The 461,373-nt window shown below is 60.3% G+C and carries 376 protein-coding genes, 4 tRNA genes, 3 rRNA genes, 7 pseudogenes and 1 riboswitch (1 of these 391 only partly in view); of the genes and pseudogenes, 205 read left to right on the forward strand and 185 right to left on the reverse strand.

Features of this window, described 5'->3' with window-relative positions; genetic code table 11:
- The 9 genes from phaC (POF45_RS18075) to POF45_RS18120 all read right to left on the reverse strand — a co-directional run.
- Positions 1 to 1,416: the 5' portion of a class II poly(R)-hydroxyalkanoic acid synthase gene (phaC, locus tag POF45_RS18075; protein ID WP_259498521.1), read on the reverse strand. It extends 267 nt beyond the left edge of the window; 1,416 of the gene's 1,683 nt are visible here — the first part of the coding sequence; its start codon is at positions 1,414 to 1,416; the stop codon falls past the left edge of the window.
- Between the two features lie 124 nt (positions 1,417 to 1,540).
- Entirely contained in the window at positions 1,541 to 2,395 is an 855-nt protein-coding gene (phaZ, locus tag POF45_RS18080) for a poly(3-hydroxyalkanoate) depolymerase (RefSeq protein WP_259498523.1), read from the reverse strand.
- Between the two features lie 156 nt (positions 2,396 to 2,551).
- Entirely contained in the window at positions 2,552 to 4,231 is a 1,680-nt protein-coding gene (gene phaC, locus POF45_RS18090; protein ID WP_259498525.1) for a class II poly(R)-hydroxyalkanoic acid synthase, read from the reverse strand.
- A 262-nt stretch (positions 4,232 to 4,493) separates the two neighbouring features.
- Positions 4,494 to 4,874, reverse strand: a complete 381-nt coding sequence (locus tag POF45_RS18095; RefSeq protein ID WP_259498527.1) for a gamma-butyrobetaine hydroxylase family protein — start codon at positions 4,872 to 4,874, stop codon at positions 4,494 to 4,496.
- Positions 4,875 to 5,080: 206 nt separating this feature from the next.
- Positions 5,081 to 6,421 (reverse strand): ATP-dependent protease ATPase subunit HslU, encoded by a 1,341-nt coding sequence (gene hslU / locus POF45_RS18100; RefSeq protein ID WP_282316294.1) that lies wholly within the window; start codon positions 6,419 to 6,421, stop codon positions 5,081 to 5,083.
- 54 nt (positions 6,422 to 6,475) lie between these two features.
- Positions 6,476 to 7,006, reverse strand: a complete 531-nt coding sequence (gene hslV, locus POF45_RS18105; RefSeq protein WP_218439026.1) for an ATP-dependent protease subunit HslV — start codon at positions 7,004 to 7,006, stop codon at positions 6,476 to 6,478.
- Between the two features lie 274 nt (positions 7,007 to 7,280).
- On the reverse strand, positions 7,281 to 7,979 hold the full coding sequence (locus POF45_RS18110) for an SPOR domain-containing protein (protein WP_259498532.1): 699 nt from the start codon (positions 7,977 to 7,979) through the stop codon (positions 7,281 to 7,283).
- A gap of 1 nt (position 7,980) precedes the next feature.
- Positions 7,981 to 9,717, reverse strand: a complete 1,737-nt coding sequence (argS, locus tag POF45_RS18115) for an arginine--tRNA ligase (RefSeq protein ID WP_259498534.1) — start codon at positions 9,715 to 9,717, stop codon at positions 7,981 to 7,983.
- A gap of 240 nt (positions 9,718 to 9,957) precedes the next feature.
- The gene (locus POF45_RS18120) at positions 9,958 to 12,177 is read right to left on the reverse strand and encodes a primosomal protein N' (RefSeq protein WP_259498536.1); all 2,220 of its coding nucleotides are present in this window, start codon (positions 12,175 to 12,177) and stop codon (positions 9,958 to 9,960) included.
- A gap of 230 nt (positions 12,178 to 12,407) precedes the next feature.
- Between POF45_RS18120 and rpmE the strand changes: the two genes are divergently transcribed.
- The 3 genes from rpmE to POF45_RS18135 all read left to right on the forward strand — a co-directional run bounded on the left by rpmE (position 12,408) and on the right by POF45_RS18135 (position 14,905).
- Complete coding sequence (gene rpmE / locus POF45_RS18125) at positions 12,408 to 12,638, forward strand: 50S ribosomal protein L31 (RefSeq protein ID WP_259498538.1); 231 nt, start codon at positions 12,408 to 12,410, stop codon at positions 12,636 to 12,638.
- 14 nt (positions 12,639 to 12,652) lie between these two features.
- Positions 12,653 to 13,453 (forward strand): thermonuclease family protein, encoded by an 801-nt coding sequence (locus tag POF45_RS18130; RefSeq protein ID WP_282316295.1) that lies wholly within the window; start codon positions 12,653 to 12,655, stop codon positions 13,451 to 13,453.
- 183 nt (positions 13,454 to 13,636) lie between these two features.
- On the forward strand, positions 13,637 to 14,905 hold the full coding sequence (locus POF45_RS18135) for a malic enzyme-like NAD(P)-binding protein (RefSeq protein WP_259498541.1): 1,269 nt from the start codon (positions 13,637 to 13,639) through the stop codon (positions 14,903 to 14,905).
- A 287-nt stretch (positions 14,906 to 15,192) separates the two neighbouring features.
- On the opposite strand, the gene POF45_RS18140 is transcribed toward POF45_RS18135, so the two are convergent.
- Positions 15,193 to 17,634 carry a penicillin-binding protein 1A gene (locus tag POF45_RS18140; RefSeq protein ID WP_431978629.1) on the reverse strand — a complete coding sequence of 814 codons (2,442 nt, stop codon included), beginning with the start codon at positions 17,632 to 17,634 and terminating at the stop codon, positions 15,193 to 15,195.
- A gap of 217 nt (positions 17,635 to 17,851) precedes the next feature.
- Between POF45_RS18140 and POF45_RS18145 the strand changes: the two genes are divergently transcribed.
- From POF45_RS18145 to POF45_RS18260, 24 genes are all read left to right on the forward strand, one after another.
- Entirely contained in the window at positions 17,852 to 18,916 is a 1,065-nt protein-coding gene (locus POF45_RS18145; RefSeq protein WP_259498546.1) for a pilus assembly protein PilM, read from the forward strand.
- Entirely contained in the window at positions 18,916 to 19,482 is a 567-nt protein-coding gene (locus POF45_RS18150; RefSeq protein ID WP_259498548.1) for a PilN domain-containing protein, read from the forward strand. The genes POF45_RS18145 and POF45_RS18150 overlap by 1 nt, the downstream gene beginning before the upstream one ends.
- Positions 19,479 to 20,102, forward strand: coding sequence for a type 4a pilus biogenesis protein PilO (pilO, locus tag POF45_RS18155; RefSeq protein WP_259498550.1), 624 nt, complete (start codon positions 19,479 to 19,481; stop codon positions 20,100 to 20,102). Before POF45_RS18150 ends, pilO begins: the two co-directional genes overlap by 4 nt.
- Positions 20,099 to 20,626 carry a pilus assembly protein PilP gene (locus tag POF45_RS18160; RefSeq protein WP_259498552.1) on the forward strand — a complete coding sequence of 176 codons (528 nt, stop codon included), beginning with the start codon at positions 20,099 to 20,101 and terminating at the stop codon, positions 20,624 to 20,626. The genes pilO and POF45_RS18160 overlap by 4 nt, the downstream gene beginning before the upstream one ends.
- A 13-nt stretch (positions 20,627 to 20,639) precedes the next feature.
- Positions 20,640 to 22,724: a type IV pilus secretin PilQ gene (locus POF45_RS18165; protein WP_259498553.1), complete on the forward strand. Its 2,085-nt coding sequence runs from the start codon at positions 20,640 to 20,642 to the stop codon at positions 22,722 to 22,724.
- Between the two features lie 4 nt (positions 22,725 to 22,728).
- Positions 22,729 to 23,247: a shikimate kinase AroK gene (gene aroK / locus POF45_RS18170; RefSeq protein WP_259498554.1), complete on the forward strand. Its 519-nt coding sequence runs from the start codon at positions 22,729 to 22,731 to the stop codon at positions 23,245 to 23,247.
- Between the two features lie 151 nt (positions 23,248 to 23,398).
- Positions 23,399 to 24,499, forward strand: coding sequence for a 3-dehydroquinate synthase (gene aroB, locus POF45_RS18175; protein ID WP_282316297.1), 1,101 nt, complete (start codon positions 23,399 to 23,401; stop codon positions 24,497 to 24,499).
- 10 nt (positions 24,500 to 24,509) lie between these two features.
- Positions 24,510 to 26,090: an AAA family ATPase gene (locus tag POF45_RS18180; protein WP_282316298.1), complete on the forward strand. Its 1,581-nt coding sequence runs from the start codon at positions 24,510 to 24,512 to the stop codon at positions 26,088 to 26,090.
- Positions 26,091 to 26,438: 348 nt separating this feature from the next.
- Positions 26,439 to 30,884 carry a glutamate synthase large subunit gene (gene gltB, locus POF45_RS18185; RefSeq protein ID WP_259498560.1) on the forward strand — a complete coding sequence of 1,482 codons (4,446 nt, stop codon included), beginning with the start codon at positions 26,439 to 26,441 and terminating at the stop codon, positions 30,882 to 30,884.
- A gap of 33 nt (positions 30,885 to 30,917) precedes the next feature.
- Positions 30,918 to 32,336 carry an FAD-dependent oxidoreductase gene (locus POF45_RS18190; RefSeq protein WP_259498562.1) on the forward strand — a complete coding sequence of 473 codons (1,419 nt, stop codon included), beginning with the start codon at positions 30,918 to 30,920 and terminating at the stop codon, positions 32,334 to 32,336.
- Between the two features lie 253 nt (positions 32,337 to 32,589).
- Positions 32,590 to 33,657 carry a uroporphyrinogen decarboxylase gene (gene hemE, locus POF45_RS18195; protein WP_282316299.1) on the forward strand — a complete coding sequence of 356 codons (1,068 nt, stop codon included), beginning with the start codon at positions 32,590 to 32,592 and terminating at the stop codon, positions 33,655 to 33,657.
- Between the two features lie 887 nt (positions 33,658 to 34,544).
- The gene (gene gbpA, locus POF45_RS18200; RefSeq protein WP_489739892.1) at positions 34,545 to 35,996 is read left to right on the forward strand and encodes an N-acetylglucosamine-binding protein GbpA; all 1,452 of its coding nucleotides are present in this window, start codon (positions 34,545 to 34,547) and stop codon (positions 35,994 to 35,996) included.
- A 96-nt stretch (positions 35,997 to 36,092) separates the two neighbouring features.
- Entirely contained in the window at positions 36,093 to 36,608 is a 516-nt protein-coding gene (locus tag POF45_RS18205; RefSeq protein WP_259498567.1) for a cytochrome b, read from the forward strand.
- Positions 36,609 to 36,720: 112 nt separating this feature from the next.
- Positions 36,721 to 37,212 carry a type II secretion system protein N gene (locus POF45_RS18210; RefSeq protein WP_282316301.1) on the forward strand — a complete coding sequence of 164 codons (492 nt, stop codon included), beginning with the start codon at positions 36,721 to 36,723 and terminating at the stop codon, positions 37,210 to 37,212.
- A gap of 4 nt (positions 37,213 to 37,216) precedes the next feature.
- Positions 37,217 to 39,142, forward strand: a complete 1,926-nt coding sequence (gene gspD, locus POF45_RS18215; protein ID WP_431978607.1) for a type II secretion system secretin GspD — start codon at positions 37,217 to 37,219, stop codon at positions 39,140 to 39,142.
- Positions 39,139 to 40,620 (forward strand): type II secretion system ATPase GspE, encoded by a 1,482-nt coding sequence (gene gspE / locus POF45_RS18220; RefSeq protein ID WP_259498572.1) that lies wholly within the window; start codon positions 39,139 to 39,141, stop codon positions 40,618 to 40,620. Before gspD ends, gspE begins: the two co-directional genes overlap by 4 nt.
- Positions 40,621 to 40,622: 2 nt before the next feature.
- On the forward strand, positions 40,623 to 41,834 hold the full coding sequence (gene gspF / locus POF45_RS18225; RefSeq protein WP_282316303.1) for a type II secretion system inner membrane protein GspF: 1,212 nt from the start codon (positions 40,623 to 40,625) through the stop codon (positions 41,832 to 41,834).
- A gap of 3 nt (positions 41,835 to 41,837) precedes the next feature.
- Complete coding sequence (gene gspG, locus POF45_RS18230) at positions 41,838 to 42,287, forward strand: type II secretion system major pseudopilin GspG (protein ID WP_259498576.1); 450 nt, start codon at positions 41,838 to 41,840, stop codon at positions 42,285 to 42,287.
- Between the two features lie 2 nt (positions 42,288 to 42,289).
- Positions 42,290 to 42,760 carry a type II secretion system minor pseudopilin GspH gene (gspH, locus tag POF45_RS18235; RefSeq protein WP_282316307.1) on the forward strand — a complete coding sequence of 157 codons (471 nt, stop codon included), beginning with the start codon at positions 42,290 to 42,292 and terminating at the stop codon, positions 42,758 to 42,760.
- Positions 42,750 to 43,115, forward strand: coding sequence for a type II secretion system minor pseudopilin GspI (gspI, locus tag POF45_RS18240; RefSeq protein ID WP_282316309.1), 366 nt, complete (start codon positions 42,750 to 42,752; stop codon positions 43,113 to 43,115). The genes gspH and gspI overlap by 11 nt, the downstream gene beginning before the upstream one ends.
- Positions 43,108 to 43,668, forward strand: a complete 561-nt coding sequence (gene gspJ, locus POF45_RS18245; protein ID WP_259498582.1) for a type II secretion system minor pseudopilin GspJ — start codon at positions 43,108 to 43,110, stop codon at positions 43,666 to 43,668. The genes gspI and gspJ overlap by 8 nt, the downstream gene beginning before the upstream one ends.
- The gene (locus POF45_RS18250; RefSeq protein ID WP_282316311.1) at positions 43,665 to 44,534 is read left to right on the forward strand and encodes a type II secretion system minor pseudopilin; all 870 of its coding nucleotides are present in this window, start codon (positions 43,665 to 43,667) and stop codon (positions 44,532 to 44,534) included. The genes gspJ and POF45_RS18250 overlap by 4 nt, the downstream gene beginning before the upstream one ends.
- Positions 44,531 to 45,640 carry a type II secretion system protein GspL gene (gene gspL, locus POF45_RS18255; RefSeq protein ID WP_259498586.1) on the forward strand — a complete coding sequence of 370 codons (1,110 nt, stop codon included), beginning with the start codon at positions 44,531 to 44,533 and terminating at the stop codon, positions 45,638 to 45,640. The genes POF45_RS18250 and gspL overlap by 4 nt, the downstream gene beginning before the upstream one ends.
- The gene (locus POF45_RS18260; protein WP_282316314.1) at positions 45,640 to 46,110 is read left to right on the forward strand and encodes a type II secretion system protein M; all 471 of its coding nucleotides are present in this window, start codon (positions 45,640 to 45,642) and stop codon (positions 46,108 to 46,110) included. Before gspL ends, POF45_RS18260 begins: the two co-directional genes overlap by 1 nt.
- Before the next feature lie 3 nt (positions 46,111 to 46,113).
- Here POF45_RS18260 and POF45_RS18265 read toward each other — a convergent pair whose 3' ends face one another.
- The gene (locus POF45_RS18265) at positions 46,114 to 47,343 is read right to left on the reverse strand and encodes an MFS transporter (protein ID WP_431978630.1); all 1,230 of its coding nucleotides are present in this window, start codon (positions 47,341 to 47,343) and stop codon (positions 46,114 to 46,116) included.
- Between the two features lie 167 nt (positions 47,344 to 47,510).
- On the opposite strand from POF45_RS18265, the gene POF45_RS18270 reads away from it, so the two are divergent.
- Positions 47,511 to 48,413, forward strand: a complete 903-nt coding sequence (locus tag POF45_RS18270; protein WP_259498590.1) for a LysR family transcriptional regulator — start codon at positions 47,511 to 47,513, stop codon at positions 48,411 to 48,413.
- A 148-nt stretch (positions 48,414 to 48,561) separates the two neighbouring features.
- Here POF45_RS18270 and POF45_RS18275 read toward each other — a convergent pair whose 3' ends face one another.
- Complete coding sequence (locus POF45_RS18275) at positions 48,562 to 48,999, reverse strand: excinuclease (protein ID WP_282316317.1); 438 nt, start codon at positions 48,997 to 48,999, stop codon at positions 48,562 to 48,564.
- Positions 49,000 to 49,223: 224 nt separating this feature from the next.
- Here POF45_RS18275 and POF45_RS18280 point away from each other — a divergent pair, with 224 nt between their 5' ends.
- Positions 49,224 to 49,457 (forward strand): type II toxin-antitoxin system PemK/MazF family toxin, encoded by a 234-nt coding sequence (locus POF45_RS18280; RefSeq protein WP_282316318.1) that lies wholly within the window; start codon positions 49,224 to 49,226, stop codon positions 49,455 to 49,457.
- A 268-nt stretch (positions 49,458 to 49,725) separates the two neighbouring features.
- On the opposite strand, the gene POF45_RS18285 is transcribed toward POF45_RS18280, so the two are convergent.
- Genes POF45_RS18285 through POF45_RS18295 form a run of 3 tightly spaced genes read right to left on the reverse strand, consistent with a single transcriptional unit; the run spans position 49,726 to position 51,714 of the window.
- Positions 49,726 to 50,031: a (2Fe-2S) ferredoxin domain-containing protein gene (locus POF45_RS18285; protein ID WP_282316319.1), complete on the reverse strand. Its 306-nt coding sequence runs from the start codon at positions 50,029 to 50,031 to the stop codon at positions 49,726 to 49,728.
- 16 nt (positions 50,032 to 50,047) lie between these two features.
- On the reverse strand, positions 50,048 to 50,944 hold the full coding sequence (locus tag POF45_RS18290) for a DMT family transporter (protein WP_282316321.1): 897 nt from the start codon (positions 50,942 to 50,944) through the stop codon (positions 50,048 to 50,050).
- Positions 50,944 to 51,714, reverse strand: coding sequence for an iron-containing redox enzyme family protein (locus POF45_RS18295; RefSeq protein WP_282316322.1), 771 nt, complete (start codon positions 51,712 to 51,714; stop codon positions 50,944 to 50,946). The genes POF45_RS18290 and POF45_RS18295 overlap by 1 nt, the downstream gene beginning before the upstream one ends.
- 132 nt (positions 51,715 to 51,846) lie before the next feature.
- Here POF45_RS18295 and POF45_RS18300 point away from each other — a divergent pair, with 132 nt between their 5' ends.
- Positions 51,847 to 52,770, forward strand: a complete 924-nt coding sequence (locus POF45_RS18300; RefSeq protein ID WP_282316323.1) for a LysR family transcriptional regulator — start codon at positions 51,847 to 51,849, stop codon at positions 52,768 to 52,770.
- Between the two features lies 1 nt (position 52,771).
- Here POF45_RS18300 and POF45_RS18305 read toward each other — a convergent pair whose 3' ends face one another.
- The 3 genes from POF45_RS18305 to POF45_RS18315 all read right to left on the reverse strand — a co-directional run bounded on the left by POF45_RS18305 (position 52,772) and on the right by POF45_RS18315 (position 54,036).
- A complete protein-coding gene (locus POF45_RS18305; protein WP_282316324.1) occupies positions 52,772 to 53,215 on the reverse strand; it encodes an excinuclease in 444 nt (147 codons plus the stop codon).
- Positions 53,216 to 53,375: 160 nt separating this feature from the next.
- Positions 53,376 to 53,630, reverse strand: a complete 255-nt coding sequence (locus POF45_RS18310) for a hypothetical protein (protein ID WP_282316326.1) — start codon at positions 53,628 to 53,630, stop codon at positions 53,376 to 53,378.
- A gap of 34 nt (positions 53,631 to 53,664) precedes the next feature.
- The gene (locus POF45_RS18315) at positions 53,665 to 54,036 is read right to left on the reverse strand and encodes a DUF6124 family protein (RefSeq protein WP_282316327.1); all 372 of its coding nucleotides are present in this window, start codon (positions 54,034 to 54,036) and stop codon (positions 53,665 to 53,667) included.
- Between the two features lie 419 nt (positions 54,037 to 54,455).
- Here POF45_RS18315 and POF45_RS18320 point away from each other — a divergent pair, with 419 nt between their 5' ends.
- Positions 54,456 to 55,052 (forward strand): helix-turn-helix transcriptional regulator, encoded by a 597-nt coding sequence (locus tag POF45_RS18320; protein WP_282316328.1) that lies wholly within the window; start codon positions 54,456 to 54,458, stop codon positions 55,050 to 55,052.
- Positions 55,045 to 55,917 (forward strand): queuosine precursor transporter, encoded by an 873-nt coding sequence (locus tag POF45_RS18325; protein ID WP_282316329.1) that lies wholly within the window; start codon positions 55,045 to 55,047, stop codon positions 55,915 to 55,917. The genes POF45_RS18320 and POF45_RS18325 overlap by 8 nt, the downstream gene beginning before the upstream one ends.
- Before the next feature lie 63 nt (positions 55,918 to 55,980).
- Here the strand turns inward: POF45_RS18325 and queC are convergent, their stop codons facing one another.
- The 22 genes and pseudogenes from queC to POF45_RS18435 all read right to left on the reverse strand — a co-directional run bounded on the left by queC (position 55,981) and on the right by POF45_RS18435 (position 76,469).
- A complete protein-coding gene (gene queC, locus POF45_RS18330) occupies positions 55,981 to 56,673 on the reverse strand; it encodes a 7-cyano-7-deazaguanine synthase QueC (RefSeq protein ID WP_282316330.1) in 693 nt (230 codons plus the stop codon).
- A 227-nt stretch (positions 56,674 to 56,900) separates the two neighbouring features.
- Positions 56,901 to 57,860: pseudogene (locus POF45_RS18335) on the reverse strand (S-type pyocin domain-containing protein); the annotation flags it as partial.
- 250 nt (positions 57,861 to 58,110) lie between these two features.
- Positions 58,111 to 59,337, reverse strand: a complete 1,227-nt coding sequence (locus POF45_RS18340; protein ID WP_282316331.1) for a beta-ketoacyl-ACP synthase — start codon at positions 59,335 to 59,337, stop codon at positions 58,111 to 58,113.
- Positions 59,337 to 60,065, reverse strand: a complete 729-nt coding sequence (fabG, locus tag POF45_RS18345; RefSeq protein WP_282316332.1) for a 3-oxoacyl-ACP reductase FabG — start codon at positions 60,063 to 60,065, stop codon at positions 59,337 to 59,339. The genes POF45_RS18340 and fabG overlap by 1 nt, the downstream gene beginning before the upstream one ends.
- On the reverse strand, positions 60,065 to 60,523 hold the full coding sequence (locus POF45_RS18350) for a hotdog family protein (RefSeq protein WP_282316333.1): 459 nt from the start codon (positions 60,521 to 60,523) through the stop codon (positions 60,065 to 60,067). Before POF45_RS18350 ends, fabG begins: the two co-directional genes overlap by 1 nt.
- A complete protein-coding gene (locus POF45_RS18355; RefSeq protein ID WP_259498602.1) occupies positions 60,520 to 61,716 on the reverse strand; it encodes a beta-ketoacyl-[acyl-carrier-protein] synthase family protein in 1,197 nt (398 codons plus the stop codon). Before POF45_RS18355 ends, POF45_RS18350 begins: the two co-directional genes overlap by 4 nt.
- Positions 61,713 to 62,177, reverse strand: coding sequence for a hypothetical protein (locus POF45_RS18360; RefSeq protein WP_282316334.1), 465 nt, complete (start codon positions 62,175 to 62,177; stop codon positions 61,713 to 61,715). Before POF45_RS18360 ends, POF45_RS18355 begins: the two co-directional genes overlap by 4 nt.
- Before the next feature lie 86 nt (positions 62,178 to 62,263).
- The gene (locus tag POF45_RS18365; RefSeq protein ID WP_282316335.1) at positions 62,264 to 62,989 is read right to left on the reverse strand and encodes a class I SAM-dependent methyltransferase; all 726 of its coding nucleotides are present in this window, start codon (positions 62,987 to 62,989) and stop codon (positions 62,264 to 62,266) included.
- The gene (locus POF45_RS18370) at positions 62,986 to 64,233 is read right to left on the reverse strand and encodes an NAD(P)/FAD-dependent oxidoreductase (RefSeq protein WP_282316336.1); all 1,248 of its coding nucleotides are present in this window, start codon (positions 64,231 to 64,233) and stop codon (positions 62,986 to 62,988) included. Before POF45_RS18370 ends, POF45_RS18365 begins: the two co-directional genes overlap by 4 nt.
- A complete protein-coding gene (locus POF45_RS18375; RefSeq protein ID WP_282316337.1) occupies positions 64,220 to 65,380 on the reverse strand; it encodes a sodium:proton antiporter in 1,161 nt (386 codons plus the stop codon). The genes POF45_RS18370 and POF45_RS18375 overlap by 14 nt, the downstream gene beginning before the upstream one ends.
- Positions 65,377 to 67,716 (reverse strand): MMPL family transporter, encoded by a 2,340-nt coding sequence (locus POF45_RS18380; protein WP_282316338.1) that lies wholly within the window; start codon positions 67,714 to 67,716, stop codon positions 65,377 to 65,379. Before POF45_RS18380 ends, POF45_RS18375 begins: the two co-directional genes overlap by 4 nt.
- Positions 67,700 to 68,290, reverse strand: a complete 591-nt coding sequence (locus POF45_RS18385; protein WP_310810907.1) for an outer membrane lipoprotein carrier protein LolA — start codon at positions 68,288 to 68,290, stop codon at positions 67,700 to 67,702. Before POF45_RS18385 ends, POF45_RS18380 begins: the two co-directional genes overlap by 17 nt.
- A 164-nt stretch (positions 68,291 to 68,454) precedes the next feature.
- On the reverse strand, positions 68,455 to 68,880 hold the full coding sequence (locus POF45_RS18390) for an acyl-CoA thioesterase (protein WP_259498612.1): 426 nt from the start codon (positions 68,878 to 68,880) through the stop codon (positions 68,455 to 68,457).
- On the reverse strand, positions 68,873 to 70,417 hold the full coding sequence (locus POF45_RS18395; RefSeq protein ID WP_259498613.1) for an HAL/PAL/TAL family ammonia-lyase: 1,545 nt from the start codon (positions 70,415 to 70,417) through the stop codon (positions 68,873 to 68,875). The genes POF45_RS18390 and POF45_RS18395 overlap by 8 nt, the downstream gene beginning before the upstream one ends.
- Positions 70,398 to 71,345: a lysophospholipid acyltransferase family protein gene (locus POF45_RS18400; protein ID WP_282316340.1), complete on the reverse strand. Its 948-nt coding sequence runs from the start codon at positions 71,343 to 71,345 to the stop codon at positions 70,398 to 70,400. Before POF45_RS18400 ends, POF45_RS18395 begins: the two co-directional genes overlap by 20 nt.
- On the reverse strand, positions 71,342 to 72,076 hold the full coding sequence (locus POF45_RS18405) for a glycosyltransferase family 2 protein (RefSeq protein WP_282316341.1): 735 nt from the start codon (positions 72,074 to 72,076) through the stop codon (positions 71,342 to 71,344). The genes POF45_RS18400 and POF45_RS18405 overlap by 4 nt, the downstream gene beginning before the upstream one ends.
- 149 nt (positions 72,077 to 72,225) lie before the next feature.
- Positions 72,226 to 73,905, reverse strand: a complete 1,680-nt coding sequence (locus POF45_RS18410; RefSeq protein ID WP_282316342.1) for an acyl-CoA synthetase family protein — start codon at positions 73,903 to 73,905, stop codon at positions 72,226 to 72,228.
- Complete coding sequence (locus tag POF45_RS18415) at positions 73,902 to 74,447, reverse strand: COG4648 family protein (RefSeq protein WP_282316343.1); 546 nt, start codon at positions 74,445 to 74,447, stop codon at positions 73,902 to 73,904. The genes POF45_RS18410 and POF45_RS18415 overlap by 4 nt, the downstream gene beginning before the upstream one ends.
- The gene (locus POF45_RS18420; protein WP_259498620.1) at positions 74,444 to 74,698 is read right to left on the reverse strand and encodes an acyl carrier protein; all 255 of its coding nucleotides are present in this window, start codon (positions 74,696 to 74,698) and stop codon (positions 74,444 to 74,446) included. The genes POF45_RS18415 and POF45_RS18420 overlap by 4 nt, the downstream gene beginning before the upstream one ends.
- A 9-nt stretch (positions 74,699 to 74,707) precedes the next feature.
- Positions 74,708 to 74,983 (reverse strand): phosphopantetheine-binding protein, encoded by a 276-nt coding sequence (locus POF45_RS18425; protein WP_259498621.1) that lies wholly within the window; start codon positions 74,981 to 74,983, stop codon positions 74,708 to 74,710.
- Positions 74,961 to 75,774, reverse strand: a pseudogene (locus tag POF45_RS18430) (lysophospholipid acyltransferase family protein). Before POF45_RS18430 ends, POF45_RS18425 begins: the two are co-directional and overlap by 23 nt.
- Positions 75,750 to 76,469 (reverse strand): beta-ketoacyl synthase chain length factor, encoded by a 720-nt coding sequence (locus POF45_RS18435; RefSeq protein ID WP_259498624.1) that lies wholly within the window; start codon positions 76,467 to 76,469, stop codon positions 75,750 to 75,752. The pseudogene POF45_RS18430 and the gene POF45_RS18435 overlap by 25 nt, the downstream one beginning before the upstream one ends.
- 358 nt (positions 76,470 to 76,827) lie before the next feature.
- Here POF45_RS18435 and POF45_RS18440 point away from each other — a divergent pair, with 358 nt between their 5' ends.
- A complete protein-coding gene (locus POF45_RS18440; RefSeq protein ID WP_259498626.1) occupies positions 76,828 to 77,598 on the forward strand; it encodes a ParA family protein in 771 nt (256 codons plus the stop codon).
- An 81-nt stretch (positions 77,599 to 77,679) separates the two neighbouring features.
- Here POF45_RS18440 and trxC read toward each other — a convergent pair whose 3' ends face one another.
- Positions 77,680 to 78,114: a thioredoxin TrxC gene (trxC, locus tag POF45_RS18445; RefSeq protein ID WP_123435540.1), complete on the reverse strand. Its 435-nt coding sequence runs from the start codon at positions 78,112 to 78,114 to the stop codon at positions 77,680 to 77,682.
- Positions 78,115 to 78,212: 98 nt separating this feature from the next.
- On the opposite strand from trxC, the pseudogene POF45_RS18450 reads away from it, so the two are divergent.
- Positions 78,213 to 78,350: pseudogene (locus POF45_RS18450) on the forward strand (transcriptional regulator); the annotation flags it as partial.
- A gap of 6 nt (positions 78,351 to 78,356) precedes the next feature.
- Here POF45_RS18450 and selO read toward each other — a convergent pair.
- The 5 genes and pseudogenes from selO to POF45_RS29910 form a co-directional block, all read right to left on the reverse strand.
- Entirely contained in the window at positions 78,357 to 79,820 is a 1,464-nt protein-coding gene (gene selO / locus POF45_RS18455) for a protein adenylyltransferase SelO (RefSeq protein WP_282316344.1), read from the reverse strand.
- Positions 79,821 to 79,868: 48 nt separating this feature from the next.
- Positions 79,869 to 83,228 carry a mechanosensitive channel MscK gene (gene mscK / locus POF45_RS18460; protein WP_282316346.1) on the reverse strand — a complete coding sequence of 1,120 codons (3,360 nt, stop codon included), beginning with the start codon at positions 83,226 to 83,228 and terminating at the stop codon, positions 79,869 to 79,871.
- Positions 83,229 to 83,264: 36 nt separating this feature from the next.
- Positions 83,265 to 85,007, reverse strand: coding sequence for a potassium/proton antiporter (locus POF45_RS18465; protein ID WP_259498630.1), 1,743 nt, complete (start codon positions 85,005 to 85,007; stop codon positions 83,265 to 83,267).
- A gap of 240 nt (positions 85,008 to 85,247) precedes the next feature.
- A complete protein-coding gene (locus tag POF45_RS29905) occupies positions 85,248 to 86,120 on the reverse strand; it encodes a methyl-accepting chemotaxis protein (protein ID WP_409077942.1) in 873 nt (290 codons plus the stop codon).
- Positions 86,103 to 86,873: pseudogene (locus POF45_RS29910) on the reverse strand (MCP four helix bundle domain-containing protein); the annotation flags it as partial. The pseudogene POF45_RS29910 and the gene POF45_RS29905, both read right to left, overlap by 18 nt.
- 275 nt (positions 86,874 to 87,148) lie before the next feature.
- Here POF45_RS29910 and POF45_RS18475 point away from each other — a divergent pair.
- From POF45_RS18475 to POF45_RS18485, 3 genes are all read left to right on the forward strand, one after another.
- The gene (locus tag POF45_RS18475) at positions 87,149 to 87,379 is read left to right on the forward strand and encodes a hypothetical protein (RefSeq protein WP_017336178.1); all 231 of its coding nucleotides are present in this window, start codon (positions 87,149 to 87,151) and stop codon (positions 87,377 to 87,379) included.
- Complete coding sequence (locus POF45_RS18480; RefSeq protein WP_259498633.1) at positions 87,376 to 87,678, forward strand: cell division protein ZapA; 303 nt, start codon at positions 87,376 to 87,378, stop codon at positions 87,676 to 87,678. The genes POF45_RS18475 and POF45_RS18480 overlap by 4 nt, the downstream gene beginning before the upstream one ends.
- Before the next feature lie 99 nt (positions 87,679 to 87,777).
- A complete protein-coding gene (locus POF45_RS18485; RefSeq protein ID WP_282316351.1) occupies positions 87,778 to 89,715 on the forward strand; it encodes a methyl-accepting chemotaxis protein in 1,938 nt (645 codons plus the stop codon).
- A 125-nt stretch (positions 89,716 to 89,840) separates the two neighbouring features.
- Here the strand turns inward: POF45_RS18485 and POF45_RS18490 are convergent, their stop codons facing one another.
- Both POF45_RS18490 and putA read right to left on the reverse strand, forming a co-directional pair.
- Positions 89,841 to 91,643, reverse strand: a complete 1,803-nt coding sequence (locus POF45_RS18490) for an acyl-CoA dehydrogenase (RefSeq protein WP_282316352.1) — start codon at positions 91,641 to 91,643, stop codon at positions 89,841 to 89,843.
- Positions 91,644 to 91,858: 215 nt separating this feature from the next.
- Positions 91,859 to 95,809, reverse strand: a complete 3,951-nt coding sequence (gene putA / locus POF45_RS18495; protein WP_282316353.1) for a trifunctional transcriptional regulator/proline dehydrogenase/L-glutamate gamma-semialdehyde dehydrogenase — start codon at positions 95,807 to 95,809, stop codon at positions 91,859 to 91,861.
- Between the two features lie 462 nt (positions 95,810 to 96,271).
- On the opposite strand from putA, the gene putP reads away from it, so the two are divergent.
- From putP to POF45_RS18520, 5 genes are all read left to right on the forward strand, one after another.
- Complete coding sequence (gene putP / locus POF45_RS18500; protein ID WP_259498640.1) at positions 96,272 to 97,756, forward strand: sodium/proline symporter PutP; 1,485 nt, start codon at positions 96,272 to 96,274, stop codon at positions 97,754 to 97,756.
- 263 nt (positions 97,757 to 98,019) lie between these two features.
- Entirely contained in the window at positions 98,020 to 100,116 is a 2,097-nt protein-coding gene (locus POF45_RS18505; protein ID WP_431978608.1) for a type VI secretion system Vgr family protein, read from the forward strand.
- Positions 100,117 to 100,169: 53 nt separating this feature from the next.
- Positions 100,170 to 100,577 carry a hypothetical protein gene (locus POF45_RS18510; RefSeq protein WP_282316354.1) on the forward strand — a complete coding sequence of 136 codons (408 nt, stop codon included), beginning with the start codon at positions 100,170 to 100,172 and terminating at the stop codon, positions 100,575 to 100,577.
- A gap of 125 nt (positions 100,578 to 100,702) precedes the next feature.
- On the forward strand, positions 100,703 to 100,963 hold the full coding sequence (locus POF45_RS18515) for a short-chain dehydrogenase (RefSeq protein ID WP_282316355.1): 261 nt from the start codon (positions 100,703 to 100,705) through the stop codon (positions 100,961 to 100,963).
- Between the two features lie 481 nt (positions 100,964 to 101,444).
- Complete coding sequence (locus tag POF45_RS18520) at positions 101,445 to 102,281, forward strand: 23S rRNA (adenine(2030)-N(6))-methyltransferase RlmJ (RefSeq protein ID WP_050681744.1); 837 nt, start codon at positions 101,445 to 101,447, stop codon at positions 102,279 to 102,281.
- A gap of 158 nt (positions 102,282 to 102,439) precedes the next feature.
- On the opposite strand, the gene msrA is transcribed toward POF45_RS18520, so the two are convergent.
- The 5 genes from msrA to aceE all read right to left on the reverse strand — a co-directional run bounded on the left by msrA (position 102,440) and on the right by aceE (position 112,471).
- Positions 102,440 to 103,087 carry a peptide-methionine (S)-S-oxide reductase MsrA gene (gene msrA / locus POF45_RS18525; protein ID WP_259498645.1) on the reverse strand — a complete coding sequence of 216 codons (648 nt, stop codon included), beginning with the start codon at positions 103,085 to 103,087 and terminating at the stop codon, positions 102,440 to 102,442.
- Between the two features lie 120 nt (positions 103,088 to 103,207).
- Complete coding sequence (locus POF45_RS18530) at positions 103,208 to 105,901, reverse strand: putative bifunctional diguanylate cyclase/phosphodiesterase (RefSeq protein ID WP_282316356.1); 2,694 nt, start codon at positions 105,899 to 105,901, stop codon at positions 103,208 to 103,210.
- Positions 105,902 to 106,167: 266 nt separating this feature from the next.
- The gene (locus tag POF45_RS18535) at positions 106,168 to 107,565 is read right to left on the reverse strand and encodes an alkaline phosphatase D family protein (protein ID WP_282316357.1); all 1,398 of its coding nucleotides are present in this window, start codon (positions 107,563 to 107,565) and stop codon (positions 106,168 to 106,170) included.
- Positions 107,566 to 107,846: 281 nt separating this feature from the next.
- Entirely contained in the window at positions 107,847 to 109,814 is a 1,968-nt protein-coding gene (gene aceF, locus POF45_RS18540; RefSeq protein WP_282316358.1) for a dihydrolipoyllysine-residue acetyltransferase, read from the reverse strand.
- Positions 109,815 to 109,825: 11 nt separating this feature from the next.
- Entirely contained in the window at positions 109,826 to 112,471 is a 2,646-nt protein-coding gene (gene aceE / locus POF45_RS18545; RefSeq protein ID WP_282316359.1) for a pyruvate dehydrogenase (acetyl-transferring), homodimeric type, read from the reverse strand.
- Positions 112,472 to 112,854: 383 nt separating this feature from the next.
- Between aceE and glnE the strand changes: the two genes are divergently transcribed.
- The 17 genes from glnE (at position 112,855) to POF45_RS18630 (ending at position 132,806) form a co-directional block, all read left to right on the forward strand.
- Entirely contained in the window at positions 112,855 to 115,794 is a 2,940-nt protein-coding gene (gene glnE / locus POF45_RS18550) for a bifunctional [glutamate--ammonia ligase]-adenylyl-L-tyrosine phosphorylase/[glutamate--ammonia-ligase] adenylyltransferase (protein WP_282316360.1), read from the forward strand.
- A 497-nt stretch (positions 115,795 to 116,291) separates the two neighbouring features.
- On the forward strand, positions 116,292 to 117,326 hold the full coding sequence (waaF, locus tag POF45_RS18555) for a lipopolysaccharide heptosyltransferase II (protein ID WP_259498656.1): 1,035 nt from the start codon (positions 116,292 to 116,294) through the stop codon (positions 117,324 to 117,326).
- On the forward strand, positions 117,327 to 118,388 hold the full coding sequence (gene waaC, locus POF45_RS18560; protein WP_282316361.1) for a lipopolysaccharide heptosyltransferase I: 1,062 nt from the start codon (positions 117,327 to 117,329) through the stop codon (positions 118,386 to 118,388).
- The gene (locus tag POF45_RS18565; protein ID WP_259498660.1) at positions 118,388 to 119,509 is read left to right on the forward strand and encodes a glycosyltransferase family 4 protein; all 1,122 of its coding nucleotides are present in this window, start codon (positions 118,388 to 118,390) and stop codon (positions 119,507 to 119,509) included. Before waaC ends, POF45_RS18565 begins: the two co-directional genes overlap by 1 nt.
- Complete coding sequence (gene rfaP / locus POF45_RS18570) at positions 119,509 to 120,315, forward strand: lipopolysaccharide core heptose(I) kinase RfaP (RefSeq protein WP_259498662.1); 807 nt, start codon at positions 119,509 to 119,511, stop codon at positions 120,313 to 120,315. The genes POF45_RS18565 and rfaP overlap by 1 nt, the downstream gene beginning before the upstream one ends.
- On the forward strand, positions 120,315 to 121,049 hold the full coding sequence (locus POF45_RS18575; RefSeq protein ID WP_259498664.1) for a lipopolysaccharide kinase InaA family protein: 735 nt from the start codon (positions 120,315 to 120,317) through the stop codon (positions 121,047 to 121,049). The genes rfaP and POF45_RS18575 overlap by 1 nt, the downstream gene beginning before the upstream one ends.
- Positions 121,046 to 121,798 carry a lipopolysaccharide kinase InaA family protein gene (locus POF45_RS18580; RefSeq protein WP_259498666.1) on the forward strand — a complete coding sequence of 251 codons (753 nt, stop codon included), beginning with the start codon at positions 121,046 to 121,048 and terminating at the stop codon, positions 121,796 to 121,798. Before POF45_RS18575 ends, POF45_RS18580 begins: the two co-directional genes overlap by 4 nt.
- Positions 121,798 to 123,249, forward strand: a complete 1,452-nt coding sequence (locus POF45_RS18585) for a lipopolysaccharide kinase InaA family protein (protein ID WP_282316363.1) — start codon at positions 121,798 to 121,800, stop codon at positions 123,247 to 123,249. Before POF45_RS18580 ends, POF45_RS18585 begins: the two co-directional genes overlap by 1 nt.
- A gap of 252 nt (positions 123,250 to 123,501) precedes the next feature.
- Entirely contained in the window at positions 123,502 to 123,834 is a 333-nt protein-coding gene (locus POF45_RS18590; RefSeq protein ID WP_259498669.1) for a YceK/YidQ family lipoprotein, read from the forward strand.
- A gap of 8 nt (positions 123,835 to 123,842) precedes the next feature.
- Positions 123,843 to 124,721, forward strand: a complete 879-nt coding sequence (locus POF45_RS18595) for a DUF3800 domain-containing protein (protein ID WP_282316364.1) — start codon at positions 123,843 to 123,845, stop codon at positions 124,719 to 124,721.
- Between the two features lie 207 nt (positions 124,722 to 124,928).
- A complete protein-coding gene (locus tag POF45_RS18600) occupies positions 124,929 to 126,686 on the forward strand; it encodes a carbamoyltransferase family protein (protein WP_259498673.1) in 1,758 nt (585 codons plus the stop codon).
- Complete coding sequence (locus POF45_RS18605; protein WP_282316365.1) at positions 126,670 to 127,800, forward strand: glycosyltransferase; 1,131 nt, start codon at positions 126,670 to 126,672, stop codon at positions 127,798 to 127,800. The genes POF45_RS18600 and POF45_RS18605 overlap by 17 nt, the downstream gene beginning before the upstream one ends.
- The gene (locus POF45_RS18610) at positions 127,800 to 128,696 is read left to right on the forward strand and encodes an antimicrobial resistance protein Mig-14 (RefSeq protein ID WP_282316366.1); all 897 of its coding nucleotides are present in this window, start codon (positions 127,800 to 127,802) and stop codon (positions 128,694 to 128,696) included. Before POF45_RS18605 ends, POF45_RS18610 begins: the two co-directional genes overlap by 1 nt.
- Before the next feature lie 8 nt (positions 128,697 to 128,704).
- On the forward strand, positions 128,705 to 130,147 hold the full coding sequence (locus POF45_RS18615; RefSeq protein ID WP_282316367.1) for a PIG-L family deacetylase: 1,443 nt from the start codon (positions 128,705 to 128,707) through the stop codon (positions 130,145 to 130,147).
- Positions 130,144 to 131,298, forward strand: a complete 1,155-nt coding sequence (locus POF45_RS18620; protein ID WP_282316368.1) for a glycosyltransferase family 4 protein — start codon at positions 130,144 to 130,146, stop codon at positions 131,296 to 131,298. Before POF45_RS18615 ends, POF45_RS18620 begins: the two co-directional genes overlap by 4 nt.
- The gene (locus POF45_RS18625) at positions 131,295 to 132,179 is read left to right on the forward strand and encodes a glycosyltransferase (protein WP_259498683.1); all 885 of its coding nucleotides are present in this window, start codon (positions 131,295 to 131,297) and stop codon (positions 132,177 to 132,179) included. The genes POF45_RS18620 and POF45_RS18625 overlap by 4 nt, the downstream gene beginning before the upstream one ends.
- 3 nt (positions 132,180 to 132,182) lie before the next feature.
- A complete protein-coding gene (locus POF45_RS18630) occupies positions 132,183 to 132,806 on the forward strand; it encodes a CatB-related O-acetyltransferase (protein ID WP_259498685.1) in 624 nt (207 codons plus the stop codon).
- A 4-nt stretch (positions 132,807 to 132,810) separates the two neighbouring features.
- On the opposite strand, the gene POF45_RS18635 is transcribed toward POF45_RS18630, so the two are convergent.
- Together POF45_RS18635 and POF45_RS18640 are read right to left on the reverse strand one after the other, a co-directional pair.
- Complete coding sequence (locus tag POF45_RS18635; protein WP_259498687.1) at positions 132,811 to 134,034, reverse strand: acyltransferase family protein; 1,224 nt, start codon at positions 134,032 to 134,034, stop codon at positions 132,811 to 132,813.
- Positions 134,034 to 135,701 carry a bifunctional O-antigen ligase/aminoglycoside phosphotransferase family protein gene (locus POF45_RS18640; protein ID WP_282316369.1) on the reverse strand — a complete coding sequence of 556 codons (1,668 nt, stop codon included), beginning with the start codon at positions 135,699 to 135,701 and terminating at the stop codon, positions 134,034 to 134,036. The genes POF45_RS18635 and POF45_RS18640 overlap by 1 nt, the downstream gene beginning before the upstream one ends.
- Here POF45_RS18640 and POF45_RS18645 point away from each other — a divergent pair.
- From POF45_RS18645 to hldE, 5 genes are all read left to right on the forward strand, one after another.
- Positions 135,690 to 135,953 carry a hypothetical protein gene (locus POF45_RS18645; RefSeq protein WP_259498691.1) on the forward strand — a complete coding sequence of 88 codons (264 nt, stop codon included), beginning with the start codon at positions 135,690 to 135,692 and terminating at the stop codon, positions 135,951 to 135,953. The genes POF45_RS18640 and POF45_RS18645 overlap by 12 nt on opposite strands.
- Positions 135,954 to 136,054: 101 nt before the next feature.
- On the forward strand, positions 136,055 to 137,857 hold the full coding sequence (gene msbA / locus POF45_RS18650; protein ID WP_282316370.1) for a lipid A export permease/ATP-binding protein MsbA: 1,803 nt from the start codon (positions 136,055 to 136,057) through the stop codon (positions 137,855 to 137,857).
- 282 nt (positions 137,858 to 138,139) lie between these two features.
- Positions 138,140 to 138,844 carry a sulfotransferase family 2 domain-containing protein gene (locus POF45_RS18655; protein ID WP_282316371.1) on the forward strand — a complete coding sequence of 235 codons (705 nt, stop codon included), beginning with the start codon at positions 138,140 to 138,142 and terminating at the stop codon, positions 138,842 to 138,844.
- Entirely contained in the window at positions 138,837 to 139,448 is a 612-nt protein-coding gene (gene cysC, locus POF45_RS18660) for an adenylyl-sulfate kinase (protein WP_282316372.1), read from the forward strand. The genes POF45_RS18655 and cysC overlap by 8 nt, the downstream gene beginning before the upstream one ends.
- Positions 139,449 to 139,550: 102 nt before the next feature.
- The gene (hldE, locus tag POF45_RS18665; RefSeq protein ID WP_259498697.1) at positions 139,551 to 140,972 is read left to right on the forward strand and encodes a bifunctional D-glycero-beta-D-manno-heptose-7-phosphate kinase/D-glycero-beta-D-manno-heptose 1-phosphate adenylyltransferase HldE; all 1,422 of its coding nucleotides are present in this window, start codon (positions 139,551 to 139,553) and stop codon (positions 140,970 to 140,972) included.
- A 164-nt stretch (positions 140,973 to 141,136) separates the two neighbouring features.
- On the opposite strand, the gene POF45_RS18670 is transcribed toward hldE, so the two are convergent.
- The 4 genes from POF45_RS18670 to POF45_RS18685 all read right to left on the reverse strand — a co-directional run bounded on the left by POF45_RS18670 (position 141,137) and on the right by POF45_RS18685 (position 144,689).
- Positions 141,137 to 142,102 (reverse strand): metal ABC transporter ATPase, encoded by a 966-nt coding sequence (locus POF45_RS18670; RefSeq protein ID WP_259498699.1) that lies wholly within the window; start codon positions 142,100 to 142,102, stop codon positions 141,137 to 141,139.
- A gap of 32 nt (positions 142,103 to 142,134) precedes the next feature.
- Positions 142,135 to 142,947, reverse strand: coding sequence for an aldo/keto reductase (locus tag POF45_RS18675; protein ID WP_282316374.1), 813 nt, complete (start codon positions 142,945 to 142,947; stop codon positions 142,135 to 142,137).
- A complete protein-coding gene (locus POF45_RS18680; protein ID WP_282316375.1) occupies positions 142,944 to 144,119 on the reverse strand; it encodes an NAD(P)/FAD-dependent oxidoreductase in 1,176 nt (391 codons plus the stop codon). Before POF45_RS18680 ends, POF45_RS18675 begins: the two co-directional genes overlap by 4 nt.
- 237 nt (positions 144,120 to 144,356) lie before the next feature.
- Entirely contained in the window at positions 144,357 to 144,689 is a 333-nt protein-coding gene (locus POF45_RS18685; protein ID WP_259498705.1) for a DMT family transporter, read from the reverse strand.
- Positions 144,690 to 144,792: 103 nt separating this feature from the next.
- Between POF45_RS18685 and POF45_RS18690 the strand changes: the two genes are divergently transcribed.
- Together POF45_RS18690 and waaA are read left to right on the forward strand one after the other, a co-directional pair.
- Entirely contained in the window at positions 144,793 to 145,695 is a 903-nt protein-coding gene (locus tag POF45_RS18690) for a LysR family transcriptional regulator (RefSeq protein ID WP_259498707.1), read from the forward strand.
- A gap of 11 nt (positions 145,696 to 145,706) precedes the next feature.
- On the forward strand, positions 145,707 to 146,987 hold the full coding sequence (gene waaA, locus POF45_RS18695; RefSeq protein WP_259498709.1) for a lipid IV(A) 3-deoxy-D-manno-octulosonic acid transferase: 1,281 nt from the start codon (positions 145,707 to 145,709) through the stop codon (positions 146,985 to 146,987).
- Between the two features lie 133 nt (positions 146,988 to 147,120).
- Here waaA and POF45_RS18700 read toward each other — a convergent pair whose 3' ends face one another.
- On the reverse strand, positions 147,121 to 148,554 hold the full coding sequence (locus tag POF45_RS18700) for a TolC family outer membrane protein (protein WP_282316378.1): 1,434 nt from the start codon (positions 148,552 to 148,554) through the stop codon (positions 147,121 to 147,123).
- Between the two features lie 191 nt (positions 148,555 to 148,745).
- A riboswitch (TPP riboswitch) is annotated at positions 148,746 to 148,851 on the forward strand.
- A 166-nt stretch (positions 148,852 to 149,017) separates the two neighbouring features.
- Here POF45_RS18700 and thiC point away from each other — a divergent pair.
- Positions 149,018 to 150,907, forward strand: a complete 1,890-nt coding sequence (gene thiC / locus POF45_RS18705) for a phosphomethylpyrimidine synthase ThiC (protein ID WP_259498712.1) — start codon at positions 149,018 to 149,020, stop codon at positions 150,905 to 150,907.
- Positions 150,908 to 151,118: 211 nt separating this feature from the next.
- Complete coding sequence (gene cytX / locus POF45_RS18710) at positions 151,119 to 152,411, forward strand: putative hydroxymethylpyrimidine transporter CytX (protein WP_282316379.1); 1,293 nt, start codon at positions 151,119 to 151,121, stop codon at positions 152,409 to 152,411.
- Here the strand turns inward: cytX and POF45_RS18715 are convergent.
- Positions 152,380 to 153,117 carry an RsiV family protein gene (locus tag POF45_RS18715; RefSeq protein ID WP_282316380.1) on the reverse strand — a complete coding sequence of 246 codons (738 nt, stop codon included), beginning with the start codon at positions 153,115 to 153,117 and terminating at the stop codon, positions 152,380 to 152,382. The two genes, cytX and POF45_RS18715, sit on opposite strands and share 32 nt — an antisense overlap.
- 214 nt (positions 153,118 to 153,331) lie before the next feature.
- Between POF45_RS18715 and POF45_RS18720 the strand changes: the two genes are divergently transcribed.
- The 9 genes from POF45_RS18720 (at position 153,332) to POF45_RS18760 (ending at position 163,084) form a co-directional block, all read left to right on the forward strand.
- Positions 153,332 to 153,949, forward strand: a complete 618-nt coding sequence (locus tag POF45_RS18720) for an NUDIX domain-containing protein (RefSeq protein WP_259498716.1) — start codon at positions 153,332 to 153,334, stop codon at positions 153,947 to 153,949.
- Positions 153,940 to 154,392 carry a DUF1249 domain-containing protein gene (locus POF45_RS18725; RefSeq protein ID WP_259498717.1) on the forward strand — a complete coding sequence of 151 codons (453 nt, stop codon included), beginning with the start codon at positions 153,940 to 153,942 and terminating at the stop codon, positions 154,390 to 154,392. Before POF45_RS18720 ends, POF45_RS18725 begins: the two co-directional genes overlap by 10 nt.
- 99 nt (positions 154,393 to 154,491) lie before the next feature.
- Positions 154,492 to 155,307 carry a 3',5'-cyclic-AMP phosphodiesterase gene (cpdA, locus tag POF45_RS18730; RefSeq protein ID WP_282316382.1) on the forward strand — a complete coding sequence of 272 codons (816 nt, stop codon included), beginning with the start codon at positions 154,492 to 154,494 and terminating at the stop codon, positions 155,305 to 155,307.
- A gap of 535 nt (positions 155,308 to 155,842) precedes the next feature.
- Positions 155,843 to 156,451: a YqiA/YcfP family alpha/beta fold hydrolase gene (locus POF45_RS18735; RefSeq protein ID WP_282316383.1), complete on the forward strand. Its 609-nt coding sequence runs from the start codon at positions 155,843 to 155,845 to the stop codon at positions 156,449 to 156,451.
- A gap of 42 nt (positions 156,452 to 156,493) precedes the next feature.
- The gene (gene parE / locus POF45_RS18740; protein ID WP_259498722.1) at positions 156,494 to 158,398 is read left to right on the forward strand and encodes a DNA topoisomerase IV subunit B; all 1,905 of its coding nucleotides are present in this window, start codon (positions 156,494 to 156,496) and stop codon (positions 158,396 to 158,398) included.
- Positions 158,398 to 159,387 (forward strand): esterase-like activity of phytase family protein, encoded by a 990-nt coding sequence (locus POF45_RS18745; RefSeq protein WP_259498724.1) that lies wholly within the window; start codon positions 158,398 to 158,400, stop codon positions 159,385 to 159,387. The genes parE and POF45_RS18745 overlap by 1 nt, the downstream gene beginning before the upstream one ends.
- Complete coding sequence (locus POF45_RS18750; protein WP_259498726.1) at positions 159,384 to 159,908, forward strand: retropepsin-like aspartic protease family protein; 525 nt, start codon at positions 159,384 to 159,386, stop codon at positions 159,906 to 159,908. The genes POF45_RS18745 and POF45_RS18750 overlap by 4 nt, the downstream gene beginning before the upstream one ends.
- Before the next feature lie 7 nt (positions 159,909 to 159,915).
- Complete coding sequence (parC, locus tag POF45_RS18755) at positions 159,916 to 162,183, forward strand: DNA topoisomerase IV subunit A (protein WP_259498727.1); 2,268 nt, start codon at positions 159,916 to 159,918, stop codon at positions 162,181 to 162,183.
- A 187-nt stretch (positions 162,184 to 162,370) separates the two neighbouring features.
- Positions 162,371 to 163,084, forward strand: a complete 714-nt coding sequence (locus tag POF45_RS18760; RefSeq protein ID WP_259498729.1) for a PqiC family protein — start codon at positions 162,371 to 162,373, stop codon at positions 163,082 to 163,084.
- A 1,024-nt stretch (positions 163,085 to 164,108) separates the two neighbouring features.
- On the opposite strand, the gene POF45_RS18765 is transcribed toward POF45_RS18760, so the two are convergent.
- Positions 164,109 to 165,641, reverse strand: coding sequence for an AhpA/YtjB family protein (locus tag POF45_RS18765; RefSeq protein ID WP_259498730.1), 1,533 nt, complete (start codon positions 165,639 to 165,641; stop codon positions 164,109 to 164,111).
- A gap of 135 nt (positions 165,642 to 165,776) precedes the next feature.
- Between POF45_RS18765 and serB the strand changes: the two genes are divergently transcribed.
- Positions 165,777 to 166,991, forward strand: a complete 1,215-nt coding sequence (gene serB, locus POF45_RS18770) for a phosphoserine phosphatase SerB (protein ID WP_259498732.1) — start codon at positions 165,777 to 165,779, stop codon at positions 166,989 to 166,991.
- A 144-nt stretch (positions 166,992 to 167,135) separates the two neighbouring features.
- Here serB and POF45_RS18775 read toward each other — a convergent pair whose 3' ends face one another.
- From POF45_RS18775 to POF45_RS18790, 4 genes are all read right to left on the reverse strand, one after another.
- On the reverse strand, positions 167,136 to 168,917 hold the full coding sequence (locus tag POF45_RS18775) for a cyclic-di-GMP receptor FimW-related protein (protein WP_282316384.1): 1,782 nt from the start codon (positions 168,915 to 168,917) through the stop codon (positions 167,136 to 167,138).
- Positions 168,918 to 169,106: 189 nt separating this feature from the next.
- Entirely contained in the window at positions 169,107 to 169,967 is an 861-nt protein-coding gene (asd, locus tag POF45_RS18780) for an archaetidylserine decarboxylase (protein WP_282316385.1), read from the reverse strand.
- Positions 169,968 to 169,985: 18 nt separating this feature from the next.
- Positions 169,986 to 170,801 carry a thiosulfate sulfurtransferase gene (gene rhdA, locus POF45_RS18785; RefSeq protein ID WP_282316386.1) on the reverse strand — a complete coding sequence of 272 codons (816 nt, stop codon included), beginning with the start codon at positions 170,799 to 170,801 and terminating at the stop codon, positions 169,986 to 169,988.
- Between the two features lie 42 nt (positions 170,802 to 170,843).
- Positions 170,844 to 172,382, reverse strand: coding sequence for an HDOD domain-containing protein (locus POF45_RS18790; protein ID WP_282316388.1), 1,539 nt, complete (start codon positions 172,380 to 172,382; stop codon positions 170,844 to 170,846).
- A 166-nt stretch (positions 172,383 to 172,548) separates the two neighbouring features.
- Between POF45_RS18790 and motA the strand changes: the two genes are divergently transcribed.
- From motA to POF45_RS18815, 5 genes are all read left to right on the forward strand, one after another.
- Entirely contained in the window at positions 172,549 to 173,400 is an 852-nt protein-coding gene (motA, locus tag POF45_RS18795) for a flagellar motor stator protein MotA (RefSeq protein ID WP_259498742.1), read from the forward strand.
- Positions 173,401 to 173,403: 3 nt separating this feature from the next.
- Positions 173,404 to 174,453, forward strand: coding sequence for a flagellar motor protein MotB (motB, locus tag POF45_RS18800; protein WP_282316389.1), 1,050 nt, complete (start codon positions 173,404 to 173,406; stop codon positions 174,451 to 174,453).
- Between the two features lie 702 nt (positions 174,454 to 175,155).
- Positions 175,156 to 175,425: a hypothetical protein gene (locus tag POF45_RS18805; RefSeq protein ID WP_282316390.1), complete on the forward strand. Its 270-nt coding sequence runs from the start codon at positions 175,156 to 175,158 to the stop codon at positions 175,423 to 175,425.
- 256 nt (positions 175,426 to 175,681) lie between these two features.
- Entirely contained in the window at positions 175,682 to 176,839 is a 1,158-nt protein-coding gene (locus POF45_RS18810) for a hypothetical protein (RefSeq protein WP_259498748.1), read from the forward strand.
- On the forward strand, positions 176,833 to 177,594 hold the full coding sequence (locus POF45_RS18815) for a hypothetical protein (protein WP_282316391.1): 762 nt from the start codon (positions 176,833 to 176,835) through the stop codon (positions 177,592 to 177,594). Before POF45_RS18810 ends, POF45_RS18815 begins: the two co-directional genes overlap by 7 nt.
- 177 nt (positions 177,595 to 177,771) lie before the next feature.
- Here POF45_RS18815 and rsgA read toward each other — a convergent pair whose 3' ends face one another.
- The gene (gene rsgA / locus POF45_RS18820; RefSeq protein ID WP_123510832.1) at positions 177,772 to 178,803 is read right to left on the reverse strand and encodes a small ribosomal subunit biogenesis GTPase RsgA; all 1,032 of its coding nucleotides are present in this window, start codon (positions 178,801 to 178,803) and stop codon (positions 177,772 to 177,774) included.
- A 107-nt stretch (positions 178,804 to 178,910) separates the two neighbouring features.
- Here rsgA and orn point away from each other — a divergent pair, with 107 nt between their 5' ends.
- The gene (orn, locus tag POF45_RS18825) at positions 178,911 to 179,453 is read left to right on the forward strand and encodes an oligoribonuclease (RefSeq protein ID WP_259498754.1); all 543 of its coding nucleotides are present in this window, start codon (positions 178,911 to 178,913) and stop codon (positions 179,451 to 179,453) included.
- A 226-nt stretch (positions 179,454 to 179,679) separates the two neighbouring features.
- Positions 179,680 to 180,291, forward strand: a complete 612-nt coding sequence (locus POF45_RS18830) for a trimeric intracellular cation channel family protein (protein WP_259498756.1) — start codon at positions 179,680 to 179,682, stop codon at positions 180,289 to 180,291.
- 6 nt (positions 180,292 to 180,297) lie between these two features.
- On the opposite strand, the gene queG is transcribed toward POF45_RS18830, so the two are convergent.
- Positions 180,298 to 181,362: a tRNA epoxyqueuosine(34) reductase QueG gene (gene queG, locus POF45_RS18835; RefSeq protein WP_282316392.1), complete on the reverse strand. Its 1,065-nt coding sequence runs from the start codon at positions 181,360 to 181,362 to the stop codon at positions 180,298 to 180,300.
- 63 nt (positions 181,363 to 181,425) lie between these two features.
- Between queG and POF45_RS18840 the strand changes: the two genes are divergently transcribed.
- The 12 genes from POF45_RS18840 to POF45_RS18895 all read left to right on the forward strand — a co-directional run bounded on the left by POF45_RS18840 (position 181,426) and on the right by POF45_RS18895 (position 196,434).
- Entirely contained in the window at positions 181,426 to 182,925 is a 1,500-nt protein-coding gene (locus tag POF45_RS18840) for an NAD(P)H-hydrate dehydratase (protein ID WP_282316393.1), read from the forward strand.
- Complete coding sequence (gene tsaE / locus POF45_RS18845) at positions 182,913 to 183,383, forward strand: tRNA (adenosine(37)-N6)-threonylcarbamoyltransferase complex ATPase subunit type 1 TsaE (protein WP_259498760.1); 471 nt, start codon at positions 182,913 to 182,915, stop codon at positions 183,381 to 183,383. Before POF45_RS18840 ends, tsaE begins: the two co-directional genes overlap by 13 nt.
- The gene (locus tag POF45_RS18850; RefSeq protein WP_282316394.1) at positions 183,384 to 184,814 is read left to right on the forward strand and encodes an N-acetylmuramoyl-L-alanine amidase; all 1,431 of its coding nucleotides are present in this window, start codon (positions 183,384 to 183,386) and stop codon (positions 184,812 to 184,814) included.
- On the forward strand, positions 184,811 to 186,721 hold the full coding sequence (mutL, locus tag POF45_RS18855) for a DNA mismatch repair endonuclease MutL (RefSeq protein WP_431978609.1): 1,911 nt from the start codon (positions 184,811 to 184,813) through the stop codon (positions 186,719 to 186,721). Before POF45_RS18850 ends, mutL begins: the two co-directional genes overlap by 4 nt.
- The gene (gene miaA / locus POF45_RS18860) at positions 186,721 to 187,692 is read left to right on the forward strand and encodes a tRNA (adenosine(37)-N6)-dimethylallyltransferase MiaA (protein WP_282316395.1); all 972 of its coding nucleotides are present in this window, start codon (positions 186,721 to 186,723) and stop codon (positions 187,690 to 187,692) included. Before mutL ends, miaA begins: the two co-directional genes overlap by 1 nt.
- 96 nt (positions 187,693 to 187,788) lie before the next feature.
- On the forward strand, positions 187,789 to 188,049 hold the full coding sequence (gene hfq, locus POF45_RS18865) for an RNA chaperone Hfq (protein ID WP_007902656.1): 261 nt from the start codon (positions 187,789 to 187,791) through the stop codon (positions 188,047 to 188,049).
- A 12-nt stretch (positions 188,050 to 188,061) separates the two neighbouring features.
- Positions 188,062 to 189,363: a ribosome rescue GTPase HflX gene (hflX, locus tag POF45_RS18870; protein WP_259498762.1), complete on the forward strand. Its 1,302-nt coding sequence runs from the start codon at positions 188,062 to 188,064 to the stop codon at positions 189,361 to 189,363.
- A 96-nt stretch (positions 189,364 to 189,459) separates the two neighbouring features.
- Positions 189,460 to 190,629, forward strand: a complete 1,170-nt coding sequence (gene hflK, locus POF45_RS18875; RefSeq protein WP_282316397.1) for an FtsH protease activity modulator HflK — start codon at positions 189,460 to 189,462, stop codon at positions 190,627 to 190,629.
- Positions 190,629 to 191,498, forward strand: coding sequence for a protease modulator HflC (hflC, locus tag POF45_RS18880; protein WP_259498766.1), 870 nt, complete (start codon positions 190,629 to 190,631; stop codon positions 191,496 to 191,498). The genes hflK (POF45_RS18875) and hflC (POF45_RS18880) overlap by 1 nt, the downstream gene beginning before the upstream one ends.
- Before the next feature lie 317 nt (positions 191,499 to 191,815).
- A complete protein-coding gene (locus tag POF45_RS18885) occupies positions 191,816 to 193,003 on the forward strand; it encodes an ATP phosphoribosyltransferase regulatory subunit (protein WP_259498768.1) in 1,188 nt (395 codons plus the stop codon).
- A gap of 54 nt (positions 193,004 to 193,057) precedes the next feature.
- Positions 193,058 to 194,350, forward strand: coding sequence for an adenylosuccinate synthase (locus POF45_RS18890; protein WP_259498770.1), 1,293 nt, complete (start codon positions 193,058 to 193,060; stop codon positions 194,348 to 194,350).
- A gap of 149 nt (positions 194,351 to 194,499) precedes the next feature.
- Positions 194,500 to 196,434, forward strand: coding sequence for a methyl-accepting chemotaxis protein (locus tag POF45_RS18895; protein WP_259498772.1), 1,935 nt, complete (start codon positions 194,500 to 194,502; stop codon positions 196,432 to 196,434).
- Between the two features lie 123 nt (positions 196,435 to 196,557).
- Here POF45_RS18895 and POF45_RS18900 read toward each other — a convergent pair whose 3' ends face one another.
- The 4 genes from POF45_RS18900 to POF45_RS18915 all read right to left on the reverse strand — a co-directional run bounded on the left by POF45_RS18900 (position 196,558) and on the right by POF45_RS18915 (position 199,806).
- Positions 196,558 to 198,123 (reverse strand): ABC transporter permease, encoded by a 1,566-nt coding sequence (locus POF45_RS18900; RefSeq protein ID WP_259498773.1) that lies wholly within the window; start codon positions 198,121 to 198,123, stop codon positions 196,558 to 196,560.
- Complete coding sequence (locus POF45_RS18905) at positions 198,123 to 199,133, reverse strand: extracellular solute-binding protein (protein WP_282316398.1); 1,011 nt, start codon at positions 199,131 to 199,133, stop codon at positions 198,123 to 198,125. Before POF45_RS18905 ends, POF45_RS18900 begins: the two co-directional genes overlap by 1 nt.
- A 334-nt stretch (positions 199,134 to 199,467) precedes the next feature.
- Positions 199,468 to 199,554: transfer RNA gene (locus POF45_RS18910), tRNA-Leu, on the reverse strand.
- A gap of 165 nt (positions 199,555 to 199,719) precedes the next feature.
- Positions 199,720 to 199,806 (reverse strand) — tRNA-Leu (locus tag POF45_RS18915).
- 226 nt (positions 199,807 to 200,032) lie between these two features.
- On the opposite strand from POF45_RS18915, the gene rnr reads away from it, so the two are divergent.
- The 12 genes from rnr to POF45_RS18975 all read left to right on the forward strand — a co-directional run bounded on the left by rnr (position 200,033) and on the right by POF45_RS18975 (position 217,663).
- Complete coding sequence (rnr, locus tag POF45_RS18920; protein WP_259498776.1) at positions 200,033 to 202,669, forward strand: ribonuclease R; 2,637 nt, start codon at positions 200,033 to 200,035, stop codon at positions 202,667 to 202,669.
- Complete coding sequence (rlmB, locus tag POF45_RS18925) at positions 202,666 to 203,427, forward strand: 23S rRNA (guanosine(2251)-2'-O)-methyltransferase RlmB (protein WP_259498778.1); 762 nt, start codon at positions 202,666 to 202,668, stop codon at positions 203,425 to 203,427. The genes rnr and rlmB overlap by 4 nt, the downstream gene beginning before the upstream one ends.
- A gap of 317 nt (positions 203,428 to 203,744) precedes the next feature.
- Positions 203,745 to 204,167, forward strand: coding sequence for a 30S ribosomal protein S6 (gene rpsF / locus POF45_RS18930; protein WP_007939579.1), 423 nt, complete (start codon positions 203,745 to 203,747; stop codon positions 204,165 to 204,167).
- Between the two features lie 28 nt (positions 204,168 to 204,195).
- Positions 204,196 to 204,426, forward strand: coding sequence for a 30S ribosomal protein S18 (gene rpsR, locus POF45_RS18935; protein ID WP_002551829.1), 231 nt, complete (start codon positions 204,196 to 204,198; stop codon positions 204,424 to 204,426).
- Positions 204,427 to 204,462: 36 nt separating this feature from the next.
- Positions 204,463 to 205,356: a YybS family protein gene (locus POF45_RS18940; protein WP_259498783.1), complete on the forward strand. Its 894-nt coding sequence runs from the start codon at positions 204,463 to 204,465 to the stop codon at positions 205,354 to 205,356.
- A 19-nt stretch (positions 205,357 to 205,375) separates the two neighbouring features.
- The gene (gene rplI / locus POF45_RS18945) at positions 205,376 to 205,822 is read left to right on the forward strand and encodes a 50S ribosomal protein L9 (RefSeq protein ID WP_008035347.1); all 447 of its coding nucleotides are present in this window, start codon (positions 205,376 to 205,378) and stop codon (positions 205,820 to 205,822) included.
- Between the two features lie 122 nt (positions 205,823 to 205,944).
- Complete coding sequence (dnaB, locus tag POF45_RS18950; RefSeq protein WP_259498786.1) at positions 205,945 to 207,339, forward strand: replicative DNA helicase; 1,395 nt, start codon at positions 205,945 to 205,947, stop codon at positions 207,337 to 207,339.
- A gap of 276 nt (positions 207,340 to 207,615) precedes the next feature.
- Positions 207,616 to 209,922 (forward strand): YgiQ family radical SAM protein, encoded by a 2,307-nt coding sequence (locus POF45_RS18955; RefSeq protein WP_259498788.1) that lies wholly within the window; start codon positions 207,616 to 207,618, stop codon positions 209,920 to 209,922.
- 483 nt (positions 209,923 to 210,405) lie between these two features.
- Entirely contained in the window at positions 210,406 to 213,681 is a 3,276-nt protein-coding gene (locus tag POF45_RS18960) for a transglutaminase family protein (protein ID WP_282316399.1), read from the forward strand.
- Between the two features lie 88 nt (positions 213,682 to 213,769).
- On the forward strand, positions 213,770 to 216,256 hold the full coding sequence (locus POF45_RS18965; protein ID WP_282316400.1) for a circularly permuted type 2 ATP-grasp protein: 2,487 nt from the start codon (positions 213,770 to 213,772) through the stop codon (positions 216,254 to 216,256).
- Positions 216,256 to 217,146: a transglutaminase family protein gene (locus POF45_RS18970; protein WP_282316401.1), complete on the forward strand. Its 891-nt coding sequence runs from the start codon at positions 216,256 to 216,258 to the stop codon at positions 217,144 to 217,146. Before POF45_RS18965 ends, POF45_RS18970 begins: the two co-directional genes overlap by 1 nt.
- Before the next feature lie 139 nt (positions 217,147 to 217,285).
- Positions 217,286 to 217,663: an NUDIX hydrolase gene (locus POF45_RS18975; RefSeq protein ID WP_259498796.1), complete on the forward strand. Its 378-nt coding sequence runs from the start codon at positions 217,286 to 217,288 to the stop codon at positions 217,661 to 217,663.
- 73 nt (positions 217,664 to 217,736) lie between these two features.
- Here POF45_RS18975 and POF45_RS18980 read toward each other — a convergent pair whose 3' ends face one another.
- A complete protein-coding gene (locus POF45_RS18980) occupies positions 217,737 to 217,928 on the reverse strand; it encodes a hypothetical protein (protein ID WP_282316403.1) in 192 nt (63 codons plus the stop codon).
- A gap of 68 nt (positions 217,929 to 217,996) precedes the next feature.
- Complete coding sequence (locus POF45_RS18985; protein ID WP_259498800.1) at positions 217,997 to 218,584, reverse strand: cytokinin riboside 5'-monophosphate phosphoribohydrolase; 588 nt, start codon at positions 218,582 to 218,584, stop codon at positions 217,997 to 217,999.
- A 342-nt stretch (positions 218,585 to 218,926) separates the two neighbouring features.
- Here POF45_RS18985 and azu point away from each other — a divergent pair, with 342 nt between their 5' ends.
- Positions 218,927 to 219,388 (forward strand): azurin, encoded by a 462-nt coding sequence (gene azu, locus POF45_RS18990; RefSeq protein ID WP_259498802.1) that lies wholly within the window; start codon positions 218,927 to 218,929, stop codon positions 219,386 to 219,388.
- 103 nt (positions 219,389 to 219,491) lie between these two features.
- Here the strand turns inward: azu and nadE are convergent, their stop codons facing one another.
- The 3 genes from nadE to POF45_RS19005 form a co-directional block, all read right to left on the reverse strand.
- Positions 219,492 to 220,319 carry an NAD(+) synthase gene (gene nadE, locus POF45_RS18995; RefSeq protein ID WP_259498804.1) on the reverse strand — a complete coding sequence of 276 codons (828 nt, stop codon included), beginning with the start codon at positions 220,317 to 220,319 and terminating at the stop codon, positions 219,492 to 219,494.
- Positions 220,320 to 220,323: 4 nt separating this feature from the next.
- Positions 220,324 to 221,538 (reverse strand): nicotinate phosphoribosyltransferase, encoded by a 1,215-nt coding sequence (gene pncB, locus POF45_RS19000; RefSeq protein ID WP_259498806.1) that lies wholly within the window; start codon positions 221,536 to 221,538, stop codon positions 220,324 to 220,326.
- Between the two features lie 136 nt (positions 221,539 to 221,674).
- Positions 221,675 to 222,580 carry a LysR family transcriptional regulator gene (locus POF45_RS19005; RefSeq protein WP_259498808.1) on the reverse strand — a complete coding sequence of 302 codons (906 nt, stop codon included), beginning with the start codon at positions 222,578 to 222,580 and terminating at the stop codon, positions 221,675 to 221,677.
- 175 nt (positions 222,581 to 222,755) lie between these two features.
- On the opposite strand from POF45_RS19005, the gene amaB reads away from it, so the two are divergent.
- From amaB to POF45_RS19070, 13 genes are all read left to right on the forward strand, one after another.
- On the forward strand, positions 222,756 to 224,246 hold the full coding sequence (gene amaB / locus POF45_RS19010; protein WP_282316404.1) for an L-piperidine-6-carboxylate dehydrogenase: 1,491 nt from the start codon (positions 222,756 to 222,758) through the stop codon (positions 224,244 to 224,246).
- A gap of 96 nt (positions 224,247 to 224,342) precedes the next feature.
- Positions 224,343 to 225,626 (forward strand): L-pipecolate oxidase, encoded by a 1,284-nt coding sequence (gene amaA / locus POF45_RS19015; RefSeq protein WP_259498811.1) that lies wholly within the window; start codon positions 224,343 to 224,345, stop codon positions 225,624 to 225,626.
- 364 nt (positions 225,627 to 225,990) lie between these two features.
- Positions 225,991 to 227,124 carry a branched-chain amino acid ABC transporter substrate-binding protein gene (locus POF45_RS19020; protein ID WP_259498813.1) on the forward strand — a complete coding sequence of 378 codons (1,134 nt, stop codon included), beginning with the start codon at positions 225,991 to 225,993 and terminating at the stop codon, positions 227,122 to 227,124.
- A 280-nt stretch (positions 227,125 to 227,404) separates the two neighbouring features.
- Positions 227,405 to 228,319 carry an ABC transporter permease subunit gene (locus POF45_RS19025; RefSeq protein ID WP_259498815.1) on the forward strand — a complete coding sequence of 305 codons (915 nt, stop codon included), beginning with the start codon at positions 227,405 to 227,407 and terminating at the stop codon, positions 228,317 to 228,319.
- A gap of 3 nt (positions 228,320 to 228,322) precedes the next feature.
- Positions 228,323 to 229,624 carry a high-affinity branched-chain amino acid ABC transporter permease LivM gene (gene livM / locus POF45_RS19030; protein WP_259498817.1) on the forward strand — a complete coding sequence of 434 codons (1,302 nt, stop codon included), beginning with the start codon at positions 228,323 to 228,325 and terminating at the stop codon, positions 229,622 to 229,624.
- On the forward strand, positions 229,621 to 230,493 hold the full coding sequence (locus tag POF45_RS19035) for an ATP-binding cassette domain-containing protein (protein WP_259498820.1): 873 nt from the start codon (positions 229,621 to 229,623) through the stop codon (positions 230,491 to 230,493). Before livM ends, POF45_RS19035 begins: the two co-directional genes overlap by 4 nt.
- Positions 230,490 to 231,206 (forward strand): ABC transporter ATP-binding protein, encoded by a 717-nt coding sequence (locus tag POF45_RS19040; RefSeq protein WP_259498821.1) that lies wholly within the window; start codon positions 230,490 to 230,492, stop codon positions 231,204 to 231,206. The genes POF45_RS19035 and POF45_RS19040 overlap by 4 nt, the downstream gene beginning before the upstream one ends.
- Before the next feature lie 826 nt (positions 231,207 to 232,032).
- The gene (gene hflK, locus POF45_RS19045; protein WP_259498823.1) at positions 232,033 to 233,064 is read left to right on the forward strand and encodes an FtsH protease activity modulator HflK; all 1,032 of its coding nucleotides are present in this window, start codon (positions 232,033 to 232,035) and stop codon (positions 233,062 to 233,064) included.
- Positions 233,061 to 233,948, forward strand: coding sequence for a protease modulator HflC (hflC, locus tag POF45_RS19050; protein WP_282316406.1), 888 nt, complete (start codon positions 233,061 to 233,063; stop codon positions 233,946 to 233,948). Before hflK (POF45_RS19045) ends, hflC (POF45_RS19050) begins: the two co-directional genes overlap by 4 nt.
- Complete coding sequence (locus POF45_RS19055) at positions 233,945 to 235,189, forward strand: NRAMP family divalent metal transporter (RefSeq protein ID WP_259498827.1); 1,245 nt, start codon at positions 233,945 to 233,947, stop codon at positions 235,187 to 235,189. The genes hflC (POF45_RS19050) and POF45_RS19055 overlap by 4 nt, the downstream gene beginning before the upstream one ends.
- A 196-nt stretch (positions 235,190 to 235,385) precedes the next feature.
- Positions 235,386 to 236,597, forward strand: coding sequence for a TerC family protein (locus POF45_RS19060; RefSeq protein WP_259498829.1), 1,212 nt, complete (start codon positions 235,386 to 235,388; stop codon positions 236,595 to 236,597).
- Positions 236,598 to 236,701: 104 nt separating this feature from the next.
- Entirely contained in the window at positions 236,702 to 237,472 is a 771-nt protein-coding gene (locus POF45_RS19065; protein WP_259503084.1) for an SDR family oxidoreductase, read from the forward strand.
- Between the two features lie 281 nt (positions 237,473 to 237,753).
- A complete protein-coding gene (locus tag POF45_RS19070) occupies positions 237,754 to 238,659 on the forward strand; it encodes a cation diffusion facilitator family transporter (protein WP_259498831.1) in 906 nt (301 codons plus the stop codon).
- Between the two features lie 236 nt (positions 238,660 to 238,895).
- On the opposite strand, the gene POF45_RS19075 is transcribed toward POF45_RS19070, so the two are convergent.
- From POF45_RS19075 to POF45_RS19105, 7 genes are all read right to left on the reverse strand, one after another.
- A complete protein-coding gene (locus tag POF45_RS19075; RefSeq protein WP_282316407.1) occupies positions 238,896 to 240,032 on the reverse strand; it encodes an AGE family epimerase/isomerase in 1,137 nt (378 codons plus the stop codon).
- Between the two features lie 315 nt (positions 240,033 to 240,347).
- Entirely contained in the window at positions 240,348 to 240,920 is a 573-nt protein-coding gene (locus tag POF45_RS19080) for a HupE/UreJ family protein (protein WP_282316408.1), read from the reverse strand.
- A gap of 35 nt (positions 240,921 to 240,955) precedes the next feature.
- Positions 240,956 to 241,573, reverse strand: coding sequence for an urease accessory protein UreG (gene ureG, locus POF45_RS19085; protein ID WP_259498835.1), 618 nt, complete (start codon positions 241,571 to 241,573; stop codon positions 240,956 to 240,958).
- A 23-nt stretch (positions 241,574 to 241,596) separates the two neighbouring features.
- The gene (locus tag POF45_RS19090) at positions 241,597 to 242,271 is read right to left on the reverse strand and encodes an urease accessory protein UreF (protein ID WP_282316409.1); all 675 of its coding nucleotides are present in this window, start codon (positions 242,269 to 242,271) and stop codon (positions 241,597 to 241,599) included.
- On the reverse strand, positions 242,268 to 242,768 hold the full coding sequence (gene ureE, locus POF45_RS19095) for an urease accessory protein UreE (protein WP_259498839.1): 501 nt from the start codon (positions 242,766 to 242,768) through the stop codon (positions 242,268 to 242,270). The genes POF45_RS19090 and ureE overlap by 4 nt, the downstream gene beginning before the upstream one ends.
- 308 nt (positions 242,769 to 243,076) lie before the next feature.
- The gene (locus POF45_RS19100; protein WP_259498840.1) at positions 243,077 to 243,709 is read right to left on the reverse strand and encodes a TetR family transcriptional regulator; all 633 of its coding nucleotides are present in this window, start codon (positions 243,707 to 243,709) and stop codon (positions 243,077 to 243,079) included.
- A gap of 198 nt (positions 243,710 to 243,907) precedes the next feature.
- Entirely contained in the window at positions 243,908 to 244,336 is a 429-nt protein-coding gene (locus tag POF45_RS19105) for a hypothetical protein (RefSeq protein ID WP_259498842.1), read from the reverse strand.
- Between the two features lie 386 nt (positions 244,337 to 244,722).
- On the opposite strand from POF45_RS19105, the gene POF45_RS19110 reads away from it, so the two are divergent.
- Positions 244,723 to 246,792, forward strand: coding sequence for an AsmA family protein (locus POF45_RS19110; RefSeq protein WP_259498844.1), 2,070 nt, complete (start codon positions 244,723 to 244,725; stop codon positions 246,790 to 246,792).
- A gap of 73 nt (positions 246,793 to 246,865) precedes the next feature.
- Here the strand turns inward: POF45_RS19110 and POF45_RS19115 are convergent, their stop codons facing one another.
- The 3 genes from POF45_RS19115 to POF45_RS19125 all read right to left on the reverse strand — a co-directional run bounded on the left by POF45_RS19115 (position 246,866) and on the right by POF45_RS19125 (position 249,116).
- Positions 246,866 to 247,561 carry a hypothetical protein gene (locus POF45_RS19115; protein ID WP_282316410.1) on the reverse strand — a complete coding sequence of 232 codons (696 nt, stop codon included), beginning with the start codon at positions 247,559 to 247,561 and terminating at the stop codon, positions 246,866 to 246,868.
- Positions 247,562 to 247,641: 80 nt separating this feature from the next.
- Positions 247,642 to 248,418: a hypothetical protein gene (locus POF45_RS19120; protein ID WP_282316411.1), complete on the reverse strand. Its 777-nt coding sequence runs from the start codon at positions 248,416 to 248,418 to the stop codon at positions 247,642 to 247,644.
- A 167-nt stretch (positions 248,419 to 248,585) separates the two neighbouring features.
- Entirely contained in the window at positions 248,586 to 249,116 is a 531-nt protein-coding gene (locus tag POF45_RS19125) for a ferritin-like domain-containing protein (RefSeq protein ID WP_259498849.1), read from the reverse strand.
- 289 nt (positions 249,117 to 249,405) lie between these two features.
- On the opposite strand from POF45_RS19125, the gene POF45_RS19130 reads away from it, so the two are divergent.
- On the forward strand, positions 249,406 to 250,296 hold the full coding sequence (locus POF45_RS19130) for an esterase/lipase family protein (RefSeq protein WP_282316412.1): 891 nt from the start codon (positions 249,406 to 249,408) through the stop codon (positions 250,294 to 250,296).
- 91 nt (positions 250,297 to 250,387) lie between these two features.
- On the opposite strand, the gene POF45_RS19135 is transcribed toward POF45_RS19130, so the two are convergent.
- Positions 250,388 to 251,275, reverse strand: coding sequence for a DMT family transporter (locus tag POF45_RS19135; RefSeq protein ID WP_259498854.1), 888 nt, complete (start codon positions 251,273 to 251,275; stop codon positions 250,388 to 250,390).
- 96 nt (positions 251,276 to 251,371) lie between these two features.
- Here POF45_RS19135 and POF45_RS19140 point away from each other — a divergent pair, with 96 nt between their 5' ends.
- The 3 genes from POF45_RS19140 (at position 251,372) to POF45_RS19150 (ending at position 253,733) form a co-directional block, all read left to right on the forward strand.
- Positions 251,372 to 252,166, forward strand: coding sequence for an AraC family transcriptional regulator (locus POF45_RS19140; RefSeq protein WP_259498856.1), 795 nt, complete (start codon positions 251,372 to 251,374; stop codon positions 252,164 to 252,166).
- Positions 252,167 to 252,230: 64 nt separating this feature from the next.
- On the forward strand, positions 252,231 to 252,536 hold the full coding sequence (locus POF45_RS19145; RefSeq protein ID WP_259498858.1) for a PsiF family protein: 306 nt from the start codon (positions 252,231 to 252,233) through the stop codon (positions 252,534 to 252,536).
- A gap of 183 nt (positions 252,537 to 252,719) precedes the next feature.
- The gene (locus POF45_RS19150) at positions 252,720 to 253,733 is read left to right on the forward strand and encodes an AI-2E family transporter (protein ID WP_282316413.1); all 1,014 of its coding nucleotides are present in this window, start codon (positions 252,720 to 252,722) and stop codon (positions 253,731 to 253,733) included.
- A 97-nt stretch (positions 253,734 to 253,830) separates the two neighbouring features.
- Here the strand turns inward: POF45_RS19150 and POF45_RS19155 are convergent, their stop codons facing one another.
- Positions 253,831 to 255,105, reverse strand: coding sequence for an Hsp70 family protein (locus POF45_RS19155; RefSeq protein WP_259498862.1), 1,275 nt, complete (start codon positions 255,103 to 255,105; stop codon positions 253,831 to 253,833).
- Positions 255,106 to 255,402: 297 nt separating this feature from the next.
- On the opposite strand from POF45_RS19155, the gene POF45_RS19160 reads away from it, so the two are divergent.
- From POF45_RS19160 to POF45_RS19175, 4 genes are all read left to right on the forward strand, one after another.
- Positions 255,403 to 256,356 carry a DnaJ C-terminal domain-containing protein gene (locus tag POF45_RS19160; RefSeq protein ID WP_259498863.1) on the forward strand — a complete coding sequence of 318 codons (954 nt, stop codon included), beginning with the start codon at positions 255,403 to 255,405 and terminating at the stop codon, positions 256,354 to 256,356.
- Between the two features lie 23 nt (positions 256,357 to 256,379).
- Positions 256,380 to 256,685: a chaperone modulator CbpM gene (locus tag POF45_RS19165; RefSeq protein ID WP_201189431.1), complete on the forward strand. Its 306-nt coding sequence runs from the start codon at positions 256,380 to 256,382 to the stop codon at positions 256,683 to 256,685.
- Positions 256,686 to 256,814: 129 nt separating this feature from the next.
- Entirely contained in the window at positions 256,815 to 261,977 is a 5,163-nt protein-coding gene (locus tag POF45_RS19170) for a dermonecrotic toxin domain-containing protein (protein WP_282316414.1), read from the forward strand.
- A 447-nt stretch (positions 261,978 to 262,424) separates the two neighbouring features.
- A complete protein-coding gene (locus tag POF45_RS19175; protein ID WP_282316415.1) occupies positions 262,425 to 267,551 on the forward strand; it encodes an NEL-type E3 ubiquitin ligase domain-containing protein in 5,127 nt (1,708 codons plus the stop codon).
- Positions 267,552 to 267,630: 79 nt separating this feature from the next.
- On the opposite strand, the gene ureC is transcribed toward POF45_RS19175, so the two are convergent.
- From ureC to POF45_RS19295, 24 genes are all read right to left on the reverse strand, one after another.
- Positions 267,631 to 269,331 (reverse strand): urease subunit alpha, encoded by a 1,701-nt coding sequence (ureC, locus tag POF45_RS19180; RefSeq protein WP_259498871.1) that lies wholly within the window; start codon positions 269,329 to 269,331, stop codon positions 267,631 to 267,633.
- A gap of 138 nt (positions 269,332 to 269,469) precedes the next feature.
- Positions 269,470 to 269,775 (reverse strand): urease subunit beta, encoded by a 306-nt coding sequence (locus POF45_RS19185; RefSeq protein WP_282316417.1) that lies wholly within the window; start codon positions 269,773 to 269,775, stop codon positions 269,470 to 269,472.
- Complete coding sequence (locus tag POF45_RS19190) at positions 269,772 to 270,308, reverse strand: GNAT family N-acetyltransferase (RefSeq protein ID WP_259498873.1); 537 nt, start codon at positions 270,306 to 270,308, stop codon at positions 269,772 to 269,774. Before POF45_RS19190 ends, POF45_RS19185 begins: the two co-directional genes overlap by 4 nt.
- A 6-nt stretch (positions 270,309 to 270,314) precedes the next feature.
- A complete protein-coding gene (locus POF45_RS19195; RefSeq protein ID WP_259498875.1) occupies positions 270,315 to 270,848 on the reverse strand; it encodes a GNAT family N-acetyltransferase in 534 nt (177 codons plus the stop codon).
- Positions 270,849 to 270,857: 9 nt separating this feature from the next.
- Positions 270,858 to 271,160: an urease subunit gamma gene (ureA, locus tag POF45_RS19200; RefSeq protein ID WP_282316419.1), complete on the reverse strand. Its 303-nt coding sequence runs from the start codon at positions 271,158 to 271,160 to the stop codon at positions 270,858 to 270,860.
- 81 nt (positions 271,161 to 271,241) lie between these two features.
- Positions 271,242 to 272,081, reverse strand: coding sequence for an urease accessory protein UreD (locus tag POF45_RS19205; RefSeq protein WP_259498878.1), 840 nt, complete (start codon positions 272,079 to 272,081; stop codon positions 271,242 to 271,244).
- A gap of 30 nt (positions 272,082 to 272,111) precedes the next feature.
- Positions 272,112 to 272,810, reverse strand: coding sequence for an urea ABC transporter ATP-binding subunit UrtE (urtE, locus tag POF45_RS19210; protein ID WP_259498880.1), 699 nt, complete (start codon positions 272,808 to 272,810; stop codon positions 272,112 to 272,114).
- A 140-nt stretch (positions 272,811 to 272,950) separates the two neighbouring features.
- Positions 272,951 to 273,811: an urea ABC transporter ATP-binding protein UrtD gene (urtD, locus tag POF45_RS19215; protein ID WP_431978610.1), complete on the reverse strand. Its 861-nt coding sequence runs from the start codon at positions 273,809 to 273,811 to the stop codon at positions 272,951 to 272,953.
- Positions 273,808 to 274,887, reverse strand: a complete 1,080-nt coding sequence (gene urtC / locus POF45_RS19220) for an urea ABC transporter permease subunit UrtC (RefSeq protein WP_259498882.1) — start codon at positions 274,885 to 274,887, stop codon at positions 273,808 to 273,810. Before urtC ends, urtD begins: the two co-directional genes overlap by 4 nt.
- Complete coding sequence (urtB, locus tag POF45_RS19225) at positions 274,887 to 276,389, reverse strand: urea ABC transporter permease subunit UrtB (RefSeq protein WP_282316420.1); 1,503 nt, start codon at positions 276,387 to 276,389, stop codon at positions 274,887 to 274,889. Before urtB ends, urtC begins: the two co-directional genes overlap by 1 nt.
- Positions 276,390 to 276,465: 76 nt before the next feature.
- Complete coding sequence (gene urtA / locus POF45_RS19230) at positions 276,466 to 277,731, reverse strand: urea ABC transporter substrate-binding protein (RefSeq protein WP_259498886.1); 1,266 nt, start codon at positions 277,729 to 277,731, stop codon at positions 276,466 to 276,468.
- Positions 277,732 to 278,062: 331 nt separating this feature from the next.
- Positions 278,063 to 279,073: a FecCD family ABC transporter permease gene (locus POF45_RS19235; RefSeq protein ID WP_259498887.1), complete on the reverse strand. Its 1,011-nt coding sequence runs from the start codon at positions 279,071 to 279,073 to the stop codon at positions 278,063 to 278,065.
- The gene (locus tag POF45_RS19240; protein ID WP_259498889.1) at positions 279,070 to 280,017 is read right to left on the reverse strand and encodes an ABC transporter substrate-binding protein; all 948 of its coding nucleotides are present in this window, start codon (positions 280,015 to 280,017) and stop codon (positions 279,070 to 279,072) included. The genes POF45_RS19235 and POF45_RS19240 overlap by 4 nt, the downstream gene beginning before the upstream one ends.
- On the reverse strand, positions 280,014 to 280,802 hold the full coding sequence (locus POF45_RS19245; RefSeq protein ID WP_259498890.1) for an ABC transporter ATP-binding protein: 789 nt from the start codon (positions 280,800 to 280,802) through the stop codon (positions 280,014 to 280,016). The genes POF45_RS19240 and POF45_RS19245 overlap by 4 nt, the downstream gene beginning before the upstream one ends.
- Before the next feature lie 116 nt (positions 280,803 to 280,918).
- On the reverse strand, positions 280,919 to 283,051 hold the full coding sequence (locus tag POF45_RS19250; protein ID WP_282316422.1) for a TonB-dependent receptor: 2,133 nt from the start codon (positions 283,049 to 283,051) through the stop codon (positions 280,919 to 280,921).
- Between the two features lie 164 nt (positions 283,052 to 283,215).
- Positions 283,216 to 284,595: a PepSY-associated TM helix domain-containing protein gene (locus POF45_RS19255; protein ID WP_259498894.1), complete on the reverse strand. Its 1,380-nt coding sequence runs from the start codon at positions 284,593 to 284,595 to the stop codon at positions 283,216 to 283,218.
- Positions 284,596 to 284,703: 108 nt separating this feature from the next.
- Positions 284,704 to 286,821, reverse strand: coding sequence for a TonB-dependent copper receptor (locus POF45_RS19260; protein WP_282316423.1), 2,118 nt, complete (start codon positions 286,819 to 286,821; stop codon positions 284,704 to 284,706).
- Between the two features lie 225 nt (positions 286,822 to 287,046).
- Positions 287,047 to 287,481 carry a DUF2946 domain-containing protein gene (locus tag POF45_RS19265; protein WP_282316424.1) on the reverse strand — a complete coding sequence of 145 codons (435 nt, stop codon included), beginning with the start codon at positions 287,479 to 287,481 and terminating at the stop codon, positions 287,047 to 287,049.
- A 20-nt stretch (positions 287,482 to 287,501) separates the two neighbouring features.
- Complete coding sequence (locus POF45_RS19270) at positions 287,502 to 287,981, reverse strand: copper chaperone PCu(A)C (RefSeq protein ID WP_259498900.1); 480 nt, start codon at positions 287,979 to 287,981, stop codon at positions 287,502 to 287,504.
- A 48-nt stretch (positions 287,982 to 288,029) separates the two neighbouring features.
- Complete coding sequence (locus POF45_RS19275) at positions 288,030 to 288,428, reverse strand: DUF2946 domain-containing protein (RefSeq protein ID WP_282316425.1); 399 nt, start codon at positions 288,426 to 288,428, stop codon at positions 288,030 to 288,032.
- A gap of 335 nt (positions 288,429 to 288,763) precedes the next feature.
- The gene (locus POF45_RS19280; protein ID WP_282316426.1) at positions 288,764 to 289,492 is read right to left on the reverse strand and encodes a cobalt-precorrin-6A reductase; all 729 of its coding nucleotides are present in this window, start codon (positions 289,490 to 289,492) and stop codon (positions 288,764 to 288,766) included.
- Positions 289,489 to 290,586: a cobalt-precorrin-5B (C(1))-methyltransferase gene (locus tag POF45_RS19285; protein ID WP_282316427.1), complete on the reverse strand. Its 1,098-nt coding sequence runs from the start codon at positions 290,584 to 290,586 to the stop codon at positions 289,489 to 289,491. Before POF45_RS19285 ends, POF45_RS19280 begins: the two co-directional genes overlap by 4 nt.
- Positions 290,579 to 291,790 carry a precorrin-6y C5,15-methyltransferase (decarboxylating) subunit CbiE gene (gene cbiE / locus POF45_RS19290; RefSeq protein WP_282316428.1) on the reverse strand — a complete coding sequence of 404 codons (1,212 nt, stop codon included), beginning with the start codon at positions 291,788 to 291,790 and terminating at the stop codon, positions 290,579 to 290,581. The genes POF45_RS19285 and cbiE overlap by 8 nt, the downstream gene beginning before the upstream one ends.
- A 167-nt stretch (positions 291,791 to 291,957) precedes the next feature.
- Positions 291,958 to 292,545: a hypothetical protein gene (locus POF45_RS19295; RefSeq protein ID WP_349016868.1), complete on the reverse strand. Its 588-nt coding sequence runs from the start codon at positions 292,543 to 292,545 to the stop codon at positions 291,958 to 291,960.
- A 338-nt stretch (positions 292,546 to 292,883) separates the two neighbouring features.
- Here POF45_RS19295 and cobG point away from each other — a divergent pair, with 338 nt between their 5' ends.
- The 5 genes from cobG (at position 292,884) to POF45_RS19320 (ending at position 298,293) form a co-directional block, all read left to right on the forward strand.
- Positions 292,884 to 294,206, forward strand: a complete 1,323-nt coding sequence (cobG, locus tag POF45_RS19300) for a precorrin-3B synthase (protein WP_431978611.1) — start codon at positions 292,884 to 292,886, stop codon at positions 294,204 to 294,206.
- Positions 294,199 to 294,825, forward strand: coding sequence for a precorrin-8X methylmutase (locus tag POF45_RS19305; RefSeq protein WP_282316431.1), 627 nt, complete (start codon positions 294,199 to 294,201; stop codon positions 294,823 to 294,825). Before cobG ends, POF45_RS19305 begins: the two co-directional genes overlap by 8 nt.
- Complete coding sequence (locus tag POF45_RS19310; protein ID WP_282317444.1) at positions 294,825 to 295,556, forward strand: precorrin-2 C(20)-methyltransferase; 732 nt, start codon at positions 294,825 to 294,827, stop codon at positions 295,554 to 295,556. The genes POF45_RS19305 and POF45_RS19310 overlap by 1 nt, the downstream gene beginning before the upstream one ends.
- Positions 295,556 to 297,268, forward strand: coding sequence for a precorrin-3B C(17)-methyltransferase (cobJ, locus tag POF45_RS19315; RefSeq protein WP_259498915.1), 1,713 nt, complete (start codon positions 295,556 to 295,558; stop codon positions 297,266 to 297,268). The genes POF45_RS19310 and cobJ overlap by 1 nt, the downstream gene beginning before the upstream one ends.
- 170 nt (positions 297,269 to 297,438) lie before the next feature.
- Positions 297,439 to 298,293: a hypothetical protein gene (locus POF45_RS19320; RefSeq protein ID WP_282316432.1), complete on the forward strand. Its 855-nt coding sequence runs from the start codon at positions 297,439 to 297,441 to the stop codon at positions 298,291 to 298,293.
- Positions 298,294 to 298,359: 66 nt separating this feature from the next.
- On the opposite strand, the gene POF45_RS19325 is transcribed toward POF45_RS19320, so the two are convergent.
- The 18 genes and pseudogenes from POF45_RS19325 to POF45_RS19410 form a co-directional block, all read right to left on the reverse strand.
- Positions 298,360 to 298,956, reverse strand: a complete 597-nt coding sequence (locus tag POF45_RS19325) for a MarC family protein (protein ID WP_096513619.1) — start codon at positions 298,954 to 298,956, stop codon at positions 298,360 to 298,362.
- Positions 298,957 to 299,016: 60 nt separating this feature from the next.
- Positions 299,017 to 301,794, reverse strand: coding sequence for a hybrid sensor histidine kinase/response regulator (locus tag POF45_RS19330; protein ID WP_282316437.1), 2,778 nt, complete (start codon positions 301,792 to 301,794; stop codon positions 299,017 to 299,019).
- A gap of 99 nt (positions 301,795 to 301,893) precedes the next feature.
- Positions 301,894 to 303,189, reverse strand: a complete 1,296-nt coding sequence (gene purD / locus POF45_RS19335) for a phosphoribosylamine--glycine ligase (RefSeq protein ID WP_282316438.1) — start codon at positions 303,187 to 303,189, stop codon at positions 301,894 to 301,896.
- Between the two features lie 172 nt (positions 303,190 to 303,361).
- A complete protein-coding gene (gene purH / locus POF45_RS19340; RefSeq protein WP_259498925.1) occupies positions 303,362 to 304,969 on the reverse strand; it encodes a bifunctional phosphoribosylaminoimidazolecarboxamide formyltransferase/IMP cyclohydrolase in 1,608 nt (535 codons plus the stop codon).
- A gap of 81 nt (positions 304,970 to 305,050) precedes the next feature.
- Positions 305,051 to 305,371 carry a DNA-binding transcriptional regulator Fis gene (gene fis, locus POF45_RS19345; RefSeq protein WP_003186237.1) on the reverse strand — a complete coding sequence of 107 codons (321 nt, stop codon included), beginning with the start codon at positions 305,369 to 305,371 and terminating at the stop codon, positions 305,051 to 305,053.
- Positions 305,368 to 306,378, reverse strand: a complete 1,011-nt coding sequence (gene dusB / locus POF45_RS19350) for a tRNA dihydrouridine synthase DusB (protein ID WP_259498928.1) — start codon at positions 306,376 to 306,378, stop codon at positions 305,368 to 305,370. The genes fis and dusB overlap by 4 nt, the downstream gene beginning before the upstream one ends.
- 185 nt (positions 306,379 to 306,563) lie before the next feature.
- Positions 306,564 to 307,796, reverse strand: coding sequence for a DUF3426 domain-containing protein (locus tag POF45_RS19355; RefSeq protein ID WP_282316439.1), 1,233 nt, complete (start codon positions 307,794 to 307,796; stop codon positions 306,564 to 306,566).
- A 30-nt stretch (positions 307,797 to 307,826) separates the two neighbouring features.
- Positions 307,827 to 308,705, reverse strand: a complete 879-nt coding sequence (gene prmA, locus POF45_RS19360) for a 50S ribosomal protein L11 methyltransferase (RefSeq protein ID WP_259498932.1) — start codon at positions 308,703 to 308,705, stop codon at positions 307,827 to 307,829.
- 164 nt (positions 308,706 to 308,869) lie between these two features.
- The gene (gene accC / locus POF45_RS19365) at positions 308,870 to 310,225 is read right to left on the reverse strand and encodes an acetyl-CoA carboxylase biotin carboxylase subunit (protein WP_259498934.1); all 1,356 of its coding nucleotides are present in this window, start codon (positions 310,223 to 310,225) and stop codon (positions 308,870 to 308,872) included.
- Between the two features lie 17 nt (positions 310,226 to 310,242).
- Positions 310,243 to 310,701: an acetyl-CoA carboxylase biotin carboxyl carrier protein gene (gene accB, locus POF45_RS19370; protein ID WP_259498936.1), complete on the reverse strand. Its 459-nt coding sequence runs from the start codon at positions 310,699 to 310,701 to the stop codon at positions 310,243 to 310,245.
- Between the two features lie 46 nt (positions 310,702 to 310,747).
- Complete coding sequence (gene aroQ / locus POF45_RS19375; protein ID WP_259498938.1) at positions 310,748 to 311,200, reverse strand: type II 3-dehydroquinate dehydratase; 453 nt, start codon at positions 311,198 to 311,200, stop codon at positions 310,748 to 310,750.
- Positions 311,201 to 311,331: 131 nt separating this feature from the next.
- A complete protein-coding gene (locus POF45_RS19380; RefSeq protein ID WP_259498940.1) occupies positions 311,332 to 313,077 on the reverse strand; it encodes a protein-disulfide reductase DsbD in 1,746 nt (581 codons plus the stop codon).
- Between the two features lie 182 nt (positions 313,078 to 313,259).
- A complete protein-coding gene (locus tag POF45_RS19385; RefSeq protein ID WP_259498942.1) occupies positions 313,260 to 315,206 on the reverse strand; it encodes a methyl-accepting chemotaxis protein in 1,947 nt (648 codons plus the stop codon).
- 52 nt (positions 315,207 to 315,258) lie between these two features.
- The gene (gcbA, locus tag POF45_RS19390) at positions 315,259 to 316,929 is read right to left on the reverse strand and encodes a diguanylate cyclase GcbA (protein WP_282316440.1); all 1,671 of its coding nucleotides are present in this window, start codon (positions 316,927 to 316,929) and stop codon (positions 315,259 to 315,261) included.
- Between the two features lie 184 nt (positions 316,930 to 317,113).
- Positions 317,114 to 317,765: pseudogene (locus POF45_RS19395) on the reverse strand (DUF2931 family protein).
- A gap of 11 nt (positions 317,766 to 317,776) precedes the next feature.
- Entirely contained in the window at positions 317,777 to 318,316 is a 540-nt protein-coding gene (locus POF45_RS19400; protein ID WP_282316441.1) for a hypothetical protein, read from the reverse strand.
- An 18-nt stretch (positions 318,317 to 318,334) separates the two neighbouring features.
- Positions 318,335 to 318,973, reverse strand: coding sequence for a DUF2931 family protein (locus tag POF45_RS19405; protein ID WP_282317445.1), 639 nt, complete (start codon positions 318,971 to 318,973; stop codon positions 318,335 to 318,337).
- A gap of 11 nt (positions 318,974 to 318,984) precedes the next feature.
- Entirely contained in the window at positions 318,985 to 320,805 is a 1,821-nt protein-coding gene (locus POF45_RS19410; RefSeq protein WP_282316442.1) for a type VI secretion system family protein, read from the reverse strand.
- A 385-nt stretch (positions 320,806 to 321,190) separates the two neighbouring features.
- Here POF45_RS19410 and POF45_RS19415 point away from each other — a divergent pair, with 385 nt between their 5' ends.
- The 7 genes and pseudogenes from POF45_RS19415 to POF45_RS19445 all read left to right on the forward strand — a co-directional run bounded on the left by POF45_RS19415 (position 321,191) and on the right by POF45_RS19445 (position 328,738).
- Entirely contained in the window at positions 321,191 to 322,258 is a 1,068-nt protein-coding gene (locus tag POF45_RS19415; RefSeq protein ID WP_259498954.1) for a DUF2333 family protein, read from the forward strand.
- 3 nt (positions 322,259 to 322,261) lie between these two features.
- Complete coding sequence (locus tag POF45_RS19420) at positions 322,262 to 322,819, forward strand: NUDIX hydrolase (protein ID WP_259498956.1); 558 nt, start codon at positions 322,262 to 322,264, stop codon at positions 322,817 to 322,819.
- Between the two features lie 191 nt (positions 322,820 to 323,010).
- Entirely contained in the window at positions 323,011 to 323,382 is a 372-nt protein-coding gene (locus tag POF45_RS19425; protein WP_259498959.1) for a translation initiation factor Sui1, read from the forward strand.
- Positions 323,383 to 323,597: 215 nt separating this feature from the next.
- On the forward strand, positions 323,598 to 325,511 hold the full coding sequence (gene speA, locus POF45_RS19430; protein ID WP_259498961.1) for an arginine decarboxylase: 1,914 nt from the start codon (positions 323,598 to 323,600) through the stop codon (positions 325,509 to 325,511).
- 233 nt (positions 325,512 to 325,744) lie between these two features.
- Positions 325,745 to 327,067, forward strand: a complete 1,323-nt coding sequence (locus tag POF45_RS19435; RefSeq protein ID WP_282316447.1) for a contractile injection system protein, VgrG/Pvc8 family — start codon at positions 325,745 to 325,747, stop codon at positions 327,065 to 327,067.
- Positions 327,064 to 327,846 (forward strand): annotated as a pseudogene (locus tag POF45_RS19440) (DUF4123 domain-containing protein). Before POF45_RS19435 ends, POF45_RS19440 begins: the two are co-directional and overlap by 4 nt.
- A gap of 16 nt (positions 327,847 to 327,862) precedes the next feature.
- Positions 327,863 to 328,738, forward strand: coding sequence for an alpha/beta hydrolase (locus tag POF45_RS19445; protein WP_282316449.1), 876 nt, complete (start codon positions 327,863 to 327,865; stop codon positions 328,736 to 328,738).
- Here the strand turns inward: POF45_RS19445 and POF45_RS19450 are convergent.
- Complete coding sequence (locus tag POF45_RS19450; RefSeq protein ID WP_282316450.1) at positions 328,732 to 330,081, reverse strand: MATE family efflux transporter; 1,350 nt, start codon at positions 330,079 to 330,081, stop codon at positions 328,732 to 328,734. The genes POF45_RS19445 and POF45_RS19450 overlap by 7 nt on opposite strands.
- A 97-nt stretch (positions 330,082 to 330,178) precedes the next feature.
- Positions 330,179 to 330,472, reverse strand: a complete 294-nt coding sequence (locus tag POF45_RS19455) for a hypothetical protein (RefSeq protein ID WP_259498976.1) — start codon at positions 330,470 to 330,472, stop codon at positions 330,179 to 330,181.
- Between the two features lie 347 nt (positions 330,473 to 330,819).
- Between POF45_RS19455 and POF45_RS19460 the strand changes: the two genes are divergently transcribed.
- The 5 genes from POF45_RS19460 (at position 330,820) to POF45_RS19480 (ending at position 335,391) form a co-directional block, all read left to right on the forward strand.
- A complete protein-coding gene (locus POF45_RS19460) occupies positions 330,820 to 331,122 on the forward strand; it encodes a MazG-like family protein (RefSeq protein WP_017336358.1) in 303 nt (100 codons plus the stop codon).
- Positions 331,122 to 331,871, forward strand: a complete 750-nt coding sequence (locus tag POF45_RS19465; RefSeq protein WP_282316454.1) for a methyltransferase domain-containing protein — start codon at positions 331,122 to 331,124, stop codon at positions 331,869 to 331,871. Before POF45_RS19460 ends, POF45_RS19465 begins: the two co-directional genes overlap by 1 nt.
- 70 nt (positions 331,872 to 331,941) lie before the next feature.
- Positions 331,942 to 332,556: a DUF4136 domain-containing protein gene (locus tag POF45_RS19470; RefSeq protein WP_282316455.1), complete on the forward strand. Its 615-nt coding sequence runs from the start codon at positions 331,942 to 331,944 to the stop codon at positions 332,554 to 332,556.
- 38 nt (positions 332,557 to 332,594) lie between these two features.
- Positions 332,595 to 333,152: a DUF4136 domain-containing protein gene (locus tag POF45_RS19475; protein ID WP_259498980.1), complete on the forward strand. Its 558-nt coding sequence runs from the start codon at positions 332,595 to 332,597 to the stop codon at positions 333,150 to 333,152.
- Between the two features lie 235 nt (positions 333,153 to 333,387).
- Positions 333,388 to 335,391, forward strand: a complete 2,004-nt coding sequence (locus POF45_RS19480) for a pilus assembly protein TadG-related protein (protein WP_282316456.1) — start codon at positions 333,388 to 333,390, stop codon at positions 335,389 to 335,391.
- An 87-nt stretch (positions 335,392 to 335,478) separates the two neighbouring features.
- Here the strand turns inward: POF45_RS19480 and POF45_RS19485 are convergent, their stop codons facing one another.
- Complete coding sequence (locus POF45_RS19485) at positions 335,479 to 338,316, reverse strand: ATP-binding protein (protein ID WP_259498983.1); 2,838 nt, start codon at positions 338,314 to 338,316, stop codon at positions 335,479 to 335,481.
- Positions 338,313 to 338,759: a TadE/TadG family type IV pilus assembly protein gene (locus POF45_RS19490; RefSeq protein ID WP_259498985.1), complete on the reverse strand. Its 447-nt coding sequence runs from the start codon at positions 338,757 to 338,759 to the stop codon at positions 338,313 to 338,315. Before POF45_RS19490 ends, POF45_RS19485 begins: the two co-directional genes overlap by 4 nt.
- Positions 338,760 to 338,834: 75 nt before the next feature.
- Between POF45_RS19490 and POF45_RS19495 the strand changes: the two genes are divergently transcribed.
- Complete coding sequence (locus POF45_RS19495; protein ID WP_259498987.1) at positions 338,835 to 339,305, forward strand: A24 family peptidase; 471 nt, start codon at positions 338,835 to 338,837, stop codon at positions 339,303 to 339,305.
- A 124-nt stretch (positions 339,306 to 339,429) separates the two neighbouring features.
- Complete coding sequence (locus tag POF45_RS19500) at positions 339,430 to 340,218, forward strand: response regulator transcription factor (protein ID WP_282316457.1); 789 nt, start codon at positions 339,430 to 339,432, stop codon at positions 340,216 to 340,218.
- Between the two features lie 1,741 nt (positions 340,219 to 341,959).
- Here POF45_RS19500 and POF45_RS19505 read toward each other — a convergent pair.
- From POF45_RS19505 to cpaB, 8 genes are read right to left on the reverse strand one after another with little or no spacing between them, the layout of a single operon-like run.
- Positions 341,960 to 342,229 (reverse strand): DUF3613 domain-containing protein, encoded by a 270-nt coding sequence (locus POF45_RS19505; RefSeq protein ID WP_282316458.1) that lies wholly within the window; start codon positions 342,227 to 342,229, stop codon positions 341,960 to 341,962.
- A 7-nt stretch (positions 342,230 to 342,236) separates the two neighbouring features.
- Complete coding sequence (locus POF45_RS19510; protein ID WP_259498993.1) at positions 342,237 to 342,959, reverse strand: tetratricopeptide repeat protein; 723 nt, start codon at positions 342,957 to 342,959, stop codon at positions 342,237 to 342,239.
- A 23-nt stretch (positions 342,960 to 342,982) separates the two neighbouring features.
- The gene (locus POF45_RS19515) at positions 342,983 to 343,867 is read right to left on the reverse strand and encodes a type II secretion system F family protein (protein ID WP_259498995.1); all 885 of its coding nucleotides are present in this window, start codon (positions 343,865 to 343,867) and stop codon (positions 342,983 to 342,985) included.
- Between the two features lies 1 nt (position 343,868).
- Positions 343,869 to 344,753, reverse strand: coding sequence for a type II secretion system F family protein (locus POF45_RS19520; protein ID WP_282316459.1), 885 nt, complete (start codon positions 344,751 to 344,753; stop codon positions 343,869 to 343,871).
- An 18-nt stretch (positions 344,754 to 344,771) separates the two neighbouring features.
- A complete protein-coding gene (locus tag POF45_RS19525) occupies positions 344,772 to 346,040 on the reverse strand; it encodes a TadA family conjugal transfer-associated ATPase (RefSeq protein WP_282316461.1) in 1,269 nt (422 codons plus the stop codon).
- Entirely contained in the window at positions 346,037 to 347,227 is a 1,191-nt protein-coding gene (locus tag POF45_RS19530) for a CpaE/TadZ family protein (RefSeq protein WP_259498999.1), read from the reverse strand. Before POF45_RS19530 ends, POF45_RS19525 begins: the two co-directional genes overlap by 4 nt.
- A complete protein-coding gene (locus POF45_RS19535) occupies positions 347,224 to 348,441 on the reverse strand; it encodes a type II and III secretion system protein family protein (protein WP_282316462.1) in 1,218 nt (405 codons plus the stop codon). Before POF45_RS19535 ends, POF45_RS19530 begins: the two co-directional genes overlap by 4 nt.
- A 20-nt stretch (positions 348,442 to 348,461) precedes the next feature.
- Positions 348,462 to 349,409, reverse strand: coding sequence for a Flp pilus assembly protein CpaB (cpaB, locus tag POF45_RS19540; protein ID WP_282316463.1), 948 nt, complete (start codon positions 349,407 to 349,409; stop codon positions 348,462 to 348,464).
- Positions 349,410 to 349,739: 330 nt separating this feature from the next.
- Between cpaB and POF45_RS19545 the strand changes: the two genes are divergently transcribed.
- The 4 genes from POF45_RS19545 to POF45_RS19560 all read left to right on the forward strand — a co-directional run bounded on the left by POF45_RS19545 (position 349,740) and on the right by POF45_RS19560 (position 354,475).
- Positions 349,740 to 349,955, forward strand: coding sequence for a Flp family type IVb pilin (locus tag POF45_RS19545; RefSeq protein ID WP_409077916.1), 216 nt, complete (start codon positions 349,740 to 349,742; stop codon positions 349,953 to 349,955).
- Positions 349,956 to 350,089: 134 nt separating this feature from the next.
- Complete coding sequence (locus POF45_RS19550; RefSeq protein ID WP_259499004.1) at positions 350,090 to 350,302, forward strand: Flp family type IVb pilin; 213 nt, start codon at positions 350,090 to 350,092, stop codon at positions 350,300 to 350,302.
- A gap of 71 nt (positions 350,303 to 350,373) precedes the next feature.
- On the forward strand, positions 350,374 to 350,787 hold the full coding sequence (locus POF45_RS19555; RefSeq protein WP_259499006.1) for a response regulator: 414 nt from the start codon (positions 350,374 to 350,376) through the stop codon (positions 350,785 to 350,787).
- 1,285 nt (positions 350,788 to 352,072) lie between these two features.
- Positions 352,073 to 354,475, forward strand: coding sequence for an autotransporter family protein (locus tag POF45_RS19560; protein WP_259499008.1), 2,403 nt, complete (start codon positions 352,073 to 352,075; stop codon positions 354,473 to 354,475).
- A 117-nt stretch (positions 354,476 to 354,592) separates the two neighbouring features.
- On the opposite strand, the gene POF45_RS19565 is transcribed toward POF45_RS19560, so the two are convergent.
- The 4 genes from POF45_RS19565 to POF45_RS19580 all read right to left on the reverse strand — a co-directional run bounded on the left by POF45_RS19565 (position 354,593) and on the right by POF45_RS19580 (position 360,765).
- Positions 354,593 to 356,263: a ShlB/FhaC/HecB family hemolysin secretion/activation protein gene (locus POF45_RS19565; protein WP_282316465.1), complete on the reverse strand. Its 1,671-nt coding sequence runs from the start codon at positions 356,261 to 356,263 to the stop codon at positions 354,593 to 354,595.
- A 170-nt stretch (positions 356,264 to 356,433) separates the two neighbouring features.
- Complete coding sequence (locus POF45_RS19570; protein ID WP_282316466.1) at positions 356,434 to 358,107, reverse strand: collagen-like triple helix repeat-containing protein; 1,674 nt, start codon at positions 358,105 to 358,107, stop codon at positions 356,434 to 356,436.
- Between the two features lie 448 nt (positions 358,108 to 358,555).
- The gene (locus POF45_RS19575; RefSeq protein WP_259499013.1) at positions 358,556 to 359,410 is read right to left on the reverse strand and encodes a MaoC family dehydratase; all 855 of its coding nucleotides are present in this window, start codon (positions 359,408 to 359,410) and stop codon (positions 358,556 to 358,558) included.
- 2 nt (positions 359,411 to 359,412) lie between these two features.
- Positions 359,413 to 360,765 (reverse strand): 3-oxoacyl-ACP reductase, encoded by a 1,353-nt coding sequence (locus POF45_RS19580; protein ID WP_259499014.1) that lies wholly within the window; start codon positions 360,763 to 360,765, stop codon positions 359,413 to 359,415.
- Positions 360,766 to 361,078: 313 nt separating this feature from the next.
- Here POF45_RS19580 and POF45_RS19585 point away from each other — a divergent pair, with 313 nt between their 5' ends.
- The 3 genes from POF45_RS19585 to POF45_RS19600 all read left to right on the forward strand — a co-directional run bounded on the left by POF45_RS19585 (position 361,079) and on the right by POF45_RS19600 (position 365,070).
- Positions 361,079 to 362,356 (forward strand): acetyl-CoA C-acetyltransferase, encoded by a 1,278-nt coding sequence (locus POF45_RS19585; RefSeq protein WP_282316467.1) that lies wholly within the window; start codon positions 361,079 to 361,081, stop codon positions 362,354 to 362,356.
- Between the two features lie 350 nt (positions 362,357 to 362,706).
- The gene (locus POF45_RS19590; RefSeq protein WP_259499017.1) at positions 362,707 to 363,600 is read left to right on the forward strand and encodes a PA4780 family RIO1-like protein kinase; all 894 of its coding nucleotides are present in this window, start codon (positions 362,707 to 362,709) and stop codon (positions 363,598 to 363,600) included.
- A 249-nt stretch (positions 363,601 to 363,849) separates the two neighbouring features.
- Positions 363,850 to 365,070, forward strand: coding sequence for an MFS transporter (locus POF45_RS19600; RefSeq protein ID WP_259499018.1), 1,221 nt, complete (start codon positions 363,850 to 363,852; stop codon positions 365,068 to 365,070).
- Here POF45_RS19600 and cueR read toward each other — a convergent pair.
- From cueR to POF45_RS19615, 3 genes are all read right to left on the reverse strand, one after another.
- On the reverse strand, positions 365,024 to 365,437 hold the full coding sequence (gene cueR / locus POF45_RS19605) for a Cu(I)-responsive transcriptional regulator (RefSeq protein WP_259499020.1): 414 nt from the start codon (positions 365,435 to 365,437) through the stop codon (positions 365,024 to 365,026). The genes POF45_RS19600 and cueR overlap by 47 nt on opposite strands.
- On the reverse strand, positions 365,437 to 367,827 hold the full coding sequence (locus POF45_RS19610) for a heavy metal translocating P-type ATPase (RefSeq protein WP_282316470.1): 2,391 nt from the start codon (positions 367,825 to 367,827) through the stop codon (positions 365,437 to 365,439). Before POF45_RS19610 ends, cueR begins: the two co-directional genes overlap by 1 nt.
- Positions 367,828 to 368,005: 178 nt before the next feature.
- A complete protein-coding gene (locus POF45_RS19615; protein ID WP_259499024.1) occupies positions 368,006 to 368,389 on the reverse strand; it encodes a hypothetical protein in 384 nt (127 codons plus the stop codon).
- A 148-nt stretch (positions 368,390 to 368,537) separates the two neighbouring features.
- On the opposite strand from POF45_RS19615, the gene POF45_RS19620 reads away from it, so the two are divergent.
- Entirely contained in the window at positions 368,538 to 368,735 is a 198-nt protein-coding gene (locus POF45_RS19620) for a cation transporter (RefSeq protein WP_259499026.1), read from the forward strand.
- 175 nt (positions 368,736 to 368,910) lie between these two features.
- Positions 368,911 to 370,107 carry a multidrug effflux MFS transporter gene (locus POF45_RS19625; protein WP_282316471.1) on the forward strand — a complete coding sequence of 399 codons (1,197 nt, stop codon included), beginning with the start codon at positions 368,911 to 368,913 and terminating at the stop codon, positions 370,105 to 370,107.
- 8 nt (positions 370,108 to 370,115) lie between these two features.
- Here POF45_RS19625 and POF45_RS19630 read toward each other — a convergent pair whose 3' ends face one another.
- From POF45_RS19630 to POF45_RS19640, 3 genes are all read right to left on the reverse strand, one after another.
- Entirely contained in the window at positions 370,116 to 370,286 is a 171-nt protein-coding gene (locus POF45_RS19630) for a hypothetical protein (protein ID WP_259499030.1), read from the reverse strand.
- Between the two features lie 220 nt (positions 370,287 to 370,506).
- On the reverse strand, positions 370,507 to 371,520 hold the full coding sequence (locus POF45_RS19635) for a zinc-binding alcohol dehydrogenase family protein (protein ID WP_259499032.1): 1,014 nt from the start codon (positions 371,518 to 371,520) through the stop codon (positions 370,507 to 370,509).
- A 33-nt stretch (positions 371,521 to 371,553) separates the two neighbouring features.
- A complete protein-coding gene (locus POF45_RS19640; protein WP_259499034.1) occupies positions 371,554 to 371,847 on the reverse strand; it encodes a putative quinol monooxygenase in 294 nt (97 codons plus the stop codon).
- 117 nt (positions 371,848 to 371,964) lie between these two features.
- On the opposite strand from POF45_RS19640, the gene POF45_RS19645 reads away from it, so the two are divergent.
- Positions 371,965 to 372,894: a LysR family transcriptional regulator gene (locus POF45_RS19645; RefSeq protein WP_259499036.1), complete on the forward strand. Its 930-nt coding sequence runs from the start codon at positions 371,965 to 371,967 to the stop codon at positions 372,892 to 372,894.
- A gap of 304 nt (positions 372,895 to 373,198) precedes the next feature.
- Positions 373,199 to 373,933 carry an ArsR/SmtB family transcription factor gene (locus tag POF45_RS19650; protein WP_282316472.1) on the forward strand — a complete coding sequence of 245 codons (735 nt, stop codon included), beginning with the start codon at positions 373,199 to 373,201 and terminating at the stop codon, positions 373,931 to 373,933.
- 169 nt (positions 373,934 to 374,102) lie between these two features.
- Here the strand turns inward: POF45_RS19650 and POF45_RS19655 are convergent, their stop codons facing one another.
- The 3 genes from POF45_RS19655 to POF45_RS19665 form a co-directional block, all read right to left on the reverse strand.
- Positions 374,103 to 375,056: an adenosine deaminase gene (locus tag POF45_RS19655; protein ID WP_121733707.1), complete on the reverse strand. Its 954-nt coding sequence runs from the start codon at positions 375,054 to 375,056 to the stop codon at positions 374,103 to 374,105.
- A gap of 81 nt (positions 375,057 to 375,137) precedes the next feature.
- Positions 375,138 to 376,103 carry a 2-oxoglutarate and iron-dependent oxygenase domain-containing protein gene (locus POF45_RS19660; RefSeq protein ID WP_282316475.1) on the reverse strand — a complete coding sequence of 322 codons (966 nt, stop codon included), beginning with the start codon at positions 376,101 to 376,103 and terminating at the stop codon, positions 375,138 to 375,140.
- A gap of 187 nt (positions 376,104 to 376,290) precedes the next feature.
- Entirely contained in the window at positions 376,291 to 377,373 is a 1,083-nt protein-coding gene (locus POF45_RS19665; protein WP_282316476.1) for a BMP family ABC transporter substrate-binding protein, read from the reverse strand.
- A 287-nt stretch (positions 377,374 to 377,660) separates the two neighbouring features.
- Between POF45_RS19665 and POF45_RS19670 the strand changes: the two genes are divergently transcribed.
- Positions 377,661 to 378,749, forward strand: coding sequence for a calcium:cation antiporter (locus tag POF45_RS19670; RefSeq protein ID WP_259499044.1), 1,089 nt, complete (start codon positions 377,661 to 377,663; stop codon positions 378,747 to 378,749).
- 83 nt (positions 378,750 to 378,832) lie between these two features.
- On the opposite strand, the gene POF45_RS19675 is transcribed toward POF45_RS19670, so the two are convergent.
- The 3 genes from POF45_RS19675 to POF45_RS19685 all read right to left on the reverse strand — a co-directional run bounded on the left by POF45_RS19675 (position 378,833) and on the right by POF45_RS19685 (position 381,446).
- Positions 378,833 to 380,191, reverse strand: coding sequence for an 8-oxoguanine deaminase (locus tag POF45_RS19675; protein ID WP_259499046.1), 1,359 nt, complete (start codon positions 380,189 to 380,191; stop codon positions 378,833 to 378,835).
- Between the two features lie 192 nt (positions 380,192 to 380,383).
- Positions 380,384 to 381,070, reverse strand: coding sequence for an SDR family oxidoreductase (locus tag POF45_RS19680; RefSeq protein WP_282316479.1), 687 nt, complete (start codon positions 381,068 to 381,070; stop codon positions 380,384 to 380,386).
- Positions 381,071 to 381,095: 25 nt separating this feature from the next.
- On the reverse strand, positions 381,096 to 381,446 hold the full coding sequence (locus POF45_RS19685) for a MerR family transcriptional regulator (RefSeq protein ID WP_259499050.1): 351 nt from the start codon (positions 381,444 to 381,446) through the stop codon (positions 381,096 to 381,098).
- An 81-nt stretch (positions 381,447 to 381,527) separates the two neighbouring features.
- On the opposite strand from POF45_RS19685, the gene POF45_RS19690 reads away from it, so the two are divergent.
- The gene (locus tag POF45_RS19690) at positions 381,528 to 381,956 is read left to right on the forward strand and encodes a hypothetical protein (protein ID WP_259499052.1); all 429 of its coding nucleotides are present in this window, start codon (positions 381,528 to 381,530) and stop codon (positions 381,954 to 381,956) included.
- Positions 381,957 to 382,092: 136 nt separating this feature from the next.
- Here the strand turns inward: POF45_RS19690 and POF45_RS19695 are convergent, their stop codons facing one another.
- The 6 genes from POF45_RS19695 to POF45_RS19720 all read right to left on the reverse strand — a co-directional run bounded on the left by POF45_RS19695 (position 382,093) and on the right by POF45_RS19720 (position 388,539).
- On the reverse strand, positions 382,093 to 383,019 hold the full coding sequence (locus POF45_RS19695) for an ABC transporter permease (protein ID WP_282316481.1): 927 nt from the start codon (positions 383,017 to 383,019) through the stop codon (positions 382,093 to 382,095).
- Complete coding sequence (locus tag POF45_RS19700) at positions 383,019 to 384,125, reverse strand: ABC transporter permease (RefSeq protein WP_282316482.1); 1,107 nt, start codon at positions 384,123 to 384,125, stop codon at positions 383,019 to 383,021. The genes POF45_RS19695 and POF45_RS19700 overlap by 1 nt, the downstream gene beginning before the upstream one ends.
- A gap of 10 nt (positions 384,126 to 384,135) precedes the next feature.
- The gene (locus POF45_RS19705) at positions 384,136 to 385,701 is read right to left on the reverse strand and encodes an ABC transporter ATP-binding protein (protein ID WP_282316483.1); all 1,566 of its coding nucleotides are present in this window, start codon (positions 385,699 to 385,701) and stop codon (positions 384,136 to 384,138) included.
- A 592-nt stretch (positions 385,702 to 386,293) separates the two neighbouring features.
- Positions 386,294 to 386,875: an IMPACT family protein gene (locus POF45_RS19710; protein WP_282316484.1), complete on the reverse strand. Its 582-nt coding sequence runs from the start codon at positions 386,873 to 386,875 to the stop codon at positions 386,294 to 386,296.
- Positions 386,876 to 386,882: 7 nt separating this feature from the next.
- The gene (locus tag POF45_RS19715; protein ID WP_259499061.1) at positions 386,883 to 387,533 is read right to left on the reverse strand and encodes a TetR/AcrR family transcriptional regulator; all 651 of its coding nucleotides are present in this window, start codon (positions 387,531 to 387,533) and stop codon (positions 386,883 to 386,885) included.
- Between the two features lie 85 nt (positions 387,534 to 387,618).
- The gene (locus POF45_RS19720) at positions 387,619 to 388,539 is read right to left on the reverse strand and encodes a LysR family transcriptional regulator (RefSeq protein WP_259499063.1); all 921 of its coding nucleotides are present in this window, start codon (positions 388,537 to 388,539) and stop codon (positions 387,619 to 387,621) included.
- 140 nt (positions 388,540 to 388,679) lie between these two features.
- On the opposite strand from POF45_RS19720, the gene aptA reads away from it, so the two are divergent.
- The 13 genes from aptA (at position 388,680) to yfiB (ending at position 409,304) form a co-directional block, all read left to right on the forward strand.
- A complete protein-coding gene (aptA, locus tag POF45_RS19725) occupies positions 388,680 to 390,029 on the forward strand; it encodes an omega-aminotransferase AptA (protein ID WP_282316485.1) in 1,350 nt (449 codons plus the stop codon).
- 75 nt (positions 390,030 to 390,104) lie between these two features.
- Positions 390,105 to 391,598 carry a CoA-acylating methylmalonate-semialdehyde dehydrogenase gene (locus tag POF45_RS19730; RefSeq protein WP_282316486.1) on the forward strand — a complete coding sequence of 498 codons (1,494 nt, stop codon included), beginning with the start codon at positions 390,105 to 390,107 and terminating at the stop codon, positions 391,596 to 391,598.
- Positions 391,599 to 392,224: 626 nt separating this feature from the next.
- A 16S ribosomal RNA gene (locus POF45_RS19735) occupies positions 392,225 to 393,763 on the forward strand.
- Between the two features lie 82 nt (positions 393,764 to 393,845).
- Positions 393,846 to 393,922 (forward strand) — tRNA-Ile (locus POF45_RS19740).
- 30 nt (positions 393,923 to 393,952) lie between these two features.
- A tRNA-Ala gene (locus tag POF45_RS19745) sits at positions 393,953 to 394,028 on the forward strand.
- A 236-nt stretch (positions 394,029 to 394,264) separates the two neighbouring features.
- A 23S ribosomal RNA gene (locus tag POF45_RS19750) occupies positions 394,265 to 397,156 on the forward strand.
- A 155-nt stretch (positions 397,157 to 397,311) separates the two neighbouring features.
- Positions 397,312 to 397,427 (forward strand): 5S ribosomal RNA (gene rrf, locus POF45_RS19755).
- The 16S, 23S and 5S rRNA genes sit together here with 2 tRNA genes alongside, the layout of an rRNA operon.
- A 157-nt stretch (positions 397,428 to 397,584) precedes the next feature.
- Complete coding sequence (gene recC, locus POF45_RS19760) at positions 397,585 to 401,037, forward strand: exodeoxyribonuclease V subunit gamma (RefSeq protein ID WP_282316487.1); 3,453 nt, start codon at positions 397,585 to 397,587, stop codon at positions 401,035 to 401,037.
- Positions 401,034 to 404,723 carry an exodeoxyribonuclease V subunit beta gene (gene recB, locus POF45_RS19765; RefSeq protein WP_282316488.1) on the forward strand — a complete coding sequence of 1,230 codons (3,690 nt, stop codon included), beginning with the start codon at positions 401,034 to 401,036 and terminating at the stop codon, positions 404,721 to 404,723. Before recC ends, recB begins: the two co-directional genes overlap by 4 nt.
- Positions 404,720 to 406,837 carry an exodeoxyribonuclease V subunit alpha gene (recD, locus tag POF45_RS19770; protein ID WP_282316489.1) on the forward strand — a complete coding sequence of 706 codons (2,118 nt, stop codon included), beginning with the start codon at positions 404,720 to 404,722 and terminating at the stop codon, positions 406,835 to 406,837. Before recB ends, recD begins: the two co-directional genes overlap by 4 nt.
- 117 nt (positions 406,838 to 406,954) lie before the next feature.
- On the forward strand, positions 406,955 to 407,530 hold the full coding sequence (gene yfiR, locus POF45_RS19775) for a regulatory sequestration protein YfiR (protein ID WP_259499075.1): 576 nt from the start codon (positions 406,955 to 406,957) through the stop codon (positions 407,528 to 407,530).
- Positions 407,527 to 408,795 (forward strand): diguanylate cyclase DgcN/YfiN, encoded by a 1,269-nt coding sequence (gene dgcN / locus POF45_RS19780; protein WP_259499077.1) that lies wholly within the window; start codon positions 407,527 to 407,529, stop codon positions 408,793 to 408,795. Before yfiR ends, dgcN begins: the two co-directional genes overlap by 4 nt.
- A gap of 5 nt (positions 408,796 to 408,800) precedes the next feature.
- On the forward strand, positions 408,801 to 409,304 hold the full coding sequence (yfiB, locus tag POF45_RS19785) for an outer membrane lipoprotein YfiB (RefSeq protein ID WP_489739885.1): 504 nt from the start codon (positions 408,801 to 408,803) through the stop codon (positions 409,302 to 409,304).
- Here the strand turns inward: yfiB and POF45_RS19790 are convergent.
- The gene (locus POF45_RS19790; protein ID WP_282316496.1) at positions 409,301 to 410,248 is read right to left on the reverse strand and encodes a LysR family transcriptional regulator; all 948 of its coding nucleotides are present in this window, start codon (positions 410,246 to 410,248) and stop codon (positions 409,301 to 409,303) included. The two genes, yfiB and POF45_RS19790, sit on opposite strands and share 4 nt — an antisense overlap.
- A gap of 150 nt (positions 410,249 to 410,398) precedes the next feature.
- On the opposite strand from POF45_RS19790, the gene POF45_RS19795 reads away from it, so the two are divergent.
- Entirely contained in the window at positions 410,399 to 411,925 is a 1,527-nt protein-coding gene (locus POF45_RS19795) for a CoA-acylating methylmalonate-semialdehyde dehydrogenase (protein ID WP_259499083.1), read from the forward strand.
- 10 nt (positions 411,926 to 411,935) lie between these two features.
- Positions 411,936 to 412,823 (forward strand): 3-hydroxyisobutyrate dehydrogenase, encoded by an 888-nt coding sequence (mmsB, locus tag POF45_RS19800; protein ID WP_259499086.1) that lies wholly within the window; start codon positions 411,936 to 411,938, stop codon positions 412,821 to 412,823.
- A 135-nt stretch (positions 412,824 to 412,958) separates the two neighbouring features.
- Here the strand turns inward: mmsB and POF45_RS19805 are convergent, their stop codons facing one another.
- Positions 412,959 to 413,303, reverse strand: coding sequence for a cupin domain-containing protein (locus tag POF45_RS19805; RefSeq protein WP_259499088.1), 345 nt, complete (start codon positions 413,301 to 413,303; stop codon positions 412,959 to 412,961).
- Positions 413,304 to 413,872: 569 nt separating this feature from the next.
- On the opposite strand from POF45_RS19805, the gene POF45_RS19810 reads away from it, so the two are divergent.
- From POF45_RS19810 to rfbA, 5 genes are all read left to right on the forward strand, one after another.
- Positions 413,873 to 414,844 (forward strand): acyltransferase, encoded by a 972-nt coding sequence (locus POF45_RS19810; protein ID WP_259499090.1) that lies wholly within the window; start codon positions 413,873 to 413,875, stop codon positions 414,842 to 414,844.
- A gap of 38 nt (positions 414,845 to 414,882) precedes the next feature.
- On the forward strand, positions 414,883 to 416,088 hold the full coding sequence (locus POF45_RS19815) for a glycosyltransferase family protein (protein ID WP_259499092.1): 1,206 nt from the start codon (positions 414,883 to 414,885) through the stop codon (positions 416,086 to 416,088).
- 22 nt (positions 416,089 to 416,110) lie between these two features.
- Positions 416,111 to 418,291, forward strand: coding sequence for a prenyltransferase/squalene oxidase repeat-containing protein (locus POF45_RS19820; RefSeq protein ID WP_282316497.1), 2,181 nt, complete (start codon positions 416,111 to 416,113; stop codon positions 418,289 to 418,291).
- Positions 418,292 to 418,342: 51 nt separating this feature from the next.
- Positions 418,343 to 419,425: a dTDP-glucose 4,6-dehydratase gene (gene rfbB / locus POF45_RS19825; RefSeq protein ID WP_259499096.1), complete on the forward strand. Its 1,083-nt coding sequence runs from the start codon at positions 418,343 to 418,345 to the stop codon at positions 419,423 to 419,425.
- 65 nt (positions 419,426 to 419,490) lie between these two features.
- Complete coding sequence (gene rfbA, locus POF45_RS19830) at positions 419,491 to 420,414, forward strand: glucose-1-phosphate thymidylyltransferase RfbA (protein WP_259499098.1); 924 nt, start codon at positions 419,491 to 419,493, stop codon at positions 420,412 to 420,414.
- Between the two features lie 130 nt (positions 420,415 to 420,544).
- On the opposite strand, the gene POF45_RS19835 is transcribed toward rfbA, so the two are convergent.
- Complete coding sequence (locus POF45_RS19835) at positions 420,545 to 421,681, reverse strand: LLM class flavin-dependent oxidoreductase (protein WP_282316499.1); 1,137 nt, start codon at positions 421,679 to 421,681, stop codon at positions 420,545 to 420,547.
- Between the two features lie 67 nt (positions 421,682 to 421,748).
- On the opposite strand from POF45_RS19835, the gene POF45_RS19840 reads away from it, so the two are divergent.
- The 7 genes from POF45_RS19840 to POF45_RS19870 all read left to right on the forward strand — a co-directional run bounded on the left by POF45_RS19840 (position 421,749) and on the right by POF45_RS19870 (position 431,045).
- Positions 421,749 to 422,711: an NAD(P)-dependent oxidoreductase gene (locus POF45_RS19840; protein ID WP_349016869.1), complete on the forward strand. Its 963-nt coding sequence runs from the start codon at positions 421,749 to 421,751 to the stop codon at positions 422,709 to 422,711.
- 221 nt (positions 422,712 to 422,932) lie between these two features.
- Positions 422,933 to 424,090 (forward strand): acyl-CoA dehydrogenase family protein, encoded by a 1,158-nt coding sequence (locus tag POF45_RS19845; protein WP_259499104.1) that lies wholly within the window; start codon positions 422,933 to 422,935, stop codon positions 424,088 to 424,090.
- Between the two features lie 133 nt (positions 424,091 to 424,223).
- Entirely contained in the window at positions 424,224 to 425,327 is a 1,104-nt protein-coding gene (locus POF45_RS19850) for an efflux RND transporter periplasmic adaptor subunit (protein WP_259499106.1), read from the forward strand.
- Positions 425,324 to 428,398, forward strand: a complete 3,075-nt coding sequence (locus POF45_RS19855) for a MexW/MexI family multidrug efflux RND transporter permease subunit (protein WP_282316502.1) — start codon at positions 425,324 to 425,326, stop codon at positions 428,396 to 428,398. Before POF45_RS19850 ends, POF45_RS19855 begins: the two co-directional genes overlap by 4 nt.
- Before the next feature lie 9 nt (positions 428,399 to 428,407).
- Entirely contained in the window at positions 428,408 to 429,859 is a 1,452-nt protein-coding gene (locus tag POF45_RS19860; RefSeq protein WP_259499110.1) for an efflux transporter outer membrane subunit, read from the forward strand.
- A 220-nt stretch (positions 429,860 to 430,079) separates the two neighbouring features.
- Positions 430,080 to 430,442, forward strand: coding sequence for an ArsR/SmtB family transcription factor (locus tag POF45_RS19865; RefSeq protein ID WP_259499112.1), 363 nt, complete (start codon positions 430,080 to 430,082; stop codon positions 430,440 to 430,442).
- Between the two features lie 72 nt (positions 430,443 to 430,514).
- Entirely contained in the window at positions 430,515 to 431,045 is a 531-nt protein-coding gene (locus POF45_RS19870; RefSeq protein WP_259499114.1) for a chorismate--pyruvate lyase family protein, read from the forward strand.
- A gap of 132 nt (positions 431,046 to 431,177) precedes the next feature.
- On the opposite strand, the gene POF45_RS19875 is transcribed toward POF45_RS19870, so the two are convergent.
- From POF45_RS19875 to POF45_RS19885, 3 genes are all read right to left on the reverse strand, one after another.
- Positions 431,178 to 431,453, reverse strand: a complete 276-nt coding sequence (locus POF45_RS19875; RefSeq protein ID WP_259499116.1) for a LysR family transcriptional regulator — start codon at positions 431,451 to 431,453, stop codon at positions 431,178 to 431,180.
- A gap of 82 nt (positions 431,454 to 431,535) precedes the next feature.
- Positions 431,536 to 432,042, reverse strand: coding sequence for a flavin reductase (locus tag POF45_RS19880; protein WP_259499118.1), 507 nt, complete (start codon positions 432,040 to 432,042; stop codon positions 431,536 to 431,538).
- Positions 432,043 to 432,344: 302 nt separating this feature from the next.
- A complete protein-coding gene (locus tag POF45_RS19885) occupies positions 432,345 to 433,229 on the reverse strand; it encodes a LysR substrate-binding domain-containing protein (RefSeq protein ID WP_282316505.1) in 885 nt (294 codons plus the stop codon).
- A gap of 152 nt (positions 433,230 to 433,381) precedes the next feature.
- On the opposite strand from POF45_RS19885, the gene POF45_RS19890 reads away from it, so the two are divergent.
- Entirely contained in the window at positions 433,382 to 434,146 is a 765-nt protein-coding gene (locus POF45_RS19890; RefSeq protein WP_282316506.1) for a sulfite exporter TauE/SafE family protein, read from the forward strand.
- On the opposite strand, the gene POF45_RS19895 is transcribed toward POF45_RS19890, so the two are convergent.
- The gene (locus tag POF45_RS19895; protein ID WP_259499124.1) at positions 434,136 to 434,450 is read right to left on the reverse strand and encodes a putative quinol monooxygenase; all 315 of its coding nucleotides are present in this window, start codon (positions 434,448 to 434,450) and stop codon (positions 434,136 to 434,138) included. The two genes, POF45_RS19890 and POF45_RS19895, sit on opposite strands and share 11 nt — an antisense overlap.
- A gap of 161 nt (positions 434,451 to 434,611) precedes the next feature.
- Here POF45_RS19895 and mdaB point away from each other — a divergent pair, with 161 nt between their 5' ends.
- From mdaB to POF45_RS19945, 10 genes are all read left to right on the forward strand, one after another.
- Positions 434,612 to 435,202: an NADPH:quinone oxidoreductase MdaB gene (mdaB, locus tag POF45_RS19900; protein WP_282316507.1), complete on the forward strand. Its 591-nt coding sequence runs from the start codon at positions 434,612 to 434,614 to the stop codon at positions 435,200 to 435,202.
- 113 nt (positions 435,203 to 435,315) lie between these two features.
- On the forward strand, positions 435,316 to 436,227 hold the full coding sequence (locus POF45_RS19905) for a LysR family transcriptional regulator (protein WP_282316508.1): 912 nt from the start codon (positions 435,316 to 435,318) through the stop codon (positions 436,225 to 436,227).
- A gap of 103 nt (positions 436,228 to 436,330) precedes the next feature.
- Positions 436,331 to 437,224, forward strand: a complete 894-nt coding sequence (locus POF45_RS19910) for an NAD-dependent epimerase/dehydratase family protein (RefSeq protein WP_282316509.1) — start codon at positions 436,331 to 436,333, stop codon at positions 437,222 to 437,224.
- A 213-nt stretch (positions 437,225 to 437,437) separates the two neighbouring features.
- Positions 437,438 to 439,159: a carbamoyltransferase family protein gene (locus tag POF45_RS19915; RefSeq protein ID WP_259499131.1), complete on the forward strand. Its 1,722-nt coding sequence runs from the start codon at positions 437,438 to 437,440 to the stop codon at positions 439,157 to 439,159.
- 194 nt (positions 439,160 to 439,353) lie between these two features.
- The gene (locus tag POF45_RS19920) at positions 439,354 to 440,529 is read left to right on the forward strand and encodes an MFS transporter (protein WP_282316510.1); all 1,176 of its coding nucleotides are present in this window, start codon (positions 439,354 to 439,356) and stop codon (positions 440,527 to 440,529) included.
- Positions 440,495 to 441,187, forward strand: coding sequence for an HAD family hydrolase (locus tag POF45_RS19925; protein WP_259499134.1), 693 nt, complete (start codon positions 440,495 to 440,497; stop codon positions 441,185 to 441,187). The genes POF45_RS19920 and POF45_RS19925 overlap by 35 nt, the downstream gene beginning before the upstream one ends.
- A complete protein-coding gene (locus tag POF45_RS19930) occupies positions 441,184 to 441,822 on the forward strand; it encodes a YdcF family protein (RefSeq protein ID WP_282316511.1) in 639 nt (212 codons plus the stop codon). The genes POF45_RS19925 and POF45_RS19930 overlap by 4 nt, the downstream gene beginning before the upstream one ends.
- A gap of 18 nt (positions 441,823 to 441,840) precedes the next feature.
- Positions 441,841 to 443,298 carry an N-acyl-D-amino-acid deacylase family protein gene (locus POF45_RS19935; protein ID WP_282316512.1) on the forward strand — a complete coding sequence of 486 codons (1,458 nt, stop codon included), beginning with the start codon at positions 441,841 to 441,843 and terminating at the stop codon, positions 443,296 to 443,298.
- Positions 443,299 to 443,402: 104 nt separating this feature from the next.
- Positions 443,403 to 443,771, forward strand: a complete 369-nt coding sequence (locus tag POF45_RS19940) for a glyoxalase superfamily protein (RefSeq protein WP_282316513.1) — start codon at positions 443,403 to 443,405, stop codon at positions 443,769 to 443,771.
- Between the two features lie 67 nt (positions 443,772 to 443,838).
- Entirely contained in the window at positions 443,839 to 444,051 is a 213-nt protein-coding gene (locus POF45_RS19945) for a FitA-like ribbon-helix-helix domain-containing protein (RefSeq protein ID WP_282316514.1), read from the forward strand.
- Between the two features lie 209 nt (positions 444,052 to 444,260).
- Here POF45_RS19945 and POF45_RS29915 read toward each other — a convergent pair whose 3' ends face one another.
- Positions 444,261 to 445,124: a methyl-accepting chemotaxis protein gene (locus POF45_RS29915; protein WP_409077943.1), complete on the reverse strand. Its 864-nt coding sequence runs from the start codon at positions 445,122 to 445,124 to the stop codon at positions 444,261 to 444,263.
- Positions 445,119 to 446,216, reverse strand: a pseudogene (locus tag POF45_RS29920) (methyl-accepting chemotaxis protein); the annotation flags it as partial. The pseudogene POF45_RS29920 and the gene POF45_RS29915, both read right to left, overlap by 6 nt.
- Before the next feature lie 224 nt (positions 446,217 to 446,440).
- Between POF45_RS29920 and pmrG the strand changes: the two are divergent.
- Entirely contained in the window at positions 446,441 to 447,115 is a 675-nt protein-coding gene (gene pmrG, locus POF45_RS19955) for a lipopolysaccharide core heptose(II)-phosphate phosphatase PmrG (protein WP_282316516.1), read from the forward strand.
- Positions 447,116 to 447,264: 149 nt separating this feature from the next.
- Here the strand turns inward: pmrG and POF45_RS19960 are convergent, their stop codons facing one another.
- Positions 447,265 to 448,704, reverse strand: a complete 1,440-nt coding sequence (locus POF45_RS19960) for an ArnT family glycosyltransferase (RefSeq protein WP_282316517.1) — start codon at positions 448,702 to 448,704, stop codon at positions 447,265 to 447,267.
- A gap of 248 nt (positions 448,705 to 448,952) precedes the next feature.
- Between POF45_RS19960 and POF45_RS19965 the strand changes: the two genes are divergently transcribed.
- Positions 448,953 to 449,918, forward strand: a complete 966-nt coding sequence (locus tag POF45_RS19965) for a metallophosphoesterase (protein WP_282316518.1) — start codon at positions 448,953 to 448,955, stop codon at positions 449,916 to 449,918.
- A 12-nt stretch (positions 449,919 to 449,930) separates the two neighbouring features.
- Here POF45_RS19965 and POF45_RS19970 read toward each other — a convergent pair whose 3' ends face one another.
- From POF45_RS19970 to ectB, 10 genes are all read right to left on the reverse strand, one after another.
- A complete protein-coding gene (locus tag POF45_RS19970; RefSeq protein ID WP_282316519.1) occupies positions 449,931 to 450,497 on the reverse strand; it encodes a GNAT family N-acetyltransferase in 567 nt (188 codons plus the stop codon).
- 55 nt (positions 450,498 to 450,552) lie between these two features.
- Positions 450,553 to 451,542, reverse strand: a complete 990-nt coding sequence (locus POF45_RS19975) for a sensor histidine kinase (protein WP_282316520.1) — start codon at positions 451,540 to 451,542, stop codon at positions 450,553 to 450,555.
- A 42-nt stretch (positions 451,543 to 451,584) separates the two neighbouring features.
- Entirely contained in the window at positions 451,585 to 453,045 is a 1,461-nt protein-coding gene (locus POF45_RS19980) for an ATPase domain-containing protein (protein WP_282316521.1), read from the reverse strand.
- Positions 453,042 to 453,575 carry a hypothetical protein gene (locus tag POF45_RS19985; RefSeq protein WP_282316522.1) on the reverse strand — a complete coding sequence of 178 codons (534 nt, stop codon included), beginning with the start codon at positions 453,573 to 453,575 and terminating at the stop codon, positions 453,042 to 453,044. Before POF45_RS19985 ends, POF45_RS19980 begins: the two co-directional genes overlap by 4 nt.
- A 318-nt stretch (positions 453,576 to 453,893) precedes the next feature.
- Complete coding sequence (locus POF45_RS19990; protein ID WP_259499157.1) at positions 453,894 to 455,189, reverse strand: NRAMP family divalent metal transporter; 1,296 nt, start codon at positions 455,187 to 455,189, stop codon at positions 453,894 to 453,896.
- A gap of 300 nt (positions 455,190 to 455,489) precedes the next feature.
- Positions 455,490 to 455,777: a hypothetical protein gene (locus POF45_RS19995; RefSeq protein ID WP_259499159.1), complete on the reverse strand. Its 288-nt coding sequence runs from the start codon at positions 455,775 to 455,777 to the stop codon at positions 455,490 to 455,492.
- 9 nt (positions 455,778 to 455,786) lie between these two features.
- Positions 455,787 to 456,410, reverse strand: a complete 624-nt coding sequence (locus POF45_RS20000) for a LysE family translocator (RefSeq protein ID WP_259499160.1) — start codon at positions 456,408 to 456,410, stop codon at positions 455,787 to 455,789.
- A 52-nt stretch (positions 456,411 to 456,462) separates the two neighbouring features.
- Complete coding sequence (locus POF45_RS20005) at positions 456,463 to 457,776, reverse strand: SidA/IucD/PvdA family monooxygenase (RefSeq protein ID WP_259499162.1); 1,314 nt, start codon at positions 457,774 to 457,776, stop codon at positions 456,463 to 456,465.
- A gap of 9 nt (positions 457,777 to 457,785) precedes the next feature.
- Positions 457,786 to 458,253, reverse strand: a complete 468-nt coding sequence (locus POF45_RS20010) for a GNAT family N-acetyltransferase (RefSeq protein ID WP_259499164.1) — start codon at positions 458,251 to 458,253, stop codon at positions 457,786 to 457,788.
- Positions 458,250 to 459,512, reverse strand: coding sequence for a diaminobutyrate--2-oxoglutarate transaminase (gene ectB, locus POF45_RS20015; protein ID WP_259503089.1), 1,263 nt, complete (start codon positions 459,510 to 459,512; stop codon positions 458,250 to 458,252). The genes POF45_RS20010 and ectB overlap by 4 nt, the downstream gene beginning before the upstream one ends.
- A gap of 750 nt (positions 459,513 to 460,262) precedes the next feature.
- Between ectB and POF45_RS20020 the strand changes: the two genes are divergently transcribed.
- A complete protein-coding gene (locus tag POF45_RS20020; RefSeq protein ID WP_259499166.1) occupies positions 460,263 to 460,829 on the forward strand; it encodes a hypothetical protein in 567 nt (188 codons plus the stop codon).
- The last annotated feature ends 544 nt before the right edge of the window (positions 460,830 to 461,373 follow it).

The raw sequence follows: 461,373 nt of genomic DNA on the forward strand, positions 1-461,373 counted from the left end.
ACGCCGCTCGCCGCCCAGCAACAGCGTCGAGCGATAGACCGCGTCCCAAGGGGTGATGTGGTCGTTCATGCCGGCGACGCTGAAACTGTCGACGGTGACTTTTTGCAGATCGATCGGCGTGCCGCACACTTCAAGGCCGCCCGGATGGCTCAGCGGGTTGTGCTTGAAGAAGTCCAGCAGGTCGCCGTGGAAGGCGGCGGGCAGGCGGGTGTTGTCGTTGTTCCAGTAGAGAATGTCGAAAGCCGGCGGCTCTTTGCCCAACAGGTAGTTGTTGACGAAGTAGCTCCAGATCAAATCGTTGGGGCGCATCCAGGCGAACACCTTGGCCATGTCGCGACCGTCCAGCACGCCTTTCTGATAGGAACGGCGCTTGGCCGCTTCCAGGGTCTGTTCGTCGGCGAACAGCGTGGCGGGGCTGTCCATCTGGCTGTCGAGCAGACTGACCAGATAGGTCGCGCTCGACACCCGGCGCAGTTGCCGCTTGGCCTGGAGATGGCCTTGCAACGCGGCGATGGTCATGCCGCCGGCGCAGGCGCCCATCAGGTTGACCTCGCGCGAACCGGTGATCGCCCGGCAGACGTTCATCGCTTCCTCTGCCGCTTCGACGTAGGTCGAAAGTCCCCACTCGCGGTGACGCACGTCCGGATTTCGCCAACTGATCACAAAGGTTTGCAGGCCATTTTTCAGGGCGAACTGAGCGAAGCTGTTGGTCGGGCTCAGGTCGAAAATGTAGTACTTGTTGATCTGTGGTGGCACGATCAGCAGCGGTTTGGCGTACTGCTTTTCGCTCATCGGCTTGTACTGGATCAGCTCCAGCAGCTCGTTTCGAAACACCACCGAGCCGGTCGTGGTGGCGACGGTCTTGCCGACTTCGAAAGCCTGCTTGGTCACCTGCCGTGGCAGGCCGTCGTTGTGCAGGAAGTCATCGACCAGATGGCTGATACCACGTACCAGGCTGTTGCCGCCGGAGTTGAAAATCTCCTTGATCGCCAGCGGATTCAGCAGGGTGTTGGAGGGCGCTACCGCGTCGTTGAGCAGCGCGAAGGCGAAGTGCGCACGGGCGCGATCGTCGGGGCTCATGTTGCTTTCGTCGATCCAGCTTTTGACCTCCTTCTGCCAGCTCAGGTAGGCCTGCAAACTGCGTCGGTAAAACGGATTGAGGCTCCACGCCGGGTCGCTAAAGCGACTGTCCTGCGGGTTGGTCGGGTGCAGGGTTTCGCCCAGCAATACCCGGCCCAGCTGGCCGCCAAGTTTCAATGCGTGCCGGGCGCTGTGCACCGGGTTACGCAAGCCGTGCGCGGCGACGCTGCGCAGGGTCGACAACAGATCCCGGCCACGCAGGCCGGTTATCGCACTTTGTGCATTGATGAACGCGGCGGGTGTGGGCAACGAGCCCGTCGCTGGTTTGTCGCGCATGAGTCAACACTCCTTCGTCATCAGGCCAAGAACAAACACACCAAACAGATCAAGATAGACGCTGTTACGGCTTGTTGCGCGGCGCGGCATCCTGCCGGCCCCTTTCCATCAATAAAGCGAGGGCTTAACCGCCCAGTGGTGCAGGCTGCGGATGCATCACCGCACGCTGACGTTCTTCCTCCAGGAATTTCATGATGATCGGCGCCACCGCTTCGGCCCGAGTAATCAGGAACAGATGCCCGTCATCGATGATGTGCAACTGGGCGTTGGGAATGCGCCAGGCGAGCAGGCGCATGTTGATCAGCGGGATCAGCGGATCGTCATCGCCGGCCAGTACCAGCGTCGGTTGATGGATCTTGTGCAGCCAGTGAATGCTGGTCCAGCCGAGGCCGGCGAACAGCTGCCAGTAGTAGCCCAGTTTGCCCGCCGAACGGACTTTCGCCGCATGGCTGGCGGCCAGCGTCGGGTCGCGGCGGAACGAGCCGCCGTAGATCATCGGCGCGATGCGGATCACATGGGACGGCTGGATATAGCGCCGGGGACTGGCCATCATCCACAGTACTTTCGGCTTGCCGGGCACCATCACCGCACCGGCTGCCGTGGCCGCCAGCACCAGTTTTTTACAGCGCTCGGGATAGTCGTAGGCGAACTGCTGCGCGAGGGCGCCGCCCCACGATACGCCAATCACATTGACCTGCCCGTAGTCGAGGTAGTCGAGCATGCGCGCCGTCAGTTTGGCCAGGCCGGGGAAGCGGTACGGCCGGTTCGGCGTCGAGGAGCCGCCGACACCGGGCACGTCGAAGGCAATGACCTCCAGGTCCGGGTCCAGCGCGGCGACGAACGGAAACACCAGCTCAAGGTTGGCGCCGATACCGTTGAAAATCAGCAAGGGCGTCAAGTGAGGCTTGCCGGGGCGTACCGCGGTGCGGAGCGTCTGGCCATCCAGATCGACGGTACGGAATATGAACGGTTGCGGCATGCTTCTGGCCCTGTGGGTCACTCTTTCAAATTCATCCTCGATCCCCTGTGGGAGCGGGCTTGCTCGCGAAGGCGTCAGGTCAGTCGACATCAATGTTGAATGAACGACCGCTTTCGCGAGCAAGCCCGCTCCCACATTGGGGTTGAGGTGTGTCAGTTACCGCTCGTGTACGTAAGTGCCTGGGGCGGCTTCGCCCGCCGAGTAGGTTTTGTTGCCCAGTGCGGTCGGGGACTTCTTCAACTTGCCCGAGCGTTCGCCCTGCCAGGCCTGCCAGTGCAGCCACCAGGAATCGGTGTGCTTGGTGGAATTCTCCTGCCAGTCCTCGGCTTTGACTGGCATATCGATGCTGGTCATGTAGCGTGATTTCGGGTTGCCAGGCGGGTTCAGAATGCTCTGGATATGCCCGCTGCTGGACAGCACGAACTCCACGTTGCCGCCAAACAGCTGCGCCGACTTGTAGCAGGACTTCCACGGAGTGATGTGGTCGTTGGTGCCAGCCAGGGAGAAAATGTCGGCGGTCACCTGCTTCAGGTCGATGGCGGTGCCGCACACTTCCAGTGCGTTGGGACGAATGAGCGGGTTATTTTTGAACATCTCGATCAGGTCGCCATGGAACGCCGCTGGCAGCCGGGTCGTGTCGTTGTTCCAGAACAGGATGTCGAATACCGGCGGCTCGTTGCCCAGCAGATAGTTGTTGACCCAGTAGTTCCAGATCAGGTCGTTGGGGCGCATCCAGGCGAAGACTTTCGCCATGTCGCGGCCTTCCAGCACGCCGGCCTGGTAGGAGTGACGCTTGGCGGCCTCCAGGGTCTGCTCGTCGACGAACAGGGCCACGTCGCTGTCCAGGGTGGTGTCGAGCACGCTCACCAGCAGGGTCAGGGCATTGACCTTCTTCTCACCGAGCGCCGCGTAGTGGCCCAGCAGGGCGGTGCAGGTGATGCCGCCGGAGCAGGCGCCGAGCATGTTCACGTCTTTGCTTCCGGTGATGGCCGTGACCACATCGACCGCTTCCTTGAGCGCCTCGATGTAGGTCGACAGGCCCCATTCGCGCTGTGCCTTGGTCGGGTTGCGCCAGCTGACGATGAACGTCTGCACGTTATTGCGCAGGCAGAAACGCGCCAGACTCTTGTCCGGGCTGAGGTCGAATACATAGAACTTGTTGATCTGTGGCGGCACCACCAGCAGTGGGCGTTCGAACACCTGCTCGGTGATTGGCCTGTACTGGATCAGCTCCAGCACGTCGTTGCGAAACACCACCGCGCCTTCGGTCACGCCCAGGCTCTTGCCGACTTCGAAGGCGCCCATATTGACCTGGCTCGGCATGCCGCCGTTGTGCACGATGTCCTTGGCCAGATGAGACAAGCCGTCCAGCAGGCTTTTGCCGCCGGTTTCGAAGAAGCGCTTGACCGCTGCCGGGTTGGCCGCACTGTTGGTCGGCGCCATGGCTTCGGTCATGAGGTTGATCACGAAATGCCCGCGCGCGACGTCCTTGGCCGTGAGGCTGCTGTCGTCGATCCAGTCGTGGAGTTCTTTGCGCCACGCCAGATAAGTTTGCAGATAACGTTTATAGAGCGGGTTCTGGCTCCAGGCTGGATCGGCGAAGCGGCGGTCATCGCCACCCGGTTGCAGTTCCGATTTGCCGAACAGTACATTTTTGAGTTCAAGTCCGAAATGAGCGACATGCTTGGCGCTGTGGATCGGTTGCCTGATGGCTTGTCTGAGCACCATTCGGGCAGAGGCCAGCAGATCCTTTCCGCGTAGCCCAACAACAGGATTAAGCCCCAGGGTGTTTTCCGAGGCTTGATACTTCAGGTCATCGTTGTTCTTGTTACTCATCTACGACGCTCCATTGTCCTGAGACGAGTACCTGAGTCCAGCCATGTAGTCACACAGCCAATGCCAGGTACTACTGCTCGGGTGACCGTTAATTCTGCATCAATCGCTGCTTTTCAATTCAGAGAGCATTGCAGGGAACTTGCCAGCTCCATTGGTTACCCGAGTTTAATTTTTTTCGCAAGCAGGCCAATCATTGACCTTGCAGCCAAGCATTCAAACAGATGGAATTAGAAAATGCCCTCTAAACAGCCAGAGGCCCGACCTAGAGCATCAGCTTGACGATGGACTCGTTCGGGTCGCGGGTTTTACCGGCGGCTTTTAGTTCGGCGAGGTAATCGCTCCAGAGCGCTTCCTGACGCATGCCCAGTTGGTAGAGATATTCCCAGGTGAACAGGCCGCTGTCGTGGCCGTCGTCGAAGGTCAATTTCAGTGCGTACTGACCGGCCGGCTCGACCTTGGTCAGGCCTACCGCGATCTTGCCAAATTGCAGGATGGGTTTGCCGTGGCCCTGGACCTCGGCGGAAGGAGAGTGCACGCGCAGGAACTCGGCGGGCAGATGATGCTCCTCGCCGGACGCGTATTTGAGCGTCAGGGTTTTCGAGGCTTTGTGCAGGTTGATGGCGATGGGGAGTTGGGTCGTCATGGGGCCGGTCGTCCGTCTTGATGAAGGCCCTGTGTCGGCGGGTGATCCTGTGGCGAGGGAGCTTGCTCCCGCTCGGCTGCGCAGCAGTCGTAAATCCGGCCAATGCGGTGTTGCTGATAAACCGCATTCGCTGATTTTGGGGCCGCTTCGCGACCCAGCGGGAGCAAGCTCCCTCGCCACAGAAGCCCGCTCACACAGTAGGTGACCTACAGGATATAACGGGACAGGTCTTCGTTCTGCGCCAATTCACCCAGGTGGCTGTTGACGTACTCGGCGTCGATAATGATCACCTTGTCGTCGTGGGCACTGGCCAGGTCGCCGGCACTGAACGACACCTCTTCCAGCAGGCGCTCCAGCAGCGTGTGCAGGCGGCGGGCACCGATGTTCTCGGTCTTCTCGTTGACTTGCCAGGCGATCTCGGCAATACGCTTGATGCCGTCCGGCTGGAACTCGATCGTCAGGCCTTCGGTTTTCAGCAGTGCGCAATATTGCTCGGTGAGCGAGGCATGCGGTTCGCTGAGGATGCGTTCGAAGTCTTCCGGTGTCAGCGCCTTGAGTTCAACGCGGATTGGCAGACGACCTTGCAGTTCCGGCACCAGATCGCTCGGCTTGCTCAGGTGGAACGCGCCGGAGGCGATGAACAGGATGTGGTCGGTCTTGACCATGCCCAGCTTGGTGTTGACGGTGCAGCCTTCGATCAGCGGCAGCAAGTCGCGCTGCACGCCTTCGCGGGACACATCGACGCCGCCAGAGTTGCCGCGCTTGGCCACTTTGTCGATTTCGTCGATGAACACGATACCGTGCTGCTCGACCGCTTCCAGGGCCTTGGCCTTCAACTCTTCTTCGTTGACCAGGCGACCGGCTTCTTCATCGCGCACCAGTTTCAGCGCTTCCTTGACCTTGAGCTTGCGGCTTTTCTTCTTGCCCTTGCCCATGTTGGCAAACAGGCTTTGCAGTTGGTTGGTCATTTCTTCCATGCCCGGTGGCGCGGAGATATCGACGCCCGCCACTTCGGCGACTTCGATTTCGATCTCCTTGTCATCCAGCTGACCTTCGCGCAGGCGCTTGCGGAACAGCTGACGGGTATTGGAATCGGTCGACTGTGTGGCTTCTTCGTTGCTGAAACCCATACGGGCCGGCGGCAGCAGGGCGTCGAGGATGCGATCTTCGGCAGCGTCTTCGGCGCGATGGCGAACCTTGGTCATTTCCTGTTCGCGCAACAGCTTGATGGCGGCATCGGCCAGATCACGAATGATCGATTCGACGTCACGACCGACATAGCCGACTTCGGTGAACTTGGTCGCTTCGACCTTGATGAACGGCGCGTTGGCCAGTTTGGCCAGGCGACGGGCGATCTCGGTTTTACCGACACCGGTCGGGCCGATCATCAGGATGTTCTTGGGGGTTACTTCAACGCGCAGTTCTTCAGGCAGTTGCATCCGGCGCCAGCGGTTACGCAGCGCGATGGCGACGGCGCGTTTGGCATCGTCCTGGCCGATGATATGGCGATTGAGTTCGTGGACGATTTCGCGGGGAGTCATGGACATAATATTTATCGGACCTCAAGCAAGAATGAGCCGTGGCGCTGGGCCAACACGGACTTACTCGGCGCAGTCCTGCTCCTCAATGGTCTGGGTGTGGTTGGTGAATACACAAATGTCGGCGGCGATACCGAGGGCGGTTTCGACGATTTCACGGGCCGACAGGTCGGTCTTTTTCAACAGTGCGCTGGCGGCGGCTTGAGCATAGCCACCACCGGAACCCATGGCGATCAGGCCATTTTCCGGTTCAACCACATCGCCGTTGCCGGTGATGATCAGTGAGGCGTCTTTGTTGGCGACCGCGAGCATGGCTTCCAGGCGGCTCAGGGAGCGGTCGGTACGCCATTCTTTGGCGAGCTCGACGGCAGCGCGTACCAGGTGACCTTGGTGTTTCTCCAGTTGGCCTTCGAAGCGCTCGAACAAGGTGAAGGCGTCAGCGGTGGCCCCGGCAAAACCGGCAATAACCTGGCCGTGGTACAGGCGACGAACTTTCTTCGCGTTGCCTTTCATCACGGTATTGCCGAGAGAAACCTGGCCGTCGCCGCCCATGACGACTTTGCCGTGGCGGCGAACTGAAACGATGGTGGTCAAGGGAGAGTCTCCACGCAGCGGGGCGAAAATGCCTTATGCCAACTCATATGGGGGTGGTGGAGCGTTTTTCAACCGTGGGGAAGGAGAGGGGACGAGCGGTGTTAAAGGTAGAAGGGGAGCGGTTGTGGCGAGGGAGCTTGCTCCCGCTCGGCTGCGAAGCAGTCGTAAACCCCGGCACCAGGGTTGGCCTGGTGCCGGGGTTGCTGGATTCGGGAGTGCTGCGCGCTCCAGCGCGAGCAAGCTCCCTCGCCACAAAAGCAGATTTTTTGCCGGATTAGCGGCTCTGGCGTTGTTGTAACAACAGATTGCTAAACCCGCTGCCGGCCAGTTGTTTCTGTGCCGTGGTCAGTTGCTCGCGATTGCTGAACGGCCCGACCAGGACCCGATACCAGGTTTCATCTTTCACGGTCCCGGACTCAACCGCCACCGCCTGCCCGAGCAAGATGATCTGCGCCCGAACCTTGTCTGCGTCCGCCTCTTTGCGGAACGAACCGGCCTGGAGGAAGAACTTGGTCACCGGCGCGGCTTTGGAAACCGGCGGCGCTGGCGGCGGGGTGATCCCCGACAGAGCAGCCTGAGCCCGTGCCGTATCGATCTTCGCCGCTTCCGCCGGGGTTACCGGAGTGGTCGGCACTTGTGGCGTCGGCAGGGTTTTCTCCGGCACGGCGTCAGGCGGCACGATCACTTCCGATTCCGGCAGCAAGGTGTAGAAATCGTACTTCGGCTTCACCGGTTGCGTCGGGCTCGGCGGGGTCTTGTTGGCCTCGGCGATCTTGGTGGCTTTCTGTTGCTCCACCTTGTCGCGCTTGACCACGTCGCTGCCCTTGCCTGGCTCCAGCTTCATCAGAAACACGATGAACGCGCCGACCGTCAGGCCGATGGCCATCCACAGCCAACCCGGGATCGGTTGCTTCGCAGGAGCTTGGTAACGGCTGGCGCCACGCTTGGGTGCAGGTTTTTTCTTGGCAGCCAACTTACATACGCTCCAGAGTTTCCAGACCCAAGAGTTCCAGGCCTTGCTTGAGTGTTCGACCGGTCAGCGCGGCGAGGCGCAGACGGCTCTGCATTTGCGCCGGGGTGTCGGCGCTGAGAATAGGGCAGTTCTCGTAGAAGCTGGAGAACAGGCCGGCGACATCGTACAGGTAGGTGCAGAGGATGTGCGGCGTCCCTTTGTCGCAAACGTTGTTCAGCACTTCGCCGAACTGCGCCAGCTTTGCAGCCAGCTCGTGTTCATGTGTTGCGTCCAGAACAATCTGGCCTTCGACTTCGCTGAAGTCTTTGCCCAACTTGCGGAACACACCGGCCACGCGAGTGTAGGCGTACAACAGGTAAGGTGCGGTGTTGCCTTCAAAATTGAGCATCAGGTCGAAGTTGAAGCTGTAGTCGCTGGTACGGTGCTTGGACAGGTCGGCGTATTTCACCGCAGCGATGCCCACCACTTTGGCGATGTTGCGCAGCTCGTCTTCGGCAATCTCCGGATTCTTTTCCTTCACCAGCGTGTAGGCACGTTCCTGTGCTTCGATCAGCAGATCGATCAACTTCACGGTGCCACCGTCGCGGGTCTTGAACGGACGGCCGTCCGGGCCGTTCATGGTGCCGAAGCCCATGTGTTCCATTTCCATCGGGTGGGTCACGAAGCCGGCTTTGCGCGCTACAGCGAACACCTGCTGGAAGTGCAGGGCCTGACGCTGATCGACGAAGTACAGCGCACGATCAGCCTTCAGCTTGCCGCTGCGATAGCGCACAGCCGCCAGGTCGGTGGTGGCATAGAGGTAGCCGCCGTCGGCCTTGACGATGATCACCGGCAGTGGGTCGCCGTCGGCGTTCTTGAACTCGTCGAGGAACACGCACTGCGCGCCATTGCTCTCGACCAGCATGCCAGCCGCCTTGAGGTCGTTGACCACGTTGATCAGGTCGTCGTTGTAGGCGCTTTCGCCCATCACGTCGGCCATGGTCAGTTTGACGTTCAACAGTTCGTAGATTTTCTGGCAATGGGACAGCGAGATGTCCTTGAACTTGGTCCACAGCGCCAGACAGTCCGGGTCGCCAGCTTGCAGCTTGACCACCAGGCCACGGGCGCGGTCGGCAAACTCTTCGGATTCGTCGAAGCGTTGCTTGGCGGCGCGGTAGAAGTTTTCCAGGTCCGACAGCTCGTCGCTGGTAATCGGGTTTTCCTGCAGGTACGCCATCAGCATGCCGAACTGCGTGCCCCAGTCGCCGACGTGGTTCTGGCGAATCACGGTGTCGCCGAGGAATTCCAGCACCCGGGCCACGCCGTCGCCGATGATGGTCGAGCGCAAGTGGCCGACGTGCATCTCTTTGGCCAGGTTTGGCGCCGACAGGTCAACCACGGTGCGCTGCACCGGGCCCGCCTTGCGCACGCCGACGTGGGCGTCAGCCAGGGCGGCGTCCAGGCGAATGGCCAGGGCCTGGGTGTTCTGGAAGAAATTCAGGAAGCCAGGGCCGGCGATTTCGGTCTTGGTGACGTTCTCGTCTGCCGGCAGGGCGGCGATGATTTTCTCCGCCAGGTCGCGGGGTTTCATGCCGGCCGGCTTGGCCAGCATCATCGCGATATTGCTGGCGAAATCGCCGTGAGTCTTGTCACGGGAGTTTTCCACCTGGATCGCTGGCGTCAGGCCTTCAGGCAACACACCTTCGTTGACGAGTTGGGTGATGGCTTGTTGGATCAGCTGGCGAATGGTGTCTTTCATGGTGGTCTCTTTCGACCGCAAGCGCGGCGGCGCTTCGATGCGCTGGTGGAAAAACTGGGCATTATCCGTTGCGAAGACGGGCTTGCCAACTATAGCGGGCAGGTTATGGATATGTGGTGACTATTCGGGCCTCTTCGCGGGCAAGCCCGTTCCCACATTGGATCCAGGGTATTCATACATTTTGTGTTCGCCCCCAATCTCCTGTGGGAGACGGGCTTGCCCGCGATGGCAATCGTTCAATCAATACAAATCCACCGGATCCACATCCAGCGACCAGCGCACCGCCCGCCCACTGGGCATCTGCTCCAGCGCCAGCAACCAGCTGTTCAACAGTCGATGCAGCGGCGCCCGGGCCGATGCCTGCAACAATAGCTGGGCACGATACCGCCCGGCCCGACGCTCCATGGGCGCCGGCACCGGCCCAAGCAATTCGATTCCGGTCAGATTCTGTTCCGCCAGCAATCGTTCCGCCTCGCTGCACGCTTCATCGAGAAAGCCTTCCGCCTGCCCCGGCTTGTGCGCTTCGGCACGCAACAGTGCCAGATGCGAAAACGGCGGCAGACCGGCAGCGCGACGTTCACTCAGCGCCTGTTCGGCAAAGGCGAAGTAGCCCTGTTCAGTCAGTTGCACCAGCAGCGGGTGGTCCGCCAGATGCGTCTGGATGATCACTCGGCCCGGCTCTTCAGCGCGGCCCGCACGGCCCGCGACCTGGACGATCAACTGTGCCATGCGTTCGCTGGCGCGGAAGTCGCCGGAGAACAGCCCGCCGTCGGCATCGAGAATCGACACCAGGGTCACCCGTGGGAAGTGGTGTCCTTTGGCAAGCATTTGCGTGCCCACCAGAATGCACGGCTCGCCTTTCTGGATGGTGGCGAACAGCTTGTTCATTGCATCTTTGCGTGAGGTGCTGTCGCGGTCGACCCGCAGTACCGGGAAATCGGGGAACAGAATGCCCAGGCGTTCTTCCGCCCGTTCGGTGCCGGCACCCACGGGGCGCAAATCAACTTTGCCGCACTTGGGGCAATGACGCGGAACCCGCTCGACGTAACCACAGTGGTGGCAGCGTAGCTCGCCATGACGCTGGTGGACGGTCATCCGCGCATCACAACGCTGGCACTCGGACATCCAGCCGCAGTCGTGGCACAGCAGCGTTGGCGCAAAGCCGCGACGGTTGAGAAACACCAGCACTTGCTGGCCGGCAGCGAGTGTCTGGCCGATGGCTTGCTGCATCGGCCCGGAAATGCCGCTGTCCAGCGGACGGCTTTTTACATCCAGACGCAGGAAGCGCGGTTGCTTGGCGCCACCGGCGCGTTCGTTCAGCCGCAGCAAGCCATAACGGCCGGTGTAGGCGTTGTGCAGGCTTTCCAGCGATGGCGTGGCGGAGCCGAGGACAATCGGGATGTTTTCCTGACGGGCGCGGACCAGCGCCAGATCGCGGGCGTGATAGCGCAGGCCTTCCTGCTGTTTATAAGAGCCGTCGTGCTCTTCGTCGATGATAATCAGGCCGGGGTTCTTCATCGGGGTGAACAACGCCGAGCGGGTGCCGATAATAATGTCGGCCTCACCGTCCCGGGCGGCGAGCCAGGCGTCCAGGCGCTCGCGGTCATTGACCGCCGAGTGAATCAGCGCGATGCGCGCGTTGAAGCGTTGCTCGAAGCGCGCCAGGGTCTGTGGGCCGAGGTTGATTTCCGGGATCAGCACCAGCGCCTGCTTGCCGGCTTCAAGGGTTTCGCGGATCAACTGCAAATAGACTTCGGTCTTGCCGCTGCCGGTGACGCCGGCCAGCAGGAACGCGTGATAGCTGTCGAACCCGGCGCGAATCGCTTCATAAGCGGCGCGCTGCTCGGGGTTGAGCGGCAATTCCGGCTGGGCCAGCCAGCGTTCGTGACGGGCACCGGGGGCGTGGCGGCGGATCTCCACGTGCACCAGGTCCTTGGCCAGCAACAAGTCCAGGCTGTCCTTGCTCAGCATCAATTTACTCAGCAATTGATGGGCGACGCCGTGGGGATGTTGGGCCAATGTCGCCAGCGCTTCACGTTGACGCGGGGCGCGGGCGATACGCGGGTCATCGAGGCTGGCACCGGGGGCTGCCGACCAGAAGCGTTCCTGGCGCGCTTCGGCCAGTTCGCCCTGACGCAGCAGCACCGGCAGCGCCCAGCTCAGGGTGTCGCCGAGGCTGTGTTGATAATACTGGGACGTCCACAGGCACAACTTGAACAGCGCCGCAGGCAGCGGCGCCGTGGCGTCGAGCAGGGCCAGGGCCGGTTTGAGCTTTTCCACCGGGACTTCGCTGGTGTCGGTCACCTCCACCAGAATCCCGATCATCTCCCTTCGGCCAAACGGCACCCGCAAGCGCATGCCGGGCTGCAACTGGGCGCGCAGAACCCCGGCCGGGGCGCGGTAATCGAACAGACGGCGCAGCGGCGAAGGCAAGGCGAGGCGCAAAATGGCGTCGGGCACGCGGGGGGATCTCTTTTGGCGGGCAATATAAAGAAAGGCTGTGCGCATAACCTGTGGGAGCGGGCAAGCCCGCTCCCACAAGGATTGAGCTGAGTGCCGGGAGCCTAGCAGACGGTCGGTGTAAGCGACAGCTTGCGCGATTTGCATTGTCTGGTAGAATCCGCGGCCTAATTACGTGCGGTATTCAACAATAGTGTTGAGTGGCGGCACGCTAGCCTGAGGAATACATCATGAAAGCCGATATCCATCCAGCATACGAAACCATCGAAGTAACTTGCAGCTGCGGCAACAAGTTCGAAACCCGTTCGAACCTGTGCAAGCCACTGGGTACTGACGTATGCAACGAGTGCCACCCGTTCTACACCGGTAAGCAGAAGACTCTGGATACTGGCGGCCGTGTACAGCGCTTCGCAGACCGTTTCGGTGCTTTTGGCAAAGCCAAGGCTCCTGCTGCAGAGTAAGGCTGAAAAGCCCGATGGGCTTTTCCCTGCTGTTGAAAAAGGCGTCCCTTGCGGGCGCCTTTTTTGTGTCCGCGATTTGGCTGTCTGCCGCCCAGGCCTTTTGTCCGGCGCCGCCAGGGTTGACGCCCGTGGTGGTGCAGCGGGTGGTGGACGGCGACACCCTGCGCCTGAAGGATGGTCGCAGCGTACGCATGATTGGCCTGGACACACCCGAGCTGGGCAAGAAAGGTCGAACCGACCAGCCGTTCGCCGTGGCGGCGCGCAAACGTCTGGAAACACTCGTCGCTGCCAGTGGCGCACGGGTCGGCTTGCTGCCGGGCAAAGAGGCTAAAGATCGTTACGGACGTACGCTGGCCCACGTCTATGGCGCTGACGGTGCCAATCTTGAGGCGCAACTGCTCGCCGAGGGCCTCGGTTTTCAGGTCGCCATAGCACCGAACGTCGATTTGGCCGACTGTCAGCAGGCCGCAGAACGCAGTGCCCGGCAGGCCCGGCTGGGGTTGTGGCGGCATTCGCCTGTACTGAAAGCGGAGCAGATTCGCGCGTCCGGTTTTGTTCTGGTCACTGGGCTCGTGAGCAAGGTGCAGCGTAATCAAGGCGGGGTTTGGATCGAATTGCGCGGTTCGGTTGTATTGCGTATTGCACCCAATTTACTGAGCCGGTTCGATGTACGCTCGCTGGAACGGCTCAAAGGCCAGCAAATCGAAGCCCGTGGCTGGGTAGTCGATCGTTCGCGCCGTGGTGGGCTCGAGGCCGGTCAGTCGCGCTGGTTGTTACCATTGACTGATCCTTCAATGCTTTCGGCGGCGCCGTAAGAAAAAATTGTAGACATTTTTCAATAGGATTGTGAACAGTCAAGCCCTTGTGTTCCGTGGCTCTTGGCCCAAAGTCGTAGGGCGGGGCGCTTGACAGGGGTGACTGGTCAGTCTTGTGGGGACTTTGCGAGGCGCGTATCCTCGGCGACCAGTCTGTCCAACAGTAAAAAGCGGAATGCCCCCATGTCTGATCTGAAAACTGCCGCTCTCGAATATCATGCCCATCCTCGTCCAGGTAAGCTGAGTGTCGAGCTCACCAAGGCCACTGCTACCGCCCGCGACCTGTCGCTGGCCTACAGCCCCGGCGTAGCCGAACCAGTACGCGAAATCGCCCGCGATCCTGAACTGGCCTACAAATACACCGGTAAAGGCAACCTGGTTGCAGTCATTTCCGATGGCACCGCGATTCTCGGCCTGGGTAATCTCGGCCCATTGGCTTCCAAGCCAGTGATGGAAGGCAAGGGCGTACTGTTCAAGCGCTTCGCCGGCATCGACGTGTTCGACATCGAAGTTGATTCCGAAAGCCCGCAAGCCTTCATCGACACCGTCAAGCGTATCTCCATCACTTTCGGTGGCATCAACCTGGAAGACATCAAGGCGCCTGAGTGCTTTGAGATCGAGCGCTCCCTGATCGAACAGTGCGACATCCCGGTTTTCCACGATGACCAGCACGGCACCGCTATCGTGACCGCCGCCGGCATGATCAACGCCCTGGAAATCGCTGGCAAAACCCTGCAAGACGCCAAGATCGTCTGCCTGGGCGCCGGTGCGGCCGCCATCTCCTGCATGAAATTGCTGGTGAGCATGGGTGCCAACATTGAAAACATCTTCATGGTTGACCGTACCGGCGTGATCCACTCCGGCCGTGACGACCTGAACCAGTACAAGGCTGTTTTCGCTCACCCGACCGAAAAACGCACCCTGGCTGACGCCCTGAAAGGCGCAGACGTGTTCGTGGGTCTGTCCGGCCCGAACCTGCTGAGCGCTGAAGGCCTGAAGTCCATGGCGGCCAACCCGATCGTGTTCGCGTGCTCCAACCCGGATCCGGAAATCTCCCCGGAACTGGCTCACGCTACCCGTGACGACGTGATCATGGCCACTGGCCGTTCGGACTACCCGAACCAGGTCAACAACGTACTGGGCTTCCCATTCATCTTCCGTGGTGCCCTGGACGTTCGCGCCAAGCGCATCAACGAAGAAATGAAAGTGGCTGCCGCCAACGCCCTGCGCGAACTGGCCAAGCTGCCAGTGCCTCAGGAAGTGTGCGACGCCTACGGCGGCATCAAACTGGAATTCGGTCGTGAGTACATCATCCCGAAACCAATGGACGCCCGTCTGATCACCGTGATTTCCGATGCCGTGGCCAAGGCCGCAATCGAGACTGGCGTGGCAACCCTGCCGTATCCGAAGAACTACCCGCTGAAAAGCGTGGATGACGTGTTCAACGGCTAAGCCGTTGTAGCGCTTCAACCCAAACCCCGGTTCTAGATTGAGCCGGGGTTTTTTATTGCCTGTGGTTTATGCGCTGCCTGTCATGGCCTCTTCGCGAGCAGGCTCGCTCCCACAGTTGATCCTGGTTGTTCACAAATCAGGAGTCCACTGAGATCCCTTGTGGGAGCGGGCTTGCCCGCGAAGTGGTCATCACAGGCACCGCATCAATAAGGCAATGTTCAAACCCAAAGGCAAAAAAAGCCCCGCTCTTCTTCCGAAAGGCGGGGCTTTCTGGTGTTGCCAGGCGATCAGAACAAATCGATCGGCGCCGCTTCATCCGCTGGCAGCGGGCTGCCTGGTGCGGTGCCGTTGCCCAGTTCGTTGACCGATGGTGGCGTGTCTTCGGACTTGAACAGCTCGAAGTACGCACCAGGCGTGCTTGGCGTGGCCGCGCGGCCACTGACCGGGTCAACGCGCAGGCTGAGGATGCCTTCCGGCTCTGCTTGCGTATGCGGTGGCTTGCCCTTGAGCGCAGCGCCCATGTAGTTCATCCAGATCGGTAGCGCGACAGTGCCACCAAACTCCCGGCGCCCGAGGCTTTCCGGTTGGTCGAAACCGGTCCAGACCGTGGTCACGTAATCGGCGTTGTAGCCGGAGAACCACGCATCCTTGGAATCGTTGGTCGTACCGGTTTTACCCGCGATGTCCGGACGGCCCAGAGCCAGTGCACGACGGCCCGTACCGAGTTTGATCACGTCCTCCAGCATGCTGTTGAGGATGTAGGTGGTACGGCCATCGACAACGCGTTCCGCCACCGCCGGGGCTTGCGGGGCCGCATCTGGAGCGGCTGGCGCCTCACCTGGCGTCGGATTGACCGTGAACGACTGGCTGGCCGGAGCAGCAATGCCGCTGGTCGCCGCATCGCCCTGAGGCACGCTCGGCGGGTTGGCGACGAACAGCGTGTCACCGCTACGGCTTTCGATCTTGTCGATGATGTACGGGGTGATCTTGTAGCCGCCGTTGGCGAAAGTGCTCCAGCCGGTAGCGATTTCCATCGGCGTCAGGGTCGCGGTCCCCAGGGCCAGGGACAGGTTGGGCGGCAGGTCTTGCTTGTTGAAACCGAAGCGGGTGATGTAGTCGATGGTCTTGCCAACGCCCATCGCCTGCACCAAGCGGATCGATACCAGGTTACGGGACTTGTACAGGCCTTCACGCAGGCGGATCGGGCCAAGGAACGTGTTGGTGTCGTTCTTCGGGCGCCAGACCTTGTCCAGGTACTCGTCGACGAACACGATCGGGGCGTCGTTCACCAGTGTGGCGGCGGTGTAGCCGTTGTCCAGTGCCGCGCTGTAGACGAACGGCTTGAAGCTCGAACCCGGCTGACGCTTGGCCTGCATGGCGCGGTTGTAATTGCTCTGCTCGAAGGCAAAGCCGCCGACCAGCGAGCGAATCGCGCCGTTCTGCGGGTCAAGGGACACCAGTGCGCCCTGGGCCTGCGGGATCTGGCTGAATTTCAGCGAGTTGTCCGGCTGGCGTTGTACGCGGATCAGATCGCCGACCTGAACCACATCAGACGGCTGCTTCGGTGCAGCGCCCATGCTGTTGGTATTCAGGAACGGGCGCGCCCATTTCATGCTGTCCCAGCCGACATGTTCGTCGCCGGTGCGGGTCATCACTTGCACGCCGTTCTTGTCGACCTGGGTGACGATGGCCGGCTCAAGGGTACTGATGGTGCGCTGCTTGGTCAGTTCGGTGGCCCATGCGTCGCGAGTCTTGCCCGCCAGTCTGGACTCGGGCCCGCGATAGCCATGGCGCTGGTCGTAGGTCATCAAGCCTTCATGGATGGCGGTGTTGGCCAGTTCCTGAAGGTTGCTCGGCACCGTAGTCGTAACGCGGAAACCCTCGGTGTAGGCGTCGCTGCCATAACGGCCAACCATTTCGGCACGGGCCATTTCCGCGATGTACGGCGCGTTCACTTCCGGAGTCGGCACGTGATAGCTGGCGTTCAGCGGCTCGTTGATTGCGGTGGTGTAGTCGGCTTCGGTGATTTTCCCGAGCTTGTACATACGGCCCAGGATCCAGTCACGACGCTCCTTGCTGCGCGCCGGATTGGCCAGCGGGTTGAAGCGCGACGGGGCCTTGGGCAGGCCGGCAATCATGGCCATCTGCGCCAGGGTCACGTCACGGATCGATTTGCCGTAGTAAACCTGTGCCGCCGCCTCGATGCCGTAGGCGCGGTTACCCAGATAGATCTTGTTCACGTACAGCTCAAGAATCTCGTCCTTGGTCAGCTGTCGTTCGATCTGCAGGGCGAGAAGGATTTCCGTGGTTTTACGCGAGAAGCTGCGTTCGCTGGACAGGAAGAAGTTCTTCGCTACCTGCATGGTGATGGTGCTGCCACCGGACTGGATGTGCCCGCTCTTGACCAGTTGGGTCGCGGCACGCATCAGGCTGCTCGGGTCAACGCCATAGTGGTTGGCGAAATTGTCGTCTTCAGCACTTAGTAACGCATTAATGAAATTGGGCGGAATGTCGGCGAAACGGATCGGAGTACGGCGCATTTCGCCAAATTCTGCGATCAATTTGTTGTCGCTGCTGTACACCCGTAATGGAATCTGCAACTGAATGCTTCTCAGCGCCTCCACGGATGGCAAACCCGGACTAAGGTAAAGATAAGCGCCGCTGAGACCTAAGAGCAGTCCGCAGAAAACGGCGACGATGGACCAACCGAAAAATTTCAGCAGACGAATCAAGGCTTTTGGACATCCAGGGCAAAGAATGAATTTGGCGTCAGGGTCTCGTCTAAACGAGAACGACCCGCGCGGGCAGTAAAAGCGGAGAAAAACGCTGGGCATTATAAGCATTTTTCTGCGGGGAGCGTCATTTGCGCTTCTGTCAAGCCGGGGTGATTGAACGCAATACACATTACAGAGTCCGTAACTCACGGAAAGTCATAGGGAATTGGTAGTGCTAGGACTCTTCAATAAAAAGACCGGAACGCTTCTGGGGATCGATATCAGCTCCACGTCGGTGAAGCTTTTGGAGCTGAGCCGCCAGGGTGATCGCTATCGGGTCGAGGCTTATGCCGTCGAGCCGTTACCGGCCAATGCCGTTGTCGAAAAGAACATTGCCGAGCTTGAGGGCGTGGGTCAGGCGCTCTCGCGGGTGCTGATCAAGGCCCGAACCGGGATCAGGAACGTCGCGGTGGCCGTGGCCGGTTCAGCGGTGATTACCAAGATCATTGAAATGGACGCCGGTCTTTCCGACGACGAGCTGGAGAATCAGCTCAAGATCGAAGCCGATCAATACATTCCCTACCCTCTGGACGAAGTTGCCATCGACTTTGAAGTCGTGGGCGTGTCCGAGCGCAATCCGGAGCGGGTCAATGTGCTACTGGCCGCCTGTCGCAAGGAAAACGTCGAAGTTCGCGAAGCCGCCCTGGCATTGGCCGGGCTGACCGCCCGGGTGGTGGACGTCGAGGCCTATGCGCTGGAGCGCTCGTTTGGCCTGCTGGCGACGCAGCTGGCGGCATCCCAGGAGCGCCTGACTGTCGCGGTGGTGGACATCGGCGCGACCATGACCACCCTGAGCGTGCTGCACAACGGCCGCATCATCTATACCCGCGAGCAACTGTTCGGTGGTCGACAACTGACCGAAGAGATCCAGCGTCGTTACGGCCTGACGGTGGAGCAGGCGGGGCTTGCAAAAAAACAGGGTGGCTTGCCGGACGATTATGTCAGCGAGGTGTTGCAGCCGTTTCGCGACGCCCTGGTGCAGCAGGTGTCCCGCTCGTTGCAGTTTTTCTTCGCCTCGGGCCAATACAACGCCGTCGACCACATTCTGCTGGCCGGTGGCACCGCCTCGGTGCCGGGGCTCGACCAGTTGATCGAACAGCGGCTGGGCACGCCGACCCAGGTGGCCAATCCCTTTGCCGACATGACGCTCAGCAGCAAGGTCAATGCCGGCGCGCTGGCCAGTGATGCGCCTGCGTTGATGATTGCCTGCGGGCTGGCCCTCAGGAGTTTCGACTGATGGCGCGGATCAATTTATTACCCTGGCGCGAAGAACTGCGCGAAGAGCGCCGCAAACGTTTCCTGCTGACATTGGTCGGCGTGCTGGTTGGCTCGGTGGGGCTGGTCCTGATTGCCGATCAGATCATCAGCAGTGCTACCGATCAGCAAGTGGCTCGCAATACTTACCTGAGCAAGCAGATTGCGGCGGTCGATGAGCGAATCAAGCAGATCAGCGATCTTAAAGCTCGTCGTCAGCAACTGGTAGAGCGCATGCGCATCATCCAGGAGCTGCAAGGCAACCGGCAGATCAGTGGACGAATTTTCGATCAACTGGCGCGGACACTGCCGGACGGGGTGTATTTCACCGAGGTGAAACTCAAGGACAAGACCCTGTCCATCACTGGTGCAGCGGAGTCGAACAATAAAGTCTCGGAACTGATGCGTAACCTGGACGCGTCCGACTGGTTCGATGCCCCGAGCCTGACCGAAGTGAAGGCGACTACTGCCGGTCAGCTGGATCAGGCCAACGTCTTCCAGCTGACCGTCCATCAGACTCAGCCCGCCATCACGGAGGACGGCAAATGAGACTGTCCGAATGGCTCGACGGGTTGCGCAAGATCGACATCCACGATCTGGACACCAACAACATCGGCTCATGGCCGCCGGCAATCAAGGCGGTGGCGTGCGCGCTGCTGATGGTTATCGTGCTGGCGCTGGGCTACACCTTCTACATCAGTGATCTTGAGGATCAGCTCGACCTCAAGCGCACCGAAGAATCGACCCTCAAGGAAGAGTTTGCCGACAAAGCCCACATGGCCGCGAACCTGGAGCTCTATACCCAGCAAATGAAGGAAATGGAAAATTCCTTTGGTGTGCTGCTGCGCCAGCTACCCAGCGATACCGAAGTGCCCGGCCTGCTGGAGGACATCACCCGTACCGGCCTGGGCAGCGGTCTGGAGTTCGAGGAGATCAAGCTGCTGCCGGAAGTTACCCAGCAGTTTTATATCGAGTTGCCGATCCAGATTACCGTCACCGGCGCCTATCACGACCTGGCTACGTTCGTCAGCGGTGTGGCCGGGTTGCCACGGATCGTCACCCTGCATGATTTCGATCTGGCGCCAGCCAGCCCTGACGGCGGCACCCGGCTGCGCATGAGCATCCTGGCCAAGACCTACCGCTACAACGACAAGGGGCAGGACAAATGAGCCCTGTTCGTCGTATTTCAATGGTTGCGTTATTGGCCGCGCTTGCCGGTTGTGGGGGCGACAACGGTTTTAGCGATCTGGACGCTTATCTGAACGAAGTGCGCCTGCGGCCCCCGGGCAAGATCGAACCGACGCCGACCTTCCGCTCGTTCCCCGCATTCACCTACAACGCGTCCAGCTTGCGCAGTCCGTTTTCCCGGCAGGTCAAAGTTGATCTGGCCGGGCATAAACAGGGCTCGCGCAACGTCAAGCCGGATCCCGGCCGGATCAAGCAGTACCTCGAAGGCTTCAACATCGAGCAGTTTGAAATGGTCGGCACGATTTCCAATGCGACTGGCTCCTTTGCACTGTTGCGCGGGGCGGGCGGGGTGCATCGATTGAAAGTCGGTGACTACCTGGGGCGCAACGATGGGCGGATCGTCGCCATCAGCGGCTCACAAGTCGATGTGGTCGAAATCGTTCCCGATGGCCAGGGCGCCTGGCTGGAACGGCCACGGACCATTCCTTTGAAAGAGCACTCATAGTGGAACTCGAACAATGAACAGGATTTTCTCGACCCTCGGTCTTTCGCTATGGATAGCGCTGTTGTCGCCGATGGTGCAGGCGGCCAGCCTGAATTCGCTGGACGTCGCCGCGCTGCCGGGCGACCGCATTGAGCTCAAGTTGTCGTTCGACGCGCCACCACCACCGCCCAAGGGCTACACCACCGAGTCACCGGCGCGAATCGCCCTGGACCTGCCCGGCGTGGCCAACAAACTCACCAACAAGAATCGCGACCTGGGCCGTGGCAATGCCCGCAGCGCCACGGTGGTGGAGGCCAATGACCGTACGCGGCTGATTATCAGCCTGACGCAGTTGGCGCCCTACAGCACTCGGGTTGAAGGCAATAATCTGTTTGTCGTGGTCGGACAAGGCGCCAAAGTCAATGTGCCCAAGCCGGTCGCCAGCGCACCCCGTGCCGCCACGGTAAAACCGGCAGCTGGAAAAACCTGGGCGCCAGTGACCAAGGCGATCCGTGGCGTGGATTTCCAGCGCGGAACGCAGGGTGAGGGCAATGTGGTCATCGATTTGTCAGATCCATCTATCGCTCCGGACATTCAGGAGCGCGACGGCAAGATCATCCTCGGTTTCGCCAGGACCCAACTGCCCGAGCCATTGCGCGTGCGGCTGGACGTCAAGGACTTCGCCACCCCGGTGCAGTTCGTCAACGCCGCCGCCACTGGCGATCGCGCCACCATCAGCATTGAGCCGGTCGGTGCCTACGAGTATTCGACCTACCAGACCGACAACAAGCTGACCGTCAGCATCCGCGCGGTGACGGCCGATGACTTGCAAAAGCGCAATGCCGAACGCTTTGCCTACACCGGTGAAAAGCTCTCGCTGAATTTTCAGGACATCGACGTGCGCTCGGTGCTGCAACTGATCGCCGATTTCACCAACCTCAATCTGGTCGCCAGCGACACGGTGCAGGGCGGCATTACCTTGCGCTTGCAGAATGTGCCGTGGGATCAGGCGTTGGACCTGGTGCTGAAAACCAAAGGCCTGGACAAGCGCAAGATCGGCAATGTGTTGCTGGTGGCGCCGGCCGATGAAATTGCCGCCCGAGAACGTCAGGAACTGGAGTCGCAAAAACAGATCGCCGAATTGGCGCCGCTGCGTCGCGAGTTGCTGCAGGTCAACTACGCCAAGGCGAAGGACATCGCTGAGCTGTTCAGGTCAGTGACCAACAAGAAACAGTCGGAAACGGATGAGCGGGGCTCGATCACGGTCGATGAGCGCACCAACAACATCATTGCCTACCAGACTCAGGAGCGCCTCGACGAGCTGCGCCGCATCGTCGCGCAACTGGATATTCCGGTGCGTCAGGTGATGATCGAAGCGCGCATCGTCGAAGCCAACGTCGATTACGACAAGAGCCTCGGCGTGCGCTGGGGCGGCTCGATCCAGAACAAGGGCAACTGGAACACCTCGGGTGTCACCAATGGTTCTACCACCACCATCGGTACGCCGGGCAGTACCAGCACCAACTCGCCGTTCGTCGACATGGGGACTGCCGGCAACACGTCCGGGATTGGTATTGCTTTCATCACCGACAACGTCCTGCTGGACCTCGAACTGACGGCCATGGAGAAAACCGGCAACGGCGAAATCGTCTCGCAGCCCAAGGTGGTCACGTCCGACAAGGAAACCGCAAAAATCCTCAAGGGCACGGAAATTCCCTATCAGGAGGCCAGTTCCAGTGGTGCCACCTCGGTGGCGTTCAAGGAGGCCTCGCTGTCGCTGGAAGTGACGCCGCAGATCACCCCGGACAACCGCATCATCATGGAGGTCAAGGTCACCAAGGATGAACCCGACTACCTCAACAAGGTGCAGGACGTGCCGCCTATCAAGAAAAACGAAGTCAACGCCAAGGTGCTGGTCAATGACGGGGAGACCATCGTGATTGGTGGGGTTTTCTCCAATACTCAGAGCAAGATTGTAGATAAGGTGCCATTTCTCGGCGATGTGCCGTATCTTGGCCGCCTTTTCCGGCGTGACGTGGTTTCGGAACAAAAATCCGAGCTGCTGGTATTTCTCACTCCGCGTATCATGAACAATCAGGCGATTGCTGTGAGTCATTGATTCTGTGCGAAATTTGATTCTTGTTGGACCGATGGGTGCTGGTAAAAGCACCATCGGCCGGTTGCTGGCCAAAGAGCTGCGCCTGCCGTTCAAAGATTCCGATAAGGAAATTGAATTGCGCACGGGCGCCAATATCCCGTGGATCTTCGATAAAGAAGGCGAGCCGGGCTTCCGTGACCGCGAGCAGGCGATGATCGCCGAGCTGTGCGAATGCGATGGCGTGGTTCTGGCCACAGGCGGCGGTGCCGTCATGCGTGAAGCCAATCGTCGAGCGCTGCATGCAGGCGGACGAGTGGTGTACCTGCACGCATCCGTCGAGCAGCAAGTGGGCCGTACGGCCCGGGACCGCAACCGTCCGCTGCTGCGTACCGCCGATCCGGCCAAGACCCTGCGCGATCTGCTGGCCCTGCGTGATCCGCTTTATCGGGAAATCGCCGACCTGGTGGTGGAAACCGATGAGCGGCCACCGCGCATGGTGGTGATCGACATCCTTGAGCGCTTGCAGCAGCTACCTCCCCGTTAATGCGCGGCGCGAAATGCGCTATCCTCGGCGTCCAGTCATGACCGCGCAAGGTTGTGGCGGATGGCTGGCAACCGGCGTCACATCAGCAGACGCCGCGGATATTCGTTAATTGAAGGCAGGACGCCTGATTCCATCTTCACTGTGGGGACACATGCAGACACTCAAGGTCGATCTAGGCGAGCGCAGCTACCCGATTCATATTGGCGAAGGTTTGTTGGATCAGCCCGAGCTGCTGGCCCCGCATATTCGCGGGCGGCAAGTGGCAATCATCTCCAACGAGACCGTCGCGCCACTCTATCTCGAACGCCTGACCCGCAGCCTTGAGGCCTTCTCGGTGGTTTCTGTCGTGCTGCCGGACGGCGAAGCCTTCAAGACCTGGGAAACCCTGCAACTCATTTTTGACGGTCTGCTGACCGCCCGTCACGACCGCCGTACCACGGTGATCGCCCTCGGTGGCGGCGTCATCGGCGACATGGCCGGTTTTGCGGCCGCCTGCTATCAGCGTGGTGTCGATTTCATTCAGGTACCGACCACGTTGCTGTCACAAGTTGACTCCTCGGTGGGTGGCAAGACCGGTATCAATCACCCGCTGGGCAAGAACATGGTCGGCGCCTTCTATCAGCCGAACGTGGTGCTGATCGATACCACGACTCTCAATACCCTGCCGGCTCGCGAGCTGTCTGCCGGTCTTGCGGAAGTCATCAAGTACGGGCTGATCTGCGACGAACCGTTCCTTACCTGGCTGGAAGACAACGTCGACCGCCTGCGTTCGCTGGATCAGGTGGCCCTGACGTACGCCATCAAGCGCTCTTGCGAAGCCAAGGCTGAGGTGGTCGGTGCCGATGAAAAGGAAACCGGCGTTCGTGCCACATTGAATCTCGGTCACACCTTCGGCCATGCCATCGAAACGCACATGGGCTATGGTGTCTGGTTGCACGGTGAAGCAGTCGCTGCTGGCACTGTGATGGCGCTGGAGATGTCTGCACGTCTGGGCTGGATCAGCGAGCAGGAGCGTGATCGCGGTATTCGCCTGTTTCAGCGTGCCGGCCTGCCAGTCATCCCGCCAGAAGAGATGACTGAAGCCAATTTTCTCGAACACATGGCAATTGACAAGAAAGTGATCGACGGTCGTTTACGCCTGGTGCTGCTGCGCCACATCGGCGAAGCAGTGGTGACCGACGATTATCCGAAAGAGGTTCTACAGGCCACGCTGGGGGCGGATTACCGCGCTCTGGCTCAGCTTAAAGGTTAATAAGATCCCGATGACTAGTTTGCATGCCGACGAGGCTTTCCTCGGCCATTACCAGTTGAGTCATGACCCTTTTGCTCCACGGGTGCCTGGCTTCAAATTTTTCCCGGCCCAGCGCAAACCGGTGCTGGGGCAACTGCATCACCTGGCCCGTTACAGCCAGTTGCTGCTGGTGGTCACCGGCCCGCAAGGCAGTGGCAAGACGCTGTTGCGTCAGGCCCTCGTGGCCAGCACCAACAAGCAATCGGTACAGAGCGTGGTCGTGTCTGCCCGTGGCGCTGGCGACTCGGCTGGCGTCCTGCGGCAAGTGGCTCAGGCGCTGAATGTGGCACACGCCGAGATCGGTGCGATTCTGGCCCAGGTGGTGCAGTTGGCACTGACCGGCCAGGAAGTCTATCTGCTGGTGGATGACGCCGAGCAGCTCGACGAATCGGCCCTCGATGCCCTGATGGCACTGGCCGCCGGCGCGCCGGAAGGCCGCCCGCACGTGTTCCTGTTCGGCGAGTCGTCGCTGATCGCTCAGCTTGAGGCCCTGAGCCTTGAGGAAGAGCGCTTTCACGTCATCGAATTGCAGCCGTACACCGAAGAAGAAACCCGTGAATATCTGGACCAGCGTCTGGAAGGCGCCGGGCGCGGTATCGAACTTTTTACCGCGGATCAGATCTCTGATATTCACGAAAGCTCCGATGGCTGGCCTGGCAACATCAACCAGGTCGCTCGGGATGCAATGATCGAAGCCATGATTGCCAGCCGCACAGCGGTCAAGCGTCCAAGTATGGGGTTCAACATGCCGAAGAAACACGTATTGGCGATATCCGCCGTCGTCGTGGTAGCGGTAGCGGCTGCCTGGTTGATGCCAGGTCGCAACAAGACACCGACCACTGGCGCACCCGCCAACGAACAGGCGCAATTGCCATTGGGCACGCCAAAACCGAATGCCGGTGGCGCACCTGCCGTTGAGTTCGCCGGTAACACGCAGCCGATGCCGTTGCCGCTGGTCGGCCAATCGCAACCGGTCATGCGCGGTCCGTTGGCCGAAGCGGCCGGTGGCATCACTGAAGGCGACGACGGCGTGCCGGTCGAAGGCTCCAGCGCCACGCCACCGACCGTCACCACTACCGCGCCGCCTGCGGGCATCCAGCCAGGCCCTGCGCCTGCGCCAGCCGCCAAACCGACGCCTGCGCCGACTCAGGTCGCTACCGCCAAGCCAGCGCCTGCTCCGGTGGCCAAGCCGGCTCCAGCGCCAGCCAAGCCGATCGTTGCCGCCAAGCCTGCCGAGAAGCCGGTTACCGTGGCCAAGGCCGCAGGCGGCAACTGGTACGCCGGGCAAGCCCCAGGTCACTACGTGGTGCAGATCCTCGGCACCAGCTCCGAAGCCACTGCGCAAAACTTCGTGAAAGAGCAGGGCGGCGAGTACCGCTACTTCAAGAAAGTGCTCAACGGCAAGCCGCTTTACGTCATCACCTACGGCAGCTTCCCAAGCCGCGATGCAGCCGTTACCGCCATCAAGGCCTTGCCAGCGAAGGTTCAGGCTGGTAAACCTTGGCCTCGCTCCGTCGCCAGCGTCCAACAGGAACTGGCAACAGCTCGCTGAAGATTCGGCGGCCTTACCCAGGCCGCCTCTCCCGGCACCTCAAAATTTCCGCACGTGCATGCTGCCCTCAGGCCGCGTGCCTTGTGGCGTCTGCGTCACAGTAGTCTTTGAGTCGTTGCGGTCAACATTAAAAATGTTTTGACTAGCACAGCAGATCGCTTTAAACCTTTCACAAATGCGACATAGATTTGCGACAGATCGTCGTCAAATTTGTGAGCCCCTGTGTCGGTGTGTACAATGACCTCCCTTTTGCCCCCGCAAAGCTGGCGTACGTTCGGCGCGGATGGCAAGTGGTTGAATTGAAAAGAAATTTGCCTCGAAAAGAGGCAGCCTGGTGAGAAAGTGTCTATGAAAGCAGGTCTGTACCAACCAGATGAGTTCAAGGATAACTGCGGTTTCGGCCTGATAGCCCATATGCAGGGCGAGCCCAGTCATACCCTATTGCAAACGGCCATTGAGGCCCTGACCTGCATGACCCACCGCGGTGGGATCAACGCCGACGGCAAGACCGGTGACGGTTGTGGCTTGCTGATTCAAAAGCCGGACGTGTTCCTTCGGGCCATCGCCCAGGAAACCTTTGGCGTCGAAATGCCCAAGCAATACGCGGTGGGCATGGTCTTCTTCAATCAGGACCCGGTGAAAGCGCAAGCGGCTCGCGAGAACATGAACCGCGAGATCCTGGCTGAAGGCCTGACCCTGATCGGCTGGCGCAAAGTGCCCATCGACACCAGCGTCCTCGGCCGCCTGGCCCTGGAGCGCCTGCCGCAGATCGAGCAGGTGTACATCGGTGGCGAAGGCCTGAGCGATCAGGACATGGCGATCAAGCTGTTCAGCGCCCGTCGTCGCTCGTCCGTGGCCAACGCTGCCGACGTCGACCACTACATCTGCAGCTTTTCGCACAAGACCATCATTTACAAAGGCCTGATGATGCCGGCGGACCTGACCGCCTTCTATCCGGACCTCAGCGACCAGCGCCTGCAGACGTCGATCTGCGTGTTCCACCAGCGCTTCTCCACCAACACCCTGCCGAAATGGCCGCTGGCCCAGCCATTCCGCTTCCTCGCCCACAACGGCGAGATCAATACCATCACCGGCAACCGCAACTGGGCCCAGGCCCGTCGCACCAAGTTCACCAATGACCTGATGGATCTGGAAGAACTTGGCCCGCTGGTGAACCGCGTCGGCTCCGACTCCTCGAGCATGGATAACATGCTGGAGCTGATGGTCACCGGTGGCATCGACCTGTTCCGTGGCGTGCGGATGATCATTCCGCCTGCGTGGCAGAACGTCGAAACCATGGACCCGGATCTGCGCGCGTTCTACGAATACAACTCGATGCACATGGAACCGTGGGACGGCCCGGCCGGCGTGGTAATGACCGACGGTCGTTACGCGGTGTGCCTGCTCGACCGTAACGGCCTGCGCCCGGCGCGTTGGGTCACCACCAAGAACGGCTTCATCACCCTGGCCTCGGAAATCGGTGTCTGGAACTACCAGCCTGAAGACGTTATCGCCAAGGGCCGTGTCGGGCCTGGCCAGATCTTTGCCGTGGACACCGAAACCGGTCAGATCCTCGACACCGACGCCATCGACAACCGTTTGAAGTCCCGTCATCCGTACAAGCAATGGCTGCGCAAGAATGCCCTGCGCATTCAGGCAACCATGGAAGACAACGATCACGGTTCGGCGTTCTACGACGTCGATCAGCTCAAGCAATACATGAAGATGTATCAGGTCACGTTCGAGGAGCGCGACCAGGTACTGCGTCCACTCGGCGAGCAAGGCTACGAAGCCGTCGGCTCGATGGGCGACGATACGCCGATGGCCGTGCTGTCCCAGCGCGTGCGCACGCCGTATGACTATTTCCGCCAGCAGTTCGCGCAGGTCACCAACCCGCCGATCGACCCGCTGCGTGAAGCCATCGTCATGTCGCTGGAAATCTGCCTCGGTGCCGAGCGCAACATCTTCCAGGAGTCGCCGGAACACGCCTCGCGGGTGATCCTCAGCTCGCCGGTCATTTCCCCGGCCAAGTGGCGCTCGCTGATGAACCTCGACCGTCCGGGCTTCGAACGCCAGGTGATCGACCTCAACTACGACGAAAGCGTCGGCCTCGAAGCGGCGGTGCGTAATGTCGCCGATCAGGCTGAAGAAGCTGTGCGTGCCGGTCGCACCCAGATCGTGCTGAGCGACCGTCACATCGCACCGGGCAAGCTGCCGATTCACGCCTCGCTCGCGACGGGCGCGGTGCACCATCGCCTGACCGAAAAAGGCCTGCGTTGCGATTCCAACATCCTTGTGGAAACCGCCACCGCTCGCGACCCGCATCACTTCGCCGTACTGATCGGCTTCGGCGCTTCTGCCGTTTATCCGTTCCTGGCCTATGAAGTGCTGGGCGACCTGATCCGTACCGGTGAAGTGCTGGGCGACCTCTATGAGGTGTTCAAGAACTACCGCAAGGGCATCACCAAAGGCTTGCTCAAGATCCTGTCGAAGATGGGCATCTCAACCATCGCTTCGTACCGTGGCGCGCAACTGTTCGAAGCCATCGGTCTGTCCGAAGAAGTGTGCGAACTGAGCTTCCGTGGTGTGCCAAGCCGCATCAAGGGTGCGCGTTTCGTCGACATCGAAGCCGAGCAGAAAGCCCTCGCCGCCGAAGCCTGGAGCCCGCGCAAGCCGATCCAGCAGGGCGGGCTGCTGAAGTTCGTCCACGGTGGCGAATATCACGCTTACAACCCGGACGTGGTCAACACCCTGCAAGCCGCTGTGCAGCAAGGCGACTACAGCAAGTTCAAGGAATACACGGCGCTGGTGGACAACCGTCCGGTGTCGATGATCCGCGACCTGTTCAAGGTCAAGACCCTTGAAACGCCGCTGGACATCAGCGAGATCGAACCGCTGGAGTCGGTGCTCAAGCGCTTCGACTCCGCCGGTATCTCGCTCGGCGCGCTGTCGCCGGAAGCCCACGAAGCCCTGGCCGAAGCCATGAACCGCCTCGGTGCGCGCTCCAACTCCGGCGAAGGTGGCGAAGACCCGGCACGTTACGGCACCATCAAGAGCTCGAAAATCAAGCAGGTCGCGACGGGGCGTTTCGGTGTGACACCGGAATACCTGGTCAACGCCGAAGTGCTGCAGATCAAGGTCGCTCAGGGCGCCAAGCCCGGCGAAGGTGGTCAGTTGCCAGGCGGCAAGGTCAACGGTCTGATCGCCAAGCTGCGTTACGCAGTGCCGGGTGTGACCCTGATTTCGCCACCGCCGCACCACGACATCTATTCGATTGAAGACTTGTCGCAGCTGATTTTCGACCTGAAACAAGTCAACCCGAAAGCACTGGTCTCGGTGAAGCTGGTAGCAGAAGCGGGCGTCGGCACCATCGCCGCCGGTGTGGCCAAGGCCTACGCGGACTTGATCACGATCTCCGGCTACGACGGCGGCACCGGTGCATCGCCGCTGACCTCGATCAAATACGCGGGCGCACCGTGGGAGCTCGGCCTGGCCGAAACCCACCAGACCCTGCGCGGCAACGACCTGCGCGGCAAAGTCCGGGTGCAGACTGACGGCGGCCTGAAAACCGGCCTCGACGTGATCAAGGCCGCCATCCTCGGCGCCGAGAGTTTCGGCTTCGGCACCGCGCCAATGATCGCCCTGGGCTGCAAATACCTGCGCATCTGCCACCTGAACAACTGCGCCACCGGCGTCGCCACTCAGAACGAGAAGCTGCGCAAGGACCACTACATCGGCACCGTCGACATGGTGATCAACTTCTTCACCTACGTCGCCGAAGAGACCCGTGAGTGGCTGGCCAAGCTGGGCGTGCGCTCCCTCGAAGAGCTGATCGGTCGTACCGATCTGCTGGAAATCCTCGAAGGCCAGACCGCCAAGCAACAACACCTGGACCTGACGCCGTTGCTCGGCAGCGATCACATCCCGGCAGACAAGCCTCAGTTCTGCCAGGTGGACCGCAACCCGCCGTTCGACAAAGGCCTGCTGGCCGAGAAAATGGTCGACATGGCCACGTCAGCCATCAACGACATGAGCGGCGCCGATTTTGCGCTGGATATCTGCAACTGCGACCGTTCGATCGGCGCGCGGATCTCCGGTGAAATCGCCCGCAAACATGGCAACCAGGGCATGGCGAAAGCGCCGATCACCTTCCGCTTCAAAGGCACCGCTGGGCAGAGCTTCGGCGTGTGGAACGCTGGCGGCCTGAACATGTACCTCGAAGGCGACGCCAACGACTACGTCGGCAAAGGCATGACCGGCGGCAAACTGGTCATCGTTCCGCCCAAGGGCAGCGCCTACAAGACGCAGGACAGTGCAATCATCGGCAACACCTGCCTCTACGGCGCGACCGGTGGCAAGCTGTTCGCGGCGGGCACGGCGGGCGAGCGTTTTGCGGTGCGCAACTCCGGTGCTCACACCGTGGTTGAAGGCACGGGCGATCACTGCTGCGAGTACATGACCGGTGGTTTCGTCTGCGTTCTGGGCAAGACCGGTTACAACTTCGGCTCAGGCATGACCGGTGGTTTCGCCTATGTGCTCGACCAGGACAACACCTTCGTTGACCGGGTCAACCACGAACTGGTGGAAATCCAGCGGATCAGCGGCGAAGCGATGGAAGCCTATCGCAGCCACCTGCAACGCGTGCTGGACGAATACGTCACGGAAACCGACAGTGAATGGGGTCGCAACCTCGCTGAAAACCTCGACGACTACCTGCGCCGTTTCTGGCTGGTCAAGCCCAAGGCTGCCAACCTGAAATCGTTGCTTTCCAGCACCCGTGCCAATCCGCAGTGATATGCGCCTGAAGAGTTTGATGAGGTTTTAACAATGGCTGAACGTCTGAATAACGACTTCCAGTTCATCGACGTCGGGCGCAAAGATCCGAAGAAGAAACTGTTGCGTCAACGCAAGAAAGAGTTCGTGGAAATCTACGAACCGTTCAAACCCCAGCACTCGGCCGATCAGGCCCACCGCTGCCTGGGTTGCGGTAACCCGTATTGCGAATGGAAGTGCCCGGTGCACAACTTCATTCCCAACTGGCTGAAGCTGGTGGCCGAGGGCAACATCCTCCAGGCCGCCGAGCTGTCACACCAGACCAACACCCTGCCGGAAGTCTGTGGCCGGGTGTGCCCGCAGGATCGTCTGTGCGAGGGTGCCTGCACCCTCAACGACGGGTTTGGCGCGGTGACCATCGGTTCGGTCGAGAAGTACATCACCGACACCGCGTTCGCCATGGGCTGGCGCCCGGACATGTCCAAGGTCATACCGACCGGCAAGCGTGTCGCGGTGATCGGCGCCGGTCCTGCGGGCCTGGGCTGTGCCGACGTGCTGGTGCGCGGTGGCGTGACCCCGGTGGTGTTCGACAAGAACCCGGAAATCGGTGGCCTGCTGACCTTCGGCATCCCCGAGTTCAAGCTGGAAAAGACCGTGCTGAGCAATCGTCGCGAAGTCTTCACCGGCATGGGCATCGAGTTCCGCCTGAACACCGAAGTCGGCAAGGATGTGACTCTTTCGCAGCTGCTCGAAGAATACGATGCCGTGTTCATGGGCATGGGCACCTACACCTACATGAAGGGCGGCTTTGCCGGTGAAGACCTGCCGGGCGTGCATGACGCGCTCGACTTCCTGATCGCCAACGTCAACCGCAACCTGGGCTTTGAAAAGTCGCCGGCCGATTTCGTCGACATGAAAGGCAAGAAGGTCGTGGTACTGGGCGGCGGCGACACGGCGATGGACTGCAACCGGACCTCGATTCGCCAGGGCGCCAAGTCGGTGACCTGCGCTTATCGTCGTGACGAAGCGAACATGCCGGGCTCGCGCAAAGAGGTGAAGAACGCCAAGGAAGAAGGCGTGAAATTCCTCTACAACCGCCAGCCGATTGCGATTGTCGGTGAAGATAAGGTCGAAGGCGTGAAAGTGGTCGAGACCCGTCTCGGCGAACCGGACGCCCGTGGCCGTCGCAGCCCCGAGCCGATCCCGGGTTCCGAAGAGATCATCCCGGCCGACGCCGTGGTCATCGCTTTCGGTTTCCGCCCAAGCCCGGCGCCGTGGTTCGAGCAGTTCAGCATCCAGACCGACAGCCAGGGCCGCGTCGTGGCGCCGGAACAGGGTCAATACAAACACCAGACCAGCAACCCGAAAATCTTCGCCGGTGGCGATATGGTGCGCGGTTCCGACCTGGTGGTGACGGCGATCTTCGAAGGCCGTAATGCGGCTGAAGGGATCCTGGATTACCTGGGGGTCTAACCCCGATCTCGAGCTGAAATGGGATCAAATGTGGGAGCGAGCTTGCTCGCGATAACGGTAGATCAGTCGACAGAGATGTTGAATGTGACGCCGCCATCGCGAGCAAGCTCGCTCCCACATTGGTTTTGCGGTGTTGCTAAATACGGGGTTTTCACCGCGACAAATTGACCCGATAGACAAAAGGTGCGGCGCTTGCCGTGCCTTTTGCGTCGCGCTCTGAGAAAATGCCCGCACTTTTTTTGCGGATGCCGACATGACTGCCCTCAAGAACGACCGTTTCCTTCGTGCCCTGCTCAAGCAACCCGTGGACGTCACCCCCGTGTGGATGATGCGTCAGGCCGGTCGCTACCTGCCTGAATACCGCGCCAGCCGCGCCAAGGCCGGCGACTTCATGAGCCTGTGCATGAACCCGGAGTTCGCTTGCGAAGTCACCATGCAGCCCCTCGACCGCTATCCACAACTGGACGCGGCGATCCTCTTCTCCGACATCCTGACCATCCCCGATGCGATGGGCCAGGGCCTGTACTTCGAAACCGGCGAAGGTCCGCGCTTCAAGAAAGTCGTCAGCACGATGGCCGATATCGAAGCCCTGCCGATTCCTGATCCGCACAAAGACCTGGGCTACGTAATGGACGCGGTCAGCACCATTCGCCGCGAACTGAACGGCCGTGTGCCGCTGATCGGCTTCTCCGGCAGCCCATGGACCCTGGCTACCTACATGGTCGAAGGCGGCTCGTCGAAAGACTTCCGCAAGACCAAGGCCATGCTCTACGACAACCCGCAAGCCATGCACCTGCTGCTCGATAAACTGGCGCAGTCGGTCACCAGCTACCTCAACGGCCAGATCATGGCCGGTGCGCAAGCGGTGCAGATCTTCGACACCTGGGGCGGCAATCTTTCGGCGGCGGCGTATCAGGAATTCTCGCTGGCCTACATGCGCAAAATCGTCAGCGGCCTGATCCGCGAACACGAAGGCCGCAAAGTGCCGGTGATCCTGTTCACCAAGAACGGCGGCCTGTGGCTGGAAAGCATCGCCGACGTCGGCGCTGATGCGTTGGGCCTGGACTGGACCTGTGACATCGGCGAAGCCCGTAAGCGCGTCGGCAACAAAGTCGCCCTGCAAGGCAACATGGACCCGACCGTGCTGTACGCCAAGCCGGAAGCGATTCGCACCGAAGTCGGGCGCATCCTCGCCAGCTACGGCAAGGGCAGCGGTCACGTGTTCAACCTCGGCCATGGAATCACCCCGGAAGTCGATCCGGAACACGCAGGTGCGTTCCTGCGCGCGGTGCATGAGTTGTCGGCGCAGTATCACGAGTAACTGACACGCTCGTCGCGGTTGCCCTGCTCTCGACTCGGACAGGGCACCCCGGCCATGTTGTTGCACGCACGATTCAACGCCTTTTTTCTTCGTCCTGACCAAGCGTCTATGGCTCGGGGGGCTGTCTTTAAAGCCTCCCGTGATGTGGCGTATGCCTCAAAAATGAACTAAGGGTAACTTTTTAGTTGGGGCTATATTCGCGCTTGATGTGGAGTGTTTAGAGTAATAATTCAAATTTGAAAAGTGTAAGAATTTTGTTGGGTATTGTGGTAGTGGCCGTTTGAATTGCTACAATTCCTATTGTTTTACTCAACTAATTAAAGAATCTGAAATATTTAACAAGATGTTTCGATGGCTGAAGTATTAGTTGTCAGGCATGGCTTTTGTTTTGGTGGTAAATCACCCTGTTTGGCCTGCATATCGACGAATTTCCTATGCATTCGTCTGTGTTTAATATCATACGGCTACTACTCAGTAGTGGAACTTGGAAAGTAATTTTTTTACGCTAGTTCATATTTATTGATATATCTTCCGACCCCTGTCTCCTGGGTCAAGTAGCATCGCTGTTATCGGCTGGTCTAGTGCCGCGCCCGTATTTCGGGTGCGCGGGCTCCTTTGCCAAAGTTTTAGTTGAGGCAGATTCGGTCTGGCATCAAACGCATGAGAAGCATTTGTATCGCCTATTGGAAACAGCAAGGCGGATGTTGTGTTTGATGCGTTGCCGTACCGACACAGTCTCAATCGCTAGATTGACTAAGTAGTATCAGATGGCCAGTAACACGATGGTTGGCGCCTGCTCTAGAGATGGAACTTGAGTACCAAAAAAATAAACATCGTAAGTGTGTAAAGGGAAACTAAAAATGAGAAAAAGTATTTCATCAGCGGGAATGTTGGCGGGGTGTGCATCCTCGTTGGGTCTGTTGGCCACACTGTTGGCTTCACAACAAGTAGCCGCTCACGGTTACATCACCGATCCACCCGAGCGTGCATATGATTGCCGACTGGGCCTTAATACCAATTGCGGTGGCGCACAATACGAACCGCACAGTGTGGGTGAGGGGCCTAAAGGTTTCCCGGCTGCGGGCCCGGCCGATGGCAAGATCCCCAGCGCCGGTAACAGCTCGTTCTCCGAGATGGACATTCAGACAGCCACCCGCTGGCATCTGAATGAAATCAAGAACCGCACCATCGAGTTTGCCTGGTTCTATACCGCAGCCCATAAGACCACTCGTTGGGAATACTTCATCACCAAAACCGGCTGGAACCCGAATCAGCCGCTCACGCGCGCGTCGTTCGATGCCACGCCGTTCTGCACCGTGCAGGCCAACGGTGGTGTGCCGATTGACGGCGCCGCCGGTGGCAGTGGTCCCGGGAAAGAGAAACACAAGTGCACCATCCCTGCTGATCGCACCGGGCACCACGTCATTCTTGGCGTGTGGACGGTCGATGACACAGCCTCCGCCTTCCACAAAGTCATTGACGTGAACATCACGGCCGACGGCGGTCCGGGACCTGTTGATGGCTGGAACGATGTGGGCAACATCACGCCGACCAGAACCCTGCACATCGGCGACAAGGTCAATGCCCGTGCATTTGTAGGCGGTGCGGAGAGCCCTGAATACAGCGTCGGGATCACGGTCGAGTCGACTGAAGAAGGCTTGCCACAGAACTGGTCGTACAAACTGGCGCAAAAGGTCAACGCGACCCAGAAGCTGATACGTGCCGGCGTGCGTGATGCTGAAAACAATATCGAGCCGGTCAAGGGTCCAAATGGGCTGTACGCCAAGATTGAAAGTGGCGTGACCAGCTATCAGTTGCAAACGGAGATGGTGGGCGATCCCGACGCTTACCTGCACTTCCATAACATCGCCACCGAGTATGTGTTGGACAAAGGCAAGGCGAATGTCGACTTCACGGTCATGACCAACCGCGAACTGACGGTTGAAGCCACGGTGGTGGATGCGGCCAACAAACAAGTCGGTTATTCAAAACAACTGGTCAACGCCACAACCGCGCCAATCAGCGTCCAGGTGACCAGCTCGCCAGGTGCGCACCAGGTGCTGCTGGTAGGCAGCAGCAAGGATGGCCGGATCAATCTGCAAGACACCAAGCACATTGAAATGACCGGTGAAGCGGGCGGCGGCGATCATGACTTTGAATTCCCTAACGGGATCGCCGGTTACAAGGCCGGCACCAAAGTGCTGCAGCCAAAGAACGGCAAAGTGTATGAGTGCAAACCATTCCCGTATGAGGGCTGGTGCAAGACTTACAACCCGACGGCCAATCAGTACGAGCCAGGCATTGGCTCCAACTGGCAGGACGCCTGGATTGCCCGGTAATCCCCTGTAGTTTGACGCCGGGCAGCCTTCGGGCCGTCCGGCGTCTTCAGCTGGATTCAAGGCGTTTGGTTGGCGTATGGATCGGAAAGTAAAAATATGAACAAGAAAGCAGGTTATTCAAGACCGCAAGTTCTGCTGCACTGGTTATCGGCATTGATCATCGTCTGGGCTCTGGCGAGCGGGTTCTATGTGGCCTTGGGTGATGTCTCGGCGGCGACAAAGAACTGGATTGGCTTCATCAATGTTTCAGTGACCACGCTGTACATCCCCTTTTTCATGGCCAGACTTTATTTTCTGTTTGCCCATGGTCGGCCATTACCCCCGGGCCATGGCGTACTGACCGGTCGTTTGGCGAGCGCCATGCACCTGGCCTTGTACGTTGTGGTAGCGGTGGTGTTGATCACCGGCATTTTAATGATGGACCGCCCGATCAATATTTTCGATGTCGTGTTCATCGTGCAGCCACCGATTCGTCCCCAGTGGGCCGCATCATTTCAGGTCGTCCATGTGCAGGCCTGCGTGGTGCTGAGTGTTTTGGTGGCGTTGCATGTTGCGGCGGTGATCAAGCATGAGGTTTCAGGGGAACGGATCATCAAGCGGATGTCGCTATGAATCAGGGCTGCCCGCGTTGGTTTTACCTGCCCCGTTTGTGTGAGTTGGACCGCATTTGAAGTTTTCATTGATAACGAACTCCAGGCGGCTACCCGCGCTTCTCGGATCAGCATTGCTGCTTCTACCGCTGGGCTATGGCTGTGTATTGCTCTGGCAGGAACGGGCCTGGCGCGACACGCTTCCCGTGCTGGAAAACCTGCCGCCTGCGCAGGCCTCCGCAAACAACGAGCGAGCGTCATTCAACCCAGACGCGATTGCTTCGCTGCTGGGGCTGGTGGCGCGGGAGTCATTGGCCCGTAGCACCGAGGCCCTGGTGCTGCGAGCCAGTTTTGTTTCCAGTGCCGGCGACTCGCGTGCCCTGTTGGCTGGCACGGAAGGCGAACGCACCTACAGGCTCGGCGACACTTTGCCCGGCGGCAGTGTGTTACGCCGCATCGAAGTGGCGCAAGTGGTGTTCTGGCGCAATGGCCGCGAAGAAGTGTTGCCCATCGAAATGTCGGCCAGGCGCTCGTTGTTGCCCCTCGAAAGCGGTTCGCGCGCTGTGCCTGACACCAGCGCCACCCTCTACCTCCAACCCACCACCGACAGTGGCCAAAGTGATTGATCGCATGACTATGCTTCCCCGGTTTTCTTCGCGCCGCGTCTTGCGGTCGCTGGCGTTTGCGCCGTTGTTGTTTCAAGGCGTTGTACTGGCCGAAGCGCCACAATGGCAGTTATCCATGAAGGATGCAGAGCTGCGTGATGTGGTGCAGGAAATGTCTTCGATCCTGGGCTCCACGGTGATTCTTGATCCGCGTGTTCAGGGTCGGATCACCGTGCTCTCCAAACAGCCATTGGACCGTGAAGGCGTTCGGCGGCTGTTCTACTCGGTGCTCGATGCCCACGGGTTTGCCGCTGTCGATCAAGGTGATCGCTTGCTGATTATTCCGGCAGGCGAAGCCAAGGCGCGGGCTGGAACCGACAGAGGCAACGCCGCGTCGGCGAATGAATTCGTGACTCAGGTCCTGGAGCTGAACGCCAGTGTCGCCGCCGATCTGGCCGGTTTGATCCGCCCTCTGGTGTCAGCCAATGGCTACATCGGACCCTCGGCTTCGGCCAATGCGCTGATCGTCACCGACACGGCCGGCAATGTCCGCCGGATCAGCGAAATCGTGCGACAACTGGACTCCGGCGCCAAAAACGCCCACGCCGTCGTTGAGCTGCGCTATGGCCTGGCGGCTGAAATTGCCAAGGTGATGGAGCAGTCCCTCGGCAAACAGAATCTGGAGTCAGGCAGTCAGGTGATTGCCGACGCACGCAGCAATCGCCTGGTGATTCTGGGGACCCAGGTCGCACGCCAGCGCCTGATCGAAATGGCGCGGGCGCTCGATACGCCGGCCAACGCCCAGGCCGACAACTCCAAGGTTATTCGCCTGCGCCACAGCGACGCCAAGCAGTTGGCCGAGATGCTTGATTCCATGAGTCAGGGACTCAAACCGGTGGGCGGTTCAGGCAGCAGCAAAGACCTGACGTCCGCCACGCAAGTGGTGGTCAAGGCCGATGAGAGCCAGAACGCGCTGGTGGTGATTGCTGAGCCTGCGCAGGTGCGCACCATCGAGAATATCGTCCGCCAGCTCGACCAGCCACGGGCTCAGGTGTTGATCCACGCTGCCATCGTGGAAATCTCCGGCGACATCAACGAGGCCCTCGGCGTGCAATGGGGCGTTAACGGTGGTGATGTCAAAGGCGGAATCACCTTTCCGGGCGCCGGCAGCACCATTGCCGGGCTCCTCGGCTCGGAAGGCAATCTCAAGTTGCCGGAGGGTGCTGCGCTGAAAATTGGCAGTGATCGTTTCAGCGTTCTGGTCACGGCGTTGGCCAGCAATGCCCGTAACAACTTGCTGTCGACACCGAGCCTTTTGACCCTGGACAACCAGCAGGCAGAAATCCTGGTGGGGCAGAACGTCCCGTTCAAGACTGGTTCCTACACCACCTCCAGCAGTGGTTCGGATAACCCCTTCACCACGGTCGAGCGCAAGGATGTGGGCATCAGCCTGAAGATCAAGCCACACATCAACGAAGGCTCGACGCTGAGGCTGGAAGTCGAACAGGAAAACTCCGAAATCGCCCCTACGGTCAGCGGCTTGACCACCGACGACCTGATCACCAACAAGCGCTCGCTCAAGAGCACCATCCTGGCCGACGACGGCGAGATCATCGTGATCGGTGGCTTGATCAAGGACAGTGTGCGCACGGTGGAAAGCAGCGTTCCGTTCCTGGGTCGCATACCGCTGATTGGCGGGTTGTTCCGCTCCAGCAAGGACACCCACACCAAGACCAACCTGATGGTGTTCCTGCGTCCGACCATCGTGCGCAGCAAGCAGAACCTGGCCGAGATCACCGAGGATCGCTACAACGACTTGCGTCATTTGAGCAAACCGGGCGCACGGCAGAACAACTCGTTGCTGCTGCCCCGAGACCCGCATCAATTGTTTGAAGGCTCGAACGATAATCAGCTGATCGACCTGCGCAAAGACCGGGTGCGTGCGCCATGAATCAGGCGGCGGAGCCTTGCATCAGATTGCCCTTCGGATTCGCCCGCCGCTTTGGGGTGTTGCTCGAAGGCGAGGGTGAGCATTTGCGTGTGCTGTTTCGCGACGATACGCCGCTGACGGCACTGGCTGAAGTGCGGCGTTTGTGCACCAAAGATCTGCCGTGGCAACGGCTCGACAAACAGGCCTTCGCGGTGCGTCTGGCGGCGTGTTATCGCGCGGGGCAAAGTGCTGCCGAGCAAGTGGCCCAAGGGCTGGACGATGAACTCGACCTGGTCAGCCTGGCCGACCAGGTGCCGCAGACCGCCGATTTGCTGGAGCAGGAAGGCGATGCGCCGATCATTCGCCTGATCAACGCGTTGCTCAGCGAAGCGGTTCGGGAAAAGGCCTCTGACGTGCACCTGGAAACGTTCGAGCAATACCTGTCGGTGCGCATGCGAGTCGACGGTCAGTTGCGCGAGGTGCTGCGCCCCAAGCGTGAGCTGGCGAATCTGCTGGTATCGCGGATCAAGGTCATGGCCAGGCTGGATATCGCCGAGAAGCGCATCCCGCAGGATGGTCGCATCGCCTTGCGCCTGGCCGGTCATGAGGTGGATGTGCGGGTCTCGACCCTGCCTTCAGCCCATGGCGAGCGAGTGGTGTTGCGTTTGCTCGACAAGCAGGCCGGGCGTCTCGACCTGCTGCGTCTGGGCATGCCGGTCGAGACATTGGCGCGTTTTCAGCAAGTGCTCGGCAAACCCCATGGGATCTTTCTGGTCACCGGCCCCACGGGCTCCGGCAAGACCACCAGCCTGTACGCCGCGCTGACCCATCTCAACGATCAGACGCGCAACATCCTGACCGTCGAAGACCCGATCGAATATCACCTGCCGGGCATCGGCCAGACGCCGGTCAACCCCAAGGTCGACATGACGTTTGCCCGGGGCTTGCGGGCGATTTTGCGTCAGGACCCGGACGTGGTGATGGTGGGCGAGATCCGTGACCGGGAAACCGCCGAGATTGCCGTGCAAGCGTCCCTGACCGGTCACCTGGTGCTGTCGACCTTGCACACCAACAGCGCAGTGGGCGCCGTGACCCGGCTGCTCGACATGGAAGTCGACGCGTATCTGCTGGCGTCTTCGCTGGTCGGCGTGCTGGCCCAGCGCTTGTTGCGCACCCTGTGCAACGAATGCAAATCACCCTACGTGGCAGATGCAGCCCAGAGCCTGAGGCTCGGGCTGGCGGCGGATGCGGCGCCACGTCTTTATCGGGCCAATGGCTGCGAGCACTGCCAGCAGGGGTATCGGGGGCGTATCGGGATCTATGAACTGATCACGGTCAACCCGGCGTTCTCGGCCTTGATCCATCGCGGCGCCAGCGAGCCTGAGTTACAGCGCGAAGCGCGCAACAGCTCCCCGAGCCTGTTCCAGGACGGACAGCGGCGCGTTCTCGATGGCAGCACCAGTCTCGATGAACTGTTGCGCGTGACCCAGGAGGACTGAACATGCCGGCATTCGATTATCAGGCTCAGGACCGCAACGGTCGCAAGGTCCGAGGTTCGCAAGAGGCCGAAAGCCCGAAGCAGGCCCGACAGTTATTGCGCGAACGCGGCCTGCTGCCCACCCACTTGCAAGCCGCCAAGGGTGCAAAAAATTCGACCAATCGGTTCACCAGCAGTGCGCGTTTGAGTGCCAGCGAACTGGCCTTGGTGACGCGTCAATTGTCGACCCTGATTCAGGCATCGCTGCCGCTGGAAGAAGCGCTGCAAGCAGTGGCCGCGCAGAGCGAGCAGCGTCGGGTCAGCAGCCTTTTGCTGTCGGTGCGCAGCCGTGTACTTGAAGGCTATCCGTTGGCGTCGGCACTGGGCGGATTTCCCCGGGTGTTTCCCGAGTTGTACCGCGCCACGGTCGCGGCGGGCGAACGCTCTGGCCATCTCGACCAGGTGCTTGAGCAGTTGGCCGATTACACCGAAGCCCGTCAACTCTCACGCCAGCGCATCCAGTTGGCACTGGTCTATCCCATGATCCTGATGTTCGCCTCGCTGGCGATTGTCGGTTTGTTGCTGGCCTACGTGGTGCCGGACGTGGTGAAGATCTTTATCGACAGTGGCCAGCCATTACCGATGCTGACCCTCGGCCTGATCGCCCTGAGCGATGGCTTGCGCGGTTATGGCCTGTGGTTGTTCTTGCTGATTTTCGCGGTGGTCGCTGGCATCCGTGCCGCGCTGCGTCAGCCCGCCATGCGCCTGCGCTGGCATGCGCTGTTACTGCGTGCGCCCCTGCTCGGCGGGGTGTTGCGCGCCACCGAAGCGGCACGCTTTGCCAGCACGCTGGCGATCCTCGGCAAGAGCGCCGTGCCGCTGGTGGACGCGCTGGAAATCGCTGCTGCCGTGATCGCCAACCAGACCGTCCGTGCCCGCATGAGCGATGTCGCCCGTTCCGTACGTGAGGGCGGCACGCTTGCCCGTGCCCTGGAGCGCAGCGGTGATATCCCGCCAATGATGCTGCACATGATCGCCAGCGGCGAGCGTGCCGGTGAACTGGACAGCATGTTGGCGCGTGCCGCCGAACAGCAGGAAAAAACCCTGGCGGCACGGATCGCGCTGGCGGTGAGTCTGTTTGAACCTTTCATGCTGGTGGTCATGGGCGGCGTCGTATTGCTGATCGTCCTGGCCATCCTGATGCCGATTCTGAGTCTTAATCAACTGGTGAACTGAACCATGAAACCTGCCTTGCATAACTCCGCCCGCACCCAGCGCGGCTTTACCCTGATCGAAATCATGGTGGTCGTGGTGATCATCGGCATCCTGGGCGCAATCGTCGTGCCGCAGTTCATGAGCCGACCCGATCAAGCCAAGGTCACGGCCGCCAGGACCGATATCCAGGCCATCGCCACGGCACTGGAAATGTACCGGCTCGACAACCACAACTACCCCTCGACCCAGCAAGGTCTGGAAGCCCTGAGCAAACGTCCGGTCGGTACGCCAACGGCGAAAAACTGGAGCCCTCAGGGCTACCTGAAAAAACTCCCGGTCGACCCGTGGGGCACGCCTTATCAGTACCTCAGCCCAGGCGTAAAGGCGCCGGGGTATGACCTCTATTCATTCGGCTCCGACGGCGTCGAAGGTGGGGAAGGGCACGCGGCCGAAATCGGTAATTGGGACAACTGAACATGAAACGCAACGTCCGGGGTTTCACCCTGCTGGAGATGCTGGTGGTGATCGTGGTGATCAGTGTGGTGATCGGCATGGTCACCCTGGTGGCCGGCGAAAACCCGGCGCGTCAGGCACGCCAGCAAGCCCTCGCCGTTGCCCAGTTGTTGCAGGCCTCAAGGGAAAGCGCGGTGCTGGAGGGCCGCGAGTACGGCATGCGGCTGGATCGCGACAGCTATCAGATGCTGCGCCTTGAGCGCTCCCGCTGGCAGCCACTCGGCGCGCCCTATCGCTTGCCCGAAGGGCTGTTCATGACACTTGAACAGGAAGGACGCCCATTGAGCCTGAGCGATCAGCCAGGGCAGCCACAGATTATGGTGCTCAGCAGCGATGAACTCAGCCCCTTTGCCTTGAGTTTCGCGAGCAAGACCCAGCGTTGGTTGAGTGTTTCCAGTGATGGTCTGGGCGAGCCGGTCATCGATGAAAACTGAGCGCGGATTTACCTTGCTGGAGGTGATGATCGCCCTCGCGATCTTCGCGACCCTGGCCGCCGCCGTACTGTCCGCCAGCCAATATGTCCTCAAGCAGGGCGCTGGCCTGGAAGAGCGGCTATTTGCTTCATGGCTGGCGGATAACCAGTTGAGCGAACTGAGTCTGCAGCACAACCCGTCGATTGGCCGGCAACAGTTCGTCGTCGCATTCGCCCAACGGGACTGGGCGCTGAGCCAGGTCATTCGAACGGCAGAGGATCCGCGTCTGCTTGAGGTCGAGATCAGCGTACGGCCCGTGGGCAGTGATCAGATCGTGAATCAGAGCCAGCGCTGGTTGCAGGCCCGGGATGAATAGACAGTCTGGTTTCACCTTGATCGAGTTACTGATCGCCATGGCCATTTTCGTGGTGCTGGGGCTGGCATGCTGGCGCCTGTTCGACGGTGTCGCCAATGCCGAGCGCAGCAGCGTGGCCCATCAACAGGCCTTGCGCAGCCTGATGCGCGCCGTGGCGGTAATTGAGCGTGATGTGCTGCAGGTGATGGAGCGACAACCCGGACGGACGATTCTGCTCGAAGACGGCTTGCTGAATTTTGAACGAGGCAACTGGCGTAACCCGCTGGATCAGCCGCGCAGCGAGTTGCAGGAAGTCAGCTACACCCTCGAACGCGAGACGCTGTGGCGCTACAGCCGTGCAGCCGGACAAACAGTGATGCAACGCCAGAAGCTGCTCGATGGCGTGACCCAGGTGCGTTGGCGTCTGTTCGACGAAAAGCGTGGTTGGCGCGCTGATTGGCCCCTTGATACGGGTAAGCCGATGGCCGCTCCGCAGGCCCTGGAACTGCAATTCTCGCTGCAACGCTTTGGCCAGATTCGCCGCGTCTTTGTCCTGCCGCAGGCGGTGCGATGAAAGGCCGTCAGCAAGGGGTGGCGTTGATCACGGTACTGCTGGTGATGAGCCTGGCACTGTTGCTGGTCGGCAGTTTGTTGCGCAGTCATCGTCTGGCGGTGCAGAGCAGCGCGCAGCAACTGCATCAGGTGCAACTGCGTCAGTTGGGCCTGAGCGGTGAAACGCTGGCGCGACAGTATTTGCAGAACCCGCAGTGGCGCGAGTCCAAAAGCATTCACCTGGGACAAGAGTGGGGCCAGCGGCGCGGGGCTTTCGACATCGATGGCGGGCGGGTGCAGATTCGCATCGAAGACCTCGCCGGACGTTTCAATCTCAATCAATTGCTCAAGGCCGGCCAGGTCGACCAGATCACCTTGGGGCGCTGGGCGCGGCTGCTCCAGACGCTGAACCTCAAGGCCCCGGACCTGACCTCGTTGCGCCCACCCGACGGTCCGGGGGGGTTGGCCGACGTGTCCCGGTTGCGGCTGCTTCCAGGCGTCGATGCGCAATGGCTGGCGCGCATAAAACCCTGGATTGCCTTGCTCCCCAAGGATGCCACGCTGAACGTCAACACCGCCTCGACCACCGTGCTCGCAGCCCTGGAAGGCATGACCCCCGCCAGTGCCCAGGCGTTGGTGGCGCAGCGTCCTGAGCAAGGCTTTTCCAGCGTTCAGGCGTTCACCCAGGCGCCCGCCATCGAAGGGCTGGGGGTGGTCAGCCAAGGGCTGGGACTGAGCAGTCGCTGGTTTCGCGTCACCGTGGATGTCGAGTTGGGTCAGCGCCGTCTGCGACTGGTCAGCGATTTTGAACGCACCCTGAATAATGGCCGGCTACGACTGCTGCAACGAAGTTTCGTAGCCCCGACTGAAAGTGAAACTGCCCCATGAAAACCTGGCTTTACCTGACCGCTGAAGGCTTGCCTCAGCCGTCGTCCGACTGGCCGTGCTGTTTTTGGCGCAACGATGAAGTGCCGCAGGTCATGCCATTGGCGCAAGCCGCCACGCAACTGGCCGGGCGCAACGTCGTGCTGATTCTGCCGATGGAGGCTTGCAGTTGGTGGCTCACGGACAAATGGCCGACCCGCCGTCGGCCCACCGCCCAGGCGCTGGCGTATGCGATTGAAGATCAACTGGCCCAGGAACTGGACAGCGTGCACGTTGCCGCTGGACGCGTTGACGCTGCACAACGTTACCCGATGCTGGTGATCGAGCGGCAACGGCTGGATGCGTTATTGCATCTGTTGACCTCCCTGGGTATCGAGCCGGCAAGCCTGCATGTCGATGCCGATTTGTTGCCCCACGATCAGCCCTGTGGCGCCTGGTGGTTCGGGCGCTGGATCGTCGGTGGCGCGCTGCAAGCTCGCCTGGCGCTGACCGATGAGGCCCGTGAAACATTGAGCGACAGCCTTGCTGCGCCGCTGCAATGGCTGAACGAGCCCTCCACGCCGTTGACGGCACTCGGCAACGTATTGAGCAAAAACGCCCGGCAGGCGATTGACCTGCGCCAGGGTGAGTATTGTCAGGTGCAGCGACGCTGGCCGTGGCGGCTCGTGGGCACAGCGCTGATCATGACGTTCTTGGTGGCATGGGGTTTTACCCAGGCGCGTAGCCACTTTCTTGAGCAAGAAGCCGGACGTCTTTATGCCCATAGCCTCGAGCGTTTCAAGGCCATGTACCCGGAGCAAACCCGCATCGTTGACCTTGCTGCACAACTGCGCGCCTTGCAGTCCGGCGCTGGCGTAAGTGACGCCACCCGCTTGGCACGTTTGCGCAGCCTCGCCGAGCAGGTTATCGGTGGCAGCAGTGTCGAGGTGCAACGCATCGAGTACCGCGCCGGGGAGGGCTGGAAAGTGCAACTGACGGCCAACAGTTTCGCCGAGCTTGAGCAACTGCGTGAACGCGGCAGGCAGAGCCAGTTGCCGATAAAACTCGGCAGCGCCAGCAAAGACCAGAATCGCGTTCGCGCGGTGTTGACCCTGGAGGAGCCGTCGTGATGAAGCCTTATCTGAAAGTACCGCCGATCCTGCTGGAAAAATGGCAGCAGCTGCCCAAACGGGATCGGCAGATGCTGATCATGCTCGGCATTTTCCTGGTCGGCGTGCTGCTGTTCAGCGGGCTCTGGCAACCGGCGCAACAACGTCTGGCTGCCGCTGAACGCCTTTATCAGCAACGCTTGGGGCTGGCGATGGAGGTGCAGCGTGCACTGCCTACCCGCCAGCACTCGGTGGTGCCCACACCGCTCTCCAGCCGCCTCAGCGACAGCGCACTCGCACAGGGACTGGACCTGCAGCAGTTCGAGGTCGATGACAGCGTCTTGCGCATCACCCTGCGGGGCAATGCGCTGACGTTGTTGAAGTGGTTGGAGAATATCGAGCGCGAAGGAGCTGTGTTTGAATCCTTGAACCTTGAGAAGAGCGACCGGTTGTTGGAGGCGCGATTGGTGGTGCGAGCCGGTCAGTCCTGACGGTCAGGCCGGCGCATTGCCAGGCAGGGTTGGCAACTTCGCCAGTTTCAACGCCACCACCAGCGCCACCACCAGCAAACCGCCAATGAACAGACCGATCCCGTTCCAGCCGCCCATGTGCCAGAACACCCCGCCCGCCGTACCGGCAATGCTCGACCCGGCGTAATAGCTGAACAGATACAGCGACGACGCCTGGCCCTTGGCCTTGAGTGCCCGACGGCCGATCCAGCTACTGGCCACCGAGTGCGCGCCGAAGAAACCGAAGGTGAAGATCAGCATGCCGATGATCACCAGAGGCAGCGGCGTGAACATCGTCAAGGCAAGGCCTGCGAGCATCAGCACGATGGTCGCCCACAGCACTTTGCGGCGGCCCAGTTTGTCGGCCAGCGAGCCGATTTTCGCCGAGCTGTAGATGCCCGACAGGTACACCACCGACAGCAAGCCGACGAAGGCCTGCTCCATGTTGTAGGGCGCAGCCAGCAGGCGATAACCGATATAGTTGAACAGGGTGACGAACGCGCCCATCAGCACAAAGGCTTCGATGAACAGCAACGGCAGGCCGGCGTCGCGAAAGTGCATGGTGAAGCCGTCCAGCAGGCTGCGCGGATGCAGCGAACGGGCGCGGAAGTTGCGCGATTCCGGCAGGATTTTCCAGAACACCGTCGCTGCGATCAGCGCCAGGCCGCCGATCACCAGCATCGCTGTGTGCCAGCTGACGAAGTCGATCAACACGCCGGTAATCAGGCGCCCGCTCATCCCGCCAATCGCGTTGCCGCCGATGTACAACCCCATCGCCAGGCCGATGTGCTGCGGGTGAATCTCTTCGCTCAGGTAGGTCATGGCCACCGCCGCCAGGCCGCTCAGCGACAAACCGATCAGCGCCCGCATGATCAACACGCCTTCCCAGCTCGGCATCATCGCACTGGCCATGGTGCACAGGGCCGCCGCGAACAACGCAGTCACCATCACCGGTTTGCGCCCGACACGATCCGAGATCGGGCCGGTGATCAGCAGACCGATGGCGAGCATGCCCGTGGCCACCGACAGGATCAGGCTGCTCTGGGCCGCATTGATCGAATACTCGTGGGACAGCAGCGGCATCATCGGCTGCACGCAGTACAGCAGGGCGAAGGTCGCAAAGCCGCCGGAGAACAGCGCCAGCACCGTGCGCATGAACATGGGGGTGCCTTTTTCGATGTAGATTTCCCTGAGTTCGGAAACGACATCGTCCAGCGCAGCAGGCGGAACTTCATGGGCAAGCGGGGCAACAGCAGTCTTCACTTCGGACCTCGGAGGGGCGCAGCCGGTCAGGCAATGAAAAAATCATATAGCTGGCTAATGTTTCTATCCAATATATTGTTCGACCTGTTTGATAGGTTTAACGACCTAATGGAGTTTTCATGGAATTGCGCCACCTGCGCTACTTCATCGCCGTCGCCGAAGAACTGCATTTTGGCCGCGCCGCCCAGGTACTGGGCATCTCGCAACCGCCGCTGAGCCAGCAGATTCAGGCGCTGGAAGCAGAGGTCGGCGCACGGTTGTTCGAGCGTACCAATCGTCGGGTCGAGCTGAGTGAGGCCGGTCGGTTGTTCCTGCAAGAGGCACGGCTGGTGCTGGCTCAGGTCGATAAAGCGGCGGATGTCGCCCGTCGTGCGCAACTCGGTGAGCTGGGTGAACTCAAGATCGGCTTCACCTCGTCGGCACCGTTCAACTCGACCATCCCCCAGGCAATTTTTTCCTTTCGCCAGCGCTTTCCGGCAGTGCACCTGAACCTGCGGGAAATGAGCAGCACGCAAGTGGCCGATGCGCTGGTGGATGAATCGATTGAAGTCGGCATCATGCGACCGCTGGGCTTGCCGGATTCGCTGAGCGTGGTGGAGCTGATGCGCGAACCGCTGGTGGCGGTACTCAGCTCCAAACACCCGCTGGTCAATGGCAGCGAAGAGGGCCTGTTTCTGTCGGCCCTTGCCCTCGAACCGTTCGTGTTTTTCCCACGCAGTTATGGCAGCGGTCTGTATGCGCAACTGCTCAGCCTGGCCCGCGATGCCGGTTTCAGCCCGCACTTCGCGCAAGAGGCCGGCGAGGCGATGACCATCATCGGGCTGGTGGCGGCGGGGCTGGGCGTGTCGGTGCTGCCGGCGTCTTATCAGCGGATGAGGATCGATGGCGTGGTGTATCGGCCATTGCTCGATCCGGAAGCGGTGTCGGCGGTGTGGCTGGTGCAGCGCAAGGACCAGAAGTCGCCGATGGCCAAGGCGTTTGTGGAGTTGTTGACCCGTAAAGTTGAACCGTTAAAAGCGTGACAACTTCGTTGTCATTCGCGAGCAGGCTCGCTCCCACAGTGGCTCTGTGTTGTGAACACTTTTTATGCAGCACAGCAGGTCCCCTGTGGGAGCGGGCTTGCTCGCGAATGCCCCCGCCAAAGCCCCAAAAATCCCCCCCGCGAAATGCCTACGGCACCCGCACCAGATCCCCCCGCAACGCCACCCGCGCCGCATAAATCCCCGCCCGACACTCATAAGTATTCAGATCCCGGCGCACATGCTGGTCGTAATAACTGACGATATTGATCACCGCATTCGCCCCAACCCGCTTGGCATCGGCCTGCAACTTGATCAGGTTCGATTGCAGCACCCACTCGCAGGCATCGCGATCGCTCTTGTTGGACGCGTTGGTCCTGAGATCACTGATCACGTTGTAACGCAGCACCTGCGCATTCGCGGTCGGGCCGTTGCCGGCCAGGTAAAACTTCACACTGCCATCCAGCCGCCCGGCGCGGATCGCGTCGGACAGAACGGTTTCGAATGGCATGTACATCAGGTTGGTCGCCTGGGCGGCGCTGGGCATCAGGCTGAAGGCGAATACGGCGAACAGGGCTTTCACTTGCATGGGTCGGCTCCTTGACGTGAAAGAGAACCGTGAGTGTTCAGCGACCGGAACTCGCCGTTCAGGCAGGCTGCGTGCATTGAGTCTGTTTGAGCGAGTGTAGATGCTGGATTGGGCCGGTGCTTTTGACCTATAGAGCGGATGGCGAGGCATTTCAGGTAATGGATCTGCTTTAGTGATTTACCTGATTCTTGCGCAGAATCGATTTTTTTCGATGAGTGCCACGGATGCCACTTCAATATCAGCCCAAGGAAGGCAGCGTTCTGATTTGCGACTTCAGGGGCTATGAAGTCCCCGAGATGATCAAGGTCAGACCCGTTGTTGTGATATGTAAACATAGGACCAATAGTTTACTGGTGACAGTCGTACCGCTGAGTACCACGGCGCCTGACTGCATACTTGCTCACCCTCTGAGGCTCGCGAGTCAGGTAAAGGGCGATGACAAGCCGACCTGTTTGTGAAGGGGCGCCGAAAGGCGCCCTTTGTTGTTTCTGGCATTCACCAAATTCACATTCATGGTGGAGAGTTTGCAGTGCAATATTCTGCTGGGCATTTACCTTGTAATCAGACTGGGCGAGTTGGCAGTGAATTCGACTCTGACTATCCCCCGGTTCTCCTGTAGTAGAGGGCGAAGCCTGCGTTCTTTTTGATCTTGCTTGTCGGAGGAACTGAGCCGCAAAAGATCAAAAGAACGCCAGGGTCCGAGCCAGGCACTACTCAGTGGCACAATTACTGATCTGGATGGACGAGGTGTTGATCGAGAATGCGTTCAACTTGTTGTGGGGTCTTGCACGAAAACCATAGATTAGCTGGGTATATCACCATGATTGGGCCGTGGTCGCAGCGGCCGAGGCAACCCGAGGCGTTGGCGCGCGATGTCCCCGATACACCCATTCTGGCGAGCTTGCGTTTTGCTGCACTGAGCAGTTCATGAGCACCAGAGCCTGAGCAACTACGACGACCATCGGGGCGTAAGTTGGTGCAAATCAGCACATGGTGTTTGTAAGCAAGGGTTGGATTTTCTGCGTCATTCATGGGTGATCACAACCTCTCAAACTTTGTCGGCAGGAACCGCGACTTTTGATGGTTCCAAACTGAGGGCGAGTACGCTCGTCAGTACAATGACTGTTCCTGCAATGACCATGGCCGAAGGGCGTTCACTCAGAACCAGCGAGGCCATCAACATGGCTGTGGGCGGTATCAGGTAAAGCGAAATGGAGGCGCGACTCACATTGCTCTGTGCCAGTACATATGCCCAAGCGAGGTACGCAAGTGCGCTGGGGAAGATGCCCAGAATGAGCACCGCAAGATTGACCGAAGTTGAGGCATTTTTCGCTTCGCTCCACAGGCCCGGCACATAAACAAGCAGCAGAGCTGTGCCCGACCAAATGGTGTAACACACCATGGTAAGCCCGTCGTAGCGATGGGAATGGCGTTTTTGTAGCGCGAAATAAAGACTCCATGACAATGCCGCGAGCAGAATCAGCAGCCCGTGCGCGTTCAGCTCACCAAAACCACGGTCCCCGGTCACGACCACGGCGGCGCCGAGCAGCCCGCATAGAACACAGATCCATTGCCAGCCATTGACCCGGTCCTTAAGTGCGAAATGTGCCAATAACGTGCTGAACAATGGTGTGGACTGTGCCAGTACGCTGGCGGCCCCAGCGCTGACGCCTCGTTGGCCGTAGTTGAGGGCAATGTGATGCAGGCTGACGGCAAAGAGTCCCAGCACCGCCAGCAGCGGCAGGTCTTTCAGGCGGGGCAGGGAAATACGCATCACCAATGCAACTCCGGCCATGAACGTTGAGGCGATGAGAAATCTCAACAGTGCGAGATGTCCAGGCTCGTAAGCCTTTAGCCCAATGTGGATACCAATGGGAGAGTAGGCCCAGCATACGATTACAAAAAACGCTGCCAAAGCGATTTTCCCGCTGGGCCTTGTATTCATCAAATCGTCGCCTTGGATGCAACACGATTTTGCATGCTGGGCATGGCCTGGGCTATGCCGTTCCAGTACTGCTCGGTTATGAAAAGGAAGCGGTTGAATGAAGTGCTGACGTCCTCGATGTGCTGATCGGTGGTGCATTCATGAGTGGCAGCTTTCACGGCCTGAATCTTGTGTTCCTTTTCCGCATCCCCGATGTGGATGTAGAAATACTCGCAGTGCTCGTGGAAATCGTCGTTATTGGTATAGAGGTGCTTATAGTTGCGCGCCCCTTCGTACAAACGGGTAAGCATCGAATAGGCCAGCCATTCCTGAGCCAGCAACGTGCCGAGAACATGACGCGGATTGTTGTTGTGGCTACCATCGGTATAGAGATCCAGTTGTTCGCGACTAAATGTGTGGGTACTTTCCAGTACAGGCAAAGCCATGAGTTCGTCCATGCTGTACGGCCTATCAGCTAGACGGCTGAGAAGGTCGATCAGAAAACTTTCCAGCAGGGTGAGGTGAGCCTTTTCCGGATTACCGTATCCCATCTCGGAGTACAGGTTTTTGACGATTTCGACCTGTGCGTACAAGTCGTCCGTGCCCATAAATGATAGAGCGACCATGCGAGAGGTCTGCGTGGTACGAGCCAAGTAGTTTCGAGCAAACACCTCAACATCGGCGAGGGGAAGTGAGCCGCCCATCCATCGTCGATAGAAGGTGTTATCCAAGGCTTTATGGGTAAATACACTTTCGGCGAGGGACTGGATTTTTCGCTCAACTAACTCCATAAAAACTCCTGCTTATCGAGGGATATGAAAGGGCGATGGCGTCACCGCAACGTGCGCCAGTTGAAGTATCAAAAACACGCAGCCTCACTACAAGTGACTTAAACTGAGTCATGCATTCACTCTGGGTGATCCATGGAATTGTCCCAACTGCGCATGTTCAAGACAGTCCACGACTTCGGCAGCATCGCGCGTGCCGCAGAGTTGCTGCACTGCGTGCCGTCCAATATCACCGCACGCCTCAAGTCCCTGGAACGGGAGCTAGGCACGGCGCTGTTTTTTCGCGACGGTCGAGGGTTGCGGATTACTCCTGCTGGAGAGGTATTTCTTGATTATGCGACAAAAATTCTGGGTCTCGCTGATGAGGCTCGGCGCGCTGTAGCGCCCACCAATACGCCTGCCGGTCCTCTGCGCATTGGCGCTATTGAGTCCAGTGCTACGGGAAGGCTGCCCCGGTTATTGGCCAAGTACCATGCGTTGTACCCGCAGGTGTCGCTGGAGTTGAGTACGGGCACTTGGGCTCAACTATTGGACGATACTCAGCATCATCGACTTGATGGAGTGATCGTGGCGGTGAACATTGAACGTCCGGGTCTCAAGCGTGCAGTGGTGTACCGGGAAGATTTAATTCTCATTGCGTCCGCGTCCCATAGGCCTATACGTAAAGCGGCGGATCTGCAAGACAAGGCAATTTTCATGTGGCCCCCAGGCTGTCCGTATCGCGTCGCGCTGGAACAGTGGCTTTTGCATCATGATCAAGTGTTGCCAATTGTTAGCATCGCAAGCTATGGCACGATAGTGGGTTGCGTGAGTGCCGGTGCCGGCGTCTCACTGGTGCCCCGCGGGATCTATGAGCAATACCGTCACAGTGCGGGATGGCAAGGATATGAATTTCCGGAGCTGACAAGTATTGACAACTTGTTTTATTGGCATGAAAACTCGGGTCGACACCCCGCTCGGGAGGCGTTTTTGGCGCTATTGCAGAGAGAGTTCGAAGGCCTGGCAGCGTTGGACGGTAATACCGACTCAACGCTTGGTCCTATAGAAGCCGTGTTTTGAATTACTGCACCTTCGCCAAATCCCCCTTCAACGCAACCCCGGCCATGATCGCCCCGGCGTGGCATTCATAGGTCTTCGGATCTTTGCGCTCATTGCTCTTGTAGAAGCTGACAATGTCGGTCACTGCATTGGCGCCAGCGCTCTTCGCGGCTTGATGCAGGGCGATGATTGCCGATTGTACGACCCACTCGCAGGCCACCTGGTCGGACTTGTTGAAGGCGTTGGTTTTCTTGTTGGTCACGGCACCGGGGCTGACGATGGTGACGTTGCCGGTCGGCTTGTTGCCCGCCAGGTAGAACTTGACGCTGCCATCGATTTTGCCGGTGGCGATGGCGGAGGCGACGGCCTGGTCGAAAGGCAGGTACACCGCCGTGTCACGGGCCTGACTGACGCCGGGCAAGGCGCAGATCAGCAGAGTGGCGGCAGCGAGTTTTTTGAAGTGCATCGGGGTCTCCTTGACCTGAGGTTTGAGTGATGGCCAGCGGCGAACACCAAGCGAAGTGTTGGCCCTGGCGAAGGCAAAATTATCGTTCATCACACATGAGCAGCGCATTCTGCCCGAACTCGTCGCGAAGCGGGTCGACCTCCGAGAGGTCGACCATTTATTACGCTGAAAGCTGCATCTCCAGTCTCCGTCCGACGACATCCAGCAAGTCGCAGCCATCGCGCAATGACGTGACCAGCACTCGCGCCAGCTCACTGTAAACACCCTCGCTAAACGCGAGACTCTCCAGCAGTTGAGTCGCCGTGCGGATGCGGTAGGCCGCCGTTTCGTGCAGTACGTCCAGCGGTGCTTCGGTGTCGATCAGCAACGACGCAATATTGCAGTCGATGCCGGTGACAGGCATATATCGATCCATGACAAAACTCCATGTGTTGAAAGAACGAGCCCGCTCAGCGGGCGCCACTGGTGGGCGTCTCAGACAACCCGCCGGGAGGGTCAAGATTGTCCAGTGCCCGGTTTACCAGCAATTCGGCCAGCACCGCCAACTGCTGGATCGCCAGTGCGACATTGCGATTGGAACTCTCGAGATCGCGGGCGAGGTCCGTGCTCATGACGTTGAGCGAGGCTAGCGTTTCACAGGCATGGGCGAGCAACGACAGCGTGTCGATGTTGGGGTGCAGCGTGAAAAAATGGCTGACGGGATCAGGCTGGCCTGGTTTGCGCAGACGGGCGCTGAGGTGTTCAGCAGCTTCGGATAGTTTGGAGGGATCGCTGTCTGGACCGTCTGGCGATTGCGGGGAGTTGGGGCTGGTCTTTTTCATATCGGAGCTCCGTGCAAGATTAGAGAAGTGCCGGTCCCACGCCATCAATCAGAATTGGTCGGCGGCAATGTGTGAGTTGACAGGCAAGTAGATTTATTACCAGAAAATTCAGATTTATTAATCAAATTATTTAACATCTATGTAATTAAATGATTCATGTTTAAGGCCTCAGAGGATGTTTTTAATTAACTTTCGCAATTTGTTGTAAGAGACATCCTAAAATGCAGTAGGTTTTGTCTGTCAGACTCAGGGAGCGAAAATCGGTAAAAAACATTGTTTGACGGCGGCTTTGGGTGTTTGCAATATGTGCGGTGCGATTGTCTGCGTATGCAGGCTCCGGACTTCATAACCAATCACCTCTATAGCCATTCAGTCAAAATGTCTGGTTTTTATAGCTACAGCCGAATGGTAAATGTTTAATGTTCAAGCGAGAAAAGACTGAAAGGTTAAAAAGTAATATTAAGTATTTGATAAAAAGTCGCGGTGAGACGCAGCTGTCTTTGTGCAATGCCAGTGGTTTGACCAGGACGACTATCTATAACATTCTGGAAGGACGGGTTGTCAATGTTCAGCAATCCACTATCCGCAAGATTTCTGACTTCTTTGGCGTTTCTTATAAGGAGATAGAAACTGTTGATCTTGAGGAAAGGGACGTTATAGAAAGTAGTGTGTCTTTGCAAGGCAACATGAATCCGGCGGCGGTGCCGATAATAAAAGAGAGTTTACTTATTCAGAGTCTTGATAAGAGAATTGGCGAATTAGCCGCAACACATCCACTGACATACTATTTCGGTACAGCTTGTAATCTGATCGGGGTGCTTCTGGAACACGAGATTAGTGGCGTGAATGAGTCCGGCGATCTGCTAATAGTCAAGAAGGGTTTATCGAGTAGCGACAAAGAAAAGCTGGTGTACGACAAAATAACGAAAAAGCTGTTTATAACCAGTAACCCCTGCTGTTGCTCTGATGTCGTTCTTGTTGTCGGGGATGTACTGGAGGAGAGGTTCAATGGATAATCTTTTGGAAAATAGCAGGTATAAATTATTAGGGTTCGAAAATAACAAAGGCCTTGCCGTTATCATGATTGTGTCTACGGGCAAGGTCACTAAAGTTAAGCTGGATGACTTATTGAAAAGTGAAATTGTCGACGATTTAAGCAGGTCAGAAATAAAATCTGTCTATAGGAAGTTTTATTCTGGCGGGGCGGCACTGACAGCGTATGAAATAAATGATCGGCATGAACGGTCGTGGATGATTTATGTTGCTCTCAATCTTCTGCTTTTTGCGCTGTATATTTTCACGAATGTAGCTGCGACAAAACTTGTATATGTGGAATATTTTGATGTTGTTGTCACTCCCGGAGTTTTTCTGTATCCGCTGACATTTTTGATAGTCGATATGCTAAATGAATTTTACGGGCTCAGACTTGCAAGGAGAGCGATATTTTTTGCCTTTGCAAGTAATGCCCTTATTACGGTTTTGCTGAGCGCAACTAGCTATCTACCAGGTTTGTCAGGTTGGAAACTTGATATGCCGTATAGCGAAGTCATGAGTCATGTGTCATCCGTGTTGGTGGCATCCTCAGTGTCTTTTGTTTTTTCTGAGTATGTAAACTCTTATTTGTTGAGTAAGATAAAGGAGCTCACGAGTTCTAGGTTTCTATTTTTGCGAGTATTTTTAAGTACGTTTTTCGCAGTGATAATAGATAGCTTCATTTTTTGTTTTATTGCTTTTTACGGAACGATGACGAATGCCGAAATACTTGGTATAGTTTATGTTCAGATTGTTATAAAAATGTGTTTCGCAATTTTTAATATTTTGCCTGCTTACGGGGCCAGGTCATTATTCAAACGTTACGTATCTGGAGCCCAAGTCGTATAAGGTGAGGGGAGCGAATAAGCTCCCCTTCTATTTCTATTTCTATTTCTATTTCTATTTCTATTTCTATTTCAGCTTGTCTTTCAGTCCCTCCATAACTACTGATTTGTTCTCAAGAAACTCATTCAGCCCTTTCGCTCGAAGATTGCACGCGTCACAGTCGCCGCACCCACTGCCTTTTATTCCGTTATAGCAAGTCAGTGTCTGGTGCTGAATCAATTCGAGTTTTCCGTGGTATTCGGCCAAGGCCCAGGTTTCTGCCTTGTTTAACCACATAAGTGGCGTTTCAATCCGTAGCTTATAGTCCATGCCCAGTTCAATGGCGTTATGTAGCGCTTTGACAAACTCATCCCGGCAATCAGGGTAGCCAGAGAAATCTGTTTCGCAGACACCCGTGATGACAGTCTCGGCCTGAACTTGATAGGCATAGATGGACGCCAGGGTTAAAAACAGAATATTTCTACCCGGTACGAAAGTGCTTGGCAGGCCGTTGCCAGAGCTACTTGCGGTGGGTACCGGAATGTTGTCGCGTGTCAAACTGCTGATCGCCAGCTCATTCAACAACGTAGTGTCCAGCACCTTATGCGCCGTCACGCCCAGCTCTTTCGCAAGCCGCTGCGCCACCTCGATTTCCGCCCGATGGCGCTGGCCGTAATCGAACGTAATACAGTGGATCTCATCATAGTGCGGCAACGCATGGATCAAGCAGGTGGTGGAGTCCTGCCCGCCGCTGAAAACGATAACTGCCTTTTTAGTCATGGTCCGTTCTTCCTTGTGATGCCCGACGTGTCTCGGGGCATTGACCCTAGCTCGAAGCCCAATGTCTGGCTGTGGGACGTTTCTGAAATTGGCTACTCCGCTTTCCGTTTGTGTCTATTCGTTGCTTTCATCGGTTCCCATGATGCGTTGGAGCAACCGGACCAACTCCTCTTCCGTGCAGTCTGGAACGCAGTCTCTCAAAGTCATGGCCGGTCTTTCCTATGAATTTCTTCATACCGGACATTGAGCACAACATAGATCGGCGCAAGCCCCGTCTCCGCCGCAAACCAGATAATCGCATCCTGATACTCGGGCGGATACTGCGGATTCACCAGTACCTTGTCGGCCTGCCCGGTCGGCGGATAGACCCACACCTTCGGCAGTGGCGGCGCGCCCTCAAGAGCGGGGATTTTCGGGATGTCGTCCGGGTTCGCGGCGGGTGTCCAGGTCAGGCCGATGCCATTACCGAGGTCGGCGACAAACTGCTCGCCCACTTTTCCGGCCTTGATGACGGGGACAAACTCCCAGCCTTTTTTGCCACCGGTGTAGAAGCCGTACGCGTTGACGGTGCCGTCGGGCAACGTCTTCACATTGATGCGCACACGGGTTCGACCCGCCTCAAGCGCAGCGTACTGTTCGTGGGTATACAAGGCGCTGTCGGGAGACAGGCTGGCGTTGGGCATCAGCAATGCGACGGTGCCGACCGCCGTACCTGCTGCACCCGCTGCCGAGCCGGATAGCTGCGTCAGGGCAAGTGAGCCGCCGAGGCGTTGGGCAATGGCGTGACCCGTTGCCGACCCCGCGACCAGGTGCAGGGAGCTGCCTTGCGCAGCAATAGCGCTTGCGGTGCCAAGCACCGCCCACATGCCGTAGTTGGCCAATTGCTCGAGGGGGATGAAACCGGCGGGGTTGTTGTGGTTGATGACGCCGTCAGGGAGGTTGCAGCTTTTGGCGAACACGCAGCCAACGCTCGCCAGTGGTTGTTTCTTTTCGCGTGAGCCAAAACGGTCGTCTTCACACGCCTGCTGGCGGGCGAGTAGGCCGTCGCAGTGGTTGTGTCTGGCCTTGCGCCGGGCCAGTTCGGTCGGGGTCATGTCTCGCAGATAGCGAATGCGGCTGACAGCTGGGGTGCCGCCGTCGCCTTCGGTGTATTCCCGGATCTGTGGGATGTCCTTGTCGCGCGCCATGGCAGTCCTTGTTCGCCTTTGGGGAGGACTTCGAACGTAACCGGGAGTTGCGGGGGCTGGCGTTAGGACGTTTCCGAGAAGTGCCGCTGAAATTTCCTATTTCTGGTTGTTGCTGGCGGGATAAGACCAAGAACCGTTAATCCCCGTAGGAGCCGCCGCAGGCTGCGATCTTTTGACTTTGATTTTCTGAAAACCAGATCAAAAGATCGCAAGCTTCGCCAGCTCCTACTGGGATTGTGTGTACGAAGCCTTACGACCAGCGCCGAAAGATCAGCGACGTATTTACCCCGCCGAACGCGAAGTTGTTGTTCATCACGTACTGGCTGCTCATCTGCCGGAACTCGCCGCGCAGGTAGTCGAGTTTGCCACAGTGCGGATCGACCTCGTCGAGGTTGAAGGTGTGGGCGTACAAGTCGCTATTCATCATTTCGATGCTGAACCAGGACTCCAGTGCACCGCACGCGCCGAGGGTGTGGCCGAGGAAGCTCTTCTGCGAGCTGATCGGCATGTGTTCGCCGAACAGCGCGCTGGTGGCCAGGGTTTCGGCGATGTCGCCCTGTTCGGTGGCGGTGCCGTGGCCGTTCACGTAGCCGATGGCCGACGGTTCGAGGCCGGCGTCTTCCAGCGCCAGTTTCATGGCCCTGCGCATGGTCGTCTGCTCGGGGCGGGTGGTGTGTTGGCCGTCGGCGTTGCTGCCGAAGCCGACGATCTCGGCATGGATGTGCGCGCCGCGTGCCAGGGCGTGCTCGAGTTCTTCGAGTACCAGCATGCCGCCGCCTTCACCGATTACCAGGCCGTCGCGGCCCTTGTCATACGGGCGCGGGCTGGTTTGGGGGGCGTCGTTTTTCAGGCTGGTGGCGTAGAGCGCGTCGAACACCATGGCTTCGGTAGGGCACAGTTCTTCGGCGCCGCCGGCGAGCATCAGCGGCAGGCGCCCGAACTTGATCGACTCATAGGCGTAACCGATGCCCTGGCTGCCACTGGTGCAGGCGCTGGAGGTCGGGATCAGCCGGCCGGTGAGGCCGAAGAAGATGCTGATATTGGCCGCCGTGGTGTGCGGCATCATGCGCACGTAGGAGTTGGCGTTCAGGCCCTCGGCCACCGAGTTGAGCAGCATGTTGCCGAACGCCTTGATCTCGTCGGTGCTGCCGGTGGACGAGCCGCAGGCCACGCCCATACGCCCGTCCTTGATTGATTCGTCGCCCAGCAATCCGGCGTCGGCCAACGCTCGTTCAGCCGCGCCCACCGCCAGCCGCGAAACGCGACCCATGCTGCGCAGTTGCTTGCGGGTCCAGTGGCTTGGGACTTTGAAGTCATCGATGGGCCCGGCGAGGCGCGTGTTGAGTTCGCTGAAGCGATCCCACTCGTCCATGCGCCGGATGCCGCTGCGGTTGGCCGCGAAGTTGCCGGCGATGGTCTCCCAGTCGCTGCCCAGTGAGGTGATGCCGGCCATGCCGGTGACGACGACGCGCTTCATCAGCACAGGCCTCCGTTGACTGCCAGGACCTGGCGGGTGATGTAGGCGGCTTCCGCCGACATCAGGAAATTCACCGCACCGGCCACCTCTTCAGGTGTGCCCATGCGTTGTGCGGGGATCATTTTCATCAGTTCTTCCACCGGCACGTTTTCGTCCAGCATCGCGGTGTCGATCAGGCCGGGGGCGACGCAATTGACGGTGATCTTGCGCTTGCCCAGTTCGATGGCCAGCGCTTTCGCCGCGCCGATCAATCCGGCCTTGGACGCGCTGTAGTTGACCTGGCCGCGATTGCCGATCAGCCCGGAAACAGACGTGATGCAGACAATCCGCCCGGCGGCGCGACGACGAATCATCGGCATCATCACCGGGTGCAGCACGTTGTAGAAACCGTCGAGGTTGGTGCGCATTACCACGTCCCAATCGTCTTCGCTCAAGGCTGGAAACGCCCCGTCGCGAGTCAGGCCGGCATTGAGCACCACGCCGTAATAGGCGCCATGGGCTTCGACGTCGGCTTCGAGAATGGCTTTGCAACTGGCGCGGTCGGACACGTCGAATTGCAGCACGCGGGCATTGCGGCCCAGGGCTTCGACTTCGGCTTTTACCGCTTCGGCTTCGGCCAGACCGCTGCGGCAATGCAGCACGATGTCGTGGCCGGCCTGCGCCAGACGCAGCGCAATGGCGCGGCCAATGCCACGGCTGGAGCCGGTGACCAGTACGGATTCAGTCATCACTCGACTCCTTGGGATTCTTGAAGATATTGCGCCGCTTCGGGCGGGCGGTACACGTTCAGACGAGCGGTGGCATGAATGCCGGGGGCGTTGATGTGGCATTCGAACACGCCCATGCCGCTGTCGTCTTCCAGCGAGCGCAGGCCGTGGATGGTCAGCTCGGTGCCGACCGGAAAGTGTTCCACGTTGCATTCGAATTTGCGGGTGCCGAGCAGAAAGCCCAACTCCACCGCATCGCCGCGGGAGCGGGCATGGCAACCGGCGTAGGCGGCAACGCTCTGGGCCATCAGTTCGATGCCGACCCAGGCCGGCAGGCTGCCGTCAGCGCGGTTGAACAGGCCACCGGGTTTGACGGTGAGGCGGGTGTGAATCTGCTCGTCATCGAACGACAGGATCTGCTCGATGAGGATCATGTCGCCAGCGTGGGGCAGCAGTTCGGCGAGCGGCCAGGCAATCATGGGGCGTCTCCGATAATCAGGCTGACGTTGTTGCCACCAAAGGCAAAGGAATTGCTCATCAGGTAGCGGGGTGCAATGGACGCCAGGCGGGTGGCCGGGGTCACCCATTCCAGCGGCGGCAGGTCGGGGTCGGGCTGGCCGTCCCAGACGTGGGGTGGCAGGGCGTGACCGGTGTTGTCCGCGCACAGGCTCAGCCAGCAGAACGCCGCTTCCAGCGCACCGGCGGCACCGAGGGTGTGGCCGGTCATGGGTTTGGTCGAGGAGCAGGGCACGCCGTCCGGGAACAGCGTGGCCACCGCCAGGCTTTCCATGGCGTCGTTGTGTTGGGTGGCGGTGCCGTGCAGGTTCAGGTAGCCGATTTGCGTCGGTTGCAGGGCGGCGCGGCTCAGGGCTTTGCGCATCGCTTGCAGGGCGCCCCGGCCACTCGGCTCCGGCGCGGAAATGTGATGCGCATCGGAACTGGCGCCGCTGCCGAGCAGGGCAATCGGCTGTGCGTCACCGGCAGTTTTGCTCATCAGGAACAGCACCGCTGCTTCGCCGATGTTGATGCCGTTACGGTTGGCGGAAAATGGATTGCAGCGTTGTTCGGACACCGCTTCCAGCGCCGAAAAACCGTTCAGCGTCAGCTTGCACAAACTGTCGACGCCGCCGCACAGCACGGCATCGCACAGCCCCAGGTCGAGCAGGCGCTGGGCGCTCATCAAGGCTCGGGCGCTGGAAGTGCACGCGGTGGAAATCACATAGGCCGGGCCGCTCAGTTGCAGCCAGTCGGCGAGGAAGTTGGCCGGCGCGCCGAGTTCCTGTTGCTGATAGTCGTAATCTGCAGGGAACTGCTGTTCGCGAATGTAATGCGCCAGGCCGCGACTGGCTTCATCGATGCCCGAGGTGCTGGTGCCCAATACGATGCCGATACGACCGGCGCCATAGGTGCTGATCGCCTGATCGATGTCAGCGCGAATTTGCAGCGCCGCTTCCAGCAACAGCTGATTGTTGCGGCTGGCTTGCCCGGCGAGGTGTGCCGGGATCGACGCCAGTTCACCGTGTACCGCCGCAACTGGCAATACGCGATCCGGCACCCAGCCAGATTCGTTGCGCATGCCGCTGCAGTCACCGGCAAACAGATTCTGCGCGACTTCGCTTTTGCCGCGCCCGAGCGAGCAGATCACCCCCAGGGCGTTCAAATAGGCGGTCATGGCGCGTCACCGCTCAGCGGCGAGACGTGATAGTTCGGGCCTTGGGGCAGATCCAATTCAAAGCTCAGCGGCTGCGCGTAGCGCACATTCCAGCGCGCGGGCAGCGAGCGCTGCGCACCCTGCTGTTGCGCGGCGCGATAGTTGCCGTGCAGTTCGCCAGCAGGCGTCAGGGCGAACAGCAGCGCGGCAAACAATTCACGGGCCTCGGGATTGGGCGGCAACAGGCCATCGGCCTGCCACTGACCGTCGATCAGTTTCTGCCGGGCCACGGGAATCCCCAGCGGGTCCATCATCGACCAGCGAATGCCCGGGCCTTCGCGCTGGATGACCAGCAGCCAGTCCTGACGCTGATCCGCCATCAAGCGCTGGATGTGCAATTGCAACGGCAGTGCCAGTGTCGGGCTGTGCTCGGGCAACGGCGCGCGGCTGGCGCAGGCGCTTAGCAACAAAACACAAGCCATCAACACAAACCGCAGCCCTGCCGAAAACCCTGTGGGAGCAAGCTCGCTCCCACAGGTGCTTCCACAGGTTTGAATTGCGCTAGACATCAAACACCACCCTCAAGCGGCTTGCGCGCCACCACGTTGACCAGGGTTTCTTCCCGCTGGCCAAAAGGCTTTGGCTTGCGCAGGCCAAAGCGCTCCAGCAGGCCGAAATCCCTGGCGCGGCTCCACCACAGGTACGGATAAGACACGTTCTGTGGACTGAACACGAAACCCTGCTGGCGAATCATTTCCAGGTACCCGGCAGCACTCTTCTGCACATGCATCGGGTGGCGAAACAGCCAGCGAATCACCCATGTATCAATGTAGGCCTCGGTGGACTCGGCGAACAGCAGATAACCACCGGGCTTGAGCACCCGATAGAACTCGGCCAGTGCCCGGTCCTGTTCCACCAGATGATGGAACGTCTGGTGGCAGAACAGCAGATCGACGCTGGCATCCGGCACGTTGAGCGTCGCGCAGTCGCTGCCGATCAGTTCCACGCTCATGCCTTGGCGAGTCGCTTCTTCAGCGCTCAGTTCGAGGCTGTGCGGATCGGCATCGACGCCGATCAAACGCTCGGGCGCAAACGTCTGGCGCAAGTACTGGAACGACTTGCCCTGGCCGCAACCGGCATCCAGTAACACCGGATTGTTCGGCAACGGCGCGCTGAACAAACTACGCAAATCGTTGATCGCCACGCGCAACACATGGTGCTGCCAGGTGTGGCTGCGCAGGAACCAGAAACCGAATCTGGTTTCTTCGACGTAGTTGTCGCTCAAGTAACTCATGTGGCATCCCTTGCACAGATTTCTGAAATCACCTTCAGGCGCCGCTTGGCTTCGCTGACGAACGGGTTGCGCTCGTCCCAGGCGTAACCGGCCAGGATCGAGGCGATCATGCGGCGAATGTCCGGGGAGCTGCCAGGGTGGTAGATCACGTCCTGGAACGTCCCGGCGTACCAGCCTTCGACGTAGGCGCGGAACGTGTCGACGCCGCGCTTCAGCGGCTCGGCGAACTCGGTTTGCCAGTCAACGCTTTCGCCCAGCAACTGACGGTGCAGCACGCCAGCGGCCATGCTCGCCGAACGCATGGCGATGGTCACGCCGGAGGAGAACACCGGGTCGAGAAATTCCGCGGCGTTGCCAAGCAAGGCGAAGCCCGGCCCGTGCAGGGTTTTGACGTTGGCCGAGTAGCCGCCGATGGTCCGTGCAGGCGTATCCCACACGGCGTTGTTCAGCACACCGGCCAGGCTCGGGGTTTCGTCGATGAAGCTGCGCAGACACTCGTCCAGATCGTCACTGCGACCTTCGAAATGCTCCGCTGCCGCGACCACGCCCACCGAGCAACGCCCGTTGCTGAACGGGATGGTCCAGAACCAGATATCGCGTTGGGTCGGGTGCGTGGTAACGAGGATCTTGGTGCGGTCGAATTTCGGGCTGTCGATATGGTCTTCGACGTGGGTGAACACCGCCTGACGCACCGGAAAATTCGACGGCGCTTCCAGGTCCAGCAAGCGCGGCAGCACTCGGCCGTAGCCGCTGGCGTCGAGCACGAAATCGGCCTCGATGCGGTACTCGCTGCCATCCTCGCGCAGCACGTTCAGCTGCGGTTTCGGCAGGTTGAAATCAGCGCTGACGATGGCTTCGCCGTAGCGCAATTCCACGCCTTGCAACGCGGCCTGATCGGCCAGCAGTTTGTCGAAGTCGGCGCGCAGGACCTGGAAGGTGGTCGGCTTGCCCTGGCTGAAGGTGTCACCGAAATCGAAGGCACTGTACTGATCACCCCAGGCGAATGCGGCGCCGGTTTTCAGCTGGAATCCGGCGGCATTTACCGCGTCCAGCATGCCGGCTTCCTCGACGAAATCCAGGCAGTGGGACAGCAGGCTTTCGCCGATAGAGAACCGTGGGAAATGCTGGCGTTCGACCACTAGCACATCGTGTCCCTTGCGCTTGAGCAGCGCGGCGGCGATGGCGCCCGAAGGCCCGGCACCGATGACCAGCACCTGACGACGTTCCATTTCAACGATTGACACGGGTACTCCTTACCGGGACAGCAATATTCAGGGGGCTTCGGTGCATGCCGGCCAATGCCGGCAGCAAGGTCGCGATCAGGCCCATCAGCATCAGCGCGAAGTACAGCGCTGGGCTGATGAGTAGTTGTTGCAGCAGCAGGTTGAGAAAGACGATTTCGCTCAAGCCGCGAATGTTCAACAGAATGCTTTCGCGCCAGCGACTGGCGCCGTCAAACGATGCGCCTGCCCAGCCGAGGCCGAGCCAGTTGCCGAGCAATTTGCTGGCGATCGGCAACAGCAGCAGGGCGGCCAGTTGCAGCCAGCCGAGGCTGGCCATGGCGGCGTGGACATCGATTTGCACGATGCCGAACGTGAGGATCAGCGGGATGGCGATCCAGGTCTGCAAACGCGTCATCCACTGTGCTGACAACGGCAACACCAGCGGCACTTTCAACGCGGCCATGCACAGCAAATAACCGATGCCGAAAATCAGCGCGTTGAGCTTGAAGTGCTCGGCCAGTACCAGCAGCGCGAAGAAGCAACCGCTGTGCAGCAACGGCTGCCGCAAGCCGAGTAGGCGCAGCAGTATCGGCAAGCACACACCGGCCAATGGCAGCAGCAGACTGCTCAGGTGCAGGCTGCCTTGGGCGAAGCCGAACAGCGTCCAGCAGGTGAGGTCGATGAGGATCGCGGTCTGCACCAGACGCCGCGTGGCAGCCGGTGGATAATTGATATGGCGCAAGTACAAATACAGCACCGGAATCGCAGTGATGGCGAACACCAGCCCCACGGCCAGTGAACTGATCCACGGTTGCGGCGGCAACAGCCAGACGGCCGTCCCCAGGCCGCAAGCGAACGGAATGCAGAAACTCGGCAGGGCGATCTTCAGGCTCTGGCGGTCCAGCCGCAGGTCGATCACGTCACTGAGAATGTGCCCCAGCAGCAAGGCGAAGCTCAGGCTGTAGAGGTTTTTCAGCCACACCGGCGCGATCAGCACCGCGCCGCTGAGTTGCCAGCCGGGCTCGATCCAGAAGTACATCAGCAGCGGCAGGCCGAAGGTCGCCAGCAGCAACTGACTGACAATCGGGATCAGGCCGAAATGCCGCCCGACACGGGTCGCCACGGCGAACAGCGCCACGGCCATGATCCAGAACAGCGCGACCATCATGCTGCCGGCTCCGCGACTGGCGCGGCATGAACATGCTTGCCGGCCCACGGCGCCAGCAAAAAGCTGAACGCCAGGCCGAGGCTCACCGACAGCCCGAAGTTACTCACTGCCGGCGTGCTGGACACCGCCAGCAAACCGAACGAGAGCCAGGTGGTCAGCGCCGCCAGCAAGGTGCCCAGCAGGCTCACGGCGGCGCCGCCGACCTGCTCGCGCATAAGGATCGCGTAATCGACGCTGATGGCCGTCACCAGCAGCAGGCCGAACAGACTGAACAGCGTCAGCGGCTGACCCAGCCAGCCAAGGCTCGCCAGACTGCACAGCGCCGCCAGCAGCGGCAGCGCGACGATGCGCACCGCACCGCCGAGGCCGAAGGGCAGGATCAGCACCAGCACGATCAGCACGCAGGAGGCGAGTTTCAGTTCCGCCGCGCTGATTTGCGTGGCGGCAAACACATTGTTCAGTTCGCCGAGGCGATCCACCAGTTGCACACCCGGCAAATCCAGGGCCTGAACCCGCAGCAGCGCCGGGTTGTTCAGGCCTTGCAGGCTGACCATTGCGGCCACGCCGTCATCGGTCTTGCCCAACCACAGCGGGCGATAAGGCTCGGCCAATGGTCCGGCCAGCGCGGCGTCGATGTCCTCGTCAGGCAGTGCCTGCAATGTCGCCAACTCGGCTTGCAGCGCTTCGACCGGCACGCCAACGTCCAGCAGCGGCTGCCAGAACAGCGGCAGCTTGTTCAACGCTTCGCGCACTTGTTGCTGTTCGCTGGGTTGGCTGACCAATTGGTTGAGCGACAAAAAGCCCTGGAGTTTGTCGAGATTGACCAACTGCTCCAGACGTTCGCTGAGGGCGTTCTGGCGTTCCAGCAACTGCTGCTGATTGGCCGCCCGGATCAGGAAGAACTGGCTGGTGGGCTGGTAGCCGGTGATGCGTGCGATGGCCTGGGCTTCGGCGGTCAATTGCGCCGGCATGCCGACCCATTGGCGAATGTCGTTTTTGCTGTTGAGCTGCAACACGCCGCCCAGGCAGAAGGCAATCAGCAGTGCCAGCAGTACCGGGGTGCTGGCGCGTTTGAGCAGCGCCTGGCGCAGCGTCACCAGAAACTCGCAGACCCGCAGCGGCCATTGCGCCGGGCGCAGGTCCAGGCCCTTGAGCAGCGCCGGCAGCAGGCACACGGCGGACAGATAGGCGCCGAGCAGACCGGCGGCGGAGAACACGGCGATCTGGGTCAGCGCCGGGAATGGCGTCCAGGCCAGCGCCAGGTAACCGATGCAACTGGTGATCAGGCTCAGGGTCAGCCCCGGCAGGGTCAGGCGCAGGGCCGGCCAGCTGTGCCAGGGCTTGAGGCTCCAGCTCTTGGACAGATAATGCAGCGGGTAATCCACCGCGACGCCGATCAGGCTCGACCCCAGCACCAGCGTCATCACATGCATATGGCCGAACAGCGCCACACAGGCCACCGCGCCGAACAGCATGCCGACCAGCACCGGTACGAACGCCAGCAACACCCGCCAGCGTCGGAAGGCCAGCAACAGCAGCAACAGGATGCCCAGTGTGGCGCCGCCGCCGACCCAGGTCATTTCCCGGGTGGCTTGTTGCTGACCATTGGCGGCGTAGAGCAAGCCGCTGGCGGCCAGCAGTTGCACGTCCGTTTGCGCCGCTTCTTCGCGGCTGTGCTTGAGCAGGGCGGCCACTTGCAGTGGCAGGTTCATGTCGAAGGCGTTGCCGGTGGTGCGCGCCCGCAGCAGCACCCAACTCTTGCCGTCGGCGTCGGCAACCAGCGCGCCGCTGCCGATGTCCAGTTGCACCGCGCCGTGTTGCGGCTGGCTGTTCTGGATACGTCCGGTCAGGCCCAGCCAGTCGTCCTGGCTCGGCACCAGACTGAAACCGGTAAACGGGTCGAACAGCGCTTGCACCCGTTGCTGGATGAACGCGCCGGGGTGTTCAATCAATTGCTGGCGATCCGCGTCACCGAGCATTGCCAGTCGGCCTTGCAGCAGTTGCGTGCGCAGTGCCGGCAAGTCGGCCTGGAGGTTCCACTGGACCTTCTCGAACAAGCCGCTGGCCTGCCATTCATCGCCCAGTTTTTGCGCCATGGCGATGGCTCGCTGGCGATCGGCGTGGCCGACCAGCACCAGCATTTCGCGGTTCAGCGGTTCTTGCATGCGTTGTTCGGCGCGCAGTTCCAGCGCGTCCGGTGCCGTGCCAGGCACCAGTTCCATCAGGTTGGCCGACAGCGGTGCGCCGTCACGCCATTGCCAGCCGGCGAGCGCGAGCACCGCCAGCAGCAGGATCAGAAACAGCCGTGGGAGCATCCGTTCACTCGGCAAAGTCATGTTGCTCCGCGTCGCTCAATGGCTGGGTGGCGGTGCTGTCGCGCATACGCAGCACGGTGCTGTCGCCCTGGGTTTCCAGCAGTTCGATGCTCTGCACCAACTCGCCGCCGTCGATGTTGATTTGATTGAATACCTGCTTGAGCAGCAGTGAACGCGGGGTCAGGGTCAGCTTCCAGTGTTGTGCGTCGCCGGAAAGACTCAGCTCGAAGTCCCGTTGCAGGCCGCTGCTGTCGCCTTGCAGCACCGCAAGAAACAAGCGGTTCTGCTCGGCCCCGGCGCTCTTGTTCGGCAGCATCTGCCAGCCGCTGGCGTCACGCCGGGCGATACCCTTGGCGCTGATGCGGTAATCCTGTTGCAGCGGGGTTTTCAACAGCCACAGCAGACCGTGGTTTTTTGCCAGCACGAACGTGCCTTTGCTGGTCAGCGGTTGCGGCAGGGCGCGCAGGTGTTTTTCCTGGATGAAGTTGCCGTGGATCACATCGGGCTTGGCCAGTTGATCGCTGAGTTGTTGCAGGTCGAAGGCCTGCGCGAGCGATGGCAGCCCTAGTAGCGCCAACACGGTCAGGCACGTGATCGCTGAAAAACGTGGCGAGCGAGCTTGCTCGCGCTGGGCTGCGAAGCGGCCCCAAAAACTTGCCAACCATTGCCCTGATTGTGAGTGCTGCGCACTCAAGCGCGAGCAAGCTCGCTCGCCATGGGGAGTTGCCTGGGCGTCGCAAGCGGTGTCGAAACCGGGGTTCATGGCAGCATCCTTTCAACGGCGTCGGTGAAGATTTTCGGCGAGGCCAGCTGCATTTCGCGGCTGCTCATGTCGACGGCAACCTGCACCGTGCTGGCGCGGGTCAGGCGTTCGCCAGTGGCCAGGTCGCTGATCAGGTAGTTGACCTTCAGCCGGTTCTCCCACTCCACCAGACTGGCGCGCACGTTCAGGGTCTGGCCGAACACGGCGCCGCGCACGTAGCGCAGTTGCAGGTCGATCACCGGCCACGCGTAGCCGGACTCGACCATCGCCGTGTAGTTGTGGCCGATTTTGTCCAGCAGGGCGCAGCGGGCGACTTCCAGGTATTTGACGTAGTGGCCGTGCCAGACCACGTGCATGGTGTCGACATCGAAGAACGGCACGAGGATGTGCGTGTCGGCGTGGATCACTCCCGGACTACGCATGCAGCCTCCAGTGTTGCTCGGCGATGCGTTGCAGGCACAGGCGCAATTCACCTTCCAGCGCACGGTCTTCGATGACGGGCGGGAAGTCCTTGGCCAGTGCTTCGTGCATCTCGGCGAGGGCGGGTGGCAGCGGACGGGCGTCTTCGGCCCGGCTGCGCAGCCACACGCCCTGATTGGCCGCCAGCAGGGTGGCGGCGGCGACTTGCTCGGTCAGCTCCAGCACGCGGATGGCATCGCGGGCGGCGATGGTGCCCATGCTCACCTTGTCCTGGTTGTGGCACTCGGTGGAGCGCGAGAACACGCTGGCCGGCATGGTGTTTTTCAGCGCCTCGGCGGTCCAGGCGCTGGTGCCGATCTGCACCGCCTTGAAGCCGTGGTTGAGCATCGCCCGTTCGGCGCTGGCGCCCGACAGGTTGCTCGGCAAGCCGTGGTTGTAACGCTCGTCCACCAACAGTGCAAGCTGGCGGTCCAGCAGGTCGGCAACGTTGGCGACAAGGTTCTTCAGGCTGTCCATGGCGAACGCGATGTGGCCGCCGTAGAAGTGCCCGCCGTGCAGCACGCGCTCGGCTTCGGCGTCGATGATCGGGTTGTCGTTGGCGCTGTTGAGTTCGATCTCGATGAACGAACGCAGCCAGTTCAGGCTGTCGGCCAACACCCCGAGGACGTGCGGCGCGCAGCGCAGAGAGTAGCGATCTTGCAGGCGATGCAGCGGCGCGGTCGGCGCGTCGATCGCCAGGTCCTTGCGCAGCCACGCGGCGACTTGCATCTGTCCCGGATGAGGCTTGGTGGCAAACAGGCGCTCGTCGAAGTGTTCCGGGTTGCCTTGCAGCGCGACCACGTTCAGCGCGGTGATGCGCGTGGCCAGTTGCAGCAGGTAATCGGCGCGGGCGAAGGCCAGGCAGGCGAGGCCGGTCATCACGGCGGTGCCGTTCATCAGGGCCAGCGCTTCTTTCGGGCGCAGCACCAGCGGCTGCCAGCCCAGTTCGCGATGCACGTCGGCGGCCTGACGGCGTTCGCCACGGAACATCACTTCGCGCTCGCCGGACAAGGTGGCGGCCACATAAGACAACGGCGTCAGGTCACCGCTGGCGCCCACCGAGCCTTCTTCCGGGATCAGCGGCAGAATGTCGTGTTCGAGGAACGCCTGCAGACGCTCCAGCAGTTCCACGCGTACCCCGGACACGCCGTGGCACAGCGACTGCAAGCGTGCCGCCAGCACCGCGCGGGTGGCCTGGGCGTCGAGCAATTTGCCCAGCCCGCAACCGTGGAAGGTGTACAGATGACGGGGCAGCGCCTCGACGTGATGCAGCGGCACCGCGACCACACAGGAGTCGCCGTAACCGGTGGTCACGCCGTAAATCACGCCTTCCTTGTCCAGCAGCGAGTCGAGAAAACGTGCGCCCTTGGCGATGCGTTCGCGATAGGCGGGGTCGCCTTGCAGCTGCGTCGGTGCCTGACGGTTGGCCAGGGCCAGCACGTCTTCGATGCGCAAAGGGAGTTCGCCGAAAGTTATCGGCTCATGCGTTGGCGTCGTCATCGGTCTTCCAGAAAGGGTAAAAGTTGAACCATTGTTGGGGCGCTTCGAGGCAATAGTGACCCAGGCGCTCGGCATAGCGGGTGGCCCACTGATGAATGACCTGCTCGCGGTCGCTGCGCTTCCACGCCACGGCCTCGGTGAACGGTTCGAGGGTCAGTCGATAATCGCCCGTCGGTTTTTTCAGGCACAACAGCAGATTGACCGGGCATTTCAGCAGGCCGGCCAGCAGCCACGGGCCTTGGGGGAACGCCGCCGGGTGGCCGAGGAAATCCACGGTCACGCTGCGCCCGCCATGCAGCGGCACACGGTCGCCGGCAATCGCCAGCCACTCGCCGCGCTCCAGGCGCTCGCTGAGTTGCAGCATGACCACCGGCGTTAACTCGCTGACCTGAATCAGGCGCAGATTGGTCGCCCCGGCCTCGCCCAGCAGGCGGTTGAACTGCTCGGCGTGCTTGGTATGCACCAGCACGTTCATGGTGACTTTTTCGCCGATCTCCGCCAGCGCGCGGCAGACTTCAAGATTGCCCAGGTGCGCACCCACCAGCATCTGCCCGCGAGCGCCACGCAATTGCGAACGCAGCAGGGCCGGGTCGATGATTTCAATCTGCTCGATGCTCAGCTTGCCGTTCCACACGTCGAGCTTGTCGAGCATCGAATCGGCGAAGGCCATGAACTGGCCGAACACCCGCCAATGGGTCGGGCGCAAGTCCGGGCGAGCGGCCCAGTCGGCCAGGCGTTGCTGGTACTGCCAGATACTCTTGCGCGCACTGCGGCCGAACAGGAAAAAGTACAAAACGATGCCGTATAGCAGTGGGCTCAGCAGGCGTCGGCCCAGCACTTTGGCGCACAAGGCGGTGAATTTCATCAGCCGGAAACTGCCGCGCTCCTGGCGGTCGGCCCAGTGTTTTTTATCAATGTTATCGCTCATGTCCGCCACCGCCGCCAGAGGATCGCCGGTGCGCGCAGCAACATGCCGAAGAACAGCCGGGTGTGCATGCTGGAGATCAGCACGTTGTCGCGGAACAGGCGGAAATGCGAGACGCCGTCCAGCGGGTAGTGAACCCTGGTTTGCAGCCACTGCATCGGCTGATTGCGCCACGCCAGGCGTACCAGAATGTCCGAGTCGAAATCCATGCGTTTGCCGATCTTCGCCGAGTCGATCAGCGCCAGGGTCGGCGGCAATGGGTACACGCGAAAGCCGCACATCGAATCGCGGATCTGCAACGACAAGGTGTTGATCCACACCATGACGTGGGTCAGGTAGCGGGCATAGAGGCGACCCTTGGGCACGCTGGCGTCGTAGCGTGGATAACCGCAGATCACCGCCTCGGGGTGGGCGCGGGATTGTTCGATGAAGGTGGCGACGTCGTTCAGGTCGTGCTGGCCGTCGGCATCCACCTGCAACGCATGGCTAAAGCCCAGGCGCGAGGCTTCGCGCAGGCCGGTCATGACCGCGCCGCCCTTGCCTTCATTGGCGGTGAGGCGGATCAGGTAGACGCTGTCGCGCAGCGCCAGTTGGTCAAGGACTTTGGCGCAGGCGGGGCTGCTGGCGTCGTCTACCAGAATGCAGGGCAGATTGCGCGCGAGCAAGGCGTCGACCACGCTGGTGATTGCGGTTTCGTGGTTGTAGACCGGGATGATGGCGCAGGGGTTATGCATCGGGTGTTTCCCCTGGAGTATCTGGTTGATCCCATCGCGGGCAAGCCCGCTCCCACACGGGTCTTGTGTCGATCACAACGTTTGTGGTCGGTGAAGATCCAAGGTAGGAGCGGGCTTGCCCGCGAATGAGTGCGCAGCACTCACCTGACTTATGCATCTGCTGCCTCCAGCAAAATCCGCCCACTGGAGCAGGTTGCCGTCTCATTGCGAAACGCGAAATACAGCTTGCCGCGCTCCTGATCAAAACGCAGGTGCAGCTGGATTTCATCCCCAGGACGCACCAGTTGCTGGAATTTCAGCACTTCCATACCCGCGAACTTTTCCGGCAGTTGCATCAAGTGCTGACCCAGGTTCAGCGCCCAGTCCACCTGCACCACACCGGGCAAAACCGGTGTTTGCGGGAAGTGGCCGCTGAAGTAGGCGAGGTCCGGAGGCACGGCCAGTTGCAGGCTCCATTCACCGTTGGTTTCAACCTGCTCCAGCACCTGCGGCGCCTTCGGGCGCGGTGCCAGCAGCAGGGTTTCGACTTCGGCCTGGGGCAGTTTGCCTTGCGCGTTCAGCGGCAGTTGACGCAGCAGGCGCCAGCGTCGTGGCAGGGCCAGGGCTTCACAGTGTTGGCCCAGGTGTTGGCGCAGTTCCTGGGTCAGGGTGCGACGACCCTGATTGCGCAACGCGTGCAGGCCGGATTCGCTCAACACCAGCAGCGCACCCAGCGAGGCGCGGTTTTCCTGGACGACGCCCAGGCGCGCTTCAGCAACCCAGGCGTGGGCCATCAGCGCCTGTTCCAGCATCGGCAGCGAGATACGTTTTTCTTCCAGTTTGACGATCCGGTCCAGCCGCCCCAGCAGTTCGAAGCGGCCGTCGGCGGCGATCCGTGCGGCGTCGGCGGTGTGTTCGATGTGACCGGCCGGCAAGTACGGCGAGGCAATGAGCAAGGCGCCGTCGCTGTCCTGGCTCAGCTCGACATCGGCGAACGGCTGCCAGAGCGCGTTGCCCTGACGCCAGGCGATACCGCCGGTTTCCGAGCTGCCGAGAATTTCCGTCGGCCATTGCTGCAAGCGCTCATGCAGGCTGTATGCGGCCTCGTTGGGCAACGCGCCACCCGAGGAGAACACCCGGCGCACTGCGCTCAAGGCTGGCCAGTCGAGGTTGTCGCCCATGCGTTTGAGCAGCGCCGGGCTGGCGATCCAGGTAAATGTCGGGTGTTCGCGACTGGCGCGCTGCAGGTCTTCCGGGAAGGCCAGTTGTTTGCGCACGAACGTACGTCCGGCGCACAACGGCCATAGCGCCCGGAACAACAACCCATAAATGTGCTGGGTGGCGACGCTGCCGATGATGCAGGCCTGGCCCAGGTCGGCACCCCACAGTTGCTCCAGCGCCTGGACCTCATTGGCCAGTTGGCGCAGGGTTTTGTCGATGCGTTTGGGTTCGCCACTGGAGCCGGAGGTACACAGGCTCAACTGACAGCGGTCCAGATCCAGCGCAGCCGCCGCGAGTGGCCGCTGGTGATAATCGGCCAGGTGCGCGTCGTCATCCTGATCGGTCAGCCACAGGTCGACTTCCTTCGACCAGCGCTGGCGTGTCTGGGCTTGCAGGTCGGCGGGCAGCAGCACGCTGACTCCGGCGCGCCAGGCGCCGAGCAGGGCAATCGCCAGGTCGGCGGCGTCTTCAAGGTGCACGGCAATGCGTTGCACGCCTTGGGCTTGCAGGCCGGCGGCCAGGCTCAATGCCTGCTCGCACAGCTGCGCGTGGTTCAACGCCGGTCCGGCCGTGACGGCGCGCTCCGGCTGAGCCTTGAGCAACAATTGCTCAAGTTTTATCCAATTCATGGGTGGCCTCGTACCCGTTGTCGTATGAGCCATTCAATGGCAAACATCAGGCCGATCAACCCGTAGGAGATCAGGCCGGTGTACAACATCCACCAACTCAGCGGCGCCCATAGGGTCAGCGCGGCGGCGCACAAACCGTTGCAGAAAAAAAACACACTCCAGGCCACCGTGACCTGGCGCGTATAACGAATGGCCTTGGGTGGCAGCTGCGGCTCGCGCAGGCGAGCCAGGCGCTCGGCCATCGGCGGGCCGTATTTCAGGCTCAGACCGAACAGCGCCAGCATGAAGCCGCTGATCAGCACCGGATACCAGCGCAACAACAGCGGGCTGTCGAACAGCGCCAGCAGCAGGCAAAACACGATGGCGACGATGGCCATCCACAGGCTGCCGGGGCGGCGTTCGCCGGTCAGCGCCCGGGCCAGCCACAGGCCACCGAGCAGCAGCCCGAACTGCCACGGGGCAAAGTGCTCCATGCCGAAATACACCGCAAAGGGGTACAACAGGCCCGCCAGCAGCAGGCCGAGGCCGATCAATCGGCTCATGCGGCCGGTTGAACCAGACGGTAGACCGCCTCGACCACGTCGCGGACGGTGCGCACCGACTTGAATTCTTCGGCGGCGATTTTCTTGCCGGTCTGGCGTTTGATGTGATCAATCAGGTCGACGGCGTCGATGCTGTCGATTTCCAGGTCCTGATACAGGTTCGAGTCCAGGCTCACGCGAGCCGGATCCAGTTCAAAAAGCTCGACCAAGGCATCGCGCAAGGTGTTGAAAATATCGTCACGAGTTTGCATGGTCCGGTCTCAAGCTGCCTGTTTTGCAGTGACGAACGCCGCGAGGCTCGCCACATTGGTGAAGTGATTGCGGGTGTCCTTGGCGTCGGCGTCGATCTTGATGCCGTACTTTTTCTGGATCGCCAGGCCCAGTTCCAGGGCGTCTACCGAGTCCAGGCCCAGGCCTTCGCCGAACAGCGTCTGTTCGCTGCCGATGTCGTCGACACTGATGTCTTCCAGACCCAGGGCGTCGATGATCAGGGCCTTGATGTCCTGCTCCAGGCTAGGGGTGTTCAGATCGCTCATCTTCGGCGAGCTCCTTAGTAAAGTAATGGTGCAAATAGTCGTTGAGCTTGCGCGAAGCCTGAGGTGCAGGGCCTTGTGCGGCGAAGGTCTGTGGGTCTATATCGGCCCCGACACGAAAACTGAAGTGCACCCGGCGTTTCGGGATGCGATACCAGGGTTCGGCCTTGGTCAGCGTGGTGGGGCTGACCTTGATGATTACCGGCGTGAGAATTCTCGCACCGCGCAGGGCGATTGCCGCGGCGCCCCGATGAAAGGCCGGCGCCTGGCCCGGTTGGGTGCGGGTGCCTTCGGGAAAGATGATCAGGGTTTGACCACTTTTCAGGGCGTCCGCCGCCGCGTCCAGCATGTCCATGCTGCCGTCGTTGCTGATGTACTCGGTACGGCGCAGCGGGCCACGGGTGAAGGGATTTTCCCACAGGGTTTTCTTCACCACGCAATTGGCGTGAGGCACCAGGCCGATCAGGAATACGACGTCGATCAGCGATGGGTGGTTGGCGATGATCATCTGCCCCGGCCGACCGAGTTTTTCCGCGCCCTGAATGTCGTAGGTCAGCACGCCGGTACGGGCCATGAAACGGACAAAAAACCAGAACAACCGGGCCACCGTGCGCCGTGCCCGTTGCCGGTGCGCCTGGGCATCGCCGGGCAGGCAACCGAGCAGCGGAAAAACCAGCACGCGCAGGCACAGTCCGCCTAGCCCGAACAGGGCGAAGCTTGCGGCGGTGGCCAGCAGGCGCCAGTAATAGGCGTCGCGGTTTTTTTTCGGTTAGCGGTTGCGTTGCCAGGTCCATACACGATTTTTCCAGGCATGTTGGCAGGTTGACTGCTGGCCGAGCAGGGTGCGCAACAGATTCAGCGCGTGGGGCCAGTGTGATTTGGACAACTCATCCGGGGCGCTGTTCAGGGAGAGCTGCCAGTCGCGACCGGGGGTAATCAGCAGGCCGACGGCATAGGGAAACGGCACGTCGTCGATCCAGGTCGAGTACGCCTCCGGTGGCCGTTCTTCAGTCACCACGAGCAACACCGCCGGTGCGCCTTCGGCCAGCAATGCGGCCGCTTCCAGCATGCCGTGTTCCAGGCCATCGCCTGCGGCGGCGAGGGCGGTCATCTCGCTGGTTTCGCCGCGCATGATCGACCACAAGCCGATGATGGCGTTGTGTACGGAGAGGCTGAACTGGGTCGGCGACAACGGTTCGTCGGCGGCCAGGTCCTTGAGAATGTCAAAGGTGCGTGGGGTTTCGCCGTGGCGGGAAACAAAGACCAGCGGCAGATCCTGCCGACCGTCGGCCAGCGGCCAGCCGACACTGAAGGCCATCCGCGCCAGGCGGCTGAGCCGTCGGCGCTGCATGGCCGGCAGAAACGATACGTCGGGGGCGGCATCGCTGACCGCAAGCACGACCGGTTGTCGGCTCCAGGCCTGCCAATCGTCCACGCTTTCGAGCCCGGGGGCCCATGCGCGCCATTGGGCGATGTTGAAGTTGATCACAAGTTTTATCCCGCCCCTGCGGGCTTCCTTGACGTGGCCAATCGAAAAAATGCGACAAGCCATACGTGGCGCTTAACGCCGAGTGGCGCGCATTATCCCGGTGCGACGGGCCCGTAGCAAATGCTGGTTACATTTTGCTCAATGAAATGTACCGACCGGTCTGCAAAAAGCTGTCGTATTGCCATTATTCACAACGCTGCGGTCTGGTCTGTCAGCTCTATCGGCAATCAGGTGTCGGCTTTGCGGCTTTTTTATCCGCAGAATGCTGCTGACTGCGTAGTCCTGATGCCCGCAAGGTAGCTAAGCAGCGCTCTGGACTACTACACTCGGTCATTCTTTGATACACGGAGGTTTCGACATGCGGCGCGTGGTGTTCAATCAGAAAGGTGGCGTGGGCAAATCCAGTATTGCCTGCAATCTGGCAGCGGTCAGTGCCAGTGAGGGCTATCGCACCCTGTTGGTGGATCTCGATGCCCAGGCCAATTCGACTCAATACCTGACGGGCCTCACCGGCAACGACATCCCCATGGGCATTGCTGACTTCTTCAAGCAAACCCTGTCTTCGGGGCCGTTTTCGAAGAAAAACCAGGTGGATATCTACGAGACGCCGTTCGATAACCTGCACGTCATCACCGCGACCGCCGAGCTGGCGGATTTGCAGCCCAAGCTTGAGGCCAAACACAAGATCAACAAGCTGCGCAAACTGCTTGATGAGCTCAGCGAGGACTATGACCGGATTTATCTTGATACGCCGCCAGCGCTGAATTTCTATGCGGTTTCGGCGCTGATTGCCGCTGATAGGGTTCTGATCCCGTTTGATTGCGACAGCTTTTCGCGCCAGGCGCTGTACGGCCTGCTGGCGGAAATTGAAGAGCTGAAGGAAGACCACAACGAAGGGCTGGAGGTTGAAGGGATCGTCGTCAATCAATTCCAGGCCCGCGCCAGCCTGCCACAGCAGATGCTTGACGAGCTGATCGCCGAAGGTTTGCCGGTGTTGCCGGTGTACCTGGGCAGTTCGGTGCGCATGCGAGAGTCGCATCAGGCCAACACGCCGCTGATCCATCTCGATCCACGGCACAAGCTGACGCAGCAGTTTGTCGAGCTGCATAACTTGCTGGAAAGTGCCTGATTCCTACAGGCGATCCGGAACCCCTGTGGGAGCCAGCAAGCTCGCTCCCACAGGGGAGTTGCAGTGGCTTCAGGATTGCAATCAGATCCCCTGACTACGCAACCAGCTCATCAACTGCGGTAACGGAAACGCCCCGCTCTGACGGGCCACTTCCCGGCCGTTCTTGAACAGAATCAGGCTCGGAATGGAGCGAATCCCCAGCTGCGCCGACAGCTGCTGGTTCGCCTCGCTGTCCAGCTTCGCCAACCGACACTTGCCCGCCAACTGCCCCGCCGCCTGCTCGAATACCGGCGCAAACGACTTGCACGGCCCGCACCAATCCGCCCACACGTCCACCAGCAACGGCAGATCGCCCTTGATCTGGCTGGCGTAATCGCCTTGCTTCAATTCGAAGGGTTTGCTCAGTAGAACCTCGGCCTTGCAGCGGCCACATTTTGGATGGTCGCTGAGGCGCTCGGCGGGGATGCGGTTGAGGCCGTTGCAGTGGGGGCAGGGGATAAGGAGTGGGTCAGTCATGATGAGGTCCAGTAGTGAAGCCGATGACTTCTATGTGGAGACGTTTGCTCATGTTTTCAATCGTGCAGTCTTTGGCGAGAAAACCAGGCTGAGTCGTGTTGACCCAGAGCGACCTGCCCGGTGTCGGTCCTCAATCGGTCGTTTCGGAGATACTGAGCGCAAAACGCCAACTCAACCTGCGGCAGATTCGCGGGTTGGCTGAACGTTTTGCAGTGTCGGTGGAAGTGTTCATCTGATAACCCTCAGGACGAACAACTGATCTCCAGATGCTTGCCCCACTCGGGCGGTCGCTCTGCATAGCTTCCCATCCCCGGCTGTTCCTCGAACGGCTTGCTCAACACCGCGTGCAGTCGGCGAACTTCTGTGTAGTCGCCGCTTTCTGCCGCATCGATGGCCTTCTGCGCCAGGTAGTTGCGCAGGATGTACAGCGGATTGACCGCATGCATCCGTTCACGTCGCTGCGCCTGGTCCGCTTCGCCTTCGCGGGCGACGCGGGCGATGTACAGCTCGCCCCAGGCATCGAAGCCCTTGATATCGACGAAGTCATCCCGCAGCCGGGCGAGCGCCAGCGCTGGTGATTCGTCGCCCAGCCGGCGGAAGAACAGGGTGTAATCGACGCCGCTGTTCTGCATCAGTTGCAGCAGGCGCTCCAGCAGTTTCTGGTCTTCATCTTCCGCAGTGCTGAGGCCGAGGCGGCGGCGCATCAGGTCCAGGTAATGGGCCTGGTACAGCGGCAAGTACAGGCCAAGCGTCTCGCGCAGGGCGTCGACGCTGATGAACGGCGTCAGCGCCTGGGCCAGGGCGCTGAGGTTCCATTGGCCGATGGGCACCTGGTTGCTGAACGAGTAGCGGCCCTGATCATCGGAGTGGTTGCAGATGAAGTTGGCGTCGAAATCGTCGAGGAAGGCGAACGGGCCGAAGTCGAAGGTGATACCGAGGATCGACATGTTGTCGGTGTTCATCACCCCGTGGCAGAAGCCATAGGCCTGCCACTTGGCGATCAGTTCGGCGTTGCGCTCGACGATCTCACGAAACATCGCCAGATACGGTTCGGGCTGTTCCAGGCACTCGGGGAAGTGCATGGCCAGCACGTGCTCGCCGAGGGCTTTCTGCTGTTCGGGGCGTTTGGTGTAGTAGAAATATTCGAAATGGCCGAAGCGCACGTGGCTCGGCGACAGGCGCAGGACCATCGCTGCGCGTTCCTGCTTCTCGCGCCATACCGGCGTGTCGGAACCGATCACGCACAGGGCGCGGGTGCTTGGGATATTCAGTGCGTGCAGCGCTTCGGAGGCAAGGAATTCGCGAATCGAGGAGCGCAGCACCGCCCGTCCGTCGCCCATGCGCGAATAAGGCGTCTGGCCGGCGCCCTTGAGGTGCAGGTCCCAATGCTCGCCGGCTTCATTATAGACCTCGCCCAGCAACAGGCCGCGCCCGTCACCCAATTGCGGGTTGTAGGAACCGAACTGATGCCCGGAATAGACCATCGCCCGTGGCTCGGCTTCGGCCCAGAGCTTGTGACCGCCGAACAGCTCGGCGAACACCGGCGTCTCGGCTGCCGACGGGTCCAGGTCCAGCAGCGCCATGGCGGCGGGGCTGGCGACCACCAGTCTGGGGGCGTCGATGGGCTCGGGCAGCACGTGGGTTGAGAACGCGTCGCCCAGGCGGGCGAAGCGATTGTCGAAGGTCAGTTCGTCGAGGGCTTTCAACGGCCATCTCCAGCAGAATGTCCGAGCATTCTGCTAGGGATAAGGCGCTTAGTCGAGTTTGCTGGTCGGCGGCTCTTCGATGGGCGGTTCTTGTTGCGGCTTGTCCGGGGAGGCGATGGTTTTGTTCTCGTCCTCGACCGGCACCAGTTTGTATTCCTGGCCATGCAGGTTCTTCAGATAAACCTCCATCTGGCGGAACGAGATGTTGATGTGCTGCTTCTTGAACTCGCGGTTGATGAAGCGGTTGACCTCGTCGATCACCGGGTTGCGGTCACCCAGGTCACGCACATGCATACGCAGTTCGTGGTCGAGGGTGCTTTCGCCGAAATTCAGGAAGTACACGTGCGGCTCGGGCTCCTTGAGCACGCGCGGGTTTTCCCGGGCGGCTTGCAGCAATAGGGCCTTGACCAAATCGAGGTCCGAACCGTAATCGACGCCGAGCTTGAGCGTCACCCGGGTGATGGTGTCGGTCAGCGACCAGTTGATCAGTTGCCCGGTGATGAATGTCTTGTTTGGGACAATGATGTCCTTGCGGTCGAAGTCGGTGATGGTCGTGGCGCGGATGCGGATCTTGCTCACCGTGCCCGACAGGTTGCCGATGGTGATGGTGTCGCCGATCCGCACCGGGCGTTCGAACAGGATCATGATGCCGGAGATGAAGTTGGCGAAGATTTCCTGCATCCCGAAACCGAGCCCCACCGACAGCGCCGCCACCAGCCATTGCAACTTGTCCCAGCTCACGCCGAGGGTGGACAGGGTGGAGACGAAGCCGACGCCGGCAATCACATAAGACAGCAGCGTGGTGGTGGCGTAGGCACTGCCCTGAGCCAGGTTGAGCTTGGACAGCACCAGTACTTCAAGCAGGCCGGGCAAGTTGCGCGCCAGGGCAAAGGTGATGCCGATGATGATCAGCGCACCGAGCATGTCGCCGATGCTGATCGGCACCATGCTCATGTTGGCGCCGGTGCCGCTGGTGTATTCGTAGAGGGTGATGTTGTCCAGGTACGAGAACACCGAGATCAGGTCCGACCAGACCCAATACAGCGCCGCGATGAAGCCGCCCAGCAGCGCCAGACGGATCAGGCGCAGCGACTGCTCGTTGACTTTCTCGATGTCCAGGGTCGGTTCTTCGATCACCGCCTCGCCGTCGCCGGCCTCTTTCGCCGCCTGCCGTTTGGCCAGGGCACGCTGGTAGGCCAGGCGTCGTGCGGCAACGCTCAGGCCGCGCACGAACGTGGCTTCGATCACCAGCCAGAACATCAGCAGGTACAGGGTGTTGATCAGGCGGTCGCTGAGTTTCAGCGCGGTGTAGTAGTAGCCGAAGCAGACGGCCACGAACAAGGCGATCGGCAGCGCGGTGAATGCCACCCCCACCGCCTTGCGCAGCAGCGAGGCATTCTGGTGCGCCGGGCTGCTGATCAGCAGGCGGCTGAGTAGCCAGGCCATCAGCGCATAGCAGGTCAGCACCACCGGCATGCCCAGCACGTCATCGGCCAACGCCGCTGGTTGCAGCTCGGCAACCGCCACCACCGCCACCAATGCCAGCACGACGAGCCCGAGTCGGCGTACCCAGCCCTGGAGGAATTCGACCTGGGGTTTTTCCCAGCGGAAATGCAGCTCGGCCACGCCGCCCGGCGCGAGAATCCGGTAAGCCGTATAGAACACCAGCCAGGCCCCGGCGATTTGCAGCAACGCTGCGCCCATGTTGACGTTCTGCCCGCGGGCGTCGATCTGCAAGGCATAGCCGCACAGCGCCAGCGCCAGTGACACCGGCATGGCCAGCAAAATATTGATCAGAATCGCCTGCGGTGTGTGCCACTGGCTGTCGCGCTTGAAGTGGCCGATGTCCTGGTGAACCTTGTTCAGGCGCGAGTACAGACTTTTGCGCCGCCACAGCAAGGCACCGATCAGCAACACCAGCGGCAGGAACAGCAGGGGACGCTGGGTCAGGCCGTCGCTCAGTTCACTGAGGCTTGAGGCCCAGGGCAGGGTGGTGACTTGCCGTTGCAGGCGCTCCGGCACGGCGCGCAGCCATTCCAGATCCAGTGGCTTGTTGCTCGGAATCCAGAACATCTGCTCGTCGAGGGTCGCCCGCAGGCTTTGCGTGGTGCTGAGCAGTTGTTTCTGATTGAGCTGCAAGGTGATGGACTGGTTGAGCACTGCGCTCAGTTCGCGGTTAAGGCGTTCCAGCAGATCGGCGCGGGTGTTGGCCAGTTCCAGCAGGCTCTTGCGCAGTTGCGGGGTGACTTGTTCCGGCGGCTGAGTGGCCAGCAGGTTGTCGACGTAGCTCGCCGGGTTGCTGAGCAGTTCCCGCGTCTGGCTGACTTCGAATTGATACAGGCGAATGTCAGCGATCTGGTCCGCGAGGTCGCGGTCGACCTTGAGGCGCGGCAGGGTCTGTTTCTGTTTGTAGAGAATCTTCGACAGCAGCAGGCTGCCTTTGAGGACGTTGATCTGCTCGTCCAGGGCCGCATCGCTCTGGGTCACGCTGTCCAGTTGCTGCTTGGTCTGCAGGTTCTGCTGGGTGATGGCGTTGAGGCGGTCAGTGTTTTTCAGCAGGTAATCAGACAGTTTCAGGTTTGCTGCACTTTCGGTGGCCAGCAAACTGCTGCTGCCGGACTTTTGCGCTTCGATGGACTGCTGGGTCACCGTCTCCTGGGACAGCAGCAGACGCTTCTGGTTGATCAGGGTTTGCAGCTCCTGGATTTCCTGATCCTGGCGGGCGACTTTTTCCGATAGCACGTCGTGCTGGCTGTTGCCCAGGTCCTGCAACTGGCTGTTGCCGGCCAGCTCCTGGCGACGCAGCGGGATCAGCGCGTTCAGCGCTGCCAGCTCGGCGTTGAGCTGGTCTTTTTGCTCGCTGCTCAGGGTCTTGCCGTTGTCCCGGCCGGCCTTGAGCGTGTTGTTGATCTGCTGAATGCGCGTCTGGCTGCTGGCGATCTCGGCCTGTGCACGCTCGGGGCGGGTCTGGGCGGTGATGATCAGGCTGTTGGCGTCGGCCAGGGCTTTTTGCAGATCGCTTTGCTGGGTCGAACGCTCGGTGAGCATCTGCTCGAGCTGCGGGATCGGCAGGTTGGCATAACGCTGCTCGACCGGCACCGCTTTGGTGCTCTTGAGTCGGGCCAGTTCGCGCTGGTTATCGATGTTCTGACGCGGCGCGGTGGCCAGTTGCTGCTTGAGGTCAGTCAGCTTCTGGTCGTAGTCACGCCGGTTGTTGAGTTGGGTGAGGGTGTTTTGCAGGACGGTCTGCAGGGCTTTCTGATCGGCTTCCGGCAGTTTGCGGTCGGCGATCTTGTCCAGGCTCGCCTGCACGGCTTCGCTGGAGGGCGGTTCGGCGGCTTGCAGCGTACCGACGGAGAGACTCAGGCCCAGCAGGGCAATGGCGAACAGGGAGCGCAGGGTAGGCATAGAGACCGGTCGGAGCTAGGTGAAAAGAATGGCAGTTTAGAGGAACAAACCCGGACCCGGGCGACTTCCTTCGGGGAATCTGACGCCGACTTTGCCGATCTTGTTCCCGTCCATGACCGCGACTGTCCAGATGGTGCTGTTCCATTCCACCTGGTCGCCAACGACTGGCGCGCCGCCGACTTTCTGGGCAATGAAGTGACCCAGGGACATGCCCGGATCGATGCCGTCGACTTTCAGCCCGTACAGTGCCGCAACCGCGGCCAGCTGGGCGTCTCCTTCGAGCACGAAGTCGCCGAAGAAGCGCAGATCCAGGCCCCGTTGCGGTGCCTGGCTGAACAGTTTTCCGAGGGCCGGCAAGTTGTGTTCGTGGCCGATTACGCACAGCAAATCATCGACTTCCAGCACCGTACTACCCGACGGATGGAGCAGTTGCTGGCCACGAAACAGCGCCGCGATACGGGTGCCTTCGGGCATTTTCAGCTCGCGAAGCGGTGAACCGATGCACCATTTCTCGGCACCGAGGCGATAAACGAACAGCTCCCACTCGCTGGTGACGTGCACTTCCAGCGCCGAGCGGGAGATCGGCGCCGGCTCTGGCGGCACCGTGACTTTCAACAGTTTGGCCACCCACGGCAGGCTCGTGCCCTGCACCAGCAGCGACACCAGCACGATAAAGAACGCCAGGTTGAAGTACAGCTGCGCATTGGGCAGCCCGGCCATCAGTGGGAACACCGCCAGAATGATCGGCACCGCGCCGCGCAGACCGACCCAGGAAATGAACGCTTTTTCGCGACCGTGGAACGCCTTGAACGGCAGCAGGCCGACCATCACCGACAGTGGCCGGGCGAACAGAATCATCCACAGCGCCAGGCCCAGCGCGGGCAGGGCAATGGGCAGCAAGTCATGGGGCGTGACCAGCAGGCCCAGCACCAGGAACATGCCGATCTGCGCCAGCCAGGCCATGCCGTCGAGCATGTGCAGGATGCCGTGGCGGCTGCGTACCGGACGGTTGCCGATCACCAGGCCGCACAGGTACACCGCCAGGAAGCCGCTGCCGTGCAGGGCGTTGGTCAGGGCAAACACCAGCAGGCCGCCGGCGATCACCAGAATCGGGTACAGGCCGTTGGCCAGATTGATGCGGTTGACCAGTTGCAGCATGACCCAGCCGCCGCCCAGGCCGATCACGCCGCCGATGCCAAACTCGCGGATCAGGTGCCCCAGCAGGCTCCATTCCAGACCGGTCTGGCCGCTGGCGAGCATGTCGATCAGGGTCACGGTGAGAAACACCGCCATTGGGTCGTTGCTGCCGGATTCGATTTCCAGGCTGGCGGTCACCCGTTCGTTCAGGCCCTTGCCGCCCAGCAGCGAGAACACCGCCGCGGCATCGGTGGAACCGACGATGGCGCCGATCAGCAGGCCCTGAATGATATTGAGGTTGAACAGCCAGGCGGCAGCCATGCCGGTCAAACCGGTGGTGATCAGCACGCCCACCGTGGCCAGCGATAACGCCGGCCAGAGCGCCACGCGGAAACTCGCCACCCGGGTGCGCAAGCCGCCATCGAGCAGGATCACCGCCAACGCCAGGTTGCCGACCAGATAGGCCGTCGGGTAGTTATCGAAAATAATGCCGCCGCCATCGACCCCGGCGGCCATGCCGACCGCGAGGATGATCACCAGAATCGGGATGCCGAGACGCGACGAAAGAGAACTCACCAGAATGCTCGCACCTACCAGCAACGCGCCGATCAAGAACAGGCTGTTGATGGTCGTCGCATTCAAAGGCAGTACTCCAGAAAGCTGAAAGGCGGGCACAAACTGACCATGCAGTCTGCGTGCCAGCCGATTCTAACCTGTTGAAATGTGATGCTGTCAAAAAGCTTTTGGTCCTGCGGACCTTCGCGAGCAGGCTCGCTCCCACAATGAATCTGTGTTGTACACAAACGATGTGAACAACGCGGTCAATTGTGGGAGCGAGCTTGCTCGCGAAAGCGTCAGTCCAGCTGACGCTGCTGCAGGTCGTTACAGGCTAAACCGCCCAACCATATTGTTCAGGTCCAGCGCCAGGCGCGACAGTTCGCTGCTTGCGGCACTCGTCTGATTCGCGCCGGTCGCCGATTGCACCGACAGATCGCGAATGTTCACCAGGTTGCGATCAACCTCGCGAGCCACCTGCGCCTGTTCTTCGGCCGCGCTGGCGATCACCAGGTTGCGCTCGTTGATTTCGACGATGGCACTGTTGATGGTGTCCAGCGACAGGCCGGCACCGCGGGCAATGTTCAAGGTCGACTCGGCACGTTCGGTGCTGTTGCGCATCGAATCCACGGCGTGTTCGGTACCGCTCTGGATGCTGCCGATCATGCGTTCGATTTCGCTGGTGGACTGCTGCGTGCGATGGGCCAGGGCCCGTACTTCGTCCGCCACCACGGCAAAACCACGACCGGCTTCACCGGCGCGGGCCGCTTCAATCGCGGCGTTCAGCGCCAGCAGGTTGGTCTGGTCCGCCAGGCCGCGAATCACGTCCAGCACCTTGCCGATGTCGCGGGATTCGTTGGCCAGGTCGCCGATCAGGGTCGCGGTGCTTTGCACGTCGGCGCTCATGCGTTCAATGGCGCTGACCGTTTCCTGCACCAGATCACGGCCGTCACCGGCGGAGGTGGTGGCGTTTTTCGAGGCTTCGGAGGTGCTCACCGCGTTGCGGGCCACTTCTTCCACGGCGCTGGTCATTTCATTGACGGCAGTGGCGGCCTGCTCGATTTCGTTGTTCTGCTGAGTCAGGCCACGGGCGCTTTCGTCGGTGACGCTGTTGAGCTCTTCGGCGGCTGAGGCCAGTTGCGTGGCCGAGCCGGAAATCCGTTGCAGGGTATCGCGCAGTTTGTTCTGCATTTTTGCCATGGCCGCCAGCAAACGACCGGCTTCGTCCTCGCCGTCTACGGTAATCGGGCGAGTCAGGTCGCCTTCGGCGATTTCTTCGGCTGCGCTCAGGGCGTTGGCGATGGGCTTGGTGATGCTGTTGGTCAGCAGCCAGGCGAACAGGAACGTCAGGCCGGTGGCGATGACCAGCAAGGTCACTACCAGGTTGAAGGCCGACGAATACTGGTCAGCGGCTTGCCCGTTGATCTGCACGGCCTGGTCGTTGTTGATTTGCATCAGGCGGTTGAGCACCGTGTTGGTGGCTTCGGAATTGGTCAGCAAATCGGTGTTCAACAGGGTGCGCAGTTCGTCGATCTGGTTGTTGCGTGACAGGCTCTTCATACGGTCTTCAAGCTGACGGTATTGACTCAGCAACTGCACGTACTGATCGTAGGCGGCACGTTCTTGCGGGCTGGTGATGACTTTTTCATAGTCAGCCTGGGCGGCGCGAATCTGTTGGTTGCGCTGATCGAACAGCTCGATGGTCTTTTGCTGTACATCTGGCTCGCGGTTGATCAGCAAGCGATAAGACAGTACCCGCAAACGCAGGGTGATCTGGGTGAACTCATCCAATGCCTTGATGCTCGGCACGCTGCTCTCGATGATGTTCTGGCCGGCGCCGCGAATCTTGCTCATCTGGTTCAGCGCGAACACCCCCAGAATCAGCATCAGGCCGCCGATCAGGGCGAAGCCGAGGAACGCCCGCGGTGCGATATTCATATTGCGTAGAGACATAGTGGTTACCGAAAAAATCGCATCCGTGCGGGGCTAAGACTGCTGTATGAATGACTTATCGGTCATGCGACTAAAGTCTTGAGTCCCTGTGCGGATTTGTCGCATAAACCGCCCGGCGACGAAGTGCAGGAACCAGATTGGCCAATCACAGTCTTTAAAGCTCGCGAGGAAGCTCGCCCGCCAGGAAAATCAAGGCTTTGCGCCGTAATAACCCTGGCTTCGGTGGTGACTTTTCTTTATCGTACGCGCCCTTTGAAAATGCCTGGAAAATCAAAATGTTGGAAGCATCCCTAAGCCAATTGGAACAACTGGTCAGCGACCTGGTGCAACAGAACCAGAACCTGCTGGGCACCAACCAGACCCTGAGCGCCGAACTGGCTCAGGCCAAGGATGAAAACGAGAGCCTGCAATTGAGCCTGATGGAACAGGAAGAGAAGCAAGGTGCTACGGCTGCGCGCATCCAGGCCCTGGTTGAGCGCGTCAGCGCCGGCCCAGTCAGCGCATGAGTTACGGCGCCGCAGGGGTAAAAGTCGTCTCGATCATGGGAGAGGACTATTCGATCAAGGCGCCGGAAGGGGAAGAGCAGACCCTGCTGGACGCCGCATTGATGTTGAAGGCCGCTTTGGCTGACACCAAAAGAAAGTACCCGACCCTGATCGGTGACCGCCTGCTGGTGCTGGCCGCAATGAATCTGTGTTCCCAGCAGATCGAAATGCAGAAGCAGCACAAGCTGGAACTCGACCGTTATCAAGAGCAAGTCAGCGCCACGGTTGAAGTGATTTCGAAGACCATCAATCAGGCCTGATGAGCTTGCGCACAACCAAAGAATAAATTGTCGATTGGTTTGTATACAATCGGCACGGCTGTTGCAGTGTTTCAGCCTCTTATTCTTTGGGGGTGCTTCATGCAGTTCTGGCGACGCAGTATCCAGTGGCAGTTGATTCTGAGCATGGGCACCGCCCTGTTGGTCAGTATCCTGATTGTGGTTGGCATTTACACCCTCGTGCTTAATCGCCTCGCCCAGAGCTATCTGGTCGAACAGGCGTTGCCGTCGAGCATCGAAGCGATGCGCAACGACATCGAACGCATCCTCGTCCAACCCCTCACCGCCGCCAAGGACATCGCCAGCAACAGCATGGTGCGCGACTGGCTGGCCGGGGGCGAAAACAGTGCCCAGACCGCCACCTTCGTGCAGTACCTGGAAGGCATCCGCGCCGAACACAAGGCCTTCACCGCGCTGATGATTGGCGCCGATTCCAGCCATTACTACACGGAAAAAGGCCTGGACCGCACCCTCAGCCGCGCCAACCCCAAAGACGCCTGGTTCTATTCGTTTCTCGATGGCAATCAGCCGCGCACCCTCAATATCGACAATGACACCGCGACCGGAGAATTGGCGCTGTTCATCGACCTCAAGGTCGAGCAGGCCGGTAAAGTCGTGGGCGTTGCCGGCCTCGGCCTGAGCATGAAAGAGCTGTCGCAGCTGATCCACAATTTCAGTTTCGGTGAGCGCGGCAAGGTCTATCTCGTGCGTTCCGACGGCTTGATCCAGGTCCACCCCGAGGCTCAATTCAGCGGTAAACGGACGCTTGCCGAACAGATTGGTGCCCCGGCTGCGCAAGCCGTCATGGGTCAGAAAAATGCCGCCAACAGCAACTTCGTGCGTGACAGCGAAGATTTTCTGGCGTTGAGCCTGCCACTGCGCGACCTGGGCTGGACCCTGGTGGCCGAAGTGCCGCAGTCGCAGATCTATGCCGAAGCCCGTCGCGCCATGTGGATGAGCAGCGGCATTGGCCTGGCGGTGGCGCTGGTGTGCCTGATGTTGGTGGTGCTGCTGGCCCGTGGCCTGGTGCGACCGATCCGTCAGGTAACAGAAGCACTGGTAGCCATCGGTAGCGGTGGTGGAGATTTGACCCACCGGTTAGATTCCAGTCGCGCCGATGAGCTGGGTGACCTGGCGCGTGGCTTCAATCGCTTCCTCGACAGCCAGCGCGACATGATCGGCGAAGTGCTGACCACCAGCGAGCGATTGCGCACCGCTGTCGGCCAAGTGGCGAAGGTAGTGGATAACACCGCCGAGCGTTCCGGTCGCCAGCAGGAAATGACCGACATGGTGGCCACCGCTGTCCACGAAATGGGCCTGACGGTGCAGGAAATCGCCCAGAACGCCGGCAACGCCGCGGTGGCCTCGCAAACCGCTCGGGACGAGGCGATGCAGGCGCGGGAAGTGGTCGGCGGCTCGATCCGGCACATTGAAAGCATGTCCGATGAAATCGGTGTCGCCGCGACGGCGGTGGGCGAGCTGGCCCATCAGGTGGCGTCGATCGATCAGGTGCTGGCGGTAATTCGCGGGATTTCCGAGCAAACCAATTTGCTGGCGCTCAACGCTGCGATTGAAGCGGCACGGGCCGGGGACATGGGGCGCGGTTTTGCCGTGGTGGCGGATGAAGTGCGCACCTTGGCGCGGCGCACACAGTCGTCCACCGACGAGATTCAACAGATGATCGGCAATCTCAAGCAAGGTGCAGAGAACGCCGTTTCATCGATGCACTCGGGGCAAGCGGCGACCGGGACCGGGGTTGAGTCCAGTCAACGCACCGGGTCATCGCTGACGGCGATTACCGGGCAGATCGAGCGCATCAGCGACATGAACCACCAGGTGGCGACGGCGACGGAAGAGCAGTCGGCGGTGACCGAAGAGATCAACCGCAATGTGCAAGGCATTTCCGACCTGGCCCGGGCGACGGCGGGGGAGGTCAGGGCGTGTCGTGAGGATTGCCAGACGTTGCAGCGGTTGGCCGATGATCTGGCACGGCAGATGGGTGGGTTCAAGTTGAGTTGATGCAGTGCCGGTGCGGGCCTCTTCGCGAGCAGGCTCGCTCCCACATTTGATCTCTGTTGTACCCAGAACCAATGTGGGAGCGAGCTTGCTCGCGAATAGATTTCAGCAACGCCAAAGGATCTGGATCAGAACCACTCATGCTGCATCCCCAGGCACACATCATCCCGCGCCTCAAGAATCGCCAGCTCATGATGACAACCCGGCACTTCCCACGTCAGGAAATACCGCGCCGCCTGCAACTTGCCCTTATAGAAATTCACATCCGCTGCATTGCCCTTGGCCAATCCTTCCTCAGCGCGAATCGCCTGTTCCAGCCAGCGCCAGCCAATCACCGTGTGCCCGAACACCTTCAGATACAGCGCTGAATTCGCCAGGCTGCTGTTGACCTTGCCCTGGCCCAGATCGGTCAGCAGGCCAATGGTCACTGCTTGCAGGCGTGCCACCAGTTTCTCCAGCGGTTCGCGTAGCGGCGTCAGCGACTCATAAAAGTGGGCGCGCTCGGCGGTGTTGGCGATCAGTCGAATCAGCTGCTTGAGCCCGGCCCCGCCGTTCTGCGCCAGTTTGCGCCCCAGCAAGTCCAGCGACTGAATGCCGTGGGTGCCTTCGTGAATCGGGTTCAGACGGTTATCGCGGTAATACTGCTCCACTGGATACTCGCGGGTATAACCGTGGCCGCCGAGAATCTGGATTGCCAGCTCGTTGGCCTTCAGGCAGAACTCCGAGGGCCAGGATTTGACGATCGGCGTCAGCAGGTCCAGCAGTTCGTGGGCCTGCTTGCGTTCGGCTTCGGTCGCCAGCGTGGTGGTGTCGTCGAACAGGCGAGCCGCATACAGCCCCAGATCGAACGAGCCTTCGACGTACGCCTTCTGCGTCAGCAACATGCGTTTGACGTCGGCGTGCTGAATGATCGCCACCGGCGCGGTGGCTGGATCCTTGTTATCTGGCACGCGACCCTGCGGACGCTCGCGGGCGTATTCCAGCGAGTACAGGTAACCGGCGTAACCGAGCATCACTGCGCCCATGCCGACGCCAATCCGCGCCTCGTTCATCATCTGGAACATGTAGCTCAGGCCGTGATGCGGCTTGCCCACTAGATAACCGACGCACTCGCCGTTATCGCCGAAGTTCAGCGCCGTGGACGTGGTGCCGCGCCAGCCCATCTTGTGGAACAGCCCGGCCAGCAGCACGTCGTTACGCTTGCCCAGGCTGCCATCCTCGTTGACCAGGAACTTGGGCACGATAAACAGCGAAATGCCCTTCACCCCGGCCGGCGCGTCCGGCAGCTTGGCCAGCACCATGTGCACGATGTTTTCCGACAGCGGGTGATCGCCGCCGGAGATGAAGATCTTGTTGCCCTTGAGCCGATAAGTGCCATCTGCCGCAGGCTCGGCGCGGGTGCGAATATCCGACAGTGACGACCCGGCATGTGGCTCGGTCAGGGCCATGGTGCCGAAGAAACGACCGTCGATCATCGGTTGCAGGAAGCGCTGCTTTTGCTCATCGGTGCCGAAGCTTTCAATCAGATTGGCCGCGCCCATGGTCAGGAACGGGTAGGACGTGGACGCCGCGTTGGCCGACTGAAAGTGGGCGAAGCAGGCTTGCGACAACAGTGTAGGCAGTTGCATGCCGCCGGCGTCGAAACTGCGCGCGGCATTCAGGAAGCCGGCTTCAAGAAATGCATCCACCGCTGGCTTCACTTCCGGAATCAGAATCGCCTCACCGTTTTCATAGCGCGGCTCGTGCTCGTCGCCCTTGCGGTTATGCGGCGCGAAGAACTTCTCGGCGATGCTGCGGGCGGTGCCGATGGCGGCATCGAATGTCTCGCGATTGTGCTCGGCGAACCGCTCACGCTGGGTCAGGCCCTCGGCATCAAGGACTTCATACAGCTCGAAAGCCAGATTGCGGGAACTGAGCAACGTCTCGGACATGGCGGCCTACCTTGATTGGGATGGACCGAGTCTAGGCGTGGGGAGGGGGGGTGAACAGGATGATTGATGGTGGTGATAGAGGGGCAGAACGAGTAAGACGATTGACGCAGAACCCTGTGGGAGCGAGCTTGCTCGCGATAGCGGTTTGCCAGTCACATCCATGTTGAATGTGCCGCCGTCATCGCGAGCAAGCTCGCTCCCACAGGTACTGGGGTTTATCCGATCGTCATGAGGCTCGCATTACCCCCCGCCGCAGCGGTGTTTACGCTCAATGCCCGCTCGATCACCAACCGCTCCAGCGCAATGTTGGTTTCACCCTGAGACAAGCCGTGAACACCCACGATCGCCCCGGCGCGCTTGGCCACTTGCTGGCAAACCGCGCGCAACTGATCGGAATGGCCATGATGCAGGACCGCATCAAACACCACCTCGTCCTTGTGCCAGTCGGAAACCAGCTTGATCCGCGCCTGAACGTCTTTCGGCAGTCGTGCGAACACCGCCTTCGCCAAGTCAGATTCCGGCCACACCGCCGAACCACCAACCGCCAATACCGCAGCCAGTTGCGTCAGCAGATCGCCTTCGACTTCCGCCAGACACAGCACATGCTCACGCGGCAGGATCGCATAGCTGTTGCGCTCGCCGGTCGGGCCGGCCAGCACGCGGGTGATGCCGCTTTGCGACTGCGCCGCGAACTGCACGCACAAGGTGCTCAGGTCGGCAAATTTGTTGCTGTCGGCCCAGGCTTTCAGTGCGGTCAGCGGCTTGCTCATGGCGTCACGCAGACGAACATCCGGGGCGACAATGGCGTCGCCGCGAGCGAAGGATTGTTCGATGGCATCGGTCGGACGCGTCGACAACAGGCGATACAGGTACAACGGACCACCGGCTTTCGGGCCAGTGCCCGACAGGCCTTCGCCGCCGAACGGCTGCACGCCGACCACGGCACCGACGATGTTGCGGTTCACGTAGACGTTACCGGCGTGAACGTTATCGATCACCTTGGCGATGGTTTCGTCGATCCGGGTATGTACACCCAGGGTCAAGCCGTAGCCGGAGGCATTGATCTGACCGATCAACTGGTCAATGTCTTTGCGCTTGTAGCGAACCACGTGCAGCACCGGACCGAAGATTTCCCGTTGCAGCTCGTCGAAGCTTTCCAGTTCGATCAGTGTCGGCATCACGAAGGTGCCACGTTTGACTTCTTCGCCGTCGGCGATGGCCACCTGGTACACGCTGCGACCTTTGTCGCGCATGGCCTGGATGTGCTTCTCGATGCCGGCCTTGGCTTCGGCGTCGATCACCGGGCCGATGTCCACGGACAGGCGCTCTGGATTGCCGAGGCGGCATTCAGCCATGGCACCTTTGAGCATTTCGATGACGCGGTCTGCCGAATCTTCCTGCAAGCACAGCACGCGCAGTGCCGAGCAGCGTTGACCGGCGCTGTCGAAGGCCGACGACACGACATCGATGACAACCTGTTCGGTGAGCGCCGAGGAATCGACGATCATCGCGTTCTGGCCACCGGTTTCGGCGATCAGCGGAATCGGACGACCCTGAGCATCCAGGCGACCGGCGACGTTGCGTTGCAGCAAGCGAGCGACTTCAGTGGAGCCGGTGAACATCACGCCTTTGACCCGATCATCACCGACCAGGCGCGCGCCAACGGTTTCGCCACGGCCCGGCAGCAGTTGCAGCACGCCTTCCGGAATCCCGGCTTCGAGCAGCAAGCGCACGGCTTGCGCCGCTACCAACGGGGTTTGTTCCGCAGGCTTGGCCAGCACCGGGTTACCGGCGGCGAGTGCAGCGGCGACCTGGCCACTGAAAATCGCCAGCGGGAAGTTCCACGGGCTGATGCACACCACTGGACCCAACGGGCGGTGGGCGTCGTTGGTGAAGTCGTTACGGGCCTGCACCGCGTAATAACGCAGGAAGTCCACGGCTTCACGCACTTCGGCGATGGCATTGGCGAAGGTCTTGCCGGCTTCGCGAGCCAACAGGCCCATCAGCGGCTGGATCTCGCCCTCCATCAAATCAGCGGCACGTTCCAGAATCGCAGCGCGTTCGGCGGGCGGTGTGGCCTGCCAGATCGGCGCAGCGTTCAGCGCGCACTGGATCGCGTTGTCGACATCTTCGACAGTGGCTTCCTGCACATGGCCAACCACATCACGCAGATCGGATGGGTTCAGGACCGGCGCCGGCGCTTCGGTGCTGGAGGCGCAACCGAGCATCGGCGCGGCTTTCCAGCTGTTATGAGCGGTGGCCAGCAAGGCGCAGGACAGTGAGGCCAGACGATGTTCGTTGGCCATGTCGATGCCGCTGGAGTTGGCGCGCTCGGCACCATAAAGATCACGCGGCAGCGGGATACGCGGGTGCGGCAGGCCGAAGCCGCCTTCCAGCGTCGCCATCTGCTCGATGCTGGCCACTGGATCGGCCACCAGCTCCTGAATCGAAATGGACTGGTCGGCGATGCGGTTGACGAACGAGGTGTTCGCGCCGTTTTCCAGCAGACGACGGACCAGATACGCCAACAGTGTTTCGTGAGTGCCGACCGGTGCATACACACGGCACGGACGGTTCAGCTTGCCTTCGGAAACTTTGCCTACAACCTGTTCGTACAGGGGTTCGCCCATGCCGTGCAGGCACTGGAACTCGTACTGGCCGGGGTAATAGTTCTGACCGGCAATATGGTAAATGGCCGACAGAGTGTGGGCGTTGTGCGTGGCGAACTGCGGATAGATGACTTCCGGCACCGACAGCAGTTTGCGTGCGCAGGCGATGTAGGAAACATCGGTGTACACCTTGCGGGTGTAAACCGGATAGCCTTCCAGGCCTTCGACCTGAGCGCGCTTGATTTCGCTGTCCCAGTACGCGCCTTTCACCAGGCGGATCATCAGGCGATGACGGCTGCGGCGCGCCAGATCGATCACGTAGTCGATCACGTACGGGCAACGCTTCTGATAAGCCTGGATCACGAACCCGATGCCGTTCCAGCCCGTCAGTTGCGGCTCGAAGCACAGACGCTCCAGCAGATCCAGCGACAGTTCGAGACGGTCGGCTTCTTCGGCGTCGATGTTCAGGCCGATGTCGTATTGCTTGGCCAGCAGGGTCAGCGACAGCAGGCGCGGGTACAGCTCATCCATCACGCGCTCGTACTGGGCACGGCTGTAACGCGGGTGCAGGGCCGACAGCTTGATGGAAATGCCAGGACCTTCATAAATCCCACGGCCGTGGGACGCTTTGCCGATCGAGTGGATGGCTTGTTCGTACGAGGCCAGGTACTTCTGGGCATCGTGCTCGGTGAGTGCGGCTTCACCCAGCATGTCGTAGGAATAGCGGAAGCCCTTGGCTTCGAACTTGCTGGCGTTGGCGAGCGCTTCGGCGATGGTTTCGCCGGTGACAAATTGCTCGCCCATCAAGCGCATGGCCATGTCGACGCCCTTGCGGATCATCGGCTCGCCGCTTTTACCAATGATGCGGCTCAGGGACGAGGTCAGGCCGGCTTCGTTGTGGGTCGCGACCAGTTTGCCGGTCAGCAGCAGGCCCCAAGTGGCGGCGTTGACGAACAGCGACGGGCTGTTGCCCAAGTGCGGATGCCAGTTGCCGGTGCTGATCTTGTCGCGGATCAGCGCGTCACGGGTGCCTTTGTCCGGGATGCGCAGCAGCGCTTCGGCTAGGCACATCAGCGCCACGCCTTCCTGGGACGACAGGGAAAACTCCTGCAACAGGCCCTGAACAATGCCTGCACGGCCACCAGCGCTCTTTTGATTGCGCAGCTTTTCGGCAATAGAGGAGGCAAGTTTGTTGGTGGCTTCGGCCATCGCCGCCGGCAGACGCGCCTGCTCGATCAGCATCGGCACCACTTCCGGTTCCGGGCGGCGGTAAGCGGCGGTGATCGAGGCACGCAGTACCGATTGCGGCAGAATGCTTTCAGCGAATTCGAGGAAGCACTGGTGAGCGTGATCCTGCGGCGCATCGACGGCGTCGTCGGCGTCCTTGGTCAAACCGCTCAGCTCGGTCAGGGTTGCACCACCCTCGAGTTTTTCCAGGTAATTGAAAATTGCCTGCTTGATCAGCCAGTGCGGCGTGCGATCAATCGAGGTCGCGGCCGCCTTCAGGCGCTCGCGGGTCGGGTCGTCAAGTTTGACCCCAAGTGTGGTGGTAGCCATATTTTTATCCTCATGTTTGCCACGACTGCGCGGCATCAGCTGGCGCCAAGATTAGCCGTGCGCTGACAGAGGTGCAACCGGGTGCAACCCTTTTTTTGTCGGAATAATCGGCAGGTCGTCAGGAAATAAATTCTGGTATGAAGGCGCTGCCCCAGCTTGGTGCTTTTACTTCTTGTAAAACTCTATATTTGCCTTGAAGCGTGACAAAAAACGCTCTATTTCAAGGAAAAATGCATAGGTGCAACTAATTCTCAAGAAACAGGTTGCACCTGATTTACGTTGTTGCATAGGATTCGCGACCAAGGTGCAACCGGCTAAAAAGTTCGGTGTACCGGCTGATGGCTTTCCTGGGGAAACATCAGTCATAAATGCACGGGGCTGGAAATCGTTTGAACAAGCGTCGTCGTTTGTCTCGGTTTCACACACCGTCGCTACATAAAAACAAAGCCAGGGCGTATTTGAATGAGCGTAAGCAACCCAACCCTGATCACGTTTGTGATCTACATCGCAGCCATGGTGCTGATCGGCTTCATGGCCTATCGCTCCACCAACAACCTTTCTGACTACATCCTGGGCGGTCGCAGCCTGGGCAGCGTCGTGACCGCGCTGTCTGCCGGCGCCTCCGACATGAGCGGCTGGTTGTTGATGGGCCTGCCGGGTGCCATCTACCTGTCCGGTCTTTCCGAAAGCTGGATCGCCATCGGCCTGATCGTCGGGGCTTACCTGAACTGGCTGTTTGTTGCCGGCCGTTTGCGGGTGCAGACCGAGCACAACGGCGACGCCCTGACACTGCCGGATTACTTTTCCAGCCGTTTCGAAGACAAAAGCGGCCTGCTGCGGATTATCTCCGCCGTGGTGATCCTGGTGTTCTTCACCATCTATTGCGCTTCCGGCATCGTGGCCGGTGCCCGTCTGTTTGAAAGCACCTTCGGCATGTCCTACGAGACCGCGCTGTGGGCCGGTGCCGCGGCGACGATTGCCTACACCTTTGTCGGTGGTTTCCTGGCGGTGAGCTGGACCGATACCGTACAAGCCACGCTGATGATTTTTGCCTTGCTGCTGACGCCGATCATCGTGCTGCTGGCCACCGGTGGCGTCGATACCACGTTCCTGGCAATCGAAGCGCAGAATCCTGACAACTTCAACATGCTGAAAAACACCACCTTCATCAGCATTGTTTCTCTGATGGGCTGGGGCTTGGGTTACTTCGGCCAGCCGCACATCCTGGCGCGTTTCATGGCGGCGGATTCGGTCAAGTCGATTGCCAAGGCGCGTCGCATCTCCATGACCTGGATGATTCTGTGCCTGGGCGGCACCGTCGCCGTCGGTTTCTTCGGTATTGCCTACTTCTCGGCGAATCCGCACCTGGCGGCGCCTGTGACCGAAAACCACGAGCGTGTGTTCATCGAACTGGCCAAGATCCTGTTCAACCCGTGGATTGCCGGCATATTGCTGTCGGCCATTCTGGCGGCCGTCATGAGTACCCTGAGCTGCCAGTTGCTGGTGTGCTCCAGCGCCCTGACCGAAGACTTCTACAAGACTTTTCTGCGTAAAACCGCATCCCAGGTTGAGCTGGTATGGGTCGGCCGCGCCATGGTGCTGCTGGTTGCGTTGATCGCCATCGCGATGGCCGCGAACCCGGAAAACCGCGTACTGGGCCTGGTCAGCTACGCCTGGGCCGGTTTCGGTGCGGCGTTCGGTCCGGTAGTGCTGATTTCGGTGATCTGGAAAGACATGACCCGCAACGGCGCACTGGCCGGCATCCTGGTCGGCGCGGTCACCGTGATCGTCTGGAAACACTTCAACCTGCTGGGCCTGTACGAAATTATCCCGGGCTTCATCTTTGCCAGCCTGGCCATCTATATCGTCAGCAAGCTGGGCGCGCCGACTCAGGGCATGCTGCAGCGCTTTGATGCGGCGGAGAAGGATTATCGTCTGAACAAGTGATGGGTGTTGGTTGACCCTTCGCGGTTATAGAAACGGCCCGCTTCCTGTTGGAGGCGGGCCGTTTTTTTTTGCAGATTTTGTGGCATCAAATATCCCACAGGGATTGGTGGTGATTTTGAGGGGGATGTCTGTAGCTGAACACCCTGATACTTGAAGGAAAATTCTCTAAAAAAACACGCCTAATCTGTTTTCCCTGTCATCCCGGCAACGCCCCTCATCCGTCATGCAGAATCGCCCGCCCTTATTCTGCAAAGAGACATCGGATGTCCGCGCCACGTTTCACGTTGACCCTGGAAGGCATTCAGAATGACCTCAAGGTGCTTGAATTCACGGGCAGGGAAGCGATCAGCCAGCCCTATCGCTTTGAGTTGAAGCTGGTCTGTGACAGGCCAGACCTGGACCTGGAAAGCCTGCTGCATCGTCAGGCCTTTCTGAGTTTCGATGGGCAGAGTTGCGGTATTCACGGTCAGGTTTATCGCGTTGGGCAAGGGGATTGCGGCAAACGTCTGACGCACTATCAGGTCAGCCTCGTCCCGTATCTGACGTACCTCGGCCAGCGCATCAATCAGCGGATCTTCCAGCACAAAAGCGTGCCGGCGATCATCGCGCACATCCTCAAGGACCACGGCATCCAGCGCGATGCATTCGAGTTTCAGCTCGGCAGCGACTACCCCGAGCGCGAGTACTGCGTCCAGTACGCCGAAAGCGATCTGGCGTTTGTCCAGCGGCTGTGTGCCGAGATCGGCATCCACTATCACTTCCGGCACAGCCCCGACGGGCATTTGCTGGTGTTTGGCGATGACCAGACGGTTTTTCGCCGGCTGCCCGAGCCCACGCTATATTTGCCTGACAGCGCCATGGCGGCGAGTGCTCCGGCGATCAAGCGTTTCCATGTGCGCGTGGAAACCCGTACGACAGCGGTTGCTCGCCGGGACTACGACTTTCGCAAACCGCGCCTGCAACTTGAAAGTCGCGTCGGCAGCGAGCAGCAGCCGGTACTGGAGGACTATCAATTTCCGGGTCAGTTTACTGACCGCGAACAGGGCCGGGATCTGGCCCGGCGAGCGCTGGAACGCCACGCTGCGGATTACCGCCAGGCTGAAGGTCGCAGCGATCAATCGGCTTTGCTCAGTGGCCATTTTCTGCAATTGGCCGAGCATCCACGAGACGAATGGAACGAGCTGTGGCTGGTGACCGAAATCGAACACCGTGGTCGCCAGCCGCAAGTGCTGGAAGAGGAATCAACTGCGGGTGACGGTGAATTCCAGGGTTATCGCAATACCTTTCTGGCAACGCCGTGGGACGTTTCGTTTCGTCCGCCCATGGGGCCGGACAAGCCGCGCATGCTCGGCTATCAGCCCGCCGTGGTCACAGGTCCCGGCGACAGCGAAATCCACTGTGATGAATACGGCCGGGTCAAAGTCCAGCTCGCCTGGGATCGCGAGGGCCAGTTCAACGAGCATTCCAGTTGCTGGCTGCGGGTCGCTACCGGTTGGGCCCACGACCGCTATGGCAGCGTGCTGATACCGCGGGTCGGCATGGAAGTGCTGGTGGGTTTTGTTGATGCCGATGCCGACAAACCCCTGGTGATGGGCTGTCTGCCCAACGCCGCAAACCCGGTGCCGCTGAACCTGCCCGCCGACAAGACCCGCAGTATTTTCCGCACACGCAGCAGCCCCGATAGCGGCGGTTATAACGAAGTGCGTATCGAGGATCGCAAGGGCGCCGAGGAAATTTACCTGCGCGCCCAGCGAAACTGGACCCAGCACGTGCGCAACGATTTACACGTCCAGGTCGGCAGTCAGCGCAACACCGTCATCGGTGGCGTCGAAGGGGTGGATGCCAGCGACAACTTGCACGTTCACGGTAACCGCCACATTAAAGTCAGCACCCATACGACCAAGGCCAGTGGGGAATTCCACGTCAGTGCCAACGAACAAGTCGTGATCGAAGGCGGGGTTGCCGCCACCCTTCAGGCGGGCGGACACTGGATCAACATCACCCCGCTGGGGATTTTCAGCAGCGTGCCGATCATGGTCGGTGGCGTGCCGATACCGACCATGGGCTCGCCGCAAATAACGCCTGTCCCGCTCAGTACCGCGCAGATTCAAAGCCTGAAAAGCCCGGCGCCGTTCTGTGAGGAGTGCGAGCGCTGCAAGCAAGGGTTATGTCCGACGCCGAGTGCACCGGGCGATACGCCGATGGCTTCAACCGTTGAGCCGGGTTTTCACATCGTCGAGCAGGGGATGTCTCGGTCTGCGCTGGAGTCGATATTGTTTGCCCAGCCAGAGCCGGCGGTGCTGGAGAAATTCAGAAGCCTTAATCCGCAACTCCCCAATTTGCCAAACCTGGGCAGTTGATTGTCCTCAGCGATCCGCGCAATACGCAGTGCACTCGCGAAGAGGCATTGCTGATGGAGGCCGCGCAGAAAGTTGATGCGGCGCTTGAACCTTTGAGCGATGCCGAGGCTGAGTTCATGACTCGTCATCATGGTGAGATTCAATCCTTTCTTTCGCAGGGCTCGACAGGCGTTGGCATTGGTTCGGCGATGTTTGGTAAACACCTGGGCAACTTGAAAGAGACCCTTGTAGAACTTGAAAACCTGCATAAGCGCACCTTTGACAAACACGGAAAACTCCAAGGCGCTGACTTCTTTAACGAGCGTAAAAAGCTGATGGGGCGGCTTGATAGCAGCCTTGGTCCATTGACACCTGATTGCGGCCGTCAACATGCGTCCGTAAGATCAGTTGCGGCGGCTGTGCGCGGGCACGCTTCGGTGTGGTCGAGTTCTCTGGTCTCGATATTCCTACCCCGTGCATAGCTGCCACCCAAGCCTGTAGGAAGGCCGATGGTAGCCACCGTTTACTACCAGAGGTTTCAATAACGAAAGATCTTCATCCCGATTCACCCTACAAAAAACCAACCCCGCCCCCCGAAAACCGCTTCATGGCGCTCACCAGCAATTGCGATGACATGCCTACCCTGTTCGTCGATACCCAAGCGCCGCTCGATGTTTTGTATGACGCAGCCAGCTATCGAATTCTCGCCGTCACCCAGGTGATGGAGAACCTGTCGATGCGTGGCTCGATCGAGTGTCAGTCGTTCATCCTTAGCGACTTTGCCTTGCTCTGCGCCATTCCGTTGCGGGATGGGTGTGATGTGCTGGATGTAATTGGACGGCGGTTGCGGGCTCGTTCTCCGGAATAGCGGCGAGGGGCCTTGTGGCGAGGGAGCTTGCTCCCGTTCGGCTGCGTAGCAGTCGTGAAACCAGGCGCTGCTGTTTACCTGACGAATCCGGGGTGCTGGTTTTGGGGCTGCTGTGCAGCCCAGCGGGAGCAAGCTCCCTCGCCACAGGTTTTGGTTGGCCGGGATGTCCTGGGGCTGCTGCGCAGCCCAGCGGGAGCAAGCTCCCTCGCCACAGGTTTTGGTTGGCCGGGATGTCCTGGGGCTGCTGCGCAGCCCAGCGGGAGCAAGCTCCCTCGCCACAGGTTTTGGTTGGCCGGGATGTCCTGGGGCTGCTGCGCAGCCCAACGGGGGCAAGCCCCCTCGCCATAAGGGCAAGGTCAAAAGATCGCAGCCTTCGGCAGCTCCTGCGGGGTGTGTGGTTGCCTGGAATGGCCGCTCAGCCGCGAACCCCTGACGTTCGGTGCGCTTCAAGGTAAACTTCCCGCCCTGCGCAGGAGCAATCATGAATTATCGTCACGCCTTCCATGCCGGCAATCACGCCGATGTGTTCAAACACCTGACTTTAACCCGCCTCATCGCCCTGATGTCGCGCAAGGAGCAGCCGTTTGCCTATCTCGACACTCACGCCGGCATTGGTCTGTATGACCTGCAGGGCGATCAGGCGAGCCGTACCGGTGAGTACCTGGAAGGCATTGCGCGCTTGTGGGATCAGCCCGATCTGCCGGCGCTGACTGCCGACTACATGAAGGTGCTGCACGACATGAACCCGGACGGCCAGTTGCGCTACTACCCGGGTTCGCCGGAACTGGCGCGGCGTCTGACGCGGCCGCAGGATCGGCTGATGCTCAACGAGAAACACCCCGAAGATGGCCTGCTGCTCAAGGACAACATGGCGGGTGATCGTCGGGTGAAAGTTCACCTTGGCGAAGGCTGGCATGTGCCGCGGGCAATGTTGCCGGTGCAGGAGAAGCGGGCGGTGATGTTGATTGATCCGCCGTTCGAGCAGCTCGACGAGATGCAGCGTTGTGCAGCGTCGCTCAAAGAGGCGATTGGTCGGATGCGCCAAACCGTGGCGGCGATCTGGTATCCGGTGAAGGACCAGCGCATGTTGCGCCGTTTCTATCAGGACCTGGCCGGCACGGGCGCGCCGAAGTTGTTGCGGGTGGAGTTGCTGGTGCATCCGTTGGACACGCCGAACAGCCTGAACGGCTCGGGCCTGGCGATTGCCAACCCGCCGTGGGGTCTGGAAGAGGAATTGCGTGAATTGCTGCCGTGGTTGTCCAAGAAGTTGGGACAGACCCAGGGTGGGTGGCAGATGGATTGGTTGATTGCCGAATAAGCCTATTGATCTGTGGCGAGGGAGCTGGCTCGCGCCGGGGCGCAAAGCGGCCCTGAAATCGGTATCGATGTTCTTGCAGTAAGAACCCGGATACCGGTTTCACGACTGCTTCGCAGCCGAGCGGGAGCCAGCTCCCTCGCCACAGGTAATGCGTTGAATCAGATCGGGCACGTCACGCCTGTACCGCCAATCCCGCAATAGCCTTCAGGGTTCTTGGCCAGGTACTGCTGGTGGTACGCCTCGGCGAAGTAGAAGGTCGGGGCTTCTTCGATTTCGGTGGTGATGGTGCCTTTGCCGGCCTTGGTCAACTCGGCCTGGAACACCTGCTCGCTGTGCTTGGCGGCGGCCAGCTGAGTCGGGTTGGTGGCGTAGATCACCGAGCGGTACTGGGTGCCGATGTCATTGCCCTGGCGCATGCCCTGGGTTGGGTTGTGCAGTTCCCAGAACATCTTCAGCAGTTCTTCGTAGCTGACTTTTGCCGGTTCGTAGACCACCAGCACGGCTTCGGTGTGGCCGGTCAGGCCCGAGCAGACTTCTTCATAAGTCGGGTTCGGGGTAAAGCCGCCGGCGTAACCTACAGCCGTACTGACCACGCCCTCGCGCTGCCAGAATTTGCGTTCCGCGCCCCAGAAGCAGCCCAGGCCAAAAATTGCGAAATCCACATCAGTGACGAACGGGCCCAGCAGCGGGGCGTCGTGGACGAAGTGTTTTTCCGGCACGCTCATTGGGGTTTCGCGGCCAGGCAGAGCTTGTTCTTTAGTCGGTAGCACGTTTTTGTTCACCAGAATTTCCGAGCGCAGAACCATGATCAGTCCCCTCAGTCAGGTTGGAATGTAGATGCACAGAGTGTCAGTGTGCCTAATAGCGGTCAGTTACGCACTACCCGGGTGGGAGCGAGCAGGCTCGTTCCCACAGGGAGGCGGTTGTCAGGCGATTGGCCCACGCGGGTAGCGTCTGAGCTTTTCGATCAGCTCGCAGCCTGGTATTGGCCGGTCGAACAGGTAGCCCTGGCCGACGTCGCAACGGTGACGGCGCAGGAAGGCCAACTGCTCGGAAGTTTCGATGCCTTCGGCGACGACCTTGAGTTTCAGGTTGTGGGCCATGGCGATCACCGCCGAGGTGATTTCCATGTCGTCCTGGTTGTCCGGGATTTCGTGGATGAAGCTGCGATCGATCTTGATGATGTCGATCGGGAATTTTTTCAGGTAACTGAGCGACGAGTAACCAGTGCCGAAGTCGTCCATGGCCAGCGTCAGGCCCAGGCGCTTGAGCTGGTCGAGCTGCAAGTGGGTGTCTTCGGTGGCTTCCAGCAGCAGGCCTTCGGTCAGTTCCAGCTCCAGCAGTTTCGCCGGCAGGGCTTCTTCCTTGAGGATGTTGGCGATGGACGCCACCAGGTCCGGGTCGGAGAACTGCTTGGGTGACAGGTTGATCGCCACTTGCAGATTGCCCAGGCCGGCGGCGGTCAGGTCTTTGCTCATGCGGCAGGCCTGGCGGGCGATCCATTTGCCGATGGGGATGATCAGACCGGTTTCTTCGGCGACGCTGATGAACTGGTCCGGACGGATCATGCCCTTTTCCGGGTGGTTCCAGCGCAGCAAGGCTTCCATGCCCAGCAGGCGGCCGCTGCGCAGGCACAGCTTGGGCTGATAGAACACGTCCAGCTCGTTCTGGGTCAGGGCGCGGCGCAGGTTGTTCTCCACGAACAGTTTGTAGCTGGCCTCGGCGTTCAGTGCTTCGGTGAACACCTGGACCTGATGCTTGCCGTTGGCCTTGGCCTTGTGCAGCGCCAGGCCGGCGTTGCGCATCAGGGTTTGCGGGTCGCGCCCGTGCAGCGGTGCGCAGGCCAGGCCCACGGAACCGGTGACGCTGATCAGCTGGTTGTCGACGAACATCGGTTTGTCGAGGGTCGCCAGCAACTGGTTGGCAATTTGCTGGCCGGTCGGCAGGTCGGTGTTGTCCAGCAGCACGGCGAATTCGTTACTGGCAAAACGCGCCAGGCTACCGCTCGGGCTCAGGCTGTTACGCAGGCGCCGGGCGAGGCTGATCAGCAGCTTGTCGCCGGTCTGGTGACCGAGGCTGTCGTTGATCCGCTTGAAGTTATCGATGTCCACCAGCAACAAGCTGATCGGCGTGTCGGTGTCGTGGGCAAAACGCTCGTCGAGGTTGCGGATGAACGCCGGCCGGTTGCCCAGGTTGGTCAGGTTGTCGGTGTAGGCCAGGCGCTCGATGCGCTGCTGGGCGAGCTTGGTCTGGGTGATGTCTTCGTAGATGCCGATGTAATGGGTCAGCTCGCGGTTGTCACCATAGACCTTGGAAATCGACAACTGGCCCCAGTACGGTTCGAGGTTTTTGCGCCGACTCTTGAATTCGCCCTGCCAGCTGTTGCTCTTGGCCAGCGCCGAGGGCGCGTCGAACAGCAGTTCGCTGAGGTTCTCCAGGGCCGGCAGTTCCGACAGCCGCTGGCCGTGGACTTCTTCGGTGGTGTACTGGGTGATCGCGGTGAAGCTCGGGTTGACGTACTCGACCACGCCGTCGCAATTGACCAGCAAAAAGGCGTTGGCGCTTTGCTCCACGGCACGCTGGAACAGGTGCAGGGCGCTGGTGGCGGTTCGGCGGTTGTGATTGTTGATGACCTGGGCGAACTGATCGGCCAGCTCACCGGCAAAGGCAATTTCATCGGACTGCCAGGCGCGGGTCGCACCGGTCTGCTCCAGGCACAGGACGCCGACCACCTGGCCGTCGACGCGGATGCTGGCGTCGAGCATGGCGTTGACGTCACGCGGGCGCAGGCTCTCGGCCATGTCGCGGGTACGTGGGTCGCGGATGGCGTTGTGGGCGTCGATGGCGCGGCTGCTTTGCAGCGCTTCCAGATAGTCCGGGAAGTCGGCGACGTTGATGATTTCCGGCATTTGATAATCGCCGGTGGCGCGGTGGTACGCCGAAATCGGTACCAGCAGCGAGCCTTCGAGATTCCACAGGCTGGCGCAGTCGATTTCGTAGATGTCGCAGGCGCTGCGGGTGATCAGTTCGGCGGCTTCTTGCAGGGAGTTGCCGGAGCTGTAGCGCTGGCGGGTCAGCAGCAGGATCAAGTCCTGTTGGGCACGCACGCGGTCCAGGTGCTGGAGTTGTTCCTGCTGGGCGCGCTGGTTGAGCTCCAGTGCGATTTGCAGGCGCGAGTTCTGGGTTTCCAGGTCCAGCGCTGGCAGCAGCGGTTCACCCTCGAACAGGCCGTCGACGACCAGCAGGTAGCCGCGCAGCAGGTGTCGATTGTGTTGTTTGTAGGCTTCGCCCAGCTCCAGCAGGCTCAAGGTGCCGGCGGCAGTGTGCAGGGTGTAGCGGATCAGGTAGTGCGGGCTTTGGGTGAGTTGTTGCTGGATCGCGTCATGCAGCTGATAGCGCGCTTCGGGCTCCATCAGGCTGGCGTAGGGCGAGCCGACCAGCGCGCAGAGCTCCACGGCCGGCAGGCCGAACTGGCGTTCGCAATTGGGGTCGAGAAACAGCAGCGCCCAGCTCGCTTCATTCAGCCGTTCGAAACGCAGCATGCCGAGCCGCGAGGGCACAGGCAACTGCGTCACTACCTCGGCCACCATACGGCTGGTGGCATCGGGTTGGCTTTTCATGGAGGGAAACTCGCTTCGAATATGCTGATCGCGCCGGGCTCTCGCCCTCTTTACTGTTGCCTGCGGCAAGGTTGCATCATTGCGGCACTGACTGACAAGAGAGATGAAGGCCAAGTGCTATAAGAATATGTCGGCAGGAGACGGGATTTCTCCAGTGTGGCCGTAAAGTAATCTCCCGGTCCTGAAGATCGCAGCCTTCGGCAGCTCTCGCATTGAGATGGCGTACACCCTGTAGGCGCTGCCGAAGGCTGCGATCTTTTGCCCTTTTAATGCAGTGCAATACGAACAGACTGCAGCAGCTTGCCCTCCCGGTCATGGTAATTGACCCGCAGATGATCCCGCTCCACCACCAGATGCGCAAAGTTATCCTGGCTGACCACCTTGCTCGTCAACTCATGCCGATAGTCGCCAGCCGCCGTCCGCGTCAGGGGCTGATCGAGGATAAAGGTCGACTCGCGGGCATACGGCAGCAACTTGCTGTTGCACAGCGGCGAGGACACGAGGGTGTGAACCTCGAAATCCGGGTCCTCGCTGTGGCTCAGGCGGCTGGTCAGGGAGCCATGGACGTCGCCGGACACGAAGATCACATTCTTCAGCCGGTGTGTGCGAATTGTCTCCAGCAGCCGCAGGCGCTGTTCGGGAAAGGCTTTCCACGCGTCATCGCCGTTGAGTGTGCGGTCGGGGTAGAACATCACGCTGGTGACCACGAATTTGACCCGTGCCGGGCTGTTGATCAGCCAGTGACACAAAGCCTGTTCCTGTTCTTCGTCAAGGATGCGCCGGTTCCCGGCAGACAAGTTGCGCCGGGTTCGGCTGTCGGTCACAAACCATTCAATATCGCCTTCGCTTAGTTGATACCAATAATGATCAGGTCTTGTGCAGTCAACTTTTCCGTTCTCGCCCAGTTTGTGCAGCGGGCTGTGGCTGGCCTGATATAACTCATAGGCGGTCATGGCGTTACGGTACAGTTCGTCGTCTGCCTTTCCGGCATTGGCTGGCCAGTTATCTTCGATTTCATGATCATCAAGAATCATGTAAGTCGGTACGCGAGACATCAACGTTGTAATGCCGGGTTGAGAAAATGCCGCACGGTACTTCTTGAGGATTTCAGCGTATTCCCGGTCCGGCGCAATAAAGTTGAGGTCATCAACGTAAATCTGGTCGCCGGTCATCAGCATGGCACTGACGGGCGGTTGAGTGTTCTCCACCAGATGGTGGATCGATTCGAAAATCCGGTCACCCAATTGCGGCGAAGACGGAATGCCTGCGGTCAATCGCAGATAGCGACATGAGCCCACCACATAGGCGCGGGGGATGATGATTTCGTTGGAGGGCGTACGAAACCGGTACAGCTCGCGCGGCCATTGCAGTGGCAGTTCTTGCACCGATTCCACGGTGTGCGCCGGGCTCATCGGGCTGAACCAGCCGGCCTGGTATTCGTAGTTCGTATTGGCCTCAAGGTCGTTCAGGACAATCACGTCTGCCATGTCCCGCACTATCGACAACTTGACAAAAGTCCCTTTGGACCAGTGTTCATCATCGGCACGCCGATAACGTACCCCGGCAAATGCCGATGCATATTTTTTTGTTTCTCCACGCAAGAATATACGTGCGTGGTTAGTTGTCGTGTGGCCAATAATAGGGCCGACGGTTGGTTTTAACATGTTCGAGTCCGTTCATGGCTGCGCTAATTAATAAGTAATGAGGTCGGCGACATAATTGAATGGCCGTTAACCAAGACTAGTTATTTGGCGCTAAAAGATAACGGGCTGAAAGGGACTTGAGTTGTGGGCGATATCAGCCACAAATGTAGGAAGTTCTACTGTTCAGATTAAAACTTCAGGCAAAAAAAAGCCCCGCCAAATTGGCGGGGTTGAGGTACGAGCGTGGCGCTCGGAAATCGTGGAACGCGACGGGCCCTCCGGTGAAGAAGGGCCGGCCGGTGTTACAGCAAGATGGTGCGGATGTCCGCCAGCAGATCGCTCAGACGCTTGGTGAAGCGTGCAGCAGCGGCGCCGTTGATCACACGGTGATCGTAGGACAGCGACAGCGGCAGCATCAGTTTCGGCTGGAAGGCTTTGCCGTCCCAGACTGGCTGGATGGTTGCCTTGGAAACACCGAGGATCGCCACTTCCGGCGCGTTGACGATCGGCGTGAAGCCGGTGCCGCCAATGTGACCGAGGCTGGAAATGGTGAAGCAGGCGCCTTGCATGTCGTCAGCGGTGAGCTTCTTGTCGCGGGCCTTGGCGGCCAGCGCAGCGGCTTCGGCTGCCAGTTGCAACAGGCTCTTCTGGTCGACGTTCTTGATGACCGGTACCAGCAGGCCTTCAGGGGTGTCGACCGCGAAGCCGATGTTCACGTACTTCTTGCGAATGATCGCCTTGCCGCTTGGTGCCAGCGAACTGTTGAAGTCCGGCAGTTCCTTGAGCAGGTGCGCACACGACTTGAGCAGCAGCGGCAGGATGGTCAGCTTGACGCCGGCCTTCTCTGCAACGGCTTTCTGAGCGATGCGGAACGCTTCCAGCTCGGTGATATCAGCCGAATCGAACTGAGTCACGTGCGGGATGTTCAACCAGCTGCGGTGCAGGCTCGACGCGCCGATCTGCATCAGGCGGGTCATCGGCACTTCTTCGGTTTCACCGAAGCGGCTGAAGTCCACGACCGGAATTGGCGGGATGCCCGCGCCGCCGGTTGCGCCAGCAGCGGCGGCCGGTGCTTCCTTGGCCTTCTGTAGCATGGCCTTGACGTAAACCTGCACGTCTTCTTTGAGCACACGACCGTGCGGACCGCTTGGGCTGACCGCGTTCAGCTCGACGCCGAATTCACGGGCCAGTTGGCGAACAGCCGGGCCTGCGTGAACTTTGGCACCGGACTTGACCGGTGCAGCGGCCACGGGAGCGGCAGCTGGTGCAGCAGCCGGAGCCGATGCAGCAGGTGCAGCGGCAGCCGGAGCAGCAGCGGCTGGCGTCTTGGCAGCAGCAGGCGCCGCGCCTTTGACTTTCAGCTTGAGAATCAGGTCGCCCGTACCGACTTCGTCATCGAGCTTGATGGAAACGCTTTCCACCACGCCAGCGGCTGGCGATGGAATTTCCATGCTGGCCTTGTCGGATTCCAGGGTGATCAGCGACTGGTCGGCTTCGACGGTGTCGCCGGCCTTGACCAGCACTTCGATGATCTTGGCCTTGCCAGCCGAACCGATGTCCGGGACGTGAATGTCCTGAACACTGTCGGCTACCGGAGCGGCCGGAGCGGCCGGAGCGGCAGCGGCGGGTGCCGGAGCAGCAGCGGCAGGTGCAGCAGCCTGGGCTGGCGCGGCAGCAGCAGGCGCGGCGCCCACCACTTTCAGGGCCAGGATCAGGTCGCCAGTACCGACTTCGTCGTTGAGCTTGACGCTGATGCTCTCGACCACGCCTGCGACAGGCGACGGGATTTCCATGGAGGCCTTGTCGGACTCCAGGGTGATCAGCGACTGATCAGCGGCGACGGTATCGCCAACCTTGACCTGGATTTCGATGATCTGCGCCTTGCCCGACGAACCGATGTCCGGCACATGCACTTGCTGGACGCTGGCGGTGGCCGGCGCGGCAGCAGGAGCAGCGGCAGCAGCAGGTGCGGCAGCCGGTTTGGCTTCAGCTTTGGCAGCAGGGGCTGCGGCAGCCACAGGGGCCGCAGCAGCGGCACCTTCGACTTCCAGCTCCAGCAGTTCGTCGCCTTCTTTCAGGCGATCGCCCAGCTTCACTTTCAGGGCCTTGACGATGCCGGCCTTGGGGGCAGGGATTTCCATGCTCGCCTTGTCCGATTCCAGCGTCAGGATGCTCTGGTCGGCTTCGACACGGTCGCCGACCTTCACAAACAGTTCAATTACTTCACCTTCACCGCTGCCGATGTCAGGTACGCGAATGAGTTCGCTCACAGAGTGTCTCCTCAGCAGTCCAGTGGGTTGCGTTTTTCCGGGTTGATACCGAACTTGACGATGGCTTCAGCCACCACCTTGGGTTCGATGTCACCACGGTCAGCCAGTGCTTCCAGGGCTGCCAACACCACGAAATGACGGTCGACTTCGAAGAAATGACGCAGTTTCTTGCGGCTGTCGCTGCGGCCAAAACCGTCGGTGCCCAGCACTTTGAATTCCTTGGAAGGAACCCACTGACGGATCTGCTCGGCGAACAGTTTCATGTAGTCGGTGGAGGCGATGACCGGACCTTTGCGACCGTTCAGGCACTCTTCGACGTAGCTCAGCTGTGGCTTCTGGCCAGGGTGCAGACGGTTGCTGCGCTCAACGGCCAGGCCGTCGCGACGCAGTTCGTTGAAGCTGGTAACGCTCCATACGTCGGCACCGATGTTGAACTCTTCACGCAGAATCTTCGCCGCTTCACGGACTTCACGCAGGATGGTGCCGGAGCCCATCAGCTGAACGTGGTGCGCCGCTTCGCGGGTGTCTTCTTCAAGCAGGTACATGCCCTTGACGATGCCTTCCTCGACGCCGGCCGGCATGGCTGGCTGCTGGTAGGACTCGTTCATCACGGTGATGTAGTAGAAGACGTCCTGTTGCTCTTCGGTCATCTTCTTCATGCCGTCCTGAATGATCACCGCCAGCTCGTAGCCGTAGGTTGGATCAAAGGTGCGGCAGTTCGGGATGGTGCCGGCCAGGATGTGGCTGTGACCGTCTTCGTGTTGCAGGCCTTCGCCGTTCAGCGTGGTCCGGCCGGCGGTGCCGCCGATCAGGAAGCCACGGGTGCGGCTGTCGCCAGCGGCCCAGGCCAGGTCGCCGATACGCTGGAAGCCGAACATCGAGTAGAAGATGTAGAACGGCAGCATTGGCTGGTTGTGGCTGGAGTACGAAGTACCGGCAGCGATGAAGGAGCTCATGGCGCCCGCTTCGTTGATGCCTTCTTCGAGGATCTGGCCCTTTTTGTCTTCCTTGTAGAACATCACCTGGTCTTTATCGACTGGCTCGTAGAGCTGGCCGACGGAGGAGTAGATGCCCAACTGACGGAACATGCCTTCCATACCGAAGGTACGGGCTTCGTCCGGGATGATTGGAACGATGCGCGAGCCGATTTCCTTGTCCTTGACCAGTTGCGCGAGGATGCGCACGAAGGCCATGGTGGTGGAGATTTCACGGTCGCCCGAGCCATCAAGAATGGCTTTGAGGGTGTCCAGTGACGGCGTCGGAACGCTGAAGCTTTCGGCGCGACGCTGAGGCACGAAACCGCCCAGTGCAGTGCGACGCTCGCTGAGGTAGCGGGCTTCGGCGCTGTTGGGTTCCGGCTTGAAGAACGGCAAGTTTTCCAACTGGTCGTCTTTGACCGGGATATCGAAGCGATCGCGGAACAGCTTCAGGCTTTCAACATCAACCTTCTTGGTGTTGTGCGCAGTGTTTTTCGCTTCGCCGGCACCGGTGCCATAACCCTTGATGGTCTTGGCCAGGATGACAGTCGGTTGTTCTTTGTGGTTGACCGCTTCGTGGTACGCCGCGTAGACCTTGTACGGGTCGTGGCCGCCACGGTTGAGTTTCCAGATCTCGTCGTCGGACAAGTCTGCAACCATCGCCTTGAGTTCTGGCGAGTTGAAGAAGTGTTCACGCACGAACGCGCCGTCTTTGGCCTTGTAGTTCTGGTACTCGCCGTCGATGACTTCGTCCATGCGACGTTGCAGGATACCGTCGACGTCTTTGGCCAGCAGTGGGTCCCAGAAACGACCCCAGATGACTTTGGTCACGTTCCACTGAGCACCGCGGAACACGCCTTCGAGTTCCTGGATGATCTTGCCGTTGCCGCGAACCGGGCCGTCGAGGCGCTGCAGGTTGCAGTTGATGACGAAGATCAGGTTGTCCAGCTTCTCGCGGCCAGCCAGGGAGATCGCGCCCAGGGATTCCGGCTCGTCGCACTCGCCGTCGCCCAGGAAGCACCAGACTTTCTGCTTGCCTTCAGGGATGAAGCCACGGGCTTCCAGGTACTTCATGAAACGTGCCTGGTAGATCGCCTGGATCGGGCCAAGGCCCATCGATACAGTCGGGAACTGCCAGAAGTCAGGCATCAGCCAAGGGTGCGGGTAGGACGACAGGCCCTGACCGTCGACTTCCTGGCGGAAGTTGTTCATTTGCTCTTCGGTGATGCGGCCTTCCATGAACGCGCGGGCGTAAACGCCTGGCGAGGTGTGGCCCTGGAAGTAGATCAGGTCGCCGCCGTGTTCGTCGGTCGGGGCCTGGAAGAAGTAGTTGAAGCCGATGTCATACAGGGTCGCACTGGACGCGAAGCTGGAGATGTGACCACCCAGGTCAGAATCTTTCAGGTTCGTACGCATTACCATGGCCATCGCGTTCCAGCGTACCAGCGAGCGAATGCGGCGTTCCATGAACAGGTCGCCAGGCATGCGTGCTTCGTGGGTAACGGGAATCGTGTTGCGGTAAGGCGTGGTGATGGCGTAAGGCAATTGCGAGCCGCTGCGGGTCGCAAGTTCGCCCATACGGGTCATCAGATAGTGAGCACGGTCTTCGCCTTCTTTGTCGAGAACCGATTCCAGGGCGTCCAGCCATTCCTGGGTTTCGACGGGATCGAGGTCTTGCATGGCTTGCTCCAGGGCGGAAAGGCTTCCAGAATCGGTTGCCTGAGTTTGCGACTGGCCTTGTGGGCAGACGATATAAATTCTTGGATTGCCGATAGGTTGTTCCGGCGGCGTGTAGTTTTACTACAAATCAACGGGCATTTCAGCCTTTCGAATGTATAGACGAGTAGTAAAACTACAGATGAAAGGCTTGTGGCCTCCGGCTGCGTTGTGAGAATAATCGTTAAGGTTGGTCTTTTGCCAACCAAAAAAGGTGAAAGCTTGATGTCGGCTGCCAATAAGAAACGAATTTCAGCTATTTCTAACTTTTGTTCGACAGTCGATCACGTAGCGTGTTTTCACGAATCACTACATGCAGCCCATTACACGCCGATCAAGGATAGACCATGACCCTGCCTTCGCTTGCCGAACTGCCCGCCATTCTCCTGCCGTTTGTCACCCGCGCCGAGCAGTCTTTTCGCGCGGCCGTGGCGGTACTCGATGATGATCATGGGCTGTCCAATTGGTCCCCGGAACGCTGGGCGCAGTTCGCCCGGGTCGCCGGCGCCAGCGATTTCGTGATTGAACAGAGTGTTCGTGACCCTTTGATGTTGCTGGCGCTGGTGCAGTCCGGCGAGCTGGATCGCCCGTTTGCCGCGGGTGAGTTGTGCGGGCAGATCGCGGCGGCGGCGAATGCCGCGCAAGCCGAAGACGAGCTGGGCCGTGCCCTGCGCCGCCAGCGCACCCGCCAGCAAGTGCGGATCATCTGGCGTGACCTGACCCGCCAGGCCGACCTGGTCCAGACCTGCCGCGACCTCTCGGACATGGCCGATGCCAGCATCGATCAGGCCTATCAGTGGTTGTACTCGCGCCATTGCCAGCAGTTCGGCACACCAACCGGGCGCCGCAGCGGTGAGCCGCAGCAGATGGTTATCCTCGGCATGGGCAAGCTCGGTGCGGTGGAGCTGAACCTGTCGTCGGACATCGACCTGATCTTCGCCTACCCCGAGGGCGGCGAAACCGTCGGCGTGAAGCGCTCGCTGGATAACCAGGAATTTTTCATCCGCCTCGGCCAGCGCCTGATCAAGGCCCTGGACCCGATGACCGTCGACGGCTTTGTGTTCCGCGTCGACATGCGCCTGCGCCCCTACGGTTCGGCTGGCGCGCTGGTGCTGAGCTTCAATGCGCTGGAGCAGTATTACCAGGATCAGGGCCGCGACTGGGAGCGCTACGCGATGATCAAGGCGCGGGTGGTGGCCGGCGACCAGGTGGCCGGTGCGCAGTTGCTCGACATGCTGCGCCCGTTCGTTTACCGGCGTTATCTGGACTTCTCCGCCATCGAAGCGCTGCGCACCATGAAGCAACTGATTCAGCAGGAAGTGCGGCGCAAGGGCATGGCCGACAACATCAAGCTGGGTTCGGGCGGCATCCGTGAAGTGGAATTTATCGCCCAGGCATTCCAGCTGATCCATGGTGGTCGCGACCTGAGCCTGCAACAACGTCCCCTATTAAAAGTGCTGAGCACGCTGGAGGGGCAGGGCTATCTGCCGGAGCCAGTGATCAGCGAGTTACGCAACGGCTATGAATTCCTGCGTTACACCGAACACGCGATCCAGGCGATTGCCGATCGGCAGACGCAGATGCTGCCGGACGGCGAGCAGGATCAGGCGCGGATTGCCTTTATGCTCGGCTTTGCCGATTGGGCGGCTTTCCATGAGCGGCTGATGTACTGGCGTGGCCGCGTGGCGTGGCACTTCGCGCAGGTGATTGCCGACCCTGACGAAGAGGAAGGCGTCGAGGCCGAAGTGGTGGTCGGCGGTGAATGGTTGCCGTTGTGGGAGGAGTCTCAAGACGAAGAGGCTGCTTGTCGGCAACTGGAGGAGGGCGGTTTTGCCAATGCGTCCAAGGCCCTGAAAGCGTTGGCTGGTTTGCGCAGCAGTCCGCAACTGCGCGCCATGCAGCGTTTGGGGCGCGAACGACTTGATGCCTTTATTCCGCGTCTGCTCGCTCAAGCGGTGGAGCATGCCAATCCGGATCTGGTGCTGGAGCGCGTGTTGCCGCTGGTCGAAGCGGTGGCCCGTCGTTCTGCGTATCTGGTGTTGCTGACCGAAAACCCCGGCGCCTTGCGTCGTTTGCTGACGTTGTGCGCCGCCAGTCCGTGGATCGCCGAACAGATCACCCGCTTCCCGCTGCTGCTGGACGAATTGCTCAACGAAGGCCGGCTGTTCAAGCCGCCACTGGCGCCGGAACTGGCCGCCGAGTTACGCGAACGACTGACGCGCATTCCCGAAGATGACCTTGAGCAGCAGATGGAAGCGCTGCGCCATTTCAAGCTGGCGCACCGTTTGCGGGTGGCCGCGTCAGAAATCGCTGGCAGCCTGCCGTTGATGAAAGTCAGCGATTACCTGACCTGGCTCGCCGAAGCGATCCTCGAACAAGTGCTGGCCCTGGCCTGGCGTCAGACCGTGGCCAAATACGGCACACCGCTGCGCACTGACGGCAGCTTGTGCGATCCCGGCTTCATCATTGTCGGTTATGGGAAAGTCGGCGGCCTGGAACTGGGGCATGGTTCGGACCTGGACCTGGTGTTCATCCACGACGGCGATCCGCAAGCGGAAACCGATGGGCCGAAACCGATTGATGGCGCGCAATTCTTCACCCGGCTGGGGCAGCGCATCATTCACTTGCTGACGGCGCAGACCAACTCCGGTCAGCTGTACGAAGTCGACATGCGCCTGCGCCCGTCCGGCGCGTCGGGGCTGCTGGTGAGTTCGCTCGGGGCATTCTCGCGTTATCAGGACAACGAGGCCTGGACCTGGGAGCATCAGGCGTTGGTACGGGCGCGGGTGCTGGTGGGCAGTCAGGATGTCGGACAGGCGTTCGAGAAAGTGCGCGCGGCGGTTTTGGGCAAGGCCCGAGACCTGCCGACCTTGCGTCAGGAAGTCAGCGAGATGCGCGCCAAGATGCGCGATAACCTCGGCAGCAAGAGCACCGCAGCCGGCACCGGGGCAAATGCCTTCGAGGCCACGGCGCCGTTCGACCTCAAGCAGGACGCCGGAGGTATCGTCGATATTGAATTTATGGTGCAATACGCGGCCCTGGCGTGGTCCGAACAGCACCCGTCATTGCTTCGCTGGACTGATAACATCCGCATTCTTGAAGGGCTGGAAGAGGAAGGGCTGATCCCTGCCGAAGACGCCGGTCTGCTGCGCGAGGCCTATAAAGCCTACCGCTCCGCCGCCCACCGGCAGGCTTTGCAGAAGGACGCCGGGGTGATCCCGGGCGACCAGTTCGCGGATGAACGGCGGCAGGTGATGCGGATCTGGCGTGAGCTGGGGCTAAGCTGAAACACAATAGTTGCAGCATCGAATAACCCCATGTGGGAGCGGGCTTACTCGCGAAGGCGCAGTGTCAGTCACCATCGATGCTGGAGGTGATGGCCCTTTCGCGAGCAGGCTCGCTCCCACCGTAGATTTGCAGTGTTTTGCAGATTGAAGCTGCACTGCACGGGATGTAGCACCCATTGCCCCATGTGGGAGCGAGCTTGCTCGCGATAGCGATCTGACAGTCACCTTGATGCTGGATGTGACGTCCTCATCGCGAGCAAGCTCGCTCCCACCGTAGATTTTCGGTGTTTTGTAGATTGAAGGCAGCAGGCAAGCAGCCGGATGACATCGCACGGGATGTGCACCAATACCCAATGTGGGAGCGAGCCTGCTCGCGATAGCGGAGTGACTGTCGACAGTAATGTTGAAGGTAATGACCCATCGCAAGCCGCCCTGCTCCCACAGTGATTCTCGAGGCGGGGAGGCGTATGCCTCCCCGGTTCGTTTATGGAAACCACATGAATATTCTGATCGTTGGGCCCAGTTGGGTCGGTGACATGGTGATGGCGCAGACACTGTTTCAGTGTCTCAAGCAGCGCCACCCGCAATGCGAAATCGACGTGCTGGCCCCGGAGTGGAGCCGGCCGATCCTTGAGCGCATGCCGCAAGTACGTCAGGCCTTGAGCTTCCCGCTCGGCCATGGCGCCCTTGAGCTGGCGACCCGTCGGCGCATCGGCAAATCCCTGGCCGGTCAGTACGACCAGGCGATCCTGCTGCCCAACTCGCTGAAGTCGGCGCTGGTGCCGTTCTTCGCCGGCATTCCCAAGCGCACCGGCTGGCGCGGCGAGTTCCGCTATGGCCTGCTCAATGACGTGCGCAAGCTGGACAAAGAACGCTACCCGCTGATGATCGAGCGCTTCATGGCCCTGGCCTATGAGCCGGGTGCTGATCTGCCCACACCTTATCCGCGTCCGAGCCTGCAAATCGACCCGGTGACCCGCGAAGCGGCCCTGGCCAAATTCGGCCTGGCCCTCGACCGCCCGGTTCTGGCCCTGTGCCCCGGCGCCGAGTTTGGCGAGTCCAAACGCTGGCCGTCCGAGCACTACGCCAAAGTGGCTGAAGCGAAGATCCGCGAAGGCTGGCAGGTGTGGCTGTTCGGTTCGAAAAACGACCACGCCGTGGGTGAAGACATTCGTGCGCGGCTGATTCCCGGTCTGCGCGAAGAGTCGGCCAATCTCAGCGGTGGCACCTCTCTGGCCGAGGCCATTGATCTGTTGTCCTGCGCCGATGCGGTGGTCTCGAACGATTCAGGCCTGATGCACGTCGCTGCTGCGCTGAATCGTCCGCTGGTCGCAATTTACGGTTCCACTTCGCCGGGCTTCACGCCGCCCCTGGCTGAGCACGTCGAGATCGTGCGCCTGGGTCTGGAATGCAGCCCATGCTTTGATCGCACCTGCCGTTTCGGCCACTACAACTGCCTGCGCCAGCTGATGCCGCCGGCGGTGAACGAAGCCCTGCAGCGGTTGCACGGCTCAGTCGTCGAGGTCAATTAATTGCGGGTTCTGTTGATCAAGACTTCTTCGCTGGGCGACGTGATTCATGCGTTGCCGGCGTTGACCGATGCGGCGCGGGCAATCCCCGGCATCAAGTTCGACTGGGTGGTGGAAGAAGGCTTCGCCGAAATTCCCACCTGGCACCCGGCCGTCGGTAAAGTGATTCCGGTGGCGATTCGTCGCTGGCGCAAGAACGTCTGGCAGACCATCAAGAGCGGCGAGTGGAAGCGCTTCAAGCAAAGCGTGCGCGCCCACAAATATGACCTGGTGATCGACGCTCAAGGCTTGCTGAAAAGCGCCTGGCTGACCCGTTACGTCAAGGCCCCGGTGGCCGGGCTGGACAAGAACTCCGCCCGTGAACCGATGGCGGCGCGCTTCTATTCCCGGCGTCTGGCCGTGGCCCGTGGGCAACACGCGGTGGAGCGTGTGCGGCAGTTGTTCGCCCTGGCGCTCGGCTATGACCTGCCCAAGGGGCTGGGCGATTACGGCCTCAGCGTCGAACGCCTGGTCGAGCTTCCGCGCAAGAATCCGTATGTGCTGTTCCTGCACGGCACTACCTGGGACACCAAGCACTGGCCCGAAGCGTACTGGCATGAACTGGCCGAACGTGTCGGGCATCTGGGCGTGGCGGTGAAACTGCCGTGGGGCAATCCATTGGAGAAAGCCCGCGCCGAACGCATCGCCAAAGGCCTGCGCAACGTCGAAGTGCTGCCCAAGCTGAATCTGGCCGGTGTCGGCAAAGTGCTGGCCGGCGCCCAGGCGTGCGTGGCGGTGGACACCGGCCTCGGTCATCTGGCCGCTGCGCTGGATGTGCCGACTTTGTCGCTGTTCGGCCCGACCAATCCGGGCCTGACCGGCGCCTATGGCAAGGTGCAGATCCACATGGCCAGCGACTTCCCTTGCGCGCCATGCCTGCAAAAGAAATGCACCTATCAACCGACGGCGCAGGACGCCCGTCAATTCGACCTTAAACGCGAGTGGCCCCTGTGCTTCACGCGTGTGAATCCCCAGCGTGTCGCCAGCCGACTGAGCACGTTGTTACTGGCTGAGGAGCTGCGCTGATGCAATTGGCTTTTGTTCTGTACAAGTATTTTCCATTTGGTGGTTTACAGCGCGATTTCATGCGCATCGCCCTGGAGTGTCAGCAACGTGGTCACCAGATTCGCGTCTACACGCTGATCTGGGAAGGCGATGTTCCACCGGGGTTCGAAGTGCTGGTGGCGCCGGTCAAGGCGTTCTTCAATCATCGGCGCAACGAGAAACTCACCGCGTGGATGGAAGCCGATCTGGCCAAGCGTCCGGTGGACCGCCTGATCGGTTTCAACAAGATGCCGGGCCTGGACGTGTACTACGCCGCCGACGGCTGCTTCGAAGACAAGGCGCAGAACCTGCGTCATTCGTTGTATCGCCGTTGGGGCCGCTATCGCCACTTCGCCGAGTACGAGCGTGCGGTGTTCGCCAAAGAGGCGAAGACCGAAGTGTTGATGATTTCCGAAGTCCAGCAGCCGCTGTTCATCAAGCATTACGACACGCCGCTGCAACGCTTCCATCTGCTGCCGCCGGGTATTTCCCAGGACCGTCGGGCGCCATCGAACGCGGCCGAAATTCGTGCCGGTTTCCGTGCCGAATTCAACCTCAAAGGCGATGATTTACTGCTGGTGCAGATTGGCTCCGGGTTCAAGACCAAGGGCGTGGATCGTAGCCTGAAAGCACTGGCCGCACTGCCTGCTGAGCTTAAAAAACGTACCCGGCTGTTTGTAATCGGCCAGGACGACCCCAAAGTATTCCAGTTGCAGAGTGCGACATTGGGCCTGGGTGATAACGTGACGTTCCTCAAGGGGCGCAGCGATATCCCGCGCTTCCTGCTTGGCGCCGACCTGTTGATCCACCCGGCGTACAACGAAAACACCGGGACCGTGTTGCTTGAAGCGGTGGTCGCCGGGTTGCCGGTGCTGGTCAGCGCGGTGTGCGGTTACGCCCACTACATCGCCGAGGCGGATGCCGGGCGAGTGCTGGACGAACCGTTCGATCAGGCGCAACTGACCCAGTACCTGACCGACATGTTGAACGACGCGCAGGCACGGGCGGCCTGGAGCCGCAACGGTCTGGCCTTCGCCGAGACGGCCGACCTCTACAGCATGCCGCAACACGCGGCCGATGTGATTCTGGCGGAGCACGCTTAATGAAGTTGATGCTGGCTGAACCGTTCAAGAGCCTTTGGGCCGGGCGCGATGCGTTCGCCGAAGTCGAAGGCTTGCAGGGCGAGGTGTACCGCGAGCTCGAAGCGCGCCGTACCCTGCGTACTGAAGTGAACGGCAAGGGATTTTTCGTGAAGATCCACCGTGGCATTGGCTGGGGCGAGATCTTCAAGAACCTGCTCACCGCCAAGCTGCCGGTACTCGGCGCGGGCCAGGAGTGGAAGGCCATTGCACGCCTGCAAGAAGTCGGCGTGCCCACCATGACCGCTGTCGCCTACGGCGAGAAAGGCAGCAACCCGGCGGATCAGCACTCGTTCATCGTCACCGAAGAACTGGCGCCGACCGTCAGCCTTGAAGACTTCAGTATCGACTGGGTCAAGAATCCACCCGCGCCAACACTCAAGCGAGCACTGATCGCTGAAGTCGCGCGCATGACCGGCATGATGCACCGCGCCGGGGTCAATCATCGTGATTGCTATATCTGCCACTTCCTGCTGCACACCGACAAACCGGTGACGGCTGACGACTTCAAACTCTCGGTCATCGACCTGCACCGCGCCCAGACGCGCCCGGCCATCACCCGGCGCTGGCGCAACAAGGATCTGGCCGCGTTGTATTTTTCGGCGTTGGACATCGGCCTGACCCCGCGCGACAAACTTCGCTTTCTCAAGGGCTACTTCCAGCAGCCACTGCGCCAGGTTCTGGCCGAGGAAGCGGGCTTGCTCGCCTGGCTCGAAGGCAAGGCCAACAAACTCTACGACCGGAAACAGCGATACGGGGATGCGCTCTGATGGCGGGTTGGAACCTGGAGCCCGCTTACAGCGATCTGGCAGAACACTTCGGCAGTCTCGATGCGGTATTCGCCCTCAAGGGTGAACGCCTGACCCACGACCCGCTGTCGGAAGTCATTCGCGTGCAGCTCAACGGCGTCAACTATTACGTCAAGCGCTACACCGGTGCCGGCAAGGGCCTGCGCCGTTACCTGGGCAAGCCACGGGTGAGGGCCGAGTGGCAGAACCTCAGGCGCTTCGCCAAGTGGGGCATTCCGACCGCCGACGTGGTGGCCTGGGGTCTGGAGCGTCGTGGTGCGGCTTACGACCGTGGCGCGATGATCACCCTCGAACTGCCGCGCACCGAGGACTTGTCGGCGCTGGCCGAGCGCCATGACCCGAAACTGGCGGACCGCGCCTGGGTCGATGTTATCAGCCGACAGCTGGCGGGCTACACCCGTACCATGCACGACCACCGGTTCACCCATAACGACTTGAAGTGGCGCAACCTGCTGATCGACGATCAGGCGCAGTTGTTTCTGATTGACTGCCCCAACGGCGATTTCTGGCGTGGCTTCTGGCTCAAGTACCGCATCACCAAGGACCTGGCCTGCCTCGACAAGGTGGCCAAGTATCACTTGTCGGCCACCCAGCGCCTGCGCTTCTACTTGCAATACCGTCAGTGTGATCGACTCAATGCCGCCGACAAAAAGCGCATCCGGCACGTGGTGAGATTTTTCGAGGGACGCGAATGACTGATTTTCTCGCCGCGCAAGACCGTGCGCTGCTTGAGCGCCACGGCCTTGGTACGTTCGACGCGCTGTGGGCCAAGCAGCTTGAGGCGGTGGACGAACCCAATACCGCCCGTGGCGGCTGGAGCAGTGTGTTTCGCCTGGAACTTGAAGGTCAGGGTTACTACCTCAAGCGCCAGAGCAACTACCTGACCCGTACCTTGAGCGCGCCGCTCGGCGAGCCAAGTTTCGCCCGTGAGTTTCGCAATATCAGTCGCTATGAAAAGCTCGGCATTCCCGCGCTCAAGGCCGCGTTCTTCGGTGAGCGCAAGGTCGATGGCGAAGTGCGGGCGATTCTGCTGACCCGTGCGCTGGACGGCTGGGACGACCTGGATTGGCTGTTGCAACGCTGGGCAAAGCTGAGCGCCACGCAGCACTCGGCGATTCTGCAAGCGTGTGGACAGCTGGCGCGACGCCTGCACGGTGTGCGCCAGGTGCACGGCTGCTTTTACCCCAAACACATTTTCCTCCAGGGCCGCGGCGATGCATATCAGGCGCAGTTGATCGACCTGGAAAAGACCCGGCCCCTGCTGTTCGGTCAGCGTGACCGGACCAAGGACCTGGAGCCATTGCTGCGTCGGGCACCGGAATGGAGCGACGCGCAGTTGCGCGAATTGCTGGCGGCTTATCTGGATCAACCGCAGGACAGCACGCTGGTGGATCGCTGGGTCAAGCGTCTGACCGCACGACGCAGTCAAAAGGAGACCCGTTGATGCGGCTGTCCGAACTGAAAAGCGCCGGTCGTACCCCGAGTCTGCCGCTGAGTATTTCGCTGGCCGATGCGGCCGGCCCGGCAGAGTTGCAACTGCTCAGCCTGTTGCGGGTGTTGCCGGGTCAGCGGTATGTCGGCGCCGGTGTGTGGCGTGGGCGACCGGTGCTGGCCAAATTGCTGGTGGGCAGCAAGGCTGCGCGGCACTTTAAGCGTGAGCTGGACGGCGTGCGGTTGCTGGCCGATCAGGGCCTGACCACCCCGCAATTGCTGGCGGACGGTTTGCAGGACGGCGAAGGTGGCTGGCTGCTGTTCGACTTCCTTGAGGGCGCGGAAAGCCTGGGAGACACCTGGAAGCAGGTCGAAAATTTGCCAGTATTGTCGGACGGGCAAGGAGCGGTGATCGCCGAGGCATTGGGCGCTATCGGCCAAATGCATCGCAAAGGCTTGTGGCAGGAAGACCTGCACCTGGACAACCTGCTGCGCCAGCGCGGTCGGCTGTACCTGATCGATGGCGGCGGCATCTGCGCCGAGACACCTGGTCAGCCACTGTCGAGGCACAAAGTGCTGGAAAACCTCGGGGTGTTTTTCGCCCAGTTGCCCAAGTCCCTGGAACCGTTCACCGAAGAATTGCTGGTGTATTACCTGTTGAGCAACGGTGAGCATGCGTTGCCGATGGAAGCGTTGCAGAAGCAGATCGACAAGATCCGGCGCTGGCGCTTGAGAGATTTGCTGGTCAAGGTCGGCCGCGAATGCACGCTGTTCAGCGTGCGTCGCGGCGCGTTCGGCTTGCGGGCGATTCGCCGCGAAGAAGAGGCGGCAATGCTGTCGGTGCTGGAGCAGGCTGATGTGTTGCTCGATCAGGGCCACTTGTACAAGACCGGCGGCGCGGCCAGTGTCGGCAAGGTCGAGGTGGCCGGGCGTGCGCTGGTGATCAAGCGCTACAACATCAAGAATTTCGCCCACTGGCTCAAGCGCTTCTGGCGCCCGAGCCGTGCCTGGCACTCGTGGCGCGAAGGCAATCGCCTGATGTTCCTCGGCATCGCCACGCCCAAGCCGCTGGCGGTACTGGAGAAGCGTTTTCTCTGGTTGCGCAGTCGCGCCTATCTGGTCACCGAATACCTGGCCGGGCCGGACATCATCGAGCGCTTTGCGCCTTATGTTGAAAGCGGCGCCGCACCAGAATCCGAGTTGCTGGCGCTGGATCGACTGTTCGCCGAATTGATTCGCGAGCGGATCAGCCACGGTGATTTCAAGGGCCACAACCTGTTCTGGCAGCAGGACCGTTGGGCACTGATCGACCTCGATTCGATGTGTCAGCACCGCTCGGTGGGCAGCTTTGCCCCGGCGTATGCGCGCGATCGGGCGCGGTTCATGCGCAACTGGCCCGAGAGCAGCGTGCTGTATCAGGTCATTGATCAGCGTCTTCCCAAGGATATCTCGAGCGAAGCCTGAATCGGGCCTGAGGCCCTTCGCGAGCAGGCTCGCTCCCACACTGGATCTGCGTCGTACACACAATGTGCGCTCAAACCAGATCCCTGTGGGAGCGAGCCTGCTCGCGAAGAGGACCTCATATCCTGCAAAAAACTCCAGGGACAGGGGAGGACAAGTTATTGAGAACTGTCCTACGTAACACACAGACCCCGTGAACTGTGCCCTGACCAGCCCCGATGCTAATTTGCCTGACGCTCTCCAAAGGCAAACCCAATGATAAAAATCGCCGCCATCCTGGGCGCCTGTTCCCTGGCGTTGTCCGGCTGCGGCACCGCGCTGACGGTCTTGCAGAACGATGAAGACGCCGCTCGTAGCCTCAGAAAGCAAAAGACCTACTGTCAGTCCATCCCCCGCGTCTACAGCGGCCTGGCCTACGACTTCTGCATATTGAACGCTTCCCCGGACCCGACAGGCGTTCTCGTACCCTTCGTTTTGCTGGATTTGACCCTGTCTGGCGTCGCCGACACGGTTTGCTTGCCCTATACGCTGTATCGACAAGCGGCGGATGGCAATATCGGCATTTACTGGCGAACGGGCCGTGGATAAATAAAGTCGTGTCGATCCCGATCTTGCCCTCACAACAGTTTTTACTGTTTGAAAGTGAAAATGAAGCCCCGGCAGATGCTCAGGCCAAGCCGCTCTTACCGCCAGCGGGGAATTACAGCAACTTCATCATTTATGTCGATGAGAGCGGGGATCATGGAATGCAAACGCTGGATCCAAACTATCCAGTGTTTGTGTTAGCGCTCTGTGTTTTTCATAAGAGGCATTATTGCGAGAACATCATTCCTGCTCTTCAGAAGTTCAAGTTCCGCCATATGGGGCACGATCTGATCGGCTTGCATGAACTGGAGATTCGAAAGGAGAAGGGGGCATTCTCCAACCTGTTCATGTCCAGGCAGCATAAGCACGCCTTTCTCGATGAGCTGACCGACATCATCGAAGCAAGCAACTTCGTCCTGATCAGCTGTGTGATCGGCAAATCCGCTCTTCGAGAAAAGCAAGGACCTGTGCACAATCCCTATCACGTCGCCCTCGGCTTTTGCCTTGAAACGCTTTATGAGTTTCTTCAGGAGAAGAATCAACAGAGTGCGCTGACTCATGTGATTTTCGAGCGTCGAGGGAAAAGGGAGGATAACGAACTCGAGTTGGAGTTTCGCCGCCTGTGCGATGGCGCGAATCGATTGGGCATTCAGTTGCCGTTCGATATCGTCTTTGCAACCAAACAAGTGAATTCTACGGGGTTACAGCTAGCGGACCTGGTTGCGCGACCTATTGGTATAAGCGTTTTGCGGCCGGGACAGGGAAACCGTTCTTTTGACGTACTCAAACGCAAGTTTTACTGCAGCGGTGGCCGCGACAGGGTGGGAGAGGGTTTCGAAAACTGGGGGTTGAAGATTTTCCCTACCCCAGAAAGCGAAAAACCCCGGTGAAACTCACCGAGGCCGCAACGCCGACCGGGATCCCCCAGTCCATTTGTACAGGAGTCTATGTTGAGCACCTTCTACTGTCAACGCGCGAGCTTGCCGCTGCTTTTACGCTATAATCCCGCCCTTTAGCTGTCTCTCGCCCATTGCGAGGGCACATTAATTTTTCGAGGCGCATTGCGCCTGCATGCAGACTAAAGAGGCTAGACCCCTGTGGCATTGACGATTCTTGGCCTGTCCGGCGCCCTTAGCCATGATCCTTCAGCCGCCCTGTACATCGACGGCAAGCTGGTCGCGGCCGCTGAAGAAGAGCGCTTCGTACGCGATAAACATGCAAAGAACCGCATGCCTTACGAATCGGCGAAGTTCTGCCTCGAACAGGCAGGCATCAAGCCCTGCGACGTTGACGTAGTGGCGATTCCGTTCGCCCCGATCAGCCTGTTCGGCAAGGCCCGCTGGCACTACGCCAAGCGTTACTGGTACGCCCCGGACCGTGCACTCGACGCGATCCTGATGGGCAACCGTCGCTACAAGCGCTATCGCAACAAGATCGTGTTCTGCCTTGAGCAATTGGGTTTCGACCCGAAAAAAATCAAGATCGAGCCGGTCGAGCATCACCTGGCTCACGCCTCCAGTGCCTACCACTGCTCCGGTTTCAAAGAGAAAACCGCGATCCTGGGGATCGATGGCAAGGGCGAGTACGCCACGACGTTCTTCGGCTATGGCGAAAACGGCAAGATCCACAAGATCAAGGAATTCTTCGATCCTGACTCCCTCGGCGGCCTGTACGGCGCAATCACCGAGTTCCTCGGTTTCGAGATGCTCGACGGTGAGTTCAAGGTCATGGGCATGGCGCCTTATGGCGATGCCAGCAAATACGATTTCTCGCGTCTGGCCTCGTTCGAAAATGGCGAACTGGTGATCAACACCGATTACGCCAACGTCATCGGCCTGCGTCGTTATAAAGAGAAGGGCAAAGGCTTCTACTTCTCGCCGAAACTGATCGAGTGGCTGGGTCCGAAACGCGAAGGCGACATCGCTGACGAGCCGTACATCCACTATGCCGCGAGCATGCAGGCACTGTTCGAAAAGATCTCGCTGCAGATGATCGACCATTACCTGGGCGATGTGCTCAAGGAAACCGGCAAGCTGGCCTTCGCTGGCGGCTGTGCGTTGAACGTCAAGCTGAACCAGAAAATCATCGCTCGCGACGACGTCAAGGAACTGTTCGTACAGCCTGCTTCCGGCGATGCCGGTACGGCGGTCGGCGCGGCAGCCTACGTGTCCCACGCCCGTGGCGTGCCGGTCGAGAAGATGGAACACGTCTACCTCGGCCCGTCGTACAGCAACGAAGACGTGATCGCGGCGTGCGCTCGTCATGCGAGCAAGCCGGTATGGCGCAAACTCGACAACATGCCGGAAAACATCGCCAAAATCATGGTAGATGGCAACCCGGTGGCCTGGTTCCAGGGGCGTATGGAGTTCGGTCCGCGTGCATTGGGCGGTCGTTCGATCATCGGTTGCCCGAGTGCGACCGGCGTGGCTGACCGCATCAACCACCAGATCAAGTTCCGCGAGCGCTGGAGGCCTTTCTGCCCGTCGATGCTCGACACCGTGGCGCCACAGATGATCAAGATCGATCACCCGGCGCCATTCATGACCTTCACCTTCGAAGTGGCTGAAGAGTGGAAGACTCGCGTGCCGGAAGTCGTCCACGAAGACGGTACGTCCCGGGCCCAGGTGCTCAAGCGTGAATACAACCCGCGCTACTACGACATGATGAAGGCGCTGGAAGTGCTGACTGGCAACGGCGTGTCGCTGAACACCTCGCTCAACCGTCGTGGCGAGCCGATGATTTGCTCGCCGACCGACGCCCTGAACATGTTCTTCGGTTCGGACCTGCAATACCTGATCATGGAAGACATTCTAGTGGTCAAAGAAGGTGCGAACGCTTATGACACGCTCGGCTGAACGCCATGTGCTGCAGTTCTGTCACGGCTATGACGGGCCGTTCCTCGACTGCGCACGGCAGTACGCCAGCCTGTTCGCGGGGAGCGGTTATCGGGTGACCACGGTCTTTCTGACCGGGGCCGCCGATGCCGAAGTCGCCGCGAGCTGCGCTTGCGATGAAGTGCTGTTCATGGAATACAGCTCCAAGGCCATTCGTGGCCTGAAGCTGGGCGCCATCGGCGATCTGCGCAAGATCGCCGCTTCGCGCAATTTCAGCTTCTGCATTGCTCACCGTTTCAAACCGATTTATATCGCCTTGCTCGGCACCTCGTTGCCGGTGATTGGCGTGCATCACGCGTTTGGCGATTACAAACGCGGCACGCGCAAACTGTTTGCGAATATTTTCCGCAAGCGCCTGAGCCTGCTCGGGGTATCCGATGCGGTGCGTGACGATATGCACCGCTGCCTGCCGAAATGGCCGGCCGCTCGCATTCAAACGCTCTACAACCGTATCGACGTGCAAGCCTTGCAGGCGCGTCAGGTGTCGCCGCGTGAAGCTCGGGAAACCCTCGGCCTGTCGGAAGATGCCTGGGTTGTCGGCAACGTCGGGCGTTTGCACCCGGACAAGGACCAGGCCACGTTGCTGCATGGTTTTGCCGCCGCGCTGCCGGGCTTGCCGCCCCAGAGCCAACTGGTGATTCTGGGCAGCGGTCGGTTGGAACAGGACCTCAAGTCCCTGGCCCGCGAGCTGGGGATTGGTGATCGTGTGCTGTTCCTCGGCCAGGTGCCGGATGCGCGCAATTACTTCCGCGCCTTTGACGTATTTGCCCTGAGTTCCGATCACGAACCGTTCGGCATGGTGCTGCTGGAGGCCATGGCCGCTGGCGTGCCGTTGCTGGCCACGGCCTGTGGCGGGGCGAAGGAAGTGGTCGAAGGCATCGGCATTCTGTTCCCGCTGGGGGACGCTGAACGCCTGGCGCAAGGCCTGCAACATCTGGCTGCAATGGACGATCAGCAGCGCCGTCAATGCGCCGAGCTGATGCACGATCGCTTGCGTGAACGCTTCTCCGACCGCGCGGTGCGCGAGGCTTTCTGGCATTTGCCACAAGTTACCGATCTGGCGTCGAGGGCCTGATGCTCAACCGATTTCAAGGCTGGCGCGAACGTGGCTGGGCGGTGGTTGACGCCTCGACTTATGCACAGGCCTGGCAGCGTTTTGGCGGCAGCGTCGCGACGCACCCGTTGGTGGTCGAGCGTCTGGCGCAGTTGGCCGGCATCCCGGTACGCTACCTGGCCTGGGAACAGGACGGCGACGTCAAAGCCGCCATTCCGACCTGGGGCCGCGATCTGGCCCTGTCCAAGGACGTACTCAAACGCAGCGGAAAAAAAGGCCTGTTCGACCTTGGCAATGCCGAGCTGATCCTGCCGGCTGCTGCGGATGCGCAGGCGCCGTTGCGTCATCGTGGGCGCTATCTGTCGGCGCTCAACGAAGGCCGCTTCACCGGCATCAAGCTACAGACCGAACAGTTGGCCATGGCCCGTACGCCTGAAGAACTGTCGAAGAAGTTTCGCTACAACCAGCGCCGCGAATTGCGTCTGCTGGAAGAGGCGGGCGGGGTGGTGCGACCGGTCTCGGAGTTTTCCAGCACGGAACTGGCGGCGATCTACTGCGATCTGTTCCAGCGCCGCTGGGGCTTCCCGGCTACCGGCGCCGCACGCATGGGCGAGGTGATCGAGCTGCTGCGCGAGTTGCTGATCGGTTCGGTGATTTTCCTCAACGATGCGCCCATCGCCATTCAACTGGTGTATCGCGTCGAGGCGCTGGAATGGATCAGCGTCGAGTACATCAACGGTGGCGTCGACCCCGAAACCCGTGAATTCAGCCCCGGCAGCGTGCTGAGTTTTCTCAACACGCAAAGCGCCTGGGAACACGCCCGTGCCCTGAACAAACCCCTGCGGTTTTCGTTCGGTCGGGCCGATCGTGAATACAAGGACCGTTGGTGCAATCCTGTGCCGGTCTTCACCGTGTGAGCCAACCCATGAGTCGCAAACAGCAACTGCTCAAGCGTCATCGGCGCAACAAACGCATCGGTCTGCTGATCGCTCTGGCACTGCTGATTGCCGTCGGCGTGCTGGTGGCGTGGTGGTTGCCGCTGCTGTTCGCGGTGCTGGGCTGGATCGCCCACGAAGCGTGGTTTGCCGATCACCTGTTTTATTCGCCCACAGACGATTACCAGTACAGCTTCCCGCCGTATACCCAGCAGCCCAAGGTCCGCCTGAATGGCGAGCACCTGCGGCTGGACGACGGCGTGATGCTGGTGGATGACGCCACGCTGGTGTTGGCACTGCGGGTCAAAAGCACCTGGCTGGGACGTTTCTTCGACCCGGTAGTAGAACTGGCGGGTGGCAATCATCCGGACCGGCAAACGTTCGAGCGTGGGGTCAACGGCCTGCGTTACCTGAACCTGACGGGGCAGGCGCACGTTCTGTCTCAAGGCTTGCTGCGTTTGCGCGGGCGTTTCTGCCGCGTGTTTGGTGAGCCGGTGTTGTGGGCGTTCGAGCAGCCGGATTATCACCGTCAACGGGTCATGGTGATCGCGCCGCACGCCGATGACGCAGAGCTGGCGGCCTACGGTCTGTACAGCCAGGCGGATGAAGCGTGGATCGTCACCCTGACTGCCGGTGAAATCGAAGCCGAACACTATCAACAGCTAGGCCTGAGCAAGGTCGAGGCCGCACGCCTCAAGGGCCGTCTGCGCGCATGGGACAGTATTGCCGTGCCGCGCTGGGCCGGTGTGCCTGAAGCGCATTGCGTGCAGCTCGGTTATTTCTGTTTGCAACTGGCAGCCATGCAGGCGGCGCCGGCGCAACCAATGGGCTCGCGCGAAGCCGAGCTGAATGACACCCGCCTGTTCCGCCAGTTGAACCCGTTTGCGCTGCCCGGCGACGCCGACGGTGCGCCGAGCTGGAACAACCTGCTGGCGGACCTGCGTGAACTGCTGCTGCGGGCGCGTCCCGACGTGATCGTGCTGCCGCACCCAACCCTTGACCCGCACCCCGACCATGTCTGCGCCCAGGCAGCGGTCCTCGAAGCCTTGCAAGGCCTGGACTGGCAGCCGACCACGCTGCTGGGCTATGCCAACCATTTGCATGACAACGACCGCTGGCCGATGGGCGACGCCGGAAATGGCATTGCCCTGCCGCCGGCCTTCGACGCATCGCTGGCGATGCAACCCTGCTGCCTGCCGATGTCGGTAGAGCTGCAGCGTGACAAAGCCATGGCGTTGGGCATGATGCATGACCTGCAACCGCCCATGCCGTTCAAGCGGCGCCTGCGTCGGGTGATCCAGCGACTGCTGGCCGGCCGCAAATCGCCCGCTTATGGCGAGAACGAGTTCTTTCGCAAGGCCGTCCGGCGCCACGAACTTTTGTGGATCCTCAAGCACACACCAGGCAATGTTTCTCAGCGGGGAGAGTTATGAGTCAGCGGTCCAAGGTCTTGCAGCTACAGCCTGACTACAACGTCAAAGCCCACGATTTCGCCGACCTTGCCGAGCAGATCGTCAAGGCGCTGCCCGGTGATCGCTATGAAGTGACTGCCGCGTTTCTGCGCGGCAAGCCGGGGCCGGGCGAGGCGGTCAGCCGTGCTGATCGTTCGGTGTATTTCGAGTTCTCCGACAAGTCCCTCAAGGGGATGCGCCTGCGAGCCATGTGGCAGCTCTACAAGTTTTGCCGCGCCGAGAAATTCGACGTAGTGATCTGTAACCGTTTCAAACCGGTGAACATGATGCTGACGCTCAACCGCTGGCTGAAGGTGCCACTGTGCATCGGTATCTCCCACGGCTTTGGCGAGTACGACCGGTTCTACCGGCGCCGCCAGACCCAGCGCCTGATTGATCGCCACTGGCGTTTTGTCGGCGTGTCGCCGGCGGTCAAACAGTATTTGCTGGACTGTGATTGCGGCTTCACCGACCAGAACACCTATGCCATCACCAATGCCATCGACATCGAGCAGGCCGAAGGCTTGCAGCACAGTCGCGAGAAGGCCCGGGAAATGCTCGGCATCGATCCGTCGGTACGGTTGATCGGCGCACTGGGCCGGTTGGTGCCGGTCAAGGGCCATATCTACTTGCTGCAGGCGTTTGCCGCGCTCAAGGACAAGTACCCGAACACGCAACTGGCGATCATTGGCGCCGGGCGCGAAGAATCGCGCCTGGCCGCTGAAATCGACCGCTTGGGCCTGAGCGGCCGTGCGCATTTGCTGGGCTTCAAGGAAATCGCCTTGCAGTACATCCGCGCTTTCGACATCTGGACCATGCCGTCCCTGGCCGAAGGCCTTGGCCTGGCGTTGCTCGAAGGCATGAGCGGGCATTTGCCGGTGATTGCCTCGAACGTGCCGGCCATGCTGCCGCTGATTGTCGGGGCCGGTGGTCTGGCGGTTACACCCAAGGATGTGTCGACCTTGCAAGCGGCGCTGGACGCCTACCTTGGACTGTCGGATGACGAACTCAAGGCCAAGGGTGAGCAGGCCTTCCGCTATTTGCAGGAACAGCACGACATCGAGGTGTTCCGTCAGGAATACCTGAACCTGATCGAATCCGGCCTGGAACAGGCCCGCAAGGAACAGCCATGAGCGACGCGCAACCCACAGTCACAGTCATCATCGCGTCGTACAACCACGGCCCCTATATTGAGCAAAGCATTCTCAGCGTACTCAATCAGACGTATCAGCACATTGAGTTGCTGGTGGTTGATGACGGCTCCAAAGACGACAGCGTCGAGCGGATCAACGCCTTGCAAGCCGAGCACGGTTTCGACTTCCGGGTTCAGCAGAACCAGGGGCTGACCAACACCCTCAACGGGGCAATTGCCCGTGCCAAGGGCAGCCTGATCGTGCCGTTCGGTTCCGACGACATCATGTTGCCGGAGCGCATTGCGACTCAGGTCGCGTACATGGACGGCAAGCCCGAGGTCGGCATTTGCGCCGGCAACATCGAACTGATCGACGCCGACGGCAATCTCTATCCGGAGAAACGCCAGCGTCGGGACGTGCCGTTCCGTCGCCTGGACTTCGATGACATGTTTCTTGAGCGCAAGCCTTATCCGCCGGCGCCGACCCTGATGATTCGCCGCGAGGCGCTGGACAAGGTGGGCGGGTTCGACCCGAACATTCGTCTGGAGGACTTGCTGATCGAACTGAAAGTGACCCATGCCGGTTACTTTATCGACGGGCTGAACGTGGTGATGGCGCGCTATCGCAAGCATGCGACCAACTCCTACAAGAACCACCGCTTCATGATCGACAACATTCTGCGCACCTACGCCTTGTTCAGCGATCATCCGCTGTACGACGAGGTGCGCTACAAGTCGTTGAACTCGATGTTCCTCAAAACAGCCAATCGCGACCGCAAGCTGGCGCGTGAACTGCTGGCACAGATCCCGTTCAAGGCCTGGAACAAGAAGACCTGGCGTGGATTGGGGCGGCTGCTTTTTTCTCCACTGGAAAAAGACTGAAACATGGGCTGGATTCAGCGGTATCGGGAAAAACGTGCGAAGCGAGCCATTCGCAAGTTGCCGAAAATAGAGCGGGGGGCAGCCCGTTTCCGGCTGCTGTATCCCGAGTACGCGTTTGGTCGTGGCAGCTATGGCTTACCGCTGGTTCATGACTGGAAAGAAGGCTCGACCCTGAGCATCGGGGCGTATTGTTCGATTGCCGAAGGCGTACAGATTTTTCTCGGTGGCCACCATCGTGCCGACTGGGTCACCACTTTTCCGTTCCCGGCGATGATTGCCCAGGCTTCGCATATCAGTGGCTACAGTGGAACCCATGGCGATGTGACCATTGGCAACGATGTGTGGCTATGTTCCAACAGCACTGTGCTCTCGGGCGTCACTGTCGGGGATGGGGCTATCGTCGCGGCGGGTGCGCTGGTGACTCGCGATGTCGAGCCTTATGCCGTCGTCGGCGGCAACCCGGCTCGCTTCCTGCGTTGGCGCTTCCCTGAGGAGCAGCGTTTGCTGCTCCTGCAGAGTGCCTGGTGGGAGTGGCCCGAAGCTGAACTGCATGGCCTTGGCGACAAATTGTGCAGCGATGACATCGAAGGCTTTCTCGCCTATGCCCGCCAGCGGCAGTCCAGGTGATCGTTCAACCTTGGTGAGAGGCTTTCTCTGCCAGGGTTTTCTGATCCTTGCCTTTTTGGCGCAGCCACTGCAAGACCCGCTTGCCGGCCGTCATGCCCGGCTTCTCGATGTACAGGAATGTCACGCTGCTAATAAGGATCAGCAGGCAGGCGCACACAGCCATCAAGGGCAGGAAGGTCCATGGATCGCGACCGTCGAGGTGCAATACCGGCGGTAGCCGTTGCACCAGCATCCAGATGACGAAACCGTGCAGCAGGTAGGTGCTGTAGCTGATTTCACCCAGCCAGCGAATACTGCGTGGCTTCAGAGCGCCAAACAGCGTATTCCCCGAAGCGACGATCACAAAAAACAGCGACAGCAGCAACAGCGGTATCAGGCTGAATGCCCGGCTGAAAGCGGTAAACGTAATCGTCAGGGCCGCCAGCGCGACAATTGTGGCCAGGCGTGTTTGAGCCCAAGTCACCAGCTGCGGTCGACGAACCCAGTATGCGGCCCCGATGCCCCCAAGGAAGCTGGCCAGGAAGTGCTTTTTTAGCGAATGTTCCCAGCCGATGATCTGGTACAAGGCATAGATGCCAATCAGGCACAGCAGCACTTGCAGCCAGTTGCCGCGATAGATGAACACCATGGCTGCCAGTGGCAGGGCCAGATAGAAGAACACCTCATAAGTGAGGGTCCAGGTGACGTTGGCGATCAGCATGCCAGTACGGTGATACTGATTGACGTCAGGTCGGTCGAAGGTCAGCCAGCCAAAAATCTGGCTGAGCAACCGCCACCCCGACTCTTTCAACTCCCAGCCCTGCAGATGGAATACCGAAACAAACACCAGCACCATCAGCGGCAAATACAGTGGGTAGAGGCGAAACAGCCGCGATACCGCGAAAGCCAGCCAATCGTGTCCACGGCCCTGGCTGAGCAGTCGGCTCCAGAACAGAAAACCGGTGATCATGAAAAACAGCGCAACGCTGCCTTGACCGAGTTGTGAGTAAAAATTGCTCGGTGGGAAGTCGATAACGCCGGTTCGCAGGAAGATCCAGGTGATGATCGAGTGGTGTACGAATACGCCAAACGCCAGGTAGCCACGCAGGCCATCGATGCTGGCAAAACGGCTTTCGCCGGAATGCTGGAGGTGCCGGGCGATTTTCGGAACCGCACGCAACAGCAATGCCGACGTGATGATGGCCAGCAGATAAGCGGCTGGCGCTATGAAGAGATTGGTTTCTATCATTAATGCGCCTGGGCCATGAGGCTGGCGGCCAGCACTTGCCTGTGCAGGTTATCGACGGCGGATTTCGACGCTATGACCCCATAGCCCTGAAGCAGCGCTTCGAAATGCTCTTCGAACAACCAGCGCCGGTCCTCGGTATAGCGTTGCATGTGACGCAAGTTGCGTTGACGCAGGGACAGGGTCAGCGGCGATGGGTAAATACGCAAGTCGGCCAGGTCGATCAAGCCGAACTCGCCATCTTCCAGTACCAGTACGTTGCCCAGGTGCAGGGAGCGGAAATACACGCCGCGCTCATGCAACTGCGCCATGAACTTGCCGAAACGCTCTACCAGGGCCTGGCGCACCGCCGGGGCGGTTATGCCTTGCAGCACCTGACGCAACGTGTTGCCCGGCAAAGGACAATAATGCACCGCACTGCTGCCGTTTTTGAGGCGATACAGGTTCAGGGTCTGCGGTGTCGGGATACCCATGTCGCGCAATTGCTCGCTATTGACGGCAAAGCGTTCAGAGTACGGATTGAAGCTGCCTGAGGTGTAACAGCGGCGGCGACGGAACAGTTTGAGAAAGCTGCCATCGGTCAGCCGGAGGACCTTGGGCCCCAGGCCATCCTCTTCGATCACGCGGGCATTTGCCGTCATTTGCTCAAAGGCCGTCGGCGTCAGGGGGATGACCGGGATGGTCAGCAAACGTCTGGCGCGCTGATTGATGCTCAGTGCGGCGATCAGCGCCAGCGGAATCCATAGCAGGAACCAGTGCTCCTTGGGCCGCGAGAGAATTCCCCCGCCTTCGGTCAGGCCCGCGCCAATGCCAAATACCAGCCAGGTCGATGCAACGATGAACAGCGGTTGCACACGATTGCGCCAACTGCTCAGCAGGCTCCAGGCTTGAAAAAACAGCCAGGGGATCAGGCCGAAAATCCCGACGTAATAGAGCACGCCCAAGGCGAAACTATGAGGTTCCTCTAGCGTGAAACCGGCACCGGGATCCACCGACAAGCTGGCGTTGAAACCATGGCCGATCCAGGGGTGCTCGGCAATTTTATGCAGGACAATCTGCCAGATCTCGAAGCGGTAGGAATCACCGCGTCCGATGATCATCTGTGAAAACAACACACCGATGGTCGCCCCGCCGATTAACAGGACGCCGAGCAGAATGATTGAGCGACGGTTCCAGCAGATGAAACCCAGCCACAACGCTGCCATGGTCAAAGCCACCAGAGGCGTTCTGGAGCCGGTGGCGATGATGGCGGCGAACATGACGGCCATCGCTGGCAAGCTGAGCCAAAGCATTGCGCGATGCTTGCAGGTCATGCTCAGGCTCAGCCAGTAGGCGCAGAAGAATCCGAAGACGTGGGAACTGAGCAGCGGGTTGTCGAATGCGCCTCCACCAATCAGGCGCATGCCTGGCTCATAGAGGCGGCTGAACATGTACAGGTTGTAGATCGAGGCGATCAGGCCGACGACTGCCGCGCTGAACAGCAGGGGCTGGATGATCTCACTGCGGTAGCGCACCAGCAGGTAGCAACCGGCGAATAAAAGCATGATATGCAGTGGGGGCTTGAACTGGCTGAGTGCGCTTTCATCATCCGGCGGGCCCCAGCACAGGCTCAGCATGGCCCAGGCGGCAAACAGCAACAGCGCGATGAACACCGGCTCGTGCAACAGCACCTTGAATTCTCGTGGGCGCAAACAAAGTGCTATCAGTGCGGGGATGCTGAACAGACCGTAAAAAAGTTTGTGATGAAGGCTGCGGCCCGGCAGAAAAAACAGCGCGCACAGAAGCAAGAGATAGCCAAGTGGGAGGATCCACAGGCAAATGAAATCGAAGACTCGATTGGAGGTGCTGTTCAACGCGCTGAGTTGCATGCTGTGAGATTCAATCCTGAAGTTGTTCGGCCATTTTCGACGATGGCTATTTGATGCTGATTGTGGGGCGTAACAATAACAGCCTTTATGCGATTGCCAGAACCCTGAAGAAGCTGTGCTAAAGTCAGCGTCCTTTTTATCGACATGCGCGTGATATGACCGACTCCAGTCTCTCCGCAAGCCCCTCGAGCTTGAAAATCTACTTCCGTCTGCTCGGTTATGTTCGACCGTACATCAGTCTGTTTCTGATCAGCATCGTCGGCTTTCTGATTTTCGCTTCGACACAGCCAATGCTCGGCTACATCCTCAAGTACTTCGTTGATGGCCTGTCCAATCCGGAGGCGGTGCTGTTCCCGACGGTACCGTACCTGCGTGACCTGCAACTGTTGCAGGCGGTGCCACTGCTGATCATCCTGATCGCGGCATGGCAGGGCCTCGGTTCCTACCTGGGCAACTACTTCCTGGCCAAGGTTTCGCTGGGGCTGGTTCACGACCTGCGGGTGCAGCTGTTCAACAACCTGCTGGTGCTGCCCAACCGGTATTTCGACAAGCATAACTCGGGTCACCTGATTTCACGCATCACCTTCAACGTGACCATGGTCACCGGGGCGGCCACAGATGCGATCAAGGTCGTTATCCGTGAAGGCATGACAGTGATCTTCCTGTTCGCCTCGTTGATGTTCATGAACTGGAAGCTGACGCTGGTCATGGTCGCCATCCTGCCGCTGATCGCCGTCATGGTGCGCACCGCGAGCAAGAAATTCCGCAAGCAGAGCAAGAAAATCCAGGCCGCCATGGGTGATGTGACCCACGTGGCATCGGAAACCATCCAGGGCTATCGCGTGGTGCGCAGCTTCGGTGGCGAAGTCTACGAAGAAAAACGGTTTCTTCAAGCCAGCCAGGGCAACACCGACAAGCAACTGCGTATGACCCGTACCGGCGCCATCTATACGCCGCTGTTGCAGCTGGTCATCTATACCGCCATGGCGATATTGATGTTCCTGGTGCTGTACCTGCGCGGCGATGCCTCGGCCGGTGACATGATCGCCTACATTACCCTGGCCGGCCTGCTGCCCAAGCCGATTCGCCAGTTGTCCGAAGTCAGCTCGACCATCCAGAAAGGCGTGGCCGGTGCCGAGAGCATTTTCGAGCAACTGGACGTCGAGCCTGAAGTCGACACAGGCACCATCGAACGCGATGTCGTCAGCGGCCGTCTGGACGTACGTAACCTGAGCTTCACCTACCCCGATACCGAGCGTCAGGTCCTCAACGACATCAGTTTCTCGGTTGAGCCGGGGCAGATGGTGGCGCTGGTCGGCCGTTCGGGCAGTGGCAAATCGACTCTGGCCAACCTGATTCCACGCTTCTATCACCACGACAAGGGCGAAATCCTGATCGATGGCATTGAAGTAGAGCAGTACAAGCTGCTGAATCTGCGCAAGCATATTGCCCAGGTGACCCAGCATGTGACGCTGTTCAGCGACACCGTGGCCAACAACATCGCTTATGGCGATCTGGCCGATGCGCCTCGTGAAGATGTCGAGAAAGCGGCGAAAGATGCCTACGCCATGGACTTCATCGCACAGTTGCCTTTGGGCCTGGACACTCAGGTCGGCGAGAACGGTGTGCTGTTGTCCGGTGGCCAGCGTCAGCGTCTGGCAATCGCCCGGGCGTTGCTCAAGAACGCGCCGGTGCTGATTCTCGACGAGGCCACTTCAGCCCTCGACACCGAATCGGAGCGGCACATTCAAGCCGCGCTGGATCAGGTCATGAAAGGTCGCACGACGCTGGTGATCGCTCACCGTCTGTCGACCATCGAAAAGGCTGATCTGATTCTGGTCATGGATCAGGGCCGTATCGTCGAGCGCGGCACCCATGCCGACCTGCTGGCACAGAACGGCTACTACGCCCGCCTGAACGCCATGGGGCTGGATTCGCCGACTGCGGATATCGCTTGACCTGAATGCTGCTCAGTTAAACGCAGTCAATGTGGGAGCGAGCCTGCTCGCGAAGAGGGGGCAGTCTGCATAAATGCGGACTGACTTGCCGCCTTCGCGAGCAGCCCCGCTCCCACTGTTTTTCCTGCTACTGGCCAGGCGTGCAACGCGCCCGGCATTTGTATCCAAATCTTTACGCGTCTTGACCAAACCCAAATAATACTTTGCGCCGCATTTGCTAAGGTTCTTGCACGAACCTTTGACTTGAATCGAGGGGGCCATCCTCTTCGTGCGGATATTGCAATGTTGCAACGGTTACTCTGGAAGCTTTTACCCAAGTCCCAGCGTTCTTTTCTGCTTGCGCGCCTGTCGGTAGTCGACCGTCAGGTGGTGAACAAGTCGATGTCTGACAATCGGCATTTTCCAGAAGCATTTCAGAAACTTTCCTGTCTTTTCATTCACGTACCCAAATGTGCCGGCAGCAGTGTGTGCGAAGCACTGTTCGATGATTGGCGTCCCGGACATTTGCCCTTGTACTGGTACGCGGAACAGTTTCCCGAGCAATTTGCCGCCAGTTACAAATTTGCCTTTGTCCGCGATCCACTGGAAAGGGCCTATTCGGCATACGCTTTTCTGCGAGGAAACAAGTTGGGGCGGCGTGATCAGGCGGCGCAGCAACTGGTCAGCCACTACCGCGACTTTGATGATTTCGTGGCTCGCTGGCTGCATGCGGAGACGATCGGCCGCCAACTGCACTTTGCGGCGCAAACGGATTTCCTCACCGATTCGCTGGGACATCTGGCGCTGGACTTCATCGGTTATCAGGAACACCTGGAGCGGGACTTCCGGCTGGTCTGCGAGCACCTGAAGCTCCCCGCCGTGTTGCCCCATGTCAACAGCTCGACACAGCGTCAGCCCATACCCGCCCGTGATTTTTGCACCGTACGGACCCAGCGCCTGGTGCGCCGGGTGTATCAACGTGACTACGAGATGCTTGGTTATGAATAAAGTCTTGCCGATGTTTCCGCAAAAGCTGGTGATACGCCCTTACGGTTTGTCTTTGTCGAATGAGGCCCGGGCTGCGCTCAAGTCACAGCGCCCCCGGTGTCTCTGGCTGACCGGCTTGTCCGGCTCGGGCAAGTCGACGCTGGCCAACGCCCTTGAGGTGCAACTCAATCAACTGGGGCTGCACACATTCCTGCTGGATGGCGACAACGTGCGCGCCGGTTTGTGCAGCGATCTTGGGATGAGTGCTCAGTGTCGTCAGGAAAATATCCGACGCATGGCCGAAGTCGCCCGTTTGATGGTCGATGCCGGGTTGATTGTCATTGTGGCGGCCATTTCGCCGTTTCGCGCGGACCGGGATACGGCTCGCCGGTTGTTTGCCGAAGGCGATTTTATCGAGGCCTATGTGAGCACTTCATTCGAAGTGTGCGCGCAACGTGATACCAAAGGTCTGTATCGGGCCGCATTGCAAGGCCGGATCAAGGACTTCACGGGTGTCGACAGCCCATATGAGGCACCGCTGGCGGCAGAGTGCGAAATTGACACGCAGAACCTTGAGTTGGACGAAGCTTGTGCTCGGCTGTCGGCTTTCCTGCTCAATAAATGAGCAGAAAAACCCGTTGATTCATCCAGTTGCAGCCGTCGCGCAAGCCTGCGTCAACCCTGTGTTAATATCGCGGCCCTGTTCATTTTGTATGTGGGTTGCTCCATGAAGTTGTCCATGCCGCGATTCGATCAAGCCCCTGTCTTGGTGGTCGGCGATGTCATGCTCGACCGTTACTGGCATGGTGGTACCTCACGGATTTCCCCTGAGGCGCCGGTGCCAGTGGTCAAGGTCGAGCAAATCGAAGACCGTCCAGGCGGTGCCGCCAACGTTGCCCTCAACATTGCCGCACTCGGTGCGCCGGCCTCTCTGGTTGGTGTAACCGGTGACGACGAAGCCGCCGACAGTCTGGTCAATAGCCTCAAGGGCGCCGGTGTGCGGGCATTGTTCCAGCGCATCGCGCACCAGCCGACCATCGTCAAACTGCGGGTCATGAGCCGTCACCAGCAATTGCTGCGTATCGACTTCGAAGAACCCTTTGCCACCGACGCCCTTGCGCTTGGCGCGCAAGTCGACGAGTTGCTTGAAGGCATCAAGGTGCTGGTGTTGTCCGACTACGGCAAAGGTGCGTTGAAAAACCATCAGGCGCTGATCCAGGCTGCCCGGGCCCGGGGCATTCCGGTGCTGGCCGACCCCAAGGGCAAGGATTTCTCGATCTACCGGGGCGCGAGTCTGATTACCCCCAACCTCAGCGAATTCGAAGCCATTGTCGGCGGTTGCGCCGATGAACACGAACTGGTGAGCAAGGGCGCGACCCTGATGCACGACCTTGACCTCGGCGCCTTGCTGGTGACCCGTGGCGAACACGGCATGACCTTGTTGCGCCCGGATCATCCGGCGCTGCATTTGCCGGCGCGTGCCCGTGAAGTGTTTGATGTGACGGGTGCAGGTGACACCGTGATTTCCACGTTGGCGGCGGCAATTGCAGCCGGCGAAGAACTGCCCCACGCAGTGGCCCTGGCCAACCTGGCAGCGGGTATCGTGGTCGGCAAGCTCGGTACGGCGGCCATCAGCGCTCCGGAACTGCGTCGCGCCATTCAGCGTGAAGAAGGCTCCGAGCGCGGCGTGCTGGGTCTTGAGCAATTGCTGCTGGCCGTCGATGACGCCCGTGCGCACAACGAGCGGATTGTCTTCACCAACGGGTGCTTCGACATCCTGCACGCCGGTCACGTGACTTACCTTGAGCAAGCGCGGGCGCAGGGCGATCGTCTGATCGTCGCGGTCAATGACGATGCCTCGGTCAGCCGCCTGAAAGGGCCAGGTCGGCCGATCAACAGCGTCGACCGTCGCATGGCTGTACTGGCGGGTCTGGGCGCGGTGGATTGGGTGATCAGCTTTGCCGAAGGCACCCCGGAAAACCTGCTGCGCGAGGTCAAGCCGGACGTGTTGGTCAAGGGCGGCGATTACGGGATCGACCAGGTGGTGGGTGCCGATATCGTTACCGCTTACGGCGGGACGGTGAAAGTGCTGGGCCTGGTGGAAAACAGCTCCACGACTGCGATTGTCGAGAAGATCCGTAATAACTGAGAGCAACGCGGTGACTATGGCGAGGGAGCTTGCTCCCGTTGGGGGGCAAAGCAACCCTGAAACCAGACACCGCGGTCTGCCAGATAAACTGTATTCATGAGTTTTGCGACTGCTGCGCACTCGAGCGCGAGCAAGCTCCCTCGCCACAAAGCGCCCTGTACGTTCTATCGTGTCGCCTTGTGCGGCACTATCTTCTTCAATAGCTGTTTCGCCTTTCCGCGCAATCGTGCCAGCCCCGAATCTTTCCCCGGCGGCGCCAACCCCTGCTGGCGCACCCAATCCTTCCAGCGAATCCGCTCATCGCGCACCAGCCAGCCGTCCTGTTGGGCGAAGCTTTCTGCCAGATACAGTCCGCGTGTGCCCGCCGGGTACAGCTGGTCTTTTTTCAGCGTATAGAGCTCAGCCATCGGCTGCCCATCCTGCAACGGCATCAAATACAGATCCGGACGCTTGCGGTCCAGTCGGGCCACCAGTTGATCGCCTTCCAGTCGTTCGTCGACATGAAACAGACTCAGGGATTTGGCTTCCCTGGGCACTTCCAGGCGCAAGTCATAGATCAATTGCAGCGACGCCGTGGGCAAATGCACATAGGCGCGTGGCCGTTCGATCAGTTGCAGATTGGCGCAACGCACTGGCCGAGCGGCGCCAGACAAGGGAGTCAGGCGAAACGGCAGGGCTTCACGATAGTGCAGGGCGGTCGAGTAGGGCGCCGGCAGCCAGGTGTCGTTGAACCGGCCACTGAGCCAGCCTTCGGGTGTTTCCAGTAGACACTCTTCGGCGATCTCCTGGATGGCCGTGTGCAACGGCAGGTTCAGCTCATGGGCCGGTACATAGCCGGAGATCAACTTGAGCACCACATCGCCACGATCCTGCCGACGCTGGCGCACCAGCACCCAGTAGTCGCGACCCTGCCAGTGCAGGGTCAGGCGCACCGAGACACCCAGGTTGGCCAGCTCCAGAACAAACCGTTCGGCGTCCGCCACGGCCACCGGTCGCCGCCGTTGCAGGGTCTGGGAAAAATTGAGCGGCATGCCGACGCTCTGATAGCTCAGGCCTTCAGGCGTCGCCTCGACGTGGAGCGGCAGGGTCTTGAAGTTGCTCGGGTTCTTTCTGATGAGCGTACGCGGCATGTCGGCTCCTGCTGAAGGCCGCGTGGGCGGCGTCAATTTCCACGAAGGACCTGGGCGACGGTCGCGACGTTATGGGCGAGGTGCAGCGGATTGATGGTCCCGACAATAGCACTGGCTACTCCGGGATGTTCAAACAACAACTCGAAGCTGGCGCGCACGGGATCGACGCCGGGGCTCAGGCAGACATGGCCGCTGGCCAGGGCCTTTTTCACCAGGATGGCTTTGCCGTGAGCAGCAGCATAGTCAATGATGGCTTTCTCGTTCTGTTCGTTCAGATTGTAGGTGACCATGGCGCAATCACCTTGTTCCAGAGCCTTCAAGCCGCCTTCGACGGTCTTGCCGGAAAAACCGAAACCGCGAATCTTGCCTTCGGCTTTCAGCTCAGCGAGGGTGGCATAGACGGGGCTGTCATTGAGGATCGCAAGGTCGTGGCCGTCGGAGTGCACCAGCACCAGGTCGATAAAATCCGTCTCCAGACGTTGCAGGCTGCGCTCTACCGATAGCCGCGTATGGGCCGCGCTGAAATCGTGGTGGGACTGGCCGTTGGTGAATTCTTCACCGACCTTGCTGACAATCACCCAGTCCTGACGCTGACCGCGCAGCAGCGGGCCGAGGCGCTCTTCGCTGCGGCCATAGGCCGGCGCCGTATCGATCAGGTTGATGCCCATGTCGCGGGCGAGTTTGAGCAGCATGCGTGCTTCGTCATCGCCTGGGATCTGAAAGCCGTTGGGGTATTTCACCCCTTGATCGCGCCCCAGTTTTACCGTGCCCAGGCCCAGCGGCGAAACCAGCAGGCCGGTGCTGCCCAAAGGACGGTGCAGGTTGTGCAGGGTTGGTTGGCTCATGGCAGCAGTTGCTCCCAGGCAGGCACGCCCATCGGTGGCTTCGGCAGCTCAGGCAGGGCGGCGCTCGGGCCGGGCTGGATGCCGTCGCGTTGCAGGTTGGCGATCACGCGGTCGGCGAAGTCCGGGGCCAGCGCCAGTTTGGTCGGCCAGCCGACCAGCAGGCGGCCTTCTTCGGCGAGGAACGCATTGTCCGGGCGAGTCAGCCCGGTTTGCAGCGGCTCGGCGCGATCCACGCGCAAGGTCGCCCATTGCACGGTGCTCAGGTCGATCCAGGGCAGCAACTGGCCGAGCTCTTTCTGTGCGGTGGCGATTTGCTCGGCAGGCGTGCGGGATACGCCTTCAGCTTCGGCAATATCGCCGCCCAGGTACCAGACCCATTGGTCATCGGCGGCCGGGTGGGTGGTCACGGTGATGCGCGGTTTGGTGCCGCCACCCAGGCAGTGGGCGTACAGCGGTTTCAAACTCGGGCCTTTGGCAAGGATCATGTGCAGCGGTCGGCGTTGCATGGCCGGTTGAGTCAGCCCTAGCGCTTCGAGCAGCGCTGCGGTACCGGCACCGGCGCTGAGCACGATGCGCTGGGCGCGGATCTCGCGCCCGTCAACCTTGAGGCCGACCAGCAAACCACCTTCCAGCAACGGCTCGATTTTCTGCCCGGCAAGCAAACCGTCGCCTGCCAGATCGGCCAGGCGCTGGATCAGGCTTGGCACATCGATCACCAGTTCGGCGAGGCGATAGACCTTGCCCTTGAAGCGCTTGTCTTGCAGGGCTGGCGGCAGTTGGTCGCCCTTGACCTGATCGACGCGGCCACGCACGGCCTTGCTGGCGAAGAAGCTGGTGAGGTTGCCGGCAATCGTACCGGGGGACCACAGATAGTGGGCTTCGGACAACAGGCGCACGCCAGTCAGGTCCAGCTCGCCACTACCGGCCAGGGCTTCGCGCCAGCGGCGCGGCATGTCGGCGATGGCTTCGGAGGCACCGGTCAGGGCGCCATGCAGCGCGTATTTGGCGCCGCCATGGATGATCCCCTGGGACTTAACGCTCTGCCCACCGCCGAGGCTGGCGCTCTCCACCAGCACGGTCGAAAAACCCTGACGACGCAGACGCGCATTCAGCCAGAGGCCGGCGACACCAGCGCCGACAATCAGCACGTCGGTGGAAATAACGGATGGCATGCAGCGACCTCAGTGTTCAAGACGAGGGCGCAGTATACAGACTCGTTGCGAAGGGGATTTGTCAGTGATCAACAGATGATCAGACACCACGTCACCTGTGGCGAGGGAGCTTGCTCCCGCTGGGCAGCGAAGCGGCCCCAAACCCTGAACATGTGGTCTTTGAGGTGGATCGCATGGCTGCTTCCGCGACTGCTTCGCAGCCGAGCGGGAGCAAGCTTCCTCGCCACAATGGATGGGTTAGTGGCCGGCGGTTTTGGAGAACAGCTGGATAACCACCACACCCAACACGATCAACCCCATCCCCAGCATCGCCGGCACATCCAGCTTCTGCCCATAGATGAACAGCGCCGCGATGCTGACCATGACAATGCCCATCCCGGCCCACACGGCGTAGGTCACGCCCACCGGGATGGTGCGCACCACCAATGTCAGCATCCAGAACGCGATGCCATAGCCAATGATGACCAGCGTCAGAGGCAGTGGCGTACTGAAGCCCTTGACCGCTTTCATCGAAACGGTGGCAATCACTTCGGCACAGATGGCAATGGCCAGATAGTAGTAGGCGGTCATGGGTCAATCCTCGTGTGAGACGTTGCTTTCTTGGGTCGGCATTCTAGAGACTCTCCAGATGCGGTAAAGTCATTACCTATCTGCTTCGAAGATAGGTTTCGCCGTGAACATACAATGGAATCTGGACCAGTTACGCCTGTTTGTCAGTGTCGCCGAGCAACGTTCGTTTTCGGCGGTGGCGCGGGATCAGCGCAAGGCGCAATCGGCGGTCAGCAGTTCGATTGCGCTGCTTGAAGAGGATCTGGGCGTGAGCCTGTTCGATCGCAGCAGCGGCCGCCAGCCCAGACTCACCGAAGCTGGCAACGCGTTGCTCGAAGAAGCACGGGAAGTGTTGCGCCAGTGCGAGCGTCTCAATGGCCGCGCCTTGGCGATGATGCGCGGCCAGGAAGCCCGGCTGCGATTGGCCCAGGATGAGGCGATGCCCTATCAGCCAATCATTGAGAGCTTCGAGGCCCTCGCCGAGCGTTTCCCCAGCCTTGAGGTTCAGTTGACCAGCGCCGCCCAAGGCGATGTGGCGCGCAAGCTGGTGGAGCGTCAGGCCGATCTGGGGCTGCTTTTCTATCATGACCAGATTCCCGAAGCCCTTGAACGACGAGTCGTTGGCAGCGTTGAGATGGTCACCGTCTGCGGCATCGGTCATCCTCTGGCGGCGTTGGCTGAAGTGGACTGCCAGCAACTGGCGCAGCATCGGCAGTTGCTGATGTCGACCCAGTCGAGCGTCTACCCTGGCAGCGAGCCGGCCAGCCCACGAGTCTGGCGGGCCGACAGCTTCTACGTGATGGCCGAATGGCTGATTCGCGGGCTGGGCTGGGCCTGGTTGCCAAGGCATGTGGTGCAGTATCCGGTGTACCAGAATCAGATGATCGAACTGGTCAGCGAATGGACCCCGCCAGCGCTGGTGGTGGAGCTGGTCTGGCGCCGCGATGAGCCGCTGGGGCCGGCGGCTCGCTGGCTGGCGGAACGTTTTGCCGTGCAGTTGCAGGCGATTGGCGAAAAAAGCCGATAAACTCCGCCGCCATGAATAGAACTCTCTACACCGCGCTGTTTTACCTGGGGCTGCCACTGGTAGCGATTCGCCTGTGGCTGCGCTCGCGCAAGGCGCCGGCCTATGCCAAACGCATTGGCGAGCGCTTTTCCCTCGGCCTGCCGACGATGCAGCCGGGCGGCATCTGGGTGCATGCGGTGTCGGTGGGTGAAAGCATCGCCGCGGCACCGATGATTCGCGCCCTGTTGCAACGTTATCCACAGCTGCCGATCACCGTGACCTGCATGACCCCGACCGGGTCCGAGCGGATTCAGGCATTGTTCGCCAATGAGCCGCGCATTCAGCACTGCTACCTGCCTTACGACCTGCCCTGTGCGGCGGCGCGGTTTCTGGATCGGGTCCGGCCGAAGCTGGCGGTGATCATGGAAACCGAGCTGTGGCCCAATCACATTCATCAGTGCGCCAAACGCGGGATTCCCGTCGCGCTGGCCAATGCGCGTTTGTCCGAGCGTTCGGCCAGGGGCTATGGCCGCTTTCACAAACTGACCCAGCCGATGCTCGCCGAAATGAGCCTGTTCGCGGTCCAGACCGAAGCTGAGGCCGAGCGTTTTCGCGCACTGGGCGCCCGCCCGCAGACGGTTGAAGTGACCGGCTCGATCAAGTTCGACCTGACCATCGATCCGCAACTGCTGGTGCATGCCGCCGAACTGCGTAGCCAATGGCTGGCGCTGGAGCGTCCGGTGTGGATCGCCGCCAGTACCCACGAAGGTGAAGATGAAGTGGTGCTGGCGGCTCATCGGCAATTGCTGGCCTGTCACCCCGATGCGCTGCTGATTCTGGTGCCACGTCATCCGGAGCGTTTCAACTCGGTGTTCGCGCTTTGCCAGCAGCAGGGCTTTGCCACGGTGCGTCGTTCCACGGCTGAAGCGGTAACGGGCGGCACCTCGGTGCTGCTGGGCGACACCATGGGCGAGTTGCTGTTTCTCTATGCCCTGGCCGACAGTGCTTTTGTCGGCGGCAGCCTGGTGCCCAATGGCGGCCATAACCTGCTTGAGCCGGCCGCGCTGGCGAAGCCGGTACTGGCCGGGCCGCACCTGTTCAACTTCCTGGAAATCGCCGCGCAGCTGCGTGCTGCCGGGGCGTTGGCGGAAGTCGACGATGCGCAAGGGCTGGCGGTGCAAGTGCAGCGACTGTTCGAATTGCCACGAGATGCGCAACGGATGGCGGAGGCGGGGTTGACAGTGATGCGCCGCAATCAGGGGGCGTTGCAGCGGTTGCTGAATGGGTTGGGGCGGTTGATCGACAAAACCTGAATCCACCGCTGACCCATTGTGGGAGCGAGCTTGCTCGCGATAGCGGTGGATCAGTCAGCACCAGGCTAACTGGCAGTCCCCTATCGCGAGCAAGCTCGCTCCCACATGGATTGCGGTGTGAGAAGAATTGTAATTACGGCCGGGCTTTCAGCTGCTCTGCCGCCGCCTGCGCCAGATCCGGTGGCAGGAAATCCTTGTCCGGGTTGTAGTCGGCCTTGAGATAGCGGGTCAGGTCCTGCAAGTCCCCCGGATTCAACGTCCCCGCCGCTTGCTTCAGGCGCAGGTTGTCGAGGATGTAGTCGTAGCGGCTGTTGTTGTAGTTGCGCACCGAGGTGTAGAGCTGGCGCTGTGCATCCAGCACGTCGACGATGTTGCGTGTGCCCACCTGATAACCGATTTCAGTGGCTTCCACCGCGCTCTGGTTGGAGATGATCGACTGCTTGCGCGCCTGCACCTGTTCGACGTCGGTGTTCACCGCGCGGTGCAGGTTGCGGGTGTTTTCCACCACTTGCCGGCGCAGGCCTTCACGCTGTTGCTCGCTCTGATCCAGACGAGAGTAGGACTCGCGCACCTGGGAACTGGTCAGGCCGCCGCTGTAGATCGGGATATTCAATTGCAGGGCCAGGGTGCGTTGCTCGACGTTGCCGCCGTAAGGCGCGCCGAAAGCATTCGGGTTGGCAAAGCCCAGCGCATCGTTGTCGCCTTTTTCGTACTTCGCCACCGCATCAAGCGTCGGTGCGTGGCCGGCCTTGCGTTGTTTCAACGTTTGCTCGGCGGCGCTGACCGCGTAGTTGCTGGCCAGCAGATTCAGGTTCTGTCTGGCGGCCGTGTCGACCCAGGCCTTGGCGTCGTTCGGCGTCGGCGGCAGGATCGGCAGCGTATGGACAACACCCCAGATCGAGTTGTATTGCCGGTTGGTCAGGGTGATCAGCGCTTCGAACGCATCATCCACCTGACGCTGCGCCAGAATCCGGTTGGCCCGTGCGGTGTCGTAACTGGCCTGGGATTGCAGCACGTCGGTCTTGTCCGACAGGCCGACATCGAAGCGCTCGTTGGACTGATCGAGCTGGCGCTTGAACGCCGCTTCCTCGGCCTTGGTCGAGGCCAGGTTGTCCTGGCTGCGCAGCACGTTGAAATAGTTTTCGGCGGTTTGCAGGATCAGGTTCTGCTCGGTGGCCGAGAGTTGCAGGGAAGCCTGTTCGTTGACGTCCTTGGCGGCCTGGTACTGGAACCAGCGATCAGCGCGGAACAGCGGCTGGGCCAGCGTCGCCTGATAGGAGTGGGCGCTGCGGTTGGCCACGGCCGACGGCTGATCGATCGAGGTGCGCACGTCGGCGACTTCGGCGCCGCCGGAGATGTTCGGCAGCAGCCCGGCGCGGGCCTGTGGCACCACTTCTTTCTGGGCGCCGTACTGGGCGCGGGCGGCGGCCAGGTCGGCGTTGTTGTCCACCGCTTCCTGATAGACGTTGATCAGGTCGTTACGGTTGGACAATGGCGCTTCTGCTGCCCAGGCCATTCCATTGGACGCACAAGACACGGCGAGGGCCAGTGAGAGTTTGCGCAGCATGAGGCCATCCCTAAAAATTACGCTGATAATTTGAGCGCCAAAGGTACGGCGCGGCCTGCGCAGCGTCAAGGCGCGGCAGGGCGTAGCGAGTGTAGATGCGCGCACGTTTGGCAACAATCCTGCAATTACGCCATTCATCATGGTGATTGCTGCGGTGTTGGCGTTCTTTGCCGGTTGTGTCTAGACTGGCCGGGTTCTTGTCGGGGTGCCTTGCTATGAGGCTGAGATCGAATAATTTCGGATCCCGTTGAACCTGATCAGGTTAGCGCCTGCGTAGGGAACAAGATTTCTCGTCACCCGGCGAGTCCTCTTGTGCTTCGTCCGGGATGTTGTTCGACAATCGAACACCCCTCGAGCACTGAGCACAGCACACTGCTGGTTTTCCCAGCGCCCGTGCGTCCATTCGTTTACAGGTTCGCTCCGACAATAAATCCACTGCCTGGATGTGTTCGGAGAGCCCGTGATGACCATAAAACTAAAAAACGTAACCAACTTGAGTGACTCGGCCAAAGTCGATCAGCAATCGGTTCAGCCTTTTACCCGCTCGCAAAAAATCTATGTCCAGGGCTCCCGTCCCGACATCCTCGTGCCGATGCGTGAAGTCAGCCTTGACGTGACGCCGACCGATTTTGGCGGCGAGGTCAACGCACCGGTGGTGGTCTACGACACTTCGGGCCCTTACACCGACCCCAATGTCATCATCGACGTACGCAAAGGCCTGGCCGATGTGCGTTCGCCGTGGATCGAAGCTCGTGGCGACACCGAGCGTCTGGCGCAGTTGAGCTCTGATTTCGGCAAGGAACGCCTGGCCGATCCAGAGCTGGCCAAGCTGCGCTTTGCTCACGTCAACAACCCGCGTCGCGCCAAGGCCGGGGCCAACGTCAGCCAGATGCACTACGCGCGCAAGGGCATCATCACGCCTGAGATGGAATACGTCGCCATCCGCGAAAACATGAAGCTCGAAGTCGCTCGTGCCGCGGGCCTGCTGGACCAGCAACACGCCGGCTACAGCTTCGGCGCCAGCGTGCCGAAAATCATCACCCCCGAATTTGTTCGTGAAGAGATCGCCCGCGGTCGCGCGATCATCCCGGCCAACATCAACCACACCGAACTGGAACCGATGATCATCGGCCGTAACTTCCTGGTGAAGATCAACGGCAACATCGGCAACAGCGCGCTGGGCTCGTCCATCGAAGAAGAAGTGGCGAAACTGACCTGGGGTATTCGCTGGGGCGCGGACAACATCATGGATCTGTCCACCGGCAAGCACATTCACGAAACCCGCGAGTGGATCATCCGCAACTCGCCGGTGCCGATCGGCACCGTGCCGATCTACCAGGCGCTGGAAAAAGTCGGCGGCGCTGCCGAAGACCTGACCTGGGAGCTGTTCCGCGACACGCTGATCGAGCAGGCCGAGCAGGGCGTCGACTACTTCACCATCCACGCCGGCGTACTGTTGCGCTACGTGCCGCTGACCGCCAAGCGTGTGACCGGCATCGTCTCCCGTGGCGGTTCGATCATGGCCAAGTGGTGCCTGGCGCATCACAAAGAGAACTTCGCCTACACCCACTTCGAAGAAATCTGCGAAATCATGAAGGCCTATGACGTCAGCTTCTCGCTGGGCGATGGCCTGCGTCCTGGCTCGATTGCCGATGCCAACGATGCCGCGCAATTCGGCGAACTGGAAACCCTCGGCGAGCTGACCAAGATTGCCTGGAAGCATGACGTGCAAACCATGATCGAAGGCCCTGGCCATGTGCCGATGCAGTTGATCAAGGAGAACATGGACAAGCAGCTGGAGTGCTGCGACGAGGCGCCGTTCTACACCCTTGGCCCGCTGACCACGGACATTGCGCCGGGCTACGACCACATCACCTCCGGCATCGGTGCGGCGATGATCGGCTGGTTCGGTTGCGCCATGCTCTGCTACGTCACGCCGAAGGAACACCTGGGCCTGCCGAACAAGGATGACGTGAAAACCGGGATCATCACCTACAAGATCGCCGCGCATGCCGCCGACCTTGCCAAGGGCCATCCGGGGGCGCAGATTCGTGATAACGCACTGTCCAAGGCGCGTTTCGAATTCCGTTGGGAAGACCAGTTCAACCTCGGCCTGGACCCGGACACCGCACGCTCGTATCACGATGAAACCCTGCCGAAGGACTCGGCCAAGGTCGCGCACTTCTGCTCCATGTGCGGGCCGAAATTCTGCTCGATGAAAATCACCCAGGAAGTCCGGGTGTATGCGGCCAACCAGCAGAACGAAGCCGTTGACGCCGAGGTCGCCCAGGGATTGGCGGATCAGGCCGAGCGCTTCAAGCGCGAAGGCAGTCAGCTGTACAAGAAGGTTTGATCTGACCGGCGCACTTGAGTGCGCCGCTTGCCTTGTGGCGAGGGAGCTTGCTCCCGCTCGGCTGCGTAGCGGTCGTAAATCCTGGCCTCGCGAACTGACTGTCGGAACGCGGTGACTGGTTTAGGGCCTGCTTGGCAGGCCTGCGGGAGCAAGCTCCCTCGCCACAAAGGGCGATCAACACAACAACAAATGTCCCTCTGAGATAACACCCTTGAGCATTCAACCCAGCACCTACTCCCCCGACATCGCCGTGCCCGCCGACAAGCGTGTATTTGGCGGTCGCGATCTGTTTTCCCTGTGGTTCTCCCTCGGCATCGGCCTGATGGTCCTGCAGACCGGCGCTTTGCTCGCGCCTGGCCTGGGCCTGTCCGGTTCGCTGCTGGCGATTTTTCTCGGCACCCTGGTCGGTGTTCTGCTGCTGGCGGCGGTCGGCGTGATCGGCAGCGACACGGGGCTGTCAGCCATGGCCGCACTCAAACTCAGCCTCGGCAGACACGGTGCGAGCCTGCCGGCGATACTCAATCTGCTGCAACTGATCGGTTGGGGCTCGTTCGAAATCATCGTCATGCGCGACGCCGCCAGCCTGCTCGGCACCCGGGCATTCGGCGAAGGCAGTCTGCTGTCGAGCCCACTGCTGTGGACCTTGTGCTTCGGCGCTCTGGCGACCTTGCTCGCGGTCAGCGGACCGTTGACCTTTGTGCGCAAGATCCTGCGCAAGTGGGGCATCTGGCTGCTGTTGGCGGCCTGCCTGTGGCTGACCTGGAACCTGTTCGCCAAAGCCGATCTGGCGACGTTGTGGGCCAAGTCCGGCGACGGCTCGATGCCATTCGCTGTGGGTTTTGATATTGCCATCGCGATGCCGTTGTCGTGGCTGCCATTGATTGCCGACTACTCGCGGTTCGGCAAGCGCGCGAAAAACGTTTTCGGCGGTACGGCGCTGGGTTTCTTTATCGGTAACTTCTGGCTGATGAGCCTTGGCGTGGCCTACACGCTGGCGTTCGCGCCGAGCGGCGAAGTCAATGCCTTGCTGTTGGCGCTGGCGGGTGCCGGTCTGGGGATTCCGCTGTTGCTGATACTGCTGGACGAGTCGGAAAACGCCTTTGCCGATATTCACTCGGCGGCGGTGTCCAGCGGAATTCTGTTGCGCCTGAAAGTCGAGCATCTGGCCTTGGCCATCGGCGTGATCTGCACGCTGATCGCCTGTCTGGCGCCGTTGGCGCAGTACCAGAATTTTCTGCTGCTGATCGGCTCGGTGTTTGCGCCGCTGTTCGGCGTGGTGCTGGTGGACCACTTCATTCTGCGCAAGCGCGGTGCCCAGGTGGCGTCAGCCGCGTTGCGCTGGCCGGCGCTGCTTGCCTGGCTGGGCGGGGTGAGCACCTATCATTTGCTGGCCAATCTGTATCCGGACATCGGCGCAACCCTGCCGTCGCTGGTACTGGCAGGGCTGCTGCAACTGGTGCTCGGTCGAGCCTTCAGTTACGGCCGGGAAACAGCTCGGGCTTGAGGATGCCGTTCAGGCGCGTGTAGGGGATGGTCAGTTCGATGTTGCCCAAGGCGTAAGGCGCAATCGTGCTGACGTTGTACTTGAGCAGCACCCCTGCCTGCGTCAGGGCGACGTTCGGGGTTTTCTGGAACGGCCAGGCCTTGACGAACTCCGGCTCCTGATCGAGTCGGCTGTTGATCAGCCAGCTGTTGTGAGCCACTTTCGCGGCGTTCCAGAACACCTCTTCCTGCCCCGGCTTCAACATCTGCTGCAACTCCAGCACCTGGTGTTGCTGACGCGAATAGTTGATGAATCCCCGGCCCGGCTTGCCATGCTCGTCGCCAGTGTCCAGATAGCTGGACAGCTCAATGATCACCAAGCCGTCATGCTGCTCCCGTACCTTGGCTTGCAAGTAGCTGCCGTAGTGCGGGGCGGCGTCGCGCAAAAACTGCTCGCGATAGGCCGCCAGCGTGGGTGCCGTCGGCGCGTCGGTCATTTGCAGCAGGCGTTTTTCGATGATGCCGTCCAGTGCGGGCTCGGCCGGGAAGCGCAGCGTATCGATGTTAACCAGCGGGCAGTCCGGTGGTGTGGTGCAGCCCGCTTTCAGCTGCTCGGACGCATCACGCGTGGTCTCCAGCGGCTTTTGATAGTTGGGTTGGAACAGGCTCTGGCAGGCGCCCAGAGTCAGCGCGATTGCGGTCACGGAGGCTATTTTGAAAAGCTGCATGGGCGTCCTTCATGAAACGGGGAAAGGCGAAAAGTTACCGCTTCGACTGTCGGCGGGGTAATCAGTTCGCCACTAAGCTAATTAGAGATGTTTACAGCTCTGCCGTCTATCCCGCTGACTGGAAAGGGGCTGCATCAAAGGTGACGAGCGCGTTAGGATGGCGCGAAGTCGAGGTTGGAGCCTCGTATTGGATGTGTAGAAAACGAGGATGCTCATGACTGATTTTACCAACGCCATTCCGACCGCTGTGGATATCGTCAGCCGCGAAACCTGCTTCAAGGGTTTTTACAAACTCGACCGCGTGGTGCTGCGCCACGAATTGTTCGCCGGTGGCATGAGCCGCGAGATCAACCGCGAAGTGTTCGTTCGCCATGATGCCGTGTGCGTGCTGCCTTACGATCCGCAGCGCGATGAAGTGGTGTTGATCGAGCAGTTTCGCGTCGGCGCCATGGGCAAGACCGACAACCCGTGGCTGGTGGAACTGGTCGCCGGTCTGATCGACAAGGATGAAGAACCGGAAGAAGTTGCTCACCGCGAAGCGCAGGAGGAAGCTGGGCTTGTGTTCGGCGCGTTGTGGCCGATGCTCAAGTATTTCCCGTCGCCGGGTGGCAGCAACGAATTCGTGCATTTGTACCTGGGACGCTGCGACACCACAGGAGTCGGGGGGCTGCATGGACTGGCAGAAGAGGCGGAAGATATTCGCGTGACGGTCTGGGCGCTCGAAGACGCCCTGCAAGCCGTACGCGATGGACGAATTGCCAACGCGGCCAGCATCATTGCCTTGCAATGGCTGGCGTTGAACCGCGTTGAAGTGAGGGGGTTATGGTTGTAAACAAGCTGCGCGATCGCTACCGGGTTGATCTGGCGGGGCTGCAAGCCTCCTGCGAGGCCAACTACGCGCGCCTGATGCGACTGCTGCCGGACATGCGCAACGAGCCGGCAGCCCGGCGTATTGCCGTGACTCACGGAGACCAGATGCTCGGCGTGCTGGCGCTGGAAGTGCTGCAGGTCTGTCCGTACACCACCACCCTGCAAGTGCGCCAGGAGCACAGTTTGCCTTGGCTGCCGATACCGCAACTGGAAGTTCAGGTCTATCACGACGCGTGCATGGCCGAGGTCGTCAGCGCCGAACATGCACGACGCTTTCGCGGCATCTATCCTTACCCGAACGCCGCGATGCATCAGCCGGACGAAAAAGCCCAGCTGAACATGTTTCTGGGGGAATGGCTGAGCCACTGTCTGGCCTGCGGCCATGAGTACGCTGTGGTTCGATAGATGTGAACTGCGTCCGGTTCACAGGTTTCCTCTTTTGAGCGCCTCCCAGCATAATTGCGGTACTTGTCCACAACCGTGATGCCGCCCTGGGAGAACGCCTTGCCGAGCGTATCCACATTGACCACCGCCGATCCGGCGCTGCTGGTGCAACTGTCCGACAGCCATCTGTTTGCCGAAGCAGACGGCACGTTGCTGGGCATGAATACTCGCGACAGCCTGCAAAAAGTCATTGAGCTGGTGAAACGCCAGCAGCCGCGGATCGATCTGATCGTGGCCAGTGGTGATCTGTCTCAGGATGGCACGCTGGAGTCTTATCAGCAGTTTCGTGAGATGACCGGGCAGCTCGATGCGCCGACCCGGTGGATTCCCGGCAATCATGACGAGCCGCGGATCATGGCCGAGGCGGCGGTGCAGAGTGCGTTGCTGGAGCCGGTGGTGGATGTCGGCAATTGGCGGGTCACTTTGCTGGATTCAGCGGTGCCGGGTTCGGTGCCGGGGTTCTTGCAGGATGAGCAGTTGCAGTTGTTGGCGCGTTCCTTGAGTGAGGCGCCGGAGCGGCATCATCTGGTGTGTTTTCATCATCATCCGGTGACGATGGGGTGTGTGTGGATGGAGCCCATCGGGTTGCGTAATCCTGAGGCGTTGTTTGCGGTGCTGGATCGGTTTCCTCAGGTGCGTGCGGTGTTGTGGGGGCATGTGCATCAAGCGTTTGATCGGGTGCGTAATGGGGTGCGGTTGATTGCTTCGCCTTCGACCTGTATTCAGTTTGAGCCGGGGAGTGAGGATTTCAGGGTAGGGGAGCAGGCGCCGGGGTATCGGTGGTTGCGGCTTTTGCCTGATGGGGGGTTGGAGACGGATGTTGAGCGGGTGACCGGTTTTGATTTCCAGGTGGATTACGGGGCTGGCGGTTATTGACTTGGCGGCCTTTGGGCCGACCATGCTCTTCCAGGTGTGCACCGTTCAAAATGTGGGAGCTGGCTTGCCTGCGAAGACGGCCTGACAGCCGACCAATCACATCCCTGATGTACTCCACTCAAAACTGTGGGAGCGAGCTTGCTCGCGATGGCGGCCTGCCAGCCAACCAATCTCCCCCAGATGCACCCCGCTCAAAACTGTGGGAGCTGGCTTGCCTGCGAAGACGACCCCCCAGCCGACCAATCACTCCCTGCTGCACCCGTATCAAAATTGTGGGAGCGAGCTTGCTCGCGAAGGCGGCCTGCCAGCCAACCAATCTCCCCCTGCTGCACCCGTATCAAAATTGTGGGAGCGAGCTTGCTCGCGATGGCGACCTGACAGCCGACCAACCCTACCCGGATATACTCGATGCAACTATGGAAGCGAACCTGCTCGCGAAGGTGTCAGCCTAAACAGTCTCAATCCCAAGGCTATCCCCCGATCCCCCCGTCTCCCTGTAAACTGCGCCTCTTTACCCGACGCCCAGGGAGTTCAAATGTCCGGTTCGATCCTTTATATCCACGGTTTCAACAGTGCGCCGGCCTCAAAAAAAGCCACGCAGTTGATTCAGGTGATGGAGCGTCTGGGCTTGAGCGAGCAATTGGCTGTTCCGGCCCTGCATCACCACCCCCGCGAGGCCATCGGTCAGCTGAAGCAGGCGATTGAGGCGCTGGGGCGGCCGCTGCTGGTCGGCAGCTCACTCGGCGGCTACTATGCCACTCACCTGGCCGAGCGCCTTGGCTTGAAAGCCCTGTTGATCAACCCGGCCGTCAGTCCGCACCGGATGTTCGACGGGTATCTGGGAACCCAGAAAAACCTGTATACCGATGAGACCTGGGAATTGACCCACGACCATGTGACGGCTCTGGCCGAGCTGGAAGTGCCGGCGCCCCGGGATCCGCAGCGTTATCAGGTGTGGTTGCAGACCGGCGACGAAACGTTGGACTATCGCCACGCCCAGCAGTATTACCGGGCCTGTGCCTTGCGCATCCAGGCCGGCGGCGACCATGGTTTTCAAGGCTTTGCCGAACAATTGCCGGCAATGCTGAGTTTTGCCGGCATCGGCGCAGATTTGTATCAGGCGATTGACTTCACTGCATTGTGAGCCTCGCCCCCTATTTTCATGAACGACTGACGACGAGACCCCATGGCCACTCCCAGCGCTAGCTCTTATAACGCAGACGCCATCGAAGTCCTCTCGGGCCTCGACCCGGTGCGTAAACGCCCCGGCATGTACACCGACACCAGTCGGCCGAACCACCTTGCCCAGGAAGTCATCGACAACAGCGTCGATGAAGCACTGGCCGGGCACGCGAGTTCGGTGCAGGTCATCCTGCACGCCGACCACTCGCTGGAAGTCAGCGATGACGGGCGCGGCATGCCGGTGGACATTCACCCCGAAGAAGGCGTGTCGGGCGTTGAACTGATCCTCACCAAGCTCCACGCGGGCGGCAAGTTTTCCAACAAGAACTACCAGTTCTCCGGCGGTCTGCACGGGGTGGGTATTTCCGTGGTCAACGCCTTGTCCACCGAAGTGCGGGTACGCGTGAAGCGTGACGGCAACGAATACCAGATGACGTTCGCCGACGGTTACAAAAAAACCGAGCTGGAAGTGGTCGGCACCGTCGGCAAGCGCAACACCGGCACCAGCGTGTTCTTCGCCCCGGACCCGAAATACTTCGATTCGCCGAAATTCTCCATCAGCCGCCTCAAACACGTGCTCAAGGCCAAGGCCGTGCTGTGTCCGGGGCTGCTGGTCAGTTTTGAAGACAAGGCCACCGGCGAGAAAGTCGAATGGCATTACGAAGACGGCCTGCGCTCGTATCTGGTAGACGCCGTCAGCGAATTCGAACGCCTGCCGGACGAGCCGTTCTGCGGCAGCCTGGCCGGTAACAAGGAAGCGGTCGACTGGGCGCTGTTGTGGTTGCCGGAAGGCGGCGACAGCGTCCAGGAAAGTTATGTCAACCTGATCCCGACGGCGCAGGGTGGCACTCACGTCAACGGTCTGCGCCAAGGTTTGCTCGATGCCATGCGCGAGTTCTGCGAGTTCCGCAGCCTGTTGCCGCGCGGTGTGAAGCTGGCGCCGGAAGACGTCTGGGAGCGTATTGCTTTCGTGCTGTCGATGAAAATGCAGGAGCCGCAATTCTCCGGCCAGACCAAGGAGCGTCTGTCATCCCGTGAAGCGGCGGCGTTTGTTTCGGGTGTGGTCAAGGACGCGTTCAGCCTGTGGCTCAACGCCAATCCGGAAACCGGCATGCTGCTGGCGGAGCTGGCGATCAACAACGCCGGCCGTCGCCTCAAGGCCAGCAAGAAGGTCGAGCGCAAGCGCATCACCGCAGGGCCGGCACTGCCGGGCAAGCTCGCAGACTGTGCCGGGCAGGACCCGATGCGTTCCGAGCTGTTTCTGGTGGAAGGTGATTCCGCTGGCGGTTCGGCCAAGCAGGCGCGGGATAAAGAATTCCAGGCGATCCTGCCGTTGCGCGGCAAGATTCTGAACACCTGGGAAGTCGATGGCAGCGAAGTGCTGGCCAGCCAGGAAGTGCACAACATTGCCGTGGCCATCGGGGTTGATCCGGGTTCGGCGGACATCGCCCAACTGCGTTACGGCAAGATCTGCATCCTCGCCGACGCCGACTCCGACGGTCTGCACATCGCTACCTTGCTGTGCGCATTGTTCGTCCAGCATTTCCGCCCGCTGGTGGATGCCGGTCACGTCTACGTTGCCATGCCGCCGCTGTACCGCATCGACCTGGGCAAAGAGATCTACTACGCCCTCGACGAAGCCGAGCGCGATGGCATTCTCGACCGACTGGTAGCCGAGAAGAAACGCGGCAAACCGCAGGTCACCCGATTCAAAGGCCTGGGTGAAATGAACCCGCCGCAGTTGCGCGAGACCACCATGGACCCCAACACGCGCCGTCTGGTGCAGTTGACCCTGGAAGACTTCGAAGCGACCTCGGAGATGATGGACATGCTGCTGGCGAAGAAACGCGCCGGTGATCGCAAGTCCTGGCTGGAATCCAAAGGCAACCTGGCCGAGGTTCTGGGCTGATGCGTCTGCGCTTTGCTCTGGCATGTGCGCTGCTGCTGACGTCGGTGATGGCCTCTGCCGAACCGGTGCCGGAGTTGCGTCTGCTGGCCGAGCATCCTGTTGAAGGGATGCGTGGCGGCAACCTGTCGGGGCTGGCGCAGTGTGGCAAGGATCTGTGGACGGTGTCGGACCGGGACGATGATCAAATCTATCGTCTCGACACCACCGACCCGCTCTGGAAAGCCGAAACCGTGCGCATCGACGTACCGCCCGTGCCCGACAGCGGCTTGCCCTGGGGCTTGAGTTCGCGGACCTGGGCGGCCTCGTTCGTACGTGGCGGTGATCTGGATTTCGAGGGCATTACCTGTGACGCCGCAGGCAATCGCTATATCGTCAGCGAAGCCCATGCCGCCGTGCTGCAAGTCCCGCCGCAGGGGCCTGCGGCGTGGCTGAAAATTTCGCCAATGCTGGTGCGTGAAGCGCGCGCCAGCGGCATGTTACTGCACTTCAATGCGTTGTTCGAAGGCCTGGCAATCAACCCGGCTGGCGACACGCTGTGGCTGGCCGCCGAGCGCGAGCGCCGTGGTCTGCTGCTGATCAAGCGCAAGCAAACCGTCTGGGATTGCGACGGTGGCTGTGTGCTGCTGAGCGAAGCCGGAAAGGAGATGCAGCCGGCTCAGTTTCCCAAGGCAAAAGCGGTATCCCGGGATTTTGCCGACCTGTCCTTGTTCAACGGCAAGTTGTTTACCCTTGAGCGCAACGCGTTTCAGGTCTGTCGTCGTGATGCGGTGACGGCCAAGGTCGAGCGCTGCTGGTCATTTGCCGACGAAGCGTTGCAGGAACATCGACGTTATCCACAGGCCTATGGCTTGACGGAAGCGCTGGTGGTGGACGCCGATGGCGCCTGGATTGGCATCGACAACAACGACGGCGCCCGTGCCGATGGCGAAAAACGCCCGATTGTCTGGCGCTTCGCCGCGCCTGAAGGTGGCTGGAGCGCCAAGCCGTGAGCCAGCAACCGCCGGGCAAGCGCGCCGGTCGGGTGTTGATGATACTGGCCTGGTGCGCGGGGCTGTTTCTGCTAACGCGATTTTTTGGCCAGTGGGAACAGCGTCAGGAAAACCCCAATGCGGTGGTGACGTCGCAGCAGGGTGCAGGTTTTGTCGAAGTGAAACTGCTCGGCAACGCCCAGGGACATTTTGTCGCCAGTGGCCAGATCAACGGCCAGCCGGTGGATTTCATGCTCGATACCGGGGCCACGGATGTGTCGATCCCGGCGGGCCTTGCGCAACGATTGAAGCTTGAAGAGGGCTTCGGTGTGACCCTGAGCACGGCCAATGGCCTGAGCCAGGGCTACCGGACCCGTATCAACAGCCTGCAACTGGGCGACATCGTCTTGCACGATGTCCGGGCGCTGGTCGCCCCCGGCCTGGAAGGCAATCAGGTGCTGCTCGGCATGAGCGCCCTGAACAAACTTGAATTTACCCAGCGCGGTGGCACCATGCTGCTGCGCCAGACAACGAACCAATGAGGCCCGCATGAGCGACTCCCTTGATCTCAGCCTGGACGGTGTAGAGCGCCGGTCACTGGCTGACTTCACCGAAAATGCCTACCTCAACTACTCCATGTACGTGATCATGGACCGTGCCCTGCCGCATATCGGCGACGGCCTGAAACCGGTACAGCGGCGCATCATCTATGCGATGAGCGAGTTGGGGCTGGACGCCGATTCCAAGCACAAGAAATCGGCGCGTACCGTCGGTGACGTACTCGGTAAATTCCACCCGCATGGCGATTCGGCCTGCTATGAAGCCATGGTGCTGATGGCCCAGCCGTTCAGCTACCGCTACACGCTGGTGGACGGCCAGGGCAACTGGGGGGCGCCGGATGATCCCAAGTCCTTTGCCGCCATGCGTTACACCGAAGCGCGGCTGTCGCGTTATTCCGAAGTGCTGCTCAGCGAGTTGGGGCAGGGCACGGCGAACTGGGGCCCGAACTTCGACGGCACCCTCGACGAGCCGCTGGTGCTGCCGGCACGTTTGCCGAACATCCTGCTCAATGGCACCACTGGCATCGCCGTGGGCATGGCCACTGACGTTCCGCCGCACAACCTGCGCGAAGTCGCCACGGCCTGTGTGCGCTTGCTCGATGAGCCCAAAGCCACAGTCGAACAGCTCTGTGAACACATTCAGGGCCCGGATTACCCGACCGAAGCGGAAATCATCACGCCGCGTGCCGACCTGCTGAAAATCTACGAAACCGGTCGTGGTTCGGTGCGCATGCGTGCCGTGTATCACGTCGAAGACGGCGACATCATCGTCACCGCGCTGCCGCATCAGGTGTCCGGCGCCAAGGTGCTGGAACAGATCGCCGCGATGATGCAGGCCAAGCCGTCCAAGGCCCCGCAGATTGCTGACCTGCGTGACGAATCCGACCACGAAAACCCGTGTCGGATCGTGATCATTCCGGGTGTGCGGAAAAACTTCGACCACGACGCGCTGATGCAGCACCTGTTCGCCAGCACCGAGCTGGAGTCGAGCTACCGGGTCAACATCAACATCATCGGCCTGGACGGCAAGCCGCAGCTGAAAAATCTGCGAGCGCTGCTGGTCGAGTGGCTGGAATTCCGGGTGCAGACCGTGCGTCGTCGTCTGCAATTCCGTCTGGACAAGGTCGAGCGTCGCCTGCACCTGTTGGACGGTTTGTTGATTGCCTACCTCAACCTGGATGAAGTGATTCACATCATTCGTACCGAGGAACACCCGAAGGCCAGCCTGATCGCGCGTTTCGCCCTGAGCGAAATCCAGGCCGACTACATCCTCGACACCCGCCTGCGTCAGTTGGCGCGACTGGAAGAGATGAAGCTGCGTGCCGAGCAGGATGAACTGCTCAAGGAACAAGCCAAGCTGCAAGCCCTGCTGGGCAGCGAAGCCAAGCTGAAAAAGCTGGTGCGCACCGAGATTATCAAGGACGCCGAAACCTATGGCGACGACCGCCGTTCGCCCATCGTCGAACGTGCCGAAGCCAAGGCCCTGACCGAGCACGACCTGCTGCCGAACGAGAAAGTGACGGTCGTGTTGTCGGAAAAAGGCTGGGTGCGTTCCGCCAAGGGCCACGAAATCGACGCCACCGGGCTTTCCTATAAAGCCGGCGACGGCTTCAAGGCGTTGGCTGCCGGGCGCTCCAACCAGTTTGCGGTGTTTATCGACTCCACCGGACGCAGCTATTCGGTGGCCGCGCACACGCTGCCATCGGCTCGTGGCCAGGGCGAACCGCTGACCGGTCGCCTGACGCCGCCGCCAGGGGCAAGTTTCGAATGCGTGTTGATGCCTGAAGACGATTCGCTGTACGTGATCGCGTCCGACGCCGGTTACGGATTTGTGGTCAAGGGCGAGGACTTCCAGGCCAAGAACAAGGCCGGCAAGGCCCTGCTGAGCCTGCCGAACAACTCGAAAGTCATCCTGCCGCGTCCGGTCTCCGATCGCGAGAACAACTGGCTGGCCTCGGTGACCACCGAAGGTCGGCTGCTGATCTTCAAAATCAGCGATCTGCCACAATTAGGGAAGGGCAAAGGCAACAAGATCATCGGGATTTCCGGTGAACGCGTGGCCAGTCGTGAAGAATATGTGACGGACATCGCCGTTCTGCCGGACGGTGCAACGCTGGTGTTGCAGGCTGGAAAACGTACCTTGTCACTGAAAGCCGACGACCTCGAACACTACAAAGGTGAGCGTGGACGCCGTGGCAACAAGTTGCCAAGGGGCTTCCAGAGGGTCGATGCGCTGCTCGTCGAAAATCTCAATTAATCTGAATTAGGCGTTCTAGAGACGTTGATCTGCGATTTAACGCGTAGATCGACGCTTTGACGCTGGAGTCGGAACGCATATTCACGGATGATATGGCCTTTCAAGCGCCGGCGTGGCCGAGCGTTCTTCATATTTTTTGAGTATTTTTCATAGTGGTCAGCCTTGTGGCGGCCACCTGGATGGGACGATGACTGCTCTGCGCCTTCCTTTTATTCTGATGCTCGCCGGCGTTCTTGGCCTGGCGGGTTGCAGCGTTCACCAGCCGGTGTCGCTGTATCAACTGGACAGCGGAAGTCCGGTTCAGCCTGCGCAAAGCGCGGGCATGGCCGTTTTGCTGGGCCCGGTAACGATTGCCGACTACCTGCAACGTGAAACCCTGTTGCAGCGCCAGCCCGATGGCAGCCTGCAAGCCTCGACCGACGGTCGTTGGGCTGGCAGCCTGTCGTCCGACATCGACCAACTGTTGCTGCGTCAGGTTGCCGGTCATCTGGACAGCCAACGTGTAGTCCTGGCACCGGCCACGCTGGGCTTTGCCCCGGATGTGCAGGTGCTGTTGACCATCACTCGACTGGATTCGGGCGAGACGCAACCGGCGATCCTCGATGCGCAATGGCGTTTGATCGACCGTCGTGGCCAGGTCCGCGATAACCGTATTGTGCATTTGCAGGAGCCGCACGCCGGCGGTACCGCCGCTCAGGTCCAGGCTCAGGGTGTGTTGCTGCAGCGTCTGGCCGGGCAACTGTCGGACGCGCTGAAGCCGTTGGCCAACCAGCCACCGGTTGCTGAAGTGCCGCGCAAACCGGCTCCAAAGCCAGCAGCACCGGCAGCCGAGCAGGACAAGCAGCCGAAGATCCCGATGGCTTCGCCGATTCGCACCGATATGGAAGTGTTCAGGTTCTAAGGCCTGGATGGATTCAAAGCAAAGCCCGCCGAGATGCGGGCTTTGTTGTTTCTGGCGATTGGATCTGTGGTGCCTGTCCTGGCCTCATCGCGAGCAAGCTCGCTCCCACAGTGGATCTTCAGGGACCTGCCTTCTGCATGCGCCGGCGATCCTTGGTGCCTGTCCTGGCCTCATCGCGAGCGGGCTCGCTCCCACAGTGGATCTTCAGGGACCTGCCTTCTGCATGCGCCGGCGATCTGTGGTGCCTGTCCTGGCCTCATCGCGAGCAAGCTCGCTCCCACAGTGGATCTTCAGGGACCTGCCTTCTGCATGCGCCGGCGATCTGTGGTGCCTGTCCTGGCCTCATCGCGAGCAAGCTCGCTCCCACAGTGGATCTTCAGGGAGCTGCCTTCTGCATGCGCCGACGATCCTTGGTGCCTGTCCTGGCCTCATCGCGAGCGGGCTCGCTCCCACAGTGGATCTTCAGGGACCTGCCTTCTGCATGCGCCGGCGATCCTTGGTGCCTGTCCTGGCCTCATCGCGAGCAAGCTCGCTCCCACAGTGGATCTTCAGGGAGCTGCCTTCTGCATGCGCCGGCGATCTGTGGTGCCTGTCCTGGCCTCATCGCGAGCAAGCTCGCTCCCACAGTGGATCTTCAGGGAGCTGCCTTCTGCATGCGCCGGCGATCCTTGGTGCCTGTCCTGGCCTCATCACGAGCAAGCTCGCTCCCACAGTGGATCTTCAGGGACCTGCCTTCTGCATGCGCCGGCGATCTGTGGTGCCTGTCCTGGCCTCATCGCGAGCAAGCTTGCTCCCACAGTGGATCTTCAGGGAGCTGCCTTCTGCATGCGCCGGCGATCTGTGGTGCCTGTCCTGGCCTCATCGCGAGCGGGCTCGCTCCCACAGTGGATCTTCAGGGAGCTGCCTTCTGCATGCGCCGCAGAGCAAATGTGGGAGCGAGCTTGCTCGCGATGAGGCCGGAACAGACAACAAAAAGCCCGCAGACAATCACGTGTCTGCGGGCTTTTTTACAGCAGGCTAACCGTTACGCCCGACGCTCATGCATCCGCGCCAGTTGCCGTTCCAGCATCGATGGATAAGGCTCCATCAACCGCTCGACGCAGCAAGCGCCCTCAGGGCTGGCAATCGGCCGGATCCGTGCGCGCTGACGGATCAGCGCGTCATCGCCGATCTTGCGCTCCACCAGCAGCAGGTTGCGGCTGTGTTGCGACAGGGCCAAGGCGTCCTGGGCTGACTCGGTCAGCAGCAGGTCGATCTGGCTCAGGCCGAACAACTCGTCGCCCAGGGTCAGGCCCAGCTGCAATTGCAGGGTGATGCCGCTGTCGGCAACTTCGATCTGCAACTGATGCCCCAATGCCCGCAACAGCTCACCGCAGCAGATGGCGTTGGTCAGGTAGTCGTCGCCGCTGTCTTCGGTGTGGAACAGCATCAGTGTGCTGCCATCGTTCAGGGTGTGCAGCTCGCTCTGGTACAGCGAAGCGGCCTGATCGAGGCAGTCGCGGTAGCGTTTGAGCAGTTCTTCCAGTCGTGTGCGAGGCAAGCGGCGCAGTTGATCCTGAGCGCCCAGCTGCACCGCCAGAACGGCGCTGTGCTGCGGCACGCTAGGGGTCGGCGTCTTGGCGACGGGGGCCGGCGCACTGCTGGCCGACTCGTCACGCAAATCGGCGAACGGGTCTTCGTCGTCCTCGTCTTCGACGGTGCTGACCACCTGCCGTGGCGCCGGTTTGAGAGCAGCGACAGGGCGGCTTTCATCGAAGCTCGGGTCGCGCAGGTTGCGCACTTCGAAGCTCGGCTCGTTGTCGTCGGCGTCATCGTAGTCGCTGTCGTCGAATTCCGGCTCAGGCACCGGCTCGGGTTCGACCCGCTCCGGGGCGAAATTGGCGTGCAGCTGGCGGGCCAGGTCGCCGATCTCGTCCTGACGCTCGGTGGCCGGGGTGTATTCGTCGATGTTGCGCAGCCACACGCGCAATTGCAGCAGCGGCGTGGAGATGTGCCGGCCCAGGCGCAGGCTCAAGGCCAGGGACAGGGCCAGCAGGATCGCACTCAGGATGCCCATGCTTTGCAGGCTGATGGTCATCGGCTGCTGGAACTGGTCCATGTCCAGGCTGATGCGCAGTTGGCCGGCGGTCACGTCCTGGAAGGTGATCTTGCTCTCGTACATGCCTTCGGCTTCGCCCAGCAGGCTGTGCTTGGGCCGCTGACCGGCTTCGGCGAGGATGCGGTTATCCACGCTGTAGATGGCGGCGTGGGCCACCAGCTTGTTCTTGGTCAGGTTGTTGAGCAGCACGTTGAGGCTGAGGATGTCGTTGGACACCAGCAGCTCGGTGGCCGAGGTCGCTGTCTGCGTGGTCAGGCTTTCGCCCAGCGCATCTGCCTGCTCGTGCATGGCCTGCTTGAACTGCAAACCCATTACACAGGCGTAGATCACCAGGGCCAAAGCGACCAGGATCACGTTATGGCTGGCAATGCGCAATGCAATCGGTACACGGCGATGGCGCAGTGCCCGGAAGATCAGCAGAAAGAAGTTATCGGTTTTTACTGGCGTGGGCCGGTTCACTTGAGCTCGGCTCTTTTGTCCGTGAAGTTGACGCGCAGTATAGCGACAGGCCCCAGACCGGCAAAGCGCTGACGGTGCCCGATGGTCACTGAAAGTGGGTAGAATGCGGTTTTTTTCCACCTGCGGGGGTGCGCCTTGCGCGAAATCGTCCTGATAAACATCACGGGAGTCGACCGTCCGGGTCTGACTGCGGCCATTACCGGCGTTCTGGCCCAAGGTGGTGTGAACATTCTCGACATCGGTCAGGCGGTGATCCACGACACCCTGTCGTTCGGCATCCTGGTTGAAATTCCCGACACCGAGCAAGGCAAGTCGGTGCTCAAGGACATTCTGTTCACCGCCTACAAGCTGGATCAGCAGGTGCGTTTCACGCCGGTGTCCGAAGCGGATTACCAGCAGTGGGTGGGCAATCAGGGCAAAAAGCGCCACATCGTCACCCTGTTGACCCGCAAAGTGACTGCCGAACAATTGCAGGCTGTGAGCGCGATCACCGCCAAATATGGCCTGAACATCGACCATATCGATCGTCTTTCCGGGCGCATGCCGCTGGACACGCCGGCTGACAAGGGCAAGGGCTGCATCGAGTTTTCCGTGCGTGGCGAAGCGGCGGACCCGCAGGCGTTGCGTGCCGAATTCCTCAATGTGGCGCAGGAGCTGAACGTCGATATCGCGTTCCAGGAAGACTCGCTGTTCCGTCGCAACCGGCGTCTGGCGGTGTTTGACATGGACTCGACGCTGATCGAAGCCGAAGTCATCGACGAACTGGCCAAGGCCGCTGGCGTCGGCGACCAGGTGTCGGAAATCACTGAACGGGCCATGGCCGGTGAACTGGATTTTCGTGCCAGCTTCAAGGAGCGCCTGGCCTTGCTGCAAGGGCTGGACGTCAGCGTGCTGGACTCCATTGGCGCCTCGCTGCGCTTGACCGAAGGCGCCGAAACCCTGTTCGCCGAACTCAAGCGCCTGGGCTACAAGACGGCGATCCTGTCGGGCGGCTTCACCTACTTTGCCAAGCAGTTGCAGGCCAAGCTGGGCATCGACTACGTGTTTGCCAACGAACTGGAAGTGGTCGACGGTAAAGTCACAGGCGTCGCCATCGAGCCGATTGTCGATGCGCAACGCAAGGCCGATCTGCTGCGTGAACTGGCGCACAAGGAAGGGCTGCGTCTGGAGCAGACCATTGCCGTCGGCGACGGTGCGAATGACCTGCCGATGCTGGCGATTGCAGGTCTGGGCGTGGCGTTCCGCGCCAAGCCGCTGGTCAGGCAGTCGGCGAAGCAGGCGATTTCGACGCTGGGGCTAGATGGTGTGCTTTATCTGTTGGGCTTCAGGGATCGTGATGGGCAGCTCTGAATCTTGTATTGACTGACAGGGCCTCTTCGCGAGCAAGCCCGCCCCACATTTTCTCTGGCGCCCACAAAACATGTGTTCGCTGAAGATCTATTGTGGGAGCGAGCTTGCTCGCGGCGGCAGCACCGCAAAACGCCTGTCTGACACTCAAAGCGACTGCCACAAAGAATCAAACTCCTGCTCAACACCGCCAACAGCGGTGTTGCCGTTTTTGCTCGCCTCCAGCGAACGATAAGCAAACTGATTGAAACTGTTGGTACTCGACACCCGCCGATCCAGCCCGGCGCGGCGTTCCTGGCCGTTGGTGTTGATCAGCACTTTATTGCCTTCCTGAAAGGGCAGGCGTGGGGCGAGCAGGGTGGCGGGCAGGTCGATGGCGCTGATTTCCGGCAGCAACAAACCCCGCAAATAGTGGCTGTGAGCATCCGATGAGCGCACCAGTTGCAGCCCACAAGGCTCGGCATAAGGGGCGACCTGTTCGATGCCCATTTGTGTGCCGCCGCCGCGAACCTGGCGGATCCAGCGCACCACGGCGATGCTCCAGCCCTGACCGGCAGAATCTTCGACGCCAACCATTTCACCCGCTTGCAGTTCGGCGGGCACCTCGCCGGACCAGGCCAGGCAATAACCGCCTGGACTGTGGTTGATTACCGGCAATGCGTAGGTGGGAAAGTGCCGGTTGGCATCGGCCACCTCATGGCCGTCGTCGCTTTGCAACTGCGGGTATTCGATTTCTTCGTAGGGCAGCAGTTCGTTGGCGTTGCCATTGGGCGCGGCATCGAAAGCCTGACCCCAGCGATCCTGTTCACCCGCGGTCGGAGCCGTCGCCGTAAACCGCGCCTGCCGGGCGGCGGGGTTTTTCAGGATGTCGCTGAACGAGCGCTGCCCACCCAGATAAAAATGCAACGCACTCATGCCCACGCACAGGGTCAAGGTGCCTTGGCCAGCGGTGCGCTGAAAACTGCGCTCGGCGGCTTGACCCCAGGCGGCGTGCAGGTGTTGCAAAGTGTCCACGCTCAAGCCCGCCGGGACCGACAGAGGTGATGAGTCGTCGTTCGGCTGCTGCAGATGCGCTTCGATGGCTACCACCAGCGGTTGCAGGTCGAGTCCCAGCAAGCTCGCCTGTTGCTCGGCGCGGAATTTGGAGCGGTAGCGGGGGCCAATGTCGAGGTCGGTGGCAACGGCAAACAGTTCATCGCCCGGCGTGCCGGGTTTCAATGTGATCCATTGACTCCAGGGTTCCAGCACTTCGGCCAGCCGGGCAATCTGGTTCTGGCGCAATTGATTGCTGCGCGAGGCGCCTAGCAGCAGGGCCGCCACATAGGTCTGCTCAATGCTCAGCTCGTGGATCTGGCTGGCCAGATCATCGCGTATCTTCAGGTGTTCAAGCCGATGTTCGCAGCCAATGCGGTACAGCTGATGCAGTTCCAGCCACAACCCCTCTGGCACAGGACTATAGAGCTGGGTGGCGCGGAACAACGGGCCGTTCAGGCAATGGATTGCCCGTTGCAGGGCCTGGGTCAGCAGGGGCGCGCGGTGATTGCTGAAACGCGGGACGATACGCAGGACGATCTGTTTGTAGCCGACGGCCAGTTGGCTTTGCAGCGCCTGACAGAGATTGGCGATCTTGCGCGAGCGCTCATCAAGGACAATCGCCTGATGCAGGAAATGCCGCTCCAGGTGCTTGCAGACGTAATACACCTCGGGCCGCAGCAATTCGAGCAGGTGCATGCGATTGTCGCTGGGAGTCAGCAACTGGTTGAGTTCGCCCAGACCTTGATACAACTGACGGGCTGTTTCGCCGATATTGGCTTTGGGCAGGTTGGCGATCCAGCGTTTGAGGTCGCGCGGGGTGGCTTCACAGAATGACAGGCGCAACTGTGTGGGGATTGGAGCGCTGAGTGACGGCAGGATGATGGTCTCGGTCATACCGAAAACCATAGCAGGTATCGCAACCTGCGCGGGGTGCAGGCATCACATAACTTGTGGCGAGCGAGCTTGCTCGCGCTGGGCCGCGTGGCGGCCCCAAAATGCTGACGACAACAGTCGATTTTGTGAGTGCTGCGCACTCAAGCGGGAGCAAGCTCCCTCGCCACAGGAAGGGTGTTCAGACTTGAATCAGGCGTTCGGCAAGCCCAGGCCTTGGCCCATCTGCACCGGAGTACCGGCACCCAGCTCTTCAGCCCACTTCACCTGATTCGGCCCGAACAGCACGACAGCGGTCGAACCCAACTTGAAGCGACCCAGCTCCGCACCTTTTTCCAGATGGATCGGCGCACGGGCGGCTTCGTCGTAGCGGAACGTTTTCAGCTCGCGTTTAGGCGGTGTGACCAGCCCGGCCCACACGGTTTCAATCGATGCCACGATCATCGCGCCCACCAGCACCACGGCCATCGGCCCGCGCTCGGTGTCGAAAATGCATGCCACGCGCTCGTTGCGGGCGAACAGCTCCGGGACGTTTTCAGCGGTGGTCTGATTGACCGAGAAAATCCGGCCCGGGATGTAGACCATCTCGCGCAGGGTGCCGGCCAGCGGCATGTGCACGCGGTGGTAGTCCTTCGGCGACAGATAAATAGTGGCGAAATCCCCACCCATGAACGGCGCCGCGTTGGCGGCATCACCGCCCAGCAATTCCAGCACGCTGAAGCTGTGGCCCTTGGCCTGGAATACGCGACCGTGCTCGATCGGGCCGAGCTGGCTGACTGCGCCGTCGGCCGGGCTGAGGATCGCGCCCGGTGTTTCGTCCAGCGGGCGAGCGCCGTCCTTCAGTGCACGGGTGAAGAACGCGTTGAAGTGCTCGTAGGCGGTCAGGTCTTCGACCAGCGCCTGGGACATGTCCACCTGATAACGCTTGGCGAACCAGGCGGTAAAGGCGTTCTTGAACCAGCGCACGCGGCATTCGGCGATGCAGCCGGCCAGGCGCGACAGCAGGTGATGGGGCAGCAGGTATTGGCTGAGGATAAACAAACGCTTATTCATTGACTGTCCTTGAAAAACTTAAATCTCTACGGGGGTGTCGGGATGGTTGCCCCATTCGCCCCAGGAGCCAGCGTAGCCTTTGACTCGCGGATAACCGAGAGCCTTGGCCACCAGATAGGTGAAGCCAGAACGGTGGTGAGTCTGGCAGTGGGTAATCACTTCTTTGTCTTTGCTGATGCCGAGTTGTTCGAGGATCTGCGGCATGTCCGAGCGGATGCGCAAGTTGCGCGCCTGATCCATGCCGGCAGTCCATTCGAAGTTCACCGCGCCGGGGATATGGCCGGCCTTGGCCGCCAGCACTTTCTCACCGGAGTACTCCAGCGGGCCACGGGCATCCCAGATCGCCAGGTCAGCAGCGCCGAGACGGCTTTGCAGGTATTCGCGGGTAGCCGTCGGTTCGTCGTGCAGGGTCAGTGAAACCGGGCCGCCGACCGGGGCCGGAATCTGGATCGACATCGGCAAGCCTTCTGCCAGCCAGGCCGTGAGCCCGCCGTCGACATAGTGGTAGTTGCGATGGCCGATGACGTCCAGCAGCCAGATGAAACGCCCGGCCCAACCGCCGCCTTCGTCGTCATAGACGACATAGACTGCGTCGCGATGGTGTCCCAGCTCACCGAACAGTGCTTCGAGTGACGCTTGTGGCGGCATCAGTCCCGGCGCCGGAGGCTGACCCAACTGAGTGCGTTTGGGGTCGACAAAGCGCGCGCCGGGGATATGGCCCTCGGTGTAGCGGGCGTGGCTGGTCAGGTCCACCAGAATCAGTTCGCGGGCGTCGAGCCGAGGGAGCAAGTCGCTCGGTTCGATCACGAGCGGCAAGCCAGAGAAGTCAGACATTTGAGGTCTCCAGAGCACAAAGGGGGAGATTGTAACGCAGCATCATTGGCCGCGTTGGCTAAAGCTGCGCAGCGCTTTCTCGATACACTGTGCGGTTTTGCCGAAGGCTTGCACGGTGATTTCCGAGAACGGCCCGCCGCCCTGATCGGCCACGACCACCATTATTACCCGGCCATTGTTGACCAGTGAGCGCAGCAGCAGATGCTCGCCACGAAACTGCGAACGCAGGCTGGCGGGCAGCAGTGCGGAGAATTGGGCGTTGTTGGTCGGGGTCAGGCGAACCTGGGCCTGCTGTGCGAGCAAGCGTTGCAATACCGGACTTTGGCTGACCACAAAACTCAGGCCGGCTACCTCTTTGGGCAGCCCTGCCGTTTGATGCACTCGCAGGTTGGCGTGCGTGCGGTCGGCCATCAGGATCATCACCCGCTGCATGCCGCAGGCGACCAGTGCATCGCGTGCCGAATTGGTCAGGTGCATGGCGTTGGTGAAGCGACTCGGCTCCTCCAGCAATTCGGCACATTGCTTGCGCCACTGGGACAGGTCTTCGGTGGTCGGCGCCGGTGCGGGCAGCAGGCCAGCATGAACACGGTTCTGGCCCCATGGCCACAACAATGAGATTGCCGGGTGCCAGAGGTCCGGCATGGCGTGCTGGCGGGCGCTGTTGGCGGCCTGTTGGTGCAATTGCTGCTGCACCTCGTCCATCGGCATTTGCAGGTACAGGCTGGTCAGGTACTGCCAGCGCTGACTGTGCGGGCAATCCCAGGCCTGTTGCGCCGACAACGCCAGGCCGTTGGCCAGTAGCACGGTATTGGCCGGCTGATTGAGCCAGTTGCGCAGGGTCGGATCGTCATCCAGGCGGTTTTGCTGGCGCAGTGGGTGTTCGCTATCGCGGGCAATGCGCAGGACTTTCACCAGTTCGCGTTGCTCGGTGAGCAGCAGCCGATAACCCTGCTGCACCCAGATTGGCAGGCGCCAGATATCCACCAGCGTCTGGCAGATTTGCAGCAGGCGCACACCGAACAATTGCTTTTCCACCGTGTGCGCCGACTCGCCCTTGTGGATCACCCGCAGTTCCCATTCTTCGAGCAACTTGGGGTGAGTCAACGCCAGGGGCCACAGCGGCGAGAGGAACAGCAGGCTGCCCCAGTGAATGTCCTGCCACAGCCGCGCCAGGCGGCTGGCAAAAAAACCGTTGGCCTGTTGCGTCGCGTGCTGGCTGATCAATTGCAGCTGACGCAAGGCAACGGGGATCTGCGCTTGTGGCACTGCAGGCAGGCGGGCGAGCAGTTCTTCGGTGCGTGTGAGCCCGAGCCGATTGATCGCCACTTCCAGGTTTTCTGCCGTCTCGGTCATGCTGCCCTGGGTATGCCGATTGGCTTCGCGGATCACGCTGAGCGCCAGGGCGGGGCTGTCCTGCATCAGATTGGCGATGTCGCGCAGTGAGCTGCGGTTATCGCGAATGGCCCTGCAGACGCGGTCGTGACTTTCCTGCGGAACCGGCAGGCGCACGCCATCGAGAAGCTTGACCCAGCCTTCGAGCGTGGTCGGTTTTGCAGTTGGAACGTTCGTTTCATTAGCCATGGCTGGACGGGATCATCATCGGCTGCAAACACGCCCGGCGCGGGCTAAATTGGCTTTTCGCCTGAACTGGCTATAGTCTGGCGCAGTTTTGCCGATAAGTAGAAGAAGAGATTTTTTAACTTCCGAATATGACCTTGAACCCGACTCAGTAAGTACTCTCCTACCTATGGCTAAAATTATCGGCATCATCGTCGTATTCGCGAGCGTGCTCGGCGGATACGTGCTTTCCCACGGCAAGATTGCCGCCCTGATCCAGCCCTTCGAGGTGATGATCATCGGTGGTGCGGCCCTTGGTGCATTCCTCCAGGCCAACCCCGGCTACATGACGATGCACGTGCTCAAGAAATCCCTGGGCATGTTCAGTTCGCGCTTCACCCACACCTTCTACCTTGAAGTGCTGGGCCTGATCTACGAGATCCTCAACAAGAGCCGCCGCGAAGGCATGATGGCCATCGAAGGCGATATCGAAGACGCCTCCGCGAGCCCGATTTTCGCCAAGTACCCGGCCGTGCTCAAAGACGAACGCATGACCGCGTTCATCTGCGACTACCTGCGCATCATGTCCTCCGGCAACATGGCTCCGCACGAGCTGGAAGGCCTGTTCGACATGGAGCTGTACAGCCTCAAGGAAGACCTCGAACACCCCTCCCATGCAGTGAACGGCATCGCCGACGCCATGCCCGGTTTCGGTATCGTCGCGGCGGTACTGGGTATCGTGGTGACCATGGCATCCCTGGGTGAAGGCGATCAGAAATCCATCGGCCTGCACGTGGGTGCGGCACTGGTCGGTACCTTCTTCGGTATTCTTGCGGCCTACGGTTTCTTCGGCCCGCTGGCTCACTCCCTGGCCCACGACGCCAAGGAAGAACTGAACGTCTACGAAGCCATCAAGGCCTCTTTGGTGGCATCGGCTTCCGGCATGCCGCCTTCGCTGGCGGTGGAGTTCGGGCGCAAGGTTCTGTACCCGGCACACCGTCCTAGCTTCGCTGAGCTGGAACAAGCGGTTCGCGGTCGCTAAGTCATGGAAAATAATCAGCCGATAATCATCAAGCGCGTCAAGCGCATCGCCGGTGGGCATCACGGGGGCGCCTGGAAAATTGCCTTCGCTGACTTCGCCACGGCGATGATGGCGTTCTTCCTGGTGCTGTGGCTGTTGTCCACCGCGACGCCGGAACAGAAGATCGCCATCGCCGGTTACTTCAAGGACCCGGTCGGCTTCTCCGAAAGCGGCACGCCGTACATCATCGACCTGGGCGGCACACCGACCCTGGCGCCGGAAAATACCCTCAACCCCGAGGTGAAATCCCAGCCGCAACCGGACAAGGTGACAGTCGATACCGATCAGGTTGAGGGCATGGCCGAGCAGGTCGAAAAAGAGCGTCTGGAACTGCTGCTGCAAGAACTGCAAAACAAGGTCAACGAGAACCCGCAACTGCAGAAGTTCAAGGACCAGATCCTGTTCGAGATCACCCCGAACGGCTTGCGTATCCAGATCATGGATGCCGAGAACCGGCCGATGTTCGACTCGGGCAGTGCGCGCCTGAAACCGTATTTCGAAGACATCCTGCTGGCCATGGCCGACACCATCAAGGCGGTGCCGAACAAGATCAGCATCAGCGGCCACACCGATGCCAAGCCGTACACCGGCACCGGCGATTTCGGCAACTGGGAATTGTCGGCCAACCGTGCCAACGCCGCCCGTCGTGCTTTGGTGGCAGGCAGCTACCCGGACTCGCAAGTGGCACGCGTCGTCGGTTATGCCTCGTCGGCCCTGTTCGATCGGGAAAACCCGTTCAACCCGGTCAACCGCCGCATCGATATTGTCGTCCTGACCAAGAAGGCCCAGGCAGCCATCGAAGGTTCGCAAGGTTCAGAGCCTGCACCCATACCGGGGCAGGGCGCGCCAGGTGAAGCCCCGGGCACGCCGGCCACACCGGTCGATCCGAATGCCTTGCCTGCGGACAAGCAACCGGTGCCGGCCCATGAGCTGCGCGAGCGTTTGAATCTGTTTGAGGATGCTGCGCCGAAACCGGGCGAACCGGCCAAGCCGGCGGATCCGCCTAAGCAGTGACCCACAACAATCAAGCCGACAGAGATGTCGGCTTTTTTGTGCGGCTTTCATTTTCAGCGTGGGCACGATCCCTGTAGGAGCGAGGCTTGCCCGCGAAGGCGGCTTGGTAGCCAACCTGTCGTTTGCAGATGCGCATCGATCAATTGTGGGAGCGAGCTTGCTCGCGATGGCTTTGTGTCAGGCGACTGAGGTTTTGAGGGTGGTGTACATATCCATTGCTGCGGTAACGGCCGCCTAGGGTTTCGCTCTTACAGCGAGTCACTTTCGAAAAGCGCGAAAGTAACCAAAGCGCTTTTGCCCCTGTCGTTCGGTGCCTCGCCCAGGCTCGGCATGCCCTCGCTCCGGTCCTGCTCCGTGGGCCCGCCGCCATCGGCCATCCATGGCCGGGGGCGGCTAACCCGGCATCCATGCCGGGTTGCCCACTGCGCAGAACCTCCACTCGGCCTCTCGAGGGGGCGAACACCGCAACAGCACCGCGAGGCGGCCTGATAGCCGACCTGATTGTCAGGTGGGTCGCGTTTTCCTGTTGGAAGCGGTTTGCTGGTGAGATTGGTGGTTGTAGGAACGGTCTGAAATTCCGCGCTGGGGTTCTCAGTCGTGCAAGCATCAGCCTATAGTTCTGCCGTCGCTGCCAACGCGGTGAACGATCTTAGCCGGTCGAAATACAGATGCACCTTTCGACAGTCAACGGAGTTTTGATCTATGGCTAAGTACCACCCGCTCCAAGGCAATTTCAGCGTCGGCCCGACGCTGTACATCGACACTGAAGCCCGCGCTTCCGATCTTCTTGAAACCGCCGTCCACCGACTCAAAGCCGCGCGCAATCTGCTCAACAGCGTCACCTGCCTGTGCGTCAAAGACGCCGAAGGTCACGATCTGGAGCATTTCGCCAATGCTGCACATATGTTGATTCAGGATGGGTGTGACGCCTTGGATGCGTTGGGGTGGAAGCTGGAAAAAACCACAAGCTGAAGATCAGAAGGCCACGATCATTGCGTAACTCACGTTCCTTATAGCGATGGTGTCCACCAAAGCAGACACCATCTTTAGACTTAGCGAGTCGGCCGCTATACGCCATGCTTTGCGTGGGCGTACGCCCATGCAAAGCGTCCGCATTTATCAATGCTTGTCCAGATTCTGCGTCCGATTTGACTGGTGAATATCAGGAATTTTACACGCTATCAGGCCGTCTGATATCGTGATGAAATCGTGATACGGAAGAATGAGCATGGTTGATTTTACGAGCGACGAAAACGACTTCCATGAGAGACGCGATTTGATCGAGCTCAAGGTTTACGTAGAGAGCGTGCTTGGTCTAAGGCTTCGTTTAGCACCGTGGGAACACGTCAAAATCCTTCCGTATGCGCTGCGTGATCGATACGAATTTCTCGTCACGGAAATCTTGGGCGCCAAGTGTCTCATCCTCAAGGAGCGACAACAGCGCGAAGTTAGCGTTCCTGATATTGCCAAGCATATGCAGGCAATCAACAACCTTCAGACGCTGAAGAAGTCGCCCGAAATCGCCGACCTCATGATCTTCGTCACAGATACGCTCCCAAGCTATGACCGAAAGCGACTGGTCGAGAAAGGTGTCCAGTTCATCGTGCCAGGAAACCAGCTCTACCTCCCTGCATTTGGAATGGATTTGCGTGAGTACTACAGGCAGCGCCTGGAAAAACCTCAGGTTCTGAGCCCCGCTACCCAGTCCATGCTTATTCAATTCTTGATTAAAGGATGGCAGCGTCGGCTCCTAACCACTCGCTCTACTTTCGAAAAATCCTTTACTTACGCAAAAATGACCGTCACCAGAGCCATCAAAGAACTGGCTGACTTGGACATTATTCAGCCTGGAAAGGAAATGGGTGAAGCCGCAATCTTTTTCCATTTGTCTCCCAAGGAAACTTGGGATATGGCGAAAGACTACATGCGTACGCCGGTCAAAAAAACGCTTTGGTTAAATGCAGTTCCTGAGGCGTTTGACACCCCAATACTGTTGGCAGGGGAGGCGGCCCTCGCCGAAATGAGCCTTCTCGTCAGTCCCAAAGTACCTAGCTTCGCAATGACGACTGCGCAGTTCGATCACATTCGTGAACTCGCTCAGTCCGAGCACCGCAGGAAAATGAGTGCGGCATATGGAGAAGAGTTCGGCGTATGGAGCTCAACTTCAAAGACGGCAAAATCGAAATTTCAAACCACATCACCCTATTACGAGGTGCCGCAAAACCTTGCAGCCTGTGGTATCCAGTTTTGGAGCTATGACCCTCTGCATAGCAACACAGCCACTGGGGCTGTAGACCCATTTTCGCTCTACCTAAGTCTCAAGGATGAGCACGATGACCGGGTTCAAATGTGTTTGGATGAAATGATGGAGAACGTGAAATGGTAGTGGGTATCGACCGGTTTAGAGAGTATTTCAAAGACTACCAAGGCAGCTACGTTCTAATTGGCGGGGTGGCAGCATCCATTACCATGGAACTTCTGGATGAGAAATTTCGAACTACCAAGGATCTGGATGTCGTGCTGGTCGTTGAGGCTCTTAATCTTGAGTTCGTAGGTCAGTTTTGGAAGTTCATCAAGGACGGCGGGTATGCCATTCGCCAAAATGGAGGCACTGAGGGGCGCTCCCCTGTTTTCTATCGCTTCCAGAACCCTGAGGACAAATCTTTTCCAGTTCAGATTGAGCTTTTTTCTCGTGTGCCAGATGGCCTGGAGCACGATGACGCCGCCCGAATGACCAAAGTCCCCGTTGAAGAACAAGCCGCAAGCCTGTCTGCGATCATCCTCGATGATGATTATTACAACTTTCTCTTGGCTGGCGTCGACCACACACGCGAAATCAGTCACATCGGTGCTGACCGGCTCGTTCCGCTCAAGGCCCACGCCTGGCTTAACAAGAAGGCGCAACTCGAGAAGGGCGTGGAAGTGGACAGTCGCGATATCAATAAGCATTTCAAAGATGTGATTTTGCTTTCTGTCGGTCTGACAGAAGGAATGACCGAACTGCCTGAACGAATTGCGCTTGATTTGATGTTATTTCTCAGCCAAGTGTCGGTTGAGCTTGCGTCAAACCCCCAAGGTTACAAAGGGGTGGATAGCGATCGCTTGATAAAGTCCATTCAAGAAGCCTTTAGCCTGAATTAATTCATTGCTCCACATATGCGGGTTCAAGGATCGCTGTGACGTCTTGGGCTGGAGGCTGGAGGCTGGAAAAAGTAGCACCCTGAAACCAAAAAAAGCCGCGAGATAATCACGGCTTTTTTTGTTTCTACGGGAAGCTGCTGATCATGTTCGTGGCGTCACGAAAATGATCCGGCCTACTTAGTAACTAGTCTCCGGCAAACTCGCAATAATCGACCGATAACTATTCATCCGTTGCTGCTGCACACGCCCATCTTCCAGCGCCTTGAGCAACGCACAACCCGGCTCGCGGTCGTGTTTGCAGTCGCGGAAGCGGCAGGTGCCGATCAGGTCGTTGAACTCGATGAAGCCAGCTTCGACGTCGGCACGGCTGACGTGGCCCAGGCCGAATTCGCGGATGCCCGGGGAGTCGATCAGTTCACCGCCGCCAGGGAAGTGGAACAACCGAGCGGTGGTGGTGGTGTGGGTGCCCTGGCCGGACAGCTCGGACAGCGGGCCGACGCGGGTTTCGACTTCCGGCAGCAGGCTGTTGACCAGCGACGACTTGCCCACGCCCGACTGGCCGACGAACACGCTGATGCGCCCGTCCAGCTGTTCTTGAAGTTGTTCCATGCCGTTGCCGTGGTGGGCCGACACTTCCAGCACCGGGTAACCGAGCGTGCGGTAAACCGCCAGCAAGGCATTCAGCGCCGGGGCGTTCTGCTCGTCGATCAGGTCGAACTTGTTGAGCAGCAACAGTGGACGAATCCCTGCGTGCTCAGCAGCGACCAGATAGCGGTCGATCAGGTTCGCATGCGGCTCTGGCAGCGGTGCGAAGACGATGACGATCATGTCGACGTTGGCCGCTACGGGCTTGAGCTGGCCACGGCTGTCCGGGCGGCAGAGTTCGGTTTTGCGTGGCAGTTGCGCCACGATCACACCGATACCCTGGTTGCCGGCACGCCAGACCACCTGGTCGCCGGTCACCAGCGCCGGGAGGTTGGCGCGCAAGTGGCAGCGGAATACCTGGCCGGCCAGATCGCCATCAAGCGCTTCGACTTCGACCTGCACACCGAAGTGCGCGATCACCAGGCCCGTCTGTTCCGGACCCAGGTCGCCGCCCTCAAGTGCCTCGACAGCCGAGGACTCGCGTTTGGCGGCGCGGGCAGCGCGCTCGCCCTGAATCTTTTCGATGCGCCAGTTTTGACGACGATTGAGTTGGCGTTTGGCCATGGGTGTTCCGTATCAATAATGCAGCGATTAGGTAAAACGGTCGCGAGTTTAGCACGCCCCGGCGGCGGCCTAGGCTAAACTGCGCAGCTACGCCGAGGAGCCGACTTATGCAAAACCCACAGAATCTGATCTGGATCGACCTGGAAATGACCGGTCTGAACCCGGATACCGACGTCATCATCGAGATGGCGACGATTGTCACCGACAGCAATCTCAATACCTTGGCCGAAGGTCCGGTGATCGCAATCCACCACAGCGACGAAATTCTTGCCGGCATGGACGAGTGGAACACCCGTCAGCACGGCGGTTCGGGCCTGACCCAACGGGTGCGCGACAGCCGCATCAGCATGGCCGAGGCCGAGGCCGAGACCATCGCCTTCCTGGAAAAATGGGTGCCGAAGGGCAAGAGCCCGATCTGCGGTAACAGCATCTGCCAGGACCGTCGCTTCCTTTATACGCACATGAAATCCCTGGAAAGCTATTTTCACTACCGCAACCTTGATGTGTCGACGCTCAAAGAGCTGGCGGCCCGCTGGGCGCCGGAGGTGCGTGACAGCTTCCAGAAGGGCAGCACTCACTTGGCGCTGGACGACATTCGCGAATCCATTGCCGAGTTGCAGCACTACCGCAAGCATTTCATCAAGTTCTGATTCCGGGGCGCCTGTTCCGGCCTCTTCGCGAGCAGGCTCACTCCCACCTTTGATTTGAGGTGTTAACAGAAATGTGTGCCCACTCACAATCACTGTGGGAGCGAGCCTGCTCGCGAAGGCGTCCGTCCAGTCACCCTCAACTGGATGGCCGTCGATTCTGGTCCGCCCCCTTTTGGTGCTGTGACTAAATGGCTAGACTGCGCGCCTTCCTGCCAGGACCGCCGCCATGTTGCTGATGCTTTATCTGATCGCCATTACCGCTGAAGCCATGACTGGCGCCTTGTCTGCCGGACGTCGCGGCATGGACTGGTTTGGCGTGGTGCTGATCGCCTGCGTTACCGCCTTGGGCGGCGGTTCGGTGCGTGACGTGCTGCTGGGCCACTACCCGCTGACCTGGGTCAAACACCCGGAATACCTGGTGCTGACCACGATCGCGGCGATGTTCACGGTGTTCGCTGCACGCTGGATGCGCCATCTGCGCTCACTGTTTCTGGTGCTCGACGCCGTCGGTCTGGTGGCGTTTACCCTGATCGGCTGCATGACCGCACTGGAAATGGGCCACGGCATGCTGGTGGCCTCGGTCAGCGGCGTAATCACCGGGGTGTTCGGCGGTATCTTGCGCGACATCTTCTGCAACGACATCCCGCTGATTTTCCGTCGCGAACTCTATGCCAGCGTCTCGTTCGCGGCCGCCTGGTGCTATATGTTGTGCATCTACCTGCAACTGCCCGGTGAACAGGCGATTCTGATCACGCTGTTTGGTGGCTTCCTGTTGCGTCTGCTGGCGATACGTTTCCACTGGGAAATGCCGAAGTTCGTCTACAACGACGAGGTTTGACTCCCCCTACGCCAGGCCGTGTTGTTTCAGGGCCCACTCGACATGTTCCCGCACCAGCTCCGACGGATAATCGCGCCTCGCCTTCAACGCCTCCAGCACCGGAATGCTTGAAGGCGCATTGCCCAGACCCACCGCCAGATTGCGCAGCCAGCGTTCATACCCGGCGCGGCGTAACGGCGAGCCTTCGGTGCTGCTGAGAAACCTGTCCTCGTCCCACATGAACAACTCAGCCAGTTCGGCGTTGTCCAGGTTGTGCCTTGGCTTGAAGTCGCTTTCTCCCGACGGGCGGGCGAAGCGGTTCCACGGGCAGACGATCTGGCAGTCATCGCAACCAAATACCCGATTGCCGATCAGTGGCCGCAACTCTTCGGGGATCGCGCTTTTGAGTTCGATGGTCAGGTAGGAAATGCAGCGCCTTGCATCCAGTACGTACGGGCCGACGAAGGCGTTGGTCGGGCAGATGTCCAGACAGGCGGTGCAGCGTCCGCAATGTTCGGTGGTGTGAGGCGGGTCTTCCGGCAGCGGCAGATCGACGAACAGTTCGCTTAGAAAGAAATAGCTGCCGGCCTTGCGATTCAATACCAGGGTGTTTTTGCCGATCCAGCCCAGGCCGGCCTTCTCGGCGATGGCCTTTTCCAGCACCGGGGCGCTGTCGACAAAGGCGCGGTAGCCGAACGGGCCGATCACCGCCTGAATTTTTTCTGCCAGTTGTTGCACGCGTTTACGGATCAATTTGTGGTAATCGCGGCCCAAGGCATAACGCGATACGTAGGCTTTTTCCGGTTGGGCCAGCAATTGCGCCATTTGCGTGTCGCCCGGCAGGTAGTCCATGCGCAGGGACACCACGCGCAAGGTACCTGGCACCAGCTCGTCCGGATGCGAGCGTTTGCTGCCGTGGGCACCCATGTATTCCATTTCGCCGTGGTAGCCGGCGTCGAGCCAGCGTTGCAGATGCTGTTCATGCTCGGCCAGGTCCAGGCCGCTGATGCCGACTTGCTGAAAGCCCAGCTCGCGGCCCCAGTCCTTGATGGATTGGGCGAGGGCGGGCAGGTCTGTGGTAATAGCGGGCATGAGACGAGAGAAACCGGAGCTGAGGTGCGTATAATTCTGCCAGACATCGGAGCCCGAAGACGCATGCCGCACACTAAAGATGATTTACCCGACGCGCTGTATAGCGCCGCGCAAGTGCGCGGGCTCGATGCAAGGCTGATCGCGGCCGGCACATCGGGCTTCGAATTGATGCAGCGGGCGGCGCGTGCGACGTGGCGGGCGCTGGTTCGTCAGTGGCCTGCGGGCCGCGAATTGAGCGTGATGGCGGGGCATGGCAACAACGCCGGCGACGGTTATCTGGTGGCGGTGCTGGCCCGACGTGCCGGGTGGGCGGTGCGGGTGCTGGCGGTGGGCGATCCCCAGCGTTTGCAGGGCGATGCCGCGTTGGCCCATGCCGAGGCCGTGTCAGAAAAAGTTTCCATTGAGGCTTGGACGGCGCAGTCGACGCTGAGCGGCATCGTGCTTGATGCCTTGCTGGGCACCGGTATCAGTGGCGAAGTGCGTGAGCCCTTTGCCAGCGCCATCGACGCGATCAACACCAGCGGCCTGCCCGTGGCGGCGGTGGATATTCCATCGGGGCTGTGTGCCGATACCGGTTGTCTGCTCGGTCACGGTGTGCGGGCTGATCTGACGGTGACGTTCATCGGTTTGAAGCTGGGACTGTTTACCGGCGATGCGGCGGATGTGGTGGGCAATCTGGTATTCAACGACCTGCACGCCGATCCGCAGTTGCTTGAAATGGCTGCCAGCAGCGCGCTGCGTCTGACGGTCGCTAATCTGCCGCGCCTTGCCCCGCGTCCGCCTACGTCGCACAAAGGCAAGTTCGGCCATGTGTTGCTGATCGGCGGTGATCGCGGTTTCGGCGGTGCGATCCTGCTCAGTACGCAAAGTGCCCTGCGCAGTGGTGCGGGCATGGTTTCGGTGGCCACGCGCAGCGAACACATTCCGGCCGCACTGGCGCGGTTGCCCGAGGCGATGGTGTTGGGCGCTTCGTCGGCGAACCAGTTGATGGGGCTGCTGGAGAAGGCGACGGTGCTGGTGGTTGGTCCGGGGCTGGGGCAGGCTGGCTGGGGGCGCAGTCTGCTGTCCGCCGCTGCCAATGCGCCGTTGCCGCAAGTCTGGGACGCGGATGCGCTGAACATGCTGGCCACCGGTAGCGTGAGCTTGCCGAAGGATTGCATCATCACCCCGCATCCCGGCGAAGCGGCGCGCTTGCTGGGCATGACGACCGCCGAGGTGCAGGCCGATCGTCCGGCTGCCGCCCATGCATTGAGCGAAAAATACGCAGCGGTGGTGATTCTCAAAGGCGCCGGCAGCCTGATCGCCAGCCCGGATGGACGTCTGGCGCTGTGTCATCAGGGCCATCCGTCGATGGCCACTGCCGGTCTGGGCGACGTGCTGGCCGGTCTGGTTGGTGCGCTACTCGCCCAAGGTATGGATGCATTTGAGGCCGCGTGTCTGGCAGTCTGGCTGCATGCCAATGCCGGCGCGCAACAAGGTAAATCGGGCCGTGGGCTGGCGGCCAGTGATCTGATTCCAGCCATTCGTCAGTTGTTGGAGGAGCAAGCACCGTGTCTGAAGTAACCCTTTACCTGCCTGATGAAGAGGCGATGACGGCATTTGGTGCGCGTATCGCGCAAACCACTGCAGGGCACGGTCTGATATTTCTCGAGGGCGACCTGGGGGCGGGCAAGACCACGCTGTCGCGTGGCATTATCCGCGGGCTGGGGCATGTCGGCGCGGTCAAGAGTCCGACCTTCACCCTGGTCGAACCGTATGAAATTGGCGAGATCCGCGCCTTCCATTTCGATCTCTATCGACTGGTCGATCCGGAGGAACTGGAGTACCTCGGTATCCGCGACTACTTTGAAGATGACGCCCTGTGCCTGATCGAATGGCCCCAGAAAGGTGCAGGCTTTTTGCCAAAGCCCGACCTGACCATTACCATTAGCCCGCATGACAGCGGGCGTTCGCTGAAAATCTTGCCCCAGGGCTCGCGTGGCGAGTTGTGGTGTGCCGCTTTGGCATTGGAATCCAAATAAATGATGGGGTTAGGTATGCGCTTTCGCGCGATGGTAGCTGCCGTAGGATTGTTGCTTTTGGCGGTAACCGTCGACGCTGTGGCCGACTCGAAGGTCAACAGCGTTCGCCTGTGGCGGGCACCGGACAACACCCGACTGGTGTTCGACCTCAGTGGCCCGGTGCAGCACAGTGTGTTCACCCTGACTTCGCCGGATCGGCTGGTCATCGACATCAATGGCGCGACCCTCGGCGCACCGCTCAAGGTCAATACCGCCAATACCCCGATTACTGCGATGCGCTCGGCCCAACGCACGCCGACCGACCTGCGAGTGGTCATCGACCTGAAAAAAGCCGTCACCCCGAAAAGCTTCGTCCTGGCGCCTAATGCCCAGTACGGCAATCGCCTGGTGGTTGACCTGTTCGACAGCGCCGAAGCGGCTGCCCCGATTCCGCCGCCGCCGAGCAACGTCGCGACGGTAGCCCCGGTGCCGGTCACCCCAGTCGATCCTCCGGTGAAGCTGCCACCTGCTCCGGCCGGCAAGCGCGACATCGTCGTGGTCATCGATGCCGGTCACGGCGGTGAAGACCCTGGCGCTTCGGGCTCTCGCGGCCAGCATGAGAAAGACGTGGTACTGGCCATCGCCCGCGAATTGCAGCGTCAGGTCAATGGCATGAAAGGCTACCGCGCCGAATTGACCCGTACCGGCGACTACTTCATTCCGTTGCGTGGCCGAACCGAAATCGCCCGCAAGAAAGGCGCCGACCTGTTCGTCTCGATCCACGCCGACGCAGCGCCGTCTGCGGCGGCCTTCGGTGCGTCGGTGTTCGCCCTGTCTGATCGCGGCGCGACGTCTGAGACTGCCCGTTGGCTGGCCGACAGCGAAAACCGTTCCGACCTGATCGGTGGTGCCGGCAGCGTCAGCCTCGACGACAAGGACCGCATGCTGGCCGGCGTGCTGCTCGACTTGTCCATGACCGCGTCCCTGACTTCCAGCCTGGATGTTGGCCAGAAGGTCTTGAGCAACATCAGCCGCGTCACGCCGTTGCACAAACAACGGGTGGAACAGGCCGGCTTCATGGTGCTGAAATCGCCGGACATCCCGTCGATCCTGGTGGAAACCGGCTTTATCTCCAACGCCAATGAAGCGAACAAGTTGTCCGGTGCGAGCCATCAGCAGGCGCTCGCGCGCTCCATCAGCGCGGGTGTTCGCCAGTTCTTCCAGCAGAATCCGCCACCGGGCACCTACATCGCCTGGCTGCGTGACTCCGGCAAGATCGCCCAAGGGCCGCGCGACCACCGCGTGAGTCCGGGCGAGACGCTGGCGATGATTGCCGTGCGTTATCAGGTGTCCCCGGCCACTTTGCGCAGCGCCAACAATCTGAAAAGCGATGAGCTGAAAATCGGCCAGACCCTGACCATCCCCGGCACCGAGCTGGCGGCCAAGGAATGAATCAGATGCTGAACAACAGCGCTCGTATCGAGCTGCTCAGCCCGCGACTGGCGAACCAGATTGCCGCGGGTGAGGTGGTCGAGCGCCCGGCGTCGGTGATCAAGGAGTTGCTGGAAAACAGCCTCGACTCTGGTGCCCGGCGCATTGATGTCGATGTCGAACAGGGCGGCGTCAAGCTGCTGCGGGTGCGTGACGATGGCAGCGGAATTTCTGCCGATGACCTGCCGCTGGCGCTGGCGCGACACGCCACCAGCAAGATTCGTAATCTCGAAGACCTGGAACAGGTGATGAGCCTGGGCTTTCGCGGCGAGGCGCTGGCGTCGATCAGCTCCGTGGCACGTCTGACCCTGACGTCGCGCACCAAGGATGCCGATCAGGCCTGGCAGGTCGAGACCGAAGGCCGGGACATGGCGCCTCGCGTGCAACCGGCGGCCCACCCGGTGGGCACTTCGGTGGAAGTGCGCGACCTGTTTTTCAACACCCCGGCGCGACGCAAATTCCTCAAGACCGAGAAAACCGAATTCGATCACCTGCAAGAAGTGATCAAGCGCCTGGCCTTGGCACGGTTTGACGTGGCGTTCCATCTGCGCCACAACGGCAAGACCATCCTCAGCCTGCACGAAGCCCATGATGACGCGGCCCGTGCCCGGCGTGTGGCAGCGATCTGCGGCTCGGGTTTCCTGGAGCAGGCGCTGCCGATCGAAATCGAGCGCAATGGTCTGCATTTGTGGGGCTGGGTCGGTTTGCCGACGTTCAATCGCAGTCAGGCGGACTTGCAGTATTTCTTTGTGAATGGCCGTGCGGTACGCGACAAATTGGTGGCCCATGCGGTGCGTCAGGCGTATCGCGACGTGTTGTTCAATGGCCGGCATCCGACGTTCGTGCTGTTTTTCGAAGTCGATCCGGCGGGCGTTGACGTCAACGTGCACCCGACCAAGCACGAAGTGCGCTTCCGTGACGGGCGCATGGTCCACGATTTCCTGTACGGCACCTTGCACCGTGCCTTGGGCGATGTGCGCCCGGAAGACCATCTGGCGGCGCCAGTGGCGACGGCCATTGTTCGACCGACCGGCATCGACGCCGGTGAGTTCGGGCCCCAGGGTGAAATGCGTCTGGCGGCCAATGCACTGCTGGAGCAGCCTCAAGGGCAACCGTCTTTCAATGCGCCGGCAGGTTCTGGCGCTGGCGCCGGTTACCAATATCAGTACACGCCACGCCCTCAGTCGGGTGTTCCCGCCGCCGAGGCTCAGGCGGCGTATCGTGAATTCTTCGCGCCTCTGCCAGAAGCCAACGCGGTCGCGCTTCCGGCAGGGCAGGACGATATTCCGCCGCTGGGTTATGCGCTGGCGCAGCTCAAGGGCATCTACATACTCTCGGAGAACGCTCAGGGCCTGGTGCTGGTGGACATGCACGCCGCCCACGAGCGGATCATGTATGAACGTTTGAAAATCGCCATGGCCAGCGAAGGTCTGAGCGGCCAGCCGCTGCTGGTGCCGGAGTCCCTGGCGGTCAGCCAGCGTGAAGCCGATTGCGCTGAAGAACACGTCGCGTGGTTCCAGCGTCTGGGCTTCGAGTTGCAGCGCCTCGGCCCGGAAACCCTGGCCATTCGGCAGATTCCGGCGTTGCTCAAGCAGGCTGAAGCCAACCGTCTGGTCAGCGACGTGCTGGCCGACCTGATGGAGTACGGCTCCAGCGACCGGATTCAGGCCCACCTGAACGAACTGCTCGGCACCATGGCCTGCCACGGCGCTATTCGCGCCAACCGCCGCCTGGCCCTGCCGGAAATGAACGGCCTGCTGCGGGACATGGAAAACACCGAACGCAGCGGTCAATGCAACCATGGCCGACCGACCTGGACCCAACTGGGCCTGGACGATCTGGACAAACTGTTCTTGCGCGGTCGTTGATGAGCCAGCTCCCACCTGCCATTTTCCTGATGGGCCCAACTGCAGCGGGCAAGACCGACCTGGCCATCGAACTGACCAAAGTCCTGCCTTGCGAGCTGATCAGCGTCGATTCGGCGCTGGTCTACCGTGGCATGGACATCGGCACCGCGAAACCGTCCAAAGAACTGCTGGCCGAGTTTCCGCACCGTCTGATCGATATTCTCGACCCGGCACAAAGCTATTCGGCAGCCGATTTTCGTCGCGACGCGCTTGAAGCCATGGCTGACATCACCGCGCGGGGCAAAATCCCGCTGCTGGTGGGCGGCACGATGCTCTATTACAAGGCCTTGATTGACGGTCTGGCGGACATGCCGGCAGCGGATGCAGACGTCCGTGCGCAAATTGAAGAAGAGGCTGCACGCCTCGGCTGGCAAGCCCTGCACGATCAATTGGCAGTCATTGACCCGGTATCGGCAGCACGCATTCACCCCAACGACCCCCAGCGCCTGAGTCGGGCGCTGGAAGTCTATCGGGTGAGCGGTCAGAGCATGACCGAGCTACGCTTGCAACAATATGCGCAAAGTACTGAAGCAGCCGCTTCGGGACTGCAACATTTGCCCTATACTGTCGCGAACTTGGCTATCGCTCCGGCAAATCGTCAGGTACTGCACGAGCGCATTAAACAAAGATTCACAAATATGTTGGAACAGGGATTCATCGACGAGGTCGTAGCCCTGCGTAAGCGAAGTGACCTGCATGCCGGGTTGCCGTCTATACGTGCTGTGGGATATCGACAAGTCTGGGATTACCTGGATGGCAAGCTGACGTCAGCCGAGATGCAGGAGCGTGGAGTCATTGCCACGCGCCAATTGGCAAAGCGCCAGTTCACCTGGCTGCGCAGTTGGGCTGATCTGCATTGGTTGGACAGCCTCGATTGCGACAATCTGCCACGCGCCTTGAAATACCTCGGGACCATCTCCATATTGAGCTGAGTCCTTGCAATTGCCGTCTATCCTTGGGGGTGTGACGGCCAAAGCCATCTGAATTACCTTATTTTTTATTATTGAATCCTTAAAGGAGTGCGGCACATGTCAAAAGGGCATTCGCTACAAGACCCTTACTTGAATACTTTACGTAAAGAGAAAGTTGGGGTTTCCATCTATCTGGTCAACGGTATCAAACTGCAAGGCACGATCGAGTCGTTCGACCAGTTCGTCATCCTGCTGAAAAACACCGTCAGCCAGATGGTTTACAAACACGCTATCTCTACAGTGGTGCCGGTTCGTCCAATTCGTCTGCCTAGCGCAACCGAATCCGAAGCAGGTGACGCTGAGCCAGGTAACGCCTGATAGGAGTCTCCTTTGTTCTTTGAGCGCCACGGTGGTGGTGAACGAGTGATCCTCGTTCACTTGGATGGACAGGACCCTGAGGCGCGCGAAGATCCGCAGGAGTTTCAGGAGTTGGCTAATTCGGCCGGCGCCGAGACCGTTGCGTTTTTTAACGTGCCGCGTCATCGGCCAACCGCCAAATACCTGATTGGCAGCGGCAAGGTCGAGGAATTACGCGACCTGGTCAAAGCCGAACAGGTAGATCTGGTGATTTTCAATCACATCCTCACGCCCAGTCAGGAACGTAACCTCGAACGTGTTTTCGAGTGTCGCGTGATCGACCGTACCGGTCTGATTCTCGATATTTTCGCCCAACGTGCCCGTACCCATGAAGGCAAGCTCCAGGTAGAACTGGCCCAGCTTGACCACATGAGCACCCGGCTGGTTCGTGGCTGGACCCACCTTGAGCGTCAAGGTGGCGGTATCGGTATGCGTGGCCCGGGTGAAACCCAGTTGGAAACCGACCGCCGTTTGCTGCGGGTTCGCCTGCGACAGATCAAGGGCCGGCTGGAAAAAGTACGCAGTCAGCGCGAACAGTCGCGACGCGGCCGTACGCGTGCGGATATTCCTACCGTATCGCTGGTGGGGTATACCAACGCCGGCAAATCCACGCTCTTCAATAACGTGACGAAATCCGACGTGTACGCGGCTGACCAGTTGTTTGCCACGCTGGACCCGACCTTGCGCCGTCTGGAACTCGACGACCTGGGGCCGATCGTCCTGGCCGACACTGTGGGTTTCATACGCCACTTGCCGCACAAACTGGTCGAGGCATTTCGGTCTACGCTCGAAGAGTCGAGCAACTCAGACCTGCTGTTGCACGTGATCGATGCGGCCGAACCGGATCGCATGTTGCAGATCGAGCAGGTGATGGTGGTCCTCGGCGAGATCGGGGCGCAAGACTTGCCGATCCTCGAGGTATACAACAAACTCGATTTGCTTGAAGGCGTTGAGCCACAAATCCAGCGCGACGAAAACGGCAAGCCCCAACGGGTCTGGCTGTCGGCGCGTGATGGAAGTGGTCTGGAATTGCTCGAGCAAGCCATTGCCGAGTTGCTCGGCGGTGATTTGTTCGTGGGGACCTTGCGCTTGCCGCAACGCTTTGCTCGACTGCGTGCGCAGTTTTTCGAACTCGGTGCGGTGCAGAAAGAAGAACACGACGAAGAAGGCGTCTGCCTGCTGGCCGTTCGCTTGCCACGAGTCGAGTTGAATCGACTGGTGAGCCGCGAAGGTTTGCAACCGATGGACTTCATCGAGCAACACACTTTGCAATAAAAGCCTGAGAAAGCGGTTGTGCCGTGGTGACAGGCATTCTGTAGCATTGGTCGGCGCGCCGTGGGTGCGTCTTTGCTTTATCAGATGGAGAGCGCTATGGCTTGGAATGAGCCGGGTGGCAACTCGAATAATCAGGATCCTTGGGGTGGCAAGCGCCGCAATAACGGCGACCGCAAGGGACCACCGGATCTCGACGAGGCCTTCCGAAAGCTGCAGGAAAGCCTGAACGGGTTGTTCGGTGGTGGTAAAAAACGTGGTGATGACGGCGGTGGTTCGGGCAAGAGTGGCGGCTTCGGCGGCCTGCTCGGCATCGGCCTGGTCGTGCTCGCGGCTGTGTGGCTGTACAGCGCGGTTTATGTGGTCGACGAGCAGGAGCAAGCCGTGGTGCTGCGCTTCGGCAAGTACTACGAGACTGTCGGCCCGGGCCTGAACATCTACTTCCCGCCGATCGACAAGAAGTACATGGAAAACGTGACGCGTGAGCGTTCGTACACCAAGCAGGGCCAGATGCTGACCGAAGACGAGAACATCGTCGAAGTGCCGCTGACCGTGCAGTACAAGATCAGCAACCTGCAGGATTTCGTGCTGAACGTCGATCAGCCGGAAATCAGCCTGCAGCAAGCGACCGACAGCGCCTTGCGCCATGTGGTGGGTTCCACCGCCATGGACCAGGTACTGACCGAAGGTCGTGAATTGATGGCCAGCGAGATCAAGGAGCGTCTGCAACGCTTCCTCGACACCTATCGCACCGGTATCACCGTTACCCAGGTCAACGTTCAGAACGCAGCGGCACCGCGTGAAGTCCAGGAAGCCTTCGATGACGTGATCCGTGCCCGTGAAGACGAGCAGCGTTCGCGCAACCAGGCTGAAACCTATGCCAACGGCGTCGTGCCGGAAGCCCGTGGTCAGGCCCAGCGCATCCTCGAGGATGCCAATGGTTACCGTGACGAGACCGTCTCCCGTGCCAAGGGTGAGGCTGATCGCTTCACCAAGCTGGTAGCCGAGTATCGCAAGGCCCCTGAAGTGACCCGCCAGCGTCTGTACCTGGACACCATGCAGGAAGTCTTCACCAACACCAGCAAGGTTCTCGTGACCGGCAACAAGAATGGCCAGAGCAATCTGCTGTACTTGCCGCTGGACAAGATGATCCAGAATGGTTCGGGCGCTAATGCGCCGGTAACCGGTTCGGCCGCCGCCACCAACAACACGGATGTCGCGCCGCATGTCACTGACCTGCCGCAAACACGCACAAGGGAGACCCGCTGATGAGCAATAAATCGCTGATCGCCCTGATTGTTGGCGTCGTTGTGGTACTGGTGGGCTGGAACTGCTTCTACATCGTGGCTCAGACCGAGCGTGCGGTGTTGCTGCAATTCGGTCGCGTGGTCCAGGCTGACGTTCAGCCGGGCCTGCATGTGAAAGTGCCTTACGTTAACCAAGTGCGTAAATTCGACGCACGCCTGATGACGCTGGATGCACCGACACAACGCTTCCTGACGCTGGAAAAGAAAGCCGTCATGGTCGATGCCTTCGCCAAGTGGCGCGTGAAAGATGCCGAGCGCTTCTACACCGCGACGTCCGGCCTCAAGCAGATTGCTGACGAACGTCTGTCCCGTCGTCTGGAATCGGGCCTGCGTGACCAGTTCGGTAAACGCACGCTGCACGAAGTGGTATCCGGTGAACGTGACGCGCTGATGGCTGACATCACCGCCTCGCTGAACAAGATGGCGGAAAAAGAGCTGGGCATCGAAGTCGTCGATGTTCGGGTCAAGGCCATCGACCTGCCCAAAGAAGTGAACCGCAGCGTGTTCGAACGTATGAGCACCGAGCGTGAGCGTGAAGCTCGCGAGCACCGGGCCAAGGGTAACGAGCTGGCAGAAGGCATCCGTGCCGACGCCGATCGTCAACGCCGCGTGCTGCTGGCTGAAGCCTATCGTGAATCCGAAGAGGTTCGCGGTGATGGTGATGCCCAGGCTGCTGCGATCTACTCCAAGGCTTACGGCCAGGATCAGGAGTTCTACGGGTTCTACCGTAGCCTGCGCGCCTACCGTGAAAGCTTCGCGAACAAAACCGACGTCATGGTCCTCGACCCAAGCAGCGACTTCTTCCGTTACCTGGAAAAAGCCAAACCTTGATACAGCGTTGACCTGAATCACCCCGCCCGGCAGCTAAAACCTCGGGCAGGGTGATCCTTTGGGAAAACGTGTGTATGATGCGGCAGCCGGGAAATTCCCGGCTTTTTTGCGTCTGCACGTTTGATTGCGGTTTTTTGTGCAAGACATCGAGCTGAACGGCTCGACAGATTTTTCGAGGAAAGTGATTGGCGAAGCCGGTTTAAGGCTTTTCGCCCTGTTGTTCATGCGCGTGGTTTTATACGCATGAGCCGAGCATTTTCTGCTTCACTCAAGGCTCGCCCAGAGGCTGGCCGCCCGGATCATAGGGGAATGGCGTAATGGCAACGGTAGACCGCTGGCTGCTGCCAGATGGCATCGAAGAAGTACTGCCACCTGAGGCTGCGCGCATTGAAGTTGCGCGCCGCCAGGTGTTGGATCTGTTCCAGAGCTGGGGTTACGAGTTTGTCGTGACTCCCCATATCGAGTACCTGGAATCCCTGCTGACTGGCGCGGGCCAGGACCTGGATCTGCGTACCTTCAAGGTCATCGACCCGCAGTCGGGCCGGCAGATGGGTTTCCGTGCCGACATCACGCCGCAAGTGGCGCGCATTGATGCGCACACCCTGCGTCGCGAAGGCCCGAGCCGTCTGTGCTATGCCGGCAGTGTGCTGCATGCCCAGCCGCGTGCCTTGTCGTCCTCGCGCAGCCCGATCCAGTTGGGCGCCGAGTTGTACGGTGACGCCAGCCCGAGCAGCGACGTTGAAGTCATCAGCCTGATGCTGGCCATGCTGCAACTGGCCGACGTGCCGGATGTGCACATGGACCTCGGTCATGTCGGCATCTACCGTGGCCTGGCCCGCGCTGCCGGTTTGTCCGGTGAAGTGGAACAGCAGTTGTTCGATGCGTTGCAACGCAAGGCCATCGACGAGGTCATTATCTTGACCGAAGGCTTGCCTGCCGAGTTGTCGGGCATGCTGCGAGCGTTGGTCGACCTGTGTGGCGGTCGTGAAGTATTGAGTGCTGCCCGTGAGCGTCTGGCCAATGCGCCGGCGCCAGTACTGGCGGCACTGGAAGACTTGTTGGCGATTGCCGACCGTCTGTCCACGCGTTTTCCGGAGTTGCCGCTTTACTTCGACCTGGGCGAGTTGCGCGGCTATCACTACCACACCGGTGTGGTGTTCGCGGTGTTCGTACCGGGTGTTGGCCAGTCCATCGCCCAAGGCGGTCGTTACGACGACATCGGCGCCGACTTCGGTCGCGCGCGTCCGGCGACGGGCTTCTCCACCGATTTGAAAACCCTGGTGACCCTGGGGCGTGCTGAAATCGAGCTACCGTCTGGCGGTATCTGGATGCCTGACAGTACGGATGCGGCACTCTGGCAGCAGGTTTGCCAGTTGCGCAGTGAGGGTCAGCGTGTCGTCCAGGCATTGCCTGGGCAACCTTTGGCCGCCGCCCGTGATGCGGACTGCGACCGGCAATTGATTCAGCAGAACGGGCTTTGGCAAGTATTGCCGCTGGCTTCTTGAGTTTTCCTGCCGGCGGCTGCCGGCACCAAGTTTGCGCGAATGAGGACAAGTGTTATGGGTAAGAATGTCGTAGTCCTGGGCACCCAATGGGGTGATGAGGGCAAAGGCAAGATCGTTGATCTGCTGACCGAACATGCTGCCGCCGTAGTGCGCTACCAAGGTGGCCACAACGCTGGCCACACCCTGGTCATCGATGGCGAAAAAACCGTCTTGCACCTGATCCCCTCGGGCGTGCTGCGCGAAGGCGTGCAGTGCCTGATCGGCAATGGCGTGGTGGTTGCACCCGACGCTCTGCTGCGGGAAATCACCAAGCTGGAAGAGAAAGGCGTACCGGTGCGTGAGCGCCTGCGTATCAGCCCGTCCTGCCCGCTGATCCTGTCCTACCACGTTGCGCTGGACCAGGCGCGTGAAAAGGCCCGTGGCGAGCTGAAGATCGGCACCACCGGTCGCGGCATCGGCCCGGCTTACGAAGACAAGGTTGCTCGTCGCGGTCTGCGCATCGGTGATCTGTTCCACCGTGAACGCTTCGCCGCCAAGCTGGGCGAGTTGCTGGATTACCACAACTTTGTCCTGGTCAATTACTACAAAGAGCCGGCAATCGACTTCCAGAAGACGCTCGACGAGTGCATGGAATACGCCGAGCTGCTGAAGCCGATGATGCTCGACGTCACCGCTGAGCTGCACAACCTGCGTCGCGCTGGCAAAGACATCATGTTCGAAGGCGCCCAGGGTTCGTTGCTGGACATCGACCACGGTACTTACCCGTACGTCACCAGCTCCAACACCACCGCTGGCGGCATCGCGACCGGTTCGGGCGTGGGTCCGATGTTCCTGGACTACATCCTCGGCATCACCAAGGCCTACACCACTCGTGTAGGTTCTGGCCCGTTCCCGACTGAACTGTTCGACGACGTTGGCGCCTTCCTGGCCAAGCGTGGCCACGAGTTCGGTGCTACCACCGGTCGTGCCCGTCGTTGCGGCTGGTTCGATGCCGTCATCCTGCGTCGCGCCATCGACGTCAACAGCATTTCGGGCCTGTGCCTGACCAAGCTGGACGTGCTGGACGGCCTGGAAACCATCAACATCTGCGTTGGCTACAAGAACCAGGATGGTGCAGTGATCGACGCACCGACTGACGCCGACAGCTACATCGGCCTGGAGCCGGTGTACGAAGAGATGCCAGGCTGGACCGAATCCACCCTCGGTGCCAAGACCCTGGAAGAGCTGCCACAAGCTGCACGCAACTACATCAAACGCGTCGAAGAGTTGGTCGGCGCGCCGATTGACATTATTTCGACGGGCCCGGACCGCAACGAGACCATCGTTCTGCGTCACCCGTTCGCTTAATAAGTCGTTGATGTAAAACACAAAGGCCCCTTGATTGGGGCCTTTGTCGTTTATGCCTGTAGGACGGCATGACCTTTGCTGCGATCTTGATAAAAGCGTCGCTTCCAGCGTGCCATCAATTTAATGGCGCCAAAGCAGAGGGATTTCATGTGTCAGCCATTCTCTCACTGTTACAAAGCCGTCTATTGCGGCCGGTGTTCGTTACCCTTGGTATCGCTCTTTTGGTGCAGGTGCTGGTGGCTGTTGCTCTGACCCGGAGCACGGTGACTGCGCTGGAAGCCGATTTGGGAACGCGCCTGGGCGCCGATAGCCAGAAACTCTCCGGCGAACTGGAGCAGGCGGGGCGTGAAGTCACGTCGAGCCTCGACAGTCTTTCCAGCAACACGCGTGCGCGTCTCACCGCCGGCTTGTCCTCGCGCCTGAAGGACGAACAGGCGCAATTGCGCGCGACGCTGGAAAAAGACCTCAAGGATTCGGCCAACGACATGGCCCAGCTGTTGGCCTCGGTCGCCCCTCGGGCGATGTGGGACAACGATGTGCCGACGCTCTCGGAGTTCGCCCGTCGTGCCCAGCGCAATCCCAACGTGCTGTTCGTCGTCTATGACGACGCTACCGGCCAACACCTGACGCGCTACCTGAACCGGGAAAACCCGATCAACAAGGCGCTTCTGGATAAAGGTCAGGGTGAGCGCGCACTGGACAAGGTGCTGGATGCGGCGAAGAACGATCCGTCGGTTTACTACCTCGAAGCCTCGATCAGCCCCAACGGCGTAGAAATTGGCAAGGTATTGATGGGGGTGTCCACCGCCTCGGTGGAAACCGATCTGGCGGCGCTGGACAAGCGCTTCTCGGCGCTGATCGCCAGCAGTGATCAACTGGTCGGCGACAGCCTCAAAGGTGCGGCGGCCGATAGCGCCACGGCGATGCGCTCGCGCTTGCAGTCGGCACAGTCCACGGCGTCTGAAATGAAAGCCAACACCACCAGCACCGTGCAGGAAGCGGCGGGCACCTTGCGCTGGCGCATCGGCCTGGGCCTGGCGTTGGTCGGGTTTGGCGTGCTGTTGCTGCTGGCTGTGGTGTTGGGGCGTCGCGTGGTCAATCGCTTGAAAATGCTGATTGCGGCCATGGATGACCTGGCGGCGGGTGAGGGCGATCTGACCAAGCGCGTGCAAATCAACAGCAAGGATGAAATCGGTGACATGGCTTCGGCGGTCAATCGCTTTGTGGATAAGTTGCAGCCAATCGTGCGCGAGGCAGGCGATGTGGCCCAGCGTACCGGCGTGGAAATCGGCGCCATGACCTTGCGCAACGCCGGTGCCGACGCGGCGGCCGGTATGCAGCGTGATGAAGTGGCCGAGAGCCTGCGTGCGCTGTCGCAAATGGCGGACGAGGCGCAGTCGGAAAGTCATGCCATGCAGGCGGCATTACAGCAGGTGGTGGATATTCGTCAGGCCACCGACGAGAACACCCGGACGTCGGCCAAGGTCGGCAGCCTGATCGAAGCATTGGCCGGGCAGGTCGACACCGGCGCGAAGGTCATCGAGCGCCTGGCGCAGCAAAGTGAACAGATTGAAGTGGTGCTGACGGTCATTCATGGCATCGCCGAGCAAACCAACCTGCTGGCGCTGAACGCGGCCATCGAAGCGGCGCGGGCGGGTGAGACCGGTCGCGGCTTTGCCGTGGTGGCCGACGAGGTGCGGGCATTGGCGAGCAAGACCCAGAGTTCAACGGGCGACATTCAGGCGCACATCGTTGCGTTGCAGCAGGGCGCACGCGAGGCGGTGGCGGCGATTGGTCAGGCGGGACGTCAGGCCAGCGAAGGCTTGCTGGTGCTGCGTGACAGTGCGCGGTTGCAGCAGTCGGTGCAGGTGTCGGTCGAGCAAGTGCATGCGGCAATTGGCCTGGCGACTCAGGCCGCGGCGCATCAGGCGCAAGGGGCGCAGGCGGTGCGCGGGCGAGTCGAGACGATTCATGCCCAGGCCGAGAAGGCCGCTCAAGCGGTGGTGGAAACCACGGCCAGTGGCAAGGTACTGGATGGGTTGGCGGCGCAGTTGAAGGCGAGCCTGGGCCAGTTCAGGGCTTAGAAATTTCTTCGTTTGATCGGGCCTCTTCGTGAGCAAGCTCGCTCCCACAGTGATTGATGGTAGGCACAAATTTTGTGAATGCCTAAATCAAATGTGGGAGCGAGCCTGCTCGCGAAGGCGATGTCAGCGGCTCAAATACATCCGCGTCGTCAGCAAATAGACCGGCAGCCCCGACACCAGAATCAACAGTGCCGCATAAGGCGCCGCCGCCGCAAACTCCACATTCGCGGTATGCGCCCAGACCTCGGTAGCCAGCGTATTGAGCCCGGTCGGACTCAGCAGCAATGTCGCCGTCAGCTCCTTCATCGCATCCAGAAACACCAGCGCAAACGCCGCGCCCAACGCGGGGAAGATAATCGGCAGCGTCACTCGGCAAAACGCACTGAACGACGAAGCGCCCAGCGTTCGGGCTGCCTCTTCCAGTTGTGGCGCCGCCTTGTTCAGTGCGGTACGAATCGGCGCCTGAGCCAGCGGCAGAAACAACAACGCATAAGCGATCAGCAGCAAGGCTGATGTCTGATACAGCGCCGGCACGTAATGCAGGGCGAAATACACCAGCGTCAGCGCAATCACCAGTCCCGGCAGGGCATGCAGCAGATAAGGCAGGCGCTCGGCCCAGATCGCCAGTTGGCCTTTGTAACGCACCACCAGCAAACCCACCGGCACCGCAAGCACCAGGCACAGCGCGGCGCCACCCAGCGACAGTGCCAGCGACGACAGCAGCGCCTCGCTGATCGCCGCCACCGGGAATGCCGCCGACGAACCCACCGCCAGCCAGTACGCGAGCATCCCCAGTGGAATGCCGCTGCCGATGATCGCCAGCGCCAGGCAGTAAACCTGCCCGGCCCCCGCCCAAGGTCCGAGGTGTACCTGCTCGGCACGACGCGCCGCACCCTGGCCGGTGCGCACGTGTCGGCCCTTGCCGCGCACCCGCAGTTCCAGCCACAGCAGCATCAGGCACAGCGCCAGCAGCACGGCTGACAGCATCGCCGCGTTGGCGTTGCTGAATTCCAGTTCGAACTGCTGATAGATAGCCGTGGTGAACGTCTGCAAGCCGATGATCGACAGCGCGCCGAACTCGACCAGCATGTGCAGCGCAATCAGCAGCGACCCGGCGAGCAGCGACGGCCAGAGCAACGGCAGGGTGATTGTGAAAAACACGCCCCAGCGGTTTTGCCCCAGCGTGCGGGCAGACTCTTCCAGGGATGGATCAAGATTGCGCAGGGTGGCCGCCACCGGCAGAAACACCAGTGGGTATTTGGACAGGGTCATCACCAGGATTGCGCCGCCCAGGCCTTCGAAATGTGCGCTGAGCGACACCCAGGTAAAACTGCTGACAAACGCCGGCACCGCGAACGGCAGGCACAGAATCACGCCCCACAGCCGCCGTCCCTTGAGGTTGCTGCGCTCCAGCAGCCAGGCCAATGACAGACCGATGACGCCACAGGCCAGCGTCACGCCGAGCATCAGCGCCAGCGTATTGCGCAGCAGCCCGAACACATAAGGCCGCCACAACAGGTGCAGCGCCTCGGCCCAGCCAGCCTGCCAGGTCTTGAGCCCGACATACGCCAGTGGCAGCAAGCTCAGGACCACCAGCAGCAACACCGGCAGCAACAGCCAGACGGACGGCCGTTTGCGCCGGGGCACATAACCCCCGCGCACGGCGGGGGCGGATAACGATGCGCTCATCAGTTCAAGCCAACGTCACGTTCCAGGTCCAGGGCTTCTTCGGCGTTGCCGAGGTCGGCTGGCGTGACTTTCGGCGCTTCCAGTTCGCTGAACGGCTTGAGCCCGCGATCCGATGCCATGCCTTTGTGCAGCGGGTATTCGGCGGTGGTCTGGGTGATCACGCGCTGACCTTCTTCGCTGGCCATGTAGGCGAGCAGTTGCTGGGCTTCTTTTGGATGTTTGCTGGATTTCAACACGGCAGCGCTGGAAACCGTGATCAGCCCACCGACGTCGCCGCCAGTGAAGTAATGCAATTTCGAATCGAGCTGGCCCTTTTCGCGCTGCAAGGCGAACCAGTAATAGTTGTTCACCAGCACGGTGGCGACTTCGCCGTTTTCCACGGCTTTGAGGGCGACCATGTTGTTGCTGTAGACCTTGCCGAAGGCGCGCAAGCCGGTCAGCCATTCTTCGGCGGCATCCATCCCATGCACCTTGATGATGGCAACGGCCTGCTCCTGGAATGCGCCGCTGGTAGGCACGAAGCCGACCTTGCCTTGCCATTTGGGATCGGAAAACTCCATCACCGACTTGGGCAGGTCCTTTTCATCGATCAGTTTCGGGTTGAAGGCGACCACGCGAACCCGGGCGGTAACGCCGATCCAGGTGCCATTGCCGGCCACGTACTCTTTGGGCAGGACGGCGAGGGTGGTGGCGTCGGTCTGGGCCAGCAGGCCTTGTTCGCCGAGTTTGTTCAGCGGTGGCGATTCTTCGGTGTAGATCACGTCGGCGGGGGAGCGGTTGCCTTCTTCGACGACCTGACTGGCGAGCTGGTTGCTGCTGCCTTTGCGCACATTGACGTGAATGCCGGTCTTGGCCTCGAAGGCCTTGGCGACGGCGTCGCCGACTTCCTTGTGTTGACCGTTGTAAAGCGTCAGGGAAACCGGATCGGCGGCCTGGGCGAGGGGAGTGGCGAGTGTCAGGCCGAGCAGGGTGATGGTCAGGCCGCGGCGCAGGGTATTTCGAAACATCATTCGCAGGGTTCCTCACTGTCGCATTGCAAAAACTTGCAACAATGATAAACGATATTGTTTCTCAAGTGCGCCTTGCGGGCTGGTAGAGGGTTGGCCGAAGGTGGCTAGTGCGGGCTTTTGTGGCGAGGGAGCTTGCTCCCGTTCGGCTGCGAAGCAGTCGTAAAACCGGATCATAAGGTTTATCGGGAGGGGGAGGGGGCCGCTTCGCACCCCAGCGGGAGCAAGCTCCCTCGCCACAAAAAAGCGGTGCCGAAGGATTTTTTCAGGCCAGAAACGCAAAAACCCGCTTTCGCGGGTTTTTGTGAAATCCAAGGCCGAAACCTTGAATTTGAATTGGTGCCCAGAAGAAGACTCGAACTTCCACGACCTTGCGGTCACCAGCACCTGAAGCTGGCGTGTCTACCAATTTCACCATCTGGGCATAATCTTCAGCGTTGCCGCTGTTGATGTGGCGCACTATACGGAGAGCTTTTTGATCTGTAAACCCCTGATTTAATTTTAATAAATCAGACGCTTATAATGCAAAAACCCGCTTTCGCGGGTTTTTGTGTGAGCCTTGAAATTGATCTAATCTCAAGCTCGAAATTGGTGCCCAGAAGAAGACTCGAACTTCCACGACCTTGCGGTCACCAGCACCTGAAGCTGGCGTGTCTACCAATTTCACCATCTGGGCAGCATCGGCAGCGCGTCTGCGTTGTCGATGGCGCGCACTATACGGAGCGCCTTTTTAACTGTAAACCCCTGTCGTCGAAAAAAATTGGAAAATGTTCCCAGCGGTCTTTAAATCAACGTTGCGGTGTCGATAAAGGGCTTTAGAAGGGGCTTCACAGAGTGAAATTTCCCGTTTCATTACGCCTATGCCAAACTAACCCGCATATAGACAAGGTGAAAACTCTCTAATGGCCGATTGGCAGTCCCTCGATCCCGAGGCCGCTCGTGAAGCGGAAAAATATGAAAACCCTATTCCTAGCCGCGAACTGATCCTTCAGCACCTTGCTGATCGAGGTTCGCCTGCTAACCGCGAGCAACTGGTCGAAGAGTTTGGTCTGACCACAGAAGACCAGATCGAAGCCCTGCGCCGCCGCCTGCGCGCCATGGAGCGCGATGCTCAGCTCATCTATACCCGTCGCGGCACGTACGCGCCGGTAGACAAGCTCGACCTGATCCTGGGCCGCATCAGCGGTCACCGTGACGGTTTCGGCTTCCTGATCCCGGACGACGGCAGTGACGACCTGTTCATGAGCCCGGCGCAAATGCGTCTGGTGTTCGACGGCGACCGTGCCCTGGCCCGTGTTTCCGGTTTGGATCGTCGCGGTCGCCGCGAAGGCGTGATCGTTGAAGTGGTGTCCCGTGCTCACGAGAGCATCGTCGGGCGCTACTTCGAAGAGGGCGGTATCGGCTTCGTTGTCGCCGATAACCCGAAGATCCAGCAGGAAGTGCTGGTCACCCCGGGCCGTAACGCCAATGCCCAGGTCGGTCAGTTCGTCGAAGTGAAGATCACTCACTGGCCGACGCCACGCTTCCAGCCGCAAGGCGACGTGGTTGAAGTGGTGGGTAACTACATGGCACCGGGCATGGAAATCGACGTTGCCCTGCGCACCTACGATATCCCGCACGTCTGGCCCGAGGCTGTGCTCAAGGAAGCCGCCAAGCTCAAGCCTGAAGTCGAGGAAAAGGACAAAGAGAAGCGCATCGACCTGCGCCATCTGCCGTTCGTCACCATCGACGGCGAAGATGCTCGCGACTTCGATGATGCGGTCTACTGCGAAGCCCGTCCGGGCAAGCTGCGCCTGTTCTCCGGCGGCTGGAAGTTGTACGTGGCAATTGCCGACGTCTCCAGCTACGTGAAGCTCGGTTCGGCGCTGGACAACGAAGCTCAGGTTCGCGGCAACTCGGTGTACTTCCCCGAGCGCGTGATTCCGATGCTGCCTGAGCAACTGTCCAACGGCCTGTGCTCGCTCAATCCCCAGGTTGATCGTCTGGCCATGGTGTGCGAGATGACCATCTCCAAGTCTGGCGAGATGACCGACTACTGCTTCTACGAAGCGGTGATTCACTCCCATGCCCGTCTGACCTACAACAAGGTCAGCGCGATGCTGGAAACGCCGAAAGTGACCGAGGCGCGTCAGCTTCGTGGCGAGTACAGTGATGTGGTTCCGCACCTCAAGCAGCTTTACGCACTTTACAAAGTGCTGCTGGCCGCTCGTCACGTACGTGGCGCGATCGATTTCGAAACGCAGGAAACCCGAATCATCTTCGGGACCGAGCGCAAGATTGCAGAAATCCGTCCGACCACCCGTAACGACGCGCACAAGCTGATCGAGGAATGCATGCTGGCGGCCAACGTGGCCACCGCTGAATTCCTGAAAAAGCACGAAATTCCGGCGCTGTATCGCGTCCACGATGGTCCGCCACCGGAGCGTCTGGAAAAACTGCGCGCCTTCCTCGGCGAGCTCGGGCTGTCCCTGCACAAAGGCAAGGACGGCCCGTCGCCGAAGGATTATCAGGCCTTGCTGGCAAGCATCAAGGATCGTCCGGATTTCCACCTGATCCAGACCGTCATGCTGCGTTCGTTGAGTCAGGCGGTGTACAGCGCCGATAACCAGGGCCACTTCGGCCTGAATTACGAAGCCTATACCCACTTCACTTCGCCGATCCGCCGCTACCCGGACCTGCTCACGCACCGGGCGATCCGTAGCGTGATCCACTCGAAACAGGACACCCCGCACGTTCGCCGTGCCGGTGCGATGACGATTCCGAAAGCGCGCATCTATCCGTACGACGAAGCAGCGCTGGAGCAACTCGGCGAGCAGTGCTCAATGAGCGAGCGCCGCGCCGACGAAGCGACCCGCGACGTCGTGAACTGGCTCAAGTGCGAGTTCATGAAGGACCGCGTGGGCGAGTCGTTCCCGGGTGTGATCACCGCCGTGACCGGTTTTGGCCTGTTCGTCGAGCTGACCGATATCTACGTCGAAGGCCTGGTGCACGTCACCGCGCTGCCGGGTGATTACTACCACTTCGATCCTGTGCACCACCGCCTCGCCGGTGAGCGCACCGGTCGCAGCTTCCGTTTGGGCGATACCGTTGAAGTGCGCGTGATGCGCGTTGACCTCGACGAGCGCAAGATCGACTTCGAGATGGCTGAAAAGACCATCAGCGCGCCAATCGGCCGCAAGAAGCGCGGAGCTGAAACGTCGGCACCTGCCGCTTCTACTGCCAAAACCGCAGCAGAGCCGGCGCCGGCGAAAACCGGTCGTCGCCCTGCCAAGGAGAAGGCTGTCGAAGCCTATCGTCCGAGCGATGCCGCGGCAAAAAATGCCGAGCTGCGCAAAAGCCGCGAAATGAAACAGGCGTTGCTGTCTGAAGCAAAAAGCGGTGGTAAAGCGGCGTCTGGGGGAAAGGCCGGGCGGTCGGCGCCTGAAAAGGCCTCCGGCGGCAAGCCAGCCAAACCGAGCAAACACCGTAAAGGCCCGCCGAAAGCGGGCTCGGCTCCAGCCAAAAGTGGCGGGGCGCGTAAACCAAAGGCCAAGTCATGAGTCAGCTGGAAAAAATCTACGGCGTGCACGCCGTAGAGGCGCTGTTGCGCCATCACCCTAAACGCGTCAAGCAGATCTGGCTGGCCGAAGGCCGCAGCGATCCGCGTGTGCAAACGCTGATCGAACTGGCCAACGAAAACCGCGTGGCCGTTGGCAATGCCGAGCGTCGCGAGCTGGATGCGTGGGTTGAAGGTGTACACCAGGGCGTGGTGGCGGACGTGAGTCCGAGCCAGGTCTGGGGCGAGGCGATGCTCGACGAGCTGCTTGATCGCACCGACGGTGCACCGCTGCTGCTGGTGCTCGACGGCGTGACCGATCCGCACAACCTGGGCGCTTGCCTGCGCTCGGCCGATGCGGCCGGCGCACTGGCGGTGATCGTGCCGAAGGACAAGTCAGCCACCCTGACCCCGACCGTACGCAAAGTCGCCTGTGGCGCAGCGGAAGTGATTCCCCTGGTGGCCGTGACCAACCTGGCGCGCACCCTGGAAAAACTCAAGCAGCGCGGCCTGTGGGTTGTCGGTACGGCGGGCGAGGCCGAGCAGAGCCTGTATCAGCATGACATGACCGGGCCAACCATCCTGATCATGGGCGCCGAAGGCAGCGGCATGCGTCGCCTGACTCGCGATCTTTGCGACTACCTGGTGCACTTGCCGATGGCAGGCAGCGTCAGCAGCCTGAACGTGTCGGTAGCGACCGGCGTGTGCCTGTTCGAGGCCCAGCGCCAGCGTAGCGTCAAGGCTGTCACCAAGAAGTCCTGAGTCGTACACGATCCAAATGTGGGAGCGGGCTTGCTCGCGAAAGCGCAGTCTCATTCAGCAAATAGGTTGGATGTGATTCCGCATTCGCGAGCACGCCCGCTCCCACAGTGGTTTGTGGTGGGGCAAAGATGGGTGGTATGAACCAGCTGTTCAAATAATCACCAATTGCCTTGCACCTCTCCCGTCCCTTCTCTACAATTGCGCCCCTTGCTGTGATGGCAGGCACCAACGTGTCTAGCGTCCGCAAGTCCATTAGTGTCATTCACTCCTTGTCTGACCGCTTTTGAGCGGCAGGCTACAACCCGTAAGGAGCATTCATGCGTCATTACGAAATCATCTTTTTGGTCCACCCGGATCAAAGCGAGCAAGTCGGCGGCATGGTAGAGCGTTACACCAAGCTGATCGAAGAAGACGGCGGCAAAATCCACCGTCTGGAAGATTGGGGCCGTCGTCAACTGGCCTACGCAATCAACAATGTTCACAAGGCTCACTACGTGATGCTGAACGTTGAGTGCACTGGCAAGGCCCTGGCCGAGCTGGAAGACAACTTCCGCTACAACGATGCAGTGATCCGTAACCTGGTCATCCGTCGCGAAGAAGCCGTTACTGGCCAATCCGAGATGCTCAAGGCTGAAGAAAACCGCAGTGAGCGCCGTGAGCGTCGCGACCGTCCTGAGCACTCCGACGCCGAAGGCGTTGACAGTGATGACAGCGACAACAGCGATAACGCTGACGAGTAATCCACGGACCTTTTAAGGAGCCTATCAAATGGCACGTTTCTTCCGTCGTCGTAAATTCTGCCGCTTCACCGCTGAAGACGTGAAAGAGATCGATTACAAAGATCTCAACACTCTGAAAGCCTACGTATCCGAGACCGGCAAAATTGTTCCTAGCCGTATCACCGGTACCAAAGCTCGTTATCAGCGTCAGCTGGCCACCGCTATCAAGCGCGCCCGCTTCCTGGCCCTGCTGGCCTACACCGACAGCCACGGCCGCTGAGACCGGGCAGTCGACACGTAGCAAAGGATTGAATGCATGCGCGCCATAGCTGAGTTCATCATGCGCGGCCGTATGCAGGCCACTCTCGTAGTGGCTGGATGCGCGGCATTGCCGTTGTTGTATTGGTTGGGTGCTGCTGCCGGATGCCTTGTGCTCCTGCGGCGCGGATTGAAGGACGCTCTTGGCGTTCTTGCTCTGGGACTGCTGCCGGCATTGATCTGGTGGCTGAAGTTCGATGATCCACGTGCACTTCTGGTGCTGCTGGGGTCTTCGAGCCTTGCGTTGGTTTTGCGCGCAAGCGAGTCCTGGAACCGCGTGCTGCTGGTCAGCATAGCGATGGGAGTGGTGTTTTCGGTGGTGCTGGGGACTGCTTATGCTCCCCAAATCGAGATGCTGGCGCAGGCCTTGATAAAGGTCATGCCGTCGCTACTCGGTGATGTCTACCAGAAGTTGTCGGTAGACGAGCAAGCGCATTTTGCGTCCCTGATTGCACCGGTCCTGACCGGCCTGATTGCGGCTTTGTTGCAAATCGTCAGTGTGCTGAGCCTGATTGTCGGGCGCTACTGGCAGGCGTTGTTGTACAACCCGGGTGGTTTTGGTCGCGAGTTTCGCGCCATCCGAATCCCGCTTTTACCAGCGATGTTGCTGCTGGCGTTGATGCTGCTGGGGCCGAACTTCGGTCCACAGATGGCCATGTTGACGCCGTTGTGCAGTGTACCGTTGGTGTTCGCCGGGCTGGCCCTGATTCACGGGCTGGTGGCACAAAAGCGACTGGCCGGATTCTGGCTGGTGGGGTTGTACGTGACGCTGTTGCTGTTCATGCAGCTGATCTATCCGTTGCTGGTGGTCTTGGCCATCGTCGACAGCCTGATTGATTTTCGCGGTCGTCTGGCGCCGAAAGACGCCGATAACGCGAACGGTGAAGGTTAAAAGTTAAGAGGATTTTCACATGCAACTGATCCTTCTGGAAAAAGTCACCAACCTGGGCAACCTGGGTGACAAAGTGAACGTTAAGGCTGGTTACGGTCGTAACTACCTGCTGCCTTACGGCAAAGCCACCGCTGCGACCCCTGCCAACCTGGCAGCGTTCGAAGAGCGTCGCGCTGAGCTGGAAAAAGCCGCAGCAGACCGTAAAACTTCGGCTGAAAGCCGTGCCGCCCAACTGGCTGAGCTGGAAGTGACTATCACTGCCACCGCTGGTGACGAAGGCAAGCTGTTCGGTTCGATCGGTACTCACGACATCGCTGATGCACTGACCGCCTCTGGCGTTGAAGTTGCAAAAAGCGAAGTTCGTCTGCCGAACGGCACCATCCGCAACGTAGGCGAATTCGACGTAGCCGTGCACCTGCACGCCGAAGTTGAAGCCACCGTACGCGTTGTCGTGGTAGCAGCTTAAGCAACACTTGATCGGCTGGCACCCTCGGGTGCTTGTCGGTAACATCGGGCACGATCCTGTTTACAGGTCGTGCCCTTTGTCTTTCTGCAGTTCCTGATTTTCACAAAACTATTCAAGTGGCCATGAACGATATCTCCGCACCCGAGCAATACGATCTGCAAACCGCTTCCCTGAAAGTGCCGCCGCACTCCATCGAGGCCGAACAGGCTGTGCTCGGTGGTCTGATGCTGGACAACAACGCCTGGGAACGCGTGCTTGATCAGGTCTCGGACGGCGATTTCTATCGACATGACCACCGCCTGATCTTCCGTGCGATCGCCAAACTGGCGGACCAGAACTCGCCTATCGACGTCGTGACCCTGGCCGAGCAATTGGACAAGGAAGGTCAGACTTCGCAAGTTGGCGGCCTCGGTTACCTTGGCGAGCTGGCAAAAAACACGCCGTCTGTCGCCAACATCAAGGCGTATGCCCAGATCGTCCGCGCGCGGGCAACCTTGCGGCAACTGATCGGCATTGCTTCCGAAATTGCCGACAGCGCCTTCAACCCTGAAGGCCGCACAGCTGAAGAGATTCTCGACGAAGCCGAGCGACAGATCTTCCAGATCGCCGAGGCCCGGCCAAAAACCGGCGGCCCGGTGAGTGTGAATGACCTGCTGACCAAGGCCATCGACCGCATCGACACCCTGTTCAATACCGACAACGCCATTACCGGCCTGTCCACCGGCTACACCGACCTCGACGGGATGACCAGCGGTCTGCAACCGTCTGACCTGATCATCGTCGCCGGCCGTCCGTCCATGGGTAAAACCACCTTTGCGATGAATCTGGTGGAAAACGCGGTGCTGCGCAGCGACAAGTGCGTGCTGGTGTACTCGCTCGAGATGCCAGGCGAATCGCTGATCATGCGTATGTTGTCGTCCCTGGGTCGTATCGACCAGACCAAGGTCCGTGCCGGTCGCCTGGACGACGACGATTGGCCGCGCCTGACTTCCGCGGTCAACCTGCTTAACGACCGCAAATTGTTCATCGACGATACGGCCGGTATCAGCCCCTCGGAAATGCGGGCACGAACCCGGCGCCTGGTGCGTGAGCACGGCGATGTTGCTCTGATCATGATCGACTACCTGCAATTGATGCAGATCCCGGGTTCAGGTGGCGACAACCGGACCAACGAGATTTCTGAAATCTCCCGTTCCCTGAAGGCCCTGGCCAAAGAGTTCAACTGCCCGGTAGTGGCGTTGTCCCAGCTCAACCGCTCCCTGGAGCAGCGCCCGAACAAACGCCCGATCAACTCCGACTTGCGTGAGTCCGGAGCCATCGAGCAGGATGCCGACGTCATCATGTTCGTGTACCGGGACGAGGTTTATCACCCGGAAACCGAGCACAAAGGCATCGCTGAAATCATCATCGGCAAGCAACGGAACGGCCCGATCGGCACCTCACGGCTGGCGTTCATCGGCAAGTACACCCGCTTCGAAAACCTGGCACCGGGCAGCTACAACTTCGACGACGAGTAACCTCGGCAAAAACCTGTGGCGAGGGAGCTTGCTCCCGCTCGACTGCGCCGCAGTCGCAAAGCCAGAGAATGCGATCTATCCGAAAAAATCAGATGCAGGTTTTGGGGCTGCTTCGCGGCCCAGCGGAAGCAAGCTCCCTCGCCACAGGGGCTGTGCAGGGTCTCAGGCTCTTCAAACAAACGGTTGCCGCAATTTCCGACTGTTGCAGTCGGAATTGGTTATTTTTTGTGCTATATTCCGCGCCCGCGATTTTTCATCTCAACACCGGTCACCGTCATGCAAACAGCCAAGCCGTTATTTGACTATCCCAAGTACTGGGCCGAATGTTTCGGTCCTGCGCCATTCCTGCCAATGAGCAGGGAGGAGATGGATCAGCTTGGCTGGGATTCGTGCGACATCATCATCGTCACCGGTGATGCGTACGTTGATCATCCGTCGTTCGGCATGGCGATCATCGGCCGGCTGCTGGAGTCCCAGGGCTTCCGCGTCGGGATCATTGCCCAGCCGAACTGGCAGTCCAAAGACGACTTCATGAAGCTCGGCGAGCCGAACCTGTTCTTCGGCGTCGCGGCCGGCAACATGGACTCGATGATCAACCGTTACACCGCCGACAAGAAAGTCCGCTCCGACGACGCCTACACCCCCGGTGGCATGGCGGGCAAGCGACCGGATCGCGCCAGCCTGGTCTACAGCCAGCGCTGCAAGGAAGCCTATAAAAACGTGCCGATCGTGCTCGGTGGCATCGAAGCCTCCCTGCGCCGTATCGCCCACTACGATTACTGGCAGGATCGCGTGCGCAACTCGATCCTGATCGACGCCTGCGCCGACATCCTGCTCTACGGCAACGCCGAGCGTGCAATTGTCGAAGTCGCCCAGCGTCTGTCCTACGGTCACAAGATCGAAGACATCACCGATGTACGCGGCACCGCGTTCATTCGTCGTGACACGCCAAAAGACTGGTACGAAGTCGATTCCACGCGCATCGACCGTCCGGGCAAGGTCGACAAGATCATCAACCCGTACGTCAACACCCAGGACACCCAGGCCTGCGCCATCGAGCAGGAAAAGGGGCCGGTTGAAGACCCGAGCGAAGCCAAGGTCGTGCAGATCCTGGCCAGCCCGAAGATGACCCGCGACAAGACCGTGATTCGTCTGCCGTCGGTGGAAAAGGTCCGTGGCGACGCGGTGCTCTATGCCCACGCCAACCGTGTGCTTCACCTCGAAACCAACCCGGGTAACGCCCGTGCGCTGGTGCAGAAACATGGCGAAGTCGACGTCTGGTTCAACCCGCCGCCGATTCCGATGACCACTGAAGAAATGGACTACGTGTTCGGCATGCCTTACGCACGGGTTCCGCACCCGGCGTACGGCAAGGAAAAAATCCCGGCCTACGACATGATCCGTTTCTCGGTGAACATCATGCGTGGCTGCTTTGGTGGCTGTACGTTCTGCTCGATCACCGAGCACGAAGGCCGGATCATCCAGAACCGTTCCGAAGAGTCGATCATTCGCGAAATCGAAGAGATCCGCGACAAGGTGCCAGGTTTTACCGGCGTCATTTCCGACCTCGGCGGCCCGACCGCGAACATGTACCGCATCGCCTGCAAGAGCCCGGAAATCGAATCCGCGTGCCGCAAGCCATCGTGCGTGTTCCCTGGCATCTGCCCGAACCTGAACACCGACCACTCATCGCTGATTCAGCTATACCGCAGCGCCCGTGCGCTGCCGGGTGTGAAGAAAATCCTGATCGCTTCCGGCCTGCGATACGACCTCGCGGTCGAGTCGCCGGAATACGTCAAGGAACTGGTCACTCACCACGTCGGTGGTTACCTGAAGATCGCCCCGGAACACACCGAGGAAGGTCCGCTCAACCAGATGATGAAACCGGGCATCGGCAGCTATGACAAGTTCAAGCGCATGTTCGAGAAGTACACCAAGGAAGCGGGCAAAGAGCAGTACCTGATTCCGTATTTCATCGCCGCCCACCCCGGCACCACTGACGAAGACATGATGAACCTGGCCCTGTGGCTCAAGGGCAACGGCTTCCGTGCCGACCAGGTGCAGGCGTTCTACCCGTCGCCGATGGCCACCGCCACCGCCATGTACCACTCGGGCAAGAACCCGCTGCGCAAGGTGACCTACAAGAGCGACTCGGTGACCATCGTCAAGAGCGAAGAGCAGCGTCGTCTGCACAAGGCGTTCTTGCGTTATCACGATCCGAAGGGCTGGCCGATGCTGCGTGAAGCGCTGACCCGCATGGGCCGCGCCGACCTGATCGGGCCGGGCAAGAACCAGTTGATCCCGCTGCACCAGCCGGCGACCGACAGCTATCAGAGTGCCCGTCGCAAGAACTCGACACCGGCTGGCAGCCATAAAGTGGCGGCAACCGAGAAGACCACCAAAATCCTGACCCAGCACACCGGCCTGCCGCCGCGTGCCAGCGATGGTGGCAACGCGTGGGACAAGCGCGAACAGGCCAAGGCTGCGGCGTTCGCCCGCAACCAGCAGGCCGCCAAGGATCGCAAGGACGCGGCCAAGGGCAAGGGCCCCAAACCCGCCCGCAAGCCGGTCGTACCGCGCTAAGCCGCGCTTGAGCTGAACAGAACGCCAACCTTCGGGTTGGCGTTTTGCGTTTCTGGCGGAGAAAAAACTGTATCAAGGTCAGACAGTGGGTTGGGGCAACTGGCCTCTTCGCGAGCAGGCTCGCTCCCACAGGGGGTGAGTGTGGAATACAAGATCTGTGTCCACTGAGGTGGGAAATGTGGTGGGGCAGTTGGCCTCTTCGCGGGCAAGCCCGATCCCACATGGGTGGAATACAAGATCTGTGTCCACTGAAGATCAACTGTGGGAGCGAGCCTGCTCGCGAAGAGGCCGGTACAGCCGCTGGAAATTCCGGCTGAGGGTCCCGGCTCGCCACATTTGCGTGCAATTGCCCCAAACCAATTTCCCGCCTCGCCCGATTTTGGTGCTGTACTGCCCTAAGCAAATCGGTGAAAGCGCCAGCCTGCGCGATGGCATAAGTCTTGCGCGCTTTCGAATACGCTTAGGGCTCGCAGGAGGCACGCCGTGTCGATTCATGTCGCATTGCATCACGTCACGCATTACCGCTACGACCGCGCCGTCGAGCTCGGTCCGCAGATCGTTCGCCTGCGCCCGGCCGCCCACAGTCGTACGCGGATACTCTCCTACGCGCTGAAAGTCTCGCCTGAGCAGCATTTCATCAACTGGCAGCAAGACCCTCAGGGCAACTACCTGGCGCGTCTGGTTTTCCCGGAAAAAACCACCGAGCTGCGGATCGAAGTCGACCTGTTGGCCGAGATGGCGGTGTTCAACCCGTTTGATTTTTTCCTTGAGCCCTATGCGGAAAAAATCCCCTTCAGCTACGCCGCCGACGAGCGCAAGGAGCTGGCACCGTACCTGGAAACCTTGCCCCTGACGCCGAAGTTCAAGGCATACCTGGATGGCATCGACCGCACGCCGCTGCCCGCCGTTGATTTTCTGGTGGCGCTCAACCAGCGCCTGAGCGAAGACATCGGCTACCTGATCCGCATGGAGCCCGGCGTGCAGACGCCTGAACACACCCTCGAACACGCCTCCGGCTCCTGCCGCGACTCCGCCTGGCTGTTGGTGCAGTTGCTGCGTAATCTCGGGTTGGCGGCGCGCTTCGTCTCCGGTTACCTGATTCAACTGACTGCTGACGTCAAAAGCCTCGACGGTCCTTCGGGCACCGAGGTGGACTTCACCGACCTGCACGCCTGGTGCGAAGTCTATTTGCCCGGTGCCGGCTGGATCGGCCTGGATGCGACTTCAGGGCTGTTTGCCGGCGAAGGACACATTCCGTTGGCCTGCAGTCCCGATCCGGGCTCTGCGGCACCGATCAGCGGCCTGGTGGAACCGTGCGAGTGCCAATTCACCCACGAAATGTCCGTGGAGCGGATTTGGGAAGCCCCACGGGTTACCAAGCCCTACACCGAAGAACAGTGGCTGGCGATACAGGCGCTGGGCCGGCAGATCGATGCCGACCTGCTCGAAGGCGATGTACGCCTGACCATGGGCGGCGAGCCGACCTTCGTCTCCATCGATGATCCGGACGGCGCCGAATGGAACACCGCCGCCCTCGGTCCGGACAAGCGTCGGCTCTCGGCCGAGCTGTTCCAGCGCATGCGCAAGCGCTACGCGCCCAAAGGCCTGGTGCACTTCGGTCAGGGCAAGTGGTATCCCGGTGAGCAACTGCCGCGTTGGTCGCTGAACTGCTACTGGCGCCGCGACGGTGTGCCGATCTGGCACAACAGCGCGCTGATTGCCGATGAGCAGCAAGACTATGGCGCCGATGGCGAACTGGCCGGGCGTTTTCTGGCAAGTGTCGCCGAGCGCCTGAAAATTCCCACACGCTTTGTGTTTCCAGCCTACGAAGATAATTTCTATTACCTGTGGCGCGAAGGCACATTGCCGCAGAACGTCACTGCCGAAGATTCTCGCCTGGAGGAGCCGCTGGAGCGTGCGCGACTGCGCAAGGTGTTCAGCCAGGGCCTGGACAAAGTCATAGGGCAGGTGCTGCCGCTGGCACGTACCGCCAAGGGCGATCAATGGCAGAGCGGGCGCTGGTATTTGCGCGAAGAACACTGCCGACTGGTGCCGGGGGATTCGCCATTGGGCTATCGCCTGCCGCTTGGTTCACAGCCTTGGGTGAAGGCGGCCGAGTATCCATTCATTCATCCGAATGATCCTAATCAGGACTTCCCGCCGCTGCCTGAGACCGCGCAACTGCAAAGCCAAGGACAGCCGGCCGTAGCCGATGAGCGCATGCCAAAGATCGACGAATCCGCCGACTGGCTGACCCGCACTGCGTTCTGCGCCGAGGCCCGGGAAGGGCGGCTGTATTTGTTCATGCCGCCGCTGGAGCAGGTCGAGGATTATCTGGCGCTGGTCGCCGCCATCGAAGCCACCGCCGAGGAATTGCATTGCCCGGTATTGCTGGAAGGCTATGAACCGCCGAGCGATCCGCGCCTGAGCAATTTTCGCATCACCCCCGATCCGGGCGTCATCGAGGTCAATGTGCAGCCGTCCGCGACCTGGGACGAGCTGGTGGAGCGCACCGAATTCCTCTACGAAGAGGCGCGCCAGACTCGCCTGACCACCGAGAAATTCATGATCGACGGCCGGCACACCGGTACCGGCGGCGGCAACCATTTTGTCCTCGGCGGTGCGACCCCGGCGGACTCGCCGTTTCTGCGCCGCCCTGACCTGCTGCGCAGCCTGATCAGTTACTGGCACAACCACCCGTCGCTGTCCTACCTGTTTTCCGGGTTGTTCATCGGGCCTACGTCTCAGGCTCCGAGGGTGGACGAGGCGCGCAACGATGCCTTGTACGAGCTGGAAATCGCTTTTGCCCAGATGCCGGAACCGGGTGAGGAATGCGCGCCGTGGCGGGTGGATCGCTTGCTGCGCAATCTGCTGATCGACGTCACCGGCAACACCCACCGCGCCGAATTCTGCGTCGACAAACTCTATTCGCCGGATGGCGCCACCGGGCGCCTTGGCTTACTGGAGTTGCGCGCCTTCGAGATGCCGCCCCACGCGCGCATGAGCCTGACTCAGCAGTTGTTGCTGCGGGCGCTGGTGGCGCGGTTCTGGCGCGAGCCGTACGCACCGCCGAAGCTGGCGCGCTGGGGCACGGAACTGCACGATCGCTTTTTACTGCCGCACTTTATCGAGCAGGATTTCGCTGACGTCATCGTCGAACTCAATGCCGCCGGTTATCCGCTGCGGGCCGAGTGGTTTGCCGCACATCTGGAGTTTCGTTTCCCCAAGGTCGGCGATTACGCCGTCAATGGCATCGAACTGGAAGTGCGGCAGGCGCTGGAGCCCTGGCATGTGCTGGGCGAGGAGGGCGCGGTGGGTGGCACGGTACGGTATGTCGATTCATCGCTGGAACGCTTGCAGGTCAAGCTCAGCGGCCTGGCACCGCAGCGTTATCTGCTGACCTGTAATGGCATTGCGGTACCGCTGCAACCGACAGGGCGTGTGGGCGAATTTGTTGCCGGCGTGCGCTTTCGCGCCTGGCAACCGGCCAACTGCCTGCAACCGACGATCCCAGTTCACGCACCGCTGGTGTTCGACCTGCTCGACACCTGGATGCAACGCTCGCTGGGCGGCTGTCAGTACCACGTCGCCCATCCGGGTGGGCGTAATTACGACAGCTTGCCAGTGAACGCCAACGAGGCCGAAAGCCGGCGCATGGCGCGTTTCTTTCGCATCGGACACACGCCTGGGAAACTTCCGATACCTGATACGGAAATTAACGACGAGCTGCCGATGACACTCGATTTACGACGTTTCTAAGCCCTACACGTTACTCGGACGTTTCGTATATCCGGGCGTCACGAGCCTGCGTTAGTCTGACTGTTCCTTGCTGTCTGCCGAGTTTTCCATGCCTGACCTGCTCGACCGTTACCCGCTGACAGCGGGCACTTATCACGAACTGCTCGATGACAGCGGCGCGGTGCGCCCGCACTGGCGCCGCCTGTTCGACCAATTGCAACGCAGCACGCCGACACAATTGGTGCAGCGTCAGGCGCTGCTGACCCGCCAGATCCAGGAAAACGGCGTGACGTACAACGTCTACGCCGACCCCAAGGGGGCTGATCGGCCGTGGGAACTGGACCTGCTGCCGCATGTGATCGCCGCTGAAGAATGGCAGCAGCTGTCGGCGGGCATTGCCCAGCGGGCGCGTCTGCTCAATGCGGTGCTGGCGGACTTGTACGGCCCGCAACGCTTGATCGCCGAGGGCTTGCTGCCGGCGGAGCTGGTCTTCGGTCACAACAACTTCCTCTGGCCCTGCCAGGGCATTGCGCCGCCCGACGGGGCCTTTCTGCATCTGTACGCCGTGGATCTGGCACGCGCGCCGGACGGTCGCTGGTGGGTCACGGCAGACCGCACACAGGCGCCTTCCGGGGCCGGGTATGCGTTGGAAAATCGCACCATCGTGTCCCGGGCCTTTCCCGAGTTGTACCGCGATCTGAAAGTGCAGCACCTGGCGGGTTTTTTCCGCACCTTGCAGGAAACCCTGGCCCGTCAGGCGCCGAGCGACGACGACGCGCCACTGGTGGTGCTGCTGACGCCGGGGCGCTTCAACGAAAGCTATTTCGAACATCTGTACCTGGCGCGCCAGCTCGGTTATCCGCTGGTCGAAGGCGGCGACCTGACGGTGCGCGACGCCACGGTCTACCTGAAAACCCTGAGCGGCCTGCGCCGGGTTCACGCGATCATGCGTCGGCTGGACGATGATTTCTGCGACCCGCTGGAGTTGCGTACCGACTCGGCGCTCGGCGTGCCGGGCCTGCTCGAAGCTGTGCGTCAGGGGCGGGTGTTGGTGGCCAATGCCCTGGGCAGCGGCGTGCTGGAGTCGCCGGGGCTGCTGGGTTTTCTGCCGAGGATCAATCAATTCCTGTTTGGTGAAGAACTGATCCTGCCGTCCATTGCCACCTGGTGGTGCGGTGAAGCGCCGGTGCTGGCCCAGGCCCTGGAAAAACTGCCCGAGCTGCTGATCAAACCGGCGTTTCCATCACAGAGCTTTGCGCCGGTATTTGGTCGTGACTTGAGTGAAAAACAGCGCCAGGCGCTCGCCGAGCGCATGCAGGCGCGACCTTATGCCTATGTGGCGCAAGCATTGGCCCAGCTTTCACAGGCACCGATCTGGCAGCCGGAGGACGGTCAGCTGCAACCCCGCGCCATCGGCATGCGTGTCTACGCGGTCGCCAGCCAGGACGGTTATCGGGTGCTGCCCGGTGGCCTGACCCGTGTGGCTGCCGAAGTGGACGCGGAAGTGGTGTCGATGCAACGCGGCGGTGCCAGCAAAGACACCTGGGTGTTGGGTGAGCGGGCGCCGAGCGGCGAACAATGGAAAACCCAGCGCGCAATCGGCGTCCATGACCTGGTTCGGCGCGACCCGTATTTGCCATCGAGGGTGGTGGAAAACCTGTTCTGGTTCGGCCGTTACTGTGAACGTTGTGATGACAGCGCGCGGCTGCTGCGGATCATGCTCGCACGTTATGTGGATGGCGACGACCCGCAAGCCTTGCAGGCCGCCGTCGACCTTGGCGAGCGTCTGCACCTGTTGCCGGACGAGGGCGAATTGCCGGAGCGTCTGCTGGCCGCTTTGCTCGGTGATGACTGGCCGTTCAGCCTGCGTTCCAACCTGCAACGCCTGCAATGGGCCGCCTCGCAAGTGCGCGGCAAGCTGTCGCGGGAAAACTGGCAGGCGCTGGTGGAGTTGCAACGCGAGGCCCTGGAGTTGGAAACCGAGGAGCCGGACTTCGGTGAGCTGTTGGACTTCCTCAACCGACTGGTAATGTCTTTGGCGGCGCTGTCCGGTTTTGCCCTGGACGACATGACGCGAGATGAAGGCTGGCGTTTCCTGATGATTGGCCGGCGGATCGAACGTCTGCAGTTTCTCAGCGCCAGCCTCGCGGCGTTTTTGCGGGGTACGGGGCCCTTTGATCAGGCCGGGCTGGAGTGGCTGCTGGAGCTGGGCAACAGCAGCATCACCTACCGCTCGCGGTATCTGGCGGTGGCGCAATTGATTCCGGTACTAGACCTGTTGCTGCTGGACGAGCAGAACCCCCACGCAGTGCTGTTCCAGTTGAAACTGGTGACCCGCACCTTGAAACGCCTGAACGACGACTTTGGTGCGCCCCGTGAGACCGGTTTGCCGCAATGGGTAGAGCGTCTGGCACGCTTCGATCTCGGCTGTCTGGAAAATCCGCTGTTCGGCGAGGCCAGTGTCCACGCCGCCATCGAGGGGCTGGCGGACTTGCTGCAAGAGATCGCCGATGCCAGCGGCCAGGTGTCAGACCGTCTGGCCTTGCGCCATTTCGCCCATGTCGATGATGTCAGCCAACGCACGGTGTCCGTCTGATGAGTGCCCGTTACCAGATTTTCCACGACACGCATTACCACTACGACAGCCCGGTGTCGCTGGCTCAGCAACTGGCCCATCTGTGGCCACGGGCCTGCGACTGGCAGCGCTGCACCACGCAGCAATTGCTGATCAGCCCGGAGCCGACATCGCGCCGGGATGAACTGGATGTGTTTGGCAATCCGCTGACCCGGCTGGCGTTCGAGCGGCCCCATGATGAGTTGCTGGTGAATGCCCAACTGAGCGTCGAGGTGCTGGCTCGTCCGGTGCTGGATTTCAACCAGTCACCGGCGTGGGAGTCCACTCGCAGTGCGCTGACGTACAGCGGCCAGCCCCTGTCGCAGGGGGTGCTGGAAGCCTGTCGTTACCGGTTTGAATCGCCTTATGTGCATTTGAAACGCAGTTTCGTCGAGTTTTCCGAGAGCTGTTTTCCACCCGGTCGTCCGCTGTTGCTGGGCGTCCAGGCGCTGATGCAGAAGATCTTCAGCGAGTTCACCTTCGATGCCGAAGCCACTCAGGTGGCAACGCCGCTGGTGGAAGTGCTGGAGCGGCGGCGCGGGGTGTGTCAGGACTTCGCCCACCTGATGCTCGCGTGTGTGCGATCCCGTGGGCTGGCGGCGCGCTATGTCAGCGGTTACCTGCTGACCCAGCCGCCACCGGGCCAGCCACGCTTGATTGGCGCCGATGCGTCGCATGCCTGGGTGTCGGTGTTTTGCCCGGTGCTGGGTTGGGTGGATTTTGACCCGACCAATAACGTGCAACCGGCGCTGGAGCACATCACCTTGGCCTGGGGCCGGGATTTTTCCGATGTATCGCCGTTGCGCGGGGTGATTCTGGGGGGCGGCAGCCATGATCCTGAGGTTCGGGTGACGGTGATGCCATTGGATTGATTGACACAAACTCTGTGGGAGCGAGCCTGCTCGCGAAAGCTATCTTCCAGTCACATCAATGCTGAATGTGCCGCCGCTTTCGCGAGCAGGCTCGCTCCCACAGGGGTGATGCGTTGAATTCGATGTTGAGGACTTATCCATGTACCCGGTTTCAATCAAAGGCGTCCTGCAATCCCCCGATGGCCTCATCGTCTTGATGCTCAACGAGCGCGACGAATGGGAGTTGCCGGGTGGACGAATCGAACTGGGCGAGACAGCGCCACAGTGTCTGGCACGGGAAATCGTCGAAGAACTGGACGTTGAAGTGAGGGTCGGCGAGCCGCTGGATTCGTATCTGTTCGAGGTCATCCCCGGCAAGCACGTATTCATTTCCACCTACCGCTGCCAGTTGCTGGGCGGTTTTGTGCCGACGGTCAGTCATGAACACAAGGAAATCGGGCTGTTCGATCCGGCGCAGTTGCCGGCCAATCTGCCCAAGGGGTATCGCGATTCGATCAACAAGGCGTTGGGCCTGTGAGGGTCAGCAGCAACGCTGCTGACCCTGGACACAGATCCGGTGGGCCTGATCAGATCATCGGGCCCTGAGGGTCTCAGGCGTCGGGCGCCTGATCTTTCGGTGCTTCAACATCATCGTCAGCGGCCACTTCACCTTCAGTTTCAGGGTTCAGTGCGGCTGCTTCTTCTTCAGCTGTAGCTTTCTTGCGCTGAAGCTTTTCCTCTTTCTTCTGCTCCTTGGCCAAGTCTCTCTGACGTTTGGCGAAGGAATAATTGGGTTTAGCCATGGGCGATCCTCTGGGGTCGAAGGTGAGGTTGAGCGGCGCATATTCTGCCCTGTATCGGTGCCGAGCCGTTAGCCGGGTTTTTGCTCCGTCCATTTTGGCTGGACCGAGGGTTGCCAGGCATCCAGCGCATCGAGCAGGGTTTGCGGCGATTCGCTCGTTTGCAGCATGTCACGGTGCGCTTCGCGAACGAAGCCTTCGCCGACGATATGATCAAGAAAACCGTTCAATTTGCGGTAAAAGCCGTTTACTTCGAGTAAACCGAGCGGTTTGCCGTGGTAGCCGAGCTGGCCCCAGGTCCAGACTTCAAACAGTTCTTCCAGCGTACCGAGGCCGCCGGGCAGCGCGATAAATGCGTCGCTGAGTTCGGCCATCCGCGCCTTGCGCGCATGCATGCCGTCCACCACTTCCAGGCGCGTCAGGCCGCTATGGCCGATTTCCTTGTCCTTGAGGCTTTGCGGGATGATCCCGATCACCTCGCCGCCGGCCGCCAGCGCAGCATCGGCGACAATCCCCATCAGCCCGACCGCGCCGCCGCCATAGACCAGGGTCAGCTTGCGTTCGGCCAATGCGCGCCCCAGGGCGACAGCCGCTTCACGATAAGCCGGGTGGGTGCCGGTGCTGGCACCGCAAAATACACAAACGGATGCGATAGACATGCCTTACTCCATGCTCAGGGTGAATACAGAGTAAAGGCAGGCGGGCCGCGCTCCAAGGGTCAAGCTTCGCGGCGAGGTGTTTCATAAGTGCCGCTGGCACCACAGGCGTAGGCGGCAAGCAAACTGCACAACAGGCTGTTGAAGGTCATGACCGGCACTCCAGGTGAGAGATGAGCCCTGAAGATACGGCGATGCCAAACGTCTGGCTGTTAGATTGTTTCGATGAGTGTCATAGCCTGAAAGTTGTATACAATTTTTGACCCAAGTCATAGGAACTTGCGAAGATTTCAGGCAGTCTTCTGTCCATTCTCGATTTCGTTAACCCTGCCTTGGAGATTCACCATGTTCGCCAAACTTGTTGCGGTATCCCTGCTGACGCTGGCCAGCAGCCAATTGATGGCTGCCGAAAAATGCGCAATCGACATCGATTCCACCGATCAAATGTCATTCAAGCTGCCGGGTGACGCAAAAGACTTCACCATCGACAAGAGCTGCAAGACGTTCACCGTGAACCTGGCTCACTCCGGCAGCTTGCCGAAAAACGTCATGGGCCATAACTGGGTCCTGAGTAAAGCGGCGGACATGGCCCCTATCGCCACCGACGGCATGGCTGCCGGTATCGACAAGAACTACCTGAAAGATGGCGATACTCGCATCATCGCTCACACCAAAATCATCGGTGCCGGCGAGAAAGATTCGGTGACCTTCGACGTGTCGAAGCTGACGGCTGGCGAAAGCTATGAGTTCTTCTGCTCGTTCCCGGGCCACAACTCGATGATGAGAGGCGCTGTTGTCCTGAAGTAATCGAATCTGGCTCATAAAAAAAGCGTCCACTCGGGACGCTTTTTTTGTGCCTGACGTTTGACCGCGTCATCGTTCTTCGCGAGCAGTACAGGCGACAACAGTTTCAAGGCGCAAACGGCATCACCCGCTTGTGATGGGTCTTTTTGTACGTATCACAAATGATCTTGAACGCCTCCTCACGCACCGCCTCGCCGTGCAAGAACGCATCGATCTCGGCATACGTCACGCCATGGGACGCTTCGTCTGGTTTGCCCGGCGACAAATCTTCCAGGTCGGCCGTCGGGATTTTCTCCACCAGCGACTCCGGTGCACCAAAGCTGCGGGCGATCGCTCGAACCTGATTTTTCACCAGACCGCTCAACGGGGCCAGGTCGCAGGCGCCATCACCGAACTTGGTGAAGAAGCCCATCACCGCCTCCGCCGCGTGATCAGTGCCGATCACCAGGCCATGGGCCGCGCCAGCAATGGTGTACTGGGCGACCATGCGCATCCGCGCCTTGGTGTTACCGAGCACGAAGTCCACCGACACTGCGTGCTTGCCTTCGAAGGCCGCCACTTCATTGGCCAGGGATTTGACCGCCGGGCCGATGTTGACCGTGTGGCGCTCGTCCGGGGCGATGAAATCCACCGAGGCTTGGGCGTCGTGTTCATCGAACTGCGTTTCGTACGGCAGGCGCACGGCGATGAACCTGTAGCCGTTGTCACCCGTGCGCTCGCGCAATTCACGCATGGCTCGCTGGGCCAGCAGGCCGGCGGTCAGGGAATCGACGCCACCGCTGATGCCCAGCACCAGGCTCTTGAGCCCGGAATTGACCAGGCAATCCTGAATGAAGGTGATCCGTCGGGCGACTTCAGCCGCCAGCGCGGCGTCGTTGGCGAACGGCGGTTGAACCTTGAGCTGATCAGCAATCTCACGCTGTACGGCTTGCATGAACTCACTCCTTGCTAGAAAGGGCAGGTACTTTGAAAACATGTCGCAAATAGGCGACGAAATTCGGGTCTTTGCAGTGAGTCTTGCCAGGCTCATCGGAAATCTTTGCCACGGGTTGGCCGTTGCAGGCCGTCATTTTAAGCACGATGCTCATCGGTTCAACACCGGGAATGTCACAGGTCAGGTTAGTGCCAATGCCGAAACTGACATTGATCCGACCGCGCAACGCCCGAAATATCTCCAGAGACCTGGGCAGCGTCAGGCTGTCGGAGAACACCAGGGTCTTGCTCATCGGGTCGATGCCGAGCTTGTGGTAGTGGGCGATGGCCTTTTCTGCCCAGAGCACCGGATCACCGGAGTCATGGCGCAGGCCGTCAAACAGCTTGGCGAAATACAGGTCGAAATCGCTCAGGAACGCATCAGTGGTGATGCAATCGGTCAGGGCGATGCCGAGCAGGCCACGGTACTCGCGAACCCAGCAATCGAGGGCGGCGATCTGGCTGTCGATCAGCCGTGGACCGAGCTGTTGATGGGCCATGATCCACTCGTGGGCCATGGTGCCCAGCGGCTTCATGTCCAGTTCCCGCGCCAGATGCACGTTACTGGTGCCGACAAAACGACCGGGGAAATCGTGCTTGAGCACATTCACCACTTCTTCCTGCACCCGGTACGAAAAGCGCCGACGGGTGCCGAAATCGGCTACCTGCAACTCGGACAATTCCTCGCTGCTGGCGTTGGCGCTCAGCCAGTCGAACTTGCGATACAGCTGCTCGCGGGCCTGCTCCAGCACCACTTCGCGGTAGCGATAGCGATTGCGCACTTCGCTGACGATCGCCAGCAGCGGCACTTCGAACAGAATCACATGCAGCCACGGCCCGCGCAGGCGGATAAACAGCTCGCCGTTTTCGATACCGGTGTGGACGTAGCGCAGGTTGAAGCGGAACAACCCGAGAAACCGCAGGAAATCCGGCTTCATGAAGCTGATGCGCTCCATGAAACTCAACTGATCTGCGCTAAGGCTCAGCTCGGCCAGACGCTCGATCTGAAAACGGATCTCCGCCAGATAAGGGCGCAGATCCTCGCTGTTACGGCAACGAAACTCCCATTCGACTTCCACGTTCGGGTAGTTGTGCAGCACCGCCTGCATCATCGTCAGTTTGTAGAAGTCGGTGTCGAGCAGGTTCTGCACGATGCGATCGCCAAATACGCTCTCGCTCATAACGGGGTTCTCCAGGCTGGCCGCGGTTTGTGGCCTTTGCAGCTGTTTCAATGAAGAGACTAGTGGCGCATATCAATGGCAGGTATTGCCAGTGATTTTTTAAACGACGCAGATCCCACATGTTCCGAGTACAGCCTCATATTTGTAACGGGCTATCAATCTGCTCCAACATCCACTTCACAAAATCCCGCACCTTGGGCACCTCCGCCGCATGCTCCGGATACGCCAGGTAATACGCATCAGAACTGGGCATCGCATGTTGCCAGGGGATGACCAGTTTGCCGTCGGCCAATTCTTCTTCCACCAGGAATCGTGGCAGCAGCGCCACGCCGCAGCCGACTTGTGCTGCGCGGATGCACATATAGAAGGTTTCGAAGCGCGGGCCGTGGTAGCTGTGTTCGGTGTGGTAGCCCTGGCTGTCGAACCAGTCGTGCCAGGCCTGGGGGCGGGAGGCGTTTTGCAGCAGGACCAGGTCGGTGAGTTGAGTCGGGTCGGTGAATGGCTGGTCCGGCAGGCTGCCGGGTGCGCAGACCGGCACCAGCTCTTCGCCGAACAGTTTCAGGCATTCAGTGCCCGGTCGTGAGCCTTGGCCGAAATAGAACGCCAGGTCGCTACGGCCTTGCAGCAAGTCATCGGCTTCCTGTTCGTTGCACAAATCCAGATGAATAGAAGGATGACGCAAGCGCCAGCCCTTCAGGCGCGGCACCAGCCAGCGGGCGCCGAAGGTCGAGGGCGTGGAAACGCGCAAGACTTCGGTTTCGCCGCCGTAGGAACGCAGGTAGTGGGTCGACATCTCCACTTGCGTGAGGATTTTTCGCACCTCAACCAGGTACAAGTCGCCCGCTGGCGTCATTTGCAGGCGTCGACGCACCCGGCGAAACAGCAGGTGCTGCAACAGTTCTTCGAGTTGCGCGACCTGTTTGCTGACCGCGCTCTGGGTCAGGTTCAGCTCTTCGGCGGCCCGGGTGAAACTCAAATGCCGGGTCACGGCTTCGAAACACTGCAAAGCGGTAATCGAGGGCAAGTGGCGTTTATTCAGCATGGGTGGTCCCTTTTTCTTGTTTTCCTGCCGCCAGCAATGCGCAGCATGAATAAACGGAATGATATCTCGCTTAATGGTCGTTTGTTGGCGCATCAACGGGGAGCTACAACTACAGGTCTGATCAGCCGTGATAATCCGGCTGCACGTTTTCCGTTTTCTGCTTGAGGAGTGACCCATGGTTGCCGCATTGCTTGATCGTCTTGGTGTGAACCCGGCCCTGTACCAGAACGGCAAAGTGCCCGTGCATTCGCCCATCGACGGCAGCCGTATCGCCGCCGTGAACTGGGAAGGCGCCGCCGAAGTCGAGCAACACATCAGTCGTGCAGATCATGCGTTCGAACTGTGGCGCAAGGTCCCGGCGCCGCGCCGTGGCGAATTGGTGCGTCAGTTGGGCGACATTCTGCGTGAATACAAAGCCGACCTCGGCGAACTGGTGTCCTGGGAGGCCGGCAAGATCACCCAGGAAGGGCTGGGAGAAGTGCAGGAGATGATCGACATCTGCGATTTCGCCGTCGGTCTGTCCCGTCAGCTCTACGGTTTGACCATTGCCTCCGAACGCCCTGGCCACCACATGCGCGAAACCTGGCATCCGCTGGGTGTTGTCGGCGTGATCAGTGCGTTCAACTTTCCGGTCGCGGTCTGGGCCTGGAACGCCACGCTGGCGCTGGTCTGCGGCAACCCGGTGATCTGGAAGCCATCGGAGAAAACCCCGCTGACCGCCCTGGCCTGCCAGGCCCTGTTTGATCGCGTGCTGAAGAATTTCAGCGACGCGCCGCCGCATCTGAGCCAAGTGGTGATCGGCGGCCGCGACGCCGGCGAAGCGCTGGTGGATGACCCGCGTGTGGCGCTGGTCAGTGCCACCGGCAGCACCCGCATGGGCCGCGAAGTGGCACCGAAAATTGCCGCGCGTTTCGCCCGCAGCATTCTGGAGCTGGGCGGTAACAACGCGATGATCCTCGGCCCAAGCGCCGACCTGGACATGGCGGTGCGCGCCATCCTGTTCAGCGCCGTCGGCACCGCCGGTCAGCGTTGCACTACCCTGCGTCGTCTGATCGCCCACGAATCGGTCAAAGAAGAAATCGTCACCCGCCTCAAAGCCGCCTATTCCAAAGTGCGCATCGGCCATCCGCTGGAAGGCAATCTGGTTGGTCCGCTGATCGACAAGCACAGTTTTGAAAACATGCAGGATGCGCTGGAGCAGGCGCTGAGCGAGGGCGGCCGGGTGTTTGGCGGCAAGCGTCAACTCGAAGATAAATTCCCCAACGCCTACTACGTTTCCCCGGCCATCGTGGAAATGCCGGAACAGAGCGATGTGGTGTGCAGCGAAACGTTCGCGCCGATCCTGTACGTGGTCGGTTACAGCGACTTCACTGAGGCCCTGCGTCTGAACAACGCCGTGCCGCAGGGCCTGTCGTCGTGCATCTTTACCACCGATGTGCGTGAAGCCGAACAGTTCATGTCGGCGGTGGGCAGCGATTGTGGCATCGCCAACGTCAACATCGGCCCGAGCGGCGCGGAAATTGGCGGGGCGTTCGGCGGCGAGAAAGAGACCGGTGGTGGCCGTGAGTCGGGCTCTGACGCGTGGCGCGGGTACATGCGCCGTCAGACCAACACCGTGAACTACTCGCTGGAGTTGCCGTTGGCGCAGGGCATCACGTTCGACTGAATCTCAATCAGGCAGTGATCCCCCTGTGGGAGCGAGCAGGCTCGCTCCCACATTAAATGGTGTGTGTTGGTTGGGTTTCATTTACGGAGTCTGGCAATGCCGTTACGCGAAGAGTGTCTGTGGGAAAAACTGACGCCGCAAAGGCCTGACAACGCGGCGCTCAAAGGCGAGGTGACGGTGGACGTGTGCGTCATCGGCGCCGGCTTTACCGGTTTGTCGGCGGCGGTGCATTTGCTGGAAGCGGGCAAAAGTGTCTGCGTGCTGGAAGCCCATCGTGCCGGACATGGTGGCTCCGGGCGCAACGTCGGTCTGGTCAACGCCGGGATGTGGATCCCGCCCGACGAAGTCGAAGCCGGCTTCGGCGAAGCGGTCGGCAGCCAGCTCAACCGCATGCTGGGTGCGGCACCGTCGCTGGTGTTCAGCCTTGTGGATAAACACAACATCGATTGCCAGTTGCGCCGCGAAGGCACACTGCACATGGCGCACAATGCCCGTGGCGAAGCGGACTTGCGCAGTCGTGAGGCACAATGGAAGCGTCGCGGGGCACCGGTCGAGCTGTTGACCGGGCAAGCCTGCGAACAAGCCACCGGCACCAAAAAGATTGCCGCGGCGCTGCTCGATCGCCGTGCTGGCACACTCAATCCCATGGCCTACACCACCGGGCTGGCCAAAGCGGCTATCGGCCTTGGCGGCCAGCTGTTCGATCATTCTCCCGTTACCCGCCTTGAGCGTCAGGGCCAGCGCTGGTCAGTGCAGACCGCTCAAGGCTCGGTGCTGGCCGAGCAAGTGGTGATCGCCTCCAACGCCTATACCGAAGGCGACTGGACCGAGCTGAGGCGCAATTTCTTCCCCGGTCATTACTATCAGGTGGCTTCAGCGCCACTGACCGAAGAAGCGGCGCAACAGATTCTGCCGGGGGGGCAGGGTTCGTGGGACACCCGGCAGGTACTCAGCAGCATCCGCCGCGACAAGGACGGTCGCTTGTTGCTCGGTAGCCTGGGTAATGGCAATCAGAAACCGGCCTGGTTCCTCAAAGCCTGGGCGGACCGGGTGCAGCAGCACTACTTTCCTTTCCTCAAGCCGGTGGAGTGGGAGTGCACCTGGACCGGCTGCATCGCCTTTACCCCCGATCATCTGATGCGCCTGTTCGAGCCCGCGCCCGGTTTGGTGGCAGTCACCGGTTACAACGGCCGGGGCGTGACGACCGGTACGGTGGTCGGCAAGGCCTTCGCCGATTACCTGTGTAACGGAAATCCTCAAGCCCTGCCAATTCCCTTCGCACCCATGCAGCCCCTGGTGGCTCCGGGGCTGCGCAGCTCTCTATATGAGGCGGGTTTCTCGCTGTATCACGCAGGCCAGTGCCTGCGGATCGTCATCTGAGTGTTGAATTTTGTTGCCGAAAGCGGCGCTTTCTCGCGTAACGACTAGCCTGTAATGGTGCGGGTTGTAGCAGTCCCGCACCAGCAGTGTGCACTTCGGTGACGCACGCTGTTACAGGCTGGTTGCACGTCGTTTGATGCCGCGGTTGCAATGATGGCGCGTGTGGGTTGCGCCTTTTGAAATAAATGGTTTCACCTTCCGCGGTTTAGACGGTTGCACGCCCAATGAAAATGGGATCGAAACAGTCGAAATAACAAGAAACAAGCGACTTTTTGCAGAATAAAAAACCGATGGCACGGCCCTTGCTCTGAGCATTCAGTGAAGTCGCAGTGCCAACTAAAAAAAAACCTTGGAGCACCACCTCATGTCCCAGACGTTTTACAAGAAAGGCTTTCTGGCCCTCGCAGTGGCTGCTGCGTTGGGTGTTTCTGCGTTTGCACAGGCCGATGTGAAAATCGGTGTGGCTGGACCCATGACAGGCGCCAACGCGGCATTTGGCGAACAGTACATGAAGGGTGCACAAGCGGCGGCCGATGCGGTCAACGCGGCAGGCGGCGTCAACGGCGAGAAAATCGTCCTGGTCAAAGGTGATGACGCCTGCGAACCGAAGCAGGCAGTGACGGTCGCCAAGGACCTCAGCAATCAGAAAGTGGCCGGTGTGGTCGGTCACTTCTGCTCCTCGTCGACCATCCCTGCCTCCGAGATCTACGACGAAGCGGGCATCATTGCGATCACTCCAGGTTCCACCAACCCACAAGTGACCGAGCGCGGCCTGAGCGCCATGTTCCGTATGTGCGGGCGTGACGACCAGCAAGGCATCGTGGCCGGCGACTACATCGTCGACGTGCTCAAGGGCAAGAAAGTCGCGGTTATCCACGACAAAGACACCTATGGCCAAGGCCTGGCGGATGCGACCAGGGCTCAGCTGGAAAAACGCGGTGTGAAGCCGGTGATCTATGAAGGCCTGACCCGTGGCGAGAAAGACTTCAGCGCCCTGGTCACCAAGATCCGCGCCGCGGGCGCCGATGTCGTCTACTTCGGCGGCCTGCACCCGGAAGCCGGTCCACTGGTCAAGCAACTGCGTACCGAAGGCCTGAAAGACGTGAAATTCATGTCCGACGACGGCATCGTGACCGACGAACTGGTGACCACCGCAGGCGGCCCGCAATACGTCGACGGCGTGCTGATGACCTTCGGCGCCGACCCGCGTCTGCTGCCGGACAGCAAGGCCGTCGTGGATACGTTCCGCAAGACCGGTTACGAGCCTGAAGGCTACACCCTGTACGCCTACGCTTCGATCCAGGCCCTGGCCGCCGGGTTCAATGGTGCCAAGTCCAACAAGGGTGAAGACGCGGCCAAGTGGCTGAAAGCCAACCCGGTCAAAACCGTGATGGGCGAGAAGACCTGGGACGCCAAGGGCGACCTGAAAGTCTCCGACTACGTGGTGTACCAGTGGGATGCCAACGGCAAATACCACCAGTTGGAAAAACAGAAGTGATGTGAGCGTTTGACCTGAACTGACCTTGTGGCGAGGGAGCTTGCTCCCGCTGGACTGCGCAACAGTCCTGGTTTTTCGAGAAGAGCGGGGCCGCTTCGCCTCCCAGCGGGAGCAAGCTGCCTCGCCACAATGGATTGTGCTCACTCTTGATGGTTTGGCACCAGCCAGAAGGCCCGTCTGTTTTTCTCTACGAGTCGCACATTTTCAGGTGGCGCGGGGTCTGGAACCCGCTGTCGCGTCACCTGGACCTGTGCAGGCTCTTACTGTGTGAGATTGCGTTATGGATGGTATTTTCCTGCAGCAACTGGTCAACGGCCTGACCCTCGGGTCGGTCTATGGCCTGATCGCCATCGGCTACACAATGGTCTATGGCATCATTGGCATGATCAACTTCGCCCACGGCGAGGTTTATATGATCTCTGCGTACCTCGCGGCGATCAGTCTGGCTCTGCTGGCTTACTTCGGTATCGAATCCTTCCCTCTGCTGATGCTCGGCACACTGGTCTTCACCGTCATCGTCACTGGGGTGTATGGCTGGGTCATCGAGCGCGTCGCCTACAAACCACTGCGCAACTCGACCCGGCTGGCACCGCTGATCAGCGCCATCGGGATCTCCCTGATCCTGCAAAACTATGCACAGATCGCCCAGGGCGCCCGCCAGCAAGGCGTGCCGACGCTGTTGACCGGAGCATGGCGCGTTAACGTCGGCACCGGCTTCGTTCAGCTCACCTACACCAAGGTGTTCATTCTGGTTGCAGCGTTCGCCGGGATGGGCCTGCTGACCTACATCATCAAGTACACCAAGCTCGGCCGCATGTGCCGCGCAACGCAACAAGACCGCAAGATGGCCTCGATCCTGGGGATCAACACCGACCGGGTGATTTCCTATGTGTTCGTCATCGGTGCAGCCATGGCGGCCCTGGCCGGCGTGCTGATCACCATGAACTACGGCACGTTCGACTTCTACGCAGGCTTCGTCATCGGCATCAAGGCCTTCACCGCAGCGGTACTCGGCGGGATCGGCTCGCTGCCTGGCGCGATGCTCGGTGGGATCATCCTCGGGATCTCCGAATCGCTGTTCTCCGGTCTGGTCAACTCCGACTACAAAGACGTTTTCAGCTTCTCGCTGCTTGTCCTTGTTCTGGTCTTTCGGCCTCAGGGCCTGCTCGGCCGTCCTCTTGTGTCGAAGGTGTAAGCGATGTCTTCAACCACTAAAAAAACCATTGATGTCAAAAGAAGCCTGGTTGACGCGATTCTTGCCGGCCTTATTGCCCTGATAGTGTTCGGCCCGATTGTCGGCATTGTGCTCGACGGCTACAGCTTCAACGTGCAACCGGTGCGAGTGGCGTGGATTGTCGCCATCGTCATGGTCGGGCGCTTTGTCCTGAGCCTGTTCCTGCAAACCCCCAGGGGCCGGCAGATTCTCGAAGGCTTCGAGACCACCGGCTCCGGTGTGCATGTACTGCCGCCTGATTACAAATCCCGGTTGCGCTGGATCATCCCGCTGATGATCGCCATTGCAGTGATCTTCCCGTTCTTCTCCAACTCCTACCTGCTGGGTGTGGTCATTCTCGGGCTGATTTACGTGTTGCTCGGCCTGGGCCTGAACATCGTGGTCGGCCTGGCGGGTTTGCTCGACCTCGGCTACGTGGCGTTCTACGCCATCGGTGCCTACGGCCTGGCGCTGGGTTATCAATACCTCGGGCTCGGTTTCTGGACCGTGTTGCCCCTGGCGGCGATCACGGCGGCATTGGCCGGTTGCATCCTCGGTTTCCCGGTGTTGCGTCTGCACGGCGACTATCTGGCGATCGTCACCCTGGGGTTTGGTGAAATCATTCGCCTGATCCTCAACAACTGGCTGTCCCTGACCGGTGGCCCGAATGGCATGGCGGCACCGCTGCCGACGTTCTTCGGCCTGGAGTTCGGCAAACGGGCGAAGGATGGCGGGATACCGTTCCACGAGTTCTTCGGCATAGCCTACAACCCGGACGTGAAGTACTACTTCATTTACGCGATTTTGTTCCTGGTGGTGCTGGCCGTGCTGTACATCAAGCATCGCCTGACCCGCATGCCGGTCGGTCGCGCCTGGGAAGCACTGCGCGAAGACGAAATCGCCTGCCGTGCCATGGGTCTGAACCACGTGTTGGTGAAACTTTCGGCGTTCACCCTTGGTGCTTCGACAGCCGGTCTGGCCGGCGTGTTTTTCGCCACCTACCAGGGCTTCGTCAACCCGACGTCGTTCACCTTCTTCGAATCGGCGCTGATCCTGGCCATCGTCGTCCTCGGCGGCATGGGCTCGACCATCGGTGTGGTGATTGCAGCCTTCGTGCTGACCGTCGCCCCGGAACTGCTGCGCAGTTTCGCCGAGTACCGGGTGCTGCTGTTCGGCATCCTGATGGTGTTGATGATGATCTGGCGACCACGCGGCCTGATTCGCATCAGCCGTACCGGTGTCACGCCACGTAAAGGTGCCATTGCGTATGAGGGGAAAGCGTCATGAGTGAAGTCGTACTCTCCGTAGAAAAGCTGATGATGCACTTCGGTGGCATCAAGGCCCTGAGCGATGTCAGCCTGCAGGTCAAACGCAACTCGATCTTCGCCCTGATCGGCCCCAACGGCGCAGGCAAGACCACCGTGTTCAACTGCTTGACCGGTTTCTACAAAGCCTCGGGCGGCAAGATCGAACTCAACACCCGTGGCGAGAAAACCAACGTCATCAAGCTGCTGGGCGAATCGTTCCACGCCACGGATTTTGTTTCGCCGAGGTCGTTCGCCAGCCGTCTGTATTACAAGATGTTCGGCGGCACCCATCTGGTGAACCGCGCCGGTCTGGCGCGTACGTTCCAGAACATTCGCCTGTTCAAGGAAATGTCGGTGCTGGAAAACCTGCTGGTGGCCCAGCACATGTGGGTCAACCGCAACATGCTGGCCGGCATCCTCAACACCAAGGGCTATCGCAAGGCCGAAAGTGATGCGCTCGATTGCGCCTTCTACTGGCTGGAAGTGGTCGACCTGGTGGACTGCGCCAACCGTCTGGCCGGCGAACTGTCCTATGGGCAGCAACGCCGTCTGGAAATCGCCAGGGCCATGTGCACCCGGCCGCAGATCATCTGCCTCGACGAACCGGCCGCTGGCCTCAACCCTCAGGAAACCGAAGCGCTGAGCGCGATGATCCGGCTGCTGCGCGACGAGCATGATCTGACCGTGGTGCTGATCGAACACGACATGGGCATGGTCATGAGCATTTCCGATCACATCGTGGTACTGGACCACGGCAACGTCATCGCCGAGGGCGGTCCGGAAGCGATTCGCAACGACCCGAAAGTGATTGCCGCCTACCTGGGCGCCGACGAAGAGGAGCTGGTATGACTCAACCGATCCTCGAATTGAAAGAGCTGGACGTGTTCTACGGACCGATCCAGGCGCTGAAGAAAGTCTCGCTGCACATCGAAGAAGGCGAAACCGTCAGCCTGATCGGCTCCAACGGGGCCGGCAAGTCGACGCTGTTGATGTCAATTTTCGGCCAGCCTCGGGCGGCCAGTGGGCAGATCATCTATCGCGGCGTGGACATCACCGAGAAGTCATCGCACTACATCGCCTCCAACGGCATCGCCCAGTCGCCGGAAGGCCGCCGCGTGTTCCCGGACATGACGGTCGAGGAAAACCTGCTGATGGGCACCATCCCCATCGGCGACAAGTACGCCACCGAAGACATGCAGCGCATGTTCGAGCTGTTTCCACGCCTCAAGGAGCGTCGTACCCAGCGGGCCATGACCATGTCCGGTGGTGAGCAGCAGATGCTCGCCATCGCCCGTGCGCTCATGAGCCGGCCCAAGCTGTTGTTGCTTGACGAACCGAGCCTGGGGCTGGCACCGATTGTGGTGAAACAGATCTTCGCCACCCTGCGCGAACTGGCGGCTACCGGCATGACCATCTTCCTGGTGGAGCAGAACGCCAACCACGCGCTGAAGCTGTCGGACCGGGCCTATGTGATGGTCAACGGCGAGATCCGCCTTACCGGCACCGGCAAGGAGCTGCTGGTGAACGAGGAGGTGCGCAACGCTTATCTGGGCGGGCACTGACGCTCGTTGAAATACCCACAGCCCCGGCGCGCAATCGCCGGGGCTTTTTTATATCCCCCACACACCGCACATCCAATGTGGGAGCCGGCTTTTGTGGCGGGGGAGCTTGCTCACGCTTGAGGGCGCAGTCCTCACAAAACCGGTATTGGATTGATCACGGTCAATTGTGGAAAACAATTCTCACAAGCTCTCAAAGCGCGACATAAAGCCGCTGCAAATAGTTGTTTTGTCACGCTTTTGACTTGTCCCCGTTTGCTGTGGAGCTGGCTGTGAATAACGTGGGAGTAGCTGGCGCAGAGCCTTTGAAACCGTGACGTGCAGCGCTGTGGTTGTTTTTTGATCAGCAGCTTTTCCTCGACCAAAACCCGTCGTTGTCAACCTTTTTGTTATGACCGAAAACCATCAAAAACCACGTGCACGAGCCTGTGGATAAGTCTGTGACTAAACTCTGGAAAGACTGCGCTGAGGGCCGTGGTTACTGGCTTGGCGCCATCGTCGCTTTGACCGGTCAGTCGTGCAATTTGCACTGGGCTACACCGCAGGTTGTCGAGGGTCAAGCAAAAAACTTTCTCAACCCTGCGCGAAGCCCTGTGGGTAAAGGGTTTACGGATTTTGTACTTGCCCCCAAAGACTGTGGACCGGCCTGTGGATAACGTGCGCGCACATGGCTGCAAGCCAGGCACGGCAAGGGCTGGCGGCAGGTGATTGTTTTTTGTACAGCGGACATGAATAAATCTTCATTTTGCTGATTTTACGTTCGGATACTCTGCGCGCATCGCCCCACAGCTGGTGGGGTCTTTGTCATTGGAAGACCTGGAGCAACTGCATGACCGATAGTCCCGCTTTTGTTCCGGCAGACGCCAGCCCGATACGCCGGCTGCGCCAGCGAGTCGGCTATCAGATGGCCGTGATGGATCTGGGCGGACGCGGTCTGTTGCTGATCGGCGGGTTGCTGCTTCTCGCGTGGCTCAGCTCCGGTATCTACAAGGTCCAGCCCGATGAGCAGGGTATCGTCCTGCGGTTCGGCCGCTGGCAGCAGACCGCCGAGTCGGGGTTGCACTATCACCTGCCGTTCCCCATCGAAACCGTGTTGCTGCCCAAAATCACCCAGGTCAATCAGTTGCAACTGGGCAGCAGCATCAGCGTGCAAAGCGCGGCCAGTAACGGCGCCCGCGACAAGCAGATGCTCACCGGTGACGAGAACATCGTCGAAGCCGATTGCACGGTGTTCTGGCGGATCAAGGATGCGCGGCTCTATCTGTTCAAGATCAGTGACCCTGAGCGCTCGGTGAAACTCGCGGCCGAAAGCGCGCTGCGCGAGGTCATCGGGCGCACGCCGATTCAGTCGGTGATGTCCGATAAGCGCGCGCAGATTGCCGATGAAACCCGCGACCTGTTGCAGCAGTTGCTCGACCGCGAACAGGCCGGGATTCTGGTCACTCAGGTCCAACTGCAACGGGTCGATCCGCCGCCGCAAGTGATCGATGCGTTCAACGATGTGCAGCGGGCCCGCGCCGATCAGGAGCGCTCACGCAACGAAGCCGAAGCCTATGCCAACGACGTGATTCCCCGGGCCCGTGGCGATGCCTCACGCATTACCCAGGAAGCCGAGGCGTATCAAGCCCAGGTCGGCAACCTCGCCGAGGGCGAAGCCAAGCGCTTTCTCTCGGTCTACAACAGCTACGTGCAATCCAAAGACGTGACGGCCTGGCGCCTGTACATGGAAAGCATGGATGAGGTGCTGAAAAAGGCCTCGAAAGTGATCATCGATTCTTCCGGCAAGGGCATGTCCGGGGTCGTGCCGTATATGCCGCTGAGCGAGCCGGCCAAAGCCGCGCCGAAGGAGGCTCGCCCATGAACCGCCTGATCAAACGCGCGGTCTTGATCACTGCCGCGCTCGGGCTCTGGGCCCTGGCGGCTTCGGCCTATGTGGTCGATGAATCGCAGCAGGCGTTGATCATCCGTTTCGGCGCGCCCATGGGTGTGGCCGGCGAGCCGGGGCTGAAATTCAAGGTGCCGTTCAGCGACTCCATCGTGTTCTACGACCGTCGCTTGCAGACGCTGGCGTCTCCCGCCGAACAAGTGATTCTCGGCGATCAGAAGCGCATCGAAGTCGAGACGTACAGCCGTTTCCGCATCAGCGATCCGCTGCGCTTCTATCAGGCGGTGGGCACGCTGGATCAGGCCAACGCGCAGCTGACGCAAATGGTCAGCTCCTCGCTGCGTCGGGAGTTGGGCGAGATTTCGTTGCGCTCGTTGTTGTCGCCGGCGCGTCAGCAGGAAGTCACGATCATTGAGAAGGACGTCGCCGACAAGGCGCGGGCCTTGGGCATCGAGGTCACGGAAGTCCGGCTGCACCGGCTCGACTTGCCGCTGGAGGCCAGCCAGGCGATTTACGACCGGATGAAATCCGAGCGTCAGCGGGAGGCCAAGGAGTTGCGCGCCCAGGGCTTCGAATGGGCGCAGCAGATCCAGGCCAAGGCCGATCGGGATCGCACGGTGTTGCTGTCGCAGGTCCAGCGCCAGTCGGCAATTACCCACGGCGAAGCGGATGCGGCAGCGAACCAGATTCTCTCGGCGGCGTTCAACAAGGACCCGGAATTCTACAAGCTGTACCGCTCGTTGCAGACCTATCGCCAGGCGCTGTCCGACAGTCAGCCGATGCTGGTGCTGACGCCTGATGCGGAATTTCTCAAGCAATTCAAAAGTGGCCCGGCCACGTCGGGTAATCGGGCTCCATGAGCGATCTTCCCGCCGAGTCGCCGCTCTTGCGCCAGCGCCTGACCAGGATGCTCGCCGCCATGGGGCCGGGGCTGGTGGTGATGATGGCCGACACCGAAGCCGGCAGCGTGATCACCGCTGCGCAAAGTGGTGCGCAGTGGGGCTACCGGTTGCTGTTGTTGCAGTTTTTGCTGGTGCCGCTGATGTTCATGGCCCAGGAGCTGACGGTGCGGTTGGGTTTGTGCACGGGCAAGGGCTACGTGGAGCTGGTACGCCAGCGCTTCGGTCGGGCGCTGGCGGCGATCACGGCGGTGGTCTTGTTGCTCAGTTGTTTTGGCGCACTGCTGACGCAGATGAGCGGCCTGGTCGGCGCCGGCGGCCTGTTCGGGATTCCCGGCTGGCTGATTTTGCTGACGCTGGTGGTGTTCATCCTCGGCATGGTGCTGACCGGTTCCTATCGCTCGGTGGAGCGAGTGACGCTGGCGGTCGGCATGTTCGGCCTGGCGTTCGTGGTCATGGCGATCAAGTCCCGGCCCGACATTCCGCAACTGCTGCATGACATCGCGCACATGCCGCTCAACAACCCGGATTATCTGTACCTGATGGCCGCCAACCTGGGCACCAGCGTGATGCCGTGGACGGTGTTCTATCAGCAATCGGCGCTGATCGACAAAGGCCTGGATGCCACGCATCTGCCAATGGCGCGGGCCGACACGCTGGTGGGCGCGGTGTTCTGTCAGGTGCTGACGGCCGCCATCGTCATCGCCGCTGCCGCCACCCTCGGCGGGCATTCGGCGGGGCTGGACAGCATTGCGCAGATCGGTGAAGCCTTTGGCGCGTTGATCGGTCCGACCTGGGGCGAACTGGTGTTTGCCATTGGCCTGGCCGGCGGTGCGCTGGTGGCGACCATTGTCGTGTGTCTGAGCGCGGTCTGGGCGGTGGGCGAGGCGTTGGGTGTGCGTCATTCGCTGGAGCAGCATCCGCTGGACGCTCCGTGGTTCTACGGGCCGTTTGCACTGCTGCTGATCGCCGGGGCCTTGCTGGTGGCGTCCGGGGTGAACCTGATTCGCCTGTCGATTGCCGTCGGTGTACTCAATGCCTTGTTGATTCCGCTGATCTTGCTGTTGCTGTATTTGCTGGCGCGCCGCGTGCTGCCGCCGGAGCACCGCTTGCGCGGGCGTTATGCACAGGTGGTCGCGGTGATTTTTACCCTGACGTCGGTGCTTGGGTTGTATGCCGGGCTGTGTGGGTCGCTGGGATGAACACAGCAATATGAAAGCACTGATCCGTGGCGAGGGAACTTACTCGCGCTTGAGTGCGCAACGCTCACAAAAGGGGCCGCTACGCAGCTCGGCGGGAGCCAGCTTTCTCGCCAGGGTCTTCGTCAACGATCAAAAAGTGTATTCCAGTGCGGGAGTGATGTGGCGATGAACAAGGTGCTGGCCGGGAAATCACACGATGTTATTTGACGGTGCGCTGCATGCCTTGAGCCTGGTGTTCGAGGTGTTTGTGCTGGACTTGATCCTGTCTGGCGACAATGCGCTGGTCATCGCGCTGGCCTGTCGTGGCTTGCCGCCAGAACAGCTCAAGCGTGCAGTGCTGATTGGCACCAGCGGCGCGATCATTCTGCGCGTGCTGCTCACGACCCTGGCCGGCTGGCTGCTGCTGGTGCCGGGTCTCAAGTTGATCGGTGCCGTGATGTTGCTGGTGATCGCCATCCGGCTGCTGAGCGAGGAGCAGGCGAACGAGGAGGGCGAGCAACCGGTCGGTGCCCTGTCGACCTTGAGCGGTGCAGTGATGACCGTGCTGACGGCTGACCTGATCATGAGCATGGACAACGTGGTCGGGCTGGCGGCGGTGGCGCAGGGCAGCGTGTTTTATCTGCTGCTGGGCTTGCTGTTGAGTGTGCCGCTGCTGATGTTTGGCAGCCTGCAGATCACCCGGCTGTTGCAGCGTCAGCCGCTGCTGGTGACGGTCGGGGCGGCCTTGCTCGGCTATGTGGCAGGGGACATCGCGGTGGGCGATCCGCTGGTGGTCGGCTGGATCAACACGCAGTCGCCAGCGCTCAATCAGGTATTGCCGCTGCTGTGTGCGGCGTTTGTGGTGCTTCAGGCGCGGATTATCCGCCGTCAGCGGGAGCGGGTGCCCAGGCTGCAATACAATCGCCCGGTTGTGGTCATCGTCGAGGCGCCGCTGCCGATCAGCGCGCCGGAGGTGGTGCCGCAGATGGCCATTGCACCGCCTGTGCAAAGCATTGAGGTGGACGCTGCCCCGGTTCGTCTGGAGCGCCGCCTTGGAGCCTATAGCGGATGGGTGACGGTCGTGGCCGGGCTGGCCGCCATTTTTCTGGTCGGCGCGGTGCTGTACAGCACGGTAGGCGCATTGGCGGGCAGTTTGCTGCCCAGCGCGCAAAAGGATTACGTCTATACCTGCACCGGGGCCAGTGCGACGCTTTATTACCGGCCCGGCGGCAGCGCGATTCGCCTCGTCACCGGCGGTGGCGAAGCGACGGGCTACGTGAGTTACGGCAAGATCCTCTGGGAGAACGCCCAGAGCGCCGTCAAGACGTTGCACCTGACGCCGCCCGCCCAGATCGAAAAGACCAGCCCCACCGTGGTGACACTCAGCGGCGGCAGCTTCGCCCAGATCCCCTGCACCCGCGATCTCTGATGCGCATCACCAAGACCCGGTTGCCGCTGCGCGCCGGGCCGGGCATGCTGGTCGCTGATTTTCTATTCCAATGGCTGGCCATCAGCCGAAGCAAGGAGAACACGATGTCCAACACCCTGTTTATCACCGGCGCGACGTCCGGTTTTGGCGAAGCCTGTGCCCGTCGTTTTGCCGAGGCTGGCTGGAAGCTGGTGCTGACCGGTCGTCGTGAAGAACGCCTCAATGCCCTGTGCGCCGAGCTGTCGAAGCAGACCGAGGTGCATGGCCTGGTGCTCGACGTACGTGATCGCAAGGCCATGGAAGACGCCATCGCCAACCTGCCGCCGTCCTTCGCCAAACTGCGCGGCCTGATCAACAACGCCGGCCTGGCGCTGGGCGTGGACCCGGCGCCCAAGTGCGACCTGGACGACTGGGACACCATGGTCGATACCAACATCAAGGGCCTGATGTACAGCACGCGCCTGCTGCTGCCGCGCCTGATCGCCCATGGCCGTGGCGCCGGTATCGTCAACCTCGGTTCCATCGCCGGCAACTACCCGTATCCGGGCAGCCACGTGTATGGCGCGAGCAAGGCGTTCGTCAAACAGTTCTCCCTGAACCTGCGCTGCGACCTGCAAGGCACGGGCGTGCGGGTCAGCAACATCGAGCCAGGGCTGTGCGAGAGCGAGTTTTCGCTGGTGCGGTTTGCCGGTGACCAGGAGCGTTATAACGCTACTTATGCCGGTGCCGAGCCGATCCAGCCGCAGGACATCGCCGATACGATTTTCTGGGTGCTCAATGCGCCGGCGCACATCAACATCAACAGCCTGGAGCTGATGCCGGTGAGCCAGACCTGGGCCGGGTTTGCGATTGAGCGTAATGGCGGCAAGGCTTAACCCTTTACTGAAAAGACTTACCTGAGGCGAGCGAGCTTGCTCGCGCCGGGCTGCGCAGCGGCCCCTTTGGGGAGCGCTGCGCACTCCAGCGGGAGCAAGCTCCCTCGCCACAAAAATCGGGTACAACCGGACACCGCACGCTCCCACATTGGAATGCGTTTCCTGTGGGAGCGGGCTTGCTCGCGAAGGCGTTCAGCCAGGCGAAAGTACTCATAAGGTAGACTCCTCTGCCAATACCCCCGCCGCACCCTGCGGTTTTCAAGGTTTTCAGAGGAGGCTACGTGAGTAACCGAGGTGAGCAGTCGCTGCTCAAACAATCGACGATCCTGATGTTCGCCGTGGCGATCGCCGGCATCGTCACCGGTGTTGTGTCCGGTGCCCAATCCATTCTGTTCGATGGTTTTTTCTCGCTGATCGCGACCTTCATCAAGGTCCTGATGCTGATTACCGCCAAGCTGATCGCCAAGGAAAGCAATCACCGCTTCCAGTTCGGCTTCTGGCATCTGGAGCCCATGGTATTGCTGATCGAAGGCAGCTTTTTGCTGCTGATCGCCATCTATGCATTTCTCAACGGTGTGTTCGGCATCATCAACGGTGGTCGAGAGATCGAGTTGGGGCTGGTGATTCTCTACGCGGCGGTGTTCACCGTGGTCGAATTTGGCTACTTCTTCTACGTGCGGCACCGTAACCGCAAGCTTAAATCCACGCTGATCCAGTTCGACAACATCAGCTGGCTGGTGGACGCGATGCTGTCCGTGGGCCTGTTGATCAGTTTCCTCACCGCGTTGCTGCTCAAGGCCCAGGGCTATGGCCAGTGGGCGGTGTATGTCGACCCGCTGATCCTGATTCTGCTGGCCCTGAGCATGTTGCCACCGGCGTTCAAGATCTTGCGTCCGGCGCTACGCGATGTACTGGGCATCGCCCCGGATAAACTGGACGACACCGTGCGCCAGGTGATGGACGCTGCGAAGATCGAGCATGGTTTCGACGACTACTCGTCTTACGTGCAGAAGCACGGACGGGCGCGGTTTATCGAGATCCATGTGGTGTTGCCGGCTGATTACCGGCTGGAGAATGTCGGGCAGCTGGATGCGCTGCGCGAGGATATTTCTTCGAAGCTGGGCAAGGCGGATGCGGCGCGGTGGCTGACGATCAGCTTTACCGGGGACCGGAAGTGGATTGCCTGATGATCAGGTGGCTTCCTTAGGATCAATCGCGGGCAAGACAGTTGCTCCCACAGCGGAATGCATTCCAATGTGGGAGCAACTGTCTTGCCCCTACCATTCGTCACCATCATTGCCAAATGACCCACCGCTATCGCGGGCAAGCCCGGCTCCCACAGGGGATTCTCAGTGAACACAACATTGGCGCTCGGCAGCGATCCCGTGTGGGAGCGGGCTTGCCCGCGATGGCGATCTATCAATCAACGAAGAAAATCAGCCAACCCGCGATAACAGGTTGCCAGGTGATAAGGCGTGGTCGACGGCATGTCCTTGCGGCTGACTTCGCCTTCTTCATCGCGGCATTCATACCAGCCGGCATCATGCAGAAACCGTTGCTGCAACGCCTGCAACTGGCGCAGCACGGTGGTTTCGCTGCCCGGACGCAAGGTCAGGGCACGCAGGTATTCGGCCTGGGCCCAAATGCGTTGAGTGCTGTCGCGCGGGCGACGCGGATCACTGTCCAGATCGAGCATGGCCCGCACCGCGCCATTTTCCTCAACCACACCCAATTGCTCGGTGTATTCGAAGGCGCGGCTCAGCGAGCGATGCAGTTTGCTGTCGCGCAGCAGTAGCGAAGATTCGAGCAGGAAATACCATTCAAACTGATGACCGGGCTCGAACCAGTTATCCACAGCCCCCAGCGGTTTTTCCATCAATACGTTTTCGCGCGGGTCGACGAACTGCTTCTGCATGCCTGTGCATAACTCGACCAGCGCATGTTCCACCGCCGCGTCTTCGCGTACGGACACAATCGCCAGAAAGGCTTCCGCCAGGTGCATCAGCGGGTTCTGCAACGGGCCAGTGTCCAGGGAGGACCAGTCACGCTCCAGGCAGGCTTCGTACAGACCGCCTTCGATGGCAAAGCGCTGGGCGAGGATTTCCAGGGTGGCATTGAGCACCGATTCGACCAGCGGCTCGCGCACCTTGTCCCAGTAATGGGCGCAGGCGAACAGGATGAAGGCGTGGGTATAGAGGTCTTTGCGTGGGTCCAGCGGCACCCCCTGCGGGTCGATGCTGTAGAACCAGCCGCCATGTTCGGCGTCATGGAAATGCTGCTGCAATGAACGGAACAGCGCTGCTGCGCGTTCTTGGGCGCCCGGCACTTGGCCGATCAGGCTGGAAAACAGATACAGCTGCCGCGCACAGGCCATGGCCCGGTAGCGTTGCGCTGGCAGTGGCTGGTGCATGGCGTCCAGCGCCTCATAGGGCAGCGCCATCTCGGCGTTCCAGCCGGGGCCCTGCCAGAGCGGCACGATCACCCCCTCAAAGTGCTGTTGCACCGAGGCGAACAAGGCGGTCAATTCAGGCAGGGAGGCAGAGCGGGAAACATGAGGCATTGGCAGGCGTCGTCACGGCAGGGGCGATTGCGCGACATGTTAACAGGCTGAGATAAACGCTGCCTGTCAGGCCGCCTTCGCGAGCAGGCTCGCTCCCACAGGGGATTGCTTGCTTTCATGGGCGATAGGCGGTGTCTGTGAGTCCGCTATCGCGAGCAAGCTCGCTCCCACAGGGGACCGCTTACTTTCAGGGAGATAAACGCTGCCTGTCAGGCCGCCTTCGCGGGCAAGCCCGCTCCCACAGTGAGCGGTGTGCGCAGGACCACTGTGGGAGCGAGCTTGCTCACGATGAGGCCGTAACAGGCAATAGAGGTTTCAGCCCGCGAGCAACCAGACCCCGGTCGCCGCCGAAGCCGCACCCGCCACCCGAATCAACGGCGCAGCTGCCTGCGGCAACACCCGCACTAGCGCATACCCAGCCGCATGCAACGCCGCCGTCGCCACCACAAACCCGGCCGCATATGCCCATGGGCTCGACATGTCCGGCAATTCCAACCCGTGTGCCACGCCATGAAACAACGCAAACAACGCTGTCGCCGCAACCGCCAGGCTCAGCGGTGGACGCACGGCCAGCGCCACGGCCAGGCCCAGCGCCAGCACCGAGGCGGCGATCCCGTTTTCCAGCGCCGGCAATTGCAGCCCTTCAAACCCCAGCAGCCCGCCAATCAGCATGGTGCCGACGAACGTGCATGGCAGTGCCCAACGCGCCGCGCCTTTTTGCTGCGCTGCCCACAGGCCCACGGCAACCATCGCCAGCAAGTGATCGATGCCGCTGATCGGGTGGCTGATGCCGGCGATCAAACCATTGTCACCATGACCCGGGTGGGCAAAAGCGATGGCTGGGGTCAGCAGCAGGGCGATGGCGCCCAGGATGCGTTTCAGTGTCATGGATAAGCTTCCTTGTTAATAAAAGTCAGTCAGTGTCAGGCGGCGCTGGTCAGCAGGCCCTGAAGTTCGATGAAGGCAATGATCTCTTCCAGGCCCTGGCCGGTTTTCTGGTTGCTGAAAACGAACGGCTTGCCGTTTCGCATCCGCCGGGTGTCGCTGTCCATCATCTCCAGCGATGCACCCACCAGCGGCGCGAGGTCGATCTTGTTGATCACCAGCAAGTCGGATTTGCAGATCCCCGGCCCCCCCTTGCGTGGCAGCTTGTCGCCAGCCGACACGTCGATCACATAAATGGTCAGGTCGGACAGCTCGGGGCTGAACGTCGCCGACAGGTTGTCGCCGCCGGACTCCACCAGAATCAGGTCCAGCCCCGGAAAGCGGCGATTGAGTTGATCCACGGCTTCAAGGTTGATCGAGGCGTCTTCGCGAATTGCCGTGTGCGGGCAGCCGCCAGTTTCCACACCGATGATGCGCTCCGGCGCCAGGGCTTCGTTGCGCACCAGAAAGTCGGCGTCTTCACGGGTGTAAATGTCGTTGGTCACCACCGCCAGGTTGTAGCGCTCGCGCAGGGCCAGGCACAGGGCCAGGGTGAGGGCCGTTTTGCCGGAACCGACCGGGCCACCGATACCGACGCGCAGGGGTTGTGTGTTCATGTGATTCTCCAAAATAACAGGCCCTAGGAACGGAACAGTCGGCTGTACTGGCGCTCATGGGCCATGCACGCCAGGGACAGGCCGAAAGCGGCGCTGCCAAAGTGTTCGGGGGTGATTCGAGTGGCGTCCTGCTGGGCTTGTTGCAGTAAGGGCAGCAGTTCGCTGGTCAGGCGCTGGGCGGCTTGCTGGCCCAGCGGCAGGGTTTTCATCAACACCGCCAACTGGTTTTCCAGCCAGCTCCAGAGCCAGGCGGCCAGTGCATCTTGCGGGCCGATCTGCCAGGCGCGGGCGGCCAGGGCCCAGCTGAGGGCCAGATGCGGTTCGGGGCGTTGTTCGAGAAAGGTGCGGGCCGATGCGTCGAGTTCCGGCAAACCATTGAGCAGTTGCTGCAATGAATAGCCCATCTGCCGGCTTTCCTGATGCAGTTCGCGGGTTTCGCGGCTGGCACGGTGTTCTTCGCAGCGCAGCAACAGTTCACCCCAATTGTCCTCGGACGCGGCCACGCAATGGGCCAACAGCAAGGGTGCTTCGAAGCGGGCGAGGTTCAGCAACAACTGATCGCTGATCCAGCGTCGTGCGCTGTCGGAGTTATCCACCCGACCGTTGTCTACCGCCATTTCCAGGCCTTGGGAATAGCTGTAACCGCCGATGGGCAGCTGCGGGCTGGCCAGACGCAACAGCGCCCAGGCCGGGTTCACAGACGCACGCCGAATTGGTGCAGTTTCGGCGCGTAGTTGAAGTCTTCGTCGCCGTGCCGCGAATGGTGATGACCGCCTCCGTAGGCGCCGTGTTCGGGCTGGAACGGCGCTTCGATGTTCTCGGTGTGGGCGCCCAGCTGTTCGAGCATGGCCTTTAACACGTAGTCGTCCAGCAGACGCAGCCAGCCATCGCCGACTTGCAGGGCGACGTGGCGATTACCCAGGTGATAAGCGGCGCGGGTCAGTTCGAAGGCATTGGCGCAGGTGACGTGCAGCAGTTGCTCAGGGCGGGCGCAGACCCGGACGATGCGTCCGTCTTCGGCCTCCAGGCATTCGCCGTCATACAGCGGCGGCTGGCCACGCTCCAAAAACAGTCCGACGTCTTCCTGCTCGGCACTGAAACAGCGCAGGCGGCTCTTGCTCCGGGCCTCGAAGGTCAGGTGCAATTCGGCGGCCCAGGCGGGTTGGGGGGCGATTCTGCGGTGGATCACCAGCATCGGAAAGCTTCCAGCTAAGGGCATTGCTCAGGCTAGAGCAAGGGGCTTGCCAACCGTACGAAGCGTAGGAAATCCCTGTCGGAGATTAGCGGATGTTTCAAAATGTTGCAGGATTTTGCGTTAGGTTGGTGCGCGGAAACATTTCGCGCACCCATTTGCGGCGAAACCCGAAATGCAGAATTGCTTTGTGGCGAGGGAGCTGCTCCCGCTGGGGCGCGAAGCGGCCCCGCACGTGAAAAAGACGGGGACCGCTGCGCACTCCAGCGGGAGCAAGCTCCCTCGCCACAGAAGCCCGTAGGGGGATGTGTCTATTCGGTACTGCCGAGCCCTTGCCAGTGCTTGAGGCCGATAAAGATGAAGCGCAGTTGCTGGGTGATTTTGGCCTGGGGCGTCAGATGCTCGGGCAGCGCTTCGAGGGGCGGGTCGATGATGTCCGGCAGGGTGGCGAACACACTTTTGACGATCAGGTCGGCCATGACGCTCAGGCCGGTGATGTCCAGGTGTTGCAGTTTGGGCATCAGCGACAGGTCGGCGGCCAGGTCCGAACTGATGTCTTCGCGCAATCGACCGATGGCCAGGCGTACCGGCAGCGAGCCGCCGTACTGCTCGCGCGCCAGAAACAGGAATTGCGAACGGTTGGCGCTGACCACATCAAGGAAGATGCGCACCGAGGCATCGATGATGCCGCCCATGATGAATTCGTTGTGACGCACCAGCCGGATCGTCTCGCGAAACGTCTGGCCAACCTCGCTGACCAGCACCAGGCCCAGCTCGTCCATGTCGTCAAAGTGCCGGTAAAAACCGGTGGGCACGATCCCGGCGGTTTTGGCGACTTCGCGCAGGCTCAGGCTGCCGAATCCTCGGCCGCTTTCCATCAGATGACGGGCGGCGTCCATCAGGGCATTACGGGTTTGTTGTTTCTGTTCGGCGCGGGGCAGCATCGCAGGGGCGTTCTGAAGTAGGACAGCGTCGCACTCTAGCAAATCGGCTTCGCCGGCGTCGAACCGGGATCGGGGTTCGAGGGCGGAAAATGCGCGCTATATAGAGACGAAAGCCCGATCCGGGGATCGGGCTTTATTGAAGGCTTCCATGACTTTTACCTCACAGCGCTGGTGCGCTTGATTGCGGGGTCACCAGCATCAGCTAGCCATTTGGCCTTGTGGGGTTTTGTCGTAGCCGTCGGACGCCAGGGTCTGGCCTTGTGGGGTGCGGTCGCTGCCGTCGGACGCCAGGGTCTGACCTTGTGGGGTGCGGTCGCTGCCGTCGGACGCCAGAGTCTGGCCTTGTGGGGTGCGGTCGCTGCCGTCGGACGCCAGGGTCTGGCCTTGTGGGGTGCGGTCGCTGCCGTCAGAAGCCAGTGCCTGGCCCAGTGGAGTGCGGTCCGAACCATCTTGAACCAGACCTTTTTCTTCCAGACGTTCACGGCCTTGGCCATGGTCGGCAACTGTCTGGCTGTAAACCGAATGGGTGTTTTTGACTTGCGGTGTGGCCTGATCGGCGGCTGGCAGAGCAAAAGCGGTGCTGGCCAGCATCGAGAGGGTCAGGCTAAGCAGTAATTGGCGTTTCATGATGGGTTGCTCCTTGGGAGGGCGATAAAGTGGGTACGAGGTCAATGCTACTCCCGATAAGTCGATATAAAAGTTCATAAACGCAATGGTAATAATCAACAGAATTGATTGTTCCGCCGGAAGGCTCTAGAACAAGTGTTTCCGGCGGGCGGTTTTGCACCGCGGTGGGTATTTTCGACCCACCGGCGCCTCGCAAAAGTGCGGATGCGGTAACGCGGGATGAGTCAATCGACACGGTGTTCGCCAGGTTTTTGCGTCTGGATCGGCCTTTTGATTAAACCTGCGGCGCATTTCCCAGTCGTAGACGTTATGCAAGGCCAGTAATGGCCTACCGTTTCATGTGTGCGTCGCAGTCGGCGCCCAGTCGTATTCAGGAGCCCTGTGCAATGACGCGCACTCAAAAAATAATGAGCTGGACCCTCGCCAGCCTGGTTGTGCTGCTGGCAGTGTTGGTGTTGGTCATCGTGTTCTTCGATTGGAACCGGATCAAACCCCCCCTCAACGCCAAAGTCTCTGAAGAGCTGCATCGACCATTCGCCATCAATGGCAATCTGGCGGTGGTGTGGCAGCGCGAGCCTGACGAAGGCGGCTGGCGGGCCTGGGTGCCGTGGCCGCATGTGGTGGCTGAAGACCTGACCCTCGGCAACCCGGACTGGTCTAAAAAGCCACAGATGGTCACGCTCAAGCGTGTCGAGTTGCGTATCTCGCCCCTGGCCCTGTTGGCCCGGCACGTAGTGATCCCGCGCATCGACCTTACCGAACCCAATGCCGACCTTCAGCGCCTGGCCGATGGCCGCGCCAACTGGACGTTCACATTCGACCCCAAGGACCCGAATGCCGAGCCCTCCAGTTGGGTGGTCGACATGGGTGCCATCGGGTTTGACAAGGGCCATGTCACCCTTGACGACCAGAGCCTGAAAACCCAACTCGATGTGCTGATCGACCCGCTGGGCAAACCGATTCCGTTCAGTGAAATTGTCGGCGACAAGGCGGCGAAAACCGCCTTGGACAAGGGTGGCGCACCTCAGGACTATGCGTTTGCGTTGAAGGTCAAAGGGCAGTACCACGCGCAGCAACTCGCCGGCCAAGGCAAGATCGGTGGCCTGCTGGCGCTGCAAGACGCAGCCAAGCCGTTTCCGTTGCAAGCGCAGGTGAAGATCGGCGATACCCGCGTCGAGCTGGCCGGTACCTTGACCGATCCGCTGAATCTGGGCGCCCTGGACCTGCGCCTGAAGCTCGCCGGCGCCAGTCTCGGCAACCTGTATCCACTGACCGGTGTCACCCTGCCGGACTCGCCGCCTTACGCCACCGACGGCCACCTGAGCGCCAAGTTGCATGACGCCGCTGGCGCGCAATTTCGCTATGACGATTTCAACGGCAAGATCGGCAGCAGTGATATCCACGGCAGTCTGGCCTACGTTGCAAGCCAGCCACGGCCCAAGCTCACTGGCACGTTAGTGTCCAATCAACTGCTGTTTGCCGACCTGGCGCCGCTGATCGGTGCCGATTCCAATGCCAAGCAGCAGGCACGTGGCGGCGCCAGCAAGCAACCGGCAGACAAGGTATTGCCGGTTGAGGAATTCAAGACTGACCGCTGGCGGGTGATGGATGCCGACGTCGAATTCACCGGCAAACGCATCGTGCACAGCGAAAAACTGCCGTTCAACGACCTCTATACCCATGTTGTGCTCACCGACGGCGTGCTCAGCCTCCAGCCCCTGCGTTTCGGCGTGGCCGGCGGCAAGCTTGACGCCCAGGTGCGCCTCGACGGCCACACCGAACCGCTGGAAGGCCAGGCCAAACTCACCGCGCGCGGGTTCAAGCTCAAGCAGTTGTTCCCGACCTTCGAGCCGATGAAAACCAGTTTTGGTGAACTCAACGGCGACGCCGACATTTCAGGCCGTGGCAATTCGGTGGCCAAATTACTGGGCAGCGCCAACGGCCGGCTGAAGATGCTGATCAACGACGGCGCCATCAGTCGCGAGCTGATGGAGCTGGCGGGGCTCAACGTCGGCAATTACATCGTCGGCAAAGTGTTTGGCGACAAGGAAGTGAAGATCAACTGCGCCGCCGCCGACTTTGACATCAAGACCGGCCTGGCGACCACGCGCCTGTTTGTCTTCGATACCGAGAACTCGATCGTCTACATTGACGGCTCGGCGAACATGGCCACCGAACAGCTGGACCTGACGATTACGCCCGAATCCAAAGGCTGGCGTTTGATTTCCCTGCGTTCGCCGCTCTACGTGCGAGGCACGTTCAGCAAGCCGGACGCGGGTGTCAAAGCCGTTCCGTTGATGTTGCGCGGTGCCGGGATGGTGGCACTGGGTGTGATTGCTGCACCGGCGGCGGGGCTATTGGCGTTGATTGCGCCGAGTGGCGGTGAGCCGAATCAGTGTGCCCCGTTGCTGGAACAGATGAAGGCGGGCAAGGCGCCGAAGACCGTGAAAGACTGATAGGTGTCTGAGCAGTGTTCAATCGCTCTCGCTCGAGAGCGATTGAACATGAACTCTGGCTATCGCCTTTCAATTAGCAGGTCGGCGCCTGAATGCGCAGCAAATCGGTTTCAATTTTGCTGCCGAGTTTTTTTATGACTTCGTTTCTCACCAGATTGGATTGGCGTCCATCCAGTGAGCTGCACAGAAGGTGCATGTTGGTTTTGCCGTTCTTGATAGCGTTCAATACCGGTTGGCCCAGAATGCTGGATGCTGTGGCGTCGGTGGTCTTGAAGGCAATTTGTAGAGTCAGCAGGGTTTTGTCGCTACGAACGATGGTCAGCAGCATGGTCGTCTGGAAAGGGACGCCTGTCATGACCCCGGCAGTGGCGCCCATATAGGGAGACGCGTTCGCTTTAAGCTTGTCGGTGATGGTCTTGATGACCACGGAGTCGACCGGCAGATTTTTCAGTTCAGAAAAGGCGTTGGCGAGCGTTTGTCTTTCAGGGTTTGGAAGAGCGCTTCCAGCACATTGAATGACGGTATTCAAGAGGGTTGTGTAGCTGAATTCAGTACGTTGCATCGTCCGGCTTTTACTGACCCAGGCTATTTTTTGTACCGTCTCGGTGTAAGTGGGCCATGAGACTTCTCGGTCATTGCTCGTCTTTGTTGCCAGCAGCTCAGCGAGCAAACTGGAATTTAAAATGTCACTTTTGAAATCGTCAGTTTGTGTGCCGCAAAAGATTGTTAGATTGCCGCTGACCAAGTAAGCGTCGTAGTGGGCTGTCATCGGGGTTGTACCTGCTCGAAGGTGAGTGCGCGATAGAGTGTTTAAATCGGCAATTTTTTGCCGATTTAAACACCCGCGAATTATTCAAAATCAGGCAGGTCAATAATGAGATTTTTTCTGGCTTCGGTGTACTTGTCGTATAATGTTTCGCTCAAGCGCGAGAACACTTTGTTGTCCAGATAAGTACGGACTGCCCCTGATTTTATGGTGGTGGACTGTTTGGTCGATTTCCAGAACAGGATGCCACGCGTGCTTTCCCGGGCATCAAGGGAGATGCAGTTCAGGATCATGTTCGGCTGGCCGCTGGTATCAATCCACACGGGTGCAATGTCGAACTTTGCCTGTGCCCCAAGTGTTTTATTGCGCTCGAAGAGCTGGATGGCGCCGGGATTGTTCTGCACGGCGGCGACCGCCTTTTGAGCCACATTTGCCAAGACTATGGCTGCGCTAGGGCCAATCAGTCCCGTCGCGATTTCCAGGGCGACTTGATCCATCGTCAAGCCGGTCTTTCTGATGGTGACGTCACGCAGATCCCTGTTTTGAATCACCCAGCCAAGTTTTGTCAGCCCGTCAACATAGTGTTTGTACCATTCGAAGAGTTGTTCATCCTTGGGGAATTTTTTGGTGGCGTCATTCTGCATGACTAACTTGCAAATATTGACGTCGTGAATAATATTTTTCGGCACGCCAGGAAGAAACGCATCCATCGTATCCGGCATGATGCTGGCGGTGGATTTATTGGTATCGTGCGGTGGGTTTTGTGTCGGGAATTGTTGTGTTTGAAAGGCGGATCTCGTCCTTGCTATCGGCATGGGCTCCAGAGAGTCAATGAATTCTAGACGTTCTTCAAGAAGCATGGAAGTATTCCTTTACTGGTTTATTTAAACAGCCGTCAGGGCTGTGGTTGTTAGAATAAGTCCATGGCGAGAAAAGTCTACGTGCGGGTTGTAACTTTAAATGAGGGTGAAGTTAACGGTCGGTTAAGCTTTATCGCAGTGTCAGTGCGATAAAGCTTTTATGGCAGTTATAAGTCTTTAAGGATATCCGCCATATCATCGGCATGTTCTTCTTCCTGGGCCAGGATATCTTCGAAGATGCGACGGGTAGTTGGGTCCTTTTCGCCGATGTACTGAATGATCTCGCGATAGCTGTCGATGGCGATTCGCTCGGCGACCAGGTCTTCGTAGACCATTTCCTTGAGGTCTTTGCCCGCCACGTATTGTGCATGGGAGTTTTTCGACAGCAGGTCAGGGTTGAACTCCGGTTCACCACCCAATTGCACGATGCGCTCGGCCAGACGATCAGCGTGTTCGGCTTCCTGATTGGCGTGTTCGAGGAATTCGTCGGCGGCGACGTGGGCTTTCAGGCCGTTGGCCATGAAATAGTGGCGCTTGTAGCGCAACACGCAGACCAGTTCGGTGGCCAGCGACTCGTTGAGCAGGCGCAGCACTTCTTCGCGGTCGGCGCTGTAGCTTTCGGTCACGGCACCGTTTTCGACGTTTTTGCGGGCCCGTTCGCGAAGGGTGGTTACATCAGACAAATGCATGTCGCTCATATCGATCTCCTAGAGGCTAATCCGGTTTGCGTCAAGGGTCTGAGCCCGTGATCGCTACTTAAGGTGTGAGTGATGAGCGAGGCAAAAAGTTTTATGTGATTTGGCCTGCGGTCTGCATTTGTTGACCTGAGTCATGCAAGGTGTGTCCTGAGATCCGCGGCCGGGGTGACCGGGTTGAAGTAAAGCGCCGGCAGCGGAGGTCACAGACGGGTCATCTACGCTGGGGATGCTTGGCTGATGTCTTGCATCCTGCCTTGCGTTATCTCACCGATTACAAGGATGTCCGCCCATGTCGCAAAGTTCTGCCACGCGCTATCCGCTGGTGCTGGTTCCGGGAATGCTCGGGTTTATCCGGTTGCTGCTCTATCCCTACTGGTACGGGATCATCTCGGCGTTGCGCCGGGGTGGGGCGACGGTGATCGCGGTGCAGGTGTCGCCGCTCAACTCAACCGAGGTGCGCGGCGAGCAGTTACTGGCGCGGATCGAGGAGATTGTGCGAGAGACCGGCGCGCAGAAGGTCAATCTGATCGGTCATAGTCAGGGCTCGCTCACCGCCCGATATGCAGCGGCAAAACGCCCGGATCGTGTGGCCTCGGTGACGTCGGTTGCCGGCCCCAATCACGGCTCGGAGCTGGCGGATTATCTGGAAAAGCACTATCCGGCCAACAGCGCCAAGGGCCGTGTGCTCGGGGTCGTATTGCGCGTGATCGGCGCGCTGATGAGCCTGCTGGAAACCGGCTATCGAGGGCCCAGACTGCCAGTGGATGTTCACGCCTCCCACGAATCCCTGACGACAGCAGGTGTGGCGCTGTTCAATCAGCGCTATCCGCAGGGCCTGCCCGGAACCTGGGGCGGGCACGGGCCGGAGGAGGTCAATGGGGTGCGCTATTACTCCTGGTCCGGGACCTTGCAGCCGGGCAAGACCGATCGCGGGGGCAATCTGTTCGATGGCACCAACCGCAGTTGCCGCCTGTTTGCCAGCACCTTTGTGCGCGAAGTGGGGCATTGCGACGGGATGGTCGGACGCTACAGCTCGCACTTGGGCACGGTGATTGGCGATGAGTATCCGATGGATCACTTCGACATCGTCAACCAGTCGCTGGGGCTGGTGGGAAAGGGGGCGGAGCCGGTGCGGTTGTTTGTCGAGCATGCGGCGCGGTTGAAACAGGTAGGGCTATAGACCGAGTTATCGTTCATCGCGGGCAACGCTGAGCTCCCACAGGGGAATGCATACCCCTGTGGGCGCGTGGCTTGCCCGCGAAGGCGTCAGCTCAGGCAACGCTGAGCTTGCGGCCCAACACGGTGGTCCAGCGCTCGGAAAGAATCACTCCGCCCAACGTCAATACCCCGCCTACCAGGTGGTACATCGCCAACTGCTCATGCAGCACCACCGCCGCAATCAGCGCAGTAATCAACGGCAGCAGGTTGAAAAACAGCGTGGTGCGGCTCGGCCCCAGGCGCACCACCGCTTGCATCCACGCCAATGGCGCGAGCATCGAAGCCAGCAGGCAGGCGTAGAGCACCAGCGGGATGTTCTGCAGCGTCGGGCCGATTTTAGGCGAGGCGACAAACATCGGAAACAACACCACCACGGCCACCAGCACCTGCAAGTACAACAGCACCAGCGGCGGCAACTTCAGCTGCCACTTCTTCAGCAGTGTGCTGTAGATCGCATAGGCCAGGGTGGCGATCAGCATCATCGCATCCCCCAGGTTCACCCCGTGTTCCAGCAACGCGCCAAGGCTGCCGGACGACACCACCACCAGCACCCCGGCGAACGACAACACGGCACCGGCCAAGGCGCCGGCGGTCAGGCGCTGGCCGAGGCTGACAATCGCCATGGCCAGTGACATCAACGGCATCAGCGACAAAATGATGCCCATGTTGGTGGCCGAGGTCAGGGTCGCGGCGAAATACGCCAGGCTCTGATACACCGCCATCCCCAGCACGCCGAGAATGAAGATCTTGCCCAGGTTCGGGCGGATCAGCGGCCAGTGGGCAATTACCGGCTTGAGCATGAATGGCGTGAACAGCAGGCCGGCGAGCAGCCAGCGATAAAAACCGATCTCGGCGGGGAAAATCGCCCCGACCGCCAGTTTGTTGATCACGGTGTTGCCAGCCCAGATGAAAATGGCCAGCAGCGGATAAGCGTATTGCATGAGGGAAAACCAGAACGTTGATGAAGGGTGATTATCCCCTGTCTGGATACAGGCCTATACTTCTATCCAGACAACCTGCATTGGACAACGGACAGCATGACCCGCAAACACATCGATCTGCTGGATTTCCACGAGCTGCCGGCCCCGGTGTACTTCCGTTATGCCGATTTCGAAACCCACGAATACGCCTCGGCCCATCGCCACCCGTGGGGCACGCTGGAGTATTCAGCCCACGGCGTGCTGCACATGGACATCGACGGCAGCCGCTTCATGTCGCCGCCGCAATACGCGGTGTGGGTGCCGCCGCAGACCGAGCACAGTTTCTACAGCAACCAGCCGATCAACTATCGGGCGGTGTGCCTGGCGCCACCGTTGTGCCGGGACTTGCCCGTGCAGGCCTGCACCCTGGCGATCAGCGACATTCTCAAGGCCATTCTCAAAGACTTTGCCGCCCGCGATGTGCAGATCCCCGAGCAGCCCGCCGACGTGCGTCTGGCGCAAGTGCTGGTGGATCAGCTGCAGCAGGCGCCGGTACACAACTGTTATTTGCCCTACGCCAGCAGCCCCGGACTGCTCGGGATACTGGAACGCATGCAGGCCGAACCCGGGGACAACCGGCCCCTGGCGGACTGGGCGGCGCAGATCCATGTCAGTGAACGCACCCTGGCCCGGCAGTTCGTGCGCGAGCTGGGCATGAGTTTCGGCGAGTGGCGCCAGCGCCTGCGTTTTCTGGCGGCCATCGAGGCACTGGCCAGTTCGCGCAGTATTCAGGAGATCGCGTTCGACCTCGGTTACAGCACCGGCTCGGCATTTATCGCGATGTTTCAACGCCAGGCCGGCAGCACGCCGGAGCAGTATCGGCGCAGTCATTTGCACGGCAGGAAGGTGTAACAGGCTTTGACTACACTTCAGGGCGAGGTCGTGCCGATCGGTGCGGCGACAAGGAGAAAACTCCATGAAGATGTTGCGTGTCCCTTTGTTGATGATCGGTTTGCTGCTCTGCTCCCAGGGCTTCGCCGCCACTGCCCAACAGAACAAAATGACCACCTGCAATGCCGACGCCACCGCCAAGAGTCTCAAGGGCGATGAGCGCAAAACATTCATGAGCACGTGCCTCAAAGCCACGCCGGCCGCCAATGACGCCAAGACCCTGACCCCGCAGCAGCAGAAGATGAAAGACTGCAATGCAACGGCCGGCACCCAGAAACTGACCGGGGATGCACGCAAGACGTTCATGAGTACTTGCCTGAAGAAACAATAAGCCGAGGGGAGATTTGTAGTGTCCTTGCTGGCCCCCTCGCGAGCCTGCTCGCGAAGGGGCCAGCAAGGCCGTCGCAAAAAACCGCCTGAGCACCCGACCAAGGTAGGCCTGCACAATCCCTAGTGCTGACATCGGAACGCTGGCAGACTGCCAATCCTTTTACGCCGTTCGTTTTGAGGCTGTATGCCAACGTTTTCTCAGCGTCACGTATTGCTGTTGGTCAGTTGGGTGATCATTTTTGGTGGGCTGTTGCTGGTGTTGCCGCTGCGATTGCTGCCGAGCCTGATGGCCGGCCTGCTGGTGTTCGAACTGGTCAACATGCTCACCCCGCAACTGCAACGGCTGATCGAGGGTCGGCGCGCCCGCTGGCTGGCGGTGGCGCTGCTGGGCACGCTGGTGGTCAGCGTGCTGGCGCTGATCTTTGCCGGTGCGATCAGCTTCCTGCTGCACGAGGCGGAAAACCCGGGCGCTTCCCTCGACAAATTCATGGGCGTGGTTGATCGCGCTCGCGGTCAGTTGCCGCCGTTCATCGACGCCTACCTGCCGGCCAGCGCCGCCGAGTTCCGGGTGGCCATTGGCGACTGGTTGACCAAACACCTGAGCGACCTGCAACTGGTGGGCAAGGACGCGGCGCACATGTTCGTGACGCTGCTGATCGGCATGGTGCTGGGGGCGATCATCGCCTTGCAACGGGTGCCGGACCTGACCAAGCGCAAGCCGTTGGCCGCCGCATTGTTCGACCGCTTGCACTTGTTGGTGCAGGCGTTCCGCAACATCGTCTTCGCCCAGATCAAGATCTCGCTGCTCAACACCTTCTTCACCGGCATCTTCCTGGCGGTGATTCTGCCGATGTTCGGCATCAAGCTGCCGCTGACCAAAACCCTGATCGTGCTGACGTTCCTGTTGGGCCTGCTGCCGGTGATTGGCAACCTGATGTCCAACACCCTGATCACCATCGTCGGTTTGTCGCTGTCGATCTGGGTCGCCGTGGCGGCGCTGGGTTATCTGATCTTCATCCACAAGCTCGAATACTTTCTCAACGCACGCATCGTCGGCGGGCAGATCAGCGCCAAGTCCTGGGAGTTGCTGTTGGCAATGCTGGTGTTCGAGGCCGCATTCGGCCTGCCGGGCGTGGTGGCGGGGCCGATTTATTATGCGTATCTGAAGAGCGAGTTGAAGCAGATCGGGATGGTTTGATCTGCTGGAGATGTGTCGCTTGAGCTGACGCCTTCGCGAGCAGGCTCGCTCCCACAGGGAAACGCATTCCAATGTGGGAGCGAGCCTTGGTTTCGGATCAGTCCATCGTGCCGTAGCGCTTGTTGGCCTCGATTGCCAGTCCGCTGCCGATGCTGCCAAAGATATTCCCTTCCACATGCTGCGCCTTGGGCAGCATTGCCGAAATGCTGTTGCGCAGCGCCGGAATCCCGCTCGAACCACCGGTGAAGAACACCGTATCGACCTGATCGACCCGCACATTGGCGTCGGTCAGCAATTTGGTGACGCTGTTGCGCACACGCTCCAGCAGGTTGTCGATGGCCGACTCGAACAGTGCCCGGGTCAGTTCCACGCTCAGGCCTGGCTCGATGCGGTCCAGCGGCACGTGGCGGGTGTCGGCGTGGGTCAGCTGGATCTTGGTTTCTTCCACTTCCATCGCCAGCCAGTGACCGGCGCGCTGGTCGATCAGCTTGAACAGACGGTCGATGCCGCCGGTGTCTTCGATGTCGTAGCGCATGCTGCCCAGGGCCAGGGTCGACTTCTGCGAGTAGACCGAGTTGATGGTGTGCCAGGTCGCCAGGTTCATGTGGTGGCTGGTCGGCATGTAGGCGCCGCTCTTCATGCGGCTGCCGTAGCCGAACAGCGGCATCAGGCCTTGCAGGCTCAACTGTTTGTCGAAGTCGGTCCCGCCGATGTGCACGCCGCCAGTGGCGAGGATGTCGTCGTGGCGGTTGTCGTGGGTACGACGTTCGGGGGACAGGCGCACCAGCGAGAAGTCGGACGTACCACCGCCGATGTCGACGATCAGCACCAGCTCTTCTTTTTCGATGGTCGATTCATAGTCGAAGGCGGCCGCAATCGGCTCGTACTGAAACGACACGTCCTTGAAGCCGATGGCGCGGGCCACGTCCACGAGGGTGTTTTCGGCTTCCTGGTCAGCCAGTTCGTCGTCATCGACGAAAAACACCGGGCGGCCCAGTACCACTTCTTCGAATTCACGACCGGCGGCGGCTTCAGCGCGCTTCTTCAACTGGCCGATGAACAGGCCCAGCAGGTCCTTGAACGGCATCGCCGTGCCCAGCACGCTGGTGTCATGCTTGATCAGCTTGGAGCCCAGCAGGCTCTTGAGCGAGCGCATCAGCCGGCCTTCATAGCCTTCCAGGTACTCGTGCAGCGCCAGGCGGCCGTACACCGGGCGGCGTTCTTCCATGTTGAAGAAGACCACCGAAGGCAGGGTGATCTTGTCGTCCTCCAGCGCAATCAGCGTTTCCATGCCGGGGCGCAGCCAGCCGACGGTGGAGTTGGACGTGCCAAAGTCGATACCGCAGGCACGGGCTGGGGATGCGTTTTTCATGTCTTTCGAGTTCCGGTTAAAAAACGGCCGCGCAGTGTATGCCACTGCGGCACAGATTCGAAGGCCGACTATCCGCTAAATCGCAGCGGTTAGCGCCTTGTAAAGACCGCGCCATGCCCCAAACTTGTCAGCATTGAGCCAGGCAGCCACAGGACGGACGCAAGAACCGCCTTTCGCTGCCGATAAACTTTTGATGCGCTACCCGGTCACAGCTTGAGATCGGTCAACCCAACGGCTGCTAATCAGCGCATGCTGGCGGCAGTGGCGCGACTTTGATAACGGATGGTGATTCCCGCGATGGATTTCAAAGACTATTACAAGATTCTCGGTGTGGAACCGACCGCAGACGATAAGACCATCAAGGCCGCTTATCGCAAACTCGCGCGCAAATACCACCCCGACGTCAGCAAGGAAAAGGACGCCGAGGCCAAGTTCAAGGACGCTTCGGAAGCCTATGAGGCGCTGAAAAGTGCCGACAAGCGCGCCGAATACGACGACTTGCGCAAATACGGCCAGCACGGCCAGCCGTTCCAGGGCCCGCCAGGCTGGCAGGGACGTGGTGCCGGTGGGGCAGGTGGTTTCGGTGGTGGCCAGGACTCGGGCGATTTTTCGGACTTCTTCAGTTCGATTTTCGGCAACCGGGGTCCGGGGTTCGGTGGTGGGCAATCTCGTAGCGCCGGTCGCCGAGGGCAAGACGTGGAAATGGAATTAGCGATTTTTCTGGAAGAGACCCTCTCGAACGAATCGAAGAAGGTCAGCTTCCAGGTGCCGCAGTACAACGCGGCTGGCCAGCATGTGAGCAACACCAGCAAGAGCCTGAACGTGAAAATCCCCGCTGGCGTGACCGACGGCGAGCGCATCCGCCTCAAGGGCCAAGGCGCACCGGGAATTGGCGGCGGCGCCAATGGCGACCTGTTCCTGATCATCCGTTTTGCCCCGCACCCGAAATTCGATGTCGAGGGCGAAAACCTGATCATCACCCTGCCGCTGGCCCCCTGGGAACTGGCGCTGGGCGCGGAAGTCGCGGTGCCGACCCTCACCGGCAAGATCAACCTCAAGGTCCCGGCCGGCAGCCAGAACGGCCAGCGCATGCGCGCCAAGGGCCACGGTTTGATGAACAAGAAGGGCGAACGCGGTTACCTCTTCGTGCAGCTCAAGGCCATCATGCCCAAGGCCGCAGACGACGAGACCAAGGCGTTGTGGCAGGAACTGGCGAAGAAAGCCGCTTTCGACCCGCGCGAGAACTTCTGATCCGAGAAACGGAGTAGCCAAACATGAGCAGCCCCCTGATCGTTCAACTGGACATGGCAGAATTCTGTGAGGCGACCGACCTGTCGGACGTCTACGTGATCGAAATCGTCGAACACGGCATCCTCGAACCTCAGGGCGCACTGCCCAAGGACTGGCGTTTCAACGATTACGAGTTGGTCCTGGCCAAACGTGCCGCCAAGCTGCGGCGCGACCTGGAACTGGAATGGGAAGGCGTTGCCCTGGCGCTGGACCTGCTTGAAGAGGTCCAGCAGCTGCGAGCCGAGAACCGGATGCTGAAGCAGCGGTTGGGGCGGTTGGTGGTGGAGTAGTTTTCGCTGGAAGCCATGCGCGCACAACAGCTGCGATGGGCCGCAACCGTCGCGGTATATAGTTACCGCCAGCGTCACAGTTACGCTGGTTAAGTTGATGCCTTGATCTTTCATCAAGGTATTTTTCAAATGACCGATTTATCCCCGATTCCTGCCACCGCAGGCGAGCAGGGACAGCACTATGAACTTCTCAAACGTGCCGTTCCTGCCTGTCTCGTCAATGCCGCGCCACAGCGGCGCGCAGCGCTCAGGCAGACACGCCCTGTCATCCCGAACTGGTATGGCGCACTCAGTGCATCCGATCGTGATGTGTTGAACCGTGACCTGGATGCCAAGTGTCACTCACAGAACGAGCTCGACAAGTCGATGCTCAAAATCCAGGAGATTAATGATTTTGCAGCGCCGTTACTCACGGCCGCATTGGTCGCAGCGGGGCATGCGCTGGATGTGGAGCATGTTTTCCTGCGGCTTTATATCCCGATAGAAGACAGCTTTGGCCGAAAGACCGATGGCTACAGGGTCAAGACATTTTCTTTGTTGCAGGCAGCCCTGAACAATTTCGAGGAACAGGAAACAACAGCCGGCTTTTTCGACGCGGCTTGCGGGTTCGTCACTCCGCCCAATGCACTCGGCCACTTCGAGCGCCATCCGGCCACGCTCAAGCTCGAAGACTTTGCCCGCCTGTGCCGCACGCTTGATCTGGGTAGCCAGTACCAGCAGCACCTCAAAACCTTTCTACGCCCGGACCAAGTGGTTTCGCAAAACCTGTTACGCACCCGCTACATCACCCACCAGAAAGATGCCTTCACCGCGGCTGCCCGCCTGGCGCTATTCAAGAAAGATATCGGCGAGGACGATTTCAAGCTGTTGATGCGCGTGGTCAGTGGCGAAAAAAAGATAATGGTTGGCGACAAACAGGTCTGGTATCGCACCCCGAGCATGATAAATCTCGATCTGCGCGGGTGTGTGATTATCGACCCCTGTGTCAAATACCAATATTCGGACTGGTTCATCGCCTATATCCCTGACGACCCCGAACATCCGATCAAGCGTTACGAAAATTTCCAGGCTTTTCGTCAGGAGCTGACTCGCCAACTTACCGCGTACCCGGTGCAGCCGATGGGCCGCCAGCCCCAGTCCGGGCCTGCCGGTTATCAGGTTTTTCTCAGCCGTTTTGTCGCGCAAAAAAATCGTCCCTACTATTACCGTCGCTTCACCAAGACGATGACGGATGCACCTTCCGAACCCTGGCTGATTAACTGGTTGCGCTCCGAGCAGGGCGCCTTTTGGGCGGACCTGCTGGCGCCTGATTACGTGCGTTCGCCGATCAGTTCGATTCTGGGGAATGCGCATCACACCAGTCGGGTGCCGGTCGAAGGCCCGAACCTGAATATCAATGCCTATTCCATAAAAGGTGGCATATGGGCGGAGGACGTCGACCTGTGGGACACACTCTACGAAGGCCTGCGCGATCAGGTATTTGAAGATGCCCGGACACTCGCGGTGTCCACGGTTGATGCGGATGACGCCAGCCACTCCAGGCGTCTGTCGCATTACCTGAGCATCGGCCTTCTGGTTGTGGGCACGGTATCGATGGTGGTGCCGCCGCTCGGCGAAGTCATGTTGGTGGCCACGCTCGGACAGCTGATGTACGAGGCATTTGAGGGCGCTATCGAACTCGGCGAAGGCGACAGGGAAGCCGCCTGGTCTCATATAACCGATGTTGTGGAAAACCTGGCGATGCTGGCGGTGGGTGCTGCGGCGTTTCACTTCGTGACGTCGCCCGCTGTAGAAAGCATGAAGCCGGTCCGCCTGCCTGATGGCAAGACGCGCTTGTGGAAACCGGATCTCAAACCCTATGAGCGCAATATCGAGTTACCCGCCAGTTCGAGCGCGGACAGCGACGGGTTGCTGCGTCGCAACGGCGATCAGGTGTTAACACTTGGCGACAAACATTTTGTGCTGGGGGACGATCCTCTTCCCGGGGCGTATCGCGTTCAGCACCCTGTGCGTGCCGACGCCTATCAACCTGAAGTGCGTACCAACGGTGACGGGGTCTGGGTGCATGAGGCCGAGGCTCCACGAAGCTGGGAAGGCACGGCCCTGATGCGTCGTCTGGGCCCTGTGGTGGAGGGATTCAGCGACACGCAGTTGGAACGGATTCGAATGTCCAGCGGCATCGAAGAGGGTTTGCTTCGACGAATGTATGTCGAGACAGAGCGCACCCCGTCGATCCTGCAGGAAACGGCGGACCGAAATCGTGCCTATGACAACGCGGTGAGCGTAGGGCGGCAGATTGCCGAAGGGCAAATGACTGACGAGCTGTCCGGGTACGCCGCGACATTGATGGTCGAGTTACCGGATTGGCCTGTGGGCAGGGGCATTGAAGTGTTCAATGCTCAAGCCGGGAGCGATGTACCGATTCAGTATTACACCGGGGACCGTACCGATCCTGCTCCGATCCGCATCAGCCAGACCGAACTCAAGGGCGGCGGTTTGCCCGGTCGAATCGTTGACAGCCTGAGTGACGATCAACTCAAGAAACTGCTGGGTGGTCAGTACCTGGAGCGAGGCACTGAGTTGCGCACTGTGGCCTTGAAAAACCGCTTGGCAGAAAGCGCCGTACGCCACCGTACGCGCCTGTTCCGCAGCCTCAACAGCGAGCCGAAACGCCCGGCTGACCCCGCTGTCCAGCTCATACAGCGTGATTTCAAGCGACTGTCCACGCGTATGGCGCGGCAAGTGTTGAGCGATGCCACGACGGCTGAGCTGGAGATCATTCGCACCCGCGAAAAGATTCCCTTGCGCCTGGCTCAAGTGGCGCGCCAGTGGCAAAACGAAATACGCCTGACGCAGGCCTACGAAGGTCTCTACCTGCCAGAACTGGCCGGGCCGGATACCGAGGCCCTGGCGCTGAACACACTGCAGCGTTTGCCTGGCTGGAAGAACGAACTGCGTATTGAAATACGTGAGGCAACGCTCAACGGTCCGTTACGAGCCAGTTACGGCCCGCAGCAGGCGAGCAGCCACAAAGTATTGGTTCACCTCGGCGAGGGGAAATATCAGGCCTTCGACGCCCAGGGCACTGAGTTGCACGGTGCCAACGGTCTTTACGGCTCGATCCAGCATGCCTTGACCGACCGTCATCGCCTGTCGATTGGCTTGCCACATGTCGGCCAGGGCGAGACGCTTCAAGGGCTGATTGTGCAACAGGCATTGCCTCGTGGGGCATTGCGTCAGGTGTTGGGTATCGCGCCGGCTCGTCTGCCATTTTTCAGGCCGCCGCACCGCTTTCCGGGCGGTAAACGAGGCTATCCGTTGAGTGGGCGGGGGACGGGGGGGCGCAGAGGGATAATCGAGGAGCGGGTACGCACGCTCTACCCCAATATTACTGACGCAGAACTCACCGAGTACCTGCTGAGCAAGCCCCTGGAAGATGATCGCTGGCTCAAGGCGCTGGAGGCCGAATACAAGGCGCTCGATCATGGGCTACGGCTTTGGTACTGGGGTGGCGCCCAGGACGCCGAATCGCTGAGCGCCAAGAAGGAGTTCCTGAACGCCATCCGGCTTGCCTGGCAAGCGTCCGCCGACGACGATATCGATGCTGTCGGACGTTATCGCGGGCAAAAAATCCAGTTGGAGGGGGAAGGGCTGGGGCCTTATCTGGAAACGCTGTCGGTCTTGCCTGGCAACTTCGATCATGTGACCGCCTTGAACCTTCAGGGCATCGGATTGACGGACCGCGGGACTGTTTTTTTGTCGACGTTCAGCAAGCTGCGATCCCTGGAGCTTGATATGAATGAGCTGACCCGTTTGCCGGAAGCCGTCGGGAAGATGCCGCATCTCGAAGTCCTGGGGCTCAGCGACAACGAGGTGGTGCTGACGAGCGAGACTGCCCGGCAGATCAGGGATCTGCGCCGAATGACCAGCCTGTCACTGGATGGCAACCCGCTGGGGCAGGCGCCTGATATCACTCTCATGTACCAGCTGCACTTGTTACGTTTGGCCGACACCGGGCTGAACCGCTGGCCCGTCGGGATTTTTTCCAGGCCAAGATCCCACCGCTTCATTCTGGACCTGACGGCCAACGCCATTACCGAAATACCTGATGTGGCGCCGGGCTCTGAGCGCGCGCAGATCCTTGCCAGAACGGCAGTGAGCCGCGAATTGCTGTCACCGCAGGCCCTGGACAGGCTCAACCTGTATATCGAATCGGTTGGCCTTGAACCCGAGCGTCATTTCCCGCCCCGAGGAACTCAAGACAGTGCCCACTGGATGGATGGGCTGACGCATCTGGAATGGACACAGAAGCAACCTCTCTGGGACGCGCTCGAAGAAACCCATGGCAGCGAGCCGTTTTTCAATGAAATTCGGAAGTTGAGCGAGTCCGCTGATGCGTTGACTCCCGCCTCCAGGCCAGACCTCACGCTCAAGGTCTGGCGCATGCTGGAGGCCATGGCCGAGGATACCGGGCTGCGTGAAAACCTGTTTCAGATGGCCAGGGCACCCACGCGCTGCGTTGATGGCGGTGCGCATTTGTTCGGCTCCATGGGCGTCGAGGTTTTGTTGCACGAGGCCTGTGCGATTTCCGATGCAGCCTTGAGGAAAGCCGAGCTTCTGAAGCTTGCCAAGGGCAAGTCGCGACTGGATGAGTTGGCCCGAATCGGCAACGCAAGAGTGGCTGATTTATTGGCCGGGGGGGGGCGTTGTCTGCCCGAGTACAATGAGGACGGGCATCTAGTTGCACAGTTTGATGACCGGGGAAATGAGCGGCTTCCCATCGATGTGGTAGAGGTTCACATGGTCTACCTGACACGGCTTGGCAGTCGGCTCGATCTGCCATGGCAACCCGGGAACATGATGTTCGCTGAGCCGGATGTGACGCCCCTGATGGTGGAGGACGCCTATAACCACGTTCTGATACTGGAGGAGGGTGACCTGTTGCGCGAGAACGTCCTCGACCAGACGTTCTGGGTCGAGTATCTGGAGGGCGCCAACCCCGACGCATACAAAGCAGTGGACGCCAAGAATGATGCCTTGCTCAGCTTGCTCGAAGCGCAGCAAGAATGGGCTGATAACGGAGGCTTGTCTGCGCAGCAAAAACAGGACTTGCGCAACACCATCGAGACATCGGCCGCGCTGCTGGGCATACCGGCAGCAGATGTCAGTCCCGGCAAGGTCATGAGTAACGCAGATTATTTTGCTTATTCGGGTCGTCTGGGAGAAGAAAGGAAAAACATTCTCCGTGGTCTGACGGACGAGGCAATGGGACGAGGTCAGAGCCAGTCTTGAAAACATCACCAATCTGAGGGGATTTTCTCGGTGACTTGATAGTGACCCTGAACTTGTGGCGTAGGGACTCATCCCCTCGCCACAGATCACCCATCGAAAAACACAGTCTTCAGCCCGAGATATTCCTGGGCGCTTTCATGCTCAAGTAGCCATTGCTCAAACATGAGCGTCTTGGGTGGTACTTATCTATATTCGGGGTTTCAATTATTGAAGTGTTTCGCCAGTGCAACGACCCTAAGTCACAGGTTTTTGAATTGCTGAAAGTCAAGCCTCTCCGCTAGCCTGAACATTCAAATAATCACGGATGATTGTTATATGTCAGCGTTGCAAGAACTACCTCGAGGCTCGTCTTCATCTGTTGGCGAAGTCGATGAACCCAAGTCTTATCATCGGCGAATCAGCCAAGTACTGCTTGATTCAAAACCCGTTTCCCCAGCCGACACATTGTTGGCCTTCGAACAGCCTGTCAGTGTTTATCCGCACTGGTATCTCAACGCGCGAAAAGTCGACCGCGAGTACCACAAGGACCTGTTTCAACGACGTTGGTTGTTGCAAGGGCAACTGGATGAATTTATCGGGACATTGCAACAGGATGTTCGGGACTTCTCCGAGCCCCTGCTGGTGAAAGCATTAAAAGACACATTGAATGTCGAACTGGACGTTCGGACGGCTGAGTTACGTTTATACGTTCCCGATAAACTGATGTTGGGTATCGACAGGGGCGCTTATCACTTCAGGCAAGTGACCTTGCTGGATGCGGCACTGCATAACTTTGAGGCCGCAGAAGCTGAACCGACGGCATTTGCTGACGGCTCCGGGGTGTTCACCCGCGATGCCGAGGGCGCGCCGCTGCGCCATGCCATGACCGTGGCGCAGTTCGTTACACTGTGTCGCCAACTGGATATCGGGGCGCAGTACCAGGCGCATCTGAAGGATGTCATGACCCCTGCCGCCGCACCCGCCAGGGTCGCGCTGCAGCAGCAATCAATGGACAGTGACAAGGCCGTGTTCAAGCTGTCGGCGATGACAGCCTACCTCAAGGGCGACCTCACTTCCCACGCGTTCGGCCTGACGCTGCAGGTGCACGATGGCAAGCCCGATCGCCAGCTGTATGGCCGGCCCATGCTCAATCATCGGCTATCGCTGATGGGCTTTCAGCTGACCGGGATTACGCTGTTCAGCTCCGTGGGTGAACCAGCCTGGGCCAAAAAAGCGGTAGACGCGCTGTCGGGGCCGCTGCTGACGTCGCTGCTGGACCTGTCGCAGGAAATCCCCTTTCTTCCGGGCCAGGAGTACGAGCAATTCAAGTTGCTCAAGGCGTTTTTCGCCAATGGGCCCAAGGGCCTGTCCGAAGAGCTGGCGCGTCGGCAAGACGCCTACACGCACAGCCGTTTGGTGGGTAATCTGATTGTTTACATCCCGGACGATCCCGAACATCCGTTGAGGGAGTACAGCTCCTTCACCGACTTCATGAAAACCCTGATCGGCCAACTGCGCGACCCTGATTACCAGCGCTTTTTCAGTCGTTTTGTCGCCCAGGAAGACAAGGGTTTATTTTTCAGGCGCGTCAACGAACGCCTCAAGACCTTCACCTGGCAGCAGCGCAGGCCACTGGACATGGGCCCCTGGTGGCGCGAGACCGCCGTGGAAAATCCCCATGCCGAGCCGCTCACCCACGTGATCCCCGGTAACGTGTGGAATCATCTTTACAGCGTTCGCCGGAACAAGCTGATCGCCGACGCTCGGCAGATCGCGGTGCCCACCGGTGATGAAGATGCCCTGAGCCGCTGGAAGCGCCTGACCAGCTACCTCGACATCGGCTGGAATGTATTCAACTTCGCCGCGATGCTGGTGCCGGGGCTGGGTGAAGCGATGCTGGGCATCATGGTCGCACAGGTGCTCGAAGAGCTGGCCGAGGGGATTGAGGATTGGAGCAGGGGTGATCGTGAAGAGGCGTCGGGACACATCATTTCGGTGATCATCAACGGCGCGCAATTGGCGATGATGGGGGCCGGTCATGTCTTGCCCGCAGGAAGGCTGACGCCGATCAGGCCTTCGCCGCTGCTCGACAGCCTGCAAGCCGTCGACCTGCCGGATGGCCAGGCCAGCCTGTGGAAGCCTGACCTGGCGCCTTATGAGTACGGTATGCCGTTGCCAAAAGATGTCCGACCGAACGACGCGGGTCTGTATCAATATGACGACCAGAGCGTGTTGTCGCTGGAAAAGAAACGCTATCGGGTGGCATCCGATCCGTTCTCGGGGCAGTACCGTATCGAACATCCTGCCCGCCCCAATGCTTACCGGCCGCGGGTTGCCCACAATGGTGCTGGCGCCTGGATCAGCGAGCTGGAGCAGCCATTGACCTGGGACGACGCCAAGGTCTGGCGGCGGCTGGGGCCTTCCATGGAGGCGTTGCCGCCTGCGACACAGGCGCAGATCCGTACCGTCAGCGGGGTAGATGCCACCGCGTTGCGCAGGCTGCATGTCGAAAACGAAAGCCCGTCTCCCTTGCTGGCCGATACGCTCAAGCGTTTCAAGGTTTATGCCCTGGCCGAGGATTTCAGCCGGCAGATTCTGAACAGCCAGGTGTCCGAAGAACTGGAAAGGTTTGTACCAGCCCTGATCACCGAATTGCCGGGGTGGCCTGCCACCCGGGCCATTGAGCTGGACAACGGGTCAGCGCTTCCTGCAGTCCCGATCAAATACGGCTTCGTCGATGCCTCGGCAACACAGACCATCAGGGTCAGCATCACCCAGCTCAGAAACGGACAACTGCTTGAGCGCGTGCTGGACTCGCTGGCGCCTGGCGAGCTGCGCGAACTGCTGGGCACGCAACTGAGCGATGATAGGGGCGTGCGACTGGAGGCGTTGCGCTCACGCCTGGCCATGCATGCCGAACGCCAGACCCGACGCTTGTTTGATTCCCTGTACAAAACCGGCGAACAGACGAGCGAGGGCTCGTTGAGGGTGCTCAAAGGCGAGTTTCCAGCGTTGCCCGTCAGTGTCGGCCAGCGCTTGCTGGAGCAGGCCAGCGCCGAAGACTTGAGGTTCATCACGCAAAAAGGCCGGCTGTCACTTCGGCTCAAGGCGCAGGTGCGACAGGCGCTGGCGGAGGTGCGGGTGGCTCGGGCCGTTGAAGGCCTGTATCTGCAGGCGCTGGCCAGTGAAGACACCGAACGACTGGCCCTGCACAGCATTGCTGCCTTGCCGGGCTGGTCGGCTGAGGTGCGTATCGAGGTCCGCGAACTCACGTTCAACGGCCGACTCAGTGACAGTGTCGGTCCGCCGGACGCATCAATCCGCAAGGTGTTACTGCGTAAAGAAGAGGGCACGTTCGAAGCCCGCGATGAACAGGATCAGCACTTGCACGGTGCTGACGACCTGTATGGTGCGCTATTGCACGCCTTGCCCGACGGCGAGCGCAAGGCGCTGGGCTACGAAATCAATCAAGGCGCCCAACTCAAGGCCGCCGTGCGACAGGCGCCTATGGCTCACGACGAGTTGGCGCCGGTGCTGCGCGACGCGCCCCTGCGTAAACCGTCTTACGATCCACAGACCATGAAGTTGCGTGGCGGCATGCAAGGTTATCGTCAGGTTCCCGGATCGGCGAGTGTGCGTCATCGCGCCAGTCACCTTTACCCCGGGTTCTCCGAAGAAGAGCTCGATGCGTTGATGCAGAAATTTCAGCAAAAGGGCATTGCCCTGGAACAGCAGATCAGCGCGCTGGAGCAGGAATTCAACGAACTGAACTTCAAATTCCAGGTATGGGTGAATACCGGAACATTGAGCCTGCGCGCCGGCGCCAGGGCTGAGTGGGCGGCGCGAAATCGTATCTATGCAGCGTTTCGCCACTGCTGGCAACGTACCGGGCCGCGAGGGTTGGAGGCGATTGGCGAGGATCATCCCCAGCATCTTGAACTCGGCACTCATGACCTCGCCAGGCATCTGCCGGACATGCCACCGCTCACGGCCAACTTCGATCACGTCACGGGTTTGGGCCTCGATGCCAATGCCCTGCAGGATCAACACACGGAATTTCTAAGCCACTTTGGCAACCTGCGTCACTTGAGCCTCAGGGGTAATCTGTTGACCACGCTGACGCCGCGCATTGCGGGCATGAGGCATCTCACCACGCTGTTGTTGAGCAACAATCAGATTGTACTGACTGCGCAATCGGTGGCCTGGTTGAGGGGGCTGACGCACATGGAATCCCTGGCGCTGACGGGCAATCCCCTGGGCTTGCTGCCGGACGTCAGCCGGATGCCGAACCTGAGCGTGTTGCAAATGGGCCGCACCGGCGTGAACAGTTGGCCCACCGGGTTTCTTCTGCAATCACGACCGCGCCATTTTTTTCTGGACTTGCGTGAAAATCCGATCAGCCGGATCCCCGAAGTCGCGCCGGGATCGTTTCGTGCGGAGTTGCTGGCGCGCACGCAAATCAGTCGATCCTCGCGCTGGATATCCGCCGAAAACCTGCGCAAGTTCAAGCTGTACATCGAATCGATGGGACTGGATCCCGAACGCCCCTATGCGCCGCAGGGTCCGATTGACAGCATCGACTGGAGTACCGGCCTGAGCGAGCCGCAATGGCAAACCCGGCAGCCCGGCTGGGACGGTCTGGAGGACGAGTTCGGTTCGGAGTGGTTTTTCAACAGGCTCAAGCAACTGACCAGGACTGCGGATTTCAACGCTGGCGGGGCCTATCGAGCCGACCTCACCACCAAGGTCTGGCGCATGATCGAAGCCATGGCCGAGAATGCCGAGCTGCGGGAAAAGATATTTACCGAGGCCGTGGCGCCCACCGAGTGCGTCGACGGGCTGACCGAATGGTTCAACGCCATGGGTACTGAGGTGATGATCCATGAGGCCTATCAGTTGGCGAATCCGGACCTGGTCAAGGCTGCTCTGGTGCGCCTGGCCAAGGGCAAGACGCGGTTGCTGGAGATTGACCGGATTGCCCGCCGGCATATCTCCGCCCGACTGGCGGCGGGAGAATCGATGCGCCGGGTTGATGCTGATGATGACGTCACCGGGACCATCGACGAAGTCGAGGTTCATCTGGCCTACATGACAGACCTGGCGGAGCGCCTCAATCTGCCCTGGCAGTCACGCGGCATGCAGTTTCGCGACCTGGCCGGTGTCACCCCGGTCATGATCGAAGATGCGTACCAATGGGTGCTGGCGCTGGAGGAGGGCGACCTGCTGCGCAATTCGATTGCCCAATTGCCGTTCTGGAAAGCCTATGCAGAGGGCAGCAATCGGCAGCTATTCAAAGCGCTCAGGCGCAAGCTGGAAACGCTCACTGATTTCAAGATCGCCATGGATGAGCGGGTCAATACCACCGATCTCACACCGCAAGCTCGCGAGCGCCTGAAGGAGCGTCTGCGGGTATTGGCCGCCGGGCTGGGTAAGCCGGACAGTGTCATCGCGCCGGGTGAGGTCATGACCGATGACGCTTATGACAGCGAATACCAGGCGGGACTCGACGATGTCGATCAACTGCTGAAAAAAGTGACCCAGGACGCTATGGATCTGGCCAGGCTGGAGAGGGATGATGCGCCGTTCACGCGCTGACACACCGGCTGATCGCCAGTGATTGAGCAAGCCCCGATGTACAGGCACTGTTGTGCATCGGGGCTTATTTTTTGCAGCGTTAAAACAGGAAGTAGCGCTGGGCCATAGGCAGGGTTTCTGCCGGTTCGCACCACAGCAGTACGCCGTCGGCCTTGACCTGATACGTCTGCGGGTCGACGTCGATGTCAGGCAGATAGTCGTTGTGGATCAGGTCGGTTTTCTGCACGTCGCGGCAACCTTTGACCACGGCGATTTTCTTCTTCAGCCCCAGGGCTTCGGGCAGGCCGGCCTCCTGTGCGGCCTGGCTGATGAACGTCAGGCTGGTGGCGTGCAGCGAGCCGCCGTAGCTGGCGAACATCGGACGATAGTGCACCGGTTGTGGCGTCGGAATCGAGGCATTGGCATCGCCCATCAAACTGGCCGCGATGGCGCCGCCCTTGAGAATCAGCGTCGGCTTGACGCCAAAGAATGCCGGGCGCCAGAGCACCAGGTCCGCCCACTTGCCGACCTCGATCGAGCCCACTTCATGGCTGATGCCGTGGGTGATCGCCGGGTTGATGGTGTACTTGGCGATGTAGCGTTTGGCGCGGAAGTTGTCGTTGTCTTCGCCATCGCCAGGCAGTGCGCCGCGCTGTTTTTTCATCTTGTCGGCGGTCTGCCAGGTGCGGGTGATGACCTCGCCGACCCGGCCCATGGCCTGGCTGTCGGAGCTGATCATCGAGAACGCGCCAAGGTCGTGGAGGATGTCTTCGGCGGCAATCGTCTCGCGGCGGATGCGGCTTTCGGCGAAGGCCACGTCCTCGGCAATGCTCGGGTCCAGGTGGTGGCAGACCATCAGCATGTCGAGGTGTTCATCAATGGTGTTGCGGGTGAACGGCCGGGTCGGGTTGGTTGAACTCGGCAGCACGTTGGCAAAACCGCAGGCCTTGATGATGTCCGGGGCGTGACCGCCGCCCGCGCCTTCAGTGTGATACGTGTGGATGGTGCGGCCCTTGAAGGCGGCGAGGGTGGTTTCGACGAAACCCGATTCGTTGAGGGTGTCGGTGTGGATCGCCACCTGCACGTCGTACTGATCGGCCACGGTCAGGCAGTTGTCGATACTCGCCGGCGTCGTGCCCCAGTCCTCGTGCAGCTTGAGGCCGATGGCCCCGGCCTTGACCTGTTCGATCAACGGCTCCGGCAGGCTGGCGTTGCCCTTGCCGGTGAGTCCGATGTTCATCGGGAAGGCGTCGGCGGCCTGCAGCATGCGCGCCAGGTGCCACGGCCCCGAGGTGCAGGTGGTGGCGTTGGTGCCGGTGGCTGGCCCGGTGCCGCCGCCGATCATGGTGGTGACGCCGCTCATCAGCGCTTCTTCGATCTGCTGTGGGCAGATGAAATGGATGTGGGTATCGACTCCGCCAGCGGTGAGGATCATGCCTTCACCGGCGATCACTTCGGTACTGGCGCCGATGGCCATGGTCACGCCGGGCTGGACATCCGGGTTGCCGGCCTTGCCGATGGCGGCGATGCGCCCGTCCTTGAGCCCGACGTCGGCTTTGACGATGCCCCAGTGATCGACGATCAGCGCGTTGGTGATGACCGTGTCGACCACTTCGTGTGCCAGCAACTGGCTTTGGCCCTGGCCGTCACGGATGACTTTGCCGCCGCCAAATTTCACTTCTTCGCCGTAGGTGGTGAAGTCTTTTTCCACTTCGATCCACAGCTCGGTATCGGCCAGACGGACCTTGTCACCGACGGTGGGGCCGAACATGTCGGCGTAGGCTTGTCTCGAAATCTTCATTCATTCGCCTTGGAATTCAGAAAGTTTGAAATCGTTCGCTGCGCTCACTATCGCGGGCAAGCCCGCTCCCACAGGGAAATGCGATCAACTGTGGGAGCGGGCTTGCGCGCGATGAGGGCAGAGCAGACGACGTAAATTCTAGAGATCACCCATGATCTTGCCGGCAAACCCGAACACCCGCCGATGCCCCGCCAGGTCCACCAGTTCAACCTCGCGACTCTGCCCCGGTTCGAAGCGCACTGCGGTGCCGGCGGGGATGTTCAGGCGCATGCCGCGGCTGGCGGCGCGGTCGAAGGTCAGGGCGTCATTGGTTTCGAAGAAATGATAGTGCGAGCCGACCTGGATCGGCCGGTCGCCGCTGTTGGCCACTTTCAGGCTGACAGTGCGACGGCCGACATTGAGTTCGATGTCGCCGGGCTGGATCTTGTATTCACCGGGAATCATCCATTCGCTCCTTGCAGAATCTTGTAGTAGAGGGCCGTCGGTCGGTATTTCCCGTCCGGACCGCAAGCGTAGTCGGGAATTTCACCCGCGCGGGTGTAGCCCAGTGCCTGGTAGAAATCTTCGGCAGGGGAGCCGGCTTCGGTATCGAGGTAAAGCATGCCGCGCTTGTACTGACGGGCGGCCTGCTCCAGGGCACTCATCAGTTGCTGGCCCAGACCCCGACGGCGGGCGTGCTCGCGTACCAGCAGCTTCTGTACTTCGGCGCGGTTCAGGCCATTGGCTTTCTGGCACAGGGTCAATTGCACGCTGGCCTCGACCTGCTCATCGCGAACCACGACCCACAGCAACACCTTGCCCTTGTTCAGATCGGCCTGGACGTCATCGAAATAGGCCCGGGCCTGTGTGGCATCCAGGTCGGCCATGAAACCGACGCTGGCGCCGTAACCCACGGCATCCAGCAGTAAATCAATCAATCCCTGACGGTAATGTGCAAAGCTTTCAACATTCACGCGGCGCAGCTGGGCGGCGTTCATCGGGTGTCACTCCTTGTGGGTTGTGGGCGGCTCCGCGCCAGGGTTGAGGGTCAGTTGCATGAAAGTCAGGTCCAGCCAGCGACCGAACTTGGTGCCCACCTGGGGCATTTGCCCGGTAATGCTGAAACCGGCGCGCTCATGCAGACGAATGGAAGCGGCGTTGCCACTTTCGATGGCGGCGACCATTACATGCTTGCCGCAGCCTTTGGCGCGTTCGATCAACGTCGCCATCAGTTTCGGGCCCAGGCCGTTGCCGCGCTGGTCGCTGCGCACGTACACCGAGTGCTCGACGGTGTGGCGAAAGCCGTCGAACGGCCGCCAGTCACCAAATGAAGCGTAGCCCAGCACGGCGTTCTCCCCATTGACGATCACCAGAATCGGATAAGCCTGGGCCTTGCGGGCGCTGAACCACGCCTGGCGGTTGCCCAGGTCCACCGCCTGTTCGTTCCAGATCGCCGTGGTGTTGAGCACCGCGTCGTTGTAGATGTCGCGGATCGCCGGCAGGTCGGCATGCAACGCATCGCGAATGAGATAAGTCATGACGCGGCCTCAGGCGATGGGTTGGTGAACGGTGACCAGTTTGGTGCCGTCGGGGAACGTCGCTTCGACCTGAATCTCCGGGATCATCTCCGGGATGCCCTCCATCACTTGTTCGCGGGTCAGCAGGGTCGTGCCCAAATGCATCAACTCGGCCACCGTCCGGCCGTCCCGGGCGCCTTCGAGCAGGGCGGCGGAGATGTAGGCCATGGTTTCCGGGTAATTGAGTTTCACGCCGCGAGCCAAACGCCGCTCGGCGACCAGTCCGGCAGTGAAGATCAGCAGCTTGTCTTTTTCGCGTGGGGTCAGGTCCATTTGCAATCCATCAGGGCAGATTAAAAAGGTATTGGGCGCTGTAAACACAGGCACCCTGTGGGAGCGACGGTGAATTGCATTTCAGGTGCTCCATATTCTTGGAGCGACGGCTTCGCGGCCCAGCAACGCAGGCCGCAGCAACCGCCACAGATCAATCAGCCAGCCACGAGCCAGCAGCGCCTCAGCGGCCAGGCACCGAGCCACCAACAGCCCGGGCAGTTGCGTCAGATCCCCACGCACGGCATTGGGCAGAGCGCGGCACTGCTCCAGCAATTCGCTATCAATCTCGCCAGTCACCAGCAAGGTCGCAAACACCGGTTGCCCGTCCAGGCCAATCGGTGATTCCAGCAAACCGTCATTGCCGACGATGCGCTGCCGTTCATGCCACAGCAACTGACCGTCGCGGCGGATATCCAGGTGCGCCTGGAAATGCCCGAGGTCAAAACGCTCGCCGCTGGCCGGTCGGCCCAGCGCCACCACGTCCCAGTAAAACAGCCGGGCGTCGCCTTGCAGCTCAATCGAGGTGCTGAGCTCGGCCTGGGCGGCGCTGAAGATAATGGTTTCCTGCGGCAGCCATTCCAGGGTCGCGCCCGCGGCGACTTTCAGGTCGAGCGTCTGATAAGCCGGCCCCGCCGCGCGATACCACTTGGCCGCGCCGGGGCTGGTGATTTGCGCCCAGGCATCAACGCCGACACTGGCGGAAATCGCCAGCCGGTCACCCCCGGCAATACCGCCGGGCGGGTGCACGATGATGTGCTGGCATACCTCGGGGCCTTCGGCGTACAGGTGCTTTTGCACCCGCAGCGGGCCTAGATGGCGGCGTTGCACCGGGCGCGTCGTATCGCCGAAGCGGGCGTAGCCCAGCTCCAGCTCGGCGTGCCAGCTGGGGGTGAACAGCGTGATGGGGACAGGTGAATTCATAGGGTCTTATTATCGTTAGGACGCTACAGACTAGATCGTAACCAGCCCGCGCACACCCTCGGCTTGCATATTTTCTCCGCGACCTTGCTGCACGATCTCGCCCCGGGACATGACCAGGTACTGATCGGCCAACTCGGCGGCGAAATCATAGAACTGTTCCACCAGCAGAATCGCCATGTCACCGCGCGCGGCGAGCTTCTTGATCACTGCGCCGATTTCCTTGATCACCGATGGCTGGATGCCTTCGGTCGGCTCGTCGAGGATCAACAACCGTGGACGACTGGCCAGCGCCCGGCCTATCGCCAGCTGTTGCTGTTGCCCACCGGACAAGTCGCCGCCACGGCGTTGCTTCATTTGCAACAGCACCGGGAACAGCTCGTAGATGAAGGCAGGGACTTCCTTGGCTTCGGAGCCGGGAAAGCGGGACAGGCCCATCAACAGGTTTTCTTCCACGGTCAGGCGGCCGAAGATTTCCCGACCTTGCGGCACATAGGCGATGCCGGCATGGACCCGCTGGTGCGGCTTCAAGGTGGTGATCGGTTTGCCTTCCCAGTTCACCGCGCCTTCTTTGGCCGGCAGCAGGCCCATCAGGCATTTGAGCAGAGTGGTCTTGCCGACGCCGTTACGCCCGAGCAGGCAGGTGACTTCGCCGACCTTCACCTCGAAGCTCAGGCCGCGCAGGATGTGGCTACCGCCGTAGTACTGGTGCAGCTTTTCGACTTGTAGCATCTCAAATTCCTTCTGTTCCACGCAGAGCCCTGTGGGAGCTGGCTTGCCTGCGATGGCGGTGGGGCAGTCCACATTCATGTTGGATGTGCTGGCCTCATCGCAGACAAGCCAGCTCCCACACGGGTTATGTGTTCGCAGTACTAGCGACCGAGATAAACCTCAATCACTCGCTCATCCGCCTGCACTTCTTCCAGCGAGCCCTCGGCCAGCACGCTGCCCTGATGCAACACTGTCACATGGTCGGCAATCGAGCCGACGAAGCCCATGTCATGCTCCACCACCATCAGCGAGTGCTTGCCGGCCAGGCTTTTGAACAGCTCGGCGGTGAATTCGGTTTCGGCGTCGGTCATGCCCGCCACTGGCTCGTCGAGCAGCAGCAATTGCGGGTCTTGCATCAACAGCATGCCGATCTCCAGAAACTGCTTCTGCCCGTGGGACAACAGCCCCGCCGGGCGATTGACCGAGGCGCTCAGGCGGACGGTGTCCAGCACTTCGCTGATGCGGTCCTTTTGTTCGCCACTCAAGCGCGCCCGCAGACTGGCCCATACCGACTTGTCGGTTTTCTGCGCCAGTTCCAGGTTCTCGAACACGCTCAAGGCCTCGAATACCGTCGGTTTCTGGAACTTGCGACCAATGCCGGCCTGGGCGATCTGCACTTCGCTCATCTGCGTCAGGTCCATCGTTTCACCAAACCAGGCCTTGCCGTGGCTGGGCCGGGTCTTGCCGGTGATCACGTCCATCAGCGTGGTCTTGCCTGCGCCGTTGGGGCCGATGATGCAGCGCAGTTCGCCGACGCCGATGTACAGGTTCAGATCGTTCAGCGCCTTGAAACCGTCGAAGCTGACGCTGATGTCTTCCAGGGTCAGGATGGTGCCGTGGCGGGTGTTCAGGCCTTCGCCGGCCGCCTGGCCGAGGCCGAGCGCATCGCGACTGGTGCCCTGGTCCTTGTTCGGTTCAAGAATCGGCTCAAGCATGAATTCCGCTGTCGCAGTGACTCTCATTGCTCACCTCGTTTCTTCAGCAAGCCGATCACGCCCTTGGGCAGGTACAGCGTCACGACGATAAACAGCGCGCCGAGGAAGAACAGCCAGTATTCCGGAAATGCCACGGTGAACCAGCTCTTCATGCCGTTGACCACACCGGCCCCCAGCAACGGGCCGATCAGCGTGCCGCGCCCACCCAACGCCACCCACACGGCGGCTTCGATGGAGTTGGTCGGCGACATTTCGCTGGGGTTGATGATGCCGACCTGCGGCACGTACAACGCCCCGGCCAAGCCGCACAACACCGCACTCAACACCCAGACAAACAGCTTGAACCCGCGAGGGTCGTAGCCGCAGAACATCAGGCGGTTTTCCGCATCGCGCAGCGCCGTCAGCACCCGGCCGAACTTGCTTTGCGCCAGGCGCCAGCCTATGAACAGGCTCGCCACCAGCAACACCACCGTGGCAAAAAACAGCACCGCGCGAGTGCCTGGTTCGGTGATGCCAAAGCCGAGAATCGAGCGGAAGTTAGTGAAGCCGTTATTGCCGCCAAAGCCGGTTTCATTGCGGAAAAACAGCAGCATCCCGGCGAAGGTCAGGGCCTGGGTCATGATCGAGAAATACACGCCCTTGATCCGCGAACGGAAGGCAAAAAAACCGAACACCAGCGCCAGCAACCCCGGCGCCAGTACCACCAGGCACATCGACCAGAGAAAGCTGCTGGTGCCGGTCCAGTACCACGGCAATTCGGTCCACGACAGAAACGTCATGAACGCCGGCAAGCCATCGCCCGACGCCTGGCGCATCAAGTACATGCCCATCGCATAACCGCCAAGGGCGAAGAACAGGCCGTGGCCCAAAGACAGCAAGCCGGCATAACCCCAGACCAGGTCCAGCGCCAGGGCGACGATGGCATAACAAAGAATCTTGCCCACCAGCGTCAGCGTATACGCCGAGACGTGAAAAACGCTGATGGGCGATAACAGCGACAGCAGTGGCAACGCCAGCAGCAACACGAGAATGACGGCGCCGACAGCGATGGTGATTTTTGGTCCGGCCTTCTGCGTGGCTGTGACTAGAAGAGGTTGGTTCATCAGTCGATCACCCGTCCTTTTAGTGCGAAGAGGCCTTGCGGACGTTTCTGGATGAACAGAATGATCAGCGCGAGGATCAGGATTTTGCCGAGTACCGCGCCGATCTGCGGTTCCAGAATCTTGTTGGCTATCCCTAAGCCAAACGCGGCGAACACGCTACCGGCCAGTTGCCCGACACCGCCGAGCACCACCACCAGGAACGAGTCGATGATGTAGCTCTGCCCCAGGTCCGGGCCGACGTTGCCGATCTGGCTCAGGGCCACGCCACCAAGCCCGGCGATGCCCGAGCCGAGGCCGAACGCGAGCATGTCCACGCGCCCGGTGGGCACGCCGCAGCAGGCGGCCATGTTGCGGTTCTGGGTCACGGCGCGCACGTTGAGCCCCAGGCGCGTCTTGTTCAGCAGCAGCCAGGTCAGCACCACCACAAACAGCGCAAACGCGATGATCACGATGCGGTTGTACGGCAGCACCAGATTGGGCAGCACTTGAATCCCGCCTGAGAGCCAGGCCGGATTGGCCACTTCGACGTTCTGTGCGCCGAACACCAATCGCACCAGCTGAATCAGCATCAGGCTGATGCCCCAGGTGGCGAGCAGGGTTTCCAGTGGGCGGCCGTAGAGATGGCGAATCACCGTGCGCTCCAGCGCCATGCCGATGGCGGCGGTGACGAAAAACGCTACCGGCAACGCGATTAACGGGTAGAACTCGATGGCCTGCGGGGCGAAGCGCTGAAACATCAACTGCACGACGTAGGTCGAGTAGGCGCCGAGCATCAGCATCTCGCCGTGGGCCATGTTGATCACACCCAGCAGGCCGAAGGTGATCGCCAGCCCCAGCGCGGCCAGCAGCAGAATCGAGCCCAGCGACATGCCGCTGAACGCTTCGCCGAGTATCTCGCCGATCAGCAGTTTGCGTTTGACCTGCACCAGGCTGGTTTCGGCGGCGGTGTGCACGCCGGCATCGGTTTCGACGCCGGGTTCGAGCAAGCCTTCAAGACGGGTGCGTGCCAGCGGGTCGCCGGTTTCACCAAGCAAGCGCACAGCGGCCAGGCGCACCGCCGGATCCGTATCCACCAGTTGCAGATTGGCCAGGGCCAGGCTCAATGCGGCGTGAACGCGTGCATCTTTTTCGCCAGCCAGTTGCTGGTCGAGGAATTTCAGCTGCGCCGGTTTGGCGCTTTTCTGCAATTGCTGCGCGGCGGCCAGACGGCTTTTGGCGTCGGTGGCGAGCAATTGGTGGCTGGCCTGGGCGGTGTCGATCAGACCCCGCAGGCGGTTATTCAGGCGCAGGGTTTTCGGCTGGCCGTCGATGGTCAACTCGCCTTGTTGCAGGGCGTTGATCAGCTCGACACGGGCCGGATCGGGCTGCGCGGCCCAGGTTTCCAGAAGCCTGGCTTGCTGCACGGGATTGGCGGCGACGAAGTCTTCGGCGTCACCGGCATCAGCGCCCATTGGCAGCAACAGTGCGATGGCGAATATGAGACGGTAAAGGGCACTAAACATGTCATTGGCCTTGCGCGGACAATGTGGGGAATTGTGTCGGGCTCAGGAATGGTGCCCGGGCCCGACACCCAGTGACTCAGTTGCTCTTCACCGCGTAATCCGGCTTCTTGTCGTTGCCATCGATATACGGGCTCCACGGCTGGGCGCGGATCGGGCCGTCGGTCTGCCAGACCACGTTGAACTGACCATCAGCCTGGATCTCACCGATCATCACCGGCTTGTGCAGGTGGTGGTTGGTCTTGTCCATGGTCAGGGTGTAGCCCGACGGCGCGGCAAAGGTCTGGCCGGCGAGGGCTTCGCGGACTTTGTCGACGTCGGTGGACTTGGCTTTCTCCGCCGCTTGCGCCCACATGTGGATGCCGACGTAGGTGGCTTCCATCGGGTCGTTGGTCACCGCTTTGTCGGCGCCCGGCAGGTTGTGTTTCTTGGCATAGGCCTTCCAGTCGGCGACGAATTTCTTGTTCACCGGGTTCTCGACCGATTCGAAGTAGTTCCACGCCGCCAGGTTGCCCACCAGCGGTTTGGTGTCGATGCCGCGCAGCTCTTCTTCGCCTACCGAGAACGCTACCACCGGCACGTCGGTGGCTTTCAGGCCCTGGTTGGCCAGTTCTTTATAGAACGGCACGTTGGAGTCGCCGTTGACCGTGGAGATAACTGCGGTCTTGCCGCCCGCCGAGAACTTTTTGATGTTGGCGACAATGGTCTGGTAATCGGCATGGCCGAACGGGGTATAGACCTCTTCGATGTCCTTGTCGGCCACGCCTTTGGCATGCAGGAACGAGCGCAAGATCTTGTTGGTGGTGCGCGGGTAGACGTAGTCGGTGCCCAGCAGGAAGAAGCGCTTGGCGCTGCCGCCGTCATCGCTCATCAGGTATTCCACCGCCGGGATCGCCTGCTGATTCGGCGCCGCGCCGGTGTAGAACACGTTTGGCGACATCTCTTCGCCTTCGTATTGCACCGGGTAGAACAGCAAGCCGTTCAGCTCTTCGAACACCGGCAGCACCGATTTACGCGACACCGAGGTCCAGCAGCCGAACACCACGGCCACCTTGTCCTGGGTCAGCAACTGCCGGCCCTTTTCGGCGAACAGCGGCCAGTTGGATGCAGGGTCCACCACCACCGGCTCCAGCATCTTGCCGTTGACGCCGCCCTTGGCGTTGATTTCGTCGATGGTCATCAACGCCATGTCTTTGAGGGATGTTTCGGAGATCGCCATGGTCCCGGACAGCGAGTGCAGGATGCCGACCTTGATGGTCTCGGCGGCCTGGACCGTCCAGGTCATGCCCATCGCGGCAATGGATGCCGTGAGTGTGAAAGCCTTGATCAAGCTGCGACGCTTCATTGTGCGATCTCCATCAACGTTGAATTTTTTTGGTGGGCAGATGCGGACTTCTGACAGGTCTGTAGCAAGGGCTGTGCCCGGTCGGGCCTGGGCAAGCAAATGTCGGGTTAGAGGGGTTGTATGGCGGCGCGGCGCACCATGAGCGAACGTGCCTGGGCCGCAGGTGCACCGGCGCGCGCCAAATCAGGGCGCCGATGTTGCAAGCACACAGGACCCCCGTGGGAGCGGGCTTGCTCGCGAAAACGGTGGATCAGACAACATCAATGCTGAATGTTAGTCCGCTTTCGCGAGCAAGCCCGCTCCCACAGGGTTTTGTGATGTGCTTGCGGGATCAGCGGCGGCGCATCAGTGCGATGAAAAACAGGCCGCCGATCGCGGCGGTGGCGACGCCGATGGGCAAGTCCTCGGGGGCAATCATCGTTCGCGCCGCGACATCGACCCACACCAGAAAAATACTGCCGAGCAACACACAAACCGGCAACAAGCGCCGATGCTCGGCCCCGACCAGACGCCGGGCAATGTGCGGCACCATCAGCCCGACAAAGCCAATGGAGCCGCTGATCGACACCAGCACCCCGGTCATCAGCGAGGCAATCAGAAACACCCGCAAGCGCACGGTTCGCGCATTCAGGCCCAGGGTCACGGCGGTCTGCTCACCGGCCATCAGTGCGTTCAATGGCCGGGCCATGCCGAGCAGCAATACCAGCCCAAGCAACACGCTGGCCGCCGGCACCGCGAGCAATTCCCAACGTGCTAGCCCGAGCCCGCCGAGCATCCAGAACATCACCGCGGAACTGGCCCGGTGATCGCCCATGAACAGCAGCAGATTGGCGATGGCCATCATCACGAACGACACCGCGACGCCGCACAGCAGCAGGCGATCACTCTCCAGCCGGCCGTTGCGATTGGCGACCATCACCACGATCAGCATGCTCACCAGCGCGCCGATAAAGGCGGCAATCGGCAGCGTCAGCAGGCCGACGATTTCCCCGACATGCAGCACCACGATCACCGCGCCGAGCGTCGCGCCAGACGTCACGCCCAATAGATGCGGGTCAGCCAGCGGATTGCGCGTTACCGCTTGCAGCACCGCGCCGATCAGTGCCAGCCCCGCGCCGACCAGCGCGCCAAGCAACATGCGTGGCACGCGGATCAGCCAGACGATGTGTTCCTGCCCGGCGGCCCAGTCCGTTACACCGAAACCGAACAGCTTGTGCAGCAAAATCCGCCACACCACGTCCACCGACACTCGCGCCGGGCCGAAACCCAGCGACACCACGCACGACACCAACAACAGCGCGCCAAGGGCGATCAGCAACAAGGCATAGCGACGGTTGATCATTCGCCGTGGAAACCCTTGGCCAGTGCTTCAACCGCCAGCACGTTGTCGATCCCCGGCGTGGCCTGCACGTACGGGATGACGATGAAACGCTGGTTCCTGATCGCGTCCACCGATTGCAGGGCCTTGTTGTTGAGCAGAAATTGCTCCTTCTGTTCGGCGGTGATTTCGCTGTAGTCGACGATCACGATCACCTGCGGATTGCGTTCGACCACGGTTTCCCAGTTGACCCGGGTCCAGCTTGCTTCAACGTCTTCGAGAATATTGCGGCCGCCGGCGGCATCGATCAGCGCTTGCGGCATGCCCAGGCGCCCGGACGTCATGGCGCGGTCTTCACCGCTGTCGTAGAGGAACACACGCGGTTTATCCGCCGGCAGATCCTTGCGCACCTCGGCGACTTGCGCCTGCATCTGCGCGATCAAGGCGTTGGCGCGGTCCTGCACGTCGAAGATTTTGCCGAGGTTGCGCAGGTCGTTGTAAGTGTCTTCCAGTGTGGCCGCCGGCCGCTTCATGACGAAGGCGCAGGACTCGCTCAACTCGTAGACGCTGATGCCCAGCGGTTGCAGGGTTTGCGGCGTCAGGTCGCCGCCCACGCGCATGCCGTAATCCCAGCCGGCGAAGAAGAAATCGACGTTGGCGTTGAGCAGGGTTTCCACCGACGGGTATTTGGCCGCCAGCTCCGGCAGCCCATCGAGCAGCGACTGCATGTGCGGCGTGACGGCTTTCCAGCCGCTGACACCGCTGTAGCCGACCATGCGCGATTTGAGGCCGAGGGCGAGCATCATCTGGGTCATGTTGATGTCGTGACTGACCGCGTGTTTCGGCGCCTCCTTGAAAGTCACCTCGCGGTTGCAGCTTTGTACGGTCAGCGGGTATTGAGTGGCCTGGGCAAACGCCGAGGCACTGCCCAGCAACAGGAGGACGCAAAGCAGGGAACGCACAGTCATGGTCGGGTGATCCAGGTAATTCGTGGGTAGCCGTGGAGGGGGTGTTCATCGATCAGCGCTTCGACGCCAAAGACGTCGCGCAGCAGCGTCGTGGTCAGCACTTCTTTCGGGGTGCCGCTGGTGACGATACGACCGTGATTGATTACATAGAGCCGGTCACAGAAAGCCGCCGCCAGATTGAGGTCATGGATGCTGGCCAGGGTGCCGATCTGCAAGCGTCTGACCCGTTGCAGCAGCTCAAGCTGATAGCGCGGGTCGAGGTGGTTGGTCGGTTCGTCGAGGATCAGCAACTGCGGTTGCTGGGCCAGGGCGCGGGCGAGAATGACGCGCTGTTTTTCACCGCCGGACAGGGTGGCGAAGGCGTGGTCTTCGAAGCCCTTGAGGCCGACCGATTCCAGCGCTTGTGCCGCCAGATGGTGATCTTCAAGCGTGTCGCCGTCGAACAGACCTTTGTGCGGCGTGCGACCCATGGCGACCACTTCCGCGACGGTCAGGCCGAAGGCGTCGGGAAACTCCTGCAAGACCACGGCGATACGTTGCGCGCACCAGCGTGAGGACTGCTTCCAGACGTTGTGGTGGTCGAGTCTGACCTCACCGCTTTCAGGTTTACTGAACCGCCAGGCACAGCGCAGCAGGCTGGTTTTGCCGCTGCCATTGGGGCCGATCAAGCCGACGAATTCACCGGCGGCCACGTGCAGGGACGCGTCACGCAGCTGGAACTGGTGATGGCAGTGGCCATGGCCCAGGGGTGTCCAGGCGAGGTTCGTGAGGGTCAGCGAGGTCATGCGGTTACTCTGAATTATTCGGTGTTGCTGATGCCGCCTTCGTGAGCAGGCCCGCGCCTGCAGCGATTGCGCAAAACCTGTGGGAGCGAGCCTGCTCGCGAAGAGGGCGACGCGGTTCAAAAGGTGTAGTCAGCCGTGACAAAGAACGACCGTGGCTCCCCAAGAATCCACTGCTGGCCCTCATTGTATTGGCTTTGCGCATACTGGCGGTCAAACAGATTATTCACCTGCAAGCCCAGCGTCGTATTACGCAGCGCTTTCCATGACAGCGTCGCATCCACCACCGTGTAGCCCGGCAGTTCATTGCGGTTGGCCATGTCGGCAAAACGCGCATCGACATAACGCACACCAGCGCCGGCCTTGAGGTCGTCGTTGATCGCTTTGCTCAACCACACATTGGCCGTACGCCGTGGCACGTCCACCGGGCGATTGCCGTTGTACGACACCGATTGACCGTTCACCACTTGCGAGAAATTATCGTACCTTGCCTTGACGATGGCCGCGTTGGCTTGCAGCTGCCAGGCATGCGGCAGTTGCAGATCGAGGCTGGCTTCCAGGCCGTTGGACGATTGCTGGCCGACCTGCTGCATCAGTGTCGGATTGCTCGGGTCGTCGGTCAGCAGTTTCTTTTTGACGATGCGATAAGCCGCCAGCGTGAACTCGCCGCGCTGATCCCAGAACAGCTGCTTCAGGCCGATCTCGGTTTGCCTGGCGGTGGACAAGCCGTACTGCTGCTGGCTCGGGCTCAGGGATATCAGGCCACCGACCCCGTCGGTGCTGGTGGCGTACTGGCCGTAGAGCGAAGTATCGGGAGTCACAGCGAACACCAGACCGGCTTTCCAGTTGTTGCCGGTCAGGGTCTTGTCGCTCTGACTGTCCTTGACCAGGTCGGTGCGATCCACCTGCACGTAATCGCGACGAACACCGGTCACCAGCGACCAGCGCTCACTCAATTGCGTGCGGTTTTCGGCGAAGGCCGACATCTGCCTGGTGGTGGACTGGAACTGACCGCGATACGGGTCAGCGCTTTCGAATCGACCCGATTGCGGGTGATACAGATCCAGCGCTTGACCGCCTGCCAGCACGTCGTTGAACGGCGAGTTGCTGTCGAGCTGGAAGCGGATGCGGTTGTAATCGACACCGGTCACGGTCTGGCTGTCGAGGCCGAACAAGGTGTGCTTGAAGGTGACGGTCTGACGATCACCGACCTGTTCCTGCTGGTGGCCGATGCCAAAGTAACCGCTGCGGCTCAGCTGTTGGGTGCCCGTATTGAAGTTGTAGTTTTCGGCGTTCTGCCAACGGCGCTGGGCCTTGAGGTAGTACAGCTCGTTGCTCGCACTGACGTTATCGGCAATCTGCCAGTCGCTGCTCAGGCGCGTCCACTGGTCGTTGTAGTGCTGCTTGTTGTTGCTGACGTTGTAGTTCTTGTCGCGCAGGCTGTCCTGCAAGTGACCGTTGATCAGCGGCGTGCCGAAATAGTTCATCGGGTTCTGATCGCCGTAATCGTGGGCGAGGGTGAAGCTCAGGTCGTCGCTCGCCTGCCAGCGCAATGCCGTGCTGACGAAGTCACTGGACGAATCGCCGCGATCCACCCAGCCATTGCTGCGCAGGCGATTGAGGTTCAGGCGGTAGCTCAGGGTGTCGGTCAGCGAACCGCCACTGTCGAACGCCTGTTGTTGACTGTCATACGAGCCGTAGCCGACTCGCAGGTGATTTTCGATTTCGCCATCGAACGGTTTTTTCGGGATCACGTTGACCACCGCGCCCGTCGCACCTTCGCCATACAGCACCGACGCCGGACCGCGCAGGACATCGATGCGCTCCACCGACCAGGTGTCCACTGGGAACGTCACGGTGCCCATGCCGGTGTACAGGCGGTTGCCGTCATACAACTGCATCACCGAACTCTGCCCGGTAAAACCCCGAGCCTGCAACGACGTGCCGCCATCGCCCGGCGTGCCGGTGCGGCTGATGCCGGTACTGCGCGATACTGCGTCCTGCACGCTGCGGTCACCGCGCGCGCGAACCTGCTCGCCGTCCAGGCTTTCGACACTGGCCGGGGTTTGCATGGCCGTCAGGTTCAGGCGCGAACCGGCGGTGGTCGGGGTGTTGAGGCTGACGTTGTGGCTATCGCTGTCGATGGCCGGTGCGCTAATGCTGCTGGTGGGCAGGGCCAACGCGTTGCTGTCGGCGTGGGCGCTGTTGTTCAGGGTGAGCAGGCAGAGGCTGGACAAGAGGTACTTGTTCATCGGGACGGTGAATCACTTCTTCAAAAGAAAAACCCGCGCTGCCTTTTTGTAAAAAGCAGCGGCGGGTGAGGCGGCGCATTTGCGTTATACAGTAACACTAAAAATGACCGGGCAATAAGCCCGGCCAGTTTACGGATCGCTCTAAATCGCGCATCTCGCCTGATTCATGATGAAGATGAGGCCGACTCAGGTTGGCGGATTAACCGTGACAGCAGCACGCGGTCCAGCACCCAGACCACGATCAACGAAGCCCCCACCAACGGAAAAATCACGGCCAACACCAGCATGATTGCCACGGCGGTTTTCCAGATCGGCAGGTTGTGGCGCAGCGGCGGCACACCGACTTTGCCCTGTGGTCTGCGCTTCCACCAGATCACCACACCGCTGACGGCGCTGAGCAGGATCATCAGGCAAATCAGCAGCACGATGATCTGGTTGAAGGCACCGAACATCTTGCCTTCGTGCAGCATCACGCCGACTTCGGTGGCACGGGCGACGTTGCCATAGTGTTCCCAGCGCACGTCGGCCAGGACTTTGCCCGTGTACTGATCGACATGCAGGGTGGCGTCGTTGCGCGGATCATCGGCGAAGACCGCAATGGTGAACACGCCGGTGGCGGTGGTCGGCAAGGTGATGCTGTAACCCGGCTCGACCTTGCGTTGCTCGGCGATGTTCTGCACATCCTGCAGGTTGATGGCTGGCGCGGCGGGGCCGACCGGTGCCGCGCCGTGGGCCATGTGTTCGGCGTGGTCACCAGACATCGGCATCGGGGTGTTTTCCATGGCCCAGGGCACGGTCTGGCGGGTGGCGCTGTTGAGGCTGCGGGCCTCGATGTCGGACGTGGGCATGTCATTCCACATGGCCGCCGGGAAGGTGTTCCAGACCTCGGCGTATTGCTTGCCCCAGAAGCCGGTCCAGGTCATGCCGCTGAGCAGCATCACCAGCAGAAACGCCGCGCCCCAGAACCCGGTAACCGCGTGCAAATCACGCCACAGCACGCGCCCGCGACGGCTGAAACGCGGCCACAGCACACCGGCATATTGGCCGCGCGGCCACCACAGGAACACACCGGACACCACCAGCACGATGCCCCAGGCAGCGGCCAGTTCCACCAGCCGGTCGCCGACGGTGCCGATCATCAACTCGCCATGAATGGCCCGGGCAATGGCTTGCAGATTCTTCTTGGCGTCTTGCTCGCCAAGGACGTCGCCGTGGTACGGATCGATGAAGACGTTCAGTTCCTGCCCGGCATCGATCACCACAAATTGCGCGCTGCGCTCAGCGTTGACCGGTGGCAGGTACTGTTTGATCTGGCCTTGTGGATAAGCTTCTTTGACCCGCTTGAGCAGGTCATCGGCGGACACTGTGTGATGCCCGGGGGGGACGTTCATCAGGCTGCCGTACATCAGTGGATCGAGTTGCGGTTTGAACAGGTAAACGATGCCGGTCAGGGCCAGCATCACCATGAAGGGGGCGACGAACAGGCCCGCGTAGAAGTGCCAACGCCAGGCCAGGTTGTAGAAGTTGGGTTTGGGTTGTTTCATCAGGTGCTCCGCTTGGCTTGGATCTTTGTTGTCTGTTTGAACACCGCAACCCCTGTGGGAGCGAGCAAGCTCGCTCCCACAGGGGTTGCGGTGTCTTTGCGCTGGTTGTTAGAAGCTCATGTCTACCTTGGTCCAGAGCGTGCGCCCCGGTTCGTTGATGGCTTGTGGATCATTGGCCGGGTAACCGAAACCGGCGTTGCCCGCCAGGTTCAAGTGCTCGGCGTAGGTCTTGCCAAACAGGTTGTCAACGCCGGTGCTGACCTTCCAGTTCTTGTTGATGCGGTACGCGCCGTTGAGCGAGAACACGCCGAAGCCGGCGCTCTTGCCGAAGTCCTTGCCGACCACGTTGCCCTTGTTCAGATCGACCCGGTTCTGCGGCGCGACCACGCGCCACAAGGCACCTGCACTCCAGTTGTCTTCGCTGTAGGTCAGGCCGAAACGTGCATCCAGCGGCGGCATTTGTGGCAGGGCCTTGCCGTCACTGGTGTTCTTGCCCCAGGCGTAAGCCAGGGTCGCGTCGGCTTTCCAGTTGGAGGTCAGTTTGTAGGCGGCACCCAGTTCACCGCCCATGATCCGGGCGTTGATGTTCTGTGCCTGGGAGGTGCTGCCCATCATCGTCGGGGTGTAGTTGAACAGGATGTAGTCGCGCACCTGACCGACATAACCCGAGGCCCAGGCCTCAAGGTCGGCGGTCTTGTATTGCAGGCCAAAGTCGAGCTGGGTGGTTTTTTCCGGCTTGATCGAGTCGAAGGCATTCACCGAACCGGCAGGGCCGGATTTGGGCGAAAACAGCTCCCAGTAATCCGGGAAGCGCTCGGCATGACCGAGGCCGGCGTACAGCGTGGTCGGGCTGTCAGCCAGGTCGTGCTCGTAGCGCACGAAGCCGCTCGGCAGGGTGTCGGCACGGGTCTTGCCGGCGGTCGGGTTGGGCATGCTCATCATCCCGGAGCTGGTGCTCTGCCGGAAATCCTTGGCCGAAGCGCGGTCCAGGCGCGCACCGCTGATCAGTCGATCATGGTCGGCGGCGTACCAGGTCAGTTCGCTGAACACACCATAGTTATGGAAGTCGGCGTCCTTGGTGTATGGCACGTCTTTATAGGTGTCGATGCCCATGCCGCTGCGCTGGCGGTGTTCGTTGGTCTGCGCATCGAGGCCGCTGATCAGTTGCACGTCGGCCCAGTGCCAGGTGGCCTTGATCCGCGCGCCGAGGGTGCGGCGATCGACGTTGGATGCCATTGGGCCAGACATCATCCCGGTACCGGACGGCGTGCGCAGGGTGTAGTTGTCCATCACGTGGTCGGCGTAGTTGTAGTAGACCTGGGCCTCGATCTTGTCCAGCACCTCGCCGATGTTGGACTTCTCGAACCGCAGGCCCAGGCTTTCGCGCTTGAACTGCGTTCCGTCCATGCCGCGCCCGGCATAACGCGCTTCGCCATCGCCCTTGCCGGCGGTCAGCTCCAGCAGGGTGTCGGCGTCCGGAGTCCAGCCCAGCGCGACGTCGCCGTTCCACTTGTCATAACGCGAGGCCACGGTGTCATTGCTACCGTCCTTGTAGTCGTCGGAGTGCGCGGTGTTGCCGATCACTCGCACATAGCCCAGCGGCCCGCCAGCAGCGGCGTCCACCACTTTGTCGAAGCGACCGTTGGAGCCGGCCAGGACGCTGGCATTGACGCGGGTGCCGAGTTCGCCGAAGTGCTCTGGTTCGCGGTCGAACAGGATCGTCCCCGCCGATGCGCCAGGACCCCAGAGAACGGTTTGCGGGCCTTTGATCACGGTGAGCTTGTCGTAGGTTTCGGGGGAAATATAGGACGTCGGCGCGTCCATTCGGCCGGGGCAGGCGCCGAGCATCATGCTGCCATTGGTGAGGATATTCAGACGTGAGCCGAACATGCCGCGCAGCACCGGGTCGCCGTTGGTGCCGCCGTTGCGCACCAGGGCAAAGCCGGGAATGGTTTTCAGGTAATCGCCGCCATCACTGGCCGGCACCGGTTGGCGCGGGTCTTTGGGGTTGGTGACGATGGTCAGGGGCGAGCTGGGTGCGATGGCGGTGATGACCGTCGGGCTCAGTTCTTCACTGTGGTCGGTGTGTTCATCGGCCAGCACCAGCGGTGCCAGTAAAACGCCGCAAAGTACGGCGCTAGCGTGACTGAAACGAACGCGCGATTGATTCAGGGCAAAAGAAGCCTGGGCAGTGCTCAGGCGGGCGTCAGCAGAAAAACAGGACATGAAAAATTCCATCGGACAGACGTAAACGGCACGGCTGGCAGCCGATGCAATCTCAGTAGGAGCGAGTTTTTGTGGTAAGTGAGCTTGCTCGCGCTTGAGGGCGCAGCGCTCACAAAAAGGGGCCGCTACGCAGCCCAGCGGGAGCAAGCGCCCTCGCCACAAAAAACTCGCTCCCACAGGTTGCTTTGGCTGACTTATGGGCCGTGTGAGATCGGGTGGGGGTGTTTACGCGACGACAGGCGGGGCGCGGGTTCGGGCACCGGGGAAGACGGTTTGCCGGGCATGGCCCAGGCGGGGGGAGGGGACGGTAAACGTGGTGACGTGTGGCGTGTCGAATGCGGTCAGTGACACACCCCCGGTCAACGCCGGGCAGTTGAACAGCAAGCTGCAATAACCGCACTTTTCCCACAGCGCGTGATGCTCGGCTGCGGCTGGACGGTGTTCGCTGGCATGCTCGCCGTGCGTATCCATGCTCATGCCCATGCCCATCGGCATGTTCATGCTCATGGACATCGAGGCACGTTGATCCATCGGCATCGACTGAGAAATCAGTGGACCGATAAAGATCATCAGCATGGCGAACAGGCTGATCCAGCTGCCGCGAGTCAGGCTCTTTGGCTGACAGCGGCGCACGGATGGCCTGGCGCCAAGGGCGCGCACGGGCGTTTTTACTTGATTGATTACTGGGCGTGCATGTTCTCTGGCATGCCATCAGGGGCTTTCTTTTGCACCGAGACCTGGACGGTCACATCGCCGGACTTCTCGAAATGCATCGTCAGCGGGAAGCGCTTGCCGTCGCTCAGCAGGCTGCGGTCCTTGAGGCCGAGCAGCATCACGTGATACGCCATCGGGGCGAACGTGACTTCGCCGCCCGCCGGGATTTCAACACTGGGCACTTGTTGCATTTTCATCAGATCGCCTTGCATCACATGCTCGTGCAACTGGGCTTCGCTCGAGATCGTCGAGTCGACGCCGAGCAAACGGTCGGCCGTTTTGCCGTTGTTGTGAATCACGAAGTAAGCCGCCACGGTCGGCGCGTTGGGTGGCAACTCTTGCGACCACGGATGGGCGATTTCCAGTTCGCCGGCCTTGTATTCATGGGCATTGGCAAAGCAGGCAGGCAGCAGCAACACAGCCAGAACGATGAGTTTGTTCAACATGGCAGTTCTCCAGAACGATTCAAAACGCAGGTCAATTGCGAGTAGGAATCACACCAGAGGGGAGGCGCGGGGATTGAGGCTCGGCCATTGCTGGCGCGGCGTGGGCGTATCGAGAGAGACGGGTGGCAGGCTTCGATTGGCTTCCAAGCGTGCGAAATACAACTGTGGCACATGCCCCGGCAACGCCACCAAAGGCGCCGAGCCTGAACAGCACCAGCAATGCTGCATGTTGGAATGATCGTCGTTCTGCGGGGCTTTCTGCTCGAACGTGCCCAGGGAAACCGCCACCATCCGGGTGCCGCTGGAGGTGCAGAAGCTGCTCCACAGGAACTGCTCGGCGGGTGACTTCGTCGACGGCGCCATCGCTCCCGTCATCGGCATGGCGAGCATGTTGAACAGCACTGCGAAGCAGGCGATCCAGGCAAATGCGAGCCGTTGTCGGGACATGGGACAGATCCGGTTGAGTGGGCAATCAGGCGCGGCTATTTAGCCTGATCAGGGCCGATAAGTAAAAAAGCCGTGTGCGGTCTGGTGTCGCAGCGCCTCGTTCAACATGTCGAGTAGATGGCGTGCGAGTTCAGTCTCGCCGTTTTGAAAGAGTGTAGCGGCTTCGATTCGCATTGCCTGGGCGAATGGCGGGTCGCTTTGGGTTCTTGCCTGGACGGTGTGTTTGACGTCCCGTAACGCCTGACGATAGAAATTTCCGTCGCCCAAGTCTTCCTCTTCGCAATCAGCAAGGCGGATACTCCTGTGGCGAGGGGATTTTGTGTTCGCCGCAATTTTCAGTGAGATTCGTGTTCTGTGATGGCTAGCAGGATTTCACTCACCGACCCAAACTCCCGCCTAACCCCCGGCAACACCGGCCGCCTCAACACAAGCACCGGCACTCCACGTTCCCGTGCCACTTCCAGCTTCGGTTCGGTTGCCGTGCTGCCGCTGTTCTTGCTGATCAGGACATCGATCTGCCGGCGTTCGAACAGCTCGCGTTCGTCTTCGATCAGGAACGGCCCACGGGCGCCGATCACTTCGCAGCGTTCGTTGCCGGGGTAAACGTCCAGGGCGCGCAAGGTCCAGAATTGCTCTGGCGGGATTTCGTGCAGGTGTTGCAGAGGTTCGCGACCGAGGGTGAACAGCGGTCGCTGGAAGGGTTTCAGGGCCTCCACGAGTTCATCCCAGTCGCCGACTTCGCGCCAGTCATCGCCCGCTTGGGGCTGCCAGGCCGGACGACGCAAGGCCCAGCACTCGATGCCGATCGCGCGCGCGGCGGTCGCGGCGTTGCGGCTGATTTGTGCGGCATAGGGGTGGGTGGCGTCCAGCAGCAGATCAATGCCTTCATCGCGGATGAACTGCGCCAGCCCTTCGGCCCCGCCGTAGCCGCCGACGCGCACCTGGCAGCGCAAATCCGTGGGCACTCGCCCAACGCCGGCCAGGCTATAGATGTGTTCCGGGCCGAGGGTCCGGGCGATGGCCAGCGCTTCGGTCACGCCGCCGAGCAACAACACGCGCTTCATTGAAACCCCCCCGCATGCCCGACGACCCCGCCCTGGCGATCAATCGCGAACACCTCGACCTGCACCTGCGCCGGCACCACGCTGCGGGCAAACTCAAGCGCATGTCGACACACTTCATCGCCAAGAGCGACGCCCGCCGTACTGGCCATGGCCAACGCCTGCTGGCTGGTATTGGCCTCGCGGATCCCGTGTTGCAGCGCCTCGTCGGCACCAATCGCCGAGGCCCATCGGGCCAGTTGCGGCAGGTCGATGCTCGAATGCCGGCTGTGCAGGTCCATGTGCCCGGCTGCCAGTTTGCTGATCTTGCCGAAGCCGCCGCAAATGCTGAGTTTATCCACCGGCACTTTGCGCAGGTGCTTGAGCACCGCGCCGACGAAGTCGCCCATTTCGATCAGGGCGATTTCCGGCAGCGCGTAGACCCGGCGCATGGTGTCTTCGCTGGCATTGCCGGTACACGCGGCAATGTGCAGGTAGCCATTGGTCTTGGCGACGTCGATGCCCTGATGAATCGAGGCGATGTACGCCGCGCAGGAAAACGGCCGGACGATGCCGCTGGTGCCGAGAATCGACAGGCCGCCAAGAATGCCCAGGCGCGGGTTCATGGTTTTCAGCGCCAGCGCTTCGCCGCCCTCGACATTGACCGTGACCTCGAAGCCGCCGTCGTAGCCAAGTTCTTCAGCCAGCAACGTCAGGTGATCGCCAATCATCTTGCGCGGCACCGGGTTGATCGCCGGTTCGCCGACGCCCAACACCAGTCCCGGACGGGTCACGGTGCCGACGCCATGACCGGCGTTGAAGCGAATGCCCGGTGTGGCGTTCAGTCGGACCTGGGAAAAGAGCAGCGCACCGTGGGTCACGTCCGGGTCGTCACCGGCGTCCTTGATCGTTCCGGCTTCGGCGCCGTCGTCGGTCAGGCGGCAGAACTCCAGGCGCATCTGCACCCGCTTGCCCTTGGGCAAGACGATCTCCACCGCATCGGCAGCCGCGCCACTGAGCAGCAGACGAGCGGCAGCGAGGCTGGTGGCGGTGGCACAACTGCCGGTGGTCAGGCCGCTGCGCAGCGGAGCGGGTTGTTCGGCGGTTTCGTCACGCATCGTGGGGTTTCGTTACATCAAGCAAGGTAATCGGCAGCGCCTGGCGCCAGGTGTCGAATGCGCCCAGCGGTTGCGCCTGGGCGATGTGGATGCGGGTCAACTCGCCGCCGTGGCGTTCGCGCCAGGCCATCAGGGCCATTTCGCTTTGCAGGGTGACGGCGTTGGCAATCAGCCGGCCACCGGGCTTGAGCTGCGCCCAGCAGGTATCGAGCACGCCGTCACGGGTCACACCGCCGCCGATGAAAATCGCGTCAGGTCGTTCCAGGCCGTGCAGCGCATCGGGCGCGCTGCCGCGAATCAGTTGCAGGCCGGGAACACCGAGGGCGTCGCGGTTGTGTTCGATCAATTGTTGGCGGCCTTCATCGGCCTCGACGGCCAGCGTGCGGCAGCTCGGGTGAGCGCGCATCCATTCGATGCCGATCGAGCCGCTGCCGGCGCCAACGTCCCACAACAGTTCACTGTGTGCTGGCGCGAGGCGGGCGAGGGTGATGGCGCGCACGTCGCGTTTGGTCAGTTGGCCGTCATGCTGGAAGGCCGAATCCGGCAGGCCGGCCAGGCGTGAAAGGCGCGCAGTGCCCGCTTCGGCCAGGCATTCGATGGCGACGACATTCAGGTCGGCGAGCTGTGCAGCCTCCCAGTCGCTGGCAATGCTATCGATACGCCGTTCGGCTTCACCACCCAGATGCTCCAGCACGGTCATGCGGCTCGGGCCGAAACCGCGCTCTCGCAGCAGTGCAGCAATGGCCGCCGGACTGTGCCGGTCGTTGCTCAATACCAGCAGACGCACGCCGCTGAACAGGCAGGCGTTGAGCGCGGCCACGGGGCGGGCGACGACGGAGAGGGTCTGCACATCCTGCAACGGCCAGCCCATGCGCGCCGCCGCGATGGAACACGACGAAGGGGCTGGCAGGATCAGTGTTTCTTCGCTGGGCACATGGTGGGCGAGGCTGGCGCCCACGCCGAAGAACATCGGATCGCCACTGGCCAGCACGCACACCGGCTCGCCCCGTCGCTCCAGCACGGGTGCCAGCGAAAACGGGCGGGGCCACAACAGTCGCTCGCCGCGAATGCACACCGGCAGCAGATCCAGTTGTCGCTGACCGCCGATGATCCGCGAAGCACCCAGCAGGGCACGTCGGGCGTTTTTACCCAGGCCCTTGAAGCCGTCTTCACCGATGCCTATCACTGTCAGCCAGGGGGTCATGCCGTTCCTCTTCTATCAAGCCACGCCAAATCATCACCGTGCCCGGGTCGGTATCGACCCGCACGGCTGCGCATCATAACGCGGTGATGAAGGCCTCCGCCCCTCGTCAGTCCGTGAAATTGCACCTCGTAGTGATAGGCGCGTTTCAAACAGTGCGAGATTTGACTCTATTGTTTGTTCTTCAACAGATCGAACCTCTTCATTCTGATCTCGCGCCGTTTGTTATCAATAAGTGCTCTTTTGCTGTCGAGTATTCTTTTGTCCAGTTTGAGGTAGGCCCGTTGCTGGATAATCTTGGCGGCCTGTCCTTCCCAGTTCCAGAACAGGAAGCTGCTCTTCTTCGTATAAGCCACCACTTCAAGATTAAACACCGCCACTTCAAGAAAACCCTTGGCGTCGTACCGCGCAGGGATGACCTGGAAGCGCTCGCCCATCAGGCTTTGCTCATCCAGGGAGTACAGCGCCGGCTTGTCGGCTTTGAGCGCGTCGAGTGTGTCGATCATGGCATTCGCTTGTCGCCTGTCCGGCATGAGCTGCGCGCTTCTGACCAGGTAATCCGCAGCGCTTGTGCTGATGTCGGCGCGTGTGCGGGTGACGATGGCATCCTGATAGACCGACCAGCCGAAGAAATTCAACGTGGTGACATACTCGTCCAGCCACGCTGTCGAGTCGGCAAAGCGGCTGCTGACCAGGTCGGCGGATCGGGTGGCGATCTGTGTGCAGTGGGTCAGGTCGTCATGATCCTGCAATGACATTTCGCCAATGCATGACAGCAGATTGGGGCCGGTCAATACGCCCGAGAGTTTTCCATTACTCATGTGTTGCTCCTTATAAATACTGTTTTGACGAACGTTGGTTTTCCTTTTCAAAAGTACAAGAGCTGGTGAGTAGTTGAAATAAAGGCGGCGTACGGAATTAATTCCTGCTGTGAAGTATATTTCGCTGGATTTTTCCAGACTGAATCCCGAATTGCCGTTCAGACTTCAAGACGCCGCTGTGGCGCAGAGCGTTTCGTCGTCAATCCGCTTGAGCTTTTCATCCGGCCGGGCAAAGCAGGCATAATGCCGGCCATCGTCCCGTCATCGGCCATCCCGTGAATTCACCTCAGCCATCGAGCCCCTTGCGCCCTTCAGCCTGTCCCGGGCTGTTGCGTGTCGTTCAGGCACTGGACGGCGGTATTTGCCGGATCAAACTCGACGGCGGTTCCATTCGTGCCGATCAGGCGGTCGCGGTGGCCGATGCCGCCGAGCGATTTGCCGGTGGCGTGATCGAGGCGACCAACCGGGCAAACCTGCAAATTCGCGGGATTGGCGAGCAGGCGACGGCATTGATCGACAGCCTGCTCGCCGCCGGGTTGGGCCCTGTCACCGCCGCGGGTGATGACGTACGCAACCTGATGCTCAGCCCCGGCGCCGGCATTGATCAGCACCTGCTGATCGATACCCGGCCCCTGGCCCGGCAAATCCTCGACAGCCTGCAAACCCACACGCGTTTCCACGAGTTGTCAGCCAAGTTCGCCGTGCAACTCGATGGCGGTGAAGCCCTGGCGATGCTCGAACACCCTCATGATTTGTGGCTGAGTGCGGTTGAGCGAGACGGCGAACAGTGGCTGGCTTTCGGTCTGGCAGGCTGCCCCACGGACAGGCCTGCGGCGGCGGTATTGCTGCGCGACGGGCATGCCCTGGTGGTGGCGGTGCTGGAGCTGTTTCTTGACCTGGCACGGCCGGATCAAACGCGCATGCGCCATCTGCTGGCCGAACATTCGCTGCCGTCGCTGCTGCAAACCCTGGCCGAGCGGGTGCCGTTGCTCGCCATCGGGCAATGGCAGCGCCCTGTGCCGCCAGCGCGATTGCACATCGGCACTTATCCACAGCGTCAGGATGGCCTGGTGTATGTCGGCGCCATGCCACCGCTGGGACGGCTGGACCCGGCGATGCTCAAGGGTGCGGCGAGTCTGGCCAAAACGTTCGGTGACGCCAGCCTGCGCCTGACGCCATGGCAAAGCCTGCTGCTGCCCAATATCCGCCACGAACATGCATCCGCTGTCCGCCAGCAATTGCAGGCGTTGGGTTATCTGGTCGATGCCGATCAGGCCCTCGCGCATCTCGTGGCCTGCACCGGATCGGCTGGTTGCGGCAAAGGGCTGGCGGATACCAAGGACGATGCGCGGCAATTGGCTTTGCGCCTGCGCGATCAACCCGCAGATGTACAGGTTCACCTGTCCGGCTGCCCACGCTCCTGTGCGTGTGCACACACGGCGCCGGTCACCTTGCTGGCGACTGGCCCCGGTCACTACGACGTCTATTTTCGCGATGCAGCGCAGGCCGGTTTCGGCGCGCTGCACGCACACAAACTTACTATTGAAGCGGTCGCGGCCTTGCTCGACGCCCGCTCACGGAGCCCCCTTGATGCTTGATTACATCCGCGACGGTCAGGAGATCTATCGCAACTCCTTCGCGATCATTCGCGCCGAGGCTAACCTCGACCGAATCCCGGCCGACCTGGAAAAACTCGCGGTGCGGGTGATCCACGCCTGCGGCATGGTCGAGGCCATCGACGGTCTGCAATTTTCCGAAGGCGCAGGCCTGGCCGGGCGCAAGGCGCTGGCTGCCGGCGCGCCGATCTTGTGCGACGCACGGATGGTCAGCGAAGGCGTGACCCGCACGCGCCTGCCCGCCAACAATCAGGTGATCTGCACCCTGCGCGACGACAGCGTGCCAGAGCTCGCCCGCGAGCTGGGCAACACCCGTTCCGCCGCCGCGCTGGAACTGTGGCGCCCGCATCTGGAAGGCAGTGTGGTGGTGATCGGCAACGCGCCGACCGCGCTGTTCTATCTGCTGGAAATGCTCGATGCCGGCGCGCCGAAACCGGCGCTGATCCTCGGTTTTCCGGTGGGTTTTGTCGGTGCCGCCGAATCCAAGGCAGCGCTCGCGGCGGACAGCCGTGGTGTGCCGTTTGTGATCATGCAAGGTCGCCTGGGCGGCAGCGCCATGGCCGCCGCCGCCGTCAACGCCCTGGCCACGGAGATCGAATGATGCAGCAACCTGGACGTTTGATCGGCTTGGGCGTCGGCCCCGGTGATCCGGAACTGATTACCGTCAAAGCCCTGCGCCTGCTGCGCGAGTCGCCGGTGGTGGCGTACTTCGTGGCCAAGGGCAAGAAGGGCAATGCGTTCGGCATCATCGAAGCGCATTTGCAGGACGCGCAAAACCTGCTGCCGCTGGTGTACCCGGTGACCACCGAAGCGCTGCCGGCGCCGCTGTCCTACGAACAAGTGATCAGCGACTTCTACGACACTGCCGCCGAGCAGCTTGCCGAACATCTGGACGCCGGCCGCGACGTGGCGGTGATCTGCGAAGGCGATCCGTTCTTCTACGGCTCCTATATGTACCTGCATGATCGGCTTGCCGAGCGTTATCAGACCGAAGTTGTACCGGGCGTCTGCTCGATGCTCGGGGGCGCCTCGGTGTTGGGGGCGCCGCTGGTGTATCGCAATCAGAGCCTGTCGGTATTGTCCGGTGTGTTGCCTCATGAAGAGCTGAAGCGGCGTCTGGCGGACGCCGACGCGGCGGTGATCATGAAGCTGGGGCGCAACTTTCCCAAGGTCCGTCAGGTGCTGGAAGAACTCGGTCTGGCCGGGCGTGCGCTGTACGTTGAGCGCGCGACCATGGCCAACCAGAAAATCGTCGCGCTGGATCAGGTCGAGCCGATGTCTTCGCCGTATTTCTCGCTGATCATCGTCCCCGGCGAACGGTGGCAAGGTTGATGGCCCGCCCTGCACCGGCCATTGTCATTCTGGGCAACGGCAGCCTCGCCACGGCGCGGCGGATTCAGCAGCGCTATCCGGACGCGCTGATTCACGGCCTGGCCGAGCGGGTGGTGGGCGCGGATCGCACGTACCACGAGTTCGGTGCGACCTTGCGCGAGCTGTATCAACAGGACACGCCGATCATTGCCCTGTGTGCGGCGGGCATTGTGATTCGCACCCTGGCGCCGCTGCTGCTGGAAAAGGGTGCCGAGCCGCCTGTGCTTGCCGTCGCCGAAGACGGCAGCGCTGTGGTGCCCCTGTTGGGCGGCCTTGGCGGGGTGAATGTGATGGCGCGGGAAATCGCCGCCACGCTGGACGTTTCGGCGGCCATCACCACCAGCGGCGAACTGCGTTTTGGCACCTGCCTGCTCAATCCGCCCAGCGGTTATGCGCTGGGTGATCTGGAGCTGGGCAAGCGCTTTGTCTCGGATCTGCTGGCGGGTGAGTCGGTGCGCATCGAGGGGCCGGCGCCGTGGCTGGCCGAGGCGCAACTGCCGGAAGATCAGCAGGCGCGACTGGCGATCCATGTCGGTCATGCCGAGCGTCAGGCCAATGCCAACGAACTGCTGATCTACCCTCGCAGCGTGGTGGTCGCGGTGACGGCGGGAACGCCTGATCTGGCGAACATTATTCGTGCCGCGCTGCACGGGGCGGGCATTGCCCTGCAATCGCTGGCCTGCCTGTTGGCAGATGAGCGGGACATGGCCGATGTGGCCTTGCGCGATGCGGGGCTGGACCTGGCCGTGCCGCTGCGGTTCAGTGCCCGGCCGGGCAGCGTGCTTGAACAGGCGCAGAGCGCGGTGTCCGCGCCGCTCAAGGCGATCGAGATCGGCGCTGATATGGCGGTTGCAGTCGCTGCCGCGCCTGTCGATCCACTGTTGATCGGTCGTCCTCGCGGGCGTCTGGCGGTGATCGGTCTGGGGCCGGGGGCTGCCGATCTGATGGTGCCAGCAGTCAAGGCAGAGCTGGCCCGCGCCAACGACGTGCTTGGCTACGAAACCTATGTGCGCATGGCGGGGCCCTTCCGAGCTGACCAAGTGCTGCATTGCACCGACAATCGCGAAGAGATGCAGCGCGCGCGGCACGCCTTCGAACTCGCGGCGCAGGGTCGTTGCGTCGTCGTGGTGTCGTCCGGTGATCCGGGTGTGTTCGCCATGGCGGCGGCGGTGCTTGAGGCGTTACACGAGTCCCGCGATCCGGCGTGGCACAACGTCGATCTGGAAATTCTGCCGGGCGTTTCGGCATCGCTGGCGACGGCTGCCCAGGCCGGCGCACCGTTGGGCCATGACTTCTGCGTGCTGTCATTGTCTGACAACCTCAAGCCCTGGGAGATCATCGAAAAGCGCCTGGACCTGGCGGCTCAAGCCGACCTGGCGATGGCGTTCTACAACCCGATCTCGCGCTCCCGGCCGTGGCAACTGGGGCGTGCGCTGGAGATCGTCGCTCAGCATCGCGTACCTGAAACGCCGGTCGTGCTGGGGCGCGATGTCGGGCGTCCGGGGCAGACGTTGCGGGTGACGACACTCGGCCAACTGACGCCGGATCAGGTCGACATGCGCACCATGGTGTTGATCGGTTCATCCACGACGCGCGTGTTCCCCCGGTTGCAAGGTGTGTCATGGGTCTATACGCCGCGCAGTTATGGCGACAAGTTAGTTGATATAAGCTAAGTAAGATTCATGTATTGATATTGGATTGTCCGGACCCACAGGTCCGGATGATCTTTTCCGTTGTTGGCTTTACATATCGAAATCCAATTGGGTTTGTTGGTTCTCATGGGGTCCGTTAGATTTGTCTTGTGCCCAGGAGGGCCATCAATAAATTTAAGGGATTATCCGATATGGAAAGTTTTGAAAGTTATAGGGGTGTTAAAACATGCACCGACTTGGGTAAGGAGCGTCTTGCCAGGGCCAAGGCACAACTGGCGGTTACTCCTCGCGCCAGAGTGGCGCTGGTATCGCCCGCCAGTGTCCGCTCCGCTAACGCTAAAGAGCCGGCCACGACCAATCCCACCAGAGAGCTGGATGCCATGGTGCTGGGTAATACGCTTGTCGGTTATGGCGATAATATTTCCCTCGAAAACATGATGATCATTGAAAACCTCATCAAGTTCTCGAAGCTGGAGGCTGATCGCGAAACCAGGGATAATCTGCATCCTGCCGCCTGGCATCGGGCCTTTCTTGTCTGCATGGAGCAAATGGGCTGTTCCGTTCCAATCCAGGCAAGTGTCGAGTTCCGCAAAAGGTCTGCGAGCGGAACCATGAAAAATGTCGTGACCGCTATCGTCAAGGCCGGGGTTGATGCCGCGAAAGCCGCCATTCCTGGCGCTACCGTACTGGCCGCTGTAGCGGACTCGACATTGGCGGCGTTGGAAAAAGAGCCTGAACTTATTCAGGTGTTCAATTACGAAGTGACAAAAGTCAAAGGTATGAAGCTGGCCTTACTGCCTTGCGAACAAACGAAGAATGGCCTGATTATTGTTTCCTGCTCGTCGATTAATCAGGACAGTGCTGTCGTGGGGGGCGGGGTTTTATTTCTGGATCTTAAAATAACCAGTCTTGATATTTACCAGGGTTCAAACTTTCTCGCGTTTAATCCAGCCGCTTACGCTGAAGTAAAAGATGATATTGAATATGTACTTGGGCAGCATCGCCGGGAAGTACTTGCCCGAAGGTTTCCACGGCGCAGGTCGTAAATAGTTGAATCGACGTCAGGACGAACTGTCCCTGGTTTGAGCGCAAGGGACAGGCTCTATTTGCATTCAGGGCACCAGATAACCCTTCACCCCGGTAAAGATGATTTGCGCCGCCAGGGCGCAGACGAACAACCCCATCAGCCGGCTGACGATCTGCAAGCCCTGGTCACCCAGAATCCGTTCGATACGGTTGGACAGATACAGCACGACACCGACAGTGAAGCTGGCCAGGGCGATGCTGAGGATCGCGGTGAGCTTGTCGTCCCAGTGTGGCTGGCTCACGCCCATTACCAGCAATGCACCGATGGTGCCAGGGCCGACGGTCAGTGGGATGGTCAGCGGGACGATGGTCACGTCCTGTTGCACGTTGTCGGTTTGCACCGCCGACTTGCCCTGGGCCATGCCCAGCGCCGAGATGAACAGCACGCTGCCGGCGCCGATGCGGAACGCGTCCACGGTGATGCCGAACACGCTGAAAATCACTCGTCCGAACAGATACAACAAGACGCTGGATACCAGTGTGGCGATCGCCACTTTCCAGGCCAGGCGGCGTTGTTCCTTGCGTGAATAACCACGGGTCAGGCTGATGAAACAGGACAACACGAAGAACGGGCTGTAGAGCACCAGCATCTTCAGGTAAACGCTGAACAACACGTGGAGCATGGCAAGCTCACTGGCGAGGGAAGTCGGGGGAGTCTATCAGGCGCCGTGGCGTCTGTCGGCTCAGGACGTTTGCGTAGCCGTGCGGTTCTGCTGGTCGCGTTGGGCCACCCAATGCTCAATCAACTCACGCAGCTGTGACAGCTCCACCGGTTTGGCCATATGCCCGTCCATGCCGGCCTGACGGGCGCGCTCCTTGTGCTCGGCGAGGATGTGCGCAGTCAGCGCCACAATCGGTGTGCGAATTCGCTGGTTGGCGACTTCCCAGGCACGCAGTTGCTGGGTGGCGGAGAAGCCATCGAGAATCGGCATTTCACAATCCATCAACACCAGGTCGTAACGCTGGGCTTTCATCGCCTGCAGGGCTTCTTCGCCGTTGCTGGCGGTGTCCGGTTGCAGGTTGAGCTTGCCCAGCATGCCGCGAATCACCTTGGTCGAGATGCTGTTGTCTTCGGCCACCAGAATCCGGAAATCGCTGGGCACCTTGACCGGCAGCGGTGGGCCGGACGCGGTCTGCGGCGATACGGTCTGGCCTTTGTTGCGCTGGTTGAGTTCGTCCGCCAGGGTGGTCTTGAGGGTGTAGCCGGCCACCGGTTTGGCAAGGATGCGTTTGATCCCGGAATTACGGGCGATGATCTTGCTCGGCGCGTTGCTGATGCCGGTGAGCATGATCAGCAGAATGTCGTGGTTGAGGCTTGGGTCTTCCTTGATCTTGGCGGCCAGTTGCATGCCGGTCATGCCGGGCATGTTCTGGTCCAGCAGTACCACGTCGAAGTAGTCACGCAGGTGCGCCTTGGTGCGCAGCAGCGCCAGTGCTTCCTTGCCGGATGGCACGGCACTGACGTTCAGGCCCCAGGCGCTGCATTGTTGCACCAGCACCTTGCGGCAGGTGTCGTTGTCATCCACCACCAGCACGCGCGCGCCTTGCAGCGGACCGTCGAGATCGGATGTCGGGTGTTCGAGGCGGTCCGGATCCAGCGGCAAGGTCAGCCACAGGGTGCTGCCCTGATGGGTGCCGCTCTTGATTCCGAACTCTCCCTGCATCAGGCGAATCAGCTGGCGTGCGATGACCAGTCCGAGGTTGCCGCCCAGTCGGGTGGCTGAAAGGAAGTGCTTGCTGTGCAGTTCGGCGTGCATCAGGGCATCGCGTTCTTCGGCTTCCATCGGTACGCCGCTGTCTTGCACGGCAATGCGCAGACGCGGTTTGGCGCTGCGTTCGTCGAGGGCGACGACGATCAGGATCTCGCCTTCGTCGGTCTTTTTCAGGGCGTTTTCCAGCAGGCTCAGCAGGGTTTGGCGCAAGCGTGTCGGGTCACCACTGATGACGCGCGGTACTTGTGGCTGGATAAAGCTGATCAGCTCGACGTTCTGCTGCTCGGCCTTGGCGCGGAAGATGCTCAGGCAGTCTTCGATCAGGGCGTTGAGGTCGAATTGCACGTCATCCAGTTCGATCTGCCCCGATTCGAGCTTGGAGATGTCCAGAATTTCGTTGATCAGGGTCAGCAGTTCGTTGCCGGCGCTGTGGATGGTTTGAACGTAGTCGCGTTGTTTGACCGATAGCGGCGTGCCCAGCAGCAGCTCGGTCATGCCCAGCACGCCATTCATCGGAGTGCGGATTTCGTGGCTGATTTTTGCCAGGAACTCCGCCTTGGCGTTGATCTCGGCATTGCTGGCCGCCAGGTCGCGGCTGACGCTGAAGCGGTCTTCGGTGATGCTGCGCTGACGCTCGCCCAGGGCCACGCTCATCAACAGGCCGCTGATGCAAATGACCACCAGCAAGGTGATGATCAGGCCTTGCGGCGCGACCAGGGTCAGCCCCAGCAGTGCCGGCAGAATGATCAGGGCGCCAATGTTGAACACCACCATGGCCGCCACGAACAGGCGGGCGGGGCGATAGCCTTTTTGCCAGTGATAGGCGCTGACGAACAGCATGCTCAGTCCTGCAAGGGCGACCAGGACGTAGGTGATGATGTTCAGCGGCAGGGTGTTGACGAACAGCAGCAGCAAGCCGCAGACCACGGTAAACAGGATGTCGCCCAGCAACAGCTTGTTCAGCGGGTGCGGGCCGAGCGGGGCGAAGAACCGGTAGGCGAACATCAGGCCACAAGGGGCCGTCAGCAACAGGGCGAGATAGGCGCCCGGGGTTTGCACCGCGTGCCAGTTGGGCAGCCAGGGGCCGGCCAGGTTCAGCAGCAGCACCAGGCTGAGCAGCAGCAAGCCTTCGCACGCCGCCAGCCAGGCGCTGCTGCGCGAGCGGGTATAGGCGTAGCGGGTGAGGTTGTGCAGGACCAACATGCCAATACAGCCGAATAGCAGGCCGTAGATCAGTGTCAGGTTTTGATTGGCCGCCGTCATCACCGCCGATTGCAGGGTGATGTAAGGCCGCAGCTCGTGTTCGGAAACCAGTCGCAGGTAAACGTCGAGGGGCTTGTCGCTTTGCGGCAACGGCAACATGAAGTCGCTGCTGGGCAATGGACGTTCAGACTGGGGCTGTTGCGTGCCGGTCTTGCGTTGCTCGATCAGTTTGTCGCCTTCCAGCACATACAGATCAAGCTGCGACAGATCGGGTGCGAACACGCGCAACAATTGTTCGTGCTTGCCCGGGACCAGCCGGAACCGCAGCCATAACGCGCCATCGGGCTCGGCCGCGGTAAGGCGGTCAAGTTCGATGGGGCTGAATTGGTTGGTGTAGCGGGCGGAACGGATGTCGCTCAGTTGCAGGTCTCCCTGTTCATCGAGCAATACCGACCAGCCACTGCCTGGCGCGGCCTGGGCCGGGAGCATGCAGAGCAGGGTCAACAGAGTGACGGTGAAACCTATGGCAATCCTGAGCCAGCGCACGGCGAAATCCCTTCGTAGGTTGATGCCAGAATATAACTATGCGCGGCGCCGGAATAGTCCGGCAAGGGCCTCAAGCCCTTGCCCGGCCGAATGGATAGCTTATTCCTGTGTTTCGCCACGTTCGCGGGCAATGGCGCGGTAGCCAATGTCTTTGCGATAGAAGCAGCCTTCCCAATCGATCTTTGCCGCCAATTTGTAAGCCTGTTGCTGGGCCGCGTCAACGCTGGCACCCATGGCAGTGGCGCACAGCACCCGACCGCCAGCGGTTACGACCTGACCGTTGTTGAGCGCAGTACCGGCGTGGAAGACTTTGCCTTCCAGTGCCGCCGCTGCTTCCAGGCCGTTGATCGCCACACCCTTGGCGTAGTCACCAGGATAGCCGCCCGCTGCCAGCACGATACCGACGCTTGGGCGCGGGTCCCATTGTGCTTCGACCTTGTCCAGGGCTTGCGCCAGGGCGGCTTCGATCAGCAACACCAGACTCGACTGCAAACGCAGCATGACCGGCTGGGTCTCAGGGTCGCCGAAACGGCAGTTGAATTCGATGACTTTTGGGTTACCAGCTTTGTCTATCATCAGGCCGGCATACAGGAAACCGGTGTAGACATTGCCTTCTTCGGCCATGCCACGCACGGTCGGCCAGATCACCAGGTCCATGACCCGCTGATGCACATCGGCTGTAACCACGGGGGCAGGGGAGTAAGCACCCATGCCGCCCGTGTTCGGACCAGTGTCGCCGTCGCCGACGCGTTTGTGGTCCTGGCTGGTGGCCATCGGCAATACGTTCTTGCCGTCGACCATGACGATGAAGCTGGCTTCTTCGCCATCCAGGAACTCTTCGATTACAACGCGCGAACCGGCATCGCCGAACGCATTCCCGGCGAGCATGTCGCGCACGGCGTCTTCGGCTTCAACCAGTGTCATGGCGACGATCACGCCTTTACCGGCGGCAAGGCCGTCGGCCTTGATCACGATCGGCGCGCCTTTTTCACGCAGATAAGCCAGGGCCGGCTCGATCTCGGTGAAGTTCTGGTAGTCGGCGGTCGGGATCTTGTGGCGAGCCAGGAAATCCTTGGTGAACGCTTTCGAGCCTTCCAACTGGGCAGCGCCCGCGGTCGGGCCGAAGCAGTCCAGGCCACGGCTGCGGAACAGATCGACAACGCCGGCCACCAGCGGTACTTCCGGGCCGACGATGGTCAGGGAAACGTTCTTCTCGGCAAAATCAGCCAGCTGCTCAAGGGCCAGCACGTCGATGGCGACGTTCTCGCACTTGGCTTCAATGGCGGTGCCGGCGTTGCCGGGTGCGACGAAAACTTTCTGCACACGCGGATCCTGAGCCACTTTCCAGGCCAGGGCGTGTTCACGGCCACCGCTGCCAATGATCAAAACATTCATTTCAAAAAACCTCGGATGACGCTGAATTCAGGAGAACACTGCAGGCCGCTTTTCTGTGGGAGCCGGGCTTGCCCGCGATAGCATCGACTCGGTATGACTGAAAGACCGAGTCGTCTGCATCGCGGGCAAGCCCGGCTCCCACAAAAGCCGGTGCCCACAGGGAATCGATCTGTTAGTGACGGAAGTGGCGCATGCCGGTGAAGACCATGGCAATGCCGGCTTCATCTGCGGCTGCAATCACTTCGTTGTCACGCATCGAGCCGCCTGGCTGGATCACCGCAGTGATGCCGACCTTGGCCGCGTTGTCGATGCCGTCGCGGAACGGGAAGAACGCATCGGAGGCCATGACCGCGCCCTGAACCTGCAAACCGGCATGTTCGGCCTTGATGGCTGCGATACGGGCCGAGTTCACGCGGCTCATCTGGCCAGCGCCGACACCGATGGTCTGGCGGTTCTTGGCGTAGACGATGGCGTTGGATTTAACGTACTTGGCCACTTTCCAGGCGAAGATCAGGTCGTTGATCTCTTGCTCGGTCGGCGCACGCTTTGTCACCACTTTCAGGTCTTCGCTGCCGATCATGCCGATGTCGCGGCTCTGCACCAGCAAACCGCCGTTGACGCGTTTGTAGTCCCAGGCAGCGGCGCGATCAGCTGACCACTCGCCGCAGGCCAGCAGGCGTACGTTGGCCTTGGCGGCCACGATGGCGCGGGCTTCGGCGCTGACGGACGGGGCGATGATCACTTCGACGAACTGACGCTCGACGATGGCCTTGGCGGTTTCAGCATCCAGCTCGCGGTTGAAGGCGATGATGCCGCCGAAAGCCGACTCGGTATCGGTGGCGTAGGCCAGTTCGTAGGCCTGACGGATGCCGCCTTCGGCGTCCGGGCTGACGGCTACGCCACACGGGTTGGCGTGCTTGACGATCACGCAGGCCGGCTTGACGAAACTCTTCACGCATTCCAGCGCGGCGTCGGTGTCGGCCACGTTGTTGTACGACAGCTCTTTGCCTTGCAGTTGGGTCGCGGTGGCGATGCCGACTTCGGCAGGCTTGGTTTCCACGTAGAACGCCGCGCTCTGGTGCGGGTTCTCGCCGTAGCGCATTTCCTGGGCCTTGACGAACTGGCTGTTGAAGGTGCGCGGGAACTCGCTGCGACCTTCGGTGCTGAGGGTGTCAGCAGCCTGGTTCACGGTGCCCATGTAGTTGGCGATCATGCCGTCGTAGGCGGCGGTGTGTTCGAAGGCCTTGAGCATCAGGTCGAAACGCTGAGCGTAGGTCAGGCCACCGGCCTTGAGGCTTTCAAGCACGTTGGCGTAATCGCTGGCGTTAACCACGATGGCCACGTCTTTATGGTTTTTTGCAGCTGAACGGACCATGGTCGGACCGCCGATATCGATGTTCTCGATGGCGGTCGGCAGGTCGCAGCCCGGCTTGTTGATGGTGGCTTCGAACGGGTACAGGTTGACCGCGACCAGATCGATCGGCTTGATGCCATGTTCGTTCATGATCGCGTCATCGATACCGCGACGACCGAGGATCCCGCCGTGGATTTTCGGGTGCAGGGTCTTGACCCGGCCGTCCATCATTTCCGCGAAGCCGGTGTAATCCGCGACTTCCACTGCGCCAACGCCGTTGTCGCGCAGCAGCTTGAACGTCCCGCCGGTGGAGAGAATCTCGACGCCCAGGGCTTCAAGCGCCTTGGCGAATTCGAGGATCCCGGTCTTGTCGGAAACACTGATCAAGGCGCGGCGGATCGGCAGGCGGGTAGTCTGGTCGGTCATTTCAATTTCCATCAAAAGCAAAGGAGTCAGCAAAAAAGGCGACCGGTTTTACGCGGGCGCCTTTCTGGTTTGATTGAATGCTTACAGCAAATCGTACTGCTTGAGTTTCTTGCGCAGCGTGCCCCGGTTCAGCCCGAGCAGCTCGCTGGCCTTGGTCTGGTTACCCTTGACGTAGTTCATCACGCTTTCGAGCAGGGGAGCCTCGACTTCGGAGAGCACCAGGTTGTACACATCCGTGACGGCAGCGCCCTCAAGGTGGGCGAAATAATTGTGCAGCGCCTTCTCGACGCTACCGCGAAGGGTCTGACCTTCTTCGCTCGGCGTATTGAGGTGCTGTTTCAAATTCACGTTGTCGCTCACGGGTGTTGTTCCACTCACTAAAGTCTCGGTCATCATCGTCATGCGGCCACCCCTTCTCCGTCCCCTGTCAGGCTCTTGTAACGTTCGGCGAAAAACTCCCGAACGTCGGCGCATTGTGCTTCCGTACCATCCAAACGATTGAAACGGGCGCGGAACTCCCTGGCGCCCGGCAGGGTTGCGAGATACCAGCCCACATGCTTGCGAGCAATGCGTACGCCCATCACGTCCCCATAGAAGGCGTGCAGCGCGGCCAGATGCTCAAGCAGAATACGTTCCACCTCGATCAGCTCCGGTGTCGGCAATTTTTCACCGGTACGCAGAAAATGATCGATCTCACGAAAAATCCATGGCCGCCCCTGGGCAGCACGGCCTATCAACAGGCCATCGGCACCGGTCGCGTCCAGCACGTAACGGGCCTTCTCGGGCGAGTCGATGTCGCCATTGGCGAACACCGGTATCGACACCGCCTGCTTGATCGCGGCGATGGTGTCGTACTCGGCTTCACCGGTGTACAGGTCGGCACGGGTGCGGCCATGCACCGCCAGCGCCGTAATGCCTGCCTGTTCGGCGATCTTCGCCACCGTCAGGCCGTTCTTGTTGTCCCGGTCCCAGCCGGTACGGATCTTCAGGGTGACCGGCACATCGACCGCCGCCACGACGGCCTGCAGGATCTCGGTCACCAATGCTTCGTCCTTCAACAACGCGGAGCCGGCGGCCTTGTTGCAGACCTTTTTCGCCGGGCAGCCCATGTTGATGTCAATAATCTGTGCACCCAGCTCGACGTTGGCCCGGGCCGCATCCGCCAGCATCTGCGCATCACCACCGGCGATCTGTACCGAGCGGGGCTCGGGATCACCTTCGTGGATCATGCGCATCCGCGATTTGCGGGTGTTCCACAGGCTCATGTCGCTGGTCACCATTTCCGAGACTACAAGCCCTGCGCCCAATCGTTTGCACAGCTGACGAAAGGGCTGGTCGGTGACACCCGCCATGGGGGCGAGGATCAAGCCGTTGTGCAATGTATATGGACCGATGCGTACCGCCGACATAGGACTTCCCTGTTGTGGGGCCGGATCATGAGAGTTCGAAAAAGGGTTGGCATGATACCCGCTCTCGATGACTGGATAAAGGCTGAATTGGATAAAATCTGAACAGTTATTCCGTTATTGCCGACGGTCTGGATGCGCCGGGCACAGTCAGAAAACCGCCGTCAATCGCGCAACACTGACGCGTTTCACTCCGGGGAGTGGAAGCTCAGGCTGTAATTCACCGCTTTCGGGCCCGGATCGAGGATGTCCAGGGCGATATGGATGGGTGTTTGCGGCGGCATTTCGGCCAGGCCTTCGAGGTCGCCGTTGAGGTATTCGCCGGGTTTGAACCGACGACTGGCAATCAGATGGCCATTGAGATCGGCGAAACGCAGTTCCAGCAGCGGGAACGGCTGGGAGAACGGTGCGCGGTTATAGATGATCGCATCGACCACCAGCGCACCGCTGAAATCCGGATGGCTGCGCACCACCAGGTTGCTGCTTTTGATTTTGGCGATATCAACCTTGGACGGCACCGTGCAGCCGATTTCCGGGCACAGTTGCTGGAACCACGGACGGTACTGATCCTGGCGGGCCAGTTCGTCGAAATGATAAGCAACGTATTGGCCGGCCAGTGCGCCGGCCGCCAGCACGATCAGCAACAGCCAGAAAAGGCGTCGGCCCCAAGGCGAACGGCGTTTCTGCCAGTCCAGTTGCAGCGGGTCGTCGGTCAGGTCTTGCAGGACTTCGGCGCGCACACCGGGTTCGCCGCGCGGCTGTTTTTTACGCAGCGGTTCGATAGATGGCAGATCGTCATCAAGGTCATCGGCGGCGGACAGGCGTTCGTGCGCAGCGGCGGTGTCGATCGGGTCGTGCAGGCGCAGTTGCGGCACCTTGGGTTCGTCGTCCAGGTCCAGTGGTTCCAGCGACAACGACAGCGAAGGCTCGGTGCGCGACTGTTTGCTCGAATCCGGGGTGGTTTCCGCTTCCCGTGTGGGTTCGGCAGCTTCGGCACGGTCAGCGGCTGATTCACTGAACAGACTGTCGGACCACTGCTCGTCGTGTTCGATACTGTCGCGGCGTGCGCTCAGGCTGTCTTCACGGTGGCGACCAAACTCGGTGGTCGGCTGGATTTCCCGCTGTTCCAGTCGGGCGAGCTCCTGGTCCAGATCAAGGTTGTCCAGGTCCATCTCGGCGGCGGTCCACTGCTTTTGGCTGATGGCTCGCTGGGCCGGTGGTTCGACAATGACCGGTGCAACCGGCGCAACCGGTTTCACCGCTTCCTTGCCGGCCCGCTGTTCGAGCAACTGCTTGGCGGCGTTGAACACCTGCAGGCACGAGCCGCAGCGAACCACCCCGCGCGCCACGCTCAATTGAGCGTGACTGACACGGAAGCTGGTTTGGCAATGCGGGCACTGGGTGACGAAGCTGTCGGTCATGCGGCGATCCGGATTGTGCAGGTGCTCATTCTAGCGCCGACGGCCAGTGATGCGCACCCAGCCATCGCGATTGGCAATCGGGTCCAGATCGAAATCCTGAGCGTAGGCGGCAGCGACGTCTTCGCCTTGCTCGGCGAGGATGCCCGACAGCGCCAGGCGCCCGCCGGTCTTGACCAGGCTGGACAGTTGCGGCGCCAGGGAAACCAGCGGGCCGGCCAGGATGTTGGCGACCAGCACGTCGGCCTGGACCTGCGGCAGATCTTGCGGCAAGTACAGCGGGAACAGGGCTTCGGCGATGTTGTTACGCCCGGCGTTGTCGCGGGATGCTTCCAGGGCTTGCACGTCGATGTCGGTGCCGACGGCTTCCTTGGCGCCCAGCAACAGGGCGGCAATCGCCAGAATGCCCGAGCCGCAACCGAAGTCGAGCACGTTGCAGTCCTTGAGGTCCTGACCGTCGAGCCATTCCAGGCACAGGGCGGTGGTCGGATGGGTGCCGGTGCCGAACGCCAGGCCCGGGTCCAGCAGCAGGTTTACCGCGTCCGGTTCAGGTGCGGCGTGCCAGCTCGGCACAATCCACAGGCGCTGGCCGAAACGCATTGGCTGGAAACCGTCCATCCAGCTGCGTTCCCAGTCCTGGTCCTCGATCACTTCGCTGTGATGCTCGGGCAACGGGCTGCCGGTCAGCAGCTCCAGGTGTGCCAGTACGCTGGCGGCTTCGGTGCCACCTTCGAACAGGGCCAGCAGATGCGTGTGCGACCACAGCGGGGTGGTGTTGAGTTCCGGCTCGAAGATCGGCTGGTCTTCGGCGTCCATGAAGGTCACCGACACGGCGCCCACTTCAAGGAAGGCGTCTTCGTAGGTTTCGGCTTGTTCTGGGCTGATGGCGAGACGGACTTGCAGCCAAGGCATGGCGGGCACCTTTGAAAAATATTGATGGCAGCCTGGCGGGCTGCGAGAAGCGCGCAAGTTTACGCGAGCGCGGGGCGTTTGTGGGAGCGGGCTTGTGTTGCTTGATGAAACCTCCAGAAACAACAAAGCCGCTCGAAAGCGGCTTTGTTGGTCCGGATCACATCTTAATGCTGGCTGGCCAGCTTGTGTTCCAGGTAGTGGATGTTGACTCCACCTTTGCAGAAGCCTTCATCGCGAACCAGATCACGGTGCAACGGGATGTTGGTCTTGATCCCGTCAACCACGATTTCGTCCAGCGCATTGCGCATGCGCGCCATGGCTTCGTCACGGGTTGCGCCGTAGGTGATCAGCTTGCCGATCAACGAGTCGTAGTTCGGCGGAACGGCATAACCACTGTACAGGTGCGAATCGACGCGAACGCCGTTGCCGCCTGGAGCGTGGAAATGCTTGACCGTGCCTGGGCTTGGCATGAAGGTTTTCGGGTCTTCGGCGTTGATCCGGCATTCCAGCGAGTGACCGCGGATAACCACATCTTCCTGGGTATACGACAGCTTGTTGCCAGCGGCGATGCTGAGCATCTCCTTGACGATGTCGATGCCAGTGACCATTTCCGAAACCGGGTGCTCAACCTGAACGCGGGTGTTCATTTCGATGAAATAGAACGCGCCGTTCTCGTACAGGAACTCGAAAGTGCCCGCGCCACGGTAGTTGATGTCGATGCAGGCCTTGACGCAGCGTGCGAGGACTTCAGCCCGTGCTTTCTCGTCGATGCCCGGTGCCGGCGCTTCTTCGAGAACTTTCTGGTGACGACGTTGCAGCGAGCAATCGCGGTCGCCCAGATGGATGGCGTGGCCCTGACCGTCGGAAAGCACCTGGACTTCCACGTGACGTGGGTTGGTCAGGAATTTTTCCAGATAGACCATCGGGTTGCCGAACGCCGCGCCAGCTTCGGTGCGGGTCAGTTTTGCGAAAGAAATCAGGTCTTCTTCTTTATGCACCACGCGCATGCCGCGACCACCACCGCCGCCAGCGGCCTTGATGATCACCGGATAACCGACTTCACGACCAATGCGCAGGGCGGTTTCTTCGTCTTCCGGCAGCGGGCCGTCAGAACCCGGAACGGTAGGCACGCCGGCAGCAATCATGGCGTGCTTGGCCGATACCTTGTCGCCCATCAGGCGAATGGTGTCGGCTTTCGGGCCAATGAAGGCGAAGCCGGAGTTCTCGACCTGTTCGGCGAAATCAGCGTTTTCCGCAAGGAAACCGTAGCCTGGGTGAATGGCGGTAGCGCCGGTCACTTCGGCGGCGGCGATGATGGCCGGGATGTGCAGGTAAGACTGGGCGGCCGAGGCCGGACCGATGCAGACGGATTCGTCTGCCAGGCCCAGGTGCATCAGCTCTTTGTCAGCCTTGGAGTAAACGGCGACAGTCTTGATGCCCATCTCTTTGCAGGCACGCAGGATCCGCAGGGCAATCTCACCGCGGTTGGCGATCAGAACTTTTTCCAACTTCGCAGTCATCAAAGTTTCTCCGCGGTTCAAACGATGGTGAACAGCGGTTGGTCGTACTCAACCGGCTGGCCGTCTTCGACGAGGATGGATTCGATCACACCGCTGGTTTCAGCTTCGATGTGGTTCATCATCTTCATGGCTTCGACGATGCACAGGGTGTCGCCTTTCTTCACGGTCTGGCCGACTTCAACGAAGGACGGCGAGCTTGGCGAAGATTTGCGATAGAAAGTACCGACCATCGGCGAACGGGCAACGGTGCCATTCAACACTGGGGCGGCCGGTGCTGCTGGCGCGGCGGCAACCGGTGCAGCTGCCACTGGCGCGGCGGCCGGTGCCTGCATTGGAGCCGGTGCGTAGTACTGCTGAGCCGGGGTCTTGCTGTGACGGCTGATGCGTACGGACTCTTCGCCTTCCTTGATCTCGAGCTCGTCGATGCCGGACTCTTCCAGCAGTTCGATCAGTTTCTTAACTTTACGGATATCCATGAATCATCAACTCCCAAGGGTCGGTCAGGGGCGTTACGCTTGTTGTTCAAGCTGTTGCCTGTATTTCAAGCTGTTCCAGGGCGGCCTCCAGGGCCAGTCGATAACCGCTGGCGCCAAGGCCGCAGATCACTCCCACCGCTACATCGGAGAAGTAAGAGTGATGGCGGAAAGGTTCGCGTTTGTGCACGTTAGACAAATGCACTTCGATGAATGGGATGCTCACCGCCAGCAGCGCGTCACGTAATGCGACACTTGTGTGTGTAAAAGCTGCTGGATTGATCAGAATGAAGTCCACACCTTCGCCGCGAGCGGCATGGATGCGGTCGATCAATTCGTACTCGGCGTTGCTCTGCAGGTAGAGCAGATGATGACCGGCTTCACGCGCACGGCGTTCCAGGTCCTGGTTGATCTGCGCCAGGGTGGTTGCCCCGTAGACGCCCGGTTCGCGGGTGCCGAGCAGGTTCAGGTTGGGTCCGTGCAGCACCAGTAGCGTTGCCATCTGCTGTTCCTTGTTATCTGTGTGCAGTTGTCAGAACCCGGCGACTATGCCGCAAAGGGTTTGTGACTGTCCAGTTCTATGCAATAGCCAGCACGATGGGCGATGTTTACGCAAAATTTGTGACCGAGTGATTAAATCCGGTCATTCGCTTTGGCGACACGTTCGGCGAAGTCCGTTGCATTGATCTCCCCAATCACTCGCACATCAGTGCGTTCGACGCCGTCCTTGCCGAAAAACATCAGCGCCGGTGGGCCGAATAGTTTGTATCGGTCAAGCAGGGCGCGTTGCTCGGCGTTACTGGCGGTAATATCGAAGCGGATCAGCCGATAGCCTTTTAGACGTTCGACGACATTGGCGTCGTGAAGCACCTCGCGTTCGATGACTTTGCAGCTGATGCACCAGTCGGCATACCAGTCGAGCAGCAGAGGCGTGCCGGCGGATCTGGCCTCGCCGAGGACACGATCCAGGTCCGCCGGGGTGCTGACGGTTTGCCAGTTGCCGCTGGACTGCGCCGGGCTGTTACCGGCAACAACAGGCGCTCTGGCCAGCGGGTTCAGCAAGTCGCCTTGACCGCTGAAAGCGCCGTACCAGCAGGCCAGCGCATAAAACAGCAGGAACAAGCCGAGCAACTGCGCCAGGCGTTTTCTTGGCGGTTTGTAGACGAACTCCAGCGCCCCGAGAAACAGGCCGACACCGGCCCAGAGCAATCCGGCAAGGATCAACGTTACCGGGCCGGGGACCACGCGGCTCAGCAGCCCGATCGCGGTGCCCAGCAGCAAGACGCCGATGATGTTCTTGACCAGCACCATCCACGGGCCGCTTTTCGGCAACAGCGCAGCACCGCCAGTACCCACGATAATCAGCGGCAGGCCCATGCCCAGACCCAGTACGAACAGTTTCAGCGCGCCGCCCCACGCATCACCGCTGGCGCTGATGTACAGCAAGGCGCCGGCCAATGGCGCCGACACGCACGGCGATACGATCAGGCTCGACACCATCCCCAGCACCGCTGCGCCCCACAGCGAACCGCCTTGAGTGCGGCCGGCAATGCGATGCAGATGATTGCTGATGAAATGCGGCAACTTCAGTTCGAACACGCCGAACATCGCCAGCGCGAACACTGCAAAAAACGTCGCGAACGGCACTAGCACCCACGCCGATTGCAACCGCGCCTGAAGGTTGAGCTGCGCGCCGAACATCCCCATCAAGGCCCCCAGCAGGGCGAAGCAGGCGGCCATCGGCAATACGTAAGCCAGCGACAGGCTGAAACCACGCAGCCCCCCGACCTGATCGCGCAGCACCACGCCGGACAGGATCGGCAGCATTGGCAAAACGCAGGGGGTGAACGTCAAACCCAGGCCGGCGAGAAAGAACAGCGCCAGCTCACGCCAGCCCCAGCTTTTTGCCGGCGTCGGGGCGCCGCTGCCATCGATGCTGATACGCTCGGTCTCGGGCGGATAACACAGGCCTTTGTCGGCGCAGCCCTGATAGGTGACGGCCAGCGTGAAGGCCCGTTGATCGGTGCGCGGCAGCTCTACGTCGACGATGCCGTGATAGACCTCGACGTCGCCGAAGTACTCGTCGTGTTTCTGTTCGCCCTTGGGCAACTGCGCGGTGCCGAGGGTGACGTCAGCCGTGTCCGTCCGAAACTGGAAGCGATGGCGATAAAGGTAATAGCCCTCGGTGGCGACGAAGCGCAGCTTGATCGATTGCGGAGTGCTGTCCACCAGACTCAGTTGAAAGGCTTCGCGCACCGGCAGGAAGTCGGCGCTGTTGTTGATCGAGCCCAGGGTGGAGCTGGGCCGAGTGTCCGGTAAACCGGCGGCGGTGGCCGGCAGGGCGAACACCAGAAGCAGCAGGCAGAGCAAACGGCGCATGACAATCTCGCGTATCGGAAGTGCGGGCATGATAGCGGACGACAGGCCAGTGTGAAGTGCCTTGAGGCCTGGGGTGTTCGGTCTGGCGCCTTCGCGAGCAGGCTCGCTCCCACATTGGACTGTGTCTGCTCTGAAAGAACGCGGTCACCTGTGGGAGCGGGCTTGCTCGCGAAAGCGGTCTGTCAGACACGAAAGGCCTGAACAGCCGTATGCAGTCGCCCACCCAACACCAGCAAATTCTCCCCCTGCTCGCGTCCCTCACCAATGCGCAGCAAGTTATCCCCGCCCAACTGGTGAATCCGCTCACTGTGATCACGAATCTCACTGACCGCGCCACTCTGCTGGGCCGTGACATCGGCGATCCGTACCGCGGTGTCGGCAATCGTCTGGATAGCGCCGACGATTTTATCCAGCGCCCCGTCGGCAGCTTGCGCCTGATTGGCAGTCGCTTCGGCATGTTCGACCTGCGCGCGCATGCCTTCTACCGATTGCCGCGCCGCCGTTTGCAGGCCGGCGATCAGGGTCTGGATCTCGGCCGTGGCACCGGCGGTACGCTGCGCCAGTGAGCGCACTTCTTCGGCCACCACGGCAAAACCCCGTCCCATCTCCCCGGCGCGGGCGGCTTCGATGGCGGCGTTCAGGGCCAGAAGGTTGGTCTGGTCTGCAATCGAACGGATCACCGTCAGCACGCCGCCGATGGTCGCCGACTCTTCAGCCAGATGTTCGATCATCTGCGCATTGCCTTGCACCTCGCCCACGAGCGCGTGCAGCCCGGTGAGGCTCAGGCCGATGACCTTCTGCCCATGCTCCACCGCCAGCCCGGCATTACGGCTGGCATCGGCGGCTTGGCTGGCATCGCCGGCCACCTGTTGGATGGTCGCCTCCAGTTCGCCGAGAGAATCGCGGATCAGCGCCGTATCGCTGGCCTGATGCTCGGCGCCGCTGTGCAAGTCGTTGCTCAGTTCGGCCAGGGTGCGGCTGCTGCCGGCCACCTGCTCGGCATTCAGGCGAATGGTCCCCACCAGGTCCACCAGATAGGCGCGCAGGCGGTTGAGCGAGGCCTGAATGTCATGCAGCTCACGGTTGGTCTTGCCCAGTTGAATGTCCTGACTGAAATCGCCTTCGGCCCAGGTCGAGAGGGCGGGGGCGAGGTTGGTCAGGGTGCGCGCCAGACGCCGTTGCAAGGTGTCGATCAGCAGCGCAATCAGCAGGATCAGGCCGATCATCACACCTTGCATCAAGCGCACTTCGCTCTGGATCTGCCCGTGCTGGGCGCGCACGACCGGTTCCAGCCCGGCGATGGCTTGCTGTACGGCGGTGATCTTCAGGTGGGTGGCGGCGCTGAGTTCGGCGCGTTTGTGGATCTGCTCGCGGGTGCGGGCCAGCTCCGCCGGGTAACGGGTGAGTAAACTGTTGAATTCGCGCTTGAGCCCGACACCGGCGTCCTCGGCGGCGGTTTTTTCGGTGTTTTCCAGGCCCATCATTGCCGAGAAATCATCGCTGTTCGATTCCGTGCTGGCGGCGACGCCGAGCAGCGGCAACGTATTCAGTTGTTCGGCCTGGGCGTGGATGCTGCTGACTTCGCGCTCGACATCGGCGGTCAGTTCGCTGCGCCCGCTGCTGACCAGTTTGTCCCGTGCCAGCGACAGCGTGGCCAAATGCCGGGACGCCGCGAGCAAGGGCGTCGTATAGGCCGCGTTGCCGTTGGCGTACTGGCTGAGCTGATCGAGGCTGGCCCCCAGCTCCCGTTCGGCTTGCAGCAACAGCGCTTGCGGGTCACCGGCGAGTTTGCCAGCGGCCAGCAGGTCGGTCTTGCTGAATTCTTCCAGGCTCGACAGGCTCGGGCTCAAGCTGTTGGCCAGCGCGGGCGGCAATTCGCTCAGTTCCTTTTGCAGGCCATCGATGGCCTGGCTGGCGCTGCTCAGGCGCAGGGCGTCGCCGCTGGACAGATAGTCCTCAATGTTGCGCGCCACCTCATTTTGAAATTGCTGCGACAACCCCAGGTAGCGCTCCATCAGCAGATAGGGCCGCTCCAGGGCTTTTTGCGACCACCACAGGGTGGCGCCTAGGGCCACGCAGACGGCGACGAGCAGGAGGGTGTTGAGATTGGTCAGCAGCTTCAGGCGCATAACGGGTCTACCAACGGCAGAATGGTAAGCGCCTGAATTTATTGCGGTTCTGTTACAGGGTTATGACCGAATCGGTGCTTTCCGATGAAAAAGTGGCACTTTGCTTTGATTCCCGTGCCGCCTGTACGCGATTGCGCCCGGCGTCCTTGGCGCGGTACAGCGCCTCGTCGGCCTGGCTGGCCATCGTCAGGCTGTCCGAGTCTTCGCGCAGCTCCACCACGCCGGCGCTGAAGGTGCACCACAGGTCCTGAGGTGGCGCGGGGTAGTGGATTTCGGCAAAGCGCTGACGGATTTCATCGAGCACTTTGTGCGCCGCTTCGATATCGGTGTCCGGCATGACGATGGCGAATTCCTCACCGCCGTAACGGCCGATGAAGTCGGTCTTGCGCAGCCGTTGCTTGAGAAACAGCGCCAGACTCTTGATCACCCGATCGCCCATGGGGTGGCCGTGGCTGTCGTTGACGCGTTTGAAGTGGTCGATGTCGAGCATCGCGAAGCTCAGCGGCTTACTCTCGCGGCGGGCGCGGAACGAACAGTCTTCGAGCAATTGCAGAATGTGTGTGTGGTTGTAGAGGCCGGTGAGGCTGTCGCGCACCATCCGCGCTTTCAGGTTTCGCGCCCGCGCCGCGCGGTTGCGCACGGTGGTGATCAGGTGCCGGGGCTTGATCGGTTTGGTCAGGAAGTCGTCGCCGCCCTCGCTCATGGCGTCGAGCTGCTTGTCCAGGTCATCTTCGGCCGACAGGTAAATGATCGGCACGCTGACGTAGCGGTCGTTATGACGAATGACCTTGGCCAGTTCGGTGCCGGTGCAGGCCGGCATGTACATGTCGAGGATGATCAGGTCCGGCTGGAAATCCGCCAGCTCGGCCATGGCCTGGATCGGCTCGATCAGGGTGCGGGTGACGATGCCGGCGCTGTTGAGCAGGCGTTCGGTGTGCAGGGCCTGGGCGCGGGAGTCGTCGATGATCAGCACTTTATAAGGTTCGTACTGGGCAACGCAGGTCAGCACTTCAATCTTTTCCAGCAGGCTCGACGCTTCGAGGGTGCCAGTGAGGAATTCCTGGCCGCCGGCGCGCACGGCGGCGAGGCGGGTGGGGGTGTCGGTTTCGTGCAGGCTGAAGAACAGCAGCGGCAACGGTTCGTCCAGGCCGACCTGAGCTTCGGCCGCCAGTTGCAGGCCGATGCCGGGGCCGCTGAAGTCGACGTCCATGACGATCGCCGCGGGCAGCCGTTCGATCATCGAAGAGCGGAACGCCGCGACGCTGTCCAGGGACTGCGCGGTGAGGCCGAAAAATTCCAGCTGCTTGGCCAGGCGCTCGGCGCGGTCGTGATCTTGCAGCATCACGTAGATCGGCTTGCGCAGTGGCGGCAGGAACGTCTGATCGAGTTGATCGCCGTGGCGCAGGCCGGTGCGCGACAGGCGTTGCATCAGGCGATTGAGGTCAGTGATCAAGCCGCTGCTCAGACGGCCGCGATTGGCGTCGACAGCCTCCAGCGACTGGCCGATGTGGCGCGCCAGCTGAGTGTGTTCCGGTTGTTCGAAACGCTCGGCAAAGCGCAGCAGGCGCAGGTTGGCCTCGCTCAGTTCGGACAAATCGGTGGTGGACCACTCACTGCGTTGCAGGCGCTGCCATATCTCAAGAATCTGACGTGCCTGATGAATTACCCGCTGGGCAAAGTGGTGCTTGAGGCGCTCACGGCTGGGGTCTTCTGGCTCGGTCATATCCTGACTACTAGTTAGGGTGCATGCTGAGATCGACTGGTGGCTCTATGCTAGCACCTCTTTTCCCTTACATGAGTGTCGTGCGTCAATAATCTGTAAAGCGACTTCATTCAGTTTCTGACCCGATGGTCTTGTTTGATTCGGCGGTGGGATGCCTGTGGGAGCATCGATACCTCTGGAGGGCTCACCAACTGCCATAAGGGATGCCGTAGCGCTTGATGTAGCGCTGAGTTTTCTCGTCGAGCTTGTACGCATACCGACCTTCATTTTTGCCTTGGCTCGGCCCCAAGGGTTCTATCCCAACCTGAGCCCGAGCAACCTTGATCGCGTCATGACAGCTATCCGTCACCCACACCTGCACCACGCCCCCCCGGAGCTAACCCCAGAATCAGCGAAGCCACGTAGGGGGATCGACCGGTTTCCGCGCAGCGCCGACTGATTGACGTGCGCATGACCTCGCGCGCCGCCTCCGGGATATCCACCCAGCCCTTGTAGGTTTGTGGCTCGACGACCGACTGCCAACGAACGAAGATGCGTTTGGGCAGCGCGGCACCGGTTACAGGCCTGATATTTCCACTGACCTCGCGCCAGCCTCGAGCGGATTCAGTGCCATCTTCCGGGGTAGATATCCCAATCGCCCCCCCGCTATGGTTATTGAAGAACCGTCCATCAATATCTTCTACCGTACTGTTTTCGACCCAGCCGACCATGTATTTCGGCCCTTGAAAATCAATACTCCACCAGGGTGAATGTGGGTCCTGTTCAGCCGACAGTGGATCCGTGGCTTGACAACCGCTGATCAGCAACAGGCCCATGAGGGCCATCAATATTTTCATCATCCTTGACCTCAATCGGGTACGTGGGGGTGTTGCACGCGCATGGCATTGGCGGTAGGCGCGTTGATATAGAAGAGCTTGGCTTCACGCTGCCCGGTTGTATCCAGTGGGTGACTCCAGTGCGCCGAGGTATGGATGTAACGCAGTTTGAGCAGCGCTTCCTCGGCGGCTGTCACGCGGTAGTCACCGGCGACAAATCGGCTACACAACATTTGAAGCTCTGCCGGAATGCTGTAATGAGGATCATGTTCATCAATATCCTCAAACCTGACGCCTTTTTGTCTGGCCAACGCATGCATCACCCGCAAGTACACGCGCGACAGCTCACCCCGTACTGAGCGCTTGAGCTGCAAGCCCGCATAGACCCTTTGCTCCGGTACGGCCTTGCGGTCTTGCGGGTCGGTGGGCAGCAGCCTGGGCTGCGGGGTGACAATCTCCAGCATGCTGGCCGGCCAGCCCATCTCAATCATCCGGGTTTTGTACCACTGCGCATCACGGTAGATCGAAGTGCTTGTCACATCCGTGCCCTTGACCACGGTCAGCCCTTGCATCGGGCCAATGAGGCCGCCTTACCAACTGCCATAGGGGATGCCGTAGCGCTCGATGTAACGCTTCGATTTCTCGGATTGTGGATAGTAGTGCCCATTGGATTTACCCAGGTGAGGTCCCAGTGGTTCTATCCCAACCTGAGCCCGAGCAACCTTGATCGCGTCATGACAGCTATCCTTCACCCACACCTGCACCACGCCACCGGGGGCTAATCCCAGGATCAGCGAGGCACCGTAGCGATATCGATTGGTTTCCGGACAGCGTTGACTGGTTGACGCACGCATCACTTCGCGCGCCTTCTCCGGGATATCCACCCAGCCCTTGTAGGTTTGTGGCTCGACGACCGACTGCCAGCGGACGAAGATGCGTTTGGGCAGCGCGGCACCGGTCACGGGCTCGATAGCCCCTCCAATATGGCGGGGCCAACCGCGAGCGGACTCAGTGCCATCCTCTGGGGTGTCAGTCCCCACGGGGCCACCGCCGGGTCGTTGGAAGAATTTCCCGTTGACGTCCTCAACAATGCGCAGTTCGACCTCCCCGAGCATGTATGATGGCCCTTTAAAGCCAATATCCCACCAGGGCGGTTGTCGATTCTCCTCCCCCGATAACTGACAACCGCTGATCAGCAACAGCCCCATGAGGGCCATCAATATTTTCATCATCCTTGACCTCAATCGGGTATGTGGGGGTGTTGCACGCGCATGGCATTGGCGGTGGGCGCGTTGATATAGAACAGCTTGGCTTCACGCTGCCCGGTTGTATCCAGTGGGTGACTCCAGTGCGCCGAGGTATGGATGTAACGCAGTTTGAGCAGCGCTTCCTCGGCAGCTGTCACGCGGTAGTCACCGGCGACAAATCGGCTACACAACATTTGAAGCTCTGCCGGAATGCTGTAATGAGGATCATGTTCATCAATATCCTCAAACCTGACGCCTTTTTGTCTGGCCAGACCATACATCACCCGCAAGTACACGCGCGACAGTTCACCCCGTACTGAGCGCTTGAACTGCAAGCCGGCATAGACCCGTTGCTCCGGTACGGCCTTGCGGTCTTGCGGGTCGGTGGGCAGCAGCCTGGGCTGCGGGGTGACAATCTCCAGCATGCTGGCCGGCCAGCCCATCTCAATCATCCGGGTTTTGTACCACTGCGCATCACGGTAGATCGAAGTGTTTGTCACATCCGTGCCCTTGACCACGGTCAGCCCTTGCATCGGGCCGATCAGCACTTGCTCCTGCGCCTCGACCCGATAGCCGCCACCAATGTCCGAATGCACGCCGGGCAAGACTATTTCAGGATGATCGGGCTTGACCCGGCTCAAGGGGAAATTGGCCCGGTGCTCATCACTGGCCACCAGATGCACCACATCGGAAAACCGGGATCGGGGCAGATGCAGGCGCAGGCCTGGGGCGACCGCGCTTTGGATGTTGCCCAGGTTGGTGAAACCGGCAATCGAGGCGACGGTGTCGAACAGGCCGATAAAGCCCATATGGATGTCACGGTGGTACTGGCCCAGAAAGTGGCGACTAAAGCCCTTGGCATTGCTGATCAATACTCTCTCCAGCAATCCCCGACTGCCCAGCGCGATCTCATTGGCGAAGTGCCGGGCAGCCGCTGCGCCACGGCTGAAGCCGAAGGTGTCGAAGGTCAGCGAGGTGATTTCGCCGTCCGGGTTTTCCCGGGCAATGTCATCGATAAGACGGCTGATATAGTCAAGCGCCAGTTGAACACGTCCGACAACTCCGGTATCACCCCGCCCCGTCCCTGACCCCATCAGGCTGTCTTTCTCGCCGGCCTGGGTACCGATGCCCTCCACATAGAGCTTGCGCTGCGCCAACTTGCTCCGGCCGTCGCCTTCCACGTCGTTCGACTCAAGGTAGCGGTCAAAGAGCTTGACCACGTTGGTCAGATCATTACCGTAACTACTGTCCGGATCACTCATATACGGCTTGCAACTGGCGTCCAGATCTTCTGGCCTGATCGCGTGGTGCGCCCCGCACGCCAGACCGAGGGCCGTATTCCCGGCATTGTTTTTGGTGCCATCGAAGAACACCCCGATGCGCAGCGCAATGCTGATTTTATGCGCTGTCGGCCGCTTCTCCATCCATCCCAGTGGTGTGGGTGTGGAGGCTGGGGTTTGCGTTGTCGATGAAAAATGGGCCGGTTGGGGAGCGGGCTGCGCAGCAACCCTGCTGGTTTTTGGGGCAGGGGCATCCTCCTCCCCGTAACTAGAATCGAATAGCGACGCGACAAGCCTGGCCTTGCAGGGGCAACTGCTGAAACTGTCCAGCGTGCCGGCCACCAGCCTTCCGTGACTTTCGATGTAGGAAACGCCGCCCCTGATGACGTAGGTTTTGTCGTCCTTGCCGCAAGAGATCCGATCCCCTTCGCGAGCATGAGCGAATCCAAACATCATGACCCGCGAATCGGCCTCCAATACCTTGCCACCGCAGGTGGTCTTGTCATGCAACCGGATGAAATAACCTTTGGCCATGGTCGAACTCCCTGTCCACTGGCGCCACTGGTGATAGGCGCGTTGCTGTTTGACGTAGTGCACCTACTCTGGAATGAGTGGGGCAGGCGCAAAGTACATGGGCAGGGAAGTCATTGGATCCACCTCGGAGAAAACCGGAAATGTCCCACGAGCGATTCGGAAAAAAAGGTCAGAAGATTAGGCAATTTAATGGGTGAAACCCCGCTCGGGAGGGTGTGCATCACTCATTGACTCACCTGTGAGCCACTGTGGAACGGGAAGCCACCTGAACGGCGCCGAGACGACCTTTTTATGGGATAAGCCCAACGGCAGGTGCCGGTCAAAGGCACGTTGTTGTATGGTTGTGGTCAGATTGATGAACCCAAGTGATTGAAAGGATATCGCCATGCTGGACTGGAAAAACCGCGCGGGCAGCGCGCCTGAACGTGCCGCTGAACCGAAATCGGCCACCCGCGGTTATTTCCGTGGCCTGCTGTTCAGCCGGGCGCTGGCCACGCTGATCGGCCTCTATCTGTTGGTGACGATTGGCCTGGGCTGGTACTGGAGCCAGGAGCCAGCATTGTTCCCGGTTCAGCAAAATGCGCAGATGGCGGCCGAGAAAGAAGGCAAGCAGATGGTGGTTGGCTACACCACGGTGGAAACCCTCAAGACCGTGGCCAGTACCTTGCTTAACAAGCCAGGCGGTTACATTTCCAACGACCGTTTCCCGCCGGGTCTGTGGCTGGACAACATGCCGAGCTGGGAATACGGCGTGCTGGTTCAGGTCCGTGACATGACCCGCGCCTTGCGCAAGGACTTCACCCGCTCGCAGTCGCAGTCGGCCGAAGACGCCGACCTGGCCAAGGCCGAGCCGCGCTTCAACTTCGATAACAAGAGCTGGGTCCTGCCATCCAGCGAATCGGAATATCAGGAAGGCATCAACTCCCTGAGTCGCTATCAGGCACGCCTGTCCGACCCATCGCAGAAAAATGCGCTGTTCTACGCGCGCGCCGACAACCTGAACAACTGGCTGGGCGATGTCGGCACCCGCCTGGGTTCGCTGTCGCAACGGCTGTCGGCCAGTGTTGGCCGGGTCAAGCTCAATACTGCATTGAAAACCGAAGTCGTCGCACCCGGCCAGGTGCCGGTGGTCGATGAGGAAATCGTGGAAACCCCGTGGCTGCAAATCGATAACGTGTTCTACGAGGCGCGCGGTCAGGCTTGGGCGCTGTCACACCTGTTACGTGCCATCGAAGTCGACTTTGCCGACGTACTGGCCAAGAAAAACGCCACGGTCAGCGTGCGGCAGATCATCCGTGAGCTGGAGGCTTCGCAAGCACCGGTCTGGAGCCCGATGATCCTCAACGGCAGCGGCTTCGGGATTCTGGCCAACCATTCGCTGGTCATGGCCAACTACATTTCCCGGGCCAACGCCGCAGTGATCGATCTGCGTCAACTGCTCAATCAGGGCTGAGTCATGGTCGATAACGCCAAAGAGGCTGCCCACCGTGCGGCCTCGGATGCTGAACAGATCGCCTGGGTCGACGAGCAGGACAACCTGCTCGGTGCCCTGGTGCGTTCCGATCTGCGCGAACGCGGGCTGATCGGGCGCGGCACCTACATCATGTTGTTCAATTCGGCCGGTGAGCTGTGCGTACACCGGCGTACCCTGAGCAAAGCCATTTACCCCGGTTACTGGGATGTTGCGGCGGGAGGCATGGTGCTCTCCACCGAAACCTATGCCGAGTCGGCGGCCCGTGAGCTGGAGGAAGAACTGGGCGTGAGCGGTGTCGAGTTGACCGCCCACGACCACTTTTTCTTTGAAGACACCGGCAATCGCCTCTGGTGTTCAGCGTTTTCGGCGGTGTGGGACGGTCCATTGGTCCTGCAACCGGAAGAAGTGCTTGAAGCGCGCTTTATGCCCATCGATCAGGTCATGCGTGAAATCGGGCAAAAGCCCTACTGTCCGGACTCTCTGGCCGCATTGAGGCGTTATCTGAACGCTCAGCAAACCGGCGTCGCAAAGAAGGCATAAATTGGCGCCGATTGGCTCTTAGCAAGTCGGCTTTTTGCCGTTACACTGCGCGACCTTTTCAAGCTGAACCGGCGCTCCTGTTTGTAGAGCATCCGTTTCAGTAGCGCTGCCCCTGCCTGAGTGGGGCTTCGCGGTCGATGGCGCCTGCCCAGGTGCCGCGACCAGTCTTTGTCCTCCCAAGAGGATTGCCGGTGGCCAAAAAAGCCGCATCCTTCGCCGCCCTTGGTGGCCTGGTATTTTCCACCGACGCAGGTCGTCATTGCCCGGATTGCAGTAAGCCGGTGGATGCCTGCATCTGCAAACAAACCGTTATCCCGGCCGGCGACGGCATCGCTCGCGTGCGTCGCGAAAGCAAGGGGCGTGGCGGCAAGACGGTGACCACCATCACCGGCGTGCCACTGGCCATCGAGGCGCTCACGGCCCTGGCCACCACATTGAAGAAACGTTGTGGCACTGGCGGAGCGTTGAAAGACGGGATCATCGAAATTCAGGGCGATCATGTCGAGCTACTCTTGGCAGAGCTGATCAAACTCGGTTTCAAGGCAAAGAAGTCCGGCGGCTAGCAGCCTCTGTGAAAACCACCCTCGGCTTGATCCGGGCCTGATACAAGGTCCGGCGTCGCCCACATGGTTTTCACAGAGCCTGTTCATGACCGGTTTCTAAACTCACTGCCGTTGGCGAGGTCTATCCCCTCGTTGACGAACCGTCATTTTCATTCTTTAGACTGCGCCGGCCTGAATCCAGGCGACGCACTATGACTTCTTTATAGGGGACTTCAATGTCCGTAAGACGCACACGCAAAGACGATGGCAGCCAATGGACAGTTGCGGACAGCCGCAGTGTTTACGGGATCCGCCATTGGGGGGCCGGATATTTCGCGATCAATGACGCCGGTCGCGTCGAAGTTCGTCCGAACGGTCCGACCAGTTCGCCTATCGACCTGTTCGAGCAAGTCGACCAGCTGCGCAAGAGCGGCCTGTCCTTGCCATTGCTGGTGCGTTTCCCCGATATCCTGCAAGACCGCGTGCGTCAGCTGACCGGCGCCTTCGATTCCAATATCGAACGCCTGGAATACCAGAGCAAATACACCGCGCTGTACCCGATCAAGGTCAACCAGCAAGAAGCGGTGATCGAGAACATCATCGCCACCCAGGATGTCTCCATCGGTCTGGAAGCCGGCTCCAAGCCTGAGCTGCTGGCCGTACTGGCCCTGGCACCGAAGGGCGGCACCATCGTCTGTAACGGTTACAAGGACCGCGAGTTCATCCGTCTGGCGCTGATGGGCCAGAAGCTTGGTCACAACGTGTTCATCGTGATCGAGAAAGAATCCGAAGTCGGCCTGGTGATCGAAGAAGCGGCATCGCTGAAGGTCAAGCCACAGGTCGGCCTGCGCGTGCGTCTGTCGTCCCTGGCCTCCTCCAAGTGGGCAGACACCGGTGGCGAGAAATCCAAGTTCGGTCTGTCGGCGGCTCAACTGCTGTCGGTGGTCGAGCGTTTCCGCGCGGCGGGCCTGGATCAGGGCATCCGCCTGCTGCACTTCCACATGGGCTCGCAGATCGCCAACCTGGCGGACTACCAGCACGGCTTCAAGGAAGCGATCCGCTACTACGGCGAACTGCGCAACCTCGGCCTGCCGGTGGATCACATCGACGTCGGTGGCGGCCTGGGCGTGGATTACGACGGTACGCACTCGCGTAACGCCAGTTCGATCAACTACGACATGGACGATTACGCCGGTGTCGTGGTCGGGATGCTCAAGGAGTTCTGCGACGCGCAGAACTTGCCGCACCCGAACATCTTCTCCGAAAGCGGCCGGTCCCTGACCGCTCACCACGCCATGCTGGTGGTGCAAGTCACTGACGTCGAGAAACACAACGACGACGTGCCACAGATCGAGAACAAGGAAGAGCTGCCGGAAACCGTGCAGTGGCTGGTGGACCTGCTGGGTCCGACCGACATCGAGATGGTCACCGAAACCTACTGGCGCGCCACGCACTACATGAGCGATATCGCTAGCCAGTACGCCGATGGCAAGCTGACCCTGGCGGAAAAGGCGCTGGCCGAGCAATGCTACTTCGCCGTCTGCCGTCGCCTGCACAACTCGTTGAAGGCCCGTCAGCGTTCGCACCGTCAGGTGCTCGACGAACTCAACGACAAGCTCGCCGACAAGTACATCTGCAACTTCTCGGTGTTCCAGAGCCTGCCGGACACCTGGGCCATCGGCCAGGTGCTGCCGATCCTGCCGCTGCACCGTCTCGACGAAGAGCCGATGCGCCGTGCGGTGCTGCAAGACCTGACCTGCGATTCCGACGGCAAGATCAAGCAGTACGTTGACGAGCAGAGCATCGAGACCAGCCTGCCGGTCCATGGTCTGAACGAGGGCGAAGACTATCTGCTGGGGATTTTCCTGGTCGGCGCCTATCAGGAAATTCTCGGCGACATGCACAACCTGTTTGGTGACACCGATTCGGTGAACATCTACCAGAACGCCGACGGCAGCGTGTACCACGCCGGTATCGAAACCCACGACACCATCGAAGACATGCTGCGTTACGTGCACTTGTCGCCCGAAGAGCTGATGACCCACTACCGTGACAAGTGCGCCAGTGCCCGTATCACTGCCGCCGAGCGCACCCAGTTCCTCGACGCTTTGCGCCTGGGCCTGACCCGTTCGTCTTACCTGTCTTCCTGAGATAGGCACTGCTCCCATCAGGTTGTCTGAAAATGTCCCTTGTGCTGAGGGAAATTTCAGATGATCTGGTGCGGCGCTTCTCCCTTTTTCCGCGAAATAAATGACATCACGGTCTATCAAAGTGATTTGGTCTTCTTTTCGCGTAGGTCATTTCCTAATTTGTACTTCGGCACTCTACTCGGCCATGTCTCTCGGCGAGAATCCCCGGCCCGCCCTTCTGTAGAGAATCGCCGATGTTCGATCCAGTCAACGAGCCGTCATTTCGTCTGGATGTAGCGGGCCTGCCCGACGCCTTTGAAGTCCTGGCCTTTACCGGCAGAGACGCCATCAGCGAGCCCTTCGTGTTCGACGTCGATCTGCTGATCTACGATCCGGCACTGGACCTTGCCAGCCTGCTTTATCGCCCGGTGTTCTTGCAGTTCGACTTCGCAGGCAGCGGTGTTCATGGACAACTCCACCAACTGGTGCAGCGAGAGCACGGCACCACGTCCAGGTTTTGTCACGTGCGGGTGGGGCCGAAACTGGCCTGTCTGGCCCAGCGCTTCAGCCAACGCATTTTCAGCGCCCGTTCGGTGCCGCAGATTCTCAATCAAGTGCTCCAGGAACACGGCATTGTCGACAGCGAGCGACGTTTTGAGCTCGGGGGCGATTATCCCTTGCGCGAATTTTGTACTCAGTACCGGGAATCGGACCTGCAGTTTTTCCAGCGGTTGTGCGCTGAGGAGCAGCTTCACTATTACTTCGAGCATCGTCGAGGTGGGCACTGTCTGGTGATCGGCGATGATCAGGCAAATCACGCCGAGGGTCGGGTATTACCGGGCGACAATGCGTTTCAACGGGTGAGCCGGCTGGAAGTACAACGCTGCACGCCGAGTACCGGTCAGGGGCGCCGGGCGATGCAGGCCGCGCGAGGGCGCACGGAACTGGCGATCTTGCGCAGTGGACAATTGCTGTCGCTGTTCAAGGACGACTCGCTCTGGGTGCTGACCGATGTCGAGCACCACGGCGACCCTGATGCGCCTGCCCCCTATTCCAACAAGATCCGCATGTCGCCCTGGACAACGTCTTTTGCAGGCACTCAGGCGGTGGCGAAACCGAGGATGCCAAGCCTGCAGCGGGCCTGGGTGGTCGAGGTCGATGAGTCGCCTCCCGATCCGTCCCGACCCGTGGCGGTGCAATTCGACTGGCTGTATCAGGGCGAGGGCGCCACGCCTTGCCATTGCTGGTTGCCGCTGGCCGCGCAGTTGCAAGGCCCGGGCATGGCGCCATTGCGTGACGGTGCGCAAGTGGTGGTCAGTTTCATCGATGGGGATCCGGATCAGCCGCTGATCAGCGGGTTACTGCGCGGCCATGCGGGTACCGACGTATGTGAATTGCCGGAGGCGCAGCCCGTGCAGGAAAGTCATGCAGGGGAAGCGCTGCTGGCCTTGTTGCAGGCGAGTGAGCCACTGGTGTTGCTGTGTCTGCTGCCTGGCGGTGGCAGTTTCAGTCATTGTCGACAGGCGATTTGTACCTGCCGGGCAGCCGTGCTGTCTGGTCAGAGCGGTGCGGCATGAACGCCCCGGACCCGCAGTGGCTTTTGCTGGATGTCCCCGGTGCACCCCGGGCGGCGGCTGCGCTGGTCCGGTGATTTGCCCCGGCCAGACGGCTTGGGTTATTCGACGGCACCGAGTTGCAGGGACTGAGCGGACAAGGTCCGGTTCTGGTTGAGCTGGGTGCATGCCCGGCACTCGCCGAGTTGTGTCAGCGCGAGCCGCACACCTGTCAGGGTCTGCTGTTGTTCAGCGAGGTGCCTTCAGCGCGGCTGCTGGAACATCTGCGACGGATGCTGGTGGTCACCTTCGGCCTGCATCATCGTGCCTTGTTGAGCTACTACAATCCGCACACTGCCAGTTACTTCTTTGACGCCTGCGATGCCGTGGAACTGAGCCGCTGGCTGGGTCCCATCAGTCAGGTCCGCTGGTTTGGTGGCACCTGGGCCGACCGGGCTCAGGGCAGTCAGTGCTGGCAGCAACTGCTCAACCCCGGTCTGCCGGGCAGCCGGCTCAAGATCGAAGAATCCCTTACCGGGCGCCAGCGTGAGCGCCTGCAAACCTGCCTGCTGGAACAACATGCCTGGCAGTGGAGCCGTTCCACCGGCACTGATTACCCCAGGCTGTGGTCCCATCTTCAGGAAGGGCTGGCGCTGGGTTTCAGCGAACGCGCAGTGCTGGACGGCTGGCTGTGGCTACGCTTGCAGTATCCAGATGCAGTGCTGCCGCAGACGTTGTCCGGCGCAAGTCAGCAGGAAAAACTTGATCACCTGCGCAGTCGCTGGCAGCGCGATCCCCCTTGAACGAGGTTGCATCGGCATGACGAGCAAGATCCGGCAAATGTTCAAGGTGCTGACAGGAACGGTGGTGTTGGCCGTGATAACCGCGTGCTCCCCCCTCAAAATGCTCAATGCCTTCACCCCCCAAGGCAGCTTCGACAGGACCGAAGGCATCGCTTATGGCAGTGATCCCCGGCAGAAGCTCGACGTGTATGTACCACGTCATCGCGTGCCGAACGCCCCGGTGGTGGTGTTTTTTTATGGCGGCAGCTGGAACAGTGGCTCGCGCAGTGACTACAGCTTTGTCGGCGAAGCCCTGGCGTCCAGGGGCATTGTCGCGGTGCTGGCCGATTATCGGTTGTACCCGCAAGTGCGTTATCCGTTGTTCTTGGAGGACGGTGCCCAGGCGGTGGCCTGGACCCATGAACACATCCGCCAGTACGCCGGCGACCCGCAACGGCTGTACCTGATGGGGCACAGCTCAGGGGCCTACAACGTGGCGATGCTGGCGCTGGACCCGCAATGGCTCGCAGCGGTGGGCTTGTCGCCTCATGATCTGAGAGGCTGGATCGGCCTGGCCGGGCCGTATGACTTCCTGCCGATCAAGAACCCGCAGGTGCGCCCGGTATTTTTCTGGCCGGATTCGCCGCCGCAATCCCAGCCCATCAACCACGTCAGTCGCGGTGCACCGCCAGCGCTGCTCATCGCCTCCAGGGACGACACGCTGGTCAACCCGACCCGCAACACTGGCGGGCTCGCACAAAAATTGAGGGCGGCCGGGGTGCCGGTTCAGGACCTGTATTACTCGCGCACCGGCCATGCCACGCTGGTAGCGACGCTGTCACGGCCGATGCGCGGTCTGGCGCCGGTGCTGGATCAGGTCGCCGGCTTCGTCAAGACACCGCCGACTCAGTGAACGCTGCCGGCAAACCAGCCGTCGTTCTTGCGCAGGTACCAGGCGAACGCGCCGAGCGTCAGGCTGCGCAATAACATGAACAGCAGAAACGTTATCCACAGTCCGTGGTTGCCGAAGCCCTTTAGTGCCCAGGCGAATGGCAGCAACAGGAGCATCGTCAACAGCATGGCGTTGCGCATTTCACGGGCGCGGGTGGCACCAATGAACAACCCGTCCAGCAAGTAACTCCACACGGCAATCAGCGGCAGGGCGGCGAGGTAGGGCAGGTAGATGAAAGCCGTGTCGCGCACACTCTGGATGTTGGTCTGCATCTCGATGAACAGGTGCCCGGCGAACAGAAAGACCACGGCAAAGCCCACACTCACCAGCAACGACCAGCCGCACGCCACCACCAGTGAACGGCGCAACGCCAGCCGGTCCCGGGCGCCGATGGCGTGACCGCATAAGGCTTCGACGGCGTGGGCCAGGCCATCCAGCGCATGGGCGGTCAGCAGCAGGCCGTTGAGCAGCAGGGCATTGGCGGCGACGGTGGCATCCCCCAGTCGTGCGCCTTGCACCGTGATCAGGAAAAACACCGATTGCAGCACAAGGCTGCGAATGAAGATGTCGCGATTGACCGCCAGCAAGGGGCGCCAGCTCTGCCACAGCGCCAGTGCGGCCCAGGCGATGTGGCCGGGATAAGCGCGCAATGCCTTGCGGGTCAGCCACAGGCCGAGCAGGGCACCGGTCCATTCGGCGATCACCGACGCCCTGGCCGCGCCGACCACGCCCCAGTCCAGCCCCAGGACAAACCACAGGTTCAGTGCGATGTTCACCAGGTTGGTGCTGAGCAGAATCGCCAGCGGGGCCCGGGCGTTCTGAGTGCCGAGGAACCAGCCCACCAGCGCATAGCTGGCCAGGGCAGCGGGCAGGCCGAAGAGTCGGGTGTGAAAGAAGTCCCGGGTCAACTGATCGAGCTCCGCCGACGGTTGCATGAAATGCAGCGCGACGCCGCTCAGCGGCACGCCCAAGGCGCCGAGGACCACGGACAGTCCCATCGCCAATAACAACCCTTGCAGCAAAACCTGCCGCAACGCCGCGCCATCCCCGCGTCCGGCGGCCTGGGCGGCGAACCCGGTGGAGCCCATGCGCAGAAAACCCATGGCCCAGGCCAGAAACGTATACAGGCTGGCGCCCACCGCTACGGCGCCCAACTGATGGGCATGGGGCAGGTGACCGATGACGGTACTGTCTACCAGTGCCACCAGCGGTACGGAAATATTCGACAGAATCATGGGGGCGGCGAGCGCCCAGACCCGACGATGGGTCGGACGGTCGCGCCAGTCGGCAATCAGAGTGGACATGCAGGCTCCTTGGGGGAGCCGTATTGTAGATGCAGGTTAGCCAAGTGACACAGAACCAATGTGGGAGCGGGCCCGCTCCCACAAGGGGGCAGTAGGGCTAGTGGATGATCCAGCTCAGCAGCCAAAGCCCCAGGAACAACAAGATAATGCCGGAGATGATCGAGGCGTTCATGAATGCCCGGATCGCCGACCATAGCAGCATCAGGCCGATGATCAGCGCGATGATGCTGATGATCGAGGTGTCCATGCCCAGGGTCCTGGCCAGGCCGTCGACAAAGTTGGCCCCTGCGTGGCTCAAGATGTTGAACAATCCACTGAGGCCATCAACGATAAACCGGATGACAGAGCCGAGTGCCTGGCCGAGCTGTTCGAAAAAACTTTCTACCTGCATGTGCGCGTCCTGATGAAATAAGTGGCAGGGTTGCCGTGTCCGGGCGTTGGGCCATGGATCGCGGTGCCGAGTTCCCTGATGCCGGCATCCTCTGATTATGGCGTAAAGATCCCGGCTCCGTTGATGATCTCTGTGAAGGCCTGGCTTGTGTGGCGAGGGGATTTATCGGACGTCGCACTGCCCCGTACGGCTGCGCAGCAGTCGCACATCCGTTGCTCGCGGTAGGCCTGACGTGCCGTGATTGCTGGATTTGGGGCCGCTGCGCGACCCAACGGGGATAAATCCCCACGCCATAACTTGCCTTCATCCGCCATCCCCCCGAAGCTATATGCCTTCAGGAGAGCCCGATGAACCTTGTTGAACTGACCGAACGCCTGCACGCTATCCGTGACCGCAATGACTGGCGGCAATTTCACAGCCCGAAAAACCTGGCCATGGCCGCCAGCGTGGAAATGTCCGAGCTGGTGGAGATTTTCCAGTGGCTGAGCGAGGACCAGTCGCGGCAATTGCCGGCAGACAAACTGGCGCACGCCGGGCAGGAAGTCGGGGACATTGTGCTTTATCTATTATTGCTGTGCAGCGAGTTGGGGTTGGACATGAACGAAGTGGTGCGCAGCAAACTCGCGGACAGCGAACGGCGGTTCAGCTGATGAGCGACCGTCATTTCGATCAGTTGGCGACCCGTTTCGCGGAAAAGATCTACGGTGGCGCCAAGGGCGCAATCCGCCTCGCGGTGTTGCAGGCGGATCTGACCGAAACCCTGCCGGACCGCCCGCTGCGAGTGCTGGACATCGGCGCCGGCCTGGGTCACATGTCGTTGTGGCTGGCTGAGCGCGGGCATGACGTGACCCTGGCCGAGCCCGCCGCACCGATGCTCGAAGGCGCTCGTCAGCGCTTCGCCGACGCCGGGCAAGCCGCGACCTTTATTCAGGCACCGTGGCAGGACCTGCTCGGGCAACTCACCGAACCGTATGACCTGGTGCTTTGCCACGCCGTGCTGGAATGGCTGGCCGAGCCCCATGCGATCCTGCCAGTGTTGCATCAGTTGACGAAGAAAGACGGCTGGCTGTCCCTGGCGTTCTACAACCGCGATGCGCTGATCTACCGCAATCTGCTCAAAGGCCACTTCCGCAAGATGCGCAAGAACGACATGGCCGGTGAGAAACAGAGCCTGACCCCGCAGCAACCTCTGGACCCACGGGAGTTGGCGGCGCAACTTGAAGGTCTGTGGCAGGTCGAAACACAAAGTGGCGTTCGGGTTTTTCACGACTACATGCCTGTGGAATTCCAGGCCCGCGCCGAACTGGTGGACCTGCTGGAAATGGAACTGGCCCACCGTCGCCACCCAAGCTTTGCCGGGCTTGGGCGTTATTTGCACTGGATATGCCGGCCGGTCTGAGCGAGTGCCACGCGGTGCAGGAGCTGCCGTCATTGAAAACAGGTAATACCGATGTTGATCGGAGAGCGAAATGAAAGCGCGTTCAGGTTTAGTGTTGATCTGCCTCGGGCTGGCCGCCTGCGAGGGCAGCAATCCATATATCGCCACCTCCAACCCGTTGCCACCGGCCCCGCCGCAAGCCGCCAACACATTCGATCGCAGCGCCTACCCGGCGCCGCAGCGGGACTATGGGCGTTACCGCAGTTGGGCCTGGCTCAACGGTCGTTTGCCCCCCGGCAGTGCCTGGGCGGACTCGGCACAAATCGCCGAAGCTGTCAGCAACGCCCTTGACCAGCGCGGCCTGCGCCCGTTGCATGACAATCGACCGCCCGACCTGCTGGTCAGCGCCGACTTGCACATGGAAACCCGCTTGCGGCAAGTGCAGGACGACTATGGTTATTACGGTGGCGGATATGGCGGCTATAACCGCTACGGCCCGGGTTATGGCGTCTACAACACAGTACCGGTCGTGCGCACGTATCAGGAACAGGTTGTGGTGGTGCGGGTCGATCTGTTCGACGCCGGCACCGGTCAGCCGGTCTGGAGTGCCAGCGCCGACACCGCCAATCAGGGTGACCAGAGCCAGCGGGCCGATGCGATACGCGAGGCGGTGGAAAAGGCCATGTCGGCCTATCCTCCAGGTTGACATCCTTTGACAGGTTCATGTCCCCACAGGAGAACATCATGTTCCGCCGCCTTGCTTTACTGGCTGTCGCCACGCTGCTCAGCGCCTGCGCCGCCAACCAGGTCAACCATGACTTTGACGCCAGCCGCGACTTCGCCGCCTATCGCACCTGGAGCTGGAAAGAGCCCGCGCTGCAATACCGCCCCGATGATCCTCGGATCAAAAGCGACCTGACCGAACAGCGCATCCGCCAATCCGTGGCCGACCAGCTCGATCAGCGTGGCCTGCGCCCGGCAGCAGCGGGCACCAAGGGCGACGTGAGTGTGCAGACCTACCTGATCGTCGAGGACCGCCAGCAGCAAGTGACCACCAACTACGGCGGCGGTTGGGGCGGTCCATGGAACGGCTATTGGGGCGCGCCGATGTACAACGAAACCCGCAACATCACTTATAAGGTCGCGACCATCCAGATCGACCTGCTCGACGGCAAGGACGGCAAGCTGGTGTGGCGTGGCAGTGACGAGCAAATGCTCAGCAGCTCGCCGGACCCGACGGACCGAAGCAAGGCTGTGCGCGAGACGGTGGGTCGGATCATGGCGAATTATCCACCGCGCTAACCCGATCCCACTAACACCACAATATCCCTTGTGGGAGCGAGCCTGCTCGCGAAAGCGGAGTGTCAGGCAACAACATTGAAGTCGACTGAAACTCCCTCTTCGCGAGCAGGCTCGCTCCCACAGTTTTTTGTGTTGTGTGTGATACCGGGTTGTCAGCAACCCCGCCCACCCTTGTCTACACTGATGCTCATCTATGGAGGTAGCGCTCGGCTCTGCGCCGGCAAAGGAGTGCGCGATGTCGCCTCGTTCGCAGTTTCGTGGTCCCGCCCGGCAACGAGGGGCCATCGGGTTGTTGGCGGCCATGACCCTCAGCCTGGCACTGGTGTTGATGTTGCTGGTGGTAGATACCGGCCGGCTCTATCTGGAACAGCGCAAATTGCAGCGGGTAGTGGATAACGCCGCACTGGAAGCGGTCAGTCGTGGCGGCAATTGCCTGTCGGGCCTGACGGCGGCCAGTTACGCCGGCCAAAGCGCCACCCGCAATGGCTTCACCGTCGATGCCAACGACACCCTCGTCACCACCTGCGGCACCATGGTCACAGCGGCGGCCACCGGGTTGCGCACGTTTACCGTGGACGGCACCCAGGCGGCCGCCGTCAAAGTGGTCGCCAGCCGCACCCTCACCACCAGTTTTGCCGGCGGGGTGCAGGCGCTGTTTTCCGGGGCGCCGGTCAGCCTCACTACCACACTCAATGCCTCGGCGGTGGCGGCTCAGCCGCAACCGACGATTGCCCAACTGAACATTCGCAGCAACCTCGTCACCATCAGTACTGCCCAGTCGAACATCCTCAATCCACTGTTTTCCGGATTGCTGGGTGGCAATGTCAACGTGACGGCACTGGGTTGGAGCGGCTTGCTCAACACCAACATCAATCTGCTCGGCTACCTCAACCAACTGGCGATCAACCTCAATGTGGCGGCGGGCAATTACACACAGTTGCTCAACACCCAGGTCACCGTCACGCAGCTGATCCAGGCGGCGGCGACTGTGGTCTCGCTCAACGGCGCGACGGCCGATGTGATGACCGCATTGGGCAACCTGCAACTGGCAGCGATCAACACCGTGCCGCTCACGCTCGGGCAGATTTTGCAGCTGCAAACCGGCACCACCGCGGCGGGGCTTGATGCCAATCTGCAGTTGCTGCAACTGATCCAGGCCGTGGTGCAACTGGCCAACAGTAAAAGTGCGGTGGCGGCGACCTTGCCGATCAGCGTACTGGGCCTGGCCAACGTCACGGTGCGGGTCAAGGTGATCGAGCCACCGCAGTTTTCCGCTATCGGTAATCCGGCGCTGGCGGTGCTCAACCCGACGGGGCCGAATCAGATTTATGTGCGTACCGCCCAAATACGCACGATGCTGTCGATCAATTTACCGGTGCTGACCGGGGTGACAGGGCTGGCCAACGCGGTATTGGGGTTAGTGGGTTCATTGACCCCGACACTCAACGCGCTGCTGAGCCTGAATCTGGTCGCTACTCTTAACTCCGTAGGTTGTCTGCTCGGTGCCGGCTGCCAGCAACTCGACCCGCTGCTGCTGCCATCCCCCGAAATCGATATCAGCCTGGATGCTGGCGGTGCCATCAGTTACGTCACCGCTTACAGCTGCCCGGTGGGCGGGACCAGCGGCACTAAAAGCCTGACCGCTCATACCGTCACCTCCATTGCCGACATCAAACTGGGCAAGATCGACCCCACCGCAGCGTTTTCATCCAGCGCCGAGCCGACGGTCACGCCACTGGCGCTGATCGATCTTGGGACTGTGACCTGCCACAAAATCCTGGGTCTGGGCAGCTGTGACGAGTCGACTCATGTACCGTTTGCCGCTGGCGGCATCGCGATCATGGCCAACACCAGCGTCGGGCAAAACACCCAGGACCTGGTGTTTTCCAGCACCACACCGTTTGCAACACCACCGAACCTGCTACTGCCACCGAGCGTGATATCCGCCGTGCCCACCACCAATATCGTCAACAGCCTTGCCAATACCTTGGCAGGCATCAACCTGATCGTTTATCAACCGGTAGGCAGCAACCCGCTGGGCAGCATTGTCGCGGGCGTTGGTACGTTGATCAGCAGTGTCACCAGTCTGCTGGTACCGGTGATCACCAACCTGCTAAGCCCGCTACTCGACCCATTGCTCAACAATTTGCTGAGCAGTCTGGGCATCAACCTGATGGACGTCGATGTCGGCGCCAACATGACCTGCGGGCAGACCGGCGTGGCCTATCTGGTGAACTAGTGATCCGCGCAACCTTGATCGCGCTCAAAAAAACTGTGGCGAGGGAGCTTGCTCCCGCTGGGGCGCGAAGCGGCCCCGACAAGGTCATTACGATTTTTCAGCGTTGGCGTTGTCGATTTCAGGGCCGCTACGCAGGCCAGCGGGAGCAAGCTCCCTCGCCACGGAGTCATCGGGCATCTCGTCATCCAGCACAATCGGCAATTCGATACAGAAGCGCGCGCCATCCACCGAGTTGGACACACTCAGTCGCCCCCCCATGTTCTCGACAATGCCATAGCTCACCGACAAACCAAGCCCGGTGCCGACGCCCACCGGTTTGGTGGTGAAAAAGGGTTCGAAAATCCGCTCCAGCAATCGTGGATCGATACCGCCGCCGTTGTCCTCGACCCACAGCCGTACCGAGTGCTTGTCGCGCTCGGCGTACACCGAAATCCACGGCCTGAAGGTAGAGTCGGCCTCGCGTTTGCTCAGTAGCGCATCCCTGGCGTTGACCATCAGGTTGATCAACACCTGTTCCAGCTGATCCACATAACCGCGCACCTGCACGGTAAAACCGGTCTCGCTGATGCGCAGGTCCACGCCTTTACCGCGCATGCCTTCGTTCAGCAGCGACAGCGTGCCCTCGATGGCATCCGCCGGGTTGAACGGTTGCTGCTCGATCTCCGAGCGCCGGCCAAATACGCGCATGTGGTCCACCACCCGCGCAGCTCGCTGCACTTGAGCGTCGATGCGATTGAGCTTGTCTTGCAGGTAATCGATCTGCACATCGCCATTGCTCAGGCGTTTGAGCACGTTGACGATGGCCATGCGCATTACATTCAGCGGCTGGTTGATTTCATGGGCCAGCCCGGTCGCCATTTCGCCGAGGGTGGCCATTTTTGCGCTTTGGGTGAGCTGCTGTTGCGAGCGGCGCACTTCAGTGTTGTCGCGGCCCACCGCTTGTACTTCGATCAGTTGCCCCCGCTCATCGAACACTCCGCGATCCGACCAGACCCACCACGCATGCTCGCGTCCCGGCAATTGCAGGCTGATTTCTGCGGTGCTGACTGGCTGCTCCGGGGTCAACAGGTTGAGACGCTGTACGAACGCATCGCGCTGTTCATCAGACATCCAGCTGCCCAGATTGACCCCCGGCAGTTCGTCCGGCGTGCACTCCAGGTACATCGCCAAGGGACGGTTGCCGAAGGTCAGGGTCAGGTCCGGGCAATAGCGGCAGATCATCGCCGGCGAGTCTTCCACCAGAATCCGGTAACGCTCCTCGCTTTGCCTGACCTGCTCGGCGACCAGGGTCGCTTCGGTGACGTCCAGCCACAAGCCGACCGCCTCCACGGGCAGGCCGAGGTCGTCGCGCAGCAGTTTGGCTTCATCGAGCAGCCAGTGATAGTCGCCCCGGCTGTCGCGCAGTCGATAGCGGGCGCGCACCGAGCCTTCGCGCAGCAGGTGGCGGGTGCGCTCGAAATACAGCTCTCGATCTTCGGGATGCACGCGTTCCACCAGTGCGGTGGCGGTGCAGTCAGCCAGATTCCAGCCCAGCAGCGGTTGCAGGCTGGCGCTGAAAAACGCCGGTTGCAGCGCACCCTCGGCGTAGCGCTGGACATAGATCACCGCCGGCGAACTGGCGATCAGGTTATCCAGCCGCGCATGAGCGGCGTCAGCGATCTGTTGCTGGTTCTTGATGTCGCTGATGTCGAGCATGAACCCCACCAGCCGCCGGTTTTCACCGCTGCCGATGGCCAGCCCCTGAAGGCGATACCACAGTGGATTTTTCCAGGCGTCAGGGCTGTATAGCCGCACACACAGGGTCAAGGCTTCGCTCTGTTGTTGCAGGGCGTGCAGGCGACTGCGCAACTCCTCGCGGTCGGCGGGGTGGATCTGTTCCAGCCACTGATCAAGGGACGGTCTGGGGGCGTCCAGTTGCAGTGCGATGACCAGGGACGGCGCCAGATGAACGTCATCCCCGACGATTTCCCACCAGCCGGTGCCCAGCAGCGTTTGCAATGACTCCATGCGCTCCAGTTGCTGGTGATGCTGCAGCTCACGCAAGCGAGCGAGCAACGGGCCTGCCAACGCGCTGCACAACCCCATCCAGTCACGATCACTCAGGTTCGATTCGCTGGCATCCACCGGATAAAAACCGCACAGCAACCAGGCCACCACGCCCCGGTCATCGCTATAGGGCACGGCAAAGCCTTCGACGTTGCCGAACATGGCCTGTACTCGCGAATGTGGGTCGAGGCCGTGATGAGTGCTGACGTGTTGTGGCCCGGTGCCGTTCAAACTGTCGAGGGTCGTGCCAAGCTGTTGTCCGTCATGCCACAGCGTTGGCGCGTCGTGGGCACGGAACTGGCGATGGATCTGCCAGCCCTGCGCCTGTTCGTCCAGCAGGGTCAGGGCGAGACAGGGGATGTGCCAGCGCTGGGCAATGGCCTGCAACTGTTCGCCGACGATCACCGGTAGCCGGGTCAGGCTGCAAGCACGCAGTTGTTCGCTGATCTGCGCGGCGAGTGCCTGGCAGGTGTCGCGACTGCGCGATTGCTGGCGCTCAAGCAACAGATCGGCGATGTCCATCAACTGCATCAGCCAGCCAGTGCCCAAGGGCTGAACCCAACCTCGCAGGTGCAGGGTCTGGTCGCCGTGGCCGGGGAAATCGAGGTCAAGACTTTGGCCCAGCCATTCCACCGGTCGGCCCTCTATGGCCAGAGTGCTGTGGGGTTGCACATAACGGTGTAGCGGCAGGGGTTGGTCATGGGGCGATTGTTGCGCCAGCAAATGGCGCAGTGGGCCGGCCATTTGCAAGACGCCACCGTTGGCATCAAGGTGCAGATGCAAGCCGAAGGGCGGCGAGCCCAGAGGGTCGGGCAGGTCGATGGCGGCAGTCGGCGCGCGGTTGAGCAAACGAGCGAAGAGTTTTTCCCCCGAGTTCAAAATTGCAGACTCGATGTCGCAGTGAGGAACGTCGGCAGATTGGGCACGGTGCCCACTCCCGGCAATACCAGAAACGGAATCACCTGATTGAGCTTGCTGACGGGGTAGTTCACCGTGACGGTCAATGTACCGGTGGTGGCGTTATAGGCCGCGCTGGTGTCCACGCCGATCACCAGGTTCAGCGCCGGGGGCACCCATGACAGTTGCTGTGTCAGTGTGGCGTTGGCGGTGCTGACCAGCACGCTGGCGTAGCTTGGCGTAGTGGGGTCCACCGCGACGCTACGGCGTACCGCCTCGGACGTGGCTTCGTTGAATGACTGCATCAGCACCAGAGGCACGCTGTAGCTGACCAGGCCATAAAACACGGCAAAAAAAATCACGAACACCAGGGCGAATTCAATCGCCACAGCGCCTTTCTGCGATTTGGGGAGGCCTGTTTTCATGACTGCGTCTACCCTGACTGTCACTGCGTAGTATCAGCATAGAATCATTCAGCAAAAACGGACGGTTTTTACCGGATGCACAGTTTTGTCCTATTGATCTGGCTGGCGCTGTGCGCGGCGCAGGATGCACGAGAGAAACGCATCGCCAATGCCTTGACCCTGGGCATTGGTTTGCTTGCGCTGATGTATTTGCTGTGGACCGGCAGCACCTGGATGGGCGCCGAGGCTGAGCAGGGCGGCTGGGCCTTTTTACTCGCGTTGGCATTCACTTTGCCGGGCTATGTAATGGGCCGAATGGGCGCCGGGGATGTGAAATTAATGACAGCTTTGGGTCTTGCGACGGACGGCGTTTTTGTCCTTGGCTCTTTTATTGGCGCCGCGATTGCCAGCGTTGTCTGGTTGTGGCTGGCGCCAAGAGTCTGGCTCCATATGAGTCAAGGGCTTAGAGAGCATCTTCGATATATGGAGCCAGGAACGTCAAAAAAGCCGCCATTTGCACCGTTTGTGTTTGCCGGGGTACTGCTTGCGCTGTATTGGATTCACTAGTCGCCAAGCGCCACTAGTCCTATGTACATAGTCGGAAAGTGCGTCTACTTTCAAGTGAGTGGTTATACAGCTGAAGGCTGAAAGTACAGGAATGGTCAGCTTCGACCTCGGCATGGAGTGGCACGTGAACAAGCTTACGTCTGCAATAAAAGTCCTTGTGGTCGACGATCAGCCGTTGATTGTTGAGGAACTGTGTGAATTCCTCGAAAGCAACGGTTATCGCTGTGTGCCATGCGAATCCAGTCGGCAGGCGGTCGAGCGTTTCGGCGAAGATGTCGATATTGGCCTGGTGCTGTGCGATTTGCACATGCCGGACCTGGATGGCATCCAGCTGGTGCAGGAGCTGCAACGTATTGCCGGCAAGGAGCGGGCCTTCGAGGCAATCATGCTCACCGGGCGTGCGGACAAGCAGGATGTGATCAAGGCGTTGCGTGCCGGCATTGCTGATTACTATCAAAAGCCCATTGATCTGGGTGAGCTGCTGGAAGGTTTGCAGCGTCAGGAAGTCGCTCTGCAAGAGCGGCACAAGAGTGTGCAGCTGGGGCAGCTGAATCAGAAGCTGCAGTTTTTATCTGAATCCATTGATGACCTTTATCAGGACCTGGACAAGGTGCGGCGTAGTCCTGGGGCGTCTTCGCGTATGGCGGCGGGGGATGAGGTCAGTGATGCGGATCGGGCGGAGATTCCGGCAATTTTCAATCAGCTGTCGCCCCGGCAACTGGATGTGGCGCGGTTGGTGGGCAAGGGGCAGACCAATTATCAGATTGCCTGTGAGTTGGGGATTACCGAGAACACGGTGAAGCTTTATGTGTCGCAGGTTTTGCGGTTGACGCATATGCATAATCGGACGCAGTTGGCGTTGGCTCTTTCTCCCAGCAGTTCTTCTGTTCGGCAGCGGGTTACTGCGCATTGACTTGGGCTTGGGCTTGGGCTTGGACTTGGCGGCCTTAGGGCCGACCATGTTCCTCCAGGTGTATACCGGTCAAACTGTGGGAGCTGGCCTGCCTGCAAAGGCGGCCTGACAGCCGACCAATCTCCCGTAGGATGTACACCGCTCCAAACTGTGGGAGCTGGCCTGCCTGCGAAGGCGGCCTGACAGCCGACCAATCTCCCCCTGATGCACCCAGTCCACCTGTGGGAGCTGGCTTGCCTGCGAAGGCGGCCTGACAGTCGACCAATCTCCCCCTGATGCACCCAGTCCAACTGTGGAAGCTGGCTTGCCTGCGAAGGCGGCCTGACAGCCGACCAATCTTCCCCAGGATGTACACCGCTCCAAACTGTGGGAGCTGGCTTGCCTGCGAAGGCGGCCTGACAGCCGACCGGGATTTTGATGGGGTACATATCCGTTGCTGCGGTAACGGCGGCTTATGGTTTCGCCCTTACGGCGAGGCACTTTTTTCAAACGCCAAAAAAGTACCCAAAAAGGCTCGCCCCGAGCGTACGGCACCTCGCTAGGGCTCGGTGTTCCCTCGCTCCGGTATTCATCTGGGGGCATCGCCTACGGTCTGCTTCGCGACGACCTCCTCTCGATGTGTGCGGCTACGCCGCACGGCGCTACGCGCCCACCCCCAGATAAACACCTCCACTCGGCCTCCCGAAGGGGCGGGTAGATCAAGAGCTGCAGGCGAGCTAACGCTCGGCCTGTTGAGTGGTGAAGGGCGGGGGTGGTATGCGGATCTGCTTCTGCTTTTGCTTTTCTGTGGGAGCGAGCTTGCTCGCGATGGCGGCCTACCAGCCAACCAATCCCTCCCGAATGTACCCCGCTCAAACCTGTGGGAGCTGGCTTGCCTGCGAAGGCGGCCTGACAGCCGACCAATCTCCCCCAGGATGTACACCGCTCCAAACTGTGGGAGCTGGCTTGCCTGCGAAGGCGGCCTGACAGCCGACCAATCTCCTCCTGATGCACCCAGTCCAACTGTGGGAGCTGGCTTGCCTGCGATGGCGGCCTGACAGCCGACCAATCTCTCCCTGATGCACCCAGTCCAACTGTGGGAGCTGGCTTGCTCGCGATGGCGGCCTGACAGCCGACCAATCTCTCCCTGATGCACCCAGCCCAACTGTGGGAGCTGGCTTGCCTGCGAAGACGGCCTGACAGCCGACCGGGATTTTGATGGGGTACATATCCGTTGCTGCGGTAATGGCGGCTTATGGTTTCGCCCTTACGGCGAGGCACTTTTTTCAAACGCCAAAAAAGCACCCAAAAAGGCTCGCCCCGAGCGTACGGCTCCTCGCTAGGGCTCGGTGTTCCCTCGCTCCGGTATTCATCTGGGGGCATCGCCTACGGTCTGCTTCGCGACGACCTCCTCTCGATGTGTGCGGCTTCGCCGCACGGCGCTACGCGCCCATCCCCAGATAAACACCTCCACTCGGCCTCCCGAAGGGGCGGGTAGATCAAGAGCTGCAGGCGAGCTAACGCTCGGCCTGTTGAGTGGTGAAGGGCGGGGGTGGTATGCGGATCTGCTTCTGCTTCTGCTTCTGCTTTTGCTTTTCTGTGGGAGCGAGCTTGCTCGCGATGGCGGCCTACCAGCCAACCAATCACTCCCGAATGTACCCGGTCCACCTGTGGGAGCTGGCTCGCCTGCTCGCGAAGGCGCCCAGCCAGCCAACCAATCCCTCCCGAATGGACTGGCAGTTCCTACAGGGCAATTACCCACTCAGTTAGTCTTGATCTTGCCCCCTGCATCTGGGTCATACAGATCCGGAATCTCATACTTGTACTTCTTCAACCATCGCTGCATCGCCATTTCCCGTTCGGCCGCTGTAGCCGCTTGTGGATTGGCGGACGCTGCCTTGTTGCGGCTTTGCAGCAGCAGCCAGCCTTCGGTTTCCTGTTGCTGTGCCGAGGCGGGGCCGGCGTCGATGGCCAGGGCGCTCAGTGGCAAAGTCAACAGGCTCAGGTAACACAGTCCTTTCAACGTGTTCATGGCAGCCTCACTTGATCGTTGACGGCAGCGGGTCGGTCGCCACCGCTACCTGACTGCCGGCCGCGGGTTTGGCCTTGACCGGGGCCTTGAGTTTTTCTGCGCGTTGTTGGGCGTCGGTGAATTGTTCCGGGGTCAGGTGCGAGCGGCTGACGATTTCGGCGGCTTGTTGCCAGTTGTCCTGGTACAGCAGCAAGGTCACCAGGTTCAGCGTCGCCAATTGATCGGTTTGCTTGAGTTCGATGGCGGTGAGGAATTCGAAGCGAGCGTCCTCCATGCGCAGCTGGTTGAGGTAGACCACGCCCAGGTCGTTGCGAATTTTTTCGTCGGTGGGCGCCAGTCGTACTGCCCGTTGCAGATGCGCCTGCGCCTGGCCGTTGTCGCCACGGGCGGCATAGAGTTGGCCCAGGCCGTGTTCGGCGTCGGCGGTCAGGCAGCTGCCGAGCAGGCTGCGGTACAGCGGTTCGGCTTCGCTGCGGCCCAGCAGGCGGTAGACCTTGGCTTTGCGCAAGCGCACTTCGCCGAGGTTGTCGGGCAGGCTTTGCAGGTTGGCCAGGCTGGCGTGCAGTTTGCCGTCGTTGGCCAGGTCATCGGCCAGGTTCAGGGCCAGTTCCTGGTCGGAACTCAGCTTGCTGCAACTGCTGGGGCCGGTCAGTGCTGCCCACGGCGTCTGGCCGTCGGTGGCGCATCCGCCGAGCATCAACAGGCTTGCCGCGACTATCAGTGCTTTCATCAAACTCTCTCCATGAGCCAACGTCAGGATGCGAACGCTCGGGTAATGGCGGTAAAGCCAGGGCCGGCCAGTACGATCAGCAAGGCCGGAAACAGAAACATCATCATCACCACGGACATCTTGGCCGACATCTTTGAAATGTATTCCTGCAGGCGTGTCAGGCGTCGGTCGTCCAGCAGTTGTTTGAGCGACAGCAGGGATTTCATCGCGCCACCGCCCTGATGAATCAGTTGCTGCAAGATCACGCAGGTATCGGTGAATTCATCCACCGCCAGCATCACCGCCGCCTTGTTCAGCTCCTGGCCCAGCTCCAGGCCCGAGTCGACGCGGGTCAGGATCAGCCGCAGTTCGCTGGTCAGTTCCGGCAGCAGTTTCTGGCCTTCGGTGCTGAGCACGCGCAACGCCTGTTCAACCGCCATGCCGGATTCGAAGAGGATGCGCAGCAGTGGAATGAAGGTGGAAATTTCGGCCGAGATGATTTTCTGCCGGCGGCCAGCGGCATACGCCAGCAAGCGTTTGGGCAGCAGATAACCAGCACCGGTGGCGAGCATCGGCGCGAGCCAGCCGTTGGCGGCGTGGGGGAAAAACACTTCTTGCAGAAACAACCCGAGGCCCAGGGTCAGCAGCGGGGTGCCGACCTGGCAGGCGGCATACAGCGAGCGTTCGCTGGCGCGGCGCCAGCCCAGGCGGCTGAGCAGGGTCTGGGTTTCGCTGTCGATGCTCACCGAGCGCTGGCCGAATCGGCTGTTGCCCAGTGCACGCAGCCAATGGCCGAAGCGGTTTTCCCGTACCAGATTGCCCTGCAGGCGCTGGGTCACCTGACGCACACGGCGACGCTCTTGCAGCAAGTGATTGCTCACCAGCAACAGGGCGCCGAGGAACAGCATGAGAGCCGCCAGCAGCACCATTTCAAACGCTCCGCAACATGCGCCACAGTGCCAGGCAGCCGAGCACCTGCAACACCGCCGCGACGATCAGCATGGTCTGGCCACCCGAGTCGTGCCACATGCCGAGCATGTAGCCGGGGTTGGTCAGCATGAAGTAACTCACCAGAATCACCGGCAGTGAACCCAGCACCCAGGCGGTCATGCGGGTTTCGCCGGTCAGGGCGCGCAGTTGGCGGGCGCCCTGGTCGCGTTCGCGAATCAGTTTGATCAGGTTCTCCAACAGCTCGCTGGCGTTGCCGCCGTAACGGTGGTTGACCTTCAAGCCCAGGGCGAACATGCGCAGTTCGTTCTGCTCATACAGCTCGGCGAAGTCGCTCACGGCGTCCGGCAAATTAACGCCAAACTGCACGTTGCGCTGCACCCGGCCCATGGCTTTTTTCAGTGGGTCGTCACTGGCTTCGATGCTGCCCATGACCGCGTCGGCCAGGGTCCGGCCGGACTTGAGGCTGCGTACGGTGTGGTCGAGTAACTGCGGCAGTTGTTCGATCATGCGTTTGAGGCGGCGCCGATACAGCCAGTCAATGTACAGCCGCAGCAGCAGCGGTGGCGTGAGTACCGCGACCAGCAAGCCGATCCAGTCCGCCAGCAGGTAGCCGAGCAGCATCGCCACGGCCCATAGCATCAGCCACAGGCCGAGACGCTCGGTCGGGCGTCCCAGGCCTGCGCGCAGAAACATGCGTTCAAGGCCCACCCACGAAGTGTTGACCATGGGCTGTTGCGGTTGACCTTCGGCCAGGCGGTTAAGCACGCGTTCGTTGGCAGTCTTGTGGACGCCGTGCAGGAACAGGCGGATCGACAGCCCCAGCAAAATCAGGCAGATGAGGATGAGAATAATCGGTCCGATCATGATGAATACCCCATGCCGTCAGCCCAGGTTCGTCTCGTGCCGCAGCTTGTCGCCAGCCGGGTTGAGCGCTTCGCGCAGGAAGCCGAAACCCGCCTGCCGGTTAAGCCGGAACAGTGTGTTGGTGACATAGATGTCTTCACGAATGCCGACCACTTCCACGACCTCGCTGACGCAGCGTCGACCATCGGGCAGGCGCGTCAGCTGGATGATCACGTCCAGCGCCGCGCAGATCATTTGCCGCAAAGTGCGCTCGGCCACCGTGCGGCCGGTAAGGCCAACCAGGGTTTCGAGACGCAGCAAGGCGTCCTGGGCATTGTTGGCGTGCACGGTACTCATGGAGCCATCGTGGCCGGTGTTCATGGCGGTGAGTACGTCGAGCACTTCGACGCCGCGGATCTCGCCGAGGATGATCCGGTCGGGGCGCATTCGCAGGGCGTTGCGGATCAGGTCGCTGGCTTTGACTTCGCCGTGGCCCTCGGCATTCGGCGGGCGCGTTTCCAGGCGCACGACGTGGGGATGGCCCAGTTGCAATTCGGCGACGTCCTCGATAGTCACCAGTCGTTCATGGGGATTGATCAGCTGGCTGAGGATGTTCAGCAACGTGGTTTTGCCGGTGCCGGTCCCGCCGCTGATGAGGATGTTGCAGCGCTTGCCGACCGCCTCTTGAAGAAAGTCGAAAATCGCCAGGTCGATGGTCTGCGTGGCCATCAGGTCGGTGCTTTTGAGCATGTCCTTGCGAAATTTACGAATCGACAGGCAGGGTCCATCCAGCGCAATCGGCGGGATGATCGCGTTGACCCGGCTGCCGTCGGGCATGCGCGCATCGACCATCGGCGACGACTCGTCCAGTCGTCTTCCCAGCGGCGCAAGGATGCGTTGCATGACGCGTTCGACGTGATGCGCATCGATAAAACGCAGGTCACTTTGGTGCAGCACGCCGTCGCGTTCGATGAATACGCGATGCGGGCCGTTGACCAGAATCTCCGTCACCGATGGGTCGCGCAGCAACACTTCGAGCGGACCGAAGCCGGTCAGTTCATCGACGATTTCTTCGGCCAGGCGCTCCATTTCGTAGCGGGAAATCGCCAGGTGCAAACGGGCAATGTATTCGGCGACCTTGTCGGTGACGAACTGCGCCAACAACTGCCGCGAGCCCTCCAGCAGGTTTTTCCCGGACTCTTCGATGGCGTCGATGATGTAGCGGTGCAGCACCAGTTTCAGGCCTTCATGGTCGGTGTTGCCGACCGGGCCGCGCTGGGGTGCGCCGAAGAGTTTTTCTGCGGTCATGGTGTGCCTCGCAACCGGTTGAACCAGTTGACCTTCGGCTTGGCCAGGCCTTCGGAACGTTTGGCCAGGCGCTCGCCGAGGGTGCGCAGGCTTTGTGTGAGTTTTTCACGAGGGCCCAGTTCGAACAGGCTCAGGCCCTGGTTTTTTGCGTTCAGGCGCAGTTCCGGACTGAAGGCCAGTACCGCGATCACTTCCAGATTGAAGGTTTTGCCGAGGGTGTCCGAGTTCGGGGCGACGTTGCTCAGGTAGCGGTCGATCAGCAAACGGCCGTGGTCGAGCTTCATGCCTTTTTCCCGCCACAGATTGAGTACCGTCAGGTTGCGGCGGCAGTCGAGAACGTTCTGGTCGGTGTACCACAGCAGCTTGTCGCAATGGCTGACAAAGGTGCGCAAGGCTTCGCTGTCGGGCTGGCCGGTGAGGTTCACGACGATGTGCTGGAAGTGTTGGCGCAGGGCGCTGAGCAGCATGTACAACTCGGCGGCGCTGGTGCTTTCCAGCGGCTCGTCGCTGCTGGCATAGGCCAGGATCCGCAGGCCCGCTTCAGCGCTGGTGAAGGCGCTGTCGATCAGCGTGGCGTCGAGACGGCGCAAGTGGCGCAGGGCATCGCCAAAGTGAAACGAACTCTCCAGCCCGAACAGCGCCAGGCTGTCGCCGCGTGGCATGCCGAGGTCGAGCAGCAAGGTTTGCTGGCCGCTCTTTTGCACCACCAGCGCCATGTGATTGGCCAGCAGCGCGCCGTCGGCATTACTCTGCACGCCGTACAACACGGTGAGGCCGCCCAGTTGCGTGTTCGGTGCCACTGGCGGCAGGCGTTTGCTCAAGCGCCGCACGAGCCCGGCGACTTCACTGGAACGCGAACCGTAGGCGACGAAATCCCGCGCGCCGGCACGCATGGCATTGAGTACCAGCTGATTATCCATGCCGTCGCCGAGTGCGACGATGGCCAGCATCGGCTTGGCCTCCAGCGCGCCCTCGATCAGAGCGCTCTGGGCCACTACGTGTTCGCGGTCAAGGCCGACAAACACCAGGCTGGCGAAGGTGACATCCACCAGTGCCAGCAGTTCGTCGAGGCTGCCACCCCCGGCACTCACCACCTGACCCAATGGCGCGAGGGCGCCTTGCAGCCATTCCAGGTCGGTGCTGTTGCGGGTGATGGCGAGGAACGTCTGGCTCAGGCTCTGGCTCATTGCGACAACCCGCTGCGCTTGTCGAAGTTGCCGTTTTCGAGGAAGAACATGCGGTAGAAGTTCGGGTCGTAGTTGCGCAGTTTTTCCCCCGGTAACGCGGGCAGTTGTGCATCGGCAGCCAGTGGTTTCACCAAGTGTGGGGTGACGATCATCAGCAGTTCGCGTTCGGTGCGGTTGATGGTCGAACTGCGGAAAAATGCCCCAAGGATCGGGATGTCGCCCAGCCCTGGAAACTTGTTCACCTGCGAGGTGTTGGTGGTGTTGATCAGGCCACTGATGACAAAGCTTTCGCCGTCGGCCAGCGAGACGCTGGTGTCGGTGCGGCGGATGGTCAACGCCGGAACCGGCGTGCCGGCGATGGTGATGGCGTTGCTGTAATCCAGTTCACTGACTTCCGGCGCGACTTTCAAGGCAATACGGTTACGGCCGATGACGGTCGGGGTCAGGGTCAGGCGGATGCCGAACTCCTTGTATTCGATGGTGACGGTATCGCTGCCGGAACTGGGCACCGGGATCGGGATTTCTCCGCCGGCCAGGAAGCTCGCACTCTGCCCGCTCAGCGCCACCAGGCTGGGGCGCGCCAGTGTGTAGGCGAAGCCGCTGCCTTCCAGGGCGTTGATGATCGCCATGGTCTTGCCGCCGATCCACGAGAAGTTGAACTGGGTGTTATCCACGGGCAGTGTTGGCGTATTTACGCCATTGGGCAGCGTCCCCGGGGAGCCCAGCTGGAAGTTGCCCCGGTTGCCGATCAACGACGCCGTGGCTTCCTTGAGTTTGGTGCGGCTGACTTCAACGAAGCGGATGTCGGTCTGCACCTGGGATGGCAACTCGGGCTCATCGGATGGCAGCACGCTGGTGCTGGTCAGGGCGGCGGTGGCTTTGCCCTGGACGAACACCATGCTCTGCCGCGGTTCGCTGGCACAGGCGGTCCAGACCATCAGGCTGGTGGCGCCGGGGGCCATGCCGGTGAGTAAAAAGGACGAACTGCCGTTGGCATGCACGTCGGCGATTTTCGGGTCGCCGATGGCCAGGCGCGTGATCGCCACCGGCGACTGTACATCCTGTTGCAGCCCCTCGCCGATCTCGATCACCGGCGGCAAGCGGCCCAGTGCGGTGCAATTGCTGCTTATCGCGAAGGCGCTGTTCATGGACAGTCCCATCAGCATCAAGGCCCCGAACACGGGTTTGAACGTCGGCCAGGAACGACTCTGCATGCACTTGGATCCTTGCTCAGTCATGGGGTTTGTTGGGTGATCTGATTGCCGCGGATGATCTCCACCGCAGGCCTGGCCGCACCGCCGTGGTCGCCGCTGGACGGCGTTTTCGGCGTGCCGCCAAGGGCCAGTTGGGTGAACTGGAAAAGTTCGCTGTTGGCGCTGTCGAGCTTGGCCGGTGACGCGCTTTCGCCCGCCCAGTATTTAGCCAGACGCTGCTCTTCGCTGCTGCGCACCGCAAGGCGCAAGGTGCCGACCTGAGTGGCGAGCATCAGCCGGCTCAAGAGTTGTTCGGGCACCGCCAGCACCACCGTGCGTGCGGCGATGCGGCGTTGATCCTGTTTGAGTTTGTCGTCACTGCTCATGGCCGGGTTGGCAGGTTGGCCGTCGTTGGTCAGGCCGAACTGTTCACCGACGCCGAGCACGCGTATGGCCGGGACGACGATCTGCGCCGACTGCTGCAGGTTGCTGGCGTCCTGGCGCAGATACAGCAGCACATCGACATAGTCGCCGGGTATCAGTTGCCCGGCGGCGCCGATCACTTCGTCCACGGCCACGGCGAGCGCGCGTTCATCGCTGTGAATCATGCGTGCCAGTGCGCCGCCGGCCGCGAAACTTTCATCGTTGAGCCAGGTGCCAGCGCTCAGGTGCCGCCACGGCGTGCGGCCGACGGCCTGCTCGACGTTGCTCAGGCTGCCGGCAGGGGCGCTGCGCAGTTTTTCCACGGTCAGGTCGGCGGCGGTCAGCGGGGTAAAGGGCGGCACGTCGTGCAGCAGCACGACCACCGGCTGGCGGGTCTGGTCTTCGGCAACGGCGACGGTTTTTTCAACAGTAACCACCGGGGCGGCGGGCGCCTGGGGAGCGGCAACAGGCGCCGACTGCCGACTGAGGACAAGGCCCCAATAACCGACAAAAATCGCCCCGAGTAAAAGCACTGCTGCAAGGCCCATGGTGATGCGACTGTTCATGACGGCTCTCCCTATCCTGCTGCACTATCAGCCCACTTCCTAACGAGAGATTTCCGCAATCAGGCAGCTATGAACATGCAACTATTTCGCTATTTCCACGCTAGCTGATCTAAGACAAAACGCCATTACTGGTCCGAAAATAACTCACTAAAGTATGAGTATTGGCCAATTAACTGTCGGGATGTCGACGTCGACCTTGTGGTTAATTCTTTGTGATTAATCCGTTCTTACAGTTGTTGACAGGGGGTTTGTTGGCAATGCTCTGGTAGCACGGTGGAAGCCTGTCGCAGTACCGTTAGAGCGGCGCCAGAGGCGCGAAGGAGTAGGCATATGTCCCGTATGATTCTCGACTACCTGGTGGCCAGGGCCCGATTGTTTTTAAACAGTGAAGAAGGAGCATCGGCTATCGAGTACGCGATTGTGGTGGCCATGGTTGCGGTTGTGGTGGTGGTATTCGTGACACCGATCGGCACCAAAGTCCTGAACATCTTCAACTCTGTTCTGGTGGCGCTCGGCGGCACGGCGCAGACCAAACCTACGCCTTGATCGAGAGGGTTTTTCGGCAGTCATGCCCGTACTGGTATCTGTTGATTGATGGCCCTGGAAGGCGCGTTCGGGCTCTGCTTTTTTATTACCGGGATTATGTTGTCTGGGTGCCTTTGGCACGAAGGAGAACTTCCATGCTCTTTGAATACTTGTTGATGCGCGCGCGTCTTTTTCTGGGCAGTACTGAAGCGGCGTCGGCCATCGAGTACGCCATTGTGGTCGCGATGGTGGCGGTGGTGGTTGTGGTGTTTATCACGCCGGTGGGCGCCAAGGTGCTGGCGATTTTCAACAGTGTGCTGGTGGCTCTTGGCGGCACTGCGCAGACGGCACCGGTGCAAACGCCATGACCTGAGTGAAGGTCGCGCTTGGCTGATGTCACGCTACACTCGGTCTTACATTCAGTTCTCAGGTATTGCCCATGAACGCTTCTTCGCCTCCACGCCAACAGTTGCTTCTGGTTGACGATGAAGAGGACGCGTTGCTGGAATTGGCGGAACTGCTGGAGGGCGAGGGCTTCATTTGTTTTACCGCGACTTCGGTCAAGCTTGCCCTGCATCATTTGACGCGCAATCCGGATATTGCTTTGGTGATTACTGATCTGCGGATGCCGGAGGAAAGTGGCATGTCGTTGATCAAGCGGTTGCGTGAGCATACGTCGCGTCAGCATTTGCCGGTGATTGTGACGTCGGGGCATGCGGATATGGAGGATGTCAGTGACATGCTGCGGTTGCAGGTGTTGGATCTGTTTCGCAAGCCCATTTATCACGTTCGCTTGCTGGAGACGTTGAATAATCTGTTTCCTTTGCCGGCTGTGCATTTGGTCAAGCCTTGACTTGGCGGCCTTTGGGCCGACCATGCTCTTGGGGTTTTGCGTGTATATCCGTTGCTGCGGTGATGGCGGCTTATGGTTTCGCCCTTACGGCGAGGCACTTTTTTCAAACGCCAAAAAAGTACCCAAAAAGGCTCGCCCCGAGCGTACGGCTCCTCGCTAGGGCTCGGTGTTCCCTCGCTCCGGTATTCATCTGGGGGCATCGCCTACGGTCTGCTTCGCGACGACCTCCTCTCGATGTGTGCGGCTGCGCCGCACGGCGCTACGCGCCCACCCCCAGATAAACACCTCCACTCGGCCTCCCGAAGGGGCGGGTAGATCAAGAGCTGCAGGCGAGCTAACGCTCGGCCTGTTGAGTGGTGAAGGGCGGGGGGGGAGGTATGCGGATCTGTTTCTGCCTTTGCTTCTGCCTTTGCTTCTGCTTCTGCTTTCCTGTGGGAGCGAGCTTGCTCGCGATGGCGGCCTGACAGCCGACCAATCTCTCCCAGGATGTACACCGCTCCAAACTGTGGGAGCTGGCTTGCCTGCGAAAGCGGCCCACCAGCCAACCAATCTCCCCCAGGTGCACCCAGTCCAAACTGTGGGAGCTGGCTTGCCTGCGAAGACGGCCTGCCAGCCGACCAATCTCCCCCAGATGCACCCAGTCCAACTGTGGGAGCTGGCTTGCCTGCGAAGACGACCTACCAGCCAACCAATCCCTTGCGAATGTACTCAATCCAAACTGTGGGAGCTGGCTTGCCTGCGAAGACGCCCTACCAGCCGACCAATCTCCCCCAGATGCACCCAGTCCAAACTGTGGGAGCTGGCTTGCCTGCGAAAGCGGCCCACCAGCCAACCAATCTCCCCCAGATGCACCCCGCTCAAACCTGTGGGAGCTGACTTGCCTACGAAAGCGGCCCACCAGCCAACCAAGCTCTCCCAAGTGCACCCGATCCAACTGTGGGAGCTGGCTTGCCTGCGAAGACGCCCTGCCAGCCGACCAATCTCCCCCTGATGCACCCAGTCCACTGTGGGACCTGGCTTGCCTGCGAAAGCGGCCTACCAGCCAACCAATCTCCTCCAGATGTACACCACTCAAAACTGTGGGAGTGAGCCTGCTCGCGAAAGCGGCCCCCCACCAGGGATTTAAAATTTGACGCCATCACTTTGACATTTAAGTAGTGTCGAAATGATGGCTCGTGTACATTTGCCGCGCCCGATCAAGCCCCCGCTTTCGGGTCGGTAGGGATGCCTGATTGAAACGTTGAGCCCTGCTGGAACATTTTCACGTTTCGGAAGGGAGTCTCGATTGAACACCTCTTGCCTGCGCCGCACGTTGTTGGCGCTCTCTGTCTGCGCTGCCACTTACTCGTCTAACGTTTTTGCCGATACGCTTGATTACGATCTGGGCGTCCGTGGCCCGCTGATCAGCGTCAATCAGTATTACGGTTTCCTGAACCTCACCGGCACGGCGAACGTGGTGCAAACCTCGCCTTCGGCAGTGACCAGCGCGGCGCAGTTCACCCGGCCCATGGCCAACTATGAAGTGCGCAACCAAGCGGCGATTACCATTGACGGCGCCACTCACGGCGTGGGCGTGGGCATGAACTCGGGCGGTGTGTCGTGGGCAAAGCTCAATTCCAACCTGTGGAATGACGGGTCGATCAAGGTCAACGGTCTGGCCGACAGTGGTGATTCGACGGGGTTTGCTGTCCAGGGTGTCCAGCTCGGTGGCAACTTCATCAACAAGGGCGAGATCGCCGTGACCGGCAACAACGCCACGGGTGTATCGCTGGTCGGCGTGAAAATGGGCAAAGGCGTTATCAACGAGGGGACGATTACTGCCAGTGGCTCGAATGCCCGCGGTATATACCTTGAGAGCACCACCGCCACGATGCCGGTCTATAACGCCAACACCATCACGGCCACCGGCAGTGGGGCCGAAGCACTGACCATCAAGGGTGCAACCTTTACCCCAGAGGCCGGCGTCAGAACCAGCAGTGTCGTGAACTCGGGCAACTTGTCCGGCGAGTCCATCGGTATCCATGTGAGCAATCAACCTGCAGGGGGGGCGTTGTTCAGCATCAGCCAGTTCTCGGGGATGATCGAAGGCGGCAAGGCGGCCATTCAGGTTGACGACGGCCAGAGCTATTTCCACTGGAGCGGCGGCGATGTCAAAGGTGATTTGCTCGGCCTGTCCGGGGTATTGATCGATAATGACGTCAGCTTTGACGGCTCGACCATCAAGGCCGGTTACGTTGCTGTTCAAGAGGGTCAACTGACTCTGGTGCAGCCGCACACCACGATTGTCGGCAACCTGGACATGGAAGAGGCCGACTCGGTTATTGTGATGTCGGTTGGCAAGGATACCGACATCAACCGGCCAGTCCTGACCGTCACTGGCACCACTGACATCGCGCCTGGCGGGCACTTGCAGTTGCAGGCCCGTTCCACTGATTTCCGTACCGCTGCCGGTGGCAATCGTTACACCTTGATCAGTTCGGGCAATCTGGTCGGTGGCGAGAACCTGACCGTGGCGTCTTCCTCTGCGTTGCTGGAGGTCAAGAGTTACGGCGTCGAAGGCAATGATGTGAAGGCGCTGGTCAGCACCAAGCCTGAAGACGTGGTGGCGCAAAACACACTTGACGCTGGCGGCAGTGTCAATGGCGCTGTTGCAGTGGGTAGCCTGTCGACGTCGTTGATGGCCAGGCTCGGCGAACAGGACCCGGTGTTCCAGGCCTTCGCCAATGCCAGCACCGATGCGCAGTTGGCCAGGCTGGCGGATCAGCTCAGCCCGGACGTCAGCCGTGGCGTACTGCATGCGACCACCAACAGCCAGACGCTGGTCTCCAGCGTCATCAATGATCGCTCCAGCCGCGCCCGTACCGGTAACGGCGCGACGGATAAGGGCGTGTGGCTGCAAGCCCTGAGCAGTGACGCCAATCAGGACGAACGCCGTGGCGTCGCCGGCTATGACGCGGACAGCCACGGGATAGCCGTCGGTGCTGACGGTCAGTTGACGGCCGACACGGTCGTGGGGCTGGCGTACAGCTATCTCAAGAGCGATGTGAAATCGGATCTGGGCAGCAAAACCGACGTGGCCGGTCACGCGTTGACGCTGTACGGCAACTGGACGCATGACAACTGGTTCGTTGACTCGTCGCTGATGTATGGCTGGAACGATAACGAGTCCAAACGCTACATCGCCGGCACCCGGGCCAAGGGTGATTACGACAGCGATATTTTTGGTGTGAGTGCGTTGGCCGGTTACAGCTTCCACCTGCAACCGAACCTGTTACTTGAGCCGCAAGTGGGCGCGCGTTACGCCAACGTGGGGATGGACAGCTATCGCGAGAAGGGCAGTTCGGCATCGTTGAATGTCGGCAGCCAGCGTTATGAAGTGGGAGAGATGGGCGTGGGTGCGCGACTGGCGGCGGCGTTTGATCTGGGCGCCGGTAGCCTGGAGCCGGAAGCCAAGGTCATGGCGTGGCACGACTTTATAGGTGACAAGACGGGCACCACCTCATCGTTCGTGTTGGGCGGTGATTCGTTTGCGACGCGTGGCACCACGCCTGTGCGTGACAGCTATGAAATGGGGGTTGGCGCCAACTATCGCATGGGTGCCTGGAGTGTGGGCGGGTCGTACAACTATGTGACCAGCACGGGTTTTGACTCCGACAGCTTTACGGCAAAAGTGCGTTACGACTTCTGAGTCGGGCGTCATTTGAACCACCGCCTTCGTCGTTTCGACGAAGGCGGGCTGCCGGTTGCTCCCTCTCTCTTTCAGATGTACCCGGTCCCACAAGGGGCCAACTTTCATCAATGAAATCTACAGCTGATAACTGAAGCTGATGCTGTACCGAGGTCGTCGGTTGAGCGTGTCCAGCGCCTCATCCGACATCGGTTTGGCCGCTTCCAGTGCGATGTTGTAGTACTTGGCATCGCCAAACCTCAGACCCACGGCTGCCGAGGACATGCTGTTGCCCTGAATCGCCAGTTGGTTGAACCAGGTCTTGGAGCGGTCCAGCACGACATAGGGTTGCAACACCCGCACCCAGCTGCCGTCGCGATGGAAGCTGTAGTTCACCTCGTAGGCCACGCCCCAACCCTTGTCGCCTGACGCCTGATCGTCCGGGTAGCCTCGCGCAAAGTTCTGGCCGCCGAATACCGCACGTTCGCTGATGGGCAGGGTGTCGTCACTCCAGTACAGCGCAGCCGACAGCACGCCTTGCCAGTTGTCGAAGAATTTGTCGCTCTGTACGCCCGATAACCGCAGCCGGAAGAAGTCCAGGTCGTAGGCGCTGTTGTTGCTGCCCGCGCCCATTGCGTTGATGCCTTGATACACGCCGGCGCTGAGAATTCGCAATTGCTGGGCGTCCGCCTTGCGCCATTCGCCTTCGAACGCGAGGGCGCGGATGTTGGTGCGCTCCTCGGCACTCAACGGGTAGCCGATCACGTTGTAGCGGGTGGTGTCGTCGACGGCATACAGCCGCGCGCCAGCGCTGAGTATTTCGTTGGGCGAGGCAATCAGCGGGTGGCTGAAGCCGATGGAGTAGCGATCGTCCGCCTGTTGCTCTTTGACTTGCAGACCGTTATCCAGCACCAGGTTCATCCCCGGCTCGGCCCGGTAGCGCGAGGCAAACAGGCTCAGTTGTGTGCCCTCGGCGTTGAGGTACTGGTTGTAGTCCACACGGTAGTAATGCTCGGCATCATGCCCCGGCGGAAACAGCCCGCTGAGGGTCAGTTGCTCGCCCATGGCCGTTTGCGAGTTGCTGCTGACGCCGATCAGGGCCTGGGTGCCGTTGCGATTGTCTTCGGTGGTGCTCAGGGTGCTGGTGAACGGTTTGCGGCTGGCCTGGGCAATCAGGTAGGCGGCGCCATCGGTGGTGCCGGGTGGTGGCACTTGCGCCTGCAAGGTCACGCCGGGAATGCGGCTCATCAGCGTGGTATAGCGCTCGAACGTCTTGCGGGTCAGGGGGCGTTCGGCCTGGAGCTTGGCCACCAGTTTGTCGAGCAATCCTTTGACGCGCCCCACGTCGCCCTGCAATTGGTAGTCCTTGATGTAGCCCTCGACCAGCACCACGCGCACGGTACCTTTGTCGAAACTCTGCTGCGGCAGGAACGCATAGGACAGCAGGTAGCCGTCTTTCTGGTAGCGGCGAGTGATGTTGCGGGTCGCTTCGATCAGTTCGCCCAGGCTGCTTTCGCGGCCGATCAAGGGTTGATACAGCGCCGCCAGCTCTTTGAGCGGGTAGATCGTCCCACCTTCGATCTGCACGGTCTTGACCGTCACTTTGGTGCCCATCATCAACGGCTGGCCCGACGTCGCGCCGGGCTCCGGTACTTGCAGCGGTGTGCTGGCGGGGCGATAGGCGTCGGCGGGCAGGTTCGGGACGGGGAGGTTGCGAATGGTTTCGTTGCTATTGAGGAAGGTGGGCAGGGTGTCGGCGAAGGCGAAGGAACTGACGGTCATCAACAGCAAGGAAGCCATAATGCGCATAGGACACTCCATGTTCAGATCACAACATCCCGTGTCTCGTCAGCTCACTGAAGCGCAACGGCGGGCTGTCATATTCCAGATAAAAAAGCGGAAGACTCATCTGAATCTCCCGCTCTCAACCAAGCGTAGGCGCTGTAGATAAGGCCGTCGAATCGGCCAGGTGCATTCGGTTATTTTTTGCCGCTCAAGGCACCGCTGAGGCCACCGAGCAAGCCGCCCACACCGCCTGTTGTACTGGTGCTGGTGGTGCCGCCATTGACCAGCCCGCCGACTGCGCCGACAGTGGCTCCGACTGCGGATACGGTGTTGCCGACGGCTGCGACCACGGGGTTGGTGTTACTGGCTGCGAGGGTGGAACCCAGGTTGCTCACCGCACCACCGACCTGATTGGTCAGCCCGCTGACGGGAGCGCCCAGGCCAGTCGCTGCACCGACGTTTTGGGTCAGGCCGGTGGCGCCGCTCACGGCGGGTGCCAGACCTGCGCCCACTCCGCCGCCAAGGCTGGCCAGAGGCGTGGTGGTGTTGGTGATGGGCGTACCGGAGCCGCCCAATGCGGTGTTGAGTGAAGCCACGGTGTTGCCGGCCGAGACGAGGACATTGCCGCCTGCGTTCAGTCCGCCGTTGCTGCCGGCATTCAAGCCACTGCCAACGTTTGATACTGCGCCGCCGACGGTTTGCAGCAAGCCGGTGCCGCCCAGGCTACCGCCCAGGCCACCGCTGCCCGTACCGGTTCCAGAGGGCGCAGCCAGACCGCCCGCCGCGCCCACGGTGGTGCCAACGTTAGTCAGTGCGCCACCGACGGTATTGGTCAGCGGATTGCCGGCGCCAGCGGTGGTCAGTTGACCGCCTAACCCGCCGACTGCACTGCCGACTTTACCGAGTACGCTATTCACCGGATTACCCAGGCCAGTGGCACCGCCGACTCCCGTTGTCAGGTTTTGGGCCAGGGTCACTACCGGTACCAGCGCCTGGTTCGCGATGCCGTTGGTGAGGGTGCCCAACGGACCGCTGCTGGTGGCGGTGCTCAAGGTGTCGCCGAGCATGGTGACTTGGTCTCCGACGCCGGCGAGTGCTGGCGCTACTTGGGTCACGATCCCGCCGACCACGGGCACGCTGCTGGTGGCGCTCGCCAGTTTGCCGCTGATATCGGTCACACCGGTGCCGACGTCAGAGACGACATTGCCAACGGTGGCTGTCGTAGTGCTCAAGGCTTGAGGGTTGGTGCCCAGTGTGCCGAGGCCGGTGGTCAGGCCAGTGCCTACTGTATCGACTACATTGCCGGTGGTGGCGGCGGCGCTCTGCAGCACGCCACCTACGACCGGCACGGTGGACACCGCATTACCCACGCCAGTCAGGCCTGCGCCGACACCACTGACGGTGGTGCCCAGATCGGATACTACGGTGCTGGTCACCAGCGCCGGGGTGGTGGGGGTAGTTGTGCCGCCTGTGCCAGTTCCGGTGCCGGTGCCGGTTCCAGTTCCAGTTCCTCCCGTCCCGGTCGTGCCGCCGGTGGTACCGGTGCCAGTCCCGGTCGTGCCGCCGGTGGTGCCAGTGCCAGTCCCGGTAGTGCCGCCAGTGGTGCCGGTGCCAGTAGTGCCGCCGGTGGTGCCAGTGCCAGCAGTACCGCCGGTAGTGCCGGTTCCTGAAGTGCTGCCGTCTGTGCCGCTCGTTGTACCGGTGGTACTACCGGAGCTGCCCGAGCCTGAGGTTCCTGCGGCAGCCGTACCGCTGGACGATCCATCGCTGCTGTGATGACCGCCACCGCCGCTGCTGCACCCGGTCAGGCCGAGGGAGAGAATGAGAGCCAATGCTGTTGCTGATTTGCACCACACTTGAGTGTTCATGAGAGAGTCCCTGCACCTGTACTACAACGATCGTTGTCTTCGATGGCTCGCCGATCTGTTGCCGGCAATGCCTTCGTCCGTTGCGTACATCACAATCTCAAGGCTGTTTTTGCACCATTCTCAAGTTGGTATTAACCGTTTTATATAGGGGCCGGAAATAGCGGCCTAAGGACTAATGCCTTGGGTATAAGTTGGGGGCGTCTGTTTGGGGAAAGTCTTTGTAAATCAAGGGCGGGGTTTTTTCGGGTACAGGCATAAGAGAGAGTGAAAACTTAAGTTATATATACACAATTAATCATGTTTTCCGGGCGCCGGTTGTTTCAGTTGAACCGCGTTATCGTTCTTCGCGAGCAGGCTCGCTCCCACCCTGGATTGGATTTCCCCCCGTGGGAGCGAGCCTGCTCGCGAAGGCGATATCAAATACACCGAAGATGTTCTGGCCGAACATTCAAGCGACGGGCCGCCAATGCCCCACCATATGCTCCAGCTCCCCGGCCCCGACCAGCCGCAAATCCCCACTGGAAGCCGCCGCACTGGCCAGTAATGTCACCTCGCTCGGCAGCCTCACCGGTTTGTGAAATTGGACGGAAATCTCGACGTTCGCCGTCGGCAGATGATCGGCCAGCGCCGCCAGGGTGCGTGCTTTATTCCACAGCCCATGTGCGATGGCCGTGGGGAAACCGAAGAGTTTGGCACTCACCGCACTCAGGTGAATCGGGTTGTAGTCGCCAGACACCTTGGCGTACTGCCGGCCGATATCGGCCGGGGCTTTCCAACGCGCCACTTCGGTCAGCGGCAGGGTGATTTCCAGCACCTCTTCAACCGGCTCGCCGTCGAGTTTGACCCCACGGCACAGCATTCGGCTTTCGGCCTCCCACAGCGTGCCCAACTGATCATCCAGGGTGGTGACCAGATCGAACGTCGCGCCTTTGGCATGGGGTTGCAGGTTCTGCACTTGCACGCTGACCCGAGCGCGATTCACCCCGCCCATGGGCCGCAACACGCGGATGCGATTGCTCAGGTGAATCAGCCCCAGCAACGGGAACGGAAAGTCCCTGGCAGTGAGCAATTGCATCTGCAAGGCAAACGCCAGCACATGGGGATAGGTCGGCGGCAGCAGGCCGTTGTCGGCAAAGCCGCAAACCTTTCGATAGGCCGCCAGCCGTTTGGGCTCGACATTGACCCAACAGCGCAGGCCGGAGTCAGGCAGGGTGGTGCCGGTGATTTTTCGCCGGGTTGCCGCCCGTACATACAGTCCAGGCAGCCTTGGTTCGCGGTTCAGGGTGTGCCAGTCGGTGATCATGGCTACGCCCCCAGAACACTTTGGCCACACACCCGCAGCGCTTGTCCGGTGAACGCGCCAGAGCCCGGTTGTGCCATCCACGCGACAGCTTCGGCGACGTCTTGCGGCAGGCCGCCCTGGCCCAGCGAACTCATGCGTCGCCCCGCTTCGCGCAGGCCGAACGGGATGTGTGCGGTCATCTGGGTTTCGATAAAGCCCGGCGCAACCGCATTGATGCTGATGCCGCGTTCATGCAGCAGCGGTGCCCACGCCTGGGCCAGGCCGATCAGCCCGGCCTTGCTGGCGGCGTAGTTGGTTTGCCCGCGATTACCGGCAATGCCGCTGATCGAGGCCAGCAAAATCACCCGGCCATTGTCGTGCAGGGTTCCGGCGTCGAGCAGGGCCTTGGTCAGCACTTGCGGTGCATTGAGATTGACCGCCAGCACCGCGTCCCAGAATTCCGGCGTCATGTTGGCCAGGGTTTTATCGCGGGTGATGCCGGCGTTGTGGATCACGATGTCGATGCCATCGGGCAATTGTTCGATCAATTGCGCGGCGGCGTCTTCGGCGCAGATGTCTAGCGTGATGGCGCGTCCGCCGAGGCGTGCGGCGAGGGCTTCGAGGTCAGTCTTGGCGGGTGGTACGTCGAGCAGAATCACCTCGGCACCGTCCCGCGCCAGGGTTTCGGCGATGGATGCACCGATGCCGCGCGCAGCACCGGTAACCAGCGCTTTGCGCCCAGCCAATGGCCGCGTCCAATCCTCGACCGGTGTGCGGCATGCGGTGAGGCGAATGACCTGACCGGAAACGAAGGCGCTTTTGGGCGAGAGGAAAAACCGCAGCGGGCCTTCCAGCTGTTCTTCGGCGCCGTCGCCGACATAGATCAGCTGCAAGACGCCGCCGCTGCGCAATTCCTTGGCCAGCGAACGGCTGAAGCCTTCCAGCGCACGCTGGGCGCTGGCGGCGAACGGGTCGCTCAGGGTTTCCGGTGCCCGGCCCAGAATCACCAGGTGCGCGCTGTGATCGAGGTTTTTCATCAGCGGCTGGAAGAATTCGCGCAGCTGTTTGAGCTGGTCGGTGTGCAGCAGGTTGCTGGCGTCGAACACCACGGCCTTGAGCTTCGGGCCGTGGCCGGGGATCCATGCCGTAGCCAGGGTCGGCTCGGTGCCGTAGCTATAGATGGCGTCGGTCAGGCGGTTGGCGAAGGCCGTCACCTTCTGCGCCAGCGGCCCGCCGCCGATCAGCAACGCGCCTTCAACAGGGCGCAGGCGTCCTGCCTGCCAGCGCTCCAGCCGCACCGGCGTCGGCAAACCGAGGGCCCCGACCACGCGGTGGCCGATGGACGAGTTGGCGAAGTCGATATAACGGTCAGACATGGAACGCTCTCCGGCAGCTGGGGTTCAAAGTGTGGACCACGAATGGCGATCAGTCGTTCGATCCACGAGATAAGGCCTACGCTTGATCATTGCAGAGTAGGTTGTAACTGGGCTTTCAGCGCATTGCGGTCTCGGTGGGATCTTTTTTGTAGCGAGCTTGCTCGCGCCGGGCTGCGTAGCGGCCCCAACATTGTGCTGACAACTACGGACGTTGTGAGTGCTGCGCACTCAAGCGGGAGCAAGCTCCCTCGCCACAAGAGTCAGCTCCCACAGGGGACAGTGTTCACATCTGGTTTTTTAAAAGGAGTTATTCATGTCACAGCTGCACCGCGTCGCGATCATTGGCGGTAACCGGATTCCCTTCGCCCGTTCCAACGGGCCCTACGCCACCGCCAGTAACCAGGCTATGCTCACGGCAGCCCTCGAAGGCCTGATCGAGCGTTACAACTTGCACGGCCTGCGCATGGGTGAGGTGGTCGCTGGTGCGGTGCTGAAATTGTCACGAGACATGAACCTGACCCGCGAATGCGTCCTTGGCTCGCGGCTCTCGCCCGCCACACCGGCCTACGACATCCAGCAGGCCTGCGGCACCGGCCTGGAAGCGGCGTTGCTGGTGGCCAACAAGATCGCCCTGGGCCAGATCGACTGCGGCATTGCCGGTGGCGTCGACACGACTTCGGATGCGCCGATCAGCGTCAGCGAGGGGCTGCGCAAGATTCTGTTGCAGGCCAACCGTGCCAAGACCACTGGCGACAAGCTCAAGACGTTTCTGCAATTGCGTCCTCACCACCTGATTCCCGAATTCCCGCGCAACGGCGAACCGCGTACCGGTCTGTCCATGGGCCAGCATTGCGAGTTGATGGCGCAGACCTGGAATATCCCTCGCGAAGAGCAGGATCAACTGGCGCTGGAGAGCCATCACAAGCTGGCCGCGTCCTACGCCGAAGGCTGGCACAACGATCTGATGACGCCGTTCCTCGGCCTGACCCGCGACAACAACCTGCGCCCGGACCTGACCCTGGAAAAACTCGCCTCGCTCAAGCCGGCTTTCGAAAAAAGTGCCAAGGGCACGCTGACGGCAGGCAATTCGACGCCTTTGACTGACGGTGCATCGCTGGTGCTGCTGGGCAGTGAAGCGTGGGCGAAGGAGCGCGGCCTGCCGATCCTCGCCTATTTGCGCGATGGCGAAACGGCGGCGGTGGACTTCGTCAACGGTGCCGAGGGCCTGTTGATGGCGCCGGTGTACGCCGTACCACGGTTGCTGGCGCGCAATGGCCTGACCTTGCAGGATTTCGACTACTACGAAATCCACGAGGCCTTTGCCGCCCAAGTGTTGTGCACGTTGAAGGCCTGGGAAGACCCCGAGTTCTGCAAGACTCGCCTCGGTCTGGAGGCGCCGCTGGGTTCCATCGATCGCAGCCGGCTGAACGTCAAGGGCAGCTCGCTGGCTGCCGGTCACCCGTTTGCCGCCACGGGCGGGCGCATTGTCGCCAACCTGGCGAAACTGCTGGATGCGGCGGGCAAGGGGCGCGGGTTGATTTCGATCTGTGCGGCCGGCGGGCAAGGGGTGACGGCGATTATCGAACGTTGATGATTCACCACGAATGCCCATGTGGGAGCGAGCCTGCTCGCGAAAGCGGTGTGTCATTCCACATTGATGTTGGCTGGCATGACGCCTTCGCGAGCAGGCTCGCTCCCACGTTGGATTTGTGGTGTAGCGTGCGTTGTCGCAATTGCTTTCAAAGCCTGGCGTCAACAAGTGGCGCCGGGTCGGCTATGATCTTGGTCGGTCGCAGAACCCGGCGGTTTGTCCGGTTATTCGGGCACATTGTGTGCATCTGTTCGGTTCATAGGTCGGCAACCCCTCCCCGGCGTGCGCGGATTGCCGTATAACGAATGACTTTCGCGTGTTTGGTAATAAAGGACCCACAATAAAAGCTGATGAAGACTCCAAAACGCATTGAACCCCTGATCGAGGACGGTCTGGTCGACGAGGTGCTGCGCCCACTCATGAGTGGTAAAGAAGCAGCTGTTTATGTGGTGCGCTGCGGCAACGAGTTACGTTGCGCGAAGGTCTACAAGGAGGCGAATAAACGCAGTTTCCGCCAGGCGGCCGAGTATCAGGAAGGCCGCAAGGTGCGCAACAGCCGACAGGCTCGTGCGATGGCCAAGGGCTCCAAGTTCGGCAAGAAAGAAACCGAGGACGCCTGGCAGAACGCCGAAGTGGCGGCCCTGTTCCGTCTGGCCGGTGCCGGTGTGCGAGTGCCCAAGCCGTATGACTTCCTCGAAGGCGTGCTGCTGATGGAACTGGTGGCCGATGAGTACGGCGATGCCGCGCCGCGTCTGAACGACGTGGTACTGGAGCCGGACCAGGCCCGCGAGTATCACGCGTTCCTGATCTCGCAGATTGTGCTGATGTTGTGTACCGGTCTGGTGCACGGTGATCTGTCTGAGTTCAACGTGCTGTTGACCCCGGACGGCCCGGTCATCATCGACTTGCCCCAGGCGGTGGATGCGGCGGGTAATAACCACGCGTTCAACATGCTGGAGCGGGACGTTGGCAACATGGCATCGTACTTCGGGCGATTTGCGCCGGAGTTGAAGCGCACCAAGTACGCCAAGGAAATGTGGGCGCTGTACGAAGCCGGCACCCTGCACCCGGCCAGTGCATTGACCGGCGAGTTCGACGAACCGGAAGAACTGGCGGACGTGGGCGGCATCATTCGCGAGATCGAAGCGGCGCGCCTGGATGAAGAGCGCAAGCAGGCAATCCGTGCGGCGGATGACGCACCACCGAGCAAAGCCGAAGAACCGCCTCCCCCGTGGATGCAGTGACCGGCTAACCCAAAACCCGGCTTCGGCCGGGTTTTTTGTGTGCATTCTCTATCCAGAACGCCAGCAATCCCCCTGTGGGAGCGAGCCTGCTCGCGAATGCGGTGTTTCATTCAACATTGAAGTCGGCTGACACGACGCCTTCGCGAGCAGGCTCGCTCCCACAGTTGATCTTCAACAGCTGATCCAGGGTGGGCATGACATTTCTGTTCGGACATACTGCGAACCCCCCTGCACACTCAAGGACTGAATGTGAACAGCCCCTCCCTGCGCAATGCGCAACTGATCATCACCGCCCGGCTGATCTCCGACTTCGGGGCGTTTCTCAACATGGTCGCCCTGGCCACTTACGTCTATGTGCTGAGCAACAGCGCGATCAGCGTGGCGGTCTTTCTCGCCAGCCGTGTGGCCGGCGGCATCTTTGCCAGCCTGATCGGCACTACGTTCTACCGACGCTTTGCCGGGCGCGTGCCGTTGATTGCCTTTGACCTGCTGCGCGCCGGGGTGCTCGGCTTGTTGCTGATTTTGCCGGTGACCCAGCAGGCACTGCTGCTTCCGTTCATTGCCTTTGGCTTGGGCTTTGGCAATTCGATGTTCGCCATCGGCCTCAATAGCCAGTTGCCGAACCTGATCGACAGCGATCAGTTGCTCAAGACCAACGCCTGGATCACTTCGGCGGCGTCTGCCGCGATGGTCGGTGGCAGCCTGGTCTCTGGGTTGGTGGTGGCCGGATTTGGTTTTGAAACGGTGTTCGCCCTGAACGTGGTCACCTATCTGCTCGCGGCGCTGTTCATCGTGCCGTTGCGGTTTACGGCATCCGCGCCTGCGGCTGAACCGACGTCGGAGCGCGGCGAGTGGTCGGCGCTGTTGCAAGGCTTGCGCACGGCGCCAGTGTTGGCGGCGATGCTGGCGGTGGCGATGGCCGATACGCTGGGCAGTGCGGCGCACAACGTCGGTTTCCCGATCATTTCCAGGTTGCTGACGCCGGATTCGGCCAGCACTACCCTGGGGCTGATGCTGGCGGTATGGGCCTGCGGCAAACTTATCGGTGCGCGGATCGCCAGTCGTCTCAAAGGCTCGGAGAACGTCAATCTGGAGCGGCGATTTTTCTTCGGTGTGCTGCTGATGTCCTGCGGCTTCATTCTGATGTTCCAGCAGCAGACGCTTTACGGGCTGCTGCTGTTTTCATTGCCAGCAGGGCTCGGAGACGGTTTTTCGGAAGTCGGCCTGATGTCGCGCCTGCAGCGTGAGCCGGACCACCTGCGCCTGCCGATTTTCAGCTTTCTGACGCTCTTGCAGATGACCGGCTTCGGCGTCGGCATGCTGATCGCCGCGCCGTTTTACGTCTGGTGGACACCCGGCGCGGTGGTGCTGCTGTTCCACGGTATTCCGTTGACCACCTTGCTCACGGTCAAGGTGCTGGCGTTCAGGCGCGAACGGGTTCGGCGCAGCAGCCTGACGCCAGCTCCTTGAGGATCGGACAATCCGGGCGATGGTCGCCGTGGCAGTGTTCGACCAGATCCTGCAGGGTGTCGCGCAACTGGCCGAGTTCGCGGATTTTTCGGTTCAACTCGTCGATGTGCTGACGGGCCAGGGCTTTGACATCGGCACTGGCCCGCTGGCGGTCCTGCCACAGGGTCAGCAGTTTGCCGACTTCTTCCAGGGAGAAGCCCAGGTCCCGCGAGCGCTTGATAAACGCCAGGGAATGCAGGTCGTCGTCGCCGTACACCCGGTAGCCGCTGTCGGTGCGATGGGCAGCCTTGAGCAAGCCGATGGACTCGTAATAACGGATCATCTTCGCGCTCAAGCCACTGTGGCGGGCCGCTTGGCCGATGTTCATCAGTTGTCCTCCAGATCCTTGGGTTTCCAGGTTTTCAACAGTAGCGCATTGCTCACCACACTGACGCTCGACAATGCCATGGCCGCGCCGGCCAGCACCGGATTGAGGAAGCCGAACGCCGCCAACGGAATGCCGATCAGGTTGTAGACGAAGGCCCAGAACAGGTTCTGCCGGATCTTGGCGTAGGTCTTGCGGCTGATCTCCAGCGCGGCGGACACCAGGCGCGGGTCGCCGCGCATCAGAGTGATGCCGGCGGCATGCATGGCGACGTCAGTGCCGCCGCCCATGGCGATGCCGATGTCGGCGGCTGCCAGCGCCGGGGCGTCGTTGATGCCGTCGCCGACCATCGCCACCACCCCGGTTTTTTTCAGTTCGACGACGGTGGCGGCTTTGTCTGCCGGCAGCACTTCGGCGTGCACATCTTCGATGCCCAGCGCCTCGGCGACGACGTTGGCGCTGCCGCGATTGTCGCCGGTCAGCAGGTGGCTGCTGATGTGACGGGCTCGCAGCTGTTGCACCGCTTGCAGGGCGCCGGGCTTGAGGGTGTCACCGAAGGCGAACAGGCCCAGCACCTTGGGTTCGGGAGCCTGTTCGATCAACCAGGACAGGGTCCGGCCTTCGATTTCCCAAGCGCCGGCCGAATCAGCCAGTGGCCCGGCGTTCAAACCGCTTTCTTCCAACAGACGGCGATTACCCAAGGCCAACTGACGACCGTCAAGTGTGCCGGCGATGCCGCGCCCGGTCAGGGATTGGCTGGCACTCACATCGGCCACGGGCAAACCGCGCTCAGCGCAGACATCCAGAACCGCCTTGGCCAGCGGGTGTTCGCTGCCCCGTTGCAGTGCCCCGGCCATTTGCAGCAGCTCAGCTTCGTCACCATCAACTGCCGACAGATGGGCGATCCGCGGTGAGCCCGAGGTCAGGGTGCCGGTTTTGTCGAACACCACGGCGCTGACTTCATGAGCGCGCTCCAGCGCTTCGGCGTCTTTGATCAGAATCCCGTAGCGTGCCGCCACGCCGGTGCCGGCCATGATCGCCGTCGGTGTCGCCAGCCCGAGTGCGCAAGGACAGGCAATCACCAGCACCGCGACGGCGTTGATCAGCGCGGTTTCGATCGGCGCGCCGTATAACCACCAGCCGACCAACGTAATCAAGGCCAATACCAGGACCGTCGGCACGAACACCTGGCTGACTTTATCCACCAGTTTCTGGATCGGCGCTTTCGCTGCTTGCGCGTCTTCCACCAGCCGGATGATCCGCGCCAGCACGGTTTCGGCGCCCAGAGCGAGGGTGCGCACCAGCAGCCGGCCTTCGCCATTGATGGCGCCGCCGGTGACTTTGTCGCCGGGTTGTTTGGGCACCGGCAGGCTTTCGCCGCTGATCAGTGCTTCGTCGGCATGGCTTTGGCCTTCCACCACTTCGCCGTCCACGGGGAAGCGTTCGCCGGGTTTGACCATGACCAGATCATTGAGGCGCAAGGCGCTGATGGCGACGTCTTGCTCGTGGCCATCGATCACTTGAATCGCCCGTTCCGGCCGCAGCGCTTCGAGGGCGCGAATGGCGCTGGCGGTCTGGCGTTTGGCGCGGCTTTCCAGGTATTTTCCCAGCAACACCAGGGCGATCACCACGGCCGAGGCTTCGAAATACAGGTGCGGCATGCGCCCGGCAGCAGTGGCCCATTCATACAGGCTCAAGCCGTAACCGGCGCTGGTGCCCAGGGCAACCAGCAAATCCATGTTGCCGGCGCCGGCGCGCACGGCTTTCCAGGCGGCGACATAAAAACGCGCACCGAAGATGAACTGCACCGGGGTGGCGAGGGCAAATTGCGCCCAGGCCGGGAGCATCCAGTGCACGCCAAAGGGTTGCAGCAGCATCGGCAGCACGAGGGGCAGGGCGAGGATGATCGCCATGATCAATGCCCAGCGCTCGCGGCGCAGGCGTTGTTGCTGATTGTCGGTTTGTGGGTGTTCGCTCTCCCAGACGCTGGCGCTGTAGCCGGCCTTGGTCACGGCGTCGATCAGGGTTTGCGGATCGACCTGACCGAGCAGTTCGAGATGGGCGCGTTCGTTGGCCAGGTTGACGCTGACGCTGTTGACCCCCGGCACTTTATTCAGGGCTCGCTCGACGCGGCCAGCACAGGATGCGCAGGTCATGCCGTCGATGCTCAGTTCCAGAGACTGGCGGGGCACGCTGTAACCGGCCTGTTCAACCGCGCGCATCAGCGCCGGCAGGCTGTCGCCGGGTGCCTGGACGCGAGCCTGTTCGGTGGCCAGGTTGACGCTGACGGCGCAGGTGCCGATGACTTTGCTCAAGGCACGCTCGACACGCCCGGCGCAACTGGCGCAGGTCATGCCGGCAATCGGCAGATCGAAAGTGGTGGATTCGGACATCGGTCACGCTCCCTGTAGAAAGTGCCTACAGGATCAACCTTGCCATGCGGGCAAGGTCAAGCGCCATCTACAAAGTCGCCGCGGACTTAATGCGAAAGCGAGCCTGCTCGCGAAAGCGGTGTGTCATGCAACATCTATTTCGACTGACACGGCCTCTTCGCGAGCAGGGGGATATGACTCAATATTCGAGCGCAGCAGGCCTCAGGTACAGCCCTTTGGCGGTCGTCGCAATCCGGTATTTCACCACTTGCCCGGCCGTGAGCGTGATCTCCTGCGCGGGCGGTGCCAGCATGCCAGGGTTGCAGCCCGGCACCTGGCCAGGCTCCAGCTTCAGGCGCACGGAAATCGTGCCATGGGGCAGGTTGAACGAGGTGGTCTGCTCCTGCAGTAGCCGTCCCACAAACTGGTCCTGAATGTAGATACCGATCTCACAGGAGGTCGCCACTTCCAGGCGCTCACGCGAGATGATCAGAACCGCGTAGTCCTCGCCGGTGGCGTTGGCCTGGGGCAGGGCGGCGAAGAGGCTGAGGAAGCCAAACAGGCTGAGAGCTTTCCAGCGCATGGCTGAATCTCCTGGGGGTCGGGTCATTGATGTGCGCAGCTTGGCGGAGCGCGACGCCGAATGCCAGCCCGGCAGTCTGTTTCAGAACTTGACCTTGCCACGGTGGCAAGCTCGACACTGTGTTGAACCTCATCAAAGGAGTCATTCCATGCAAGTGTTCAACGTTCAAGGCATGTCCTGCGGTCACTGCGTCAAGGCGATTACTCAGGCCGTGCAGGCCAAGGATCCGGCGGCCAGCGTAAGCGTTGATCTGGGGGCGAAGGAAGTGGGCGTGGAGAGCGCCTTGACCGTCGACCAGGTGATTGCTGCGATCAGCGAAGAGGGCTATGCGGTCAAGGTTGCCTGAAATAACGCATAACCCCTGTGGGAGCGGCGGTGCGAAGATTCGACTTGCTCGCTCCCACAGGGGGGAATGTGTGCATCCATCCGGTTTTTGATAGTTAGCGACCTATCGTAATGTTCAAGGCGTCCTCGCGCGGCTAGACTGTCGGGCTGCCGACCCATGCTCAACTGGATGCCTGATGAACCTGCGCACAATCCTGATTCTTGGCGCCCTGACCGCTTTCGGTCCGCTGGCGATTGATTTCTATCTGCCGGCTTTCCCGTCGATGGCACTGGCGTTCGGCACCGACGAAAAACATGTGCAGATGACCCTGGCCGCGTATTTCCTGGGCTTGTCCATCGGTCAACTGGGCTATGGGCCAATGGCGGATCGCTTCGGGCGGCGGATCCCGTTGCTTGCGGGGCTGGGTCTGTTCACCGTGGCTTCGCTGGCTTGCGCCTATGCACCAAACCTTGAATGGCTGATCGGCGCGCGTTTCGTTCAGGCGCTGGGCGGTTGCGCGGGGATGGTGATTGCACGGGCAGTGGTCAGCGATAAATGCGATGCGGTGGGTTCAGCCAAAGTCTATTCGCAACTGATGCTGGTGATGGGCCTGGCGCCGATTCTCGCGCCGATGCTGGGTGGCTTGCTGGTCAATACCGCCGGCTGGCAGTGGATCTTCCTGACCTTGACCGGCTTCAGTGCCCTGGCAGCGTTGGCGGTGGCCCTCGGTTTGCCGGAAAGCCTGCCGGATTATGTACCGCGTCAACCGCTGTCCGGCGCCTTGCGCCAATATGGTCGCCTGCTCAAAGATCAGGTCTTTCTTGGTCACGCCCTGACCGGCGGCATCGCCATTGCGGGGATGTTTGCCTACATCGCCGGTTCGCCGTTCGTGTTCATCAAGCTCTATGGCGTACCGCCCGAGCACTTTGGCTGGCTGTTCGGCACCAATGCGGCAGGCTTCATCCTGATGGCGCAGATCAACGCCAGACTCTTGGCCAAACGCGGTCCGGCCTTTTTGCTGGCGCGTGCGGTGTGGCTGTATGTGGCGGGCGGACTGGTGTTGCTCGCGGTCAGCTCACTGCACACGACGCAATTGTGGCCGCTGCTGATTCCGCTGTTTATCTGCATTGCCAGCCTGGGTTGCATCGCACCCAATGCGTCGGCCTGCGCGATGAACGGGCAGGGCGCTCGCGCCGGCAGTGCGTCGGCGTTACTCGGTTGCTTGCAGTTCAGTGTTGCGGCCGGTGCGTCGGCGCTGGTGGGCGTGTTGCATGACGGCACGGCGATGCCGATGGCCATGGTCATCAGCCTGTGCGGCGTTCTGGTGGTGAGCGTGGCGATCCTCACCCGACGTTTGCAAAATACCCGGGCCCTGGCGCACGCCGAGGCCTGAACGCAGCCTTAGCCGGCAGCGTGCTGTTGGCGATCGGGGATTTTATGCGGGGCTTGCAGACGTGCTTCGAGGGTGCGGGTGAAGGCGAGCGCTTCGGCTTCGCTGCGGAACGTCACGGCATGTTGGTCCAGGCGGACCTGCCATTGGGATGTTGCCACTTCTTTTATCAGGATCTTCATTGCTGACCTCCTTCAGTAAAAGACGGTGTCGCAGAGTTTCCGATTGTAGACCTGAATACGATCGCAATTGTGACAAGGGTCAAGCAACTGACTGACGGTGTACAAGATCAACAGATCGCAGCTGTGGCAGCGCCTACATTTACGCATTCAACCGAAATATCACTGTTGCATGCGATCCCCGTAGGCGCCGGCGAAGCCTGCGATCTTTTGATCGGGTTCCTTAGAACCCTTCGAGCACGATCTTGCCCTTGGCCTTGCCGCTTTCCAGCAACGCGTGGGCGCGACGCAGGTTGGCGGCGTTGATGGTGCCGAAGTGCTCACCCACCGTGGTTTTCAACGTGCCCGCATCAATCAGTTGTGCGACGCGATTCAGCAGGTTGTGCTGCTCGATCATGTCGGCGGTTTCGAACAGCGAGCGGGTGTACATGAACTCCCAGTGCAGCGACAGGCTCTTGCGCTTGAGCTTGGTGATGTCCAGCGCCTTCGGGTCATCGATCAGCGCCAGTTTGCCTTGCGGCGCCAACGCCTCGACCAGTTGATCCAGGTGCTCGTCGGTCTGGGTCAGGCTGGCGACGTGGGTCACGTGGTCCACGCCTGCGCGTTTCAGTTCTTCACTCAACGGCTTACTGTGGTCGATCACCAGGTCGGCGCCCAGCTCACGCACCCAGCTTTGGGTTTGCGGGCGGGACGCGGTGCCGATGACTTTCAGTGAAGTGAGCTGGCTGGCCAGTTGCGTGAGGATCGAACCGACGCCACCCGCCGCGCCGACGATCAGCAGGCTCTGCGCCTCATCGGTCTTGCCTTCGGGTACTTTGAGGCGTTCGAACAGCAGTTCCCAGGCGGTAATCGCAGTCAGCGGCAGGGCAGCGGCTTCGGCGAAACCGAGGGTCCTGGGCATGTGGCCGACGATCCGCTCATCCACCACATGCCGTTCGCTGTTGCCACCGGCGCGGGCGATGGAGCCGGCGTAAAACACGGTGTCGCCAGCCTTGAACAGGGTGACGTCGCTGCCGACTGCCTTGACCACGCCGGCCACGTCCCAGCCCAGCACTTTCGCGGCACCTTCTTCAGGCTGCACGTTCTGGCGGACCTTGGTATCCACCGGGTTGACCGAGATGGCTTTGACGTCCACCAACAGGTCCCGAGGGCCGGCGACCGGTTCTGGCAATTCGATGTCTTGCAGGGATTTTTCGTCGCTGATTGGCAGGGACGCATAGTAGGCAATGGCTTTCATGAAGCACTCCTGAACGGTAATAGAAGAAAGGGATCAGGCCAGGGCGCGCAGGCGCTTGAGGTCGAAGTGTTCGATCAGGTCGCCGGCCAGGGCGCGAAAATTCTGGATGTGCGCGCTGGCGTCGTGGGCTTGCAGGGCCTCGTCGCTGCTCCAGTGTTCAATCATGTAGAAGGCTTGCGGATTATTGAGGTCCTGATGCAGGTCGTATTGGCCGCAACCGGCCTCGGCGCGGGTCGGTGCTAACAGCGCACGCAGGTGCTGTTCAAGGGCGTCCTGCTGGCCGGCTTTGGCGATGAGGGTGGCGATAGCGGTAAAAGGCTGGGACATGTTCGACTCCTGACGCTGAGTGATTGGATGGAGCAGATCATTGGCTATTTCTCTACAAGATAAAACCCGCTAAAAGAGCAGTCTCTTTCAATATTTTTTTGATAATCGGGGCTGGTGATGCTGCGTTTCGATGACTTGCAATTATTTGTCCGGGCGGCGGACCTGGGCAGCCTGTCGGCGGCGGCACGGGTAATGGACATGTCGGCAGCGGTCGCCAGCGCGGCGCTCAAGCGTATCGAGCAACAACTGGGCGCGCGGTTGTTGGCGCGTTCCACGCGTAGCCTGCGTCTGACGGCCGAAGGTGAAGGTTTTCTGGAATATGCCCGTGGGGCCTTGAGTCAACTGGATGAAGGACGGCGCCTGCTCGCGCGTGGGCAGGATCAGGTCAGTGGTGTGCTGCAGCTGTCGGCTCCGTCTGACTTCGGTCGTAACTTGCTGTTGCCCTGGCTGGACGAGTTTCAGCGTGAACACCCCAATCTGACGGTGCGCCTGTTGTTGGGCGACCGCATTGCCGACCTGTTCCGCCAGCCGGTGGACATTGCACTGCGTTACGGTGAGCCAGAAGACTCAAGCCTGGTGGCGTTGCCCATTGCTGCGGACAATCGTCGAGTGCTGTGCGCCGCGCCGGCCTATCTCGCCCGCCACGGCGAACCCCGGCAACTGGAGCAACTGGCGCAACACAATTGCCTGTTGTTCATGCTCGGCAGCCGGGTCCACGATCATTGGAGTTTTCACGACGGCAAACGCGAGGTGAGCCTGACCGTGAGCGGTGATCGCTTCAGCGACGATGCCGATGTGGTGCGCTTGTGGGCCGTGGCGGGGGCCGGGATCGCTTACAAATCCTGGCTCGATGTGGCGGCCGATGTGTTGGCCGGTCGCCTGAAAGTGTTGCTGCCGGAGTTGCTCTGCGAGCGCGCGCCGCTGAATCTGTTGTGTGCCCACCGCGCGCAGTTGAGTAAGCCGGTGAACCTTTTGCGAGAAATGCTTGCCAGCCGATGCGCTCAGTTGAGTAGGCGTTTTCCGGTATTGCCGCAAACTGGTCATTAGTCGCAGGTAAATAGCGAAATTTCCCTCACGAACAATCACCACTCGAGGCGCCCTGAACGCAGGAAGCGGCGGTCAACCCGCTTATACTAGCGCCCGCTTCATGCCAGCCCTGCGAACACGTCCCCGACGTTTTCATCTTCCCGTCGCCCTTGTCCGGGATGAGAGCGGGGCAGCGCAATGGAGCATGAAGCGCTAGTGGTTTGCGTGGCTCGGTTCATGGCGGTTTAGCGTCCTGGCCGACGACCCATCACTGCTCAGGATGGCTCTGGGCAGTAGACGATACGATTCAACAGGGAGTGAATACATGGAACATGCACCTTGCATCAGCCAGATCGCCACGTTGCTGGCTGACCCCAAGCGCAGCGCAATGATGTGGGCCTTGATGGATGGCTCGGCGCGGCAAACCGAAGAGCTGGCCTTGCTGGCCGGGTTGTCACCATCTTCGGCCAGTGCTCACTTGGGGCGTTTGTCCGCCGGAGGCCTGTTGAAGGTTGAAACCCGTGGTCGCCGGCGTTTTTTCCGTCTGGCCGCCCCTGAAGTCGGCGCTGCCGTGGAAGCACTGGCGAGCGCTTCACTGGCCAGTAAATCCCGTGAAATTCCCGAGACTATCAAGCGCAGTACGTTGCTGGGCAAGCGTCCGGCTGCGCCGGCGTCGCTGTTGCAGGCACGCTTGTGCGAGGACCATCTGGGCGGCACGCTGGCGGCGGATCTGTTCCAGCGCTTACTGGATGCCGGCTGGATCAAGCAGGTCGATCAGCGCGTCACGGTGACCCAAAAGGGCGGCCAGCAACTGGCCAGACGTGGCGTCTACTTCCAGGCCCTGGCCCACCGTAACGCGCAAGTTGCCTGCGCGTGCCCCGACTGGAGCGAACGTCGACCGCATCTTGGCGGCGCGCTGGGCGCGGCGCTGTTGCAGTTGTTCATGCAGTCTGGCTGGCTGGTCTTGCCCAACGATTCGCGGACCTTGCAGATCACCGCCGCCGGGCAGCGGGAAATCCAGCATTTCGCCAGGGAAAGCGAGCTGGAAATGGCGTTTTAGAGGCGTATTTGCTGTTGGGGGCGATGCGGTTTGCGATAGCGGCGGGGGGGAGAGACGCGTGGCAGGATGTCGCAGGCATTGAGCGAAGCAGTAAGCACCGGCTAAACACTGATCCCTTGTGGGAGCGAGCAGGCTCGCTCCCACAGAGTTACAGGGTTACAGGTGTGGCCTACGGTTTTACCAACCGCGCATCCAGGCTGTTCTGCGCCAGGCGTTTGGCCTGGTCCTGGGTCATGCCCAGGTCGGTGTACAGCGCATGGAAGTTCTCGGTCACGTAGCCGCCGAAGTACGCCGGGTCATCGGAGTTCACCGTCACTTTTACGCCACGTTCCAGCATGTCGAGAATGTTGTGCTGGGACATGTGATCGAACACGCAGAGCTTGGTGTTCGACAACGGGCACACAGTGAGGGGGATTTGCTCGTCGATGATCCGCTGCATCAGGCGCTCGTCTTCGATGGCGCGTACGCCATGGTCGATACGCTGGATCTTCAGCAGGTCGATGGCTTCCCAGATGTACTCCGGCGGGCCTTCTTCACCGGCGTGGGCGACGGTCAGGAAGCCCTCGTGACGGGCGCGATCAAACACACGCTGGAACTTGCTCGGCGGGTGGCCCATCTCGGAACTGTCCAGGCCCACGGCCACAAATGCGTCGCGGAACGGCAGCGCCTGGTCGAGGGTTTTCTCGGCTTCTTCTTCGCTCAGGTGACGCAGGAAGCTGAGGATCAAACCGCTGGTGATGCCCAACTGCTGTTCGCCATCCTTGAGCGCGCTGGCGATACCGTTCAACACCACTTCAAACGGCACGCCCCGGTCGGTGTGGGTCTGCGGGTCGAAGAACGGTTCGGTATGAATCACGTTCTGCGCCTTGCAACGCAACAGGTAAGCCCAGGTCAGGTCGTAGAAATCCTGGGAGGTGCGCAACACGTCGGCGCCCTGGTAATACAGGTCGAGAAACTCTTGCAGGTTGTTGAAGGCATACGCCTTGCGCAGGGTTTCGACATCGTTCCACGGCAGGGCAATCTTGTTGCGTTCGGCCAGGGCGAACAGCAACTCGGGCTCCAGCGAACCTTCAAGGTGCAGGTGCAGTTCTGCCTTGGGCAGGGCGTTCAGCCAGTCGTACATGGTTGGAATCTCATCAGGTGCAATGACGGCATTCTACAGATGCCCGTGGAAACAATTAGCAAAACCTGCCCCATCGGTAGATCACCCGGCTTCCTGCTCTCGCCGATAGGCATAGGTGTCGGCGAAGCGCGAAAGCAGGAATTCGGCGCAGGTGGTTGGCGGATATTTCGCCGGATGCAGTTGATCCTGGCAACCGGGCAGGCATTCGATGGCCGTGTCGGGGTGGGGCTCGGCGAAGAACGGCATCGAATACCGGTCCACTCCAGGCGGACTGATCACCCGGTGTGGGGTGGACCGATAACAGTCGTTACTCCAGCGTGCCATCATGTCACCGAGGTTGACCACGAACGTGCCTTCAACCGGTGGCGCGTCGATCCATTCGCCGTTGACGTTGTGCACTTGCAGGCCGCCGGCGGCGTCTTGGTAGAGCAGGGTGATGCAGCCGTAATCGGTGTGGGCCCCGGCGCCTTGTTGCTCTGGCGAGCTGGCGGTGTGGCGCGGCGGGTAATGAATCATGCGCAATACGCTGGCGGGCTCATTGAAGCGGGTGTCGAAAAAGTCGCGCTCGATGCCCAGTGCCAGGGTCATTGCCCGTAGCAGCGTTTGCGCCAGGGCCTGCATGTCGAGGTAATGCTGCTCCATCAGCGCTTCCCAGCCTGGCGCCGAGGGATGGCGGTTGGAGCCGCGCAATGGTTTTTCCGCGAGCACGTCTGGGTGATCGGCCAGCAGGTGCAGGCCCATATCGAACGTTTCTTTCAGGTCGCCGGGTTTGCTCGGGTCGAGTTGTTCGGTGGCGATGGCACCATAGCCGCGATGGTGTTTGGTCTGGGTGATGTCGATCCTGAGCTTTTCAGCAGTGGGCAGGGCGAAGAAGCGTCGAGCATGTTCGAGGACGGCTTCGACTCGCTGCGTGGGAATCGGGTGACCCTTGATGTAGAAAAAGCCCCAGTCGCGGCAGGCACGGTCGATTTGGGTGGCGATGGATTGCCAGGCGGTTGGGTCGTCGGTGTAGAGCGGGGCGATGTCGATGATCGGGAGTGAGTTCATGCGTAATCCTTGAAAACTCCGAAGATCCATTGTGGGAGCGACGGTGTGACGATTCGACCTGCTCGTGAGGGCGGGCTGATATTCAAAAGTGATGTTGAATGTGAAGGCCTCATCGCGAGCAAGCTCGCTCCCACAGGGGTAAATATCATTCCCACACAGAGCGTGGGGAACGATCAGGGAATGTGAACTACTTCGGGATTTCGGCCTTCATGCCTTCAACGTAGTAGTTCATCGACGCCAGTTCGGTATTGCTCGCGCTCGCGCCCGCCGGGATTTTCACGGTGCCGGCCTGATCCTTGATCGGCCCGGTGAACGGTTGCAGCGCACCGCTCTTGATGTCGGCGATGATCTGTTCGGCCTCGGCTTTCACCGGGGCGGGCACCAGGTCGCTGATTGGCAGTTCAACCGTGCCCTCTTTCAAGCCGCCCCAGTAGTCCAGCGATGACCAGTTGTGGTCGAGCACGCTTTGGGTCGACTGGATGTAGTAAGGGCCCCAGTCATTGACGATGGACGTCAGCACCGCTTTTGGCCCGAAGTGCGCCATGTCGGAAGCATAGCCCACGGCATACACGCCGCGACGTTCGGCGGCCTGGATCGGTGCCGGGCTGTCGGTGTGCTGGAACACCACATCCACGCCCTGGTCGATCAGCGCGTTGGCGGCATCGGCTTCCTTGCCTGGATCGAACCAGGAATTGACCCACACCACCTTGATCTCGGTGCCGGGGTTGTACTTGTTCAGGGCCAGTTGAATGGCGTTGATGTCGCGGATCACTTCCGGGATCGGGAACGAGGCGACGTAGCCGATCTTTTTGGTTTTGGTCATCTTCGCCGCGAGGAAGCCGCTGACGTAGCGGCCCTCGTAGGTACGCGCCAGGTAAGTGCCGAGGTTCTTGTCCTGCTTGTAGCCGGTAGCGTGTTCGAAGGTCACCTGGGGAAACTGTTTGGCGACTTTCAGGGTCGGGTTCATGTAGCCGAAGGAGGTGGTGAAGATCAGGTCATAGTTGTCCTTGGCCATATTGCGGATCACCCGCTCGGCGTCGGCGCCTTCGGCCACGTTTTCCACGTAGTGGGTGCTGATCTGCCCGCCGAATTTGTCGGCGAGTGCCTTGCGGCCCTGTTCATGCTGATACGTCCAGCCGTGGTCACCGATCGGACCGATGTAGACGAAGCCGACTTTCAGCGGGTCGGCGGCACTGGCGCTGAAGCTGGCACTCAGGCCAATGGCGGCGGCCATGGCGCACAGCAGTTTTTGCAACGGACGTTTATGCATGAACGGGCACTCCATGTTGTTGTGGGGTTGGAGAGGGCAATGCAAATTGCTGACCAACAGGACAACAAAACCCCTTGAAACCGTGTGAGGGCCTTCGCGAGCAGGCTCGCTCCCACATTGGATCTCCACATCCCTGCTCGCGAAGGGGTCAACCAGGTCAAAAAAGTGCACTCGCCGACCCGGCCGCCATCCACTGGTGCGCTAAGGTGTAACGAAACGTTAGCGCCGCCCCGTAGTCAGTAGCTCACCACCCCCGATGTTGTTTCACCCGGCAAAAAAGGCCCGCCATGCTCAAACTTCTCAGACAAGAATCTTTTCTGCTGCTGGCCGTTATCGCCGCCGTTGTTGCCTACCCTTTGGAACACTGGATCCTGCACAACGGTCAGCCCGTCGCACTGATCGCCGGCCTAGTGCTGATCGCCTTCATCGTCGCCGCCTCCATGCGCGTAGCCCATCACGCCGAGCTGCTCGCGGAAAAAGTCGGCGATCCCTATGGCACGATGATCCTGACCTTGTCCGCCGTGCTGGTGGAAGTGGTGATCCTGGCGATCATGATGAGTAACGAAGCCTCGAAGACCCTGGTGCGTGACACCATTTACTCGGCGGTGATGCTCGACATCAACGGCATCCTCGGTCTGGCGGCGTTGATGGGCGGGATCAAGCACGGCGAGCAGTCCTACAACGACGACTCGGCCCGCAGTTACAGCGTGATGATCCTCACGGCGATGGGCGTTTCCATGGTGGTGCCGGAGTTCATTCCCGAGGCCAGCTGGAAGGTTTATTCGGCGTTCACCATTGGCGCGATGATGGTGCTCTACACCTTGTTCCTGCGCATGCAGGTCGGGCCGCACAGTTATTTCTTCAGCTACAGCTACCCGCAAAAGCGCCGCAAGAAAGTCCCGGATGAACAGCCTGAACCGGTCAACGTGGCGTTAAGCGTGGGCATGCTGGTGTTTGGCGTGGTGGTGATCGGCGCCTTGGCCGAAGTGATGTCCAAGACCCTCGACCTGGGGCTTGAGGGCACGGGCGCACCGCCGGTGATCACGGCGATCCTGGTGGCGGCGATTTCCGCGGCGCCGGAGATTCTGACCGCGTTGCGTGCGGCGTTGGCCAATCGCATGCAATCGGTGGTGAACATCGCGATGGGTGCGTCGTTGTCGACGGTGATCCTGACGGTGCCGGTGATGGAAGCCATGGCGCTCTACACTGGCCAGCCGTTTCAGATGGCAATGACGCCGGTGCAGACGGTGATGGTTTTGCTGACCCTGCTGGTCAGCGCGATCAACCTCAATGACGGCGAAACCAATGCCATTGAAGGCATGACGCATTTTGTGTTGTTTGCGACGTTTATCATGTTGTCGCTACTCGGTCTCTAAACACACACACACACAAAACCAATGTGGGAGCGAGCAAGTCGAATCGTCGCACCGCCGCTCCCACGGTTTTGATTTGTGTTGTGTCAGGTGCCGGCGATCAACTGCCGCGCCGCCTGGCTGTGATCGGCGATCAGCGCTTTCAGATCCAGCCCCTCGACCTGCCCGTCAATCACTCGCCATTTGCCCCCGATCATCACCCGATCCGCCCGGTCTGCACCGCACAGCAGCAGCGCCGACACCGGATCATGGCTGCCGGAGAAGCGCAGTTCATCGAGCTTGAACAGTGCCAGATCCGCCTGCTTGCCCACGGCCAGCTCACCGATGTCGGTACGGCCAAGCAAGCTGGCCGAACCCTTGGTCGCCCAGCCCAGCACGAGCTCCGGGGTGATCTTTTCGGCGCCATAACGCAGACGCTGGATGTACAGCGCCTGACGGGTTTCCAGCATCATGTTCGACGCATCGTTGGACGCCGAACCGTCCACACCCAGGCCCAACAACGCGCCGGCTGCGGTCAGGTCCAGGGTCGGACAGATGCCGGAAGCCAGGCGCATGTTCGAACTCGGGCAATGGCAGATGCCGGTGCCGGCCGCGCCGAGGCGGGCGATTTCGTCGGGGTTGAAGTGGATGCCGTGGGCCAGCCAGGTGCGCGGCCCGAGCCAGCCGACACTGTCCAGGTAATCCACGGTACGCAGGCCGAAACGTTGCAGGCAGAAGTCTTCTTCGTCGAGGGTTTCCGCCAGATGCGTGTGCAGGCGCACGTCGAGTTTGTTGGCCAACTCGGCGCTGGCGGACATGATTTGCGGAGTCACCGAGAACGGCGAGCAGGGCGCCAACGCAATCTGGATTTGCGCACCATCGCCACGTTCATGGTACTCGGCGATCAGGCGTTGGCTGTCGGCGAGGATTACTTCGCCTTCCTGCACGGTTTGCTGCGGTGGCAGGCCGCCGTCCTTTTCGCCCAGGCTCATGGAGCCGCGAGTGAGCATGGCGCGCATGCCCAGTTCGCGAACGCTCTCGACCTGAACGTCGATGGCGTTTTCCAGGCCTTGCGGAAACAGGTAGTGATGATCAGCCGCGGTGGTGCAGCCAGACAGCAGCAATTCGGCCAGCGCGACTTTGCTGGCGAGGGCGAGTTTTTCAGGCGTCAGGCGTGCCCACACCGGGTACAGGGTTTTCAGCCACGGGAACAATGGTTGATTGACCACCGGTGCCCAGGCGCGGGTCAGGGTCTGATAAAAATGGTGATGGGTGTTGATCAGCCCCGGCAGGATCACGTGCTCGCGGGCATCGAATATGTGTCCACAGGGCGCGGACGGTTGCTGGCCGGCAGCGATCAGTTCGACGATCAAACCGTCTTGCACCACCAGGCCACCACGGGCATCGAGGCCATTGGCAGTGAAGATCGCGAGGGGATTTTTTAACCAGGTACGGGTCGCAGGCATGTTGGCCGGCTCCTCTGAAAGTTGGGTTCAGGTTAGCCAGCTCAGTGATTACCCTGTCTGCTGATCCAGGGTCGCCGCGAGGGCGAGGTGCGGAGTTTCGAACAAAACCGTGTCGCAGGCAAGTGCAGCCCGACCGGACAACACAAACCCTGAGTGGATTGAGCATTTGTGGGAGCAGGGGATTTGTGTGGGTTACCAGGGAATGGTTTCACCCTTGTAATTCACAAAGTGATGCCCGCCCTTGCCAATGTACGCATTCACCTGATCGACCAGTCCACGGGTGCTGGTGGCCACATCGATATCAGCGCCGTCACCGCCCATGTCAGTTTTCACCCAGCCCGGATGCAGCGACAGTACGGTCAGTTTCTGGTCGCCCAACTGGCTCACAAAACTGTTGGTCATGGAATTGAGCGCAGCCTTGCTGGCCTTGTACAGCGCCAGTTCCGGAGCATCAGGCATGGTCACGCTGCCCAGTACCGAGCTCATGAACGCCAATACGCCGCTGCCGGGGCGAATCTGCCCGACAAAACGCTGGGCCAGATTGATCGGTGCTACGGCGTTGGTGAAGAACAGTTGCCCGACTTCGGCCAGTGTCGCACCGCCCGGCGTTTGAACGTCCGGCCCCTTGACCCCGGCATTGACGAACAGCAGATCAAACACCTCGCCCTTGAGCTGTTGACTGAGGGCGATCACGGCTTGTTGGTCGTCCATGTCGAGCTTTTCGATCCGCACCTTGCCCAACGCCTGCAAGGCGTCGGCTTTCTGTGGATGGCGCACGGTGGCGGTGACGTGCCAGCCGTCGGCCAGCAGGGTTTTCACCAAGCCGAGGCCCAGGCCCCGGGAGGCGCCGATGATGAGTGCGTTTTTTGCCGTGGACATGAGTGGCTTCCTTGATAGATGAGGATCATGGGTTCAACGGGCAGCGCTGACCGAGCCGTTGCTGCAATTCGCTGCGCAGGGCGCCGAGTTCAGTCATGCGGGTTTCGATCAGTTTGAGCTTGTCTTGCAGCAGTTGTGTGACGGCGCTGTCCGGGTCGGGTGACTGCCACAGTGCAGTCACGCTACTGCCGATCTCGCCGAGGGTAAAGCCCAGCCGTTGAGCCGTCTTGATGTACAGCACCAGTTGCACCATCTCCGCCGGGTAGTCGCGATAACCGTTGGCGCTGCGTTGCGCGGCGATCAACCCGCGCTGCTCATAGAAGCGCAGCGTGTCGCGGCTGACGGCGCTGGCCTGGGCTAATTCACCGATGCGCATCGTGAGTTCTCAAGAGGGCTTGACCCTGGAGCATACTCCAGCCTTTAGCCTTGTTGCTCCTGATTTGATGGAGCAAGGCCGATGTGGACTTCAGCGCAATATCGACAACTGGTGCGAGGCAGCGCCTGGTATGACCTGATCGTGACGGCGGCGTTTGTCACGCCGTGGAGTTTTACGGCGTTGCATGGGGTGTTGGCGAGTGTGAGTCAGGCGTTCAATGTGCCGGGAGAGCTGCCGGCGTTTGAGCCGATGCACCTGTTGATGGCGAATCTGTTGGGGTCGATTGTCTGTGTGTGGGCGGTGCTGCGGATTCGGGATCCGCAGCAGGTGTTTGGGTGGTATGACGCGGTGGGACGGTTTTTGTTTGCGGCCTGGCAGTTGTATGCCCTGGTTCATGGGGCCAGTTCGTTGCTGGTGATTTTTCTGTTCTTTGAGGTGGTGTGGGGTGTGGCTCAGGTGTTGCCTGTTCGGGGGCCTTCGCGAGCAAGCCCGCTCCCACAGGGGAACTGAGTGAACCCGATCCAGTGAGGGCCTCTTCGCGAGCAGGCTCGCTCCCACATCAGATTTATGTCGGACACAAAAAATGGGTTCGACTCGGTCAAATGTGGGAGCGGGCTTGCCCGCGAAGAGGCCCTGACAGGCATCCTCAATGACCACCCTGCCACGGCTGCCCCAACGACACCGGCGCATACAACCGCGTACGCAGCGCATCCCGGGACAACAGCACCAGCACTACAATAGTTGCGACATACGGCAGCATCGCCAGCAGGCTCGACGGAATCGCCAGCCCCAGTCCCTGCGCCACCAGGTGCAGGATGCTGGCGAGCCCGAACAGATAAGCGCCCAGCAGCAAACGCCACACCCGCCAACTGGCAAACACCACCAGTGCCAAGGCAATCCAGCCACGGCCGGCGCTCATGTTTTCCGCCCACATCGGTGTATAGGCCAGGGACAGATAAGCCCCGGCCAACCCGGCCATCGCTCCGCCGAACAGCACCGCCAATGTGCGCACGCCCAGCACCGGCAAGCCCATGGCACTGGCTGCGTCCGGGTTTTCCCCGACCGCTTGAATGATCAGCCCGACGCGACTTTTCAGAACCACCCATGCCACCAGCGCAAAGATCGCGAACGACAGATACACCAGCAAATCCTGGGCAAACAGCATGCGCCCGATCAGCGGGATTTCACTCAGGTACGCAATTGCCACCGGCTCGAAACCCGCCAGCGGTTTACCCACCCACGCCGCGCCGACAAAGGTCGACAAACCCACGCCGAAGATCGTCAACGCCAACCCGGTGGCCACCTGATTGGCGTTGAACACCAGCGCCACCAGTGCGAACAGCGATGACAGCAGCATCCCGGCAAGCATCGCCAGCAACACGCCGAGCCACAGGTTGCCGCTGTTCAGGGCGACGATAAAACCGATTACCGCGCCAAACAGCATCATGCCTTCCTGACCCAGATTGAGAACGCCGCTCTTCTCGCAAATCAGTTCACCCAGCGCCACCAATAGCAGCGGCGTGCCGCAACGGACCATGGCATAGAAAATATTGCTCAGCAGATCGATATCCATCACAGCACTCCTGCGGGTACAGCGGTGGCGGTTGCGCGGCGGGTCCAGCGCAGGTTCAGGCGAGGGCGATAGAGAATCAGCACGTCACTGGCCAGCAGGAAAAACAGCATCATCCCCTGAAACAATTGAGTGATCGCTTGCGGCAGGTTCATGCTCATTTGCGCGCTCTCGCCGCCGATGTACAGCAGCGCCATCAACAGGCTGGAAAACAGGATGCCAATCGGATTGAGGCGCCCGAGAAACGCCACGGTGATCGCCGCATAGCCGTAGCCCGGCGAGACTTGCGGCACCAATTGGCCAATCGGCCCGGTGACTTCGCAGACCCCGGCCAACCCCGCCAGGCCGCCGCTGATCAACAACACCAGCCAGATCAGGCGCTTCTCGCGAAAGCCGACGAAACCGGCGGCGCGCTTGTCCAGCCCCAGCACTTTGATCTGGAAGCCGATAAAGCTTTTCTGCAACAACACCCACACCGCGACCAGGGCAAGCAAGGCGAAATACACACCGGCGTGCACCCGACCGTCCTTCAACAACAACGGTAAACGACTGGCATCGCCAAACATCGCCGACTCGGGGAAGTTGTACCCGGCCGGGTCTTTCAACGGCCCGTGTACGCAGAACAACAGCAGGTTTAGGGCGATATAGTTGAGCATGATGCTGGTCAGGATTTCATTGGTGTTGAACCGTGTGCGCAACCACGCTGTGAGCCCGGCCCACGCCGCGCCGGCCAGGGTGCCGACCAGCAGAATCATCACCAGCGCCCAACGGCTTTGCATATCGATGATGCTCACCGCCAGCGCACTGCCGGCCAGGGCGCCGAGCAGTAATTGGCCTTCGGCGCCGATGTTCCAGATGCGTGCCTGATAGGCCACGGCCAGTCCCAATGCACAGAGCAAAATCGGCAGCGCTTTGACCAGCAGTTCGGACACGCCATACCAGTCACTGATCGGCGCGATCAGCAGGGTATGCAGCGTCAGCAGTGGATCATGGCCCAGAGCGATAAACAGCAGCGAGCCACAGCCCAATGTCAGCACCGCCGCCAGTAACGGCGAGCACCAGAGCATCAGGCGTGATTGCTGGCCACGGGGTTCAAGAGAAAGCAGCATGGGAACTCCGTTAAGCCGTGGCAGGCACAGGTGAATGAGGGGCATTGAACTGACCGGCCATCCAGCCGCCGACATCCGAAAGCCGGGTATCGACCGTGGCGTGCAGTGGCGACAGGCGTCCGCCGCACAAGGCGCCGAGGCGATCGGCAATTTGAAACAGTTCGTCGAGATCTTCGGAAATCACCAGGATCGCCGCGCCAGCATCGCGCAGGGCAATCAGCGCCCGGTGAATGGTCGCGGCGGCGCCGACATCCACTCCCCAGGTCGGGTGTGCGGCCACCAGCAGTTTGGGCTGCTGGAGAATTTCCCGGCCAAGAATGAATTTCTGCAGATTGCCGCCCGACAGGCTTTTGGCAGGCGTGCGGGTGTCCGGTGTTTTCACGCCGAAACGGTGGATGATCGCTTCCGCCAGCGCTTCGACTTTACTGCGCCGGATCATCCCTTTGCTCACCAGCCCTTGTTGAAAGGCTGTGAGCAGGGCGTTGTCCGCCAGGCTCAGCTGCGGCACCGCGCCATGGCCCAGGCGTTCGGCGGGGACGAATGCCAGGCCGAGTCGGCGCCGGGCATCGGGATGCAAACATGCCACGGGCAGTCCCGCGAAATTGATTGTTGCCGCATCGTTGCGGTTGAGTCGTGCCTCGCCGCTGAGCAACGCCAGCAACTCGTCTTGACCGTTGCCCGCAACCCCGGCGACCCCGACGATTTCGCCGCTGCACACTTCAAGGCTGATATTTTTTAGCGAGCAGCCGAACGGGTCAGGGTTAAGCCAGGACAATCCTTGGATATCCAGAAACACACGACCACCTGCCACCTTCGGATAATCAGTTATCAAGGTGGCCGCCTTACCGACCATCAGCTGCGCCAGTTGCTGATCCGAACACTCGGCCGGTACGCAATGCCCCGCAACCCGACCGCCGCGCAACACCGTGGCGCTGTGGCACAGCGCCCGGACTTCGCCGAGTTTGTGGCTGATAAACAGAATGCTGCAGCCTTCGGCGGCCAGCCGGCGCAGGGTGATGAACAGGTCGTCGGCTTCTTGCGGGGTCAGCACCGACGTCGGTTCGTCGAGAATCAGCAGACGGATGTCCTGCATCAGGCACCGAATGATCTCCACCCGCTGGCGCTCGCCAATGGACAGGCTGTGGACAAGTCGCTCCGGCTCCAGCGCCATGCCATAGCGCCGGGAGACTTCGCGAATTTTCGGTTCAAGCTGTTTCGGCGTGCCGGCTGCGGTGCCCATGGCCAGGGCGATGTTTTGCGCCACGCTCAAGGTTTCGAACAGCGAAAAGTGTTGAAACACCATGCCGATTCCAAGGCTGCGAGCCTGAGCCGGGTTGCGCAGGCTCACCCGCTGGCCTTGCCAGATCACGTCCCCCGAATCGGCCTGGGTGACGCCGTAGATGATTTTCATCAAGGTGCTTTTACCCGCGCCGTTTTCGCCGAGCAGGGCGTGGATTTCACCGGGGGCAATGCTCAGGTCGATGGCATCGTTGGCCAGGCAACCGGGGTAGCGCTTGCTGATATTGCGCAGGCGCAGACGAGGCGTTTGATCAGGGATCGGCACGGGGTTGGGCATGACAGGCTCGGGTCGCTTGAAGTTGTGCCTGTGGACAAAGCAATTTCCTGGCCATTCAGTCAGGAACGTGTGGCGACCCTTGTTGTTGGGTCTTGGCGGGCGGCCCCCGGCACGATTCTGATCCTGTATCGGGCACCACTTGGGGGCGCAGGCCACGCGCGGGCTCCGATTTCGCCCGCGAGTATCTGGTTAAAAAATGAGCAACGCGCTGCGGCCTATGCCGGACAGGGGACTGCGCGAGCCATGAACGGGTTATCCACAGGTTGCTCCACAGTATTTGTGCGCAAGCCATGCGCAGGGGCATAAGCAGTGTGTGGCTATCTTCTAAAGGCGATAAACCATGCTAACTATTTGTTTTAGCGTGGAATTAACGTTTCAGTAAGCGAATTGGACGAAAAATGAGCAAAGCCCGCAAAGCCACGTGACAGAAGGGTTACAGCACAATGTGCTCAGGTTATCCACAGCCGGGTGCACAGCAGATGTGGGCAAGTGTCGAGTCAAGCAGAAAAGGGTGATGCCCTAAAAGATTGCAGCCTTGGGCAGCGCCTGCAGGAAATACATTCCAGCGCAGGCTGCGATCTTTTGAGCGTGTCTAGCGCTGCAACAAAATCCGCCCGCGGCTCAAATCCGCGAGTTGCGCTTGCAAAGTGTCTATTTGCGATTCACCTACCGCCAACCGCAATTCAACGCCATTGGCAGTAAACGTCTCCTCCACCACCAACCCACCCATTTCCGCCACCCGCAATTTCACCAGCGTCAACTCACCAAAAGCACAGGCACAACTGACGGCCACCCGGCTGATCAGCTCAACCTTCGGCGCAGCCTGCAAACACTTGTTCGCGCCCCCGCCATAAGCCCGAGCCAATCCACCGGTGCCCAGTTGAATGCCGCCGTACCAGCGGATGACCAGCACCGCGACCTGATCGCAATCCTGCGCCTCGATGGCTGCCAGAATCGGCCGGCCAGCGGTGCCTCCGGGCTCGCCATCGTCATTGCTGCGATATTGATCGCCGAGTTTCCAGGCCCAGCAGTTGTGCGAGGCGTTCAGGTCACTGTGCTGTTCGATGAACGCCTGCGCGTCGGCGGGGCTGGCGATGGGCGCCGCGAAGGTGATGAAGCGGCTTTTGCGAATTTCTTCGCGGTATTCGCACAAGCCGCTGAGGGTAAAAGGCATAGAGGACTTAAATGGCAGGTGTCAGGCCGCAGCCCTTGAGGATGATGCGGATCAGGTTGTTGCCGGCATCTTCCATGTCTTGCTTGGTCAACTTGGTGCGGCCGCTGACTCGGCAGATCTGCGTGGCGAAGTCGGCATAATGCTGGGTGCTGCCCCACAGCAGGAAGATCAGGTGCACCGGGTCGACAGGGTCCATTTTGCCCGCGTCGATCCACGCTTGGAACACGCCCGCGCGGCCCTGGAACCAGGCGCGATAATCCTGGTTGAAATACTCGGTCAGGCATTCGCCGCCACTGATCACTTCCATGGCGAAAATGCGCGAGGCTTGTGGTTGGCGTCGGGAGAACTCCATTTTGGCGCGAATGTAGCGGGTCAGCGCTTCGGCCGGATCATCCTCGGCCGTCAGGGTGTTGAAGGTGCTGTCCCACAATTGGATGATGTTGCTCAGCACCGCCACGTACAACCCCAGTTTGTTGGTGAAGTAGTAGTGGAGGTTGGCTTTGGGCAACCCGGCGTTCTGGGCGATGGTGTTCATGCTGGTGCCTTTGAACCCGTGACGGGCGAACTCGTCTTCGGCGGCTTTGAGAATCGTCTCTTCGTTCTTTTGACGAATGCGGCTGGCAGGTTTGCCGCCGTGGGCGGGGACTTCAAAGGTCATAGGCACGTCCGGAATAGTCTGTGGGTGCAACCAGTGCGTTGATAGCGCACCCACGGGCATCCGACAAGTGCTGACACGATAAAACTCAGCGGGTCGCCGCCAGGCTCTCCAGAAAACTTTCCAGCACCAGATGCGGGCGCCGGCCCTTGCGGGTGACGGAGGCGAGGCTCAAGTCATAAAAACGCGCCGTGGGTTTCAATGCGCGCAGGCGACCTTGCTGTACCCAGAGGCTGGCGTAGTGATCAGGCAGGTAGCCGATATAACGCCCGGTCAGAATCAGGAACGCCATGCCTTCGCGATCAGACGCGCTGGCCGTGCAATTGAGCGCCTGATAGTGAGCCTGGATCTCGGCGGGCAGGCGGAAGGTCGGGGCGATGGCGTCCTGACTGTTGAGGCGTTCATCGTCCAGTTGCTTGTCGTCGACATAAAACAGCGGATGGCCCACCGCGCAATACAGCAATGAGCGTTCACTGTAGAGCGGTTGATATTCCAGGCCCGACAGCGCACTGGCCTGCGGCACCACACCAACATGCAAGCGACCGTCGAGCACGCCTTGTTCAACTTCATTGGGCGCGATCATGCGGATCTGGATCTGCACGTCCGGCCCGCGTTCCTTCAATTGCGCCAGGGCATGGGTGATACGCATGTGCGGCAGGGTGACCAGGTTGTCGGTCAGGCCGATGGTCAGTTCGCCTCGCAAGTGCTGGTGCAGGCCATTGACCTCGGTACGAAAACTTTCCAGTGCACTTAATAGTTGTAACGCCGAGTGATAAACCTCGCGGCCTTCCTCGGTCAGGGAAAACCCTGCACGACCGCGCTGGCATAGACGCAGGCCAAGACGCTGTTCCAGATCGCTCATCTGCTGGCTGATGGCCGAGCGACCGATGCCCAGCACCGATTCCGCCGCCGAGAAGCCGCCACACTCCACGACGCTGCGAAAAATGCGCAGCAGGCGGATATCAAAGTCGCTGACTTGCGCCAGCGGATCGGGGCGGCGAGTGTTCATGTGTTTATCGCTCAATGTTTAGTCATGACCTGACTGAAGGTTAGAAGAGTTGGATTTCACCGACTTTATCTCCGTGGCAATTTAGCTGCAAGAACGCTTTTTGATCTCTACGCCGCTTATTGCCTTGCGAGGTTTTGCTCATGAACATGCCCGAAAACGCCAAGTCGACTCTGGCCAGCCAGCTCAAGCTCGACGCGCACTGGATGCCTTACACCGCCAACCGTAACTTCCAGCGCGACCCGCGACTGATCGTGGCCGCCGAGGGCAGTTGGCTGATAGACGACAAGGGTCGCAAGGTATATGACTCGTTGTCCGGCTTGTGGACCTGCGGCGCCGGGCACACCCGCAAGGAAATCCAGGAAGCGGTGGCCAAGCAATTGGGCACGCTCGATTACTCGCCAGGCTTCCAGTACGGCCACCCGCTGTCATTCCAGCTTGCAGAGAAAATCACCGACCTGACGCCGGGTAATCTGAATCATGTGTTCTTCACCGACTCGGGCTCCGAGTGTGCGGACACCGCAGTGAAGATGGTGCGCGCCTACTGGCGTCTGAAGGGCCAGGCGACCAAGACCAAAATGATCGGCCGTGCCCGTGGCTACCACGGTGTGAACATCGCCGGGACCAGCCTCGGCGGGGTGAATGGCAACCGTAAATTGTTCGGCCAGGGTTTGATGGACGTCGATCACCTGCCGCACACCTTGCTGGCCAGCAATGCCTATTCCCGTGGCATGCCGAAAGAGGGCGGTATCGCCTTGGCGGATGAACTGCTGAAGTTGATCGAGCTGCACGACGCGTCGAACATCGCCGCGGTGTTCGTTGAGCCGATGGCCGGTTCCGCTGGCGTGCTGGTGCCTCCGCAGGGTTATCTCAAACGTCTGCGCGAGATCTGCGATCAGCACAACATCCTGCTGGTGTTCGACGAAGTGATTACCGGTTTTGGTCGTACAGGCGCGATGTTTGGCGCCGACAGCTTTGACGTGACGCCCGACCTGATGTGCATTGCCAAGCAAGTCACCAACGGCGCGATCCCGATGGGCGCGGTGATTGCCAGCACCGAGATCTACCAGACCTTCATGAACCAGGCGACGCCTGAGTACGCAGTGGAATTCCCGCACGGCTACACCTACTCGGCGCACCCGGTGGCTTGCGCCGCTGGCCTGGCGGCACTCGACCTGCTGCAAAAGGAAAACCTGGTGCAGAGCGTGGCCGAAGTCGCACCGCACTTCGAAAACGCATTGCATGGCTTGAAGGGCTCGAAGAACGTCGTCGACATTCGTAACTACGGGCTGGCCGGCGCGATCCAGATTGCTCCGCGTGACGGCGATGCAATTGTGCGTCCGTTCGAGGCGGGCATGGCGCTCTGGAAAGCCGGGTTCTACGTGCGCTTTGGCGGTGACACCCTGCAGTTCGGCCCAACCTTCAATAGCAAGCCGCAAGACCTGGATCGTCTGTTCGACGCGGTCGGCGAAGTGCTGAACAAGATCGACTGATTTCTCCCTCTCTATATAAGTACAAACAACAGGCGCCCCGGTCGGGCGCCTGTGGATAATCTTTCAGGAGCTTCCATGAGCGTTATTCCGCATTTGATCAATGGTGAGCTGGTCACCGAAACCGGTCGTACCGCCGACGTGTTCAACCCGTCCACCGGTCAGGCGATCCACAAACTGCCGCTGGCCAGCCGCGAGACCATTCAGAAAGCCATCGATTCGGCCAAGGCGGCATTCCCGGCCTGGCGCAACACGCCACCGGCCAAACGTGCGCAGGTGATGTTCCGCTTCAAGCAACTGCTGGAGCAGAACGAAGCGCGCATCTCGCAGCTGATCAGTGAAGAGCACGGCAAGACCCTGGAAGACGCCGCCGGTGAATTGAAGCGCGGCATCGAGAACGTCGAGTTCGCCTGCGCTGCGCCGGAAATCCTCAAGGGCGAGTACAGCCGCAACGTCGGGCCGAACATTGATGCCTGGTCGGATTTCCAGCCGCTGGGTGTCGTGGCCGGTATCACGCCGTTCAACTTCCCGGCCATGGTGCCGCTGTGGATGTACCCGCTGGCGATCGTTTGCGGTAACTGCTTCATCCTCAAACCGTCGGAGCGTGATCCGAGCTCGACCTTGCTGATCGCCCAGCTGCTGCTGGAAGCCGGTTTGCCCAAAGGCGTGCTGAACGTGGTGCATGGCGACAAGGCCGCGGTGGATGCGCTGATCGAAGCGCCGGAAGTCAAGGCGCTGAGCTTTGTCGGTTCGACGCCGATTGCCGAATACATTTACGCCGAAGGCACCAAACGCGGGAAACGCGTCCAGGCTCTCGGCGGAGCGAAGAACCACGCGGTGCTGATGCCGGATGCGGATCTGGACAACGCTGTCAGTGCATTGATGGGCGCGGCTTATGGCTCGTGTGGCGAGCGCTGCATGGCGATTTCGGTGGCGGTGTGTGTCGGTGACCAGGTGGCGGATGCGCTGGTGGCCAAACTGGTGCCGCAGATCAAGGCATTGAAGATCGGCGCGGGCACTTCGTGCGGTCTGGACATGGGGCCGCTGGTGACCGGGCAGGCGCGTGACAAGGTCAGTGGTTATGTCGAAGACGGCGTGGCTGCAGGTGCGATGCTGGTGGTTGATGGTCGCGGGTTGAGCGTTGCCGGTCATGAGGAAGGCTTCTTCCTGGGTGGCTGCCTGTTCGACAACGTCACCCCTGAAATGCGCATCTATAAAGAAGAGATCTTCGGGCCGGTGCTTTGTGTCGTTCGAGTCAGCAGCCTGGAAGAGGCGATGCAACTGATCAACGATCACGAGTACGGTAATGGCACCTGCATCTTTACCCGTGATGGGGAAGCGGCACGGTTGTTCTGTGACGAAATCGAAGTCGGCATGGTCGGCGTCAACGTGCCATTGCCGGTACCGGTGGCTTACCACAGCTTTGGTGGCTGGAAGCGGTCGCTGTTTGGCGATCTGCATGCTTATGGTCCGGATGGCGTGCGCTTCTACACTCGCCGCAAGGCCATTACCCAGCGCTGGCCGCAGCGTGCGAGCCACGAAGCATCGCAGTTCGCATTCCCCAGCTTGTAAGTAGAAGGGAAGAAGGCCGCCTCCGAGAGGCGGCCTTTGCGTTTTACGGGGCTTTTTTGACTGATGTGACAGAAATGTGAAATTAGGTGTTGACGGCAGATTCTGGAAGTCTATAATTCGCCCCACTTCCGGCGCAGTCGAAACGGAAAACTCCTTGGTAAACAAAGAGTTACGCAGTTTTCGACAGCGAGTTGCTTCAGGTCATCGAAGCCCAGAAGGAGTTGAAAGAGTGGTGTTGTTTTGCTCTTTTAACGGTTCGATCTTCTCGGTCGAAAGCGGAGAAAAAGAGGTGTTGACAGCAGCGTGTAACGCTGTAGAATTCGCCTCCCGCTAACGAGAGATCGGAAGCGCAAGTGGTTGAAGTTGCAAAGGAAACTTTGAAAGCTTCTGAAAATAACCGCTTGACAGCAACAGAGGCTGCTGTAGAATGCGCGCCTCGGTTGAGACGAAAGATCTTAACCAACCGCTCTTTAACAACTGAATCAAGCAATTCGTGTGGGTGCTTGTGGAGTCAGACTGATAGTCAACAAGATTATCAGCATCACAAGTTACTCCGCGAGAAATCAAAGATGTAACCAACGATTGCTGAGCCAAGTTTAGGGTTTCTTAAAAACCCAAAGATGTTTGAACTGAAGAGTTTGATCATGGCTCAGATTGAACGCTGGCGGCAGGCCTAACACATGCAAGTCGAGCGGCAGCACGGGTACTTGTACCTGGTGGCGAGCGGCGGACGGGTGAGTAATGCCTAGGAATCTGCCTGGTAGTGGGGGATAACGCTCGGAAACGGACGCTAATACCGCATACGTCCTACGGGAGAAAGCAGGGGACCTTCGGGCCTTGCGCTATCAGATGAGCCTAGGTCGGATTAGCTAGTTGGTGAGGTAATGGCTCACCAAGGCGACGATCCGTAACTGGTCTGAGAGGATGATCAGTCACACTGGAACTGAGACACGGTCCAGACTCCTACGGGAGGCAGCAGTGGGGAATATTGGACAATGGGCGAAAGCCTGATCCAGCCATGCCGCGTGTGTGAAGAAGGTCTTCGGATTGTAAAGCACTTTAAGTTGGGAGGAAGGGCATTTACCTAATACGTAAGTGTTTTGACGTTACCGACAGAATAAGCACCGGCTAACTCTGTGCCAGCAGCCGCGGTAATACAGAGGGTGCAAGCGTTAATCGGAATTACTGGGCGTAAAGCGCGCGTAGGTGGTTCGTTAAGTTGGATGTGAAATCCCCGGGCTCAACCTGGGAACTGCATTCAAAACTGACGAGCTAGAGTATGGTAGAGGGTGGTGGAATTTCCTGTGTAGCGGTGAAATGCGTAGATATAGGAAGGAACACCAGTGGCGAAGGCGACCACCTGGACTGATACTGACACTGAGGTGCGAAAGCGTGGGGAGCAAACAGGATTAGATACCCTGGTAGTCCACGCCGTAAACGATGTCAACTAGCCGTTGGGAGCCTTGAGCTCTTAGTGGCGCAGCTAACGCATTAAGTTGACCGCCTGGGGAGTACGGCCGCAAGGTTAAAACTCAAATGAATTGACGGGGGCCCGCACAAGCGGTGGAGCATGTGGTTTAATTCGAAGCAACGCGAAGAACCTTACCAGGCCTTGACATCCAATGAACTTTCCAGAGATGGATTGGTGCCTTCGGGAACATTGAGACAGGTGCTGCATGGCTGTCGTCAGCTCGTGTCGTGAGATGTTGGGTTAAGTCCCGTAACGAGCGCAACCCTTGTCCTTAGTTACCAGCACGTTATGGTGGGCACTCTAAGGAGACTGCCGGTGACAAACCGGAGGAAGGTGGGGATGACGTCAAGTCATCATGGCCCTTACGGCCTGGGCTACACACGTGCTACAATGGTCGGTACAGAGGGTTGCCAAGCCGCGAGGTGGAGCTAATCCCAGAAAACCGATCGTAGTCCGGATCGCAGTCTGCAACTCGACTGCGTGAAGTCGGAATCGCTAGTAATCGCGAATCAGAATGTCGCGGTGAATACGTTCCCGGGCCTTGTACACACCGCCCGTCACACCATGGGAGTGGGTTGCACCAGAAGTAGCTAGTCTAACCTTCGGGAGGACGGTTACCACGGTGTGATTCATGACTGGGGTGAAGTCGTAACAAGGTAGCCGTAGGGGAACCTGCGGCTGGATCACCTCCTTAATCGACGACATCAGCTGCTCCATAAGTTCCCACACGAATTGCTTGATTCATTGAAGAAGACGATAAGAAGCAGCCCGAAATTGGGTCTGTAGCTCAGTTGGTTAGAGCGCACCCCTGATAAGGGTGAGGTCGGCAGTTCGAATCTGCCCAGACCCACCAATTTTGTGTGGGAAACGCCTGTAGAAATACGGGGCCATAGCTCAGCTGGGAGAGCGCCTGCCTTGCACGCAGGAGGTCAACGGTTCGATCCCGTTTGGCTCCACCACTAACTGCTTCTGCCGTTTAAAGCTTAGAAATGAGCATTCCATCATTGTGATGGTGAATGTTGATTTCTAGTCTTTGATTAGATCGTTCTTTAAAAATTTGGGTATGTGATAGAAAGATAGACTGAACGTTACTTTCACTGGTAACGGATCAGGCTAAGGTAAAATTTGTGAGTTTAATCGCGAATTTTCGGCGAATGTCGTCTTCACAGTATAACCAGATTGCTTGGGGTTATATGGTCAAGTGAAGAAGCGCATACGGTGGATGCCTTGGCAGTCAGAGGCGATGAAAGACGTGGTAGCCTGCGAAAAGCTTCGGGGAGTCGGCAAACAGACTTTGATCCGGAGATGTCTGAATGGGGGAACCCAGCCATCATAAGATGGTTATCTTAAGCTGAATACATAGGCTTAAGAGGCGAACCAGGGGAACTGAAACATCTAAGTACCCTGAGGAAAAGAAATCAACCGAGATTCCCTTAGTAGTGGCGAGCGAACGGGGACTAGCCCTTAAGTGGCTTTGAGATTAGCGGAACGCTCTGGAAAGTGCGGCCATAGTGGGTGATAGCCCTGTACGCGAAAATCTCTTAGTCATGAAATCGAGTAGGACGGAGCACGAGAAACTTTGTCTGAATATGGGGGGACCATCCTCCAAGGCTAAATACTACTGACTGACCGATAGTGAACTAGTACCGTGAGGGAAAGGCGAAAAGAACCCCGGAGAGGGGAGTGAAATAGATCCTGAAACCGTATGCGTACAAGCAGTGGGAGCCCACTTTGTTGGGTGACTGCGTACCTTTTGTATAATGGGTCAGCGACTTATTTTCAGTGGCGAGCTTAACCGAATAGGGGAGGCGTAGCGAAAGCGAGTCTTAATAGGGCGTCTAGTCGCTGGGAATAGACCCGAAACCGGGCGATCTATCCATGGGCAGGTTGAAGGTTGGGTAACACTAACTGGAGGACCGAACCGACTACCGTTGAAAAGTTAGCGGATGACCTGTGGATCGGAGTGAAAGGCTAATCAAGCTCGGAGATAGCTGGTTCTCCTCGAAAGCTATTTAGGTAGCGCCTCATGTATCACTGTAGGGGGTAGAGCACTGTTTCGGCTAGGGGGTCATCCCGACTTACCAAACCGATGCAAACTCCGAATACCTACAAGTGCCGAGCATGGGAGACACACGGCGGGTGCTAACGTCCGTCGTGAAAAGGGAAACAACCCAGACCGTCAGCTAAGGTCCCAAAGTTATGGTTAAGTGGGAAACGATGTGGGAAGGCTTAGACAGCTAGGAGGTTGGCTTAGAAGCAGCCACCCTTTAAAGAAAGCGTAATAGCTCACTAGTCGAGTCGGCCTGCGCGGAAGATGTAACGGGGCTCAAACCATACACCGAAGCTACGGGTATCACTTAGGTGATGCGGTAGAGGAGCGTTCTGTAAGCCTGTGAAGGTGAGTTGAGAAGCTTGCTGGAGGTATCAGAAGTGCGAATGCTGACATGAGTAACGACAATGGGTGTGAAAAACACCCACGCCGAAAGACCAAGGTTTCCTGCGCAACGTTAATCGACGCAGGGTTAGTCGGTCCCTAAGGCGAGGCTGAAAAGCGTAGTCGATGGAAAACAGGTTAATATTCCTGTACTTCTGGTTATTGCGATGGAGGGACGGAGAAGGCTAGGCCAGCTTGGCGTTGGTTGTCCAAGTTTAAGGTGGTAGGCTGGAATCTTAGGTAAATCCGGGATTCTAAGGCCGAGAGCTGATGACGAGTGTTCTTTTAGAACACGAAGTGGTTGATGCCATGCTTCCAAGAAAAGCTTCTAAGCTTCAGGTAACCAGGAACCGTACCCCAAACCGACACAGGTGGTTGGGTAGAGAATACCAAGGCGCTTGAGAGAACTCGGGTGAAGGAACTAGGCAAAATGGCACCGTAACTTCGGGAGAAGGTGCGCCGGTGAGGGTGAAGGACTTGCTCCGTAAGCTCATGCCGGTCGAAGATACCAGGCCGCTGCGACTGTTTATTAAAAACACAGCACTCTGCAAACACGAAAGTGGACGTATAGGGTGTGACGCCTGCCCGGTGCCGGAAGGTTAATTGATGGGGTTAGCTAACGCGAAGCTCTTGATCGAAGCCCCGGTAAACGGCGGCCGTAACTATAACGGTCCTAAGGTAGCGAAATTCCTTGTCGGGTAAGTTCCGACCTGCACGAATGGCGTAACGATGGCGGCGCTGTCTCCACCCGAGACTCAGTGAAATTGAAATCGCTGTGAAGATGCAGTGTATCCGCGGCTAGACGGAAAGACCCCGTGAACCTTTACTATAGCTTTGCACTGGACTTTGAATTTGCTTGTGTAGGATAGGTGGGAGGCTTTGAAGCGTGGACGCCAGTTCGCGTGGAGCCAACCTTGAAATACCACCCTGGCAACTTTGAGGTTCTAACTCAGGTCCGTTATCCGGATCGAGGACAGTGTATGGTGGGTAGTTTGACTGGGGCGGTCTCCTCCTAAAGAGTAACGGAGGAGTACGAAGGTGCGCTCAGACCGGTCGGAAATCGGTCGTAGAGTATAAAGGCAAAAGCGCGCTTGACTGCGAGACAGACACGTCGAGCAGGTACGAAAGTAGGTCTTAGTGATCCGGTGGTTCTGTATGGAAGGGCCATCGCTCAACGGATAAAAGGTACTCCGGGGATAACAGGCTGATACCGCCCAAGAGTTCATATCGACGGCGGTGTTTGGCACCTCGATGTCGGCTCATCACATCCTGGGGCTGAAGCCGGTCCCAAGGGTATGGCTGTTCGCCATTTAAAGTGGTACGCGAGCTGGGTTTAGAACGTCGTGAGACAGTTCGGTCCCTATCTGCCGTGGACGTTTGAGATTTGAGAGGGGCTGCTCCTAGTACGAGAGGACCGGAGTGGACGAACCTCTGGTGTTCCGGTTGTCACGCCAGTGGCATTGCCGGGTAGCTATGTTCGGAATAGATAACCGCTGAAAGCATCTAAGCGGGAAACTAGCCTCAAGATGAGATCTCACTGGGACCTTGAGTCCCCTGAAGGGCCGTCGAAGACTACGACGTTGATAGGTTGGGTGTGTAAGCGCTGTGAGGCGTTGAGCTAACCAATACTAATTGCCCGTGAGGCTTGACCATATAACACCCAAGCAATTTGCTGACTCGAAAGAGCGCCAGATTGCGGTGTGTGAAGACGAAACGAACCGAAAGTTCGAGAAACAAACACACAAATCTATCGCATACCCATTCGCTGGAGCGTGATCCGCAAGGAACACGAGCTGGCTACCGAATTTCTTGACGACCATAGAGCATTGGAACCACCTGATCCCATCCCGAACTCAGCAGTGAAACGATGCATCGCCGATGGTAGTGTGGGGTTTCCCCATGTGAGAGTAGGTCATCGTCAAGATTAAATTCCGAAACCCCTATCTGCGTATGCAGGTAGGGGTTTTGTTTTTGTCTGCAGGAAAGTTCGTACAGCATTACCGGACGGTTCCCGGCTGCCACAGCCTCCCGACAATGCTAAGGTTCGGCCCTAGCGTTTGTATTTTCCCAAGGAAGCTTTTATGCCGGACGCCACGTCCCTCAACGCTGGTTTTATGGTGGTTCAGAGCAACAGTCTGGATGAACTGCGCAGCCTTGTGATCAGCGTCATGCGGCGTTTTCCGCTGGCTCCCTTGGAAAATGAAATCGCCCTGGTGCAGAGCAATGGCATTGCACAGTGGCTGAAGCTTGCACTGGCAGAAGACCCCGAAGATGACGATTTGGGTGGCTGTGGCATCGCAGCCGCTATAGATGTGCAACTGCCAGGCAGCTTCATGTGGCAGCTCTATCGCATGGTTCTTGGCCGTGATGAAATTCCGGTCAAGTCCTTGCTCGACAAAGCGCCGCTGACCTGGCGCTTGATGCGCTTATTGCCACAGCTGATCAACCAGCCACATTTCGAACCTCTGCAACGCTTCCTGACCCACGACTCTGATCTGCGCAAACGCTATCAGCTGTCCGAGCGTCTGGCGGACCTGTTTGACCAATACCAGGTATATCGTGCGGACTGGCTTGAAGATTGGGCCGCCGGGCGTCATCAATTACGCAATGGTCGAGGTGAAACCAAAGCCCTGAGCCCGGCCAACTGCTGGCAGGCAGAGTTGTGGCGAGCGCTGCTGCTGGATGTGGGGGAGCAAGGCATGGCGCAAAGTCGTGCCGGTGTTCACCAGCGCTTCATCGAGCGTATCAACAGCCTTGATGTGGCGCCCGCAGGGCTGCCTCCCCGTGTCATCGTTTTCGGGATTTCTTCGCTTCCGGCTCAAGCCCTCGAAGCGCTCGCGGGCCTGGCCAGGTTCAGCCAGGTTTTGCTGTGTGTCCACAATCCGTGTCGCCACCATTGGGCAGACATCGTCGCCGATAAAGACCTCCTCAGACACCAATACAAACGCCAGGCGCGCAAAAATGGCATGCCGGTCGTACTCGATCCGCAAACCCTGCATCAGCATGCCCACCCATTGTTGGCCGCATGGGGCAAGCAGGGGCGTGACTACATCAATCTGCTCGACAGTTATGACGATCCCAACAGCTATCGAGCGGCATTTCGTGACGGGCGTATCGACCTGTTCAGCGAAAGTCAGCCGCACAACATGCTCAACCAACTGCAGGATGACATCCTCGACCTGCGCCCCCTTGACGAGACGCGTGATCATTGGCCAGCAGTCGATTTGACGCAGGATAAGTCGATCCGCTTCCACATCGCTCACAGCGCTCAGCGCGAAGTGGAAATTCTTCACGATCAATTGCTCGAGCGCTTCAGTGCCGATCCGGATTTAAGACCACGCGATGTGATTGTGATGGTCCCGGATATCGACAGCTACGCCCCCCATATTCGCGCAGTATTCGGCCAGCTTGAACGTCATGATCCGCGCTTTATTCCCTTCACCCTGGCCGACCAGGGCCAACGCGGCCGTGATCCGCTACTGATTGCCGTCGAACATTTGCTCAAGCTGCCGGACAGCCGCTTCCCCGTCAGCGAGATTCTCGACCTGCTGGATGTTCCCGCATTACGGGCCCGGTTCGGTGTCGAGGAACGGGATCTGCCAACCCTGCACCGCTGGATCGAAGGCGCCGGCATCCGCTGGGGCATGAATGCCGAACAACGAGCCGGCCTTGGTTTACCCGAGGAACTGGAACAGAACAGTTGGCATTTCGGTCTGCGACGGATGTTGCTCGGTTATGCCGTAGGCAGTGCCAGCGCCTGCGAAGGCATTGAACCCTATGACGAGATCGGCGGGCTGGATGCAGCATTGATCGGTCCGCTGGTCGCGTTGCTGGATGCGTTGGAAATCGCCCACCAGGAGCTCACCCAGCCGGCTGCACCCAAGCAGTGGGGTATGCGCCTGCAAGCGTTGATGCAGCTATTTTTCCTGGCGAGCAACGAACACGATGATTACTTGCTGGCTCAACTGGAAGAGTTGCGCGAGACCTGGCTCGACACCTGCGAGTCAGTCGGTTTGCAGGACGAATTGCCATTAACGGTGGTTCGGGAAGCGTGGTTGGCGGGCCTCGACCAAGGGCGTTTGTCCCAGCGGTTTCTCGCTGGCGCAGTCAACTTCTGCACCTTGATGCCGATGCGCGCCATCCCTTTCAAACTGGTTTGCCTGCTGGGCATGAATGACGGTGATTACCCTCGCGCCCAGCCGCCACTGGACTTTGACCTGATGGGCAGCGACTACCGCCCAGGTGATCGCTCCCGACGCGAAGACGACCGATACCTGTTGCTTGAGGCGTTGCTGTCGGCACGCAATCAGCTCTATATAAGCTGGGTCGGACGCAGCATTCGGGACAACAGCGAGCGCCCGGCATCGGTACTGGTTGGTCAGCTACGCGATCATCTCGCCAGTGGCTGGCGGCTGGGCAATGAAGAGCATCCACTACTTGAGGCGCTGACTCAGGAACATCCCTTGCAACCTTTCAGTGCTCGTTACTTCCATGAAGGCGATGCGCTCTTCAGTTATGCCAGCGAATGGCAAGTGCTGCACCAACTCAATAAGCCGCAAGCCAACATCGAAATTCTCGACGCCTACGTTCAGGAAGAACCGTTGAGCCTGGGGCAACTGCAGGATTTCCTGCGTAACCCGGTACGACACTTTTTCAGTCAGCGGCTGAAAGTTTTTTTCGAAGCTGCTGAAGTGCCATTGGCCGATGAAGAGCCCTTTGTTCTCGACGCGCTGCAACGCTACAGCCTGAGTGACAGTTTGCTCAGCGCAGCATTGGGGCAGCTCGAGCATTCGGATCAGGCGTTGCAGGCCCAGGCAGTACGTCTGCAAAACAGCGGGCTGTTGCCCATGGCCGGATTTGGCCAATGCCTTCAACAAGAGTTGATCGAGCCGCTGCCCGACCTGCTGCAGCGTTATCAACAACTCCTTACATTGTGGCCAACACCCCTCGCCAGTGCCTTGCCCGTGAGTCTGGAGCTGCACGGCCTGCAACTTGAGGGCTGGCTCAGTGGCCTGCATCAGCGTGCTGATGGTGGCTTGCTATCGGTCACGACGATTCCCAACAGCATCGGCTCGATCAAGACCCGCAAATGGCATCGTCTGACGCGACCGTGGGTCAATCATCTGGCGGCATGCGCCAGCGGCCTCTCGATCAGCACCGCCTTGGTAGCCAGTGATGACACCTTGTTGCTGGAGCCGCTGACACAAGAGGCCGCACTCAAAACGTTGGGCAACCTGCTGCTGGCCTGGCAAGCCGGCATGCGCCAGCCACTGCCGATCGCCGTGAAAACTGCGTTTGCCTGGCTCGCTCAAACCGATCCGCTCAAAGCGGATGCCGCAGCACGCAAGGCCTACGAAGGTGACGGTCAGACCACCGAAGGGGAGCGTCGTGAAAGCCCCGCTCTGGCCCGACAATTCGCCGACTACGACAGCCTTGTTGTCGACGAAACCTTTACCGATTGGTGCGACGCCTTGTATCGACCGTTGCTTGAAGCACCGTGGCGCTCACTGACCAGCGAGGGCGCGCGCTCATGACCGGCAAAGCACCGCTGGCCCTGGCGTTCCCGCTGCGTGGCAGCCAATTGATCGAGGCCAGCGCCGGGACCGGCAAGACCTTCACCATCTCCGCACTTTACTTGCGCCTGGTGCTTGGTCACGGCGGCGAGTCGAGTGGTTTTGGGCGAGAGTTGCTGCCGCCGCAAATTCTTGTCGTCACGTTCACCGATGCCGCCACCAAGGAACTGCGCGAGCGTATTCGCACGCGACTCGCCGAAGCAGCCCGATTTTTTCGTGACGAAACCCCGGCACCGGATGGCCTGATTGCCGAATTGCGCGAGCAGTTTCTTCCCGAGCAATGGTCCGGCTGCGCAAACCGTCTGGACATTGCCGCCCAGTGGATGGACGAAGCCGCTGTCTCGACCATTCACAGCTGGTGCCAGCGCATGTTGCGCGAGCATGCGTTCGACAGTGGCAGCCTGTTTACCCAGACCCTGGAGACCGACCACAGCGATTTGCTCGGTGAGGTGTTGCGCGATTACTGGCGGCTGTTCTGTTATCCAATGCAGGGTGATGCATTGAGTTGGGTTCGCGGAAATTGGGGCGGACCTGCCGCGTTGTTGCCGCGTGTACGCGGGCTGTTCGCCAGCGAACGTGACAGCGTTGAAGGAAAAGATCCCGCCGAGCTGATTACCGAGTGCTTGCAGGAGCGTCGAGCTGTCTTGCTGGATCTCAAGGCCCCCTGGCGCCAATGGGCGGACGAATTGCTTGCGATCTGCCACCAGGGTGTCACGAGCAAAAGCGTCGACGGCCGCAAGATGCAGGCACGCTATTTCGAGCCGTGGTTCGAAAAAATCAAGGCCTGGGCCGAAGACGAAACCCTTGAACAACTGGATATTGGCACAGGGTTCACGCGCCTGACACCCGACGGCATGGCTGAAGCCTGGAAAGGCGAAGTGCCGGTTCATCCAGGGCTGGATGCGATGCCAGGTCTCAAGGTCAGTCTCGATGGCTTACCCACCCCTGATGCCGCTGTCCTGCAACACGCGGCCCAGTGGGTCGGAGCGCGGTTCGAAGAAGAAAAACGTCGCCGCGCCGAAATGGGTTTCGATGACATGCTGCTGCGTCTCGATGCCGCTTTGCAGGCCGATGGTGGTGAGCGCCTGGCTGCATTGATTCGCGAACAGTTTCCGGTGGCATTGATCGACGAATTCCAGGACACCGATCCAGTGCAATACCGCATCTTCGAAAGCATTTATCGCATCGAAGACAACAACCCGGAGTGCGGGCTTTTTCTGATTGGTGACCCGAAGCAGGCGATCTATGCCTTCCGCGGCGCCGACATCTATACCTACCTGCGCGCACGTCAGGCAACCACAGGCCGTCTGCACACATTGGGCACCAATTTCCGCTCCAGCCCCGGCATGGTCGCTGCGGTAAACCATGTGTTCCAGCGCGCCGAGTCCCGTGAGGCCGGTCGTGGGGCTTTTCTCTTCCGCGAGAAAACCGGCGAGAATCCGGTGCCGTTTCTACCGGTGGAGTCCCAAGGGCGCAAAGAATCTCTGCTGATTGCCGGTCAGCCCGTGCCAGCGCTGAACATCTGGCACCTGGACGCCGAGCAACCACTGTCCGGCGCGGTTTACCGGCAGCAACTGGCGGCAGCTTGTGCCAGTGAAATCACCGCTTTGCTCAACGGCGGACAACAAGGTCAGGCGGGCTTCATTCAGGAAGGCAAAGATTTCAGAGGCTTGCTGCCAGCCGATATCGCGATTCTGGTGCGTGATGGAAAGGAGGCCCAGGCCGTACGGGGCGAGCTTTCGTCTCGCGGCGTGCGCAGCGTGTATCTCTCGGACAAGGATTCGGTATTCGCCGCCCAGGAAGCCCATGACCTGCTCACCTGGCTCAAGGCCTGCGCCGAACCGGATGTCGAACGTCCACTGCGTGCGGCACTGGCCTGCATCACGCTGAATCTGTCGCTGGCTGAACTGGAACGGCTGAATCAGGACGAATTGGCCTGGGAAGCACGGGTCATGCAGTTCCGTCGTTATCGCGAGATCTGGCGCAAACAGGGTGTACTGCCGATGCTGCGGCGCCTGCTGCATGACTTCCAGCTGCCCCAGGCATTGATGACCCGTAATGATGGCGAGCGGGTGCTGACCAATCTGCTGCACCTGTCCGAACTGCTGCAACAAGCCGCTGCCGAACTCGATGGCGAGCAAGCCCTGATCCGTCACTTGTCCGAACACCTTGCGTTGTCCGCGCAGGCTGGCGAAGAACAGATCCTGCGTCTGGAAAGCGACGAGCAACTGGTCAAGGTCGTGACCATTCACAAGTCCAAGGGACTTGAGTATCCATTGGTGTTTCTGCCGTTCATTTGTTCGGCGAAACCGGTGGACGGCAGCCGTTTGCCATTGCATTACCACGATGCCACGGGCAAGGCTCAGATAAGCCTGAAGCCGACTGCCGAGCTGATTGCCTTGGCCGATGATGAACGTCTGGCCGAGGACCTGCGCTTGCTGTATGTGGCCCTGACCCGGGCGCAACATGCCTGCTGGCTCGGCGTGACGGACCTCAAGCGTGGCAATCACAACCGCTCGGTGTTGCACTTGTCGGCACTGGGCTATCTGCTGGGTGGTGGCGCGCTGTTGGCCGAGTCCGCCGGATTAAGGCGCTGGCTGGAAGACTTGCAGCAGGACTGTCCGGCACTCGGTTACGCCGAGATGCCGCCAGCAACCGCCGAGCTCTACCACCCACCTCGCAACGAAGCGACCTTACTCGCACCGCTGGTGCCCAAGCGCAAGGCCAGCGAAAACTGGTGGATCGCCTCATACAGTGCCTTGCGTATTGGCGATCGCTTGAGCGTCGGCAATGACGAGTCTCCGGAGAGCCCGCAAGCGCAAAAGCTCTTCGATGATGAACGCCTTGATCCGGACGCGCCGCGTGAAGTGATCGCGGGTGGCGCCGATATTCATCGTTTCCCTCGTGGCCCCAACCCAGGCACCTTCCTCCACGGATTGCTGGAGTGGGCCGGTAGCGAAGGCTTCGCTGCCACACCACAAGCGGTTGAGGATGCCATTGCCCGTCGCTGCAACCGCCGTGGCTGGGAAGGCTGGATCACCACCCTCAGCGACTGGCTGCAACACCTGCTCAAATCGCCGCTGTACATCGGCGGCGGCCAGGCACCTGTGGTATTCGAGCAGTTGAGCGAATACCGGGTCGAGATGGAGTTCTGGTTCGCCAGCCACAAGGTCGATGTGCTCAAACTCGACGAACTGGTGCGCCAGTACACCCACAATGGCGTGGCCCGAGTGGCCGCCGAGCCGGTGTTGCTCAATGGCATGTTCAAGGGCTTCATCGACCTGACGTTCGAGCACGAAGGGCGCTATTACGTCGCGGACTATAAATCCAACTGGCTGGGCGTCGATGACGCGAGCTACACCGGGCAAGCCATGGAGCAGTCGATCCTCGACAACCGTTATGACCTGCAATACGTCCTGTACCTGCTGGCCCTGCATCGCCAGCTCAAGGCGCGGCTTGCCGATTACGACTATGACCGTCACATGGGCGGCGCGCTGTATCTGTTTCTGCGTGGAACACGGGCGGCCAGCCAGGGCGTGTATTTTGCCCGTCCGCCTCGTGAACTGATCGAGCGACTGGACCGTCTGTTTCAGGGCAAGCCGGAACAAAGAGTCGAGCCCGCCTGGGAACAGGGAGTACTGCTATGAGCCGCACTTTCGCCGATTTACTGCCTGACTCTCTGGCAGCGGAAAACCTGGCGGATCTGGCGCCGCTCAGCCGCGCCGATGATCTGCTGCTGTTACTCACCCGCTGGGTCGACCGAGGCTGGCTGCGGGCGTTGGACAAGGCTTTCGTGGCCTTTCTTCACGAACTTGCCCCGGCTGACGATCCGCTGGTGTTGCTGGCCGCTGCGTTGACCAGCCATCAACTGGGTCACGGCCATGTGTGCCTGGATCTGTTCGAGACGCTCAAGGCGCCGGATTTTGCCCTGTCGTTGCCCCCTGAAGGCGACGTGCAAACGGGTGCCATGTTGTTGCCCTCGCAGTTGCTGCAGACGCTGGACGGCGCCCATTGGTGCAAGGTGCTGGCTTCAAGCAGCCTCGTCGCATTGGCGGTAGACAGTCGCGAAGCCGCAGAGCATCGGCCCTTGGTGCTCTCGGGCAAACGCCTGTATCTGCGCCGTTATTGGGCGTACGAGCGACGCATCGACAATGCGCTGCGCCAGCGTCTGACGGAGCATGAAGCAACGCCGGCGGACTTGCCCGAGCGCCTGACCGGTCTGTTCGGCCCTGCCCGGTCTGGCGAGGTGATCGACTGGCAGAAACTTGCCTGTGCCCTGGCTACCCGTGGTGCGTTCAGCATCATCACCGGCGGTCCCGGCACCGGCAAGACCACCACCGTGGTGCGCTTGCTGGCCTTGCTCCAGGCGCCTGCGGTCGAGGCTGGTCAACCGCTGCGTATTCGACTGGCCGCCCCCACCGGTAAAGCCGCCGCGCGCTTGACCGAGTCGATCAGTCAGCAGGTACAAAGCCTGAAAGTGGCGGATGCCGTGCGGGAAAAAATACCGTCTGACGTGACCACCGTGCACCGTTTATTGGGCAGTCGTCCCGGCACCCGGCATTTCCGCCATCACGCGGGTAATCGTTTGCCGCTGGATGTATTGGTGGTCGATGAAGCATCGATGATTGACCTGGAAATGATGGCCAATTTGCTCGACGCCTTGCCGCCTCATGCGCGCCTCGTTTTGCTGGGTGACAAGGATCAACTGGCCTCGGTGGAGGCGGGCGCGGTACTGGGTGATTTGTGCCGGGATGCTGAAGGCGGTTGGTACAGCCCGCATACGCGCCAATGGCTGGAGAGCGTCAGCGGTGAACAGCTGGCCTCCAGCGGTCTGCACGAGGCAGCTGCGGGGACTCACCCGCTGGCCCAGCAAGTAGTCATGCTGCGCCATTCACGTCGATTCGGCGAAGGCAGCGGCATTGGTCAACTGGCCCGGTGGGTCAACCAGCAGAAACCGGGTGAGGCTCGCAAATTATTGGCAGCCCGCAGTCACGCGGATGTGTTTTCCCTGGCGCTCAAAGGTGAACACGATCATGCCCTGGAGCGTTTGTTGCTCGAAGGCCACGGTGACGGCCCGCAAGGTTATCGGCACTACTTGAGTGTGTTACGCACCCAGCGCCCGCCACTCGGCACGCCCCTTGAAAATCCGCGCTGGACCGACTGGGCTCGTCAGGTGCTGCAAGCGTTCGACACTTTTCAGTTGCTCTGTGCCGTGCGCAAAGGCCCTTGGGGTGTCGAAGGGCTGAATCAGCGCATCACCGAGGCCCTGCTCAAGGCGCGATTGATCGACAGCGATCCCCGTGAGCAGCAATGGTACGAAGGTCGCCCGGTGCTGATGACCCGCAACGATTACGGCTTGGGCTTGATGAACGGCGACATCGGCATTGCGCTCAAACTGCCGGAGCGTGATGGCTCCCAGGCTGGTAAACCGGTGCTGCGCGTGGCTTTCCCGCGCAATGACGGACAGGGCGGTGTGCGTTTCGTGCTGCCGAGCCGACTCAACGATGTCGAGACGGTATATGCGATGACCGTGCATAAATCCCAGGGCTCGGAGTTTGCCCACACGGCGCTGATTTTGCCGGACGCGCTGAATCCGGTACTGACCAAGGAGCTGATCTACACCGGCATTACCCGGGCCAAAGACTGGTTCACACTGATCGAGCCCCGCGCCGGTGTGTTCGAAGAAGCGGTGCAGCGCAAGGTTAAGCGCCTGAGTGGATTGATGCTCGATCTTGAGGATTTTGTCGAACCGTTGGCGTGACGACAGGCCGTCAAAGCAGCGAAAACGCTGCAACTGCGGCGGTGCGCGACCTCGCTGGCGTTTCGGCGCTGTGCTATCGTTGCGGCATCATTTTTGACGTTCGAAGAGAATCCCTGCATGAAGCTGGCTGTCTGGGCGACAGAGCGCGTTTTTTGCTGCAAGCGAGTATTGCTTGTCAGCTTTCTCTGTCTGCTGACGGGCGTGGTGTCTGCTCAGCCTGAAACCGTCGTGAGCATGGCCGATCAACGTGCCAAGGCTGTCACCCAGGTGGTACTCGGCATTCTCAGTTACGCCCGCTGGCCAGTTGAGCCTGCGCAGCTTCGACTGTGTGTGGTCGGGCCGACGGAATACACCGATGATCTGGTCAAAGGCAGCACACAGGCGACAGGCCGCCCGGTCACCGTGCGCCGGCTGCTGGCCGATAATCCGGCGATTGTCAGCGAGTGCGACGCGGTCTACATCGGCAAATTGACCGCCGATGAACGCAGCAGGTTGTTCACTTCGCTGATGGGGCACCCGGTGTTGAGCATCAGCGAAGGGGGCGATCAGTGCACCGTTGGCAGCCTGTTCTGTTTGCGGGTTGCGGATGATCAGGTGTCTTTCGAGGTCAACCTCGACTCTGTCGCGCGCAGCGGCGTACGCATTCACCCCAGCGTGCTGCAACTGTCGCGCCGCAAGCTGGCGGCACCATGAGCCTGTTCAAGTCGGATAACCGTCCAACCCTGCGCTCTGTAATCGGCCGCGGGCATTTGATTGTCGCACTGGTGGGCGTGGCCATGGCCAGTGTGTCGCTGACCCTGCTCGGGGTTTTGGCCTTGCGGGTTTATGCCGACCACAACCTGCACCTGATTGCCCGCTCAATCAGCTACACCGTGGAAGCGGCGGTGGTGTTCAACGACAAGGCGGCTGCCACCGAAGCGCTGGCGTTGATCGCCTCGACCGAAGAAGTGGCGGACGCCCAGGTATCGGACGAGCAGGGACAGTTGCTGGCGCATTGGCAGCGACCGGAAACCGGCCTGTTCTCCGACCTGGAGATCCAGATTGCCAAGGCCTTTCTTGAAAAGCCCATCGACATGCCGATAGTCCATCAAGGTCAGGAAATCGGCAGCATCCACCTCACCGGCCACGGCGGCAGCCTGATGCGTTTCTTGCTCAGCGGTCTGGTGGGGATCGTTTTGTGTACCGCGATCAGCGCCTGGGTGGCGCTCTATCTGGCGCGCCGACAACTGCTGGGTATCACCGGCCCGTTACGCAGTCTGGCTGCCGTCGCCCACGCCGCCCGCAGCGATCGTGCCTTCGACCAGCGCGTGCCTGCGGCGGCCATCGCCGAACTGGACAATCTGGGCAACGACTTCAATGCCTTGCTCGACGAACTCGAATCCTGGCAGACCCATCTGCAAAGCGAAAACGAAACCCTGGCCCACCAGGCCAGTCATGACAGCCTCACCGGATTACCCAACCGGGCGTTTTTCGAAGGCCGGCTGATTCGCGCCCTGCGCAATGCCAGCAAGCATAACGAGCGTGTTGCGGTGCTGTATCTGGACAGCGACCGGTTCAAGGAAATCAACGACAACTTCGGTCATGCCGCGGGCGATGCGGTGCTGGTTGCGGTGGCGACCCGGGTCCGTGCGCAGTTGCGTGAAGAGGACCTGGTGGCGCGCCTGGGCGGCGACGAGTTTGCCGTCCTGTTGACGCCGCTGCACAAGATCGAAGACGCCGAACGCATCGCCGATAAAATCATCGCCAGTATGGAACTGCCGATTTCGATACCCGGCAGTACCTCGGTGTTGACCTCGCTCAGCATTGGCATTGCCGTGTATCCCGATCATGGCGCTACACCGGGCACCCTGCTCAACGCCGCCGACGCGGCCATGTATCAAGCCAAACGCCTGTCGCGAGGCGCTCATCATACGGCCGGGTCGGAGCACCCGGTCGCCCATATTCAAACCAGGAGCTGATTCCAGTGAGACTATTTCCACAACGATCCCTGCGCCTTTTCATGATCACACTGTTCATGGCCATGCTGGCCCTGAGCGGTTGCCAGACTGCGCCGCAAAAAGGCCTTAGCCCGGCGCAAATCGCCGTCCTCAAGCAACAGGGCTTTGAGCTGACTGACGAGGGCTGGGCCTTTGGCTTATCCGGCAAAGTGCTGTTCGGCAGCGATATCGAAAGCCTCAACAACGCCAGCACCGAAATCGTCCAGCGCATCGGCAAGGCCTTGCTGGGTGTCGGTATCGAGCGAGTACGGGTTGATGGTCACACCGATGCCTCGGGCAAAGAGGCCTACAACGAGCAGCTGTCGCTGCGCCGGGCAAAAAGCGTCGGCAAGGTGCTCACCGGGGTCGGCATGAAAGAAGAAAACATCAAGCTGCGCGGCCTGGGCAGCAGCCAGCCGGTCGCCTCCAACGACACCGCAGCCGGCCGTACCGAAAACCGTCGGGTTTCGATCGTGGTGATCGCCGACTAGTCGGCGAACAACATCTCCCGACTGTCCCCCATCAACAGGCCCTGATTCTGCTCGGTGACATCGCGGATGTAATCCCACAACAGGGTGATCCGCTTGAGCTTGCGCAGGTCCTCGCGGCAGTACATCCAGAACTGCCGGGTGATGTTGATTTCCTGCGCCAGGACCGGCAGCAATCGCGGGTCTTGCGCCGCCAGGAAGCACGGCAGAATGGCCAGCGAGCGCCCTTGCTGCGCCGCCACGAACTGCGCGATCACGCTGGTGCTACGCAAGTTGGCGCTGGCGCCGGGCAGCACATTGGCCAGGTACAGCAGCTCCGAGCTGAACGCCAGGTCGTCCACATAACTGATAAATGCATGGCTGGCCAGGTCGGCCGGGCGGCGGATCGGTGGGTGTTTGTCCAGGTAGTCCTGGGTCGCGTACAACTGCAATTTGTAGTCGCAGAGTTTGCAGCAGACGTACGGCCCGTGTTCCGGTCGCTCCAGGGCGATGACGATGTCGGCCTCGCGCTTGGACAGGCTGATGAAGTGCGGCAGCGGCAGGATATCCACCGAAATCGCCGGATAGGCGTCGACGAAATGGCTCAGTTGCGGCGTGATGAAAAAACTGCCGAAGCCTTCGGTGCAGCCCATGCGCACATGCCCGGACAGCGCCACGCCGGAGCCTGAAACCTGCTCGCAGGCCATGTGCAACGTGCTTTCAATCGACTCGGCATAACCCAGCAAACGCTGGCCTTCGGCGGTCAGGACAAACCCGCTGGTCCGGGATTTTTCGAACAGCAGGGTGCCCAATGCCGCTTCCAGCGAGCTGATGCGCCGCGACACGGTGGTGTAGTCCACCGCCAGGCGTTTGGCGGCGGTGCTGGCCTTGCGGGTGCGGGCGACTTCGAGAAAAAACTTGAGGTCATCCCAGTTCAGCGAGCCTAAAGACGTGATGTTTTTTTGCATGATGGACCGGCTTTTATGTGCGTTCTTATTAGAAGTTTGCACATCTATACTCCAAAAACAGTCCGGCAACCAATCCGCGACACACGCCTCATCTCAAGGCGACTTTCTCGCCTTGGCTCCCAAAATAAAGATAACGCCCTGGAGACCAGCATGAACGCATCGCTCACGCCCAACGACACCACCGTGCAGAACGTCAAGCTGTTGATCAACGGCGAGTGGGTCGAGTCCCAGACCACCGAGTGGCACGACATCGTCAACCCGGCCACCCAGCAAGTGCTGGCCAAAGTGCCGTTTGCCACCGCCTCTGAAGTTGACGCAGCCATCAGCGCCGCCCATCGCGCCTTCCAGACCTGGAAGCTGACGCCGATCGGCGCGCGGATGCGCATCATGCTCAAGCTTCAGGCTTTGATTCGCGAACATTCCAAGCGCATCGCCGTGGTCCTGAGTGCCGAACAAGGCAAAACCATTGCCGACGCTGAAGGCGATATTTTCCGTGGTCTGGAAGTGGTCGAGCATGCCTGCTCCATCGGCACCCTGCAGATGGGCGAGTTCGCTGAAAACGTAGCGGGTGGCGTCGACACCTATACCCTGCGTCAGCCGATCGGCGTTTGCGCCGGCATCACGCCGTTCAACTTCCCGGCGATGATCCCGCTGTGGATGTTCCCGATGGCCATTGCCTGCGGCAACACCTTCGTTCTAAAACCGTCTGAACAGGATCCGCTGTCGACCATGCTGCTGGTGGAACTGGCGCTTGAAGCCGGCGTTCCGGCAGGCGTACTCAACGTGGTGCACGGTGGCAAGGACGTGGTGGATGCACTGTGCACCCACAAAGACATCAAGGCCGTTTCGTTTGTCGGTTCGACGGCGGTCGGCACCCACGTTTATGACCTGGCCGGCAAACACGGCAAGCGTGTGCAATCGATGATGGGCGCGAAGAACCACGCCGTAGTGCTGCCGGACGCCAATCGCGAACAGACGCTCAATGCCTTGGTCGGCGCTGGTTTCGGCGCGGCGGGCCAACGCTGCATGGCCACCTCGGTGGTGGTGCTGGTGGGCGCCGCAAAACAATGGCTGCCGGACCTCAAAGCGCTGGCGCAGAAACTCAAAGTGAATGCCGGCAGCGAAGCCGGTACGGATGTCGGCCCGGTGATTTCCAAAAAGGCCAAGGCGCGGATTCTTGACCTGATCGAAAGCGGCATCAAGGAAGGCGCCAAGCTGGAGCTGGACGGTCGCAGCATCAGCGTTCCAGGTTTCGAGCAAGGCAACTTCGTCGGCCCGACCCTGTTCTCTGGCGTCACCACCGAGATGCAAATCTACACCCAGGAAATCTTTGGTCCGGTGCTGGTGGTGCTGGAAGTCGACACCCTTGATCAGGCCATTGCACTGGTCAACGCCAACCCGTTTGGCAACGGCACGGGCCTGTTCACCCAGAGCGGTGCGGCGGCGCGTAAATTCCAGAGTGAAATCGACGTCGGCCAGGTCGGGATCAACATCCCGATTCCGGTGCCGGTGCCGTTCTTCAGCTTCACCGGTTCCCGTGGTTCGAAACTCGGCGACCTCGGTCCGTATGGCAAGCAAGTGGTGCAGTTCTACACGCAGACCAAGACGGTCACCAGCCGCTGGTTCGATGACGACAGCGTCAACGACGGCGTGAACACCACCATCAACTTGCGTTAAGGAGCCGGCCATGAAAATTGCATTTATCGGTCTCGGCAACATGGGCGCGCCGATGGCGCGCAACCTGATCAAGGCTGGTCACGCACTGCGCCTGGTCGATCTGAACAAAACCGTGCTGGCAGAACTGGAGCAACTGGGCGGCAGCATCAGCGCGTCGGCGCGCGAAGCGGCGCAAGGTGCAGAGCTGGTGATTACCATGCTGCCAGCCGCCGTTCATGTGCGCAGCGTCTGGCTCGGTGAGGACGGTGTGTTGGCGGGCATCGGCAAAGGCGTGCCGGCCGTGGATTGCAGCACCATCGATCCGCAGACTGCTCGCGATGTGGCGGCGGCAGCGGCGAAACACGGCGTGGCCATGGCCGATGCGCCGGTTTCCGGTGGCACTGGCGGTGCGGCGGCGGGAACGCTGACGTTCATGGTCGGCGCCACGCCTGAACTGTTCGCCACCCTGCAACCGGTGCTGGCGCAGATGGGCCGCAACATCGTCCATTGCGGTGAAGTCGGCACCGGGCAAATCGCCAAGATCTGCAACAACCTGCTGCTGGCGATTTCCATGGTCGGCGTCAGCGAAGCCATGGCGTTGGGCGACGCTTTGGGGATCGACACCGGTGTGCTGGCGGGGATCATCAACAGTTCTACCGGGCGCTGCTGGAGTTCGGAAATGTATAACCCGTGGCCGGGCATCGTCGAAACGGCGCCGGCCTCGCGGGGTTATACCGGTGGGTTTGGTGCTGAATTGATGCTCAAGGATCTGGGGCTGGCCACCGAAGCGGCGCGTCAGGCGCACCAGCCGGTGGTACTCGGCGCCGTTGCGCAGCAGTTGTATCAGGCGATGAGCCTGCGCGGAGAGGGCGGTAAGGATTTCTCGGCGATCATCAACAGCTATCGCAAACCCCAATAAGGGGCGGGCGGGTCGGCAAGGCTTTTGTGGCGAGGGAGTAAGCTCCCTCGCCACAAAAGCCTGTCCTGCGCAAAGCGCTGCATCCAGTGAATATTTTCCGAGAGACCGCGTCGGGTGGCTTCTCGGTTTTTTGCATCAGGCAAATACAAAGTACTTGCGAACCGTTTCCACCACTTCCCAGGTGCCTTTCATTCCCGGCTCGACCACGAAAATATCGCCCGCTCGCAAATGAATCGGCGCCATGCCGTCCGGGGTGATGATGCAATAGCCCTCCTGGAAATGGCAGTACTCCCATTTCACGTAGTCGACGCGCCATTTGCCTGGTGTGCAGATCCAGGTGCCCATGATCTTGCTGCCGTCTTCGCTGGTGTAGGCGTTGAGGTTGACAGTGTGCGGGTCGCCTTCGAGCTTCTCCCATTTGCAGGCGTCGAGCACCGGCAGCGGGTGTGTATCGCGAAGGACGGTAATGGGTGTGGACATGACAACTCCAGGCGAACGGCGGATTGAACACCCACCGTATCGTTCACTGGAGGAGGCTGAATGTCTGGAGTCGACATCCAGTTACCTGTAAGCGCTGAAAGGCTGATTCCCCCGTAAAACCGGGGATTTGCACCATTTTTGTGCATATATGACAGTTGCGCTACAGCATCGCACCATAAAAGTTCAATAAATTTTTAGACTTAAACGAGATAACCAGCCGGACACCTATTGCAAAAGAAAATCGTCTGTACTATAACATTCGTACTAAAGGACAATCCTCCTCAGGGAGTTACACCAGAGTCACGGACAGACTTAATTCAGTTTTTTCTCTCGATCAAAATTGACTTGGCCACGGCTTCAAGTGCGCACCATCATCTGTCGTTTGTGAAAGACGGCCGGTTAATGGAATAGTCAGTTAATCAAGTGGCGCGGGCGCAATGTCATGCGTGCTTAAGGGAATGGAATCATCAAGTAGTTAGTTATTGGTTGTGCATGGCAGACGAAGTCTGCGACGTAGTCGTGCGCATCAGATATTTACGTGCCCGGCATCAATGGAATGAGGCTTTATTGTGGACGACATTAATGTAATTGAAGTTTCGACGACTATTGATTCACTCAGTGAGTTGGGTCGGCACGTGTGGATTCGTGCCGGCAGTCGTCTGCAGAATGTCCAGATGGGTGATGACTGTTTTGTCGGTTTCAAGTGCGTGCTCACGTTTGCCGCCATCGGCAAATCCAGCATGTTGGCCACTGGCGTGCAGTGCCTGGGCACGGCGGAGTCGCCAATCCATATTGCCGAAAATGTCTGGCTTGGTGCCAAGGTGACAGTGAGCGCCGGGGTCAGTATCGGTGCCGGCGCGGTGGTTGCCGCCGGGGCACTGGTGACCTCGGATGTGCCCGCCGATGCCATCGTGGTAGGGCGCCCGGCCCGGATCATCGCCCAGCGCAATGTGGTCGAGGACGGCACGCCGAGCCCCGAGCAGGTGCTGGCCAAAGTCCGCGACAGAGCGCTGCGCGGTCTGCCTTCATTGCTGGACCGGGCCTCGATGTCCGTCGCCGGGCTCAAGGCTTTGAACACGGATGCACAAACCTGGGACATCAGCGATGAAGCACTGATCGACGCCGAATTACGCGGTGGCGCATCGGTGGAAATCGCTCGGGACTGCATTCTGATCGGGCGCAGTCAGCGTCAGGGCGGTATCTCGCAACTGGGCGGCATCGAGATCGGCACGGGCGCCATATTGGCTGAAGGCGTCGTGATCGAGGCCGCCGGTGGCGTCAGTATCGGCGACTTCACCGAACTGGGCGCCAACGTCACGATTGTGGCTTCAACGCATGATCATTCATTTCGTTCGCTGCCTTGGGAAGAGGCCCCGGTGCGCATTGGAAGTCGCTGTGTGATTGGCGAAGGAACACTCTTGGTAGGTCCGCTGAATATAGGTGATGGTGCGGTTATAAAGCCCTATTCAGTGGTGATAAGGGATGTATTGGAAAACACTGTTGTTAATGGCGTTGTTCAACTAATGGAGATTCAAGAATGATTTTATTTGCCCCTAACCCCACCGGTTCAGGTCATAACATGCGCGCGCTTTCTATCGCTCAGGCGATCAAGAAGCAAAGTCCGGGCATGCCGCTGACCGTGGCGCTGGCTTCCCTGCAGCCGACCTTCACGCCGTTGTTTGAAAAAGCCGGTGTCGATGTCGTGGACATTGCCGGTCGACTGGTCGATTACTCTAAAAAGAGCAACTTGTCCAAAGAGCTGGACTGGAATAATTACATTGGCGGGTACATTGCCAATACCTTTATGTCCGGTGAGCGAATTCTGTCTTATCTGGCGCTGATCGACGAATACAAGCCGTCCGTGCTGGTCTCGGACTTCAACATGGCCGCTTGCCTGGCTGCGATTTTCAGCGGTACGCCGCTGGTGTTCGTCACCGAGCGCTATGACTTCACCCTTTGCCAGTTGCAAGACCATGATTTGGCGGAAGGCGGTTTCGAAGTCAACACCCTTGAAATGGCCCGTGCCCGTACCGCGTTGCACAGCCAGTTCAAGTGGATGATCCAGCAGAGCCAACTGGTGCTGACTGACAAGCCTTATGTGGCGTCCCTTGATCAGGGCACGCCAGTGGCCGAAGCCTTGAGCAATGGCAAAGCGCATTTTGTGGGGCCGATGATCCGCGACTACGTGCAAAGCGGGCTCGACGTGCGCGCCGAACTGAAGATCGGTGATTCGCCGTTCATCGTCGCCTCCATCAGCGGCACCACGATGTTTGCGCAGAACAAGGACGCACTGCTGGCCGCCTACCTCGACAGCTTCAAGACCCTGCGCGAGCGTAATCCAGACCTGAAAATGGTCTTGCTGGGGCGTCAGGATATCGCCGCCCAGGAGGGCGTCATCTGCGTGCCGTACTACCCGGACTGGATGGGCCTGTTGCGCGAAGCCAGCCTGCTTATTTCGGCGCCGGGCTGGATCACCGTGACGGAAATCGCCGCGCTGAAAATTCCGACCCTGTTTGTACTGCCGTCGAAATCGGAATACCACGAACTCGAAGCGTTGCGTCGCCTGGAACTGCTCGGCTTTCCAACGCACCTGGGCCACGACCAGCAGCGCATTGTCGAACTGGTCCAGGGCGAACTGGATAAAGACACCCAATCCCCCGACTATTTTGTGCCACATCAACACGTGGCAGCGCCGGACGGCGAGGGCGCCGCACGGGCTGCGAGCCGCATTATCGAGCTGTGCCAGGGCTCGGTTGTGCCGTTGAATGCAAGCAAAGCTGCCTAGCCTCAAGGAAGAGGGAAACACCATGTCGCTTCATCCGCAGTTCCTTTTTGATCAAGGCCTTAAAGACCTCGAGCACGGTGGCTATTTCGCAATCACCGATGCCAGTGGGCAGGTTGCCATTTCCAGTGACAAGCAGTTGCAGGATCAGGTTGAGGCGACGCTTTACCAGGCCGAGCACGGCGACGCGGCGCAATTGCGTTTTGCCCACGACGGCTTGATGGCTTTGTACGATGGCCACAATGGCGGTTTTCACGAACTCGCCGATCGTTACTGGACGCCCCACGGTTCGGGACGCTGCCGCACTCTGGCGCTGCAACTGGACGGGCTGGCGGCATTGATTGCCTACCAGCGCCGCACGCCTGAAGACGCAACCAACCAGGCTCTCATTAACGCGATGCTGGAGCAGATCGGCGCGATCTACGCGCGGTCCACAGTGGCCGGCGTTTACAGCAGCGATTGGTCGACGCCACTTGAACTGGCGACATCAATCGAGCTGGACATCAGCGCTGCCGGGCTGCTCGCCACCATCGGTCACGAACCTCTGGGCTTCGGACTGGTGGGGCATTTGCAGGTGCATGCGGAAAACCTGATTGCCCGCGTTGCCGGCAGTGACAGCGAATCAGTTGTCGATGTGGCCTTGAGCCGTTGCGCGGTGCGGGCGCAGGTCAGTCTGGTGCTGGCGCGGTTGGCCAATGTGCGCGACGACAATGCACTGTCGAACCTCGCCCGCTCCTTTGTGCAACAGACGCTGGCGCTGTTCCGCGACCCGGCTTACGGCGGCTATTGGGATCGGGTCTGCATCAACGGCAAAGTCCGGTGTGACTGGCACACGTCGTACAAGAAACACGAGTCGCCATTCCCGATCAAAACCGCCTACGACGTCGCATTGTTGTTGCAGGCGATCCAGGCCTTGCCTGCCGGTGTCGATGAGCATGACCGCGCCTCGGTGACTGCCGCGTTGCTGGAGTTTCACGACGCTGCCAACGGTGGGCTGTTCATGGGCAAGGGCTATTTCTGGTCGACGCCGGATGACCCGACGGTGCCGTTCATTCGCCAGTTCTGGGCACCGCCGCGTCAGCCTGGGATCTTCAGTATCGGCAATCTGACCTACCTGCCGCTGCACTTGAAGAGCCTGAAAACCCAGTTCGCCGCGGCCCGTGCGTTGCAGGGCATTGCGCCACCCGCCTGCGTGCATCATCACGACGATGCGGCGCTGGTGGCTCGGGAGCTGACAACCATTGATGGCAGCGGTGATGTCCAGAATATTCACCCGACAACGGGCGCCCCGGCGATCAATGTCGATTTGCAGCGCTACCTGACCTGGCTGTCCAAGTCACGCGCGTCGAGCGATACCCCTTACGGGCTGACCGCCGAAACCGCGCCGCTGGGATTTCGTGCCGACAAGACCTGGCAGGTATTTTCCGGCCTGCACGTCATTTCGGATTTGCACGCCCTGGGCCTGCAAATCGAGAACAAGGCGAGCCTGATCGACTGCATCAAATCGTCGCAAAATACTGACGGCGGATTTGCCGAACAACCGGGTCATCTGAGCGACGTGTTCGCCAGTTACTGCGCAGTGTTGTCGCTGCGCGTGCTGGGCGCGATGCCCAACGATATCGAGGGCTGCGTGCGTTACTTGCAGGCGTGCCAGAACCCGGACGGGGGGTTCGGTGATGTACCGGGTTTTGCGTCCGACATCTGGCACACCAACCTCGCGGTGCTGTCGCTGCATGCCCTCAACGCGAAGGCGCCGGACGAGCAGGGAGTGCTCGCGTTTGCCCTGCGTTGCCGCACCGCAGACGGTGGTTTTGCCAACAAGCCGGGCTATCCGCCAGACGCGTTTTCGGTGTACCGCGTGGTATCGACGCTGTTCATCCTCAACAAGCGCATCGTCAACCCCGAGCAGACCGTGACCTGGCTGCAAAACCTGCAGCTGGCCAACGGCTCGTTCCATTACCGGCCGGGCAAAGCGGTCAGCCTGGTGGGCACCTACATGGCCATCGCGGCGATGTACCTGCTCGATGCCCAGCCGACTTACTTGCAGGAATCGAAGGACTGGATCGCCGCCCATCAAAAACAGGACGGCGGGTTCGGACCGCTCAATGCGACGTCGGCCACTACCGATGAAAGTTTTGTCTGCATCCAGACGCTGCTGATTCTGGAAAAGGGCCTGAGCCAGCACTGGGTCGCCTTGCTGAACTAGCCACATCGAAGGACTTTGAATCACATCATCATTTTGCCAAGGGAGGCGCTGATGAAAATTTTAGTGACAGGGGGCGCGGGCTTCATTGGCTCGGCCGTCGTGCGGTATCTGATCAACGAAACCGAGTGCGAGGTGATCAACGTCGACAAGTTGACCTACGCCGGTAATCTGGAGTCATTGGCCGAAGTCGCCGACTCGCCGCGCTACCGCTTCTATCAGGTGGACATCTGCAACAAGAACGCGCTGGACGAACTGTTTGCCCGGCTGCAACCCGATGCGGTGATGCACCTGGCAGCAGAGTCCCACGTGGACCGTTCGATTGACGGCCCGCAGGCGTTCATCGAGACCAACATCGTCGGCACCTACACCTTGCTCGAAGCGGCCCGGGGCTACTGGACCCGGCTGGAACCGACGCGCCAGGCAGCGTTCCGCTTCCATCACATTTCCACCGACGAAGTGTATGGCGACCTCGAGCCCGAGGACGCCGCCTTCACCGAAACCACCGCTTACGCGCCGAGCTCGCCGTATTCGGCGACCAAGGCCAGCTCCGATCACCTGGTTCGCGCCTGGCACCGCACCTTCGGTTTGCCGGTGGTGTTGAGCAACTGTTCGAACAATTACGGGCCGCACCATTTCCCGGAAAAACTCATTCCGCACGTCATCCTCAACGCGCTGCAAGGCAAGCCGTTGCCGGTGTATGGCGACGGCGCGCAGATCCGCGACTGGCTGTTCGTCGAGGACCATGCCCGTGCGCTGTATGCGGTGGTGACCCGTGGTGAAGTGGGGCATACCTATAACATCGGCGGCCACAACGAGAAAACCAACCTGCAAGTGGTACACACCTTGTGCGATCTGCTTGAGGCTCGCGGTGCCGCCAAGCCGGCAGGCGTGGCGCATTTCCGCGACTTGATCACCTTTGTCAAGGACCGTCCCGGCCATGACAAACGCTACGCCGTCGATGCCGGGAAAATCCAGGCGACCCTGGGTTGGGCCCCCGAAGAAACGTTTGAAAGTGGCATGAAGAAAACCGTCGACTGGTATCTGGAAAATCGTCCCTGGTGGATTCGCGTGATGTCCGGTGCCTACGCCCTGGAACGTCTCGGTGAACACCGCGAAGAGGCCGCTCTGGCCTGAGTCTCAAATTGTTCAACGACGCCGTGTCGGCGTCTGTCATCTCATTGCTTAAAAGGAAAAGAAGCATGGCCAAGTACAAAGGAATTCTGTTGGCGGGCGGCGCCGGTTCGCGTCTGCACCCGATCACCCTGGGCGTCTCCAAGCAGTCGCTGCCGGTGTATGACAAACCGATGATCTACTACCCGCTGTCGGTGCTGATGCTGGCGGAAATTCGCGAGATCCTGATCATCTCCACCCCCGAAGATCTGCCGGGTTTCCAGCGCATGCTCGGTGACGGCAGCCAGTTGGGCCTGAGCCTCAGCTACGCGGTACAGCCGAGCCCGGACGGCCTGGCTCAGGCCTTCATCATCGGCCGCGAATTTGTCGGCGACGACAACGTGTGCCTGGTGCTGGGCGACAACATTTTCTACGGTGCCGGCTTCGGTGAGACCCTGCTGCAAGCGGCCAGCCGTGAAGAGGGCGCCACGGTGTTCGGCTACTACGTGGCCGATCCGGAGCGCTTTGGTGTGGTGGAATTCGACGCGGCCGGCAAGGCCTTGAGCATCTGCGAAAAACCTGCCGATCCGAAGTCCAACTTCGCCGTCACCGGTCTGTATTTCTACGACAACGAAGTGCTGGAAATTGCCGCCAACATCAAGCCGTCTCCACGGGGTGAGCTGGAAATTACCGACGTCAATAACGTTTACCTGCAACGTGGCAAGTTGAATGTGTCGGTGATGGGGCGCGGCATGGCCTGGCTGGACACCGGCACCCATGACGCGTTGCTGGAGGCGGGTAATTTCGTGCACGCCATCGAGAAACGCCAGGGGCTGAAAATCGCCTGTCTGGAAGAGATCGCCTACAACAAAGGCTGGATCGACGATGCGCAGTTGCTGGTGTTGGCGGGCGGTATGAGCAAGACCGGTTACGGGCAGTATCTGGCTCGGTTGATTACTGATGATGTGTTGACGGTGATGGCGGCGCGGACGCCGTTGAAAGGCGCTGCTTGATCATCCTGGGTTAAGCGCTATCCCTGTGGGAGCGGGCTTGCTCGCGAAGAGGGCGTGTCAGTCGACGTCACTGTTGAATGACACACCGCATTCGCGAGCAAGCCCGCTCCCACAGGTTTTTTGTCGTGGGTCAGTGCCCGGTCACGCTGTCGGTTTGTGGTGCTTTTACAGTGGACAGAGAGGGTGTTTGCAGCGATTGCAGATGCGCCAGCCGATTAGCGTGAGTCGGCGCCTTGGCGGCCAACGGCGAACGCCGTTTCCTGGTTTCCTCACGCAGCACCGGCAGCACTTCGGCGCCGAACATATCGAGTTGTTCCAGCACGGTTTTCAATGGAATACCGCCATGGTCGAACAGAAACAACTGGCGCTGATAGTCGCCGAAATGCTCGCGGAAGGTCAGGGTCTTGTCGATGATTTCCTGCGGGCTACCCACCGACAACGGGGTCATTTCCATGAACTCTTCCAGCGACGGGCCGTGGCCATACACCGGGGCATTATCGAAGTACGGGCGAAACTCGCGGCGCGCATCCTGAGAGTTGCGGCGCATGAAAATATGGCCGCCCAGACCAACGATGGCCTGCTCCGGCGTGCCGTGACCGTAGTGCGCAAAGCGCTCGCGGTAAAACTCGACCAGGGCGATGAAGTGCTCGCGGGGCCAGAGGATATGACTGGCAAAAAAACCGTCACCGTAATACGCCGCCTGTTCGGCGATTTCCGGTGTGCGAATCGAGCCGTGCCAGACAAAGGGCGGCAAGTCATCCAGTGGTCGGGGGATCGAGGTGAAGTTACGCAGTGGCGTGCGGAAACGTCCGGTCCAGTCGAGGTCCTCCTCGCGCCACAGCTTGTGCAGCAAGCGATAGTTTTCCATCGCCAGTGGCAGGCCGTCGGCGATGTTTTTGCCGAACCAGGGGTAAACCGGCGCCGTATTGCCGCGACCGAGCATCAGATCCATGCGCCCGCCGCAGAGGTTTTGCAGCAGAGAATATTCTTCGGCCAGACGCACCGGGTCGTTGGTGCTGATCAGGGTCGTCGATGTGGACAGGATGATGCGCTTGGTCTTCGCTGCAATATAAGCCAGCAGCGTGGTGGGCGAGGATGTGATGAACGGCGGGTTGTGGTGCTCACCCGTGGCGAATACGTCCAGACCGATGTCTTCGGCTTTTTGCGCGATTTGCAGGGTGGCCTGAATGCGCTGAGATTCACTTGGGGTACTGGCGTTGGTCGGGTCTTGTGTGACGTCGCCAACGGTGTAGATCCCGAATTGCATAAAGCCTCCTTGCCTTGGGTAAAGGTGTGTTTGAAACCACTGTCTCGACGTTAAATCGTCGAGGCACTTGAAATGTACGCCTGTACACGTACAATCGCAATTCTGGATTTTCGTTCGACGGATATTTCGAACCTCACCAACACGGGAGCGGAGCATGGAGCTGGGATTTATTGGGTTGGGCACGATGGGCGCACCGATGGTGCTGAACCTGCTGAAGGCCGGGCATCAGGTGCGCGTGTGGAATCGCTCGAAAGCACCGCTGGACGAGCTGGCACGCGCCGGTGCCCAGCCCGTCGATAGCCCGATACAGGCTGCCGAGGCCGAGGTGCTGATTTCCATGTTGGGCGATGACGCGGCGATTCGTTCGGTGTTCATTGATGCCAAGGCCCTCGATGGTCTGGCGGCGGGCAGCGTTCACGTCAATATGTCCACGGTGTCGGTGGCGCTGGCCAAAGAGCTGGCGGCGCTGCACGCCGAGCGCGCGGTGGCTTATGTGTCGGCTCCGGTGCTGGGGCGAGTGGATGTCGCCGCCGCCGGTAACCTGAATATTCTGGCTTCCGGTCCCGCCGATGCGCTGATCCGGGTGCAGTCATTGTTCGAGGTGTTGGGGCGCAAGACCTGGCACTTCGGCGAAGGCGCGGAACTGGCGTGTGTTGCCAAACTCTCAGCCAATCTGATGATTGCCGCCGCGATCGAAGCCACCGCCGAAGCTTCGATCCTGGCCGGCGGCTACGGTATCAGCCGCGGCACGTTTATTGACATGATCACCTCGACGCTGTTCGCCGTGCCGGTATATCAGGGCTACGGCAAATTGATGGTCGACAAGCAGTTCGAGCCGGCGGGATTCAAGCTGTCCCTGGGTCTTAAAGATATTCGCCTGGCACTGGAAGCGGGCGAAGCGGCGCAGGTGCCGTTGCCATTTGCCAGCGTGTTGAAGGACAACCTGCTCGACGGCATGGCCCATGGGCAGGGCGATCAGGATTGGGCATCTTTGTCGGAGGTCAGCGCCCGACGCGCCGGCTCAAAGTAATACGTTAAAAATTTGAAAGCCGACGCGTCTGCGCTCGTTCGGCTGCTTCGTCTCGCCTGCAGTTTTATATAAGTGTCGGTCGTAAAAAAGTGAATTGGTTTGAATAATAACGCTTGCCAATGTACGACTGTAGACGTACATTTTTACCGGGGTTTACAACAATAAAGTTCTGTCTGTTTTTTCGTCTGCTGACCGTAAATAAATAATAGCTAGGAGCCGTTATGAAAAATCTAATGCAATGGAACAACCTTCCCACCGAATCCAATGAATGGCTTGAGAAGGTGCGTGCACTGAATCCTTTGATTCTCAAGCACCGGGACTACAGCGAACAGACGAATGCGACTCACAAGGACGTGATGGCCGAGCTTTTCAAGGCAGGCTTTGCACGCACCTCGGTGTCCAGGGCGTTTGGCGGTTCTCAGGTGGATATCCAGACCACCTCCGCCATGCTGCTCGAATTTGCCCGCCACGACGCTTCGGTGTCCTGGCAACTGGCAGTACAAGTGGCAATGGGCCGACTGGCCGACTACTTGCCGGAAAGTACCGCCGAAGCGATCTACAGCACCTGTTCGGGTTTTGTGATCGGCGCGATTCACTCTGGCGGCGAAGCCGTTCCGGTCGGTGACGACTACCTGTTGAGCGGCAAATGGGCCTTCGCCAGCGGCTCGGCCTATGCCGACTGGCTGGTGTGCACGGCCACGGTCAAAGGCCCGGCTGATGGTGCCGCGCCGCAAGTGCGGATGTTCTTCGTACCGGTCAGCCAGTGCCAAATAAACCACACCTGGGACACCCTGGGTCTGCGCGGCACCGGCAGTAACCACTTCGAGTGCTCGCAGGTGCTGGTCAACAAGGCGTTCTCGCTGGATGTCGAGACCCTGAAAAAATCCCCGGAAGTTCGCAGCTCTCGCGCCTACGCCACCGGCTACTACGAGTTCGGTACGCTGGCGGCGATGTCCACCGTGCTGGGCGTGGCCCGCGCGGCGGTGGATCACTTCCGTAATGACCGGGCGGTGAATACCGACGCGGGCCTGGAAGGGGTGATTTTCGAGAAAACCGGCCGTGCCATTTCCTCGGTGCACACCGCTCAGTTGTTGCTGGAAGACGCCATCTGCCAAGTGATCAATCGCGGCGAGACCATCGGCGATCCGGTGAGCGCACGCGTCGGCCTCGCGGCTTCGGTACTGACCGAAAATTCGGTCAACGCGGTCAATCAGATCTACGCCCTGGCCGGTTCCAAAGCGGTTTATAAAACCCACTTCCTGGAACGCTGCTTCCGTGACATCCATACCGGTTCAAAGCACTTCACCTTGTCGCCTTTGAACTTGCACGGTATTGGCAAACTGTACCTGGATAAAAACAACGTACTGGCTGCCGCGTAATAACGCATTAAAACAAACCGGCGAGTTATGAGTGAATCATCACAGGGATTAATAACTCGCCGGCCTTGCGCTGCATCTTTTTTCTTAATTCTTAAACTTTTGTGCTCGCAGTAAAGAGTCAAGGGAGTGCCACATGCTTGCTCGAAATATCATTAAATCTTTGGTCTTTGTTGTGTTGGTACTGGTGATTTCCAGTGTGCTGGGCTGGCGTTTCTGGGCGCCTGCCCCGGCAGCAGCCGATCAACGAATCCCCAGTACTCGGGTGGGCCTCGCCCAGGTCAAAAAACAACCGTACACCTATTACCTGGAAGCCATCGGCAAGCTGGAGGCGCAACGTCAGGTGCAGGTATCGGCTGAAGTCAGCGGCAAGGTCGTTGATATCGATTTCGAGTCCGGCGATGAAGTGAAGGCCGGGCAAATTCTGCTCACCCTCAATGACGCGCCGGAACAAGGTGAACTGGTTCGCCTCAAGGGCGAATTCGAATCTGCCAAGGCGCAGTTTGCCCGGGTGCAGGAACTGGCGAAAACCGGCGCTGAAAGTCGTCGCGCCTTCGACAGTGCCCGCGCTCAACTGGACGCGGCCAAAGGTGATATGGAACGCATGCAGGCACAAATTGCCCAGCGTCATATCCGTGCGCCGTTCTCCGGCACCCTCGGTATTCGCCAGGCTCACCTGGGCCAATACCTGAACGCCGGCAGCGCCGTCGCGACCCTCACCGATCCGGGTGTGCTGCGCGTCAACTTCACCCTGGCCGAGCGTGATGGTTCGAAGGTACAGCTGGGTCAGGTGGTGCAGGCCAAGGTTGATGCCTGGTCGGACGTGAAGTTCGAAGGGAAGATCGTTGCGGTCGATCCGCAGATCAACCAGTCGCACACCATCAACGTGCAGGCGGTCATCACCGACACCAAAAAACTGCTGCGTCCGGGCATGTACGCCAAGGTCCTGGTGACGCTGCCGCAGACCTCGGAACTGGTCATCCCGGAAACCGCGATCACCTACAACGCCTACGGCGAAAGCGTGTTCTACGTCTATGCAGACGATGCCGGCGTGACCAAGGTCAAGCGTGAAAGCATCAAGGTCGGCGAGCGTCGCGACGGTTGGGCGGTGGTCGACAAAGGCCTGAAAGAAGGCGTGCAGGTAGTGACGTCCGGGCAGCTGAAACTCCACGACGGCGTGGCGGTGGAAGGCGTGCCGGACACCATCGGTCTTAAACTCACCACTGGGCTGGAAAAATGAAATTCACCGACCTCTTTCTACGTCGCCCGGTGCTGGCAGTGGTGGTCAGTACGCTGATCCTGCTGTTCGGTGTGCGGGCGCTGATGAACCTGCCGATCCGTCAGTACCCGATGCTGGAGACGTCGACCATCACGGTCACTACCCAGTATCCGGGCGCGTCGTCGGAGTTGATGCAAGGCTTTGTCACCCAGCCGATCAGCCAGGCCGTGGCCTCGGTCGAGGGCATCGACTACCTGTCTTCGAGCTCGACTCAGGGTCGCAGCCTGGTGACGATCCGCATGGCGCTCAACAGCGATTCGATTTCGGCGCTGACCGAGGTCATGGCCAAGGTCAACCAGATCAAATATCGCTTGCCCAAGGACGCCTATGATCCGGTGGTGGAGCGCACCTCGGGTGGTTTCACCAGCGTGGCCTACGTGGCGTTCGCCAGTTCCAACCTGACCATCCCGCAGATGTCGGATTACATCTCTCGCGTGGTCGAGCCGATGTTCGCCGGTATCGAGGGCGTGGCCAAGATCAACATCATGGGTGAGCAGAAACTGGCAATGCGCCTGTGGCTTGATCCGCAGCGCCTGGCCGGTTACGGCATGACCGGGCAAGACGTGTCGCAAGCCATCGAAGCCAACAACTTCCAGGCGGCGCCAGGGCAGGTCAAAGGCCTGTATGTGGTCAGCAACCTGCGGGTCAACACCGACCTGAACAGCGTCGAAGATTTCCGCGACATGGTGCTGCGCAACGACAACGGCAAGATCATTCGAGTACGCGATGTCGGCACCGTCGAGCTGAACGCGGCGTCCTCCGACACCAGTGGTTCGATGAGCGATGTACCGGCGCTGTTCCTCGGTCTCGATGCGGCCCCCACCGGCAACCCGCTGGTGATCGTCAAACGCGTTCGCGAATTGCTGCCACAGATCCAGGAAACCCTGCCGCCGGGCGTGACCGTACAAATTCCATTCGAAGTGGCGCACTTCATTCAGTCGTCGATTGACGAAGTGTCTTACACCTTGCTCGAAGCGTTGGTGATCGTGGTGCTGGTGATTTACCTGTGCCTGGGTAATTTCCGTACCGTACTGATTCCATTGGTGACAATCCCGCTGTCGATGCTTGGCGCGGCGATGTTGATGCAGATGTTTGGCTTCAGCCTGAACCTGCTGACCTTGCTGGCGATGGTCCTGGCCATCGGCCTGGTGGTGGACGATGCAATCGTGGTGGTGGAGAACGTCCACCGACATATCGAGGACGGCAAATCCCCGTTCGATGCCGCATTGATCGGCGCCCGCGAAGTGGCGGGGCCGGTGGTGGCAATGACCTTCACCCTGGCGGCGGTGTACGCGCCAATCGGCTTGATGGGCGGCCTGACCGGCACGCTGTTCAAGGAATTTGCCCTGACCCTGGCCGGCGCTGTGGTGATTTCCGGCATCGTCGCGCTGACGCTGTCGCCGATCATGAGTACCCGCCTGCTGGATGCAAAAAGCAGCGAAGGCTTCATGGCCGTCAAGGCCGACCGCTTCTTCCACTATTTGTCGACACGGTATGTTGCGTTGCTGGGCGGCTCGCTGGCACGACGCTGGATCAGCCTGAGCGTGGCCCTGGTGATCTTTTTCAGCCTGCCGTTCCTGTACCGCTCGGCACAGACAGAATTGGCGCCGCTGGAAGACCAGAACATCCTGCTGACCGCGATCAAGGCGCCGCAGCATGCCAACCTCAATTACCTTGAGGCCTATGCCCACAAGCTCTACGAGACCTTCAACGAAATTCCCGAGGGCTACAGCAATTGGGTCGCCAACGGTAATGACGGGCTGTCCAACAGCGTCGGCGGGATCAACCTGGTGGACTGGGAAAAACGCGGACGCAGCGCCAACGCCATCCAGCCTGATTTGCAGGCCAAGGTGAACCAGATCGAAGGCACCAGCATCTTTGTCTTCCAGATGCCGCCGCTGCCGGGCTCCACTGGTGGCTTGCCGGTGCAGATGGTCATCCGCAGCGATCAGGACTACCTGGCGTTGTTCAACGTGATGGATCAACTCAAGCAGGCAGCACAGGCCAGCGGTTTGTTTGCCGTGGTCGACAGTGACCTGGACTTCAACAACCCGGTGGTGGAAATTCATATCGACCGCGCCAAGGCCAACGCCCTGGGCATTCGCATGCAGGACATCGGTGAAACGCTGAACAGCCTGATCGGTGAAAAGTACGTCAACCGGTTCTCGTTCCACGGCCGTTCCTATGACGTGATTCCGCAGTCGATTTCTTCGGACCGACTGACCCCCGAAACCCTGAAGCTGTACTACGTGAAAGACCAGAAGGGAAATCCGGTGCCGTTGTCGACGCTGGCCACCCTGAGCATGAAAGTCGAACCTAACCGCATGACCCAGTTCAACCAGCAGAACTCGGCCACCTTCCAGGCCATTCCGGCACCGGGTGTGACCTTGGGCGATGCGGTGGGCTTCCTGCAAAAACAATCGGAAAACTTCCCGGCCGGCTTCAGTTTCGACTGGCAGTCCGATGCCCGCCAATACGTGCAGGAAGGCAATAGCCTGGCGTTCACCTTCGGCCTGGCCCTGGTGATCATCTACCTGGTGTTGAGCGTGCAGTACGAGAGCTTCCGCGACCCGTTCATCATCCTGATCAGCGTGCCGCTGTCGATCTGCGGGGCACTGGTGCCGCTGGCGCTGGGCATGACATCGATGAACATCTACACGCAGATCGGCTTGATTACCCTGATCGGATTGATCAGCAAGCACGGCATTCTGATGGTGGCGTTCGCCAACGAATTGCAGCGCAAGCAGGGCATGGACCGTGTGCAAGCCATCAAGCACGCCGCGCAGGTACGTCTGCGGCCGATTCTGATGACCACCGCCGCGATGGTCGTGGGCCTTGCCCCGCTGTTGTTTGCCAGCGGTGCTGGTGCCAACAGCCGCTTCGGCCTGGGTCTGGTGATCGTGGTCGGGATGCTCATCGGTACGCTGTTCACGCTGTTTATCCTGCCGTCGGTCTACACCTTGCTGAGCTCGATCAAGCAGCCAGCCGTTGCCGTTGAAACCCACCCGGTCAGTGCGCCGCAACCCATCTGAGGAAGTTGTATGTATCGGATTACACGCTTCATGCTGGCGCCGTTGGCCGTCTCGATCATGTTGGCCGCCGGCTGTGTGAACTACGCCGGGATCGATCATCAGGGCAAGTTGCTGTCGCTTGACCAGGCGTCCTCCAACAGCCTGAAAGACACGCTGCCACCGGCCAATTGGCCTCGTGCCGATTGGTGGACGTCCCTGGGCGATCCACGGCTGGGGGCCTTGATTGAAGAGGCTTATGCCAGCAACCCGGACTTGCAGGAAGTGCAGGCGCGAGTGGCCAAGGCCAATGCGTTCCTGGACTTGCGCGATGCCGAGCGCTTCCCGCAAATGGATGCCTCGGCGGGCGTCACCCGTGGTCGCCTGTCGCGCTTCGAAGACTACAGCGGCGAAGGCCACAAGTACTTCACGGCGCGCAACCTGGCGGTCAATTTCAATTACACCTTCGACCTGTGGGGCGGGCAGCGAGCGGCCTGGGAATCGGCACTCAACAGCGCCATGGCGGCGGAAGTCGATCTGCAATCGTCGAAGCTGATTCTTACGGTCAACGTGGTCAAGGCCTACAACCAACTGGCCTATGCCTGGCAGGTTTCGGAGCTCAATCGCCGCGATCTGGCGCGGTTGAGCAAATTGGTGGAGCTGTCGGATTCTCGCTACAACTCGGGGCTGGATAACCTGTCGCAACTCAAGCAGGTGCAGAGCCTCAAGGCGCGTTCCGAATCGACGTTGATCGGCGCGCTGGACGACATTGAAGTGGCGCGTCTGCAATTGTCGGTGCTGGTGGGCAAGGGCGTTGATCGGGCGCAAAGCATCGAGCGCCCAGCGAGCCTGCAAGCGAGTGTGGTAGCGCTGCCGGCTCAGCTGCCGGCGCAACTGCTGGGCCGCCGCCCGGACATCGTTGCGGCGCGCTGGCGGGTGGAGGCCGAGAACAAGAACATTGACGCGGTGAAGACCACGTTCTATCCGAATATCAACCTGGCGGCCGCCGCAGGCTCTCACGCCCTGTCGGGTGATGCGCTGTTTGCCGGCGTCAGCAAATTCTGGAATGTGGCGCCGACCATCTCGCTGCCGATTTTCGATGCCGGGCGCCTACGCTCCGACCTCAAGGCCGGCAACGCCGAGCTGGACGTGTCCATCGCTCACTACAACCAGGTGCTGACCTCGGCACTGCACGAAGTGGCGATTTCGGTGACGCAATTGCGTTCCTTCGAGCAGCAGATTGTGGTCCAGCGCGATGCCTGTGCGATTGCCCAGTCTTCCTATGAACTGTCGCAGTCGCGCTACAAGGCGGGCGAAGACACGTTCCTCGATGCGCTGAATATCGAGCAGCAACTGATTCAGGACGAAATGCGCCTGGCGTTCCTCAACAGCAAGCACATCGACAGCTCGATTTCGTTGATGGCGGCGTTGGGGGGGGGCTTCCAGGAGCGTGAGGCGCCGCTGGCGAAAAATACCATCAATTGAGCACCACAAATCCTTGTGGGAGCGACTTGAACGCGAAAGCGACCTTTCAGTCACATTGATACTGACTGACACGATCCCTTCGCGAGCAAGTCCGCTCCCACAGGTTCTATGCCCGGGCGTTTATCGCGGGAGAAGGGATCTTTGTGTATAGTCTTACTGTTCTCGTATAGACGAATTCTAGTAAGGCTTTTCCCGCCTATATCAACAAAGGTACCTACCTATGAACGTTCCAAATCACCCCAATCAGGACCAGATCTTGTTAGAGAATGTTCTGTCCGCGCTGGGTAGCCCATTGCGCCTGACCGTGCTCAAGGTGTTGGCCGATGGCCAGGAACACCCTTGCGGCCGGATTCTGCGGGGCGCATCAAAGTCGACCATGACCCACCATTGGCGGGTGTTGCGCGACAGCGGTCTGATTTGGCAACGGCCATACGGTCGGGAAAACCTGTTGTCCTTGCGTCGTGAGGACATGGACCTGCGGTTTCCAGGTTTGCTCGATTCGCTGCTCACGGCCGTCAAGTTCGATGAACAGACCGTCGATGTGATCAGCAAGCACGAAGTGAACGAAGACGCTGAAGGTTGATTGCATGTGAGTGAAGCGCTGTGGCCCTTCACTCCAACTAACCGATTCACAATCACCAGGGAGGGTGTGGACATGGACAAAAGTCATTACTGGTCTTCAGGGCCGCTGTCGGAGTTGACCGCCCCCGAACATCACTGGCTGTTTTTGCCGGGCGCGCTGACCCCGCGTTTGAAAGCCATGGGCAACTATTCGATCGAGGTGGTCGAGCAGTCCCACGGCCTGCTTAATCATGATGAGGCACAAGCCTTGAACGTCCCGCCGGCGTCGACCGCCTGGGTGCGTGAAGTGGTGATGAAGATCGATGGCGAAGCGTGCGTCACGGCGCGCAGCCTGACCAGCGTACCGGCGCTGAACAGCGACTGGTCGGAGCTGAACGAATACGGTGGTCGACCGCTGGCCGAGATTCTCTACACGTCAGCCCAGACCCTGCGCGAGCCCTTCCAGTGTGCCCTGTTGCCGCCCAGCACCCCGCTGGCGGCGCTGTCCTATCGTTACGCGCCACAGGCCAAGCGCTTGCTGGCAAGGCGTTCGCGCTTCACCCGCAACGGCTCGGCACTGCTGGTCAGCGAGTGTTTTCTGCCGGCGTTCTGGGCACGCATCTAGTTCATCCAGTCAACACAATCCCTGTGGGAGCGAGCCTGCTGGCGAAAGCGCTCTGTCAGTCAACATCAGTGTTGAGGCTGACAACGCCTTCGCGAGCAGGCTCGCTCCCACAGGGGGTTGTGTGTGTTCAATTCAAAGGCTGATCACCGCTTCAATCTGGCGGATCGCCGGGCTGAGGGCCTGCGCCAGCTCTTCGGCTTTTGACGTCGGGCGCATGGTGTTGGCGGCGCGCAGGAACAGCGGGTCATCGAACCGCTTGCGCAGGCGCGCCAGCGAGCCGCTGATTGCAGGTTGTTTGACGTGCAGGCGCTCAGCCGTGCGCGAGACGCTTCGTTCGCGAAACAGCACCAGAAAAATTATGATCAGGTTAAGGTCGATATCCGCAAAGTTTTCTTCATTGAATAACATCTTTTCATCCCTGTAATGACCCGGAATCTGACGAGCCGACGTTCAGGCAAACGGCGGCGGTCAGGAGTGACGGGAGCCCCCGTTACTGATCGGGAGCCAAGCGCAATTCGTCGTTGAGGCGGTAGTAATTGCGATTGAAATAGACCAGGCCTTCCTTGGCCTCACTGTGTTGAAGCTCGAGGATTTCACAGTAGAAAATACTGTGAGTGCCGACCTCGTCGATCTTGCTCACGCGACAGTCGAGGCTCACCAGTGCTTCGTCAATGGCCGGAGAACCAGTCACCAGAGTCTTGCAATTGACGCTGGAAAACCGCTCCTGCATGGACAATTGGCGATTGGCAAATGCTCCGGAGGTAGACTGATGCTCGCCGGTCAGTACGTTGACGCACAGCACCCCGTTGGTCTTGAAATGCTCGTGATTGGACGAGGAACGATTGACGCATACCAGCAACGTAGGCGGGCTGTCCGTCACGCTGCAGACCGCCGAGGCGGTAAACCCGAAACGCCCTGCCGGGCCATCCGTGGTGACGATGGTGACGGCACTCCCCAGCATCGCCATTGCATTACGAAACTCCGTTGAATCAACCATAACGTCCCCTTCATTCCTTGTAGGTTATTGGAGCTGATCCGTACGTCCTTGTCCGTTGTCGTTGTGCGAAAAACGGCTACAGGGCAACACGTTCGCTCGGAAGCTATAGTACGTATGTATGCGTACCTTGCAAGCTATTCCTTGTGCTTATTTTGCGTGAGCAATCCTACTGTTTGTGGCGAGGGAGCTTGCTCCCGCTGGGCCGCGTATTGGCCCCGCTCTTCACAAACAAGGGGACTGCTCTGCTGTCCAGCGCAAGCATGCTTCCACGCCACCGTTATCGCGTTAATTTCAAGGTGTCCTCAAGGGTTTATCAACGCCTGCGACAAGGCACTGGCATAAGCCGGCAACGCCGTAAAATCACGGGCGCAGAGCAGCAATTTGCGTTGCGCCCACGGCGCTTGCAGCACCACGCATCTGAACGATTTTTCCGCCGACCGGCGCTCGACTGCTGCCAGCGGTACAACCGCCAGTCCAGCCCCTCGCGCGACCATGCGCATCACACCATCGAAACCATCGGCACGAATGCGGATCTGCATTCGCACGCCTGTGTGCAACGCCTGTTCTTCCAGATACACCGCTAATGCACTGTTGGCGTTGAGCCCCACATAGTCGTGCTGCAACGTGTCGCTGAAATTTACTGAATCGCTGTCGGCCAGCGGGTGATCGAGGGGCAGGATCAACACCAGCGGATCATCGCGAAACGGGCGTGATTGCAGGCCATGAATGTCCAGCGCATCAGAGACGATGCCAAGGTCTGCTGCACCCTGACGCAGGGCATGAGTGATGCGGGCGCTGGGCATTTCCTGCAAGTCGATGTCGAGGTTGGGATGGCGCCGCAAGAAGTCCGCCAGCAATTCCGGCAAGTACTCGGTGATAGCGGTGGTGTTGCACAGCAGGCGTACCTGGCCTTTGACGCCCTTGGCGTACTCTGCCATGTCCTGCTGCATGCGTTCGGCTTGTTGCAGGAGGAGGCGGGCATGTTGCGCCAGGGCTTTTCCGGCGGGTGTAGGGGTGACGCCACGGCGGCCACGCTGCAGGAACTCGATGCCCAGCGATGCCTCCATCGCGCGAATCCGTGCACTGGCGGCGGCCAGGGACAGATGACTGCGTGCGGCGCCGGCGGTGATGTTGCCGGTGTCGAGAATGTGCAGGTAGAGGCGCAGGTCGGTGAGGTCGAAGTGCATGGGTACCACCTCCAGTGAGGGTGCAAAACCTGTGAGAGCGAGCAGGCTCGCTCCCACATTTGATCGGCGTAAATCCTGCCTCTTGCAAGGCAGAAGGCACCCTCAATATATGGCAGATTTTCATCCCCTCATCCAGGGCTCAACATGGCCCCATGAATACGCTCGCCACGTTCTACCAAAACCTCGGATTGACCCTGTCAATATTGGTCATCGCCACCTTCCTCCTGGCCGGCATGGTCAAAGGCGTGATCGGCCTCGGCTTGCCGACCATCGCCATGGGCCTGCTCGGTCTGGCTATGGCACCGTCACAGGCTGCGGCGCTGCTGATCATCCCCGCAACCTTGACCAACGTCTGGCAACTGGCGTTCGGCGGCCATCTTCGCGGCTTGATCAAACGGCTGTGGCCGATGCTGCTGGCGATTTTCATCGGCACCGGCGCGGGCACGCTGTGGATCGGCATGGCGGGCGGACACTGGGTGGTACGAGCGCTGGGAGCGGCGTTGCTGATCTACGCCTTGAGCGGTTTGCTGCTGCCCATGTTGCACGTCGGCGGGCGAACCGAGCGCTGGCTCGGGCCGCTTTGCGGGGTGCTGACTGGCGTCATCACCTCGGCCACCGGCGTATTTGTGATCCCGGCAGTGCCTTATGTGCAGGCGCTGGGTTTGAGCCGGGATGAACTGGTGCAGGCGCTGGGTCTGTCGTTCACAGTCTCGACCCTGGCCCTCGCCGCCGGCCTGTCGTGGCGCGGCGAACTGGGAGGCGGCGAGTTGAGTGCGTCAGTGCTGGTGCTGATCCCGGCGCTGCTGGGCATGTGGCTGGGGCAATGGCTGCGTCAGCGGATCAGCGCGCGGTTGTTCAAGCGCGTGTTCTTCATCGGCCTGGGACTGCTCGGCAGCCATTTGCTGATCAGCGGTTAGCCGAGGAGGCGCTGAGCATGTCGATGGCGCGGATATCGAAATCCCGTTCCAGGTACTCCATACGTTGCTCGCGAAACTGCTGCATGTGCGGCAGATTCGAGTGCACATCCAGATGTGCCTGAGACGCCCAGACCTCATAAAAGATAAACAGGGTCGGGTCCTGTTGGTCGCGCAGCATGTGGTATTCGATGCAGCCCGGCTCGGCGCGGCTCGGTTCAACGTAGGCGCGGAATAGCGCTTCGAATGCGTCGGCCATCTCCGGACGAGTCTTGGCGTGCAGGATGAAACCGTGTTGTTCACTCATCAAATGTCCCCTCAAATTCAGAAGGGCCGGAATTCTATGGCAACAATCTGAGGGTGATTCGTGCGTTTTGGTCAAATGAATTTTGCGAGTTCGGCGCTTTTTCCGCGCGAGGCCGGTGATTACTCTGCCGCCATCGAATTTCCCACCTTCCGAGACCACCCATGAAAAAAGTCCTGTTGCTCAATGGCGGCAAAAAATTTGCCCATTCCGACGGTCGCTACAACGCCACCCTGCATGACGCCGCGTTGAGTGTGCTGGATCGCGGTGGCGTGGACGTCAAGGCCACCTTCATCGACGAGGGCTATGACGTCGCCGAAGAAGTTGCCAAATTTCTCTGGGCCGACGTGATCATTTACCAGATGCCAGGCTGGTGGATGGGGGCACCGTGGACCGTGAAAAAATACATCGACGAAGTCTTCACCGAAGGCCACGGCAGCCTGTACGCCAGCGATGGCCGCACCCGCTCCGACGCCTCGCAAAAATACGGCAGCGGCGGCCTGTTGCAGGGCAAGCAGTACATGCTGTCGCTGACCTGGAACGCGCCGCAGCAAGCCTTCGACGACCCCACCGATTTCTTCGAAGCCAAGGGCGTGGACGCTGTGTACTTCCCGTTCCACAAGGCCAACGAGTTCCTGGGCATGACCGGGTTGCCGACGTTTATCTGTGTGGACGTGATGAAACGGCCGAACATCGAGGCCGATGTGGCGCGGTACGAGCAGCATTTGCGTGAGGTGTTTGGCCTTAAGGCCTGAGGCTCGGCTACTATCGAAAGCCAGGTAATAAAGCCTGAACACCACAATTCCCCTGTGGAGCGAGCAAGCTCGCTCCACAGGTTAGTGTGCAGGGCCATCGATAGAGGACACCCGTGAAAGCCAGATCCGATGAATTGCAGATTTTCGTCTGCGTAATTGAATGCGGGTCGATTTCCGCGGCCGCCGAGCAGGTCGGGCAGACGCCTTCTGCGGTCAGCCGCACCCTGTCGCGCCTGGAAGCCAAGCTCGACACCACACTGATCAACCGCACCACCCGGCGCATGGACCTGACCGAGGAGGGCAAGTACTTCTTCGAACACGCCAAGCTGATTCTCGATCAGATGGACGAACTAGAAGAGCGCCTCAACGCCCGTCAGCAAACGCCCTCCGGTCGCCTGCGCATCAACGCCGCATCGCCTTTCATGCTGCACGCCATCGTGCCGTACATCGATGAGTTTCGCAGGCTCTATCCGGACATCCAACTGGAGCTGAACAGCAACGACCTGATCATTGACCTGCTGGAACAAAGCACCGACATCGCCATCCGCATCGGCGTGCTCGCCGACTCGACCCTGCACGCCCGTTCCCTGGGTTGCAGCCCGCTGCACATCGTCGCCAGTCCCGCCTACCTTGAACGCCACGGCACACCGAGCGCCGTCGCCGATCTGAGCGCGCACACATTGCTCGGGTTCACCCAGAACGAAGGCCTCAACCAGTGGCCACTGCGCTATGTGCATGGCGACCGCTGGCCGATTACGCCGGCGATCAGCGCGTCCAGCGGCGAAACCATCCGCCACTTGGTACTGGAAGGCCAGGGGATTGCCTGCCTTTCCCATTTCATGACCATCGACGACATCCGCGCCGGTCGCCTGCACGTCGTGCTGGCTGACTTCAACAGCGGCTATCGGCAGCCGATCAACGCCGTGTACTACCGCAACTCGCAACTGGCCCTGCGCATTCAGTGTTTCCTGGATTTTATCCAGGGCAAATTGGCGCAATACGCCAACGCCGACTTCAAGGGCTGATTCGTGATTCCTGCGCAAGAGTGAATTGGGCCTGCGGGGATTTTTCGGCGTTGGCAGGCGGGGGATACTCGTTGCATCACTTATTCACGCAGGGAGTTTCTCCATGAACGTATTCATTACCGGCGCTGCCGGCTTTATCGGCGGCTCCATCGCTACGGGGCTGGTTCAGGCCGGTCATTCAGTCACCGGTCTGGTGCGCAGCGCCGAGCAAGCCGCTGAACTCAAGGCTCTGGGTATCACTGCGGTCATCGGCACGCTGGACGACAGCGCGCTCCTGGCCAAACAGGCTCGCGCCGCCGACGCCGTGATCAACGCCGCCAGCAGCGACCATCGTGGCGCGGTTGAAGCCTTGCTCGACGCGCTGCGCGGCTCGCACAAAGTGTTCCTGCACACCAGCGGTTCGAGCATTGTCGGCGACGCGTCGGGCGGCAAATCCAGCGATGTCATCTATTACGAAGACAACCTGCCAGCGCCGACTGTCGACAAGGCGGCGCGGGTGGCCATCGATAACCTGATCCTGGCGGCGGCGAAAGACGGCGTGAATTCGGCGGTGATCTGCAACACCCTGATCTACGGCCACAGCCTGGGCGTCAAGCGTGACAGCGTGCAACTGCCACGTCTGCTCAAACAGGCGCGCAAAAGCGGCATCGTTCGCCATGTCGGCAGCGGGCAGAACATCTGGTCCAACGTGCACATCGAAGACGTGGTGGCGCTGTACCTGTTGGCGCTGACCCACAATGTACCGGGCACCTTCTACTTCGTCGAAAGCGGCGAGTCCTCGTTCATCGACATGACCACCGCCATGGCCAAAGCCTTGAACCTGGGCGAGCCACAAGACTGGTCCTTGAAAGACGCCGAAGCCGAGTGGGGTTATGAAATGGCCAACTATGGCCTGGGCTCCAACAGCCGGGTTCGCGGTCAACGCGCCCGTGAGTTGCTGGGCTGGGTGCCGAAGCGCACTTCGGTGGTTGAATGGATTAGCCACGAGATGGTGTAAATACATCGCTGAATATAAAGCCCGCTCGCGAAGTTATCGCGAGCGGGCTTTTTTATGGCTGAAGTCGTTTGTCCCTGTAAACAGGGACAGCTGTCAATTATTTAATAAAAGTTATACGAAGTATGTAGGACTTTTCTATTAGCATCCAACCCCGGTCAAACATAGTCTTAATCGGCTTAAAAAATTGGACGCTAATAGCAAAAGGATATTGCAATGATCATTCTAGGCATTACCAACAATGATTTGTCGGGCGCCTGCCTGGTGCGCGATGGCCAGATTCTGTCGGCGGTCAGCGAAGAGCGCTTTACCCGCATCAAGGACCACAAGATCTGGCCCGCCAAGTCCATCGAATTTGTATTAAGCCAAGCCGGGCTGATGCTCGAAGATATCGATTATGTTGCCTATGGCTGGAACGCCGGGTTCAGTGCCGATAAACACCTGGCGTTGTATTTCGACCGTATTGTTGAAGAAGTCAGAAATAATCCGCAGGGACTTTCGCAGTTCCGCCAGCGTGTCACCGATGAAGTAAAAAACGATAAAGAGAAACGCGCCGAGTTTGACGAATATATTTCAGCCAATGGTCTGACCGGCAAGGCGTATTACATTGATCACCATGAATGTCATGCCTTGGGCGCTTTCGTCTGTTCACCGTTTGACGAGGCGCTGACGCTGACGTGTGACGGCCGTGGTGACTTCCAGTCGCTGACTGTCACCTGGTACAGCCCGACTGAAACGACTGTGTTGCAACGGGAAACCAGCATCGACAGCCTGGGTTATTTCTACGGGCGCATTACCCATCTGCTGGGCTACAAACCGAACCGTCACGAAGGCAAAGTCACTGGCCTGGCGGCATTCGGCGATCCGCAAAAACTGCTGGGCGTGATGCAGCAGATGATTCGTTTCGAGGATGGGCGCATCAAGGCCAATTGCGGTGATTTGTTCCTGCCGTCCTACAACCACTACAGCGAACCGCTGGAAACCCTGTTTGCCCGCGAAACCCCGGAAGACATCGCCGCCGCCGTGCAGCGCCACACTGAAGACCTGTTGGTGGCCACGGTCAGCCATCACTTGGCGCAACGGGGAAGCACCAACTTGTGCCTGGCCGGTGGCGTGTTTGGCAACGTGAAACTCAATCAACGTTTGCGCGAGATTCCGGGGATCAAGAACGTCTACGTGTTGCCGTGCATGGGGGATGGCGGCCTGGCGCTGGCGGCGGCGGTCGGTACGGCTTACCTGGAGAACGGCACCCGCTTCCGCAACCCGGCGATGCTACTGGGGCCCGAGTCGCGCAGCGTTTCGCAGAATATCAACCTGATCATCCGCGACTACCCGGAACTGGGCTACCACACCCCGTCCAACATCATCGAGGTGTTGACCGAGGCACTGTTGGAGAATCAGGTGCTGGGCATGTTCAAGGGCAAGATGGAGTTCGGCCCGCGCTCGCTGTGCAACCGCAGCATTGTCTATCACGCCCAGGACGCTGACGTGAACGACTGGCTGAACAAGCGCATGCACCGCACCGAGTTCATGCCGTTTGGCCCGGTCACCGCCATCGAGCAGGCCGCTGCTTGCTACGTGGGTTGGGAGGAGGACCAGGTCGCCGCCGACACCATGACCATGACCTACGACTGCCATCCGCAATTTCGCGAAGCCAGCCCGGCGGTGGTGCACATCGACGGCACGGCGCGGCCGCAGATCATCCGACCACAAGGGGATGCGTTCATGCACCGCCTGCTGAATGCCTGGCACGACAAGACCGGCCAGTGTGCGCTGATCAACACCTCGTTCAACCGCCATGAAGAACCGATTGTATGTTCTCCTCAGGATGCGCTGGATGCGTTGAAAGAAGGCATGGTCGATCTGGTGGTGATGAGCGAATCGTTGATCGTGTGGCGCAAGGGCAGAAACAGCTTCACGCAGCAGCGGTTTGAATGATGGATTGAAAGTTGTGCAGGCTGGAATCGGACAATACCGATCACCTGTGGGAGCGAGCCTGCTCGCGAAAGCGGTCTGACTTATACATCTTTATCGGGTGTACCGACGCCTTCGCGAGCAGGCTCGCTCCCACATTTGGACGGTGCAAGTGCCAACGGACCCTGTTTCTGGAGTGTTGAACCTATGGCTACCCCATGTACCTGATCTTTTTCGGCTTCTTCGCGGCAGAAGGGATCATCTATCCGTTCTGGCCGACCTGGCTGGATTCACTGGGCTTCAGCGCCAGTGAGATCGGCCTGCTGATCGCAGCAGCTTATTGGCCTCAAGTATTCACCGGCGTCTTCATTACTTACGTCGCCGACTGGCGAGTGGACCAACTGCGTCTTGCCGGGTTTCTCGGATTTACCGCCGCGTTGTGCACCCTGTTCTTCTACTTCCTGCCCGCGTACTTATGGATGTTTGTATCTTTGAGCATCCTGTTCGGCGGCCTGTGGATGGTGGTGCTGCCACTGTCCGAATCGTACTTGCTCAAGCGCGACAAACAGGCGCTGCAAAACTACGGCTGGGTCCGGGCAGTCGGTTCTTCCGCGTTTATCCTGACCTCGACATTGGGCGGTGTGTTGTTCGCCCGCCACGGCCAGTTCTGGGTGCCGCTGGTGATAGCCGCCAGCATGCTGCTCACGGCCGTGGCCTGTTTGCGCTTGAAGCGCCGGGTGTCCCGAGACGGTTTGCAACCTGTCGCCCGCAACGTCAAACGACCTGACTGGCGAGCGCTGTTCGAGCGCAAAAGTTTGCTCATCGCGATTGCCGCCGCCAGTTTCATTCAGCTCAGCCACACCCTGTACTTTTCCACCTCGTCGATTGGCTGGGGTGTAAAGGGCTATTCCGCGGCGTCCATCGGGATGTTCTGGTCGGTGGCGGTGATTGCGGAAATTACCTATTTCGCGCTTTCCAATAAAGTCCTGTCGATCTGGTCGCCATTGTCTATCGTGATGTTTTCCAGTGTCTGCGCCGCGATGCGCTGGGCGTTCTTTTCCAACAGCGATGCGCTGTCGGTCATTCTGCTCGGGCAATGCCTGCATGCCTTGAGTTTTGCCGCCTATCACTCGGCAATCATGCGCTGCATCCGCGACCAGGCACCCGAAGACATTCAGGTCTTCACCCAGGGCGTTTATTACTCCCTGGCCGTCGCGCTGCCCATGGGATTGGCGACGCCGTTCGCCGGCTATTTGTACGAGACGCAGCCGCAGTGGTCTTATTACGTGATGGCGCTGTTCGCCCTGATCGGAACACTGCTGGCCTTTATTGCTCATCAGAAGATGCGAAGCCCAACTCATGACACAACGAACCTTTACCGCCGTCTGCTTTGATATGGATGGTGTGCTGATCCAGTCGCGCGAAGTTATCGAGCGGGCCTGGACGACCGTCGCCCGGCAGTACGGCATTGCCGTCGATCAGGCGTTCATTCGCGAGCATATTCATGGCCGTCCGGGTGGCCATACGATGCAGGCGCTGTTTGGTCGGTTTGATGAGCAACAGCGCGTAGCGATCAAGAAACAAGTCGACGCCATTGAAGAGATTTCGACCTGTGCGTTGGTGCCGGGTGTGGCCGCGCTGATTGCGCAACTCAAGGACGCCTCGGTGCCTTTGGCGCTGGTGACCAGCAGTTGGCGCGAGCGGGTCGGGCATGTCTTGCGCCAACACGGGCTGACGACGGTATTCGACGTCATCATCTGCCGCGATGACGTGCGCAGCGGCAAACCGGCACCCGACGCGTATCGTTTGGCCGCCGCGCAACTGCAGCGTCAGAGCGATGAATGCCTGGTGTTCGAGGACTCTGTCAGCGGCGTGCAGGCGGCGGTCAGCAGCGGAGCGCTGTGTATCGGTATTGGTGAGGATCAGGCATTGAGCGCGCACGGTGCAGATGCGGTCTATGCGGATTTCGATGCCTTGCCGTTTTCGCTGAACGAGGCGGCCATGCACTTCTATGACCGCGACGGCTTGTTTGTCGGAGTCGCCCGCTCATGACGCCGACCCTGCAGCATGCCACCGTGCTCTGGGACTTCCTCGGCCAGGGACGCCAGCACCAGCCCTGCGAGTTGATTGTCGTCTGTGGCTCCTACGACCTGCGCGTTTGCGACTACGCCTGCGAATTGTTGAAGCAAGGCGTTGCACCGCACCTGTTGTTTACCGGCAACACCGGCAACTGGACCCGGCATTTGTGGGCCCGGACCGAAGCCGATGTGTTCGCGCAAAGGGCGCTGGAGCTCGGTGTGTCAGCGGATCAGTTCACCCTGGAATCCCGCGCAACCAACTTCGCCGAAAATATCGGATTCGCCAGGGCGCTTTTTCCTCAGGTGCGCCGTGCCACGTTCCTGACCAAGCCGAATTCCATCCGGCGTGTGGCATTGACGCTGCCGATCCAGTGGCCGGAACTCGATGCCTTTGTCGATGCGCCGGCGTTCAGTTTTCCGGGCGGGGTGTCCAACATGATCGGCGTGCTGGGGCTGATTGATGAAATGGTCGGCGATGTGCACCGCATCATGGTTTACCCTTCTTTGGGCTTCCAGGCCGAGCAGGTCATCCCCGATGATGTGCAGGTGGCATGGCGTTTTCTGGTGGAACAGGGATTTGACCACCATTTGATCCAGGGCCGGAGCTGACCTCACCGGGAGACTGACTTGCAGTACGACACGCTGATCCGCAACGCCCTCGTCATTGATGGCAGTAACTGCCCCGGTTACTCGGCCGATGTGGCGATTCTCAATGGCCGGATCGAGCGCATTGGCGATCTGAAGGACGCCAATGCTGTCGAGGAAATTGACGCGGCGGGCCGGGTGCTGGCGCCGGGTTTTATCGACGTCCACACCCATGACGACACGGTTGTGATTCGCCAGCCGCAGATGCTGCCCAAGCTCAGCCAGGGCGTGACCACGGTGATCGTCGGCAACTGCGGGATCAGCGCATCGCCGGTCAGTCTGCGCGCTGATCCGCCAGACCCGATGAACTTGTTGGGAACCGCCAGTGCCTTTGTTTATCCACGCTTTCGCGACTACCGTGCGGCCGTCGAAGCTGCAAACACCACGCTGAACGTGGCAGCGCTGGTCGGCCACACCGCGCTGCGCAGCAACCACCTCGACGACCTGTTACGTACGGCCACCGGCGATGAAGTCACGGCGATGCGCAAGCAATTGCGCGAGAGTCTGGAGGCGGGCGCGCTGGGGTTATCCACAGGCCTGGCCTACGCCAGCGCATTTTCTGCATCCACCGACGAGGTGATGCAGTTGACTGAAGAGTTGACGGCCTTCGGCGCGGTCTACACTACTCATCTACGCAGCGAATTCGAGCCGGTGCTGGAGGCCATGGACGAAGCGTTCCGCATCGGTCGGCATGCGCAAAGTCCGGTAATCATTTCCCACCTCAAATGTGCCGGCGTTGGTAACTGGGGCCGCAGTCCGCAACTGCTGGCGGCGCTTGAGCTGGCCGCGAAAAACCACCCGGTCGGTTGCGATTGTTATCCGTATGCGGCAAGTTCCTCGACCCTGGACCTCAGGCAAGTCACCGACGCTCATCGCATCACTATCACCTGGTCCACGCCGCATCCTGAAATGGGCGGCCGTGATTTGCTCGACATTGCCGCCGAGTGGAGCATGCCGTTGCTCGACGCCGCCCGCCGCCTGCAACCGGCCGGTGCGGTGTATTACGGGATGGACGAAGCCGATGTACGGCGTATTCTCGCGCATCCGCTGACGATGGTCGGCTCCGACGGCCTGCCGGAAGACCCGTTTCCGCATCCGCGTTTGTGGGGGGCATTCCCTCGGGTGCTTGGTCATTTCAGCCGCGATGTCGGCCTTTTTCCGCTGCACACCGCCGTGCACAAGATGACCGGGTTGTCGGCGGCGCGTTTCGGCTTGAAGGCGCGAGGGGAAATCCGCGAGGGGTATTGGGCAGATCTGGTGTTGTTTGATCCGCTGACGATCCGCGATGTGGCGGATTTCAACGAGCCGCAGCGGGCCGCCGAAGGCATTGACGGGGTCTGGATCAACGGCGTATCGAGTTACAGCGAAGGCCAGGCGACTGGCCAAAGGGCAGGGCGGTTTCTGGCGCGGGAGGGTGATTTGCGGCAGGGCTTTCTTTGAACGGTCTTGTATAGTGGCATTGTGAGATTAAAGAATCCCGGCGCCAAGCCGAAGCGCTGTCATACAGCCCGTCTACAATGGGCTTTTAATCCAGGGAGCAACCCATGAGCTTCGGCAAAACCACCCCGATCCTGCGGATTTTCGATGTCGCCAAGGCTGTGGCGTTCTACGTCGACTTCCTGGGGTTCAAGATCGACTGGCAACACCGCTTCGAAGCCGACTTCCCGCTGTACCTGCAAATCTCCCGGGGTGATTGCGTGCTGCACTTGTCCGAACACCACGGCGACTGCACTCCGGGCTCGGCACTGCGCATCGAAACCGACGAACTTGAGGACTTTCAGCGGCAACTGATGGCCAAGGAATACGTATTCGCCCACCCGCAAATCCAGGCCATGCCATGGGGCAGCCAGGACATGACCGTGACCGATCCGTTTGGTAATCGGTTGGTGTTTACCAATGCGATCAGTGTTTGAGCGGGCGGGAGTCACTTTGGCTCCGTGCTAGTCTTGCTCGATAAGTCAGGCGAGTGGCAGGGGACTTATGACCAGCATCACCATTGGCAATCTTGATCGGCAGGTCTATGAACAGTTACGCATCGTGGCGCAAGAGAATGGCCATTCGATGGATGATGAGGCTTGCCGGATTTTGACGCAGGCATTTGAGACGAGTGCTGATGTCGGTGGTTTGGGGACTCGGATCAGCAGCCGATTCAGGGGCGGCTTGCAAGTCGATCTGGATCTTCCTTCTCGCTAGCACCCAGTGCAGTGGCCTGCGCTTCCTCAAGAGTATCGCCAGTAGCGTGCAGTTCTAGAGTCTCGGCGCACGATACCCAGACGCTGCCTGGCTCTTCGTGAACTTCCAGTGCATATTCGAACATGGCGACTTCCCCGTCGAACCCGACATCCAAAAACACAAAAGCCCTTCATTCAAAGGGCTCTTGAGCATGTCTGAAAATCGCCGGTTTACACCCTGAAGTGGCTCACCATTTCCTGCAACTGATTGCCCAACCGTGCCAGTTCAACACTGGACGCTGCGGTCTCGTCGCTGGCGGCGGCGGTCTGTTCGGACACGTCGCGCACGTTGATGATGCTGCGGCTGATCTCTTCGGCCACGGCGCTTTGCTGTTCGGCGGCGGCGGCGATCTGTTGGTTCATCGACTGGATGTTGGACACCGTGCGGGTGATGTTTTCCAGTGACACGCCGGCCTTGCGGGTCAGCGCGACACTGCTGTCGGTCAGGGCGCGGCTGTTGTTCATCACTGCCGATACTTGCTGTGTACCGTTCTGCAGACCGGCGACCAGGCCTTCGATTTCCTCGGTGGATTTCTGTGTGCGCTGGGCCAGGCCACGCACTTCGTCGGCGACCACGGCAAAACCACGACCGGCTTCACCGGCACGGGCGGCTTCGATGGCAGCGTTGAGGGCCAGCAGGTTGGTCTGTTCGGCTACAGCCTTGATCACGTCCATGACGCTGCCGATCTTGTCGCTTTCCTGTTGCAGCACACTCATGGCTTCGGTGGATCGCACGACTTCGCTGGCCAGACGTTCGATCTGGGCGATGGCTTCGTTGACCACTTTGTCGCCTTCGCGGGCTTCGCCGTCGGCGGCTGCGGCGGCTTGCGAGGCTTCTTCGGCGTTGCGCGCCACTTCCTGAACGGTCGCGGTCATTTCGTGCATCGCGGTGGCGACCTGGTCGGTTTCAATCTTCTGGCTGTTGACCCCGGCGCTGGTCTGTTCGGTGACGGCCGACAATTCTTCGGCGGCGCTGGCGATTTGCGTAACGCCGTCGCGGATGCCGCTGATCAAGTCGCGCAGGGTCACGCCCATACGGGCAATGCCTTGTTGCAGCACACCGAGTTCATCACGGCGGGTGACCTTGACGTCCTGAGACAAGTCGCCGCTGGCGATGCGTTCGACCACGGCCAGGGTTTCGCGCAACGGGCGGGTGATCTGACGGGTGATGATCACCGCGGCAATGATGCCCACCAGCAACGCCAGCAGGGTGCTGATCAATTGCAGGGTGCGCGCCTGGGCGCTTTCGATGTCACGACGGTCGAGCTGGATCTGGTACAGCTTGTCGCTCAGGGTAACGATGTTGGTGCCCTGGTCGGTCATTTCCTTGCGCGCCTGTACGGCGTCGGCGTTGGCGGCTTTAAACGCCAGCAAGGCACTGCGGTAACCGGTCAGCGCGGTTTCCAGCTGGTGCAGGGTGTCGGCCTCGGTGTCGGCAAAATGGGCGTTGAGGGATTTCAGGCTGGCGATGGCCGAATCCAGTTGCGCGACGGCTTTTTGCTCGGTGTCGGCGTTGGTGCTGCCGGTATAGCCACGTACTTCGTAGCGCGCCAGCAGGAATTCTTCGCGGGCGGCAGTGATGGCCTGGAACTGTTCGAAGCGTTGATCGCTCAGGGGCATCTGCTGCACACGGGTGTAGATCGTTTCGATCAGCGTGTTGGCCGTCTCGGCGTTGGCGCCCATGGCGTCGCGGGCGCTGTTACCGGTGCGGTAGGCGTTGCGCATCTTGTTCAGGGACGTCTGGTATTCGCTGATGGTCGCGGCCTGCTCTTTGAGCAACTTGACGTTTTCCGGGCTCTTGAAGCTGCTGATCAGCGCTTGCTGCTGGGCGGCAAAACCGTCGAGGGTGGTCTGCACATTCTGCGCGGCGCTTTCGTCGCCGTTGGTCAGCATGTACTGCAGGCGCACCACGCGCAGTTTGGTCAGCCCGGCGTTGAGCTGGGTGATGTCGCTCATCCAGTTGCTGCGGTCAATCAGCCCGCCAAGGCTGGTCCAGCCGGTCAGGGCCAACACGCAGGTCAATGCCAGGACCAGGCCGAAACCCAGGCCCAGTTTCAGGTTTACGCTGATATTGCCGAACCAGCTGTTCATCAGAAATCCTCCAGGAACGTTGTGCTTCTTGATCATCGGTTGGCTGGAAGATTGTTGTTTTTAGGTGCCAGCAAGGGTGTGAAAGGTATGTATCGGCCGTAAACGCGAGAGCTGAAAGGATTTTGTCAGACAGGTTTTGTAACAAGATCTGTGGCGGTGCTTAAGCTTTTTTTCACATGTCTTTCACTTCCCGCCGACGGGCGTTTCTCTAGCCTCCTTGGATTAAATGACGGGCGTTGTAGGCCGGTGAGGGGCTTGATGTGGAATTGAGACTGAGTCTGTTCGGGATAAAACGCTCGATTGATCTGACGCGCTATGCCCGTTGGCGCAATACGGCTGTCGTCGTGGCGGCGGCGTTGCTGGTGATTCCCTTGACGCTGGTGCTGCTGAGCCCAGCGGCGGTGCCGGACCTGGCCCACGGTAATGTGGCTGGTGCCAAGGCATTGCTGTCTGGCTGGGCCAGGGGCGATATGATCGTTCTGGTTCGCCATGTCGAACGTTGCGACCATTCCACAGCGGTTTGCCTGAGCGGTGAAGAGGGCATTACCGATCGTTCCAGGGGCGTTGCGGTGGCCGTCGGTGCTCATTTCGAACGCCTGGGTTTGACCAGGGCCGACATTTACAACAGCCCGATACTGCGCGCCGCGCAAACCGCCGGTTACATGTTCGGCAAGGTTGGCGTCGGCGAAGACTGGTTGATCAGTTGCAAGGGCGTCATCCTGCGCGAGGCGCTGGCGCACAAGGTGCCGGGGCGCAATCTGATTCTGGTGACGCATAGCGAGTGCATGGCGGACCTGGAAAAAACCCTCAAGTTTGCCACCTCATCGCCTGGTTACGGCGCCTCACTGTTCATTTCCGCACAGAACCCGCAGGCGCCGCAGGTGCTCGGTTCCATCGAGGCCTCGGATTGGCGTTCGATGAGCGTCACCGAATAGCGGCTGTCTGAATGACAAAACCCGCCAGCCCTGAGAGGGGGTGGCGGGTTTTTTGTTGTTTGGTCAGAGCGCGGTGGTGGCGGCAAAAATGCCTTCGCGAGCCTGCTCGCGAAGAACGATGACGCGGTGTCAGTAATGCCCCGGAAATTTTACTCCCCCACGAAGTAATAAGCCTGACGCCCCACCATCATGGTCTTGATTACCTTCAACGGCGCAACAGGCTCGTTGTCGCCGGCCATCACCGCGACATTTGACGGTGAAGCCTTCAGAAACTCATGCAACTGCGCTTCGGTGTCCAGTCCCTTGAGCACCCGTTGCAGGTAGAACACGCTGGCGCCGCCCACGCGTTCATCGGCCTGAAACAGCGCAACCTGCTGGCCATTGCCTTCGAGGCTCTGGATCTGCTCGACCAATGGCACGAACGACAGCGTACGATCATCTCTGGGCAGCAACCATTGCGCGGTGATCAGGTAGCAGGCAACCAGAAAGGTGCCCAGCCCCGCGATCAGTCCCTTGCGGTGGCGAGCGATAAATCCGATCAGCCCTGAGGCACCTTCACGAGCCATCAGCCGCTCGTACAGCACCCGGCCATATTCGGCGGCGATCACGGCGGCGGCAGGGGTCAGGGACATCAGATACACCGTGCGCTTGCTCGACGCCAGCGTCAGCATGGCGAACTGCGCCACCACCCACACCGTGAAAAACAGCAGGTAACGATTGGCCATCAGGCTTTTACGGAAGTGCCACAAGCCCAGGTACAGCAAAATGTTCCAGGGCAAAAAAGCCTGGGGCAGCTTGGTCAGGTAGTAGTAGAACGGTTCGTAGTGCCCGGCCTCGACGAACGAGCCACTGAAGCGCCCGATGCTGTTGGTCAGCAGCACTTCGGTGAGGGCTTGGATGCCGCCGCGTTGATACAGCACTGCGAGCCAGATCAGCAGCGGAATCAGCCCCACCAGCGTCAACAGGCCGGGACGCAGCCAGTCGCCGACTTTCAGGCGCTTGTCCATCAGGCTCTCGGCCAGCAGAAAGGCGAAAATCACCACCCCCGGCATGGCCAGGCCGAGCATGCCTTTGCTCAACGTGGCAATGACAATCCCGGCGATGAACAGCAGGGCGTTGCCGGGCGTCGACTGCCGCAGCCCCTGAAAAAACGCCAGCAGGGTCATGGTCACGCCCAGCGACAGCAGCGAGTCCTCGCCGACCCCGCGTACGTTGCTCCAGTAACTGGCCCCGGTTATCAGCAGAAAACCTGCGGTCCAGGCCACCGCTTTGGGCCGGCCGAACTTGCGCAACATGGCGTACAGGATCATGACGCTAAACAACGCGGCAAACGCCGACGCCAGGCGCACCGCCCACGGTGTACCACCGAACGCGCGGATCGCCCCGGCGTCCAGCCATAGGCTCAACGGTGGTTTTTCAAGGAAAGGCACGCCGAACAGGCGCGGTGTCACCCAGTCGTTATCCACATGCATTTGCATGGCAATCCCGGCGACCCGTGCTTCTGTGGAGCCTTGCAGTGAATGATTGCCCAGCGCGAAGAAAAACAGCAGAACAGCGAGCAGAAACAGCGAAGAGGCGGAACGCGACATAGGCTTCTGGCTACCGAAGAAAAGGGATCGTAAAAACGAGCCGGAAAAGTATACGGGATGATTTCTTAACAAAGTGTGAACAACCGCTGTGATCTAGTAGCGGCAAACGTCGCCTCTTGTTTCTCCCTTTTGCCTGGCAGGCCATGCCAAGTGAGCCCTTCTTGAAACGCACCCGAAATACATCGTCTGTTGCAAGACGGTCCGTACCTGGAAAAGCTGCCCGCTGGTCAATCATCCTCGTGATTATCTTGCTGATCGTAGCTGCGATCGTCGGCCACTGGATGTTTACACCACCGGCGCCCTATGTTCCGGTGAACGGGCTGGATCCTTCGACCCTGTCGATGATTGCCCTGGGCGATCAGGGTAGCGGGGATCTGCAACAGTGGCGGGTCGGGCAGGCGATGGAGCGGGTGGCGGTCAGGGACGGGCGTCTGGACATGGTCGTGTTGTTGGGCGACAACTTTTACGGCAAAACGCTAACCACGACCCACGACCTGGCCTGGCAGATGAAGTTCGAGCGTGTCTATTGGGGGCAGTGGTTGAGTCATGTGCCGTTCTTCGCCGTGCTGGGCAATCACGATTACCCGGTATCGCAAAAGGTCGAAATCGAATACGGCCAGCAGCATGCGGGCTCGGGACGCTGGCAGATGCCGGGCAATTTTTACGTCAAGGATTTCGGCAGCGTCGATGGGCGCCCGTTGGTGCGAATGGTGTTTCTGGACACCTCAGCACCGCGGGACACATTTCAACATCAGATCGACCTGCTTGACCAGGCGTTCCAGCAACCGGGACCGGCGCCGGTTTGGCGCATCGCGGCGGCCCATCACCCGGTGCGCAACCATGGAGAGCACGGTGAGGACTCTGCCCTGATCGCCCTGTTGTTGCCCGCACTGACGCGCAACAAGGTCGATGTGTTCCTGGCCGGGCACGATCATAATCAACAGTTGTTGCTGCGTGAGGCAGAGCCGGCGTGGGTGATTTCCGGGGCCGGCGGTCAGAAGCTGTATCCCGTTGCAACGGGTCAGCAAGACACTTCATTTGCGACCGAGACTGCCGGTTTTACCAAGCTTGATTTGGATGCCCGCCAGCTGCGGTTGAGGTATTACGATGATCGAGGCAATCCGCAGGCCGGCTATCACTGGGCCAGGGATTGTCAGTGGATGGCCAAAGGGTGCCTGCTGCCGGACGTCGCCGAACCGGTTCTCGCGCAATGACACGCCGGGCGCTTAGCGGTACTGCGCATTCTGAGCCGGGTTGATCAGCGAGGTCAGCACATGATCCTGCCAGCGCCCGGCGATATTCAGATAGGCCTTGGCATAGCCCTCGCGTTCAAATCCAAGACGTTCCAGTAGCCGTGCACTGCGTTCATTTGCGGGGACATGATTGGCCATGATCCGGTGCAGTTGCTGCGCTTCGAACATGTAGCGGATGCCCGCTTCCAGGGCTTCATGCATCAAGCCCTGGCCCTCGTGTGCTTCATCGATGTGGTAGCCGAGATAGCAGGCCTGAAAGGCCCCACGAGTGATGACGGTGTAGTTACACGCACCGATCATCTGGCTTGCGTCCGCCGTAAGCACCGCGAAATGCACCGCCAGGCCGAGCTCGAAAGCACTGGCCTGTACCGCAAGGCGTGAGCGAATGTGTTCAGGGCTGTGGTAATCGGCGGGGCGAATCGGTGACCACCGGGCCAGATGCCTCTGGTTACGCTGGTAAAAATCGCTTTCCAGCGTCGCCTGTTCAGGGTCAAGCACCGCCAGCGTCAGGCGTTTGCAGGGCAGGGTCAACAGCGGCATCGGGTGCTCCGTAATCGGGGGCCAGGCGCAAGCATTGCTTGAGCGGCGGTAAAACTCAAACCGCCAGCGGCAATGTCACGATAAAGGTGCTGCCTTGACCATCCCCGTCACTCATGCCGGTCACGGTGCCGCCATGGGCTTCGACCAGCTCGCGAACCACGGTCAAACCAATACCCAGCCCGGCGCCATTGAAGCCGATGGCGTGCACGTCTTGTACAAACGGCTCGAAGATGAAGGGCAGCGCCTTGGCGGAAATGCCGATGCCGTTGTCACAAACGCTCAACTTCAGCACCTCGGCCTCGGTGGTCACCGATAGTGTGACGGTGCCTCCAGTCGGTGTGTATTTGGCGGCATTGCCCAGCAGGTTGCCGAGGATCTGTGCAAGGCGCACCGGGTCACCGTTCACCGTCAGCGGGCAGTCAGGCAGTTCGGCGGTGAAGTGCAGGTGCCGCGTGTTCATGACCGGACTGCACACGGCAATGGCTTCATGGATGATCGCCACCATGTCGACCATCATGCAATCGAGGCGCAGTTTGCCGGTGCTGGCACGCGAGACATCGAGCAAGTCGTCCACCAGCCGCGACATGTGTTGTACCTGACCTTCGATCAGCGCCTGCATACGCGGCAATTCCGTGCTGGGCACCCGCACCAGGCGCCCGGCGATCATGCTGATCGGTGTCAGCGGATTGCGCAGTTCGTGGGCCACCAGGGTCAGAATATTGCGTTGTTGTTCCAGCGTGTGTTCGGCCGAGGCTTGCAGGTCTTGTGCGCTGAGCGCTGCGATCACCAGCTGCGCGTTGGCTTCGCGCATTTCCAGAAACACGCGCTGTTCTTCTTGCGAGCGTTGAGGCTTCTCCGCCTCCGATTGCGCCAGCAGAATCGCCAGTACCAATTGCTGGTTGGCTTCGACCAGCTGTTCGATTTGCTGGGCGTCTACCAGCCGATTGTTGGTGTCGCTCAATTCTTTTTGCAGCGCCGCCAACACCGAACGCGCCTCTACGGTTTTCTGGCCGAGCAGGAACAGTTCACGAGCGGCTGAGGCCATCGCTTGCGTACTCCTGTCATCGGGCTCAGTCATGCTTGTGGCTCACGCATCGTCTTTGTCGAGGTGGCGCCGCGTTGGCCTGCCGCCGAGCAAGCCTTCCTGTTCCGGCAGACGCTCGCCGATTTGCAGGCCGTTGTCGTCGATGCGGTACAGGCGCAATTCATCGGAGTGGGCACTGGCGCGTACCTTGACCACGGCCATGATGCGCAACAGGCGGCTCTGCACTTCAATATAGCGCTGGACGATGATCGCATCGGTGAGAAACGCCGTGCCATACGGGCTGAAGCGCAGGTCGGTGTAGCGATCTTCCAGCTCGGAGGTCATCAGCACACTGACGCCGGCACCGGTCAACGCGCTGACCATGCGTGACAAGGACTCGCGAAAGTCCCCGCGGAATGTCGGCGCCAGCGCCAGTTCGAATCCTGACAGCGAGTCGATCACCACGCGGGTGGCCTTGAGCCGGGTAATTTCGCTGAGCAGCAACTGGACGATTTCATCGATCGACAAGTCCGGTGCGCGACTGTCCACAAGACCGATCTGGCCGCTCTGGATCAGGCCGGCCAATGTGGCATTTTGTGAATGATTGGGCCGCTGTTCGAACACCGCGATCACGCCGGTTTCACCGTTACGTGCGCCTTCATCAAGAAAAGTCGCCGCCAGGATGCTCTTGCCCGAGCCCGACGGCCCTGCCACCAGTAGCGAGTAGCCACGAGGCAGGCCACCGCCGAGCATGTCGTCGAGTTCTGGCACGCCCATTTTCAGGCGTTTGATCGGGAACTGGAGCGGTGCTTCAGCCACGTTGAGCGGTGCGGGAGGAAAGACCTTGATCCCTGATGTCGCGATACGAAACGTGTGCAGCCCCGGTAACGTCGGCTGGCCGCGCATCTTCATGATTTCCATCTTGCGCACCATCGAATTGCGCTCGACGCTCTGGCGTAACCAGATCAGGCCATCGGCCACAGTGAAAATCGGGTTGGTGTCGGTTTCGGTGAAATACTCACCGATCAGGAAGGTCGTCGCCTGCCAGGTGGTCATCAACATGCCCAGTTGCTGAACGAACTGCGGCAGGTTGTTGTTGGGGTTGTCTTCGGTCTGGCTGGCCAGCACCACGGAACGGAACGAGTCGACAAATACCAGCGCCGGGGAGTGAGTCTCGACTTCGCTGACGATGCGCCGCAGCACTTCGTCCAGGTCGCCGGCCAGGGTGTCGTCGGCCAGATTGATATAGCGAATCGACTGGTTGATCGCTTCGCTGTCGAAAAAGTCGAACTGCTGCTGATAGCGCAGCATTTTCAGCGGCGGCTCGCCGAGCACGGTAAAGAACAGCGCCGGGCGTTCAGGCGTCGCCAGGTTGAACATCATCTGATGCGCCAGGGTGGTTTTGCCGCAACCGGGAGGGCCGGCGATCAGGTTGAACGAAAACTCCGGCAAACCTCCGCCCAGCACCTCGTCCAGGCCTGGCACGCCGGTGGCCAGACGGTTGATAGTCACTTTGGTGCTCATGGCGAATTTTCCTGCGAAGGGGTGTCGCTCAAAGAAGGCTCCCACACGCCACACAGCAGGCGTGCAGTCAGCGAAGGCCCGATCAGCGTGGTCAGCAAGTCGTAAAAGGTGGTCAGCAACACTTCACCGAAAAACAATGCATCGGTTTCGTTTTGCTCAATGAGTATCGATTTGAGAGCAGCGTGTCCCAGGTTGGCCTGCACACTGTCGTAGGTGCCGGCCAGACGCGGATGAGTGACAGCGCACAGGTGCAGGCTGCGGCGGTACAGCGCGGCAACCCCCTGTTGACCAATGATCGGCGCGAGGGCTGCGTCCATATCCTGCAAGATCGCAGCAATTACCTGCGAGATCTTCGCAATGTCAGCGTTGGGGCCAACACGGTGCGCCAGAGAAGCTACGATCTGGCGGCTCTCTTCGCTTAGCGTGGGCATGGCTAACTGATATCTGAAGGACAGACCCTGATGGTACACCCAATGAGGTGTTCGGGAGTGATTTGCATCACGCGGCGGCGGGCGCTTGAAATCGGCCAATTCAAGTCTGGCGCCCTATAAAATTCCTCGCCTGGTTGCACGAGCGTGCACCCCCGGGCCTTTGCCGACGAGCGCGGCAACTTTATCAAGGATGACGCATGGAGCATTTACTGCCCATAGAACTGCACTCAATTAGCTTGAGAGCGCCCGACCCAACGTTTTACCGGTCGCTCCAGCATGCCCCTGAACAGCAGTTTTGCCGTCCATACCGAGTTTTTAAGCTGGGCCAGGCCGCATACCTCTGAGGACCAGGCGCGCGCGTCATTCGCCGCGCCATGGTGTCCAGGACACACTCCTGTATCGGCTCAAGCCGTCGAGCTAACCTGCCAGCATGCCCCAGAACATCGCGATCACGGCCAGGGTCATCGCAATGGTGCAGCACCAGCCCAATACTTTCAGGCTCAAGTGAATGACGAACTTGCCCATGATGGCTTTGTTGGACGCCATGAACATCATGATGAACATGATCGGCACCGCCATCACGCAGTTGATCACGGCGCTCCAGATCAACGCCTTGATCGGGTCGATCGGTGCAAAACAGATCAGCACCCCCAGCAGCGTTGCAGCAGTAATGATGCCGTAGAACTGCTTGGCCGTTTTCGGCTCGTCTGCCAGGCTGTTTTTCCACTGCAACGCGCCCGCGATGGCATACGCGGCGGAACCGGCCAGCACCGGAATGGCCAGCAGGCCGGTGCCGATGATCCCGGCACTGAATAGCCAGAACGCAAACTCGCCGGCGATCGGACGCAGGGCGGTGGCGGCGTCTGCCGATGTTTGAATCTGTGTCATGCCATGTATATGCAGGGTCACGGCGGTGGTCAGCATGATGAAGAAGGCGATGATGTTGGAAAAACTCATGCCGATCACGGTGTCGATACGGATGCGTTTGAAGTTGACCCGGGCTTGATCCGGCGCGTCGATAAGGGCCTGTGCATTAGGACGCGCCTCCAGTTCTTCGACCTCTTGCGAGGCTTGCCAGAAAAACAGATAAGGGCTGATGGTCGTGCCGAAAATGGCCACGATCATGGTGACGTATTCAGGCTTCCAGGAAAGCGCTGGCCATACCGTCCGGTAAGCGACCTGGCCCCAGGGAATATGCACGGCAAACAGGGTGCCGACATAGGCCAGCAGCACCAGCGTCAGCCACTTGAGGACGCGCACGTAGCGGTTGTAGGGAATGAACACTTGCAACAGCACCGAGACCACACCAAAGCCCACGGCGTAGAGCAGGGCCGGGCCGCCAATCAACAGTTTCAAGGCTTCGCCCATGGCGGCAATGTCGGCGGCGATGTTCACGATATTGGCGATCAACAACAGCGCGACGATGCCCAGCAGAAACGGCTTGGGGTAATGAAGACGAATGTTGGTCGCCAGGCCGTGGCCGCTGACCCGACCGATGCGGGCGCTGATCATCTGGATGCCGACCATCAACGGAAACGTCAGGAACAAGGTCCAGAGGGTATTCAAGCCAAACTGTGCACCGGCCTGTGAGTAGGTCGCGATGCCGCTTGGATCGTCGTCCGCCGCGCCAGTAATCAGGCCGGGGCCGAGCTTTTTGAGCCACGAAGTTTTAGCAGAAACAGAGGGTTTTTCAGCCTGAGCTTCATTATTCATGGACGTAGCTGCGATAGGGCGGCGGGGTGCCACACATAGCTGTGACGGGCGCGCTGCGAGAAGAGTTCAACAAGAGATATCCGGGACAAGGCATGGGCGAAAGTCCGAGGATGTAGCAGGCAAAAAAAAGCCCGCGGGAGAGCGGGCAAACCGTAGTTTCTTGAATGAGCGAGGGCAATGTACCGGTTGGCGCGGGGCGATGGGGTGAAGAAAAGTTCATGTGCTTCGCCAGCCCAGGCTGGCTGCAAATCAGGCAATGAATGTTATGGGCAATCCACCGGACGTTCTGGTTCTTGCCGCCTAACAGGCCCACTTGAAGTCCTGAAACGCCGGGATGGTGGCGCGCGCAGGCGCGTGGCGGGCAGCCTGCAGTGACGCCGCATAGCTGATCCCGGGGCCCAGCGCATCGACAAGCTGGAAAATGCCTTCAAGGCCGCAGTCCAGAATCAATGTCACACCGGGGTAGGCGCTCGCCAGATTCAACCCCCGACCGTTCCACTGTGCAGCATTCGGTGGAACGTCGATCAACAACCAGCTGCGGTATTTGAAGCGCACACCCACTTCCTTGAGCAATTCGTTCCATTCCATGGTGTAGCCTCAGCGACTTGCAATGAGCACAGGGACCGCGTTGTTGAGGGAAAACGCTATCAGGAATACCGCCAATCCGACGTCGATCTGCCGGGTGTATTTAAGGAACAATGCCTTGATCGGCCCTTGGCCGAACAACAGGGCCACCAGGGAGTACCAGGTGACTTCCAGGGTCGAACACAACAGCACCACCAGTACCTTATCGAGGTCCGAGCGCGGCGCGGACAGAAAGCCCGCGTAGATACTGATCATGAAGGCGATGGTTTTCATGTTGCTGATGTTGGTGATGACTCCGACCCGGTAGGCCTTGGCAAAACTGGTAACACCCGGCCCAGCGCTTTCAGGCGTGCCGGTGTTTTTCGCCAGTACGCTTTTGATAATGCTGTAGGCGATGTACAGCAGGTACGCCGAGCCGCACAGCGTGGCGACCTTGGAGAACGCCGGATACTGGTGCAACAGCGCCGCCAGGCCCAACAGCGAGATGGTTGAGAAGAACACGCCAACCGTGCAAATTCCCAAGGTCGCCCCAAGGCCGGTCGACACCGAGCCCAAGGAAGAAAACCGGCTGACGATAATGAAATTGGGGCCAGGGCTGATGACCGCCAGAATGTAGATCAGTGCTGCAGTAAACATGCGAACTCCTTGTCATGGGGCAGCAGCCAGCGACGGCTGCTGCGGGGCTGGGTCAGGCCAACGCTTGTGCCGGTGGATGCAATGCCGGGACATGTGCCAGTTGTCCTTCCAGGGCTGACAAAATGTGCTCGACCCGCAGGGATATCAGGCTGAACGATCCCGCGTCACCCAGGCCGTGAGAGCTTTCGCACAAACCGTTGAGAAACACCGCAGGCAACTCTTTCAGGGCCGTCAAACTGTAATCGCGGTTGACCACAAGCGCCCCTTGGGCATCGGCTCGGAACAGACGGTGATAGGGCTCAAGCAGCGGTGGGTAAAGCTCACCGTTTTCCTTGGCCGCAATGTCCTTGAAGCCAGTGGCCAGGACCAGCGCGTCCAGCGTCAAGGTCGAGTGCTGCTGCTGATTGACCTCTCTGAGGGCCAGTTCCACCTGCCCCGACGCCCCTAGCGCCGCCTGTTCGACTGCGATGTTATTGAGGATGCGAATGCGCTGTTTGCCTTGCAGTTTTTCCTCATGGATCCGCACATACAGGGCGTTTATCACATCGCCGTCGGCAGAACTGTAATTGGTGCCCCGCAGCTGTTTGTCCAGGCGCGCCTTGGCTTCTGCGGGCAGGTCGAAGTAGTAATCGACGAACTCCGGGAAGTACACCTTGTCGCTGAACGGACTGGTGTCCTTGAGACGGAAACTGAAGCTGCGGTGCAGCGAATAGATTTCCTTGTCCGGGAACCTCGCGCTCAGGTCGAGGACGATTTCCACGGCGCTTTGGCTGGATCCGATCACGCCGATGCGTTGCACGGAGGGCGGCAGGTTGCGGATGTTTTCCAGGTAGTGGTTCAGGTGAAACACCTGTGGGCCAAGCAGCCCGCTGAACACCGTCGGGATGTTTGCAGTACGCCCGGTGCCCAACACCAGGCTGCGCCCATGGATAACGCGATGGTCGTTATAAGTGACCTTCCACACGTGTTCGCCCTGGAGCACCAGCGGCTCTACCCGGTTGGCGAACGCCGAGGACTCCACACTGCCCTGAAAGTGGCCGGCAACCCATTTGATGTATTCGGCATATTCGCGCCGTAACGGGTACGTCAACGGCAGGTTGAGGTAGTCGAACAGGCGGCCGGTTTCCTTCAGGTAGTTGACGAAGCCGTAGCGGCTGCGTGGGTTTCGCGGTGTGACCAGATCCCTGAGCGGGTTGTTCTGGATATCCGAGCCGCTGAGCAGCATTTCATCCTGCCAATCGGGCTGTTTCTTGGCATCCAGGAAACGAAAGGACAAGGGCGAATGCGATTCTTCAAGGCCGATGGCCAAGGCCAGGTTGGAAGGGCCGAAGCCAATACCGACGATATCGTAGACAGTCTCTGACATGGGAAGCTCCTATCCTTGGATGTGATGAAGCGGCAAGTGGTAATAGTGGTAATCGCTGTTCTCGACAAAACCAAAGCGCGTGTATAAGTTTCGCGCCCTGGGATTGTCTTCCGCCCCTTCGATAAAGAGTTGTTTGGCGCCGGTTTGCTCGGCAAACCTCTTGGCCGCAGTCAACAGCGCCAACCCGGCTCCGGCACCGCGTTGCGCCTCATCAACATACAGGTCATTAAGTATCCACAAGCGTTGCAGCGTGACACTTGAAAAGCTCGGGAACAGTTGGGTAAATCCAATAATCTCCTGGTTGCTTAGTGCGACGATAATAATCGACTCACCCAGATGGAAACGCTCCTGGATAAACGCCAGGGACTGCGCCAGGTTGGAAGGCTCGCCATAAAATCCCCGGTACTTGTCCAGTAACGGCGCAATCGTCGGCGCATCGTCGAGTGACGCATGCCGGGTCACGATAGTGGCGCTCATGGCTCAGCCCTCGCGGTCACGTCGACAAACGCCTGCTCCAGTATTTTCAGGCCCTGGTTGATCTGGTGCCGAGTGATGGTCAATGCCGGCAAGAACTTCAATACCTGGCTGTCGACGCCGGAAGTTTCAATGATCAGCCCGAGCGCATAGGCCTGCGCCGCGATTTTTTGAGCCAGGGTCTTGTCCTGAAACTCTATCCCCTTGAAAAAACCTCGGCCTTTGAGTTGGTTCGGCGCCTGAGCGGAAAAATGTTGGGACAAGGCCTGCAAGCCCTCGTGAAAGAAGCTGGCCTTGGCCTTGATCTCTTCGCTAAAACGCTGGTCGGTCCAATAGTGGTCGATCACCGCCTTGCCCGTGACGAATGCCAGGTTGTTGCCCCGGAACGTGCCGTTGTGCTCACCGGGCTCCCACACGTCCAGATGCGGAGCAATCAAGGTGAGCGACATCGGCAAGCCATAGCCGCTGATGGATTTGGACAGCGTGACGATATCGGGGGTGACGCCCAGGGCCTCGAAGCTGAAGAAGTCCCCGGTACGGCCGCAGCCCGCCTGAATGTCATCGATGATCAAGAGGATGTCATGGGCACGGGCAATCGCCTGGATCGCTTGCAGCCAGTCGGCCGATGCATGGGTGACTCCGCCTTCGCCCTGGACCGTTTCCAGCACAATCGCCGCGGGCTTGTCGATTCCGCTGCCGTTGCGCAGCATCTGCGCGAGGAATTGGGAGGTGTCCACTGCCTCGCCGAAATACTGGTCGTAGGGCATGAAGGTCACGTTACTCAACGTGACGCCCGCACCCGCACGTTTGCGTGGGTTGGCCGTCAGGGCGAGTGAGCCCAGGGACATGCCGTGGAAGGCATTGGTAAAGGCCACGATATTTTGCCGTCCGGTGTATTTGCGGGCCAGCTTGATCGCCGCCTCTACCGCATTGGTGCCGGTGGGCCCTGGAAACTGCACTTTGTAGCGCAGATTACGGGGCACCAGGATCTGCTCCTCGAAGGCCGTCAGAAAGGCCTTTTTGGCCGTCGTCTTGAAGTCCAACCCGTGGGTGATGCCATTTTCACCGATGTAATCAAGCAGGGCAGCCTTCAACACCGGGTTGTTATGCCCATAGTTCAACGCGCCTGCGCCACTGAAAAAGTCGATGAATACCTGGCCCTGCTCGCTCGTCAGCGTCGAGCCTTGGGCAGTCTGGAAGGTGGCGGTAAAGTCCCGGCAATAAGAGCGAACGTTAGACTCATTACGCTCGAAAATATCCAGCGGTTCATTCGTTGCGGGTACCGCGTTTGAAAGCGAGTGCCTCAGAGTAGCCGTCATGTCATATACCGTTTATCAATCCAATGAAATGGACTTTCAATAGGTAGAGTTATTCCCCAGTGGCCATGTGAGCAGTGCTGAGAAGACCTTAATCCGTTGAAGTCCGCTTGCAACTTTCATCCTATGAAACATGACCCGCTCTGTTGGCCAGCAGGAACAATGACGTCTTTCGGTTCTTAAACTAGCAGCAATGATCCAAAAGCTGAAAAATTATAAATTCATATGCTTATGACCTTCTTTGTCGAACGCTTCTGGAGGCTGGCCCTGCGGCGGAAAATCCATCTGCCGTGGTGCGCGAAACGTTGAATCTGGCTCAAGCGCCTTGAGCCGAGGCTCGAGCGTGTAGGTGATGTCGTTATGGTGGCCACCTTCTGAGCCAGCGCTTTAGAGGGATCTTATGTAGTCGTTTTTGTTGAAGGCATTTGGCGGCCTGACAATGATTGCCCGCCGCTCGATTAAGCCTGAACCGTTCGAAGCGTCTCGCTTTTGGAATTAAACTTATATCTTAGGCTATTAAGTTAGAGGGCCGGTTTATCGCAAATATGTATAAGTGGTATGTGGAGTGGGTCGGGATTGTTGCTATGGTCAGTGGTGCCGATGATCGTGCGTTGTCGGATAAGCGCACCGTGGATGGTGCGCATGGGAGTTAATGCGCATGGAAGTTAATTTGACGCTTTGTCAGGGAGATAGGTTATGTCAGATGTTCTGAAATACGGAGATAAAGTTCATATAAAAAATGGCTACAATAACTGGGATGGTGGATACCTCGATACTTGCAATCACGCGACTGCCCCGAATAGCCTTTACGGCGTAGTTACCGCCACTACCCCTCATCGAGGGCCTGGTACTGGTACGTGGAGAATAGAATCCGCCACAGGGAAAGCGATTGGATCAGAGGTGGAAAGTTGTGATGTGATTTTGCTTTGGAATCTTTATAAAAACGAGGGAGGGTATTTAGATACAAACGGTCATGCGTCAAAACCATCGATATACAGTGTCGTCACGGCGCTGAAAGAAGCCAGGCCGGCTGATACTTTGCATTGGAGGATCTTTGCTGAAACCTCAACGCCTAAAGATTTTAAAGTGAGGGAGGGCGATGTTGTCCATTTTCTGAACGGCTATAACGATGTACGTGGCGGATTTTTGGACACCTGTGGGCATGCCAGCGGTGAAGGCGTCAAATATGCTGTGTCGACTACACCGTATTTAAACCGTGATGCCAATACAGGTCTCTGGAAAATTTCTAAAGCTGAAGCATAACAGTTCAAATACTCACTTAGCGCTTAATGCGCAAAGGGGATGCTTGAAGCATCCCCTTTATTCTCGAGATTAACGGGCTCTAATACGGTTCGCCTGTTCATGAAAGTCGACGCGTGTTGCGGGAAATTTCCTGGGACGTGGAGTGTGGGCTGTCTATCGTTGGCGTCGATCTTCATGGCTCATACAATTTCCCGCGTGCTCGAAATAAATTCCAAAGCGTTCCCGATTGATGATCTTGCTTTTGGTGTGAGTGGCTAATCGCCATCAACTCAAGTAGCATCCGTTAGCCAATTTCACGGGAGTCCGGCCCCCAGATGCTACGGGCCAACCCATGGAGCAGGCACTGTTTCAATGCTTACAAGGATTCTGAAAGCAGCGTCATGACGGAAGAAGGAGCTTTCACTTGCCACTTTCCCCTTTGGCCATGTCCGACCGCCTTTGCAGTATGTTTCCAGAGTCCCGTTCCGTGCTGCGCACGGTGAAGCTGCGAATTTATTGTTTTGCGTCGCTCTGGATCACATTGATCGAGTACGCCAAGGATCAA

This window comes from Pseudomonas fungipugnans, assembly GCF_029955235.1.
Taxonomy (GTDB): domain Bacteria; phylum Pseudomonadota; class Gammaproteobacteria; order Pseudomonadales; family Pseudomonadaceae; genus Aquipseudomonas; species Aquipseudomonas fungipugnans.

Coding starts and splice junctions, on each gene's coding strand:
- phaZ (WP_259498523.1), bottom strand. CDS start 2,395: ATGCCGCAACCGTTCATATTCCGTACCGTCGATCTGGATGGCCAGACG.
- phaC (WP_259498525.1), bottom strand. CDS start 4,231: ATGAGTAACAAGAACAACGATGACCTGAAGTATCAAGCCTCGGAAAAC.
- POF45_RS18095 (WP_259498527.1), bottom strand. CDS start 4,874: ATGACGACCCAACTCCCCATCGCCATCAACCTGCACAAAGCCTCGAAA.
- hslU (WP_282316294.1), bottom strand. CDS start 6,421: ATGTCCATGACTCCCCGCGAAATCGTCCACGAACTCAATCGCCATATC.
- argS (WP_259498534.1), bottom strand. CDS start 9,717: ATGAAAGACACCATTCGCCAGCTGATCCAACAAGCCATCACCCAACTC.
- rpmE (WP_259498538.1), top strand. CDS start 12,408: ATGAAAGCCGATATCCATCCAGCATACGAAACCATCGAAGTAACTTGC.
- POF45_RS18130 (WP_282316295.1), top strand. CDS start 12,653: ATGGGCTTTTCCCTGCTGTTGAAAAAGGCGTCCCTTGCGGGCGCCTTT.
- POF45_RS18135 (WP_259498541.1), top strand. CDS start 13,637: ATGTCTGATCTGAAAACTGCCGCTCTCGAATATCATGCCCATCCTCGT.
- POF45_RS18150 (WP_259498548.1), top strand. CDS start 18,916: ATGGCGCGGATCAATTTATTACCCTGGCGCGAAGAACTGCGCGAAGAG.
- pilO (WP_259498550.1), top strand. CDS start 19,479: ATGAGACTGTCCGAATGGCTCGACGGGTTGCGCAAGATCGACATCCAC.
- POF45_RS18160 (WP_259498552.1), top strand. CDS start 20,099: ATGAGCCCTGTTCGTCGTATTTCAATGGTTGCGTTATTGGCCGCGCTT.
- POF45_RS18165 (WP_259498553.1), top strand. CDS start 20,640: ATGAACAGGATTTTCTCGACCCTCGGTCTTTCGCTATGGATAGCGCTG.
- aroB (WP_282316297.1), top strand. CDS start 23,399: ATGCAGACACTCAAGGTCGATCTAGGCGAGCGCAGCTACCCGATTCAT.
- POF45_RS18180 (WP_282316298.1), top strand. CDS start 24,510: ATGACTAGTTTGCATGCCGACGAGGCTTTCCTCGGCCATTACCAGTTG.
- gltB (WP_259498560.1), top strand. CDS start 26,439: ATGAAAGCAGGTCTGTACCAACCAGATGAGTTCAAGGATAACTGCGGT.
- POF45_RS18190 (WP_259498562.1), top strand. CDS start 30,918: ATGGCTGAACGTCTGAATAACGACTTCCAGTTCATCGACGTCGGGCGC.
- hemE (WP_282316299.1), top strand. CDS start 32,590: ATGACTGCCCTCAAGAACGACCGTTTCCTTCGTGCCCTGCTCAAGCAA.
- gbpA (WP_489739892.1), top strand. CDS start 34,545: ATGTTGGCGGGGTGTGCATCCTCGTTGGGTCTGTTGGCCACACTGTTG.
- POF45_RS18205 (WP_259498567.1), top strand. CDS start 36,093: ATGAACAAGAAAGCAGGTTATTCAAGACCGCAAGTTCTGCTGCACTGG.
- gspD (WP_431978607.1), top strand. CDS start 37,217: ATGACTATGCTTCCCCGGTTTTCTTCGCGCCGCGTCTTGCGGTCGCTG.
- gspE (WP_259498572.1), top strand. CDS start 39,139: ATGAATCAGGCGGCGGAGCCTTGCATCAGATTGCCCTTCGGATTCGCC.
- gspF (WP_282316303.1), top strand. CDS start 40,623: ATGCCGGCATTCGATTATCAGGCTCAGGACCGCAACGGTCGCAAGGTC.
- gspG (WP_259498576.1), top strand. CDS start 41,838: ATGAAACCTGCCTTGCATAACTCCGCCCGCACCCAGCGCGGCTTTACC.
- gspH (WP_282316307.1), top strand. CDS start 42,290: ATGAAACGCAACGTCCGGGGTTTCACCCTGCTGGAGATGCTGGTGGTG.
- gspI (WP_282316309.1), top strand. CDS start 42,750: ATGAAAACTGAGCGCGGATTTACCTTGCTGGAGGTGATGATCGCCCTC.
- gspJ (WP_259498582.1), top strand. CDS start 43,108: ATGAATAGACAGTCTGGTTTCACCTTGATCGAGTTACTGATCGCCATG.
- POF45_RS18250 (WP_282316311.1), top strand. CDS start 43,665: ATGAAAGGCCGTCAGCAAGGGGTGGCGTTGATCACGGTACTGCTGGTG.
- gspL (WP_259498586.1), top strand. CDS start 44,531: ATGAAAACCTGGCTTTACCTGACCGCTGAAGGCTTGCCTCAGCCGTCG.
- POF45_RS18260 (WP_282316314.1), top strand. CDS start 45,640: ATGAAGCCTTATCTGAAAGTACCGCCGATCCTGCTGGAAAAATGGCAG.
- POF45_RS18270 (WP_259498590.1), top strand. CDS start 47,511: ATGGAATTGCGCCACCTGCGCTACTTCATCGCCGTCGCCGAAGAACTG.
- POF45_RS18275 (WP_282316317.1), bottom strand. CDS start 48,999: ATGCAAGTGAAAGCCCTGTTCGCCGTATTCGCCTTCAGCCTGATGCCC.
- POF45_RS18280 (WP_282316318.1), top strand. CDS start 49,224: ATGCCACTTCAATATCAGCCCAAGGAAGGCAGCGTTCTGATTTGCGAC.
- POF45_RS18285 (WP_282316319.1), bottom strand. CDS start 50,031: ATGAATGACGCAGAAAATCCAACCCTTGCTTACAAACACCATGTGCTG.
- POF45_RS18290 (WP_282316321.1), bottom strand. CDS start 50,944: ATGAATACAAGGCCCAGCGGGAAAATCGCTTTGGCAGCGTTTTTTGTA.
- POF45_RS18295 (WP_282316322.1), bottom strand. CDS start 51,714: ATGGAGTTAGTTGAGCGAAAAATCCAGTCCCTCGCCGAAAGTGTATTT.
- POF45_RS18300 (WP_282316323.1), top strand. CDS start 51,847: ATGGAATTGTCCCAACTGCGCATGTTCAAGACAGTCCACGACTTCGGC.
- POF45_RS18305 (WP_282316324.1), bottom strand. CDS start 53,215: ATGCACTTCAAAAAACTCGCTGCCGCCACTCTGCTGATCTGCGCCTTG.
- POF45_RS18310 (WP_282316326.1), bottom strand. CDS start 53,630: ATGGATCGATATATGCCTGTCACCGGCATCGACTGCAATATTGCGTCG.
- POF45_RS18315 (WP_282316327.1), bottom strand. CDS start 54,036: ATGAAAAAGACCAGCCCCAACTCCCCGCAATCGCCAGACGGTCCAGAC.
- POF45_RS18320 (WP_282316328.1), top strand. CDS start 54,456: ATGTTCAAGCGAGAAAAGACTGAAAGGTTAAAAAGTAATATTAAGTAT.
- POF45_RS18325 (WP_282316329.1), top strand. CDS start 55,045: ATGGATAATCTTTTGGAAAATAGCAGGTATAAATTATTAGGGTTCGAA.
- queC (WP_282316330.1), bottom strand. CDS start 56,673: ATGACTAAAAAGGCAGTTATCGTTTTCAGCGGCGGGCAGGACTCCACC.
- POF45_RS18340 (WP_282316331.1), bottom strand. CDS start 59,337: ATGAAGCGCGTCGTCGTCACCGGCATGGCCGGCATCACCTCACTGGGC.
- fabG (WP_282316332.1), bottom strand. CDS start 60,065: ATGACTGAATCCGTACTGGTCACCGGCTCCAGCCGTGGCATTGGCCGC.
- POF45_RS18350 (WP_282316333.1), bottom strand. CDS start 60,523: ATGATTGCCTGGCCGCTCGCCGAACTGCTGCCCCACGCTGGCGACATG.
- POF45_RS18355 (WP_259498602.1), bottom strand. CDS start 61,716: ATGACCGCCTATTTGAACGCCCTGGGGGTGATCTGCTCGCTCGGGCGC.
- POF45_RS18360 (WP_282316334.1), bottom strand. CDS start 62,177: ATGGCTTGTGTTTTGTTGCTAAGCGCCTGCGCCAGCCGCGCGCCGTTG.
- POF45_RS18365 (WP_282316335.1), bottom strand. CDS start 62,989: ATGAGTTACTTGAGCGACAACTACGTCGAAGAAACCAGATTCGGTTTC.
- POF45_RS18375 (WP_282316337.1), bottom strand. CDS start 65,380: ATGATGGTCGCGCTGTTCTGGATCATGGCCGTGGCGCTGTTCGCCGTG.
- POF45_RS18380 (WP_282316338.1), bottom strand. CDS start 67,716: ATGACTTTGCCGAGTGAACGGATGCTCCCACGGCTGTTTCTGATCCTG.
- POF45_RS18390 (WP_259498612.1), bottom strand. CDS start 68,880: ATGCGTAGTCCGGGAGTGATCCACGCCGACACGCACATCCTCGTGCCG.
- POF45_RS18395 (WP_259498613.1), bottom strand. CDS start 70,417: ATGACGACGCCAACGCATGAGCCGATAACTTTCGGCGAACTCCCTTTG.
- POF45_RS18400 (WP_282316340.1), bottom strand. CDS start 71,345: ATGAGCGATAACATTGATAAAAAACACTGGGCCGACCGCCAGGAGCGC.
- POF45_RS18405 (WP_282316341.1), bottom strand. CDS start 72,076: ATGCATAACCCCTGCGCCATCATCCCGGTCTACAACCACGAAACCGCA.
- POF45_RS18410 (WP_282316342.1), bottom strand. CDS start 73,905: ATGAATTGGATAAAACTTGAGCAATTGTTGCTCAAGGCTCAGCCGGAG.
- POF45_RS18415 (WP_282316343.1), bottom strand. CDS start 74,447: ATGAGCCGATTGATCGGCCTCGGCCTGCTGCTGGCGGGCCTGTTGTAC.
- POF45_RS18420 (WP_259498620.1), bottom strand. CDS start 74,698: ATGCAAACTCGTGACGATATTTTCAACACCTTGCGCGATGCCTTGGTC.
- POF45_RS18425 (WP_259498621.1), bottom strand. CDS start 74,983: ATGAGCGATCTGAACACCCCTAGCCTGGAGCAGGACATCAAGGCCCTG.
- POF45_RS18440 (WP_259498626.1), top strand. CDS start 76,828: ATGCGGCGCGTGGTGTTCAATCAGAAAGGTGGCGTGGGCAAATCCAGT.
- trxC (WP_123435540.1), bottom strand. CDS start 78,114: ATGACTGACCCACTCCTTATCCCCTGCCCCCACTGCAACGGCCTCAAC.
- mscK (WP_282316346.1), bottom strand. CDS start 83,228: ATGCCTACCCTGCGCTCCCTGTTCGCCATTGCCCTGCTGGGCCTGAGT.
- POF45_RS29905 (WP_409077942.1), bottom strand. CDS start 86,120: ATGGCAAAAATGCAGAACAAACTGCGCGATACCCTGCAACGGATTTCC.
- POF45_RS18475 (WP_017336178.1), top strand. CDS start 87,149: ATGTTGGAAGCATCCCTAAGCCAATTGGAACAACTGGTCAGCGACCTG.
- POF45_RS18480 (WP_259498633.1), top strand. CDS start 87,376: ATGAGTTACGGCGCCGCAGGGGTAAAAGTCGTCTCGATCATGGGAGAG.
- POF45_RS18485 (WP_282316351.1), top strand. CDS start 87,778: ATGCAGTTCTGGCGACGCAGTATCCAGTGGCAGTTGATTCTGAGCATG.
- POF45_RS18490 (WP_282316352.1), bottom strand. CDS start 91,643: ATGTCCGAGACGTTGCTCAGTTCCCGCAATCTGGCTTTCGAGCTGTAT.
- putA (WP_282316353.1), bottom strand. CDS start 95,809: ATGGCTACCACCACACTTGGGGTCAAACTTGACGACCCGACCCGCGAG.
- putP (WP_259498640.1), top strand. CDS start 96,272: ATGAGCGTAAGCAACCCAACCCTGATCACGTTTGTGATCTACATCGCA.
- POF45_RS18505 (WP_431978608.1), top strand. CDS start 98,020: ATGTCCGCGCCACGTTTCACGTTGACCCTGGAAGGCATTCAGAATGAC.
- POF45_RS18510 (WP_282316354.1), top strand. CDS start 100,170: ATGGAGGCCGCGCAGAAAGTTGATGCGGCGCTTGAACCTTTGAGCGAT.
- POF45_RS18515 (WP_282316355.1), top strand. CDS start 100,703: ATGGCGCTCACCAGCAATTGCGATGACATGCCTACCCTGTTCGTCGAT.
- POF45_RS18520 (WP_050681744.1), top strand. CDS start 101,445: ATGAATTATCGTCACGCCTTCCATGCCGGCAATCACGCCGATGTGTTC.
- msrA (WP_259498645.1), bottom strand. CDS start 103,087: ATGGTTCTGCGCTCGGAAATTCTGGTGAACAAAAACGTGCTACCGACT.
- POF45_RS18530 (WP_282316356.1), bottom strand. CDS start 105,901: ATGAAAAGCCAACCCGATGCCACCAGCCGTATGGTGGCCGAGGTAGTG.
- POF45_RS18535 (WP_282316357.1), bottom strand. CDS start 107,565: ATGTTAAAACCAACCGTCGGCCCTATTATTGGCCACACGACAACTAAC.
- aceE (WP_282316359.1), bottom strand. CDS start 112,471: ATGCAAGACCTCGATCCCGTCGAAACCCAGGAATGGCTGGACGCCCTG.
- glnE (WP_282316360.1), top strand. CDS start 112,855: ATGACCCTGCCTTCGCTTGCCGAACTGCCCGCCATTCTCCTGCCGTTT.
- waaF (WP_259498656.1), top strand. CDS start 116,292: ATGAATATTCTGATCGTTGGGCCCAGTTGGGTCGGTGACATGGTGATG.
- POF45_RS18565 (WP_259498660.1), top strand. CDS start 118,388: ATGCAATTGGCTTTTGTTCTGTACAAGTATTTTCCATTTGGTGGTTTA.
- rfaP (WP_259498662.1), top strand. CDS start 119,509: ATGAAGTTGATGCTGGCTGAACCGTTCAAGAGCCTTTGGGCCGGGCGC.
- POF45_RS18575 (WP_259498664.1), top strand. CDS start 120,315: ATGGCGGGTTGGAACCTGGAGCCCGCTTACAGCGATCTGGCAGAACAC.
- POF45_RS18580 (WP_259498666.1), top strand. CDS start 121,046: ATGACTGATTTTCTCGCCGCGCAAGACCGTGCGCTGCTTGAGCGCCAC.
- POF45_RS18585 (WP_282316363.1), top strand. CDS start 121,798: ATGCGGCTGTCCGAACTGAAAAGCGCCGGTCGTACCCCGAGTCTGCCG.
- POF45_RS18590 (WP_259498669.1), top strand. CDS start 123,502: ATGATAAAAATCGCCGCCATCCTGGGCGCCTGTTCCCTGGCGTTGTCC.
- POF45_RS18605 (WP_282316365.1), top strand. CDS start 126,670: ATGACACGCTCGGCTGAACGCCATGTGCTGCAGTTCTGTCACGGCTAT.
- POF45_RS18610 (WP_282316366.1), top strand. CDS start 127,800: ATGCTCAACCGATTTCAAGGCTGGCGCGAACGTGGCTGGGCGGTGGTT.
- POF45_RS18615 (WP_282316367.1), top strand. CDS start 128,705: ATGAGTCGCAAACAGCAACTGCTCAAGCGTCATCGGCGCAACAAACGC.
- POF45_RS18620 (WP_282316368.1), top strand. CDS start 130,144: ATGAGTCAGCGGTCCAAGGTCTTGCAGCTACAGCCTGACTACAACGTC.
- POF45_RS18625 (WP_259498683.1), top strand. CDS start 131,295: ATGAGCGACGCGCAACCCACAGTCACAGTCATCATCGCGTCGTACAAC.
- POF45_RS18630 (WP_259498685.1), top strand. CDS start 132,183: ATGGGCTGGATTCAGCGGTATCGGGAAAAACGTGCGAAGCGAGCCATT.
- POF45_RS18635 (WP_259498687.1), bottom strand. CDS start 134,034: ATGATAGAAACCAATCTCTTCATAGCGCCAGCCGCTTATCTGCTGGCC.
- msbA (WP_282316370.1), top strand. CDS start 136,055: ATGACCGACTCCAGTCTCTCCGCAAGCCCCTCGAGCTTGAAAATCTAC.
- POF45_RS18655 (WP_282316371.1), top strand. CDS start 138,140: ATGTTGCAACGGTTACTCTGGAAGCTTTTACCCAAGTCCCAGCGTTCT.
- cysC (WP_282316372.1), top strand. CDS start 138,837: ATGAATAAAGTCTTGCCGATGTTTCCGCAAAAGCTGGTGATACGCCCT.
- hldE (WP_259498697.1), top strand. CDS start 139,551: ATGAAGTTGTCCATGCCGCGATTCGATCAAGCCCCTGTCTTGGTGGTC.
- POF45_RS18670 (WP_259498699.1), bottom strand. CDS start 142,102: ATGCCGCGTACGCTCATCAGAAAGAACCCGAGCAACTTCAAGACCCTG.
- POF45_RS18675 (WP_282316374.1), bottom strand. CDS start 142,947: ATGAGCCAACCAACCCTGCACAACCTGCACCGTCCTTTGGGCAGCACC.
- POF45_RS18680 (WP_282316375.1), bottom strand. CDS start 144,119: ATGCCATCCGTTATTTCCACCGACGTGCTGATTGTCGGCGCTGGTGTC.
- POF45_RS18685 (WP_259498705.1), bottom strand. CDS start 144,689: ATGACCGCCTACTACTATCTGGCCATTGCCATCTGTGCCGAAGTGATT.
- waaA (WP_259498709.1), top strand. CDS start 145,707: ATGAATAGAACTCTCTACACCGCGCTGTTTTACCTGGGGCTGCCACTG.
- POF45_RS18700 (WP_282316378.1), bottom strand. CDS start 148,554: ATGCTGCGCAAACTCTCACTGGCCCTCGCCGTGTCTTGTGCGTCCAAT.
- thiC (WP_259498712.1), top strand. CDS start 149,018: ATGACCATAAAACTAAAAAACGTAACCAACTTGAGTGACTCGGCCAAA.
- POF45_RS18715 (WP_282316380.1), bottom strand. CDS start 153,117: ATGCAGCTTTTCAAAATAGCCTCCGTGACCGCAATCGCGCTGACTCTG.
- POF45_RS18720 (WP_259498716.1), top strand. CDS start 153,332: ATGACTGATTTTACCAACGCCATTCCGACCGCTGTGGATATCGTCAGC.
- POF45_RS18725 (WP_259498717.1), top strand. CDS start 153,940: ATGGTTGTAAACAAGCTGCGCGATCGCTACCGGGTTGATCTGGCGGGG.
- POF45_RS18735 (WP_282316383.1), top strand. CDS start 155,843: ATGTCCGGTTCGATCCTTTATATCCACGGTTTCAACAGTGCGCCGGCC.
- parE (WP_259498722.1), top strand. CDS start 156,494: ATGGCCACTCCCAGCGCTAGCTCTTATAACGCAGACGCCATCGAAGTC.
- POF45_RS18745 (WP_259498724.1), top strand. CDS start 158,398: ATGCGTCTGCGCTTTGCTCTGGCATGTGCGCTGCTGCTGACGTCGGTG.
- parC (WP_259498727.1), top strand. CDS start 159,916: ATGAGCGACTCCCTTGATCTCAGCCTGGACGGTGTAGAGCGCCGGTCA.
- POF45_RS18760 (WP_259498729.1), top strand. CDS start 162,371: ATGACTGCTCTGCGCCTTCCTTTTATTCTGATGCTCGCCGGCGTTCTT.
- POF45_RS18775 (WP_282316384.1), bottom strand. CDS start 168,917: ATGACCGAGACCATCATCCTGCCGTCACTCAGCGCTCCAATCCCCACA.
- asd (WP_282316385.1), bottom strand. CDS start 169,967: ATGAATAAGCGTTTGTTTATCCTCAGCCAATACCTGCTGCCCCATCAC.
- rhdA (WP_282316386.1), bottom strand. CDS start 170,801: ATGTCTGACTTCTCTGGCTTGCCGCTCGTGATCGAACCGAGCGACTTG.
- POF45_RS18790 (WP_282316388.1), bottom strand. CDS start 172,382: ATGGCTAATGAAACGAACGTTCCAACTGCAAAACCGACCACGCTCGAA.
- motA (WP_259498742.1), top strand. CDS start 172,549: ATGGCTAAAATTATCGGCATCATCGTCGTATTCGCGAGCGTGCTCGGC.
- motB (WP_282316389.1), top strand. CDS start 173,404: ATGGAAAATAATCAGCCGATAATCATCAAGCGCGTCAAGCGCATCGCC.
- POF45_RS18805 (WP_282316390.1), top strand. CDS start 175,156: ATGGCTAAGTACCACCCGCTCCAAGGCAATTTCAGCGTCGGCCCGACG.
- POF45_RS18810 (WP_259498748.1), top strand. CDS start 175,682: ATGGTTGATTTTACGAGCGACGAAAACGACTTCCATGAGAGACGCGAT.
- POF45_RS18815 (WP_282316391.1), top strand. CDS start 176,833: ATGGTAGTGGGTATCGACCGGTTTAGAGAGTATTTCAAAGACTACCAA.
- rsgA (WP_123510832.1), bottom strand. CDS start 178,803: ATGGCCAAACGCCAACTCAATCGTCGTCAAAACTGGCGCATCGAAAAG.
- orn (WP_259498754.1), top strand. CDS start 178,911: ATGCAAAACCCACAGAATCTGATCTGGATCGACCTGGAAATGACCGGT.
- POF45_RS18830 (WP_259498756.1), top strand. CDS start 179,680: ATGTTGCTGATGCTTTATCTGATCGCCATTACCGCTGAAGCCATGACT.
- queG (WP_282316392.1), bottom strand. CDS start 181,362: ATGCCCGCTATTACCACAGACCTGCCCGCCCTCGCCCAATCCATCAAG.
- POF45_RS18840 (WP_282316393.1), top strand. CDS start 181,426: ATGCCGCACACTAAAGATGATTTACCCGACGCGCTGTATAGCGCCGCG.
- POF45_RS18850 (WP_282316394.1), top strand. CDS start 183,384: ATGATGGGGTTAGGTATGCGCTTTCGCGCGATGGTAGCTGCCGTAGGA.
- mutL (WP_431978609.1), top strand. CDS start 184,811: ATGAATCAGATGCTGAACAACAGCGCTCGTATCGAGCTGCTCAGCCCG.
- miaA (WP_282316395.1), top strand. CDS start 186,721: ATGAGCCAGCTCCCACCTGCCATTTTCCTGATGGGCCCAACTGCAGCG.
- hfq (WP_007902656.1), top strand. CDS start 187,789: ATGTCAAAAGGGCATTCGCTACAAGACCCTTACTTGAATACTTTACGT.
- hflK (WP_282316397.1), top strand. CDS start 189,460: ATGGCTTGGAATGAGCCGGGTGGCAACTCGAATAATCAGGATCCTTGG.
- hflC (WP_259498766.1), top strand. CDS start 190,629: ATGAGCAATAAATCGCTGATCGCCCTGATTGTTGGCGTCGTTGTGGTA.
- POF45_RS18885 (WP_259498768.1), top strand. CDS start 191,816: ATGGCAACGGTAGACCGCTGGCTGCTGCCAGATGGCATCGAAGAAGTA.
- POF45_RS18890 (WP_259498770.1), top strand. CDS start 193,058: ATGGGTAAGAATGTCGTAGTCCTGGGCACCCAATGGGGTGATGAGGGC.
- POF45_RS18900 (WP_259498773.1), bottom strand. CDS start 198,123: ATGAGCGCATCGTTATCCGCCCCCGCCGTGCGCGGGGGTTATGTGCCC.
- POF45_RS18905 (WP_282316398.1), bottom strand. CDS start 199,133: ATGATGTTTCGAAATACCCTGCGCCGCGGCCTGACCATCACCCTGCTC.
- rnr (WP_259498776.1), top strand. CDS start 200,033: ATGGCCGATTGGCAGTCCCTCGATCCCGAGGCCGCTCGTGAAGCGGAA.
- rlmB (WP_259498778.1), top strand. CDS start 202,666: ATGAGTCAGCTGGAAAAAATCTACGGCGTGCACGCCGTAGAGGCGCTG.
- rpsF (WP_007939579.1), top strand. CDS start 203,745: ATGCGTCATTACGAAATCATCTTTTTGGTCCACCCGGATCAAAGCGAG.
- rpsR (WP_002551829.1), top strand. CDS start 204,196: ATGGCACGTTTCTTCCGTCGTCGTAAATTCTGCCGCTTCACCGCTGAA.
- POF45_RS18940 (WP_259498783.1), top strand. CDS start 204,463: ATGCGCGCCATAGCTGAGTTCATCATGCGCGGCCGTATGCAGGCCACT.
- rplI (WP_008035347.1), top strand. CDS start 205,376: ATGCAACTGATCCTTCTGGAAAAAGTCACCAACCTGGGCAACCTGGGT.
- dnaB (WP_259498786.1), top strand. CDS start 205,945: ATGAACGATATCTCCGCACCCGAGCAATACGATCTGCAAACCGCTTCC.
- POF45_RS18955 (WP_259498788.1), top strand. CDS start 207,616: ATGCAAACAGCCAAGCCGTTATTTGACTATCCCAAGTACTGGGCCGAA.
- POF45_RS18965 (WP_282316400.1), top strand. CDS start 213,770: ATGCCTGACCTGCTCGACCGTTACCCGCTGACAGCGGGCACTTATCAC.
- POF45_RS18970 (WP_282316401.1), top strand. CDS start 216,256: ATGAGTGCCCGTTACCAGATTTTCCACGACACGCATTACCACTACGAC.
- POF45_RS18975 (WP_259498796.1), top strand. CDS start 217,286: ATGTACCCGGTTTCAATCAAAGGCGTCCTGCAATCCCCCGATGGCCTC.
- POF45_RS18980 (WP_282316403.1), bottom strand. CDS start 217,928: ATGGCTAAACCCAATTATTCCTTCGCCAAACGTCAGAGAGACTTGGCC.
- POF45_RS18985 (WP_259498800.1), bottom strand. CDS start 218,584: ATGTCTATCGCATCCGTTTGTGTATTTTGCGGTGCCAGCACCGGCACC.
- azu (WP_259498802.1), top strand. CDS start 218,927: ATGTTCGCCAAACTTGTTGCGGTATCCCTGCTGACGCTGGCCAGCAGC.
- nadE (WP_259498804.1), bottom strand. CDS start 220,319: ATGCAAGCCGTACAGCGTGAGATTGCTGATCAGCTCAAGGTTCAACCG.
- pncB (WP_259498806.1), bottom strand. CDS start 221,538: ATGAGCGAGAGCGTATTTGGCGATCGCATCGTGCAGAACCTGCTCGAC.
- POF45_RS19005 (WP_259498808.1), bottom strand. CDS start 222,580: ATGCTGAATAAACGCCACTTGCCCTCGATTACCGCTTTGCAGTGTTTC.
- amaB (WP_282316404.1), top strand. CDS start 222,756: ATGGTTGCCGCATTGCTTGATCGTCTTGGTGTGAACCCGGCCCTGTAC.
- amaA (WP_259498811.1), top strand. CDS start 224,343: ATGCCGTTACGCGAAGAGTGTCTGTGGGAAAAACTGACGCCGCAAAGG.
- POF45_RS19020 (WP_259498813.1), top strand. CDS start 225,991: ATGTCCCAGACGTTTTACAAGAAAGGCTTTCTGGCCCTCGCAGTGGCT.
- POF45_RS19025 (WP_259498815.1), top strand. CDS start 227,405: ATGGATGGTATTTTCCTGCAGCAACTGGTCAACGGCCTGACCCTCGGG.
- livM (WP_259498817.1), top strand. CDS start 228,323: ATGTCTTCAACCACTAAAAAAACCATTGATGTCAAAAGAAGCCTGGTT.
- POF45_RS19035 (WP_259498820.1), top strand. CDS start 229,621: ATGAGTGAAGTCGTACTCTCCGTAGAAAAGCTGATGATGCACTTCGGT.
- POF45_RS19040 (WP_259498821.1), top strand. CDS start 230,490: ATGACTCAACCGATCCTCGAATTGAAAGAGCTGGACGTGTTCTACGGA.
- hflK (WP_259498823.1), top strand. CDS start 232,033: ATGACCGATAGTCCCGCTTTTGTTCCGGCAGACGCCAGCCCGATACGC.
- hflC (WP_282316406.1), top strand. CDS start 233,061: ATGAACCGCCTGATCAAACGCGCGGTCTTGATCACTGCCGCGCTCGGG.
- POF45_RS19055 (WP_259498827.1), top strand. CDS start 233,945: ATGAGCGATCTTCCCGCCGAGTCGCCGCTCTTGCGCCAGCGCCTGACC.
- POF45_RS19060 (WP_259498829.1), top strand. CDS start 235,386: ATGTTATTTGACGGTGCGCTGCATGCCTTGAGCCTGGTGTTCGAGGTG.
- POF45_RS19065 (WP_259503084.1), top strand. CDS start 236,702: ATGTCCAACACCCTGTTTATCACCGGCGCGACGTCCGGTTTTGGCGAA.
- POF45_RS19075 (WP_282316407.1), bottom strand. CDS start 240,032: ATGCCTCATGTTTCCCGCTCTGCCTCCCTGCCTGAATTGACCGCCTTG.
- POF45_RS19080 (WP_282316408.1), bottom strand. CDS start 240,920: ATGACACTGAAACGCATCCTGGGCGCCATCGCCCTGCTGCTGACCCCA.
- ureG (WP_259498835.1), bottom strand. CDS start 241,573: ATGAACACACAACCCCTGCGCGTCGGTATCGGTGGCCCGGTCGGTTCC.
- ureE (WP_259498839.1), bottom strand. CDS start 242,768: ATGCTGGTGATCCACCGCAGAATCGCCCCCCAACCCGCCTGGGCCGCC.
- POF45_RS19100 (WP_259498840.1), bottom strand. CDS start 243,709: ATGCTGCCCCGCGCCGAACAGAAACAACAAACCCGTAATGCCCTGATG.
- POF45_RS19105 (WP_259498842.1), bottom strand. CDS start 244,336: ATGAAACGCCAATTACTGCTTAGCCTGACCCTCTCGATGCTGGCCAGC.
- POF45_RS19110 (WP_259498844.1), top strand. CDS start 244,723: ATGACGCGCACTCAAAAAATAATGAGCTGGACCCTCGCCAGCCTGGTT.
- POF45_RS19115 (WP_282316410.1), bottom strand. CDS start 247,561: ATGACAGCCCACTACGACGCTTACTTGGTCAGCGGCAATCTAACAATC.
- POF45_RS19120 (WP_282316411.1), bottom strand. CDS start 248,418: ATGCTTCTTGAAGAACGTCTAGAATTCATTGACTCTCTGGAGCCCATG.
- POF45_RS19125 (WP_259498849.1), bottom strand. CDS start 249,116: ATGAGCGACATGCATTTGTCTGATGTAACCACCCTTCGCGAACGGGCC.
- POF45_RS19130 (WP_282316412.1), top strand. CDS start 249,406: ATGTCGCAAAGTTCTGCCACGCGCTATCCGCTGGTGCTGGTTCCGGGA.
- POF45_RS19135 (WP_259498854.1), bottom strand. CDS start 251,275: ATGCAATACGCTTATCCGCTGCTGGCCATTTTCATCTGGGCTGGCAAC.
- POF45_RS19140 (WP_259498856.1), top strand. CDS start 251,372: ATGACCCGCAAACACATCGATCTGCTGGATTTCCACGAGCTGCCGGCC.
- POF45_RS19145 (WP_259498858.1), top strand. CDS start 252,231: ATGAAGATGTTGCGTGTCCCTTTGTTGATGATCGGTTTGCTGCTCTGC.
- POF45_RS19150 (WP_282316413.1), top strand. CDS start 252,720: ATGCCAACGTTTTCTCAGCGTCACGTATTGCTGTTGGTCAGTTGGGTG.
- POF45_RS19155 (WP_259498862.1), bottom strand. CDS start 255,105: ATGAAAAACGCATCCCCAGCCCGTGCCTGCGGTATCGACTTTGGCACG.
- POF45_RS19160 (WP_259498863.1), top strand. CDS start 255,403: ATGGATTTCAAAGACTATTACAAGATTCTCGGTGTGGAACCGACCGCA.
- POF45_RS19165 (WP_201189431.1), top strand. CDS start 256,380: ATGAGCAGCCCCCTGATCGTTCAACTGGACATGGCAGAATTCTGTGAG.
- POF45_RS19170 (WP_282316414.1), top strand. CDS start 256,815: ATGACCGATTTATCCCCGATTCCTGCCACCGCAGGCGAGCAGGGACAG.
- ureC (WP_259498871.1), bottom strand. CDS start 269,331: ATGAAGATTTCGAGACAAGCCTACGCCGACATGTTCGGCCCCACCGTC.
- POF45_RS19185 (WP_282316417.1), bottom strand. CDS start 269,775: ATGATTCCCGGTGAATACAAGATCCAGCCCGGCGACATCGAACTCAAT.
- POF45_RS19190 (WP_259498873.1), bottom strand. CDS start 270,308: ATGAACGCCGCCCAGCTGCGCCGCGTGAATGTTGAAAGCTTTGCACAT.
- POF45_RS19195 (WP_259498875.1), bottom strand. CDS start 270,848: ATGACTTATCTCATTCGCGATGCGTTGCATGCCGACCTGCCGGCGATC.
- ureA (WP_282316419.1), bottom strand. CDS start 271,160: ATGGACCTGACCCCACGCGAAAAAGACAAGCTGCTGATCTTCACTGCC.
- POF45_RS19205 (WP_259498878.1), bottom strand. CDS start 272,081: ATGAATTCACCTGTCCCCATCACGCTGTTCACCCCCAGCTGGCACGCC.
- urtE (WP_259498880.1), bottom strand. CDS start 272,810: ATGCTACAAGTCGAAAAGCTGCACCAGTACTACGGCGGTAGCCACATC.
- urtD (WP_431978610.1), bottom strand. CDS start 273,811: ATGAGAGTCACTGCGACAGCGGAATTCATGCTTGAGCCGATTCTTGAA.
- urtC (WP_259498882.1), bottom strand. CDS start 274,887: ATGAACCAACCTCTTCTAGTCACAGCCACGCAGAAGGCCGGACCAAAA.
- urtB (WP_282316420.1), bottom strand. CDS start 276,389: ATGTTTAGTGCCCTTTACCGTCTCATATTCGCCATCGCACTGTTGCTG.
- urtA (WP_259498886.1), bottom strand. CDS start 277,731: ATGAAGCGTCGCAGCTTGATCAAGGCTTTCACACTCACGGCATCCATT.
- POF45_RS19235 (WP_259498887.1), bottom strand. CDS start 279,073: ATGATCAACCGTCGCTATGCCTTGTTGCTGATCGCCCTTGGCGCGCTG.
- POF45_RS19240 (WP_259498889.1), bottom strand. CDS start 280,017: ATGACTGTGCGTTCCCTGCTTTGCGTCCTCCTGTTGCTGGGCAGTGCC.
- POF45_RS19245 (WP_259498890.1), bottom strand. CDS start 280,802: ATGACCTCGCTGACCCTCACGAACCTCGCCTGGACACCCCTGGGCCAT.
- POF45_RS19250 (WP_282316422.1), bottom strand. CDS start 283,051: ATGAACAAGTACCTCTTGTCCAGCCTCTGCCTGCTCACCCTGAACAAC.
- POF45_RS19255 (WP_259498894.1), bottom strand. CDS start 284,595: ATGAAACAACCCAAACCCAACTTCTACAACCTGGCCTGGCGTTGGCAC.
- POF45_RS19260 (WP_282316423.1), bottom strand. CDS start 286,821: ATGTCCTGTTTTTCTGCTGACGCCCGCCTGAGCACTGCCCAGGCTTCT.
- POF45_RS19270 (WP_259498900.1), bottom strand. CDS start 287,981: ATGTTGAACAAACTCATCGTTCTGGCTGTGTTGCTGCTGCCTGCCTGC.
- POF45_RS19275 (WP_282316425.1), bottom strand. CDS start 288,428: ATGTCCCGACAACGGCTCGCATTTGCCTGGATCGCCTGCTTCGCAGTG.
- POF45_RS19280 (WP_282316426.1), bottom strand. CDS start 289,492: ATGAAGCGCGTGTTGTTGCTCGGCGGCGTGACCGAAGCGCTGGCCATC.
- POF45_RS19285 (WP_282316427.1), bottom strand. CDS start 290,586: ATGCGTGACGAAACCGCCGAACAACCCGCTCCGCTGCGCAGCGGCCTG.
- cbiE (WP_282316428.1), bottom strand. CDS start 291,790: ATGACCCCCTGGCTGACAGTGATAGGCATCGGTGAAGACGGCTTCAAG.
- POF45_RS19295 (WP_349016868.1), bottom strand. CDS start 292,545: ATGTCATTGCAGGATCATGACGACCTGACCCACTGCACACAGATCGCC.
- POF45_RS19305 (WP_282316431.1), top strand. CDS start 294,199: ATGCTTGATTACATCCGCGACGGTCAGGAGATCTATCGCAACTCCTTC.
- POF45_RS19310 (WP_282317444.1), top strand. CDS start 294,825: ATGCAGCAACCTGGACGTTTGATCGGCTTGGGCGTCGGCCCCGGTGAT.
- cobJ (WP_259498915.1), top strand. CDS start 295,556: ATGGCCCGCCCTGCACCGGCCATTGTCATTCTGGGCAACGGCAGCCTC.
- POF45_RS19320 (WP_282316432.1), top strand. CDS start 297,439: ATGGAAAGTTTTGAAAGTTATAGGGGTGTTAAAACATGCACCGACTTG.
- POF45_RS19325 (WP_096513619.1), bottom strand. CDS start 298,956: ATGCTCCACGTGTTGTTCAGCGTTTACCTGAAGATGCTGGTGCTCTAC.
- purD (WP_282316438.1), bottom strand. CDS start 303,189: ATGAATGTTTTGATCATTGGCAGCGGTGGCCGTGAACACGCCCTGGCC.
- purH (WP_259498925.1), bottom strand. CDS start 304,969: ATGACCGACCAGACTACCCGCCTGCCGATCCGCCGCGCCTTGATCAGT.
- fis (WP_003186237.1), bottom strand. CDS start 305,371: ATGACGATGATGACCGAGACTTTAGTGAGTGGAACAACACCCGTGAGC.
- dusB (WP_259498928.1), bottom strand. CDS start 306,378: ATGTCGGCGGTACGCATCGGTCCATATACATTGCACAACGGCTTGATC.
- POF45_RS19355 (WP_282316439.1), bottom strand. CDS start 307,796: ATGACCGACAGCTTCGTCACCCAGTGCCCGCATTGCCAAACCAGCTTC.
- prmA (WP_259498932.1), bottom strand. CDS start 308,705: ATGCCTTGGCTGCAAGTCCGTCTCGCCATCAGCCCAGAACAAGCCGAA.
- accC (WP_259498934.1), bottom strand. CDS start 310,225: ATGACTGCGAAGTTGGAAAAAGTTCTGATCGCCAACCGCGGTGAGATT.
- accB (WP_259498936.1), bottom strand. CDS start 310,701: ATGGATATCCGTAAAGTTAAGAAACTGATCGAACTGCTGGAAGAGTCC.
- aroQ (WP_259498938.1), bottom strand. CDS start 311,200: ATGGCAACGCTACTGGTGCTGCACGGACCCAACCTGAACCTGCTCGGC.
- POF45_RS19380 (WP_259498940.1), bottom strand. CDS start 313,077: ATGCGCCGTTTGCTCTGCCTGCTGCTTCTGGTGTTCGCCCTGCCGGCC.
- POF45_RS19385 (WP_259498942.1), bottom strand. CDS start 315,206: ATGCGCCTGAAGCTGCTGACCAATCTCAACACCCTCCTGCTCGTCGCC.
- gcbA (WP_282316440.1), bottom strand. CDS start 316,929: ATGACCGAGCCAGAAGACCCCAGCCGTGAGCGCCTCAAGCACCACTTT.
- POF45_RS19400 (WP_282316441.1), bottom strand. CDS start 318,316: ATGCAAGGGCTGACCGTGGTCAAGGGCACGGATGTGACAAGCACTTCG.
- POF45_RS19405 (WP_282317445.1), bottom strand. CDS start 318,973: ATGAAAATATTGATGGCCCTCATGGGGCTGTTGCTGATCAGCGGTTGT.
- POF45_RS19410 (WP_282316442.1), bottom strand. CDS start 320,805: ATGGCCAAAGGTTATTTCATCCGGTTGCATGACAAGACCACCTGCGGT.
- POF45_RS19415 (WP_259498954.1), top strand. CDS start 321,191: ATGCTGGACTGGAAAAACCGCGCGGGCAGCGCGCCTGAACGTGCCGCT.
- POF45_RS19420 (WP_259498956.1), top strand. CDS start 322,262: ATGGTCGATAACGCCAAAGAGGCTGCCCACCGTGCGGCCTCGGATGCT.
- speA (WP_259498961.1), top strand. CDS start 323,598: ATGTCCGTAAGACGCACACGCAAAGACGATGGCAGCCAATGGACAGTT.
- POF45_RS19435 (WP_282316447.1), top strand. CDS start 325,745: ATGTTCGATCCAGTCAACGAGCCGTCATTTCGTCTGGATGTAGCGGGC.
- POF45_RS19445 (WP_282316449.1), top strand. CDS start 327,863: ATGACGAGCAAGATCCGGCAAATGTTCAAGGTGCTGACAGGAACGGTG.
- POF45_RS19450 (WP_282316450.1), bottom strand. CDS start 330,081: ATGTCCACTCTGATTGCCGACTGGCGCGACCGTCCGACCCATCGTCGG.
- POF45_RS19455 (WP_259498976.1), bottom strand. CDS start 330,472: ATGCAGGTAGAAAGTTTTTTCGAACAGCTCGGCCAGGCACTCGGCTCT.
- POF45_RS19460 (WP_017336358.1), top strand. CDS start 330,820: ATGAACCTTGTTGAACTGACCGAACGCCTGCACGCTATCCGTGACCGC.
- POF45_RS19465 (WP_282316454.1), top strand. CDS start 331,122: ATGAGCGACCGTCATTTCGATCAGTTGGCGACCCGTTTCGCGGAAAAG.
- POF45_RS19470 (WP_282316455.1), top strand. CDS start 331,942: ATGAAAGCGCGTTCAGGTTTAGTGTTGATCTGCCTCGGGCTGGCCGCC.
- POF45_RS19475 (WP_259498980.1), top strand. CDS start 332,595: ATGTTCCGCCGCCTTGCTTTACTGGCTGTCGCCACGCTGCTCAGCGCC.
- POF45_RS19480 (WP_282316456.1), top strand. CDS start 333,388: ATGTCGCCTCGTTCGCAGTTTCGTGGTCCCGCCCGGCAACGAGGGGCC.
- POF45_RS19490 (WP_259498985.1), bottom strand. CDS start 338,759: ATGAAAACAGGCCTCCCCAAATCGCAGAAAGGCGCTGTGGCGATTGAA.
- POF45_RS19495 (WP_259498987.1), top strand. CDS start 338,835: ATGCACAGTTTTGTCCTATTGATCTGGCTGGCGCTGTGCGCGGCGCAG.
- POF45_RS19505 (WP_282316458.1), bottom strand. CDS start 342,229: ATGAACACGTTGAAAGGACTGTGTTACCTGAGCCTGTTGACTTTGCCA.
- POF45_RS19510 (WP_259498993.1), bottom strand. CDS start 342,959: ATGAAAGCACTGATAGTCGCGGCAAGCCTGTTGATGCTCGGCGGATGC.
- POF45_RS19515 (WP_259498995.1), bottom strand. CDS start 343,867: ATGGTGCTGCTGGCGGCTCTCATGCTGTTCCTCGGCGCCCTGTTGCTG.
- POF45_RS19520 (WP_282316459.1), bottom strand. CDS start 344,753: ATGATCGGACCGATTATTCTCATCCTCATCTGCCTGATTTTGCTGGGG.
- POF45_RS19525 (WP_282316461.1), bottom strand. CDS start 346,040: ATGACCGCAGAAAAACTCTTCGGCGCACCCCAGCGCGGCCCGGTCGGC.
- POF45_RS19530 (WP_259498999.1), bottom strand. CDS start 347,227: ATGAGCCAGAGCCTGAGCCAGACGTTCCTCGCCATCACCCGCAACAGC.
- POF45_RS19535 (WP_282316462.1), bottom strand. CDS start 348,441: ATGCAGAGTCGTTCCTGGCCGACGTTCAAACCCGTGTTCGGGGCCTTG.
- cpaB (WP_282316463.1), bottom strand. CDS start 349,409: ATGAACAGTCGCATCACCATGGGCCTTGCAGCAGTGCTTTTACTCGGG.
- POF45_RS19545 (WP_409077916.1), top strand. CDS start 349,740: ATGTCCCGTATGATTCTCGACTACCTGGTGGCCAGGGCCCGATTGTTT.
- POF45_RS19550 (WP_259499004.1), top strand. CDS start 350,090: ATGCTCTTTGAATACTTGTTGATGCGCGCGCGTCTTTTTCTGGGCAGT.
- POF45_RS19555 (WP_259499006.1), top strand. CDS start 350,374: ATGAACGCTTCTTCGCCTCCACGCCAACAGTTGCTTCTGGTTGACGAT.
- POF45_RS19565 (WP_282316465.1), bottom strand. CDS start 356,263: ATGCGCATTATGGCTTCCTTGCTGTTGATGACCGTCAGTTCCTTCGCC.
- POF45_RS19570 (WP_282316466.1), bottom strand. CDS start 358,107: ATGAACACTCAAGTGTGGTGCAAATCAGCAACAGCATTGGCTCTCATT.
- POF45_RS19575 (WP_259499013.1), bottom strand. CDS start 359,410: ATGATCACCGACTGGCACACCCTGAACCGCGAACCAAGGCTGCCTGGA.
- POF45_RS19580 (WP_259499014.1), bottom strand. CDS start 360,765: ATGTCTGACCGTTATATCGACTTCGCCAACTCGTCCATCGGCCACCGC.
- POF45_RS19585 (WP_282316467.1), top strand. CDS start 361,079: ATGTCACAGCTGCACCGCGTCGCGATCATTGGCGGTAACCGGATTCCC.
- POF45_RS19590 (WP_259499017.1), top strand. CDS start 362,707: ATGAAGACTCCAAAACGCATTGAACCCCTGATCGAGGACGGTCTGGTC.
- cueR (WP_259499020.1), bottom strand. CDS start 365,437: ATGAACATCGGCCAAGCGGCCCGCCACAGTGGCTTGAGCGCGAAGATG.
- POF45_RS19610 (WP_282316470.1), bottom strand. CDS start 367,827: ATGTCCGAATCCACCACTTTCGATCTGCCGATTGCCGGCATGACCTGC.
- POF45_RS19615 (WP_259499024.1), bottom strand. CDS start 368,389: ATGCGCTGGAAAGCTCTCAGCCTGTTTGGCTTCCTCAGCCTCTTCGCC.
- POF45_RS19620 (WP_259499026.1), top strand. CDS start 368,538: ATGCAAGTGTTCAACGTTCAAGGCATGTCCTGCGGTCACTGCGTCAAG.
- POF45_RS19625 (WP_282316471.1), top strand. CDS start 368,911: ATGAACCTGCGCACAATCCTGATTCTTGGCGCCCTGACCGCTTTCGGT.
- POF45_RS19630 (WP_259499030.1), bottom strand. CDS start 370,286: ATGAAGATCCTGATAAAAGAAGTGGCAACATCCCAATGGCAGGTCCGC.
- POF45_RS19635 (WP_259499032.1), bottom strand. CDS start 371,520: ATGAAAGCCATTGCCTACTATGCGTCCCTGCCAATCAGCGACGAAAAA.
- POF45_RS19640 (WP_259499034.1), bottom strand. CDS start 371,847: ATGTCCCAGCCTTTTACCGCTATCGCCACCCTCATCGCCAAAGCCGGC.
- POF45_RS19645 (WP_259499036.1), top strand. CDS start 371,965: ATGCTGCGTTTCGATGACTTGCAATTATTTGTCCGGGCGGCGGACCTG.
- POF45_RS19650 (WP_282316472.1), top strand. CDS start 373,199: ATGGAACATGCACCTTGCATCAGCCAGATCGCCACGTTGCTGGCTGAC.
- POF45_RS19655 (WP_121733707.1), bottom strand. CDS start 375,056: ATGTACGACTGGCTGAACGCCCTGCCCAAGGCAGAACTGCACCTGCAC.
- POF45_RS19660 (WP_282316475.1), bottom strand. CDS start 376,103: ATGAACTCACTCCCGATCATCGACATCGCCCCGCTCTACACCGACGAC.
- POF45_RS19665 (WP_282316476.1), bottom strand. CDS start 377,373: ATGCATAAACGTCCGTTGCAAAAACTGCTGTGCGCCATGGCCGCCGCC.
- POF45_RS19670 (WP_259499044.1), top strand. CDS start 377,661: ATGCTCAAACTTCTCAGACAAGAATCTTTTCTGCTGCTGGCCGTTATC.
- POF45_RS19675 (WP_259499046.1), bottom strand. CDS start 380,191: ATGCCTGCGACCCGTACCTGGTTAAAAAATCCCCTCGCGATCTTCACT.
- POF45_RS19680 (WP_282316479.1), bottom strand. CDS start 381,070: ATGTCCACGGCAAAAAACGCACTCATCATCGGCGCCTCCCGGGGCCTG.
- POF45_RS19685 (WP_259499050.1), bottom strand. CDS start 381,446: ATGCGCATCGGTGAATTAGCCCAGGCCAGCGCCGTCAGCCGCGACACG.
- POF45_RS19690 (WP_259499052.1), top strand. CDS start 381,528: ATGTGGACTTCAGCGCAATATCGACAACTGGTGCGAGGCAGCGCCTGG.
- POF45_RS19695 (WP_282316481.1), bottom strand. CDS start 383,019: ATGGATATCGATCTGCTGAGCAATATTTTCTATGCCATGGTCCGTTGC.
- POF45_RS19700 (WP_282316482.1), bottom strand. CDS start 384,125: ATGCTGCTTTCTCTTGAACCCCGTGGCCAGCAATCACGCCTGATGCTC.
- POF45_RS19705 (WP_282316483.1), bottom strand. CDS start 385,701: ATGCCCAACCCCGTGCCGATCCCTGATCAAACGCCTCGTCTGCGCCTG.
- POF45_RS19710 (WP_282316484.1), bottom strand. CDS start 386,875: ATGCCTTTTACCCTCAGCGGCTTGTGCGAATACCGCGAAGAAATTCGC.
- POF45_RS19715 (WP_259499061.1), bottom strand. CDS start 387,533: ATGACCTTTGAAGTCCCCGCCCACGGCGGCAAACCTGCCAGCCGCATT.
- POF45_RS19720 (WP_259499063.1), bottom strand. CDS start 388,539: ATGAACACTCGCCGCCCCGATCCGCTGGCGCAAGTCAGCGACTTTGAT.
- aptA (WP_282316485.1), top strand. CDS start 388,680: ATGAACATGCCCGAAAACGCCAAGTCGACTCTGGCCAGCCAGCTCAAG.
- POF45_RS19730 (WP_282316486.1), top strand. CDS start 390,105: ATGAGCGTTATTCCGCATTTGATCAATGGTGAGCTGGTCACCGAAACC.
- recC (WP_282316487.1), top strand. CDS start 397,585: ATGCCGGACGCCACGTCCCTCAACGCTGGTTTTATGGTGGTTCAGAGC.
- recB (WP_282316488.1), top strand. CDS start 401,034: ATGACCGGCAAAGCACCGCTGGCCCTGGCGTTCCCGCTGCGTGGCAGC.
- recD (WP_282316489.1), top strand. CDS start 404,720: ATGAGCCGCACTTTCGCCGATTTACTGCCTGACTCTCTGGCAGCGGAA.
- yfiR (WP_259499075.1), top strand. CDS start 406,955: ATGAAGCTGGCTGTCTGGGCGACAGAGCGCGTTTTTTGCTGCAAGCGA.
- dgcN (WP_259499077.1), top strand. CDS start 407,527: ATGAGCCTGTTCAAGTCGGATAACCGTCCAACCCTGCGCTCTGTAATC.
- POF45_RS19790 (WP_282316496.1), bottom strand. CDS start 410,248: ATGCAAAAAAACATCACGTCTTTAGGCTCGCTGAACTGGGATGACCTC.
- POF45_RS19795 (WP_259499083.1), top strand. CDS start 410,399: ATGAACGCATCGCTCACGCCCAACGACACCACCGTGCAGAACGTCAAG.
- mmsB (WP_259499086.1), top strand. CDS start 411,936: ATGAAAATTGCATTTATCGGTCTCGGCAACATGGGCGCGCCGATGGCG.
- POF45_RS19805 (WP_259499088.1), bottom strand. CDS start 413,303: ATGTCCACACCCATTACCGTCCTTCGCGATACACACCCGCTGCCGGTG.
- POF45_RS19815 (WP_259499092.1), top strand. CDS start 414,883: ATGCGCGCGCTTTCTATCGCTCAGGCGATCAAGAAGCAAAGTCCGGGC.
- POF45_RS19820 (WP_282316497.1), top strand. CDS start 416,111: ATGTCGCTTCATCCGCAGTTCCTTTTTGATCAAGGCCTTAAAGACCTC.
- rfbB (WP_259499096.1), top strand. CDS start 418,343: ATGAAAATTTTAGTGACAGGGGGCGCGGGCTTCATTGGCTCGGCCGTC.
- rfbA (WP_259499098.1), top strand. CDS start 419,491: ATGGCCAAGTACAAAGGAATTCTGTTGGCGGGCGGCGCCGGTTCGCGT.
- POF45_RS19835 (WP_282316499.1), bottom strand. CDS start 421,681: ATGCAATTCGGGATCTACACCGTTGGCGACGTCACACAAGACCCGACC.
- POF45_RS19845 (WP_259499104.1), top strand. CDS start 422,933: ATGAAAAATCTAATGCAATGGAACAACCTTCCCACCGAATCCAATGAA.
- POF45_RS19850 (WP_259499106.1), top strand. CDS start 424,224: ATGCTTGCTCGAAATATCATTAAATCTTTGGTCTTTGTTGTGTTGGTA.
- POF45_RS19855 (WP_282316502.1), top strand. CDS start 425,324: ATGAAATTCACCGACCTCTTTCTACGTCGCCCGGTGCTGGCAGTGGTG.
- POF45_RS19860 (WP_259499110.1), top strand. CDS start 428,408: ATGTATCGGATTACACGCTTCATGCTGGCGCCGTTGGCCGTCTCGATC.
- POF45_RS19865 (WP_259499112.1), top strand. CDS start 430,080: ATGAACGTTCCAAATCACCCCAATCAGGACCAGATCTTGTTAGAGAAT.
- POF45_RS19870 (WP_259499114.1), top strand. CDS start 430,515: ATGGACAAAAGTCATTACTGGTCTTCAGGGCCGCTGTCGGAGTTGACC.
- POF45_RS19875 (WP_259499116.1), bottom strand. CDS start 431,453: ATGTTATTCAATGAAGAAAACTTTGCGGATATCGACCTTAACCTGATC.
- POF45_RS19880 (WP_259499118.1), bottom strand. CDS start 432,042: ATGGTTGATTCAACGGAGTTTCGTAATGCAATGGCGATGCTGGGGAGT.
- POF45_RS19885 (WP_282316505.1), bottom strand. CDS start 433,229: ATGCACTTCGACCTCACCGACCTGCGCCTCTACCTGCACATTCTCGAC.
- POF45_RS19890 (WP_282316506.1), top strand. CDS start 433,382: ATGAATACGCTCGCCACGTTCTACCAAAACCTCGGATTGACCCTGTCA.
- POF45_RS19895 (WP_259499124.1), bottom strand. CDS start 434,450: ATGAGTGAACAACACGGTTTCATCCTGCACGCCAAGACTCGTCCGGAG.
- mdaB (WP_282316507.1), top strand. CDS start 434,612: ATGAAAAAAGTCCTGTTGCTCAATGGCGGCAAAAAATTTGCCCATTCC.
- POF45_RS19910 (WP_282316509.1), top strand. CDS start 436,331: ATGAACGTATTCATTACCGGCGCTGCCGGCTTTATCGGCGGCTCCATC.
- POF45_RS19915 (WP_259499131.1), top strand. CDS start 437,438: ATGATCATTCTAGGCATTACCAACAATGATTTGTCGGGCGCCTGCCTG.
- POF45_RS19920 (WP_282316510.1), top strand. CDS start 439,354: ATGTACCTGATCTTTTTCGGCTTCTTCGCGGCAGAAGGGATCATCTAT.
- POF45_RS19925 (WP_259499134.1), top strand. CDS start 440,495: ATGACACAACGAACCTTTACCGCCGTCTGCTTTGATATGGATGGTGTG.
- POF45_RS19930 (WP_282316511.1), top strand. CDS start 441,184: ATGACGCCGACCCTGCAGCATGCCACCGTGCTCTGGGACTTCCTCGGC.
- POF45_RS19940 (WP_282316513.1), top strand. CDS start 443,403: ATGAGCTTCGGCAAAACCACCCCGATCCTGCGGATTTTCGATGTCGCC.
- POF45_RS19945 (WP_282316514.1), top strand. CDS start 443,839: ATGACCAGCATCACCATTGGCAATCTTGATCGGCAGGTCTATGAACAG.
- POF45_RS29915 (WP_409077943.1), bottom strand. CDS start 445,124: ATGGGCGTGACCCTGCGCGACTTGATCAGCGGCATCCGCGACGGCGTT.
- POF45_RS19960 (WP_282316517.1), bottom strand. CDS start 448,704: ATGTCGCGTTCCGCCTCTTCGCTGTTTCTGCTCGCTGTTCTGCTGTTT.
- POF45_RS19970 (WP_282316519.1), bottom strand. CDS start 450,497: ATGCCGCTGTTGACCCTGCCCTGCAAACGCCTGACGCTGGCGGTGCTT.
- POF45_RS19975 (WP_282316520.1), bottom strand. CDS start 451,542: ATGGCCTCAGCCGCTCGTGAACTGTTCCTGCTCGGCCAGAAAACCGTA.
- POF45_RS19980 (WP_282316521.1), bottom strand. CDS start 453,045: ATGAGCACCAAAGTGACTATCAACCGTCTGGCCACCGGCGTGCCAGGC.
- POF45_RS19990 (WP_259499157.1), bottom strand. CDS start 455,189: ATGAATAATGAAGCTCAGGCTGAAAAACCCTCTGTTTCTGCTAAAACT.
- POF45_RS19995 (WP_259499159.1), bottom strand. CDS start 455,777: ATGGAATGGAACGAATTGCTCAAGGAAGTGGGTGTGCGCTTCAAATAC.
- POF45_RS20000 (WP_259499160.1), bottom strand. CDS start 456,410: ATGTTTACTGCAGCACTGATCTACATTCTGGCGGTCATCAGCCCTGGC.
- POF45_RS20005 (WP_259499162.1), bottom strand. CDS start 457,776: ATGTCAGAGACTGTCTACGATATCGTCGGTATTGGCTTCGGCCCTTCC.
- POF45_RS20010 (WP_259499164.1), bottom strand. CDS start 458,253: ATGAGCGCCACTATCGTGACCCGGCATGCGTCACTCGACGATGCGCCG.
- POF45_RS20020 (WP_259499166.1), top strand. CDS start 460,263: ATGTCAGATGTTCTGAAATACGGAGATAAAGTTCATATAAAAAATGGC.